The 430,063-nt window shown below is 60.1% G+C and carries 395 protein-coding genes, 1 tRNA gene, 4 pseudogenes and 1 riboswitch (1 of these 401 running past the window's edge); of the genes and pseudogenes, 173 read left to right on the top strand and 227 right to left on the bottom strand.

The features are described 5' to 3' along the window. The 6 genes and pseudogenes from BLX89_RS24605 to BLX89_RS06455 all read left to right on the top strand — a co-directional run. Positions 1 to 325 (top strand): annotated as a pseudogene (locus BLX89_RS24605) (non-homologous end joining protein Ku); the annotation flags it as partial. Between the two features lie 984 nt (positions 326 to 1,309). Next, positions 1,310 to 2,659: pseudogene (locus BLX89_RS06475) on the top strand (methyl-accepting chemotaxis protein); the annotation flags it as partial. A 319-nt stretch (positions 2,660 to 2,978) separates the two neighbouring features. Continuing rightward, a complete protein-coding gene (locus tag BLX89_RS06470; RefSeq protein ID WP_075289804.1) occupies positions 2,979 to 3,518 on the top strand; it encodes a helix-turn-helix domain-containing protein in 540 nt (179 codons plus the stop codon). A 57-nt stretch (positions 3,519 to 3,575) separates the two neighbouring features. Then, entirely contained in the window at positions 3,576 to 4,748 is a 1,173-nt protein-coding gene (locus BLX89_RS06465; protein ID WP_075289803.1) for an MFS transporter, read from the top strand. Between the two features lie 390 nt (positions 4,749 to 5,138). After that, on the top strand, positions 5,139 to 5,576 hold the full coding sequence (locus BLX89_RS06460) for an acetyltransferase (RefSeq protein WP_075289802.1): 438 nt from the start codon (positions 5,139 to 5,141) through the stop codon (positions 5,574 to 5,576). 712 nt (positions 5,577 to 6,288) lie between these two features. Then, positions 6,289 to 9,303 (top strand): DEAD/DEAH box helicase, encoded by a 3,015-nt coding sequence (locus BLX89_RS06455; protein WP_075289801.1) that lies wholly within the window; start codon positions 6,289 to 6,291, stop codon positions 9,301 to 9,303. 600 nt (positions 9,304 to 9,903) lie between these two features. On the opposite strand, the gene BLX89_RS24600 is transcribed toward BLX89_RS06455, so the two are convergent. From BLX89_RS24600 to BLX89_RS06435, 4 genes are all read right to left on the bottom strand, one after another. After that, entirely contained in the window at positions 9,904 to 10,059 is a 156-nt protein-coding gene (locus BLX89_RS24600) for a hypothetical protein (protein WP_158025937.1), read from the bottom strand. Positions 10,060 to 10,200: 141 nt separating this feature from the next. Further along, on the bottom strand, positions 10,201 to 10,662 hold the full coding sequence (locus BLX89_RS06445; protein WP_075289799.1) for a hypothetical protein: 462 nt from the start codon (positions 10,660 to 10,662) through the stop codon (positions 10,201 to 10,203). Then, positions 10,662 to 11,258, bottom strand: coding sequence for a hypothetical protein (locus BLX89_RS24140; protein ID WP_143523512.1), 597 nt, complete (start codon positions 11,256 to 11,258; stop codon positions 10,662 to 10,664). The genes BLX89_RS06445 and BLX89_RS24140 overlap by 1 nt, the downstream gene beginning before the upstream one ends. Further along, a complete protein-coding gene (locus BLX89_RS06435; protein WP_075289797.1) occupies positions 11,255 to 12,271 on the bottom strand; it encodes a S1/P1 nuclease in 1,017 nt (338 codons plus the stop codon). Before BLX89_RS06435 ends, BLX89_RS24140 begins: the two co-directional genes overlap by 4 nt. Positions 12,272 to 12,546: 275 nt before the next feature. On the opposite strand from BLX89_RS06435, the gene BLX89_RS06430 reads away from it, so the two are divergent. Further along, positions 12,547 to 13,341: an AAA family ATPase gene (locus BLX89_RS06430; protein WP_075289796.1), complete on the top strand. Its 795-nt coding sequence runs from the start codon at positions 12,547 to 12,549 to the stop codon at positions 13,339 to 13,341. A 56-nt stretch (positions 13,342 to 13,397) separates the two neighbouring features. Here the strand turns inward: BLX89_RS06430 and BLX89_RS24950 are convergent, their stop codons facing one another. Beyond that, positions 13,398 to 13,754: a hypothetical protein gene (locus tag BLX89_RS24950; protein ID WP_075289795.1), complete on the bottom strand. Its 357-nt coding sequence runs from the start codon at positions 13,752 to 13,754 to the stop codon at positions 13,398 to 13,400. Positions 13,755 to 14,547: 793 nt separating this feature from the next. Between BLX89_RS24950 and BLX89_RS06420 the strand changes: the two genes are divergently transcribed. The 7 genes from BLX89_RS06420 to BLX89_RS06390 all read left to right on the top strand — a co-directional run bounded on the left by BLX89_RS06420 (position 14,548) and on the right by BLX89_RS06390 (position 24,082). Then, positions 14,548 to 15,948, top strand: coding sequence for a hypothetical protein (locus BLX89_RS06420; protein WP_143523511.1), 1,401 nt, complete (start codon positions 14,548 to 14,550; stop codon positions 15,946 to 15,948). A gap of 38 nt (positions 15,949 to 15,986) precedes the next feature. Next, positions 15,987 to 16,628 (top strand): hypothetical protein, encoded by a 642-nt coding sequence (locus BLX89_RS24135; RefSeq protein WP_143523510.1) that lies wholly within the window; start codon positions 15,987 to 15,989, stop codon positions 16,626 to 16,628. A 241-nt stretch (positions 16,629 to 16,869) separates the two neighbouring features. Then, on the top strand, positions 16,870 to 18,732 hold the full coding sequence (recQ, locus tag BLX89_RS06410) for a DNA helicase RecQ (RefSeq protein WP_075289792.1): 1,863 nt from the start codon (positions 16,870 to 16,872) through the stop codon (positions 18,730 to 18,732). A gap of 316 nt (positions 18,733 to 19,048) precedes the next feature. Beyond that, positions 19,049 to 20,299, top strand: coding sequence for a DUF4297 family anti-phage-associated protein (locus BLX89_RS06405; protein WP_075289791.1), 1,251 nt, complete (start codon positions 19,049 to 19,051; stop codon positions 20,297 to 20,299). Between the two features lie 9 nt (positions 20,300 to 20,308). Then, complete coding sequence (locus BLX89_RS06400; RefSeq protein ID WP_075289790.1) at positions 20,309 to 22,048, top strand: ATP-binding protein; 1,740 nt, start codon at positions 20,309 to 20,311, stop codon at positions 22,046 to 22,048. A gap of 90 nt (positions 22,049 to 22,138) precedes the next feature. Then, positions 22,139 to 23,176 carry a toll/interleukin-1 receptor domain-containing protein gene (locus tag BLX89_RS06395; RefSeq protein ID WP_075289789.1) on the top strand — a complete coding sequence of 346 codons (1,038 nt, stop codon included), beginning with the start codon at positions 22,139 to 22,141 and terminating at the stop codon, positions 23,174 to 23,176. Between the two features lie 222 nt (positions 23,177 to 23,398). Beyond that, positions 23,399 to 24,082 carry a hypothetical protein gene (locus BLX89_RS06390; RefSeq protein WP_143523509.1) on the top strand — a complete coding sequence of 228 codons (684 nt, stop codon included), beginning with the start codon at positions 23,399 to 23,401 and terminating at the stop codon, positions 24,080 to 24,082. Positions 24,083 to 24,583: 501 nt separating this feature from the next. Here BLX89_RS06390 and BLX89_RS06385 read toward each other — a convergent pair. Continuing rightward, a complete protein-coding gene (locus tag BLX89_RS06385) occupies positions 24,584 to 25,237 on the bottom strand; it encodes a thermonuclease family protein (protein WP_075289872.1) in 654 nt (217 codons plus the stop codon). 210 nt (positions 25,238 to 25,447) lie between these two features. Here BLX89_RS06385 and BLX89_RS06380 point away from each other — a divergent pair, with 210 nt between their 5' ends. From BLX89_RS06380 to BLX89_RS06370, 3 genes are read left to right on the top strand one after another with little or no spacing between them, the layout of a single operon-like run. Further along, positions 25,448 to 26,125, top strand: a complete 678-nt coding sequence (locus BLX89_RS06380) for a vWA domain-containing protein (RefSeq protein WP_075289787.1) — start codon at positions 25,448 to 25,450, stop codon at positions 26,123 to 26,125. Continuing rightward, entirely contained in the window at positions 26,122 to 26,892 is a 771-nt protein-coding gene (locus tag BLX89_RS06375) for a PP2C family serine/threonine-protein phosphatase (RefSeq protein ID WP_075289786.1), read from the top strand. Before BLX89_RS06380 ends, BLX89_RS06375 begins: the two co-directional genes overlap by 4 nt. Beyond that, complete coding sequence (locus tag BLX89_RS06370) at positions 26,889 to 29,111, top strand: helix-hairpin-helix domain-containing protein (RefSeq protein WP_075289785.1); 2,223 nt, start codon at positions 26,889 to 26,891, stop codon at positions 29,109 to 29,111. The genes BLX89_RS06375 and BLX89_RS06370 overlap by 4 nt, the downstream gene beginning before the upstream one ends. A gap of 279 nt (positions 29,112 to 29,390) precedes the next feature. Here the strand turns inward: BLX89_RS06370 and BLX89_RS24945 are convergent, their stop codons facing one another. Beyond that, on the bottom strand, positions 29,391 to 29,645 hold the full coding sequence (locus BLX89_RS24945) for a hypothetical protein (RefSeq protein WP_083637342.1): 255 nt from the start codon (positions 29,643 to 29,645) through the stop codon (positions 29,391 to 29,393). Between BLX89_RS24945 and BLX89_RS24130 the strand changes: the two genes are divergently transcribed. Further along, complete coding sequence (locus BLX89_RS24130; protein WP_075289784.1) at positions 29,613 to 30,236, top strand: metallophosphoesterase family protein; 624 nt, start codon at positions 29,613 to 29,615, stop codon at positions 30,234 to 30,236. The two genes, BLX89_RS24945 and BLX89_RS24130, sit on opposite strands and share 33 nt — an antisense overlap. Positions 30,237 to 30,238: 2 nt before the next feature. Here the strand turns inward: BLX89_RS24130 and BLX89_RS06360 are convergent, their stop codons facing one another. Both BLX89_RS06360 and BLX89_RS06355 read right to left on the bottom strand, forming a co-directional pair. Then, the gene (locus tag BLX89_RS06360) at positions 30,239 to 30,967 is read right to left on the bottom strand and encodes a hypothetical protein (RefSeq protein WP_075289871.1); all 729 of its coding nucleotides are present in this window, start codon (positions 30,965 to 30,967) and stop codon (positions 30,239 to 30,241) included. 580 nt (positions 30,968 to 31,547) lie between these two features. Then, positions 31,548 to 32,009, bottom strand: a pseudogene (locus tag BLX89_RS06355) (DEAD/DEAH box helicase); the annotation flags it as partial. A gap of 164 nt (positions 32,010 to 32,173) precedes the next feature. Between BLX89_RS06355 and BLX89_RS06350 the strand changes: the two are divergent. Further along, a complete protein-coding gene (locus BLX89_RS06350; protein WP_075289783.1) occupies positions 32,174 to 32,602 on the top strand; it encodes a VOC family protein in 429 nt (142 codons plus the stop codon). 103 nt (positions 32,603 to 32,705) lie between these two features. On the opposite strand, the gene BLX89_RS06345 is transcribed toward BLX89_RS06350, so the two are convergent. Both BLX89_RS06345 and BLX89_RS06340 read right to left on the bottom strand, forming a co-directional pair. Further along, positions 32,706 to 33,386 carry a GNAT family N-acetyltransferase gene (locus BLX89_RS06345; RefSeq protein ID WP_075289782.1) on the bottom strand — a complete coding sequence of 227 codons (681 nt, stop codon included), beginning with the start codon at positions 33,384 to 33,386 and terminating at the stop codon, positions 32,706 to 32,708. Further along, positions 33,383 to 33,877, bottom strand: coding sequence for a MarR family winged helix-turn-helix transcriptional regulator (locus tag BLX89_RS06340; RefSeq protein ID WP_075289781.1), 495 nt, complete (start codon positions 33,875 to 33,877; stop codon positions 33,383 to 33,385). Before BLX89_RS06340 ends, BLX89_RS06345 begins: the two co-directional genes overlap by 4 nt. Positions 33,878 to 34,321: 444 nt before the next feature. On the opposite strand from BLX89_RS06340, the gene BLX89_RS06335 reads away from it, so the two are divergent. The 3 genes from BLX89_RS06335 (at position 34,322) to BLX89_RS06325 (ending at position 38,209) form a co-directional block, all read left to right on the top strand. Beyond that, entirely contained in the window at positions 34,322 to 35,215 is an 894-nt protein-coding gene (locus BLX89_RS06335; protein WP_075289780.1) for a LysR family transcriptional regulator, read from the top strand. Positions 35,216 to 35,356: 141 nt separating this feature from the next. After that, positions 35,357 to 36,601 (top strand): TCR/Tet family MFS transporter, encoded by a 1,245-nt coding sequence (locus BLX89_RS06330; RefSeq protein WP_075289779.1) that lies wholly within the window; start codon positions 35,357 to 35,359, stop codon positions 36,599 to 36,601. Positions 36,602 to 36,802: 201 nt separating this feature from the next. Further along, a complete protein-coding gene (locus BLX89_RS06325; protein WP_075289870.1) occupies positions 36,803 to 38,209 on the top strand; it encodes an MATE family efflux transporter in 1,407 nt (468 codons plus the stop codon). Positions 38,210 to 38,281: 72 nt separating this feature from the next. Here the strand turns inward: BLX89_RS06325 and carA are convergent, their stop codons facing one another. Beyond that, positions 38,282 to 39,487, bottom strand: coding sequence for a glutamine-hydrolyzing carbamoyl-phosphate synthase small subunit (gene carA, locus BLX89_RS06320; RefSeq protein WP_075289778.1), 1,206 nt, complete (start codon positions 39,485 to 39,487; stop codon positions 38,282 to 38,284). Positions 39,488 to 39,818: 331 nt separating this feature from the next. Between carA and BLX89_RS06315 the strand changes: the two genes are divergently transcribed. Further along, positions 39,819 to 40,274 carry a GatB/YqeY domain-containing protein gene (locus tag BLX89_RS06315; protein WP_075289777.1) on the top strand — a complete coding sequence of 152 codons (456 nt, stop codon included), beginning with the start codon at positions 39,819 to 39,821 and terminating at the stop codon, positions 40,272 to 40,274. On the opposite strand, the gene BLX89_RS06310 is transcribed toward BLX89_RS06315, so the two are convergent. Next, on the bottom strand, positions 40,249 to 41,091 hold the full coding sequence (locus tag BLX89_RS06310; protein WP_245292760.1) for a hypothetical protein: 843 nt from the start codon (positions 41,089 to 41,091) through the stop codon (positions 40,249 to 40,251). The genes BLX89_RS06315 and BLX89_RS06310 overlap by 26 nt on opposite strands. 236 nt (positions 41,092 to 41,327) lie before the next feature. Between BLX89_RS06310 and dnaG the strand changes: the two genes are divergently transcribed. Continuing rightward, the gene (dnaG, locus tag BLX89_RS06305) at positions 41,328 to 43,319 is read left to right on the top strand and encodes a DNA primase (protein ID WP_075289775.1); all 1,992 of its coding nucleotides are present in this window, start codon (positions 41,328 to 41,330) and stop codon (positions 43,317 to 43,319) included. A gap of 8 nt (positions 43,320 to 43,327) precedes the next feature. Here dnaG and BLX89_RS06300 read toward each other — a convergent pair whose 3' ends face one another. After that, positions 43,328 to 43,750, bottom strand: a complete 423-nt coding sequence (locus BLX89_RS06300; RefSeq protein ID WP_075289774.1) for a GFA family protein — start codon at positions 43,748 to 43,750, stop codon at positions 43,328 to 43,330. 4 nt (positions 43,751 to 43,754) lie between these two features. Beyond that, positions 43,755 to 44,690, bottom strand: a complete 936-nt coding sequence (gene ypfJ / locus BLX89_RS06295) for a KPN_02809 family neutral zinc metallopeptidase (protein ID WP_075289773.1) — start codon at positions 44,688 to 44,690, stop codon at positions 43,755 to 43,757. 192 nt (positions 44,691 to 44,882) lie between these two features. On the opposite strand from ypfJ, the gene BLX89_RS06290 reads away from it, so the two are divergent. Then, the gene (locus tag BLX89_RS06290) at positions 44,883 to 45,908 is read left to right on the top strand and encodes a zinc-dependent alcohol dehydrogenase family protein (RefSeq protein ID WP_075289772.1); all 1,026 of its coding nucleotides are present in this window, start codon (positions 44,883 to 44,885) and stop codon (positions 45,906 to 45,908) included. 16 nt (positions 45,909 to 45,924) lie between these two features. Here the strand turns inward: BLX89_RS06290 and BLX89_RS06285 are convergent, their stop codons facing one another. Then, the gene (locus tag BLX89_RS06285; protein ID WP_075289771.1) at positions 45,925 to 46,920 is read right to left on the bottom strand and encodes an aldo/keto reductase; all 996 of its coding nucleotides are present in this window, start codon (positions 46,918 to 46,920) and stop codon (positions 45,925 to 45,927) included. A 281-nt stretch (positions 46,921 to 47,201) separates the two neighbouring features. Here BLX89_RS06285 and carB point away from each other — a divergent pair, with 281 nt between their 5' ends. Then, positions 47,202 to 50,684, top strand: coding sequence for a carbamoyl-phosphate synthase large subunit (carB, locus tag BLX89_RS06280; RefSeq protein WP_075289770.1), 3,483 nt, complete (start codon positions 47,202 to 47,204; stop codon positions 50,682 to 50,684). A 60-nt stretch (positions 50,685 to 50,744) separates the two neighbouring features. On the opposite strand, the gene BLX89_RS06275 is transcribed toward carB, so the two are convergent. Together BLX89_RS06275 and BLX89_RS06270 are read right to left on the bottom strand one after the other, a co-directional pair. Continuing rightward, the gene (locus tag BLX89_RS06275) at positions 50,745 to 51,710 is read right to left on the bottom strand and encodes an SDR family oxidoreductase (RefSeq protein WP_143523527.1); all 966 of its coding nucleotides are present in this window, start codon (positions 51,708 to 51,710) and stop codon (positions 50,745 to 50,747) included. A gap of 28 nt (positions 51,711 to 51,738) precedes the next feature. Further along, the gene (locus tag BLX89_RS06270; RefSeq protein ID WP_143523506.1) at positions 51,739 to 52,170 is read right to left on the bottom strand and encodes a hypothetical protein; all 432 of its coding nucleotides are present in this window, start codon (positions 52,168 to 52,170) and stop codon (positions 51,739 to 51,741) included. 97 nt (positions 52,171 to 52,267) lie between these two features. Between BLX89_RS06270 and greA the strand changes: the two genes are divergently transcribed. The 4 genes from greA (at position 52,268) to fcl (ending at position 55,956) form a co-directional block, all read left to right on the top strand. Continuing rightward, positions 52,268 to 52,744, top strand: coding sequence for a transcription elongation factor GreA (gene greA, locus BLX89_RS06265; RefSeq protein ID WP_075289768.1), 477 nt, complete (start codon positions 52,268 to 52,270; stop codon positions 52,742 to 52,744). After that, a complete protein-coding gene (locus tag BLX89_RS06260; protein WP_245292759.1) occupies positions 52,744 to 53,838 on the top strand; it encodes a glycosyltransferase family 10 domain-containing protein in 1,095 nt (364 codons plus the stop codon). Before greA ends, BLX89_RS06260 begins: the two co-directional genes overlap by 1 nt. A 112-nt stretch (positions 53,839 to 53,950) precedes the next feature. Continuing rightward, on the top strand, positions 53,951 to 55,021 hold the full coding sequence (gene gmd / locus BLX89_RS06255) for a GDP-mannose 4,6-dehydratase (RefSeq protein ID WP_075289767.1): 1,071 nt from the start codon (positions 53,951 to 53,953) through the stop codon (positions 55,019 to 55,021). Next, a complete protein-coding gene (gene fcl / locus BLX89_RS06250) occupies positions 55,021 to 55,956 on the top strand; it encodes a GDP-L-fucose synthase (RefSeq protein WP_075289766.1) in 936 nt (311 codons plus the stop codon). The genes gmd and fcl overlap by 1 nt, the downstream gene beginning before the upstream one ends. A 40-nt stretch (positions 55,957 to 55,996) precedes the next feature. On the opposite strand, the gene BLX89_RS06245 is transcribed toward fcl, so the two are convergent. Further along, positions 55,997 to 56,731 carry a hypothetical protein gene (locus BLX89_RS06245; RefSeq protein WP_075289765.1) on the bottom strand — a complete coding sequence of 245 codons (735 nt, stop codon included), beginning with the start codon at positions 56,729 to 56,731 and terminating at the stop codon, positions 55,997 to 55,999. 181 nt (positions 56,732 to 56,912) lie between these two features. On the opposite strand from BLX89_RS06245, the gene BLX89_RS06240 reads away from it, so the two are divergent. The 3 genes from BLX89_RS06240 to BLX89_RS06230 are packed head-to-tail and all read left to right on the top strand — an operon-like array spanning position 56,913 to position 60,114. Beyond that, positions 56,913 to 57,977 carry a glycosyltransferase gene (locus tag BLX89_RS06240; RefSeq protein WP_075289764.1) on the top strand — a complete coding sequence of 355 codons (1,065 nt, stop codon included), beginning with the start codon at positions 56,913 to 56,915 and terminating at the stop codon, positions 57,975 to 57,977. Continuing rightward, positions 57,977 to 59,125: a glycosyltransferase family 4 protein gene (locus BLX89_RS06235; RefSeq protein ID WP_075289867.1), complete on the top strand. Its 1,149-nt coding sequence runs from the start codon at positions 57,977 to 57,979 to the stop codon at positions 59,123 to 59,125. The genes BLX89_RS06240 and BLX89_RS06235 overlap by 1 nt, the downstream gene beginning before the upstream one ends. 2 nt (positions 59,126 to 59,127) lie before the next feature. Further along, complete coding sequence (locus tag BLX89_RS06230; RefSeq protein ID WP_198935123.1) at positions 59,128 to 60,114, top strand: mitochondrial fission ELM1 family protein; 987 nt, start codon at positions 59,128 to 59,130, stop codon at positions 60,112 to 60,114. On the opposite strand, the gene BLX89_RS06225 is transcribed toward BLX89_RS06230, so the two are convergent. Beyond that, entirely contained in the window at positions 60,086 to 60,553 is a 468-nt protein-coding gene (locus BLX89_RS06225) for an Lrp/AsnC family transcriptional regulator (RefSeq protein WP_075289763.1), read from the bottom strand. The genes BLX89_RS06230 and BLX89_RS06225 overlap by 29 nt on opposite strands. Before the next feature lie 229 nt (positions 60,554 to 60,782). Between BLX89_RS06225 and trxB the strand changes: the two genes are divergently transcribed. Both trxB and BLX89_RS06210 read left to right on the top strand, forming a co-directional pair. Further along, entirely contained in the window at positions 60,783 to 61,757 is a 975-nt protein-coding gene (gene trxB, locus BLX89_RS06215) for a thioredoxin-disulfide reductase (RefSeq protein WP_075289761.1), read from the top strand. Between the two features lie 109 nt (positions 61,758 to 61,866). After that, positions 61,867 to 62,763, top strand: coding sequence for a LysR family transcriptional regulator VtlR (locus BLX89_RS06210; protein ID WP_075289760.1), 897 nt, complete (start codon positions 61,867 to 61,869; stop codon positions 62,761 to 62,763). Positions 62,764 to 63,148: 385 nt separating this feature from the next. Here BLX89_RS06210 and BLX89_RS06205 read toward each other — a convergent pair whose 3' ends face one another. Beyond that, positions 63,149 to 63,580 (bottom strand): OsmC family protein, encoded by a 432-nt coding sequence (locus BLX89_RS06205; protein ID WP_075289759.1) that lies wholly within the window; start codon positions 63,578 to 63,580, stop codon positions 63,149 to 63,151. A 420-nt stretch (positions 63,581 to 64,000) separates the two neighbouring features. On the opposite strand from BLX89_RS06205, the gene BLX89_RS06200 reads away from it, so the two are divergent. The 3 genes from BLX89_RS06200 to BLX89_RS06190 all read left to right on the top strand — a co-directional run bounded on the left by BLX89_RS06200 (position 64,001) and on the right by BLX89_RS06190 (position 66,147). After that, positions 64,001 to 64,294 (top strand): ArsR/SmtB family transcription factor, encoded by a 294-nt coding sequence (locus BLX89_RS06200; RefSeq protein ID WP_075289758.1) that lies wholly within the window; start codon positions 64,001 to 64,003, stop codon positions 64,292 to 64,294. Positions 64,295 to 64,353: 59 nt separating this feature from the next. Next, entirely contained in the window at positions 64,354 to 65,475 is a 1,122-nt protein-coding gene (locus BLX89_RS06195; RefSeq protein WP_075289757.1) for an alkene reductase, read from the top strand. Between the two features lie 162 nt (positions 65,476 to 65,637). Then, complete coding sequence (locus tag BLX89_RS06190; RefSeq protein ID WP_075289756.1) at positions 65,638 to 66,147, top strand: GNAT family N-acetyltransferase; 510 nt, start codon at positions 65,638 to 65,640, stop codon at positions 66,145 to 66,147. Positions 66,148 to 66,150: 3 nt separating this feature from the next. On the opposite strand, the gene BLX89_RS06185 is transcribed toward BLX89_RS06190, so the two are convergent. Further along, entirely contained in the window at positions 66,151 to 66,543 is a 393-nt protein-coding gene (locus BLX89_RS06185) for a DUF6220 domain-containing protein (RefSeq protein WP_083637338.1), read from the bottom strand. 4 nt (positions 66,544 to 66,547) lie between these two features. Then, positions 66,548 to 67,567, bottom strand: coding sequence for an NAD-dependent epimerase/dehydratase family protein (locus BLX89_RS06180; RefSeq protein WP_075289755.1), 1,020 nt, complete (start codon positions 67,565 to 67,567; stop codon positions 66,548 to 66,550). Between the two features lie 85 nt (positions 67,568 to 67,652). On the opposite strand from BLX89_RS06180, the gene BLX89_RS06175 reads away from it, so the two are divergent. Further along, a complete protein-coding gene (locus BLX89_RS06175; RefSeq protein WP_075289754.1) occupies positions 67,653 to 68,549 on the top strand; it encodes a LysR family transcriptional regulator in 897 nt (298 codons plus the stop codon). On the opposite strand, the gene BLX89_RS06170 is transcribed toward BLX89_RS06175, so the two are convergent. Together BLX89_RS06170 and BLX89_RS06165 are read right to left on the bottom strand one after the other, a co-directional pair. After that, positions 68,546 to 69,733: an MFS transporter gene (locus tag BLX89_RS06170; protein ID WP_075289753.1), complete on the bottom strand. Its 1,188-nt coding sequence runs from the start codon at positions 69,731 to 69,733 to the stop codon at positions 68,546 to 68,548. The two genes, BLX89_RS06175 and BLX89_RS06170, sit on opposite strands and share 4 nt — an antisense overlap. 197 nt (positions 69,734 to 69,930) lie before the next feature. Beyond that, positions 69,931 to 71,133 carry a pyridoxal phosphate-dependent aminotransferase gene (locus tag BLX89_RS06165; RefSeq protein ID WP_075289752.1) on the bottom strand — a complete coding sequence of 401 codons (1,203 nt, stop codon included), beginning with the start codon at positions 71,131 to 71,133 and terminating at the stop codon, positions 69,931 to 69,933. A gap of 457 nt (positions 71,134 to 71,590) precedes the next feature. Between BLX89_RS06165 and BLX89_RS06160 the strand changes: the two genes are divergently transcribed. The 5 genes from BLX89_RS06160 to BLX89_RS06140 all read left to right on the top strand — a co-directional run bounded on the left by BLX89_RS06160 (position 71,591) and on the right by BLX89_RS06140 (position 76,866). After that, positions 71,591 to 73,924, top strand: a complete 2,334-nt coding sequence (locus tag BLX89_RS06160) for a marine proteobacterial sortase target protein (protein WP_075289751.1) — start codon at positions 71,591 to 71,593, stop codon at positions 73,922 to 73,924. Beyond that, complete coding sequence (locus BLX89_RS06155; RefSeq protein ID WP_075289864.1) at positions 73,914 to 74,621, top strand: class GN sortase; 708 nt, start codon at positions 73,914 to 73,916, stop codon at positions 74,619 to 74,621. Before BLX89_RS06160 ends, BLX89_RS06155 begins: the two co-directional genes overlap by 11 nt. A gap of 49 nt (positions 74,622 to 74,670) precedes the next feature. Further along, positions 74,671 to 75,567 (top strand): DMT family transporter, encoded by an 897-nt coding sequence (locus BLX89_RS06150; protein ID WP_075289750.1) that lies wholly within the window; start codon positions 74,671 to 74,673, stop codon positions 75,565 to 75,567. Between the two features lie 504 nt (positions 75,568 to 76,071). Next, entirely contained in the window at positions 76,072 to 76,287 is a 216-nt protein-coding gene (locus BLX89_RS06145; RefSeq protein WP_037098666.1) for a cold-shock protein, read from the top strand. Positions 76,288 to 76,431: 144 nt separating this feature from the next. Beyond that, complete coding sequence (locus tag BLX89_RS06140; protein ID WP_075289749.1) at positions 76,432 to 76,866, top strand: BA14K family protein; 435 nt, start codon at positions 76,432 to 76,434, stop codon at positions 76,864 to 76,866. 73 nt (positions 76,867 to 76,939) lie between these two features. Here the strand turns inward: BLX89_RS06140 and BLX89_RS06135 are convergent, their stop codons facing one another. From BLX89_RS06135 to BLX89_RS06130, 3 genes are all read right to left on the bottom strand, one after another. Beyond that, positions 76,940 to 77,581 carry an MBL fold metallo-hydrolase gene (locus BLX89_RS06135; protein WP_075289748.1) on the bottom strand — a complete coding sequence of 214 codons (642 nt, stop codon included), beginning with the start codon at positions 77,579 to 77,581 and terminating at the stop codon, positions 76,940 to 76,942. An 87-nt stretch (positions 77,582 to 77,668) separates the two neighbouring features. Then, positions 77,669 to 77,821: a hypothetical protein gene (locus BLX89_RS24770; RefSeq protein ID WP_198935122.1), complete on the bottom strand. Its 153-nt coding sequence runs from the start codon at positions 77,819 to 77,821 to the stop codon at positions 77,669 to 77,671. A gap of 195 nt (positions 77,822 to 78,016) precedes the next feature. After that, on the bottom strand, positions 78,017 to 78,907 hold the full coding sequence (locus tag BLX89_RS06130) for a branched-chain amino acid aminotransferase (RefSeq protein WP_075289747.1): 891 nt from the start codon (positions 78,905 to 78,907) through the stop codon (positions 78,017 to 78,019). A 273-nt stretch (positions 78,908 to 79,180) separates the two neighbouring features. Here BLX89_RS06130 and BLX89_RS06125 point away from each other — a divergent pair, with 273 nt between their 5' ends. From BLX89_RS06125 to BLX89_RS06115, 3 genes are all read left to right on the top strand, one after another. Beyond that, on the top strand, positions 79,181 to 79,657 hold the full coding sequence (locus BLX89_RS06125; RefSeq protein WP_075289746.1) for a MarR family winged helix-turn-helix transcriptional regulator: 477 nt from the start codon (positions 79,181 to 79,183) through the stop codon (positions 79,655 to 79,657). Between the two features lie 67 nt (positions 79,658 to 79,724). Next, a complete protein-coding gene (locus BLX89_RS06120; protein WP_075289745.1) occupies positions 79,725 to 80,426 on the top strand; it encodes a response regulator in 702 nt (233 codons plus the stop codon). A 13-nt stretch (positions 80,427 to 80,439) separates the two neighbouring features. After that, on the top strand, positions 80,440 to 81,837 hold the full coding sequence (locus tag BLX89_RS06115) for an ATP-binding protein (protein ID WP_075289863.1): 1,398 nt from the start codon (positions 80,440 to 80,442) through the stop codon (positions 81,835 to 81,837). Positions 81,838 to 82,011: 174 nt separating this feature from the next. Here the strand turns inward: BLX89_RS06115 and BLX89_RS06110 are convergent, their stop codons facing one another. The 4 genes from BLX89_RS06110 to BLX89_RS06095 form a co-directional block, all read right to left on the bottom strand. Next, positions 82,012 to 82,353, bottom strand: coding sequence for a tRNA-binding protein (locus BLX89_RS06110; protein ID WP_075289744.1), 342 nt, complete (start codon positions 82,351 to 82,353; stop codon positions 82,012 to 82,014). 14 nt (positions 82,354 to 82,367) lie between these two features. Continuing rightward, positions 82,368 to 83,174, bottom strand: a complete 807-nt coding sequence (proC, locus tag BLX89_RS06105; RefSeq protein ID WP_075289743.1) for a pyrroline-5-carboxylate reductase — start codon at positions 83,172 to 83,174, stop codon at positions 82,368 to 82,370. Positions 83,175 to 83,181: 7 nt separating this feature from the next. Then, positions 83,182 to 83,682, bottom strand: a complete 501-nt coding sequence (locus BLX89_RS06100) for a type III secretion system chaperone family protein (protein WP_075289742.1) — start codon at positions 83,680 to 83,682, stop codon at positions 83,182 to 83,184. Positions 83,683 to 84,116: 434 nt separating this feature from the next. Next, positions 84,117 to 84,377 (bottom strand): accessory factor UbiK family protein, encoded by a 261-nt coding sequence (locus BLX89_RS06095; RefSeq protein WP_075289741.1) that lies wholly within the window; start codon positions 84,375 to 84,377, stop codon positions 84,117 to 84,119. A 188-nt stretch (positions 84,378 to 84,565) separates the two neighbouring features. Between BLX89_RS06095 and lgt the strand changes: the two genes are divergently transcribed. The 6 genes from lgt (at position 84,566) to BLX89_RS06065 (ending at position 90,773) form a co-directional block, all read left to right on the top strand. Further along, positions 84,566 to 85,411 (top strand): prolipoprotein diacylglyceryl transferase, encoded by an 846-nt coding sequence (gene lgt, locus BLX89_RS06090; RefSeq protein ID WP_075289740.1) that lies wholly within the window; start codon positions 84,566 to 84,568, stop codon positions 85,409 to 85,411. A gap of 10 nt (positions 85,412 to 85,421) precedes the next feature. Then, positions 85,422 to 86,516: a class I SAM-dependent methyltransferase gene (locus BLX89_RS06085; protein WP_075289739.1), complete on the top strand. Its 1,095-nt coding sequence runs from the start codon at positions 85,422 to 85,424 to the stop codon at positions 86,514 to 86,516. Positions 86,517 to 86,666: 150 nt separating this feature from the next. After that, positions 86,667 to 87,461: a peptidoglycan editing factor PgeF gene (gene pgeF, locus BLX89_RS06080; RefSeq protein ID WP_075289738.1), complete on the top strand. Its 795-nt coding sequence runs from the start codon at positions 86,667 to 86,669 to the stop codon at positions 87,459 to 87,461. A gap of 1 nt (position 87,462) precedes the next feature. Beyond that, positions 87,463 to 88,614 (top strand): M24 family metallopeptidase, encoded by a 1,152-nt coding sequence (locus tag BLX89_RS06075; RefSeq protein WP_075289737.1) that lies wholly within the window; start codon positions 87,463 to 87,465, stop codon positions 88,612 to 88,614. A gap of 80 nt (positions 88,615 to 88,694) precedes the next feature. Beyond that, positions 88,695 to 89,561: a lipoprotein gene (locus BLX89_RS06070; protein WP_075289736.1), complete on the top strand. Its 867-nt coding sequence runs from the start codon at positions 88,695 to 88,697 to the stop codon at positions 89,559 to 89,561. A gap of 279 nt (positions 89,562 to 89,840) precedes the next feature. Next, positions 89,841 to 90,773 (top strand): ribose-phosphate pyrophosphokinase, encoded by a 933-nt coding sequence (locus BLX89_RS06065; protein WP_075289735.1) that lies wholly within the window; start codon positions 89,841 to 89,843, stop codon positions 90,771 to 90,773. A gap of 7 nt (positions 90,774 to 90,780) precedes the next feature. Here the strand turns inward: BLX89_RS06065 and BLX89_RS06060 are convergent, their stop codons facing one another. Further along, a complete protein-coding gene (locus tag BLX89_RS06060) occupies positions 90,781 to 91,665 on the bottom strand; it encodes a LysR family transcriptional regulator (protein WP_075289734.1) in 885 nt (294 codons plus the stop codon). A 106-nt stretch (positions 91,666 to 91,771) separates the two neighbouring features. Between BLX89_RS06060 and blaOXA the strand changes: the two genes are divergently transcribed. Then, positions 91,772 to 92,578 carry a class D beta-lactamase gene (gene blaOXA, locus BLX89_RS06055; protein ID WP_075289733.1) on the top strand — a complete coding sequence of 269 codons (807 nt, stop codon included), beginning with the start codon at positions 91,772 to 91,774 and terminating at the stop codon, positions 92,576 to 92,578. 12 nt (positions 92,579 to 92,590) lie between these two features. Here blaOXA and BLX89_RS06050 read toward each other — a convergent pair whose 3' ends face one another. From BLX89_RS06050 to BLX89_RS06040, 3 genes are all read right to left on the bottom strand, one after another. Continuing rightward, positions 92,591 to 92,974 carry a DUF779 domain-containing protein gene (locus tag BLX89_RS06050; protein WP_075289862.1) on the bottom strand — a complete coding sequence of 128 codons (384 nt, stop codon included), beginning with the start codon at positions 92,972 to 92,974 and terminating at the stop codon, positions 92,591 to 92,593. A gap of 126 nt (positions 92,975 to 93,100) precedes the next feature. Next, positions 93,101 to 94,609, bottom strand: a complete 1,509-nt coding sequence (adh, locus tag BLX89_RS06045; RefSeq protein WP_075289732.1) for an aldehyde dehydrogenase — start codon at positions 94,607 to 94,609, stop codon at positions 93,101 to 93,103. 188 nt (positions 94,610 to 94,797) lie between these two features. Then, complete coding sequence (locus BLX89_RS06040) at positions 94,798 to 95,745, bottom strand: helix-turn-helix domain-containing protein (RefSeq protein ID WP_075289731.1); 948 nt, start codon at positions 95,743 to 95,745, stop codon at positions 94,798 to 94,800. A 222-nt stretch (positions 95,746 to 95,967) separates the two neighbouring features. On the opposite strand from BLX89_RS06040, the gene BLX89_RS06035 reads away from it, so the two are divergent. After that, positions 95,968 to 97,149: a benzoate/H(+) symporter BenE family transporter gene (locus tag BLX89_RS06035; protein WP_075289730.1), complete on the top strand. Its 1,182-nt coding sequence runs from the start codon at positions 95,968 to 95,970 to the stop codon at positions 97,147 to 97,149. Positions 97,150 to 97,151: 2 nt separating this feature from the next. On the opposite strand, the gene BLX89_RS06030 is transcribed toward BLX89_RS06035, so the two are convergent. Beyond that, a complete protein-coding gene (locus tag BLX89_RS06030; protein ID WP_075289729.1) occupies positions 97,152 to 99,218 on the bottom strand; it encodes a putative bifunctional diguanylate cyclase/phosphodiesterase in 2,067 nt (688 codons plus the stop codon). Between the two features lie 337 nt (positions 99,219 to 99,555). On the opposite strand from BLX89_RS06030, the gene BLX89_RS06025 reads away from it, so the two are divergent. The 4 genes from BLX89_RS06025 to pth all read left to right on the top strand — a co-directional run bounded on the left by BLX89_RS06025 (position 99,556) and on the right by pth (position 104,308). Next, positions 99,556 to 100,158: a 50S ribosomal protein L25/general stress protein Ctc gene (locus BLX89_RS06025; RefSeq protein WP_075289728.1), complete on the top strand. Its 603-nt coding sequence runs from the start codon at positions 99,556 to 99,558 to the stop codon at positions 100,156 to 100,158. Positions 100,159 to 100,384: 226 nt separating this feature from the next. Next, entirely contained in the window at positions 100,385 to 102,769 is a 2,385-nt protein-coding gene (locus tag BLX89_RS06020) for a putative bifunctional diguanylate cyclase/phosphodiesterase (protein WP_075289861.1), read from the top strand. Positions 102,770 to 102,789: 20 nt separating this feature from the next. Further along, entirely contained in the window at positions 102,790 to 103,509 is a 720-nt protein-coding gene (locus BLX89_RS06015) for a substrate-binding periplasmic protein (protein ID WP_075289727.1), read from the top strand. Positions 103,510 to 103,591: 82 nt separating this feature from the next. Then, positions 103,592 to 104,308: an aminoacyl-tRNA hydrolase gene (gene pth, locus BLX89_RS06010; protein ID WP_075289726.1), complete on the top strand. Its 717-nt coding sequence runs from the start codon at positions 103,592 to 103,594 to the stop codon at positions 104,306 to 104,308. A 20-nt stretch (positions 104,309 to 104,328) separates the two neighbouring features. Here pth and clpS read toward each other — a convergent pair whose 3' ends face one another. Next, positions 104,329 to 104,640, bottom strand: a complete 312-nt coding sequence (gene clpS / locus BLX89_RS06005) for an ATP-dependent Clp protease adapter ClpS (RefSeq protein WP_075289725.1) — start codon at positions 104,638 to 104,640, stop codon at positions 104,329 to 104,331. Positions 104,641 to 104,823: 183 nt separating this feature from the next. Here clpS and ychF point away from each other — a divergent pair, with 183 nt between their 5' ends. From ychF to BLX89_RS05985, 4 genes are all read left to right on the top strand, one after another. Further along, a complete protein-coding gene (gene ychF, locus BLX89_RS06000; protein ID WP_075289724.1) occupies positions 104,824 to 105,927 on the top strand; it encodes a redox-regulated ATPase YchF in 1,104 nt (367 codons plus the stop codon). A gap of 154 nt (positions 105,928 to 106,081) precedes the next feature. Beyond that, positions 106,082 to 107,530 (top strand): hypothetical protein, encoded by a 1,449-nt coding sequence (locus BLX89_RS05995; protein WP_075289723.1) that lies wholly within the window; start codon positions 106,082 to 106,084, stop codon positions 107,528 to 107,530. Positions 107,531 to 107,599: 69 nt separating this feature from the next. Then, a complete protein-coding gene (locus BLX89_RS05990) occupies positions 107,600 to 108,046 on the top strand; it encodes a MaoC family dehydratase (protein WP_075289722.1) in 447 nt (148 codons plus the stop codon). Further along, positions 108,043 to 108,513, top strand: a complete 471-nt coding sequence (locus BLX89_RS05985) for a MaoC family dehydratase (RefSeq protein WP_143523505.1) — start codon at positions 108,043 to 108,045, stop codon at positions 108,511 to 108,513. Before BLX89_RS05990 ends, BLX89_RS05985 begins: the two co-directional genes overlap by 4 nt. A gap of 50 nt (positions 108,514 to 108,563) precedes the next feature. Here the strand turns inward: BLX89_RS05985 and BLX89_RS05980 are convergent, their stop codons facing one another. Both BLX89_RS05980 and BLX89_RS05975 read right to left on the bottom strand, forming a co-directional pair. Continuing rightward, a complete protein-coding gene (locus BLX89_RS05980) occupies positions 108,564 to 109,106 on the bottom strand; it encodes an adenine phosphoribosyltransferase (RefSeq protein WP_075289721.1) in 543 nt (180 codons plus the stop codon). Positions 109,107 to 109,266: 160 nt separating this feature from the next. Continuing rightward, entirely contained in the window at positions 109,267 to 109,671 is a 405-nt protein-coding gene (locus BLX89_RS05975; protein WP_075289720.1) for a DUF4168 domain-containing protein, read from the bottom strand. A 242-nt stretch (positions 109,672 to 109,913) separates the two neighbouring features. Between BLX89_RS05975 and BLX89_RS05970 the strand changes: the two genes are divergently transcribed. Beyond that, positions 109,914 to 110,099, top strand: coding sequence for a DUF1059 domain-containing protein (locus BLX89_RS05970; protein ID WP_075289719.1), 186 nt, complete (start codon positions 109,914 to 109,916; stop codon positions 110,097 to 110,099). A gap of 21 nt (positions 110,100 to 110,120) precedes the next feature. Here the strand turns inward: BLX89_RS05970 and BLX89_RS05965 are convergent, their stop codons facing one another. Genes BLX89_RS05965 through BLX89_RS05955 form a run of 3 tightly spaced genes read right to left on the bottom strand, consistent with a single transcriptional unit; the run spans position 110,121 to position 112,632 of the window. Beyond that, on the bottom strand, positions 110,121 to 111,371 hold the full coding sequence (locus tag BLX89_RS05965; protein WP_075289718.1) for a CCA tRNA nucleotidyltransferase: 1,251 nt from the start codon (positions 111,369 to 111,371) through the stop codon (positions 110,121 to 110,123). Beyond that, on the bottom strand, positions 111,368 to 111,955 hold the full coding sequence (locus tag BLX89_RS05960; protein ID WP_198935126.1) for a CoA pyrophosphatase: 588 nt from the start codon (positions 111,953 to 111,955) through the stop codon (positions 111,368 to 111,370). The genes BLX89_RS05965 and BLX89_RS05960 overlap by 4 nt, the downstream gene beginning before the upstream one ends. Positions 111,956 to 112,011: 56 nt before the next feature. Beyond that, positions 112,012 to 112,632, bottom strand: coding sequence for a DUF1285 domain-containing protein (locus BLX89_RS05955; protein WP_425348592.1), 621 nt, complete (start codon positions 112,630 to 112,632; stop codon positions 112,012 to 112,014). Positions 112,633 to 112,806: 174 nt separating this feature from the next. Here BLX89_RS05955 and BLX89_RS05950 point away from each other — a divergent pair, with 174 nt between their 5' ends. Genes BLX89_RS05950 through BLX89_RS05935 form a run of 4 tightly spaced genes read left to right on the top strand, consistent with a single transcriptional unit; the run spans position 112,807 to position 119,627 of the window. Continuing rightward, positions 112,807 to 113,820, top strand: coding sequence for an AAA family ATPase (locus tag BLX89_RS05950; RefSeq protein ID WP_075289715.1), 1,014 nt, complete (start codon positions 112,807 to 112,809; stop codon positions 113,818 to 113,820). 3 nt (positions 113,821 to 113,823) lie between these two features. Next, complete coding sequence (locus tag BLX89_RS05945; protein ID WP_075289714.1) at positions 113,824 to 114,744, top strand: DUF58 domain-containing protein; 921 nt, start codon at positions 113,824 to 113,826, stop codon at positions 114,742 to 114,744. Then, a complete protein-coding gene (locus BLX89_RS05940) occupies positions 114,741 to 117,548 on the top strand; it encodes a DUF4159 domain-containing protein (RefSeq protein ID WP_075289713.1) in 2,808 nt (935 codons plus the stop codon). The genes BLX89_RS05945 and BLX89_RS05940 overlap by 4 nt, the downstream gene beginning before the upstream one ends. 9 nt (positions 117,549 to 117,557) lie before the next feature. After that, positions 117,558 to 119,627 (top strand): hypothetical protein, encoded by a 2,070-nt coding sequence (locus BLX89_RS05935; protein WP_075289712.1) that lies wholly within the window; start codon positions 117,558 to 117,560, stop codon positions 119,625 to 119,627. A gap of 182 nt (positions 119,628 to 119,809) precedes the next feature. On the opposite strand, the gene BLX89_RS05930 is transcribed toward BLX89_RS05935, so the two are convergent. The 3 genes from BLX89_RS05930 to BLX89_RS05920 all read right to left on the bottom strand — a co-directional run bounded on the left by BLX89_RS05930 (position 119,810) and on the right by BLX89_RS05920 (position 121,580). Further along, positions 119,810 to 120,349 (bottom strand): hypothetical protein, encoded by a 540-nt coding sequence (locus tag BLX89_RS05930; protein ID WP_075289711.1) that lies wholly within the window; start codon positions 120,347 to 120,349, stop codon positions 119,810 to 119,812. Between the two features lie 74 nt (positions 120,350 to 120,423). Continuing rightward, a complete protein-coding gene (locus BLX89_RS05925; protein ID WP_198935121.1) occupies positions 120,424 to 121,161 on the bottom strand; it encodes a CPBP family intramembrane glutamic endopeptidase in 738 nt (245 codons plus the stop codon). A gap of 20 nt (positions 121,162 to 121,181) precedes the next feature. After that, positions 121,182 to 121,580, bottom strand: coding sequence for a DNA breaking-rejoining protein (locus BLX89_RS05920; RefSeq protein WP_143523504.1), 399 nt, complete (start codon positions 121,578 to 121,580; stop codon positions 121,182 to 121,184). Between the two features lie 191 nt (positions 121,581 to 121,771). Between BLX89_RS05920 and BLX89_RS05915 the strand changes: the two genes are divergently transcribed. Further along, positions 121,772 to 122,461, top strand: coding sequence for a permease (locus tag BLX89_RS05915; protein WP_075289709.1), 690 nt, complete (start codon positions 121,772 to 121,774; stop codon positions 122,459 to 122,461). Between the two features lie 75 nt (positions 122,462 to 122,536). On the opposite strand, the gene BLX89_RS05910 is transcribed toward BLX89_RS05915, so the two are convergent. Further along, positions 122,537 to 123,037 (bottom strand): GNAT family N-acetyltransferase, encoded by a 501-nt coding sequence (locus tag BLX89_RS05910; protein WP_075289858.1) that lies wholly within the window; start codon positions 123,035 to 123,037, stop codon positions 122,537 to 122,539. A gap of 278 nt (positions 123,038 to 123,315) precedes the next feature. On the opposite strand from BLX89_RS05910, the gene BLX89_RS05905 reads away from it, so the two are divergent. After that, the gene (locus BLX89_RS05905) at positions 123,316 to 124,299 is read left to right on the top strand and encodes a glutathione S-transferase family protein (RefSeq protein ID WP_075289708.1); all 984 of its coding nucleotides are present in this window, start codon (positions 123,316 to 123,318) and stop codon (positions 124,297 to 124,299) included. On the opposite strand, the gene BLX89_RS05900 is transcribed toward BLX89_RS05905, so the two are convergent. Next, positions 124,300 to 124,788, bottom strand: coding sequence for an NUDIX domain-containing protein (locus BLX89_RS05900; RefSeq protein WP_075289707.1), 489 nt, complete (start codon positions 124,786 to 124,788; stop codon positions 124,300 to 124,302). A gap of 90 nt (positions 124,789 to 124,878) precedes the next feature. On the opposite strand from BLX89_RS05900, the gene BLX89_RS05895 reads away from it, so the two are divergent. From BLX89_RS05895 to BLX89_RS23845, 6 genes are all read left to right on the top strand, one after another. Beyond that, positions 124,879 to 125,784 carry a metallophosphoesterase family protein gene (locus BLX89_RS05895; protein ID WP_075289706.1) on the top strand — a complete coding sequence of 302 codons (906 nt, stop codon included), beginning with the start codon at positions 124,879 to 124,881 and terminating at the stop codon, positions 125,782 to 125,784. A gap of 131 nt (positions 125,785 to 125,915) precedes the next feature. Further along, positions 125,916 to 126,464 carry a tetratricopeptide repeat protein gene (locus BLX89_RS05890; protein ID WP_075289705.1) on the top strand — a complete coding sequence of 183 codons (549 nt, stop codon included), beginning with the start codon at positions 125,916 to 125,918 and terminating at the stop codon, positions 126,462 to 126,464. Between the two features lie 196 nt (positions 126,465 to 126,660). Continuing rightward, positions 126,661 to 127,179: an RNA polymerase sigma factor gene (locus BLX89_RS05885; protein ID WP_075289704.1), complete on the top strand. Its 519-nt coding sequence runs from the start codon at positions 126,661 to 126,663 to the stop codon at positions 127,177 to 127,179. A gap of 3 nt (positions 127,180 to 127,182) precedes the next feature. Then, entirely contained in the window at positions 127,183 to 128,016 is an 834-nt protein-coding gene (locus BLX89_RS05880; protein ID WP_075289703.1) for an anti-sigma factor family protein, read from the top strand. A gap of 221 nt (positions 128,017 to 128,237) precedes the next feature. Then, the gene (locus BLX89_RS05875) at positions 128,238 to 128,543 is read left to right on the top strand and encodes a hypothetical protein (RefSeq protein ID WP_143523503.1); all 306 of its coding nucleotides are present in this window, start codon (positions 128,238 to 128,240) and stop codon (positions 128,541 to 128,543) included. A gap of 9 nt (positions 128,544 to 128,552) precedes the next feature. Next, complete coding sequence (locus tag BLX89_RS23845) at positions 128,553 to 130,016, top strand: glycosyl hydrolase 108 family protein (RefSeq protein WP_083637337.1); 1,464 nt, start codon at positions 128,553 to 128,555, stop codon at positions 130,014 to 130,016. Between the two features lie 152 nt (positions 130,017 to 130,168). Here BLX89_RS23845 and leuA read toward each other — a convergent pair whose 3' ends face one another. After that, complete coding sequence (leuA, locus tag BLX89_RS05860) at positions 130,169 to 131,875, bottom strand: 2-isopropylmalate synthase (protein ID WP_075289701.1); 1,707 nt, start codon at positions 131,873 to 131,875, stop codon at positions 130,169 to 130,171. Positions 131,876 to 131,940: 65 nt separating this feature from the next. On the opposite strand from leuA, the gene BLX89_RS25405 reads away from it, so the two are divergent. Further along, positions 131,941 to 132,537 carry a type II toxin-antitoxin system Phd/YefM family antitoxin gene (locus tag BLX89_RS25405; RefSeq protein WP_342587587.1) on the top strand — a complete coding sequence of 199 codons (597 nt, stop codon included), beginning with the start codon at positions 131,941 to 131,943 and terminating at the stop codon, positions 132,535 to 132,537. Further along, positions 132,537 to 132,923, top strand: a complete 387-nt coding sequence (locus BLX89_RS05850) for a type II toxin-antitoxin system VapC family toxin (RefSeq protein ID WP_075289699.1) — start codon at positions 132,537 to 132,539, stop codon at positions 132,921 to 132,923. Before BLX89_RS25405 ends, BLX89_RS05850 begins: the two co-directional genes overlap by 1 nt. Positions 132,924 to 132,977: 54 nt before the next feature. Here the strand turns inward: BLX89_RS05850 and BLX89_RS05845 are convergent, their stop codons facing one another. Further along, positions 132,978 to 133,559 carry an ATP-dependent Clp protease proteolytic subunit gene (locus BLX89_RS05845; protein WP_075289698.1) on the bottom strand — a complete coding sequence of 194 codons (582 nt, stop codon included), beginning with the start codon at positions 133,557 to 133,559 and terminating at the stop codon, positions 132,978 to 132,980. A 238-nt stretch (positions 133,560 to 133,797) separates the two neighbouring features. Between BLX89_RS05845 and BLX89_RS05840 the strand changes: the two genes are divergently transcribed. Continuing rightward, entirely contained in the window at positions 133,798 to 134,376 is a 579-nt protein-coding gene (locus BLX89_RS05840) for a HupE/UreJ family protein (protein WP_075289697.1), read from the top strand. Positions 134,377 to 134,434: 58 nt separating this feature from the next. Here BLX89_RS05840 and queF read toward each other — a convergent pair whose 3' ends face one another. The 4 genes from queF to BLX89_RS05820 form a co-directional block, all read right to left on the bottom strand. Then, the gene (gene queF / locus BLX89_RS05835) at positions 134,435 to 134,899 is read right to left on the bottom strand and encodes a preQ(1) synthase (RefSeq protein WP_075289696.1); all 465 of its coding nucleotides are present in this window, start codon (positions 134,897 to 134,899) and stop codon (positions 134,435 to 134,437) included. Next, positions 134,896 to 135,819, bottom strand: a complete 924-nt coding sequence (locus BLX89_RS05830) for a cation diffusion facilitator family transporter (RefSeq protein WP_075289695.1) — start codon at positions 135,817 to 135,819, stop codon at positions 134,896 to 134,898. Before BLX89_RS05830 ends, queF begins: the two co-directional genes overlap by 4 nt. A gap of 78 nt (positions 135,820 to 135,897) precedes the next feature. Next, positions 135,898 to 138,087: an anthranilate synthase gene (locus BLX89_RS05825; protein WP_075289694.1), complete on the bottom strand. Its 2,190-nt coding sequence runs from the start codon at positions 138,085 to 138,087 to the stop codon at positions 135,898 to 135,900. A 277-nt stretch (positions 138,088 to 138,364) separates the two neighbouring features. Continuing rightward, positions 138,365 to 140,560, bottom strand: coding sequence for a TonB-dependent hemoglobin/transferrin/lactoferrin family receptor (locus tag BLX89_RS05820; protein ID WP_075289693.1), 2,196 nt, complete (start codon positions 140,558 to 140,560; stop codon positions 138,365 to 138,367). A 271-nt stretch (positions 140,561 to 140,831) separates the two neighbouring features. On the opposite strand from BLX89_RS05820, the gene BLX89_RS05815 reads away from it, so the two are divergent. Together BLX89_RS05815 and BLX89_RS05810 are read left to right on the top strand one after the other, a co-directional pair. After that, entirely contained in the window at positions 140,832 to 141,692 is an 861-nt protein-coding gene (locus tag BLX89_RS05815) for an extensin-like domain-containing protein (RefSeq protein WP_075289692.1), read from the top strand. 108 nt (positions 141,693 to 141,800) lie between these two features. After that, positions 141,801 to 142,319, top strand: a complete 519-nt coding sequence (locus tag BLX89_RS05810) for a DUF1993 domain-containing protein (protein ID WP_075289691.1) — start codon at positions 141,801 to 141,803, stop codon at positions 142,317 to 142,319. Between the two features lie 139 nt (positions 142,320 to 142,458). On the opposite strand, the gene BLX89_RS05805 is transcribed toward BLX89_RS05810, so the two are convergent. The 10 genes from BLX89_RS05805 to BLX89_RS05760 form a co-directional block, all read right to left on the bottom strand. Beyond that, entirely contained in the window at positions 142,459 to 144,138 is a 1,680-nt protein-coding gene (locus BLX89_RS05805; protein ID WP_075289690.1) for a formate--tetrahydrofolate ligase, read from the bottom strand. A gap of 141 nt (positions 144,139 to 144,279) precedes the next feature. Continuing rightward, complete coding sequence (locus BLX89_RS05800) at positions 144,280 to 145,488, bottom strand: DUF2333 family protein (protein ID WP_075289689.1); 1,209 nt, start codon at positions 145,486 to 145,488, stop codon at positions 144,280 to 144,282. Further along, entirely contained in the window at positions 145,481 to 146,782 is a 1,302-nt protein-coding gene (locus BLX89_RS05795; RefSeq protein WP_075289856.1) for a DUF6638 family protein, read from the bottom strand. The genes BLX89_RS05800 and BLX89_RS05795 overlap by 8 nt, the downstream gene beginning before the upstream one ends. Before the next feature lie 20 nt (positions 146,783 to 146,802). After that, positions 146,803 to 147,213 (bottom strand): helix-turn-helix domain-containing protein, encoded by a 411-nt coding sequence (locus BLX89_RS05790; protein WP_075289688.1) that lies wholly within the window; start codon positions 147,211 to 147,213, stop codon positions 146,803 to 146,805. Between the two features lie 13 nt (positions 147,214 to 147,226). After that, positions 147,227 to 147,475, bottom strand: coding sequence for a type II toxin-antitoxin system RelE family toxin (locus BLX89_RS05785; protein ID WP_075289687.1), 249 nt, complete (start codon positions 147,473 to 147,475; stop codon positions 147,227 to 147,229). 62 nt (positions 147,476 to 147,537) lie between these two features. Continuing rightward, positions 147,538 to 149,448, bottom strand: coding sequence for an AAA family ATPase (locus BLX89_RS05780; RefSeq protein WP_075289686.1), 1,911 nt, complete (start codon positions 149,446 to 149,448; stop codon positions 147,538 to 147,540). Positions 149,449 to 149,452: 4 nt separating this feature from the next. Then, positions 149,453 to 150,601 carry a hypothetical protein gene (locus BLX89_RS05775; protein WP_075289685.1) on the bottom strand — a complete coding sequence of 383 codons (1,149 nt, stop codon included), beginning with the start codon at positions 150,599 to 150,601 and terminating at the stop codon, positions 149,453 to 149,455. A gap of 193 nt (positions 150,602 to 150,794) precedes the next feature. Further along, the gene (locus BLX89_RS05770) at positions 150,795 to 151,883 is read right to left on the bottom strand and encodes a hypothetical protein (protein WP_075289684.1); all 1,089 of its coding nucleotides are present in this window, start codon (positions 151,881 to 151,883) and stop codon (positions 150,795 to 150,797) included. A gap of 118 nt (positions 151,884 to 152,001) precedes the next feature. Next, the gene (locus tag BLX89_RS05765) at positions 152,002 to 152,385 is read right to left on the bottom strand and encodes a c-type cytochrome (RefSeq protein WP_075289855.1); all 384 of its coding nucleotides are present in this window, start codon (positions 152,383 to 152,385) and stop codon (positions 152,002 to 152,004) included. Positions 152,386 to 152,446: 61 nt separating this feature from the next. Then, positions 152,447 to 153,028: a thymidine kinase gene (locus tag BLX89_RS05760; protein WP_075289683.1), complete on the bottom strand. Its 582-nt coding sequence runs from the start codon at positions 153,026 to 153,028 to the stop codon at positions 152,447 to 152,449. A gap of 241 nt (positions 153,029 to 153,269) precedes the next feature. Here BLX89_RS05760 and BLX89_RS05755 point away from each other — a divergent pair, with 241 nt between their 5' ends. The 5 genes from BLX89_RS05755 (at position 153,270) to BLX89_RS05735 (ending at position 157,737) form a co-directional block, all read left to right on the top strand. Then, positions 153,270 to 154,226 (top strand): choline ABC transporter substrate-binding protein, encoded by a 957-nt coding sequence (locus tag BLX89_RS05755; protein ID WP_075289682.1) that lies wholly within the window; start codon positions 153,270 to 153,272, stop codon positions 154,224 to 154,226. Between the two features lie 244 nt (positions 154,227 to 154,470). Then, positions 154,471 to 155,346 carry a choline ABC transporter permease subunit gene (choW, locus tag BLX89_RS05750; protein ID WP_075289681.1) on the top strand — a complete coding sequence of 292 codons (876 nt, stop codon included), beginning with the start codon at positions 154,471 to 154,473 and terminating at the stop codon, positions 155,344 to 155,346. After that, positions 155,343 to 156,389: a choline ABC transporter ATP-binding protein gene (gene choV, locus BLX89_RS05745; RefSeq protein WP_075289680.1), complete on the top strand. Its 1,047-nt coding sequence runs from the start codon at positions 155,343 to 155,345 to the stop codon at positions 156,387 to 156,389. The genes choW and choV overlap by 4 nt, the downstream gene beginning before the upstream one ends. Positions 156,390 to 156,536: 147 nt before the next feature. Further along, the gene (locus tag BLX89_RS05740; protein WP_075289679.1) at positions 156,537 to 157,280 is read left to right on the top strand and encodes a HugZ family pyridoxamine 5'-phosphate oxidase; all 744 of its coding nucleotides are present in this window, start codon (positions 156,537 to 156,539) and stop codon (positions 157,278 to 157,280) included. Positions 157,281 to 157,398: 118 nt separating this feature from the next. Then, positions 157,399 to 157,737, top strand: coding sequence for an ArsR/SmtB family transcription factor (locus BLX89_RS05735; RefSeq protein WP_075289678.1), 339 nt, complete (start codon positions 157,399 to 157,401; stop codon positions 157,735 to 157,737). A gap of 292 nt (positions 157,738 to 158,029) precedes the next feature. Here BLX89_RS05735 and BLX89_RS05730 read toward each other — a convergent pair whose 3' ends face one another. After that, positions 158,030 to 160,327 (bottom strand): glycoside hydrolase family 9 protein, encoded by a 2,298-nt coding sequence (locus BLX89_RS05730; protein ID WP_075289677.1) that lies wholly within the window; start codon positions 160,325 to 160,327, stop codon positions 158,030 to 158,032. A gap of 222 nt (positions 160,328 to 160,549) precedes the next feature. Between BLX89_RS05730 and aptA the strand changes: the two genes are divergently transcribed. Then, positions 160,550 to 161,875, top strand: coding sequence for an omega-aminotransferase AptA (aptA, locus tag BLX89_RS05725; protein WP_075289676.1), 1,326 nt, complete (start codon positions 160,550 to 160,552; stop codon positions 161,873 to 161,875). Between the two features lie 105 nt (positions 161,876 to 161,980). Beyond that, positions 161,981 to 163,678 (top strand): adenine deaminase, encoded by a 1,698-nt coding sequence (gene ade / locus BLX89_RS05720; protein ID WP_075289675.1) that lies wholly within the window; start codon positions 161,981 to 161,983, stop codon positions 163,676 to 163,678. Between the two features lie 3 nt (positions 163,679 to 163,681). Here the strand turns inward: ade and BLX89_RS05715 are convergent, their stop codons facing one another. The 3 genes from BLX89_RS05715 to bglA are packed head-to-tail and all read right to left on the bottom strand — an operon-like array spanning position 163,682 to position 166,061. Continuing rightward, a complete protein-coding gene (locus tag BLX89_RS05715) occupies positions 163,682 to 163,951 on the bottom strand; it encodes a toxin-antitoxin system HicB family antitoxin (RefSeq protein WP_075289674.1) in 270 nt (89 codons plus the stop codon). After that, positions 163,944 to 164,372 carry a putative toxin-antitoxin system toxin component, PIN family gene (locus BLX89_RS05710; RefSeq protein ID WP_075289673.1) on the bottom strand — a complete coding sequence of 143 codons (429 nt, stop codon included), beginning with the start codon at positions 164,370 to 164,372 and terminating at the stop codon, positions 163,944 to 163,946. Before BLX89_RS05710 ends, BLX89_RS05715 begins: the two co-directional genes overlap by 8 nt. Positions 164,373 to 164,411: 39 nt before the next feature. Then, on the bottom strand, positions 164,412 to 166,061 hold the full coding sequence (gene bglA, locus BLX89_RS05705; protein WP_075289854.1) for a beta-galactosidase BglA: 1,650 nt from the start codon (positions 166,059 to 166,061) through the stop codon (positions 164,412 to 164,414). A gap of 202 nt (positions 166,062 to 166,263) precedes the next feature. Between bglA and BLX89_RS05700 the strand changes: the two genes are divergently transcribed. Next, a complete protein-coding gene (locus BLX89_RS05700; RefSeq protein WP_075289672.1) occupies positions 166,264 to 167,181 on the top strand; it encodes a sugar kinase in 918 nt (305 codons plus the stop codon). A gap of 11 nt (positions 167,182 to 167,192) precedes the next feature. Here the strand turns inward: BLX89_RS05700 and der are convergent, their stop codons facing one another. From der to BLX89_RS05685, 3 genes are all read right to left on the bottom strand, one after another. Continuing rightward, a complete protein-coding gene (gene der / locus BLX89_RS05695; protein ID WP_075289671.1) occupies positions 167,193 to 168,614 on the bottom strand; it encodes a ribosome biogenesis GTPase Der in 1,422 nt (473 codons plus the stop codon). Positions 168,615 to 168,642: 28 nt separating this feature from the next. Next, on the bottom strand, positions 168,643 to 169,314 hold the full coding sequence (locus BLX89_RS05690) for a tetratricopeptide repeat protein (RefSeq protein WP_075289670.1): 672 nt from the start codon (positions 169,312 to 169,314) through the stop codon (positions 168,643 to 168,645). A 102-nt stretch (positions 169,315 to 169,416) separates the two neighbouring features. Further along, positions 169,417 to 170,004, bottom strand: coding sequence for an NnrU family protein (locus tag BLX89_RS05685; protein ID WP_075289669.1), 588 nt, complete (start codon positions 170,002 to 170,004; stop codon positions 169,417 to 169,419). 168 nt (positions 170,005 to 170,172) lie between these two features. On the opposite strand from BLX89_RS05685, the gene BLX89_RS05680 reads away from it, so the two are divergent. Then, positions 170,173 to 171,183 carry a polysaccharide deacetylase family protein gene (locus BLX89_RS05680; RefSeq protein WP_075289853.1) on the top strand — a complete coding sequence of 337 codons (1,011 nt, stop codon included), beginning with the start codon at positions 170,173 to 170,175 and terminating at the stop codon, positions 171,181 to 171,183. 11 nt (positions 171,184 to 171,194) lie between these two features. On the opposite strand, the gene bacA is transcribed toward BLX89_RS05680, so the two are convergent. From bacA to glpK, 7 genes are all read right to left on the bottom strand, one after another. Continuing rightward, on the bottom strand, positions 171,195 to 172,472 hold the full coding sequence (gene bacA, locus BLX89_RS05675; protein ID WP_075289852.1) for a bacteroid development protein BacA: 1,278 nt from the start codon (positions 172,470 to 172,472) through the stop codon (positions 171,195 to 171,197). Between the two features lie 120 nt (positions 172,473 to 172,592). Further along, positions 172,593 to 173,795: a YbfB/YjiJ family MFS transporter gene (locus BLX89_RS05670; protein ID WP_143523502.1), complete on the bottom strand. Its 1,203-nt coding sequence runs from the start codon at positions 173,793 to 173,795 to the stop codon at positions 172,593 to 172,595. 80 nt (positions 173,796 to 173,875) lie between these two features. Further along, entirely contained in the window at positions 173,876 to 174,625 is a 750-nt protein-coding gene (gene map / locus BLX89_RS05665) for a type I methionyl aminopeptidase (RefSeq protein ID WP_075289668.1), read from the bottom strand. 134 nt (positions 174,626 to 174,759) lie between these two features. After that, a complete protein-coding gene (locus tag BLX89_RS05660) occupies positions 174,760 to 175,800 on the bottom strand; it encodes an LLM class flavin-dependent oxidoreductase (protein ID WP_075289667.1) in 1,041 nt (346 codons plus the stop codon). Between the two features lie 115 nt (positions 175,801 to 175,915). Then, complete coding sequence (locus BLX89_RS05655; protein ID WP_075289666.1) at positions 175,916 to 176,335, bottom strand: type II toxin-antitoxin system VapC family toxin; 420 nt, start codon at positions 176,333 to 176,335, stop codon at positions 175,916 to 175,918. A gap of 8 nt (positions 176,336 to 176,343) precedes the next feature. Next, positions 176,344 to 176,601 carry a type II toxin-antitoxin system Phd/YefM family antitoxin gene (locus BLX89_RS05650; protein WP_075289665.1) on the bottom strand — a complete coding sequence of 86 codons (258 nt, stop codon included), beginning with the start codon at positions 176,599 to 176,601 and terminating at the stop codon, positions 176,344 to 176,346. A gap of 57 nt (positions 176,602 to 176,658) precedes the next feature. Continuing rightward, entirely contained in the window at positions 176,659 to 178,146 is a 1,488-nt protein-coding gene (glpK, locus tag BLX89_RS05645; RefSeq protein ID WP_075289664.1) for a glycerol kinase GlpK, read from the bottom strand. 215 nt (positions 178,147 to 178,361) lie between these two features. Between glpK and xdhA the strand changes: the two genes are divergently transcribed. The 3 genes from xdhA (at position 178,362) to xdhC (ending at position 183,204) form a co-directional block, all read left to right on the top strand. After that, positions 178,362 to 179,834, top strand: a complete 1,473-nt coding sequence (xdhA, locus tag BLX89_RS05640; protein WP_075289663.1) for a xanthine dehydrogenase small subunit — start codon at positions 178,362 to 178,364, stop codon at positions 179,832 to 179,834. Positions 179,835 to 180,021: 187 nt separating this feature from the next. Beyond that, positions 180,022 to 182,367, top strand: coding sequence for a xanthine dehydrogenase molybdopterin binding subunit (gene xdhB / locus BLX89_RS05630; protein WP_075289661.1), 2,346 nt, complete (start codon positions 180,022 to 180,024; stop codon positions 182,365 to 182,367). Between the two features lie 12 nt (positions 182,368 to 182,379). Next, positions 182,380 to 183,204, top strand: coding sequence for a xanthine dehydrogenase accessory protein XdhC (gene xdhC, locus BLX89_RS05625; RefSeq protein WP_075289660.1), 825 nt, complete (start codon positions 182,380 to 182,382; stop codon positions 183,202 to 183,204). Here the strand turns inward: xdhC and BLX89_RS25315 are convergent. Then, positions 183,180 to 183,305 carry a hypothetical protein gene (locus BLX89_RS25315; RefSeq protein WP_280950561.1) on the bottom strand — a complete coding sequence of 42 codons (126 nt, stop codon included), beginning with the start codon at positions 183,303 to 183,305 and terminating at the stop codon, positions 183,180 to 183,182. The two genes, xdhC and BLX89_RS25315, sit on opposite strands and share 25 nt — an antisense overlap. Before the next feature lie 180 nt (positions 183,306 to 183,485). On the opposite strand from BLX89_RS25315, the gene BLX89_RS05615 reads away from it, so the two are divergent. From BLX89_RS05615 to BLX89_RS05600, 4 genes are all read left to right on the top strand, one after another. Then, a complete protein-coding gene (locus BLX89_RS05615) occupies positions 183,486 to 184,382 on the top strand; it encodes a LysR substrate-binding domain-containing protein (RefSeq protein ID WP_245292758.1) in 897 nt (298 codons plus the stop codon). Between the two features lie 111 nt (positions 184,383 to 184,493). Continuing rightward, positions 184,494 to 185,732 carry a urate hydroxylase PuuD gene (gene puuD / locus BLX89_RS05610; protein ID WP_075289657.1) on the top strand — a complete coding sequence of 413 codons (1,239 nt, stop codon included), beginning with the start codon at positions 184,494 to 184,496 and terminating at the stop codon, positions 185,730 to 185,732. Continuing rightward, complete coding sequence (gene guaD / locus BLX89_RS05605) at positions 185,729 to 187,039, top strand: guanine deaminase (RefSeq protein ID WP_075289656.1); 1,311 nt, start codon at positions 185,729 to 185,731, stop codon at positions 187,037 to 187,039. The genes puuD and guaD overlap by 4 nt, the downstream gene beginning before the upstream one ends. Before the next feature lie 102 nt (positions 187,040 to 187,141). Then, positions 187,142 to 188,278 (top strand): alpha-hydroxy acid oxidase, encoded by a 1,137-nt coding sequence (locus BLX89_RS05600; protein ID WP_075289655.1) that lies wholly within the window; start codon positions 187,142 to 187,144, stop codon positions 188,276 to 188,278. On the opposite strand, the gene BLX89_RS05595 is transcribed toward BLX89_RS05600, so the two are convergent. The 7 genes from BLX89_RS05595 to BLX89_RS05565 form a co-directional block, all read right to left on the bottom strand. After that, positions 188,279 to 188,563, bottom strand: coding sequence for a Txe/YoeB family addiction module toxin (locus BLX89_RS05595; protein WP_075289654.1), 285 nt, complete (start codon positions 188,561 to 188,563; stop codon positions 188,279 to 188,281). 18 nt (positions 188,564 to 188,581) lie between these two features. Beyond that, positions 188,582 to 188,836: a type II toxin-antitoxin system Phd/YefM family antitoxin gene (locus tag BLX89_RS05590; protein ID WP_075289653.1), complete on the bottom strand. Its 255-nt coding sequence runs from the start codon at positions 188,834 to 188,836 to the stop codon at positions 188,582 to 188,584. A gap of 64 nt (positions 188,837 to 188,900) precedes the next feature. After that, the gene (gene uraH / locus BLX89_RS05585; protein WP_075289652.1) at positions 188,901 to 189,263 is read right to left on the bottom strand and encodes a hydroxyisourate hydrolase; all 363 of its coding nucleotides are present in this window, start codon (positions 189,261 to 189,263) and stop codon (positions 188,901 to 188,903) included. 21 nt (positions 189,264 to 189,284) lie between these two features. After that, positions 189,285 to 189,788 (bottom strand): ureidoglycolate lyase, encoded by a 504-nt coding sequence (locus BLX89_RS05580; RefSeq protein WP_075289651.1) that lies wholly within the window; start codon positions 189,786 to 189,788, stop codon positions 189,285 to 189,287. Further along, positions 189,781 to 190,284, bottom strand: a complete 504-nt coding sequence (gene uraD, locus BLX89_RS05575) for a 2-oxo-4-hydroxy-4-carboxy-5-ureidoimidazoline decarboxylase (RefSeq protein ID WP_075289650.1) — start codon at positions 190,282 to 190,284, stop codon at positions 189,781 to 189,783. Before uraD ends, BLX89_RS05580 begins: the two co-directional genes overlap by 8 nt. Beyond that, positions 190,284 to 191,213, bottom strand: coding sequence for an allantoinase PuuE (gene puuE / locus BLX89_RS05570; RefSeq protein WP_075289850.1), 930 nt, complete (start codon positions 191,211 to 191,213; stop codon positions 190,284 to 190,286). Before puuE ends, uraD begins: the two co-directional genes overlap by 1 nt. 102 nt (positions 191,214 to 191,315) lie before the next feature. Then, positions 191,316 to 192,104: a DUF1045 domain-containing protein gene (locus tag BLX89_RS05565; protein ID WP_075289849.1), complete on the bottom strand. Its 789-nt coding sequence runs from the start codon at positions 192,102 to 192,104 to the stop codon at positions 191,316 to 191,318. Between the two features lie 202 nt (positions 192,105 to 192,306). Here BLX89_RS05565 and BLX89_RS05560 point away from each other — a divergent pair, with 202 nt between their 5' ends. Continuing rightward, the gene (locus tag BLX89_RS05560; protein ID WP_075289649.1) at positions 192,307 to 192,708 is read left to right on the top strand and encodes a PRC-barrel domain-containing protein; all 402 of its coding nucleotides are present in this window, start codon (positions 192,307 to 192,309) and stop codon (positions 192,706 to 192,708) included. 51 nt (positions 192,709 to 192,759) lie between these two features. Here BLX89_RS05560 and BLX89_RS05555 read toward each other — a convergent pair whose 3' ends face one another. Beyond that, complete coding sequence (locus BLX89_RS05555; protein WP_075289648.1) at positions 192,760 to 193,896, bottom strand: NAD(P)/FAD-dependent oxidoreductase; 1,137 nt, start codon at positions 193,894 to 193,896, stop codon at positions 192,760 to 192,762. A 39-nt stretch (positions 193,897 to 193,935) separates the two neighbouring features. Here BLX89_RS05555 and mnmC2 point away from each other — a divergent pair, with 39 nt between their 5' ends. Continuing rightward, positions 193,936 to 194,679, top strand: a complete 744-nt coding sequence (mnmC2, locus tag BLX89_RS05550) for a tRNA (5-methylaminomethyl-2-thiouridine)(34)-methyltransferase MnmC2 (protein WP_083637336.1) — start codon at positions 193,936 to 193,938, stop codon at positions 194,677 to 194,679. Between the two features lie 105 nt (positions 194,680 to 194,784). Further along, positions 194,785 to 196,371, top strand: a complete 1,587-nt coding sequence (locus tag BLX89_RS05545) for a trimethylamine methyltransferase family protein (protein ID WP_075289647.1) — start codon at positions 194,785 to 194,787, stop codon at positions 196,369 to 196,371. A gap of 84 nt (positions 196,372 to 196,455) precedes the next feature. Here BLX89_RS05545 and BLX89_RS05540 read toward each other — a convergent pair whose 3' ends face one another. Next, on the bottom strand, positions 196,456 to 196,905 hold the full coding sequence (locus BLX89_RS05540; RefSeq protein WP_075289646.1) for a host attachment protein: 450 nt from the start codon (positions 196,903 to 196,905) through the stop codon (positions 196,456 to 196,458). 217 nt (positions 196,906 to 197,122) lie between these two features. On the opposite strand from BLX89_RS05540, the gene BLX89_RS05535 reads away from it, so the two are divergent. Continuing rightward, positions 197,123 to 198,223, top strand: a complete 1,101-nt coding sequence (locus BLX89_RS05535; RefSeq protein ID WP_075289645.1) for a DNA alkylation repair protein — start codon at positions 197,123 to 197,125, stop codon at positions 198,221 to 198,223. Positions 198,224 to 198,527: 304 nt separating this feature from the next. Next, positions 198,528 to 200,051: a DEAD/DEAH box helicase gene (locus BLX89_RS05530; RefSeq protein WP_075289644.1), complete on the top strand. Its 1,524-nt coding sequence runs from the start codon at positions 198,528 to 198,530 to the stop codon at positions 200,049 to 200,051. A gap of 58 nt (positions 200,052 to 200,109) precedes the next feature. Here the strand turns inward: BLX89_RS05530 and BLX89_RS05525 are convergent, their stop codons facing one another. Beyond that, complete coding sequence (locus tag BLX89_RS05525; RefSeq protein WP_075289643.1) at positions 200,110 to 201,003, bottom strand: DMT family transporter; 894 nt, start codon at positions 201,001 to 201,003, stop codon at positions 200,110 to 200,112. Between the two features lie 408 nt (positions 201,004 to 201,411). On the opposite strand from BLX89_RS05525, the gene BLX89_RS05520 reads away from it, so the two are divergent. From BLX89_RS05520 to BLX89_RS05510, 3 genes are read left to right on the top strand one after another with little or no spacing between them, the layout of a single operon-like run. Further along, the gene (locus BLX89_RS05520) at positions 201,412 to 202,806 is read left to right on the top strand and encodes a circularly permuted type 2 ATP-grasp protein (RefSeq protein ID WP_075289642.1); all 1,395 of its coding nucleotides are present in this window, start codon (positions 201,412 to 201,414) and stop codon (positions 202,804 to 202,806) included. A 5-nt stretch (positions 202,807 to 202,811) separates the two neighbouring features. Next, on the top strand, positions 202,812 to 203,750 hold the full coding sequence (locus BLX89_RS05515; RefSeq protein WP_075289641.1) for an alpha-E domain-containing protein: 939 nt from the start codon (positions 202,812 to 202,814) through the stop codon (positions 203,748 to 203,750). A gap of 20 nt (positions 203,751 to 203,770) precedes the next feature. After that, positions 203,771 to 204,592 (top strand): transglutaminase family protein, encoded by an 822-nt coding sequence (locus tag BLX89_RS05510; protein WP_075289640.1) that lies wholly within the window; start codon positions 203,771 to 203,773, stop codon positions 204,590 to 204,592. A gap of 152 nt (positions 204,593 to 204,744) precedes the next feature. Here BLX89_RS05510 and BLX89_RS05505 read toward each other — a convergent pair whose 3' ends face one another. The 8 genes from BLX89_RS05505 to chvE form a co-directional block, all read right to left on the bottom strand. Continuing rightward, on the bottom strand, positions 204,745 to 205,158 hold the full coding sequence (locus BLX89_RS05505) for a type II toxin-antitoxin system VapC family toxin (protein ID WP_075289639.1): 414 nt from the start codon (positions 205,156 to 205,158) through the stop codon (positions 204,745 to 204,747). After that, entirely contained in the window at positions 205,155 to 205,400 is a 246-nt protein-coding gene (locus tag BLX89_RS05500) for a type II toxin-antitoxin system Phd/YefM family antitoxin (protein ID WP_075289638.1), read from the bottom strand. The genes BLX89_RS05505 and BLX89_RS05500 overlap by 4 nt, the downstream gene beginning before the upstream one ends. Before the next feature lie 142 nt (positions 205,401 to 205,542). After that, positions 205,543 to 207,282 carry an L-arabinonate dehydratase gene (gene araD / locus BLX89_RS05495; RefSeq protein WP_075289637.1) on the bottom strand — a complete coding sequence of 580 codons (1,740 nt, stop codon included), beginning with the start codon at positions 207,280 to 207,282 and terminating at the stop codon, positions 205,543 to 205,545. A gap of 54 nt (positions 207,283 to 207,336) precedes the next feature. Then, positions 207,337 to 208,770: an aldehyde dehydrogenase family protein gene (locus BLX89_RS05490; RefSeq protein ID WP_075289636.1), complete on the bottom strand. Its 1,434-nt coding sequence runs from the start codon at positions 208,768 to 208,770 to the stop codon at positions 207,337 to 207,339. A 72-nt stretch (positions 208,771 to 208,842) separates the two neighbouring features. Then, positions 208,843 to 209,835, bottom strand: a complete 993-nt coding sequence (gene araD1 / locus BLX89_RS05485) for an AraD1 family protein (RefSeq protein ID WP_075289635.1) — start codon at positions 209,833 to 209,835, stop codon at positions 208,843 to 208,845. 205 nt (positions 209,836 to 210,040) lie between these two features. Continuing rightward, on the bottom strand, positions 210,041 to 211,240 hold the full coding sequence (gene mmsB, locus BLX89_RS05480; protein ID WP_075289634.1) for a multiple monosaccharide ABC transporter permease: 1,200 nt from the start codon (positions 211,238 to 211,240) through the stop codon (positions 210,041 to 210,043). A gap of 2 nt (positions 211,241 to 211,242) precedes the next feature. Further along, a complete protein-coding gene (gene mmsA / locus BLX89_RS05475; RefSeq protein ID WP_075289633.1) occupies positions 211,243 to 212,778 on the bottom strand; it encodes a multiple monosaccharide ABC transporter ATP-binding protein in 1,536 nt (511 codons plus the stop codon). 123 nt (positions 212,779 to 212,901) lie between these two features. Then, positions 212,902 to 213,972 (bottom strand): multiple monosaccharide ABC transporter substrate-binding protein, encoded by a 1,071-nt coding sequence (chvE, locus tag BLX89_RS05470; protein ID WP_075289632.1) that lies wholly within the window; start codon positions 213,970 to 213,972, stop codon positions 212,902 to 212,904. Positions 213,973 to 214,258: 286 nt separating this feature from the next. On the opposite strand from chvE, the gene BLX89_RS05465 reads away from it, so the two are divergent. Then, positions 214,259 to 215,236, top strand: coding sequence for a LysR family transcriptional regulator (locus BLX89_RS05465; RefSeq protein ID WP_075289631.1), 978 nt, complete (start codon positions 214,259 to 214,261; stop codon positions 215,234 to 215,236). Between the two features lie 66 nt (positions 215,237 to 215,302). Further along, a complete protein-coding gene (locus tag BLX89_RS05460; protein WP_075289630.1) occupies positions 215,303 to 215,767 on the top strand; it encodes a hypothetical protein in 465 nt (154 codons plus the stop codon). A 10-nt stretch (positions 215,768 to 215,777) separates the two neighbouring features. On the opposite strand, the gene BLX89_RS05455 is transcribed toward BLX89_RS05460, so the two are convergent. Further along, positions 215,778 to 216,017: a hypothetical protein gene (locus BLX89_RS05455; RefSeq protein ID WP_075289629.1), complete on the bottom strand. Its 240-nt coding sequence runs from the start codon at positions 216,015 to 216,017 to the stop codon at positions 215,778 to 215,780. A gap of 321 nt (positions 216,018 to 216,338) precedes the next feature. Between BLX89_RS05455 and iolG the strand changes: the two genes are divergently transcribed. Further along, on the top strand, positions 216,339 to 217,334 hold the full coding sequence (gene iolG, locus BLX89_RS05450) for an inositol 2-dehydrogenase (RefSeq protein WP_075289628.1): 996 nt from the start codon (positions 216,339 to 216,341) through the stop codon (positions 217,332 to 217,334). Between the two features lie 57 nt (positions 217,335 to 217,391). Here the strand turns inward: iolG and BLX89_RS05445 are convergent, their stop codons facing one another. Further along, complete coding sequence (locus BLX89_RS05445) at positions 217,392 to 218,612, bottom strand: ROK family transcriptional regulator (RefSeq protein ID WP_075289627.1); 1,221 nt, start codon at positions 218,610 to 218,612, stop codon at positions 217,392 to 217,394. A 229-nt stretch (positions 218,613 to 218,841) separates the two neighbouring features. Between BLX89_RS05445 and xylF the strand changes: the two genes are divergently transcribed. The 3 genes from xylF to BLX89_RS05430 all read left to right on the top strand — a co-directional run bounded on the left by xylF (position 218,842) and on the right by BLX89_RS05430 (position 222,153). Then, positions 218,842 to 219,879, top strand: coding sequence for a D-xylose ABC transporter substrate-binding protein (gene xylF, locus BLX89_RS05440; RefSeq protein ID WP_075289626.1), 1,038 nt, complete (start codon positions 218,842 to 218,844; stop codon positions 219,877 to 219,879). Between the two features lie 162 nt (positions 219,880 to 220,041). Next, positions 220,042 to 221,355, top strand: a complete 1,314-nt coding sequence (locus BLX89_RS05435; RefSeq protein WP_075289625.1) for a sugar ABC transporter permease — start codon at positions 220,042 to 220,044, stop codon at positions 221,353 to 221,355. 12 nt (positions 221,356 to 221,367) lie between these two features. Beyond that, the gene (locus BLX89_RS05430) at positions 221,368 to 222,153 is read left to right on the top strand and encodes an ATP-binding cassette domain-containing protein (protein WP_075289624.1); all 786 of its coding nucleotides are present in this window, start codon (positions 221,368 to 221,370) and stop codon (positions 222,151 to 222,153) included. 91 nt (positions 222,154 to 222,244) lie between these two features. Here BLX89_RS05430 and BLX89_RS05425 read toward each other — a convergent pair whose 3' ends face one another. The 9 genes from BLX89_RS05425 to BLX89_RS05385 form a co-directional block, all read right to left on the bottom strand. Next, positions 222,245 to 222,652, bottom strand: a complete 408-nt coding sequence (locus BLX89_RS05425) for a DUF983 domain-containing protein (protein ID WP_075289623.1) — start codon at positions 222,650 to 222,652, stop codon at positions 222,245 to 222,247. A 235-nt stretch (positions 222,653 to 222,887) separates the two neighbouring features. Then, positions 222,888 to 223,193 (bottom strand): hypothetical protein, encoded by a 306-nt coding sequence (locus BLX89_RS05420; RefSeq protein WP_143523500.1) that lies wholly within the window; start codon positions 223,191 to 223,193, stop codon positions 222,888 to 222,890. Positions 223,194 to 223,362: 169 nt separating this feature from the next. Further along, positions 223,363 to 223,439 (bottom strand) — tRNA-Arg (locus BLX89_RS05415). Positions 223,440 to 223,705: 266 nt separating this feature from the next. Then, on the bottom strand, positions 223,706 to 224,470 hold the full coding sequence (locus tag BLX89_RS05410; RefSeq protein ID WP_075289621.1) for an ABC transporter ATP-binding protein: 765 nt from the start codon (positions 224,468 to 224,470) through the stop codon (positions 223,706 to 223,708). After that, positions 224,467 to 225,300 carry an ABC transporter ATP-binding protein gene (locus tag BLX89_RS05405; RefSeq protein ID WP_075289620.1) on the bottom strand — a complete coding sequence of 278 codons (834 nt, stop codon included), beginning with the start codon at positions 225,298 to 225,300 and terminating at the stop codon, positions 224,467 to 224,469. The genes BLX89_RS05410 and BLX89_RS05405 overlap by 4 nt, the downstream gene beginning before the upstream one ends. Further along, positions 225,297 to 226,220, bottom strand: coding sequence for an ABC transporter permease (locus tag BLX89_RS05400; protein WP_075289619.1), 924 nt, complete (start codon positions 226,218 to 226,220; stop codon positions 225,297 to 225,299). The genes BLX89_RS05405 and BLX89_RS05400 overlap by 4 nt, the downstream gene beginning before the upstream one ends. Further along, positions 226,217 to 227,260, bottom strand: coding sequence for an ABC transporter permease (locus BLX89_RS05395; protein WP_075289618.1), 1,044 nt, complete (start codon positions 227,258 to 227,260; stop codon positions 226,217 to 226,219). Before BLX89_RS05395 ends, BLX89_RS05400 begins: the two co-directional genes overlap by 4 nt. A gap of 48 nt (positions 227,261 to 227,308) precedes the next feature. After that, positions 227,309 to 228,946: an ABC transporter substrate-binding protein gene (locus BLX89_RS05390; protein ID WP_425348595.1), complete on the bottom strand. Its 1,638-nt coding sequence runs from the start codon at positions 228,944 to 228,946 to the stop codon at positions 227,309 to 227,311. 57 nt (positions 228,947 to 229,003) lie between these two features. Beyond that, entirely contained in the window at positions 229,004 to 230,059 is a 1,056-nt protein-coding gene (locus BLX89_RS05385) for a dipeptidase (protein ID WP_075289616.1), read from the bottom strand. A 304-nt stretch (positions 230,060 to 230,363) separates the two neighbouring features. Between BLX89_RS05385 and BLX89_RS05380 the strand changes: the two genes are divergently transcribed. From BLX89_RS05380 to BLX89_RS05370, 3 genes are all read left to right on the top strand, one after another. Beyond that, positions 230,364 to 231,620 carry an alpha/beta hydrolase gene (locus BLX89_RS05380; RefSeq protein WP_075289847.1) on the top strand — a complete coding sequence of 419 codons (1,257 nt, stop codon included), beginning with the start codon at positions 230,364 to 230,366 and terminating at the stop codon, positions 231,618 to 231,620. Position 231,621: 1 nt separating this feature from the next. Beyond that, positions 231,622 to 232,653 (top strand): Lnb N-terminal periplasmic domain-containing protein, encoded by a 1,032-nt coding sequence (locus tag BLX89_RS05375; protein WP_245292757.1) that lies wholly within the window; start codon positions 231,622 to 231,624, stop codon positions 232,651 to 232,653. 61 nt (positions 232,654 to 232,714) lie between these two features. Continuing rightward, positions 232,715 to 233,734 (top strand): substrate-binding domain-containing protein, encoded by a 1,020-nt coding sequence (locus tag BLX89_RS05370; protein ID WP_075289615.1) that lies wholly within the window; start codon positions 232,715 to 232,717, stop codon positions 233,732 to 233,734. A 44-nt stretch (positions 233,735 to 233,778) separates the two neighbouring features. On the opposite strand, the gene BLX89_RS05365 is transcribed toward BLX89_RS05370, so the two are convergent. The 4 genes from BLX89_RS05365 to BLX89_RS05350 all read right to left on the bottom strand — a co-directional run bounded on the left by BLX89_RS05365 (position 233,779) and on the right by BLX89_RS05350 (position 236,692). Then, positions 233,779 to 234,831 carry a Gfo/Idh/MocA family protein gene (locus BLX89_RS05365; RefSeq protein ID WP_198935120.1) on the bottom strand — a complete coding sequence of 351 codons (1,053 nt, stop codon included), beginning with the start codon at positions 234,829 to 234,831 and terminating at the stop codon, positions 233,779 to 233,781. After that, complete coding sequence (locus BLX89_RS05360; protein WP_075289614.1) at positions 234,828 to 235,613, bottom strand: ThuA domain-containing protein; 786 nt, start codon at positions 235,611 to 235,613, stop codon at positions 234,828 to 234,830. Before BLX89_RS05360 ends, BLX89_RS05365 begins: the two co-directional genes overlap by 4 nt. Before the next feature lie 156 nt (positions 235,614 to 235,769). Continuing rightward, positions 235,770 to 236,111 carry a DMT family transporter gene (locus BLX89_RS05355; protein WP_075289613.1) on the bottom strand — a complete coding sequence of 114 codons (342 nt, stop codon included), beginning with the start codon at positions 236,109 to 236,111 and terminating at the stop codon, positions 235,770 to 235,772. Positions 236,112 to 236,125: 14 nt separating this feature from the next. Continuing rightward, positions 236,126 to 236,692 (bottom strand): TetR/AcrR family transcriptional regulator, encoded by a 567-nt coding sequence (locus tag BLX89_RS05350; protein ID WP_075289612.1) that lies wholly within the window; start codon positions 236,690 to 236,692, stop codon positions 236,126 to 236,128. 185 nt (positions 236,693 to 236,877) lie between these two features. Here BLX89_RS05350 and BLX89_RS05345 point away from each other — a divergent pair, with 185 nt between their 5' ends. Beyond that, a complete protein-coding gene (locus BLX89_RS05345) occupies positions 236,878 to 237,276 on the top strand; it encodes a globin domain-containing protein (RefSeq protein WP_075289611.1) in 399 nt (132 codons plus the stop codon). Next, entirely contained in the window at positions 237,276 to 237,635 is a 360-nt protein-coding gene (locus BLX89_RS05340; RefSeq protein ID WP_075289610.1) for a DUF423 domain-containing protein, read from the top strand. Before BLX89_RS05345 ends, BLX89_RS05340 begins: the two co-directional genes overlap by 1 nt. Before the next feature lie 14 nt (positions 237,636 to 237,649). On the opposite strand, the gene hmuQ is transcribed toward BLX89_RS05340, so the two are convergent. From hmuQ to BLX89_RS05315, 5 genes are all read right to left on the bottom strand, one after another. Continuing rightward, complete coding sequence (gene hmuQ, locus BLX89_RS05335) at positions 237,650 to 237,964, bottom strand: heme-degrading protein HmuQ (RefSeq protein WP_075289609.1); 315 nt, start codon at positions 237,962 to 237,964, stop codon at positions 237,650 to 237,652. A gap of 24 nt (positions 237,965 to 237,988) precedes the next feature. After that, positions 237,989 to 238,273 (bottom strand): hypothetical protein, encoded by a 285-nt coding sequence (locus tag BLX89_RS05330; protein WP_075289844.1) that lies wholly within the window; start codon positions 238,271 to 238,273, stop codon positions 237,989 to 237,991. Between the two features lie 36 nt (positions 238,274 to 238,309). Continuing rightward, positions 238,310 to 238,723: a DUF2325 domain-containing protein gene (locus BLX89_RS05325; RefSeq protein WP_075289608.1), complete on the bottom strand. Its 414-nt coding sequence runs from the start codon at positions 238,721 to 238,723 to the stop codon at positions 238,310 to 238,312. A 193-nt stretch (positions 238,724 to 238,916) separates the two neighbouring features. Continuing rightward, a complete protein-coding gene (tolA, locus tag BLX89_RS05320) occupies positions 238,917 to 239,840 on the bottom strand; it encodes a cell envelope integrity protein TolA (protein WP_075289607.1) in 924 nt (307 codons plus the stop codon). Positions 239,841 to 239,865: 25 nt separating this feature from the next. After that, on the bottom strand, positions 239,866 to 240,300 hold the full coding sequence (locus BLX89_RS05315) for a hypothetical protein (protein WP_083637353.1): 435 nt from the start codon (positions 240,298 to 240,300) through the stop codon (positions 239,866 to 239,868). A 251-nt stretch (positions 240,301 to 240,551) separates the two neighbouring features. Between BLX89_RS05315 and hemP the strand changes: the two genes are divergently transcribed. From hemP to BLX89_RS05280, 7 genes are all read left to right on the top strand, one after another. Further along, entirely contained in the window at positions 240,552 to 240,695 is a 144-nt protein-coding gene (hemP, locus tag BLX89_RS05310) for a hemin uptake protein HemP (protein WP_075289606.1), read from the top strand. A 6-nt stretch (positions 240,696 to 240,701) separates the two neighbouring features. After that, the gene (locus BLX89_RS05305; protein ID WP_075289605.1) at positions 240,702 to 241,757 is read left to right on the top strand and encodes a hemin-degrading factor; all 1,056 of its coding nucleotides are present in this window, start codon (positions 240,702 to 240,704) and stop codon (positions 241,755 to 241,757) included. 11 nt (positions 241,758 to 241,768) lie between these two features. Continuing rightward, positions 241,769 to 242,707 (top strand): heme/hemin ABC transporter substrate-binding protein, encoded by a 939-nt coding sequence (locus BLX89_RS05300; RefSeq protein WP_075289604.1) that lies wholly within the window; start codon positions 241,769 to 241,771, stop codon positions 242,705 to 242,707. Between the two features lies 1 nt (position 242,708). Then, on the top strand, positions 242,709 to 243,818 hold the full coding sequence (locus BLX89_RS05295; RefSeq protein WP_425348594.1) for a FecCD family ABC transporter permease: 1,110 nt from the start codon (positions 242,709 to 242,711) through the stop codon (positions 243,816 to 243,818). Positions 243,819 to 243,826: 8 nt separating this feature from the next. After that, a complete protein-coding gene (locus tag BLX89_RS05290) occupies positions 243,827 to 244,615 on the top strand; it encodes a heme ABC transporter ATP-binding protein (protein ID WP_075289602.1) in 789 nt (262 codons plus the stop codon). A gap of 103 nt (positions 244,616 to 244,718) precedes the next feature. Further along, positions 244,719 to 245,078, top strand: a complete 360-nt coding sequence (locus BLX89_RS05285; RefSeq protein ID WP_075289601.1) for a DUF883 family protein — start codon at positions 244,719 to 244,721, stop codon at positions 245,076 to 245,078. A 179-nt stretch (positions 245,079 to 245,257) separates the two neighbouring features. After that, positions 245,258 to 245,686 carry a phage holin family protein gene (locus tag BLX89_RS05280; RefSeq protein WP_075289600.1) on the top strand — a complete coding sequence of 143 codons (429 nt, stop codon included), beginning with the start codon at positions 245,258 to 245,260 and terminating at the stop codon, positions 245,684 to 245,686. Positions 245,687 to 245,935: 249 nt separating this feature from the next. Here the strand turns inward: BLX89_RS05280 and BLX89_RS05275 are convergent, their stop codons facing one another. From BLX89_RS05275 to BLX89_RS05265, 3 genes are all read right to left on the bottom strand, one after another. Next, positions 245,936 to 247,441 (bottom strand): sensor histidine kinase, encoded by a 1,506-nt coding sequence (locus BLX89_RS05275; protein WP_075289599.1) that lies wholly within the window; start codon positions 247,439 to 247,441, stop codon positions 245,936 to 245,938. Between the two features lie 173 nt (positions 247,442 to 247,614). Beyond that, positions 247,615 to 248,169 (bottom strand): RNA polymerase sigma factor, encoded by a 555-nt coding sequence (locus BLX89_RS05270; RefSeq protein WP_075289842.1) that lies wholly within the window; start codon positions 248,167 to 248,169, stop codon positions 247,615 to 247,617. A gap of 8 nt (positions 248,170 to 248,177) precedes the next feature. Continuing rightward, positions 248,178 to 248,372 carry a NepR family anti-sigma factor gene (locus BLX89_RS05265; protein ID WP_075289598.1) on the bottom strand — a complete coding sequence of 65 codons (195 nt, stop codon included), beginning with the start codon at positions 248,370 to 248,372 and terminating at the stop codon, positions 248,178 to 248,180. Positions 248,373 to 248,517: 145 nt separating this feature from the next. On the opposite strand from BLX89_RS05265, the gene BLX89_RS05260 reads away from it, so the two are divergent. Further along, positions 248,518 to 249,312 (top strand): response regulator, encoded by a 795-nt coding sequence (locus BLX89_RS05260; RefSeq protein ID WP_075289597.1) that lies wholly within the window; start codon positions 248,518 to 248,520, stop codon positions 249,310 to 249,312. 443 nt (positions 249,313 to 249,755) lie between these two features. On the opposite strand, the gene BLX89_RS05255 is transcribed toward BLX89_RS05260, so the two are convergent. From BLX89_RS05255 to BLX89_RS05220, 8 genes are all read right to left on the bottom strand, one after another. Further along, on the bottom strand, positions 249,756 to 251,336 hold the full coding sequence (locus tag BLX89_RS05255) for an FGGY-family carbohydrate kinase (protein ID WP_075289596.1): 1,581 nt from the start codon (positions 251,334 to 251,336) through the stop codon (positions 249,756 to 249,758). Beyond that, entirely contained in the window at positions 251,336 to 252,022 is a 687-nt protein-coding gene (locus tag BLX89_RS05250) for an HAD family hydrolase (RefSeq protein WP_075289595.1), read from the bottom strand. The genes BLX89_RS05255 and BLX89_RS05250 overlap by 1 nt, the downstream gene beginning before the upstream one ends. 75 nt (positions 252,023 to 252,097) lie before the next feature. Next, positions 252,098 to 253,582: a mannitol dehydrogenase family protein gene (locus BLX89_RS05245; RefSeq protein ID WP_075289594.1), complete on the bottom strand. Its 1,485-nt coding sequence runs from the start codon at positions 253,580 to 253,582 to the stop codon at positions 252,098 to 252,100. A 187-nt stretch (positions 253,583 to 253,769) separates the two neighbouring features. After that, on the bottom strand, positions 253,770 to 254,771 hold the full coding sequence (locus BLX89_RS05240) for an ABC transporter ATP-binding protein (RefSeq protein ID WP_075289593.1): 1,002 nt from the start codon (positions 254,769 to 254,771) through the stop codon (positions 253,770 to 253,772). 34 nt (positions 254,772 to 254,805) lie between these two features. Then, positions 254,806 to 255,630, bottom strand: coding sequence for a carbohydrate ABC transporter permease (locus tag BLX89_RS05235; protein ID WP_075289592.1), 825 nt, complete (start codon positions 255,628 to 255,630; stop codon positions 254,806 to 254,808). Positions 255,631 to 255,643: 13 nt separating this feature from the next. Continuing rightward, positions 255,644 to 256,516, bottom strand: a complete 873-nt coding sequence (locus BLX89_RS05230; protein WP_075289591.1) for a carbohydrate ABC transporter permease — start codon at positions 256,514 to 256,516, stop codon at positions 255,644 to 255,646. Positions 256,517 to 256,705: 189 nt separating this feature from the next. Further along, positions 256,706 to 258,019, bottom strand: coding sequence for an ABC transporter substrate-binding protein (locus BLX89_RS05225; protein WP_075289590.1), 1,314 nt, complete (start codon positions 258,017 to 258,019; stop codon positions 256,706 to 256,708). 154 nt (positions 258,020 to 258,173) lie between these two features. Further along, the gene (locus BLX89_RS05220; protein WP_075289841.1) at positions 258,174 to 259,127 is read right to left on the bottom strand and encodes a sugar-binding transcriptional regulator; all 954 of its coding nucleotides are present in this window, start codon (positions 259,125 to 259,127) and stop codon (positions 258,174 to 258,176) included. A gap of 202 nt (positions 259,128 to 259,329) precedes the next feature. Between BLX89_RS05220 and BLX89_RS05215 the strand changes: the two genes are divergently transcribed. The 5 genes from BLX89_RS05215 (at position 259,330) to BLX89_RS05195 (ending at position 264,823) form a co-directional block, all read left to right on the top strand. Next, positions 259,330 to 260,691, top strand: coding sequence for an NAD(P)-dependent oxidoreductase (locus tag BLX89_RS05215; protein WP_075289589.1), 1,362 nt, complete (start codon positions 259,330 to 259,332; stop codon positions 260,689 to 260,691). Between the two features lie 15 nt (positions 260,692 to 260,706). Beyond that, positions 260,707 to 262,020 carry an NAD-dependent dihydropyrimidine dehydrogenase subunit PreA gene (gene preA, locus BLX89_RS05210; RefSeq protein WP_075289588.1) on the top strand — a complete coding sequence of 438 codons (1,314 nt, stop codon included), beginning with the start codon at positions 260,707 to 260,709 and terminating at the stop codon, positions 262,018 to 262,020. Positions 262,021 to 262,169: 149 nt separating this feature from the next. Beyond that, positions 262,170 to 262,475 (top strand): ArsR/SmtB family transcription factor, encoded by a 306-nt coding sequence (locus BLX89_RS05205; RefSeq protein ID WP_245292756.1) that lies wholly within the window; start codon positions 262,170 to 262,172, stop codon positions 262,473 to 262,475. Next, positions 262,472 to 263,011, top strand: a complete 540-nt coding sequence (locus BLX89_RS05200) for a rhodanese-like domain-containing protein (protein WP_075289586.1) — start codon at positions 262,472 to 262,474, stop codon at positions 263,009 to 263,011. Before BLX89_RS05205 ends, BLX89_RS05200 begins: the two co-directional genes overlap by 4 nt. 129 nt (positions 263,012 to 263,140) lie before the next feature. After that, entirely contained in the window at positions 263,141 to 264,823 is a 1,683-nt protein-coding gene (locus BLX89_RS05195) for an adenylate/guanylate cyclase domain-containing protein (protein ID WP_075289585.1), read from the top strand. 7 nt (positions 264,824 to 264,830) lie between these two features. Here BLX89_RS05195 and BLX89_RS05190 read toward each other — a convergent pair whose 3' ends face one another. Further along, positions 264,831 to 265,487 (bottom strand): TetR family transcriptional regulator C-terminal domain-containing protein, encoded by a 657-nt coding sequence (locus BLX89_RS05190; protein WP_075289584.1) that lies wholly within the window; start codon positions 265,485 to 265,487, stop codon positions 264,831 to 264,833. Positions 265,488 to 265,768: 281 nt separating this feature from the next. Between BLX89_RS05190 and BLX89_RS05185 the strand changes: the two genes are divergently transcribed. From BLX89_RS05185 to BLX89_RS05170, 4 genes are read left to right on the top strand one after another with little or no spacing between them, the layout of a single operon-like run. Continuing rightward, positions 265,769 to 267,022: a Zn-dependent hydrolase gene (locus tag BLX89_RS05185; protein WP_075289583.1), complete on the top strand. Its 1,254-nt coding sequence runs from the start codon at positions 265,769 to 265,771 to the stop codon at positions 267,020 to 267,022. After that, a complete protein-coding gene (locus BLX89_RS05180) occupies positions 267,019 to 267,453 on the top strand; it encodes a contact-dependent growth inhibition system immunity protein (protein ID WP_143523499.1) in 435 nt (144 codons plus the stop codon). Before BLX89_RS05185 ends, BLX89_RS05180 begins: the two co-directional genes overlap by 4 nt. Positions 267,454 to 267,466: 13 nt before the next feature. After that, complete coding sequence (gene hydA / locus BLX89_RS05175) at positions 267,467 to 268,921, top strand: dihydropyrimidinase (protein WP_075289581.1); 1,455 nt, start codon at positions 267,467 to 267,469, stop codon at positions 268,919 to 268,921. Further along, the gene (locus BLX89_RS05170; protein ID WP_143523498.1) at positions 268,918 to 269,307 is read left to right on the top strand and encodes a hypothetical protein; all 390 of its coding nucleotides are present in this window, start codon (positions 268,918 to 268,920) and stop codon (positions 269,305 to 269,307) included. Before hydA ends, BLX89_RS05170 begins: the two co-directional genes overlap by 4 nt. 14 nt (positions 269,308 to 269,321) lie before the next feature. Here BLX89_RS05170 and BLX89_RS05165 read toward each other — a convergent pair whose 3' ends face one another. After that, a complete protein-coding gene (locus BLX89_RS05165) occupies positions 269,322 to 269,753 on the bottom strand; it encodes a cupin domain-containing protein (protein ID WP_075289579.1) in 432 nt (143 codons plus the stop codon). Between the two features lie 128 nt (positions 269,754 to 269,881). Between BLX89_RS05165 and BLX89_RS05160 the strand changes: the two genes are divergently transcribed. The 7 genes from BLX89_RS05160 (at position 269,882) to BLX89_RS05130 (ending at position 278,954) form a co-directional block, all read left to right on the top strand. Then, positions 269,882 to 270,673 carry an ABC transporter ATP-binding protein gene (locus BLX89_RS05160; protein ID WP_075289840.1) on the top strand — a complete coding sequence of 264 codons (792 nt, stop codon included), beginning with the start codon at positions 269,882 to 269,884 and terminating at the stop codon, positions 270,671 to 270,673. Between the two features lie 192 nt (positions 270,674 to 270,865). Next, complete coding sequence (locus BLX89_RS05155) at positions 270,866 to 271,207, top strand: hypothetical protein (RefSeq protein WP_075289578.1); 342 nt, start codon at positions 270,866 to 270,868, stop codon at positions 271,205 to 271,207. After that, on the top strand, positions 271,204 to 272,076 hold the full coding sequence (locus BLX89_RS05150) for an ABC transporter permease (protein WP_075289577.1): 873 nt from the start codon (positions 271,204 to 271,206) through the stop codon (positions 272,074 to 272,076). The genes BLX89_RS05155 and BLX89_RS05150 overlap by 4 nt, the downstream gene beginning before the upstream one ends. Further along, positions 272,073 to 272,945 (top strand): ABC transporter permease, encoded by an 873-nt coding sequence (locus BLX89_RS05145; protein WP_075289576.1) that lies wholly within the window; start codon positions 272,073 to 272,075, stop codon positions 272,943 to 272,945. Before BLX89_RS05150 ends, BLX89_RS05145 begins: the two co-directional genes overlap by 4 nt. A gap of 45 nt (positions 272,946 to 272,990) precedes the next feature. Next, the gene (locus BLX89_RS05140; protein ID WP_075289575.1) at positions 272,991 to 273,983 is read left to right on the top strand and encodes an ABC transporter substrate-binding protein; all 993 of its coding nucleotides are present in this window, start codon (positions 272,991 to 272,993) and stop codon (positions 273,981 to 273,983) included. Positions 273,984 to 274,440: 457 nt separating this feature from the next. After that, positions 274,441 to 275,637 (top strand): efflux RND transporter periplasmic adaptor subunit, encoded by a 1,197-nt coding sequence (locus BLX89_RS05135; RefSeq protein ID WP_075289574.1) that lies wholly within the window; start codon positions 274,441 to 274,443, stop codon positions 275,635 to 275,637. 14 nt (positions 275,638 to 275,651) lie between these two features. Further along, entirely contained in the window at positions 275,652 to 278,954 is a 3,303-nt protein-coding gene (locus tag BLX89_RS05130) for an efflux RND transporter permease subunit (protein WP_075289573.1), read from the top strand. Positions 278,955 to 279,025: 71 nt separating this feature from the next. On the opposite strand, the gene ureG is transcribed toward BLX89_RS05130, so the two are convergent. The 16 genes from ureG to urtA all read right to left on the bottom strand — a co-directional run bounded on the left by ureG (position 279,026) and on the right by urtA (position 292,158). After that, complete coding sequence (gene ureG / locus BLX89_RS05125) at positions 279,026 to 279,637, bottom strand: urease accessory protein UreG (protein WP_075289572.1); 612 nt, start codon at positions 279,635 to 279,637, stop codon at positions 279,026 to 279,028. Between the two features lie 40 nt (positions 279,638 to 279,677). After that, positions 279,678 to 280,349 (bottom strand): urease accessory protein UreF, encoded by a 672-nt coding sequence (locus BLX89_RS05120; RefSeq protein ID WP_075289839.1) that lies wholly within the window; start codon positions 280,347 to 280,349, stop codon positions 279,678 to 279,680. Further along, positions 280,342 to 280,812, bottom strand: coding sequence for an urease accessory protein UreE (ureE, locus tag BLX89_RS05115; protein WP_075289571.1), 471 nt, complete (start codon positions 280,810 to 280,812; stop codon positions 280,342 to 280,344). The genes BLX89_RS05120 and ureE overlap by 8 nt, the downstream gene beginning before the upstream one ends. Then, positions 280,812 to 281,108, bottom strand: a complete 297-nt coding sequence (locus BLX89_RS05110) for a putative quinol monooxygenase (RefSeq protein ID WP_075289570.1) — start codon at positions 281,106 to 281,108, stop codon at positions 280,812 to 280,814. The genes ureE and BLX89_RS05110 overlap by 1 nt, the downstream gene beginning before the upstream one ends. Before the next feature lie 229 nt (positions 281,109 to 281,337). Continuing rightward, positions 281,338 to 283,050 (bottom strand): urease subunit alpha, encoded by a 1,713-nt coding sequence (gene ureC, locus BLX89_RS05105; RefSeq protein WP_075289569.1) that lies wholly within the window; start codon positions 283,048 to 283,050, stop codon positions 281,338 to 281,340. Positions 283,051 to 283,124: 74 nt separating this feature from the next. After that, complete coding sequence (locus BLX89_RS05100) at positions 283,125 to 283,763, bottom strand: glycosyltransferase family 29 protein (protein WP_143523523.1); 639 nt, start codon at positions 283,761 to 283,763, stop codon at positions 283,125 to 283,127. A 26-nt stretch (positions 283,764 to 283,789) separates the two neighbouring features. Then, positions 283,790 to 284,215, bottom strand: coding sequence for a lysozyme inhibitor LprI family protein (locus tag BLX89_RS05095; RefSeq protein WP_075289567.1), 426 nt, complete (start codon positions 284,213 to 284,215; stop codon positions 283,790 to 283,792). A gap of 11 nt (positions 284,216 to 284,226) precedes the next feature. Beyond that, entirely contained in the window at positions 284,227 to 284,532 is a 306-nt protein-coding gene (locus BLX89_RS05090) for an urease subunit beta (RefSeq protein ID WP_075289566.1), read from the bottom strand. Between the two features lie 16 nt (positions 284,533 to 284,548). After that, a complete protein-coding gene (locus BLX89_RS05085) occupies positions 284,549 to 284,803 on the bottom strand; it encodes a DUF1272 domain-containing protein (protein WP_075289565.1) in 255 nt (84 codons plus the stop codon). Positions 284,804 to 284,810: 7 nt separating this feature from the next. After that, a complete protein-coding gene (locus BLX89_RS05080; protein ID WP_075289564.1) occupies positions 284,811 to 285,113 on the bottom strand; it encodes an urease subunit gamma in 303 nt (100 codons plus the stop codon). Positions 285,114 to 285,139: 26 nt separating this feature from the next. After that, positions 285,140 to 285,967, bottom strand: coding sequence for an urease accessory protein UreD (locus tag BLX89_RS05075; protein WP_075289563.1), 828 nt, complete (start codon positions 285,965 to 285,967; stop codon positions 285,140 to 285,142). 8 nt (positions 285,968 to 285,975) lie between these two features. After that, a complete protein-coding gene (urtE, locus tag BLX89_RS05070; protein ID WP_075289562.1) occupies positions 285,976 to 286,671 on the bottom strand; it encodes an urea ABC transporter ATP-binding subunit UrtE in 696 nt (231 codons plus the stop codon). A 249-nt stretch (positions 286,672 to 286,920) separates the two neighbouring features. After that, positions 286,921 to 287,691: an urea ABC transporter ATP-binding protein UrtD gene (gene urtD / locus BLX89_RS05065; RefSeq protein ID WP_075289561.1), complete on the bottom strand. Its 771-nt coding sequence runs from the start codon at positions 287,689 to 287,691 to the stop codon at positions 286,921 to 286,923. Between the two features lie 5 nt (positions 287,692 to 287,696). Continuing rightward, positions 287,697 to 288,893: an urea ABC transporter permease subunit UrtC gene (gene urtC, locus BLX89_RS05060; protein ID WP_075289560.1), complete on the bottom strand. Its 1,197-nt coding sequence runs from the start codon at positions 288,891 to 288,893 to the stop codon at positions 287,697 to 287,699. After that, on the bottom strand, positions 288,893 to 290,491 hold the full coding sequence (gene urtB / locus BLX89_RS05055) for an urea ABC transporter permease subunit UrtB (protein WP_075289559.1): 1,599 nt from the start codon (positions 290,489 to 290,491) through the stop codon (positions 288,893 to 288,895). Before urtB ends, urtC begins: the two co-directional genes overlap by 1 nt. Before the next feature lie 377 nt (positions 290,492 to 290,868). Continuing rightward, positions 290,869 to 292,158 carry an urea ABC transporter substrate-binding protein gene (gene urtA / locus BLX89_RS05050; protein ID WP_075289558.1) on the bottom strand — a complete coding sequence of 430 codons (1,290 nt, stop codon included), beginning with the start codon at positions 292,156 to 292,158 and terminating at the stop codon, positions 290,869 to 290,871. Positions 292,159 to 292,374: 216 nt separating this feature from the next. On the opposite strand from urtA, the gene BLX89_RS05045 reads away from it, so the two are divergent. Together BLX89_RS05045 and BLX89_RS05040 are read left to right on the top strand one after the other, a co-directional pair. Then, complete coding sequence (locus tag BLX89_RS05045) at positions 292,375 to 295,767, top strand: hybrid sensor histidine kinase/response regulator (RefSeq protein WP_075289557.1); 3,393 nt, start codon at positions 292,375 to 292,377, stop codon at positions 295,765 to 295,767. Next, a complete protein-coding gene (locus BLX89_RS05040) occupies positions 295,760 to 296,680 on the top strand; it encodes a response regulator transcription factor (RefSeq protein ID WP_075289556.1) in 921 nt (306 codons plus the stop codon). The genes BLX89_RS05045 and BLX89_RS05040 overlap by 8 nt, the downstream gene beginning before the upstream one ends. Positions 296,681 to 296,908: 228 nt before the next feature. Here BLX89_RS05040 and BLX89_RS05035 read toward each other — a convergent pair whose 3' ends face one another. Together BLX89_RS05035 and BLX89_RS05030 are read right to left on the bottom strand one after the other, a co-directional pair. After that, entirely contained in the window at positions 296,909 to 297,877 is a 969-nt protein-coding gene (locus BLX89_RS05035; RefSeq protein ID WP_075289555.1) for a 2-hydroxyacid dehydrogenase, read from the bottom strand. Positions 297,878 to 298,061: 184 nt separating this feature from the next. Next, positions 298,062 to 299,063 carry an alpha/beta fold hydrolase gene (locus BLX89_RS05030; protein WP_075289554.1) on the bottom strand — a complete coding sequence of 334 codons (1,002 nt, stop codon included), beginning with the start codon at positions 299,061 to 299,063 and terminating at the stop codon, positions 298,062 to 298,064. A 215-nt stretch (positions 299,064 to 299,278) separates the two neighbouring features. On the opposite strand from BLX89_RS05030, the gene BLX89_RS05025 reads away from it, so the two are divergent. After that, positions 299,279 to 299,731 (top strand): MarR family winged helix-turn-helix transcriptional regulator, encoded by a 453-nt coding sequence (locus BLX89_RS05025; protein ID WP_143523494.1) that lies wholly within the window; start codon positions 299,279 to 299,281, stop codon positions 299,729 to 299,731. Positions 299,732 to 299,831: 100 nt separating this feature from the next. Here BLX89_RS05025 and BLX89_RS05020 read toward each other — a convergent pair whose 3' ends face one another. The 11 genes from BLX89_RS05020 to BLX89_RS04970 all read right to left on the bottom strand — a co-directional run bounded on the left by BLX89_RS05020 (position 299,832) and on the right by BLX89_RS04970 (position 313,338). Then, positions 299,832 to 300,950: a branched-chain amino acid ABC transporter substrate-binding protein gene (locus BLX89_RS05020; protein ID WP_075289553.1), complete on the bottom strand. Its 1,119-nt coding sequence runs from the start codon at positions 300,948 to 300,950 to the stop codon at positions 299,832 to 299,834. A 119-nt stretch (positions 300,951 to 301,069) separates the two neighbouring features. Then, the gene (locus tag BLX89_RS05015) at positions 301,070 to 301,414 is read right to left on the bottom strand and encodes a DUF6867 family protein (protein ID WP_075289552.1); all 345 of its coding nucleotides are present in this window, start codon (positions 301,412 to 301,414) and stop codon (positions 301,070 to 301,072) included. A 23-nt stretch (positions 301,415 to 301,437) separates the two neighbouring features. After that, entirely contained in the window at positions 301,438 to 302,163 is a 726-nt protein-coding gene (locus tag BLX89_RS05010) for an ABC transporter ATP-binding protein (RefSeq protein WP_075289551.1), read from the bottom strand. Further along, on the bottom strand, positions 302,160 to 303,050 hold the full coding sequence (locus BLX89_RS05005; protein WP_075289550.1) for an ABC transporter ATP-binding protein: 891 nt from the start codon (positions 303,048 to 303,050) through the stop codon (positions 302,160 to 302,162). Before BLX89_RS05005 ends, BLX89_RS05010 begins: the two co-directional genes overlap by 4 nt. Beyond that, positions 303,050 to 304,432 carry a high-affinity branched-chain amino acid ABC transporter permease LivM gene (gene livM, locus BLX89_RS05000; protein ID WP_425348593.1) on the bottom strand — a complete coding sequence of 461 codons (1,383 nt, stop codon included), beginning with the start codon at positions 304,430 to 304,432 and terminating at the stop codon, positions 303,050 to 303,052. Before livM ends, BLX89_RS05005 begins: the two co-directional genes overlap by 1 nt. A gap of 13 nt (positions 304,433 to 304,445) precedes the next feature. Continuing rightward, positions 304,446 to 305,348, bottom strand: a complete 903-nt coding sequence (locus BLX89_RS04995) for a branched-chain amino acid ABC transporter permease (protein ID WP_075289548.1) — start codon at positions 305,346 to 305,348, stop codon at positions 304,446 to 304,448. Between the two features lie 306 nt (positions 305,349 to 305,654). Further along, positions 305,655 to 308,081, bottom strand: a complete 2,427-nt coding sequence (locus BLX89_RS04990) for a GcvT family protein (protein ID WP_075289547.1) — start codon at positions 308,079 to 308,081, stop codon at positions 305,655 to 305,657. 186 nt (positions 308,082 to 308,267) lie between these two features. Beyond that, complete coding sequence (locus BLX89_RS04985; protein WP_075289546.1) at positions 308,268 to 308,834, bottom strand: sarcosine oxidase subunit gamma; 567 nt, start codon at positions 308,832 to 308,834, stop codon at positions 308,268 to 308,270. 4 nt (positions 308,835 to 308,838) lie between these two features. Beyond that, complete coding sequence (locus BLX89_RS04980) at positions 308,839 to 311,805, bottom strand: sarcosine oxidase subunit alpha family protein (RefSeq protein ID WP_075289545.1); 2,967 nt, start codon at positions 311,803 to 311,805, stop codon at positions 308,839 to 308,841. Further along, positions 311,802 to 312,080: a sarcosine oxidase subunit delta gene (locus tag BLX89_RS04975; protein WP_075289544.1), complete on the bottom strand. Its 279-nt coding sequence runs from the start codon at positions 312,078 to 312,080 to the stop codon at positions 311,802 to 311,804. The genes BLX89_RS04980 and BLX89_RS04975 overlap by 4 nt, the downstream gene beginning before the upstream one ends. 7 nt (positions 312,081 to 312,087) lie before the next feature. Then, positions 312,088 to 313,338, bottom strand: coding sequence for a sarcosine oxidase subunit beta family protein (locus BLX89_RS04970; protein ID WP_075289543.1), 1,251 nt, complete (start codon positions 313,336 to 313,338; stop codon positions 312,088 to 312,090). A gap of 286 nt (positions 313,339 to 313,624) precedes the next feature. Here BLX89_RS04970 and cysQ point away from each other — a divergent pair, with 286 nt between their 5' ends. Both cysQ and BLX89_RS04960 read left to right on the top strand, forming a co-directional pair. Next, entirely contained in the window at positions 313,625 to 314,401 is a 777-nt protein-coding gene (cysQ, locus tag BLX89_RS04965; RefSeq protein WP_075289542.1) for a 3'(2'),5'-bisphosphate nucleotidase CysQ, read from the top strand. Positions 314,402 to 314,515: 114 nt separating this feature from the next. Next, positions 314,516 to 315,544, top strand: a complete 1,029-nt coding sequence (locus BLX89_RS04960) for a DUF2793 domain-containing protein (protein WP_075289541.1) — start codon at positions 314,516 to 314,518, stop codon at positions 315,542 to 315,544. Here the strand turns inward: BLX89_RS04960 and BLX89_RS04955 are convergent, their stop codons facing one another. Together BLX89_RS04955 and BLX89_RS04950 are read right to left on the bottom strand one after the other, a co-directional pair. Then, positions 315,545 to 315,886 carry a response regulator gene (locus tag BLX89_RS04955; RefSeq protein WP_245292755.1) on the bottom strand — a complete coding sequence of 114 codons (342 nt, stop codon included), beginning with the start codon at positions 315,884 to 315,886 and terminating at the stop codon, positions 315,545 to 315,547. Positions 315,887 to 316,069: 183 nt separating this feature from the next. Then, entirely contained in the window at positions 316,070 to 316,825 is a 756-nt protein-coding gene (locus tag BLX89_RS04950) for a Crp/Fnr family transcriptional regulator (protein WP_075289539.1), read from the bottom strand. A 184-nt stretch (positions 316,826 to 317,009) separates the two neighbouring features. Between BLX89_RS04950 and BLX89_RS04945 the strand changes: the two genes are divergently transcribed. Together BLX89_RS04945 and BLX89_RS04940 are read left to right on the top strand one after the other, a co-directional pair. Further along, a complete protein-coding gene (locus BLX89_RS04945) occupies positions 317,010 to 317,873 on the top strand; it encodes an SDR family NAD(P)-dependent oxidoreductase (protein ID WP_075289538.1) in 864 nt (287 codons plus the stop codon). Between the two features lie 94 nt (positions 317,874 to 317,967). Continuing rightward, the gene (locus BLX89_RS04940; RefSeq protein WP_075289537.1) at positions 317,968 to 319,515 is read left to right on the top strand and encodes a VOC family protein; all 1,548 of its coding nucleotides are present in this window, start codon (positions 317,968 to 317,970) and stop codon (positions 319,513 to 319,515) included. Here the strand turns inward: BLX89_RS04940 and BLX89_RS04935 are convergent. The 7 genes from BLX89_RS04935 to speB form a co-directional block, all read right to left on the bottom strand. Then, positions 319,499 to 320,071 (bottom strand): NADPH-dependent FMN reductase, encoded by a 573-nt coding sequence (locus BLX89_RS04935; RefSeq protein ID WP_075289536.1) that lies wholly within the window; start codon positions 320,069 to 320,071, stop codon positions 319,499 to 319,501. The two genes, BLX89_RS04940 and BLX89_RS04935, sit on opposite strands and share 17 nt — an antisense overlap. Before the next feature lie 97 nt (positions 320,072 to 320,168). Further along, positions 320,169 to 320,954 (bottom strand): carbon-nitrogen hydrolase family protein, encoded by a 786-nt coding sequence (locus BLX89_RS04930; RefSeq protein WP_075289535.1) that lies wholly within the window; start codon positions 320,952 to 320,954, stop codon positions 320,169 to 320,171. Further along, positions 320,951 to 321,748, bottom strand: a complete 798-nt coding sequence (locus BLX89_RS04925; RefSeq protein WP_075289534.1) for an ABC transporter permease — start codon at positions 321,746 to 321,748, stop codon at positions 320,951 to 320,953. Before BLX89_RS04925 ends, BLX89_RS04930 begins: the two co-directional genes overlap by 4 nt. Continuing rightward, the gene (locus tag BLX89_RS04920) at positions 321,745 to 322,599 is read right to left on the bottom strand and encodes an ABC transporter permease (protein WP_075289533.1); all 855 of its coding nucleotides are present in this window, start codon (positions 322,597 to 322,599) and stop codon (positions 321,745 to 321,747) included. Before BLX89_RS04920 ends, BLX89_RS04925 begins: the two co-directional genes overlap by 4 nt. Next, positions 322,596 to 323,627, bottom strand: coding sequence for an ABC transporter ATP-binding protein (locus tag BLX89_RS04915; protein WP_075289532.1), 1,032 nt, complete (start codon positions 323,625 to 323,627; stop codon positions 322,596 to 322,598). The genes BLX89_RS04920 and BLX89_RS04915 overlap by 4 nt, the downstream gene beginning before the upstream one ends. Before the next feature lie 232 nt (positions 323,628 to 323,859). Next, positions 323,860 to 324,948, bottom strand: a complete 1,089-nt coding sequence (locus BLX89_RS04910) for an ABC transporter substrate-binding protein (RefSeq protein WP_075289531.1) — start codon at positions 324,946 to 324,948, stop codon at positions 323,860 to 323,862. A gap of 105 nt (positions 324,949 to 325,053) precedes the next feature. Then, positions 325,054 to 326,115: an agmatinase gene (speB, locus tag BLX89_RS04905; RefSeq protein WP_075289837.1), complete on the bottom strand. Its 1,062-nt coding sequence runs from the start codon at positions 326,113 to 326,115 to the stop codon at positions 325,054 to 325,056. A gap of 229 nt (positions 326,116 to 326,344) precedes the next feature. Here speB and BLX89_RS04900 point away from each other — a divergent pair, with 229 nt between their 5' ends. Both BLX89_RS04900 and BLX89_RS04895 read left to right on the top strand, forming a co-directional pair. After that, complete coding sequence (locus BLX89_RS04900; protein ID WP_075289530.1) at positions 326,345 to 327,349, top strand: LysR substrate-binding domain-containing protein; 1,005 nt, start codon at positions 326,345 to 326,347, stop codon at positions 327,347 to 327,349. 19 nt (positions 327,350 to 327,368) lie between these two features. Beyond that, positions 327,369 to 328,544 (top strand): aminotransferase, encoded by a 1,176-nt coding sequence (locus BLX89_RS04895; RefSeq protein ID WP_075289529.1) that lies wholly within the window; start codon positions 327,369 to 327,371, stop codon positions 328,542 to 328,544. Here the strand turns inward: BLX89_RS04895 and BLX89_RS04890 are convergent. The 13 genes from BLX89_RS04890 to BLX89_RS04835 form a co-directional block, all read right to left on the bottom strand. Next, positions 328,541 to 329,446: a DMT family transporter gene (locus BLX89_RS04890; RefSeq protein WP_075289528.1), complete on the bottom strand. Its 906-nt coding sequence runs from the start codon at positions 329,444 to 329,446 to the stop codon at positions 328,541 to 328,543. The genes BLX89_RS04895 and BLX89_RS04890 overlap by 4 nt on opposite strands. Before the next feature lie 141 nt (positions 329,447 to 329,587). Further along, a complete protein-coding gene (locus BLX89_RS04885; RefSeq protein WP_075289527.1) occupies positions 329,588 to 331,021 on the bottom strand; it encodes an aldehyde dehydrogenase family protein in 1,434 nt (477 codons plus the stop codon). 188 nt (positions 331,022 to 331,209) lie between these two features. Further along, positions 331,210 to 331,338 carry a hypothetical protein gene (locus tag BLX89_RS25310; protein ID WP_280950560.1) on the bottom strand — a complete coding sequence of 43 codons (129 nt, stop codon included), beginning with the start codon at positions 331,336 to 331,338 and terminating at the stop codon, positions 331,210 to 331,212. A gap of 164 nt (positions 331,339 to 331,502) precedes the next feature. After that, on the bottom strand, positions 331,503 to 332,417 hold the full coding sequence (locus BLX89_RS04880) for a transglutaminase-like domain-containing protein (protein WP_075289526.1): 915 nt from the start codon (positions 332,415 to 332,417) through the stop codon (positions 331,503 to 331,505). A gap of 268 nt (positions 332,418 to 332,685) precedes the next feature. Beyond that, on the bottom strand, positions 332,686 to 333,951 hold the full coding sequence (locus BLX89_RS04875) for a glycerate kinase type-2 family protein (protein ID WP_075289836.1): 1,266 nt from the start codon (positions 333,949 to 333,951) through the stop codon (positions 332,686 to 332,688). A gap of 6 nt (positions 333,952 to 333,957) precedes the next feature. Then, positions 333,958 to 334,275: a Dabb family protein gene (locus BLX89_RS04870; protein WP_075289525.1), complete on the bottom strand. Its 318-nt coding sequence runs from the start codon at positions 334,273 to 334,275 to the stop codon at positions 333,958 to 333,960. A 25-nt stretch (positions 334,276 to 334,300) separates the two neighbouring features. Further along, positions 334,301 to 335,956, bottom strand: a complete 1,656-nt coding sequence (locus tag BLX89_RS04865) for a GMC family oxidoreductase (protein ID WP_075289524.1) — start codon at positions 335,954 to 335,956, stop codon at positions 334,301 to 334,303. 203 nt (positions 335,957 to 336,159) lie between these two features. Beyond that, positions 336,160 to 336,933 (bottom strand): 3-ketoacyl-ACP reductase, encoded by a 774-nt coding sequence (locus BLX89_RS04860; protein ID WP_075289523.1) that lies wholly within the window; start codon positions 336,931 to 336,933, stop codon positions 336,160 to 336,162. Next, complete coding sequence (locus BLX89_RS04855) at positions 336,930 to 338,438, bottom strand: GMC oxidoreductase (RefSeq protein ID WP_075289522.1); 1,509 nt, start codon at positions 338,436 to 338,438, stop codon at positions 336,930 to 336,932. Before BLX89_RS04855 ends, BLX89_RS04860 begins: the two co-directional genes overlap by 4 nt. A gap of 8 nt (positions 338,439 to 338,446) precedes the next feature. Beyond that, a complete protein-coding gene (locus BLX89_RS04850) occupies positions 338,447 to 339,559 on the bottom strand; it encodes an ABC transporter ATP-binding protein (protein ID WP_075289521.1) in 1,113 nt (370 codons plus the stop codon). 4 nt (positions 339,560 to 339,563) lie between these two features. Further along, complete coding sequence (locus BLX89_RS04845; RefSeq protein WP_075289520.1) at positions 339,564 to 340,445, bottom strand: carbohydrate ABC transporter permease; 882 nt, start codon at positions 340,443 to 340,445, stop codon at positions 339,564 to 339,566. After that, on the bottom strand, positions 340,442 to 341,323 hold the full coding sequence (locus BLX89_RS04840) for a carbohydrate ABC transporter permease (RefSeq protein WP_075289519.1): 882 nt from the start codon (positions 341,321 to 341,323) through the stop codon (positions 340,442 to 340,444). The genes BLX89_RS04845 and BLX89_RS04840 overlap by 4 nt, the downstream gene beginning before the upstream one ends. A gap of 243 nt (positions 341,324 to 341,566) precedes the next feature. Beyond that, on the bottom strand, positions 341,567 to 342,826 hold the full coding sequence (locus BLX89_RS04835; RefSeq protein ID WP_075289518.1) for an ABC transporter substrate-binding protein: 1,260 nt from the start codon (positions 342,824 to 342,826) through the stop codon (positions 341,567 to 341,569). A gap of 333 nt (positions 342,827 to 343,159) precedes the next feature. Between BLX89_RS04835 and BLX89_RS04830 the strand changes: the two genes are divergently transcribed. Continuing rightward, a complete protein-coding gene (locus BLX89_RS04830; protein ID WP_075289517.1) occupies positions 343,160 to 344,209 on the top strand; it encodes a LacI family transcriptional regulator in 1,050 nt (349 codons plus the stop codon). A 252-nt stretch (positions 344,210 to 344,461) separates the two neighbouring features. On the opposite strand, the gene BLX89_RS04825 is transcribed toward BLX89_RS04830, so the two are convergent. The 5 genes from BLX89_RS04825 to BLX89_RS04805 are packed head-to-tail and all read right to left on the bottom strand — an operon-like array spanning position 344,462 to position 350,408. Continuing rightward, positions 344,462 to 345,970: an aldehyde dehydrogenase family protein gene (locus tag BLX89_RS04825; protein WP_075289516.1), complete on the bottom strand. Its 1,509-nt coding sequence runs from the start codon at positions 345,968 to 345,970 to the stop codon at positions 344,462 to 344,464. Further along, positions 345,970 to 346,749, bottom strand: coding sequence for an enoyl-CoA hydratase/isomerase family protein (locus BLX89_RS04820; protein WP_075289515.1), 780 nt, complete (start codon positions 346,747 to 346,749; stop codon positions 345,970 to 345,972). The genes BLX89_RS04825 and BLX89_RS04820 overlap by 1 nt, the downstream gene beginning before the upstream one ends. Then, positions 346,742 to 348,355 (bottom strand): acyl CoA:acetate/3-ketoacid CoA transferase, encoded by a 1,614-nt coding sequence (locus BLX89_RS04815; RefSeq protein ID WP_075289514.1) that lies wholly within the window; start codon positions 348,353 to 348,355, stop codon positions 346,742 to 346,744. The genes BLX89_RS04820 and BLX89_RS04815 overlap by 8 nt, the downstream gene beginning before the upstream one ends. 5 nt (positions 348,356 to 348,360) lie before the next feature. Continuing rightward, positions 348,361 to 349,362, bottom strand: coding sequence for a Gfo/Idh/MocA family protein (locus BLX89_RS04810; RefSeq protein ID WP_075289513.1), 1,002 nt, complete (start codon positions 349,360 to 349,362; stop codon positions 348,361 to 348,363). Continuing rightward, the gene (locus tag BLX89_RS04805; protein ID WP_075289512.1) at positions 349,359 to 350,408 is read right to left on the bottom strand and encodes a LacI family DNA-binding transcriptional regulator; all 1,050 of its coding nucleotides are present in this window, start codon (positions 350,406 to 350,408) and stop codon (positions 349,359 to 349,361) included. Before BLX89_RS04805 ends, BLX89_RS04810 begins: the two co-directional genes overlap by 4 nt. Before the next feature lie 362 nt (positions 350,409 to 350,770). Between BLX89_RS04805 and BLX89_RS04800 the strand changes: the two genes are divergently transcribed. Continuing rightward, positions 350,771 to 351,934, top strand: a complete 1,164-nt coding sequence (locus BLX89_RS04800) for a dihydrodipicolinate synthase family protein (RefSeq protein WP_075289511.1) — start codon at positions 350,771 to 350,773, stop codon at positions 351,932 to 351,934. On the opposite strand, the gene BLX89_RS04795 is transcribed toward BLX89_RS04800, so the two are convergent. The 9 genes from BLX89_RS04795 to BLX89_RS04755 all read right to left on the bottom strand — a co-directional run bounded on the left by BLX89_RS04795 (position 351,931) and on the right by BLX89_RS04755 (position 361,419). Further along, positions 351,931 to 353,028 carry a protein-glutamate methylesterase/protein-glutamine glutaminase gene (locus BLX89_RS04795; RefSeq protein ID WP_075289510.1) on the bottom strand — a complete coding sequence of 366 codons (1,098 nt, stop codon included), beginning with the start codon at positions 353,026 to 353,028 and terminating at the stop codon, positions 351,931 to 351,933. The two genes, BLX89_RS04800 and BLX89_RS04795, sit on opposite strands and share 4 nt — an antisense overlap. 64 nt (positions 353,029 to 353,092) lie before the next feature. Next, positions 353,093 to 353,947: a CheR family methyltransferase gene (locus BLX89_RS04790; RefSeq protein ID WP_075289509.1), complete on the bottom strand. Its 855-nt coding sequence runs from the start codon at positions 353,945 to 353,947 to the stop codon at positions 353,093 to 353,095. A gap of 12 nt (positions 353,948 to 353,959) precedes the next feature. Then, entirely contained in the window at positions 353,960 to 354,442 is a 483-nt protein-coding gene (locus BLX89_RS04785; protein WP_075289508.1) for a chemotaxis protein CheW, read from the bottom strand. 3 nt (positions 354,443 to 354,445) lie between these two features. After that, positions 354,446 to 356,251: a methyl-accepting chemotaxis protein gene (locus tag BLX89_RS04780; RefSeq protein WP_075289507.1), complete on the bottom strand. Its 1,806-nt coding sequence runs from the start codon at positions 356,249 to 356,251 to the stop codon at positions 354,446 to 354,448. 191 nt (positions 356,252 to 356,442) lie between these two features. Further along, positions 356,443 to 358,131, bottom strand: coding sequence for a methyl-accepting chemotaxis protein (locus BLX89_RS04775; protein ID WP_075289506.1), 1,689 nt, complete (start codon positions 358,129 to 358,131; stop codon positions 356,443 to 356,445). A 42-nt stretch (positions 358,132 to 358,173) separates the two neighbouring features. Then, positions 358,174 to 358,635, bottom strand: coding sequence for a chemotaxis protein CheW (locus tag BLX89_RS04770; protein WP_143523519.1), 462 nt, complete (start codon positions 358,633 to 358,635; stop codon positions 358,174 to 358,176). A 38-nt stretch (positions 358,636 to 358,673) separates the two neighbouring features. Beyond that, positions 358,674 to 360,728, bottom strand: a complete 2,055-nt coding sequence (locus BLX89_RS04765) for a chemotaxis protein CheA (RefSeq protein WP_075289504.1) — start codon at positions 360,726 to 360,728, stop codon at positions 358,674 to 358,676. Then, entirely contained in the window at positions 360,725 to 361,093 is a 369-nt protein-coding gene (locus tag BLX89_RS04760; protein ID WP_075289503.1) for a response regulator, read from the bottom strand. Before BLX89_RS04760 ends, BLX89_RS04765 begins: the two co-directional genes overlap by 4 nt. After that, complete coding sequence (locus BLX89_RS04755) at positions 361,090 to 361,419, bottom strand: hypothetical protein (protein WP_075289502.1); 330 nt, start codon at positions 361,417 to 361,419, stop codon at positions 361,090 to 361,092. Before BLX89_RS04755 ends, BLX89_RS04760 begins: the two co-directional genes overlap by 4 nt. Positions 361,420 to 361,773: 354 nt before the next feature. On the opposite strand from BLX89_RS04755, the gene BLX89_RS04750 reads away from it, so the two are divergent. Further along, positions 361,774 to 363,513: a chemotaxis protein gene (locus tag BLX89_RS04750; RefSeq protein WP_075289835.1), complete on the top strand. Its 1,740-nt coding sequence runs from the start codon at positions 361,774 to 361,776 to the stop codon at positions 363,511 to 363,513. 64 nt (positions 363,514 to 363,577) lie between these two features. Then, a complete protein-coding gene (locus BLX89_RS04745; RefSeq protein ID WP_075289501.1) occupies positions 363,578 to 364,444 on the top strand; it encodes an FkbM family methyltransferase in 867 nt (288 codons plus the stop codon). On the opposite strand, the gene BLX89_RS04740 is transcribed toward BLX89_RS04745, so the two are convergent. Next, positions 364,445 to 364,924: a class I SAM-dependent methyltransferase gene (locus tag BLX89_RS04740; protein ID WP_075289500.1), complete on the bottom strand. Its 480-nt coding sequence runs from the start codon at positions 364,922 to 364,924 to the stop codon at positions 364,445 to 364,447. 149 nt (positions 364,925 to 365,073) lie between these two features. On the opposite strand from BLX89_RS04740, the gene BLX89_RS04735 reads away from it, so the two are divergent. After that, on the top strand, positions 365,074 to 366,255 hold the full coding sequence (locus tag BLX89_RS04735) for a DUF3095 domain-containing protein (RefSeq protein ID WP_075289499.1): 1,182 nt from the start codon (positions 365,074 to 365,076) through the stop codon (positions 366,253 to 366,255). Here the strand turns inward: BLX89_RS04735 and BLX89_RS04730 are convergent. Then, a complete protein-coding gene (locus tag BLX89_RS04730) occupies positions 366,245 to 367,600 on the bottom strand; it encodes a nucleotide sugar dehydrogenase (protein WP_075289498.1) in 1,356 nt (451 codons plus the stop codon). The genes BLX89_RS04735 and BLX89_RS04730 overlap by 11 nt on opposite strands. A gap of 356 nt (positions 367,601 to 367,956) precedes the next feature. Between BLX89_RS04730 and BLX89_RS04725 the strand changes: the two genes are divergently transcribed. From BLX89_RS04725 to BLX89_RS04680, 10 genes are all read left to right on the top strand, one after another. After that, entirely contained in the window at positions 367,957 to 369,303 is a 1,347-nt protein-coding gene (locus BLX89_RS04725) for an adenylate/guanylate cyclase domain-containing protein (protein WP_075289497.1), read from the top strand. Between the two features lie 200 nt (positions 369,304 to 369,503). Continuing rightward, positions 369,504 to 371,426 (top strand): ABC transporter ATP-binding protein, encoded by a 1,923-nt coding sequence (locus BLX89_RS04720; RefSeq protein ID WP_075289496.1) that lies wholly within the window; start codon positions 369,504 to 369,506, stop codon positions 371,424 to 371,426. Next, a complete protein-coding gene (locus BLX89_RS04715) occupies positions 371,423 to 373,327 on the top strand; it encodes an ABC transporter substrate-binding protein (protein WP_075289495.1) in 1,905 nt (634 codons plus the stop codon). The genes BLX89_RS04720 and BLX89_RS04715 overlap by 4 nt, the downstream gene beginning before the upstream one ends. A 2-nt stretch (positions 373,328 to 373,329) precedes the next feature. Further along, complete coding sequence (locus tag BLX89_RS04710; protein WP_075289494.1) at positions 373,330 to 374,328, top strand: ABC transporter permease; 999 nt, start codon at positions 373,330 to 373,332, stop codon at positions 374,326 to 374,328. Between the two features lie 5 nt (positions 374,329 to 374,333). After that, positions 374,334 to 375,500, top strand: a complete 1,167-nt coding sequence (locus BLX89_RS04705; protein ID WP_075289834.1) for an ABC transporter permease — start codon at positions 374,334 to 374,336, stop codon at positions 375,498 to 375,500. A 67-nt stretch (positions 375,501 to 375,567) separates the two neighbouring features. Further along, on the top strand, positions 375,568 to 376,776 hold the full coding sequence (locus BLX89_RS04700; RefSeq protein ID WP_075289493.1) for a glycosyltransferase family protein: 1,209 nt from the start codon (positions 375,568 to 375,570) through the stop codon (positions 376,774 to 376,776). Positions 376,777 to 376,786: 10 nt separating this feature from the next. After that, entirely contained in the window at positions 376,787 to 378,028 is a 1,242-nt protein-coding gene (locus BLX89_RS04695; protein WP_075289492.1) for a glycosyltransferase family 4 protein, read from the top strand. Continuing rightward, positions 378,028 to 379,206 (top strand): glycosyltransferase family protein, encoded by a 1,179-nt coding sequence (locus tag BLX89_RS04690; RefSeq protein ID WP_075289833.1) that lies wholly within the window; start codon positions 378,028 to 378,030, stop codon positions 379,204 to 379,206. The genes BLX89_RS04695 and BLX89_RS04690 overlap by 1 nt, the downstream gene beginning before the upstream one ends. 233 nt (positions 379,207 to 379,439) lie before the next feature. Beyond that, positions 379,440 to 382,157 (top strand): ABC transporter transmembrane domain-containing protein, encoded by a 2,718-nt coding sequence (locus BLX89_RS04685; RefSeq protein ID WP_075289491.1) that lies wholly within the window; start codon positions 379,440 to 379,442, stop codon positions 382,155 to 382,157. Positions 382,158 to 382,267: 110 nt separating this feature from the next. Beyond that, on the top strand, positions 382,268 to 382,729 hold the full coding sequence (locus BLX89_RS04680; protein ID WP_075289490.1) for a cyclic nucleotide-binding domain-containing protein: 462 nt from the start codon (positions 382,268 to 382,270) through the stop codon (positions 382,727 to 382,729). A 12-nt stretch (positions 382,730 to 382,741) separates the two neighbouring features. Here BLX89_RS04680 and BLX89_RS04675 read toward each other — a convergent pair whose 3' ends face one another. Continuing rightward, on the bottom strand, positions 382,742 to 384,511 hold the full coding sequence (locus BLX89_RS04675; RefSeq protein WP_075289489.1) for a metallophosphoesterase family protein: 1,770 nt from the start codon (positions 384,509 to 384,511) through the stop codon (positions 382,742 to 382,744). A 222-nt stretch (positions 384,512 to 384,733) separates the two neighbouring features. Between BLX89_RS04675 and BLX89_RS04670 the strand changes: the two genes are divergently transcribed. After that, positions 384,734 to 385,564 (top strand): MBL fold metallo-hydrolase, encoded by an 831-nt coding sequence (locus tag BLX89_RS04670; RefSeq protein ID WP_075289488.1) that lies wholly within the window; start codon positions 384,734 to 384,736, stop codon positions 385,562 to 385,564. A 1-nt stretch (position 385,565) separates the two neighbouring features. On the opposite strand, the gene BLX89_RS04665 is transcribed toward BLX89_RS04670, so the two are convergent. Both BLX89_RS04665 and BLX89_RS04660 read right to left on the bottom strand, forming a co-directional pair. Further along, on the bottom strand, positions 385,566 to 386,309 hold the full coding sequence (locus BLX89_RS04665) for a polysaccharide deacetylase family protein (protein ID WP_075289487.1): 744 nt from the start codon (positions 386,307 to 386,309) through the stop codon (positions 385,566 to 385,568). Then, complete coding sequence (locus BLX89_RS04660) at positions 386,309 to 387,394, bottom strand: glycosyltransferase family 4 protein (protein ID WP_075289486.1); 1,086 nt, start codon at positions 387,392 to 387,394, stop codon at positions 386,309 to 386,311. The genes BLX89_RS04665 and BLX89_RS04660 overlap by 1 nt, the downstream gene beginning before the upstream one ends. A 220-nt stretch (positions 387,395 to 387,614) precedes the next feature. Between BLX89_RS04660 and BLX89_RS04655 the strand changes: the two genes are divergently transcribed. The 3 genes from BLX89_RS04655 (at position 387,615) to BLX89_RS04645 (ending at position 392,164) form a co-directional block, all read left to right on the top strand. After that, the gene (locus BLX89_RS04655) at positions 387,615 to 389,633 is read left to right on the top strand and encodes a mechanosensitive ion channel family protein (protein WP_075289485.1); all 2,019 of its coding nucleotides are present in this window, start codon (positions 387,615 to 387,617) and stop codon (positions 389,631 to 389,633) included. A gap of 105 nt (positions 389,634 to 389,738) precedes the next feature. Further along, entirely contained in the window at positions 389,739 to 391,721 is a 1,983-nt protein-coding gene (locus BLX89_RS04650; protein WP_075289484.1) for an adenylate/guanylate cyclase domain-containing protein, read from the top strand. A 77-nt stretch (positions 391,722 to 391,798) separates the two neighbouring features. Next, positions 391,799 to 392,164, top strand: coding sequence for a winged helix-turn-helix domain-containing protein (locus BLX89_RS04645; RefSeq protein WP_075289832.1), 366 nt, complete (start codon positions 391,799 to 391,801; stop codon positions 392,162 to 392,164). Here the strand turns inward: BLX89_RS04645 and modC are convergent, their stop codons facing one another. The 12 genes from modC to BLX89_RS04585 form a co-directional block, all read right to left on the bottom strand. Beyond that, the gene (modC, locus tag BLX89_RS04640; protein ID WP_075289483.1) at positions 392,165 to 393,238 is read right to left on the bottom strand and encodes a molybdenum ABC transporter ATP-binding protein; all 1,074 of its coding nucleotides are present in this window, start codon (positions 393,236 to 393,238) and stop codon (positions 392,165 to 392,167) included. Next, on the bottom strand, positions 393,235 to 393,936 hold the full coding sequence (gene modB / locus BLX89_RS04635) for a molybdate ABC transporter permease subunit (protein WP_075289482.1): 702 nt from the start codon (positions 393,934 to 393,936) through the stop codon (positions 393,235 to 393,237). Before modB ends, modC begins: the two co-directional genes overlap by 4 nt. A 225-nt stretch (positions 393,937 to 394,161) precedes the next feature. Continuing rightward, positions 394,162 to 394,950: a molybdate ABC transporter substrate-binding protein gene (gene modA, locus BLX89_RS04630; protein ID WP_075289481.1), complete on the bottom strand. Its 789-nt coding sequence runs from the start codon at positions 394,948 to 394,950 to the stop codon at positions 394,162 to 394,164. Between the two features lie 147 nt (positions 394,951 to 395,097). Next, positions 395,098 to 395,631: a 2,4'-dihydroxyacetophenone dioxygenase family protein gene (locus BLX89_RS04625; RefSeq protein ID WP_075289480.1), complete on the bottom strand. Its 534-nt coding sequence runs from the start codon at positions 395,629 to 395,631 to the stop codon at positions 395,098 to 395,100. Between the two features lie 14 nt (positions 395,632 to 395,645). Beyond that, a complete protein-coding gene (locus tag BLX89_RS04620) occupies positions 395,646 to 397,352 on the bottom strand; it encodes a thiamine pyrophosphate-requiring protein (protein ID WP_245292754.1) in 1,707 nt (568 codons plus the stop codon). 17 nt (positions 397,353 to 397,369) lie between these two features. Further along, the gene (locus BLX89_RS04615; protein ID WP_075289478.1) at positions 397,370 to 398,128 is read right to left on the bottom strand and encodes an SDR family NAD(P)-dependent oxidoreductase; all 759 of its coding nucleotides are present in this window, start codon (positions 398,126 to 398,128) and stop codon (positions 397,370 to 397,372) included. 390 nt (positions 398,129 to 398,518) lie between these two features. Further along, positions 398,519 to 399,970: an aldehyde dehydrogenase gene (locus BLX89_RS04610; RefSeq protein ID WP_075289477.1), complete on the bottom strand. Its 1,452-nt coding sequence runs from the start codon at positions 399,968 to 399,970 to the stop codon at positions 398,519 to 398,521. A 22-nt stretch (positions 399,971 to 399,992) separates the two neighbouring features. Further along, a complete protein-coding gene (locus BLX89_RS04605; protein WP_075289476.1) occupies positions 399,993 to 400,706 on the bottom strand; it encodes an ABC transporter ATP-binding protein in 714 nt (237 codons plus the stop codon). Beyond that, positions 400,699 to 401,427, bottom strand: coding sequence for an ABC transporter ATP-binding protein (locus BLX89_RS04600; protein WP_075289475.1), 729 nt, complete (start codon positions 401,425 to 401,427; stop codon positions 400,699 to 400,701). The genes BLX89_RS04605 and BLX89_RS04600 overlap by 8 nt, the downstream gene beginning before the upstream one ends. Continuing rightward, on the bottom strand, positions 401,424 to 402,377 hold the full coding sequence (locus BLX89_RS04595) for a branched-chain amino acid ABC transporter permease (protein ID WP_075289474.1): 954 nt from the start codon (positions 402,375 to 402,377) through the stop codon (positions 401,424 to 401,426). The genes BLX89_RS04600 and BLX89_RS04595 overlap by 4 nt, the downstream gene beginning before the upstream one ends. Continuing rightward, complete coding sequence (locus BLX89_RS04590) at positions 402,374 to 403,246, bottom strand: branched-chain amino acid ABC transporter permease (protein ID WP_075289473.1); 873 nt, start codon at positions 403,244 to 403,246, stop codon at positions 402,374 to 402,376. The genes BLX89_RS04595 and BLX89_RS04590 overlap by 4 nt, the downstream gene beginning before the upstream one ends. A 242-nt stretch (positions 403,247 to 403,488) precedes the next feature. Further along, complete coding sequence (locus BLX89_RS04585) at positions 403,489 to 404,715, bottom strand: amino acid ABC transporter substrate-binding protein (RefSeq protein WP_075289472.1); 1,227 nt, start codon at positions 404,713 to 404,715, stop codon at positions 403,489 to 403,491. 238 nt (positions 404,716 to 404,953) lie between these two features. On the opposite strand from BLX89_RS04585, the gene BLX89_RS04580 reads away from it, so the two are divergent. Continuing rightward, a complete protein-coding gene (locus BLX89_RS04580) occupies positions 404,954 to 405,862 on the top strand; it encodes a helix-turn-helix domain-containing protein (protein ID WP_083637331.1) in 909 nt (302 codons plus the stop codon). Positions 405,863 to 405,981: 119 nt separating this feature from the next. On the opposite strand, the gene BLX89_RS04575 is transcribed toward BLX89_RS04580, so the two are convergent. Together BLX89_RS04575 and BLX89_RS04570 are read right to left on the bottom strand one after the other, a co-directional pair. Next, positions 405,982 to 407,250, bottom strand: a complete 1,269-nt coding sequence (locus BLX89_RS04575; RefSeq protein WP_075289471.1) for an adenylate/guanylate cyclase domain-containing protein — start codon at positions 407,248 to 407,250, stop codon at positions 405,982 to 405,984. 291 nt (positions 407,251 to 407,541) lie between these two features. Beyond that, positions 407,542 to 411,549, bottom strand: a complete 4,008-nt coding sequence (locus BLX89_RS04570; RefSeq protein ID WP_075289470.1) for a beta strand repeat-containing protein — start codon at positions 411,547 to 411,549, stop codon at positions 407,542 to 407,544. 574 nt (positions 411,550 to 412,123) lie between these two features. Between BLX89_RS04570 and BLX89_RS04565 the strand changes: the two genes are divergently transcribed. Further along, a complete protein-coding gene (locus BLX89_RS04565) occupies positions 412,124 to 414,163 on the top strand; it encodes an O-linked N-acetylglucosamine transferase, SPINDLY family protein (RefSeq protein WP_075289830.1) in 2,040 nt (679 codons plus the stop codon). A gap of 221 nt (positions 414,164 to 414,384) precedes the next feature. After that, on the top strand, positions 414,385 to 417,468 hold the full coding sequence (locus BLX89_RS04560; protein ID WP_075289829.1) for a calcium-binding protein: 3,084 nt from the start codon (positions 414,385 to 414,387) through the stop codon (positions 417,466 to 417,468). Positions 417,469 to 417,552: 84 nt separating this feature from the next. On the opposite strand, the gene BLX89_RS04555 is transcribed toward BLX89_RS04560, so the two are convergent. The 6 genes and pseudogenes from BLX89_RS04555 to BLX89_RS04530 form a co-directional block, all read right to left on the bottom strand. Further along, a complete protein-coding gene (locus BLX89_RS04555) occupies positions 417,553 to 417,789 on the bottom strand; it encodes a tautomerase family protein (protein WP_075289469.1) in 237 nt (78 codons plus the stop codon). Positions 417,790 to 417,847: 58 nt separating this feature from the next. Continuing rightward, a complete protein-coding gene (locus BLX89_RS04550; RefSeq protein ID WP_075289468.1) occupies positions 417,848 to 418,246 on the bottom strand; it encodes a (R)-mandelonitrile lyase in 399 nt (132 codons plus the stop codon). Between the two features lie 118 nt (positions 418,247 to 418,364). After that, positions 418,365 to 419,146, bottom strand: a pseudogene (fabI, locus tag BLX89_RS04545) (enoyl-ACP reductase FabI). Between the two features lie 25 nt (positions 419,147 to 419,171). Beyond that, positions 419,172 to 420,344: an acetate/propionate family kinase gene (locus BLX89_RS04540; protein ID WP_075289467.1), complete on the bottom strand. Its 1,173-nt coding sequence runs from the start codon at positions 420,342 to 420,344 to the stop codon at positions 419,172 to 419,174. Between the two features lie 3 nt (positions 420,345 to 420,347). Further along, entirely contained in the window at positions 420,348 to 421,313 is a 966-nt protein-coding gene (locus BLX89_RS04535; protein ID WP_075289466.1) for a phosphate acetyltransferase, read from the bottom strand. A 36-nt stretch (positions 421,314 to 421,349) separates the two neighbouring features. Beyond that, positions 421,350 to 423,620, bottom strand: a complete 2,271-nt coding sequence (locus tag BLX89_RS04530; protein ID WP_075289465.1) for a DUF3141 domain-containing protein — start codon at positions 423,618 to 423,620, stop codon at positions 421,350 to 421,352. Between the two features lie 348 nt (positions 423,621 to 423,968). Here BLX89_RS04530 and BLX89_RS04525 point away from each other — a divergent pair, with 348 nt between their 5' ends. Continuing rightward, positions 423,969 to 424,304, top strand: a complete 336-nt coding sequence (locus tag BLX89_RS04525; RefSeq protein WP_075289464.1) for a hypothetical protein — start codon at positions 423,969 to 423,971, stop codon at positions 424,302 to 424,304. 10 nt (positions 424,305 to 424,314) lie between these two features. On the opposite strand, the gene bluB is transcribed toward BLX89_RS04525, so the two are convergent. The 7 genes from bluB to BLX89_RS04490 all read right to left on the bottom strand — a co-directional run bounded on the left by bluB (position 424,315) and on the right by BLX89_RS04490 (position 429,682). Further along, positions 424,315 to 424,995 carry a 5,6-dimethylbenzimidazole synthase gene (bluB, locus tag BLX89_RS04520; RefSeq protein WP_075289463.1) on the bottom strand — a complete coding sequence of 227 codons (681 nt, stop codon included), beginning with the start codon at positions 424,993 to 424,995 and terminating at the stop codon, positions 424,315 to 424,317. Between the two features lie 43 nt (positions 424,996 to 425,038). After that, a riboswitch (cobalamin riboswitch) is annotated at positions 425,039 to 425,220 on the bottom strand. 47 nt (positions 425,221 to 425,267) lie between these two features. Continuing rightward, on the bottom strand, positions 425,268 to 425,984 hold the full coding sequence (locus tag BLX89_RS04515) for an anti-sigma factor (RefSeq protein ID WP_075289462.1): 717 nt from the start codon (positions 425,982 to 425,984) through the stop codon (positions 425,268 to 425,270). Further along, entirely contained in the window at positions 425,981 to 426,523 is a 543-nt protein-coding gene (locus BLX89_RS04510; RefSeq protein ID WP_075289828.1) for a sigma-70 family RNA polymerase sigma factor, read from the bottom strand. Before BLX89_RS04510 ends, BLX89_RS04515 begins: the two co-directional genes overlap by 4 nt. Before the next feature lie 131 nt (positions 426,524 to 426,654). Next, positions 426,655 to 427,086 carry a DUF2177 family protein gene (locus BLX89_RS04505; protein WP_075289461.1) on the bottom strand — a complete coding sequence of 144 codons (432 nt, stop codon included), beginning with the start codon at positions 427,084 to 427,086 and terminating at the stop codon, positions 426,655 to 426,657. 30 nt (positions 427,087 to 427,116) lie between these two features. Continuing rightward, complete coding sequence (locus BLX89_RS04500; RefSeq protein ID WP_075289827.1) at positions 427,117 to 427,479, bottom strand: DUF2147 domain-containing protein; 363 nt, start codon at positions 427,477 to 427,479, stop codon at positions 427,117 to 427,119. 8 nt (positions 427,480 to 427,487) lie between these two features. Then, positions 427,488 to 428,300: a DUF1365 domain-containing protein gene (locus BLX89_RS04495; RefSeq protein ID WP_075289460.1), complete on the bottom strand. Its 813-nt coding sequence runs from the start codon at positions 428,298 to 428,300 to the stop codon at positions 427,488 to 427,490. After that, entirely contained in the window at positions 428,297 to 429,682 is a 1,386-nt protein-coding gene (locus BLX89_RS04490) for an NAD(P)/FAD-dependent oxidoreductase (protein ID WP_075289459.1), read from the bottom strand. Before BLX89_RS04490 ends, BLX89_RS04495 begins: the two co-directional genes overlap by 4 nt. 191 nt (positions 429,683 to 429,873) lie before the next feature. Between BLX89_RS04490 and BLX89_RS04485 the strand changes: the two genes are divergently transcribed. Further along, on the top strand, positions 429,874 to 430,063 hold the 5' portion of the coding sequence (locus tag BLX89_RS04485; protein ID WP_075289458.1) for a DUF1295 domain-containing protein. The gene runs 602 nt beyond the window's last position; the window shows 190 of its 792 coding nt (coding positions 1–190); its start codon is at positions 429,874 to 429,876; the stop codon falls past the right edge of the window.

The raw sequence follows: 430,063 nt of genomic DNA, 5'->3' as shown, positions 1-430,063 counted from the left end.
GTGGACCCTTCGCTTCGGCAACGAGGTCCGTCCCGAAACTGAGTATTTCAAGGAAATTGATAAAAAAGCCGACACGAAGGTCGTCTCCGCAATTGAGAAGGTCATCAAAAAGCAAACGAAAAACTGGACGCCGGAAATGGCCAGCGATCCAGTCCAGGAAAGTCTCCTGAAGCTCATTGCAGAGAAGAAGGATCAGCTGAAGCCGAGGAAGAAGGGCAAAAAGGACAAATCCGTTTCCGCTGCGAACGACAGCAATGTCATCGACATCATGGATGCGCTGAGGAAGTCGCTCGAAAAAGATCGCCAGACGAGGAAAGCAAGCTGAAGCGAGGAAGACATCATGATCAGGTCACCAAATGCGAACCCGCGAGATGACGACATGGAATGCCAGGAAGCCTTGGAACCGGCTTTTATCGCTCTGGTAGACGAAGCAATCCGAGCGGGTTGGTCGCGCGAACAAGCGGTCCGTTCGCTCTCGGACCTCGCCGATCACATTTGGTTCGACGATCAAAATTTTCCTGACGACCCAGAGTACAACGGGACAAGCACACCGCTATAACGCCCTAGTTCTTTACGATGAGAACAATCGCCCTCAGTGTTGGCGCTGGGAACAAACTACCACAGAGTCTGTTTGGGGCCGCCGGTTTTCATCCGGCGCACTCCCATTCTTCCGGGCGCTTCCTTCCCCTTGAAGCGCCCTTTTTTTCCTCAAAATCGCGGTCCGGTTAAGCAAGACTCTCCCGGACCTTGAGTGCAGTTCTAATGTTGAAAACTGTCGCGCCGATCACCATTTTTCATTGCGACCCGAATAGCGATGGAAACGATGGTAAGCAGGATCAGAAAAACTCTGACCGTGCGAGAACGCGCGGCCATGTTTGAACACACCACGAAGGTAGCCACGGAAGCTACCGATGAAGAAGCCAGAGAGCGTGAAGAGAAAACCGCTCGCCTCCGTGCCCTAAGGTTGGCTGCCGAACTACAGTCTAGCAAGTAACCGCCTTACCCAAGTCTCCGGAACTAGTGTTCACCCATTGAGGTTGGAACAGATTGGCTAATGGAGACCAAAACGGGGATCGAAGTCGAAGAGACGGTGCTGCAGGCACAACGGATCAGTCACCACGTTGGGAAGGTCCCGAAGCGACCCGGCCGCGTGGATACCTTCCGGCGAAAGATGATTCAGACGGTAGCACTCGCAAATCTTCTGGAACACGATACCAAGGATAGCGCAGAGGCTTACGATGCTAGCGTAAAAGCCTATGGAACCACGACCTTCTGGACATATTCAGCAACCATTGGATGCTTCGCCATCATTATTGGAGCGATCTGGTTTTCAATTAACAGCATCGCCCAGCCGATCCAGCTGATAACCGGCTCGATGAAGAACCTTGCGTCCGGTGATGCCGATGCCGCCATTCCCTTTGCAGGCCGTGCTGACGAGATTGGCGACATGGCCGCAGCCGTCGAGGTCTTCCGCAAGAACGCGGTCGAGAACAAGCGGCTGGAAGGTGAAGCGGAAAACCAGCGCCACCTGACGGAAGAACAGCGCCGACGTGCAGCCGAGCAGGATCGTGTCCGCACTGAAGAGATGGAGCAGGCGACGCAGGGTCTTGCTGAAGGCCTAAAGCATCTGGCCTCTGGTGATTTATCCTTCCAGCTCGACCTAGCCTTCGCGCAAAACTTCGAGGGGCTGAGGGAAGACTTCAATCGCGCCATCGTGCAGCTTCGTGGGACATTAGCGGCGGTCGCTCAGGCGACGCATGCCATTGACGGCGGTTCGCGCGAGATTAGTTCCAGTGCAGAAGACCTTTCGAAACGCACGGAGCAGCAGGCGGCTTCGCTTGAAGAGACGGCGGCTGCTCTCGACGAGATCACGACGAATGTTGCGAACTCGACCAAACGAGCAGAAGAAGCCCGGACTGTTGCAGTTCAAGCTAACGAGAGCGCCCGTCAGTCTGGCAATGTTGTTGCCAATGCCGTCACCGCGATGGGACGCATCGAGGACTCGTCGGGACAAATCTCTAACATCATAGGCGTCATTGACGACATTGCCTTCCAGACTAACCTCCTGGCGTTAAACGCAGGCGTTGAAGCTGCTCGCGCTGGTGAAGCAGGAAAAGGCTTTGCAGTGGTTGCGCAGGAAGTGCGTGAGCTGGCACAGCGTTCGGCCCAGGCTGCACGCGAGATTAAGGACCTGATCGGCAAATCGACAGTTGAAGTCGAGACTGGCGTGAAGCTCGTCAGCGAGACGGGCGAGGCCCTCAAGAAGATCGAGGCTTATATTGTCACGATCAACCAGCACATGGACTCCATCGCCACGTCGGCCAAGGAGCAGTCCATCGGGCTGTCCGAAGTAAATATGGCCGTCAACCAGATGGACCAGGTAACGCAGCAGAATGCCGCCATGGTCGAAGAAGCCAGTGCTGCCGGTGCGACCTTAGCGAACGAAGCAAGTCGTCTGCGTGAGCTTGTTTCGCAGTTTCAGCTCGGCACGGCAGCCAGCTTCGCGACCGGCACGTCCAGAGCTGCACCCGTCAAACCTGCAACTCATGCATCTACTGCCTCTGCTCCACGCTCCATGGTCGGCAAGATCGCCAAAGCCTTCAGCGGACGTACCGGAGCGGCAGCCGCAGCCGTCGCAGACGACTGGCAAGAGTTCTGAACGGGCCCGAGCCAAGAACTTGTAGTCTCAGAGCCGCCGTCGGGCGGCTCTTCTATTTGGGACCTACTTCCGCTGTGATACTGTACGACGTTGAACGACGTAACGATCCCGTTTACCCGGCTGCCGCGAACGCCTTGACAAAACAGCGGAAAATACGTGTGCGTCAGCCCGTAATCACTGCCAACCACGTGAGGTCGCTTCCTACGAATTTGGCTCCGGTTGTGATGTCGGAAGTGTGATAGTGCTTCCCCATGCAACATTGCCGTTTGGAAAGAAGCAGATTTTGACCGTTTCTCCTGATCCATGAGGACATGTCATAGTGCGTTCCACTCAGTTCACCAATCTTCGTCGACTGCGTCGGCTTCATGGCATCAAGCAGGAGCATATGGCGGAACTGCTTCAGGTAAGTCAGCCCACGCTATCGCGACTGGAACGCGGGTTGATAGAATTGAAGCCCGCACAAGCTGCCTTGATCGAAAGGCACTTCGCAAAGCCTTCTGCACAAGTGGACCGTGCACTGGCACGGCTCGTAGATCATACGACATTATCAACGCATCTTATTGAGGACCGGTCGCACAAGCTGTTGGCCGCCTCGCCAGCCCGTTGGCAGGAGTGGCGGTTGGATCGCAACGATCTACTTGGAGCGTCGCTCAGACCCTTTGCAACGTCAGACATCGAGTTGGTTGAACAGACGCTTAATGACAGAGGGTGGTTCGATGATCTCGTCGGCGAGGTAAGTTTCGTAACCGCAGACAACGGAAATATTGACCTTCCTATCAGGCAGAGCAGCGTTTGCTGGGAGCGCGTCTGTCTCGCAGACGGGACCACCTGCAGGTTGGTGACTACGCTGCCTGAATAAAATATTCTGATGTGCCCCACGCCTTGCGTTGTGAACAATCTCGGATCAGAAGCGGGCATGGCAAACTCCGCTCCACGCTCAATTGTTTTTCTGGTCATCGCGTCAGGCACCGTACTGGGCGTCGCTGGCGTCGATCTAATCCTCCCTTCCGTCCCGTACTTGCCGCAGGCCCTTGGAGGCACCGTCATAGAGGCTCAATATGTACTTGCAGCCTACACACTTGGCACGGCAATCGGTCTGTTAAGCTTTGGCGCACTTGGAGATCGCGTCGAGCGCAACTTTCTGTTCTCCGCGTCTCTGACACTGTTTGCCTGCGTGTCCTTCATCGCCTCGTTTGCGTCAGACTTGTGGATGCTGGTTCTTCTGCGGGCCTTTCAGGGGGCGTTTGGCGCGGCTCCGGCTGTGTTTGCTCCAGGACTTTTACGGACGATCTACGGTGACCGCGAGGCTCCCCGGGTCCTAGGGTGGCTTGGCTCAATCGAGTCCTTGGCTCCTGCACTTGCTCCAATAGCTGGCTTGTTTCTCTTCCAGCTCGGCGGGTGGCGCTTGGCATTCGTGACCATGGCCGCCGCTGCCACTGTCGCCACCATCGCTTCCGTGATCCTCCTGCCAAAACCTGCCACCCATCAGCGGTCAGGTGGCGGGAGCTATTTCGCCCTTCTACGCACGCCGCTTTTCCTTCGATACGCGTTGAGCCAGGCGTTATCGCTTGGAAGCATCATGATCTTTGTCTTTGGTGCTCCGACTGCCTTTACCCAAGGGATGGGCCTGCCGATGACTTCTTTCATCCTCATGCAAGTTGTAGGAGTGTCTTTCTTCATCCTAGGTACCGTCGTCTCACCCAGGTTGACGAAGCGCTACGGCGCTGAGCGGGTGATCTGGGGAGGGACTGCCACCGTTGCAGGTACCTTCCTGGCCATCTTCATCGTCTCCTCACTCGGCGTTGGAGCCCTCACCTTCATCATCCCGCTTTTTGCACTGAACGGAATCGGTTTTGGGATTAGAGGACCGGTGGGGTTCCATCGCGCTATAGTAGCAGCGGATGGCGACGATTCTCGCGCCGCTGCGATGGTCGTGTTGACTTTCCTCGGAGTGGCAGCGGCAGGAACGGCAGTGGCAGCGCCGTCTCTCATGCAAGGCGTGGCACCTCTCGCTGGCTTGGCGGCAGTGGTTTCGGCAGGTGCTCTAGCGGCGCTTCGGATCGGGAGCAGCAACCGTCTCGCGCTGTAGAAGGCGCTTGAATAAATTCCTGTGACAACCAGGACAGACAAAACCAGCCGAACCGTATCGTGGGGTCAACATCCACTCCGCCGGAAAGAGGGGCAACCGGGGCGGTCCCAACTGCGACGGTAATACGGCGGGTAGTGCGCGGACCATAGGGTTCAGGTAGATCGTGCCACGACGCCCGGGATCGCAGTAGCCAGACCGCAGTCAGCACGCGTTCATCATGTGCGCGTGGCACACCTTCAGTTTGTTATCAAGCAGCGGCTCAGTTAACTCCCCACTCGAATTGGCCAAGCACAACGGCTCATGCCGAACCTGATTCAGAACCGACGGCGGAATGGAGGGCTACTGAGCAACTGACTTTACTCGGTAAATTAGGCATTGTAGTCGAAGACCATGATTTTGATCCGACCTTCGCGCCCGGACGAGGGCACCCGCGTAATCGAGATTTGGAGAGGCGCAGTTGACGCTACTCATCATTTTCTAACGCCTGAGGATCGCGTCGCCATTGATGAAATGGTGTGCGATTTCCTTCCGCGTGCTCCACTTTGGTTAGCAGTTGATGAAAATGACTACCCGCTGGCCTTCATGCTGATCGAGGACGGGCACATGGAGGCACTATTCGTTGATCCCGCCCGGCGAGGAGCAGGCATTGGTGCGGCCCTTGTACAGCATGGCCTCACGCTTCATCCAAAAATGACGACCGACGTCAACGAGCAGAATGATCAAGCTGTTCGCTTCTATGAACGAATGGGGTTTAGGCATACAGGGCGTTCGCCAGTCGACGGACAAGGCAGACGATATCCACTCATTCACTTGGAATATCTAGGCTGATTGTTTGAACCCTCAACGCGACCAAGGGCATTGCTTAGCACCGACATCATCTGTGCTGCGAAGGAGTTGACACGAGAGACCTGGGAACGGGTTTTCTCGCGTGTGCGTCTTTCTCTCCCCGTTGTTAAGGGGCCAGATGCCTAGACATTGCACTTGAGAATGTCACGACGTCGCCGAGGCGCTGGAACCAACTCTTCCTATCCTGCTTAATGGCGCGGGTCGGACCCGGGACTTCTCAACGGTCCCTGGTGCCGTTCTCCTTCTGTCTATCCTGATGCTGACATTGCAGACGTGGCTGAGGAAATCCGGGCGGTTCTCCGGCCCATTGGAAGCTAAATTACGGTAGGTTCAAAAGTCAAAATTGCCCTGTTGTCGGGCCTGATGACCGATAACATTCATTATTGGACCCTAGAAAACCGGGTCATTCTCGCCGCACACGCTGTTGTCCGTCACAGTCACAAGCTGAGCGAGAAGGCGTCCGCTGGTGTCGAGCCGAAGAAACTGCTGGTCATCCGCGTGAGAGCCACGTTGACCCGACAAGGCATCTGACCGCTATCGCGCTAAGAGGGTATAAGTAAGCACTTACGGCATCATGGGGCTCAAGGTTCGACGGGATACGCAACCATCGAGAGTGATTGGAAGGGCTGGATCAGAATGATATGTAGGTCCCCTTATTGAGCAGTTAATAAGCTGCAAAACGTCAGGTGTTGCCATGTCCGTTCGTGGTGTCTTCATAGGGATCAATAAGCATGTTGACCCTAAAATTGGTGAACTGGGCGGTGCGTGCGATGACGCTCGTGCGCTCTGGGCCTTGTTCTCCGATAACATCCCCGATCTAGAATCGAGACTTCTGCTTGATGATGTCGCCACTATCGAGAATTCGCGTCGAGCTATCCTTACTGCTTTGTCGGAAGCCCAAACTGATGATGTCGTTATTCTAAGCTTCGCGGGACACGGATCGGCGAACGGTCGCCTCGTCTTTTCAGACACCTCGCTTGCTGACCTCGATAATTCAACGCTTCCAATGTCCGAGTTGGCTGATGCGTTTGCTGGGAGTAAGGCACGCGTGATCCTCTGCGTGCTCGATTGCTGCTTCAGCGGCCAGGCCCCTGCCCGCGTCCTTGAAACCGAGGGAAGACCACGCTCCTTTTCGCCCTACGAAGGCATATTCGGTGAAGGCCGCGTGCTGTTCGCAGCTTGCGGTCCAGATGAATCGGCATGGGAGCAACCAGGCAGTGGCCATGGCGTCCTGACCTACTCGATCATCCAGGCACTTACCAACGCTGAGCTAACGTCGGTCGCATTTCCGGAGATCGCTGGAGCTATTATTGGAGCTGCACGGGTTGCGGCACAACAGATGGGTCGCACACAGACCCCGGAATTCCTCGGCCATATTCAGGGCGGGCTCACTTTCCCCCGATTTGAGCGGGGCGAGAATTACCTTGCTGCGTTTCCGGAACATGGGATCACGAAGGTCAGCGGCGATTTCGCGGAGTTTGAGCACCTCGGCTTCCCGCCTGAAGTCGTCAATATCTGGAAGAAGGATTTTCCGGAGGGGCTCAATCCCCTTCAGCTATCGGCAGTCAATGATTATGGAGTCCTGGCGGGCAACTCACTCCTTGTCGTCGCGCCAACCAGCTCAGGCAAAACGCTTGTCGGAGAACTCGCGAGCGCTCAGAACGTTACGTCTGGCAAAAAAGCTGTGTTCCTTCTGCCGTACCGCGCGCTTGTGAACGAGAAATTCGAGGACTTCTCAGCTCGCTACGGCAGCGCGGGATTGCGTGTTGCACGCTGCAGCGGCGATGCGTCTGATGGCGTCTCGTCGGTGATGACGGGCCGCTACGATATCGCGTTCTTTACCTACGAGATGTTCCTCAATATCGCGCTGGGGTCACCGAAGCTGCTCTCGCAGCTTGGTCTGGTGGTGGTCGATGAAGGTCAGTTTATCACCGATCCCAACCGAGGTATCACGGTCGAACTGATCCTGGCGATGCTTCTGCGAAACCGCGAAATCGGCATCAAACCGCAATTGCTAGTGTTGTCTGCCGTCATCGGCAGCCTCAATGGTTTCGATCAGTGGCTGCAGCTGCCAGTTTTGCGAAGGGACGTTCGCCCTGTACCGCTAATCGAAGGAGTTCTGGATCGATCAGGAACCTTTCAGAGCGTTGGAGCCGACGGCATCGTTCGAAAGGAGCAACTGCTTGAATATGGTGAAATTCGTCAGCGTCGGGACAAGCCCAGTTCGCAAGACGTCATCGTGCCCTTGGCAAAAAAATTGATCCGAAACGGAGAAAAAATCATCGTTTTCCGCAATGTTCGCGGCCCCGCTCAAGGATGTGCTGCATATCTCGCGGATGAACTTGGTCTGCCACCAGCATCTTCGGTCCTAGCTGCTCTTCCAGAACGCGACCTTTCTTCAGCGTCCCGGCATCTGCGGCGCTGCCTTGAGGGCGGAACCGCGTTTCACAACACGAACCTTCTTAGAGCAGAACGGGAAGCAGTTGAGAGAGGGTACCGTGATCGCAATGGCGGCATCCATGCGCTGGCGGCTACAACAACGCTTGCTGCTGGGATCAACACACCCGCATCTACCGTCATCCTGGCGGAAAACAATTTCGTCGGTGAGGACGGCAGGCCGTTTACCGTTGCCGAATATAAGAACATGGCAGGTCGTGCTGGCCGCCTCGGCTGGAACGAGACTGGCAAGGCGATCATCCTTGCAGAGACGCCGATGGAGCGCGCTCAGCTTTTTCACAGATATGTTCTCGGTGCGCCCGAGGATGTGCGGTCGTCCTTTCAGCAGAAAGACCTAGCGACTTGGACACTTCGATTGCTCAGCCAGGTAAGAGCGGTCCGCGCTGGCGATATCCCGCAACTACTGGTGAACACCTTCGGCGGATATACGGCTTCTCGTTCCAATCCAGATTGGGTGACACGTGTCAGCGCCGATGTAGCCGCTCTGGTGGAACGAATGTTGAAACTTGGTCTCGCTGAGATGGAGGATGACATGGTGCATCTCTCGCTCCTCGGGAAAGCTTGCGGTTCATCGTCCCTCGCATTCGAGTCGAGTCTCCGGTTGGTTGGGCTGCTTAGGGAAACCAATATCGCGGTCGATGAGATTTCGATTTTGGCATTAATCCAGGTCCTCGAAGAAATGGATTCAGCGTACGTCTCGATCTTCAAACGAGGTCGGGGCGAAAGTGCGCGCGTGTCTGAGGCATCTGCTCGCTACGGAATTGAAGCCGTCAGGTCACTACAGCGGTTTGCAGCTGACGAATTTGCATATTGGCAGCGATGCAAGCGTGCCGCCATCCTTTATGACTGGCTTGATGGAATCGAAGTGGAAGAGATCGAGAGGCGGTACAGCTATACGCCTTACCAGGGAAACGTTAGCTACGGGGATATTGTGCGCGTCGGCGATGCCACTCGATTTCACCTTCGGTCAGCTCATCAGATATTCGCAGTGATGTATCCCGAGAAACCTGAGCTTCTGGTTGGCCTGTCAGAGCTGCTAGATCGCCTTGAGCTTGGATTGCCCGCCAAGGCCTTGTTACTCACTGAAATCACCGGACTCTCCCGTGGTCAATATCTCGCGCTACTGCAGCACGGATGTCGGACACCGTCTGATGTAGACGCAATCCCCTACGCGACCCTAGTGGAGATTGTTGGGGAAGTCGGCGCAGCGTTGATAAGAGACAAGAATGGGGAGGCTGCTCAGGTCAGCTAGTATGGCTCGTTTCGATCTGTGCTGGGGCGGCGTCAGGTCGGGTTAGCTCAACCTCTGAAGCGGTCCATTCCGGATCAACTGGAAAGACACTGGCGTTGTGGCTCAGAATCTGTCGCGTCAGGTTTTCGAACCGGGTGACCTGCAAACGGGGTCGGCTTGAACCCAGTAGAGCTGCTGTGGCCTGATTGTCCGCGACTGCGTCCAGTGCGCGCAGTGTGGGCGGCTCGTCAGCAGCAACTCGGCTCATTTCAGCTTCCCAGTCTGCACAATCTTGCACCGTCGGCACAATGCGGCTCTGTATGTCCGCTACGAGGCTATAGTAGCGGCGCTGCAAGGTCTCGTGAGCGCGTGCCCTACCCCCAAAATCGAATACGAGCTGAAGAGCACCAATAAGTGCGATGGCACCACCAAGCAAAAGATATGCCTGAGAATTACCTCTCGTGAGGTCGGCGGCGGCGCTGGTACCACCTATGATGACCAGAAGATTGAAGAGGCGATTCCATCCATCCAGCCATCCCCTACGGGCGAGATGGTAGAGAGCGTTTCGCAAGGCCTGATGACGTGCCCGAAACGCCCTGTCTAGGCAATCCTCTTCTTCGTTCACTTCTTGCCGCCGCCATTTCTGTTCGGTGGTGGCTGATTACCGGCGCTACGCGTGGTCTCGGTTTTTGGACCGGAACCACCGCTCGTCTGACGTCCCGGACCCGGCTTGATGTTGCTGCCGCCGGGAGAATGCGAACCTTTTTTACCCGTCATTTGCGTCTCCATGTATGGCAAACATTCAATGCTTCACCGCTTACAGTTGCAACTCGCAAAGAAGCTTAAACACAAGTTTTCTATGGTTGGAACCTGCCAACATGTATGAATTTGGCGATTAAGCTGGACGGACCAATTGAACTACCGCGTTGGGCATTTACAGAAGTAGTTTCCATCGCTTTGTCGGACATCCACCGTCGACGCTGTTATAAACACCCGGTACTTGCTCGCAGACAATTGGGCCACCGCGAAACATGTAGGATAGCGGCCGAGGTAACTCAGCATCAGCTGCCGATGATTTTCTGCCTCGACCTGCGCAAACTCACAAACATAAGCCTTCTTCAATTCAGGGGGCTGAAATTCAAAACTCACATCCTCGCCCGATGAAATGACTATGCTGTTCAGCGGCTCCAAGGGCTGAGCATACCCTTGGGCATTCGCAAACGAGGAGAAGAAGACAGGATCAGGGGTCAAGAGCGCCGTCATCATCGCTGTAAAGACGATACCCGTGACCGCCCCCACAGCCGCAGATCGGATGTCACCTGGCAATCCATAAATGAGCCAGCGCCATCCGCGATAGAGATACGTCCCGAGCCAATTCATCAGAATGCCGGAAACACGAGGGCGTAGCTCAGCTCCGCAGATCGCGCCTGAATGCCGAAGCTCCGTTCACCTATAGCTCCGCACGATAGGAAGCTGTTGACCTCACGAAATTGCTCCTGACGTGGAAGCACGTCTGAGACACACCGCTCAATCCCGCTACGTGCTTCCGCAGTTCCCATGGCCTCAAGAAACCCGCTGCTGTCCTCTTTGCTGAACGCTCCCTCGACAAAGGGCTGCCTGAAGGCTTCCAATATTCGCGGCGCGAAGCTTTCGCGAAGGGCCTGCGATCCTTCGGCGGTGGCAAGTTTGAACTCAATTCGAATTCTATCCAATTCTCCTATCGCCGCGTAAGTCGCCATCATCGCCGGATTGGCATTCGCAGATTGATTTGGTGGAAGCGCAACGCTGAAACGGCATATCCGCTGAGATGGATTTGAGTACAGGCTTACAATTAAGCTGTCGTCAAACTCAATTGACGCCAACTCCGCGACATCATTGCACTCAGTCAACGTCATTCCTGCCCGCGCACCGTCGGTCGCCAGCCAGGCTACGAGAGCTGAAAACAGTAGGCGTGAAAAATTGCTACGACGGGTCACGGTTGCAGTGAATCCTTGACCGGCCCCTGATAGCTCGGATCGAGCGCGATATTTAGAATGTGCGCCAATCGGAAACCAGCGTTTCTGACCCTATCCTCAGCAATCGGTGCGAACGCCATGCGGTAGGCCTGATCCGCAACGACTGTTCGCTCCTCATCATTCTCACCCAACGTGACCTGGCTGTCCGAGTAGTTGCAGGAGGCTCCGACCTTTACGCAGTATTGAACTTCCGGCCGCAGCGTGATTTCGAAGGATTCGTTCGCCCATATTGCCGGGTCGGTCCCAACCATCTGTTGTTCATCGATCAAACTTGTGTTTGCGAGCAGAGTATCAACCGCCCTGTACGTGATCGTGCGGCGTCCCCAGCTTGCTTTGAAGTCGGCGCGATTGCGAACCTTCTGGAAAAGCCCCGCTTCCAAGAGGCAACCGTCCCAGACCGCGTGCAGGTTTCCGGGCCGGTACGATGATGTCCCACAGCCACCCGGCACCTTCGCCTTTATGGCGTTCCCGCCCTTATCGTCAGCGAAGGAAATATGAAGTGGTTGGTGGATGTCGCCAATCCAGTGTCCGACAGCCATTAGCGCGAAGACGCGGTCTTCATCCGATTTTGAGCGATCCTTCAAAATCGCCAAATCGCGGTCTATCCCAGCGAAAATACACGATCCACCAACCGGGCAGCTCGCTGAAGGAATGGAACTTGTCGTCCTGTCCAGGTTGACGAAATGGTCCGCAGGATGTTTGCGAGGCCTTTCGTCTTCTTCGAGACAGCCGACGTTGAATGAGGTGTAGTGCCGAAGCTCTGTTCCGTCCTTTGCCTGAACTGTAATGCCACCCTGCCCTGCGTGGAAGATTTTCTTCAATTCGTCGCGCGATGCGTCCGTCAAATTTCGGTACGCGAGGTCGCACACTGTCAGATGGCCAAACTCACCCCAGGCTCGGGCTGGCTCCCGCAAACTCAGCCAGCCACCTGCAACCGCAGCAAATATGAGAATTCCTGTAGCAATGCGTCCCATGTTGTCCCCTCACGAGCTAACGCAGCGCGATCATATCGCAACTTATAGGAAAGTGAAGAGATTCTTAATTTCCGCGTTGGTTGCTTGGGTGTCGAGCGGCACATGAGACAGACGCCGGTAGTAGCTCACGGAATAGCTGTTCTCCGAAGCCCGCAACGAACCCGCACCTGGCCTAAGGACCGTGCTATACTGCGCGGCTAGTAGCACTGGCACCAATCTTGCCAAAAAACACAAACAACGCAAAACTCAACCCAAAGACGAGAGGGGAATTCGTTTTGTACCTGGCATCGCTAACCATCTCGAATTTTCGACGTTTCACGAAAACCACGTTAAGCTTTCAGCCCGGTCTCAACGTCATTGTCGGCCCGAATAATATCGGAAAATCCGCCGTCGTCGACGGTTTACGTGCTTTGCTGGCGGGAGCCGACGACCCCTATCCCCGCTTTACCTCAGATGACATTCATCTTCCAAAGGCAGGTACGGCCACAGGCGAGATCACGTTCACCTTTGTATTCAAAGACCTCGACCTGGACGACGAGGCCGACTTTTTGCATGCAATCCGAGAGAAACTATCTGGCGACATAGAAGCCGTGATGGGCGTCACCTATGGGGAGCCCGACAAGTCTGGACGTCTGCGCGCCAGACGATGGTGCGGTCAGTTTGAAGAGGTACCTGCATCGTCTCAAATGTTGGATAACTTGCGAAGTGTGTACCTGCAGCCGCTGCGAGACGCCGAGCAGAATCTTCGACCGGGACGCAACAGCCAGCTATCCCGTCTGCTCCACCTCCTGTCAGGAAAAGAGGCCAGGGAAGAGATTGGCGACCTTCTCAAGCACCTTGATAAAGACATTAAGAACGTTCAGCCCCTCAAAGATGCTCAGGATGCCATTTTCGGACGACACCAAACGATGCTCGGCGCGCAACTCGCCCAAGTGCTGAACGTCGAACTGGCAGGCAACGATTTCGGAAAACTTGCAGCCAGATTGTCGCTGCTTGTTGACGCTTTCGACTCGATAGAAACGGCCTTGGTTACCCAACGATTCAAGCTTGGAGTATTCAAACTGCACTGACCAAAAAACGAGGCTTCATTTCCGCCGGGCTGACAGAAGCGTCCCGGCGTGGAACCTTAATGAGAAACCGTCGAACTGTCTCGGACCACCAGGATATACGTCACGACGCCGCCGTCCGAACTGGAATATGGATACTCCAGGCTCACCTGAAATCCGATCCGAGCGCCCACGGACGCGGTACCGGCAAGCACTCCGCCCATCCAATCTTGAATATCGTCGAATGACTGAAAATCAATCTGGCGACGACGAATGGTAGCATATCGGCCATCCAACACGGCATGCCCCATGGCGAGAGCATCCTCCATCGCACTGAAGGTATCTCTCTCGGCAACCATGTCGGAAGTGCCCGCCTTCGCCCCTTCGTCGAAGCCGATTTTGTACCAGGCTCCGGTCGTATCTATTTCCTCTGGCAAGTAAGACCTCGTTCTTAATTTGTCCGGCCTCGTTCTCGCGAACGCCGCCTCGGATGGGCCATCAAGGCGTTGGTAGCACGCCGAAAATGAATGAGTTGTTTCCTCAAACGGCTGGAACAGAGGGCCACGTCGCTCGTGGCCAGACAAAATGCTCACCGGGTAATATTTTTTTTAAAGTAATGTAGAAGTAACGCCGTCACTCTACTTGCATGCCCTGGTTTGCGACCCCAAGGCGTTTTATTGGAGTTCGAAAGGAGTTCTCACGCCCGAAATGCAATACGCAAGGAATTCACTCAATCGCAATCCAGCCCCTTCAACGCGGTTGGCGGATTCGAGGCAAAACGACGTTGCCGGACTAAACTTCACCCGGCGAAAATTCAATTTATATCTCCAAAAATTTGAAATATTATCAAGTTAAATCGGTCCGACGCCGGAATAAATTCCTAAACTCCAATCACCTAATGAGGCCTTTACAGGATTCCGATCAAAGGAATTAAGGTCGCATATCCAAATTATCGATTTTTTTTTGCAGAATTCCTTGCGGCAGAATTACAGTATTATCCGAATATATGAAAGTATCTCGAAGATATCGAAAATTTGCAATGTGATACTTAATCATGTCTTATCCGGCTCATGCCTGATCTTACAGCGAGCCTTTACCGTGCATAACGACATGATAGAGCAAGTCTTGGAGCGCTTACGCGCAAATGCCAACCAGACAGCAGCAAGACCGAGAAGAGCCCTACGTCTCAGAGGATCGTACAGCGATAGATACCGTGAGACCGTCGAAGCCTTGGCCGAGCGGATGCTCGGTATCCTCCGCTTGAATGAGGCTGCCGCCCCCCTCCCGCATCTCGACGCCAGAGCGCCTTTGAGTGAAGAGCCTGCCACTGCAGGCGTCGCCTTGCAGGATGATGACCACGCAGACGTCACTGTCGAGCATCACTCCGTAAACGAGCGATCTGAGCGGCGGCCATTAATCACCTTGAAGGGGAACGTCACGGTATCCGACCGCGCGTCGCTTTACGCCCCGCGCCAGGGTGTCCAAGTGCAAGTGGTCAAACGCAGAGTTCCGTCCGCTCTTCAGGTGAAGCCAGTTAGATTCTCAGACCCCAGCGCACCACAAGCGGAACGGCGAAATTATAAGCAAAAGATCGAGGCGCTCTACTGGCCGTCCATATCCGGGAAAGAGCCACAAGCCAAGAGTGAGGTGAACTCGACTGCCGCTCGGTCAGAGCTACGCCAATCTGCATCACATACGCCTCTTCAGCCGGAGAATAGGCAAAATCTGCAGCCGACGATGCGCCCCGCCGGTAGCGTGCGGGTAGAACCAGTAGCGACTCCGTCTGCTCCTGAGCACCGAGATGGACGAATACATTTCGAGTACGATGACACCGTCAGGAAGTTGGCCGAACCTGTTCGGAAGGCCATTAAGCAAGTCGGCATTAAGCGATACGGGATTCTCACCTGCTTCGAAGTCATTACCGACATGCTGGGATACGACGGCTACAACGACTTCATGGATCGTTTCGAGGACTTCCCGCCCTCTCCAACTGACCTACAGGCGTCACCCGAGGAGCGAATTAGGCGCTACCGGCAATATTGCGCGGCGCTTGAGAAGCATGGCCTGAGCACCGAGCAAGCCAAGGAAGCAATCAAGTTAAGCCGCAAGGGCGAGTGGTTCGGCTTCGAAGACATTCAGGACTTGATACAGGAGCATGCCAGCAAGGCTGGTCGAGAAAGAGCAGCCGTGGGCGGCTTTGCAACGACCACAGATCGGGGGAAAGCGCCTAACCCACTTTCCAAGGGCGAGCAGCTATCTGGACGAATGGTCCCGACGGAAATCATGGGCTTCGACAGCCGCGACGTTGCGTTCGCGGTGGGCAAGAGAATTGGGCACGCGCTTCGGAAGCGAGGGATTGAATGTGGCCTGAATCGCGGGCGCGAATATGCAGCCAGGATGTTCGGATATGAAAACCTAAATACCTTGATTCACACGTGCCACACTCGCCCACGTTCTCTCCCTGACGACCAGCTCTCGGAAAACGAGAAATCGGCTCGTCTCAGCCAATACGCAAACGTACTCATCGCGCAGGGGCTGAGCAGGTCCGAAGCAATCGATGTGCTGCGAGCGTCTAGGATCGGTGGATGGTTGGCATTTTGGGGCCGGGATGACCAATCGACACAGCATTAACCGTCAACGATTTGAAAAACCACCGGGGGGACATTCTTATGTCAACGAATGAAGTGAAGCCACAGAGCGACCGCACAACCGGCTCAGAAGCGGCAGGTGAGCCGAATTGTTTTCAATGTGTTCACTCGATGCCCGACTTTACCGAAGGTTATTTGCGTTTGCAGTCAGCCTACCAGGAAAATCGTCGGTCAGCACTGGACGAGGCTTACGAAAGTTTTGTCCGGGTGTGGGAGAACGAAGCGATTTCTCGGTACGCGAATTCTTTGCGGATCGGCTTTGATGAAACTGGCGACATCAAGCGTGGGGTTGGTGACGAGGAAGCGCCGAGCGAGCCCAACTGGGTTTGCCGAATCTACACGGTCAAGGTCGGCGAAGATGTATGTTATCGGCTTCGCAACTCGGACGGTACCGTTGACGGAGATTGGGGACTCGAAGGTATCGAAAGTCTCATAGAGAAACACGTCGGAGGTGAAGATGACCCCTTCTATACCAACTTCGCGCTGCATTTCTATCGCGAAACCCATGACGTTATGCGGGGCGACTATGTGATGGTGGCCGATATCGATGATGACACAGATGTCATCAACATACGCGTCATTAGGGGCGACGAAGAAGAACTACGGTATCCGAACCGGTTTATCTTTTTCGAGTCGAGTTCCTGGTGGAACGCCCAGAAATAAGGCGCGTCCCGCTCTGAGGGGCAATGGTGGGTGCAAGCGTAGGCGGCCGCGAGGGCCTTGCGAGCCCGCCTACCGGCGACCTACACTCTTCTACTTCGGTTTAATTGTATGGAGGCGATCCAAAAATCAGGCTGTCGCCGAATCGTGGTACAGAAATCGAACCTGAAGCTGACGTTCCGGACCGGAACGTCAGACGGTCGATTCCTATTCGACGATTTCCCATACGAAACATTGTCAATTGATGCACAGCCCCAACCACCGATCCCCCGTCACCGCCCTCTTCGACGAGAGGACACTCGAAAAGCCTCTCGAAGCTCTACGGCGCATCTGGGGGTATCAGGATTTTCGCGGGAAACAGGCGGATGTTATTCAACATATTTTAGCTGGGAACGACGCACTGGTCCTTTTCCCCACGGGAAAAGGAAAATCGCTTTGCTTCCAGCTTCCGGGGGTCTGCCTTCCAGGTGTCACTGTTGTTGTTTCTCCTTTGGTCGCTCTCATGCGAGATCAGGTCGAGGAACTGAAAGCTCTTGGTATCGAGGCCGAATGCCTGTGGTCGCAGCAATCGGAAGAAGAGTCTCGCTCAGTCAGGTCGAAGCTACGTGCAGGTAAGCTAAAACTAATTTACGTCACACCTGAGCGCGTCATGCTCCCCGGCTTCGGCGACCTGTTTGGCAACGTGCCGATTTCCCTGATCGCAATCGATGAATGTCACTGCGTCAGCAGTTGGGGACACAACTTCCGCAAAGACTACCTTGGCCTCGGCAAGCTCAAGGAACTTTACCCCGGCGTGCCCAGGATCGCTCTTACGGCAACAGCCGATCCTCATACCCGAGACGATATCATCCGCCAGCTTCACCTCGACGACGCCGCAGTGTTCGTCGACAGCTTTGACCGCCCAAACATCACCTACCAGATTGCTGAACGGGATAACGCACGCACGCAGCTTCTTCGCTTCCTTCAGCGTCACGATGGTTCCAGCGGCATTGTCTACTGCCTGTCCCGACGAAAAGTCGAGGAAACGGCAGAGTGGCTCAACAAGCAGGGTATCAAGGCGCGAGCCTACCACGCGGGAATGGACCCGAGTGTGAAGGCAGATAACCAGGATGCGTTCCGAATGGAGGAAGACCTTTGTTTGGTCGCCACCGTCGCATTCGGCATGGGTATCAATAAGCCAAACGTCAGGTACGTCGCACACCTCGACCTGCCCTCATCCGTCGAAGGTTACTACCAGGAGACAGGTCGAGCCGGGCGGGATGGCCTGCCGTCCGAAGCTTTCATGATCTACGGCATGCAGGACATCGTTCAACGCCAGCGGATGATCGATGAAGGTGAAGCCACCGATGAGATCAAGCGAATAGAACGGGCGAAGCTCAGTGCCCTGCTTGGCATATGCGAGACTGCAGGATGTCGCCGGAAGGCCATCCTATCGCACTTTGGCGAGGCAGCACCTACCCGCTGCGGAAATTGCGACACTTGCAACAATCCGGTCGAGACCTGGGATGGTACCGAGGCCTCAATCAAAGCATTGGCAGCGGTCTATCGAACCGGCGAACGTTTCGGCGCTGCCCATGTTATTGACGTCCTGCTTGGCAAAGTGACCGAACGCACGAGCAAATTCGGGCATGACCAACTTGCCGTATTCGGCGTCGGCAAGGAGCTGTCAGTTCACGCATGGCAATCCGTCTTCCGTCAGCTTCTCGCCCTTGGCTTCATTCGGGTTGATCATGACGAATACGGTGCGCTGAAACTGGAGCCGTCGGCCCACGCCGTGTTCAAGAAAGAGGTGTCGGTGACACTTCGCCGCGACACGGTGGATGATGTTCGAAAGCGTGAACGCGGTAAGCCTGTTGCTTCAGCGGCCCGATCCGGAATGTCGGTCGACGACGAGAGGCTCTTTCAGGCACTACGCGCGCTTAGACTCTTGATCTCAAAGGACATGGGTGTCGCGCCATACGTCGTCTTTCCAGATACGACCCTGATCGCTTTCGCGACCAACCGGCCTACGACGGAGCGGGACATGTTGTCGATATCGGGAGTCGGAGCCACGAAATTTGCTCGATACGGGGAGCAGTTTATGGAAACTATTCTGGAACACGAGTGAGCATTCGGTCTTACGAGACGGATTTGACCCATAAAGCGGCTTCCATTGAAGGAAACGCCTTGCAGTTCTTACTGTCGATAACGTTTACGTAGTTTTGTGGGTCTATCACCGCATGGCGACTGTAAAGCGCTCCGGTCGACAGTGCCCTCTTCACGGAATGCGATAATGGTATCGCAAATTTCCGATAGGAAGGCCAACGCGAGGGTTGGTACCCTCCCAATTCTCGCCAGAGTTTTCCATCGGCGCAAATACGCTCACTCGCGCTTAACGCTTGCTCTCACCTATAATGTCAATCGGGGATTGATTCGGGGGTGGGATGCTGGAAGTCGATAAAAACCGTGAAGCAACAGCTTCAATCAGGGGCTACTTTTACCAACTCGACGCTGCCTTGCTCGAAATCCTGAATGCGGGCCTGGACGAGAACGTCGTCATTGAGGGCATTGAAGACTTTGACCGCTATACCGATGAAGGCGTCATTTACGGGCAGGTGAAATACTACGCCGAGCAGAACCTGACAGACTCGGTGCTGCGTGATCCTTTACATAAACTCTTTATTCATTTCTATGGCCTCGAAGAGGCACAACGCGCAGGCAGAAAGTACCTGCTGTACGGGCACTTCTCAGAAGTAAAGATCGATATTGGCGAACTTTCCGTCGAGCGCTTCAAATCGGTTATGGAATACCGAAAGGAAGTGAAGGCCGCTGACGGTACAAAGAGCTACGAAAAGAAGTCTTTGCTCGACGGCATGGACGCGCCAGATCGGCTAATTGAGGCGTTCTGCAAGAGCTTCAGCATACAAATCTCGACGAAATTTTCTGAACATCGCAACATCGTCATCGAGGCGATACGGAAAAACCAAGACGTCTCCGCGTTTGAGGCCGAAGGCTTTCACTATCCAATCGCCTTCGACTACATCGCCACGCTCGCGACGAAAAAAGATCACAACGCCCGTAAGGTCACCCGTCGTGACCTGCAGGAACTACTCAAAGGTACTCAAGCGGTCCATAATCGATGGCTCCTCCGGGAGAAGGATGCAAGCGAGTACGCGACGCATATGAAACGCCTGTACTTCTCGCCCACGAACGGCGCAGGAATCGTCCGTGCTTTCATCATTGAATGCAATGCGGCAACCGACGGTTCGGTTGTCTGCGACCAACTCAGAGCAATCGGCAACAACTGGAGTTCGGCTAAGAAGCTCCGCATCCAGAATTCCGAGCGCTACGCGCCATTCGTCCTGTTACGCGGCGCGGATGAAAAGCTCATCATGCAAGTGAAGAACGAGCTTTTCGATACTGGAACAGTTTTCGTAGACGGTTTCCCATATCGCGGATCGCCATTCCGCATCGATCACGTTCATAGCCAGCAGACCCAAGAGCACCAGATCGAAATTCGTCTTGTTGACGACGTCGACCAGTTGCTGGAGGTCCTCGATGGGGTGGGACGGAAGTTGTGCCACATCTACGACTTCTTCCTAGAACGCCCTGCAACCATGGCGCTGCCGGGTCCGAAGAGTCGGATGTATTCGATCCCCGTCAGCAGCATCTCCACAATCACCAAAATTATCTGAGGACGAACAATGACTGAGGAAATCGCCAATGCCGAGGTTGTCGCCGTTTACCCCAACAAAGTCCGAGTGGCCGTCGATGATCTCTTGAACTTCCAGGCGGCGGGAGAGTCTCTTCGCGTTGGGTCCTTTCTCAAGGTCTCGGACAATGACAACGTTTCTCTCATCTGCATCATCGAAAGCTTTTCAATCGAGATGAAAGAGGTGAAAGGCAACGGCAGCAGTGACTACAAGCGCGTCTATATGATTGATGCGTATCCTCTCGGGACCCTTAAAGACGGAAAGTTCAATCGAGGCGGTGACGAACTCGCCATTCCGCCGAAAAAGGTCGTCCCGGCGACGAAAGCGGAAATCGCAGCCATATACGCAGACTGCTATGCGGCTGAAGACCGCTTTTGCTTTTCGTCATTGACCAGGCAGCGCGATATCGTCGTCCCTGTCCATGGCGACCGGTTCTTCAACAAACATATTGCCGTTGTCGGCGCTTCGGGATCGGGCAAATCATCGAGTGTGTCGTCAGTTCTGCAAAAGGCGATATCTGCCAAAACCGGCGAATATCAGGGACTCAACAACTCCCATATCCTGATATTCGATCTTCATTCCGAATATGCCACGGCGTTTACTAAGGCGAATGTCATCACCGTCGATGACCTCGTCCTGCCATATTGGCTTCTCAACGAAGACGAGATGGAGGACATGTTCCTGGAGTCGGGGGACAACAACAATTACAATCAGGAGTCGTTGCTCCGTTCCGTGGTGACCATCGCCAAGAAGATCAGCAATCCTGCCGTCGAGAAGGTCAATTTCGACAGTCCGCTTCGATATGACATTCAGCACGTAGCGAACGCTTTCCGCAACCTGACGCGGGAAACAAAAGATGCTGAGAACTCGCTGCATATCAAGTTTAAGGACGGCACGACCGAAACGTTCGATGACGTGGAGGGGCAGCTTGAGCATTATTGCAAGGCGTTGCGGGAATTCGCGGCCCCGGAACGCAGCAAAATCAACAAAGGCCCTTATGCCGACGGTAGCATCGACAAGTTCGAGCGTCGGATTAGATCAAAGATATCCAACTCCCGGCTTGACTTCATATTCGGTGCGAAGGCCAAAGCCGCGACCCTGGAGCAGGTACTTGAACAGTTTACCGGCTACAAAGCGGGAGGCGAGTCGAATTTCACTATCATCGACCTCAGCGGCATCCCCTTTGAACTGCTCAGCGTTACCGTTTCGGTGATCTCCCGTTTAATGTTCGATTTTTGCTATTATGCTCGGCGCGTTGAAAGCAAGACTGAACAGCCATTCCTGATGGTTTGTGAGGAAGCGCACAAATACGCGCCAAAGAGTGGCCTTGCTCGCTACAAGGCTTCCCTGGCTGCAATCGAACGCATCGCCAAAGAAGGCCGAAAGTACGGCATCAGCCTTCTCATTTCGAGCCAGCGACCGTCTGAAATTTCAGAAACTATTTTTTCGCAATGCTCCAACTTCCTCGCAATGCGTCTCACCAACCCCGATGATCAAAGCTACGTCCGCCGACTTTTGCCAGATACCCTAGGCAATCTGACCGAGGGCATGCCTGCGCTCGAACAAGGCGAAGCGCTTCTCATCGGGGACGCCGTTGTTATGCCGTGCGTAGTGTATGTGGAAAAATGCGATCCCGAACCTTCGTCCAGTGACGTGAAATATTTCACGCTATGGAAAGAGGAATGGAAAAACATCGATTTCAAAAAGCGTGCAGACAACTGGCGGGGTTGAACAGAGCATTCATTTCGGCGGTCTTCGTATAACAAACCTGTCGATAAACAAATGATGGAAAATACTGAATAACTACACGATAGAATAGGGATGAACATTGTGGTGTCAAAGCCGAAGATTTTTCTCAGCCATGCAGCAGCAGACATTGAACTCGTGGAAGCGTTCCAGACGTTGCTAACGCAGTATCTTGGCATCACAAGTGCCGATATATTCTGTTCCAGCTTGTCGGGTCAGGGCGCTCCGAAGGGAATGCCATTTGTCGACAGTATTCGGGCTCACGCGGAAGCCGCCGACGCTGTTGTCGCTCTCATAACCCCCGCTTACCTAGAGAGCGCCTTTTGCTTGGGCGAATTAGGGGCTGCCTGGGTGTTGCAAACACAACGATTTCCGGTCGTCGTGCCGCCAGCTGATTTCAGCGCTATGACTGCAACGCTACTCGGCATCGTTGGAGTAAAGCTCAACGACACAATCGAGCTACAGCAGATGTTGGAAGAGCTGGGCATAGCGATCAAAAAGAAAGCTCCCGCAGCCGGTGTACGCGGACGTGCTATCAGGGATTTCGAGAAAACTTGGGAACGCGATGTACTCCCTATTCTAGCGGGTCCAAAAAAGATCGACGTAGCCGTTCACAAAGCTAAACAGACAGAACTCGAAGAAGCGATCAAAGCAAGGGATGATGCGGAGGATTTGCTGCTGCAAGCCAACAAGCAAATTGAGGCTTTGAAGAAGGCAAAGGACAAAGCTGACGTTGCGAAAATCGAGAACGAATTCGCAGACACATCATGGCAAGAGAAATTCGATGAAATTGTGAGGGAAATTCGAGATCATAGAAGCGAAGTCGGAGGTATGGAGATAATCCGACTATTGATCCTGGACCGGATGGGACGTGGAAAACCAGTTGATCATCTAAACTATCCTGACGAGGCAGATCGCGCTATCGAGCTGGGAATCTACGACGAAGAACGGCGCTCTTGGAACACCGGCACTGAAGAAGTCAAGCAGCTTTATAAATTACTTGATGCGATGGACGATCTGTTTGAGGAGTATCCTGAAGCTGCAAAGGCCCTTAAGGCAAGGGGCGAACGAAGCGATCCTACGACGATCAAGTTCTGGGAAGAACACTTGTAAGCTGGAAGTCGAACGAAGCCGTAGTTAGCCGCAATTGGGGTGTTGTTTGTGAGCAAAACGCATCGACTGGACCTACTAACCAACAGCATCTCATATTTCAAAGAGGCTGTGTCCTACGCACAACAGGACACGACAGAGACCAATCAGTGGAAGTTCGCGATCCTTCACGTCGTCCAAGCAATGGAGTTGGCGTTCAAGGAGCGACTAAGGAGAATTCACCCCGTGTTTATCTACGAGTCGGTAGATAAGCCAGACAAGACGGTGTCATTGCGGTGCGCTATTACACGGCTTCGGAACCCGCTGATCGGCAATGTAAGCATCTCGGATGCTGATAAACTTAAAATTGAAAAAGCCTTTGAGTTACGAAGTGAGCTTACTCATTTCGAATTCAATCATTCTCATGAGCATATCGAACTGAAATTTGCCGAGATTTTTGGGTTCATGATATTTTTCTATCGTAGCCAACTCGCATTACAGACTGCTGACTTCATTGATGAGGCTCAGCACAACAACGTGATTCAATTGGTAAACACCCGCAAAGAACTGCTTGAGCGGGCCAAGGAATATATTGCCGAGCGCGACGATATCATCTGGACATGTCCAGAATGCAGTGAAAACACGTTTCTTGTCTCGGAGCAGCAATGCTGCTTCTGCCATCGCAAGGAACAAATCTTCGATTGCCCGACATGTGGAGCGGAGAATTTCGAGCATGACCTCATCGACATATCAGACGCCTTCGACTGGGCATGGGACGAAGGCCGGACCAGTGTCCAGAGTTTTGGGATGGAAGTAGTATGCTGTCCGGAGTGTGTTTCGGAGGCACGCGAGAAAATCGACGACATTCGACGTTCACAGTATGACGAGGATATGGCAATGGAGGAGTATCATTTCCAAAAAGGGAAATGATGCATTCTTTTATAAACTTGATTACTTAATATGGATTCGCGGATACCCCGGTAGGCTTGCAAATAGCGTTTTTCCGCAGAAAATGATTCCAAGGCCACCATCTATCGCGGTGGGCTGCTTATACATTCACCGTGGTAAGTCATTGTATCGGAACCCTCGCCAGCTACCGAGACGTTGGCTGGCATCCGTAGAGAGAAAACAAAATCCTGTCCTTGGAACGTCGCCGTCATCAAGCTTGATCCGACACTCAATGGGACCGGCTCGTGTTGTCCGATCTGCACAGTGTTGTCATTCCGTCCCATGCCAGTCCGAAAAATCAGCAACATCAATGGCAAGTGCTCAAACTTGCAGGCAACTGGGGTCAAGTTGTCCGATGCAACTACTCCGGTTGCTTCGTACGCTAGAAATGACGGTGCGCAAACCAGCGACATCAACAGTTTATGGATTGCGCAGCGTGGCGATTTCATTTCAACGGCCTCCTCTGACAACTGCCTTTGTGATTTAGTTCTTCAGCCCGAAAACGCCTCGTCCCCAATACGGCGCTCGCCATCCTGCCGTGACGGCTTCCGCTTCGTCACAGAACCACCGTTCGCCCTCCGCAACGCTGACCTTCGTTTTTGCGTACCACGGTGACCAAGGTGCGTGATAGATTTTGCCGTTCTTTGAGATGTTACCCTTGATGGGACATCCATTGGGCGCAGTCTGTTGCGCAACGGCCCATTTCTCTGATCGATATTCCCAGGCGGGAGGCGTCGATGCCTGCCAGATACCCGAGTTCAATTGGCGAGCCTGATCCTCGACATCGACGTAATCCTGAGAATACTTGCGGAATGCCCAAGCTAATCCGGATACCACCATTTCTCGGTTGATATCTTTTCCATCCGAAAAGCAGACCGCTATCGTCCTACCATAGTCATCAGAACCCCTGTCGTCGCAATGCACCTGCCGACGATCAACAAGTTCTTCCAAGGCAGCAATCGCGGCCTGCCCACAGGGCCAGTTTCCACCGCGAGCTTTTTTACATTTTTGACCGGCTTCAGGTGCATCGATGCCGTGCAAACGAAACCGCACTCCTGCAACGTCTATGGTGTCTCCGTCCACCACGTACAGCTCATCCTGAGCCGACGCTGCCGAGCAACTCAAGGAGAGCGCCATCAAGACTGGGAGCCTCCATCGGGCACGGGCTTCTCGTTTCTTCATTCTAGTCCTGCTAGGTAAATGCATAGCGATATTCTGAGTCTTTGGACAACATACGCTCAGAGCACTTAGGCGCAATCTCAACCTAACTGTGTATTTCATCGCATCCAATTGATCGGCAATTCGTTTTGGGGTTGTATGGCGGCAATTGTGGATGGGGAGCCTTGCATGTCCGAGTTCGATCAACAGCCTTTCGCCGATGCCGATTTGAAATCCAACCCTCAACCGCGCTGTCCATGCGTCCTGATCCTGGATGTTTCAGGTTCGATGGGCGGCAGACCAATTGACGAACTGAACGAAGGCCTACGGGCTCTGCAGGAAGAGATTCAGAGCGATAGTCTCGCGGCAAAACGGGTCGAATTCGCAATGGTGACGTTCGGGCCCGTGAACGTGGAAATGGACTTCATCGGTGCAGAGAACTTTTATCCGCCAACACTCACCTCCCAAGGCAACACTCCAATGGGAGAAGCCATCGAAACCGGTCTAGCCATGCTCCGTGAACGCAAGGATCGTTACCGGGAGAACGGGATCAATTTTTATCGACCCTGGGTTTTCCTGATTACCGATGGTGCGCCTACTGATAGCTGGCATCGCGCTGCTGAAGAGGTCAGGAAGGGCGAAGATAGCAAGGCCTTCATGTTTTATGCCATTGGCGTCGAAGGCGCTAACATGGATACCCTGGCCAAAATCTCGGTTCGCCAGCCGCTTAAACTGAAGGGCCTCCAGTTCAAAGAGTTCTTCCAGTGGCTCTCGAACTCTCTTGGATCGGTTTCTCGGTCCAATCCGGGCGAGCAAGTGCCCCTTACCAATCCAACGGCTCCGGATGGATGGGCCTTTGCCGGATGACAAGATGGACATTCGGTGCCGCATCCGTTCGGGGCATCTCCCATGTCAAAAGCGGGACGCGCCTTCAGGATGCGAAGCGATGTTTTGAAATAGTCGATCCGGACGGGGCGTCAATCTTCTGTGCCGTTGTTTCCGATGGCGCAGGTTCCGCGTCCCATGGTGGAGAAGGTGCTTCGGTTGTCTGTCGCACGCTGGCGGAAGCTCTTCGTTCCCATTTCGCTAATGGCTCAACGGACATGCCGTCCGAGGATCATGTTTGGGATTGGGTAGACCAGGTTCGCGACCGGATCATTCATGCAGCGTCCTTGCGATCCCTCACTCCTCGTGATTTCGCCGCAACGATGGTTATGGGCGTCACGGACGGCACCCGGACAGTGACCGCTCACGTCGGTGATGGTGCTATTGTTGCTCGAAGCGCTGTTGACCAAGGCTGGCTGCTTCTGAGTGAATCCGAAAATGGCGAGTACGCATCAACTACGTACTTCGTGACCGATTCCGGCACTCCGAGGCTCAGGGTCGCAGAGCATGATGTTCCGATAGACGCCATATTCCTGTTCTCTGACGGGATCGAGAACCAGGTCTTGGACAGCGTAACGAACGAGCCTTACGAGAACTTTTTCAACCCTATGATACGACCATTCGTATCAAGCACATCTCTCGGCCGCGACCGTTTCCTGACAGGCCGACTTTCGGCTTATCTCGATAGCGAGAAGTTTGCCGAGCACACCGATGACGACAAAACGTTGGTGATAGCGGTCAGAAGATGAGCCTCGACAAACTCTTTGCTGGAACTGACGAACTGCATGTCGGGAAGCGCATTGGCAAAGGCGGCGAAGGCGAGGTCTATGCGCTGACCAACCTGCCGGGCTATGCGGTAAAGGCCTATCTGCCCACGGTCGTTGCATCGCGAGAGGCGAAAATCAGGGCCATGGTGGATGCTAACCTGCATTCATCCATTAATACGGTTGCGTTCCCCACCAAGGTCGTTGCTGACCGCAAGGGAAGCTTTGTCGGCTTCCTGATGCGGCTCGTTGCAGAGCACAAAGAAATCCACGAACTGCAGACGCCTTCCTCACGGTTGAGGCATTTTCCGGCTGCGGACTACAGGTTTCTGGTGCGGACCGCCATCAACGTGGCGCGTGTCTTTGGGCAGGTCCATGCAGCTGGTTGCGTCATCGGAGATATTAATCAGCGCAGTATCTTGGTTTCCCAACAGGCAACCGTCGCGCTCATCGACACCGACTCATTCCAGGTCATTCAAAAGGGTAAACAGTACCTGTGCGTCGTCGGCGTTCCAGAGTACACGCCGCCGGAACTACAAGGCCAATCCTTGAAGAGCGTGGTCCGTACACCCGATCACGATGCCTTCGGCTTGGCGGTCGCCATCTTCCAGATTCTCTGCATGGATCGACATCCATTCTCTGGCCGCTTCAAGGGAGTCGGAGATATGGGGATCGAACAGGCCATCAAGGAGTTTCGGTTCGCATACTCGATGCGGGACACAAAAATGCAACCGCCTCCTTCGACTGTTCAGATGGCGGACCTCTCACCAAAGGTCAGGCAGAGCTTCGAGTTGGCGTTCTCGCCTCAAGGAGTCGGCTCCAGACCAACCCCCAGCCAATGGATTTCCGCACTCGAAGAGCTGGAGCAATCCCTACGGCCGTGTCCGAACAACAAGGCTCACCACTATTCAAGGGTTGCCCCTGAATGTCCCTGGTGCCGAATGGAGCAGGCGTTCGGCGTGCCGATGTTCATCAGCCACGACGCAAACGCTCACGTTCCAAAAGGCTCTATCAGTGAAGGCGTTGGTTTTAGCTTTAACATCGTAGCCATCGAGGCCATCCTAAACTCGCTGACAATTCCACCCCAGATCAAAGTTGCGATCCCGTCGCCCAAAGTCAGCTACTCTGCATCTGCCGAAGCCTTGGCTTCTGCGTCGAAAACTGCGTCGGACGGAAGACTGCGGAAAGTCTTCGCAGTAGTTTGGGGCGCGGCGGCGATCTTGATGTTTGCAGCTGGGTTTCCACCCGTAGTGCCCCTGATTTCAGCAGGCGTGGCGGTGTACCTGGCATTTCGCTCTGATAGCGCGGAAAGCAGCTTTCTTCAGAGGTACAAATCTACTGCGGAGAAAGTACGCGGGCGGGTCCAGCATCTGCAGTCAAACTCGCCTGCTGAAACGGTCCAGTCAACCCGTGCAGCCATTCTTGAGAAGATTGACGAGTACAAGGCGCTCGTATCCGATTTTAAGAATATCGAAACCGACTACAATGCCTCCAGGCGGCAACAGCAGCTGGATGCCCACCTTAGTGCGCACGGCATCCGAGGTGCAAGGATACCAAAACTGACGTCCGGTGACGTCGCGTCTCTGGCTTCCTACGGATTTACGACCGCATACGACGCATCAAGACGTGACGTTCAGGATGCTCATGGCATCGGCCCGGTTAAGTCCGCCAACATCATGGCCTGGGTCAACCAGGTTGAAAGAAAGTTCCTGTTTCGGACCGACTACACGGCTGCCGATAGAGCCGCCTTGCGAACCAAACGGGACAATATCATCTCCCGACAACAAGGATGTGCTGACAAGCTTTCGAAGCTTGTCGATCAATTGAAGCAGCAACACAAGCAGCTGAATGATTGGATCAGTGGCAATGATGCCCAGCTTCAGCAATTCGTTGAGGAACTGGCCCAAGCCGAAGCCGATCTACGTCATTTCAAGATCGCGGTTCCGGTTTTGCAACCGGTACCTCCGTACCAACCTACCCAGCCGTCCACGCGCCGACCGACCTCTTATTCGTCAACTGCCGGTACCGCGCGGACAAGCTTCGGAGGCAGTCACAATTCAAGCCGCACAGGCTCAAGCATACCTAGCTGCCCTGTATGTGGCTCTGGCATGCGTTTGCGAACAGCAAGGCGGGGAAAGCGGGCAGGACGCCAGTTTTGGGGATGCAGTCGATATCCGACCTGCCAGGGCACGAGGAACATCTGATCGTGGCCATAGTCTATTGCGCAAGGTACCAAACCAAGGCTATCGCGCCTACTATCAAGATTACTCCGAAAGTTATTGATCTAGATTTCGACCACGGTTTTGAGGCGTAATCATTTTCCGGACCCGGATGTTTGTCCCAACCACTAACCATTGCGGCACCTCCGATTAGACTGGCACCGTACCAATATTCGTTCTCGCGGCCAATCTATTCATCGTGCGCCTTTCATTGCGGTTCTTCGTGGCCCAAATACTTTGATGACAACGCGACACGTTGTGCCTTTAGAGCAAGGCGTCGGAAACCTTTTGAACGTAGAGGTCAACCCAATCACGGAACGGGCAGCATTCAGAATGAACCTGACTTATGCAATCGGGGATATCCACGGCTGAGACGATCTCCTTCGCCTGCTCCTCGCAGCGATAAATGAAGATGCGGCCGACTATGCTCGACGCTTCATATTCCTCGGCGACATAGTTGATCGTGGTCCAGACAGCAAGGAGTGCATGGAAATCGTCAACCAGACGATGCTGCTGCATCCGGGCTCAAAGTTCGTGCTGGGCAATCATGATGAACGCTTCTGGCACGCGGTCAGCGGTATTCTGAGGCCAGACGAGCAGGCTGCTTGGCTCGAAGATTTTGGTGGCTGGCAAACTGTCGAGGCCTATTGTGGCGGGCAGAGACCATCGATGCAAGAATTCGCCGCACTGATTCAAGAGTTCTACGATCATCACGTCGAGATGCTGCAAGCAGCGGTCGACAAGGTGGAGACCACCAATTTCTGTTTCGTCCACGCCGGTGTTCGGCCTGGCATCAAACTGGCGGATCAGAATCCATACGATCTTCGATGGATCAGGGATGGATTTATCGGGTTCAGCGGGGAGTTAGAGAAGACTGTCGTGCACGGACACACCATCACCGATAGCGAACTTCCTGAGGTGCACGGGAACCGGATAGCTATAGACACCGGGTCTTACCGCACTGGTCGTATTTCTTCAGCTGTGTTCGTTGACGATGAACTCACAGGCTTCATCTGTGCCGAGAAGATAAATGGCAACCCGGTCATTCACCGCTTTGACGCCAGAATGGAAGAGCAAAACCGGAACGTTGCCAAGGTGACTGCCGACTAAGGCTATGTCGCCGCGCTCGCTGCACCGGCCTTCTCGTCATCTGTCCAAAACTTCAAGCTGAAATTGTTCAAGTGGCCATCCCGATCAGGCACGGCTGTGAACGTTCCCGGAATTTGGTGTCCATCGCCACCGCCCTCGAAATAGTCCCTCAGCGTATACAAAGCGCTTTTCATCAGATGCTGCCAGGTCGATGACAGTTCGTTCTGACGAATTTCCTCCTGCTTCGCTTTGCTCGGCTTCCGCTTTGGCTGCGGCTGCAGATACGACGGCCGAGGAATGACCTTGTGGTGAAATGTGATGCGGCCTGTGTTCCAGTCGTCTTCGACCTCTTTCCGCCAGCGGTAAGAAATCGTCACTGACAGGTTGTTTGTGAAATCATGTGGCCAGTACACTTTGTCGTCGACATACCAGTACGGGCGCTGACGTTCCTCAGTTTCCATTCGATGTTTCATCCTGCCGAAGGCAAAGGATAAATCAGAACCCATGCGCCTCGCGTAACCGTAGGTCTCCTCCCGCTTTTTCGCAGACTTCGCGTCCCGATACGCGTTCAAAGCCTTCTCGAAATAATGCAGCTTGCTCCCAACGTATTCACCACAGTCGCGTAGCCTGAGCCGGTACAGGTCGCCAAGCCTTTCTGCTTCCATAGCCTCATCAATCAGCTTGGATAGTTCGCGTTCATCGATGCCTTTGATCGCCTCGATTTCTCGTTGTTCCAGGTTGATTTCACCCATTGGCCTCATCTCCTGCGTATGCTGCTGATGTTCGGCGATGAACGTTAACATGACAATCGCTATTCACACCCCAATGCTTTGTCGCTTCAAGGTTTGACCTTGTTCTAACGTATCTGGCGACGGCGTCCTGTTTGCTGGTAGGAGGCTACTTGCTCAAACGAACGCGGCAACCGCTCCGAAGAAGCGACCGCTTTCGACTCGGCCATGTTCACACCAATGTGGTGAGCACGCGCAGGATCACCGGTTTCGATCTTTCAGCTGCATATGGTTAACGAATGGCTATTGTGCTCTTGCCGTTTGCTTCGCCGCCCTCAAAGCTAAAGTCAGGCATCTCGCTATGCGAGATGAAAAGGACAGGCTGACGCCCGGAGTCTTTTGTATACGAGCCGAACGGACTGCCAGACTCTAGCGGTCGCTGTCCGAACGGCACGTATACTCAAGGCGGTATCCGCCTAGTCGGCGGATGCTCTGGAAATGATACCCGCCCCGATAAAATCGGCCTCGTCCAGCCGATAGGGTTGCAGAGTCAATGAGTTACTGATACCTTCTGTTTTATGGTCAAAACCGTGAATACGGGAAAACAGTGCGCCTCGTCGATCGCAAAAAGCGCGATATCCGCGCCGTTGATCAGATCGCGGAAAGACGGCGTCAGGATGCGCTCCGGCGTCACATAGAGTAGATCGAGCTTGCCGGCCCGCAGCGCATCACGAACGGCAAAGGCTTCCTCCCGGCTCAATGACGAATTGAGCGCGGCAGCATTTACGCCGAGTTGCTTCAGCGCCTCCACCTGGTCGCGCATCAGCGCGATCAGCGGCGAGACAACAATGCCGACGCCGCGGCGGCACAGCGCTGGAACCTGAAAGCACAGCGACTTGCCCGCACCCGTCGGAAACAGCACGACCGCATCCCCACCCGCCGTGACGTGCTCCACCACCTCGGATTGCTTTCCCCGGAATGCGGAATACCCATAGACGGTCTTCAGGACATCGAGCGGATTTCTGGTTCCCGTGCGATCCAGGAGGTGATGAGCTTGGGTGTTCATTCTGGCAGGAATCTCCTTCAGCGCCGGAATATGTCACAGATCGATCCGCGGCAACCAGCTTTTGGCCTGTCACGCAGACAGCCCACCAACCCTTTTTGCTTTTCTTCTGATTGAAAGCCCTCCGCCCCCGCCTAAATCTCTGTCTCGAACAGAAGGAGGCGGAGATGGAAACCAACGAACTGCATCGCGGGCGACTGATTGATCACATCCAGCTGGTCGTACGCGACCTTGCCGCAAGCCGGAATTTCTACGGCGCGATCTTCGAGGTTCTCGGCATTCCGATCGGCGGGGAAGAGGAGAGCTACTTCTGGGCCGACGAGTTGTTCATCTCTGCGCTCGACAGCGAAGCCTCGGCAGGCGCGTTGACCGGCCGCCATCATCTGGCTTTCCAGGCCGCCGATGAGGCAACCGTCCGCGCCTTCTATGAAGCCGGCTTGGCCCATGGAGGACAAGACAATGGAGCGCCCGGGGAACGCCCCTATCATCCGGACTATTACGCCGCCTTCCTGCTCGATCGCGATGGAAACAACATCGAAGCGGTCTTTCACGGGGAGTCAAAACGCAGCGCCCCGTCCGTGAAGATTACCTTCTAGAGTTTGCCAGGGAAAAGTGGAAACCGGTTTTCCCGAAAGGACAAACGAAATGAAAGAAATCTAGGGTCTGTGAGGTTCAATCTGAACCTCACAGACCCTAGCCTCACGCCTCCCGGGTGATGACGGCGACATTCATCGCCTCGCGCACCTTGAAGCCGAGCGTTTCATAAAGCCCGATGGCCGCGGTGTTGGTCACATAGGCGTGCAGATAGGGACGCTCGTTGTTGGCGAATATCTTACCGCCGACATAGAGCGACAGCAGGCGACCGATGCCTCTGCCGCGCACATCCGGATGCGTGCAGACGCCACTGAGCTCGGTGAAACCCGGCTGCTTCAACCTCTCGCCGGCCATTGCCACGAGCCGGCCGTTTTCCCTGATCCCCCAGAAACTGCCAAGGCTCTGGGCATGAAGCGTGAAAGGACCCGGCTTCGTCAGCATCGCGAGATCGAGCATGTCCTGCGCGTCGTCGGCCGTCAGCGGCACGATGCGCTCGTCCTCTATCGGCGGCAGATGCTCTTCCGCCTGCATCTGCACCAGTTTCGCCGTGGCATTGACGACGAAATTTGCGGGGATGCGGATGTCATCGGATTGCACGATCAGCAAGGTTTCGCCGGGCGCCGGCAGCTTCGCCAGCGCCTCCAGACTTTCTTCCTCGTCGTCCTTCATACCGGCAAATGTATGGATGGGCGGGCGAAACCGCCTCGCTCGCCCATCGCCTTCACCAAGAGCTGCGTGGCGCGTTTCAAGGGCGCTCCATATGGGGCGATCAAGCAGATGTTTCATGGTTCTTGTCCTTTAAGCATATCGCTGCGCTGCTTCAGCGAGCGCGCGGCAAGGCCACCCTCTACGGCCGCCAGTTGTTCGAGAAAGGGGCCGGAAAGCCCGCCGCAGAGGTCGCGCACGGCCGCCTCGATGCGCGGCCATATCTCGGCCTTTGCCCGTTCCACCAGCCGGCGGCCCTGCTCCGTCAGGTGAACGATACGCCGTCGCTGATCGTCCTCGGCAGGCTTGACAGCCAGATAACCAAGATCGGCGAGTTGGTTGACGCTGCGGGTAATCGCCGGCTGGGTAATGCCGAGCGCCTCCGCCAGTTCACCGATCGTCAGCGGCCCGAGCATATCGATTGCCGCGAGCAAGGGACATTGGCCAGCGCCCACCGGCAGCTCCATTGCTTCCAGCAGAACTTGCGTGTCGGCCTGGAGCCGCTCCCCGATACGCTTCATGCGCGTTCCCATCGCCAGAAAGCCGAGCGACTTTACAACATCTTCAACCATACGACCGCTCACTGAATTTACATAACACGTTATATAACACAACATCAAATTGCCTGGCAAGACTCTCCGATGTGGGATTTTCCCTGCCGATAATTCCCCCGGCTTCCTGACCGTCGACACAATTGCCTCAAGTTCCTCCGCCCGCAAAGCCGTTCGACGTGAAAGCAGATTTTTCTTTGTTTTAAATCTTTTACACGACTGTCTTGAAATGGTTACATTTGCCCTCCATATTCGCTTCAACAAAGAATTCATCTCCGCCTGACCACGGATGTACTGGCAGTGTCGTTGAGATGGAGTGAGGAAGGTCGGTGCGAATTTCGCCCGGCCTTTTTTCTTGCGGGATCAGACGAGAGCCTTTCGGCAGTCGGATCCCGTGGTTTTCTCCAGCAAAACATCATGCGATATTCCGTCACTGAGCCCTTTCCTTGTGCGGAATTTTGAACGATGACGGATTTGCCCCTTGCCGACCTCGACGCCTTCACGGCCGTTGCCCAGGCCCGCAGCTTTCGGGCCGCGGCCCTGCAACGCGGTGTTTCCGCTTCATCCCTGAGCGAGGCGCTGCGGCGGCTGGAGCAACGGCTCGGCGTTCGTCTGCTCAACCGCACGACACGAAGCGTTACGGTCACGGAAGCCGGAGAACGCCTGCTGGAACGTTTGACCCCCGCACTCGGCGACGTGGCGCTTGCGCTCGATCAGATCAACAGTTTCCGCGAAAGCCCTGCCGGCACGTTGCGCCTCAACGTTCCGACGGTGACCGCCATGACGTTTCTGCCGGCGCTCATCAGCGCGTTCCTGAAGCAATACCCGGACATCACGCTGGAAGTGCGCGGCGAAGACAATTTCATCGATGTGCTTGCCGCCGGGTTCGATGCGGGCATCCGTTACGACGAACGGCTGGAACGCGATATGATTGCCGTTCCCATCGGTCCGCGCATCCAGCGTTATGTGACCGCTGCGGCGCCGGCCTATCTTGCCGCTTACGGCGAACCGAAGCATCCGAACGATATCCTCGATCATACCTGCATCCGCCACAGATTTCTAAGCGGCGCCATGCCACCCTGGGAATTCGATCGCGCAGAGGAAACCATCCGCATCACGCCGCCCTCCAAGCTCATCGCCAACACGGTCCAACTGGAAATCGAGGCCGCCGTCGAAGGAATGGGAATTATCAGGACTTTCGAAGATTTTCTGGCGCCGGCCATCGCGGCGGGAAAGCTTGTGCCGATTCTTGAGGACTGGGTGACCTCATTCCCCGGCCCGTTTCTCTACTATGCTAGCCGTCGGCATATGCCAGCGCCGCTGCGCGCTTTCATCGACTTCATAAAACAGCAGCGATAACCGGGTATCACCGGCAGCAATCCTCCCATCATCAACATTGAAATGTTCACGGATTGTTTCGCGCTATTTTTTGCGCTACGGAAAATTTCCGCAGGTTCGTTCCCGTTTCGTATCGAAATGCCGGCAAGGATGGGGTGAGTGATGATCGATCCGCAATCGGCACGGCGCGGCCTTTTTCTCGTCTTCATCATCCTGTTTCTCGACATCATGGGCATCGCCATCATCATGCCCGTGCTGCCCGCCTATCTAGAGGAACTGACGGGAGCGACGATCAGCGAAGCAGCTGTGGAAGGTGGCTGGCTGTTGCTTGCCTATTCAGGCATGCAGTTCCTGTTTGCTCCGCTGATCGGCAATCTGTCGGATCGTTTTGGCCGCCGGCCTGTGCTGCTTGCCTCGGTCCTGACCTTCGCGCTCGACAATCTGATCTGTGCGCTTGCCACAACCTACTGGATGCTTTTCGTCGGGCGGGTGCTGGCCGGCATCAGCGGCGCCAGCTTTTCGACCGCGTCCGCCTACATTGCCGATGTCAGCGACGACAGCAATCGCGCCAAGAATTTCGGCCTGATCGGCATCGCCTTCGGCACCGGTTTTGCGCTCGGTCCGGTTCTGGGTGGCATTCTGGGCGAGTTCGGTCCGCGTGTGCCTTTTTATGGTGCAGCCGCCCTCTCCTTCGTCAACTTCGTCGTCGCCTACTTCCTGCTGCCGGAAACGCTCGGCGCGGAACACCGCCGAACCTTCGAGTGGAAACGCGCCAACCCGCTCGGCGCCGTGAAGCAGATGCGCAACTATCGCGGCATTGGCTGGATACTGCTGGTCTTCTTTCTCTACTGGCAGGCCCACGCGGTCTATCCCGCCGTCTGGTCTTTCGTCACTTCGGAGCGCTATGGCTGGAGCGAGGGCCAGATCGGCCTGTCGCTGGGCATTTTCGGCATTTGCGGTGCGCTGGTCATGGGGCTGGTGCTGCCGCGGGTCGTGCCATGGCTCGGCGAATGGAAGTCAGGGGCGGTCGGGCTGATCTTCACCGGGCTTGGGCTGTTCGGCTTTGCCTTCGCCTTTCAGGGCTGGATGGTCTACGCCGTGATCCTGCTGACCTGCATCGAGGCACTGGCAGATCCGCCGCTCAGAAGCATCGCCGCAGCCAAGGTCCCGCCCTCCGCGCAAGGGGAGTTGCAAGGCGCGCTCTCCAGCATATCGAGCTTCACCACCATCATCGGCCCGATCATGTTCACCCAGATCTTCAGCAGCTTTACTGCGCCCGATGCAGGCATCCACTTCGCCGGTGCACCCTATGTGCTGTCGGGATTTTTCATTGTGCTCGCCCTCGCGGTCTACATGACGAAGCTCAAGCCCGGCGCGGAAGACGCTCTGCTGAAGAGTGCGGCTTGAGCAGCGGTTTTTCAAAAATTCGCCAAAACCGGCGAAGATCATGCCATTTCTTCCAAATCCCATCATTTTTCGTGATGTTTTGATGAAAAAATAAGCGATTTCTATGGTTTGACTGGCCAATTCGGCGGCATTCAGGTATTTCCGCAACTCCCATCGTGCGGCCATTGTCCGGCTGCGATGAAGCCAAAGGCCAATCTTACCATGTTGACGAGGACGGAAAGCCCGGAAGACGCGGGCACGAGCAATTCGTGGTCGGTGCATTATCGCGCCACCATCGCGCTTGGCATTCCTTTCATCGGTGCGCAGATCGCGCAGTTCGCGATCCACGCGACCGACGTGCTGATGGTGGGCCGGCTCGGGACAACCGAGCTTGCTGCGATGGTTCTGGCCGCCCAGATGTTCTTCACCGTCTTCATCTTCGGCTCCGGCCTTGCCAATGCCGTCGTGCCGATCGTGGCCCAGGCCGAAGGCCGTGGCGACCGCGTCGCTGTTCGTCGTGCCGTGCGCATGGGCATGTGGGCCGTGCTCGGTTATGGCGTTCTGACGGCGCCCCTGCTCTGGTACGCGGAGGCCGTGCTCCGCTTCATGGGCCAGCAGCCGGAGGTCGCAGCACTTGCCGGCCAATACCAGCGTGTCGCCCAGTGGGGGATTTTTCCGGCTCTGTTGTTCATGGTGTTGCGTGGCTTTCTGAGCTCGCTGCAGCGGGCAGGCATCATCCTGTATGTCACGATCGCCATTCTCGCGACCAACGCCGCGATGTGCTACGTCTTCATCTTCGGCCATTTCGGCGCGCCGGCGCTCGGCATTGTCGGTGCGGCGATTGCGGCTCTTGTCGTCAACACGATGAGCTTCGTGCTGCTCTACATCTACATTCAGCGCACGCAGCAGACCCACGATTACGAGATTTTCGTTCGCTTCTGGCGCCCGGACTGGCCGGTGCTGAAAGAAGTCGTGAAGCTCGGTCTGCCGATTGCGGTGACGATCCTTGCTGAAGTCAGCCTCTTCACCGTCGCGTCGCTGCTGATGGGCATGATCGGCACGGTCGAGCTTGCCGCCCATGGCATTGCGCTGCAGTTCGCCTCCGTCGCCTTCATGATCCCGCTGGGATTGGCGCAGGTGGCGACCGTGCGCATCGGCCTTGCCCACGGGCGTCGGGATGCGGAAGGCATCAGGCGCGCGGCACTGGCTGTGCTCGTGCTGGGTTGTGCCTTTGCGGTCGTCGGCAGCCTGGTCTTCGCCCTGTTCTCGCACGAACTGGCGATGCTTTATCTCGACACCCGCAGGCCCGATGCGATGGATGTGATTGCCTATGCCGGGCCGCTGATCGTCATTGCCGGCGCCTTTCAGCTCGTCGATGGCGTGCAGGCGCTCGCCGCCGGCATGCTGCGCGGCCTGAAGGATACGACGGTGCCGATGGTTTTCGCGCTGATCTCCTATTGGGCGATCGGCTTCGTTTCTGCCTATATTCTGGCGTTTCCGCTCGGCTTCGGAGGTCTCGGAATCTGGTACGGTTTCGTCATCGGCCTGACGGCTGCCAGTATCTCGCTCACCTGGCGTTTCTTCCGCTTCCTGTCGCGGGAGAGGAAGGCGCTGGCGCTGCCCGCCTGATCAGGGTCGATCTAATCGCCATAAAGAAAAGGCCCGCATCGCAGGCCTTTTCTTTATGTTCAAACCCGCGCCTTACCGCTCGGCGACCGCCGGCTCGCCCTTCTTTTCTCTGATCATATTGACGAAGCGGCGGAAGAGGTAGTGGCTGTCCTGCGGGCCGGGCGAAGCTTCCGGGTGATGCTGCACCGAGAAGACGTTCTTGCCCTTGAGCCGCAGGCCACAATTGGTGCCATCGAACAGCGAGACGTGGGTTTCTTCCACGCTCTCCGGCAGCGACTTGGCATCGACGGCAAAGCCATGGTTCATCGACACGATCTCGACCTTGCCGGTTGTGTGGTCCTTCACAGGATGGTTGGCGCCGTGGTGGCCCTGGTGCATCTTCTCGGTCTTGCCGCCGAGCGCGAGACCGAGCATCTGGTGGCCGAGGCAGATGCCGAACATCGGAATATCCGTGGTGATCAGTTCCTGGATCACCGGGACGGCATACTCACCGGTTGCCGCCGGGTCCCCCGGGCCATTGGACAGGAAGATGCCGTCCGGCTTCTGGGCCAGAACCTCTTCCGCCGTCGCCGTTGCCGGCATGACGGTGACCTTGCAGTCGAGACCGGCAAAGAGGCGCAGGATATTGCGCTTCACGCCGAAATCCAGCGCAACGATGTGGTGAGCGGCCTTGGCTTCGTCGAGTTCGCCGTAACCTTCGTTCCAGACCCACGGGGTCTGCGTCCAGCGCGAGGACTGGCCGGACGATGCGACCTTGGCGAGGTCGAGACCTTCAAGGCCGCTCCAGGCAGCCGCTTCCGCCTTCAGCGCTTCGATGTCGAAGACGCCGTTCGGATCGTGGGCGATCACAGCGTTTGGCGCGCCGTTTTCACGGATCCAGGCGGTCAGGGCGCGGGTGTCGATGCCGCTGAGGCCGATGATCCCGCGGGCTTTCAGCCATTCGTCGAGATGCTTGGAGGCGCGGTAGTTCGAAGGCTCGGTGATGTCGGCCTTGAAGATCACGCCGACCGCGCCGTGGCGGGCCGCCGGCGTCAGGTCTTCGATGTCTTCGTCATTGGTGCCGATATTGCCGATATGCGGGAAGGTAAAGGTCACGATCTGGCCGAGATAGGAAGGATCGGTCAGGATCTCCTCGTAGCCGGTCAGCGCGGTGTTGAAGCAGACTTCGGCCTGAACGCGGCCGGTTGCGCCGATGCCCTTGCCCTCGATGACCGTGCCGTCGGCAAGAACGAGCAAGGCGGTGGGTTTTTCGGTGGTCCAGGGGGCTGTCGCGGTCATATCTTCTATCCCGTTCGTGTGACGGGAAGCGGGGAGACGCCTCCCGCGGCCGTGTGCCAAATTCTCGTGCTCAGGCATGGGCGCGCGGAAACCCCGCGGTCGCTCAAGATCATGCCAATTTCGGTGCAGGTGCCGGAAAATAGTCCCGCAGGCCCTTGGGGTCAACACCCGCCTGTGAATTGTTCTGAAATAAAAGAAAAGCAAAATCAGATATTTGACTATTCAGTTTGATTGTTTTGCCCATGCTGGTCTAAGACTGCGGCAAATCACAACCCTTGGCGCGGCGCTTTTTGAAGCGGCGCGCCTTCGCCACCGGCGGGAGAAAAACGATATGCGCGAGACGATTAGCGAAGCCCTGAAGACCGCAATGAAGACCAAGGATCAGCGCCGCGTTTCGACGCTGCGCCTCGTTCAGGCGGCGATCAAGGAGCGCGATATCGCCAACCGTGGCGCGGGCAAGGATGCGGCGTCCGACGACGAGGTGCTGCAGCTGCTGGCCAAGATGGTCAAGCAGCGCGAGGAATCGGCCAAAATATACGACGATGCCGGCCGCCCGGAGCTTGCCGCCCATGAGCGCGAGGAAATCGCCATCATTTCGGATTTCCAGCCTGAGCAGTTTTCCGACGACAAGGTGCGCGCGGTAACCGCCGAGGTTATTGCTGAAGTCGGCGCCGCCGGCATCAAGGACATGGGCAAGTGCATGGCGATCCTGAAGGAGCGTTACGCCGGCCAGATGGATTTCGCCAAGGCCTCGTCGATCCTCAAGGAATTGCTGTCAGCTCTCTGACAACGGGCAGCGCTGCTGCCTCAGCTTCGAATGCCGCATCAATGATGGCGAACTTTTCCGCCTGATAGTTGCGGTATTCGTCGATGAAACCCTGCGACAGCCAGAGTCCGGCGCCCGGGCCTGTGCCGTTGAAGCCGAGGCTCCCCATTTCCGAGGCACGCTTCATCAGCCGCTTGAAATGGGTTTTCGAAATCATGAAGGTACGGCAGAGATCCGCCGCCACGATCGGCCCGATATCGATCTTCTCCGCCTCCGGGCTCCATTCCTGGATACGGCCGATGAAATAATCCATGACACCGCCGCCGGCGTTCGCCCAGGTGAAGAGGTTGAAGGCTTCCCCGGGATTGCGCACCCGCTGGTTTTCCAGAATGCCGTAGCCGATCCTCGCCTCGAGAGACGCAAATATAGCCGGGTTCCCGGCGAGGGTGGCAACGCGCGCGCCACCATCGAGATGATCGAGAAGGCTGAGATGCAGGTGCATCCATTTCCGCAGGGGATCCAGCGCCAACTCGGTAACGTCGAGCAGCCGCGTGCGGCGATCCGGCGGGTTTTCCCGATATTTGACGAAGCGATAGGCAAGCATCTCCTGCATGAAGACTGCTGCCGTGTTGCGGCTGGCGACGTCATAATCGACGATCGTTGAAACGAGACGGCCGGAATAGAGGCCGGGCTGCTTGCCAAGTGCGGGGCATCCATAGAAAAGCGCGAAACCGGCCTGTGCCATCAGCCAGCGCTGCTGCGAAGCGAAGATCGAGCTTTCCCGAGGTTGTTGGATAAAGAGCGACGTCATAGCGCGCGCGCCATCACGCATCGCCATGAAAAATGCTCCACTCTCCGCCAATGCTTGTGCAGTGAAAGCCATCGTCAAAATCCGAGAAAATATGGACGACTTCATCGCTGTTGCGACCGAGCAGTGTCAAACCTTTTATTGTTTCACCGTGTATATAAGAAAACCCTTTCAGAGATGCGGGCTGTGAATTGCGGGCATCCCCGATATCGTCGGTAGCGTGGCGCTTCTTTGACGCCTATATGAAGGCCAGATCAGAGGTTTTCATGCGCTTTTCCAACGCCTTTCTCGATGAAATTCGCGACCGCGTTCCAATTTCGGACGTGATTGGCAAGCGCGTGAGCTGGGATCGCAAGAAGACCAACCAGTCGCGTGGCGATTTCTGGGCCTGCTGCCCCTTTCACGGCGAAAAATCCCCGAGTTTCCATTGTGAGGACCGCAAGGGCCGCTACCACTGCTTCGGCTGCGGTGTTTCCGGCGATCATTTCCGCTTCCTCACCGATCTTGACGGCATGAGCTTTCCGGAGGCCGTGCAGCAGATTGCCGATCTCGCCGGCGTGGCGATGCCGCAGCCCGATGTCGAGGCCGAGAAACGTGACCGTCAGCGGGCGAGCCTTCAGGACGTCATGGAAATGGCGACGCAGTTCTTTCAGGATCAGTTGCAGACGGCGGGCGGCGCCAAGGCCCGGGCCTATTTGCGCGACCGCGGCCTGACGGGACGCACGATCGAAACCTTCCGGCTGGGCTATGCGCCTGAAAGCCGCAACGCCTTGAAGGAATATCTGGCGACCAAGGGCGTGGCCAAGGAGCAGATCGAGGCCTGCGGCCTTGTCGTTCATGGGCCTGATATCCCTGTGTCCTACGATCGTTTCCGTGATCGCATCATGTTTCCCATCCTTTCGGCCCGCGAGAAGGTGATCGCCTTCGGCGGTCGTGCGATGTCGCCGGATGCGCCGGCCAAATACCTGAACTCCAACGAAACGGAACTCTTCCACAAGGGCAATGTGCTCTACAATTTCGCCCGGGCGCGCCGGGCGATGGGTGGAGCCGATGGCGCGGGTACGATCATTGCGGTTGAAGGCTATATGGATGTGATCGCGCTGCATCAGGCCGGCATTGAAAATGCCGTTGCCCCGCTGGGCACGGCACTGACGGAAAACCAGCTCGACTTGCTCTGGAAGCTGGCACAACAACCGATCCTGTGTTTCGACGGCGACGGCGCCGGCATTCGCGCCGCCAATCGCGCGGTTGATCTCGCGCTTCCGCATCTGAAGCCCGGCCGCTCCGTGCGGTTCGCGCTCTTGCCCGACGGCAAGGACCCCGACGATCTGGTGCGCAACGATGGTCGCGGCCCCTTCGACAAGGTGCTGGCCTCGGCGCGCTCGCTGTCTGAAATGGTATGGACGCGCGAAGTGCAGTCGGCGAACTTCGACACGCCGGAGAAACGTGCGGAACTGGAAGCCACGCTCAAACAGGTCGTATCCGTGATCGCCGATGAAAATGTGCGTCGCCACTACGGGCAGGATATCCGTGATCGGCTGAACGGCTTCTTTCAGGGCAGCAACCGCCAGCAGAGTGGACAGAGAAACTTTGAGCGCGGGCAATCCGCGGGTCGCGGCGGACGTGGTGGGCAGGCCGGACGCAACAACAGCTTTTCCCAGCGCGAATCCGGCGGCGTTTCCGATCGACTGGCCCGATCGTCACTCGTAACCGGCGGCCAGAGCCTTCCCGTGCTGCGCGAAAGCGTACTTGCCTTGACGATCGTCAACCATCCGCAACTGTTGTTCGAAGAATACGACGAGATTTCCGCGATCGACTTTGACAATCGCGACCTCCAGCGCTTCTGGTCGTCCGTCCTCAACACGGCTGCCGCCAAAGGTCCGCGACTTTCCCGTGACGGGCTGATGGAGCAGCTCGAAGCAGACGGCTTCGGCACGCTGCTAAAGACGCTCGACCAGCAAATCCGGTTTGCGCGGCTCTGGACGGCATCGGCCGAGGCTGCGCCGGAAGATGCGCGAGAAGGCTATCTTCAGGCGCTTTCCCTTCACAAGCGGACGAAGGCCCTGTTGTGGCAGCGCCGGGAACTGGAAATGGAACTGGGCCACGCCACCGAAGAAGGCGACCTCGAAAGCGTCGACCAGATCCTGCGCACGTTGCAGGAAGTCCAGCTGGAAGTGACGCGGCTTGAGAATCAGGAGGCGATCATAGACGGCTTTGGCGTGTTGTCTGGCCGGGTAAAAGGTCCGGCGGGCAAATAGCCCAGCTCTCAATCGGTCGGAAACTCGTCATAGGCGGGCAAACCATCCGTGATCTCGTACCATGAGGCCTTGGATCCCACGAAGATATGGGCGGTCGGGCGGATCGACGGCTGATCCGCCAGCGTGCCCATCGTCACATGGACATATCGCCCTTCCCGCACGACGGAATGGAGAAGCGAGCCGCATGTCGCACAATGAACGTCATGCTCTGCCTGCGGATCGCCATAGATCAAAACCGCATCGCCACCCTCGACGATTATCAAAGCCGAGCTGGAAATCCCGGCAAAAGGCTTGAAGGCAGACCCGGTGGCACGACGGCAATTCGAGCAATGACAATTCATCGCATATTCGAATGCATCCTCCACCTCGTATCGAACCGCGCCGCACAGGCATCCGCCTCGCAGACGGCGCGGTCCCTCCCCTTCGGCCATTGGCTCAGATATCGCTGTTGAACGTGTCGCAGGCGGAAAGCTTGCCACTGTCGAAGCCGCGCTTGAACCAGGTTGCGCGCTGCTCCGACGTACCGTGGTTGAAGCTTTCCGGCACGACATAGCCCTGCGTCCGCTTCTGCAGCGTATCGTCGCCGATCTGGGTCGCGGCATTCAGCGCCTCTTCGAGATCGCCCTGCTCCAGCAAACCCTTCTGCTCGGTATATTTGCCCCAGATGCCGGCGAAGCAGTCCGCCTGCAGCTCGACGCGAACCGACATCTCGTTCGAATCCGCTTCGCTCATGCGCTGGCGCTGTGCATTGACCTTGGGCAGAATGCCGAGAAGGTTCTGCACGTGATGACCCACTTCATGGGCGATGACATAGGCTTCCGCAAAATCGCCGGCCGCATCGAAACGCTGTGCGAGTTCATCGAAGAACGACATGTCGAGATAGACCTTCCGGTCACCGGGGCAATAGAACGGGCCGGTGGCCGAGGACGCGCTGCCGCATGCCGAAGTGATACCGTCACGGAAGAGAACCAGTTTCGGCTCCTCGTAGGTCTCGCCGCTCGCCTGGAAAATGCCGTTCCAGGTGTCTTCGGTCTCGGCAAGCACGGTGGCGACGAAGGCCTTGCGCTCTTCCTCTTCCGCCGAGCCCTGCGTGGTGCCCTCGCTCTGCTCGTAACCGGACGGGCTTGGGCTTGTCTGCCCGCCATCCATCACCTGCAACAGGTCGATGCCCATCATCTTCAAAACGAAATAGATCACCACGAGAAAGATGATCGTGCCGATGCTCAGGCCGCCACCGCGACCGCCACCGCCGGTCGGAATCCTGAAACCGCCGCCACGCCCGAACGGGTTGCCGCCCAAACCGCCGCGCACGGGTCCGGAGCCGCGTGCATCCTCAATGTTGCCTGATTGGCGACGGCCTTTCCATTCCATGGTGCGACTCCCCGTCTGCGTGTCTTTCTGTTGAAGCCGCGAAAACTGGCCTCACGCCAGCATATAACGCGCCAGACGCGAATTTGTGCAAGGCCTAATCGAGAAACTTCAGCGAGGGAAAAATGAGGCTTGTGGCTGGCATGCAGGCCAGGAACATGACAGCATATATGCTCGCTTTGGGAGGAGCGCGACATGAAGGCGATGCGTCTGGAAGCAATCGGTAAACTGTTTGTTCGCGAGGTCGAAAAACCGCAGCCGGGACCGGAGGATCTGCTGGTCAAGGTGGAAGCCTGCGGCATCTGCGGCACCGATCGTCACCTGCTGCACGGCGAGTTTCCCTCCACGCCGCCCGTGACGCTCGGTCACGAATTCTGCGGCATTGTCGAGGCGGTGGGCGATGCCGTCAACGGCTTTCGTCCGGGCATGCGCATCACCGGCGATCCCAATATTTCCTGCGGCCTCTGCCCGCAATGCCAGGCGGGCCGCGTCAATCTCTGCGCCAACCTGAAGGCGATCGGCATCAGCCGCGACGGCGGGTTTGCAGACTACGTTATCGTGCCGCAGAAACAGGCGTTCGACATACCGCTGAGCTTGCCCGCCGAACATGGCGCCTTTTGCGAACCGCTGGCCTGCTGCCTTCACGGTATCGACATGGCCGCGATCAAGGCAGGCTCCTCCGTCATCGTGCTCGGTGGCGGCGTGATCGGTCTGTTGACCGTCCAGCTTGCCAGATTGGCGGGTGCAACGACCGTCATTCTCTCGACACGGCAGAAATCCAAACGCGATCTCGCTGAAGACCTCGGCGCGACCGCCAGCTTCGATCCGTCGGATGACGATCCGGTTGACGGGCTTGTCGGCAAAAGGGGCCTGCTGCCCGGCGGAGCCGATGTTGTCATCGAATGCGCCGGCGTGCGCGAAACGGTGGCTCAGGCACCGAAGCTTGCCAAGTCCGGCGGCACGGTGGTCATTCTCGGCGTGCTGGCCCAGGGAGAGAAGGTCGAGATCGAGCCTTTCGACATTCTGTTTCGGGAGCTGCGCGTGATCGGCTCCTTCATCAATCCCCACACCCATCGCCGCGCGGCCGATCTGGTGGGGTCAGGAAAGGTCAATGTGGAAAAGCTGATCTCACGGCGGATCACGCTCGATGAAGCGCCCGAGGCGATCCGCAATCCCGCCCGCTCCGGCGAGATCAAGGTGCTGGTGATGGCGGGGATTTAAACCCCGCCTTCCAAAATCAACGATCGATCGTTGCCTGATTTGCGGGCGCATAACGCGCGCCGGAGATGCGGTCGGGCGCCAGTGCCGCATCGAGCTCGGCCATCTCATCTGGAGAGAGGACGATATCGGCAGCAGCAATATTCTGCTCCAGATAACGGCGACGCTTGGTGCCGGGGATCGGCACGATGTCACTTCCCTTGCCGAGAATCCACGCAAGCGCGATCTGGCCCGGTGCCGCATCGTGGCGCGCGGCAATGTCCTTGACGATGCTCGCGGCCTTCACGTTCGCATCGTAGTTCTCGCCCTGATAACGCGGATCGTTGCGACGGAAATCACCTTCCGGATAGTCTTCCGCCCGCTTGACCTCGCCCGTGAGAAAACCACGACCGAGCGGTGAGAACGGCACGAGGCCGATGCCGAGGTCGCGCAGCGCCGGAATGACATCCGCCTCCAGATTGCGCTCCCAGGGCGAGTATTCACTTTGCACTGCAGACACAGGATGCACCACATGTGCCTTGCGGATATTGGCAACGCCCGCCTCGGAAAGGCCGAAGAAACGCACCTTGCCCTCCTTGACGAGATCGGAAACCGTGCCCGCAACATCCGCAATCGGCACGTTCGGATCGACGCGGTGCTGATAGAGAAGGTCGATATGATCGGTGCGCAGCCGTCTCAGCGATCCTTCGACGGCATAGCGGATGTTGGCGGGCGAACTGTCGAGACTGGTGCCCTGCTGCTTGCCATCCCGGATGACGAAGCCGAATTTTGTCGCAATCGTCACCTCGCTGCGTCGCCCCGCCAACGCGCGACCGAGCAACTCCTCGTTCTTCAGTGGTCCGTAGACCTCCGCGGTATCGAGAAAGGTACAGCCGAGCTCGATGGCGCGGTGCAGCGTGGCAATCGATTCTGTCTCGTCGGCCGGGCCGTAGGATTGGCTCATGCCCATGCAGCCGAGGCCAAGGGCGGAAACCTCAAGCCCTTGCGAGCCGAGCTTGCGTTTTTGAAGTGTCACGAATTATGTCCTTCCAGAACAGGAAATACATCTCCAGACATAGGTTTAGCCGTCGCCCGTTAAATGGCTGGCTGAAGATTTATTGTCGTTCCTGCAAAGGATTCACTGCCTGCGGCAAAGATTCGGATTTTCTGTCGAATCCTTGATTTTCGGGGTTCCGCTTACGGACACATTTGCCTATAAGCCGCTTCTAGCCTTTTACGACTGACAAGCATGCGCCCCGGCCGGTGATCCTCTCACCCTGCCGGTTTTTCGCGCACGCGCAAGAATGGATAGAGCCCATGCCCAAGCGCCAAGATTTGAAATCGATCCTCATCATCGGCGCGGGTCCGATCGTCATCGGCCAGGCATGCGAATTCGACTATTCCGGCACCCAGGCCTGCAAGGCCCTGAAGGAAGAAGGCTACCGGGTCATTCTGGTCAACTCCAATCCAGCGACGATCATGACCGACCCGGGCCTTGCCGACGCGACCTATGTCGAGCCGATCACGCCGGAAGTCGTCGCAAAGATCATCGCCAAGGAGCGCCCGGACGCGCTGTTGCCGACTATGGGCGGCCAGACCGCGCTCAACACCGCGCTCTCTTTGAAGCGCATGGGCGTGCTCGACCGCTACAACGTCGAAATGATCGGCGCCAAGCCCGCGGCGATCGACATGGCCGAAGACCGCGCCCTATTCCGCGAAGCTATGGCCCGCATCGGCCTTGAAACCCCGCGCTCGCTGCTCGCCAACGCCACCGAAATCAAGGACGCCGACCGCAAGACCCACGAAGCCGAGCGTACCAAGCTGAAGGCTTCACTGACCGGCGCTGATCTCGACAAGGCCCTGGACGAGCTGGAAAACCAGTGGAACCTCGGCGAAACCGACCGCAAGCAGCGCTACATGAGCCACGCGATGGCGATTGCTGCGCAGGCAATCGACGAAGTCGGTCTGCCCGCCATCATCCGCCCCTCCTTCACGCTCGGCGGCACCGGCGGCGGCATTGCCTATAACCGTTCGGAATTCTTTGAGATCGTTTCGGGCGGCCTCGATGCCTCGCCGACCACCGAAGTCCTGATCGAAGAGTCGGTTCTCGGCTGGAAGGAATATGAAATGGAAGTGGTTCGCGACACCGCGGACAACTGCATCATCATCTGCTCGATCGAGAACATCGACCCGATGGGCGTCCACACGGGCGATTCTATCACGGTTGCGCCGGCCCTGACGCTGACCGACAAGGAATACCAGATCATGCGCAACGCCTCGATCGCGGTGCTGCGCGAGATCGGCGTCGAAACCGGCGGCTCGAACGTGCAGTTCGCCGTCAACCCGGCCAATGGCCGTCTCGTCGTCATCGAAATGAACCCGCGCGTGTCGCGCTCGTCTGCGCTGGCCTCCAAGGCAACCGGCTTCCCGATCGCCAAGATCGCTGCAAAGCTCGCTGTCGGCTACACGCTCGACGAACTGGAAAACGACATCACCGGCGGCGCGACGCCGGCCTCGTTCGAACCCTCGATCGATTACGTCGTCACCAAAATCCCGCGTTTCGCCTTCGAAAAGTTCCCCGGCGCCGGCACCACGCTGACGACGGCGATGAAATCGGTCGGCGAAGTCATGGCCATCGGCCGCACCTTTGCCGAATCCTTGCAGAAGGCGCTGCGCGGCATGGAAACCGGCCTCACCGGCCTCGATGAAATCGAAATTCCGGGCCTCGGCGACGGCAACGACAAGAACGCGATGCGCGCGGCAATCGGCACACCGACCCCGGACAGACTGCGCATGGTCGCTCAGGCCCTGCGCATGGGCATGAGCGAGCAGGAAGTGCACGAAGGCTCGAAGATCGATCCGTGGTTCATCGCCCAGTTGAAGGCGATCGTCGATATGGAAGCCCGTATTCGCGAACACGGCCTGCCGGGCGACGCTGAAAACCTGCGCAAGCTGAAAGCCATGGGCTTCTCCGACGCCCGCCTCGCCACCCTCTCCGGCAAGCGCCCGAAGGAAGTGGCCGAGCTGCGCAACGGGCTCAACGTCCGTCCGGTGTTCAAGCGCATCGACACCTGCGCCGCCGAATTCGCCTCGCCGACCGCCTATATGTATTCAACCTACGAAACGCCCTTTAACGGTGCGGCGCGCTCCGAGGCCGGCATCTCCGACCGCAAGAAGGTCGTGATCCTCGGCGGCGGTCCGAACCGGATCGGCCAGGGCATCGAGTTCGACTATTGCTGCTGCCACGCCGCCTTCGCCCTGAAGGACGCCGGCTATGAAGCGATCATGATCAACTGCAACCCGGAAACCGTCTCCACCGACTACGACACGTCGGATCGCCTCTACTTCGAACCGCTGACGGCCGAAGACGTGATCGAAATCCTGAAGGCGGAGCAGGAAAAGGGTGAAGTCGTCGGTGTCATCGTGCAGTTTGGCGGCCAGACCCCGCTGAAGCTCGCCGATGCTCTGGAGCGCAACGGCATCCCGATCCTCGGCACCGCGCCGGATGCGATCGACCTTGCCGAAGACCGCGACCGCTTCCAGAAGCTCTTGATGAAGCTCGATCTCAACCAGCCGAACAACGGCATCGCTTACTCCGTCGAGCAGGCCCGCACGGTGGCCTCGGAAATCGGCTTCCCGCTGGTCGTGCGCCCGTCCTACGTTCTCGGCGGCCGCGCCATGCAGATCATCCATTCGGAATCGATGCTGCAGACCTACCTGCTCGACACCGTGCCGGAACTGGTGCCGGAAGACATCAAGCAGCGCTACCCGAACGATAAGACCGGCCAGATCAACACCCTGCTCGGCAAGAACCCGCTGTTGTTCGACTCGTATCTGACCAACGCCATCGAAGTTGACGTCGATTGCCTCTGCGATGGCACCGACGTCTATGTGGCCGGCATCATGGAGCATATCGAAGAAGCCGGCATCCACTCGGGCGACTCGGCCTGCTCGCTGCCGCCACGCACACTGTCCGACGAGATGATCGACGAACTGGAGCGTCAGGCCAAAGCCATGGCCAAGGCGCTGAACGTCGGCGGCCTGATGAATGTGCAGTTCGCCATCAAGGACGGCACCGTCTATGTGCTCGAAGTCAACCCGCGTGCATCCCGCACCGTGCCCTTCGTCGCCAAGACCATCGGCGCGCCGATCGCCAAGATCGCCGCCCGTGTCATGGCAGGCGAGAAGCTCGATGCGACTTTCGCGGCTTATGGAGAGAAGCCCGATCCGCGCAAGCTGAAGCACATTGCCGTCAAGGAAGCCGTGTTCCCGTTTGCGCGCTTCCCCGGCGTCGATATCCTGCTCGGACCGGAAATGCGCTCGACCGGCGAGGTCATCGGCCTCGACAACGATTTCGCGCTTGCCTTCGCCAAGGCACAGCTCGGCGCCGGCGTCGACCTGCCGCGCGATGGCGCGGTGTTCGTCTCGGTGCGTGACGAAGACAAGGAGCGTGTTCTGCCCGCCATCCGCATCCTCACCGATATCGGCTTCAAGGTCATTGCCACCGGCGGCACTCAGCGCTTCCTCGCCGAAAACGGCATCGAGGCGACCAAGGTGAACAAGGTGCAGGAAGGACGTCCTCATATCGAGGACTCGATCCGCAATCGGCAGGTCCAGCTCGTGATCAACACGACCGATGGCAACAAGGCGATTTCGGACTCGAAATCGCTGCGCCGCGCGACACTTATGCAGAAGGTGCCATACTACACGACCATGGCGGGCGCCGAAGCTGCCGCAAATGCCATCAAGGCACTGAAGGCCGGAAGCCTGGAAGTGCGGCCGCTGCAGAGCTACTTCTAAAGAAATACTGCCTATCTGAATCGAAACGGCCCCAATTCGGGCCGCTTCTTTTTGATGTCCTCAATACCCGCCAATAATCGGCAGAATTTCGCCCGTGATGTAACTCGAGCATTGTGGCGATGCGAGGAAGACATAGGCCGGAGCGATCTCTTCCGGCTGTGCGGGCCGCTTCATCGGCACCTCCTCGCCGAAGTGCGCTACATCGTCAGCCTCCTTGTCGGATGGGTTGAGTGGTGTCCAGACAGGACCTGGCGCGACCGCATTGACCCTAATCCCCTTTGGCGTCAATTGACTGGCCAGCGAACGGGTGAAGGCATGGATGCCGCCCTTGGTCATGGAATAGTCCAGCAACGCCTTACTGCCTTCCAAGCCCGTGACCGATCCGGTGTTGATGATTGCGCTTCCTTCCTTGAGATGCGGCACCGCAGCCTGTGCCATGAAGAAATAACCGTAGAGATTGGTCTTCAGAGTTTCGTCGAAGTGCTCTTCCGTCAGGTCAAGCACATCGGCCGTATGCACCTGAAACGCCGCATTGTTAACGAGCACATCGAGCTTGCCGAAAGCTTCGACCACGGCCGCCACGGCCTTCTGGCAAAAAACGCGGTCCTTCACATCTCCGGGAATGGCCATCGCCCGACGGCCTTCAGCCTCGATTGCCTTGACGGTGTCCTCGGCATCCCTGCCCTCCTGCAGATGCAGGATCGCCACATCAGCGCCCTCCCGCGCAAAGAGCACTGCAACTGCCCGACCAATGCCGCTGTCGCCACCGGTGATCAACGCCACCTTGCCTTCGAGCTTGCCGGAGCCTTTGTAGAATGGTGCATCATACATCGGGGCCGGCTCGAGCTTGTACTCCGCGCCCGGCTTCGGTTGGTGCTGCGCAGGAAAGGGAGGCACGGGATAGGCCCGGGCGCCCGCCTGCATCGGTTTTGGTTTCGAGTTGTCCGACCTGGCGTCAGCCTGCGCGACCTGTGCCTGAATGTCGCGCTGCTTTTCCGCGGTCTGCTCGGCGGCATTTGGGTGCATTCCCATGACTGCTCTCCTGTAAAAATCGTTATTGCTTCGTCGCGGCGGCCGCACGCGCCCAGCCCGCCTGCACGATGGCCCGCATCTCATCATCGGCGATCTGCTGGCCGGCAAAACCGACATCCGGTTCAATCCCGGGATCCTCTTCGTGATCGCGGACAATTTCGGTGTCGTGAAGCAGGCCTTCCAGAAATGAACGCCCTTCGCTGCTTTGTGCGATGTAGCTGGCAAGAGCGACGAGAAGCTTTCTATGAGCGTTCAAACGGCCGTCGATCTGTTCCGGTGTGAGCGTGTGCATGATATCGCCTCCATCCTTTGCCAAATGGAACCAACGGATAATTGTTCCTTGCAATTGCTCCTTGTCGCTCCATCTCCTCAAGGTGAGCCGAGGGCAGCCTGCGAGGCAGGCTTCGAAAAATCTGGCTTTTCGAATGTGGAATCTGCTATAAGCAGCGTTCAAATGTTTCGGACGGCTTTGGGATTAAAACCCCGGAGGCCGTTTTCTTTTGCGTCGGGCCCGCCATGCGGGCCCCGCGCGCATCATGAAGGACAGTGAAATGGTCGAGAAAGTGCCGATGACTCAGAGCGGGTTCGTCAAGCTGCAGGAAGAACTGCGCTGGCGCCAGCAGGAAGAGCGTCCTCGGATCATCGAAGCGATCGCCGAAGCGCGCGCCCATGGCGACCTTTCGGAAAACGCCGAATACCACGCCGCCAAGGAAGCCCAGAGCCACAACGAAGGCCGTATTGGCGAGCTGGAAGATTTCGTTGCGCGCGCTGAAGTGATCGACCTGTCAAAAATGTCCGGCACCACCATCAAGTTTGGCGCGACCGTCAAGCTGGTCGATGAGGACACGGAAGAAAATAAGACCTACCAGATCGTTGGCGACCAGGAAGCCGACGTAAAGCAGGGCCGCATCTCCATCTCCTCCCCGATTGCGCGTGCGCTGATCGGCAAGGAAGTCGGCGACAGCATCGAAGTCGTGGCCCCCGGCGGCTCCAAGGCTTATGAAATCCTTGCGATCCAGTGGGGTTGATGGAAAAGACCGAAGCCATGTCCTCCCCCCCGGAGACCGGCCGCAAGACCATCGTCGTCAAGGTCATCGGGCCTCTCAACAAGGTCCATGGCGTTAGTTCGCTTGCTCGGCAACTGCCGACCGGCTTTGCCGAGCAGCACGGTCTTTCCTTCACATTCGATCTCGATGCGCGGGATTACGACTGGCTGGCGGTGTACGAAAACCTGCCGCCAGCAGGCAGCGAGCGCCGTTCGAAACGCGTGGAAACCCTTTCCTGCGCACCAGAAAATACGATCCTTTTCACAACCGAGCCTTCGGGCGTCAAGATCTACAGCTCGGCCTATACCGACCAGTTCGGCCATGTCGTCACAAGCCAGGAGCCATTTGCCCTGCGCCATCCGGGCCGGATATGGAGCCAGGCAGGCCTACGCTGGTTCTACGGCGCCGGCAGCCAGCATTTGGTGACAGCTGACGAAATCAGCACACACTTCCCTGAAAAGACGAAGAGTATCGGTACTGTATGCTCGACCAAGCGGCAAGGGCACACCCTGCACCGCTTGCGCTACGATTTTACGCAGGCGATGGCGGTGCGCATGCCGGAACTCGACGTCTTTGGCCATGGGCATCGCCAGATCGACGACAAGGCATCCTCGATCGATCCGTACAAATATCATATCGCGATCGAGAACCATCTCGCTCCGCATCACATCACGGAAAAGCTGAGCGACGCCTTTCTCGGCCTATCGCTGCCGTTTTACTTTGGCGCACCAAACGCCGCCGATTATTTTCCGGCCGACAGTTTCATTGCCATCGATATCCGCAAGCCAGACGAAGCCTATCGCACCATGCAGGAAGCAATCGAAAACGGCGAATATGAGAAACGGCTTCCCGCCATATTGGAAGCCCGTCGTCTGGTGATCGAGAAACACAATATTCTCGCGCTCATTGCGGACGTGATCGAAAAGAACGGCACCGCTGCGAGAGATGGAAAACAAGCCGTCCTCAAAAGCCAACGCGCCGCGCGCGAAGGGCGACCGTTCCTTGCAGCAAAGGAGTTCGCATTTCGCGAGGCTTTGCATCTCCGGAACCGTATCGCCGGCCTGCTGTCTCGCTAGTGCGACCGGTCCTTCGCGCGCGTGATCGGCCTCGCGCGAAGCGATAGCGAGCGGTTGATCACGGTCGCATTAGAGAGTAAGCCGCGCAGGACCTTATTCCGGAGAATATACTTTGCAAAAGAAACCAGTGGCGTTGATTACGGGCGTAACGGGCCAGGACGGCGCCTATCTTGCACAGCTCCTGCTCAGCAAGGGCTACATCGTACACGGCATCAAGCGTCGCTCGTCCTCCTTCAACACCGGACGCATTGAGCATATATACGAGGATCCCCATGATCCCGATCCGCAATTGTTTCTGCACTATGGCGACATGACCGATGCGACCAATCTCGTTCGCATCATTCAACAGTGCCAACCGGACGAAATCTACAATCTTGCCGCTCAAAGCCATGTGCAGGTGAGCTTCGAGACCCCGGAGTACACCGCGAACGCAGACGCGATTGGTACGCTTCGTCTTCTCGAAGCAATCCGTATTCTGGGCCTCGGTGAAAAAACTCGTTTTTACCAAGCCTCCACATCCGAACTTTACGGCAAGGTGCAGGAAATACCGCAGAGCGAAACGACGCCATTCTATCCGCGCTCGCCCTACGCAGCCGCAAAGCTCTACGCTTACTGGATCGTCGTAAACTACCGTGAAGCCTATGGTCTGCACGCTTCAAACGGCATTCTCTTCAATCACGAAAGCCCGCTGCGTGGCGAAACTTTTGTTACGCGCAAGATCACGCGCGCTGTCGCCGCCATCAAGCTCGGCCTCCAAGAGCAGCTTTTCCTCGGAAACCTGGACGCCAAGCGTGACTGGGGGCATGCCAGGGAATATGTGCGGGGCATGTGGCTGATGCTGCAGCAGCAAAATGCGGACGATTATGTGCTGGCGACGGGCACAACCACAACGGTACGGCAATTCGCCGAATGGTCTTTCGCCGAGGCCGGCATCGATATTCGCTGGGAAGGCCAAGGCGTAAATGAAAAGGGCTTTGACGCAGCGAGCGGAAAGCAATTGATCAGCATCGATCCCCGATATTTCAGGCCGACTGAAGTGGATCTGCTGCTCGGTGACCCCACCAAAGCCCAGAAAATCCTTGGCTGGCGTCACGAAACCTCGGCTCACGAACTCGCCAAGGAAATGGTGCAGGAAGATCTAAAGCTGATGCAGAAACAGCTTTCCGGAGAAAGTGGCCTGTAATGTACGAGCTTCGTGGAAAGCGGGTTTTCGTTGCGGGGCACCGCGGCATGGTGGGAAGCGCCGTTGCGAAACAACTCGCTTCAGAAGGTTGCGACGTGGTTACCGCAGCACGTGATGTGGTTAATCTCGAACGCCAAGTCGAGGTAGAACGGTTCTTCGAGACCCAACGGCCGGACGCCGTCGTCATGGCGGCTGCCAAGGTTGGTGGCATTCTTGCCAACGACCGGGAGCCTGTCGAATTTTTGCAACGCAATCTCTCGATGGAACTGAACGTTATCAAATCAGCTTACGAGTCAGGTGTAGAAAAGCTGCTTTTCCTGGGCTCCAGCTGCATTTACCCGAAGTTTGCCGAACAGCCGATCGCGGAAGACTCTCTCCTGACCGGCGTTCTGGAGCCGACGAACGAGTGGTACGCAATCGCGAAAATCGCCGGAATCAAGCTTTGCCAAGCTTACATGAAGCAGCACGGTGCCCGCTTCATATCCGCTATGCCGACCAACCTCTATGGACCGAACGATAATTTCGACCTGCAGACCAGTCATGTGTTGCCCGCCTTGATTCGCAAGGCACACGAAGCAAAATGCGGTGGCGCTGATCATGTCGTTATCTGGGGTACCGGGTCGCCTCGCCGCGAGTTCCTTTTCAGTGAAGATTGCGCGGATGCGCTTGTCTTTCTTCTGAAGCATTACGAGGGCTACGAACACATCAATGTCGGTTCCGGCGAAGATATCTCTATTCTTGACCTGATGAAACTTGTTGCCGAGGTGGTCGGCTTTCACGGACGTATAGAGACGGATCCGTCAAAACCGGATGGAACGCCACGCAAGCTCATGTCGAATGCAAGACTGGCCGCCATGGGCTGGGAGCCTAAGACTGAACTTCGGCAAGGCATCTCCCTCGCCTATCAATGGTACTTGAATAGCGCAAAAACCTGACCCCACGAACGACCTCAGGAGAGGCATTCGTCTTTCCGCATTAGCGCCAATGCTCGGTGATCCAAGGGGTGGCGCGCACGTGTTTGTAAAGACGCTTCCACCAGACCCTTGTTGGCCACTTGCCGATTTCCGCCTCGTCCGGATCAGGCTTTCCGGTAAAGGCGACAACACGGGTATCCTTGGGGAGAGACGGCACCTGGAAGAAGTTCAAAGGCCAGCGTGGCAACAGGGTGTGCTTGAAGCTTGCGCTCCAGGATGACGGCCAATAGGTCATGTCGTCGACTTCAGCGGATATGTACTTCTGCGAAATCCGGTACTTGTCGACGTAGGCATCGCCGTCTCGCATGAAATTATCGTAAATGTGCGTGTTTGTTCCGACACGCCAGCGATAGACGGACGTGTTGCCGATCCCCTTGCCAAGCTGCGACCAGTTCTCGGCAATGCAGAAAGTTTTCTCAGGCTCATAGTCGAAGAAGGCGTCGAGTGAGCCGGTAATGACGACATCCAGGTCGAGAAACAACGCGTCGCCCTCGATATCGGCCAAGGGCGCCTGCCATAGCGAGACTTTGCGCCAAGGTTTCCACATGACCGCTTCAGGCAGCACGATGTGAGGCAGTGGGAACACGCCGACAGCCTGATCGATGCCATCGGCATCATCCGTAAAGCAGACAAGCCGCGTGGGACGGGAGGTGTTGCGCTTGATCATGGACCACAGCCGGTTGACGTAATCCCCAGGATATCGCGTTCCCCACTTGATACATACAATGGTCTGCATCTGATCACCCTCCGCCTGAATCTCGCCGCCAATGACGCGTCCTTATTACAATTGCCGGCTACTGAACAGTGCTAGCACTTTACCCACAACTGACTTATGCATCGCGGTCGAACGTCCACTGACCAACCGGTACAGCCCCCGTCTGAGAGCGGCTTGCACAAGAGAATTCTGAGGAAAACATATGGTAAGTTTGCTGCATGTAATGCTAGGTGGCAGACTAGGCGGTCTCGAACGCGTGTTTCTAGACTATCAGGCAGCACTCGCCAGCTATGCGGTTGAGCATAACGGCCAATGCCGCGCAGTTCTCAAAGCAAATGGCGCAACTGCGAAGCTCGCAGGCCGAGAACTTGGTTCGACTGTCATTCCAGTTTGGAGCGATTGGGATCCCTTGACGCGGGCGATAGCCAGAATCAGGCTTGGCAAAGACCGGGTATCCGCCGCACTATGCCATGGCCAGCGGGCCTATCGCATCATGGCTCGGTTATCCGCTCCACCCACCAAGCTGGTCGCCTGCATTCACAAACCAAGCTTCGATGTTGATCTAAAGCGCACGCATTATATCTGCGTTGCAAACCATCTCGCCGACTTGGTTCGAAGCAAGGGGATCCCCCCGCATCGGATCCATGTTCTTCACAACACTGTTTCTGTGCCAACCCACAGCGCTACGCCTTTCGCTCATGAAGGCCCTGCCCACATCGTTGCCGCTGGACGCCTGCATCCAAAAAAAGGGTTCGATCTGCTCTTGCGAGCCCTAGCGAGGCTCGCCGCGCGGAAAATAGCGTTCCGGGCAACAATAGCCGGAGATGGCGAAGAAGGCCCGAGGCTTAAGGAGTTGACCCGCGAACTTGGCTTGCAAGATCGTGTCACCTTTTCGGGTTGGAGCAACGATCTGTCCGGTCTTTTGACGTCGGCTGATGTTTTCGTCTTCCCGTCCAGACAAGAAGGATTCCCCCTTATGCTGCTTGAAGCGATGGGAGCCGGTGTTCCCGTGGTGGCGACCAGCATCAAAGGGACTGACGAAATCATCATCGACGATCGGAACGGCAGACTGGTGCCGCCGGAAGACATCGAACAACTGACGGATAGAATCGCGGGCTATATCGAGAGCCCGCAATCGGCAATTCGGAACGCGTCGGCAGGCCGCGCCCATGTACTCGCGAACCATGCCCGCGGTTCGCTTTCAAAGCGCCTCCACGCGATTATGGACGACATATTGGGTGATGCGGTAAACGTGAGCCCTCGATGATGAACAACGAGCATAGCCAACAGCGCATTCTGCAACTCGTTCCCGCGCTTGGAGATGGCGGTGTGGAACGAAGTGCTGTGGAAATGGCGGAATATCTTTCCGGTAAAGGTATCGAGAACTGGATTGCAAGTGCCGGCGGGCCGCTTGTGTCTCAGGCTGAAAAGGCGGGGGCGCATCATCTTCAGATAACGGTCGGCTCGAAATCTCCTTGGGGCCTTTTGTCCGCGGCGCGCGCTCTTTCCCGTGTTATCGACGCGCACGATATAGACATTGTCCATGCGCGTAGCAGGGCTCCGGCCTGGGCTGGCCTTCTTGCCCTCAAGCTTGCACGCCGGAAGGCACGGTTCGTCACCACGTTCCATGGCGTTTACAGTCATGGCAATGCCCTCAAACGATTCTATAACAGCGGCATGCTGCGAACCCCGGTGGTCATTGCCAATTCGCAGTTCATTCGCAACCACATCATGGATGTCTACGGCTATCCCTCGGATTCCGTCATTGTCGCCCCGCGCGGCATCGATCCTGACGTTTTCAACCCTGACGCCATAACGACCCAACAGCGCACTGACATTCGCTTGCAACTCGGCGGCAGCGCTGATCGCCCCTTGATCGTGATGGTCGGTCGGCTCACGGGGTGGAAAGGGCATATGGTGTTGCTGGAGGCTTTTTCCCTGATGAAGGATATTGGGGCACATCTCGCCTTGGTCGGTGGGGGGGACGATGGCTATCTCGGCGAACTGAAGGACAAGGCTGCCGCGCTTGGTTTGGGTGAACGGGTAACATTTGCGGGCAGTCGCCGCGACATTCCCGCCGTGCTTGCCGCTTCAGACCTTGCGGTGTCCGCGTCCACTCGGCCCGAAGCCTTTGGACGCGCAGCAATTGAGGCGCAAGCCATGTGCATTCCGGTTGTCGCCACGGATCATGGCGGCAGTCGGGAAACCGTGATCGCGGGCCAAACTGGCTGGCTCGTTCCACCAAACGACGCCCCTGCCCTGGCCCGCGCTTTGGATGATGCTTTCACTGATCCCGCACGGCGGACTGCCATAGGTTCAGCAGGACGCCGCAACATCATCGAGAACTTCACCACGCGCATGATGCTCGAAAAGGAGTTTTCGGCCTACACGCGCATTCTCGGCATAGGGGGCTAGAGTTGCAGGAGGCTCTGCGTCCCTCAGTCTGGGTCCTGACCGATGGCAAAGCGGGCGATGAACAACCGCTTGTCGGACTAGCCGAAGCCATGGGTGTTACCCCGATCGTGCGCCGCGTTCATCCCAGAGCCGCGTTCGCCTGGCTGATGCCCTGGGGGCCCATCGATCCAAAGGATGCACCGAACAGGAAAGATTCGCCGCTGGCCCAACCCTGGCCGGATATCTGCCTTGCCACCGGAAGGCGCGCCATCGCCTATCTGCGAAAGCTGAAGACGCTGTCGCCGGAGACTTTCTGCGTCATTTTCAAGGATCCGCGCATTCGCGGGCATGGCGGCGATCTTCTTATCGTGCAACGGCACGATAAGCCGCGCGGTGAAAACGTGATCGCGGTGACGACGGCTCCCAACAGACTTTCGCCACAACGGCTGGCAGAGGCACGCGCCGCGGTCGAAGCATCGAAGGCTTCGCTGCCCCGCCCCCGCATCACCGTTCTTGCCGGTGGAGACAGCAGGCATCACCGTTTTACCGAGGCGGATATCAAGCGGTTCGTAACCGGCCTCGAGCGCAAGATCGAAAGCGGGTCTTCCCTCATGATCACAACATCCCGCCGTACGCCGCTTGCTTTGGCGGAGGCGCTGCAAACGCTGTCCACACATAAACAGGTTCGGCTATGGGACGGGCGAGGCCAAAATCCGCTTCTTGGCTACCTTGCTCTCGCGGATGAGATCATCGTGACAGGCGACTCCACCAACATGGTCGGTGAGGCGGCAGCGCTTGGCGTTCCCGTACAGGTTTTCCACCCATCCGGCGGTCATCGAAAAATCGAAAGCTTCCTTGCAGCGCTTTCGAAGGAAGCGACAATCGGACGATTTCCCGACGCACCGGCGACCGGAAATCACACGCCGGTCAATTCGACGCCGATGCTGGCCTCAGAAATCCTGGCGCGGTGGCAACGGTTTCTCAGAGATCGACCAGGCCGTCCTTCTTGACCTGACGGATGGTCAACATGGTGCGCACGGTATCGACGTGCTCATTGGCCGTCAGCACCTCGATGACGAAATCCTGAAACTGGGTCAGGTTTTCTGCCAGACAATGCAACAGGAAATCGCTTTCGCCCGAAACCATCCAGGCGGACCGTACCAGCGGCCAGGATGACGTTGCCGCGGCGAAGGACTTGAGATTGGCCTCGGACTGATGCCGCAGGCCCACCATGCAGAAGGCAACCAGATCGAAGCCGAGCATCGGGCCGTTCAAATGCGCGTGATAGCCTTCGATCACGCCGCTTTCTTCGAGCTTGCGAACCCGTCTCAGACAGGGGGGAGCCGATATGCCGACGCGGGTCGCGAGTTCCACATTGGTCATGCGCCCGTCGGCCTGCAATTCCCGAAGGATTTTGAGATCGATCGCATCCAGTTCCGCACGAAACACTGTTTGCCCTTTCCTGTCGTGATCTTGCGCATGTGGACTAAAATGTCCCTCCTACGCAAGAAAATTTGGATTCTGCCGACAGAAATTGCCCGTTCCGGAACCTGCATTGTTGGTAACATGCGGGCCGGACTTGAATATAACGCCCCTGCGTTCATAAATGACGGTAAGATCAGGCTGGCGCCGTGCTAATGCACGCAGATCGCCGGCAACACCACACAGGATATCCGCCATGACTGCCCGTCACACCAAAGTTCTCATCATCGGCTCCGGCCCCGCCGGCTACACTGCCGCGATCTATTCGGCGCGCGCCATGCTCAACCCTGTGCTGATCGCCGGCATGGAACAGGGCGGCCAGTTGATGATCACGACGGATGTCGAGAACTATCCGGGTTACGCGGATCCCGTTCAGGGGCCCTGGATGATGGAGCAGATGCTGAAGCAGGCGCAGCATGTTGGCGCCGAGATCGTCAACGACCTCGTCACCAGCGTCGATTTCTCCACGCGCCCCTTCAGGCTGACGACCGATAGCGGCACCGACTGGACCGCCGATGTCGTGGTGATCGCCACCGGTGCCAAGGCCAAGTGGCTTGGTATCGAGACCGAACACACCTTCCAGGGCTTTGGCGTCTCTGCCTGCGCTACATGCGACGGCTTCTTCTACCGCAACAAGGACGTCATCGTCGTCGGTGGCGGCAATTCGGCTGTCGAGGAGGCTCTCTATCTCTCCAACCTTGCCAAAACCGTGACGGTCGTGCACCGCCGCGACAGCTTCCGTTCGGAGAAAATCCTTCAGGAACGCCTGTTCGCCAAGGAGAACGTGAAGGTTCTCTGGGATCACGAAGTCACCGAATATCTGGGCACGCCGCCCAAGCCGCCGATGCCGGCTTCGGTCAATGGCGTGAAGCTGCGCAACACCAAGACGGGCGCTGTGAGCGAAATGCCGATCGATGGCGTGTTCGTCGCCATCGGCCATGCACCGGCCGTGGAACTGTTCAAGGACCAACTGCGCCTGAAACCCAACGGCTACCTCTGGACGGCGCCCGATTCGACCGCAACCGACATCCCCGGCGTGTTTGCCGCGGGCGACGTGACCGACGACATCTACCGTCAGGCGATCACCGCCGCCGGCATGGGCTGCATGGCGGCGCTTGAAGCCGAAAAGTTTTTGGCAGGCCACATGCCTGTCGCAATTGCGGCCGAATAGAAGCCGCGAATTGTCGAAGGGTTTCAAATCCTTCGACGTGGGAACAGACTGATCAGCTTCCGGCGGAACGCAATCGCGTTTCCGCCGCAAGCCCATGTTGGGGGAAAGAATGCCGCTAGACTGGGATAAACTTCGCATTTTTCATGCGGCGGCAGAGGCTGGTTCATTCACCCATGCGGCAGACAAGCTTCACCTCTCCCAGTCGGCGATCAGCCGTCAGGTTTCCTCGCTCGAGCAGGACGTGGGCCTCAAGCTGTTTCACCGCCATGCGCGCGGCCTGATCCTGACCGAGCAGGGTGAAATCCTCTATCGCACCGCCCACGAAGTTCTGATGAAGCTCGAAAGTGTCAAGGTCCAGCTGACCGAGAACACCGACAAGCCCAGCGGCAAGCTGCGCATCACCACGACAGTTGGTCTCGGTCAGGGCTGGCTCACCGACAAGGTGCAGGAGTTCCTGTCGCTCTATCCGGAAATGCAGGTCCAGCTCATTCTCGACAACGAGGAACTGGATGTGAACATGCGCCACGCCGATTGCGCCATCCGCCTGCGCCAGCCGCAGCAATCGGACCTCATCCAGCGCAAGCTCTTTACCGTGCACATGCACGTCTACGCCGCGCCCTCGTACATCAACAAATACGGCGAGCCGCAGTCGGTCGAGGATCTCGACAATCACCGGATCATCACCTTCGGCGAACCGGCACCCAACTATCTGCTCGACGTCAACTGGCTGGAGATCGCCGGCCGTGATTCGGACAATCCCCGACCTTCGCATCTGCAGATCAACAGCCAGACCTCGATCAAGCGCGCCTGCCTGCTCGGTATCGGCATCGCCATGATGCCGGATTATATCGTCGGTCGCGATCCCGGCCTGATTCAGCTGCCGATCGGTGCCGATATTCCGTCTTTCGACACCTATTTCTGCTATCCGGACGAGATGAAGAACGCCGCAAAGCTCAAGGTCTTCCGCGATTTTATCGTCGCCAAGGCAAGGAACTGGAACTTCTGATCCCGGCAGTTTCGCTGCCGAAAAAATCAGCGAAATCGAAAACTCGCGCAACTCTATGATTATTATAGATTTTTAAGATCGACAAAGTTAATCTTTTATCGATCTCAGCGGATTTGCATATTTTATTTGCAGGGCTGCGCCTGGCACATGGCTGGCATGCGCATTCATTGATTGCGAAGCGCCCAAAAAACCAGCATACCGCACCCAGCTGATGCACTTTTGGTGGCTTTTTTCCTCCCAGTGCCACCGCAGCAGCTGTTCCCCTCTGGAGGTTTAATTACCTTCAAAACTATAAAGGCCCCAAGTCTTCTTGTGGGCCTCTTTTTTTGCCCGGATTCCGCAGGGGATCGCGCGGCCAGCACGAAGCGGCCGCGCGACGTGCTCCTCAAACAAGCGATGCATTCAGGCTGATCGGCACCGCAGAAAGTGCCTTCGATACCGGGCATCCCGCCTTGGCCTTGCCGGCAAGCTCCTGGAACGTCGCCTCGTCCGCGCCGGGCACCTTGCCCGTCAGGTTCAGCTCGATGGCTGTGATCGCAAAACCGTCGTCCACTTTCTCCAGCGTGACGACTGCCTTCGTGTCGAGGCTTTCCGCCGTCAAACCGGCTTCGCCGAGAATGAGCGAGAGGGCCATGGTGAAGCAGGCCGCGTGGGCAGCACCGATCAGTTCTTCCGGGTTTGAGCCGACCACGCCCTCAAACCGGGTCTTGAAGCCGTAAGGGTGAGACTTGAGGGCGCCGCTTTCGGTTGAAACCTCACCCTGGCCGTCTTTCAGGCCGCCCGTCCAATGCGCCGAACCGTTCTTCTGAATTTTCATATCGAATCTCCCTTTTCGCTCGCGTTGGGCAATCGCCACCGAGGACGGTTGCCGGATACTATCGACCAAGCAACTATGGCAGCCGGGCACGGAGACAACCATTGTGGCGGCATGAAAATTTCATGAAACGTCGCGATTACGCCGAGAGCAGATTTTTTTGATAGCAGGCATTGAAAATTTACCCTCTCGCTCCATATTAGAAACAGCTGAGGCACATGGTGGTCTTCTCCTCCCGGTATCCACCGCCGCAGCTGTTCCCCTCTGGAGGTTTTAACCTTCACACCTAGCAGGCCCCAACGAAACCGTTGCGGGCCTCTTTTTTTTGCCGGCCTTCCAGAAAATCAGAAAACCATCCCTTTAAAATCGTGAAACGACGATCCATATATCGCTATATCGAAATTTAACGATACAGGCCCCGCAATGGACAGGGAAGACATTTTGAAGGCGCTTTCGCACCCTATGCGTGTCGAGATTTTGACCTGGCTGAAAGAGCCGGAAGCGTATTTCAAGACCCAGGAGCATCCGCTGGATATGGGCGTCTGCGCCAGCCAGTTCGAGCGCTGCGGCCTATCACAATCCACCGTCTCGGCCCATCTCGCCACATTGCAGCGCGCCGGTCTTGTGACCACGCGCCGGGTCGGCCAGTGGATATTCTACAAGAGGAACGAGGAAACCATACAGGCGTTCCTGAAAAATATTGGCGAGACGCTTTAACCCTCGCCCAACCCCCTCCGGAAAACCGGACCTCCCCCGTAAATGAAAAGGACTACCCAATGGCTTCCCTTTTTGACCCCATAAAAATCGGCGACATCGCGCTTGCAAACCGCATCGTCATGGCTCCCCTGACGCGCAACCGCTCTCCGGGCGCCGTTCCGAACACGCTGAACGCGACCTATTACGAACAGCGCGCCTCTGCCGGCCTGCTGATCACCGAAGCGACCGCCATCACCCATCAGGGTCAGGGCTATGCCGACGTTCCCGGCCTCTACACCCAGGAGGCACTCGACGGCTGGAAGAAAGTGACGGACGGAGTCCACAAAGCGGGCGGCAAGATCGTCGTACAGATGTGGCATGTCGGCCGGATCTCCCACACCGATCTGCAGCCGAACAACGGCAAGCCGGTTTCGGCCTCGGCCATCCGTGCGAAGTCGAAGACCTATCTTGTCAACGAGGACGGTACCGGCTCGTTTGCGGAAACCTCCGAGCCCCGCGCGCTCGAACTTTCCGAAATTCCGGGCATCGTCGAGGACTACCGCAAGGCAGCCCGTGCAGCCATCGATGCCGGCTTTGACGGCGTGGAAATCCATGCGGCGAATGGCTATCTCATCGACCAGTTCCTGCGCTCAAGCTCCAATGTCCGCACCGACGAATACGGCGGCTCGATCGAAAACCGTGCCCGCTTCCTGTTTGAGGTGGTGGACGTGGTCACCAAGGAAATCGGCGCCAGCCGCACCGGCATCCGCATCTCTCCTGTCACCCCTGCAAACGATGTCAGCGATTCCGAGCCGCAGCCGCTCTTCACCCATGTCGTGGAAGGCCTTGCGAAGTACGATCTCGCCTATATCCATGTCATCGAGGGTGCGACCGGCGGTCCGCGCGACTTCCAGCAGGGCGACAAGCCGTTCGACTACAAGGCGCTGCGCTCCGCTTACGAGCAGGCCGGCGGCAAGGCGGCCTGGATGGTCAACAACGGTTATGACCGCCAGCAGGCCATTGATGCGGTCGAACAGGGTCGCGCCGATCTCGTTGCCTTCGGCAAGCCGTTCATCGCCAACCCGGATCTGGTCGAGCGCCTGAAGGAAAACGCCGAACTCAACACGCCGGATCAGGCCACGTTCTACGGCGGCGGCGCCAAAGGCTACACCGATTATCCGGTGCTCGAACAGGTCGCCTGACTTTCGGTTTAGCTGACGACAGGAGCCGCCCGTGGAAACGCGGGCGGTTTTTCTATGGGTGCACAGAGCCCAGGCAAAATCTGGCGAACAAGCGCATTTTCGGGGTGCCCCCATGGGGCGTATCGTATAGAGCAACCGGATCATCCAGACCGGAGCCCGCTTATGATCATCCGCGACGCGACACCCGACGACCTGCCGGCCATCCGCGACATCTACAACGACGCCGTCGCCAACACGACCGCGATCTGGAACGAGACGATCGTCGATCTCGATAACCGGGCGAAGTGGTTCGCAGACCGGCAGAAGAGCGGCTATCCGGTGTTGGTCGCGATTGCCGAGGATGGCGCAGTCGCGGGCTACGCCTCGTTTGGCGACTGGCGGGCCTTTGACGGCTACCGCCATACGGTCGAGCATTCTGTCTATGTGGAAAAGAACCAGCGCGGCGGCGGCATCGGCAAGGCGCTGATGATCGCCCTGATCGAACGGGCCACGGCACTGGGCAAGCATGTCATGGTCGCCGGCATCGAAGCGGGCAACACCGGCTCCATCCGCCTGCACGAAAAGCTCGGCTTCGAGATCACCGGGCAGATGAAGGAAGTCGGCACCAAATTCGGACGCTGGCTGGACCTCACCTTCATGCAAATCATCCTGCCCGGCTCGGAGCCGAAGTAATCGTTAGCCCCGCTGGCCCAGCGTCCGCTCCGCCATAAAAAGGCTGGCGATGTTGATCAGCAAGGCGTTGGCCGGGTGAAGCGCCTGAATTGCGCCGCTTCCAAGCGCCTCGCCCAGTTCCAGCCAGACGAATTGCAGGCAATAGAGCGCAAACAGGAGCGTGGTTAACAGACGGTAATGGCGAAGTGCGGGCCGCGTGATCGCCAAAGCGAGCATAGCGAGGATCACAACTCCGATTCCGCTGCCGAGTGCCCTGTGCCACTCCCAAGCGACGCCATCGGAAAAGATGGCAAGACCGGCAAGAAACAGCTGCAAGCCGATGAGCAAAGGCACGGACAGGGCCAAAGCCTGGAAATAGCCGGGTGCCGGCCGGACCGGCGAAAGCATCGCCTTCATGGGATCATCTCCTGTTTGAGTTCGCCAAAGCCAAGGAGGCCGAGGGGTTTGGCTCTTCCCCCCTCAGGCAGCCAAGACCGACAAGCGTAGCGCGCACGGCATCGTCAATGGGCGTCGAAGGCTCGGAACCGATGGTTGCCACAAGCCTGTTGTTCGGCATTCTGAGCGGCTGCTGCCAGAGGTAGCGCATCTCGTAAAGCTCTTTGAGCAAAGGCGCGAAAGGTGCCGCAAGCGGCATCAGCCACCAGGGAAACGACCATACTTTCAGCCGCGGGTTCCGGGTGACACGACGGATCGCCTCGATCATCCGCGTGCCGTCCGCATCCCATAAACCTTGGAAATGATAGGCCGCGAACGCAGGCAGCGTCTCGCCCTGTTCCACAAGCCGCATCATCGTCTCGGCCACATCCGGCAGATAGGCCCACTGATGCCCAAGTCCCTTGCGACCGGGATTGATGACCGATGTCACCGGTTTTCCGGGTTTTATGAGACCTTGCGAAAACCAGTTGTTGGCAGCGCCCGGACCAAAGAAATCGCCAGCGCGGAGCACTATGACCCGAACACCGTCGCGCGACACCGCTTCTAGCCGCCGCTCCATCTCGGCGCGGATCGCACCCTTCTTCGTCACCGGGTTCTGCGGTGATGTCTCGGTCAGCAACGGAAAAGTATCTGGACCGAAATTGTAGATTGTGCCGGGAAGCAGGATCGTCGCGCCATGGGATTTCGCCGCCTTGATCGTGCTGTCGAGCATTGGCAGGACAAGCGTTTCCCAGTTGCGGTAACCGGGCGGATTAACAGCATGGACGATAAGGTCCACACCGGAGGCCGCCTGGACGACATCCCCGGCATTCAAGGCGTCGCCCTGACGCCATTCGACCGCCGGCGCAGTGACCGCCGCCTTGGCGATGTTCCGGCTCAAGGCCCGCACATGCCAGCCCCGCGCCATCAGCACCTTGACCATAGCGCCCCCAATGCCGCCGGTGGCGCCAAGAACAAGGGCGGTACGCTTCATCTTACCGGTCATCATCAATCTCCTTCGTGTTAAGGAGACTGTGCCCGAGATAAAAGCTAAGCAAAATTGCGATATTTTCTTTAGCTGATATACAAAAATGATGAGCGATCCGAGCTGGGACTATTACCGCACGTTTCTGTCCGTGATGACGGAAGGCTCCCTATCGGGTGCCGCCCGTGAACTCGGGCTGACGCAGCCGACAGTCGGCAGGCATATCGATGCGCTGGAGCAGGCAATCGGCCTTCAGCTCTTCATCCGCTCGCCACAAGGGTTGGTGCCGACCGAAGCTGCGGGTGAACTGCGCCCGCATGCGGAGCAGCTCGCGGCGACGGCCGCCGGTTTCCTGCGTGCCGCCAGCGGTCAGGGGCATGCGGTGCGCGGAACGGTGCGGATCAGCGCCAGCGAAATCATCGGCATCGAAGTCTTGCCGCCCATTCTGACCGAACTTCATGAGCGCCACACGGATCTGGTGATCGAGCTCTCCTTATCCGATGCTGTCGAAGACCTGCTGCGGCAAGAGGCGGATATCGCCGTGCGCATGGTGGCACCGGCGCAGGATGCATTGCTGACCCGCCGCATCGGTGGCATTCCGCTCGGGCTTTACGCCCATCGCCGCTATCTCGATCGCTGCGGGCCCCCGGAAAGACTAGAGGATATCGCCCATCACTCGATGATTGGTTTCGATCGGGAGAGTGCCTTCGTCCGTGGCATGCGCAAACGCGTGCCGCTTCTCAACATCATGCAGCCGGCGTTCCGGGCCGACAGCAACCTTGCCCAACTTGCCGCCATCCGCGCCGGCTTCGGCATCGGCGTTTGTCAGGTGGGTCTTGCGCAGCGCGATCCCGATCTGGTGCGCCTCTTCGAAAAGGAGTTCGAACTCCCGCTCGACACATATGTGGTGATGCATGAAAACCTGCGGACAACGCCACGCTGCCGCGCGACGTTCGATGCGCTGGTGGAAGGTCTGCTCGACTATCACGGTAAAAATCCCTAAGGCCGTCCCGCTTCGCCCGGCGCCCAGCCCTCACCCATCTCGGCAAGGCCGCGCTTCGGCGCAAGCGCCTTGACGCAAAACAGCGCGTAGATGATCAGCGGCAGGCAGACGAGATAGGAGATGCGGATGCCCGCATGTTCGGCAACAAAACCGAGCAACGGCGGCGCAAGGAAGAAGACCACGAACGTTACCTGCCCCAGCGCCGCGACATTGAGATGGGGGGCACGATCCGTGCGCTGGGCAGCAGCCGAAACGGCAAGCGGATAGACGGCACTGCAGCCCGCGCCCATCGCCGCGAAGCCGAAAAGCGCGATATACGGGTGTGGCGCCAGCCAAACGGCTGCAACGCCGAAGGCCGACAGCAACAGCAATCCAACAGCAACATTGCGGGCGCCAAACCGATCGACCACCGGATCGGCGAAGAGGCGCATCATTGCCATGAAGAAGGTGAAAAGCGTAAGGCCCAGGCCCCCGATGAACGGCTCGACCGCAAAGACGTCCCGCATATAGATGGCCGACCAGTCGATGCCCGCGCCTTCGACGAGGAAGGCGGCAATGCCGATGATGCAGAGCGGCAGCAGCCCGATCGTCGGCAGGGCAAACATCGGGGCATCCGCATCGCCCTGAAGCTCGCGGGCCGGCGCATTGCGCATGCCGGCAATGACAAAGCCGCCGATGACAAAGACGATCGCGACCGTCACGGCCATATGCAGTTGCATGGAGATTTCCGCCTGGCGGATGCCCGATGCGATCAGCGCGGTCACGAAGAAACCGAGGCTCCAGAAGCCATGGGCACGGTTCATCATGCCATGGCCGGCCTGCGCCTCGATGCGGTCGATCTCGACATTGAGGTTGATTTCCAGCGCGCCGGCCAGAAGACCGGCACAGAAGAAGGCCGAGAAAACCAGCGGTGCGGCCCCAAGCCACGGAATGACCGCGAAGATCGCGCTGATGCCCAGAACGGTAATGAATGCCGTTGCCCGCGCGCCAAGCTTGGCGATCAGGGGCGAAGAGAACGTGAGCGAAATCAGCGCGCCGATCGACATGCCGATCAGCGTCAGCCCGAGCTCCGACTTGTTGACGCCAAGCGCCACCTGCAGATCGGGCATGCGGGCAAGCAAAGCCCCAAGCGCCACGGCAAACAGAAAGAAGCAGGCATAGATACGGTGTTGCGGCGCAAGCATGGGGAAACTCCTCGTAGAACGGTCTATAGAAGGAGTCGCCCAATAAAAAAACTGCCGGGGCAGTGCCACCGGCAGTTTTCGCTACAAAATCAGCCGTATGTCGCGCAAAAGTGCGCAGCGGTTTTGCGATAACGACATACGCATCAGAAATCAGAAGCAAGGCGCGATCTTAAAGATTGCGCCTTGCTTCGGTCTTTTTACTTGCAGGCCGCGCAGAAGCGCTGGATGCGCTTGCAGGCTTCCTCAAGCAGGGCTTCCGAGGTCGCGTAGGAAATGCGGAAGTTCGGGCCGAGGCCGAAGGCCGAGCCATGAACGACGGCAACGCCTTCGGTCTCGAGCAGTTCGGAAACGAAATCCTCGTCGGTCTCGATGACCTTGCCCGACGGCGCGGTCTTGCCGATCAGGCCCTTGCACGACGGATAGACGTAGAAGGCACCTTCAGGCGACGGGCACTCGATGCCCTTGGCCTGGTTCAGCATCGAAACCACCAGATCGCGGCGGCCTTCGAAGATCTTCTTGTTTTCCGGAATGAAGTCCTGCGTTCCGTTCAGCGCCTCGACGGCAGCCCACTGGGCGATCGAGGTCGCACCCGAGGTCTGCTGGCCCTGGATCATGTCCATGGCTTTGATCAGCTGCAGCGGGCCGGCCGCATAGCCGATACGCCAGCCGGTCATCGCATAGGCCTTCGACACGCCGTTCATGGTGAGCGTGCGGTCATAGAGCGCCGGCTCGACTTCGACCGGGGTGACGAACTTGAAGTCGCCATAGGTCAGGTGCTCGTACATGTCGTCGGTCAGAACCCAGACATGCGGATGCTTGACGAGAACGTCGGTCAGGGCCTTCAACTCGTCGTGGCTGTAGGCAGCACCCGACGGGTTGGACGGCGAGTTGAAGATGAACCACTTGGTCTTGGGCGTAATCGCCTTGTCCAGGTCTTCAGCCTTCAGCTTGAACTTGTTTTCCTGGGTGGTCGCCACGAACACCGGGGTACCGCCGCAAAGCGAGACCATCTCGGGATAGGAAACCCAATAAGGTGTTGGGATAACAACTTCATCGCCAGGATTGAGCGTCGCCATGAAGGCGTTGAAAAGAATCTGCTTTCCGCCGGTGCCGACGATCGTCTGCTCCCACGCATAGTCGAGGCCGTTTTCGCGCTTGTACTTTGCAGCGATCGCCTTGCGCAGTTCCGGGATGCCGGAAACCGGCGTGTACTTGGTCTCGCCACGGTTGATCGCATCGATGGCGGCCGCCTTGATGTTGTCCGGCGTATCGAAATCCGGCTCGCCTGCGCCAAGCCCGATCACATCGCGACCCTTGGCTTTCAGCTCACGGGCTTTCTGGGAAACGGCGATGGTGGCGGATGGCTTCACACGGGAAAGAGCGTCGGCAAGAAAGGCCATGATACGGTTGTCCTGATCAAGGTTGAAACGGCATGCGGGCCAGTGGAGCGGCAGATTGCGTGGGGCTCCATAGCGGTTAGGTGTATGTCGAAAGAGAGACTGGGTTTCAAGGGTAAAGGACCGGCAAAACCGGCAAAAATCGTACCCATGACAATGTTTCATCGGTGACATCAGCCGCCAAGATGAGTCAGTCTCTCCGGCTTTCCCGACAGCATGCTGAAATGACTCTGCTTTTCGCCAGCGGCTCAAGCACGGCAGAGACGACTGATCAAACTTGAATCAGACGCTGAAGAGCCCTGATTTATTCAAGGAAAACAGTCGGTTTTACGTCTTTTTACAAAATCACGATTTCGACACGATAAATGCGCTGGCAGGCCGCAATTCAGTCTTCGTCCAGCCGATATCCGGGCCTCTTCTCAAGCGGAACATGAATCTTTTGTAATGAAGGGGTCTTCAAATGTCACTTGATGCACAATTGGCCCGGACACAGCCGAGCCGGGGGAATTTCAACCTCGGCGTCGCTTTTGCCCTGATGGCCTTAAGCCTGAGCTTCCTGATGCTGGCCGGGCTTTTCGTCCGTGCCTTTGCCGAGACCCCGCCCGCGCGGGAAACCATGCCAAGCCTCGTGCGGCCCAATGACATGGGCACCGGCGCCCTGCTCTTCCCGTCGTCCCAGCCCGGCTATTTTGTCGAGGCGCCGCGGCTTGCGACCGACGTCGAGATCGATGTCACTGGCCCGATCATGCGCACCCGCGTCACCCAGCGTTTCCAGAACCCGTCCAAGGGCTGGGTGGAGGGCACATACGTCTTCCCGCTGCCGGAGGATTCCGCCGTCGATGTGCTGAAGATGCAGATCGGCGATCGCTTTATAGAAGGCGAGATCAAGCTACGCGAAGAAGCCCGCCAGATCTATGAGGACGCCAAGGCCGAAGGCAAGAAGACCGCGCTCCTCGAACAACAGCGGCCGAACATCTTCACCAATCAGGTCGCCAATATCGGTCCCGGCGAAACCATCGTCGTGCAGATCGAATACCAGAGCAGCGTGCACCAGTCCGACGGAGCGTTTTCCTTCCGCTTCCCGATGGTCGTCGCGCCCCGCTACAATCCGCAGCCGATCGTCCAGACGGTCGATCTTGACGGCTCGACCGGTTATGCCGTCGGCGATCCCGTTCCGGATCGCGACAAGATCGAAGCACCGGTCCTCGATCCGGCAAAGAACGCCAGGATCAACCCGGTCAAGCTCACCATAAAGCTCGATGCCGGTTTCCCGATCGGCGCGCTCACCTCGCCCTTCCATGAGATCAACGTGAAGGACAATGGCGATACCGGCCGGCTGATCACGCTGAAGGCCGACAGCGTTCCTGCAGACCGCGACTTTGAGCTGAACTGGAAGGTTGCGGCCGGGAAGACGCCACAGGCCGGCCTGTTCCGCGAGACGATCGCCGGCAAGACCTATCTTCTCGGCTTCGTCACCCCGCCAAGCGAAGCCGGCGCCAACGAGGAAAAGCCGCATCGGGAGGTGATCTTCGTCATCGACAATTCCGGCTCCATGTCCGGCACCTCGATCGAACAGGCGAAAGAAAGCCTGGCGCTCGCCATCTCCCGCCTCGGCCCGAATGACAAATTCAACGTCATCCGCTTCGACGACACCATGACCGTCTATTTCCCGAGCCCGGTTCAGGCAACGCCTGACAAACGAGAACAGGCCATCGCCTATGTCCGTGGCCTCACCGCCGATGGCGGCACGGAGATGCTGCCGGCGCTGCAGGCTGCGCTTTCTGCCCAGGGTCCCGTTGCCAAGGATGCGCTGCGGCAGGTGGTGTTCCTCACTGATGGCGCGATCGGCAACGAGGCGCAACTGTTCGAGGAGATTGCCGGAAACCGTGGTGACGCCCGCGTCTTCACCGTCGGCATCGGCTCGGCGCCCAACAGCCACTTCATGACCAAGGCCGCCGAAATCGGTCGCGGCACCTTCACGCTGATCGGCTCGGAAGACCAGATCGCCGCCCGCATGGGTGAACTTTTCGCCAAACTCGAAAACCCGGCCATGACAAACATCGCCGCCAATTTCGACGAAAAGACTGTGCGGGACATCTCGCCGGACCCGATGCCCGATCTTTATCGCGGCGAACCGGTGGTTCTGACCGCCGTGCTCGACAGCACGGCTCCCAAGGGCATGCTGCGTATTTCCGGCGATGCGGGCCGCCAGCCCTGGCAGATCGCCATCGATGTCGCCAAGGCTTCCGAGGGCAAGGGCATTGCAAAACTCTGGGCTCGCCGCCAGATCGACGATATTGAAGCCACAGCCTATTCCGCCGCTGATCCGGCCTCCGTGGACAAGAAGATCGAGGAGGTGGCGCTCGCCCATCACCTCGTCTCGCGCGTCACCAGCCTCGTCGCAGTCGATGTAACACCGTCCCGCCCGAACGACGAACCGCTGGGCTCGGCCAAGGTGCCGCTCAACCTGCCGGCCGGCTGGGACTTCGACAAGGTCTTTGGCGAGGAAGGCACCGGTGGAGCAACCCAACGCGCGCAGCTCGCCCCTGCCCCGGAAGCGGAAATGGTTGCCGACATGATGGCCGCCGCCCCGACCGCACGCGCAGCCGGTATGATCGCGCAGGCCGCAAAGCCCGTTGCCTTGCCGCAGACCGCGACCCTCGCCGATCGCTACATCCTGATCGGCCTGCTCATGATCGCCATAGCCGCCATGGCCTCCGTCGCCTTCGGTATCTGGCGCTGGCAGATGCAGGGACTTGCAACCGCAAATGCCGGAACGCGATATGAGCACTGAACTTTCCAACGAGTGGCGTGCCGGGTTTCTGGCACGCCTCAGCGCCGGCGAAACCGTCGTGCTGGCGGCCATCGCAATGATCGCCCTTGGTGGAACGCTGGTTGCCGCCAAGGGCGTCTACATGAAAGCCAAGGCGGAGCTGTCGCAGGTTCTGTTGCAACGCAGCTTTGCGGCCGAAATGCGCGGCGAGACCGCCACCAAGCCCTGGCCGTGGGCCGACTTCACCACCGAAGCGGAAATTTCAGCGCCCCGCCTCGGGCAAAAGGCCATCGTGCTCTCCGGCGCAAGCGGCGAAGCTCTGGCTTTCGGTCCAGCCCATCTCCTGAGCACGCCGCAGCCCGGCGACGCCGGCACCGCCGTTATCGCAGCCCATCGCGACACCCATTTCCGCTGGCTGAAGGATGTGAAGCCCGGCGACCTCATCGTCGTTACCCGCAAGGACGGGCGGAAATTGACCTTCCGGGCCGACGCTGGGCGGATCGCGCGCTGGGACGAGAGCGGCATCGATGCCAATGCCGACGGTCACAATCTCGCACTCGCCACCTGCTGGCCGTTCGATGCGACGACCCGTGGACCGATGCGCTACATCGTGACGGCGGAACTCGTCGTTGCAGATCCTATCGTGACCGGAGCGGTGCCAGCCAGCAGATCGGACATAGCGGAAAAGTCGTCTGACAACCCTCTTGCTCAAAATTAGAGCAACTGGTACCTGACAGCTTCCGTCCGGCATCTTCAGGATTTCCATCGTGAATCGCATTCAGGCCAATCTGCTTCTGCTTCTTTCCGGCGCCATCTGGGGTGCCGGGTTCGTCGCGCAATCGACCGCGATGGGGGAGGTCGGGCCGCTGTGGTTCACAGGCATGAAGTTCGCTCTGGCCGCTTTGGTGGTGGCCCCCCTCGCCGTCTTCGAAGCGCGCAAGGCGACCGCGCCGCTGCCGAAGAACAGCATCCGCAACTTCATGATCATCGGGCTGGCGCTCTTTTGCGGCGCCGTGACCCAGCAGATCGGCCTGCTCACCACCAGCGTCACCAACTCCGGCTTCCTGACCGGGCTCTACGTGGTCTTCGTACCGTTGCTGACCGTCATTTTCCTGCGCCGGCAGCCGCACTGGATCATCTGGCCGGCGGCGGCCATGGCCCTTCTCGGCATTTTCCTTCTCAGCGGCGGTTCGCTTGCCGGGCTGAACGGGGGCGATCTGATGACCATCGTCTGCGCCGTCTTCTGGGCGATCCAGCTGATGCTCGTCGGGATTTTTGCCGGCAGCACCGGCAGACCGATGTTGCTGTCGTTCGTGCAGTTCGCAACCTGCGCCATCCTCAGCTCAGCCATCGGCGCAGGCATGGAACCGATCACGCTGACCGGCATCAACAACGCCCTGCCGGAAATCCTCTATGCCGGCATCCTCTCCAGCGGCGTCGCATTTACCTGCCAGGTGGTGGCCCAGCGCTACACGACGGCGCCGCAGGCCGCGATCTTCCTGTCGAGCGAAGCGCTTTTCGCCGCCCTTTTCGGCATGCTGCTGCTGGGCGAAACCATCAGCACTCTCGGCTATGTCGGCTGCGGCATCATTTTTGCGGCCATGCTGCTAGTCGAACTCGTGCCCGAACTTACGAAGACCAAAAGCGGTCTTGCGGAAGCCTGAGCATCGCCGGAAGCTGTCCCAAATCGAAACATCACTCCAGGATTTTAACGTTTCGTTGAGGGACTGAGATGGAGGCTGAGGCAGATCGGATATTTTTGACTGCGACATTTCGTGACGCAGACGCCTAAATTTTTCTCACAGATAAACAAAAATAAGTGTTTTCAATAGCTTGCAATACAACCCGAAAAAATTGGATTTTTTCGGCAATTGACTGCATTTTGCGCAAAGTGAAAAGGTGCACTTGTTTCGTCAAAGTTTTGCTTGCCAATTCAAAATAAACGCAGCAATCTTACTGTGTTCGGGCAATTTACGGACACGGGAAGACCTTGAATAAAGCGCGCCGGAGACGCCAAAAGTTCCGGGCAGTCAGGCAAGATGAGTTTTGTGTTGACTGGCTGCAATGACAGGACCCTTTCCTCCTCGTCGAGAACTGCCTGCCCCACGCCCTCTGGGCAAAACGTAATGCTGCCCGCCGCTTCGGGCAGAGGAAAAAGGACCTGACGCATGGCCGAAACTGGCATTGTTAAATTCTTCAACACCGACAAGGGCTTTGGTTTCATCAAGCCTGACAACGGTGGGGCTGATATCTTCGTGCATATCTCCGCCGTACAGGCTTCTGGCCTGAACGGGCTGTCTGAAAACCAGAAAGTCAGCTTCGACACGGAACCGGATCGCCGCGGCAAAGGCCCCAAGGCGGTTAACCTGCAGGTTTCCGGCTGATCGCCGGCAAATCTGTACACGAACCAAGTTGAAGCCCGGCCTTGTTGCCGGGTTTTTTTATTCAGGCTGCGTTCAGCCTCGTGGGCTTAACCTGTGTTCACAATCAAGAGCGGAATTCATTCGCTTACCAACGGGACCAAGACCATGAAGAAGATGATCAAAGCTGTTGTTCTCGGCCTAGCAACCTTTGCGACCGTGCTGCCTGCACTTGCCCCCGCCCATGCCGGCGATTGGGATCGCCGCTATTACCGTCGCGACCACGGTCGCCATCATCACGACAACAGCGATGCCTGGGCGCTTGGTGCGGCCGGCCTCGCAACCGGCCTGATCGTCGGCGGCGCAATCGCCAGCCAGCCGCGTTACCAGGAACGGGTCTATATCGATCCCGAGCCCGAGTACTACCGTCCCGCCCCGGTCTATCGTCGCCCTCGCCCGGTCGTTGTCGACAATGGCTATGGCCTCGAACCGTGGAGCCCGGGCTGGTACGATTACTGCGAGCGTCGCTATCGCTCCTTCAACGCGCGAACGGGCACATTCCGTGGCTACGATGGCCGCGATTACTTCTGCCAAGCCGGCTGATCATTCCGGTTGAACCCGACGAAAAGCCCGCTGCCATCCGTTGGCGCGGGCTTTTTGCTTTTATCGTGGGAATTCAAAGTCCGCGCAGATAAGGATTGCTACGGCGTTCCTCGCCAATCTGCCCACCGGGGCCGTGGCCGCAAATAAAGCCAACGGTGTCTCCGAGCGGCAATATCTTGTCGCGGATACTATCGAGCAGCTGCTGATGGTTGCCGCCCGGCAGGTCGGTACGGCCGATGGAGCCGTGAAAAAGCACATCGCCAACATGGGCGAAACCTTGGCTGCGATTGAAGTAGACGACGTGCCCTGGCGCGTGGCCGGGGCAATGCAGAACCTCGAAAACGTGATCGCCAAAGGAAACGGTATCGCCGTCTGCCAACCAACGATCCGGGACGACGTTTTCGACTTTCATGGCAAGACCGAAGCGTTCCGCCTGCGCTTCCAGATTTTCCAGAAGCGGAAGATCGTCCTTATGCGGGCCGATAATGTCGAGGTCGAGCGCCTCTTTCAACTCCTTGGCGCCCCCCGCATGGTCGATGTGACCATGGGTCAGCCAGATCGCCTTCAAGGTGATGCCATTTTCCTTGATTGTCTGGAGAATGACATCAACGTCACCGCCCGGATCGACGATCACGCCTTCCTTGGTATCGGTGTCGAACAGAACCGTACAGTTCTGCTGGAAATGGGTAACCGGAATAATGCCCGCCTGTAACATGCGTTCCTCGCTGAATCGTCAGCCTGCATATAAAGCGGCGGCGCAGGGAATGAAACCTCCCGCAGGCCCTTCCAGCACCGGTACGGGTCAGCGGAGCTGGGCGATTTCCATGGTCGGCTGGATCGGCCCGAGGTTCACAGTTGTAATCAGCAAGGCTGCAACGGCAAGCTTGGCTGCAACAACAGTAACGACAACCGGCCGAAGCGGGTTGATGGCGGGAGCTTGAGAAGTCGGGTTCATGGCGTGGGTCCTTTTCATTTGGCCTGTTAACACGCTGCAATTACAAAGGTTCCAGACATCGGAACGACCATGATTATTTAAGACTTCGGTAAGATTCTCTGTTCCCTTGGAAACACAAGGACTGGACGAACGGGTCAGATGCGAAAAAGGCGGCTCCATGAGGGCCGCCTTGGCTCCGATCGATAAGGGAAGATTTTACTCGGCAGCGGCAGCGACCGGATAGACTTCCTTCATGTAGTCGTTCATCAGCGTTTCCGAGATCGTCGATGGCGTGAAACGGTAGGGACCGATCTCGGAAACCGGCGTTACCTCCGCAGCCGAACCGGTCAGGAAGCATTCCGAGAAGCTCGAAAGCTCTTCCGGCATGATCGCGCGTTCGACGACCTGATAGCCGCGACGCTGGGCAAGCTCGATGACGGTTTGGCGGGTGATGCCGTTCAGGAAGCAATCCGGCACCGGCGTATGGATGACTCCGTCCTTGACGAAGAAAATGTTCGCACCCGTCGCTTCGGCCACCTGACCACGATAGTCCAGCATCATCGCATCGGCATAGCCTTTGGCTTCGGCCGCATGCTTTGAGATCGTGCAGATCATGTAGAGGCCGGCAGCCTTGGAGGCGCAAGGTGCAGTCTTCGGATCGGGGCGACGATACTCGGCGATATCGAGACGAATGCCCTTCAACTTTTCGGCCGGGTTGAAGTAGCTGCCCCACTGCCAGATGGCGATAGCGACGTTGATGCGGTTCTGCTGGGCCGAAACGCCCATCATTTCCGACCCGCGCCACGCGATCGGGCGCACATAAGCATCGGCAAAACCCTGACGCTTCAAAAGTTCGATCGTCGCCGCATCCAGTTCCTCGACGCTGTAAGGAACGGTGAAGCCGAGGATTTCGGCAGACTTGTGGAGGCGCTGGTTATGCTCTGTCAGCTTGAAGATGCGGCCGCCATAGGCGCGCTCGCCTTCAAACACGGCGCTGGCGTAGTGAAGACCGTGGGTCAGCACATGGATCTTGGCATCCTTCCAATCGACGAACTCGCCGTTGAACCAGATCTGACCGTCCATCTGATCGAATGGAACTCCTGCCATGTGCTTATCCTCCGGCGTATCCACGCCATTTTCTGTGCGATTTCGATATCTCCACGCCGCCGGATCGACGGCAAATTGTGGAGGGGAATGATCATGAGTGATTTTGAATTGGCGATCTCACCGCCACCGCCTACATTCAACGGATGACTCTGGCGTCGATTGCATCGCTCTTCGGTGGGCAGACTTACCAATAGCGAAAAATTATGTCAACAAAGCTGACATAATTTTTCGAAAGTTGCCGCGAAGCCCTTGCGGACGAAAGGAAATAACTGCGTGGCAGGACAGGTTAATCAGAACCCCGCAACCAAGGCTGCGCCCGAAAGCCCTGATTCGGTCGATTACGAGATTATCGAGCTTCTGTTTTTCGCCTATCGCGACTTCACCTCCGATCCGGATGTCATTCTGGAAAAGCGCGGCTTCGGGCGGGCCCATCACCGTGTTCTGCATTTCGTCGATCGCGAGCCCGGCATGACGGTTGCCGATCTGCTCGACACGCTGAAGATCACAAAGCAGAGCCTTGCGCGCGTCCTGAAACAGTTGATCGATTCCGGCTATATCCACCAGATTGCCGGCCCGGAGGACCGTCGCCAGCGCAAGCTTTATACGACGAAGGAAGGCAAGGCGCTGGCCAAGGCCTTGGCAGAGCCACAGTCACGGCGCATAGCCGAGGCCATTGCCGAAAGCGGGCCGGGCGCGCGCGAAATCGTGACGCGCTTTCTTGCCAGCATGAAGAACAAATCGGACGATTGAACCATTCCTGCGTCCGCCGCCCGATCGGTGGATCTCGATATGAAGGGCTGCGCCCGGACATGGAACCATGACGAAGACAGTAACCATTCCCGACGATGCCGCCCATCTCCTGGTGGTGGACGACGACCGCCGTATCCGCGAACTCTTGAACCGCTATCTGATGGAACAGGGTTTTCGCGTGACGACAGCGGCCGACGCGGATGAAGCCCGCCGCCGTTTGCAGGGCATCGACTTCGATCTCCTCATCGTGGACGTCATGATGCCGGGGGAAACCGGCATTTCACTCACACAGGGCCTTCGCAAGATCAAGACCGTGCCGATCATCATGCTGACGGCGCTGGCCGAATCCAATGCCCGCATCGAGGGGCTTGAGGCCGGCGCCGACGATTATCTGCCCAAACCCTTCGATCCACGCGAACTGGTGCTGCGCATCAACAACATCCTGCGACGGAATGCCCCTGCTCAGCAACCGAAGGTCGAGCAGGTTATTTTCGGCCCCTTCACCTTCTCGGTCGTGCGCAAGGAACTGCGTCGCGGTGCCGATCACATTCGCCTGACGGATCGCGAGCAGGAAATCATGATGCTGTTTTCCCAGCGTCCCGGGGAAACCATCCCGCGCCACGAGCTTGTCAGCGACGATGCGGAGGTGGGCGAGCGCACCATCGACGTCCAGATCAACCGCCTGCGCCGCAAGATCGAGGATGATCCTTCCAACCCTGTCTTCCTGCAAACGGTGCGCGGCATCGGCTACAAGCTCAGCGTGGACTGAGGGATGGATGTCGATGGCCAGCATTGACGCGATGTTGCGCAGCCTGAAATCAAGGCGGCGAGGCCCCGTGAATCGCAACAGTGTTTGGGGCCGTTTCACGCTCTGGATGCGCCGTCGCCTTCCGATGGGGCTTTATGCCCGCTCGCTGCTGATCGTCATCATCCCGATGGTGCTGCTGCAGTCGATCGTCGCCTTCGTCTTCATGGAACGTCACTGGCAGCTGGTAACGCAACGCCTCTCTGCTGCCGTGACGGCCGATATCGCTGCCGTAATCGACCTGATCGAAGACGCGCCGCCGGAGGAGATCAACGACATCATCCGCGTTGCTCGCGAACGCCTGAGCCTCAACGTTTCAATCGAAGAGGGTGGCGAGCTTCCGCCGCCACGACCAAAACCGTTTTTCGAAATCCTCGACCAGATCCTGAGCGAGGAAATTTCCGACCAGATCCGGCGTCCCTTCTGGATCGATACAGTCGGCAATTCCTCAATCGTCGAAATCCGCATCAAGATCGACAACGATCGCATCCTGCGCGTCTATGCGCGGCGCAACCAGGCCTATGCTTCCAACACCCATATTTTCCTCGTCTGGATGGTCGGGGCGTCGCTGGTGCTGCTGACCATCGCGATCCTCTTCCTGCGGGGCCAGATCCGCCCCATCCTTTCGCTCGCCCACGCTGCTGAAAGTTTCGGCAAGGGCCAGAAAATAGACGACTTCTCCCCACGCGGCGCTCAGGAAATCCGCCGGGCCGGCCTCGCCTTCATCCAGATGCGCGAACGCATCGAACGGCAGATCGAGCAGCGGACCGCCATGCTGACCGGCGTCAGCCACGATCTGCGCACCATCCTCACCCGTTTCAAGCTTCAGCTGGCATTGGCGCCGGATCATCCCGACTTCGAGAGCCTCAATCAGGATGTCGAGGATATGCAGAGCATGCTCGAAGGCTATCTGGCCTTTGCCCGTGGCGAGGCGGAGGAAGATGTCGGCAACCTGAAGCTCAGCGAGTTGATGATCCGCGCCGAAGCCGAAGCCGAACTGCACGGAAAAGAGCTCTCCGTGACCATCGAGGGTGAAGACGATATTCGGGTTCGTCCCAATGCCTTCACCCGCCTGCTCGCCAATATCGTTTCCAACGCCTATCGCTACGCAAATTCGGTGAATATCGAAGCCAGGCACAGCGCAAAATGGCTGACCATTACCGTCGATGACGATGGTCCGGGCATCCCCGAACGCGCCCGTGACGACGTCTTCAAACCATTCTTCCGGCTAGATGAAGCGCGCAACCTCGACAGTTCCGGCACAGGCCTCGGCCTTGCCATTGCACTCGATATCGCCCGCAGCCACGGCGGCAACATCACCCTTTCGGACAGCCCGATGGGTGGCCTGCGGGTGGTTATCCGTGTTCCCGCGTGATTAGAGCGCTTCCTTGTTAAGTGGAAACAATTCTGTTGGCTCAAACCGGCCTTCCACGCGAAGGTCGGCGCAAGGCGATGCCGACCCATCTCACAAGCCGGCCGACAAAGTGGAGGGCCGGTTTCAGTCAACCCTTCGGGCCGGATGAATGGTTCCTTTTAACAATGAAGCGCTCTAAAGCAGTTTTTTGCCGTTGGGCACCGGCTTGTCGGTCGCGGCAAGCACGATGGCGTTCGCCTCGTCCTCGAAGCCGAGGGTCAGAACTTCGGAACGGAACGGCCCGATCTGGCGCGGCGGGAAGTTGACGACGCCGAGTACCTGACGGCCGATCAGGCTTTCCGGCGTATAATGTACGGTGATCTGGGCCGAGGATTTTTTCAGTCCGATCTCCGGCCCGAAATCAATCACGAGCTTGATCGCAGGCTTGCGCGCTTCAGGAAACGGCGAGGTTTCGACGATGGTGCCGACACGGATATCGACACGCTCGAAATCGGCATAGGTAATCTGATCGGTCATGGGGAAATCCGAGTTCAGCCGGCGAGTTCTTCGGCCCGCTTGCGCGCGGCGGCGATGGCCTTGTCGAACAGCGGCTGCATGCCGTCTTCCGCCATCAGTACAGAGAGCGCGGCCGCCGTGGTGCCACCAGGCGACGTGACGTTCTTGCGCAACTGCGAAGCAGCGTCGGGGGACTGGTAGAGAAGCTCACCAGCCCCCGCGACGGTTTCCCGAGCAAGACGCATGGCAAGGTCCGCCTGAAGACCGGCCTTGCGACCGGCCTCCGCCATGCACTCGACGAGATAAAAAACATAAGCCGGGCCGCTACCGGAAACGGCTGTCACCGCATCGATATCGGCTTCGGTTTCGACCCATTCGACAGGGCCGCTGACTTTCAGGAGGTCATGCACCTGCGCCCGCTTTTCCGACGTGACGGCGCTGTTTGCGAAGGCACCGGTGACCCCGCGGCCGATCATGGCAGGCGTGTTCGGCATGGCACGAACCATGGCTGCTTCTCCCAGATGAGAAGCCATGAAGGCAAGCGTGGTGCCGGCAGCAACCGACACGATCACGGTCTCAGGCCCGACAAGCGACTTGAGCGGCGGCAGAACCGCGCCCATCAGCTGCGGTTTCACGGCAAGGAAAAGAACGCCAGCCTTCAGGCCTTCGGGAGCCGTCGTTGCATGAGCTGCGCCATTGTCGGCGATGAGCTTTGCCATCGCCTCAGACGGGCCGGGATCGATGACAAGGACGTCGCTACCCTTGATTCCGTTTTTCAGCCAGCCGGACAGCATCGCGCCGCCCATGTTGCCAGCCCCGATAAGAACGATGGATGCCGTCATCTACACCTCAAGCCTCGCCAACAGTTTCGAACATCACGGCCTCGACGGCCTTGTGTGCTTCGATACCGGACCAGACGACGAACTGGAAGGCCTGGAAATAGGATTCGCAGGCATCGAGTGCGCTGGACAGCAGCACTTCCACCTGCTGGTTGGTCGGCTCCGCGCCACCGGACAGGAGCAGCGACTGGCGGAAGATGACGACATCTTCCTGGCGCCACAGATCGAAGTGCCCCATCAGCACCTGACCGTTGATATGGGAAAGAAGCCTGATGACTTCGTTGACCCGGCTCTCGGGCACTTTGATGTCGAAAGCGCAGGCGAGGTGCAAAGCCTCGAACTCCTCCATCCAGGAGAAGGAGACGTGGTAATCGGTCCACTTGCCCTCAACGGTCATGGCGATTTCGTCTTCGCCGGAGCGCTCGAAGCACCAGTCGTTGTTGGCAGCGACAAACTCGATCATATCGACCGGGTTTGATTGACGCTCAAGATCCAATTCCATCAGGCTCATATGTCACCTTAAAAGTCCCGACACAGGCATGCGTCGTCGCGCTCACACACGACTGCGGCAAACTCAAACACCGGAAACAAACACTATGATTGCTGAATACACGCCCATCCTGGCTTACTTACCCTGCCCGGAGCTTGCGTGATCCGTTTCGAATCATCATTTAAAATCAGTGTATAACGGCGGAGTCTGCGTGCCAGCCCCTCAAAGCCAAAATACGTCCACGAGGTTGTGGAAAGACGCTTGAAACAGATTCAGCCCGAGTTCTTAAACGACTCTGCCGTAAGCATTTTTTGGCAGTGTCCACAGGCGTAAATTTTTTATGAAAAAAGCCGCCCGAAGCAGGTTCTGGCGGCCGAGGAAATACTGGTCTGTTACAAAAAGAAACAGAGCGTCGCGGCAGCGCGGCAAACACTTTGCTGATCCCGCTTGATCGCTTACTTGCCGGCAGCGTCGAGCTTGGCTTCGAGGGCAGCAACACGCGCGAGCAGCGCGTCGTTTTCTTCCCGCGCCTTCAGCGCCATTTCCCTGACAGCCTCGAACTCTTCACGCTTGACGATATCCATCGAGTTCAGGAGCTTCTCGCCCTGTGCGCGGAAAACCGTTTCCATCTCGCGCCGCACGCCCTGTGCCGCGCCGGCCGCGTCCGTCATCAGCTTGGCGAATTCGTCCAGAATGCGATTGGTGCCCGTGGTCATAGTCTGATCTCCGATCGTGCGCCGCCTTGCGTCTCACAGCGGCCTTTGAGATTGAGGTAGGGTCAGGTGGGCTCCGATGCAAGGAAAAATACAAGTGAATCACCGGTTGCCAACCACCGCCTGCGCCTTGACCCTGCCCCCTTGGAACGCCATGTTCCGGCAAAAGACAGGCAGGAGAGAGCCAAGACTTGGAAACGATAGCGACTTTTCTCGCAATACTGCCCTTTCCTCAAATCGATCCTGTCCTTTTGACGATCGGTCCCCTGCAGATTCACTGGTACGGCCTCGCTTATGTCGCCGGCATCCTGATCGGCTGGCAATATGCACGCCGTCTCGTGCGCAACACGTCGCTCTGGAAGAATGGCGAGCCGGCAATCACCGAAGCGCAGCTCGATGATTTCCTGCTTTGGGCCGCAGCCGGCATCGTCGGTGGCGGACGCATAGGCTACATCCTGTTCTATGACCTGCCGAGCGTGTTGGCCAACCCGCTCCGTGCGCTGGAAATCTGGAACGGCGGCATGTCCTTCCATGGCGGCCTGATCGGCACGATGATCGCCATGATCCTGTTTGCCCGCCGGCACAAGATCGCCATCTGGAGCCTGTTCGACGCCGTCTCCGCCGTCGTGCCGATCGGTCTGTTCTTCGGCCGTGTCGCCAATTTCATCAATGGCGAGCTTTGGGGCAGGCTTTCATCCATGCCCTGGGCTGTCGAGTTCCCGCCCGGCAGCGGCCTCGCCTATCACCCGAGCCAGCTCTACGAAGCGATCCTTGAAGGCATCGTGCTGCTCATCGTGCTGGCGATAATGATCTATGACCGCAAGGCTCTGAAGACTCCCGGCCTGGTTTGCGGCATCTTCGTGCTGGGATATGCGATATCACGCATCATCGTCGAATTCTTCCGCCAGCCGGATGCGCAGATCGGCTATCTCGCGGGCGGATGGCTGACGATGGGCATGGTGTTGTCGACGCCGATGGCGCTTGCCGGGTTATGGGCGATCCTGCGCGCGCGCCGCGCTGCCGCAAACGCTGGCTGAGGGCAATGCGATGAGCACACCGTTGGGGGAAAAGATCAAGGCACTGATCACCGCGAGCGGCCCTATCAGCGTGACCGACTATTTCTCGTTGTGCCTCGCAGACCCGCAATACGGATATTACAAGACGCGCGAGCCTTTCGGCGCAGCCGGCGATTTCACCACCGCTCCGGAGATCAGTCAGCTTTTCGGCGAGATGATCGGCATCTTTCTCGTTCAGGCCTGGCAACGCCACGGGGAGCCCAGTCCCGTGCATATTGCCGAGATCGGTCCCGGGCGCGGCACGATGATGTCCGATATCCTGCGGGTGATTTCCAAGATCTCGCCCGCTCTTTACGAGGCCGCCGAATTTCACCTGATCGAAACGAGCGAACGGCTGCAAAAGGTCCAGAGCCAGACGCTGGTCGCCCACAAGTACAAGATCACCTGGCACGAAAGCTTCGATACGCTTCCGGACGGTTTTCTGCTTCTCGCAACGAACGAGCTTTTCGACGCGATTCCGATCCGCCAGTTCGTCAAGACAGCGCAGGGCTTCCGCGAGCGCATGGTCGGCCTGGATGCCAATGGCGAGTTGAGCTTTGCGGCGGGTGTCGCAACCATCGATCCGGAGCTTCTGCCGCAAACATCCCGGGAGGTTTCTCCCGGCACGATCTTCGAAGTCGCGCCGGCACGCGATGCGGTCATGGCGACGCTTGCTTCGCGCATCCGCGCCAGTGGCGGCACCGCCGTCATCATCGACTACGGCCATCTCGCAACCGGCTATGGCGATACCTTGCAAGCCGTGCGCGATCACCAGTTCGATCCGCCGCTGAAGCATCCGGGCGAGGCCGATATCACCAGCCATGTCGATTTTGAGCAACTCGCCCGCCGCGCCGTGGCCGAGGGTCTGCAGATCAACGGCCTCACCTATCAGGGTGATTTCCTGCTGGGTCTTGGGCTCATCGAGCGCGCCTCATCGCTTGGAAGCGGCAAGGACACGATCACGCAGGAGGGCATCCGCATGGATGTCGAAAGGCTGGCCGGCAGCGGCGAAGGCAAGATGGGCGAGCTTTTCAAGGTGCTGGCCGTGAGCAGCCCCGCGATTGCACTCCCGCCCTTTCAGCGTTGAAAAAGGCCTGATTGTGATGATCGCGTCATCGAACACGGCGATCATTGACAGGACGACGTGGGGAGGCCAACATCGCGCCAAATCACAGCGGCCTTGTTTTCGCGGTCGCAAAATCCGCAAAATTTCAAGCATGAAAGGGCGACAACACCGATGAAGGATGATGCCCAGCCCTCGCCCGTCTTCAGCTCGCTTCTCTCCGACCTCGCGCCCGGCGGCATCGCCCACGCCTATTTCACCCGCAAAGGCGGGGTGTCCGAAGGCATTTATCACGGCCTGAATGTCGGGCTGGGTTCAGACGACGACAAGGCGCATGTCGAGGAAAACCGCAGGCGCGTTGCCGCTTATTTCGACGCCGGCCCGGAAAAGCTGGCGACGGTTCATCAGGTTCATTCGCCAACGGCCGTCATTGTCGATTCACGCTATGACGGCGCGCGGCCGGAAGCGGACGCCGTCGTCACTGCGACGCCGGGCATGGTCGTCGGCGTACTGACGGCCGATTGTGGACCTATTCTCTTCGCCGACCCGCAGGCCCGTGTGATCGGTGCCGCCCATGCCGGCTGGAAAGGCGCGCTTGGCGGCGTGCTGGAAAGCACGATCGCGGCGATGATCTCGCTCGGGGCGACCCGCGAAAACATCGTTGCCAGCCTTGGCCCGTCGATCAGCCATCGCAACTACGAAGTGGGCGCGGAATTCATAGCCCGTTTCGTCGAGACAGATCCAAGCTATGCGGCGTTCTTTTCCCCTTCCGAGCGCGAAGGCCACGCCATGTTCGACCTGCCGGCGCTCACCCTGAAGCGGCTCACCGACGCGGGTGTGAGGGCAGAAAACCTCGACATCTGCACCTATTCGGATGAGGAACGCTTCTTCTCCTATCGGCGCACGACCCATCGCAAAGAGCCGGATTACGGCCGCCAGATTTCGGCAATCTTCATTCGGGAGGAATGACATGGCACTGCATTTCGGCCAGGACGAATTTACCGAGCGGCTTGAGCGGCTGAAGGCCGCGATGAAGGAAGAGAAGCTCGACGCCATGCTGCTCTTCGCGCAGGAAAGCATGTATTGGCTGACGGGCTACGACACCTTCGGCTACTGCTTCTTCCAGACGCTGGTGGTGAAGGCCGATGGCTCGATGGTGTTGCTCACCCGCTCGGCAGATCTGCGGCAGGCACGGCACACCTCCAACATCGAGCGCATCGAAATCTGGGTCGATCGCGTCAACGCCGATCCGACCATGGATTTGAAGAACCTCCTGAGCGATCTCGATCTGCTCGGCATGCGCATCGGCGTCGAATATGACACCCATGGCATGACCGGCCGTGTCGCACGCCTGCTCGACCTGCAACTGACCAGCTTCGGCCAGTTGGTTGATGCTTCCGGTATGGTCGGCAAGCTGCGGCTGATCAAGAGCCCGGCGGAACTCGCCCATGTCGAAAAGGCCGCAAGCCTTGCGGATGACGCGCTCGATGCCGCCATTCCCCTCATCCGTCCGGGCGGCAACGAAGCCGATATTCTGGCCGCCATGCAAGGCGCGGTCTTTGCCGGCGGTGGCGATTATCCGGCCAACGAGTTCATCATCGGCTCCGGCGCCGATGCCTTGCTCTGCCGCTACAAGGCAGGCCGCCGCATGCTCGATGCGCAGGATCAACTGACGCTCGAATGGGCAGGCGTGAGCGCCCATTACCATGCGGCGATGATGCGCACCGTCGTCATCGGCGAGCCGACGAACCGGCACCGCGAACTCTACAGCGCAGCCCGGGAAACCGTGCAAGCTGTCGAGATGGTGATGCGGCCCGGCAATACATTCGGCACGGTCTTCGACGTCCATGCCAAGATCATGGACGAACGCGGCCTGGCGCGGCACCGCCTCAATGCCTGCGGCTACTCGCTGGGCGCCCGCTTCTCCCCTTCCTGGATGGAGCAGCAGATGTTCCATCTCGGCAATCCACAGGAGATCCTCCCGAATATGTCGCTCTTCCTGCACATGATCATCATGGACAGCGACACCGGGACCGCGATGACGCTTGGCCAGACCTACATCACGACGGAAGGTGCGCCGAAACCGCTGTCGCGTTACGGGCTGGACTTCATCACTGCTTAGGAAAATTGCCGTATCGTTGCCTTGAGCGCAGGTGGGGGCCTTGTCGCTGCACTTCCTTTCGAAGGAACGACGGTGGAACGATGAAGAGACTTATCAGCGCCATTTCCGGCCTCGCCCTGCTTGCAGGTTGCAACTCGACCGACGCCCTGATCCCCCAGGTCGATGTCGGCGAAGGAAATTTTCGTTCGCCGCCGGTCAACCAGGCCGACCTCGACACGATGTCGTCGCAGCCCGCCTATGTGCCGCAGGAAACCGCGTCCATCCAGAGCGGACCGCTGGACGCACAGCCGAGCTACACGGAACCCTCATCCGAGACGATGCTCGCCCAGGGTGACATGGGCTACACGGACCCTGCCGGCTCGCTCGAGGCGCAGGCCAGCCGCCTCTCGCAAGGCGAAATCCCGGCGCAGGAGCGCCGACGGGTGATGCGCGAAGCCCCGCAACTTGCAGAAACACCGGCATCCGTGGAAGAAAACGACCCGGCGCAGGTAGAGCAGGCCGCGCCTCAGCAGCTGGCACAACAGCAGCCGGCAGAGCAGGAAAAGCCGGCACAGGCCGCAGCGCTGCCATCGACCGGAGAAGCCGGCACGATCCGCTTCCTGCCGATCATCGGCGCCCCCGTGGCTGCCGTCACGTCGCTTTCCAAACAACTCGGTGCGGACGCGCGCGCCAACGGCCTGACCATCAAGAGTTCGTCGGATGAAAGCAGCAGGCATATCCTGAAGGGTTATTTCTCCGCCCTCAACGACGGTGGCAAGACAACCGTGGTCTACATCTGGGATGTGCTCGACGGCAACGGCAACCGGCTTCACCGCATCCAGGGTCAGGACAGCGTCGATGCGACGGCACAAGATCCGTGGTCGGTCGTGCCACCCGACACGATGCAGTCCATCGCCACGAAATCGATCGGTGCTTATCTTTCCTGGGCGCGCGGCAACGCGGGCTGACACGGCCATTGTCCCAAATCGGTGCAGAATCGCAACGTCGGCGAACCGATCAAGGCCGCGTAACAGCTTGTCTTAAAACTTTTTCGGATAAACGACCGCAGAACGTGGCATCCCTCTTGCATTCAGAGGCAGGGACGTTATGAAGCGCCCAAGCGGCTCTGTTTCAAAGCCCCACGGGCTGACAGCGCACACCGAACTTGGCTTACGGAATTCGCGCGACACACCCGGACTGGATATCTACGGTCTGGAACAATTCGCGCCAGCACAGGCGGACCATCGATGAAGGTTTTCGCAGGCAATTCGAACCGGCTGCTTGCCGAAGCGATCTGCAACTATCTTAACCTGCCCCTCGGCAAAGCAACTGTAAGACGGTTCGCCGACCAGGAAATCTTCGTAGAAATTCAGGAAAATGTGCGCGGGGAAGACGTTTTTGTCGTCCAGTCCACGTCTTTTCCGACCAACGACCACCTGATGGAACTGTTGATCATGATCGATGCCATGCGCCGCTCCTCGGCGCGACGCATTACGGCGGTGATCCCCTATTTCGGCTATGCCCGCCAGGATCGCAAACCCGGTCCGCGCACGCCGATCTCCGCCAAGCTGGTCGCCAACCTGATCACCGAAGCCGGCGCAGACCGCGTTCTGACGCTCGATCTGCACGCCGGCCAGATTCAGGGTTTCTTCGATATCCCGACCGACAATCTCTACGCCGTGCCGATCCTGTCGCGCGACGTGAAGGAAAACTACGACCTCAAGAACGTCATGGTCGTTTCGCCTGACGTCGGCGGCGTGGTGCGTGCCCGCGCGCTTGCCAAGCGCCTCGACTGCCAACTCGCCATCGTCGACAAGCGCCGCGAGCGCGCCGGCGAATCCGAAGTCATGAACGTCATCGGCGACGTGACCGGCAAGGACTGTCTGCTGATCGACGACATCGTCGATTCCGGCGGCACGCTCTGCAACGCGGCAGAAGCGCTCCTCAACAAGGGCGCGACCAGCGTGACCGCCTATATCACCCACGGCGTTCTCTCGGGCGGAGCGGTTGCCCGCGTCACCTCTTCCAAGCTCAAGGAGCTTGTGATCACCGACTCGATCCAGCCGACCACGGCGGTCCAGTCCGCTCACAACATCCGCGTCATCTCGACCTCGACGCTGATCGGCGAAGCCATCAACCGCACCAGCCAGGAAGAATCGGTCTCCAGCCTGTTCGATTGAGCCGGCTTCAGAGACCAGCCTTCTCAGATTGCGTCATGAGCCAGCCCGAAAAGGCGGCCATGGCCGGTGTGATCGCGCGCGATTGCAGCCTTGTCAGCCAGTAGCTTCCTATCGAAACCTCCGTACGGAAGGGCTGCACGATCTCTCCCGACAAGAGCTGGCGCTGGAACATGGCCGGCGGCGCAAGGCCGACACCGGCGCCTTGCAGAAGGGCTTCCATCATCGCAAGCGACGTATCGAAAACGATACTGTCACGCATGGTTGCCGACTCGGCCACGCCAGCCGCTTCGAGCCAGCGCGTCCACTCGTCGGGACGATAGGAACGCAGAAGCGTTTTCGTGAGCACATCGGAAGGCTGTCGCAGCGAACCGGCGACCTCGGGCGTACACAGAACCGAGAGCGGCGCCTCGAAAAGCCGGATCGATTCCGTCGCATGCCACGCGCCGCTGCCAAAGCGAACCGCGAAATCCAGCCCTTCCGCCGCAAGATCCACGCGGTTGTTGTTCGTCGATAGGCGCAGATCGATGAAGGGGTGGCTCTGCCGGAACGAGGAAAGCCGCGGCAGCAGCCAGCCGACGGCAAAGGTACCGACCGCACCAACCGTCAGCACCTCAAGCAGTCTCCCTCCACGAAACCGCTCAACGGCATCCGCCATGCGATCGAAGCTTTCCCGCAGAACAGGCAACAGGCTCTCCCCCTCGGCGGTGATCATCAGACCGCGCGGCAGGCGGCGGAAAAGCGTGACCCCAAGCTGCTCTTCCAGTGCCTTGACCTGATGACTGACCGCCGCCTGCGTCACGTTCAGCTCGATCGCCGCCCGTGTGAAGCTGAGATGGCGGGCGGACGCTTCAAAAGCGCGGAATGCATTGAGCGGAAGATGCGGGCGAACCATGAATGACCTAAATTTTCTAATGCCAGCTTCGATTATTCGTCCTTTGTCGCCTCGTCAAACTCTTGCTACGAAACGGACGAAATTCAACAGATAACGAGGAAATAAGATGATTTTCCGATCTCTGATCGTAGGCGTGGCGCTGGCTGGTTTGTCCGGCATCTCGGCGCAAGCCAAGACAATTTGTACGGTCATTGCCAATGCAGATACTGGCGACATCATCGCTCAGGATGGCAACTGCGAGGAGCGTTTTACGCCGGCATCGACCTTCAAGATCCCGCTCGCGGTGATGGGCTATGACTCCGGGTTCCTGAAGGATGCTCACGATCCTTCCTTGCCCTTCAAGGAAGGCTATGCCGACTGGGGCGGTGACAACTGGAAGCAGCCGACGGATGCGACGCGCTGGCTCAAATATTCGGTCGTCTGGTTCTCGCAGCGCATCACCGAATATCTCGGCGAAGACAGGCTCACGGACTATGCCCGCCAGTTCCAATACGGCAACGCCGACTTTTCCGGAGACCCCGGCAAGAACAACGGCCTCGAGCGGGCATGGATCATTTCGTCGCTAAAGGTCTCCCCGATCGAGCAGATCACCTTCCTGCGGCGGCTGATCAATCACGATCTTCCGGTCAGCAAGGAGGCGGTCAACAAGACGATAGCTGTCGTGGAAGGGCGCACCCTGCCCTCCGGCTGGGCGATACAGGGCAAGACCGGCATGGCCTATCCGCGTAATGCGGACTACAGCTTCGATATGAACCATCCTTGGGGCTGGTATGTCGGCTGGGGCAGGAAGGACGATCAGACCATCGTTTTCGCCCGGCTCGTTCAGGACGAAAAAAGAATGGAGGGCAGCGCAAGCGCCCGTGCCCGCGATAGCCTTCTTGAAGAGCTCCCGTCGCTTATTCCAACGGAGTGACGCTTCCGGACGTCAGGCCCGCTTGACCAGCGGTATGGCGCAGGCCTCTCCGCCATCGAACAATCGCGAGCGCGTCAGAAACCGGCGCTCGCGACCGTTGTCGAGCGAGAACATGCCACCTCGGCCGGGCACGACATCGATGATCAGCTGCGTATGGCGCCAGACTTCGAACTGGCTTGCGCTGATATAGACCGGCGCCCCGCCGATCTCACCCAGCTTCACGTCATTGTCGCCGACGATATAGTCATCTGCCGGGTAGCACATCGGTGAAGAGCCATCGCAACAGCCGCCCGACTGGTGAAACAGGATGTCGGGATAATCCTTTCGGATTTCCTCGATGAAGGCGAGCGCCGCATCCGTTGCGACCACTCGCGGCAGTCCGTTTATCTCGTCCATATCCATGTTCCTCATTTCGCGAAAAAGCCCTCTCCCTGCACGCTGCAGGGAGAGGGCCAAGGTGAGAGGTTGGGAGGAGGTCTGGCGCAACAATCCCCTCACCCTGCTCTGTTACCCTGTACCGGATCAGAAGAAGCCGAGCGCCTTCGGGCTGTAGCTCACCAGCATGTTCTTGGTCTGCTGGTAGTGATCGAGCATCATCTTGTGCGTTTCGCGGCCGATGCCCGACTGCTTGTAGCCGCCGAAGGCAGCGTGCGCCGGATAGGCATGGTAGCAGTTGGTCCAGACGCGACCGGCCTGGATGTTGCGGCCGAACTGGTAGCAGCGGTTCGCATCGCGGCTCCACACGCCGGCACCGAGGCCATAGAGCGTGTCGTTGGCGATTTCGAGTGCTTCGGCATCATCCTTGAAGGTGGTGACGGAAACGACCGGCCCGAAGATTTCCTCCTGGAAGACGCGCATCTTGTTGTGGCCACGGAAAACCGTCGGCTTGACGTAATAACCGCCGGCCAGATCGCCTTCGAGCATGTTGCGCTCGCCGCCGATCAGCACTTCAGCACCTTCCTGGCGGCCGATGTCCATGTAGGACAGGATTTTTTCGAGCTGCTCGGACGACGCCTGCGCGCCGATCATGGTCGATGTGTCGAGCGGGTTGCCCTGCTTGATCGCGGCCACGCGCTTGATCGCCTTTTCCATGAAGCGATCGTAGATCTTCTCATGCACGAGGGCGCGGCTGGGGCATGTGCAGACTTCGCCCTGGTTGAGCGCGAACATCGCAAAACCTTCGAGCGCCTTGTCGAGATAGTCGTCGTCCTCGGCCATGACATCCGAGAAGAAGATGTTCGGAGACTTGCCGCCCAGTTCCAGCGTGACCGGAATGAGGTTCTGGCTGGCATATTGCATGATCAGGCGGCCGGTCGTCGTCTCGCCTGTAAAGGCGATCTTGTTGATGCGCGGGTTGGACGCGAGCGGCTTGCCGGCTTCGAGGCCGAAACCGTTTACGATGTTGAGAACGCCGCCCGGCAGCAGATCGCCGATCAATTCGGCCCAGACGAGGATCGAGGCCGGGGTCTGTTCGGCAGGTTTCAGCACGACGCAGTTGCCGGCGGCAAGTGCCGGTGCGAGCTTCCACGCGGCCATCAGGATCGGGAAGTTCCAGGGAATGATCTGGCCGACGACGCCAAGCGGCTCATGGAAATGATAGGCGATGGTGTCGTGATCGACTTCGCCGATCGTGCCTTCCTGGGCGCGGACGCACGAGGCAAAATAGCGGAAGTGGTCGATGGCAAGCGGAATGTCTGCCGCCATGGTTTCGCGCAACGGCTTGCCGTTATCCCAGGTTTCGGCGCGCGCCAGAAGATCGAGATTGTCTTCCATGCGCTGAGCAATTTTCATGAGAATATTGGAGCGCTCGGTGGCCGAGGTGCGGCCCCACTTGTCCTTGACAGCGTGCGCAGCATCAAGCGCCAGCTCGATATCGGCCGCTTCCGAGCGGGCAATCTGGCAGACAACGCCGCCGGTAACGGGGGTAATATTGTCGAAGTAGCGGCCGCTTACCGGCTCGCGCCATTCACCGCCAATGAAGTTGCCATACTTCTGCTTGAACGGGCTTTCGACGATCTTCTGGTGCAACATCTGTTTTCTCCTCCACGACAGATCTTCCTCATCTGTGAGAGGCAGACTGCGCCTGAAGAAAAAAATGCGAAAGCCAGTGAAAAGAGAGAGGCTCCGGCTTCTGTTTCAGAATTGAGACATGGCGTTTACATCAAACATTCCGCATCGCCGCAAACACCAACGCAGATGCAGCATTCTGACTTTGAAAACTACTCGACGGAAAGCTTCTTCATCTTTCTGTAGAGCGTCGCACGGCTGATACCGAGGATCTCGGCAGCTTGCGAAACATTGCCGCCGGCTCGGGAGAGAACGCGACGCAGGGCAGCGCGCTCGGCATCCAGAAGATCCCGCCCCTGCCCGCTGTGATCCTCGTGTAGAAGGTCGGCCGCCGGAATACCGGTTGCGATCTTGCGGTCGTCCAGCCCCAGCGTCTGTCGCGCGGCACGGGTGGCGCCCAGAACAAGATCGTCGCGATCGATGGCCAGAAGCGCAGGTGCGCTCTTTCCCTCGCCATTGACGAGCAGGATGCGGGCACCATTGAAGGCGCGGCGGAAAAGATTGGCTTCGATGCGGGCGGCCGCATCGCGCACGGCTTGAGAGAGGATCAATACCGTCATGTCGTTGACGTCTTCCCGGCAGGTTGAAATGTCGAGCGCGGCGGTAATCCGGCCCATATGGTCACGGATCGGTGCCGTCGCGCAGCTCAAGCCGGTATTGGCGCTGAGGAAATGCTGGTCGCGGTGGATGAGAACGGCGCGCTCGTCGGCAATTGCCGTGCCGATGCCGTTCGTGCCGACGCTGGCCTCGCTCCACACGGTGCCGGACCATAGGCCAAGCCCGCGAAAATCCTTGTCGTCGCCGACTGCACCGCGCCGCTCCAGCGCAATACCGCGCTCGTCCGTCAGCAACAGGCAGCACCCCGCCTTGCCGACCGTCAGAAAAAGCCGGTCCATCTCGTCATTGGCTTCCTCGATGACATGACCGGAGCGCTCGCGCGCCTGCATGAATTCCGTCTCGGTCAGCCGCCATGGCGTCCGCGCCTCTTCCGGCGAAAGGCCATGGACCGTCATGCAGCGGCGCCAGGATGCGGCGACCGGCGAACTGGCTGCAGCGGACAACTGATGGGCAACGGCATTGACGTGATCGGAATGGTTCATCCGCTCTCCTCCCCGAGGGCTGACGCAGGCAGCCAGTATAGGCGTATTCATAGAGAAACGTCCACCGCATGAAAGTCGATGGTTACGCTCGCCGGGCTAACGGTTCATTCCGGCCGAACCGGGAAGCGTATTCTCACAAGCGATCATGGCAGTATTGTTTCAGGTCGGACGGTTTTGCAGTAGGCAGTACCCGATACTCCACAAGCGGTGATTCTCCCAACCATGCTCCGAGATTTCTCCCTTCAGGCCCTTTTCATGGGATTGCTCACCGCATTCGTGGGCTTTGCCAGCTCCTTCGCCGTCGTCCTACACGGGCTGACCGGCGTCGGAGCAACGGAGGCGCAGGCCGCGTCCGGACTGATGGCCCTGTCGATCTCCATGGGCGTCTGCGCCATCGTGCTGTCTGTCGCGACCCGGCTTCCCGTGTCGATCGCCTGGTCGACACCGGGTGCGGCGTTGCTGTCAAGTTCGGGCGCAGTGGCCGGCGGCTTTAACACCGCTGTCGGAAGTTTCCTGATCTGCGGCGCCCTGATCGTGATCGCGGGTCTCTGGAAGCCGCTTGGCCGCATGGTGGCGGCAATCCCTGCGGCGCTTGCAAACGCAATGCTGGCGGGCGTTCTGATCGGCCTGTGTTTCGCGCCGGTCAAGGCGGTGGCCTTCAACCCGCTGCTCGGCTTGCCGATCGTGCTCGCCTGGGTGGCCGTGGGTGCCGTCAACCGATTGCTTGCTGTCCCAGCCGCGCTGCTTGCTTTCGCTCTCGTCCTCGCGTTTGGCATCGACATGCCGGCCGATGTCTTTACACGGCTCACCGCAACTCTGGTCCCGCAGGCGGAATGGGTCACGCCGGCTTTTTCGTTTGCCGGTCTGGTGAGCATTGCCCTGCCGCTGTTCGTGGTGACCATGGCCTCGCAGAACATTCCGGGCATCGCCGTGCTGAAAGTCAACGGTTATGAGCCGAACCCGGGACCGCTATTCGCGACGACCGGTCTGTTTTCGATCCTCAGCGCGCCGTTCGGTGGCCATGCGGTCAATCTGGCAGCCATCACGGCTGCCATGTGCGCGGGCGAGGACGCCCATCGCGATCCCGCGCGCCGCTACTGGGCGGCGATCGTTGCCGGTCTCGGTTACGTCATCTTCGGACTTCTGGCCGCGACGGTCACGGCCTTCGTCAGCCTGGCACCCAAGATTCTGATCGAAGCGGTTGCGGGACTTGCCCTGGTCGCCGCCTTTTCCGGCTCGGCAATGGCCGCCTTCAAGGAGCCAAACAGCCGCGAAGCGGCGGCGGTCACCTTTCTCGTGACCGCGTCCGGTGTCAGCTTCGCGGGCATATCGGGCGCCTTCTGGGGCCTTGCGGCCGGTGGTCTGATGCTGGCGCTGGCAAGGATGGTCGCCAGAAGGACGTAAACTTAAGCCGCCGCGATGTTCTCTTCGAGTGAAGGCTTGACCTCATCGTCGCCATTCACGAACGCCTGCAGGTCGCTCAGTGGCATTGGCTTGCCGAAAAGATAACCCTGCACCTCAAGGCAGCCTTCCTTGCGCAGGAAGTCCATATGCGCCTCGTTTTCGACGCCTTCCGCCAGAACAGGAATGTCGAGGCTCTGGGCGAGAATGATGGTCGAGCGCACGATCGCGGCGGAATGCCGGTTGCGGGTGACGCCGCCGATAAAGGCACGGTCGATCTTGATCTTGTCGAACGGAAAATTCTGCAGCGTCGAAAGCGAGGAATACCCGGTGCCGTAGTCGTCCATGGCGATGCGAACGCCAAGCGCCTTCAACTGACGGATGATCTGCAAGGCATGCTGCTGGTCGGCGATAATGCCGGATTCCGTGATCTCGAGTTCAAGACGGGCCGCATCGAGGCCCGTTTCCTTGAGGATTTCCTTCACTCGAAGCGGCAGATTGCTGTCGGCAAGCTGCGCCGGGGCGACATTGACAGCGATCTTCACAGGCTTTTTCCAGGAGGCCGCCTGAAGGCAGGCCGTCCGCAGAACCCAGTCGCCGAGCTCGTGAATAAACCCGTTCTTCTCCGCAATCGGGATGAATTCGACAGGCGGAACCATGCCGCGAACGGGATGGCGCCAGCGCAGAAGAACTTCGAGGCCGACGATATCGCGGGTGAGCGAGCTGTTCTGCTGCTGATAATAAAGTTCGAACTCGTCGCGCTCGATGCCCTTGCGCATATCCATGGCAAGCAAGGCCCTGTCGCGCGAAATCACATCCATCGACGGCTCGTAGAAGCAGACGGCCTTGTTGCCGGTGGACTTCGACCGGTACATCGCGAGATCGGCCTGGGCCAGAAGTTCTTCAGCGGTGCGCGCGTCCTCAGGATAGAGTGAGATGCCAACGCTGCTTCCCACCAGAAGCGTATTGCCTTGCCATTCAACGGGTTTGACGATCTCGCTTGTCAGCCGGTCGGCAAAGGCGCGGATATCGCCCTTGAGAAAACAATTGCGCGTGAGCGCGACAAACTCGTCGCCGCCGATACGGGCCAGAAACTCGCCCTCTTCCAGAATGGAGGCCATACGCTCCGATACCGTGCGCAGAACCGCGTCTCCCGCAGCATGACCATGGACATCATTGACGTCCTTGAAGCGATCGAGATCGAAGGACAATACTGCGAACTTGGCATTATCGGCCTTCTGGCGACGGATGCGCTCCGCAAGATAATCGTTGAACGCGGCCCGGTTCGGCAGGCTGGTCAGGGCGTCATGGAGCGACAGATAGCGGAACCGCTCCGCGGCAACCTGCGTCGAATGCATGTCGATCACATAGGTCGAGGCGCCGAGACCGAGCATCACTGCCATCAGCGCGACCACGATGATGATCAGCACGTTGTCGGGGATCATGGCGGCCGGAATGGTCACGAGGCTTTCAGGAACGATGGTGATCGCCGCCATGCCGGTGAAGTGCATTGTAACGATTGCCAGAATAAGGGCGAGAACCGCGCCATGCTTGCAAAAGCGGGTGACGGGGCGGGCAATCCGGTTGGCTGCCAGTGCGCCGAAGCCGACGCCGAGGGCGATGGATGCCGCGTAATAGCTGTAGTCCCACTGCATAACGCCCATGATCTGATAGGCGGCCATGCCCATGTAGTGCATCACGGCGATGCCGGCACCGACGATGGCACCACCGAGTTCGATCGTGGGTCCGGACTTGTTCATGGCCGTGACGGTGAAGCCGATCGTGGTGATACCGATCGCGGCCAGCAACGACATCATCGTCAAGGTGGGTTCGTAGGCATGCGGCAGGGATGGCCGATAGCTGAGCATGGCGATGAAATGGGTCGTCCAGATCGTCGATCCGCCGATGACGGCGCTCATGAACAGCCAGTTGATCTTCTGCAACCCTTCCGTCCGCCTGACGCGGGCATAGAGCCTCATCGCCAGCGCAGAACCCAGCACGCAGACGAGCGCCGCCAGGGCAACCAGCCCGTAATCATGGTCGGTGATGATGCAGGAGAGCACAGTAAGCATGGAGCACCCGATTTGAGATGCCACACCCTCGCATCCGGGCCTTAAAATCCCTTAATTGCGTGAAAATCATCGAGATCGAAGGTTAGCGATCAATGAAATATCGCGCATGACGGGAACTTTCCCGAGACTGCTCACCTGCTGCGAGATAATATATGCCGAAACGCGACAAAAGCGGTTTGAGGGATCGCTTGCTTGCATTTCCAGGCGTTCTCGGTTATGGACGCGCGTCCGCGCAGACACCCTTGGAGGCAAACGCGGATGGGATCTCCGGATCTCAGGTCCATCTGGCACTGTTGATAGCAGATGGGCTCTCCAAAAACACCAGAAAGGTAATGCCATGAGCCACGCATCTTACGAGCTCAAGGCCGAAACGCGCGAACGGGTTGGTAAGGGGTCCTCCCGTGAACTTCGCCGCAACGGCCTTATTCCTGCAGTCATCTACGGCGACAAGCAGGCTCCGATTTCCATCGCCCTCTCCACGAAGGAAGTCACCCAGAAGATCCACGCCGGCGGTTTCATGACCACCGTTGCGACGATCGACGTTGGCGGCGAAAAGATCCGCGTCCTTCCGAAGGACTATCAGCTAGATCCGGTCCGCGACTTCACCATGCACGTCGACTTCCTGCGCGTTTCCGCGAATTCCCAGGTTACCGTCGAAGTTCCGGTTCACTTCATCAACGAAGACAAGTCCGCGATCAAGACCGGCGCTGTTCTAAACATCGTCCGTCACGAAGTCGAACTGCACGTTTCGGCCAACGACATCCCGGAATTCATCACCGTTGACCTGACGGGTCTCAAGGTTGGCGACGGCGTTCATATCTCGAACGTCAAGCTGCCGAAGGGCGCAACCCCGGCCATCACCGACCGCGACTTCACGATCGCCACCATCGTTGCTCCGGCAGGCGGCGTTTCGGAAGAAGAAGAAGCAGCTTCGGAATAATCGTATCCGGGCCTGCTATAGAACCCGCCCTGCCTCAGGCTTGGCGGGTTTTTTATTGCCTGCGGGCCAGTTCTCTCTGCCCGGACATCTACCCAGGAAATTAACCGGTGAATTTTAGCAACATTTAAGATTTTCGTGATGAGTTGTGCTGGGGGATTGAACCGGCCTTAGCGTACGAGAATCCTGAAATGAACCGTGAGAACCGAAGCACGATCGGATGCACGCCATGATGCATTCCGTGGAGAACCGATTTATTGCGATTGTTTGCGGCGCCGTCCTCATCTTCGTGGCGCCCCTTATCGTGCTGTTCCTGACCCTTTCGTCCGAGCGCGTTGCGCGCGAAAGGCTGGACAACACCGAGGTGCTCATGCGCACCGGCGCCGAGGCGCTGGGCAAGCCCCTCTGGGACTACGATACGGACGGCATAAAGCAGATCGCCCGGGCGCTTGCCGCCGGCGAAAACGTGCTGTCCGTTCATGTCCGCGATAGCTCTGGCTCCATTTCCATTCGTTTCCCGGATGCCCCGCCCCGGATCGACAGCAGCGAAGACACCGTGCTTTCGCGCGAAATTCACTACAATTCCAACGATGGTGAACGCGTCGTCGGTTCCGTTGAAATCCAGGTCGAAGAGCCCGGTCTCGTTTCGCGCTTCAGCCGGGATGAAATCAGTGTCTTCCTGATCCTGCTTGTTGCCGTCGCGATCGTCTTTGCCGCTGCGATCATCAGCAATCGCGTGATCGTCATCCGCCCGCTGCTTCGCCTGACCGCGGCCATCGAGGCCACCCGTCGCCTGGGATCGCGCCATCAGGTCGATTGGAACTCGGATGACGAAATGGGCGCGCTTGCCCATAACTTCAACGAGATGCAGACGAAGCTCGAGCAGGAGGAAACCGAGCTCAAGCGCGCCCACGCGCGCGCGTCCAACATCTACAACAAGACTCCGGCCATGCTGTTTTCGCTCGACACGTCGGGCGAAATCACCGCCGTCAGCGATTACTGGCTGGTCGCCACGGGTTATCGCCGCGAGGAGGCGATCGGGCGAGCCTTCACGGATTTCGTCGACGAGCACTGGCACGAAACCTACAAGGCGCGCAGGGCAGACATCAGCCCGGACAATGCAGGCATCTGCGAGGTCACGGTCCCGTTTCGCAGGAAGAACGGCGAGATGATGATCGTTCTCATTCTGGAGATGCGCAACTTCGTCAGCGATGAAATTGGCGGCGTATCGCTGTCGGTCATGACGGACGTGACCGCTCTCAAGCAGGCGGAAAGCCGGAACCACGCCCAGGCGATTACGGATCACCTGACCGGCCTGCTCAACCGTCAGGGTTTTGAAGCGGCGCTGGATGACGGCATCAAGGATGTCGATGCGCAGGCGATGCAACTCGCCTGCATCTTTATCGATCTGGACCGGTTCAAGTGGATCAACGACAATTTCGGCCATGCGGCGGGCGACGAGGTTCTGCGCCAGGTGGTGACGCGCATCAAGACCACGCTGCGCCCGGAAGACGCGATGGCTCGTCTTGGCGGCGACGAATTCGCAATCCTGGTCAGCGCCGAGCATGCGGCAGCCCTCGCCAGTGAAATCGGCGAGAGGATTTACGAGTGCCTCAACGCGCCGATCTTCATCGAGGGCGCCGATCTTTCGGTCACCGCCAGCATCGGCATTGCGCTTTACCCTGACCACGCCGTCAATGCGTCCGACCTGCTGCTCAAGTCCGACATGGCGATGTATACGCGCAAGCGCGAAGGCAAGAACGGCGTGCTGGTGTTCGACAACTCCATGCTCGACACGGCGCGCGAACGCCATGAGATGGAGCAGCACATCGAGGCCGGCCTCAAGGAAGACTGGTTCGAAGCCTATCTCCAGCCGATCGTCAGCCTCGGCGAAGGCCGCATCGCCGGTTTCGAAGCCCTGATGCGCCTCAACCATCCGGAAAAGGGCATCCTGCCCCCCGGCAAGATCATCGGCATTGCCGAGGAAACCGGTTCCATCGGCCGCATCGGCGAGCGGGTTCTTGAAAAGGCCATCCGGCACCTCGCCCGGATCAGCAAGCTGGAAGGCACGCAAAGCACCTACCTTGCCGTCAATTTCTCACCCCTTCAGTTCGAACTCACCTTACCCCACAAGCTGGCGGCGCTGCTGCTGAAGCACCATATCGCCCCGAGCCGCATCGTCATCGAGATCACCGAGGCGGTGCTGATGCTCGACAATCCCGATGTCCATGCCGTCCTGAAGCAACTCAGCGAATTCGGCTGCCGCATCGCGCTTGACGATTTCGGCACCGGCTACTCGTCTTTGAGCTACCTCAATCGGTTCCCGGTCAATATCGTCAAGGTCGATCAATCATTCACCCGCTCGCTGAGCACGGGAACAAACGACGTGCGCCGCAAGAGCCGGATGCTGATCAAGGGCATCCGCACCATCTCCCACCAGATGGGCTGTTCGGTGGTTGCGGAAGGCATCGAAACGACGGAACAATGGGAACTGCTGCGCAAGCTCGGCGTCGATTACGGCCAGGGTTATCTGTTCAGCAAGCCAATGCCGATAGACAGCATGCTCGAAATGCTGGAAATGGACTCCGAAGCCAAGATCAGTACACTGGCTTGAGACGACACGGGAGACAGGGCATGAAACGCATTCTTTTCGCGCTTGTGCTCTGCCTCTCCGGCACCGCCCATGCCCAAGAGCCGATCAATCTTCTCACCGAGGAATATGCGCCCTACAATTTCACCCGTAACGGTGAGATCACCGGCGCTTCGGTCGAGCAGGTGCGCCTGATCATGAAGGCGATCGATGTTCCCTACAATCTGGAGATCCTGCCCTGGGCGCGCGCCTTCTCCCGCGCGGAGACGGAAACCGACACCTGTGTCTTCACCACTGGCCATGACGACGAGCGCGACCGGCGTTTCAAATGGATCGAGCCGCTTCTCATCGACAAGATGGTAATGGTTCGCAAAGCCGGTTCCGGCATCGATCCGCTCACCATCGAGGCTGCGAAGCGTTTCACCATCGGCACCCGGCGGGATGACTTTTCCTACAGTTTCCTGACCGCGAACGGTTTCCCCAAGATCGATCTCGCCGCCGATCTCGAGGCAACGCTGAGGAAGCTTCTGAACAATCGCATCGATCTGATGATGACGTCGGAGAAGACCTTCGAGATAATGCAGGCGGAAGGAAAGGCCGTGGAATCCGCCCTGATCCTAGGCGGCAAGCGCTACGGCATCGCGTGCAATCTCGGCGTCGCCGATGACGTCGTGGCCAAAATGCAGGGCGCCTTGGACAGATTGATCGCCGATGGCACACAGGACAAGATCGCGGCGGACTACGGCCTGCGGCCCAATCGATAGATGATGCCATAAAACGCTGAAACAGGCGTTGACTTGAAAGCCCGACCGCCGCATCTGGAAACAAACATTCTGGAGAGCGCCCGTGCAGATTTTTGCAGGTCTCGGCAATCCCGGCGGCAAATACGCCGGCAACCGCCACAATATCGGTTTCATGGCGATCGACGCCATTCATCGCCGCCACAACTTTTCGCCATGGTCGAAGAAGTTCAAGGCCGAGATTTCTGAAGGTGAACTGGGCGGCGAGCGCATCCTCCTGATGAAACCGCAGACCTTCATGAACCTTTCGGGCGAATCCGTCGGCGAAGCCATGCGCTTCTACAAGCTTGAGCCGAAGGATATCGTCGCGATCTACGACGAACTCGACCTCCCGCCGGGCAAGGCCCGCATCAAGACGGCCGGCGGCCATGGGGGCCATAACGGAATCAAGTCGCTCGACACCCATTGCGGCAAGGATTACCGGCGTCTGCGATTAGGTATCGGTCATCCCGGATCGAAAGAACAGGTGCACAATCATGTCCTGGGTGATTTCGCCAAAGCGGACCAGGCATGGCTGACGCCCTTGCTCGACGCGCTGGCTGACAATGCCGAGATGCTGGCGAAAGGCGAGGATTCACAGCTGATGAACAAGCTGGCGCTTGCAGTCGGCGGAAAGCCGGAAGCCGAAGCCCCTGCCCCGAAACCGCCGGCCGGCAAGTCACATATCCGTCAGGCACGGAACCATCAGCAACCGAAGATTTTGCCGACAACGGGGCCCATGGCCGAAATGCTGAAGAAGATGTTCGGCAACAAGGGCGATTGAGGAGACGACCTCGTTTTCCCTTATTCTTCCGGCTCCGTTGCAAACATCAGCGGGAAACCCGCTTCCTTGCCGAGATCGGTGGCCTCCTTCGCCTTGGTCTCCGCGATATCCTTGGCGCACACGAGGATGACGCAGGAGCCGAGCTTGTGGGCGGTCATCATCATTCGGTAGCCGGTTTCCTCACTCATGTGGAAGACCGCCTTCAAGACGAGCGTGACGAAATCGCGGGGCGTGTAGTCGTCGTTGAACAGAATGACCTTGTAGAGCTTCGGCCTCTCCAGCTTCGGCTTGGTCTTCAGTTTCGGTTTCAGGTTGGTTTCGTTGTCGCTCATCGTGGAACCACCATGGAGAACTCGCGGACTTTGCCCCCATCGTCTCTCGATCGCAAGAGAAGAGCCATCACAAGATGCGTGAAACGTCCATTCGCCCAAACTTTAACTCCGCAACCCTTGACCTTGCCCTGCCCTATCCCCCATAGGCAGGGCACAGATTTCCAGAATAGACGGACTTTGGCCATGGGCTTCAAATGCGGTATCGTCGGACTGCCGAATGTCGGCAAGTCCACCCTCTTCAACGCGCTGACCAAGACGGCAGCCGCGCAGGCGGCAAACTATCCGTTCTGCACCATCGAGCCGAACACCGGCGAAGTCGCGGTGCCGGATCCGCGCATGCGCGCGCTCGCCGACATCGCCAAGTCGAAGGAAATCATCCCGACCCGCATTTCCTTCGTCGATATCGCCGGGCTCGTGCGCGGCGCTTCGAAGGGAGAAGGCCTCGGCAACCAGTTCCTCGCCAACATCCGCGAAGTCGATGCCGTCGTGCATGTTCTGCGCTGCTTTGAAGACGACGACATCACCCATGTCGAAGGCAAGATCAATCCGGTCGCCGATGCCGACACGATCGAGACCGAGCTGATGCTCGCCGACCTCGAAAGCCTGGAGCGCCGCACCGAGCAGACCCGCAAGCGCGCCGTCGGCAAGGACAAGGATTCGATGGCGATGCTTCCGATCATGGAAGCGTCGCTCAAGCTGCTGCACGAAGGCAAGCCGGTGCGTACCCTGCTCTCGACGCTCGACGCCGAAGAGCTGCGCATCCTCCAATCGCTTAACCTGCTGACCTCGCACCCGGTCCTCTACGTCTGCAACGTCGCGGAAGCCGATGCCGTTTCCGGCAATGCGCACACCAAGGCTGTCGAGGAAATGGCGAAGGCACAGGGCGCCGAAACCGTGATCATCTCGGCGGCGATCGAATCCGAAGTCGCCCAGCTTCCGGAAGAGGAAGCCAAGGAATTTCTTGAAGCGCTCGGTCTCCATGAAGCCGGCCTCGACCGCCTGATCCGCGCCGGTTACAAGCTGCTCGACCTCATCACCTATTTCACGGTCGGCCCCAAGGAAACCCGCGCCTGGACCATCAAGCGCGGCACCAAGGCGCCGGGTGCCGCCGGCGTCATCCACTCGGATTTCGAACGCGGTTTCATCCGCGCCAACACCATCGCCTATGAGGACTACATCAAGTACAACGGCGAAACGGGTGCCAAGGATGCCGGCAAGGCGCGTGACGAAGGCAAGGAATATGTCGTTCAGGATGGCGACGTCATCCACTTCCGTTTCAACACCTAAGAATAGCGGCCCGAACCGCGGACCATTTGAAAGGGCCTGCGACGCTCGTCGTCGCGGGCCCTTTCCGTTTTTGGGGTAATACACGTCAGGCACTTGCCGTTACCGGCCATTGGCATATCTTCCGCGACAACTCGTAGTTTGGAGGAATCCTGTGATGCGCTTTATGGCCGCCGCCTTGCTTTCCGTCGCTCTGCCGCTCACGCCGGCTTTGGCTGCAGAGATTTCCTATGAAGGCGCGATGGCGCTCGAAAAGAAGCTGACAACCTATCTGCCCGAAAAATTCGTCAAGCAGGGGCTGGTCAAGGTTCGTCCCGCGACGCAGGATTATGAGGTCATTTTCGACCCCACCGTGTTTTTGAAAGACGTCGATCCGGCAGATTTCACAGTCACGGGGCTGAAGCCGTTTCTGTCGCTGGTGCGGCCGTTGGAAGATGGTCTGTGGCGGTTCACGCAGGATGAAAATCTCGATCTCAAGGGCAGCTTCACTGCCGAGAAGGAGAAGACCGATTTCACCTATCGTATCGACAGGATGCGGGGCGAAGGCATCATCGATCCCGATCTGCTCTACTTCAAGTCGTTCGACATGAAGGCCGACGGCCTCGCCTTTTCGACCAAAAGCCCGAAGGAATCCATCGAAGGCCGTTTTGCCAACCTTGCCACAACGCTGGATACGCAGCGCAAGGGCCCCGATACCGTCGACATGCGCTCCAACTCTGTCTTCGGTGCCTTTACCGAAACCATCGTGGACGAGAAAAACACCCGCATCGGCATCTCCGCCGACAACCTGACCGTCGATGCGGCAGTCAACGGCCTTCACTACAAGCCGCTTCAGGACATCGTATTCTTCGTCATCGACCGCATAAAGCAGGACAAGCTGACGCCGGACGACGAGAAGACGCTGAAGGACCTCGTGCGCGCCAACCTGCCGATGTTCGGGCAACTGCTGGAAACCATCGAACTTGCAAACCTGAAGGTTTCCACGCCGGAAGGCGAGTTTGGGGCGGAAAGCGCGCGTTACAATATCGCAGCCGACGGCCTGCGGGACGGCGCATCCTTCCGCATCGGCTTTGGCCTCGACAAGCCGACGACGCCTCCGAACCTCGTACCCCTCGTCTTTCAGCAAGCCATCCCTGAAACCTTCGATGTCGAGATCGGCGTAAAGGACATCAATGTAGCAAGCGGCCTCACCTATTTCATCGACAACGCCAACTTCAATGCCGACGAGCCGTTGACAGAGGCGCAATCGACTGAAATGGGCAAACGTTTCCTGCCGAATGGCGAGCTCCATGTCACTTATGAGAACGTATCGGCACGCTCCTCTATCTACGACGTCAGCCTGACAGGCGAAACGACGCTTTATCCTGATATCCAGAACAAGCAGAAATCCGACGTCACCATCGTCGCCCGCGACTTCGACAAGACCGTCGCCTACCTTCAGGACAACGCCAAGGCCGTACCGCAATACGGTCAGGCGGCCTTCGTGCTGCTGATGGTCAAGGGCTTTGCCGAAACGACGCCGGACGGCACCCATCGCTGGCGGCTTGAGGTTGACGAGAACAACAAGATGAAGATCAACGGCCGCGAAATGGCTATTCCGCAATAACCGCTTCATGATTGCAACCGGAATGGAATGAGGCTATTCGGTTTGCCCAGCACAAGGGCGGAGAATGTGATGCTTCATTTCGAGGACTTTTTACCCGGGCAACGGTTTGAGTACCTGCCGCGTCGCATGGAAACTGCCGAGATCATCGCATTCGCCAGCGAATTCGATCCGCAGCCGATGCACATGGACGAAGAAGCCGGAAAGAAAAGCATTCTCGGCGGGCTTGCCGCCTCCGGCTGGCATACGAGTTCCATAGCCATGCGTATGATGATCGACGCCTTTCTAGGCTCTTCGACCTCTCAAGGGTCGCCCGGCATCGAGTTCATGGACTGGAAGAAACCCGTGATCGCCGGCGATACGCTGAGCGGCTTCAGTCTGGTTCTCGAAACCCGCGCGTTGCGCTCCAAACCCGGCATCGGCGTCGTCCGCTTTCGCAACGAAATCCTCAACCAGACAGGCGAGACGGTCGCGGTGTCCGAGTGCCCGATCATGTTCAGAATGCGGGAGGCAGGATGATGACCATGGAAGCGCTCTATGGCGGCAAGGGCCGCGCCCTGATCGGAAGCCTGACGTTCTCTGCCGAAGACATCATCCGTTTTGCCAGCGATTTCGATCCGCAGCCATTTCACCTCGATCCCGAAGCCGCCAAATCGTCCCTGCTCGGTGGCCTCTGTGCCTCCGGTTGGCATACGGCCGCAGGCTGGATGAAATGCTTCGTGCCGTACTGGATCGGCGAGATGAAGCGCCTTGCGGGCGAAGGCATCGCGGCGCCAAAGCTTGGCCCCTCGCCGGGCTTTCGCAATCTGCAATGGTTAAAGCCGGTATATGCCGGAGATACGGTCAGCTATTACGTGACGTTCCTTGAAAGCAAGGAACTGGCCTCGCGCCCGGGCTGGCGGATCAACACCATTCTCAATGAGGGAGAAAACCAGACTGGCGAAACCGTCATCCGCTTCGAAAGCAAGGTGATCGAGTTTCCATAATTTCCCTGAATCAGAGGCCGTCGGAAAGCCGACGGCCTAGATGGGGAATATCAATGACCGTCGAACTCGACCAGCGTCAGAACATTGACGCCAAGCGCTTCGAGTTTCTTGCGGCCGCCGAGTTCCGGCAGGTCGATGACGAAGCAGGCGGCTACGATCTCGGCGCCCATCTGCTGAAGAAGCTTCGTGGCCGCTTCGGCTGTTCCGCCGGTCGCGATCAGGTCGTCCACAAGGATCACCTTTTCGCCGGGCTGCAAAGCATCGCGGTGCATTTCCATTTCATCGACGCCATATTCGAGGCTGTAGGCGATGCGCACGGTATCGTGCGGCAGCTTGCCCTTCTTGCGTATCGGAACGAAACCAGAGGACATCTGGTGCGCCATCGCGCCGCCAAGGATGAAACCGCGCGCCTCGATGCCGGCAATCTTGTCGACCTTCTGGCCGGCAAAGGGATGAACCAGCTCGTCGATCGCCCGACGGAAGCTGCGCGCATTGCCGAGCATGGTGGTGATATCGCGGAACATCACGCCCGGCTTCGGATAGTCCGGAATGTTGCGGATGGAAGCGATCAGATCCTGCTTTAGGGAGCTCATGGTATGCCTTTGCGCGACGTCTCATTCAAGGAGCGCCAGCCATAGCACCAAACAGGCATCTTTCTATAGTGCTTTCTCGACCCACCGGGAGATGCCTGCGCGGCAATCTCAGAAATGCGAAGCAGGAACTCGCGCCCCCGCCCCGCAGTCGCGAACCGCCTTATTGCACGGCGTTCGCCTTCAATTTCTCCTGTACCTTTCGCGCCACTTCGGGGTCTGTCTGCGCGGTGCTGACGATGGTCTTGTATTCCTCGACCGTCATGTCCGGAGAGTTCTGCACCGCGTTGATCATCTGCTTGTTTGCCTCGTTCTGCAGCTTCTGGCGGGAGGCGGCATCCTTCTGGGCGCCGATCTTGGCGGCATAGTCTCGGCGCACGCTGTCCACCTTGAGATAGGCGACAGCAAAGGCATTGAGCTTTTGCTCACTGATAGCCGCAGTTGCTGGCGTGCTCGCCTGCGGTGCGGCGGCCTGCGGCTCTGCGGCCCCTTGCGCAAAGGCGGGCGTGCTGACGACGATCAGGCTCCAGGCTGCAGCAGTAAGCGCCGCGATGGGCATGTGGGTCATAGGCTTTCCTTCCGTTTGGTCATTTCAAGGCCCGGCTTAACGTTCGGGGACCCATTGGGCGGCAATGTGACCCCGAGAAGGGCATTGCTAGGCCATTAAGAGGCCGTCATCGGGCAGATACCGCACGGTTTTCGCAGGGTGTTTGCGAAAGGAGGAACCAATCAGACCGATTTCAGGTTATCATCGGCACGCCCTGATGTGACGGAGGATCCTTCAGGGGGATGAAGGCAAGGAGGAAAATCATGAGACTGTTCGAATGCGGTTCCCTGGTTCCCGGCTGTGACTGGCACACAAGAGCCGATAGCGATGCGGAAGTCGTCCGCCGCGCTGTCGAGCACATGCGTCAGTCGCACGGCGAAACGATCATCCGCGAAAACATGGTCGACAACATCAAAATGAGGATTGTCGAGGAAACAAAGGCTGCCTGATGGCACCTTCCCATGATCGCTTCAGACCAAAGACTTCAGCCGGGCGACCAGCGTTGCCCGGTCAGCATTGAAGTTTCCATCGACCCAGCCATCTTCAAGCGTCTGCAAAAGTTCGCGCACGCGCGGCCCGGCTGGCACTCCAGCCTCCAATACATCGGCGCCAGACACGGGCAGCACAGGTTTCTGCCACGCCTCAGCGCGGGCCAAAAGCCGCTTCAGTCGCGCAACCTCTGGCAGCTGCGAAGGATCGTTCTCCGTTTTCTGGCGCGCAACTGCCAAGGCCAGTTTCAGGCGCGTGACGAGACCAGCGGCACCGCTTCGATACAGCATGCGGTCGAAGGCTGTATCGGCAATCGTGACGGGAACGGCCGGGCTGCCCGCCCATGCCGTGAAAAAGCTGGCTTCCGTCTTTGAGAGCCGAAGCCTTTTCGCCATCTCACCAAGCCGCTCGTTGTCCGGCGGAACAATAGATGCAAGACGAAGCAGAGGATCAGGCGCCCATCCGAAAACACGCTCCGCCGCGACAAGTCCCGGAATGGCGTCTATTCCCCATTTTTCGCTCTCCGGCAGAACTTCGGTCAGCACACCGGCCTGCCGCATCCAGAGCAAGGCACGGCCCGGATCCTCCGCTGAAAGCAGCTTCTTCAGCTCTGACCAGACACGCTCGGCCGACAAACTCGATAGTTTGGAGCGCGCCCTTGCACAGGCACGAAGACCGCCGGCATCGGGACGGCCGGAACCGTACCAGGCGAAGAAACGAAAGAACCGAAGCACGCGCAGGTAATCTTCCGCGACCCGCTTTTCCGCCTCGCCGATGAAACGCACCGTGCGGCTTTCGATGTCGGGAAGGCCGTCAACGAGATCTATCACCGCGCCGCGAGCATCGGCATAGAGCGCGTTGATCGTGAGATCGCGCCGCTTGGCGTCCACTTTCCAGTCCGTGCCAAAGGCCACTTCCGCATGTCGGCCGTTGGTCTCCACATCCTGCCGCAATGTCGTGACTTCAAAAGGCTTGCCGCCGATGATGAGGGTGACGGTGCCATGATCGATGCCCGTCGCAACCGCCTTGATGCCCGCCGCCTCCGCACGCTTCATCACCTCCTGCGGCAAAAGCGTTGTCGCCATGTCGATATCGCTGGCGTCGAGCCCCATCAGGCTGTTGCGCACGGCACCGCCAACCACACGCGCCTCTCCGCCATCAGCATTCAGGAGATCGAAGATGCGTTTCAGCGCCGGTTGAGCAAACCAGGCCTCGGCGGCAACGGAGGTCATGCATAAAGCCTTTCATAAAGCATGCGTATAATGCCGGCGGTGATACCCCAAATGTTCCGCTCGCCATAGGGCATGCGATAGAATTGCCGTTCGCTGCCTTGCCACGTCGCGCGACCGCGACCGTGGTTGCGCGGGTTCATCAGGAACGACAGCGGCACCTCGAAGGCGGCGTCCACTTCGGTCGGATTGAGCGTGAGCTCGAAACCGGGCTCCACGACCGCCAGAACGGGCGTAATGCGGAATCCCGACAGTGCCATGTAGGACGGCAGTCGCCCGACGGTCTCGACAAAGCGGCGATCGAGACCGATCTCCTCTTCCGTCTCGCGAAGGGCTGCCCGCTCGGGCGTATCGTCGCCGGGATCGATTGCACCGCCCGGGAAAGCCACTTGCCCGGAATGCTTTCGAAGCGTCGAGGTGCGCTGGGTCAGGATAACGCGAGCGTCGTCCCCGTCGTCGATCACGGGGATCAGAACCGCGGCATCCCGCAGCTTCATCGTTTCGACGAAGGAGACGTAGTCGGGATTGAGCAGGAAATCGCCATGCTCGCGCCAGGCATCCTCAGCCTGACTGCCCCGCTGGTTCATGGCGCGACGGCGAAAATCGGCAGCGGAGAAATCCGGGAGGCTCAGAAGCGGCTCGCTCACGCGGACAGCGCCTTCAGTTCGGCCGCCGGCATGATCGGGAAGAGGACGCCGCCGGAGCGTACGCAAAACATGGTGACGCCATCGACCTCGGCTTCCTCGCCAAGCTCGACCAACTCATACATCACAGCACGCGATACAAGCGCTTCCAAGCGGCCGCGCACATGCAGGTAAGGCTTGAGCTCGCGGTTTTCGCCATGGATGACGAAACGAAGTTCATGCTCTGCTCCCGCTTCCACCACATCCCCGACATTGGTGCGGAAGGTGAGCACCTGACCGCCCTCTTTCTCCGTCGCGGTCATTTCAACGGCAATGAAGGGGGCGTCCGCGATGCGGATGCCGACTTTTTCCACAGGTGTCACGAGATAGGTCCTGCCGTCCTCGTCCTTGCGCAAAACCGTCGAAAAAAGCCGCACGAGCGGCTGCCGGCCAATGGGCGTGCCCATGTAAAACCAGGTGCCATCGGCGCGGATTTCCATGTCGATATCCCCGCAAAACGGCGGATTCCAGCGCTCTACCGGCGGAAGACCCTTCGCCCTATCGCCGGTCTGGCCCGCGGCACGGGCGATCATGGCGGCAAGGCCCGCCGCGTCACCGGCTGTGACGGCTGTTTGATTCATCTCGGTTTCTGCCATCGTTCCGTCCCGATTGGCCCTATTCTTGCTTATTAACATCTCGCTCACGAGATAGTGCGCCCTCAGCGACTTGTCAGCCGCTGACCGGAGCATAAATTGAAATTCGAAGACGGAAAGATCGGATTTTGCGATTCGACCCGGCGGCCAGGGAGACGATCAATGGGTGTAATGAAGACCTCGGACAAGCTGGTCGACGAAAAGATGATCGTCGCCGAAGCCGAAAAGGCGCTCGCGGAAATCGCCAATATCCGCAAGGAAGTCGGCAAGGTCATCTTCGGCCAGGAAAGCGTCATCGAACAGACGCTGCTGGCCGTTCTTTCCGGTGGTCACGCCCTGCTCGTCGGTGTTCCCGGCCTTGCCAAGACCAAGCTGGTGACGACGCTCGCGACGGTTCTGGGGCTGAATTCCAGCCGCATCCAGTTCACGCCCGACCTGATGCCATCGGATATTCTCGGCTCGGAAGTGATGGATCAGGACGAGAACGGACGCCGCTCCTTCCGCTTCGTCGCCGGCCCGATCTTCACCCAACTGCTCATGGCCGACGAAATCAACCGCGCCAGCCCACGTACCCAATCCGCACTTCTGCAGGCCATGCAGGAATATCACGTCACCGTCGCCGGCCAGCGCAACGACCTGCCGCAGCCTTTTCACGTTCTCGCAACGCAGAACCCGCTGGAGCAGGAAGGCACGTACCCGCTGCCCGAAGCTCAGCTCGACCGGTTCCTGATGCAGGTGGATGTCGGCTATCCGGAGCTTGCCGCCGAACGGCAAATCCTGCTTGAAACCACCGGTCTCGATGAAGCAGAGGCCCGCGCCGTGATCGATGCCGCAAAGCTTCAGGATATCCAGCACCTCATTCGCCAGATGCCGGTCAGCGAAAAGGTGGTCGACGCGATCCTGTCGCTGGTGCGCTCCGCCCGCCCGGGCAACGGCAATGCGGCTACCGACAAGAACGTGGCCTGGGGCCCAGGCCCGCGCGCCGGTCAGTCGCTGATGCTGTGCGCCCGCGCCCGTGCCCTCTATGACGGCAGGCTTGCGCCTTCGATCGACGACATCGTGGCGCTCGCCGAGCCGGTGCTGCAGCACCGTATGGCACTCACATTCGCTGCCCGCGCCGAGGGCATGTCGGTTCGCGATGTGATTTCCAGCCTCGTCAAGCAAATCAAGGGCTGATGGATGGTCTCGATCGGGCAGATCGTCGAGCGTACCCCTTCGGGCGACGTGCTGTCGCGGGCGCAGATGCGCGCGCGTCTGATCCCCGATTGCATGGTCGAGGCAAAGCGCATCGCCAACACCGTTATCTCTGGCTGGCACGGCCGCCGCAAGCGGGGCATCGGCGAGAATTTCTGGCAGTTCCGACCCTATAGCGACGGCGAAAGCCTGGCTCGTATCGACTGGCGCCGCTCGGCCCGGGACGACCACACCTATGTACGCGACCGAGAATGGGAAGCGGCCCACACCATTTGGCTGTGGGCCGATCTCTCGCCCTCGATGATGTACAAATCCCGCTTCGGCAGCGTTTCCAAGGAGAGCCGCGCGCTGGTGCTGATGCTGGCGCTGGCGGAAATCCTCGCCCGCTCCGGTGAGCGCATCGGCTGCCCGGGCGTGATGGAGCCGCTTTCGGCACGCAACGCCGCAGAACGTCTGGCGACAGCCCTGATGCACACGCCGCTCTCTGGCGGTTTGCCGGAAACGGGCATGATCCGCGGTTGGAGCGATCTGGTGCTGATCGGGGACTTTCTCGACCCCGCCGACGAGATCATGACACGCCTCGGTCCGCTCGCCCGCCGTGGTTTTCGCGGCCATGTGGTCGAGGTTGCAGACCCGGCAGAAGAAACCTTCCCCTATGCCGGTCGCACCGAGTTCACCGATCCCGAGACCGGCGACAAGCTGACGGCCGGTCGCGCGGAAATCCTCGCTGAAGACTACCGCCGCGCCTATTTCGCTCGCCGCGACGCGCTCGGAACGGATCTTCGTCATTTGGGTTGGACATTTACGCAACACCGCACGGACCACCTCGCCTCCGAGGCGCTGGTTGCCGTGCATATGTATCTTTCCGGCATGCCGGCGCGGGCGACGCACGGGGGGCAACTATGAGCTTCCTGTCGCTCGTCTTCGCCAACCCCATGATGCTGGCTGCACTGGTGGCTCTGCCCGCCATCTGGTGGCTTTTGCGCCTCACGCCGCCGCGCCCGGTCACGGAAGCGTTTCCGCCGCTGCGCATTCTCGCAACCGTTCTGAAGCGCGAAGAAACGCCATCGAAAAGCCCATGGTGGCTGACGCTCCTGCGCATGCTGATGGCGGCTGCTGTCATTCTCGCCATTTCCGATCCGGTGCTGAACCCGCGCGCCAATACGCTCTCCGCAAATGGCCCGCTCGTTCTTTTCGTCGACAACAGCTGGGCGACCGCCCCGGATTGGGAGCGGCGGGTCAACACGATCGATGCCCTGCTCGCCGACGCCGAAAGCCGCGATGTCCCGGTCTCGATCGTCTTCACCGCCGATCGCGAGCACAATGCCGTCCCCACATCGCCGGATGACGCGCGAAATCGCCTTGCCGCCGCTGCCCCGCAGCCGCTGTCACCGGACAGGAAGGCTGCGTTCACGGCGCTCGCAACGGCTTTGCAGGAAACACCACCCGGCACGATCGCCTTCATCTCGGATGGTGTGGCGTCGGGTGAAAATGACGTAATGGCCGACCTTGCCTCGCTTTCGCCGGGCGAATTGCGCCTGATCGGCGGCAATCCGGAAGCCGTTGCCATAACGGCCTCGACAAACGAGGCGGATGCGATGTCCATCTCCGTGAGCCGGTTGGATACGGCCGGAGCCCGCGTCCTTCCGCTGACGGCCTACGACATTCGCGGCCGCGCGATCGCCAGCGGCACCGTGTCCTTCAACGCGGGCGAAGGAACAGCTAGGGGGGCGATTACCGCGCCGTTCGAACTGCGCAACGATTTCTCCCGCATCGGCATAGACGGTCAGGCCACAGCCGGGGCAACCTATCTGCTGGACGACGGCTTTCGCCGCCGGCGCGTAGCCCTGCTGAGCGGTGAGGCACGCGACCAGTCCCAGCCCCTGCTTTCGCCGCTCTATTACATCAACCGGGCGCTGGCGCCCTTTGCCGATCTTGTCCAGCCGAACGAAGCCGACCTTGCTGTGGCCATTCCCGAGCTTCTCTCGCAGAAGCCGTCCATGCTGATCATGGCCGATATCGGCCGTCTGCCGGACGAAACCTATGGCCCGCTTGGGCAGTGGATCGAAAATGGCGGTACGCTGATCCGCTTTGCCGGCCCGCGTCTGGCGGCAGCGCCTGCTGAAGATCCGCTGGTGCCGGTGACGCTGCGTCAGGGCGAGCGCGCGCTGGGCGGCGCCCTTTCCTGGGCCGAGCCACAGCCGCTTGCCGATTACCCTGCCCAGAGCCCGTTTGCCGGCATGCCGAAGCCGGAAGGCATTCTCGTTAAGCGACAGGTTCTGGCCGAACCGACGGCCGATCTTTCCTCCCGCACCTGGGCAAGCCTGGCCGACGGCACGCCGCTGGTCACCACGAAGACGCAGGGCTCCGGTCGTATCATCCTGTTCCATGTCAGCGCCGAGGCGACGTGGTCCAACCTGCCGATCTCGGGCGCATTCGTCGAGATGCTGCGCCGCAGCGTGCAGATGTCGCGCAGCGGCGGTGTTGCCAGCGAGGGTGCGCCGAACGGTCAGACGCTTGCGCCCTATCGCCTGCTCAACGCCGATGGCGTGCTCGTTGGCGAAACCGCCCGCGCCCGCCCGCTGGAGCCGCGAGCCGGAGCAACGCCGGTTGCCGATGCCGAACATCCTCCAGGGCTTTACGGCTCCGAAGAAGGGTTCACCGCCCTCAATCTGCTTGCCGCCAACGCTGAACTGATGCCGGTCAACACCGAAGGCCTTTCCCTCGCCTATACGAGCGAGCCGCTGCTCGGCGCGGAGACGGTTTCACTGAAGCCCGCCCTTTTCGCCATCGCACTCACACTGGCGCTTGTTGATACGCTGGTCGTGCTGTTCATGGCTGGAACGTTCTCGCGCGTGCGCCTCTCGCGTGCCGCTGCGGCAGCGGCGATCTTGGCCGCTTTCAGTGTAGCTACATTGGTACCTGACGTTTCCCATGCCGATGACAGCAAGCCCGGCGATGAAAACATCCTGTCGCGACTGGACAAGACCCACCTTGCCTATGTCGTGACCGGCGAAGCGGATGTAGATCGTATCTCCGAGCGCGGTCTCGCCGGGCTTACGGATTTCCTGACCTACCGAACAACGCTGGAACCGGGCCCGCCGGTCGGGCTGGACATTTCCCGCGACGAGCTTTCCCTTTATTCCATCATCTACTGGCCGATCTCCGCCAACGCGGCGATGCCGAGTCCGCAGGCGATCAGCCGCGTCGATGCCTATATGCGTGCCGGCGGTACCGTGCTGTTCGACACCCGCGACCAGTTCAACTCCCTGAGCGGCAGCGCCGCGACAAGCCAGAATGCCGAACGCCTGCAGGCGATCCTGGCCGATCTCGACATCCCGCCGCTGGAGCCGGTGCCGACGGACAATGTGCTGACGAAGTCTTTTTACCTGCTCTCGAGCTTTCCCGGTCGCTACACCGGAAGCCCGCTCTGGATCGAGGCCCATCCGGACAACGGTGCCGAGGACGCGGGCCGCCCGGCCCGCACCGGCGACGGCGTGTCACCGATCATGATCACCGGCAACGATCTTGCCGGCGCCTGGGCCATCGACGGCAACGGCGCGCCTCTGCTTCCAACCGTGCCCCCGGACGAGATGCAGCGCGAATATGCCTTCCGGGCCGGCGTCAACATCATGATGTATATGCTGACCGGCAACTACAAGGCGGATCAGGTGCACATTCCCGCTCTTCTCGAACGGCTTGGACAGTAGGAGAAACGCATGACGCTTTCCTTCTCTCCGCTTCTGCCCTGGGTCGTGATCGGCATCCTTGCAGCCATCGCTGCCCTGCTGTCGTCCGTCGGCCTCTGGCGCGGTGTGCGGGGCGCCGTGCTGCGCAGCTGCGCGCTTGCCGCCCTCGTGCTTGCGCTTGCCAATCCCGTCTTCTTCCAGGAGGAGCGCGAGCCGCTTTCCACCGTCGTCGCTGTCGTCGTGGACCGTAGCCAAAGCCAAGACTATTCCGGCCGGCGCGAGGCAACGGATGCCGCGCTGGCCGAACTCAAGGAACGGCTGGCAAAATTCCCGCAAATCGAGCCGCGGATCGTCGAAGCCGCCGATGATGCCGAAACGGAAGCCCCCGCGACGAAACTCTTCGGCGCGCTTTCGACGGCCCTTGCGGATGTTCCGCCCGCCCGTGTCGGCGGCGCCATCTTCATCACCGATGGGCAGATCCACGACATTCCGGATGTCAACCAGCCGCTCGGCTTCGACGCGCCGGTTCATGGCCTGATCACCGGCAAGGCTGACGAGTATGACCGCCGTATCGAAGTTCGCAGCGGCCCGCGCTTCGGCATCGTGGGTGAAGAGCAGACCGTCACGTTCCGTGTTGTCGATGATGGCGCCGCCCCCGGCGGCACGGCGCAGGTGTCCGTCAGCCTCAACGGCAATCCGATCGCGACCGAACAGGCGGAGGCGGGTACCGATGTCCCCTTCTCCTTCAAGGTGCCGCGCGGCGGCAACAACATCCTTGAGTTCGCCGTCGCGCCCGTTGAAGGGGAAGTCACGGACGCCAACAATCGCGCCGTCCATGTCCTTGATGGCATTCGCGAAAACCTGCGTGTGCTGCTTGTTTCCGGAGAGCCGCATGCGGGCGAGCGCGCATGGCGAAACCTGCTGAAATCAGATGCTGCCGTCGATCTCGTGCATTTCACGATTTTGCGCCCGCCGGAAAAGCAGGACGGTACGCCGATCAATGAACTGTCGCTGATCGCGTTCCCGACCCGCGAATTGTTCGTCGACAAGATCAACGAATTCGATCTGATCATTTTCGACCGCTACCAGCATCGCGGCGTGCTGCCGATCCTCTATTACGACAACATCGCCCAGTATGTCGAAAACGGTGGTGCGCTGTTGATTGCCGCCGGGCCCGAACATGCGGGCGATGATTCGATCGCCACAACGCCGCTATCAGCCGTGCTGCCTGCCGCCCCCACCGGCTTCATGAGCGAGAAAGCCTTCTATCCCCGACTTTCCGAGGAAGGCCGCAAGCATCCCGTCACGCGCGGGCTTGAGGGCGCCGAAGTCGAGCCGCCTCGCTGGGGCCGCTGGTTCCGCACGGTCGATGTCGATCGCCCGCTTGGCCAAACCGTCATGGAAGCCGCCGACGGCAAGCCGCTTCTGGTGCTGAACCGCGTCGGCGAGGGTCGTGTCGCCATGCTGTTGTCCGATCAGGGCTGGCTCTGGTCGCGCGGCTTCGAAGGCGGCGGGCCGAGCGTGTCGCTTTATCGTCGCACCGCCCATTGGCTGATGCGGGAGCCGGCGCTGGAGGAGGAAGCTTTGACGGCGCGCGCCAACGGTCGTTCGCTCGAAATTTCCCGCCAGACGATCCAGGGCGACCCCGGTGCCGCAAATCTCATCTATCCCTCCGGCCGCACCGAACAGGTGCCGCTGACAGAAAACGGGCCAGGCCTTTACAAGGCCGCCGTCCGGACCTCCGAAACCGGATTGTTCGAGATCAGCAATGGCGATCTCTCGACCCTCGTTCATGTTGGCGCGGTTGATGCGCCGGAGTTCAAGGCGACGATCTCGACCGAGGAAACGCTGAGGCCATGGTCGGAAAAGACCAGGGGGCTCGTCCGCCGCGTTGCAGACGCCTCGGGAGCGCTCGACATGCCGCCGATCCTCCCGGTGCGCGGCACCGTCCGCGTGGCGGACGATGATCGGCTATCGCTGCGCATGACCGACGAAACGGTACTGAAGGGCATCAATTCCCTGCCGCTTTTCGCAGGCTTCCTGGGACTGGGTTTGCTTCTGCTGGCGCTTTCGGCAACCTGGCACCGCGAAGGGCGCTAGAGTTTCCTTAAAAGACAAACGAAATCAAAGAAACCTAGAGGCTTTCAGGTTCAATCTGGACCTGAAAGCCTCTCGGTAACACATTGTCGCCTCGCCCTTCAATTGAGATCGAGAGTTCTTGCGCGTTGGAGCCCGTCACGTTCGGATTGAAGCAACCGATTCCCGCTTTTCACTGAAAAATTCTAATCTCTAATAACGCGTCTGAACGCGCCCGAGGAGTCGAATCGGCACTCGAACGTGGTCACTCTCGATCCCTCAGGCGGAAACTGGCCGTAAACGGTAAAGCCGCCACCAGTGCGTTCGACCGGCAGCGTGAGAATCTCCTGGGGCCTGCGGCCGAAGGTGGCGGACGCCTCGCCCTGGCAGAATTTCCCCATGCTTCCGACCGAAACCCTCTGTCTCGATTTCGTCTCGACGTCGCGTTGCGGTGGCGGCGAGTACGTGTTGCCGCGGAACTGGAAGTCCGGTCGTTCTCCCCGAGAATTAGGGCATTCATAGCTCATCGAATACCAGGTTACCGGCCCCGGTATGCTATCGCCGAGAAGTCCGCCTGCGTGGCTTTCGCTAAAGAGAACGTGGTAATCGCCACCGCAGACACGCTGGGCTTCCTGAATGCAGGCACCGCTGTTGCCCTTGCATTTCGTCTGATGAACGTCATTTGCAAAAGCGGGTAAGGCCGACAAAAAAACCATTCCCATGAGAGATGTCGCGATGAGACGCATGCTAACTCCTTTAATTCTAACGTTGCTGCGAGAAGGCTTTGAGGTTGATGTATTTCGCCGATGGTGATCGGCAGTCATTCCCCCGCGTTTATAGGCATATGGGCAAATTCAAACACCAGGATGAACCCCGTCCAGTCATTGATGATATGGGCGCCCGCCGAGACCCAAAGATTTCTCGTGACGATATAGGAGAGCGTCAGGATCACGCGTGCGAAGCCGATCCCGATCAATGACTGCGCCCAGTGCCAGCCATAGGTCGGCAGATGCGCCGCGCCGAACAGCAGACCGGAGATGACAAGCGCTATAAGGATTCCCGCTCTGCGCGACAGTCTCGGCTGGCGAACACAGAGCCACAGAACGGCGAGGAACGGCAATATTCCGAAAAGCTCTTCCCCTACCAACTGGATGCCGGTCACCACAAGCGTCGCGCCGATCTCAAAGGCGGACATTGCGGCGATCTCGTCCGCCAAGGGGTTGGGGTCAAGCTCGAAAAACCTTTGCAGGACCCAGCCCATGGCCATGGACCCGACCAGCGTTGCTCCTCCGAACAACGCCATCAGCGCCACGGATCGGACGTCAACGGGACGGAACAGACATTTCCAGTGCGGGCCTGCCACCCTGTGAACAGCCAGGATAGGAATACCGACGAAAAGAAGTGCCAAAACGACCGTGTAAGGAAAGGTCCGCAGGGGAATAAGGATGAGCGCCAGGAAGGCGATGACCAGGGATAGCATGATAACGAGCCAGCCTCGTCCAGCGATCTCGACGGGTTTGCCATTATAGAATGGGAGATCGCTATCCGATGAGATCATTTCAGGCTCTCGGCATCTGACTACTCGACGTAAAGCGTGAGATCGTAATTTGCAGACTCATTCCGCCGGGCTGCGTTTCGCATCAGGTAGACGTCTATGAGGTACTTGCCGCTGGAAGGGATCGTGATGGTTGTGCCGTTGCCATCGATCGAGCTGTTGTACATCGCGGCATCTGCGCCCGGCGCGGTCACGTTAAAGTAGAGACTGCTGTTGCGGGAATCGAGCTGGACGCTCATCTTTTGGCCCGCCGTGACAGACACAGCGTACTGGACGGACTGATAGCCCTTCACGAATGCCTTTATGGTAGAACTCGAGGTTCCCGGGGCGAACCTGATGCTCTCTTGCCGCAGCTCGTCGGCGACAGCGGGCATGGCGGCCAATAGGGCAAAACTGAGTATCAAGCTTCTTATCGTCGTCATCGACCTGTCTCCGCGTGTGCGATATCGGGAACAACCGTACTTTCCGAACATAGAAACCAGAAGTGGAAAAGCAAGACCGCGAAGTCTTCCATGTTTACAACTGAAGGCTTGCATTGCCGCAGTGACGTCGGGCACTGGCGCTGGTATGACTGCGGATCAGGACGCGGGCATCGGGCAGGAAGGAATATTACTTGGACTTCATGAAACTGCTGAAGTCGCTCGAAGAGCTGCTCTACGAGTTGGTGTCCTGGCTGGTGTTCTATCCTGTCACGATGTGGCGCTCTCTGGTGACGCCGCTCAGCATGATGCGCTACGCCGACATCGAACTTGCCGACAGGCCGGAGGACCAGTATCAGGATACTCTCAGCCCGCCGCTTTTCCTGCTGATCACCCTGCTGCTTTCGCAAGGATTGTCCGCTTCCCTCCCCTCGGTTTACGATCCTATGGAGGCCGCCCGGGAACTCGGGTCCGGCTCGAACCTTTTGATCGCGCGAGGGGTCATCTTCGGAATCTACCCCCTGTGCATGGCCGTGACGCTTCTGCGATCGAAGACGGTCGCTATCACGCGCAATTCGCTGCGCCCGCCGTTCTTCAGCCAGTGCTACGTCGCGGCTCCTTTCGCCTTCTTGCTGGTGTTGAGCCTCGATTTCTTCAGCATGCCTCAGGGGCAGGGTCTCGTTGCAGGTACCGTCGCATTGGCCGTCGCCACAATCTGGTACGCGCAGGCGCAGGTCCGCTGGTTCATGCATGATCTGGGCATTGGTGCTGCAAGAGCGCTTTCCATCTTTGTCGGAGCACTTCTGTTTGCCACCCTCGCAGCATTCCTCGTCGCGCTATTGATCACTCTCGATGTCAAAAGCATCGCACCCGCCACGGGCTGACCAGCAGACGGGGACAGGTCGCAGCAGCGGATGTGCCCACAGGCCGCCGCGGTGTGACGTATTCAGTTCAGTCCGTCAGCCCCGCCAGCCGATAACACCCTTCAGCCGCGCATGCACGTCGTCTCCCATGGGGACGACGAGCACCCGCGCAGGATCGACCGGGCCGGGAAAATCGAGCGCGCCATAGGCTACCTTCTCGAAACCGAGCGGCATGTAATAGGGCGGATCGCCAACGAGGATCACGCCTTCGGACCCCTTCCGCCGCGCCGCTTCGACCGCAATCCGCACCAGCTCACGGCCGATGCCCTTGTTCTTGTGGGAAGGCCGAACGGCGAGCGGTCCCAGCAGATGCCCCTTGACCGAACCCGCCATCACGGGGGTCATCCGCACGGACGCAATTGTTTCGCCGTCATCCGTGCAGACGAAGGAGAGGGAGAGGTCATGCGGCCCCTGCTCGCGGATACGCGTCGCCGCCCGGGCGAACCGGCCAGGACCGAATGCTTCTTCATTGATGATTTCGATGGCAGCGTCGTGCGACGCATCTTCCGTCAGATAGACGAGGTCGTGCTTTTGCATGAACATGAGGAAACCGTATAAGCGAGACGTATGTAAGGGTGATGGCGCGCCTCTCGGGCGTCAGAGCATCAGCGTCGTCGCGGGTTTCCTGGGAAGTACATCGAAGAGAATTCCGACCTGTTCAAAAAAGACTGCTTGGCCCGATAGCAGAAAAATTCATCCCGTCAAAGCCTAAAACGCACTGTTCAGCATTCGACGCCTATCGAATGGGATTTTGTCCGCTATCTATTGTTCTCAAGACACGGGGGACCAGGTTTCCCCTGCAAGGAGACAAGATCATGGGCATGCTGGTTGACGGCGTCTGGCAGGACGTCTGGTACGATACGAAATCCACCAAGGGCCATTTCAAGCGGGCGCAATCGCAATTTCGCAACTGGATAACGGCGGATGGTTCCGCCGGGCCGAGCGGCGACGGCGGTTTCAAGGCTGAAGCGGATCGTTACCATCTCTATGTCTCGCTTGCCTGCCCCTGGGCGCACCGCACGCTGATCTTCCGCAAGCTGAAAAAGCTCGACGACCTGATTACCGTTTCGATCGTCGATCCGCTGATGCTGTCCAAGGGCTGGGAGTTCAAGAACGAGATTGGCGGCACCGTCGATCACCTGTTCGGTTCCCAGGCGCTGTGGCAGGTCTATGTGAAGGCCGATCCCACCTATTCCGGCCGCGTCACCGTCCCGGTTCTCTGGGACAAGAAGACCAACCGCATGGTTTCCAACGAAAGCTCGGAAATCATCCGCATGTTCAACTCGGCCTTCGATGGATTGAAGGGCTCCACCCTCGACCTCTACCCGCAAGACCTGCGCGATGAGATCGACAGCCTCAACAGCCGAATTTACGATGCCGTGAACAACGGCGTCTACAAGGCGGGCTTTGCCACCACGCAGGAAGCCTATGAAGAAAACGTCACGGTGCTTTTCGAGGTCCTGGACGAGCTGGAGACTAGGCTTTCCGCTCAGCGTTACCTCACAGGCAACCGGACGACCGAAGCCGACTGGCGGCTGTTCACGACCCTGGTTCGGTTCGATCCTGTCTATGTCGGCCATTTCAAATGCAACATCCGGCGGATTGCCGACTATCCGAACCTGCAGAACTACCTGCGCGATCTCTATCAGGTTGAGGGCGTTGCCGAGACGGTCAACTTCCGTCACATCAAGGAGCACTACTACCGCAGCCATACGACGATCAATCCGACGGGCGTCGTGCCGGTCGGACCGCTGCTCGATCTCGACGGCCCGCACGGACGCGAGAAGATCGGCGGCTGATCACCAGATTTCGGAAAAAGCTGTCTTGCCCGACAGCTCGTCCAGCCGGCGAAGCGTCGCGGATGTCGTACCCGTCGGCAGATCGTCGAGCGGAAAAAATCCCGCCTCGGCAATCTCCCGATCACGCGTCCTCGGCGCCGTCTGGATAACGTTCCGGCAGCGGTAGAACAGCACATGATCGCGCCGGCTGGTGCGTGGGTTGTGGAACACATGCATGAGTTCGGGTGGATCGCCGAGCAGGAGATTTCCCTCCTCGCGCAGTTCCTTGATCAGCGCTTCACCGGCGGTCTCGTCCCGCTCGATGCCGCCGCCCGGCATCAGCCAGCCCGGAACGTAGGTGTGGCGCACAAGAAAAATGCGCCCCTGTGCATCGAAGCAGGCGGCACGAACGCCCATCGTCATGCCGCGCGTATAGGCGAAGTATCGATGAACGACCCCAGTGACGAGCCGTGCTTTCCAGTTGCGCATTTCCGGCGGGGTATCACCCATTCAGCCCGATCTCCCTGATGTGAACAGACAAATATCGAATAAATCCGGCCAATGATTCCCCTTTGCCGGAATATGCGCTAACTACCAAATATGTTCAAACTCGCGCATATTTCAGACATTCATCTCGGCCCCCTGCCCGATCTTTCCTTTCGCGAACTCGCTTCCAAGCGGATCACCGGCTTCGTCAACTGGCATCGCAATCGCCGCAATCATCTGGTCGGCGACACGCTGAACCTCCTGATGGACGAGATCGAACGCATCGATCCGGACCATCTCGCGATCACGGGCGATCTCGTCAATCTGGCGTCCTCACGAGAAATTGAGATCATGACCGAATGGCTTCGCGAAGCGGGCGAGCCGGAAAACATCTCCGTCATTCCCGGCAACCACGACGCCTATGTGCCCGGCGCCTACGAAAAGACCACCAAGGCCTGGTATCCGTATATGCGGGCCGACAAGGGACCACGAGACTGGGATGATGATTTTCACTGTTATCCCTACATGCGCGTGCGCGGCAATGTCGCTATCATCGGCTGCTCAACTGCCGTTGCCACGCCGCCTTTCGCGGCCTCCGGCTACTTCGGCCAGCGGCAGGCCCGCGAGACCGTCAACCTCTTGAAAAACGCCGAAGAAGCGGGTCTTTTCCGGGTCGTGATGATCCACCACCCGCCGATCCTCGGCGCGACGCCCATGCACAAACGCATGCTTGGCATTCGCCGCTTTGCCGCCACGATCGCGTCGGGCGGCGCCGAACTGGTGTTGCATGGCCACACCCACCTGAACACCGTCTACTGGCTGAAGGGGACGGCTGGCAGGCAGGTTCCGGTCGTCGGCATCGCCTCGGCTTCTCAGGGACAGGGCGGTAGCAAACCACCCGCATCCTTCAACCTTTTCTTCATTGGCGGTGGCCCGGGCAGTTGGAACCTGACGCGCGAGCGTTTCGAACTGACCAAGGATGGGCGAACGGTTACGCTCGCCGAGACCACCCGTTTCTGAATTACGGCCTCGCCAAATGCGCAAAAGACGCTATCCTGTTCAATAAACTGTGCAGCTGATCCGTTATCCTATTGACCGGACGCTGGCACCTGCTCGCCCGAGCCGGTCGATGTTCGAAAAGGGAGAAAAGCATGCTTATCCGCAAGATCGCATTGACAGGCCTGTTCCTCGCAGCCACCGCTTTGACTACTTCTCTGGCGCATGCGGCTGGAGAGGACACGACCACGCCACCCGCCAAGACCAAGACCTCCAGCGAATGCACCGGCGGCAAGGTCTGGGACGAGGGCAAGAAAGAATGCGTCGATGCCAAGAAGAGCGGCCTTGACGACGATACGCTTTTTAAGGCGGCGCGCGAACTCGCCTATGACGGCCAGTACGACAATTCGCTGAAGGTGCTGGACGCCGTCAGCGACCAGACGAGCGCACGGGTGCTCAACTATCGCGGCTACGCAAACCGTAAGGCAGGCCGCATGGAACTCGGCATGGAATATTATCGCAAGGCGATCCAAATCGATGAAAACTATATCCTCGCGCGCTCCTACATGGGCCAGGCACTCGTCCAGCAGGGCAAGATCGAAGAGGCCAAGGTTCAGCTGATCGAAATCCGCGACCGCGGCGGCGAACAGACATGGGCCTACCAAGCCTTGCTTGAGACGCTGGGTGGCGTGCGCCAATACTGATCGGCGGATTTCCAGTCCTTCTGCGCCATGCCGTAATTTTTGGCGTGGCGCAGAGGCCGGAGCAGGAAAATCGGCAAAATATGTGATCGGCGGCATTGGGCGGCTTGCAGATCATTGGCCAAGTGTTTCATATCAGCAGGCGTCTAAATCGACCGGCGAATAATAGGCCGGTCGCAAACGTTTCATCGGAAGAACAATGCGCCCAGCGGTAGATGTTACCGAATTTCGTCGGGACTTGGTCAGCATGCTGCCCAAGTTGCGCCGTTTTGCGCTGACATTGACGCGCAACGCCGCGGACGCCGATGACCTCGTTCAGGAAGTCTGTGAGCGCGCGATCTCTCGCAACCACCTCTGGAACGGCGAAGGACGGCTGGAAAGCTGGATCTATGCAATGACGCGCAACCTCTGGGTCGATGAAATCAGGAAACGGAAAGTGCGCGCCGGTGCGGGCACCGTCGATGCGCACGACCAGAACGAGCTTTCGATTGAAGCGTCCGGCGAAAAGCTCGTTTACGCAAACCAGTTGCACAAGCTGATCCTGTCTATGCCCGAAGGCCTCGCCAGCGTTTTCGTTCTCGTGAACGTCGAAGGTCACAGCTACAAGGAAGCCGCCGAAATCCTGAAGATTCCGATCGGGACCGTGATGAGCCGACTGTCCACGGCGCGCATGCGGCTGGCCGCGATGATCACCGAAACATCGGAAAGGAGGGCCTGAGCGTTGCAAAACACGAAGGGCCTTGCGCTCGAAGTCCGGTTGTCAGCCTATATCGACGGGGAAGTCAGCGACGTTGAACGGCGCGAACTGGAGCATCTCGTCAACAGTGACGACGAAGCGCGATTGCTGCTGGAAATGCTGAAAGCCGGCAACAATTTCGGCAACAGTGCCTTCGAGGAATTTCTGCACGATCCCGTTCCGCTTTCGTTGGTCCGGCAGATCAAGCAGGGCCCCGGCGCCGTGCAGCGCAACGACAGGATCGCCCCGGCGCAACCGCGGAACAATCGCCTCAAGCTCTGGCCGCGTGCCCTCGCCGCCTCCCTTGTGCTGCTGCTTGTCGGCGGCTCGACCGGTTTTATCATCGGTAAGGCAAGCAACGACCCGCTGCTGCCGGCTGCCGCCGTCGCCGCCCCGACATGGCTCGACGATATCGCCGACTATCACCGCATCTACGCCCGGCAGGACAAGCACCTCGTCGAAGTTCCGGCAACCGAAGAAAATGCCATCAGGTCCTGGCTGGCCGAAAGTGTCGGCGTCGGTTTCCAGGTTCCGGACCTCGAAACCGAGGGCCTGACGTTCCAGGGCGCCCGCCTGCTGGTGGCTGCCGGCAAGCCCGTTGCGCAACTCATGTACAAGTCCGGCGAAGGCGAGATCGTCGCCATCTGTTTCCTGAAGAGCAAACCGGGCAGCTCCGATAGCGCGCCGGTTGAAAGCATTCGCGATGATCTGGCTATGATCTCGTGGCAGAAGGCCGGTGCATCCTATGTCGTCGTCGGGTCGTCCGCGAAGGCCAACCTCCAGAAGCTCGCCGAGCGTGTCGCCGGTCTGATCGGCTGATTTCCGCCAAATGCAGGCAAGGTCCGGAGCGCAGCATTGGATGCGGCGTCGCTACTTTAGTATCGACTCACGCGAAATTTTCTGCTTTAAATTGAAAATCACAATCCAGAGTTAGAATAGCTCTGCATTGCAGCGCTGGGGATGCGCTGCCCACGCTTTTCATAAAACCAATTTCTATGCATTCGCTCACGATCTGATTGTCTCCCGGCGGGGCCTTGCCGATGACTTCTATGATTCTTCTGCCAACCCTGTTCTTCGCCGTCATCCTGCCGGGGACGCATTCCAGGCTGGAGAAGGCCCGTGCGCCGATGCCCGCCCATTTCCGCGATTTTACGCCGCTATGGGCCATGCGAAAGCAATCCCGGAATTTTCAGTTAGGCGATACCGCGAAGATCCCCGGCGTCGCAAATGGCGCCATGATGCGCAGCTTGAAATTCGTCAGCGACACGATGCTGAAGCTGTCCGGAGCGGCTTTGGAAACAGCAACACAACAACCCGACATCGTTCTCATGAGAACAAACCCCTAGGAGGCACGCATGGATCGCTTTGCAGACATCATGACCACTGTGCTCGAATGCGAGGGTGGTTACGTCAACAATCCCCTGGACAATGGCGGGCCGACGAATTTCGGCATCACCCACACGGACCTCGCGGCATGGCGGGGTGCTGCGAGCGTCACGCCGGCCGAAGTGAAGGCAATGACCGTCGCCGAAGCCATCGAAATCTATCGGGCGCGCTATTGGGGCAAGATCAGGGGAGACAAACTTCCAAGACCCGTGGATTTCGTCGTGATGGACGGCGCAGTCAACCATGGTGTAGCCGGCATGACCCGTTTTCTGCAGGCGGCCGTCGGCCTCACGACCACCGGCTCACTGAGCGATCAGGATATCGCTGCCGTCTCTGCCCAGGCGAACTCCGATGAAAAAGCGGTCGCGCTTGCAATGGAACTCGCGGAGGCGCGCAAGAAGCGTTATCTCGGCCATGAGGATGCTCCGCACTTCATCAACGGCTGGCGAAACAGACTCAACAAGGTGATGACAGCCGCCCTCAAGCCTTACTCGGTAAACTGGACGTTCGATGGCGGTTCCAGCGGGGGCGTCGTGGTAAACGGCGGCTCGGCTGACGCCAACGGCGCGGTCGAGGCGACGCCCAAAACCAGTCTGATGCAATCGACCATCAGCGATGAAGACCTGCAGCGCGGACTTGAGGCAGCAGGCCTCTACAAGGCCGGCATCGACGGCATGTTCGGCGAAAAATCAGTTGCCGGCCTGAATGCCTTGTTACAGCAGCGCAGCGCCGATATTTCCACCGGATGGCAGGCCTGGTCGGTCACCCGCCGCAAGATCGCGCTCGGCCAGTTGTTGTGCAAGAATCTGGCCATCGATACCGGCCGCATCGATGGCCTCTATGGCCAGCAGACGCGCGCCGCATTCGAGGCTTTCAACAGGATCAAGGCCGGGCAACCGCAGGAAACCTGGCGCGACGACATCAATGACGAAGCCGCCAACAACCCGCCGATACCGGCGATCAACAATACCTGGCCGCGGCAGCGCGATGTTTCCAGCTTCTTTGGCCCCCATTGCAATGTTCCGATGAAACGCCTGGAGCTGCCCTTCAAGATGAAGATCGCCTGGGATCTCGACAAGGACGTCAGCGGTTTCATGATCCATGAGAAGGTGCACGACAGCGCCGCACGGGTCTTCGACAAGGTCTGGAAGCACTACGGTCAGGCCGGCATCCAGGAGATTGGCGTCGACCTGTTCGGCGGTTGCTACAATTGCCGGAAGATGAAGGGTGGCACCTCCTGGTCCATGCATTCCTGGGCCATCGCCATCGATTTCGACCCGGCGCGCAATCAGCTCAAATGGAGCCATCTGCATGCGAGGCTAGCGAAAAAAGACGCGCAAAAATTCTGGGAGTTCTGGGAGGAAGAGGGCTGGCTGAGCCTCGGCAGGGCGAAGGATTTCGACTGGATGCATGTTCAGGCAGCGCGGCTTTGAAAACAATCCTCCGGCATTCGCCAAAGCCGAGTTTGTCAGAGCGCTTTTGCTCATAGGACCGGCGCCTCCGCTTCCCAGGCGGCGGCCGCATCAAAAAATGGGAGGGCCGTGATGAACTCGCGGCCCTCCCGTTCAAATGCAATTTCTGTCGATCAATTACGGTTTTCGAGAACCCGGTTCGCAGCAGACACGATCGCTTCCAGCGACGCGGCGACGATGTTGGTGTTGATGCCGACGCCAAACAGTTTGCCGCCCGCATGCTCCATTTCGACATAGGCGATAGCAGCGGCATTCGAGCCGTGCTGGAGCGAGTGTTCGGAGTAATCCGCGACCGACAGATCAACACCGAGATAGATCGACAGGGCATTGATGAAGCCGTCGATCGGGCCGGTGCCCTTGCCTTCGATGCGCTTCGTCTCGCCGTTGTCCGTGATCTCCGCCGCGACGACCCGCGTGCCCTTGTGCTCGCCGACCGGATAGGTGTGGTGATCGACGAACTTGATGCGGGCGCCCGGCTGATCCACGTAACGCTCGATGAAGCGGGCATGGATCGCCTTCGACGGCAGCTCCTTGCCGCCCTCGTCGGTAATGCGCTGGATGTCCTCGCGGAACTCGACCTGCAGGTTGCGCGGCAGGTTGATGCCGTAATCTTCCTGCAGGATATAGGCGATGCCGCCCTTGCCGGACTGCGAGTTGATGCGGATGATCGCCTCGTAGCTGCGGCCGACGTCGCGCGGATCGATCGGCAGATAAGGCACTTCCCACTGCGGCTTGTTGGCGACCTTGATCGCCTTCATACCCTTGTTGATCGCGTCCTGATGCGAGCCGGAGAAGGCCGTGTAGACCAGTTCGCCGACGTAAGGATGGCGCTCGGGGATAACCATCTGGTTTGAATATTCGTAGACCTGCTTGATGCGCTCGATATCAGAGCAATCCAGTTCCGGATCGACCCCTTGCGTAAACATATTCAGGGCCAAGGTGACAACGTCAACGTTGCCTGTGCGCTCGCCATTGCCGAACAGGGTGCCTTCGACGCGATCGGCGCCGGCCATCAGGCCGAGTTCGGTCGCAGCGATGCCGGTGCCGCGGTCATTATGCGGGTGCAGCGAGATGATCAGATTTTCACGATTGTCGAGGTTGCGGCACATCCACTCGATCTGATCGGCATAGATGTTCGGCGTCGCCATCTCGACGGTGGACGGCAGGTTGAGGATCAGCTTGTTGTCCGCCGTCGGCTTCACGATCTCGGTGACCGCGTTGCAGATTTCCAGCGCCACTTCCAGCTCCGTGCCGGTAAAGCTTTCCGGCGAATATTCGAAGCGGAAACCGCCGCCGGCCTTGGCGGCCATGTCGGTGATCATCTTGGCGGCATCGGTGGCGATCTGCTTGATGCCGGCGACATCCTTGCCGAACACCACGCGACGCTGCAATTCGCTGGTCGAGTTATAGAAATGCACGATGGGGTTCTTCGCGCCCTGCAGGGCCTCGAAGGTGCGGGTGATCAATTCCGGACGGCACTGTACCAGGACCTGCAGCGACACATCATCCGGCACATTGCCTTCCTCGACGCACCAGCGGGCGAAATCGAAGTCGGTCTGCGACGCAGAGGGGAAACCGATCTCGATTTCCTTGAAGCCCATGTCGAGCAGCAACTGGAACATACGGGCCTTGCGGTCGTGGCCCATGGGATCGACCAGCGACTGGTTGCCATCGCGCAAATCGACCGAACACCAGATGGGAGCCTTGGTGATGGTCTTGCCCGGCCAGGTGCGGTCGGGAATATTGATCTGCGGATAGGGCTGATACTTCATCGAAGCTTCGGGCATGCCCTGCTTGACGGAATGGGATTTCATGATCATTGCGGCTTCTCTTCGTCTGGAGGCGCATTGCCCGCATGCCATAACCGATCATCGGTCGCAATGCGATGGCAAAATCTGCCTTTAGTGGTTCTTTTCTTGAAGGATTTCATGAGGCGAAGGAGCTTGGGCCGGTGGGCTTTGGGCCACCGGGCGCTCCTTCAAAGAACCCGGCAACCGCTGATAAGGCCGAGAAGAAGAAGCGAGGCGCACGCACGGTCACACACGGCAAAATGCACGTGGGAAGCCTGTTCGTTGATCTGTGCGCCATTGGTCTGCATGCAAACTGTATAACCGGGGATGATTTCCGGAGCAAGGGAGGTGTTTTGAAAAAACACGGGCCGCTCAGTGGATTTGCGAAGCAACCGCAAAGCGGCTACATTAGCCCTATGACGATGATCCCGATCCGCGAAGCTCAGGAACGCCTGCTGGAACTCGCCCGCCGTGTCGATGGCGGTGAGACGATCACTGTTACCCTCGACGGCAAGCCGATGATGGACCTCGTTCCCGCGAAAAAGAAGGGCGGGATTGATTGGGAGGGGCTCCGCGCGTTCAAGAAGGAACACGGTATCACACAAATCTTCGGTGAGATTTCGGAGGATTTCGATGATCCTTTGCCGGAGGACTTTCTCATAACGCCCCTGCCGCCTTTTCTCGAAAAATAATGCGGCTGCTCCTCGACACTCATATCTTTATCGCCATGGTCGAGGAACGGATGCAACATCTTCCGGCCAGGATCGCGGTCGAACTCGGATCTCCGCAAAACGATCTTTATCTGAGCGTTGCGACCCTATGGGAAATCGCCATCAAGTGGCGCCTTGGAAAGCTTCCGATCCCGGTTCCCCCGGAGATACTTCCCGAGGTGGCGCGCAACGCCAACATCACGTGTCTACCGATCACAGAGCACCACGCGCTTCGCCATGTAGAACCCGAGCCGCCAACCCGCGATCCTTTCGACCGCCTTCTCCTCGCCCAATGCGCCGTCGAAAGCCTGAAGCTTGTGACGATTGACCGGGCACTGGCAGTCCATCCACTTGCTCTTCGGCAATAGAAAAAACCCCACGGGCGCGAGCCGATGGGGTTTTTGAAATCATGCGTCGTTCGATCAGATATCGGCCGAAGACGTGATGATGCGGGAAACCAGACCATAAGCCTTGGCTTCCTCGGCGGAGAGCCAGTAGTCGCGGTCCGTATCCTTGGCGATCTTTTCGATCGGCTGGCCGGTGGCGTCAGCGAAGATCTTGTTCAGGCGCTCGTTCATCTTGATGATTTCACGCGCCTGGATCTCGATGTCCGAGGCCATGCCGCGGGTACCGCCGGACGGTTGATGAAGCAGGAAGCGGGTGTTCGGCAGGCAAATGCGGCGCTCCTTCGGGGCTGCCACATAGATCAGCGCACCAGCGGAAGCGACCCAGCCGGAACCGATGATCCAGACCTTCGGCTTGATGAACTTGATCATGTCATGGATCGAATCGCCGGATTCGACATGGCCGCCCGGGGAGTTGACGAAGATACGGATGTCTTCGTCGCTGGCAGCGGCAAGCGCCACGAGTTGCGAGCAGACCTTCTGCGCCAGTTCCTGGTTGATCGGGCCGTAGATAAAGATCGAGCGCGACTTGAACAGATTCGCCTCGGTCTCCTTGCCCAAAGGCAGTTCCGTCTTCTTGTCTTCGTCGTCTTCGTTCATCCGCTGTCTCCCGCGAAATTCGTGTTGTTCTGCCGCCATCAGATAAGGCGACTCGACTGCGAAAACAATGCAACAAAAGCGGTTGACGATGAAAGGGTAAAGCTGAAGCTAAGGAAAAGAACCCGGATAAGGCAAATGCCGTATGGACAGCCATCCGCCGGACAATAAGATAAGCGCGTCACGCATTTGCATCCGGCGGGTCCGCCTCCCAAGCATCCGCCCGTCAGTGGGGAACTCAATGAAAAAAAGTCTTGCTCTCGCCGCCGCTATCCTCGCGGTTTCCTCGGCTCCCGCCTTCGCCCATCTCGATCCCGCCGAACATGGCTCCTTGATGGCCGGCTTCACTCACCCGCTCTCCGGGCTTGATCATATCCTCGTCATGGTCGCCGTCGGCCTTTGGGCGGCGCAGATCGGGGGCCGCGCCCTCTGGGCGGTTCCCTCCGCGTTCGTCGGCACAATGGCATTCGGCTTCGCGCTGGCGCTTGGCGGCGTCTCGCTGCCTTTTGTCGAGCCGGCCATCCTCGCGTCGATCGTCGCGCTCGGCCTGCTGGTCGCCATGGCGGTGCGCATGGAAACGGCCGCATGTGCGGCTGTTGTCGGCATCTTCGCTCTCTTCCATGGCTACGCCCATGGCGGTGAACTCGGTGCTGCCGGCGCCCTGCCCTTCGGCGCTGGTTTCGTTATCGCGACCGCGCTTCTGCATGTTGCCGGTATCGGCCTTGGCATCGGCATCGGCAAGCTTTCGGCCGGTGGCGTTCTGTCCCGCATTCTCGGCGGCATCACCGCGCTTGCCGGCCTGGCTCTGATCTTCAACTGATCGAGCAAACCATGAAAACGAAAACGGCGGGCTTTTGGCCCGCCGTTTTCTTTTGATATCACCCACGCCCGCGATAGGGCTGTACGCCCTGATCCGGCAGCCACACGCCTTCCGGCGGCGCACCCGTCTGCCAGAAGACATCAATGGGGATGCCGCCGCGCGGATACCAGTAGGCGCCGATCCTGAGCCACTTCGGCGCAAGCAGATCAACCAGCCGCTTGGCGATGCCGATCGTGCAATCCTCATGGAAGGCGCCGTGGTTGCGGAAGGAATGCAAATAGAGCTTCAGCGACTTGGATTCGACCAGCCAGCCATCCGGCACATAATCGATGACGATATGCGCAAAATCCGGCTGCCCGGTCATCGGGCAGAGCGAGGTGAATTCGGGCGCGGTAAAACGCACCACGAAATCGGTGCCGGCATGGTTGCTCGGCACGCGCTCCAGAACGGCCTCTTCAGGGTTCGTCGGGGAGACAACGGCCTGCCCCAGCTGCGAGAGGCCGGACACATCGGTCTTGCTCATGAGTTCAATCCTTCAACGACTTTGACGCGGATGCCGTGGGCCTTTTCACCCTCCGGCTCCACATGAATGGCAATCCTGGCGCCCGGATGAACGACGCGAATGGCATCTTCAAGGCAATCGCAGATGTCATGCGCTTCCCGCACCGGCATGGCGGAGGGAACGACCATATGGAAATCGACGAAGATCACCGGCCCAGCCTGCCGTGTCTTCAAATCATGCACGCCGAGCGAACCGGCGGCATTGGCGGCAATCGCCTGCTTGATCGCCTCTTCCTCATCGGCCGGCACGGCGCGGTCCATCAGGCCATCCACCGAGCGGGCAATGACCTTCCAGCCCTGATAGAGAATGTTGCAAGCAACGATGATCGCGAGCAGCGGGTCAAGCACCGCGTAGCCCGTGGCGATCGCCAGCACGAGACCGAAGAGAACGCCAACAGAGGTCACGACATCCGAAAGGATATGATGGCCATCGGCTTCAAGCGCCGGCGAACGCAGCCGGCGTCCGGAACTGATCAAGACCCAGGCCCACACCGCATTGATCACGCCAGCGAGCAGGTTGATACCCAGACCAAGCGCAGGCGCATCCGGCAGGCGCGGCGACAACATTGCCGGGATCGCTTCCCAGACAATGAGCAGCGCCGCCACAACGATCAGCACGCCCTCGATAACAGCAGAGAAATACTCAGCCTTGTAATGCCCGAAAGGATGGCCTGCATCGGCAGGTTTTGCCGCATAGCCGATCACCATGAAGGCAACGACGGCGGCCACGACATTGACGATCGATTCCAGGCCGTCGGAGAGCAGCGCAACTGATCCGGTCACCCACCAGGCTCCCATCTTGAGCCCCAGGACCACGATGGCCAGTGGAATGCTCCAGAAGGCAAGCCACTGCGCGCTCTTCTTGCTCTCGGTTTTGTTCATTGGCGAAGTCCCTGCAAAATAAACAACCGCCGCGCCTTTATCGGGCGCGGCGGCTAAAAGAGTCGCGTCCGGAATGTTTTAGGCGGCCTTGACCTTGGCCTTCTTGGCAAGGTGGGCAACCACGTTTTCGATCATGCGCATTCCGGCGTCTCCGCCGAGCGTCATAATCGATTCCGGATGGAATTGAACGGCCGCAATCGGTTCCTTCACATGTTCGATACCCATGATCGTGCCGTCATCGCTTTCGGCCGTGATCATGAAATCGCGCGGAAGCGTCGAGGGATCGGCAAAGATCGAGTGATAACGGCCAACCGTCACTTCCTTGCCGAGACCGGAGAAAACGATGCCCGGCTCCAGAACGCGGATGCGCGACGGCTTGCCGTGCATGGGGATCGCCAGTTGGCGCAGATCGCCGCCATAGGCTTCCGCCAGCGCCTGCAGGCCGAGGCAGACGCCGAAGATCGGCAGGTTGCGCGCCCGCGCCTTCTTGATCGTCGCCTTGCAATCGAAATCCTTCGGCATGCCCGGACCGGGCGACAGCACGACGAGATCGGGCTTCAGCGTATCCAGCAGTTCTTCTGCAACCGGTGTGCGAACCGTGTTCACGGTTGCGCCCGTCTGGCGGAAGTAGTTGGCGAGCGTATGTACAAAGGAGTCTTCATGATCGACCAGCAGGATGTTGACCCCTGCCCCGACGGAGGCAACATCGCGTCCGGCCTTGCCGCTGTTGGCGGATTTTGCATCACGAATGGCTGCGATCATGGCGGATGCCTTCAGTTCGGTTTCGGCCTCTTCCTCTTCCGGGTTGCTGTCGTTGAGCAACGTCGCGCCGGCGCGCACCTCGGCAATGCCATCCTTGATGCGGATGGTGCGCAGCGTAAGCCCCGTGTTCATGTCGCCGTTGAAGCCGACCATGCCGATCGCGCCGCCGTACCAGGCGCGCGGGCTCTTCTCATGGCTTTCGATGAAGCGCATAGCCCAGAGTTTTGGTGCACCAGTGACGGTGACGGCCCATGCATGGGAGAGGAAACCGTCAAAGGCATCCATGTCGTCGCGCAGACGACCTTCGATGTGGTCGACCGTGTGGATGAGGCGCGAATACATCTCGATCTGGCGGCGGCCGATGACCTTGACCGATCCCGGTTCGCAGACGCGGCTCTTGTCGTTGCGGTCGACGTCCGAGCACATGGTCAGCTCCGACTCGTCCTTCTTGGAATTCAGGAGCTTCAGGATCTGCTCCGAGTCGGCGATCGGATCGGCACCGCGTTTGATCGTGCCGGAAATCGGGCAGGTCTCGATGCGGCGACCGGAGACACGCACGAACATCTCCGGCGAAGCGCCGACCAGATATTCCTGGTTTCCGAGGTTGATAAAGAAAGAATAAGGCGACGGATTGATCGCCTTCAGCCGATTGGAGATTTCCGACGGCTTGCTGTCGGAGCGCTCGTAGAACTTCTGACCCGGTACGACCTCGAACAGATCGCCGCGCCGAAAACTTTCCTTCGCCTTGGTTACCAGTTCGGCATATTCGCCGGGACGGTGATCGCCATGCGGCGGGATGCTGTCGACGGTGCGGAAAGGTTCCGGCTCGATATCGCCGGCCTTGCCCTCGGTGGTGATACCGCACTTTGTGAAGTCATAGCGATCGATCCAGGCCTTGGCGGAATAGTGATCGACGACGAGGATTTCATCTGGCAGGAACAGCACCATGTCGCGCTGGTCGTCCGGCCGCTTCAGCTTCAGCTCGATCGCATCGAACTGGAAGGCGAGATCGTAGCCGAACGCGCCGTAAAGACCGAGGCTCGAATCTTCCTGCGAATAGAAGAGTGCGGTTACGGCGCGCAGGACGGTGAAGACCGTCGGGATCTTCGAGCGCTCTTCTTCGGTAAAGACACGGTCCGGCATGTTAATTGTGAGATCGAGGCGACGCTTGGTCGATTCGCCGAGCGTGATGTCGGGTACACCTGCGAGATGGGCAGAGATGATCTCGAGCAGCGCTTCGCCGCGCTCGTTATAGGCTTCGATCCACAGCGAACGGCCGAAGGAAGAGATGGCAAGCGGCGGATCGATGACGGCGGTATCCCAGCGGGTGTAACGGCCGGGATATTCGTAGTTGGAGGAAAACACCGCGCCGCGGCGTTCGTCGAGCCGATCGACGTAACTCGAAATCGCTTCCCCATAGGGTGCCTCGCGCCTGCGTCTTACGATCTCGATGCCGCCCTTGGTCGTGTAGGTCTCAGCACCGTCCGTCAGTATTGTCGTCGCCATGTTCCGCTCCGTTTCGGCCCGTCTTCCCCGCCCGGCCCGAATACAAAAAAGCCGCCTCGAGGTTTTCGGGCGGCTTGTGCTCTCAATCACGCATGACTGGTCAAAGGCCGCCTCAGCGAGCCCACCACCAGATCGAAAGGGTGCGTGCCTGTTTCATGGCGGAAATTGTTAGCGCGGGTTTTGGCAATGCGCAAGCGCCATGAATTCGAAATTTCGATCGTTCTGATGGAAAAAGAGGGCGCCATACAACACCCTCCCTCATTCTCCATGTGTAAGCTCAGAATTTCTGCGTCAGCGAAACCTTGAAGTAGCGGCCGGCCTCCGAATAGAGCTCGGAAGCGTTGGCGATGTCCTTCACCTCGAGCGCATCGAAATAGGTATTGTCGAAGATGTTGTAGACGCCGGCCTGGAGGCGGGTGCCGTTCAACTGCTCCGGTTCCCACCAGCCCGTGAGGTTGACGATGCCATAGCCTGCTGGCTTGGTGGCCGCCGTCGATTCATCCCGCACGCCGGCTGCGGCTACAAGACTTACATCCGTGCCCCAGCTTTCGGTGTCATAGCCCAGGCCGACGATGCCCTTCAGCGGAGCAACAGAGGCGAGCACCTCGTCCGTATCGAGATCGGTGCCGTATGCATAGGCAATCGAACCATGCAGGTTGAAGCCGTTGCCAAACCGCTTGTTGCCGCGCGCCTCGATGCCGGAAATGCGAACGTTCGCCCGGTTGAAGAACTCGTAGCTGCCGAGCATGTAGCCGGGAAGGACGGTGAGCTCGGTATCGATGAAGTTCTTGTAGCGGGTGCTGAATGCCGTCACCCGCCCGCCGAAATCCTCATCTCCAAGGTTTGCGCCTGCCTCGAAGCCCCAGCTGGTTTCCGCTTCGAGATCGGGATTGCCGATCTGGCGGTAGAGCGGTGCATTATCGTAGTTCGAGTAAAGCTGGGAAACATTCGGTGCCTTGAAGCCTGTGGCGAACTGCGCGAACAGCTCGACGTCGTCGGTCACCTGCCAACCGGCCCGAAGCTTGGGCGAGATCGCAAAATCCGACTGCCCGGCCGGCAGACCGTCATAACCGCTGTTGTCTTCATAGGCGGCGGTTTCCTGCGGGCTGTAGTCGTACCAGTCGAGACGGACGCCCGGCGTCAGCGAGAAATCGGTGCCACCGATCTCGATCCGGTCTTCCGCAAAGAGGCCAATCCGGGTGGAATCGGTTTCCGGCATGTCAGCCTGGTTGTTGTGGAAATACGCGCAACTCGGCACCCAGGTCACGCTGCAGCTGTCGACACCGCTCTGATACTGCGTCGTGGTCGCGAAGTTGAAGTCAGCGCCCACGGTGACATTATGGTGAAGCGTGCCGGTCTGGAAATCGCTGTTCAGGTAACCGGTGAAGCCGATCGATTTCTCTTCGTTGGTGCTGATGCGGCTGTAATCGCCGATCGGCGCGGTGTTGCGATAACCGCCCGTGCCGAAGTCCCGCTCGGTGTCCTGATAGTAGAGCGTTGCGAAGGCGGAATCGATCAGGCTGTCTTCGCCGATCGCTTCGTAACGGTAATCGAGCGAAATACGGTCACGGGTCAGGTCGGTGATCTCGTCGTAATTGTCGGTCGCATAGGTCGTGCCCTGGGCGCTGCGCAGATTGGTGGTCGAATCCTGATTGAAGTGTTCGGCGGTAACGCCGATCTCGTGTCCGCCGTCCAGCTCGTGGCGGACTTTGAACAACAGGTTCTTCTTGTCGTAATCTTCGGGGTCCGCTTCCGTCCGGGTCGAGCCGTAACCACCGACATCGCCGCCGGTTTCAGTCTCATGGCCCTTCTTGTAGCTCCCCTGGAACAGCACGGACGTATCGCCGAACCGCTTGGCGACCGCGGCCGAACCGCCGAGGGAGGCATCCGAACTGTCATAGCCGAACTTGACGATGCCGCCGACATCCGAGCCGGGCGCGATGAGGTCTTCCGGCTCCAGCGTGCGCAGGATGACAGCGCCACCAAGGGCGCCTGAACCGGCGCGGCTGGAATCGGCTCCGCGCAGGATATCGACTGATGATAGAGACGAGAAATCGAAGCTGTTGGCGCCGCCATAGGAGCTTCGGATGTCATTGGCGAGATAGGGGATCGGAATGCCGTCGATCGTGGTCAACACGCGGTCGTCTTCCAGGCCGCGAATGTTGACGCTCTGCGTCGCGCCAACGAAGGACACGCCGGGTTCGGTCGTGCGACCGAGATCGTCGAGGCTGTCGATATCCTTTTCGTCGATCTCTTCCTTGGAGGTTCGGGTCGCAAGCGGCGTATCCGCCACTGACCCGGCTTCGGCCCTTTTGCCCTTGACGACAAGTTTCTTGAGCGGGGTCGCCTGCTCGGTGTTTGCGATGGCCGACGTTTCGCCGGATGCATCCTGGGCGAATGAAAAAACAGAAGACGACATGACGGCAAATGCCGCGCACGCCAAAAGAACCGAGCGGGAGCGTCGGATAATCATTGACCAATCCTTTGAGTGTTCAAACCGGGCTGGCTGGCGAGGTAAAGATGCTCGTGGGGCTGGCTGGGTATGCTTTCGATCGGCGGACCCTACATCCGCCTGAACCCGCCATAAAAAACATGAGTAATAATGTCAACTTAAAATACACAATGTTACCAACCGGGTTTATCGGCTGGTTTTATCGCAACACGCAAACCGGACCCGGATGCAACCGACCGCAAATTCAGGCGTTGAACACGTTCAGACCGAAAGGTTCCCATGGAGTGCGTTCATGTCTTTTCGTCCCCTCGCCCTGATCCTCGCCATTCTGACCCTCACCTCCGCCACCCTGCCCGCGACCGGACCAACACCGGAAAAGCGCCCGGAAACCGAGCAGCTTGACTCCAAAACCGGCGATGCGTCCAACAACGGCAATGTTGCAAAGCCGACGCAACGACCTGACGAGAACGAGGACAACCAGGCGAAGCCGAGTGAAGGAGAGATCGGGAACAACGCAAAACCGGAGGCTCAAAAGCCGGACGTGCAAAAGGAGACCGAGAAGCCCGTCCCGCCTGCGCCGATCATGGCGGAAAACGAACAGGATCATGCCGCCTGCCTTGTCGACCTCAAGGCCATCGGTGCGACGTTCGAATCAGTTCCCCGCATTGATGACGGCTCGGGCTGTGGCATCGACAAGCCGCTGAAGGTGACGACGGTTCTGCCCGGCATCACGCTCAAGCCCGAAGGCACGATGCGCTGCGAGACGGCGCTGGAACTTGCGCGCTGGACCAAGGAGGCAGTTCTGCCCGCCGCCAAGGCTGCGCTGGAAAGCGAAGGTGAACTGACCACCATCAATCAGGCTTCCAGTTATATCTGCCGGCTGCGCAACAATGCCAAGGCCGGCAAGATTTCCGAACATGCCCGCGGCAACGCGATTGACATCGCCTCCTTTACCTTCAAGAGCGGAAAGACGATCGCGATCGAACCGCGCGATGAAGACTCCACGCTTTCTGGCGCTTTCCAACGCGCCGTCACCGCCTCGGGTTGCCTATACTTCGAAACCGTTCTCGACCCGGGCAGCGACGAGGCTCACGAAAACCACCTGCATTTCGATGTGTTGCAGCGGAAGGGCGGCTATCGATACTGCCGGTGATGGCCGCCGTGAAATATTCAAAACCCGATCTCGGGGAACTTGTTGAGATGGACACGAAACCCCATCTGCCTGACGCGGCATTCGCCGTGCCTCAGAAGGATTTCATTTATGTCCGTTTCCACCTATTCGCTTTCCATCCCGGTTTTCCTGCGCGGTCTGAACATCCTTTCCGCGTTGCTCGAAAAAGGCAGAGCCCACGCGACGGAAAAGGCGATCCCGCTCGACAGCCTGTTCAACGCCCGCCTCGCTCCCGACATGCTGCCGCTTTCCGGCCAGATACAGCGGGTCAGCGACACGTCCAAGAATGCCGTCGGCCGCACGACCGCGATTGCGGCACCGAGCTTTCCGGACAACGAACAAACCTACGAAGAGCTCGAAGAGCGCGTCCGCAAGACCATCGCCTTCCTCGAAACCGTGAAACCGGAGGACATGGCAGAGAGCGGCGAACGCGACGTGACGATCAAGGTCGGCAAGCTCGAACATACCTTCGCGGGCAACGACTACCTGCTGACCTTCGCGATCCCGAACTTCTTCTTCCACCTCACCACGGCGTACGACATCCTGCGAAACCAGGGTGTTCCCGTCGGCAAGATGGACTATCTGGGGCCATACAAGGCGGGCGCGTAGGAAAGGCCGCCATTCAGCCCAGGTCGTGTCGAAAATGATGTTGTTCTCGACCCGGAGCGCAGCGTACTTGGGTACGTGAGCACCGGAAGCGCGGAAAAACACCATTTGTAGACCTACATGGGCTGAATAGCGCCCGCTCCTAAAACAGCCCCTCGATAAAGCCGTCGTCGTTGAGGAAAATCTTCTCCGACGACGGCACGCTGGGCAGGCCAGGCATGGTCATGATCTCGCCGGTGATGACCACCACAAAACCGGCACCGGCCGAAAGCCGCACCTCGCGCACCGGCACCGTGTGCCCCGTGGGTGCCCCGCGCAGGTTCGGATCGGTCGAGAAGGAATACTGGGTCTTTGCCATGCAGACCGGCAGGTGGCCATAGCCCTGCGCCTCCCAGGCATGCAGCTGGTCGCGTACCTGCTTGTCGGCGATGACATTGCCGGCATGGTAGATTTCGGTCGCGATCGTCTCGATTTTCTGAAACAGCGGCATGTCATCCGGGTAAAGCGGCGAAAACTGCGCATGCCCGCCTTCCGCCAGTTCGACGACCTTGTGCGCCAGTTCCTCGATCCCGGCCGACCCTTCCGCCCAGTGGCGGCAGAGCACGGCTTCCGCGCCAAGCGTCGCCACATAGTCCTTCACCGCCTGGATTTCTGCGGGCGTATCGGTCGCGAAGTGATTGATAGCGACAATCGCCGGCACGCCGAACTTCTTGACGTTCTGGACATGGCGCCCGAGATTGGCGCAGCCCTTGCGCACCGCCTCGACATTCTCCGCCCCGAGGTTTTCCTTCTTCACGCCGCCGTTCATCTTCATGGCGCGCACGGTCGCGACAATCACGGCGGCATCAGGTTTGAGACCTGCCTTGCGGCACTTGATGTCGAAGAATTTTTCCGCGCCGAGATCGGCCCCGAACCCGGCTTCCGTCACCACGTAATCGGCAAGCTTCAGCGCCGTCGTCGTCGCCATCACCGAGTTGCAGCCATGGGCGATGTTGGCGAAGGGGCCGCCATGCACGAAGGCAGGGTTGTTTTCCAGCGTCTGGACAAGGTTCGGCTGAAGGGCATCCTTGAGCAAGACGGCCATCGCACCATCGGCCTTCAAGTCACGCGCAAAGACCGGCGTCTTGTCGCGGCGATAGCCGACGATGATATCGCCAAGCCGGGCTTCAAGGTCCTTCAGGTCTCGCGCCAGGCAAAGAATCGCCATGACTTCCGATGCCACGGTAATATCAAAGCCGGTCTCGCGCGGGAAACCGTTGGCGACGCCGCCCAGCGAGCCGACGATATGGCGCAGCGCCCGGTCGTTCATATCCATCACCCGCCGCCAGGTGATGCGCCGCACATCGATACCCTCGGCATTGCCCCAATAGATATGATTGTCGATGAGCGCGGAAAGCAGATTGTGCGCCGAGGTGATGGCGTGAAAATCACCAGTAAAATGGAGATTGATATCCTCCATCGGCACGACCTGCGAATATCCGCCACCGGCAGCGCCACCCTTGACGCCAAAACAGGGACCGAGCGAAGCTTCGCGAATGCAGACCACGGCCTTTTTGCCGATCCGGTTCAGGCCGTCGCCTAATCCAACGGTGGTCGTCGTCTTGCCTTCGCCGGCCGGCGTCGGGTTGATGGCGGTCACAAGGATCAGCCGGCCGTCTTTTTTACCCTTCTGACGGGCGATGAAATCGGCACTGATCTTGGCCTTGTCATGCCCGTAGGGTACGAGGTCTTCCGGTGGAATGCCGAGCCGTGCGCCGATCTCGTAGATCGGCTTTTTCACGGCGGCGCGTGCGATTTCGATGTCGGACTTGACCTCTCCCATGTGGCATTTCTCCCCTAATGCACATTGTTATGACGCCATAAAATCGTGAAAACGGGGGCAACGCCAGTTTTTGTTTTACCGGCGTATAAAAAGCCCGCCGCCAGCGGTTGCCAGCGGCGGGCGCATGGTGTCCCAGCAGGATCAGCGGGCGAGAACGTCGCGCATTTCGACGATGTTGGACCGGACGCGCAGGATGTAGAACCCGATGGTCGCAAGATGGGTCGGCATGATCCAGCCGTCTTCTCGGCCGTTGGAAATGATCGCCGGCTGGATGCGCAAGGCGGCGCGCAACTGCTTGATGCTTTCCGTCCAGATCGGGCCGAGGCCGCGCTGGTTGATCACGCTATGGAAATCAGCGCCGGCAGCCGACATCACGCCGTAGTAGCCGTAAAGCTGGCCATAGGCGAACCAGAAGCGGTCGTCTGCCCGCGTATCGAACCAGCCGCCATTGTGATTTTCCGAACGCTCGCGCACCATCGCCGAGGTGCTTCCGAGATCGTTCGCGATGCGGTCGAGGAATTCGATCAGGTTGTCGGAGCGACCGTCGAAGATCGCCTCGCATTTCACGAGGCTCTCGTTGAAAGCCATAAGATCGCGGCTGGCGCTGCGGTAGAAGCTCGGCGTCGGTGTCTTCGGGCCGAAGGGGTCAAGGCCGAAATACCAGGCGGTCTCGTCGAACTGCATGTTGGAGCGCGCGCGCTGCAGGTTGTTGTTGATGCCCGAGGTGCCACGAACGCGGCCGAGCGAATCCACCAGCTCGATGGTCGTGCGCCGGATCGCCTGGTTGACGCCGCGCTGGAACGACGCCTTGTTGTCGAGCCACGGCGTATCATCCCAATCCATGCCGAAGAGCCCGGCCTTGTAGAGCAGCATGGAGGAAATCCAGGCATTTTCATCGACGTTGAAATCGATAAGGCCCGAGGTTACGTCGACGATTGCGGAACGTTCGCAGGTGCTGCCTGCGGGTGGCGGGGCAGCCGCCGCCGGTTCGCTTACGGCAACCTCCGCAGTGACATTTGCCGATGCCGTCGCGTCAGGGGTCGCTGCCGGTTGGGTGGCGGCAGCCGTCGTCGGCTGGCCTGCATCGTTCTTGCGGGCAGCGAAGTTGTAGCGATCGACGTAGTCGGGATTGAAATTCGTCCAGACCTGCGTCTGCCAGAGGAAATAGGCGTAAAGGCCGAACAGCAGGATCAGGATGATGCCGATCGGTCCCTTTATGAACCAGGCGCGGGAACGATACCAGGCCGCGAAGAGAACGAACGGCGACAACAGCCATGAAATCGCAAGTCCGATGCCGCGTCCGATGGCGGCAAAGACACGCTGGAAAAACGTGACGATCGGATCAAGCATTGGCGGTTTCCTCCCTGAGCCCGTAAAGGCGTCTACGAAATGCGGCTTTATCCTTCAGATATGCACCTGTCAGCGTCGCCACAACATATTCGCGAAATTTTTCGCTATAGCGTTCATAAGCGGCATAAAACCCCTGCTTGTCGAAGACGAAGCGGGAGACAAAATCTTCCGGCGTCAACTGCGCCACCAGCCGGTTGACCAGCCATTGATCCGGATGATCGGGGGCAGCGCGCACGAGATGAAAACGCTGCTGGGCCGGTACATCCTGCATCTTGATGCCCCCCGTTGCCATGACGGTGCGGATGGCATTCTGCAGGAAGGGATAGAGCCCGTTCTTTGCCACGACCGCAGCATTCCTATGCATCCAGGTCTGCAGCCAGATGGCATCGATTGTACCCTGATCGACGGTGGGCTCTGTTTCGTTGACGAGGGCGCGGATCACCATGTCGGCGCGATGCTGGTAGAGCCCTGAGGCTTCAACCCAGGAGGCTTGCGGCAGCTGCAGCCGGTTGGTTGAAGCGAGAAACTCGAAAATGCGCTGGTGATCGGACAGACTGATATAGCTCACCTGCCATGGCCGCGAGCGGCGGAAGCCGGGAACGGAAGGATCGCAAATGACCGTCGTCGTCTTCTCATCAAGGAAGATATAGACCCCCCCGAAATGATTGGCCCAGAAGGCATCATGGCGGAAGACGAGCTTGTCAGGCACGAGCGCGTTTTCGCGGATATCGCCGGTGAGCTTTGCCAGCTCCACCATGCGATTCAGGAGATCATCATCCGCCCAGGCATTCGGCACGGTCTTCAGCCGGTCGACGAGCGTGCGCAGTTCTGCTGCCTTGCCCAACATGTCTTCGGCCGAAAGCACCCGGAAACGCACCTCGTTAATTGACAGCAGATCATCGATATCGTTGACGATGGAAACGCTGTCCTCGATTTCACCATAGAGTGCATCGCGGATGGTTACGGCATTGATGGCACGGGCATTGGCCGAGAAGAACTCGTGCATCAACGCAGCCGTGTTGGAAAAGCTGGTATGGACGACCGGCAACTCCTCCTGCGCCGGCGTCATGATGACGAAGCGGCGGTTGACACGGTTCGGGTCAAGGTAATCCCGATCACCGAATTCATCAGCGATCTCCGGGGAAAAGCCGGTCATGTCGATCTGGAAGGAGGTGAGCGCCGTCTGCCGCAGGCCGAAGCCGGCCAGCGCCTTGTTGTAGCGCGCAACCAGATGCTGCTCGGAAATATCGAGCAGCCGGCCGTAGATCAATTCCGCTTCGAGGAGGCGTTTCATGGGATGCACGTCACGCAGGATCACGCTTTGCCATCGACGGCTGGACGTTCTTCACCCCAGATGAGGTCATCGAGGTCAACATTCAGCGCAACCGCGATAGCCTTGAGAACGGATAAACTACCCTCCTTTCTGCCAGTCTCGATTTCCGAAAGGTAGGCCGTGCTTATACCAATCCGCGAAGCAAGTTCCTTACCTGACAATCCGCGAAAATCGCGCCAGACGCGCACCGGGCTTTCTCCGTCGATAAGACGATCGACGAATTTCATCGGCATACCGACTTCACCGCCATCGACTATGCGCCGCTTGGCGTTGTCATAAGCAGCAACGTCCGCAAGCATCTCCGCCATTTCAACAAGAGATTCATAGTCAGCACGAGGGAGAACAACCAGCTCCTCTCCGCCCGGGGTGACAAATTCAGAAACCCTGTTCATCCGATTGCTCCACTCAATAAATACTGCCGCGGCTGCCTATATCGAGAATATCCAAAATGTTGCCGCCCTCATCGAAAATCACGCGCCAGTTTCCGACACGCAACCTAAAACCCTCACGCCCCTGCAATTTCTTGACGTTCGCGGCAAGTGAGCCCGGTTCGGCTGCATACTGAAAAATCTTTTCCCTAACCTTCTCCGCTTCGTTTCTCGGCATCCGCGAAAGCATTCTCAATGCAGGCCTGTGGAAGACGACTTGTTTCATGGAACACTACGCCGCGCTAATTTATTGGGCAAGAAAATTCGCTATTAGCTAATTAGATCCCATCACCACCGCCCCTCCCGCTTCATCTCCTCGATCTCGCGGATCGCCTTCTCCCGCTGGCGTTCCCGGCGGATGATGTCGGTGATGGCGGCGTCGTCGGATTTGTCGGTGTAGCGGAATTCGCTGTCGGCGTAGCGGTTGATCTCCTGCAGAACCATGGGCAGCGTGACGGGACCGCGCAATTCCTCGATCATCGCCTTCTTCTCGTCGTAGGGCTTGTGCATGAAGCTTCCGGCATCCTTGAACCAGTCATCCGGAAGCTCAACATCCATCGCCCGCATCTTGATCGCGTCGGTGATGTTCTTGATGGCGCGACCCGTGAAGCGTGGCTCGGCAAGCTTGATCTCGTGCAGGTAGGCGCCGACATCGGCCAGCGTCTTGATCGCACCCTTTTCCTTCTCGAAGCGTTCCCAGACAGCCACAAGCCCTTCCTCTTTCGGCCGCGAATGAGCCTCGTAGGATTGCGAAACAGCCTTCTTGATTTCCTGCCCCGCAAACAGCGCGTGTTCACCAAGCGGAATCCTGTGGTTATTACCGACCAGCAAGGCGAAGATGTCGATATAATCGGCTTCCGTCTGGGGCCCGTCCACCAGCCAGCGGGCACCGGCGCGCTGGCGCAGCGCATCGTCGACATTTTCAGGATAGTTGGAAAACATGCCGAAAGTACAATTGCCGCGCACCACGGTCGAGGCACCGGCAAAACTCTCCATCAGCACCGCAGTTACCTCATGCTGGCCGGCGGATGCGCGGTCGTCCGAGCGCTTGGCCGCGACCTGATCGACATCGTCGATGGTGCCGAAGCCGATGGCGCGTGGGTTGATGACGTTATTGACGAATTCCTTGCAGTTCTGGCCGGATTTGCCCTGATAGGAAGAAATCTGGTCGACGCCGAAATTCTCGTAGTGGAAGGCGTAGCCCGCCACCTCGCAGTAATCGTTGAGCATGCCGGCCAGCATCTGGATCAGGATCGTCTTGCCGGTCCCCGGCATGCCGTCGCCGATGAAGGTGAACAGAAAGCCGCCGAGCTCGACAAACGGGTTCATTTGACGGTCGAAATCATAGGCCATCAGCATCTTGGCGAGCTTCAGCGCCTGATATTTGGCGATGTGGTTGCCGATGATCTCTTCCGGCTTCTTGAAGGTCATCACCAGCGGCTTGCGCTTGGCGCCGGGGGCGACATCGAAACCGTTCAGGGTGAAATCGTCCTGATCGAGCCGGATGTGTGCGTTCTCGAAGGCCGCAAGTCCGGTAAAGCGCGCCTTGCGGCCGATCAGGCCTTCGATTGCCACCCGGGCGAACGCCCGCGCCCGACTGGTGAGCGCCGCGTCATCCGGCGCGCCGGCAATCGTCTTGTCGAGCGCCGAGATCATCGACTTCACCGCATCCTGCGGCGTATCAAACAGGAAATCCGGTTCCGCGCCATCCTCGACAGGCTCACCCTCCCCGGCCAGCGTCGCGGAAAGATAGGCGGAGAAGGTGAAGGCGGCAACGTAAGCCGAAGACGAGAGCAGCGCCTTGAAACGGGTCGCCTCCTCGCCCGCCAACGGCGCGGAAGCGTTGCGCGATTGCAGGCTTTCGAGGTCTGTCTGGCGGGCAAAGACGTCGGCGACAGCAAGCGCCACCTGAGCGCCACGCCGGCCGCGATAGAGCAACGCATGTTGGGCCGGCGACATCAGCGGGTCACCGGAGCGCACGCCCTGGATCGTCTTGATCAGTTCGACATCCCGCGTGCGGCGCTGGCCGCCGGTCGAAACGGTGGAGACGAAGCGGCGGCCGGTGCCGGCAAGCGTGGTCGATGAAGCAGGGTCGTCGGCTTCGAGAATGATCAGCCGCGTCACCAACCCCTGCGCCACCGCCTGATGCTTGGCGATATCGTCTTCATGAAGCGTCGTCAGGCCGGCATTCAGGCTCATGGGATCACACCTCGCTCACCACCTGGTTTCCCGAAATCACATGCACCTTGTAATCCCCGAAGATCGAGGCGACATCGCCCGAGGCATAAAGCGCCTGATAGGCCTCGTGCGGCACCAAAGCGTGCTTCTCGTAGGAACTGACCCCCATGCGTGTCGCTTCGAGATTGTCGGTATCGATATGGAATTCTTCAGACGCCGGCGTCGAAGACCAGAAGCCACGCTGGGCGGGACGCTCGGCCTTGGAAAACACCTCCTGCACGGTCCATGTCAGCAGCCAGGCGTTCTCCACCTTGCGCACCTTGGAAAGGATTTCGTTGATGCGGGCATTGTTCTCGGTAATGCCCGCCGAATAGAACGGGCCGAGCACGATGCGGCGCAGTTGCTTCGGGTGCAGCTCTTCAAAATCCTTGTCGAGATTGGTGGCAATGGTCACCGGCGTCAGTGAATAGGCGCTGTTCTTCAAGGCAAAATCATCGAAACGGCTGGCAAGTTCTGGGTTGAGCAATCCGCCGATCGGCAGCGGAATATCCTGATCGGGGTTCAGCTTGCCATCCGGTGTCACCAGCAGTTTGACGATCTTGTCGGACGAATCCTCGATTGTCGCCATATAGATCATCGGCAGGGTACTGGTGCCGTCGAAGGCGCCCCAGCAGACGACGTAGTAGGGCCGCATGGTTTTCGGGTTGACCGCGACGCGGACGGTCTCGGGCAGCACGAAAGGCGAAAAAATGTCGCCCTTGCCGATCTGCTCCAGATAGAGGCGCTCGGCCATGCGGGCTTGCAGAGCCGATGGAAATGCCTTCTGCCGCAGGATGAAATCGGCCATCTCGGCGCGCAGCGCATCGGCGACGGGAATGCTGGCGAGACGCTTTTCCGCCGTCTGCCGATCGTTCTCCAGTTCCAGAACATTCTGGAAAACCGGAAAGCCGCTTTCGGCGCGGGAGATACGGAACTGCTCGATAAAGCCGACGCGATTTTCCCAGCAGGAAAACGAGGATTTCAGCCGGGCGAGATAGGGAACGACGACTTCGCCTACCACGGAATTGCGGTAGAACGGCGAGTTGCGGTCGGAAAGGAAGATTTCGAGGCCGGCCAGGGCGGCGCGGATGGAACCGAAATATTGGCCGACGGGGCCGTGGAGGGCGGCGTTCATGGACGCAATCTCGCACTTGCCGAAAGTTTACCCCCCTCTGTCACTTCGTGACATCTCCCCCTCAAGGGGGGAGATTGCCTCTGGCATCGTGGTCGGTCAGGGAAAAGAACGATCTCCCCCCTTGAGGGGGAGATGTCGGCGAAGCCGACAGAGGGGGGTAAGACACCCCAAACTCCAGAATCGGCCATCGGAATCACGACTTCACGTAATTCGCGGCGTTGTGCTTATCCATCACCGCCTGGAACCGACGCGCAAAGGCATCGTCGGCCAGTTTCTTGCGCCGCTGGATATCCTGCGTCGAGAGCATGTTCTTCTCGTGCATCTCCAGGAGATCGCCGATATGGCGCTGTGCCGCCGAGCCGATGCCGGCCATGGTCTCTTCCGCTGCCGTGTCCACCTGACTGCCGAGCGTGTTGATCTTGTGGGCGACTTCCTGCTGGGCCGCGGTCTTCAGCGAATCTTCCAGCGCCTTGTAGAGCACGATGCGCTGCTCGGTATCGATCGTCAGCTTGTTGATCAGCGTGTTCTGCGCGGCAATCTGGTTATTGAGCGAATCCACGAAGGTCTGGAACATAGAGGTGTAGCGTTCCAGCGTCTGGCTTTCGGCCAGCAGTTCCTGCTCCTTGGCCTGCTTCTCGTTGTATTCCGTCGCCAGCACCGAACGCTCGCCCTCAAGCTGGGTGCGCGAAATCTGGTCGGTCGAAGCCGCGATGCGGTTTTCGATGTCCATCAGCATCGGGTTCAGTTCCTCGATGCGCTTCTGCACCTCCTGCAGATTGGCCATCGTCCCCTTGCGCCGCTCGATCACCTGCACAAGGCTCGCCTCGGAGGTCTTGTAGCGCTGGTCGAGGACGGATTTCTGTTCCTTGAGGATACCGACGATGGTATCGGATTTGGAAAGCAGCTCCTGCAGATTGCCGGCAAGCGACATGTTGCGAACGCGATCGGTGCGCATGCGCTGCGCGCTCTGCTTGGAAAAGATGCCGATGAATTTCTCGTAGCCGGTGAAGGTCTTCATGCTTTCGAATTCGGCGCCGAAAACATTGGTCGCATCCTCAAGCCCGATGATCAGGTCGGCGATATTGCCTTCCATCATCTTCTGCTGGCGGATGACATCCTCGATGCGGGCGTTTTCGATGTCGAAATTGGCATCACCTAGCTTGGTGTCGGCCTTGGCGAACTGATCGAGCACGACGGCGGACTGATCCATCTTGCCGCGCATTTCCTGCACGATCCCGCGGGTCTTTTCGATTTCGCTTTCAAAATTCTGAAGTGTCGCCATCGGTTTTCCCCCTGTTTGCGCGTGATAACGCATCGCCGCGGCGGATTATTCAGTGCCCGGCCGGATTATATAATGGTCCCCGGACGTTGAAGCACAAGGGTTGTAGCGACGAATATTGCTATTTGGGCGAAACCACTGATTTAAGATAGGCAATCACGTTGGCGATATCCGTCGGTTTCTTCAGCCCCGCAAAGACCATCTTGGTGCCTGGCACCATGGCTTTGGGGCTGAGGAGATACTCCGAAAGCCGCGCCTCATCCCAGACTTTACCGTCAGCGCCAAACTCCGTCATGGCGGAGGAATAGGTGTAGTCCGGCGCTGTTGCCACGGGACGGCCAATTACGCCCAGCAGGCTTGGCCCAACTCGGTTCAGCGGCTCGGTTGCCGTATGGCAGGCCCCGCATTTGCGAAACACGGCGGCACCGGCGTCTACGTCGCCATCCGCACGGGTGGTGACGGCAGAAAGACAGAGACAGAGGAGTGAAAAAAGAAGACGGGGCATGATGACGAACCTAAGGTAGAAAGCGCTACCTTCGCACAAAGCCTGCATCGCAGGAAAGCGGTCACGCCTCGCTCATCAGGTCTTCCCAATGCCTGCGGCAATAGGAGACATATTTGTCATTGCCGCCGACTTCGATCTGAGCGCCTTCGCGTGCGACACGCCCCTCTCCGTCAAGCCGTACCACCATCGTCGCCTTGCGGCCGCAATGGCAGATGGTGCGCACCTCGCGCAGTTCGTCGGCGATGGCGAGCAGCGCCATCGAGCCGGGAAAGAGCTTGCCCTGGAAATCGGTGCGCAACCCGTAAGCCATGACGGGAATACCAACGCGATCGGCAACGCGCGCCAGCTGCCAGACCTGTTCTTCCGAAAGGAACTGCGCCTCGTCCACAAAAACACAGGCAATCTTCTCGTCCGCGTGCTGCTTTTCGATCATTGCATAGAGGTCGTCTTCATGGCCGAACGCCGTTGCCTCGGCACTCAGTCCGATACGTGAGGAAATACGGCCCTTGCCGGCGCGATCATCGAAGGCGGCGATCAGCACCAGAACGCGCATACCGCGTTCCTGATAGTTATAGGACGCCTGCAGCAGCAGGGTGGATTTCCCCGCATTCATGGTGGCATAGCTGAAATAGAGTTTGGCCATGGCGTGCAGTCCCCGTATGCTTTCCCCGTTCATGAACAGACAGAACGAGGAACACCAGTCTCCAATTTCAAAAATCACAGAAAAACGAGAAAGGCGCCAATCCATCAGCATTGCGACATGTAACGTCGCATTGGGCGGGCGCGTCGGCCGATTGTCTCAATACACTCCGGCCAACACCAGGCGCTTGAAAAGGCGAAAAATTGGTGATTGGCTAAAAACACAGTGCCAGGGGAACGACAAAATGAACCAGATATTCTCTTTGAAATTCGTAGCAGCCGCGACCGTTTCGCTTATTGCTCTCGGTGCATCAACCGCCTTTGCGGCCGAGCCGGAAAGCTGCGGCACCGTTCGCTTTTCCGATGTCGGCTGGACCGATATCACCGCGACCACAGCAACCGTCAGCACCATCCTGAAGGGTCTCGGCTACCAGACGGAAACCACCGTTCTGTCCGTGCCGGTCACCTATCAGTCGCTGAAGAACAAGGACATCGACGTCTTCCTTGGCAACTGGATGCCGACCCAGGAAAACGACGTTCGCCCCTTCCTCGATGACAAGTCGGTCGAATCCTTCGGTCCCAACCTCGAAGGCGCGAAATACACGCTCGCCACCAACGCCAAGGGCGCCGAACTCGGCATCAAGGACTTCAAGGATATCGCCACGCACAAGGATGCGCTTGGCGGAAAAATCTACGGCATCGAACCCGGCAATGACGGCAACCGCCTGATCATGGACATGGTCGACAAGAACACGTTCGAGCTCAGCGGCTTCGAAGTGGTCGAATCCTCCGAACAGGGCATGCTTGCCGAAGTCGCCCGCGCTGAAAAGGATGGCGGCCCGATTGTCTTCCTCGGCTGGGAACCCCACCCGATGAACGCCAACTTCAAGCTCACGTACCTCTCGGGTGGCGACGACATCTTCGGGCCGAACTTCGGTGGCGCAACCGTCTTCACCAATGTCCGCGCCGGCTACGTCACGGAATGCCCGAATGTCGGCAAGCTTCTGACGAACCTCAAGTTCTCGCTCCAGATGGAAAACGAGATCATGGGCAAGATCCTGAACGAGAGCAAGGACCCGGAAGCGGCCGCCACCGAATGGCTGAAGGCCAACCCGACCGCCATCGAGCCTTGGCTCGCCGGCGTGACCACAAAGGACGGCGCAGACGCCGCCAGCGCGGTCAAGACCGCACTGGGCCTCTGATATCTTCGCGCAGGATCGCCTGAGGCGGTTCTGCGCGGATGACACGCATGAATGCGGAACCTTGAAGCGTGGGCAGAAAATTGCTCGCCATGCTTCAAGCCTGATCTGACGATTGCTATTGTCTCTTACGGGCGGGCCCTTCCGCCCGTATGAAGACGCGCATCGCACCCCCTGTCTGCAGCCCTGCTATCGAGAATTTTAGCCTGTAGATGCTCCATCAACTTTTGAAATCGGATCTCAATTCGTGGATTGGCTGACAACTACCAAGATTCCTATCGGCCCATGGGCCAAAGCCGTCGTTGACTGGCTGACGACCAATGGCGAAGGCGTGTTCGACTTCCTGAAAGTCGTGCTGCAGGCCGGCATTGATGTCGTGCTGTTCGTGCTGCAGGGCCCCTATCTTACCAGCCCCGGCGGCAAGCTGGGCTATGCGCTGGCGATGATCGTGCTGATCAGCTGTCTTGCCTGGTATTTCCGCCGCTCGCTTGGTATTACCCTGTTCACCTTCCTCGGGCTGCTCCTGATCGTCAATCAGGGTTTCTGGAAGGAAACGACGGAAACCCTGGCGCTGGTTCTCGCCGCAACGGGCGTCAGCATGCTGATCGGCGTGCCGCTCGGCATCGCGGCTGCCCGTCGCCCTTGGTTTTACGCCATCCTGCGACCCGCCCTCGATCTGATGCAGACGATCCCGACCTTCGTCTATCTCATCCCGGCGCTCATCCTGTTCGGCCTCGGCATGGTTCCGGGCCTGATCGCCACCGTGATCTTCGCCATCCCTGCCCCGATCCGCCTCACCCGTCTCGGCATCATCTCGACCCCGCCGTCGCTGGTGGAAGCGGCCGTGTCCTTCGGCGCAACGCCCTCCCAGGTGCTGCGCAAGATCGAGCTGCCTTTCGCCAAGCCTCAGATCATGGCGGGCCTGACCCAGACCATCATGCTCTCCCTGTCGATGGTGGTGATCGCCGCGCTCGTCGGCGCCAAGGGCCTCGGCGTTCCGGTCGTTCGGGCGCTGAACACCGTCAACATCTCGATGGGCTTCGAAGCCGGCCTCTGCATCGTCGTGCTCGCCATCATCCTCGACCGCCTGTTCCGCTCGTCGGATGAAGGAGACGCCGCATGACCGAGGCCGTCGTTTTCAAGAATGTCGACATTGTCTTCGGCAACAAGCCGGAAGCGGCCCTCGCCATGGTCGATCAGGGCAAGACCCGCGACGAGATCGGCGCGGCAACCGGGCTGGTGCTCGGCGTCGCCGATGCCTCGCTCTCCATCCACGAGGGCGAAATCCTCGTGCTGATGGGCCTGTCGGGCTCGGGCAAATCCACGCTTCTGCGCGCCGTTAACGGCCTTGCCCCTGTCGTGCGCGGCAGCGTCGAGGTCAAGACCGGCAACGGCTCGCTCAACCCTTACAAGACGACCACCAAGGCGCTGCGCGATTTCCGCATGCACACGGTGTCGATGGTGTTCCAGCAGTTCGCGCTGCTGCCGTGGCGCACGGTTGCCGACAATGTCGGCTTCGGCCTCGAGCTTGCCGGCGTGCCGGAAGCCGAGATGAAGAAACGTGTCGCAGAGCAACTGGAACTGGTGAACCTCACCAAATGGTCCGGCCGCAAGGTTCAGGAATTGTCGGGTGGCATGCAGCAGCGGGTCGGCCTTGCCCGCGCCTTTGCGACAGGCGCGCCGATCCTCCTGATGGACGAGCCTTTCTCGGCGCTCGACCCACTGATCCGCACCCGCCTGCAGGACGAACTGCTCGAATTCCAGCGCCGCCTGAAGAAGACCATCCTTTTCGTGAGCCACGATCTGGACGAGGCTTTCCGCATCGGCAACCGCATCGCCATCATGGAAGGCGGGCGCATCATCCAGTGCGGCACGCCGCAGGAGATCGTCAAGAACCCGGCCAACCAGTATGTCGCCGATTTTGTCCAGCACATGAACCCGATCACCATGCTGACGGCCATGGACGTGATGAGCCACGGGGCAAGCCGCGATACCGCCGGCGTCAGCGCGACCGCCAAGCCGACAACGCCGCTGGTCGACATCCTCGATGCCATGTCACGCCAACCAGGCAGCATCGGCGTCGTAGAGAACGGCGCGATCATCGGCACGATCAATGCACAGAACGTCGTCGAAAGCCTGACGCGACACAAGAACAGGGGTGCCTAAAACGGCCCTCGTTCCATCCCTCCGCGGCATCGCCGGGAGGGATGGAACGACGTTCATACTTTCATCCAACACTCAACTTTGCAGATTTCCGTTTTAGGATTTATGCGCTAGTGATCGTCCCTGACCGTTTCAGGGAAAATGACGATCATGAGCGAGAAACCTTCCGTGCTGCGCGAGACCAATGACGAGGCGCGCAGGCTTGCGCGCACGCTGTTGCGATCGGCTCGAAGCGCCGCGCTCGCTGTCCTGGAACCCGGCGAAAACGGCTTTCCCTTTGTCAGCCGCACCCTGATCGGCATCGACACGGATGGCACCCCGGTTATCCTCGTATCCAATCTTTCGACCCACACACAGGCACTTGCCGCCGACAATCGCTGCTCTCTTCTGGTGGGAGACATCGGCAAGGGCGATCCGCTGGCCCACCCACGTTTGACCGTTCAATGCGCAGCCGAAAAGGTGGAGCGCGAGCATGACCGGCATGCGGGCCTTCGTGAACGCTTTCTGCGGCGCCATCCCAAGGCCGAGCTTTACATCGACTTTCCCGATTTCGCCTTCTTCCGACTGACGCCGCAACGCGCCAGCCTGAACGGCGGTTTTGGGCGCGCCTATCTGCTTGACGGCGACGATCTGCTGATCGTCTCACCTGCCATTGCCGACCTCGCAGCCATGGAAAGCCGGGCGATCGAGCACATGAACAGCGATCATGCCGACGCGGCGACGCGCTATACGCAGACCTTCTGCAAGGCTACGGGAGACGGCTGGACGATCTGCGGCATAGACGCCGCAGGCCTCGATCTCGCCCTCGGCGACCAGCTCAAGCGGCTCGAATTTAACGAAACTTTGCAAAGTGTATCAGAATTGCGACCGCTGCTTGTGCGGCTTTACGGTTAACTTGACTCAAATACCCCTAATTCTTGCAGTGCCCGGTTGCCCTTTCATGCATCACGGCTAATTATCCCGGCTTGATTTGTATGACTAAGCTTGATGAGAGCCCGCATCGGAGTGCGCAATGCCCGAAATTTCCCCTGAAACCCATCAGAAAGCCGAGATCGCTGCCGAATTCCTGTCCGCCATGGCCAATCCCAAGCGGCTGTTGATCCTGAACTCGCTGATCAAGGAAGAGATGGCGGTCGGCGCTCTTGCCGTACAGGTCGGGCTTAGCCAGTCGGCGCTCTCCCAGCACCTTTCGAAGCTGCGCGCCCAGAATCTGGTCACGACCCGCCGCGACGCGCAGACAATCTACTATTCCTGCTCTTCGGAGTCCGTGATTAAGGTCTTGGATACGCTGAAGGAAATCTATCCGGCCGAAGACGAAAACGTAAAGCCGCTGAAGCAGCTGCGTGCCTGAAACCTGCCTGTCTGCCCGCTTTGCCGGGTAGAAGAATTGCCGGCGATGCCTTTGGGTCGTCTGCACCCGCCTCCTGTTGATGATGAACGGATCAGGTCCCCGGACATCCAACATCAGGCGTTTGACCTGCCGCGCCGGGATAACGAGTCCGGGCGCGGCAGGCAGTGATCATAACCCCGAAATCACGGCGATATTGCCCTTGATCCGCTCATTCGGGAGCGCTCTTCTGATCGCACGACAAGGTTGTGCCGGGCTTGCAGAAAATCGCGCAACAAGTTGAATTTGACGGTGGTCAGCGTGCATCCGCAAGGAAAGACGCCACGTAGACGAGGGGCGCGTTCCAGTTGATTGCGATCTCGTTGCTCCCGAAGGCCTCGATGTCATCGGCGTAGCAGGTCTGCGGCACGCATCCCTGAAGGCGTGCGCGCGCGATCTCGTCGACCGGTGTCGAGTTCGGCCCCCCGGCAAGTGAGCCGACGGGAGGATTGGGAAAGCGCTGGTCGACCTGATGCGCGTACCAGCGGCTGTGCTGGTTTTTCGGATAAGCCGCGCCGTAACCGGTGATGTAGGACATATTCATGGCGTTGCGCCCGAGAATATAGTCCATGCTTTCGCGCACGCCGTCCAGAAGCGCGCGGTCACCGGTCAGATCATAGCCTGCGGCCATGACGATCATGTTTTGCAGAATGGCGTGGTTCGATCCCCAGTCGTAACGCGCCTCGGCTGGGCGGTAGATCTGGCCGAACGGCTCCTTCTGCTGCAGCTTGAGGAAATTGCCCGCAGCGGAAACGACGCTTTTCCGGATCATCGAGAGATCGTTCTTCGGCAGCTTCTCGCCGTAGAGCGCCAGATTGATGCGACCAAGCCCGGCGGGATTGCGCCAGTGAAAGGCACCTGCGGGAGAAAACACAGGACCCGCCCAATAGGGCGAACCGTGGAGCGCGGTCAGATATCTCTTCTCGCCCGTGGTGATGAAAAGTTCGGCCGCCGCCCAGTAGGTCTCGTCGGTGATATCGTCGTCGTTGTAATCGCCGCCGCCCTGCATGCCATCGGATGACGGTGCGTAGAGAACGGGGTTGGCGGCCGCGGCCAGCCATGCCTTTCGGGCGGCGGCAAGCAACTTTCGGGAAAAGTCCTCGTCATAGGGCGCATACAACCGCGCGCCCTGGGCGGCAACAGCCGCGAGATCGAGCGTTGCCGCTGTCGAGGGTCGGTGCAGCATCCGCTCCTCGGCGTCCATATGCGGCAGAAGCGGAATGCCCGTCCAAGCCGTGTCGTGGATCTTGTGGTGCACCATTCCGGCCAGAGGCTGCCCTTCCGGCACAATCATTTTCAGCAGAAATTCCAGCTCCCACCGCGCTTCATCGAGAACGTCGGGAATACCGTTTCCGTTTTCCGCGATATTCGAGAGGCTGTCGCCCAGCATCGCCGAGGCGCCTGCCGTGAACAGCCGGCCACGCTCGAAGGCGCCGAGCAGTTGTGCAGCCGAGATCGCGCCGTTGACGCTGTACTTGCCGTTATCGCCCGCGTCATACCAGCCGCCGGAAACATCGAGCCGGTAGTCACAGCGCCAGTCACCATAGAGTGTCTCGGCAACCGGCCCGCCAAGGCAGGACACATCGGTATCCCCCTTGTTTTCACCCTCGCCGATATGGCCCGCCGGCCGTGCATAGACTTCGCCGGCGATGTCGCCATCGATCGCGATACCGCTGCGCTGCGGGTAAAACCAGGACAGCGCATCAATCCTCAACTGCGAATAGACGTCCCGCCCCACGGCGAACGGCACGCTTTGCGCGCCGTTGACAACGATGCGATATCCATCCCCCGCACGCCGGAAGGCCGAGAAATCGGCGATCTGGGTATCCGCGCCAACGGTCGGATCGAAGCCGCCGGGCCTAGTCACGCCTTCCCCAACCGTCCGGCCCGCCTCATCGGCGAGCGTGAAGGCCAAGGGCTTTTCCGACGAGGAGATGATCGTCGCACGCTTGGGGCCATCCAGAAAATACCCGGCCTGATTGACGAGCGGCGGCAGCGCCTCAAGCGGGCTCGGTCCCGGCGATTGCCGCTCCGTTTCCCCCTCGCTGCCGGTCGGCTGCGTCGCTTCGACAGCAGCCAGCGTCACGTCGTCAATGCACAAACGCCAAGGATCTGGCGCACCGCCCAGATGAAAGACAAGCTGTGCGGGGTCGGCTTCCTTGGCGACGAATGTGGTTGAAAGGGCGAACGCTTCTTCGCCCGCGCGGCCTTCAAAGCTTGCCTGGGCGGTCCAGGGCTCGGCTGCGCGCTGTACGAGGATGGAAAAATCATGAGGGTCGCGGCTTTCGGCCTTCAGCGCAAGCCGATAGGACGTTCCGGGCCTCAGCTTGATGTCGCTGACGCCCATCAGTCGATCCCAGGCCTGACCGCCGGCTGGCACGGAGGCGCACAATTCTCCGCCTTCTCGCGACAAAACGACATCGCCCGCGCCCCAGAAACCATCCTTCGCCTGGTCGAAAGCGCCGTCTACGATCGTTTCTTCGGCCCGCGCCTGCACGAGAAACAGGCCGAGCACAACAAGGGCCACAGCGGCCACGACATTTCGCAAGATCATCGTCCTGAAGCCGTTTCGGATACGAGCGCCTGCACTGTGCAGCAAACTGGTTAAGCTTCCTCAAAGACGCAGGTTTGCGTGGCGGTTTTAGGATGTCTGTTGGGGAAAATGCGCGAGGAAGAGGCAGGGTTGACGCCTCGAATCGCCCTGATAGTTTGACCGAAGAGTAAAGATTCCAAACCACTTACGGGGAAATGGCCTCACGGGGCCATGGAGAACGATATGTCGAACCGAAATGCCACGCCCAACGACCTGCGCGCCTTCTGGATGCCGTTCACGGCAAACCGTCAGTTCAAGAAGGAGCCGCGCATGTTCGTGGCCGCCAAGGACATGCATTACACCACCAGCGATGGCAGACAGGTGCTGGACGGCACCGCAGGTCTGTGGTGCGTCAATGCCGGGCACTGCCGCCCGCTGATTACCGAGGCCATCCGCGAGCAGGCCGGCGAACTTGATTATGCGCCGGCGTTTCAGCTTGGTCATCCCAAGGCCTTCGAACTGGCGAACCGCCTCGTGGACATCGCCCCTGAAGGCATGAACCATGTTCTCTACACCAACTCCGGTTCGGAATCCGTCGATACCGCCCTCAAGGTGGCACTGGCCTACCAGAAGGTGAAAGGCCAGGGATCGCGCACGCGCCTGATCGGTCGCGAGCGCGGCTATCACGGCGTCAACTTCGGCGGCATTTCCGTCGGCGGCATAGTCTCCAACCGCAAGATGTTTGGCACGCTGCTCACCGGCGTCGATCACATGCCACACACACACCTGCCGGAGAAGAACGCCTTTACCAAAGGCCAGCCGGAACATGGGGGCGATCTTGCAAGCGAACTGGAGCGCATCGTGACGCTTCACGATGCCTCGACCATCGCAGCTGTCATCGTCGAGCCTGTTGCAGGCTCCACTGGCGTCCTCATCCCGCCGAAGGGCTATCTGCAGAAGCTGCGCGATATCTGCACCAAGCACGGCATCCTGTTGATCTTCGATGAAGTCATCACTGGCTACGGCCGCCTCGGCACGCCGTTTGCCGCCCAGTATTTCGATGTGAGGCCGGACATCATCGTCACCGCCAAAGGCCTGACCAACGGCGTGATCCCGATGGGGGCGGTGTTCGTTACCTCGGAAATCCACGATGCGTTCATGAGCGGCCCGGAGCACATGATCGAGTTCTTCCATGGCTATACCTATTCAGGCAATCCGATCGCATCCGCCGCTGCCCTCGGCACGCTCGATACCTACCGCGACGAAGGCCTGCTGACCCGCGGCGCCGAGCTTGCTCCCTACTGGGAAAAGGCGCTGCATACGCTGGCCGATTGCCCTCACGTCATCGACATCCGCAACATCGGCCTTATCGGCGCCATCGAGCTCTCGCCGATCGCCGGCGAGCCGACCAAGCGCGCCTTCTCGGCCTTCCTCAAGGCCTATGAAAGCGGCCTCCTGATCCGCACCACCGGCGACATCATCGCGCTCTCGCCACCGCTGATCATCACGACCGAGCAGATCGACGAACTGATAGACGGCATCCGCAAGGTGCTCCACGCGATCGCCTGAACGGTTGCCATTCATGCAAATTCCTCTCCGTGATATCTGCGGAGAGGGCTATTTTGAGAAGGCTGATATTCAACGGCCGAAGTCTTCAGAAACAGGAAACGCGCCATGTCCGAACGTCTCGAACGCCTCATCGACCAAGGCACCGGGCGGATACCGGCGGACATCGTCCTGAAGGGCGGCCAATTCTACGATCTCGCGACTGGCGAGCTTGTCGCGTCCGACATCGCCATCTGCGGCGATCGGATCGTCGGCACCTACGGCACCTATACCGGCACGAAGGAAATCGACATTTCCGGCAAGACCGTCGTTCCCGGTTTCATCGACACCCATCTGCATATCGAATCCTCGCTCGTCACCCCGCATGAATTCGACCGCTGCGTCCTGCCCTACGGCGTGACCACGGTGATCTGCGATCCGCATGAGATCGCCAATGTGCTCGGCATCGAGGGCATCCAGTTCTTCCTCGACAGCGCGCTCGAAACCATCATGGATATCCGCGTGCAGCTTTCGAGCTGCGTGCCGGCAACCCATCTCGAAACCTCCGGCGCCGATCTGCCGATCGAGAAGCTGTTGCCATTCCGCGATCATCCCAAGGTTATCGGCCTTGCGGAGTTCATGAATTTTCCCGGCGTCATTTACAAGGACCCGACCTGCCTCGCCAAGCTCGAAGCATTCCAGGGCGGCCATATCGACGGGCATGCACCGCTGCTGCGCGGGCTGGATCTCAACGGCTATCTCTCCGCCGGCATCCGCACCGATCACGAATGCACCTCGGCGGAAGAAGCCTTGGAAAAGATCCGCAAGGGCATGCACATCCTGGTGCGTGAGGGGTCCGTTTCCAAGGATCTCCATGCGTTGCTGCCGCTGCTCACGGAACGGCTGTCGCCTCATCTTGCCCTTTGCACCGACGACCGCAATCCGCTCGACATCGCCGAAGAAGGCCATCTCGATCACATGATCCGCGAAGCCATTGCTCACGGAGCGGATCGTCTGGCCGTTTATCGCGCTGCCTCCCTTTCCGCGGCGCGCGCCTTCGGGCTCAAAGATCGCGGTCTCATCGCCCCGGGCTGGCGAGCTGATCTCGTTGTGGTGGATAGCCTGGAAAAGTGCCGGGCGGAGATGGTGTTCTGCGGCGGTCGCCGTGTCACGGATGAGCTGTTTGCCTCTCGCCGTTCCGTCGCGCCCGTGGGGCTGGATAGCGTCAAAGCCGGCCATGTGAACGCCGCCGCCTTTGGCGTGCCCTATACCGAAGGCGAAAGCTCGGTCATCGGGGTATTGCCGGGCAAGATCATCACCGAACACCGCCGTTTCAAGCTGCCAGCCGACGGCAACCAGACCGGCATCGATCTCGGCCGCGATATCATCAAGGTAGCGGTTATCGAGCGGCATGGTTTGAACGGCAATCATGCCAACGGTTTCGTGCAGGGATTTGGCCTGAAGAAAGGTGCCATCGCATCGACCGTCGGCCATGACAGCCACAACATCTGCGTCGTCGGCGTGAACGTGGACGATATGGCGATGGCAGCCAACCGTCTCGGTGAGATCAAAGGCGGCTTCGTCGTGGTCGAAGACGGCAAGGTGACCGGCGAAATCGCCCTGCCCGTCGCCGGCCTCATGAGCCTCGAGCCCTATGAGAGCGTGCGCGACACGCTGCACGACCTGCGCCAGGCCGCTTTTGCATTGGGCGCCACGTTGCAGGAGCCGTTCCTGCAACTCGCCTTCCTGCCACTGCCGGTTATTCCTCACCTGAAGATTTCGGATCGCGGGCTGGTGGATGTCGACAAGTTCATGCTGATCGGGTGAACTTCATTCCTGATTTTTTAATATGTCCGGCATCTCGTCGCCTGCATCCGGTGGGACATCAGCGACTTTATGAAGAATGCTTGCGAGGCCCGTCCCACGCGCAGAGCCGGCTCTCGCCGCGAGGAAAGTCTCCGCTGTCTCCATTACACCGACTTTCTGCGCAACCGCCGACGCAATCCATTGATTAAGCGAGACACCGTCTGACTTTGCCAGCCGAGCAGCGGCTTCTTTTACGGAAGCGGGCAGCTTTAAAGGATAGGTTGCCTTACTCATCTTTCCATTCCTGCAAGAATACGCCTGGAAGCACCGCTGGAATTCCAAAACGTGCAGCTGCTTCGGCCAAGTCCTTTAGATTATGGGTGATCAACGCATCTGCACGACCGTTTACCGCAGCTTCCAGAACCATTTCATCAGCCGGATCGGAGCTTTGCGGGCGCCAACTGAAATGAACGTCAACCGGCTTTGCCAGAGCAGCGAGCTCCCGCAGGAATAATTCCATGTCAGCAACAGACAAGTTTGTCATACCTCGCAGTTCCGGGCGTTTGAGAACGGCCTCATACTCCAAGAACAAGGTTGTGGTGACCAACGGTATGATCACCCTGTCTGCAACAAGACTGAGAACGCCGAAAGATGCGCCGTTTCTGCTGCGCAGGCCCGCCACCAGAATATTGGTATCCAGCACAACACGTTTCATGTCGCAATATATGACATCCCATAGGATGTTTCAACAAGGCTAATTCTGAAGCTTCCCGCAAAAAACATCGAGCGCGTCCAGCTCAATATCCCAGCCGTCCAGTCGCGCTTCAAAACCCGGCATCGGCAGAACTTCGGCGATCTTCAGATCCTTCGGCAACTGAACGCTTTGCGGGCCACGGCGGAGATTGAAGACGAAAAGCAGCCGCTCCCCGTCCTTCTCCCGCGTGAAGGCGAGGATATCCTGATTGGTCTCGATAAAGCGCATCGAACCGTCGCGCAGTGCCGGATGCTGTTTTCGGAACGCCAGCGTCTCACGGTAATGCGCAAGGACAGAACCATCAGCTTTCTCCTGCACATCGGCAGCGAGCGCCGTGTGAACATCCGGCACCGGCAGCCAAGGTTTGACCTTCGAGAACCCGGCATTTTCGGCTTTTGCTTCCCAGGGCATCGGCGTGCGGCATCCGTCGCGGCCCTTGAAGGAAGGCCAGAAACGGATGCCGTAGGGATCGCGCAGATCTTCGAAGGCAAGATCGGCTTCCGGCAAGGAGAGTTCCTCGCCTTGATAAAGGCAAATGGAACCGCGCAATGTCGCCAGCACCGAGATCGCCAGTTTGGCCACACGTTCGCGTTCATCGTCCTTTTCGATAAACCGGCTCACATGGCGGGTGACGTCGTGGTTGGAAAAGGCCCAGCAGACCCAGCCATCCGTCACCGCATTCTGGAACGCGGTGACGCATCGGCGGATATGGGTTGCCGTGAAATCCGGCCCCAACAGATCGAAGGTGTAGCACATATGCAGCTTGTCGCCGCCGCTCGTGTATGCGGCGACGGTCTTTAGCGAGCGTGCACCGTCGCCCACTTCCCCGACCGATGCGCGTTCGCCGAACTCGTCCAGGAGAGCGCGAAAACGCTGCAGGAAGCCGATATTTTCCGGTTGGGTCTTGTCGTAGAGATGGTTCTGCATACCGTATGGGTTCACGTCCGGCGCATCGAGACCGATCGCATCCTCGTCATGGACAAGCGGAGGATTGTCCCGCAGTTCCTTGTCGTGGAAGTAGAAGTTGACGGTATCAAGCCGGAAACCATCGACGCCGCGCTCCAGCCAGAAACGCACGGTCTTCAGGAGGGCGTCCTGCACATCCGGATTGTGGAAATTCAGATCCGGCTGCGAGCCGAGGAAGTTGTGCATGTAATATTGCTTGCGCACACCGTCCCACTCCCAGGCCGGTCCGCCAAAAATCGACAGCCAGTTGTTCGGCGCCGTGCCGTCCGGCTTCGGGTCGGCCCAGACATACCAGTCGGCCTTGTCGTTCGTCCGGCTGGAGCGGCTTTCCTTGAACCAGGGATGCTGGTCGGATGTGTGGGAAATGACCTGATCGATGATCACCTTGAGGCCGAGATCATGCGCTTTTTTCATAAGCGCATCGAAATCCCTGAGCGTGCCGAAGATCGGATCGACATCGCAGTAATCCGAGACGTCATAACCCATGTCGGCCATCGGCGAGGTGAAGAAGGGCGACAGCCAGATCGCATCGACACCAAGGCTGGAGATATAAGGCAACCGCTCGGTCACGCCGTTGAGGTCGCCCAGCCCGTCCCCCGTCGTATCCTGGAAAGATCGCGGATAGACCTGATAGATCACCGCACCACGCCACCAATCGGGATTGGACTTCACGGGAGACGCCATCGGAAACTCCATGGCTGGAGGGACATGATTGCAAGATGTATCGCCGTGATGCCGCGGAGTAAACGGCAGCCGGAACGCTTTTATTGCATTGCAAGAATAGAACCGGCGCGACCATCAACCGAACCGAATCCTCCGCGAAACGCCTTGCCTTCCGCCGTGCTTCCCCCTATCCGGAAAAATGGGACTTTGGAGGAGAGGCTTTATGGCAAGGACACTGCTTTCGATCGGCGAATGTATGGTGGAACTCATGCAGGCCGAAGGCGATCTCTTGCGAAAAGGCTACGCCGGCGACAGCTTCAACACCGCCTATTACGCCCGACGCTTCCTGCCCGCTGACTGGTCCGTCGATTACCTGACGGCCGTCGGCACCGATACCGTCTCCGACGATATGCTCGCCTTCATCGAGACAACCGGCGTTGGAACGAGACACATCCGCCGCGTCGAGGGCCGCTCACCGGGCCTCTACATGATCCACCTGAAGGACGGCGAACGCAGCTTTTCCTACTGGCGTTCGGTTTCGGCGGCAAAGACGCTGGCCGACGATGCCGATCATCTGCGCGGCGCAATCGAGACCGCCGATATCATCGTCTTTTCCGGCATCACCCTTGCCATTCTCGCGCCGGATGCCGTCGAGACCCTGCTTTCGGAACTGCGCCGCGCCAAGGCGGCGGGCAAACTCGTCGTCTTCGACCCGAACATCCGCGCTCGCCTGTGGGATGATCGCCAGCGCATGCTGGACACCATCTCCGACGGCGCCCGTGCGGCGAGCCTAGTCATGCCGAGCTTCGACGACGAGGCAACCTATTTCGGCGACGCCGATATCGCAGCGACGATCGCGCGCTATCGGAATCTCGGGGTCGAGCATATCGTCGTCAAGGATGGGGCGAAGGGAGTGACGCTGAGTTTCGCCGGTAAAGCGGAGGTCTTTGTGCCGTCCCAGGCTGTCGACAAAATCGTCGATACGACCAGCGCCGGCGACAGTTTCAACGGCGCGTTTCTCGCCCGTTATGCCGTCAATAGGGATGCAAAGGCAGCCGCCGAATTTGCGACCAAGGCGGCTGCGGCCGTCATCCAGCATCATGGTGCGCTGATTGCCGCCGACAAGCTGCCGACGGCCTGAAAAGAAGCTGATTACCGCTTCTTTTTCTTGTTTTCGAACGGATTGTCCGACGCGCGCAGATGGATGCGGATCGGTACGCCCGGCATGTCGAAATCGTTGCGCAGGCCGTTGGTCAGATAACGGATATAGCTTTCCGGCACGGCGTCAGGCCGCGTGCAATTGATCATGAAGCCCGGCGGACGGGCCTTCACCTGCGTCATGTATTTCAACTTCAGGCGACGGCCGGAAACGGCCGGTGGCGGATGCTGGATCTGCGTGCCATCGAGCCAGCGGTTGAGCCGCGCTGTGGAAATACGGCGGTTCCAGACCTTGTCGGTATCGATGATCGACTGCATCAGCTTGTCGAGGCCGTAGCCCGTCTGGCCGGAAATCGGCACGGCGCGGATGCCGCGCGCCTGCGGCAGAAGCCGCTCGGTCTTTTCGCGCAGATCGGCAAGCAGCGCCTGCGGGTCTTCGACCAAATCCCACTTGTTAAAGGCGAGGATGGCGGCACGGCCTTCGCGGATCACGAGATCGACGAGCTGCAAATCCTGCTTTTCGAAAGGGATGGTCGCATCGAAGACGATGACGACGGATTCGGCGAAGCGGATCGAGCGCAGGCTGTCGGCGACGGAAAGCTTTTCAAGCTTTTCCTGTACCCGCGCCTTCTTGCGCATGCCGGCGGTGTCGAACATCTTGATGGTGCGGCCGCGCCATTCCCATTCGACGGAAATGCTGTCGCGGGTGATGCCGGCTTCCGGGCCGGTCAGCAGGCGATCTTCGCCAAGGAAGCGGTTGATCAGCGTCGACTTGCCGGCATTGGGGCGACCGATGATCGCAACGCGCAGCGGCTTGGTCTCGTCATATTCCGGCTCGAAATCCTCGTCCTCGGCGCCCATCTCGTCGCGAACATCGACATTGGTCTCGGCTTCATCGACTTGCGGCGGGAAGGCGCGGTCTTCCCCGATCGCAGCAACGATGGCGTCACGCAGATCGATCATGCCCTGACCGTGTTCAGCGGAGATGGCGACAGGCTCGCCAAGGCCCAGGGTGAAGGCGTCGTAATAGCCGCCGTCCGACCCCTTGGCTTCGGACTTGTTGGCAACCAGCACGACAGGCTTGCCACGACGGCGTAGCATCTCACCCAGCGTCTCGTCAGCCGGCGTCAGACCGTATTTGGCATCGACGACGAAGAGCGTCAGGTCGGCTTCGTCGATGGCGGCTTCGGTCTGCATCCACATGCGGCCCTGAAGCGTTTCGGGTCCGGACTGCTCGAGACCGGCCGTATCGATGATGGTGAAGCGCAGGTCGATGAGCTTGGCGTCTCCCGGACGCCGGTCGCGGGTAACGCCCGGCGTATCATCGACAAGCGCCAGCTTCTTTCCGACCAGACGGTTGAAAAGCGTGGACTTGCCGACATTGGGGCGACCGACGATGGCGACGGTGAAGTTCATCGAAAATTCCTGTTCGTCACGCGCCCGTTCAGGACGCCTTGCCGCTGGCAGTGATCAGATCGAGCAGCATCTGGGCGCGGTTTGCCAGATTACGCGGGCTTTGGGTGTCGTCGATGATCTGCTGAAACCAGCCCTTGGCCTTGGCCATGTCGCCTGCCTTGTAAGCGGCAAGGCCGAGTGCTTCGCGGGCCGAATGGCGAAGACCGTTCGCGGGAACGGCGAGCTGTTCGACTTCGGCCGAAACCTGCTCGTAGGTGCCGGTATCGACGAGGAGATAGGCTGCGCGCACGCGCGCTGCATCGCGAACAGCCGGATCGACATTGCCATCCTTCGCGATATCCGAAAAGGCTGCAACGGCGGCGGCCTTGTCGCCCTTCTGCGCCTGCAATGTGGCGGCACGCATGCGCGCCAGCACGGGATAGGAGCCGAAGCCGTCCTTCTCCAGAGCGCTGAAGGCGGCTATGGCTTCATCGGTCTTGTTTTCCTTGGCAAGCGTCAGCGCTGCCAGGAATTCGTCGCCGGATTTCGACGCCGAGCTTTCACGCCAGTATTCGTAGCCAACCTTGCCGATGGTTGCGAGCACGATCAGAACGGCGATACCGATGATGATGTTGCCAAAACGCGCCCAGACGCCCCGCATCTGGTCGGAGCGTAGTTCGTCATTGACCTCGCGGATGAAGCTGTCGTCTTGGTTCGCCATTCCTGCTCCGGATAACCGGCCTTCTCGTACTGGATGATCGGAAAGATTTTGCGCCTTCTACCCGATTTTGCGGCGGTTGTAAGGGGGGATCGTCGAATTGGCCTATCCCGTGACGATCGGCGGCACGCCGATCAACAGTTCATGCAGACGCCAAACGAACAAACCGTAGACGATCAGACCACCAGCGACGGCCATCGCATCATAGGCGTAGGAGACGAAAACCGGGTGCGTGATCTCGCCGGCCCGCCAGCGACGCTTCATAGAAATGCGGAGGATGACACCCCAGGCGAGAAAAGTGCCGAACAGCAAAACGGAGTTGGTCTCGCCATTGGAAATAAGATGGGCCAGCGCCCAGATCTTGATGGCCAGAACCGCCGGGTGCTTCGTTGCAGCCTTGATCTTGCCCGCCGGCAGGAAAGCCGCGACCAGACAGATGCAGGCGAAGATCATCAGCGTCAGCGCGATGTGGCTCAAGAATTTCGGCGGATTGTAGAGCATGCCCGTGGTCGCGCGGGAAGCATCGAAACCGTAGGCGATGAGACAGAGGCCGAGGAGCGCGCAGATGCCATGGATCGCGTGCCAGGCGCCTTTGCCGCCCTTTGCAATCACGGTGTCGCGAAGGCCGGGCGCAAAACTGCGCACCAGATGAATGCCGAGAAAAATCACGACGCCGAGAATGAGAATGGCCATGTCCAACCTGTCCTGAAAGGGGTTTCTGCCAAAGGGCATAAAGGCAATGGCGGCGAATTTCCAGCGCGATCAAAGGATTGCCGCATTCCTGCGGCAGTGCATCGCAGCTCGTCTCTTTTCCAGCGCGATCACGCGCCGCTTTCTCCAAGGCCTTTCTCCATGTCCCGCATGCCCCGTCTCGCTCCCCTCGCCCTCTGTCTCGCTTTTGCGCCGGGGCAAGCCTTCGCCGTGGCGCCGCCGGCAGCGAACGCAGGGGCGGCCAAGCGCGAGCAGATGGTGATCGTTTCTTTCGATGGCGCCCATGACAACAGGCTCTGGGAAAAGAGCCTCGACATGGGCAGGCGCACCGGCGCGCACTTCACCTATTTCCTCTCCTGCACATTCCTGATGACCAAGGCCGACGGCGGTCGCAGCTATCAGGCCGCGGGCCACACGGCTGGCCGCTCGAATGTGGGCTTCGCGCAGTCGCAGGACGAGATTGCCCAGCGCGTCCGCTATATCTGGCAGGCGCATCTCGCCGGCCATGATATCGGCAGCCATGCCTGCGGCCATTTTGACGGCAAAAGCTGGAGCAAGGCCGACTGGAGCCGTGAGTTCAAGGCTTTCGACGCAGCGCTTCAGAATGCCTGGACCGCCGCCGGCATCGAAAGCGAAAAGCCGGAAGGCTGGAATAAATTCGCCACCCACGACATCAAGGGTTTTCGCGCGCCCTATCTTTCGACCAGCGACGGCCTGCTGCCGGCACTGAAGGATGCCGGTTTCCGCTACGACGCGAGCCTCGTCACCAAGGGACCGGGCATGCCCGCCACGCAGGAAGGAATGTCGCGCTTCGGCCTGCCGCTGATCCCGGAAGGCCCGCAGAAGCGCCGCGTCATCGGCATGGACTACAATCTGTTCGTGCGTCATTCCATGGGCGTCGAAAACAGGAAGGACAGCGCAACCTTCGAGGCCCGCGCGCTGGAAGCCTATCGCAATGCGTTCAACGCCCAATACAATGGCGGCCGCATTCCGCTGCAGCTCGGCTTCCACTTTGTCGAGATGAACGGCGGCGCCTATTGGCGCGCGCTCGATAGGTTCCTGACCGAAACCTGCTCAAAGCCGGAAGTCGCCTGCGTCAGCTATACGGAAGCACTGGCAAGGCTCGCCAACGAAAAGAAGGCGGATCGCTCCGCCTTCTAACAGTTTGAATGTCAGGGCTTTGCGGCCTGGATCTCGCCGTCCGTGTCTTCCCGCTCCAGATAACGTTGCTCGATATCCGGCAGCGGCTCGTCATAGATCGCCGCTTCAAACGCACGTAGACGTTTGTAGATCGACAACAGTTCCACAATCGTTGTCCATGAGTTGACGAGATACTGAAACGATTCCCGCACCTGCCCGAAGACGTTCTGGATCTGGCTCATAACGCCAAGTGTCAGCTTGCCCGCCACGATCGAAGGCACGAGGACAAAGGTGCCGAAGAGATTGTCGGCCTGTAGATAGAAGATGCGGGCGACGTTGAAATACATGTAGTGGAAATAGAGGCGAAAATAGTTGCGCCGCACGTTTGCGAACAGCTGCGCCACGGTGATCGGGTCTGCCCGGTCCTCGTGGTCTTCGCCGTAGACGAGTTCCTTACGATAGGCCGCTTCAACCCGCTGGTTGCGGAATTCCAGCCCCGGCAGCTTGATACCGACCATTGCCAGGAACACCGTTCCAAACAGCGACCAGCAGATCGCCGCCCAGACAAGCGCGTGCGGCACCGTGCCGATGAGCGGTAGTTCCGTAACTGTACCGGAAAACTTGAACAGGACCGGCAGAAACGCGATCAGCGTCATGATCGAGCTGACCAGATTGACGCCGAGGCTTTCCACGGTCGAGGAGAAGCGCATCGTATCTTCCTGAACACGCTGGGAAGCGCCTTCGATATGACGCAGCTTCGGCCAGTGCGACATATAGAAATCGTTCATCGCCGTGCGCCAGCGAAAGATGTAGTGGCTGACGAAGAACAGGTTCAGCACCCCGACGGTGATGGCGACAAAGGCGATCCCAGCAAACCCTGTCATGCCCCAATAAAGATCGGCGGCTGTGGGTATGGGCTCCTGCCGGGCCAATGCCCTCTGGATCATATCGTAGAACGGACCATACCAGGCGTTGATCGCCACGCTGACCTGAACCGAGAAATAGGTGTTGAAGACGATCAGTGCCGAGCCGAGCACCGACCAGCCCTGCCAGCGATGCGGGCTGTATGTGAACCAGAAAGCGGAAAAGAGCCCGGCCATCAGGATGTAGTAGATATAGAACCAGAGGAACGGTGCGGACCAGAAGACCGAAACGCCAATCACTGGCTCCTGGCCCTCCGGCAAGGGCGGCAAGCCGATCAAGGCGCCGAAGTCACGGCCGCCGCCATACCAGACGAGAACCGCAAGCAGGGTCCATATGACAACGGAAGGGAAGAACAGCTTCGGCTTGGGGAAAAAGGATACGAACAAGGTGCTGGTACTTTCGCTGGCGACGGGCAAAGCACCCGCCTTCTCGACACGGGAAACTAGGGCAAAAGCCTTTCCCTGCCAATCACATCAGCGGAACGTTACGGTTATTTAATCGGGAGCTTATTTGCCGCCCGACGAAGCCGTCATCGCCTCGGAAATCCGCCGCGCCTCCACCGCAACCATCACCACGCACAAAAGCAGCACGGAGGCCGCAATCAATGTCGGCAAGGTATAGCCGCCGCCTTCCGCAAGCCGGCCGGCGACAATCGGCCCGATGATCTGGCCGACGCCAAAGGCGGCGGTCATGAAGGCCAGAGCCTTGCGCGGACTTTTCGGCGCAAGCAGCCGGCCGATCTGCAGTCCGAACGCCGTCACCATCAGAAAGGTCAGCCCCAGCAGCACGCCGCCAACCAGCGGGGCCGCCGGCAGCGGCAGGCTGACGGCAAGCACCAGGCCGATGGCCTCGACCAGCAGGCCGCCGAGATAAACGCCGACAAGGCCGACAAACCGCACCAGCTTGCCCCAGAGATAGATCGAGATCGCCGCCGAAAGACCGGTCAGAAACCACGCAAGAAATTCGACCGTGCTATCCGCCGCCCCTTCCCGCGCCATGGCGACAAGAAAGGTGGCGGTGATCACATAGCCGAAGCCGAAGAGGCCGTAAGTCAATGTCATCACTACAAGCGGCCGGTTCCAGACAATCGGCGGCTCATGAACCGGAGTGGCGCTCGTCGTCTCACCCTCCAGCATAAGCCACACGGCGATGGCACCGATGAAAGCGATCAGCGCGCTGCCAAGCCAATCCAGCCGCCAGCTCGCAAAGCCCGCCACATCTACACCGGCCAGCAGGAAGATCATCAGGGAGGATGCCGCGATACCGAGACCCACACCGCCGAAATGCACGGCCTGCACATGCGGATTGTGTATCCGCGCCGCCCGGCCAAGCACGATCGACGAGAGGAAAATCATGGTGAAGGCGCTTGCGACACCCGCAAGGAAGCGGATGACGATGAAGCTTGCGATGCTTTCGGTTGTGCCCATCGCGAGGAGAAGCAAGGCTGTCGACAGCAACGCCCCAAGACCGATCGATCGCTCCCGGCCCGTTGCCCAGCCAAGCCCGGCAAGGACGGCGCCCACGAGATAACCGACAAAATTCGCCGAGGCGATCAGCCCGGCATCGGAGGGCGAAAGGCCGAGCCCGGCCATCATGCCGGGCAGGATCGGGGTATAGGCGAAGCGGCCGAAACCCATGGCGATCGCCATAGCAATGGCCCCGGCAGCTGCCGTGCGGGCCATGCCCGCGGAGGAATGCGCAACAGTCATGCCGTTTTATCGCACCGCAGCAAAGCCACAACAAACGACAAAATTTGAGCGATCGATCAATGCCGCGAATGATCCGGCGATCAATCCGGCAGCGTCAGCACCAAGGGCCCGTTGCGGGTAACGACGACGGTGTGTTCGTACTGCACGGTCGGGGCGCGTGGCTCGCTATAGAGCGTCCAGTCGTCATCGCCGCTTTCGGCCCAATGGGCGCCGATTGACAGGAAGGGCTCGACGGTAAAGACCATGCCCTCTTCCATGCGGCGCTTTTCGCGTTTGTCCGGCCAGGTGGCGATCTCGCCGGGCTCCTCATGCAGCGAGCGGCCAACGCCGTGGCTCGCAAGATTGGTGATCAGCGTATAGCGGTTCTTCTTGGCAAAACTGCCGATGGCATTGCCGATGGCCGCCAGCGACCGGCCGGAGCGCACCTCGTTCAGCCCCACCCACATGGCTCGCTTGCCATCCCGGCAGAGTTTTTCGATCTGCGTCTTGACCGGCGGCACGGCAAAGGAGGCGCCGGTATCGGAGAAGAAGCCGTTCTTTTCGGCGGAAACGTCGATGTTGACGAGATCCCCGGCAGCAATTACCCGCGGGCCGGGAATGCCGTGGGCAACTTCCTCATTGACCGAAATGCAGGTGGCGCCCGGAAAATTATAGGACAGCTCCGGCGCCGAACGGGCGCCCTCACCTTCAAGGAAACGACGCCCAATCGCATCGAGCTCAGCGGTGGTCATGCCGGGTTCGAGCGATGCGCCCATCAACTGGACAGCACGGGCACAGATGCGGCCGATTTCCTTCAACCGCTCCAGATCTTCATCATTGTTCAGGGTCATGTCGTCTCGCTTTCGCGGCGTATGTAACGCGCCGGGAGCCCTGGATAAAGCCCCTTGATGGAAGACAGTAGACGTTAGGCATTAGGCAATAGCGATTGAAAGCCACGCAAGAATTCGAGTGTGCCGACTACTGCCTATTGCCCACTGCCTATTGCCTCGCGAACAATCGGCGCAACCTTCGTGCCGTAAAGCTCGATACCGCGCATGATCTGGTCATGCGGCATCAAGCCGATCGCCATCTGCAGGAGGAAACGGTCATTCTTGAAGATGCGCTGATGGCGGATGATCTTTTCCGCGACGGTTTCGGGATCACCGAGAAAGAGATTGCCGTTCGGTCCGATCGACTGGTTGAAATGCGCCCGGTTGGTCGGCCCCCAGCCACGTTCGCGGCCGATGCGGTTCATCACCTCCGCCTGTGGGCCGTAAAACTGATCGGCCGCCTGCTCGGTCGTATCCGCGATGAAACCATGCACATTGATGCTGGTTTTCAGCTTTGCAGGATCTTGTCCCGCCCGGCGGGCAGCTTCGCGATAAAGCTCGAAAAGCGGCGCATAACGCGCCGGCTCGCCACCGATGATGGCAAGCGCCACCGGCAATCCCAGCGCGCCCGCGCGCGCGACCGACTGCGGCGTGCCACCGACGGCGATCCAGATGGGCATCTCCTTTTGCAAGGGTCGCGGATAAACGCCGCGTCCATTGATCGGCGGGCGCATGTTTCCGTTCCATGTCACAACCTCCTGATCGCGAATGGCGAGCAGCAAGTCGAGCTTTTCAGAATAAAGATCGTCGTAGTCTTCGAGGTTGTAACCGAAGAGCGGGAAGGATTCGATGAAGGAGCCGCGCCCTGCCATGATCTCGGCCCGGCCGTTCGAAATGAGGTCCAGCGTCGCATATTGCTGGAACACCCGCACCGGATCATCGGAAGAAAGCACCGTCACCGCGCTCGTCAGCCGAATATTTTTTGTCTTCGCGGCCGCAGCAGCCAGGATGACGGCAGGCGCAGACGCCGCATAATCCGGGCGATGATGCTCGCCGAGCCCGAAGACATCGAGCCCCACCTGATCGGCAAGCTCGATTTCCTCAATAAGGTGCCGAATACGCTCTTCACCTTCCACCCCGCGCCCGTTCGGTGCCTCGGGGTGAACATCCGCAAATGTGTAGAGACCAAGTTCCATGGATTTTCCTAGCAACGGGAGGCGGATCAAAACACGCCATTTCAAAGCGATAGTTAGGCAGCCGCCGATCGAAATCCCAGCGAAAAAGCGAGAACGAACTGTTTCTGTTTTTGGATCAATCGTTCCAGGGATTGAGCAGCCGCGCTCCGGTGACGGCAAAATCTCTGATATTGTGGGTAACGATCACGAAATCCCGTTGCAAGGCAGTCGCGGCAATCATGGCATCCCGATCGGATCGCCGGTCCGGCACATGGACTGCGGCGCAGCGGCGGGCGGTTTCGTGATCGAAGGCAAGAATGCGGTCCTTGAAGGCGACAAGCACATGGTCGGCAATCCATGTCCTGATGATCGCTGCCTGCCGGACATCACGGCGGGCAAGCAGCAGGTAGCCGATTTCCAGCTCCATCACGGAAATCGCCGATAGAAACAGCAGATCGGCCTGCACGGACTCTGCCCAGGTCAGAACCGACGGATGACACAGACCGTTGCCGGCCTTGCGCAGCTCGGAAACGACATTCGTATCGAGGATATACATCCGGGGCGCTACGAAAGGTCGGGGATTTTCAGCCCCAGATCGTCGCCCATCCTCGGCACCTCGAAATCGATTGCCGCGGCGTCCGGCATGGCCAGCAGTTCGGCAATTGTAGATTTCTTGGCCGTCAGCCGACGATAATCGTCAATGGAAAGCAGCACATGCGCCGGCTCGCCGCGGTGCGTGATGAACACCGGACCATCTTCCGCCGCCTTCTTGGCGCGGCTGGTATCCTGATTGAATTCGCGACTTGAGATGATCGTGACCATTGCAAGCACCTCCATTGTAGAAACATTACTACAATGGAGCGCTGCCGGCAATGTCGTTCAAGCGCTCAGCGTGCGCCGCACCGCATCGTTCCAGCCCGATATCTTCGCCTTGCGGGTCTTGTCGTCCATATCCGGCTCGAAGCGGCGGTCTCTCGCCCAAGTCGCAGCAAAGCCGGCCTGATCGGGCCAGACCCCGGCGCGGCTCCCGGCGAGCCAGGCGACGCCCAGAGCGGTCGTTTCAAGAATGACGGGACGGTCGACGGGAGCGTCGAGCAGGTCGGAGAGGCGCTGCATCGTCCAATCAGAAGCAACCATGCCGCCATCGACGCGCAGAACGGTCTGGGTGTCATCGTTCGACCAGTCCTTGCGCATGGCTTCCAGAAGATCGCGGGTCTGGTAGCAGACGGCTTCGAGCGCAGCGCGGGCAATCTCGTTCGGGCCTGTGTTGCGGGTGAGCCCGAAGATCGCGCCGCGGGCATCCGGGTCCCAATGGGGAGCGCCGAGGCCGGTGAAGGCGGGAACTAGATAAACATCCTGCTGCGGATCGGCATCCTTGGCCATGGGGCCGGTCTCATAGGCGGCGTTGACGATCTTCAGCCCATCACGCAGCCATTGCACGGCGGCACCGGCGATGAAGATCGAGCCTTCCAGCGCATAGGTGGTCTTGCCGTCGAGGCGATAGGCGATGGTGGTGAGCAGCCGGTTCTTCGAGCGAACCATGTCCTGCCCGGTATTGAGCAGGGCGAAGCAGCCGGTACCGTAGGTGGATTTCAGCATGCCCGGCTCAAAGCAGGCCTGACCGATTGTCGCCGCCTGCTGGTCGCCGGCAACGCCGAGAATGGGGATCGCCGCGCCGACGATCTCCGGGTCGGTCACGCCGAAGTCGGCGGCGCAATCCAGAACTTCCGGCAGCATGCTGCGCGGCACTTCCAGCATTTTCAGAAGATAGTCGTCCCACACATTCTCAGCGATATTGAACATCAGGGTACGAGAAGCATTGGTGGCATCTGTGACGAAAGATTTTCCGCCTGTCAGCAGCCAGATCAGGAAGGTATCGATGGTGCCGAAGCAAAGGTCGCCCTCGTCCGCGCGTGCCTGTGCGCCCTCGACATTTGCGAGCAGCCACGAGACCTTCGTGCCGGAGAAGTAGGGATCGAGCAGCAGGCCGGTCTTCTTCACCACCGTCTTCTCGAAATCCTGCCGTTTCAGTGTTTCGCAAAAGGATGCCGTGCGGCGGTCCTGCCAGACGATGGCATTGTAGATCGGCTTGCCGGTCTTGCGGTCCCAGACGACGACGGTTTCACGCTGGTTGGTGATGCCGATGGCAGAGATGTCGGAGGCGACAAGTCCGGCGTTGCGGATTGCCTCGTGAATGGTCGAAACCACCGTATCCCAGATCTCTTCCGGATCGTGTTCGACCCAGCCGGATTTCGGGAAATACTGGCGGAACTCGCGCTGGCCGGTGCCGACCACCTTCTGCTCGCCATTGAAGACGATCGCGCGGCTCGACGTCGTGCCCTGGTCGATCGCAAGCACATAACCCATGGTGGCCTCCCTCTCTGCGGCGCGCTCGTTTCCTCCCGGCGCGACCTTTTAAAAACTTCAATACAACGGCAAAACGAATGTCAAACGAAAATAAAACGCAAATCCGTCCGCACACTCAGAACCCGCGAAATCTGGCTCCTGCAGTGCAAAACGCAATTGTCACATCGGCGCTTTTGCGCGTAGTCTCAAGTGTCGAAATGATAAGAAGAGACAAGATGACGACAACGGCCGGCAGCATTCGCTTCATTCTCAACGATCGCGACGTTGCGCTTTCTGACCTTTCGCCCACGGCGACGCTTCTGGATTTCCTGCGCCTCGAGCGGCGGCTGACCGGCACGAAGGAAGGCTGCGCGGAAGGTGACTGCGGCGCCTGCACGGTGCTGGTCGGCAGGCTCTCTGGCGATGATCTCGTCTATGAAGGCGTCAACGCCTGTATCCGATTCGTCGGCTCGCTGAACGCGACCCATATCGTCACCGTGGAGCACCTGGCGGCGAAGGATGGCACGCTGCATCCGGTGCAGCAGGCGATGGTGGATTATCATGGCTCGCAATGCGGTTTCTGCACGCCGGGCTTCATCATGTCCCTCTATGGCCTCTGGCTTTCGAAGGATAATCCGGGCCGCGCCGATATCGAAAAGGCGCTGCAAGGCAATCTCTGTCGATGCACGGGCTACGAGCCGATCGTGAAGGCTGCCGAAGCCGTTGCCCGAGCCCGCCCCGATGCAGTCTTCGATCCGATCCTTAAGGTGCGGGACGATATCCGTTCGCGCCTGAAGACCCTGAGAACGGACGCGACCATCGTCGTCGGTCCGGAAGAGGCACAGCTCCTTGTGCCCGGCACGACAGCGGCCCTGGCCGAGATCATGGAACGCTCGCCCAAGGCGACCATCGTCGCCGGCTCGACCGATGTCGGCCTCTGGGTCACCAAGCAGATGCGGCCGATCAATCCGGTGGTCTTTATCAACGGGCTGGAAACGCTGCAAACGATCTCCGAAAACGCGGATGGCATCACCATCGGCGCCGGCGTTAGTTATACGGCTGCATTTGAAACGCTTGCCCGCCACTATCCGGCGCTCGGCGGCCTGATCAACCGCATCGGCGGCGATCAGGTGCGCAACATGGGCACGATCGGCGGCAACATCGCCAACGGCTCGCCGATCGGCGACAGCCCGCCGCCGCTGATTGCCCTTGGCGCTACGGTGACGCTGCGCTCGATAGCCGGGCAGCGAACGGTGCCGCTCGAAGACTATTTCATCGAATATGGCCGGCAGGATCGCAAACCCGGCGAATTCGTCGAAAGCATCTTCGTACCCGCGTTGCCGGCGTCCGATCATTTCGCCGTCTACAAGATCACCAAGCGGCGGGATGAGGATATCTCCGCCCTCTGCGCCGCCTTCCGGATCACGCTCGATGGCGACAACGTTGTGAGAGAAGCCCGCATCGCCTTCGGCGGCATGGCGGGAACGCCGAAGCGGGCTACGGCTGCGGAGGCTGCGCTTGTCGGGCACGTCTGGAGCGAGGAAACCATCAGGGCAGCGCAGCTTGCCCTTGAGCAGGATTACCAGCCGCTCACCGACTGGCGCGCCACGGCCGCCTACCGCATGCTGACGGCGAAGAACCTCTTCACACGATTTTTCCTGGAGACATCGGGAGAAGTTTCCGAACTTAAGCGGTTCGAGGTGGTGTGATGGAAGGTTTGTTTGGAATTTGCGGCATCACCCCCCTCTGTCACTTCGTGACATCTCCCCCTCAAGGAGGGAGATTGGGAGCAAGAGGCATCCCCCAGCCGATCTCCACCCTTGAGGGGGAGATGCCCGACAGGGCAGAGGGGGGTGATGCCGCCCGCCGCGATATTTCCGAATGGAGAACGCTCTAATGGATCAATCTACCTTCGAGGAGCGCAAGGTCATCTCCGGCGGCATGCATGCGAACCTGCGCCATGACAGCGCCCACAAGCATGTTTCCGGCACCGCCGACTATATCGACGACATCCCGGAACCCGCCGGCACTCTCCATGGTGCGCTCGGCATGACGGATCGCGCCCATGCCGAGATCGTTTCCATGGATCTCTCCGAGGTCGAGGCTACGCCCGGCGTCGTCTGCGTGCTCACCGCCCGCGACATGCCGCACAGCAATGATATCAGCCCCAGCCATCTCGATGACGAGCCGGTGCTGGCGGATGGCAAGGTGCAGTTCCACGGCCAGCCGGCCTTCGCCGTGATCGCCGAAACCCGCGATATCGCCCGCCGCGCCGCCCGGAAGGCGAAGATCGTCTATAACGACCTGCCGCACGCAACCGACATTCTCGACGCGCTTGAAAACGGCGGCGAACTGGTGACAAAGCCGCTGACGCTGTCGCGTGGCGAGGCAGAGGCCGAGCTGGAAAATAGCCCCCGTCGCCTCAAGGGCCGGATGCGCATCGGCGGGCAGGAGCATTTCTATCTCGAAAGCCATATCGCCTTTGCCATTCCCGGCGAAGACGACGAAATCACCGTATGGTCCTCCACCCAGCATCCGAGCGAAGTGCAGCATATGGTCGGCCATGTACTGGGCGTTCCCTCCAATGCCGTGACCGTGCAGGTGCGCCGCATGGGCGGCGGCTTCGGCGGCAAGGAAACGCAGGGCAACCAGTTCGCAGCACTCGCCGCCGTCGCCGCCAAGAAGCTGCATCGCCCGGTGAAATTCCGCCCCGACCGCGACGAGGACATGGCCGCGACCGGCAAGCGCCACGACTTCCTTGTCGATTACGACGTCGGTTTCGATGAAGACGGCCGCATCCATGCCGTGAACGCCAATTACGCCGCCCGCTGCGGCTATTCCTCCGACCTTTCCGGCCCGGTGACGGACCGCGCCCTCTTCCATGCCGATAGTTCCTATTTCTATCCGCATGTGAAGCTCACCTCGCAGCCGCTGAAGACCCATACCGTCTCCAACACCGCCTATCGCGGCTTCGGCGGCCCACAAGGCATGGTCGGCGGCGAGCGCATCATCGAGGAAATCGCCTATGCGCTCGGCAAGGATCCGCTCGAAATCCGCAAGCTGAATTTTTACGGCGAGAAGGATTCAGGGCGGGACATCACGCCCTATCACCAGCAGGTGGTGGACAACGTCATCCACCGCGTCGTCTCCGAACTGGAGGCAAGCACCGATTACCAGGCCCGGCGGCAGGCGATCATCGAGTTCAACAAAACCAGCCGTGTCATCCGCAAGGGCATCGCGCTGACGCCGGTGAAATTCGGCATCTCCTTCACCATGACCGCGTTCAACCAGGCGGGCGCCCTTGTCCATGTCTATCAGGATGGCTCGATCCACCTGAACCATGGCGGCACGGAAATGGGCCAGGGGCTCTATACCAAGGTCGCGCAGGTTCTGGCGGACAGTTTCCAGGTCGATATCTCCCATGTGAAGATCACCGCGACCACAACCGGCAAGGTGCCGAACACATCCGCCACCGCCGCCTCCTCCGGCTCCGATCTCAATGGCATGGCGGCCTATGACGCTGCGCGCCAGATCAAGGAACGTCTCGTCGCTTTCGCCGCCGAACGCTGGCAAACGGCACCGGAAAACATCAGCTTCGTGCCAAACCATGTGAAGATCGGCGATGAGCGCGTGCCCTTCCCGGATTTCATCAAGCAGGCCTATTTCGCCCGGGTGCAGCTCTCGGCGGCGGGCTTCTACAAGACGCCGAAAATCCACTGGGACCGCAACACCGGCCGCGGCACGCCGTTTTATTACTTCGCCTATGGCGCATCGGTCTCCGAAGTCTCCATCGATACGCTGACCGGCGAATACATGGTCGACCGCGTCGACGTGCTTCATGATGTCGGCAAGTCGCTGAACCCGGCGATCGATATCGGCCAGATCGAAGGCGCCTTCGTGCAGGGCATGGGCTGGCTGACGACCGAAGAGCTCTGGTGGGATGCCAAGGGCAGGCTGCGCACGCACGCGCCATCGACCTACAAGATCCCTCTGGCCTCCGACAGGCCAAAAATCTTCAACGTCAAGCTTGCCGAATGGTCCGAAAATGCCGAGCTGACCATCGGCCGCTCAAAGGCCGTGGGCGAGCCGCCCTTCATGCTGCCGATCTCGGTGCTGGAGGCGCTTTCCATGGCAGTCGCCAGCGTTGCAGGCTATCGCGAGTGCCCGCGCCTTGATGCTCCGGCGACACCGGAACGGGTGCTGATGGCCGTCGAACGGCTGCGCGCCGGCAACAAGGCCTGACGAGCGAAGGCGATGAACTTCGCAGCCCAGAGCTTGGACGCATTCCTCGACCGCGAGTTCAAGCTCGTCATCGTCGAGATCCTTGAAACGCGCGGATCGACGCCGCGGGAGGTGGGGGCAATCATGCTGGTCTCCCCGACCGACCTGCATGGCACGATCGGTGGCGGCCAGATGGAGCATATGGCGATCGACAATGCCCGCGCCCTACTCGCCGGCATCAGCGACACCCTGACCATGGATATCCCGCTTGGGCCGGAGATCGGCCAATGCTGCGGCGGCCGTGTCATCCTCGGCTTTCGCTTGTGCGACGATGCCGCCCGCGCCGATCTGCTGCGACTGATCGATGAGCGGCGAAACGACTTTCCGGAAGTCTGGATATTCGGTGCCGGCCATGTCGGTCGCGCGCTGGCCGAAGCGCTGCTTCTGCTGCCGTTCAAGACCTATGCCGTGGAAACGCGGGAAACCGAACTCGCCCAGCTTTCTGCAGGCGCGTTCCACCGGCTGGTCGCCATGCCGGAAGCCATGGTGAAGGACGTCGCGCCGGGTGGCGCTGTCACTATCGTCACCCATGACCATGCGCTCGACTTCCTGATTGCCAAGGAGGCACTGGCCCGCGACGACCTCGCCTATGTCGGCATGATCGGCTCGAAGACGAAACGGGCGACATTTTCAAGCTGGGCAAAGAAGGAAGATTTGGGCGAGACGGAGCTTTCTCGGCTCACGCTCCCCGTCGGCGGCACCGCCGTGCCGGACAAACGGCCGGCGGTGATCGCAGCGCTGACAACAGCGGAAATCGTGACCGCAATCAGCGCCTACCGCGTCAAATCCCACTCCTGAAGCGGCTCCCGTCCATCAAGGAAGCCCAGGTCTCTCTTGATGTGATCCGAGGTGACTTCGAGATCGAGCGCGCCGGTTACGGAGCGTTCTCTGTCAAACATTTGCGTTACACCTCGCAAAAGGCGCGCGAACCATGAAGGTTCGATTGACTGATATTTTTCAAATGCTTGGAGTGTCATGACAACACCTCTGAATGGTGGAGAACCTGAGTTGCAGCTTGCCTCCAAACGTGCTCAAGTTCCAATCGAACTTCACAGGCGATACATCAAGAGAACTTATCCATGAAACTGTCGCGACAGATGCCGCTCAATGCGCTGCGTGTCTTCGAGGCAGCCGCGCGGCTGATGAGCTTTACCAAGGCCGGCGACGAGCTTGGCATGACGCAGACGGCCGTGAGCTATCAGATCAAGCTTCTGGAAGACCATGTCGGGGAGCCACTGTTTCTGCGCCGCCCGCGGCAGATTTCATTGACGGAAGCCGGCGAGCGGCTGCAGCCGAAGGTGGCTCAAGGCTTTTCCATTCTGGCGGAGGCCTTGGCTTCGGTCAGCGACGAAACCGGCCAGATGCTGCATATCGATTCGACCGCCACCTTCGCGCAGCAGTGGCTGACGCGTTATCTCGGCTCCTTTCAGCTTCGCCATCCCAACATCGCTGTCAGGCTTTCGACATCGCCGGTCGTCAATGATTTTGCGAGCACCCAGGCCGATGTCGCCATTCGCTACGGCCGAGGGCTCTGGCCCGGTTTGAAGGCCCATCGCATCATGCGCATGGATTTCACGCCGATGCTGAGCCCGAAACTCGCTGAAAAGGTCGGCGGCATCCGCGAGCCGGCCGATCTCCTGAAGCTCTCGATCATCAGCGCCGGCGATGTCTGGTGGGAGCAATGGTTTGAGGCTGCAGGGGTGAAGGATGCCAATCTCAAACGCTATCCGCCCAACGAACTCGGCACACAGTCCTTCGATGCCGGCATGGCGATCGCCGGCCAGGGGGTTGCCATTCTCAACCCGCAGCATTTTCAGGAAGAGGTGGAAAGCGGCAGGCTCTACCAGCCCTTTTCCCTGACCTGCAACGACGGGCGCGACTACTGGCTGGTCTACCTCGAAACCCGCCGGCATGTGCCGAAGATCCGCGCTTTTCGCGACTGGATGCTGAGCGAATTTCCGGTGGATGACGATTGATGAAAAGGCGCATTGAAGCGCCGAACATCCGCACCACGTTGTGGATTTTGCCCTTCCCTCATGGCCAAAATTTTCGCAATGTGCCGGAGCGGGGGATGAAAGGGGAACTGAATGTACGAATACGCCATCGCCTGGGAATGGCTGGCCTTTGCCGTCCGCTGGCTGCATGTGATCACCGCCATCGCCTGGATCGGCTCATCCTTCTATTTCATAGCCCTTGACCTCGGCCTCGTGAAGCGGCCGGGCCTGCCCGTCGGCGCCTATGGCGAAGAATGGCAGGTGCATGGCGGCGGCTTTTACCACATCCAGAAATACCTCGTGGCCCCCGCCTCGATGCCGGAGCACCTGACCTGGTTCAAATGGGAGAGTTACGCCACCTGGCTTTCCGGCTTCGCCCTGCTCTGTCTGGTTTATTACGGCGGCGCGGACCTGTTCCTCATCGACCGGCATGTGCTCGACATCACCTCAACCCAGGCCATCCTCATCTCCATGGCTTCGCTCGCCATCGGCTGGATTTTCTACGATCTTCTCTGCAAGTCGCCGCTTGGCAAGAACACCTGGACGCTGATGATCATCCTCTACGTGGCGCTCGTCGCCATGGCCTGGGGTTATACGCAGGTCTTTACCGGCCGTGCCGCCTTCCTGCATCTTGGCGCCTTTACCGCGACGATCATGTCGGCGAACGTGTTCTTCATCATCATGCCGAACCAGCGCGTCGTCGTCGCAGACCTGATCGGCGGGCGCACGCCAGATCCGAAATACGGCGTCATCGCCAAGCAACGCTCACTGCACAACAACTACCTGACGCTGCCCGTCATCTTCTTCATGCTGTCGAACCATTATCCGCTGGCCTTTGCGACGGCCAACAACTGGATCATCGCAGCCCTCGTCTTCCTGATGGGCGTCACGATCCGCCACTGGTTCAACACCACCCATGCTCGCAAGGGCAAGCCGGCCTGGACCTGGCTGGTGACGCTGATCCTCTTCATCCTGATCATGTGGCTTTCGACGGCGCCGAAGCTGATGCCGGAGGAAGACACTGCCGCCGTTTCGCCGGCCTTCCAGCAGTTCGCCTCGAACGCGCATTTTCCGGCCGTGAAGGACACCATCTCCACCCGCTGCAGCATGTGCCATGCGGCGGAACCAGTCTATGAAGGCATCGTCCGCCCGCCCAAGGGCGTAATGCTGGAAACGGACGGAGAGATTGCCGCCCATGCGCGCGAAATCTACATTCAGGCCGGCCGCAGCCACGCCATGCCGCCCGGCAATATCACCGACATGACCAGCCAAGAGCGCGCCCTGCTGACCGCCTGGTTTGAAAGCGCCGCGACGGAAGGCAAGACCGAATGACGACGCTGATCCGCGCCCGAACGCTGAGCTTTTTGCGCGCACCACTCGCCATGGATGATAGCGGGGCTTACCGCTACGAGAGCGACGGCGCGCTGCTGGTTGCCGATGGCATTATCCTCGCAAGCGGGTCCTACTCCACCGTCCGTGAACATGCCCCGGCCGATGTTATCGAGATTGATCACCGTCCGCATCTGGTCGTGCCCGGCTTCATCGATACCCACGCGCATTTTCCGCAGATGCAGGTGATCGGCTCTTATGCCGCTAACCTCTTGGAATGGCTGAACACCTACACCTTCCCGGAGGAGTGCCGCTTCGTCGAGAGCGCCCATGCGCAGCGCATCGCCGGCTTCTTCTATGACGAGATGATCCGCCACGGCACCACGACGGCCGTCGCCTACTGCTCCGTGCACAAGACCTCCGCCGACGCCTATTTCGGAGAGGCCCTGAAGCGCAACATGCGCATGGTCGGCGGCAAGGTGATGATGGACCGCAACGCCCCGCAGGGCCTGCTCGACACACCTGAGATGGGATACGACGAAACCCGCGCGGTGATCGAAGAATGGCACGGCAAAGGCCGCAACCACGTCGCCATCACCCCGCGCTTCGCGATCACCTCGACGCCGGAACAGATGTCGGCGGCGCAAACGCTCGCCCGAGAATTTCCGGACCTGCACATCCAGACCCATCTTTCGGAAAACCGCGACGAGATCGATTTCACCTGCTCGCTCTTCCCGGAAGCGGACGACTATACCGACATCTACGCCAGCTACAGCCTGCTCGGCCCGAAATCCCTTTTCGGCCACTGCATCCATCTGTCGGAGCGCGAGCGCGACGTGATGAGCGAGACGGGCTCGATCGCCGTCCACTGCCCGACATCCAACCTCTTCCTCGGCTCCGGCCTTTTTCCGCTGAAAGAATTGATGCGACGGGAAAAGCCCGTGCGCGTTTCGGTCGCCACCGATGTCGGCGGCGGCACCAGCTATTCGATGCTGAAAACCATGGACGAGGCCTACAAGATCCAGCAATTGCTGGGCGAGCGACTGAACCCCTTCGACAGCTACTACCACATGACCCTCGGCAACGCCGAAGCGCTGTCGCTCTCCGACAGGATCGGCACGCTGGACGCCGGCACCGATGCCGATTTAATCGTGCTCAACATGGCTGCAACGCCGGCCATGGCCGTGAAGGCGGAAGTGGTCAATTCCCTGGCCGAGGAGCTCTTCCTGCTGCAAACGCTGGGCGATGACCGGGCCATTGTCGAAACCTACGTGGCTGGCATCGCTTCGAAAGGCAGCCTTCAAAGCTGAATACACGAAGAGGTAAAATTATTTTACCTCTTTTACTCTTCACCCTTAACAAGCAGAACCCGGACGTGATATTGCGGAGGCAAGACGTCCAGAGGTTTTGCCATGTCCACACCGCTCGAAATCGCCGATCTCAAAGCCCTCGCCAAGCGTCGGGTCCCGAAAATGTTCTTCGACTATGCGGATAGCGGGGCATGGACCGAGAGCACCTACCGGGCGAACGAGGACGATTTCCAAAAGGTAAAGCTGCGCCAACGCGTGCTGGTCGATATGACCAACCGCTCGCTGGAATCGACGATGATCGGACAGAACGTCTCTATGCCTGTCGCGCTCGCGCCGACCGGCCTGACGGGCATGCAGCATGCCGATGGCGAGATGTTGGCGGCGCAGGCCGCGGAAGAGTTCGGCGTTCCCTTCACGCTCTCGACCATGAGCATCTGCTCCATCGAAGACGTCGCCTCGGTGACGAAAAAGCCCTTCTGGTTTCAGCTCTACGTGATGCGCGACCGGGATTTCGTGAAGAACCTGATCGACCGCGCCAAGGCCGCGAAATGCTCCGCGCTGGTGCTGACACTGGATTTGCAGATTCTTGGCCAGCGCCACAAGGACGTGCGCAACGGCCTCTCGGCGCCCCCGAAATTCACCCCGAAACATATCTGGCAGATGGCAACACGCCCGCTCTGGTGCATGCAGATGCTGGGCACTAAGCGCCGCAGTTTTGGCAACATCGTCGGTCATGCCAAGAATGTGTCCGACCTCTCTTCGCTCTCCGTGTGGACAGCCGAACAGTTCGATCCTCAACTTTCCTGGGATCATGTTGCCTGGATAAAGGACATGTGGGGCGGCCCGCTGATTCTGAAAGGCATTCTCGATGTCGAGGACGCCCAGATGGCGGCGCGCACCGGTGCCGATGCGATCATCGTTTCCAACCACGGCGGGCGCCAGCTTGACGGAGCTCCCTCCTCGATCAGCATGCTGCCGAAAATCGTCGATGCCGTCGGTGACAGGATTGAAATCCACCTCGACGGCGGCATCCGCTCGGGCCAGGACGTGCTAAAGGCGGTCGCGCTCGGCGCCAAGGGAACCTATATCGGCCGCCCCTTCCTCTACGGCCTCGGCGCGGGCGGCAAGGCGGGCGTCACCAAGGCGCTCGACATCATCCGCAAGGAACTGGATATCACCATGGCCCTTTGCGGCAAACGCGATATCCGCGACATCGATGGCAGCGTGATTGCGGAATGATCAGTAGTGGAAACGGCATTGGAGAATGATGAGCGTCCTGTTCTCATCATTTCCTTCGACGCGATAAACCAGCCGATGCTCCTGCGTAATGCGCCGCGACCATTGGCCTTTGAGTTGGTTTCGCAGAGGTTCCGGCTTGCCTATGCCTTCGAAGGGATGTCTTAAGGCATCCCTTATCAACTCGTTGATGCGCTCGACCATTTTTGGATCGGCCTGCTGCCAGTAAAGATACTCTTTCCAGGCCTCCGGCTCCCAGCCCAAACGTGTCGCAGCCGTTCCGACCATTCGATCTCCCTAGAATTATTAAGGGTCGATCAGGTCGTGAAATTCGACTTTGCCGGCATTAACGTCTTCAATGGCCTGCATCAGACGCTTCGCATTCGCCGGTGAAGACATGAGGTGCAGCGTTTCCAGCATGCCCTCGTACTCATCCTTGTCGATCAGGATGGCTGACGGCTTGTTGCGGCGGACGATCTCGACCGCCACACGATCCTGGCTCACTTCGTCAAGAAGGCCTGCAAGCTCTTCGCGAGCCTTGGAAAACATCACGGTACGCATGAGCACCTCCGAAAGAAACTTGTACAATAAATCGTACAAGTCTCGCCCGATGTCAAGAATCTGATCAGCTACCCCGATAAGTCGAGTAGCTGAAAGGCGAAAGCAGCAGCGGCACGTGGTAGTGGCTGCCGGCATCGGCGATGCCGAAGCGCAGCGGGATCAGGTCGAGAAAGGCCGGCTCCGGCAGCGCCGCTCCGGTACCACGCAGATAATCACCGGCGTAGAAGAGCAGTTCGTAGGTGCCTGCGACAAAAGCCTCGCCTTCCAGCATCGGGCCATCGACACGACCGTCGCTGTTGGTCGAGACATTGCGCAGCAGCGCCTTCGCTTCGCCATCGATGCGGTAGAGATCGATCTTCAGCCCCCGCGCGGGTTTGCCGAGGGCTGTGTCGAGGACATGGGTGGTGAGACGGCCGGTCTTGCTCATGAATGGTCTCCGTCGCAGCCCTCAAGGGCTTTCGATAACATAGGGATGTTCGAAGAAAAACTCTTCCAGATTGTTGCCGGGTCCTTCGCGATCGACGACGAGGAAGTCGCTGACCGAACCAACAGAAATCAACGGATGGTGCCAGACATTGCGGCCGTAGTTCACGCCCTGCGATCCGCTGGCGCGGAACACGCGCGGCTTGCCGGGCTTGCCGTTCTCGTCCGGCGCAACGGCGGCAAGCCACGGGCCTCCGCCAATCGGCGAAAAGCTCTGCGAGCCGAGCGGGTGCCGCTCCATCATCTCAATGACATAGGGGAAACTGCGCGGCTGGCCACGAAAGAGGTTGATGATCACGGAAGCGCCTTCGCCCGTAACATCCACGCGGCCAAGCGCATGAAACCGCTCTGTCGTGCCCCCATTGATCAGCCGCATCTTCGATGGATCGGCGTCTATCACGGTACCAAAGGGTGCGAAGGCGGCTGATGTCAAAGGTTCGATCGACAGAACCTGCGAAGGCTCAGGCATTCTGCGCTCCGGGCAACAAACTCTGCAGGCGCAGCCAGGCAATCTTCTCGACCTGCGCAGCTGCCGTTTCAAACTCCTGATGCGGCGTATTGCCGACGCGGCTTTGGAAGGCTTCGAGAATATCGTCCTTTGTCAGCCCCTTCACGGCGATGATGAAGGGGAAACCGAATTTTTCCATATAGGCAGCATTGAGTTCGGTAAAACGCGCGTGCTCGGCAGCGCTCAGGCGATCAAGACCGGCGGATGCCTGCTCGGCCTTCGAATCTTCCGTCAACTCACCCGCAACGGCCAGCTTGCCGGCAAGATCGGGATGGGCGCGTAAAACGTCCAGCCGTTCCGTCTCCGTTGCGTTGCGGAAGGCGACGACCATGCCGGCATGCACGTCCTCTGCCGTGATCGGCATGTCGGGCCGTGCATCATAGGCACGCTCCGCGACCCAGGGGGAATGCTCGAAGATGCCGCCGAAGCGGGATACGAAATCCTGTTTGCCAGACATCAGAGCGCTCCCTCCGGCTTGTGGTGCTCATACCAATGGCGAGCGATATCGATGCGCTTGGGTATCCAGACCTTCTCATGCCCCAGCACGTAATCGACGAAACGGGCGAGAGCCGCCGCGCGGCCCGGACGGCCGACGAGACGGCAGTGCAGGCCGACATTCATCATCTTCGGGCTGCCTTCGGCACCTTCCGCGTAGAGTACATCGAACGTGTCCTTGAGATAGGTGAAGAACTGGTCGCCGGCGTTGAAACCCTGCGGCGTGGCAAAGCGCATGTCATTGGCGTCGAGCGTATAGGGAATGATCAGGTGCGGTTTTTCCGGTGTGAGGCCCGGCACCCAATAGGGTAGTTCGTCGGCATAGCTGTCGCTCGAATAGAGGAAGCCACCCTCCTCCAGCACCAGCTTCAGCGTGTTGTCCGAAGGCTTGCCCTGATACATGCCGAGCGGGTGCGATCCCGTCAGCTCCTTGTGCAGCCGCACGGCCTCGAGAATATGCTTGCGCTCTTCCTCTTCCGGAAAATCCTTGTATTCCAGCCAGCGATAACCGTGGCTGGCGATTTCCCAGCCGGCTTCCTTCATGGCGGCGACGGCTTCGGGGTTGCGGGCCATGGCGAGCGTCACGCCATAGACGGTGACATCGACGTTGCGGCTCGTAAACAGGCGCCACAGCCGCCAGAAGCCGGCACGCGAGCCATATTCGTAGATCGATTCCATGTTGAGGTTGCGCTGCCCCGGCCAGGACTGTGCGCCGACGATCTCCGACAGCAGCGACTCGGAACCCTTTTCGCCATCCAGAATGCAGCTTTCGCCGCCCTCTTCGTAGTTCACCACGAACTGCACGGCGATATTTGCGTCGCCCGGCCAGCGCACCTTGGGAGGATTGCGTCCATAGCCGACGAGATCGCGCGGATAAGCTTTTTCAACCATCATTTCACCCTTCGATTTCACCGGGACGGTAGCACCCGAAACCGGAAAGTCGAGATGAAATTATGGTTTTTCAACCGCCTGTCGGCCGGCGGCCGATAGGCCTCAGCGTGCCTGGAGGCGCACCGTCCGTGCGGCCAGATGTTCGGCGGCGATCTGAGGCGCAGCACCCGGCTGCGCGCTGCGGCGGGCCGCAAGCTGATGCGCTGAAAGCTTACCCAGCGGATGCTGGGAATGCACGCGCAGCGGCGCGCCCGGCTCGGGTTCGATAAAGAGCGCGAGGCTGGATACCTTCACCGGCTCGATCAGGAACGGCTCGAAATAGTCGCGCAGTGCGGCTTCGAATCGCGGCCTCACGCTCGGGTTGAGAGCGCCCGTCAGCATCATGTGAAAACGGAACTCGTCCATCACATAGGGGCAACCCCACCGATAGAGGTTGGCAAACTGCGGTGCGGTCAGTGAGTCGGAATCGCGCTCGATCTCGGCTTCCGAAAGCGGCGCCCGGAAGCGATCGAAAGCCTCCACCACGGAGGCCGCGAGATAGTTCATCTCCGCGCATTCCACCGACGGCATCAGGCCATAAAAGTTACCCAGCCGGGCGACTTCCAGCCGCGGAATTTCAAAAGGCGTCGCAGCGCTTGCAAACTGCATCATGAACTTGAGCAGGCTCGCCTCGGTTTCATCCGGGTTCAGCCTGAACGGCGCCTTGATCGCTCCATGAAAGCCGTAACGACGGGGAATGGCCGTATGGAATGCAATCTCTTGCAGGCTAAAGCCGGGAATCGACGGCGGCTCGATCGCCTCGCCCGAATAGACATTCCGCCCCAGCCAACTCGCAGCAGCCACGGAGAGCGGATCGTGTATCGAAGGCGTGTAATAGATCGCGTACCGCATCTGCAGTTCCTTGATTCGGATTTCTGCTTCAGCCAATAGACGATGTTCGTGACAGGACGACAAAGACGGCAGTATGAGGTCGTATCACGCGCGTAAGTTACGAGTTCTTTGACGAGTTCCGCGAAAAGAGCGGGCAGTTTGGTCGGAACCATTCGCAGATTGGGTCGTTTTTCTTTCGGACTATGAAAAAGGGAGAAACATCATGACCTATCAAAGCTCGGAATTTGGCGATGGCCGCAAGGATGCGACGATCCGCGAGACCCATGACCTGATCGCAAGCGACAAGGTGGAAGGCACTCGGGTCTACGGCGCCGATGGCAAACATATCGGCTCCATCGAACGCGTTATCATCGAGAAGCGATCCGGCCGCGTATCCTATGCCGTTCTCGCCTTCGGCGGCTTCCTCGGCCTTGGTGAAGACCATTACCCGTTGCCGTGGGCAAAGCTGTCCTACGACGAGAACCTCGGCGGGTACCGCACGGACGTGACGCGCGAACAGGTCGAGAACGCACCCAAGTACCAGGGCGACGAGGACTACGACTGGAACAAGGAAAACGGTCGCCGTGTCTACGATTATTACGGCGTTCCTCCGTACTGGATGTAACCGTTTAGGAAGAGGAAATTGGGCCCCGCTTTCGAGCGGGGTTTCTCGTTGTCAGCGCCTCAAGGCGAAATGATGCGCAAGCTCGAACGATGGCGGAAGGGCCGCAGCTTTCCCTGATATGCGATCGATAACAGCCTCCGCCAGCCGATGCGCAATCCCGAAACTGATCTTGAACCCTCCACCCAGAAGATGCAGGCTTTTATGGTCGGGGTGGCGGCCGGCGATGGGATCTCGGCCGATCGCCTTCGGGCGAAGCCCAGCCCAGCGCTGGATGACGGGTGCATCCCGAAGACAGGGCGCAAAGGCGCGGGCACGCTCAATCAAGACATCCAGTTGGGCATCCGTCGAGAGAGGCTCGTCAAATTTATCCTCGCTGGTACTACCGATCGCAACCCGACCGCCTTCATGCGGGATGATGTACAGACCATCCTGGAAGACGACCGGCAGAGCGGGATCGATACCTGCGTCAAGCAGAGCCGCCTGCCCCTTGACCGGAACGCCCAGTGGCGGCGTCGCCAGACCGGACGTCGTCACACAATCCGTCGTCTTAAACAGATCGACGCCGTTTGCGAGAATGCAGTGGTCGAACGTTATCACACGACCATCGGACAGCGTGGCACGACCACAGCCCAGCTCAAGCCGGTCGACGCCAGTTCCTTCCTCCACAATGATATCGTGTTGTCGCTCCAGCCAAGTCTTCAGAAGGTTGAGAAACGACCGGGGAAAAACCCGTGCTGCCAACGTATCGAGCACGACCCCGTGCTCACAGGCCTCAGCGGCAGGCCACCCGATGACATCCGGACTGTCTTGGACGTTCCAGAGGAAGGTGGACCCGCTTTGATGCCAATTGGTCACCGCCTCCTGCTCGTGACGCAAGGCGATGGTGCGAAGATGCGGCTTTCCGAGCGGCATGATCCGGCCGCTGCGGCGATAGCCTGCGGACAATCCGGTTTCTGCCTCAAGCGGCGCAATTTCCGCCTCAAGCGACGCCAGCGCTTCGAATTGAAACTGCTTCTTCGGGTTCCACCTGTCCGGCATATGCGGCATAAGGGCGCCGACAAGCCCACCGCTGGCACCGGCCCCGATCCGTTCGCGCTCGACAAGATGCACGAAGAGCCCGGCACGAACGGCTTTCACCGCCGCCCACAACCCCATGATGCCGCCACCGACGATCAAGACATCCGTCACTGATTGACCTTCCCGCCTGCCGGGATTAACGCTTCGCGAATGACCGACAGCCTACTGGAAAACAACTCCGCGCCGGCGCCTGAAACAGGCACGGCACCCGATCACCAGACCTTGACCTGGGATGAAGGCGATATGCCCTATTCGCAGGAATTTGGCGATCACTTTTATTGCCGCACGGATGGCCGGCTGGAATGCGGCCATGTTTTCCTGGCCGGAAATCGTCTGCCCGATCGTTTTGCTGACAATGCCGAATTCACCATCGGCGAACTCGGTTTCGGCACCGGGCTCAATTTCTGCGAGACCTGGCGACAGTTTCGGGAAACCGGCGTTCACGGCAAGCTGCATTTCGTCTCCTTCGAACGCTTTCCCATGCGACGCGCGGACATCGACCGCGCACTGTCCCACTGGCCGGAAATCGAGCGGGAAAGGCTTGCCCTTTGCACCGCATGGCCGGACGACCCGGCCGGGCATGTCACGCTTGAGCTTGCGCCGAATGGGCGGCTCACGGTCGTTTGCGGCGCGGCTCTGGAACAGATTGGACGTTTCGGAGAAACGTTCGATGCGTGGTATCTCGATGGGTTCGCACCTTCGCGAAACCCGGATATGTGGTCGGCGGAACTGATGCAGCTTGTCCATGATCATACGCGCCCTGGCGGCACGTTCGCGACCTATGCCGCGGCCGGTTTCGTGCGGCGGAACCTGCAAGCCGCCGGATTTACCGTCGAGCGGCGCAAGGGCTTCGCGGGCAAGCGCGAGATGCTCTGCGGGGCAAAAGTGGACTGAGGCGACCCGCCAGTTTTCTGTCTTGGGAGCTTGCTGTCGCAAATGGAAGCGCATTTTCCGGCGTGAATCGGCAGTCTTGCGACGAGCCCAACCGATGGAAAAGCCATGAGCGAAAACGAAGTGACGCCGCCTTCCCTCACCGAAACCGATGCGCCCGTCGAGCGCCGCAGACGAACCGGCGGACGCGGCGGCGAACGCTCCCGCAAAAGTGTTGGGGGTTCCAAATATCTCAATCTGGTCAATACGGTAGCGAAGACCAAGGTTGTCGATGACGAAACCATTGAGGCCATCCATGAGGCTTCGCTGACGGTTCTCGAAGAGATCGGCATGGATGTGATCCTGCCGGAAGCCCGCAGCCTGATGAAGGCCGCCGGCGCAAAGGTCACGCCCGGAACCGACCGCGTGCGCTTCGATCGTGGGTTGATCATGGAAATGATCGCCTCCGCCCCCTCCGGCTTCACGCTGCATGCCCGCAACCCGGTCCGCAATGTTGAGATCGGCGGCAACAACCTCGTCTTCGCTCAAATCGCCAGCGCCCCTTTCGTGGCAGATCGCGACGGCGGTCGTCGTGCCGGCAATCAGGAAGATTATCGCAAGCTCGTGAAGCTCGCGCAGTCCTATGACATCATTCATACGACGGGCGGCTATCCGGTCGAGCCAGTCGATATCCATGCCTCGGTGCGCCACCTCGATTGTCTCTCGGACATGGTGAAGCTCACCGACAAGGTGTTCCACGCCTATTCGCTCGGCAGGCAGCGCAACCTCGATGCGCTGGAGATCGTCCGCATCGGCCGCGACATCTCGGCAGACCGGCTGGAGCAGGAACCGTCGCTGTTCACCATCATCAACACCTCGTCGCCGCTCAGGCTCGACGGGCCGATGCTGCAGGGCATCATGGAGATGTCGGCGCGCAATCAGGTGGTGGTGGTCACGCCGTTTACGCTGGCGGGCGCCATGGCACCGGTCACGATTGCCGGCGCACTGGTGCAGCAGAATGCGGAGGCTCTCTCCGGCATCGCCTTCACGCAGATGGTTCGCCGTGGAGCGCCTGTCATGTATGGGGGCTTTACCTCGAATGTCGACATGAAGACCGGTGCGCCTGCCTTCGGCACGCCGGAATACATGAAGGCGGTAATCGCGGGCGGCCAGCTCGCCCGACGCTACGGCATTCCCTACCGTACCTCGAACACCAATGCCTCGAATACGCTCGATGCGCAGGCAGCCTATGAATCGGCCCTGTCTCTCTGGGCACTGACGCAGGGTGGCGGCAACTTCATCATGCATGCGGCCGGCTGGAGCGAAGGCGGCCTGACGGCGTCGTTCGAGAAGTTCATTCTCGACGTCGATATGTTGCAGATGGCGGCGGAATTCCTGAAGCCGCTGGATGTCAGCCCCGATGCCCTGGGGCTTGATGCGATCCGCGATGTCGGTCCGGGCGGCCATTTCTTCGGCACGCCCCACACGCTTGCCCGTTACGAGACCGCTTTCTATTCACCGATTCTGTCAGACTGGCGCAATTTCGAGACCTGGACCGAAGCCGGCCGCCCCACGACCTACGACCACGCCAACCGGATCTTCAAGGAAAAGCTCAACGAATACGAGCGCCCTCCACTCGATCCGGCCATCGAGGAAGAGCTTGATGCCTTCGTTGCGCGGCGCAAGGCTGAAGGTGGGGTTCCGACGGATTTTTGATCAGCCGTCCGCGGTAGCGCGCAACATGCCCCTCATCCGCCTTCGGGCACCGTCTCCCCGCATGCGGGGAGAAGGACACTGCGGCTACTGCTCGAACATCACCGAGCGGACCGATGAAATCAGCTTCTCAGTTGGCAAATTGCTGAAATCCTTGTTGATCTCGGCTGTCGTCTTGTCTCGCGTGGCGGGGGACAGCATCGAGCGCAAATCGCCCAACGTCTGGGGAGCAGCGCAAACAACGAGTCTATCGAAGGCCCCTTCCTGCGCATAGCCATCGAGCTTGCTGGCAACTTCAGCAGTAAATTTCTGCTGCTCTTCCCGGGCCGGATCGCTGCTGTATTCCATCGCTGAGCGACCATGTCCGACGGAGGAATGGCTGCGCCCCGGCTTGTCGGCCATGATGTCCTGCACCCGCTTGGTCTTGATCTGGAAGATTTCCTGTTCGGGGCTCTGGGGCTCGTCCTTCAGGAAATTCACGCCCTTCAGCAGGCGAGCCTGATTTCCATCGGCGGCAAGTATCCAGGTCGTCGTCATATCTCACTCCTCGAGCAGGTTTTCGTTTGAAGTTCTACGGCCGCGCGACCGATGACGACGCAACAGAACGGTATCGCCAAATGACGCACGTAGAGAATCCAACGCTGCGATCAAAAAGAAGGTTCCTTGGCGTTGTGCAAAATGCTCCGGGAGAGGTGCGGCTCTGTTCTCTCGCCTCAAGAGTGTTTATCGTTTTCCGGAACAGCACAGGACGATCATGGCCGAACCGCTCAAGAACCTGCTTCACCCCGCTCTCGTCGAGACCATGGCCAGCCATATCGGACGCCATGACAGCACATTCGATCGCAAGCGTTTCGTCGCCGACGCCACGAAGACCATGGAGAGCCTCGAACTGATGCAGCGCTCGCTGCAAATCTGCGACGCGCTCGAAGCGACCTTGCCGGAGGATTTTCCGGAAGCCGCTGCACTTCTGTCGGCAAGCCTGCCCCGGGAGAACCGGGCCGGCCTGACAGGCTGGATGCTGCTCCCCGTCAACCAGTATATCTCACGCAAGGGGCTCGGAGACTTCGAAATCTCGCTGGCGTTGCTCAAGGAATTGACGCCGCACTTTACCGCCGAGTTCGGCATCCGGGCCTTCATCCATGCGGATCAGCCGCGGGCATTGTCGGAGATCAGCAGTTGGGTCGGCGACCGAAACCACCATGTCCGACGCCTTTCCAGCGAAGGAACCCGACCCCGCCTGCCCTGGGCCATGCGCTTGCCCCAGCTGATCGCCGATCCGCACCCGATCCTGCCGATCCTCGAAGCTCTCCTTGACGATCCCGAGGACTACGTGCGTCGATCCGTCGCCAACAGCCTGAACGATATCGCCAAGGATCACCCCGATCTGGTCGCGGACTTTGTCGCAGCCCATGTCAGCGACGCCTCCGTGGAACGGACAAGGCTTCTGCGCCACGCTTCCCGCACGCTTCTGAAGAGGGGACACGGAAAGGCGCTTGCCAACTTCGGCTTTGGCGCACTGGATTCCATTCGTGCCGAGCTTGCGATCGCAACGCCGCAGGTGATCTTCGGAGATGCGATCGAGTTTTCCCTTTCTCTCTCCAGTAGCGCCTATTCCGCACATCAGGTGATGATCGACTATGCGGTGCATCACCAAAAGGCCAACGGCACGCTCTCGCCAAAAGTCTTCAAATGGAAGAGCCTTGAACTTCGACCCGGTGAAACCGTCGAACTCTCCAAAAGGCACGCGATCCGCCCGATTACGACCCGCCAGTATTACCCCGGCACGCACCGGATCGAAATCCTGTTCAACGGCAACGCCCTGGCCTTCGCCGATTTCGAACTCGTCATGCGCTGAGAGCAAGGCTGCTCTTCGCACCTGCAAAAAACGATCTCTTGACTTTTCGCCTGAAAACAACGACATGAGGCGCAGCGTCACCTTCTGGCCGCCGCGTGAGCGAGCCCTGCGGGATTTTACCGATCCGTAACGAAGGATAAGCGCACCAAGAGAATGTCCTGCCGAACGTGGCCGGATGCAGCGCAGACAGCTTAATCAACCCACAAGTTCCCAAATCACGCGGGGTTCTTGACGCGAAGCGAAACCGGAACCGCATGGTGCAGTTCCGGCGAAATTCGTTTTGCGCCCCCGAAAAGGTAATACATTGACCACTTTCAAAGACCTTGGCCTCTCCGAGCACGTTCTTTCGACCCTGACCGCCCTGGGGTTCGAAAAGCCGACGCCGATCCAGGCTGAAGCTATTCCGCTCGTGATGGAAGGCCATGACCTGATCGGTCTCGCCCAGACCGGCACCGGCAAGACGGCCGCTTTCGGCCTGCCTATGATCGAGAAGCTGATGGCCGACGGCAAGCGCCCTGACCCGCGCAATATCCGCGCCCTCATCCTTGCCCCGACCCGCGAACTGGTGAACCAGATCGCCGCAAACCTCAAGGAATTCGTCAAGAAAACCCCGATCAAGGTCGGCGTCGTCGTTGGCGGTGCCTCGATCAACAAGCAGTCCGAGCAGCTGGCCCGCGGCGTCGATATCCTCGTCGCCACCCCCGGCCGCCTTCTCGACCTCGTCAACCGCCGCGCCGTAACCCTGACGCAGGGCCGTTATCTGGTGCTCGACGAGGCCGACCAGATGCTGGACCTCGGCTTCATCCACGACCTGCGCAAGATCTCCAAGCTCGTTCCGAAAAACCGCCAGACGCTTCTTTTCTCGGCCACCATGCCGAAGGCGATTGCAGAACTGGCCAGCGAATATCTGAGCAACCCGAAGCGCGTCGAAGTTTCGCCTCCGGGCAAGGCTGCCGACAAGGTCGAGCAGTATGTTCATTTCGTCGCCGGTGCCAGCCAGAAGACCGAAATCCTCAAGAAGACCATGAACGAAAACCCCGATGGCCGCGCCATGGTGTTTTCGCGCACCAAGCACGGCGCCGAAAAGCTGATGAAGCATCTCGAGCATACCGGCTTCTCCGTTGCCTCGATCCATGGCAACAAGAGCCAGGGCCAGCGTGAGCGTGCGCTCAAGGCGTTCCGCGACGGTGACATTCGCGTTCTCGTCGCCACCGACGTTGCCGCCCGCGGCATCGACATTCCAGGCGTCACCCACGTCTACAATTACGATCTGCCGGAAGTGCCGGACGCCTACGTCCACCGCATCGGCCGTACCGCCCGCGCCGGCCGTGACGGTATTGCAATCGCCTTCTGCGCCCCGGATGAAATCCGCCTGCTGCGGGACATCGAGCGTCTGATGAAGATCGACATCGCTGTCGCCAGCGGCGAAGTCCCGGCTGACCGTGCCCGCCCGAAGGGTGCGCGCGGCGGCAATGGCGCCCGCAACGCCCAGCGCGCGACCGGCGACGGTCACAACCAGCGCCGCGCCCGCCCGCAGGGCGGCAGCGACAACGCACCGCGTGCTGAGCGCACGGCTCCGAGCGCCTTTGCCGGCGACGAACTGCTGGTCGATGCCAACGCGCAGCAGAAGAAGCAGCATCGCAAGGGCCAGGGCCCGGCAGCGCAGGCGGCTCACGAGGCTGCTGTCGCTAAGCGCGGCAATCGCGGCGGTCGCCCCGGCCAGAAGCAGGGCCAGTGGCGCAACCGCGGCGGCAACGCCGGCGGCGGCAATGGTGGCCAGCAGGGCCAGCGTCGTCAGGGCGGCAGCCAGCGTCGCGAAGAAGCGTAAGCCTCCTCACAGAGATATGAAAACGGCGGGCCTGGTCCCGCCGTTTTTCGTTTATTCGTCATGCGCTTTGGGCAGCAGGATCAGCTTTGCGGTTGGTCAGATAGACACCAAGCACGGCGATCACGGTACCGACGATCATCGGCAGCGTCAGCGCTTCGCCGAAGATCAGAAAAGCTTCGAGTGCCGCGAGCGGCGGCACGAGATAGATCAGCGAAGCCGCCTTCGACACCTGCCCGCGGCCGATGAGATAAAGCAGCAACAACACCGCGCCCATGGAAACGCCGAGCACGCCCCAGGCCAGAGTGGCAAAGAGTTCGATGCCCCAATCCACGCGCATGTCTTCGAGCAGATAGGCAGCCGGCAGCGTCACGATCAGCGCGCCGATATATTGCAACGTTGCCGTGGAGCGTATGTCACTCTCCTGCAGGTACCGCTTCTGGTAGATCGTGCCGTAGGTGACGGACGCCATGCCGATGACGTTGATCAGCACGGGAAACGCCGGGATCGCACTGGCGCTGTCAAGGGCCAGCACCTTCGGCACGACGGCGACGGCAATGCCGATAAAACCCAGCACAAGGCCGAGCTTCTGTGGGGATGAAAGTCTCTCGCCGATCAGGAAGGGTGCGACCGATGCCGTCATCAACGGCTGTAGCCCGGCAATAATGCCGGAGATTGCAGCGGGAACGCCCTGGCCCACGGCCCACCACACAGCTCCGAGATAGAACCCATGCAGGAACATGCCGGAGACGATGGCATGGCCTGCCAGCCCCCAGCTTTTCGGCCAGCGCACACCGCTGACGAAACAGAAGCCTGCAAAGAGCACACCAGCCAGCACGTAACGGAGCACGAGGAAAGTCAGCGGATCGGCATAGATCGCGGCATATTTCGCCATCACCCATCCTGTCGACCAGAGCAGCACGAAGATGGCCGGAGCCAGACGGTCGAGGGTCATGTCGTCTCCAGAGGGGAAGCTTGATGCGGGTGGGCTTTCGGCGTCTGCGATAAGCGGCATCCGGGCGATCGTCAAAGCAATTTTGCTGATGTTTAGGTTCAGCCGCCTGGATTGAAAGCGCTCACAAATTTCTATCTTCGCTGAAGAAAAATCGCGTTCAAAAATCAGGCAAACGGCACGGTTTGCAGGATGTGGGTGGATGAAAAAGTAGTCATGTGCACTTTTCGAACGGTTGCGATGTCGCAAAAGCTGGAGCGAACATCTCCGAAAGCGCCGGACTCTGCTGAAAAAACCAGCAGAACCGCCGTTGAATTTCTTTTGCCCCGGGATGAGCATGCTTCTTGCATTGCTTATCGCGTTGTACTCAAATGACAAAAAAAGGGGACCAAACCGTTGGCATTTGACGAAATGATGAATGCGGACAATAGCCCGCGCCAGCCTTATACGACTTACAATGAATGGTACGACAATCAGGACAGGGCCCGCCTGATTGCCAAATCGAAAGAGGCCGAAAACATCTTTCGCAAGACCGGCATCACATTCGCCGTCTATGGCCACGCCGACAGTTCCGAAAAGCTCATCCCCTTCGATCTCATCCCCCGCATCATCTCCGGCCGCGAATGGCGCCGTCTCGCGCAGGGCATCGAACAGCGTGTCATCGCCCTCAACGCCTTTCTCGACGACATCTACCACAAGCAGGAGATTATCAAGGCCGGACGTATCCCCCGCGAACTGATCGAGCGCAACGAAGCCTTCCTGCCGCAGATGATCGGTTTTCGCCCGCCCGGCGGCGTCTACACCCACATCGTCGGCACCGATATCGTGCGCACCGGTGAAGACCAGTTCTACGTTCTGGAAGACAATGCCCGCACGCCGTCCGGCGTCAGCTACATGCTGGAAAACCGCGAAACGATGATGCAGATGTTTCCGGAACTCTTCCATCAGAACCGCGTGCGCCCGGTCGAAAACTACCCTTACCTGCTGCGCCACAGCCTTGCCTCGCTCGCGCCTCCCGGATGCACCGGAAAGCCACGTGTCGCCGTTCTCACCCCCGGCATCTACAACTCCGCCTATTACGAGCACGCCTTTCTTGCAGACATGATGGGCGTGGAACTGGTAGAAGGATCGGACCTTCGCGTCATCGACGGCAAGGTGAAGATGCGCACGACGCGTGGATACGAGGCGATCGACGTGCTCTATCGCCGCGTCGACGACGACTACCTCGATCCGCTGACGTTCAAGCCAGAATCGGCGCTTGGCATTCCCGGCATCATGGATGTCTACCGCGCCGGCAACATCACCATCGCCAATGCGCCGGGCACCGGTATCTGCGACGACAAGGCAATCTATTCCTACATGCCGGAGATCGTCGAGTTCTATACCGGCCGCAAGGCCCTGCTTGAGAACGTGCCGACGTGGCGTTGCTCGGAAACCGACAGCTTGCAATACGTGCTCGACAATCTTGCCGACCTCGTCGTCAAGGAAGTCCACGGCTCAGGCGGATACGGCATGCTCGTCGGCCCGACGGCGTCGAAACGGGAGCGTGCGACCTTTGCCGAAAAGCTGAAGGCGCGCCCAAACAACTACATCGCGCAACCCACGCTTTCCCTTTCCACCGTGCCGATCCTCGTGAACAAAGGCATTGCGCCGCGTCACGTCGACCTTCGGCCCTATGTGCTCGTATCCGACAAGGTACAGATCATTCCGGGCGGTTTGACCCGCGTGGCCCTGAAGGCCGGCTCCCTGGTAGTCAATTCCAGCCAGGGCGGCGGCACCAAGGATACCTGGGTTCTGGAGGACTGATACGCATGCTTGGAAGAACCGCAAACGGCCTCTACTGGATGTTCCGGTATATCGAACGGGCTGAAAACAGCGCGCGCCTCGTGGATGCCGGCCTTCGCATGTCACTCACCCGCTCTGAAGCGACGGAAGACGATTGGAATGGCGTGCTCCAAAGCTCCGGCATTCGCGACATCTATGACGAGCGCTACGAAAAGACCTCCAGCGCCGATGCCATCGATTTCCTGCTGCGCGAGAAAGCCAATCCATCAAGCGTGCTTTCCTGTATCGAGACCGGCCGCAGCAATGCGCGCATGGTGCGCACGGCACTGACCCGTGAGACCTGGGAGGCCGTGAACGAGTGTTATCTCGACATGAAGGCGCTGCTTGCCCGCCGGGTGAAGCCCACCGAACTGCCGGAGGTGATCGACACCATCAAGCGGCGCACCGGCCTGATCCGTGGCGCCTTTCACGGCACAATGCTGCGCAACGAGATCTTCAACTTCTCGCGCATCGGCACCTTCATCGAGCGCGCCGACAACACGGCCCGCATCCTTGATGTGAAGTATTACGTTCTGCTGCCGGCCGTCTCCCAGGTCGGCTCTTCCATTGACAATGTCCAGTGGGAGTCGATCCTGCGTTCCGTTTCCGCCCATCGCTCCTATGGCTGGGTCTATGAAGCGGAATACAAATCGTCCAACATTGCCGATTTCCTGATCCTCAACGGCCGCATGCCGCGTTCGCTTGCCTATTGTTACGACAAGATCGTTAGCAATCTCGGCTATCTCGCCCGCGAGTATGGTGAGCGGCACAATGCCCATGAAACGGCGGAAAAGACCCTCGCCTCGCTGCGCAATCATTCGATCAAGGATGTGATGGATCAGGGCCTGCACGAATACATCGAGAATTTCATAAGCGACAACAACCGTCTGGGCCAGGAAATCTCCGACGGTTATCGGTTTTACTGAGTTTCGGAACGGAGATACCCATGCGTCTGAAAATCAGCCACACCACCGAATACAGCTATGACGAACCGGTGCAGTACGCGCTGCAAAGACTGCGCCTGACACCGCACAACCAGCCGGGCCAGACCGTTCTCGGCTGGGATATCACCGTCGAAGGCGCCAATCTCGAAGTCGGTTACGACGACCATTTCGGCAACCACACCAATCTGGTCAGCGTCAATGCCGAGCGAAGTGCGATCCGCATCACCGCGTCCGGCGAAATCGAAACCGAAGACAAGGCCGGTGTCTTCGGCCAGCATCTTGGCTACACGCCGCTGTGGCTCTACCTGCGCGAGACGCCGCTGACGAAGAAGACCAAGCCCATCCGCAACATGGCGAAATCAACCGCCGGCGACAGCGATCTTGCCCGCATGCATGCGCTGATGGGCGAAATTCATGAACGCGTTGAGTACAAAACCGGCGCAACAGAAACCGAAACGACCGCCGATCAAGCGCTGGAAAAGGGCAGCGGCGTATGCCAGGATCACGCCCACATATTCGTCGCAGCCGCCCGAACGCTGGGCCTGCCGGCACGCTATGTCTCCGGTTACCTCATGATGGACGATCACCCGGAACAGACTGCGACCCACGCGTGGGCGGAGGTTCATCTGAACGGCCTCGGCTGGGTCGGCTTCGATGCCGCCAACAAGATGTGTCCGGACGACCGCTACGTCCGCATCGCCTCCGGTCTTGATTACAAGGATGCGGCGCCGATCTCAGGCCTCGTCCATGGCTCGGCCAACGAGAGCCTGAAAGTAGCCGTCACGGTCGAGCAGAAGCAGGGGCAGAGCCAGTCGCAAAGCTGATCGAAGCTTTCAGATGTCGATTGATTTCAATCGGCAAGGCGTTTGTTGGCATTCATCCAAGGATCTGGGCCAGCACCGCAATTGCCCCACCGAGGGTCACCCGGATCGGCGCGGCAACAGCCGTGTGCGAACCGGAGCTGATCAGTCTTTAATTATTGGGACGCTGGAAGGACATCGACATGTCCTTCATCGCCATAGGCAAGTACAGCCTGATCAGCCGTCATCAGTGGCACCTGATGAAAGCGCGCCGTCGCAACGATCATCCGATCGGCTGGGTCCGGATGAAAAATGCCCGGCAATCTCACACTTCCCACCGCAATCTGTGGCTCCAGCGCCGCCAGCTTTATGCCCGGCAAAGCCAGAACACGATCGATCCAGCGTGCCACATCATCGTTCAAGACAAGACTCCCCTTCTCCGAGAGCATGGCAATCTCCCAAGGGGTGATCGCCGAGACCAGAACACGGCTGTTGCGGGTACAATCTTCGATGATCGCCCGCGCCTTTCTGCCCAGCCGGCCATCGTCATGAACAGCCCAGACAAGAACGTGTGTGTCGAGAAGGATCACGTCTCGGCATCCCAGTCACCGGCATCCGTCGCCGGGGAGAAAGGATCATCGTAACCAGAAACGCTCCCCTTCATCGCACCGATGATGCTGGTGGGTACGTCAGCTACGCGTATCGGCGAAAGCCGCGCGACGGGCCTTCCACGCTTTGTGACGATGACGGGTTCGCCGTCATCTGCCATCTTGTCGATAAGATTAAGGCAGTTAGCCTTGAACTCAGCTGCGCCAACCGTTTTCTCATTCATGTACATATCTCCTGTACAGATGAACGGAAATATAGTCCTGATGTGCTCTTTTAAAAAGAGATCTGGCAAGCCGGTCACCAAATGAAAAAAGGCGAGGTCTGTACCCCGCCTTTCTCTCAAACTCAAACCTGTAAAACTCCGATCAGTGGCTATCCTTGCCGACTGCGCTGCCGCGACATCCCTTGAGGAAGTCGAGGTCGGCGCCGGTGTCGGCGCCCTGGACGTGCTGCTGGTGCAGCCAGGCGTAGCCGGAGGTCGGCAACTCGTGCTGCGGCTTCCATTCGGCCAGACGACGGGCCATTTCCTCGTCGGAAATGTCGACATGCAGACGACGGTTCGGAACGTCCAGCTCGATCATGTCACCGTTCTTGATGACAGCGAGCGGGCCACCGACGGCAGCTTCCGGCGAGGTGTGCAGGACGACGGTACCGTAGGCCGTGCCGGACATACGGGCGTCGGAGATGCGCACCATATCGGTGATGCCCTTCTTCAGCACCTTGGGCGGAAGGCCCATGTTGCCGACTTCGGCCATACCCGGATAGCCCTTCGGACCACAGTTCTTCATGACCATGACGCACGTCTCGTCGATGTCGAGATTGTCGTCGTTGATCTTCGCCTTGTAGTCGTCGATGTCTTCGAACACGACGGCGCGGCCGCGATGCGTCAGCAGATGCGGGGAAGCAGCCGACGGCTTCAGAACCGCGCCCTTCGGAGCAAGGTTGCCGCGAACGACGACGATGCCACCGGACTGGGTCAGCGCCTTCTCGGCCGGCAGGATGACGTCTTCGTTCCAGTTGACGACGTCCTTGACTTCATCCCAGACGCTTTCGCCGGAAACGGTGAGCGCATCCTTGTGCAGAAGCCCGGCTTCGCCGAGGCGCTTCAGCACCACCGGCAGGCCGCCGGCGTAGAAGAACTCTTCCATCAGGTATTTGCCCGACGGCATCAGGTTGACGATCGTCGGAACGTCGCGACCACAGCGGTCCCAGTCGTCCAGCGTCAGGTCGATGCCGACGCGGCCGGCCATGGCGAGCAGGTGGATGACGGCATTGGTCGAACCGCCGATGGCCGCATTGGTGCGGATAGCGTTTTCGAAGGCCTGCTTGGTCATGATGTCCGATGGCTTCAGGTCGTCCTTGACCATCTGCACGATGCGGCGACCGGTGAGCTGGGCCATGACCTTGCGACGCGAGTCGACGCCCGGGATCGCGGCATTGCCGGAGAGCGCCATCCCGAGGGCTTCAGCCATCGACGCCATGGTCGAGGCGGTGCCCATGGTGTTGCAGGTGCCGGAAGAACGGCTCATCGAAGCTTCCGCTTCAAGGAACTCTTCCTGCGTCATCTCGCCGGCCTTCACCATTTCGGAGAACTTCCACAGGTGCGTGCCGGAGCCGACGCGCTCGCCGCGGAAATAGCCGTTCAGCATCGGGCCGCCGGTAACGACGATCGACGGCAGATCGACCGAAGCAGCCGCCATCAGCAGCGACGGCGTGGTCTTGTCACAGCCGACCATCAGCACGCAGCCATCCATAGGCTGGCCGCGAATGGTTTCCTCGATCGAGAGCGCCGCAAGGTTGCGGTACATCATGGCCGTCGGACGGAAGGTGTTTTCCGAGGCCGAGAATACCGGCACTTCCATCGGGAAACCACCGGCTTCCCAAATGCCGGCCTTCACCTTTTCGGCGAGTTCGCGCAGGTGGCCGTTGCACGGGGTCATGTCCGACCAGGTGTTGAGGATGCCGATCACCGGGCGGCCATCGAACAAGTCGTGCGGGTAGCCCTGGTTCTTCATCCAGCCGCGGTGGTAGATCACGTCACGGCTGGTGCCGCCGTACCAATGCTGCGACCGCAGCTGCCGCGGCCATTGTGCTTTCTTGAACATTGCCTTGTCCTTTGAGATACCGGGCCGGCACGAGCCGACCCGGCGAAAAATGCGTTACGCCAGCGTGTACGCGGTCTTGACGGTGGTGAAGAACTCGGCGGCATACTTGCCCTGCTCGCGCGAACCGAAGGACGAGGCCTTGCGGCCGCCGAAGGGCACGTGGAAGTCGACACCCGCCGTCGGCAGGTTGACCATGACCATGCCGGCTTCCGAGTTGCGCTTGAAATGCGTTGCATGCTTCAGACTGGTCGTCGCGATACCCGCCGACAGGCCGAACGGCGTGTCGTTGGCAACGGCGAGCGCTTCCTCGTAATCCTTGACGCGGATGACGGAGGCGACCGGTCCGAAGATCTCTTCGCGGCTGATGCGCATCTGATTGGTGGCTTCGGTAAACAGCGTCGGCTGCAGGTAGAAGCCCGGGTTTTCGCGGGTGATAGTGTCACCGCCGAAAGCGAGCTTGGCGCCTTCCTTTTTGCCGATGTCGATGTAATCCGTGTCCGTCGCCAGCTGGCGCTCGTCGACAACGGGGCCGATATGGGTGCCGGCCTTCAGCGCATCGTCGACAACCAGCGTCTTGAGTTTTTCAGTCAGGGCTGCAACGAACTTGTCGTGGATGCCTTCCGTGACGATCAGGCGCGAGGATGCGGTGCAACGCTGACCGGTCGAGAAGAAGCCGGAGTTTGCAGCCGCTTCGACGGCAACGGTAAGGTCGGCGTCGTCGAGAACGATCATCGGGTTCTTGCCGCCCATTTCCAGCTGGAACTTGCGGTTATGTTCGATGGAGGCGGCAGCCACACGCTTGCCCGTGCCGGTCGAGCCGGTGAAGGTGATGGCAGCAAGATCGGCGCTGTCGAGCATCGCCTGACCGACGACCGAGCCCTTGCCCATGACGAGGTTCAGGACGCCCTTCGGCAGGCCGGCGCGGTGCAGAATATCGACAATGGCGTGGGCGCAGCCCGGAACCAGCTCGGCCGGCTTGAAGACGACGGTGTTGCCGTAGCAGAGCGCCGGCGCGATCTTCCAGGCCGGAATAGCGATCGGAAAGTTCCACGGCGTAATGATGCCGACGACGCCGACAGCTTCGCGGGTGATCTCGACGCCGATGTTCGGACGAACCGACGGCAGCACTTCGCCTGCAAGGCGCAGGGCCTCACCGGCAAAGAAGTCGAAGATCTGGCCGGCGCGAATGGTTTCGCCGATGGCTTCCGGAAGTGTCTTGCCCTCCTCGCGGGCAAGCAGGCGGCCGAGCTCTTCCTTGCGGGCCATGATCTCGTCGGAGGTCTTCTTCAGGATCGCGTGGCGCTCCAGGATGCCCGAGCGCGACCAGGCCGGGAAAGCCTGCTTGGCGGCGGCAATCGCGGTCCTGACGTCATCCGCAGATGCGGTGGCGTAGAGACCGATAACTTCGTTGGTGTTCGACGGGTTGATGTTTTCAACGCCGTTGCTGCCGACCCATTCGCCGGCAATCAGGTTCTGATGAAGTGTCATGGGCTTAAGCCCTCCTTGGTTCTGACGCGAGCGCCGCCACCGCGGTCACTCGCCAGGAAACGAACGACCCGCTCAGAGCTGGCCGATCACGATTTCTTCCTCGCCGGCAATGGCCAGCGTATTGCGAAGCGGCAAGCCGAACTCGCCTGCTTCGATTTCAAACACATCGCCGGCCTGCGTCTTGAAGCCGTCACCGAAAGACAGCGTCGCGGTGCCGAACATATGGACATGCACATCGCCCGGCTCGCGGAAGATGCCGTACTTGAAGTGATGGTATTCGAGGTTGGCGAAGGTGTGCGACATGTTGGTTTCGCCGGACAAAAACGGCTTTTCCCAGACAACCTCGCCATCCCGGATGATGCGCGACGCGCCGCGGATATCGGCGGGCGCTTCCCCGACGCGGATTTCCGGGCCGAAGCTCGCCGGACGCAGCTTCGAATGCGCGAGGTAGAGATAGTTCACACGCTCGGTAACGTGGTCGGAGAATTCGTTGGCAACGGCAAAGCCGATGCGGAACGGCGTGCCCTTGTCGGAGATGACGTAGATCCCGGCCATTTCCGGCTCTTCACCGCCATCTTCGGCAAAGGACGGGGAAACGAGGTCAGCACCCGGCGCGATCGACTGCGTGCCATTGCCCTTGTAGAACCACTCGGGCTGAACGCCCTTTTCGCCAGGCTTCGGCTTGCCGCCTTCGAGGCCCATCTTGAACATCTTCATGGTGTCGGTCGCGCCCTCCTCCACCTTGGAAACGGCAGCGTGCATGGCATCGCGCGTCGCGGCGGAACCGAGATGGGTGAGACCGGTACCGGTCAGATGCAGGTGTGCCGGATCGGCATGGGTGATCGGCGGCAGGAACAGGCCCTTGGCATAAGCGTCCTGCAGGTCAACGATATCGCCAAGACCCTTCTCATCGATGACAGCCTTCAGGCTCTTGCCGGAATTGGCGGCTTCCAGCGCGAGCGCATGCACGCTCGCGGCACCCTTGACCGCGCGCGCCTCGCCGCCGTTATCGCGAACTGCGACCGTGATGGAGCCGTCGGCGTTCTTGACCTGGGAAATCAGCACAATTCTGTCCTCTTCTCTAAAGTCGGACGTCCGGGCGGCAACACGGCCGGCAGAAGCGGAGCATCCACGGGAGGGCGTTGCCCTCTCAATTGGGCGATCGGATCGCCACGTTCAAGGCATTCTGATGGACGTACATCCGACATGTGGACGCGCGCCAAATAGCATGGCCCACGCGGTCGAAACCGCGCGGGATAGAGGTTTGGGCTCAGCCCTTGTTCTTGTTGTAGACGTCGAAGAAGACGGCCGCGAGCAGGACCAGACCCTTGACGAGCTGCTGGTAGTCGATGCCGAGACCCATGATCGACATGCCGTTGTTCATGACGCCCATGATGAACGCGCCGATGACGGCACCGGTGATCTTGCCAACGCCGCCGGAGGCCGAAGCGCCGCCGATGAAGCAGGCTGCGATAACGTCGAGTTCGAAGCCGACGCCGGCCTTCGGGGTTGCCGAGTTGAGACGGGCCGCGATGATCATGCCGGCGAGAGCGGCGAGAACACCCATGTTGACGAAGGTATAGAAGGTCAGGCGTTCGGTGTTGATACCCGAGAGCTTGGCAGCCTTCTCGTTACCGCCCATCGCATAGATCCGACGACCAACGGTCGAGCGCGTCGTGATGAAGGTATAGAGCGCAATCAGCAAAGCCATGACGACGAGGACGTTCGGGAAGCCCTTGTAGGTCGACAGCTGGAAGCCGAGGAAAATCGCAACGACGGCGATGATGCCCATCTGCGCGATAAAGAAGCCGAAAGGCTCGTTTTCGGTGCCGTGCTTCTCGTTTTCCTTGCGGTTCTTAAGACCGTAGTAGAACGCCAGCGCGACCAGAACAACGACGACGGCGAGCGCAGCGAAGTTCGTGATGACGCCGGGAGCGGGGTTGAGGAAATACAGGAAGTCCGGAATAAAGCCGGTCGAGAGCGACTGGAAATCCTTCGGGAACGGGCCGATCGGGCGGTTCTGCAGGATGAGGTAGGTCAGGCCGCGGAACACGAGCATGCCGGCGAGCGTCACGATGAAGGCCGGGATCTTCTGGTAGGCGACCCAGTAACCCTGAGCGGCGCCAACGAGACCGCCCAGGACAAGGCAGACCGGCACGACGATCGAATAGTGGATGCCCCATTTGACCAGCATGATCGCCGACAGGCCGCCGGTGAAGGCGACGATCGAGCCGACCGACAGGTCGATGTGACCCGCGACGATGATCAGCAGCATGCCCAGCGCCATGATGACGATGAACGAGTTCTGCAGGATCAGGTTGGTGATGTTGACCGGACGGAAGAGAACGCCGCCGGTGACGACCTGAAAGAAGACCATGATGACGACGAGCGCGACCAGAAGGCCGTATTCACGGATATTGGCTCGCAGGTAGTCGCCGACGGACTGGGTTGTTTTGGTTTCGGTGACCATGATTAGTGTTTCTCCCCGGAACGCATGATGGCGCGCATGATAGACTCCTGGCTGGCTTCAGCCTTGGAAAGCTCGGCCACGATGCGTCCCTCGTTCATGACGTAGATGCGGTCGCAGGTTCCGAGAAGTTCAGGCATCTCGGACGAGATCATGAGGATGCCCTTACCCTCTGCGGCAAGCTGGTTGATGATGGTGTAGATTTCATATTTCGCGCCGACGTCGATACCGCGCGTCGGTTCGTCGAGGATCAGGACCTCGGGATTGGTAAACAGCCACTTGGACAGAACAACCTTCTGCTGATTGCCGCCCGAGAGGTTGACTGTTTCCTGATAGATCGAGTGCGAACGGATGCGCAGCTTCTGGCGATAGTCGGACGCGACCTTGCGTTCCTCATGATCGTTGATCACGCCTGCCGACGACACCGCTTCGAGGTTCGAAAGCGTCGTGTTGTGCAGGATGTTGTCGATCAGCACGAGGCCGAGATGCTTGCGGTCTTCCGTCACATAGGCAAGGCCGGCATCGATCGCCTTCGGGATCGTGCTGACATCGACCTGCTTGCCGCGGATCGAGACGTCGCCGGTGATCTTGTGCCCCCAGGACCGTCCGAAGATGCTCATTGCCGTTTCGGTGCGGCCGGCGCCCATCAGGCCCGCGATACCGACGACTTCGCCGGCGCGGACGTTGAAGTTGATATCGTGCAGGAACTGGCGGTCGCGGTGCTGCTGGTGGAAGACGTTCCAGTTCTTCACCTCGAGCAACGTCTCGCCGATCTTGGGCTCGCGCGGCGGGTAGCGGTCTTCCATGTCGCGGCCGACCATGCCCTTGATGATACGGTCTTCACTGATGTCTTCATGGTGACAGTCGAGTGTCTCGACCGTGCCGCCATCGCGCAGAATGGTGATCTTGTCGGCGACCTTTTTGATCTCGTTCAGCTTGTGCGAGATGATGATCGAGGTCATGCCCTGCTTGCGGAATTCCATCAGCAGCTTCAGGAGCGCGTCACTGTCCGTTTCGTTGAGCGATGCGGTCGGCTCGTCGAGGATCAGGAGGCGAACCTTCTTCGACAACGCCTTGGCGATTTCCACCAGCTGCTGCTTGCCGACGCCGATATCCGTGATCAGGGTCGGCGGCGCTTCGTTGAGGCCAACCTTTTTCAAAAGCTCCTGCGTGCGCGCAAAAGTCTCTTTCCAGTTGATGACGCCGTTCGTCGCGATCTCGTTGCCGAGGAAGATGTTTTCCGCGATCGAGAGCAGCGGAACAAGCGCCAGCTCCTGGTGAATGATGATGATGCCGATATGTTCGCTGTCGGAGATCGTCGAGAACTGGCGAAGCTCGCCGTCGTAATGGATCTCGCCTTCATAGGTGCCGGCGGGATACACGCCGCTCAACACCTTCATCAGCGTCGATTTGCCGGCGCCGTTTTCGCCGACAAGTGCGTGAATTTCACCTTCGCGGACCTTGAAGCTGACATTGTCCAGAGCTTTGACACCAGGAAACGTCTTGGTGATGCTCCGCATTTCGAGAATGATATTGTCCATGTTCAGGCATTCCAGCGGTGGTCTTTTAGGGATGATGAGGCCAGACCGACCGTAAGTGCAAGCTCCCTCATCACGAGAAAGGGCCCGCGATCAAATCGCGGACCCCGATGGGACTGGAACAGATCAGTTGTTGATCTGGTCTTCCGTGTAGTAACCGGCGCCGACGAGGATGTCCTTGGCGTTGGTCTTGTCAACAGCAACAGGCTTCAGCAGGTAGGACGGGATGACCTTGACGCCGTTGTCGTAGGTCTTCGTGTCGTTCACTTCCGGCTCCTTGCCGCCGAGGATGGCGTCGGTCATGGTGACAGCAACCTTGGCCAGTTCGCGGGTGTCCTTGAAGACGGTCGAATACTGTTCGTCAGCGAGGATCGACTTGACGGACGGCAGTTCGGCGTCCTGACCGGTCACGACCGGGATCTTCAGGTCGCCCGAGCCGTAGCCAACGCCCTTGAGGGCCGACAGGATGCCGATGGAAAGACCATCGTAGGGCGACAGAACGCCGTTAACCTGTGCATCGGTGTAGGTCGAGGAGAGAAGGTTTTCCATGCGGGCCTGTGCAACGGCACCGTCCCAACGCAGCGTACCGACCTGGTCCATGCCCTGCTGGCCGGACTTGATCACGATGTCGCCGCTGTCGATCAGCGGCTGCAGAACCGACATTGCGCCGTCATAGAAGAAGAAGGCGTTGTTGTCGTCCGGCGAACCGCCGAAGAGCTCAACATTCCACGGCTTGACGTCGGCGAAGTTCTTCTTCAGGCCTTCAACGAGGCTGGTTGCCTGCAGAACGCCAACCTGGAAGTTGTCGAAGGTGGCGTAGTAGTCGACGTTACCCGAATCGCGGATCAGGCGGTCGTAAGCGATGACCTTGACGCCGGCTTCGTGAGCCTTGGCCAGGATGTCCGAAAGCGTCGTGCCGTCGATGGCGCCGATGATGAGAACCTTGGCACCCTTGGTGACCATGTTTTCGATCTGGGCGAGCTGGTTCGGAATGTCGTCGTCAGCAAACTGCAGGTCCGGGGTGTAGCCGGCGTCCGTGAACAGCTTTTCCATGGTCTCGCCGTCGGAAATCCAGCGCGTCGAGGTCTTGGTCGGCATCGAGATACCAACAACGCCCTTATCCTGGGCGAAAGCCGGCATCGCGAACGACGCGACGCTGATGGCAGCGGCCGCGAGAAGCGAAGTAACAAATTTCATAAGATCTCTCCCTGAGTGTTGATCCAGACCGCCCCCTCGGAGGTCGACCTGATATGTGCAGCGCGGCTTATGCGAAGGTCGGAAAACCTTCGTTGGAGACCTAAAGGATGAAAGAAAGCCCTCCCAGGCCTTACACTCTCCCGCTGCGCTGGCGCACATGGCGGCAAACTGGAATCATTCAACATAACTGTCAAATACAATATTCTGGTGCCTTCATATCATTTTCGATATAGTAAACGACAACAGTGTGATTTTTGACGGCATGAACTAGCTTCCGGGAGGATTCATGGACGAACAAACAAACCCGATGTCTGTGCCTGTGGATTATTCCGAGAAGAGCATCCTGCGCTCGGGCCTGAAAATGAATCACCTGCAGCTGATTCTCGCCATCGAGGATCACAAGCAGATCAGTGCCGCGGCCGACGCTCTGAACATCTCCCAGCCTGCCGCCTCACGCCTGCTGGGAGAAATCGAGGCCATTCTCAAGGTGCCGCTCTGCGCCCGTGTCGCACGCGGCGTCGAACTCACCCAATATGGCGAGACATTGGCGCGACGCGCCCGGACGATCTTTCTGGAATTGCGAGAAACCGCCCGCGAGATCAACGAGCTGAAGACGGGCAGCGGCGGTTCCGTTTCAATCGGGTCCGTCACGGGGCCGGCGCTCAATCTCGCGGTGCCCGCGATCCGGCAGGTCTCGACCGCCTATCCCGGCATCGAAATCGACCTGCAGATCGAAAACAGCACCGTTCTCGTGCGCGAACTTCTGGCCGCGCGCCACGATTTCGTGCTGGGTCGCATTCCCGACGACCAGAACCGGCGGCTCTTCAACTTTGTGGAGATCGGCATGGAAAACGTCTGCCTGATCGTGCGCGAAGGTCATCCGCTGCTGGAGAACACCACCGTCTCGACGTCGGATCTGCCCCTCTACGACTGGGTATTTCAGCCGCCGGGAACGCTGCTGCGCCGCGCCGTCGAAGACAGCTTCCTGTCGGCTGGCATCCCCCTGCCCGCCACCGTCATCAACACCTCGTCGACAATCCTGACCCTGGCCATCGTCTGCAACACCAACGCCATCGCCGCGGTTGCACAGGATGTGGCGACGCTCATTTCGGATAACGGAACGGCGGTAGGCGCAATCCGCATCCTGCCGGCCGATTTCGAAATCACCATTCGCCCCTTCGGTCTCATCACCGCCCGCGGACGTGATCTGCCGCCGAGCGCGCGCCTGCTTTATGACCTGATTCTCAAGCAGAGCGCCGCATGATCAGCCTCGCATAATGCTCTTATGCCTATAGCGGTGGGCTGAGACTTGACCGCTTGCGGAGGCTTTATGTTCGGGATGTCCGTCTTCCAGTCCGTGCTGGAACGATTGAAGGCTGAAGAAGCAGAAAACCTGCCGGGGGAACCATCTGCCGTCATGGCGACCAGCGTTTCCGCGCCCTTTGTCGGCAATTTTGCCGCGGCAGGCCATGTCGATCGCATCATGGTGCACCACGCTTATCTCGAAACGTCAGGCGAGGAGATGCTTAAACCGCCGAAGCCGAAACCCAAGCCGGTCATGCCGGATCATCTGCGCCGTACAGCACCGGATCAGATCGCTGCCGATCTGGGACTTGCCGATATCGAAACCGTGGCGTCGCTCACGGAAAAGCGCCGCCGTTTTGCGGGCGAAAATCACCCGGACAGGTTTGCGGAAGATTTCCGGGCCAATGCCACACTGCGCATGAAGATCGCCAACATGCTGATCGACGAGGCGCTCCGGCGCTTGAAAATCATGGCGCGTAAGGGCGCCTGACCGGAGGGTATCAGGCCGGGTCGTCGCCAGCCGGCTTGTTTTCAGCAGCAGCTTCAATCTTGTCCTTGGGATTGAAGAAGATCAGCAGCGAGCAAGCGGCGTAAGCGCCAACAGCCAGAAAAATAAAGCCCCAGGTCGTCGCACCGTTGTAGAACTCGACTGCCGTCCATGCGACGCAGAACAGCACGATCAGCAGTCGCCTCCACAGCGGCCGATAAAACGGATGATCCACATCGATGAACTTGAACACTTAACCATTCCTCCGGCCTGACGTTTGCGTGCAGGCATGGCGCCTTTCCGCCCCAAAGCCTTATGGGGATATTTGCAGCAACTGCAAGAGTGCGAACACACGGAGCCTTGACGGATCGCCCATAAATGGAATAAATATTCCGAAACATTAGAACATTGTCGTTTCGTTCCGATTTGGAGGATGAGGATCAAAGAATCGATAGGAGGAACGGCCAGGCGTCACGATACGCCCTTCCCTTGCGCAATGACACGTTCATCGCCTTCGCCGCCAGCGAATGCGAACCTGCCCTGCGGCGCTGCCGCCACAATGAGAGAAACCAACATGACTGTGAGATTTGCACTTCTCGGCGCAGGCCGTATCGGAAAGGTTCACGCCAAGGCCGTCAGCGGCAATCCGGATGCCGTTCTCGTCGCCGTTGCCGATGCCATGCCCGCAGCGGCCGAAGCGATTGCCAAGGACTATGGCTGCGACGTCCGCACGATCGATGCGATCGAGAAGGCCGGCGATATCGATGCCGTCGTCATCTGCACGCCGACCGATACCCATGCCGACCTCATCGAACGCTTCGCGCGCGTCGGCAAGGCGATCTTCTGCGAGAAGCCCGTCGATCTCGACGCCAATCGTGTCCGCGAATGCCTCAAGGTCGTCGAAGACACCAAGGGCAAGCTGATGGTCGGCTTCAACCGCCGCTTCGACCCGCATTTCATGGCCGTCAAGCAGGCCATCGATGATGGGGCGATCGGCGCTGTCGAAATGGTGACGATCACCTCGCGCGATCCCGGCGCCCCGCCGGTGGATTACATCAAGCGCTCCGGCGGCATTTTCCGTGACATGACCATCCATGATTTCGACATGGCCCGCTTCCTGCTCGGCGAAGAGCCGGTGGCCGTCACCGCCCATGCGTCCGTGCTGGTCGACCCTGAGATCGGCAAGGCCGGCGACTTCGACAGCGTGTCCGTCATTCTCGAAACGGCAAGCGGCAAACAGGCCGTCATCTCCAACTCGCGCCGCGCGACTTACGGCTACGACCAGCGCATCGAGGTTCACGGCTCGAAAGGCATGGTGGCCGCCGAAAACCAGCGCGCCGTCTCGATCGAGATCGCCAACGGCCAGGGCTATACCCGCCCGCCGCTGCACGATTTCTTCATGACCCGCTATACCGAAGCCTATGCCAACGAGATCGCCAGCTTCATCGCCGCCATCGAAAAGGGCGCGACCATCACGCCTTCCGGCAAGGACGGCCTAGCCGCTCTCGCGTTGGCGGATGCGGCGGTTCGCTCGGTCGCCGAGAAGCGCCAGGTGCGCATCGACGCCTGACCTGCACGTCCTCATAGTATCCTCCCAACTTGGGCCGGCTCACCACCGGCCCATTTTTTATGAGGAAGAAACCTTGGTCGCCACGATATCGTAGTCCGCATCGGTCAAGGCACGATCGAGATGCCCCTCGAAGACAAGCCTCTGCTCCTCAAGGTTCACCGAGATCTGGGGCATGCCCTGCAAACGCACTTCATGCGATTGCACCAGCCCCTCCTCGATCCCGCGTCGGAGGAGATCGAAATAGCGGGTTCCCGGCCCGGTAATGTGCACGGGCATGCGTTCGTAGAAACTCATGAGACGGGAAAGCCCGTTGCCCAGCGCCACGCCCGCCTGACGAAAGGCATATTCCGCCATCCGGTTTCCCTGCCGGGCACTTGCGGCAATCTTGTCCATCTCCGCAAGCGGAACGAATTTTGCCGGGATCGTATCCGGCGGCACCTGAAAGGCTGAGCGCAGGATGCCGTAAAAGCCGGCCGAGGCCTCGATGCAGCCGTATGAACCGCACCGGCAGAGACCGCCCTGGGCGCTGTTGAGCATGTGGCCAAAATTCGGAGCTGTCGCCTCGATCTCGCCCTGACGGTTTTTACGCGCAATACCGAGCCCGATGCTGTGGCCAAGGGAAAGGGCGGCAAGCGCCTGAAACTTGCTCTCCGGCACCTTGTCTGCCTTCAACGCCAGGGCCTGCGCGACCAGCAGCGTCTCGTTGTTCAGCGAAACCTTGGCCCGCCACTCTGGCGCAAGCAATTTGCCGAAATCAAACTGCCGGCCGCCGAAGAGCGGCGACCACAGCAAGGTCGGGTTCATCGCATCGACCGTACCCTTGCTGCTGATCGAGATCGCCAGTACCGCGTCTTTGTCGATGTGGGAGCGAGCCACAAGCCGCGACAGGGCGTCCTTGATCTCGCCTGGAAAGGCATCCGCACCGCCCGCACCGTGGTTGCGTGGCTCCTCGAAGCGGTCCATCAGCCGTCCGCTATAATCGACCAGCGAATACTGCACCGTGTCGGAGGAAATCCTGACTGCGATCAGATAGCCGCAATCGCGCCGCTGCGAAAACAGCACGCGCGGACGACCGCGACCACCAAGCGCCTGCTGTTCGCTCTTTTCCAGCACCCCTGCCCGCTCCAGATCGGCTGTGATCGCCGAGACGGTTGCAGAGGCAAGCCCTGTTCGCGTGGAAAGCTCCGTGTGAGATGCAGCCCCACCGCGGCGGAGGGCGGAAAGCACAAGAACGCTGTTTTGCTGACGCACCAGTTCGGTGCTGGATTTCGTCAGCATTTCAGATCCTTGTCCCTAAATTTCAGAGGAAACACATGCCCTCCCAAGCATCTGTTTGCAAGCCTGCCCGGCAGTTGGAATGACTTGTTGACAGCCTTTGAAAACTCTGACATTTATTTTCTCGACTGTCGAGAAAAACCTTTTTGGAGGCCAGCGACACGTCTTGTGCTGACCGGGGGCCGGGCGGGAGGTTCGCTCGGGCGGTCGGCAAGTCACTTGGGAGGACTTTATGAAATCAGTTTTGAAGCTGATGGCAGGTGTTGCCATCATCACGTCCATGCACACCGCTGCCATGGCAAAGGATCTCGTCGTCGGCGTTTCCTGGTCGAACTTCCAGGAAGAGCGTTGGAAAACCGACGAAGCCGCCATCAAGGCCGCTCTCGAAGCTTCCGGCGACAAGTACATCTCTGCTGACGCCCAGTCGTCTGCCGCAAAGCAGCTCACCGACATCGAGTCTTTGATCTCGCAGGGTGCAAACGCCCTCATCGTCCTGGCTCAGGATTCGGATGCTATCGGCCCGGCCATCGAAAAGGCTGCCGCAGAAGGCATTCCGGTCGTCGGCTATGACCGCCTGATCGAAAACCCGGCTGCCTTCTACATCACCTTCGACAACAAGGAAGTCGGCCGCATGCAGGCCCGCGAAGTGTTCAAGGTAAAGCCGGAAGGCAACTACGTCTTCATCAAGGGCTCGTCTTCCGACCCGAATGCTGACTTCCTCTTCGCAGGTCAGCAGGAAGTGCTGAAGGAAGCCATCGACGCGGGCAAGATCAAGAACGTCGGCGAAGCCTACACCGACGGCTGGAAGCCGGAAAATGCCCAGAAGAACATGGAGCAGTTCCTGACGGCAAACGACAACAAGGTCGATGCAGTCGTTGCTTCGAACGACGGTACGGCCGGTGGCGCCGTTGCAGCTCTTGACGCCCAGGGTCTCGCAGGTTCCGTTCCGGTTTCGGGTCAGGACGCCGACAAGGCTGCTCTGAACCGCGTCGCTCTCGGCACGCAAACGGTCTCCGTCTGGAAGGATAGCCGCGAACTCGGCAAGCGCGCTGCTGAAATCGCAGCAACGCTTGCTGGCGGCAAGACCATGGACGAAATCGAAGGTGTCACCACCTTCAACGGCGGCCCGAAGGGCGTCGAAATGAAGTCCGTCTTCCTCGCTCCGCTGCCGATCACCAAGGACAACCTGAACGTCGTCATCGACGCGGGCTGGATCTCCAAGGAAGAAGCCTGCGCCGGCGTCACGGGCGACGTCGCCGCCTGCAAGTAACAACGGCCATCCGCCATTGACGGTTTGACCCAAATAAAAAACGCCGCAGCGGCCACCGTTGCGGCGTTCTTCACGAGGTTAGGTCGCTTCGACGGACGGTGATATTATCTGAACGACCGCGCCTGCGGCACCAAAAGAACAAGTGGGGGGACTGGCAGGGCCATGGCCGACACGATACAAACCACACAACTCAATCGCGCCCGCAGCGCCACCGAACATCCGGTGAAGCGCTTCTTCCGCGCCACCGAGATCGACACGCGCCTGCTCGGCATGGTCGGCGCGCTGCTGATCATCTGGATCGGCTTCCAGATCATGACCGGCGGCCTGTTTCTCACGCCCCGCAACCTCTGGAACCTCACGGTCCAGACGTCGTCTGTCGCCATCATGGCGACCGGCATGGTGCTCGTCATCGTCACCCGCAACATCGATCTGTCCGTCGGCTCCGTGCTCGGCTTCTGCGGCATGATCATGGGGGTCCTGCAGGCACAGATCCTGCCGCAGTATCTTGGGCTGGATTCGAGCCTGACCTGGATCGTGACGCTTGCCTGCGGCATCCTGATCGGGGCTGCGATCGGCGCGCTTCACGGCTCGATCATCGCGTTTCTCAACGTGCCGTCCTTTATCGTGACGCTCGGCGGCCTGCTCGTCTGGCGCGGCGCGACATGGTTCGTCACCTCGGGCCAGACCGTCGCCCCGATGAACCCGACCTTCCGCCTGATGGGCGGCGGCACGGAAGGCTCAATCGGCGCCACGGCCAGCTGGATCGTCGGCATCATCGCCTGCCTTGCCATCGTTGGTGCGATCATCAATTCCCGCAAGCAGCGCAAGCGCTTCGGCTTCCCGCGCCGCCCGATCTGGGCCGAGTATTTCCTGTCCATCCTCAGCTGCGCGCTGGTCTTGCTGGCTGTTTGGGTGTCCACGATCTATTATTGGCCGGTGAACATCGCCCGCAAGTACGCCGAAGCCAATGCCATCGCATGGCCGGAAGGCGGGCTGCAGATTTCCCACGGCATCGCCATTCCAGTGCTCATGGCGATCGCCGTCGGCATCGTCATGACCTTCATCTCGACCCGCCTGCGCTTCGGCCGCTATGTCTTCGCGCTCGGCGGCAACCCGGAAGCGGCCGAACTCGCCGGCATCAAGACACGCTGGGTGACGATCCGCATCTTCATGCTGATGGGCATCCTCTGTGCCATTGCAGCCGCCATCTCCACCGCCCGCCTCAACGCTGCCACCAATGCGCAAGGCGAGCTCGATGAACTCTATACGATCGCCGCGGCCGTCATCGGCGGCACCTCGCTTGCCGGCGGTGTCGGCACGATTGCGGGTGCGATGATCGGCGCGCTCGTCATGCAGTCGCTGCAATCGGGCATGGTGCTGCTCGGCATCGACAGCCCTTTCCAGCGCATCGTCGTCGGTGTCGTGCTGGTGCTCGCCGTCTGGGCCGACACCGTCTACCGCGCGCGAGCCAAGTAAGGAGTACGACCAATGTCAGAACAACGCACTCCCCTCGTGGAAATGAAGAACATCTCCATTTCCTTCGGCGGCATCCACGCCGTCGATAACGCCTCGGTCGATCTCTATCCGGGCGAAGTCGTGGCGCTTCTGGGCCACAACGGCGCCGGCAAGTCGACGCTGATCAAGATCCTCTCGGGCGCCTACAAGCGCGACGGCGGCGAAATCCTGATCAACGGCGAAGCGGCCGACATCAACAATCCGCGCGACGCCAAGAAATACGGCATCGAGACGATCTACCAGACGCTCGCGGTCGCCGATAACGTCGACGCCGCCGCCAACCTCTATCTCGGCCGCGAACTGCGCACCCCCTGGGGCACGCTCGACGATGTCGCGATGGAAGCCAAGGCCCGCGAAGTCATGGGCCGCCTCAACCCCAACTTCCAGCGCTTCAAGGAGCCGGTGAAGGCGCTTTCGGGCGGCCAGCGGCAATCCGTGGCGATCGCCCGTGCGATCCTGTTCGATGCCCGCATCCTGATCATGGACGAGCCGACGGCAGCGCTCGGCCCCCAGGAAACGGCGCAGGTCGGCGAACTGATCAAGCAGCTGAAGCGCGAAGGAATCGGCATCTTCCTGATCAGCCACGACATCCACGATGTCTTCGACCTCGCGGACCGTGTCTCCGTCATGAAGAACGGCCAGGTGGTTGGCCACGCGCGCACCGAGGACGTGACCAAGGACGAGGTGCTCGGCATGATCATTCTCGGCAAGGTCCCGGAAAAAGCGATCCCCGGCCCGGGTGCGATGCAGACCGCGTAAGACAAGCCCCTGGGACACACCCATGGAATGCCGCATCCGATCAGGTGCGGCATTCTCTTTTTCCAAGGCACCCGCCCTTCAGGCGAAGTTCTTACTTATTGCCCTTCGCGGCATTGCGATGCCATTCCCGGTCGATACTGCCCTCTTCCGCCTTGTGGAAATATTGCGAACAGACGAGCCAGCCCTTCAGCGGTCGCAGAAGCGCGATACAGGCAATCAGCGTCAAAGGCAGCGTAATCAGCAAATGCACCCACAACGCCGGCTCGTAGGCCAACTGCAGCCACAGCGCAAAAAGCAGCGCAGGAACGGCAACGATGGTCATGGCAAAGAAGGCGGGGCCATCGGCCGGATCGGCAAAGGAATAATCCAGTCCGCAGATCTCGCAGCGCGGCGCAAGCGACAGCACGCCGTTGAAGAGATGCCCCGTCTGGCACCGCGGACACAAGCCCTTGATGCCCGTCAACGCCGGATTGGTGGTTTCCCGATGATCATGTTCCATGTCTGCCTCCTGGGCAAAGCTCCGACGCGGAGGATCCGCGCTCGCTGGGCCTCAGATGCGGTTTGGAACCAGAAAAAGCGATTGGCCGCATTGTCGCAACCGGTGCGGCATGAGTTCGCAGGCGAGGCCGATAAACGAAGCACGGCTATCATACAGCCTGTGCGCGATCTTGCGTCATCAATCTTTCCGGACACGCCTTGGCTGCCACGTAGGCCGCCAACCTGATCAGGAGGTTTCAGGCAGGCAGTGTCGGCGCCCCTGTCTCACGCTGAATGCGCTCTTCGAGCGCCCCCGCGACCGCGGTCAGAAACTCCTTGCGGCGCGGATCCAGCGTCACTTCGGCATCGAGCGTCAGGGGTCCACGGATCTTTTCCATGAAGCCCGAATGATCGAAATGATCGGAGGCCACATTCACTTCGACCTCGTCCATGAAATGCGCCAGAAGAGGAGCAAGCGAAAGGCCCGTGTCCTTTTGGTACTGAATAGCCATCTGTTGAGCAAGTTTGCGCATCTGTACGTACGGGCCGAATTCGGTGCTCACTCAACTCTCCTCTGGATTCTAAGCCTGGACGCCGTAAATAGGCCTCTACGCCGCAAGTCACAAGGAGAGAAGCCATCTTCTTCCCGGCGCAGTCCATACAATTCAGACTATATCAAGGTGATCCATCGCACGAGTATGACAACCCAGCGATTCATTGAGTGAGAAGTTTTGGCGCACCCGACAGGATTCGAACCTGTGACCTTTGGAATCGGAATCCAACACTCTATCCAGCTGAGCTACGGGTGCATCCGCGGCGTTTCCGCCGAAGCAGGCTGTGCCCGGTTCATAACCCAGGTTGAACGCCGCATCAATGGTCAATGCGTAAGGGCGACAAGGAAATTCCTATCTTGCTTCCGACACGGCGACCGGCGGCAAATTTCTTCTGGCAGTCACCGTTTGATGCTCAACAATCATCGGGAAAAGCCGGTATCGGCGTCCTACTCGAGACGGTTCCGATTTGAGGGGGAATAGCGCCCGCAGCTTTGAAGCTGGCTCCGCCTGACTATCCAGCCTTATCCTGAGACCGCTTCCTTGCGCACAAAGCCCTTGCTCGCAACCATCAGGTTCTGCGTATAGGCCTCGGAAATGCGGCCCGCCACGAGGTCCGGCGCGGTCAGGCGTTCAACGACACGGCCGTTTTTCATCACCGCCAGACGTTGGCACATATGGGTGACGACGCCGAGGTCGTGGCTGACCATGATGAAGGTGAGCTTGCGGTCGCGGCGGATCTGTTCGAGCAGGTTCAAGACTTCCGCCTGCACCGAGGCATCGAGCGCAGAGGTCGGCTCGTCCAGCAGCAGGACGGACGGCTCGACGATCAGCGCACGGGCAATTGCGATGCGCTGGCGCTGGCCGCCGGAAAGCTGGTGGGCGTAGCGGAAACGGAAACTCGGGCCGAGGCCGACTTCATCCAGCGCCCGGACGATCCGGTTTTCCGCATCCGGGACGCCGTGGATGGCGAGCGGTTCCTGCAGCAGACGGTCGATGGTCTGGCGGGGGTGCAGCGAACCGTAGGGGTCCTGAAAAACCATCTGGACCTGTCGATAGAAGGCCTTGTCGCGCTTGCGGCGCGGCAAGGTTTTTCCGCCGATGACGATCTGGCCGTCGGAAACCGGCGCAAGGCCGGCGATGGCGCGCAACAACGTGGATTTGCCGGAACCGGATTCGCCGACAAGACCGTAGGATTCGCCCGCTTCGACGCTGATCGAAACATCGTTCAGCGCGAGGAAATCGTCATAGGTGACGACGAGGTTTTCGACTGATATCGCTGAGGTCATAGCGCCCACTCCGGTTTGCGATCGAGCACCGGCAGCGGATGCCGGTCGGAGCCGATGGTGGGCATGCAATTGAGCAGGCCTTGCGTATAGGGGTGTTTGGCATTGGCGAGATCGCCCGCCGCCAACTCCTCGACGATCTTGCCGGCATACATGACGATCACCCGGTCGCAGAAAGACGAGACAAGCCGGAGATCATGGGAGATGAAGATAAGCCCCATTCCACGCTCCGCCACCAGCTTGTCGAGAACCGACAGAACCTCCAACTGCACGGTCACATCGAGCGCGGACGTCGGCTCGTCGGCGATCAGCATTTCCGGGCCGGCGACCAGCATCATCGCGATCATCGCCCGTTGGCCCATGCCGCCGGACACCTCGTGCGGATGGAGATCGAAGACGCGGCCCGCGTCGCGAATCTGTACCGCTTCCAGCATGGCGATTGCCCGGTCGCGGGCGTCGCTCTTCGAGATTTTTTCGTGGGTGCGCAGCGTCTCGACAATCTGCCGACCGATGCTCATGACCGGGTTCAGCGAATATTTCGGGTCCTGCAGGATCATGGCGATGCGGTTGCCGCGTAGGCTGCGCTTCTGTTTCGCGGAGGCCGCCATCAGGTCGATGCCGTCGAAATTCAGCGTCTTGGCCGAAATCTGCGCATGGGGCGGCGTCAGCCCCATGATCGCCCTGCCCGTCTGCGACTTGCCGGAGCCGCTTTCGCCGACGATGCCGAGACGTTCGCGGCCGAGCGTGAAAGACACACCACGCACGGCGTCCACCTTGCCGGTGCGGGTCGGGAAGGAGACATGCAGGTCGTCCACCGTCAGAAGCGGGTTCATTGGCCGGCCTCCCGCGGGTCGAGCGCATCGCGCAGACCGTCGCCCAGCAAGTTGAAGCCGAGGCTGACGATGAGGATGGCGATGCCGGGCATGGTCGCAACCCACCACTGGTCGAGGATGAAGCGGCGACCAGAGGCGATCATCGCGCCCCATTCCGGCAACGGCGGCTGCGCGCCGAGGCCGAGGAAGCCGAGGCCGGCGGCCGTCAGGATGATGCCGGCCATATCAAGCGTCACGCGCACGATCAGCGATGACATGCACATCGGCATGACATGGCGCAGCACGATGCGGAAGGGCGAAGCGCCCATCAGCCGGACGGCGGCGATATAGTCTGAATTGCGCACCGTCAGCGTTTCAGCGCGGGCGATGCGGGCGTAAGGCGGCCATGAGGTAATCGCGATCGCAAGGATGGCGTTTTCGATGCCCGGTCCCAACGCGGCGACGAAGGCCAGCGCCAGCACCAGCTTCGGGAAGGCAAGAAAAATGTCGGTGATGCGCATCAACACGGCGTCGACCCAGCCGCCGACATAGCCGGAGACCGCGCCGACCAGCAGGCCGACGGGGGCAGCGATGATGGCGACGAGCACGATGACGAACAGCGTCAGCCGCGAACCGTGCAGCAGGCGAGAGAGGATATCGCGGCCCTGATCGTCGGTGCCGAGCAGGTAGCCGGGCGAGCCCGGCGGCAGCAGGCGGGCACCGGCGAGATTGCCGATGACCGGATCATGCGGCGCCAGCACATCGGCAAAAATCGCGATCAGCACGAGGGCGATGATGATCAGCAGGCCGAGCACGGCAAGACGGTTGGATGAAAACCGCAACCAGGTCATATAGGCCCGACCGAGGCGCGCCTGAATGCGCGATTGCGGCCGGTCGGACAGCAGCCATTCGCGGCGGGATTGGGACGGGGCGGTGCTCATCGGGCGCGCGTCCTTGGATCAAGCGTCCGGTAGAGAAGATCGGACAGGATGTTGATGGCGATGAACACCGAACCGATGACGATCGTGCCGCCAAGCACGGCGTTCATATCGGCATTCTGCAGCGAATTGGTGATATAGAGGCCAAGCCCCGGCCAGGAGAACACGGTTTCCGTCAGCACCGAGCCTTCGAGCAGGCCGGCATAGGAGAGCGCGATCACCGTCACCAGCGGCACGGCGGCATTGCGCAGCGCATGGCCCCAGATGATCCGGGTTTCGGACAGCCCCTTGGCGCGCGCCGCAACGATATATTCCTGCGACAGCTCGTTCAGCATGAAGCTGCGCGTCATGCGGCTGATATAGGCGAGCGAGAAATAACCGAGCAGGCTGGCCGGCAGGATGATGTGGCGGAACACGTCGATGAAGACATCCCACTGCCCCTGCCAGGCGGAATCCAGGAGATAGAAGCCGGTGACTGGGGTGAAACTGTATTCGTAGACGATATCGATGCGGCCCGGAAACGCCACCCATTGCAGCTTGGCGTAAAACAACAGCAGTGAAAGCAGCGCCAGCCAGAAGATCGGCACGGAATAGCCGATGAGGCCCACGACGCGGACGATCTGGTCGGCAATGCTGCCGCGCTTGACCGCGGCGAGAACGCCGAGCGGCACGCCGAAAAGGCTGCCGATCAGGGTGCCGACGGTCGCAAGCTCCATGGTCGCGGGAAAGACGCGGCGGATATCGGTCATGACCGGATTGGTCGTCAGCACCGAGATGCCGAAATTTCCGGTCAGCGCATCGCGCAGATAATAATAGAACTGAATATAGAGCGGCCGGTTGAGGCCCATCTCCTCGCGCACGCGCTCCACCACATGGGCAGGCGCCCGATCGCCGAGAACGGCCAGCACCGGATCGATCGGCACGACGCGACCGATAAAGAAGGTGACGGCCAGAAGGCCGAGATAGGTCGTGACCATCACGACGAGAAAACGTGCGATGGTCGCGGCCCAGCCTTTGGCGCGGGCGCGTTTGCGCCCGGCCACCAGTTGCGAAGTGTCAGAGATGCTCACCGGACTACCCTTGACGGCCGGTTATTTGCTGACCGTGCCAACATAGTTGGTGTCGAAACTCGGCCCCAGCTTGAAGCCCTTGAGCTTGGCGCTGTAACCGGCCACTTCCGTCTGCTGGAAGATGATCACGAACGGACCCTTTTCCAGAACAGCCTTCTGCAGCGACTTGTACATGTCTGCGCGCTTGGCGCTGTCTTTTTCGAGCAAGGCAGCCTTGGACATATCCGAAAGTTCCTTCGGAACGTCCCAGGCGTTGCGCCATGCGAGCGTCTTGTTCTTGCCCTCGTCGGAATTGTCCGGGTTGATCGTGAAGGTTTCCGAGTTGGAGTTCGGATCGAAGTAATCCTGGCCCCACTGGCCGATATACATATCGTGCGTGCGGGCGCGGTATTTGGTCAGCGTCTGCTTGCCGTCGCCAGGGATGATTTCGAGCTTCACGCCGGCCTGGCCGAGCGTCTGCTGGAAGGATTCGGCGATACCCGTCACAGGCTGGGTGTTGCGGGTATCCATGGTGACGGTGAAACCGTCGGCCAAACCGGCCTTGGCCAGCAGTTCCTTGGCCTTGGCAACGTCGAACGTGTACGGTTTCTCGTCAAGTTCGCCCAGAACACCCTTGGGCAGGAAGGTCTGGTGGATCTCGCCGATGCCCTTGATCAGCGTCGAGCCGATCGCATCGTAATCGACCAGATACTTGAAGGCTTCCACGACTTCCGGCTTCGCCAGGTTCGGGTTCTTCTGGTTGAGGCTGATGTAGTAAACGGTGCCCTTCGGCGCGGCGGTCGTTGCCAGTTCCGCGCTCTTGGAGATGGCGTCCAGGTCGCCCGGCTCCAGGTTGCGGGCAACATCGATATCGCCGGCTTCAAGCGCCAACCGCTGGCCGGAGCTTTCCTTCATGTGGCGATAGATGACGCGGGCGAGCGGCGCCTTTTCGCCATGATAATTGTCGTTTCGCTCCAGAACGACGACTTCGTTTGCACGCCATTCGCGCATCTTGAAGGCGCCCGAGCCGGCATAGCCGGTCTTCAGCCAGCCGTTACCAAAGTCGTTGTCATATTTGTATTCGTCGGACGGAGTGACCGGAGCAACATGCTCAAGAACAAGCTTCTTGTCGACGACCGAAGCAACGGTTGCGGTCAGGCAGTTCAAGACAAAGCTCGGCGCGTAAGGCTTATCGACGGTGAAGACGAACGTGCTTTCGTCGGCGGCCTTTGCCTTTTCCGTCACATTGTCGCCCGTCAGGCCGAACTGGGTGAGGATGAAAGCCGGGCTCTTGTCGAGCTTGACGGCACGCTCAAAAGAGAAAGCAACGTCTTCGGCAGTGATCGGATTGCCGGAGGCGAATTTCAGGCCCTGCTTCAGCTTGAACGTATAGGTGAGGCCATCATCGGAAACCGTCCAGCTTTCAGCGAGATCGCCGACGATCTTCGACGTGTCGTTGAGGTCGAGGCGAACCAGAAGATCGTAGGTGTTGCTGGTGACTTCAGCCGTCGAAAGCTCAAAGGCCTCGCCCGGATCCATGGTGATGATGTCGTCGATCGCGAAACCTTCGACCAGCGTGTCAGCCGGGGTAACGGCGAAGGCCGGATGAGCGGCCAGAAGCGCGAGCGCGATGGCGGCACCGGTCGTCAGCTTGCGCATGTGACGGCTGAAAATTTGCATCTGCATGTTCGTTCCCTCGTTGTTAAGTCTTGATGACTCTTGCTTCAGTCTTTTGGATCAGGCGGCTTCGTGCCAAGCCTGACCCAAAACGCGCAGCCAGTTTTCCCGGCAGATTTTGACGAGTTCGGCCTCACCATAACCGGCAGCCGAAAGGGCAGCAATCAGGTTCTGGTTGCCTGCCGCGTCGCCGATGTCTTCCGGGATGGTCGCGCCGTCGAAGTCCGATCCGAGCGCCACGCAGTCGATGCCCATGCGGTCGATGAGATAATCGACGTGACGCACCATGTCGGAGAGCGGCGTCTTCGCATTCTCCTGACCGTCGGGCCGCAGCATCGTCGTCGCATAGTTCAGACCAACCAGCCCTTTGCCTTCCTTGATGGCATCGAGCTGTTTGTCCGTGAGATTGCGGGCAACCGGCGTCAGAGCGTGGGCGTTGGAATGGCTGGCGATCAGCGGCTGATCCGAGGTCTTGGCGACATCCCAGAAACCCTTTTCCGTGATGTGGGCGAGATCGATGAGGATGCCGAGACGGTTACATTCCTTGACCAGCGCAAAGCCGGTATCGGTGAGCCCCGGACCGGTGTCCGGGTCCATCGGATAGGCGAAAGGCACGCCATGGCCGAAGATGTTGTGACGGCTCCAGACCGGACCGAGCGACCGCAGACCCGCCGCATGGAAAACCTCAAGTGCGGCCAGATCGGCGCCGATCGCCTCGCAGCCTTCCATGTGCATGACGGCGGCGAAGATATCGTCTTCCATCGCCTTGCGGATATCCGCTGTCGAGCGGCACAGACGCCAGGCCCCTGCCCTGTCCAGTTGAAGAGCAATGGCTGCAAATTCCAGCGCGATATCCAGAGACGGCAGGCGGTCCAGCGGCTCCGACATCGGCGTGACATAGTGGCCGTTTGCATCGGGCGTTTTCAGCACCAACCCGTCGGACGGGATGTAGATCGCACAGAGACCGCCCGCGAGGCCTCCCTTTTTCGCACGCGGTCCGTCGATATGCCCGCTCTCAATGCCCCGAGCGAATTCCTCGACCGGATCGGCACCCTTGGCGGCATTCGCCCAGAGCCGGAGGAGCACGTCATTGTGACCATCGAAAACCGCATGCATATAAAATTATTCCCTAACATATCAACGACTTAAGAACGGTCAATCCGCTCCGATCACGGGGTTGAAGGACCGATGCTAGACAATGAATTCAGGTATGACAATTGCCGCCATGCCTTTTTATACAGATGATCAACAGCAAGCCTGTCACAGCTTTCACGCACACTCGTCCAAGGGGCAAGACGGCGGTGGCCGTACGGCAACGCAATCAAAAATAGCGTTGGCGATTTTAACCAAGATTAAAATACGGGTTGCGCGGACGCAGAATTTGACAATGCTGCAGCGGGAGTTTCTGGGGATTTGTGTGATGTTTTTACGATCCGTGACGCGCGAAGCCAAGGCCACCCGGCTGGCTATATTGCTCGTGTTCGTCATGACGCTCACGGCCTGCGCCAGCCGCCCCGTTGGCGTGCTCGTGCCCTCGGGAACGGCAACCGATGCGACGCAGGTCGATCTTCTGGTCGCCACCACGCGTGCTCCGTCCACCGAACCCGGCGTGCTTTTTGGCGGTGAGCGCGCGGAGCAGGTTTCGGCCGCGGAGCTGGTGATCTCCATACCGCCCGACAAGAACCGAAAGATCGGCGAGGTGCAATGGCCCAAGAAGCTGCCTCCTAACCCGGAAACCGATTTTTCCACCGTGAGCATCAAGCCGCTGGCTCAGCTTTCGGACGCGAGACCCTGGCTCATCAGAACCATGCCGAAGAGCCGCAGGGTCCTGCTCTTCGTTCACGGCTTCAACAACCGTTACGAAGATGCCGTCTATCGCTTCGCCCAGATCGTTCACGATTCAAAGACCGACGTCGCCCCGGTGATCTTCACCTGGCCTTCGCGCGCCAGCATCTGGGATTACAACTACGATAAGGAAAGCACCAACTACTCGCGCGATGCCCTGGAAGAGCTGCTGCGCCGGGCGTCCGAAAATCCAGCCGTTGGTGAAATCACCGTCATGGCCCATTCCATGGGATCGTGGCTGACGGTCGAGGCCTTGCGCCAGATGGCGATCCGCGATGGCCACGTCAATTCCAAGATCAAGGACGTCATTCTGGCGTCGCCCGACCTCGATGTCGATGTGTTCAGGCAGCAGTGGCTGGCCATGGGATCCAACAAGCCGAAATTCACCATCTTCGTGTCGCAGGATGACCGTGCGTTGGCGCTCTCGCGGCGCATTTCCGGGAATGTCGATCGCGTCGGCCAGATCGATCCTTCCAAGGAGCCCTATCGCACCGCGCTCGAACGCTCCGGCATCACCGTCATCGACCTCACCGCCGTCAAGACGGGCGACAAACTCAACCATGGCAAGTTCGCGGAAAGCCCCGAGGTCGTGCGTCTTCTGGGCGACCGGCTAATCGCCGGGCAGGCCGTGACCGAAAGCAATGTCGGCCTTGGCGACCGGTTGGGGGCCGTGGCGCTCGGCACGGCGCAGACTGTCGGCAGTGCCGCCAGCATCGCCGTCAGCACCCCGATCCTGGTCTTCGACCCGAACACGCGCCAGAACTACAAGGGACAGATCGACCGCTTCAATACGACGGTCGGGAACACGGTAACAACGGCTGTGGGGCAGTAACGTGCCGGACGCCGGTCGGTCCGCGCTGAAAACGGCGACCACCTGGGCGTTTCTCGCCCTTGCAGCGCTATGTGTGATTGCAATGGGTGTCTGGGGCGGTCTGGCGCTCCGCTACCAGTTTCCCGATGGCACGGTGATATCGTCTGCAGTCGGTGCAGCCTGGGTTGCGCTTTCCCTGACGGCTCTCGTTTTTCTGCTGACGCGCAAAAGACGTCTGCGCACCATCGGTATATATGTGCTGCTCTTCGCCGGCCTGCTCGTCTGGTGGAACACAATCCGTCCAAGCAATGATCGTGACTGGGCCGACGATGTCACGGAAATGGTGACGGGAGAGATCCAGGGCGATCAGGTGACACTCCGGAATGTCCGAAACTTTCATTGGCGAGATCTTTCCGACTATACGCCAGCCTGGGAGACGCGCACCTACGATCTTCGAAACCTAAACTCCGTCGATCTTCTCCTCTCCTATTGGTCCGGTCCCGCCATCGCCCACACGCTCGTTTCGTTAGGTTTTTCGGATGGCCAGTTCGTGACCTTCTCGCTAGAGATCCGCAAGGAGCGCCACGAGGCTTTCTCCGAGATCGGTGGATTCTTCAAGCAGTTCGAAACCAGCGTTGTCGCGGCGGACGAGCGCGATATCGTTCTGCTCAGAACCAACATCCGCAAGGAAGACGTCTATCTCTACCGGATCAACATGCCGGCCCCGGTGATCCGTTCGGTGTTTCTTGCCTATGTTCAAAAAGCCAATGAACTGGCGGCCGAACCGCGCTTTTACCACACGATCACAGCCAACTGCACGACCATCGTCTACCAGATGGTTGCCCGCATCGTGGATGGATTGCCGATCGATTACCGGCTGCTGTTTTCCGGATATCTGCCCGATTATATCGAAACTGTCGGAGGCTTTGCCCCCGGCTTCACACTGCCGCAACTGAAGGAAGCAGGCGCGATCAGCAAGCGCGGACAGGATGCGGGAGATACGCCGGATTTCTCGAAAGCGATCCGGGCCGGCGTGCCGGGCATCGGTCAATGATGGTAAATTCATTCCCGTTGCGGTGATTTTGCGCTAAACTTCCTGAAAAGGGAATTTGTGCATGAACCTCAAGGAGTTCGCCAGCAAGCTTGAGCTGTCGCAGACCACGGTGAGCCGGGCCTTGTCCGGCTATCCCGAGGTCAAGCAATCGACGCGCGAGAAGGTTTTGCGGGCTGCGGTGGAATTCGGCTATCGCCCCAATACAAGCGCGCTCGGACTGGCAACGGGCCGGGTCGGCGCCATCGGCATCGTGCTGAAAGGCGGCGGTGAGTTTGGGCCGCACACCAGCGAGTTCATGGGCGGCCTTGGCAACCGGTTGCAGAAGGAAGAGATCGATATCCTAGTTTCGACCGTCGATTCCACCGAGGCGGAACTCGCGACCTATCGGCGACTGGCGGCCAGCAAGCGGGTCGATGCTATCGTGCTGCATTCCCCCTATATCGACGACCCGCGGATCGAACTGCTGACCAGCCTGCGCCTGCCCTTTATCGTACACGGCAGGCCACAGACGGAGGGTGCGTTCGGCTGGCTGGACATCGACAATTTCAGCGCCGTTCATCAGGCGACGCGCCATCTGCTGGACCTTGGCCATCGCAGGATCGGTTTTCTCAACGGATATCGCGGCCGTATCTTCGCCGAGCATCGACAGGAGGGATACCAGACGGCACTTGCCGATCATGACGTTGCGGTCGATCCTGCTCTCATCGGAAACGGCGAGTTCACCGATGAGATGGGCTTTCGACTGACCCAGGGTTTTCTCAAGCTTGAGAACCAGCCAACCGCCATCGTGGCAGGCTCGATGATGTCGGCGCTCGGCGCCATGCGCGCGATCCGTATCGCCGGACTGAAGGTGAGCGAGGATCTCTCGCTCATCGCCCATGACGATGTGTTTCCCTATATCAGCCCCGAGAACCTGATGCCGTCGCTTTCGACGACACGCTCCTCCATCCGAGCGGCGGGCGCGCGCATCGCAGACATGCTGCTGGAACTTCTGCAGGGCAAGCCGGCGCAAGAGCTGCGGGAAGTCTGGCCCGTGGAACTGGTCATTCGCCGGTCAACGGCCGCAGTGCTCCAGCGTTGATTCCCTCTCCGTGTGCGGAAGAGAGGACCGTATGATGCTGTTCTCTAAACCGATAGCTCGCGGCGCTCTTTTTCCGTCAGGATTGCAAGATCGAGCACTTTTTGAAGCTCGGCCGCATGGCGGAAGCCGGGTTCCTCGGTCTTGCCGTCGCGCACAGCATCGATGAAGCGCTGATAGTTGGTGAGAACCGTACCGGCGTCGATATCCTTCCAGACGCCCTTTTCGATATCCTCCCCAAGGCAAGCCCGGAGTGTCGAGCCATCCGGCGTGTGAATGACTTCGATCGCTCCCTTTTCCCCGTGCATGCGCAGGCGCAGCTCGTTCAGGTGACCAACGGCCCAGCGGCTCGCATGGATGACGCCCATGGCGCCATTGGCAAATTCCGCCGTCATGGTGAAGCTGTCATTGGCATCGAGATCGTATTCGCCGATCCTGTTGCCGGGCGCCTTGTCGAAGGTCTTCAGGCGGGCAAAGACATGCTCGACATCGCTGCCGGCGCCATAGCCGGCAAAGTCGAGAATGTGAATGCCGACATCGCCCAGCACGCCGTTCGAGCCGTGTTTTGTGGAAAGGCGCCAGAGCCATTGGGATTCGCTTGCCCAATCTCCCCAGGCCTTGGACACCAGCCAGCTCTGCAGATAGGAGGCTTCGATGTGGCGCACCTTGCCAATATCGCCGGCAAGCACCATCTTGCGCGCCGTCTGGATTTCCGCGACGTTGCGGTAGGTCAGGTTCACCATGGTCACGAGACCAGAGGCTTCCGCCGCGCGGGCCATCTCGTCCGCCTTGGCATAATCTTCGGCCAATGGCTTTTCGCACAGCACATGCTTGCCGGCGGCAATGAGCTTCAACGTCGTCGGATGATGGATCTTGTCCGGCGTGACATTGGTCACCGCGTCGAACTCACCCCAGGCGATCGCTTCGTCAAGCGACGTAAAGCGGTGTTCGATGTTGTGACGCAGCGCAAAGGCTTCGACGCGCGCAATATCCACATCGACGGCGGCCACGAGTTCGACGCCATCGATCAAGGAGAAATTCATGGCATGGGTATTGGCCATGCCACCGGTGCCGAGAATGAGAAGGCGAACGGCGTTCACTTGTAACCCTCCTCGCCATCCTGATGCAGGCGCGGGCCTCGCTCGACGATCGGCTCAAGAGCCTTTTCAACGGGAACGTTCGGCGCATCATGGATTGCCGTGTAGGTCCCCTGCGGATTGTAGGCCCACTTCACCGCGTTGCGCAGAACGGTGTGCACATTGGCATCGTGGTAGGTCGGATAGGTTTCATGACCAGGGCGGAAATAGAAGATGTTGCCCGCGCCGCGACGCCACGTCAGACCGGAACGGAAGACTTCACCGCCCGCAAACCAGGAGATGAAGACGGTTTCCAGCGGCTCGGGGACCGAGAACTGCTCGCCATACATCTCTTCGTTTTCAAGCACGAAATTCTCATCCAGCCCGGCCGCAATCGGGTGGCGCGGATTGATCACCCAGAGGCGCTCGCGCTCGCCAGCCTCACGCCACTTCAGCGCACAGGGCGTGCCCATCAGGCGCTTGAACGGCTTGGAGAAATGGCCGGAATGCAGAACGATCAGCCCCATGCCTTCCCAGACGCGCTTGGCAACGCGCTCGACCACCTCATCGCTGACCGCACCGTGATCTTTGTGTCCCCACCAGAGCAACACGTCGGTTTCAGCCAGCCGCTCGACCGTCAGGCCGTGCTCCGGCTCCTGAAGCGTCGCCGTGGTCGCCTTAAGGGCGGGGTCCGTGTTCAGTGCCGCAGCAATGGTGTTGTGCATGCCATTGGGATAAATGCCGCGCACGATCGCATTCGTCTGCTCGTGGATGTTCTCCCCCCAGACGACCGCCTTGATAGCCATTTACGTTCCTTCCCCGTCACAAAAACAACCGCCCGCATGACCGGCCGGCCGATAAAATTGAAACCGCTTTCAATTTTGAGCGATAGAGCGTGATGAGCCGTTTTGCAAGTCCAAAAACGGAGACTGTTCGGGATGAAGCCCGAAGACGAAGGCGGATCAATGGAAAGAGGATTTGGAGAGCAGATTGAGGACCAGCACACCCGCGATGATGAGGCCGAGGCCGACCACAGCCGCAAGATCCAGCTTCTGGCCGAACACGAAATAGCCCACCAGCGAAATCAGGACGATACCGAGGCCGCTCCAGATCGCATAGGCGATGCCGACCGGAATGCTCTTCAGCGTATAGGACAGGCAGAAGAAGGCGATGGCATAACAGACCACCATCGTCACGGTCGGAACGAGCCGCGTAAAATGCTGCGCCGCCTGCATCGCCGATGTGCCAAGCACCTCGAAGATGATTGCGATCACCAGCACGCTATACAACATCGGCAGGCTCATCGTCGTCTCGCAAATTATTGGAAGGATAGTGTTTTCAGGCTGGCGGCGAGCGCCTTGCGTTCGTCTGCACCGATATCATGGCTTTGCAGGATATCGGCGAGCCACAGCCCATCGGCCGCCAAGCGGACCAGGAGACAGTTGGTCGAGGAGTCCGTGCCGACAAATTCATCGGCCCGATCCGCAACCCATTGCCGCCAGCGGTCACGCAGCGCCGGCTCGGCCAGCAATGCAATCGTCAGGACTTGCCAGGCTTGCGTCTCCTGCGCCGTTTGCGCGCCCAGCGATAAGACGGCGGCGAGATAGGCCCGGCTGAAACGCCCATGCGCGACAGGATCGTTGCGCATTTGCTCATCGAGCTCCTGATCGAACTTCTGGGTGAGATCATCGAACAGACCGTCAAGAAGGGCCATCTTGTTTGGAAAATGATGCAGCAAGCCACCCTTGCTCACGCCTGCAGCCTGGGACACCGCATCCAGCGTGACGCTGGCCACGCCATTTTCCAGCGAGAGGCGTGCTGCGACCTCCAGCAACTGCTGACGAACAAGCTGAGGACGCTTCTGGCGATGATGTGCAATGGACATACATCACATAAACATACCGTCCGGACGGTTTGTCAATACGTAGATTTACGATGCCGGGTTCATCGCGGTGAATTGCCGCAAGCTTTACATCGCCTCGAATTTGCATTGGTTCTCCGCAATCTTGAGAGTAGAGAAAACCGGACAAGACCGCGACCAACGCGCGGCCCATCGCGTGAAAAGAAGAGATGACAGGACCTTCGACGCAAACACTCTACGAAGCCATCGGCGGCGATCCCGCCGTACGCGCGCTCACGCGCCGCTTCTATGAATTGATGGACACCCTGCCCGGTGCCGCCCGGTGCCGGGCGATCCATCCTGCCGATCTCAGCGGCAGCGAGGAAAAATTTTACGAATACATGACCGGCTATCTCGGCGGGCCGCCGCTCTACACCGAAAAGCGCGGCCACCCGATGCTGCGGCGTCGCCATTTCGTTGCCGAGATCGGTCCGGCGGAACGCGACGAGTGGCTGATGTGCTTCACACTGGCGCTCGAAGAAACGGTGCCGCATGCCCAATTGCGCGCCATCATTCTGGAGCCGGTCACGCGGCTCGCCCATCACATGCAGAACAAGGAAACCGATTGATGGAGTTTCGTCGTGTCGTACCGCTTCTTGCGGGTTTGATGGGCGCCTTTGGCGTTGCCGCCGCTGCCGCCGCCTCTCACGGTGCCGATCCTCGCCTGCTTGGCGGTGCGTCTGCCATGTGCCTTGCCCACGCCCCGGCCCTCATCGCATTGACGTCCGCCTGGGAACGGCTGCGCCTTGCCGCTGCATCAGCCGTGCTGCTTTCGCTTGGCACCACCCTTTTTGCCGCCGATCTGACCATGCGCCATCTTGCCGGACACGGCCTCTTTCTCATGTCGGCCCCGGCGGGCGGCGTGCTGATGATGCTCGGATGGCTGACGTTGGCGCTCGGCGCTTTTCTTCCGCCTAAGACAACCTGAGCGGCTGAAGGATCTCAGGCGCCTTCTACGACGGAAAAACCTTCAAACTTCGGCGGACCAAGATACATGGCACGGTTGTCAGCCGCGTTCTTATGCGCCGCACGAAAGTTCTCCGATTTCGTCCAAGCCGTGAAAGCATCGCGGTCTTGCCAGGTCGAGCTGGAAACGAAGAGCGTATAGCCTTCGGCGGTAAAACTATCACCCCGCAGCAGCCGAAACGCGAGAAAGCCTGGGACCTCGCTCAGGCTGGAATCCCGGTTTTTCCAGATGGCTTCGAATGCCTCTTCCTGTCCAAGGGCAATCCTGAAGCGGTTCATGGCAAAATACATCGACTTAACCTCGCGATACGAACGTCAGCCCTGTCTCTTGCGCCGCTCATCGCGCTCCAGGGCGGAACTGGGAAAGCTCAGGATTTTATGCGCACCCAGAGCATGCGCAAGAGTGGAGATCGCATAAGGAGAACGCCGCGGCAGGCGCGTGCGCTCAAGAGGAAACGGGGTGACGTTTCCGCTGTCATTCACGACGCGAGCCCGCTCCCGAAGAAGCGCATAAAGCTCCGGCACCATGCCATCGCCAACCTGCTCGGCAAGCTTGTGCAGACCGATCATGGTCATCTGATCGGGACGATCATCGCTCATTTCCAGAAACTCCAATGGTTCTCTGCAAGGCGCGGCTCAGTTGGCGCGCTTATCGCTCATTTCCTGCAGCGCCCGCTCGAAACTCGACTTGCTGCCGTTGCGCAGCGGCACGAAAGCCTTGCCCCACTTCTTGCAGCCCGACTTCACGCGCAGACACGCATCGTGGCTGATGCAGTCGATCGGGCAGAAGACGCAGTCGACCGAGGGCAGAACGTTGTCGATGCGCGAAACCGCTTCGCGCAGACCACCGTCATGATGGATCAGTTCCGCGCCAAAATTGCTGACGATCTGACGCAGATGCGCGACCTGACAATCCCGCCCGCCGACATAGAGGAAACTGCGCCCCTCAAGCCCCGGTCTGGAGGGATCGGCAGATGCCGCCACGGCAATTTCCCGACCATTGTCGCGCTGCCTGTCCTTGCCACGCTGCTGTCGATGCTTGTCACCCATCTGCAACTCCCGACTGTATCGCGACAAAGATGCCGCTTGTTTCGTTGAGCGCGACCCTAATAAACTTGATAAAAGGAGTAAAGTATAAACATGAGTCTTATCATATTTTTTGAGAAAATTTTGCCTCCTGCAAAAACGCCGCACCTTCATGAAGGCGCGGCGTAAAATAATTTTACAAACAAGAGCTTACGCCTTACCGAGGCGGGCGGGCTTCGATCGGCAAGGTGAACAGCCAACTGTTTTTTCCGGATTCCGCCGGGATTTTGGGATAGGGCGCCGCGCGCTGAACCGCCTTGATCGCAGCTTCATCCAGAATCGGAATCCCCGTGCTTCTTGAGATGCGGGCACCGCGCACGGAGCCATCGGCCGAAACCGTAAATGTAACCTGCGCGACCCCGCCAAGCCCCTTGCGCTCTGCGCTGCGGGGATAACGGTATGCGCGGTTGAGTTTGGCGCGAACCTTGCCCGGATAGTTGGAGACGGCGGCGTTGCCCGCCTGCTGGGTCATTTTACCCTTTTTGCCGCTGGATGTGCTGACCGAGGCGTCCGGCACCCCGTCTGCCTGCCCCTTGGTGGCGCTGGCAACGCTTTGCCCCTTGTCGCCCGCCTTCTGCTTGACCGGCTTCTTGCGCTCGACCTTCTTCTTCTCTTCCGGCGGCTTCTCGACCTTTTCGGGTTCCGGCTGGATCTCCGGCTTTTGCTCGGGAATGACAGTCTCGGCCGGCGCGATGGTCGCCGTCACCTCGGCCTCGGCAACAACCGTTTCCGGCATGTCCTCCGCCGGCAGCACGACATCCGCCTCAACCGGCTGGACATCGGTTGGCGTCTCCGCCGGAATTTCGGTCTCGACCGGACGAATTTCCTCGACCGGCGGGGTTTCCTCGATAGGCTGAACCTCCTCCGGCGGCGTCTCCAGGGGGTCGATCGGCTGGTCCGTGGAAATGCCAGCCTGCAGCGTTTCCTCGAAAGCGTTGCCCAGAAGGGTAACTTCCATTGCCTCGCCCCCGGCGACCTGTGCGGTCATCGCTTCCGGCTCGGGCTGGAACAACGCCGCCGCCCCCGCATGCGCAAGCAGCGAGAGTGCGACGGCCGCGGTCCATTTCATAAATGTCTTCATGCCAGCTACCGATGCGAAGATCGCATCAGCCCTTCAGTTCCACGGAGGCCTTCGAACCTGCCGAAAGCCCCGTCATACAGGCGCTCTTGTCGATGCCCTGCCCGGTGCAGACCGGCGCATCATTGATCAGCATGCTTTTGACAGCCTCGCACTTGGTGCCCGGCAGATCGAACTGGCGCACCTTCATCTTGCCGGCGGGCAGATCGCGAAAATCGAGAACCGCCATACGCTCGACCAGCCCCTTCTCGTCAAAAAGAACGAATTCGAAGGATGCCTTGTCCAGAGACTGTTCAAATCCGTTCGTCGCCAAGAAGGTCAGCTTGCAGCCTTTTTCGGAAGGAGCGAGCTCATTGAGCTCCACGGCAAGCTTACCGGAAGGCAGCGCGTCCTGTGCAAGGGCAACACCGGAAAAGCTCATCACGGCCATCATGGCAAGGGAAAATTCGCGCGTCGTCATCATGGTGCCCATTCCTAAAAAACGTCGTCTGAAGCGGTGTCGCCTATCGGTTCAAAAGCACCTTCAAAGGCGCTTTTGCAAGTGATAACCGAAATAACTTAACTCGCAAAATCATATATTGCGTCCATATTAAAAGGTGAGTATGGAAGTCAAGATACGAACTCCAGGAACCCACGGAAAACTGGCGAAACCGCCGTCCGCAGCGTTCTTTCAGGACCCGAACTTTGAAAGCAATTGAACCAGAAACACCGATTATGCCTGTGCCGATCGACGCGAAGCCGCGCATGATTGACAGCCGCGACCTCTTTCGCGGCGAAACCGAAATCCAGATCACCCATGACGGCGCAATCTATCGAATGAAGATCACCCGCCAGGGCAAACTTATTTTGAACAAGTAGGCGACCATGACCACAAGAACCCGTCCGACTCCCTCTGAAATCCGTGCCTACCGGGCAGAAAACAGCAAGATGCGCGAGCGCGACATCGCCGCCCAGCTCGGTGTATCAGAGGCCGCCCTCGTGGCAGCCGAAGTCGGCCTGACGGCGATCCGCATCGATGGAAGCGCCAATCGCTTCCTCGAGCGCGCACCGGAACTCGGCACCGTTATGGCCCTGACCCGCAACGAAAGCGCCGTCCATGAGAAGATAGGCCCGTTCGAAAAGGCTTCTCCCGGCGAACAGGCTTCGATCGTGCTTGGCAAGGAAATCGACCTGCGTGTGTTCCCCCGCGCCTGGGCCCATGGCTTCGCCGTGACCAAGACGGACGGCGAGAATGTGCGCCACAGCCTGCAGTTCTTCGATCGTCAGGGTATTGCGATCCACAAGGTTCACCTGCGGCCGGAATCCAACCTCGACGCCTACCATGCCATCGTCGCGGACTTCCGCCTCGAAGATCAGTCGCAGGATTTCGTCGAGGAAGCTTCTACCGCACCGGCGGAAGCCGACAACCCGGCGCTGGATGCTGCCGAATTGCGCGACCGCTGGAGCAAGATGACGGACACGCACCAGTTCTTCGGCCTGCTGCGAAACCTGAAAGCCAGCCGCCGTCAGGCGCTGCATGCGGTCGGCGAGGAGTATGCCTGGCTTTTGGCGCCTTCGGCCGTCGAGCAGATGATGCGCGACAGCGCCGCGGCAGGCATCTCCATCATGTGCTTCGTCGGCAATCACGGCATGATCCAGATTCACTCCGGCCCGATCGAGAAGATCGAGCAGATGGGTCCGTGGATCAACATCTTCGATCCGACCTTCCACCTCCACCTGCGCGCCGATCATCTGGCCGAGGTCTGGGCAGTCCGCAAGCCGACGGCAGATGGCCATGTCACCTCGCTTGAAGCACTCGATGCAAAGGGCGAGATGGTCATTCAGTTCTTCGGCAAGCGCAAGGAAGGCTTTGCCGAGCAGCCGGAATGGCGCTCGATCATGGAAGGCCTGCAGAAACTCGATACCTCGGCAGCGGCTTGAGAGGACATATCATGCGCCAGTTCATCGATCTCTTTGGACGCAGCCCCCTGAAGAAAGCAGCGATCCTTCTCGCAGTGGCGGCACCGTTCGCGCTGCCCCCGCTTCCGGTACTCACCGCCACCGCTTTCGCGCAGCAAGCGCAGCCGGTGGACAGCTCGCGCCTCGTGTCGATCGGCGGGGCGGTGACAGAGATCGTCTACGCGCTGGGTGAAGAAAAACGTCTCGTCGGACGCGATTCAACCAGCATGTATCCGGAGGCTGCCATGACGGTTCCGGATGTTGGCTATATGCGCCAACTCTCGCCGGAAGGCGTGATCTCAACCAATCCGACCGCCATCATTTCCATCGAGGGCAGTGGGCCGCCGGAAGCCCTGTCGGTTATCAAGCAATCAAACATCGCCTTCCAGACCATTCCGGACAGGTTCGACAGCCAGGGTATCCTCGACAAGATCACGGCTGTGGGCAACTTTCTCGGCGTTCCGGAAAAGGCGGCAGCCTTGCGCGAAAAGGTCAAGGCCGATCTCGACGCTGCTGTTGCAGACGCCGAGAAGCGCCCGCAAGCCGAGCGCAAGCGCGTCATCTTCATTCTCTCCGCCCAAGGCGGAAAGATCATGGCCGCGGGCACCGGCACGGCAGCGGATGGTATCCTTCGCCTGTCCGGCGTAATCAACGCCGCCGGCACGTATGCCGGTTACAAGCCGCTGACCGATGAAGCGATCATCGAAGCGAAACCGGATGTCATTCTGATGATGCAGCGCGGCGGTGGCCATGCTATGAGCGACGAAGATTTGCTCAAGCATCCGGCACTCAGCATGACGCCTGCCGCGAAGGACAAGGCCATCGTTCGCATGGACGGGCTGCAACTTCTCGGCTTCGGCCCTCGCACGGCCAGCGCCGTTCGGGAGCTGAATGGAGCCATTTACGGAAAAACGACGAATGCATCCCAGTGAAATGGCCGTGGAAAACGGCCAGCGCCGTTCCATCGCGGTGCGCATGAAGGAAAGCTGGCGAGCCGGCGACCGATCCCAGGTCGCGCGGCTCGTGATCTTTGTGCTGGCTTTGCTGGCAGTGGTCACGTTCTTCAGTTCCATCATGACGGGCGCCGCCGATGCCTCGGTCGGCAACCTGTTGCGCTGGCTGACCGGTACGGAGACCGCCGAACAGGCCCTCAGTCTGCGCGATCGCATCATCATCTTCGACATCCGCCTTCCCCGCGCGGTCCTCGGTCTTCTGGTCGGCGCGGCGCTGGCCGTTTCCGGGGCCGTCATGCAGGGTCTTTTCCGCAATCCGCTCGCGGATCCCGGCCTCGTCGGCGTCTCTGCCGGTGCAAGCCTCGGGGCGGTGCTCGTCATTGTGCTGGGCAGCGCCACCTTCGGCCCGCTCTTTGCAGCCTTCGGCTTTTATGCGCTTCCGATTGCAGCCTTCCTTGGCGGGCTTGCAACGACGTTTCTGCTCTATCGCATCGCGACCCGCAGCGGCCATACCTCCGTCGCCACCATGCTGCTGGCCGGCATTGCCATCGCTGCGCTCGCCGGTGCGATAACCGGGGTCATGATCTTTGTCGCCGACGACCAGCAACTACGCGATCTCACATTCTGGGGGCTGGGTTCCCTCGCTGGCGCAAGCTGGCCGAAAATTCTCGCGGCCGCCCCGATCATCCTTCTTTCGCTTGCGGTCGTGCCGTTCCTTGCCCGCGGCCTCAACGCTCTCACGCTTGGCGAAGCGGCCGCTTTTCATATGGGGGTGCCCGTTCAACGGCTGAAGAACGTGGCGATCGTCAGCGTGGCTGCGGCAACCGGTGCCTCGGTGGCCGTCAGTGGCGGTATCGGCTTTGTCGGAATCGTCGTGCCGCACGTTCTGCGGCTGGTGATCGGCCCGGATCATCGCTTCCTTCTGCCGGCTTCGGCGCTTCTCGGTGGCATCCTGCTGATCTTCGCGGACATGATCGCCCGCACCATCGTCCCGCCGGCGGAATTGCCGATCGGGATCATCACGGCCTTTGCGGGAGCGCCCTTCTTCCTTTGGATCCTGCTGCGCGGTCGATCCCATATGGGGCTTTGAGGTAAACCATGATCAGGGCCAGCAATATTTCCGTGCGGCTTTCAGGCAAGCAGGTGCTTCACGGTATCAGTTTCGAGGCGCCGGCAGGCCAGTTAACGGCGATCGTCGGTCCCAATGGCTGCGGCAAGACGACAACAATGCGTGCCATCGCGGGCGAGACCCACTACGAGGGCAATGTCAGCATTAACGGCCACGACATCGCCAGACTGAAGCCCTGGGAACTGGCGTTGAAGCGGGCGGTCCTGCCACAGGCAACCGTCATCTCGTTCCCCTTCACCGTGCGCGAGATCGTGCGCATGGGACTTGCCGTCGGCGGCGCGGACCGCCCCGAGGAGGTCGAGCGGATCGCCCGCGATGCGCTCGAAGCCGTCGATCTGGCCGGTTTTTCCGGGCGTTTTTATCAGGAGCTTTCCGGCGGCGAACAACAGCGGGTTCAGCTTGCCCGCGCCCTCTGCCAGATATGGGATCCGCTGGAAAACGGTGAACCCGCCTTCCTGCTGCTCGACGAGCCGGTTTCCAGCCTCGATATCCGCCACCAGCTGACGATCATGAAGCTCGCTCGGGATTTCTGCAGCCGGGGCGGCGGCGTGGTGGCGATCATGCATGATCTCAATCTCACGGCGATGTTCGCAGACCAGATGGTCATGATGCGCGGTGGCCGCGTCGAGGCCGCCGGCAGTCCAAAGGACGTGATGACCGATGAGGTCATGGAAAGCGTCTTTGGCTGCCCCATGCGGGTAAACACCACGCCGTCCGGCACCGTGCCCTTCGTTCTGCCCCATACGGCCGGAGCCTGAACAGAATCTCCGGAACCAAAAGCCTTTTGCAACGTTTTGAGGAGGACCCCGGCCAAACCCGTCCGGGCAGAGCCGAACCCGCGGCACAAAAGGAGTTTCCCATATGGCAACCGGCCTTTTTTCCAGTTCCTCGAAAAAGCGCAATGGCGCATATTTGCAGGCATCCGTCGAAGACCAGCTGAGCGAGCTTCGCGAAGACATCGCCGCATTGAGCGGCCTGTTGGCGAAACGCGGAACGCAGGCATCCAAGGATGTCCGCGCCAAGGCAAGTGACATGCGCGAACATGCGGAAGCTGGCCTCGGCGACCTCAGAGAGCACGGCGAAGCCCTGCTTGCCGAACTGCGCGACCGCTACTCCGTGGCTGAACGTGAGGTACGCCGCAACGTTCGCGAGCATCCGGTCGCCACGATCGGTGCTGCCGCAGCGCTGGGCGTTCTGGTCGCAATCCTCTTGCGCCGATAGACCAATGAGATACCGGGTTGGAGCGCTTTGAAACAAAGCGATCCGACCCCTTGATTTATTCTCTCGCCCTGTACTTCAATCAACGTGATCCGATATGACGCCTGGCGTTGAAGCAGGGTCGAACATCATCGGTGGCGCGCATTGCATGAAGAAGACGCCGCCCAGTCTGGAGATAAAGAATGGGCTCTTTAGGGGCACTCCTGTCGACACTGATCGCAACGGACGTCGGCGCCACGGTATCGCGCTATAAACGCAATGGCTTTTACTGGCTGATTGCGGGCTTCCTGTTTCTCAATGCCTATGTCTTTGCGCTCGTAGCGGCAGGACTTTACCTTTCGACAATCTATCCACCTGTCATTGCCAGCCTGATCGTTGCCGCAGCCTTCATTGTCCTAGGGCTTATCGTGCTGTGTGTATTGGCCTACATCAGGGCCCGGGATCGCCGGATCGCCGCAGAACGCCGGCGCCAATCGCAGCTGCAAAGCGGCCTTATCGCGGCCACGGCCCTGTCGCTTGTTCGGAAGCAGCCACTTCTCGCAGCCGGCGTCGCCGTTGCAATGGGTGCGTTCCTCGGCCTCACAAGCAAAAGAAAACACTCGGACGACTAACGCGATTTTAGCGTCTGTCGGGACCGGATTGACCCTGCCAGACGCCATTTGTTTTCATTTACTTTTTGGAAAATTCATCCAGCCTTCGTCCGAGGGACGTTAGACGGCTACGCAATCTTCAAGAGCGATTGATTTTGAACGGCTCGACCTAAAACGTGCCGCGATCTTTGAGATTCGCTCATACGATTTAGGTTTTTGTTTTACGCATGTCTTTCCGCAAAACCGCTGTACACTTTCGCGAGACATGGTTTAGAGCGGCAATCGCACCAGTGCGGTCACGCCTGCCGGCAGATACTGCACTTCCACCGAGCTTCCCATGACCTTGTCCAGGCTGCGCTCGATCAGGATGGAACCGAAGCCCTTGCGTTCCGGCTCGCTGACAACCGGGCCACCGACTTCCGTCCAGGTCATCCGCAATACCTCCATGCCGTCTTCGTCCACTTTGCGAGCGGTGACGATGATCTTGCCGTCGGCGTTGGTCAGCGCGCCGTATTTAGCGGCGTTCGTCGCAAGCTCGTGCAGCACGAGGCCGAGGCCGACAGCCTGATCAGGCCCCAGAAGAATTTCATCCTTATGGATTTCCACCTGCTCCTCATAATCGCGCACATGCGGCGCGAGCTGCTTGTTGAGGAGTGCGGACAGCCGGATCGCTCCCCACTCGTGATCCGACAGCAGGCCGTGCGCCTCGGAGATAGCCTGGAGGCGCCCGGCAAACGCGGTCATGAACTGTTTGGGATCGCTCGTCGTGCGCAGTGTCTGCCGGGCAAGCGATTGCAGCATCGCAAGCGTGTTCTTCACACGATGGTTCAGTTCGCGGAGCAAAAGCCGGGTTCGCTGGTTCGACGTCTGCTCTTCCGTGACATCGACATTGATGCCGAGAAAAGCCGTCGGGCGCCCGGCGCTGTCGCGCTCATGCACCCTGCCGCGTCCAAGAACCCAGCGTCCGCTGCCGGCGATCCGGAAAAGACCGTCATATTCCTCGCCCTTGGCCATGGCCGAGCGAAGTCGCGAGAGCGCGGCAAGCCGGTCGTCCGGATGGATCGCGGCAAATATATCCTTTGCCTGAAGCGAAGAAGCCGGTTCCATGCCGAACATGCGCGTCATGGCACCATTGCAGGACACTTCACCCGTCTTGATGTTCCAGAGCCAGCTACCGATGTTGGCGGCGTCGAGCGCCATCTCGTGACGCTGCTCCTCGCGAGAAATCTCCGCCTCCTTCAACGCACTCTGACGGCTGTCGTGCTTCAATCGCAACAACGACGCGGCGACCCTCGAAACGTGCTCCAGCTGCCGGATTGCACCCTGATCGACCTCGTCGCGGGGCTTAACATCGAAAACGCAGACGGTGCCGACCGCGTGTCCGTCGATCACGATCGGCGCACCCGCGTAGAAGCGAAGGTAGGGCTCACCTGTGACGAACGGCTGACTGGAAAAGCGACTGTCCTTGAGGGCATCGGAAACAACGAGCACGCCGTCGTCGGCAGCCTCGATAACATGGGCGCAGAAAGACGTCTGTGCCGGAGCCTGTGACTGGTTGGTTCCAAGGGCTGACTTGAACCACTGATCGCGATCGTCGAGCAAGGTGACCAGAGCGATCGGCGCATTGAAGAGAGACGATGCAAGCGCCGTCAGCGGGTCGAAATCCGTATCGGGCCAGGCCATATCCGGTACGAAATTCCGCAAGGCTTCAAGCCGAAGCGGCGAGGCGAGCACGGATTGAATATCCGTCCTGGTGATCGTCAACTCTTGCGTCATTCAATTACAAGCCTCGCTGATACCCATGTCTGGCGCTTGCCGAATGGATAGCGATTTCTGTTCTGCCCCATTGTGGATGGTGAAGCAACGTCGCCGGACAGCATCTGTACGCCGGCTTACGGAAAACAACACGACGCCGGGGAGCGTCGTGTCCTTGTTAGAGAGTGCAAATGTCAGGACACGAAGGCACGCGATGTCATCGGCGCCGACGTCGCGTCAGGACCATACTCGCCCTCGCCTGCAATCTGTAGAATATCCTGCAGTCGCTGGCGGGCACGGTTTACGCGGCTTTTGATGGTTCCAAGCGCACAGCCGCAGATTTCCGCAGCTTCCTCATAGGAAAACCCCGATGCGCCGACCAGAATGATCGCCTCGCGCTGATCAGGCGGCAGCATGTCGAGAGCACGCTTGAAGTCCTGAAGGTCCAGCGAACCATATTGCGCGGGGTGCTGCGCAAGAGATTCGGTGAAATAGCCGTCACTGTCCTGCACCTCGCGGCCGCGCTTGCGCATCTGGCTATAAAGCTCGTTGCGCAAGATGGTGAAGAGCCACGCCTTCATGTTGGTGCCCATCTCGAAGTGGTCCTGCTTGGCCCAGGCCTTCATGATGGTGTCCTGCACAAGGTCGTCGGCCCTGTCATGCCGGCCGATCAGCGACATCGCAAACGCGCGCAAGCTTGGCAATGCCGCCAGCATTTCCCGCTTGAAGCCCGATTCATCTGCTTTCATGCGCTCGCTCATTCGGCAACATCCGGAAGTTTCTGCCGCTCGACCGCATCGAGCTTTTCAAGCAGATCCAAAAATTTGTCCGGAATGGCCTCTTCCTGTACGGAAAGATAAAGCGCTCGCAGCTTCGCTGCAATCTGCGCGTTCGGATTGTCTGCGCGACTGTCTCTTTCGACGTCGCGCGCTGCCCCAAGTCTGTCGTTCATCTACGCCCATTACCTTTGCATTTTCTTCTGAGCGGGTAATGCGCCGCGAAAAAATATGTTCCACCGTCGGAACCTTTTTTTTTGAAGTGCGTTTGATTGGCACGCTGGCGAATAGAACCCATGCCAGACAGAGGGAGTATTTTGTATGTCACTTTCTACCCGGATCGCTCCGTTTCTGCCTTATTTGCGCCGTTACTCGCGAGCCTTGACGGGATCACAGACTTCGGGCGACGCCTATGTGGCCGCCGTGCTCGAAGCGCTGATCGCAGACGTCTCGATTTTTCCTGAAGCAAGCAGCGACCGCGTCGCGCTGTTTCAGCTCTACACCAAGTTGTTCGGCTCTTCCTCCGTGTTGATCCCCGAACCGGTTTCGCCTTTCGCTTGGGAAAAGCGCGCTTCGATCAATCTTGCATCGGTTTCGCCGCTCGCCCGCCAGGCCTTTCTTCTCGCATCCGTCGAAGGTTTTCGAGCCGACGAGACCGCGGAAGTTCTCGATACGACGGAAGCCAACGTCAACAAGCTTCTCGAGCGCGCCTCCGAAGAAATCTCGCGCCAGGTTGCAACGGATATCATGATCATCGAGGACGAGCCGCTGATCGCGATCGACATCGAGCAGATGGTGGAAAGCCTCGGCCATCGTGTTACCGGCATCGCCCGTACTCGCGATGAGGCAGTCGCTCTTTTCAAGACCACGCGCCCCTCAATGGTGCTGGCCGATATTCAGCTCGCCGATGGAAGCTCGGGCATCGATGCTGTCAACGAGATTCTGCAGAACGCAGCCATCCCGGTCATCTTTATCACTGCATTCCCCGAGCGCCTGCTGACAGGCGAGCGCCCGGAACCGACATTCCTGGTAACCAAGCCGTTCAATCCGGATATGGTGAAGGCCCTGATCAGTCAGGCGCTCTTCTTTAACGAATCCACCAAGGCTGCGGCATAAGGCGCCCGCGGTTCGGTCGGCACCCTGTCGCAAAGCTGAATATGAACAACTGAAGTGCGGGCCGAAGATATACTGCTTCGGCCCGCATTTTGTATGGAAGTGTGATAAAGAGCCGCGGATTGCGGGCGAAGTCCACCTCTTACGGTAGACCTACGTTAAGACTGACAGGGCTGTGCTGACCGGGAGACGTTCAGTACAGCTATTCGGGAAAACGAGTTTTTGGGGCTAAAAAAGATAACAGCCAGTGCCGGGGGAAGGCACTGGCTGATATCGACAACTCACCGAGGGGGCATGTGAGCTGGTAGCCGGATTTCGTTGGGGGCGTTCGCATTGGGGGCGATGCGAACCGTATCCGGACATCCCATTAACGGGCTGACTGGATAAAGGTTCCAGGAACGATCAAAAAAACTGGAGATTTTTTCGGGAGCGACTTCGACCGTTGATCAGAGGGCTTCCAGCTCGGCTCTGTGCCGGTAAAGACTGAGAAACTTACGATAGTCGCGATCGTAGACGTCCCGCATGGAGGGATCGGGCCGACGCTCCTGTCCACCCGGATACATGGCATGCCCGGCGGCGGCGAGGTTCGGGTACAGGCCGCCGGCAACAGCGGCCACAATCGATGTGCCCAGCAGCACGGCGTCGCTTGTGTGGGGAACGACGACCCGGCAACCCGTGACATCGCAATAGAGCTCCATCAGCAGCGGGTTCTTCACATGCCCGCCCGTCACATGCAGGGTGTCGAGATCGTAGCCGGCTTCCCGCATCATCTCAAGAATATGGCGAATGCCGAGCGCGATGGCGACGCAGGTGCGCCAGTAGAGCCTGCAGAGCGCATCGAAGGAACTGTCGAGCGTCAGGCCGCTGATAACGCCAAGTGCGTGAGGATCAGCCAGCGGCGAGCGATTGCCGTGGAAATCGGGAAGCACATGCAGCCGGCTTGCGAAATCGCGGCCATATTGCGAGCGAAGCTCCTGGATTCGCAGGACGATACGCGCGTGCACATCCGCATTGGGCTCCCCGCCGGCGCTGTGGCTGCGAACCACATGATCGAGCAATGCCCCCGTCGCCGACTGGCCGCCTTCGACCAACCATGCTTCAGCAAATCCGGCCTCGAAATAAGGCCCCCAAAGTCCGAAACCGGGCTTCATCTCGCACGAGAAGGCCACAATGCAACTCGACGTACCAGCAATCAGCGCCAACTGCCGTTCGAGCTTGCCGGCGTCATCGGCAAATCCGCCCAACGCACCGATGGCGCCGGCATAGGCATCGATCAGGCCGGTCGCGACACGGCAGTCTTCATCAAGCCCGAGATCCATGGCCGCCGCGGCGGTCAATGTTCCCACGGACTGGCCGACAGCCGTCGTCTCGCTCGGCAGACTGCCCCGTTCAAGCAGGTCTTCAAGGCCTATTTTCTCAAGAAAGTCGTTGCTCCAGCCTCCGGAGGTGTGCGCGAGGTAATTCCATTTGGCCGTCAGCGTGCAGCGTGAACGCGCCGGATTGCCCGTCGCTCGCCAGGACATGAAGTCGGCGAGATCGAAGAAATAACCCGCCTTCGCCCATTGCTCCGGAAGGTTCTGCTTCAGCCACATCAGCTTCGGCATTTCCATCTCCGGCGACATGACGCGGCCGGTATGGGCAAGCACCGGATGGTTCGTCGCGGTGCAGGCATCCGCCTGCTCAAGCGCCCGATGGTCGAGCCAGACGATCGTGTCCCAGCGCGGATCGCCCTTGCGGTTGACAGAAAGCGGTGCGCCGTCCTTATCGCGCACCACGAGCGAACAGGTCGCGTCGAAGCCGATGGCGGCAATGGAAGACGCGGGAACGTCCGCCTTGGCGCGAGCCGTCTTCACGGCGATGCAGACGGCTTGCCAGATGTTTTCGGAATCGTGCTCGGCGTGGTTTTCTTCCGGCCGGTTCATGGCGATCGGATAGTCGGCGCGGGCCAGAAGACGGCCGTGTTTGTCGAAGATACCAGCGCGCGCGCTGCCGGTCCCGACATCGACTGCAACCAGCAGATCTCGCATCAAGCGGTGTTCCCATCCCTTTGTTCTTTTCGAACAAAGTGGATCAAATCCCCCATCTCGTCAAACACCACGTCCGGCGAAAGCTCGCGCAGGGAGTGGAGATGACGTTCGGTTCTGGCGTGGGAGGCTCCGGTAAACGCAAAGACCCGCATGCCCGCCGCCTTTGCCGCCTGGATGCCGGCAGGACTGTCTTCGACCACGATGCACTCTCCCGGAGCAAACCCCATCTTGGAGGCGGCATGCAGGAAAAGATCCGGCGCCGGCTTGCCGTGCTCGACCATGCTGGCGCTGAAAATATGCGGCTCCAGCTTGTCGATGAGACCTGTGATGGTCAGCGAAAGCCGGATGCGTTCCGGCTGGCTGGAAGACGCCACACAGCGCGCCAGGTCAAGCCCGTCCAGCGCCGCGGCGATACCCGGAACCGGCTGCAGTTCGGTCCTGAAGCGACGATACAGATCGAGACGCATTTCTTCGAGGAAACGATCATCGACTGCGAGGCCATATTCGTCATGCAGGATCGATGACATGGTTTTGAGGCTCTTGCCGAGAAACCGCTCCGTGGCCTCTTCGGCGTCCATCTCGACACCGGCATTCCTGAGAACGCCGATCAGGACCTCGATCGACAACGGCTCGCTGTCGACGAGAACGCCATCGCAATCAAAGATGACCAGTCGGGGGGCTACCATCAAAAATCCCCCCCCGTAACCGCGGCCCGGCGAAGGGCAGCCAGAAGATCACGCGGGGGGCAGAACGTCATGTCGTCAATCTCCAAGATGTCCGTCGAGATAGAGCTGCAGGGTCGCCCGCGTGCCCTTGCTCCAGAGTGTGCGCAGCGCATGTGCAAACCGCCTCCGGAACAGATCGGATTTCGCAACTTCGCCGAAGATATCGGAAAGCGCAAGGAAGGCGTCCGGATTATCCTTCGCTTTCAAGGCCGCTTCGTGCAGCCGGTCGGCGCTGGCGTCGTTGAAGGTGATCGGCTTGCCGCTGTCGGTCGTTCCTTCGAAGTAGCGGCACCAGAGCGCCGAAACCAGAGAGAGCCCCACCACGTCCTCGCCGCGCTTCAGCCGATCTGCGGTCGAAGGCAGGATGAATTTCGGCTGGCGGTTGGATCCGTCCTGCGCGAGCCGCGGAATGGTGTCGCCGATCTTCGGGTTGAACAGGCGATTTTCCACGAGCTTGAAATAGTCGTGCAGATTGGTGTTCGGCACCGGCGGCACGATCGGGATGATCTCGTCATGCTCCAGCTTGGCGAGGAAGGCCTGGATGATCGGCTCCTCCATCGCTTCATGGACGAAATGAATGTCGAGAAGTGCTGCCGGATAGGCAATCGCCGCATGGCCGCCGTTGAGAATGCGTATCTTCATGTGCTCGTAGGGCGCGACGTCCGGCACGAACTGGACGCCGACATCTTCAAGCGCCGGTCGGCCAGCGGTGAACTTGTCTTCCAGAACCCACTGCTTGAACTCTTCGCAGAACACCGGCCAGTTGTCGTCGATACCGTAATCGGACGCCGCGATCCCGATCTCGCGCGGGCCGGTGGCCGGCGTGATGCGATCGACCATCGCATTCGGGAAGGCGACGTTCTCATCGATCCACTCGGCAAGGTCTGAATCCGACAGCCGCGCCAGACCCGAGACGGCGGCATGGGTAACCTCGCCATTGCCCGGAATGTTGTCGCAAGACATGACCGTGAAGGGCGGAATACCCTGCTCCTTGCGCACCTTCAGGCCAGCAATGATCAAACCGAAGACCGTCTTCGGCTCGGTCGGATTTGCAGCGTCCGCAGCGATTGCCGGATGGCTGGGATTGAAGAGGCCCGAGGCCGGATCGATGAAGTATCCACCTTCGGTGATCGTCAGCGAGACGATGCGGATTGCCGGATCGGCAAGCCGAGCGATCGTCGCTTGCGGATTGCCGGGGCTCAGATAACCGATCATCGGGCCGGTGACGCGCGCCGCACTCTTGTTGTTGTCCTGCTCGACCACCGTCGTCAGGAAATCCTGCTCGGCAAGTTTTGCGCGCATCGTCTCGTCGGACGGCAGAACGCCGGCGCCAATGATTGCCCAGTCATGTCCCTTGCCGGTGTTGAAGAGATCATCGAGATAGATCGCCTGATGGGCGCGATGGAAATTGCCGACGCCGAAATGCACGATTCCGGCCTTGAGGTCGGACCGTTCATAGGCAGGAACGGCAGCAGTCGCCTTGATGGCACCGAGGTTGGCAAGCGAAAGTTTCGTGGTCATGTCTTCTTCCTTTCGACGAGCCTCAGCTCAGCCCCGTTGCCGCCACCGGCTTTGCAAGTCTGGTTTGTCACGTCAGTTTTCACGGCGTCGGCCGCCACCAGAGCCCGCGCGAGATTGATATCCGCGAAGGCATGACCAAGCCCACGCGCCGATCCGGGAATCAACGCGCTTTTCCTTTCTCGCCTCATCATCGGATCGCCAGTCCCTTTTCGTCGAAACGATGGATGCGGCCTTCTTCCGGCGACAGATAGACGACATCGCCATGGCCGGCGCCGAAATCCCCGGCGACGCGAGCCGTCACCTGACCAATGCCCTCCACGTTGATGTGCAAGAAAGTATCGGCACCCAGATGCTCGGCGACGCTGACCACGCCCTTCCAGGTTCCACCTTCCTTGGAAAGACGTAAGTGTTCCGGCCGGATGCCGATGGTGTGAGCCCCATAGGGCTGCGAGATCGCGCCCGAGGCAAAGTTCATGCGCGGCGAGCCGATGAAGCCCGCAACGAAGAGGTTGTTCGGCTTGTGGTAGAGGTCGAGCGGCGAGCCCACCTGCTCCACATTGCCGGCATTCAGAACGACGATCTTGTCCGCCATGGTCATGGCTTCCACCTGGTCGTGGGTGACGTAGATCATCGTCGTCTTCAGCTGGTTGTGCAGTTCGCTGATTTCCAGCCGCATGGTGCCGCGCAGCGCCGCATCGAGGTTCGATAGCGGCTCGTCGAAAAGAAAAGCGGATGGTTCGCGTACGATCGCACGGCCGATGGCGACACGTTGACGCTGACCACCCGAAAGCTGTCCCGGACGGCGTTCGAGATAATTGGTAAGATTGAGGACCCGGGCGGCATCCGCCACCTTCTTGTCGATGGCGGCCTGATCCATCTTCGCCATCTTCAGCGGGAAGGCGATGTTGTTCTTCACCGTCATGTGCGGATAAAGCGCATAGGACTGGAAGACCATGGCAAGGCCCCGCTTTGCCGGGGCCGCTTCCGTCACGTCCTTGCCGTCGATCTCTATCTTGCCGGAAGAGACGTCCTCAAGGCCGGCAATCATGCGCAGAAGGGTCGACTTGCCGCAGCCCGAGGGGCCGACGAAGACGACGAACTCGCCATCTTCGATGGTCAGGTCGATGCCCGGAATGACCGTCGTTGCGCCGAAGGTCTTGTTGACTTTGCTCAGTTTGATATTGCCCATGTTCCGCTCCCGCTCGTCTTGTTTGTTCTGTCGCTCACTTCACGGCGCCGAAGGTCAGGCCGCGCACGAGCTGCTTTTGTGAAAACCATCCCATAATCAGGATGGGGGCGATGGCGAGCGTCGAGGCCGCCGAGAGCTTGGCCCAGAACAGGCCTTGCGGACTTGAGAAGGACGCGATGAAGGCCGTGAGCGGCGCTGCATTGGTCGTGGTCAGGCGAATGGTCCAGAAGGCTTCGTTCCATGCGAGGATGATGTTGAGGAGAAGCGTGGAAGCGATGCCCGGAACCGCCATCGGCGTCAGCACGTAGACGATCTCGTTCCACAGGGATGCCCCGTCCATCCGCGCAGCTTCGAGGATTTCGCCCGGAATTTCGCGGAAGTAGGTGTAGAGCATCCAGACGACGATCGGCAGGTTGATCATTGTCAGCATGAAGGTGAGGCCCAGCCGATTGTCGAGCAGACCGAAGTCGCGGAACAACAGGTAGATCGGCACGAGAACCGCGACCGCCGGCATCATCTTGGTGGAGAGCATCCACATAAGAATGTCCTTGGTCCTGTTCGTCGGCGAAAACGCCATCGACCATGCGGCCGGAACAGCAATCAGCAAGGCCAGCAAAGTCGAGCCGACCGAGATGATCACCGAGTTCAGGAAGAACTTGAAATAGTTGCTCTGCGCCTGAACCGCCGCGTAGCTTTCAACCGTGGCCGACGGGATCAGGTTGAAGCCCTGGATCGCCTCGGTCTCGGACTTGAACGACGTAATGATCGTATAGAGGATCGGAAAGAAGATCAGCAGAGCGATGATCCAGGCGACGATCGTGAAGAACACTGTTCTTCTGGTCGAAACTGCACGAGCCATGGTTCTGCCTCCCTTACTTGTCGAGGTTCTTGCCAACCGCACGCATCAGGAAGAATGCGACGATGTTGGCGAGGATGACTGCGATGATGCCGCCTGCCGAAGCGCCGCCGACGTCGTAGCCGAGAAGGGCTGTGCGGTAGATCAGGAATGGCAGGTTGGTGGATGCGTAGCCCGGGCCGCCATTGGTGGTGACGAGGATTTCGGCATAGACGCCCAGAAGGAAGATCGTCTGGATCAGGATGACGACCGTGATCGAGCGGGCCAGATGCGGCACCGTCAGATAGATAAAGCGATTGACGAAGCCGGCGCCATCCATTTCGGCGGCTTCCTTCTGCTCTCCGTCAAGCGACTGCAGCGCGGTCAGGAGGATGAGGGTCGCGAACGGCAGCCACTGCCAGGCGACGATGATGATGATGGAAAACAGCGGATATTGCCCGAACCAGTCGACCGGCTGCATCCCGAAGAAGCGGGCGATATCGGCAAACACGCCATATTGCGGGTGCATGATCATGTTCTTCCACACCAGCGCGGCCACCGGCGGCATGACGAAGAACGGCGAGATCACGAGAATGCGGACAAGCCCCTGCCCCCACATCGGCTGGTCCAGAAGCAGCGCAATCGAAATGCCGCCGAGGACCGTGATGAGCAGCACGCCGACCACGATGACCAGCGTGTTCCAGATCGACTGGAAGAAGGCCGGATCGCTGTAGAAGAACTGATAGTTGAAAAGCCCGGCCCAGCTGACATTCGCCGGGTTCAAGAGATTGTAGTTCTGGAAGGAAAACCACAGCGTCATCGCCAGTGGCACCATCATCCAGATCAGGAGAAGCCCGACCGACGGGGCCATCATCCAGCGTGCCAGCGCACGGGTATTATGCGTAGCCATTATGCACCCTCCCACTGATCCCGGTCCAATGTCCGCCGCGACGGGAGGGCAATCGCCGGATTTCTTGTTCTATTTCGAAAAGTCCTGGCGTCAGTCGCCCCACGTGGAGCCCCACAAACGGCTGACGCCAGGTTAAGTTTGACGACCCGGACGATGTGTTCGGGTCATCTGTCCTTGGGAAGGAACCTCTTACTTGATGTAGCCGCCGCGGGTCATTTCGCGGGTGGCAGCCGTCTGTGCCTGTGCAAGCGCATCGTCAACCGTCATCTGACCGGCAAGCGCTGCCGAGAAAAGCTGGCCGACCGTCGTGCCGAGACCCTGGAATTCCGGGATGGCGACGAACTGGACACCGACGTAAGGAACCGGCTTGACGGACGGAGCCTTCGGGTCGGCGGCGTTGATCGAGTCGAGCGTCATCTTGGCAAACGGAGCAGCCTTCTGATACTCGGGGTTGTTGTAGAGCGAGGTGCGCGTGCCCGGAGGAACGTTGGCCCAGCCTTCCTTCTCGGCGACCAGCTCAAGGTATTTCTTGGAGGTTGCCCAGGAAACGAACTTCTCGGCAGCTTCCGCCTTCTGCGTGCCTGCCGGGATGGCAAGGTTCCATGCCCACAGCCAGTTGCCACGCTTGCCGAGACCTGTATCCGGCGCCAGAGCGAAGCCAACCTTGTCGGCAACGGTAGAGTCGTTGGGGTTGGTCACGAAGGAAGCAGCCACCGTGGCATCGATCCACATGCCGCACTTGCCCTGCTGGAAGAGCGCCAGGTTTTCGTTGAAGCCGTTGGAAGACGCGCCCTGCGGGCCGGCGTCGTTCATCAGCTTGACGTACATGTCGAGCGTATTCTTCCACTCCGGCTGATCGAACTGGGGCTTCCAGCTTTCATCGAACCAGCGTGCACCAAAGGCGTTGGACGTGGCGGTCAGGAACGCCATGTTCTCGCCCCAGCCGGCCTTGCCGCGAAGGCAGATGCCGTTGATGTCATTGGCACGGTCCGTCATCTTGCGGGCCGCTTCGTTGATGAACTCCCAGGTCGGAGCGTCGGGCATGGTCAGCCCGGCCTTTTCCATCAGGTCCTTGCGGTACATGACCATCGAGCTTTCGCCGTAGAATGGTGCAGCATAAAGCTTGCCGTCGTCGCCGGTCAGGCCGGAACGGATGGCCGGCAGCAGGTCGTCGACGTCATAGTCGGCACCGAGGTTGTCGAGCGGCAGGAGCCAGCCCTGCTTGGCCCAGATCGGAACTTCATAGGTGCCGATGGTCAGAACGTCATACTGACCGCCCTTGGTGGCGATGTCGGTGGTGACACGTTCGCGAAGAACGTTTTCCTCGAGCGTGACCCACTCAAGCTGAATATCCGGGTTTGCCTTGGTAAAGTCTTCCGTCAGGCCCTGCATACGGACCATGTCACCATTGTTCACCGTTGCGATGGTGAGGGTTTCAGCCTGGGCAAAACCCGCGATGACGAATGCCGAGCATGCGCCCAGCAACAAAGTTTTCAATTTCATATTCTTCCTCCCAGAAGAGTTATGAGCATTTGCCTCGCTCACGGGCAATTACTCATAAATAGACAAAACTTGTCAATTGCCTTTCGTTGCTGCAGCGCCGAAGAAGCGGATCAAACCTTTGATTTAACGAGTACAAATTATTGTGAGCAAAAGCTCAATGCGTGAGCAAATACGAAGCCGTGGCCTCGTCGGTGATGACGCCGTTGAGGATTCGGCCCTTCAGAGCCGCTGCCAAAGCCACCTGCTTGCGCTCGCCTTTGGCCATGCCGATGATGGTCGCCGTCTCGCAGGAAGGCAACGGAACCGAGGCAACGCGCTCGTTGATGCTGCCATCCAGGAGGTTGCCGTCCCGGTCGAACATCCAGCCGCAGATTTCTCCCGCGGCGCCCTCGCCCATCAGCTTCAGCATCTCGTCTTTCGCAAGAAAGCCGTCTTCGCACAGGGGCGCATTCTCGCCGAGTTCGCCGACGCCGACAAAGGCGACATTGGCCTCCGCGCCAAGCTGCAGCGCCGATTTCACCAGTATTTGGTTGTGCAGCAGTTCCCGCTCCTCGGGCGATGAGACGAGAACCGGCAGCGGCATCGGAAAATGCCGCGCCTTCACCGCATCCGCCATCGAGAAGATGACGTTGTAATAGGCGGCCGAGCCGTCAAGCCCAATGTTGCCGGTGAGCGACACGATACGATGCTGCGGACAATCCATGGTCGGCAGCTGGTCGATGGCCGCCTTCAGCGTGCGGCCCGTCCCAATCGCGACGATCAGCGGCTCGGCCGATTTCAGCCAGCGCTCGATTTCCGCGGCACCGGCTTCGGCGATCCCCACTGTGGTCGAGGATGAACCGGGATCGCTGGGCACGACGTCCACATGACGAAGATCGTATTTTTCCCGCAGCTTCTGCCCAAGCTCGAGGCAGGCGGCAATGGGGTGATCGAGCCGAACCTTGATCAACCGCTCGGCCATGGCGAGCGACACCAGACGTTGCGCCGACTGGCGCGAAATGCCCATCGTCGCGGCGATCTCGTCCTGCGTCCGGCCGGCGACATAATAGAGCCAGCCGGCGCGTGCGGCATCGTCCAGCTTGCTGTTTGCTTCCGCTCTGCGCGCCATGTTTTTCTCCTCCATCAGGTGCTGCCATTTTTTGGGCCGCCCTGTCAAACGAACCATACGATCCGCCTCCTTCGCACCCGCCGCAAACCTTTGCAATGCAGCATTTTCAAGCACTTCCGGACTCAATTTTTACCGTTTGATAAAAAAAATTTCCGTGGTACCGTTTCATCATCCTGAGGCGTTGACATTTGGGAGTGATAAAATGGGAACGACTGAAAATGGCATCATTGCCGGGCGGCTCACGCCTGCCGATTACGCGAGGAATTTTGCGGATCTTCATCCGCCGCTCGATGACCACGAGGCGCTGGTTGCCGCCGACCGCTGCTACTTCTGCTACGACGCGCCGTGCATGACGGCCTGTCCCACCTCCATCGATATCCCGCTGTTCATCCGGCAGATATCGACCGGCAATCCGATCGGCTCGGCCAACACCATCTTCGACCAGAACATTCTGGGCGGCATGTGCGCCCGCGTCTGTCCCACCGAAACGCTCTGCGAACAGGCCTGCGTGCGCAACACCGCCGAGCATCGCCCCGTGGAGATCGGCCGGCTGCAGCGCTACGCCACCGACATCGCCATGCGCGACAACCGCCAGTTCTACGAACGGGCTGAGGCGACGGGCAAATCCATCGCTGTCGTCGGCGCCGGCCCGGCCGGCCTCGCCTGCGCCCACCGCCTGGCCGTGAAGGGACATGATGTCGTGCTCTACGATGCCCGCGAAAAAGCTGGCGGCCTCAACGAATATGGTATCGCCACCTACAAATCGACCGACGACTTCGCCCAGAAGGAAGTCGATTATGTGCTCTCGATCGGCGGCATAGACTGTCGCACCGGCCAGATGCTGGGCCGTGACTTCAGCATCTCGGACCTGCTCGAAAAGCACGACGCCGTGTTCCTCGGCCTCGGCCTCTCCGGCGTCAACGCGCTCCGTGCCGAAGGTGAAACGCTTGATGGCGTCGACGATGCCGTCGATTTCATCGCCGCGTTGCGCCAATCCGAAACCAAGGCCGATATCCCCGTAGGCCGTCGCGTCGTCGTCATCGGCGGCGGCATGACCGCGATCGACGCGGCCGTGCAGGCCAAGCTGCTCGGCGCCGAGGACGTGACGATCTGCTATCGCCGCGGCAAGGAGCACATGAACGCTTCCGAGTTCGAGCAGGATCTGGCCGCATCCAAGGGCGTTGTGATCCGCCACTGGCTGCAGCCGAAGCGCATCCTCGCCCGTGACGGCAAGGTCGCCGGTATCGAACTGGATTACACCACGCTTCAGGACGGACGTCTTGTGACCACAGGTGAAACCGGCGCGATCGTCGCCGACCAGATCCTGAAAGCCATCGGCCAGACCTTCGAGGCCGACGGCCTCGGCATCATCGCACTCGAAGGCGGCCGCATCTCGGTCGACGAAGAAGGTCGCACGTCCATGGATGGCGTCTGGGCTGGCGGCGATTGCATCGTCGGTGGCGAAGACCTCACCGTTTCGGCCGTTGCGAATGGCCGCGATGCCGCAGAATCGATCCACCGCACGTTGATGGCTGCCGCACAGCCCATCACGGCCGTCGCCTGAAGGGAGGAATGAGCTATGGCTGATCTGCGCAACAATTTCGTCGGCATCAAATCACCGAACCCCTTCTGGCTCGCCTCGGCCCCGCCGACCGACAAGGCCTACAATGTCGAGCGCGCCTTCAAGGCCGGCTGGGGCGGTGTCGTCTGGAAGACTTTGGGTGAGGAAGGCCCGCCCGTCGTCAACGTCAACGGCCCGCGCTATGGTGCGATCTGGGGCGCCGACCGCCGGCTTCTTGGCTTGAACAACATCGAACTGATCACCGACCGCGACCTCTACACCAACCTGCGCGAAATGAAGCAGGTGAAGATGAACTGGCCGGACCGGGCGCTGATCGCCTCGATCATGGTGCCTTGCGAGGAGGAAAGCTGGAAGGCGATCCTGCCGTTGGTCGAGGAAACCGGCGCTGACGGCATCGAACTCAACTTCGGCTGCCCGCACGGCATGTCGGAACGCGGCATGGGTGCTGCGGTCGGACAGGTGCCGGAATATATCGAGATGGTTGTGCGCTGGTGCAAGCAATACACCCGCATGCCCGTCATCACCAAGCTGACGCCGAACATCACCGATATCCGCAAACCGGCGCGGGCGGCCAAATCGGGTGGCACTGATGCCGTATCGCTGATCAATACGATCAACTCCATCACATCCGTCAATCTCGACACGTTTTCGCCAGAGCCGTCTATTGACGGCAAGGGCAGCCATGGCGGCTACTGCGGCCCCGCGGTGAAACCGATCGCGCTCAACATGGTCGCCGAGATCGCCCGCGATCCGGAAACCTATGGTCTGCCGATCTCCGGCATCGGCGGCATCACCACCTGGCGCGATGCTGCCGAATTCCTCGTTCTGGGTGCGGGCAACGTGCAAGTCTGCACCGCGGCGATGACATACGGCTTCAAGATCGTGCAGGAGATGATCACAGGCCTTTCCAACTGGATGGATACCAAAGGCCATCGCAGCCTGGACGATATCTGCGGCCGCGCCATTCCCAATGTCTCCGACTGGCAGTATCTCAACCTCAACTACATCGCCAAGGCCCGCATCGATCAGGATGCCTGCATCAAATGCGGTCGGTGTCACATCGCCTGCGAGGACACCTCGCATCAGGCGATCACGCAGTATGTCGATGGCGTCAGGCATTTCGAGGTGATGGAAGACGAGTGCGTCGGCTGCAATCTCTGCGTCAACGTCTGCCCGGTCGAAAACTGCATCACCATGGTCGGGCTTGAGCCAGGAACGCTCGACGAGCGCACCGGCAAGATCGTCGATCCCAACTACGCGAATTGGACCACGCACCCGAACAACCCGATGGCGCGGCAGGCTGCGGAGTAAGTTCCCTTTCTCTGACCACCCGAACATTGCGTCACCCCGAAGTCGAAAACCGGCTTCGGGGTGCGCTGCATCATGCGGACAGATTCCACTTTTCAATTTATAAAAATATGATATTATGAAAATATAAATTGAAGATGCGGGAGAGCTTGTTGGTTCTGAGCAGTGAAATGCCGGCAAAGGCCGAGACGGTAGCTGATTTCCTGAAGGGTTTCGCCAACCCCCATCGCCTGCTCGTCCTTTGCTGCCTTATTGAAGGCGAGAAGAGCGTAAGCGAGCTTATCGACGCGACAGGCATTCCTCCGGCCTCGATGTCTCAACATCTGAGCAAACTCAAGGATGAAGGCATCATCACGTTTCGCAGGGAGCACCGGACACTTTTCTATACGATCGACCATCCTGCGACCCGTGACCTCATGGAACTTCTCTACAACCGCTTCTGCAAGGACGAGACATGACGACGACGACAATCACACCTAACGAAGCCGCCAAGCTGATCGCAAACGGGCAAGCCATGCTCGTTGATGTGCGGGAACCCGGGGAATTTAGTAGCGCTCACATCGCCAGCGCCGCCTCGATCCCCCTTTCCCATCTGTCTGAGTTCCTCGTGAGTGAGGGCACACCAGACAAGCCTCTCATCATGCAATGCCAGCGCGGCGCCCGTGGTGAAAACGCCTGCGCGCTGGCAAATTCGGTTGGTCGCGATATTACGGTTTACAATATGGAAGGCGGCATCGAGGCGTGGCAGGCCGCCGGATTGCCGGTTATCGGCGGCGGTGGCGCGCCTAAAATCTCGATTTTCCGACAGGTGCAGATCATTGTCGGCGGGCTGGTTGCTCTGGGTGTTGCGTCCGGCTTCCTCGGATATTCGGCCGGTTTTGCCGCCGCCGGCTTCTTCGGCGCCATGCTGGCAATTGCAGGCGTTTCCGGCTGGTGCGGGCTGGCTCTGCTCTTGAACAGGATGCCCTGGAACCGGCCCGCGCTCAGAACCTGAACCACAGCACACGCATTCATCACGAAAACGAGACAATGCGTCTATAAATCAGCCATTGTCGCGCGGAGCGAACTCGTCAATAAGGAGTTTAATAAGAGACGCACGAAACGTGGCGCCACGGAAACGCACTTGAGATTGAAACTGGATATCCCCCGCAAGAGGCTGCACCTGATCACCGGTGTCTGCCTCGGACTGTTTCTTCTCACCCATTTTCTCAATCATGCACTCGGCCTCATCTCCGTCGATGCGATGGAGAAGGGGCGCGACCTCTTCAACATCCTCTGGCGCAGCTGGATCGGCACCGTCCTCCTCTACGGATCGCTGCTCACCCATTTCGTTCTGGCGCTCGACAGCCTTTATCGCCGCCAGACCCTGCGCATGCCGCCGCGCGAGGCGCTGAAGATCATCTTCGGCCTTGCCTTGCCCTTCATGCTGGTGCCGCATGTAACGGCGACCCGCATCGAATGGATGCTCTCCGGCTATGCCGCCAGCTACTATGATGTGCTTGGCGGCCTATGGTCGCGCCCGCCGGATGCCTTTCGCCAGTGCGTCGCGCTCGTTTTCGCATGGTCGCATGGCTGCCTCGGCTTCTGGTTCTGGATGCGGGGTCGCGACTGGTATCCGCGCTATCAGCTCCTGCTTTATACCGTTGCTCTTCTCGTCCCTGTGCTGGCGCTGCTCGGTTTCTGGGTTGGTGTCCGTTCGCTGGACGGCGTGACCGCCTCTAACACCTGGTTCAAGCCTGATCGGACGGATTTCGACGTGATCCGGGACATCCGCTTCTGGATTTATGCAACGCTCTTCGGCTCGATCGCCGGCACGCTGGTGCTGCGCGCTCTGCCGGTCAACGGCAAGATCCGCGTCGCCTATCCCGACGGCCGCAGCATATCGGTCGCGCGCGGTTTCACCCTGCTCGAAGCCAGCCGCGCCGCCGGCATTCCGCATCTGTCGATCTGCGGCGGGCGCGGACGCTGCTCGACCTGCCGCGTGCGTATCATTGAGGGCATGAACGGCCTGCCGGCACCCGGCGATGCGGAGCGCCATACGCTCAGCCGCATCAAGGCGCCGAGCAATGTGCGCCTTGCCTGCCAGCTTCGCCCCAATCACAACGTCACCATCGCTCCCGTTCTCGGAGCCGAGAATGTCGGCGTCACCACCGTCCCGAACCCCGAGGAAGCAGCCGGACGCGAAAGACGGATCGCCGTGCTCTTCTGCGATCTGCGCGATTTTACGCGCCTGTCGCAGCAGCAGCTTCCCTTCGATACCGTCTTTCTGCTCAACCGCTATTTCGAGATGATCGGCGAAGCCGTGGAGGGAGCCGGCGGCACGGTTGACAAGTTCATCGGCGATGGTGCTCTCGCCATCTTCGGCCTCAACACCGGGATTGAGACAGCCTGTCAGCAGGCGCTCACGGCCACCACCCGCATCGCCCGCAGCGTCGAGCTTCTCAACCGCAACTTCATGAGCGAGCTGGATCAGCCGTTGCGCATCGCCATGGGCATGCATGCCGGCCCCGCGATCATCGGCCAGATCGGTTATGGCCGCGCCTCTTCCCTGACGGCTGTTGGCGATACGATCAATGCTGCCAGCCGACTGGAAGGTTTTGCCAAGGAATATGACGCGCAACTCGCCGTCTCCGCCGATCTTGTGCGCTATGCCGGCCTGCCGCTGGAAGGGCACGAGCGCTACAACATCGCCATCCGCGGTCGCGCGGGCACATTGGAAACCCTGATCGTCTATAAGGCGGAAGAATTCGAGCCGCTGCTTGCCGAAAAAGCCGCCGGCCCGGCATCAGAGCCTGACCAGCAATAGGCGGCTATCAAGCCGACGAGGGATCGCCCTTCACCGCCAAGCCATCGATAAACAGCTGCTCCAGAAAGCGCGCGGCATCCTCGAAACGCCCCTCGCCCGAGCGCTCCTCGCCCAGCACGGAGCGCACCTGCACATCGAAATCCGCGTAATGCTGCGTCGTCGACCAGATGGCGAAGATCAGGTGATAGGGATCGCACTTGGCGATTTTTCCCGCGCGCGTCCAGGAGCGGATGACTTCGGCCTTCTCGTCCACCAGTTCCTTCAACGGGCCTTTCAGCTCGTCCAGAATATGCGGCGCCCCCTGCAGGACCTCGTTCGCAAACAGGCGGCTCTCCCGCGGAAAATCGCGTGCCATCTCCAGCTTGCGGCGGATATAGCTGCGGATTTCCGAGACCGGATTGCCCTCGGCATCGAATTCGCGGAGCGGATCGAGCCAGCTGTCGAGCACCCGGTCGATCAGCGCCCGGTGCATGGCTTCCTTGGTGCGGAAATAATAGAGCAGGTTCGGCTTCGACATGCCTGCGACGTCAGCAATCTGGTCTATGGTGCTGCCACGAAAGCCATGGGTCGCAAAAACCTCAAGCGCCGCCTCAAGGATAAGCTCTTCCTTCTCTTCCTGAATGCGGGTGCGCCTTTGTGTTCTGGCTGCCCTCGGAAGTACCATTTTTCCCCCTGCCTCAGCGCAATATCCAACCGAGTTGGCCGGCCGATTGCCTGAAAATTATGCCCGCTATTTTTTTGGGCAACAATGCCGATTTTTATATTTTCCGTCTTGAGTGCGGCAACGGAAGTTGTAGTGTTTACCAAACGGTCAAATTATCAGTCAGTTCAAAACCAAAGGCAACGACTGATCGAAGGGCGTCCAAAAAAACCGCCCCGATCTGACCGGACGGGAACTGCCGGGAGCGCCACGCGCCACCGTAAAAACTGATGAGGAGTTGAGCCATGGTAGCTGCACCGGGCGAGAACATGCGCGTCAATGCCGACCGCCTGTGGGATAGTCTTATGGACATGGCGAAGATCGGCCCCGGCATTGCCGGCGGCAACAATCGCCAGACCCTGACGGATGAAGACGGCGAAGGCCGCCACCTGTTCCAGACGTGGTGCAAGGATGCCGGCCTCACCATGGGCGTCGACAAGATGGGCACGATGTTCGCGACCCGTCCCGGCACCGATCCCGATGCACTGCCCGTCTATGTCGGCAGCCATCTCGACACCCAGCCGACCGGCGGCAAATATGACGGCGTTCTCGGCGTGCTCGCAGCGCTCGAAGTCGTGCGCACCATGAACGACATGGGCATCAAGACGAAGCACCCGATCGTCGTGACCAACTGGGCGAACGAAGAAGGCGCGCGCTTTGCGCCGGCCATGCTCGCCTCCGGCGTCTTTGCCGGCGTGCATACGCTGGACTACGCCTATGGCCGCAAGGACCCCGAGGGCAAGACCTATGGCGACGAACTGAAGCGCATCGGCTGGTTGGGCGACGAAGAGGTCGGCGCGCGAAAAATGCACGCCTATTTCGAATATCACATCGAGCAGGGCCCGATCCTCGAAGCCGAGGACAAGCAGATAGGCGTGGTAACGCACTGTCAGGGGCTCTGGTGGCTGGAATTCACGCTGACTGGTAGGGAAGCGCATACCGGCTCGACGCCTATGAACCTGCGGGTCAATGCCGGCCTTGCCATGTCGCGCATCATCGAGATGGTGCAGGATGTCGCCATGGGCGAGCAACCGGGCGCCGTCGGCGGTGTCGGCCAGGTGTTCTTCACGCCGAACTCCCGCAACGTGCTGCCGGGCAAGGTGGTCTTCACCGTCGATATCCGCTCGCCGGACAAGGCGAAGCTCGACCGCATGCGCGCGAAGATCGAGGCCGAGGCGCCGAAGATCACAGAAGCGCTCGGCGTCGGCTGCTCGATCGAGGCCATCGGCCATTTCGCGCCGGTGACCTTCGATCCGACACTGGTGACGGCGGTGCGCACCGCCGCCGAAAAGCTCGGCTACAGCCATATGAACATCATCTCCGGCGCCGGCCACGACGCCTGCTGGGCCGCCAAGGTGGCGCCGGCCACGATGGTCATGTGCCCCTGCGTCGGCGGTTTGAGCCACAACGAGGCTGAAGACATCTCCAAGGAATGGGCGGCAGCGGGTTGCGATGTGCTGTTCCATGCGGTCGTGGAGACGGCGGGGATTGTGGAGTGAAAGATAGCGCGATGAACCCGCGCCGAAGCTTAAATTGGCACTTGGCTTGGCCGGATGAAGGTGACAGCTATCCAAGCGGTTTAGTCAAAAAAATTAACGTAGCACTACGTAAACCGATAGCCGACCTTAATCTCGATGAAGTTAGGATTTTGCTCGGTCAAAACTTTGGGCTGGACTACGTTGTTCCAATTGCTCTCGCAACATTGCGTGAAGACCCGCTTTACGATGCCACCTACTATCCTGGAGATTTGCTGGCTGCTTGTATCGAAATTAACCCGTCATTTTGGAAAGAGAATTCCGATCTCCACGAAGAAATGGCGAACATTGCTAAATGCGTTCAGTCTGACGACTCCAAATTAAATACCATCATACAAAGATTTCTCAGCCTTCCCATTCAGTCATCACAACAAAAGACCCACAAAAAAAGATAAAGAGGAAGTAGAAATGACCACAGTCATCAAGGGCGGAACCATCGTCACGGCGGACCTGACCTATAAGGCGGACGTGAAGATCGAGGGTGGCAAGATCATCGAGATCGGTCTGAACCTTTCGGGCGACGAGACGCTGGATGCAACCGGCTGTTATGTCATGCCCGGTGGCATCGATCCGCATGTGCATCTCGAAATGCCCTTCATGGGTACCTATTCCTCCGACGATTTCGAAAGCGGCACCCGCGCAGCCCTCTCCGGCGGCACGACCATGGTGGTCGATTTCTGCCTGCCCGATCCCGGCCAGTCGCTGCTCGATGCGCTGAAGCGCTGGGACAACAAATCCACCCGCGCCAATTGCGATTATTCCTTCCATATGTCGGTGACATGGTGGGGCGAGCAGGTCTTCAACGACATGAAGACCATCGTGCAGGAAAAGGGCATCAACACCTTCAAGCACTTCATGGCCTACAAGGGCGCGCTGATGGTGAACGACGACGAGATGTTCGCCTCGTTCTCCCGCTGCGCCGAGCTCGGCGCGCTGCCGCTCGTCCATGCCGAAAACGGCGATGTCGTCGCCGCCATGCAGCAGAAGCTGATGGACGAAGGTAACAACGGCCCCGAAGGCCACGCCTATTCGCGCCCCGCCTCCGTCGAAGGCGAAGCGACAAACCGCGCCATCATCATCGCCGATATGGCCGGCGTGCCGCTCTATGTCGTCCACACCTCCTGCGAACAGGCGCACGAAGCCATCCGCCGCGCCCGCCAGAACGGCATGCGCGTCTATGGCGAGCCGCTGATCCAGCACCTGACGCTCGATGAAACCGAATATTTCAACAAGGACTGGGATCACTCCGCCCGCCGCGTCATGTCGCCGCCGTTCCGCAACAAGCAGCATCAGGACAGCCTCTGGGCAGGTCTGGCGGCAGGTTCGCTGCAGGTGGTCGCGACCGACCATTGCGCCTTCACGACAGCGCAAAAACGCACGGGCGCCGGCGATTTCCGCAAGATCCCCAACGGCACCGGCGGCCTCGAAGACCGCATGCCGATGCTCTGGACCTACGGCGTGGCGACCGGCCGCATCACCATGAACGAGTTCGTGGCCGTCACCTCCACCAACATCGCCAAGATCCTCAACGTCTATCCCCGCAAGGGCGCGATCCTCGTCGGCGCCGATGCCGATATCGTCGTCTGGGACCCGAAGCGGTCGAAGACCATCACCGCCACGAACCAGCAATCGGCGATCGACTACAACGTCTTCGAGGGCAAGGAAGTAACCGGCCTGCCGCGCTACACCCTGACCCGCGGCGTAGTCGCCATCGAGGAAGGTACGGTCAAGACACAGGAAGGCCACGGCAAGTTTGTGTCCCGCGAGCCCTTCACTGCCGTCAACAAGGCACTGTCGACATGGAAGGAACTGACGGCACCGCGCAAGGTCGAACGCTCCGGCATTCCGGCGAGCGGCGTATGACAATGTTTCAGGGCTTCCGCACCGTCGCATGCGCGGTCGCCCTGGCGGCGAGCGCCTCAAGCATCGCCTCTGCCGAAGGCGGCTTTCCAGCCGCTGCCTTCGGCAATACCGAGGGTTGTCACTATGCCAAGACGGGGGAAAGCTCGGGCGCGGACGTATTCTTCCTTCTGAACACGGAGGCCATCACGACGGCCGCTTCCTACTGTGCCTTCTCCAAGCCGCCGCAGCTCAACGGCACCGCGTATACGGCAACGGTGGACTGCGAGGAAGAAGGCCAGAAGGCAGAGCCGCAAGACATCACCATCACGCCATCTGTCGATGGCACTGCGATGACGGTGACCTTCTCGGACGGCACTAACTGGGGACCGCTTCCGAAATGCGAATGAATTGCCGCCGAGCCTCAGATTTTGACCAGAGCTTCCAGTTCGGGCAGCAGCACCACGCTCTCCTGCTCGTTCGGGTCCGTGCGCGCGATCACGGCGCTGCAGGGCGCGTCCGACAGATTGGCGGGCAGATGCGGCACGCCCGCCGGGATATAAAACATCTCGCCGGCTTTCACGATCACATGGTTCTCCAGCCGGTCGCCGTACCAGGTATGGGCCTCGCCGGAGAGCATGTAGATCGCCGTCTCATGGCTTTCGTGCATATGCGCCTTGGCGCGGCCGCCCGGCGGGATCGTCAGAAGGTGCATGCAGATGCCCTTTGCCCCGACCGCCTCGGCCGAAATGCCCTCGAAATAGCTGAACCCCTGCTTGCCGTCATAGGTGTGTCCCGTGCGGACAACATGGCAGGTCGGCTTTTCCTCGACTGCGACTTTTTCAAGTTTCGACATCCCTCATCCTCCCGATGCACGCGCTTTACCGCACCATACCGTAACTGGAAAATATGACGTACGATATTTCGAAACAGCAAGCCTCCGGGCTTCAAAAGGATTTGACGGGGCGGAGCGCAGGAGCGACCATGACTTCCAACCTTGCATCGGTCGTCTCCGCACGCGACCTCGGCCTCACCTTTCAGACCAGCGACGGCCCGGTCACGGCGCTGACCGGCGTCAACCTCGATGTGAAGAAGGGCGATTTCGTCTCCTTCATCGGGCCTTCCGGCTGCGGCAAGACGACGTTCCTGCGCGTCATCGCCGATCTCGAAAAGCCGACCTCCGGCTCGATCACCGTCAACGGCACGACGCCGGAAGACGCCCGCAAGAACCGCTCCTATGGCTATGTCTTTCAGGCGGCCGCACTTTATCCCTGGCGCACGATCGAGAAGAACATCGCCCTACCGCTGGAGATCATGGGCTATTCCAAGGCCGAGCAGGAACAGCGGATTGCCCGTACGCTCGAGCTCGTGAACCTCGCCGGCTTCGGCAAGAAATTCCCCTGGCAGCTCTCCGGCGGCATGCAGCAGCGCGCCTCGATTGCGCGCGCGCTCGCCTTCGATGCCGATCTTCTGCTGATGGACGAGCCCTTTGGCGCATTGGATGAAATCGTCCGGGACCATCTGAACGAACAGCTGCTGGAACTCTGGGACCGCACGAACAAGACAATCTGCTTCGTCACCCACTCTATCCCCGAGGCCGTTTACCTCTCCACCAAGATCGTCGTCATGAGCCCCCGTCCCGGCCGCGTGACCGACGTGATCGAATCCACGCTGCCGCGGGAACGCCCGCTGGATATCCGCGAAAGCCCCGAATTCCTCGAAATCGCCAGCCGCGTCCGCGATGGCCTGAGAGCGGGGCATAGCTATGATGAGTAGGGATTTGGCTGGGAATACCCCCCTCTGTCACTTCGTGACATCTCCCCCTCAAGGGGGGAGATTGGCTAGGGGCAACCTCTCGCTCCCGATCTCCCCCCTTGAGGGGGAGATGTCAGTAAAGCTGACAGAGGGGGGTATGCCACTCTGCAATCCTTTCAAACATGCAATCAAACATGCCCCGCAGGCCCAATCATGAATCCCGCCTTCATCCTCTGGCTTGCCGCCGCCATGGCCGTTTTCCTCAGTGCCGCGACCGCGTCGCGCTATTACGTCGCCAACAACAATATCCTCGTCCTTCTCTTCTCCCTCGGCCTTTATTGCGTCGGCAACCTGATGATGGTGAAGCTGATGCGCGAAGGCGGGCTTGGCCTTGCGATCTCCGCGTCCGCCATCGCGCAACTGCTGCTCATCAACGTCATCGCCTTCGCCATCTTCGGAGAGCGCCTGACGACAACGCAGATGGCCGGCGTCGCGCTCGGCTTCGTCGCCATGGCCCTGATGCTGTTTCCGACAGGCGGAGGGGCCTCGTCATGACCATGCGTGACAAGGTTTTCCCGGTCCTCACCATCGTCCTCATCCTGATCGCGATCTGGTACGTCGCCGCCATCTATCTCAACGCGCCTTTCGAGCGCGACACGGCAGGGCGTGCCGGAACCACGATCACCTTTTCGGAAATCGTTCCGAAAACCATGTTCCAGGAACGACCGGTTCTGCCCGCACCCCATCAGGTGATTGCGGAAATCTGGGATACGACCTTCAACAAGCCGGTCACGTCCAAGCGCAGCCTCGTCTACCACGCCTGGATCACGCTTTCCGCCACCCTCGTCGGCTTCGGCATCGGCACCGTTCTCGGCATCCTGCTCGCGGTCGGCATCGTGCACAACCGCGCCATGGATCGTTCGCTGATGCCCTGGGTCATCGCCAGCCAGACGATCCCGATCCTCGCCATCGCGCCGATGATCATCGTGGTGCTGAACGCCATCGGCATCGCCGGACTGCTGCCGAAGGCGCTAATCTCGACCTATCTCAGCTTCTTCCCCATCGTCGTCGGCATGGTGAAGGGCCTGCGCAGCCCGGAACAGATCCAGCTCGACCTGATGCACACCTATTACGCCTCCCCGGCCCAGACCTTCTGGAAGCTGCGCTGGCCGGCTTCGATGCCCTATCTCTTCACCTCGCTGAAGGTGGCGATCGCCATCTCGCTGGTTGGCGCAATCGTCGGCGAACTGCCGACCGGCGCCGTCGCCGGCCTTGGCGCCCGCCTGCTGGCCGGCTCCTATTACGGCCAGACGGTGCAGATCTGGTCCGCTCTATTCATGGCGGCGGCGCTTGCCGCCGTGCTGGTTGCAATCGTCGGCACCGCGCACACCGCTGTCCTCAAGCGCATGGGAGTGAAACCATGACGTCGGGTTTCCTCTACGGCGCCATCGCCTTCTGGCTTTTAGCCTGGGCCATCAACGAATGGCTGGTGCGGGTCAAAACCAAGGATCGCGTCCTTCAGCGCATCATCCGCATTGCCGTACCATTGTTGTTCGGCATCAGCATCCTTGTGCTTTGGGAAGGCATCGTGCGCGGCTTCAACATCCCTTCGGTGCTGCTGCCGCCGCCATCGATGATCTGGACGCGGCTCATCAATTCTCTGCCGACGCTCTGGGCCGATTTCCGCCAGACCTTCCTCAAGTCCGTCATCACCGGCTATGTCATGGGCTGCGGTCTCGGTTTTCTCGTCGCCATCGCCATTGATCGCTCGCCGTTCCTCCAGAAAGGCCTGTTGCCGCTCGGGAATTTCGTCTCGGCGCTACCGGTCGTCGGCGTCGCGCCGATCATGGTCATGTGGTTCGGCTTCGACTGGCAGTCGAAGGTCGCGGTAGTCGTCATCATGACCTTTTTCCCGATGCTGGTGAACACCGTTTCCGGCCTTGCTGCCGCCAGCCAGATGGAAAAGGACCTGATGCACACTTATGCCGCCAGCTGGTTCCAGACGCTCATCAAATTGCGTCTTCCCGCGGCGTGGCCATTCATATTCAATGCACTGAAAATCAATTCCACGCTCGCCCTCATCGGTGCCATCGTGGCGGAATTCTTCGGCACGCCGATCGTCGGCATGGGCTTTCGAATTTCGACCGAAGTGGGCCGCATGAACGTCGACATGGTCTGGGCCGAAATCGCGGTTGCCGCGGTGGCTGGCTCCGCCTTCTACGGGATCGTCGCACTCGTTGAGCGCGCCGTCACGTTCTGGCATCCGTCTGTCCGTGGTGGACAGACGTCATAAAAGGGTCTGCCCAAAAAGGGCGGGCATAATAAGAGGGAACTGAAAATGAAGACAAAACTGGCATCCCTGCTGCTCGCAGGTGCATTTTCGCTTTCGGCCTTCCAGGCCATGGCGGCAGAAAAGGTGACGCTGCAGCTGAAGTGGGTCACCCAGGCCCAGTTCGCTGGCTATTACGTCGCCAAGGACAAGGGCTTCTATGAAGAAGAAGGCCTCGATGTCGAAATCAAGCCGGGCGGCCCGGACATCGCCCCTCCGCAGGTCATCGCCGGCGGCGGTGCTGACGTCGTCGTCGACTGGATGCCGTCCGCTCTCGCCACCCGCGAGAAGGGCGTGGCGCTGGTCAACATCGCTCAGCCGTTCAAGTCCTCGGGCATGATGCTGACCTGCCTCAAGGAATCTGGCGTTGCAACGCCTGCGGACTTCAAGGGCAAGACCCTCGGCGTCTGGTTCTTCGGCAACGAATATCCGTTCCTGTCGTGGATGAGCCAGCTTGGCCTCAAGACCGATGGCGGCCCGGATGGCGTGACCGTGCTGAAGCAGGGCTTCAACGTCGACCCGCTGATCCAGAAGCAGGCTGCCTGCATCTCCACCATGACCTACAACGAATACTGGCAGGTCATCGATGCCGGCATCAAGGCGGAAGACCTCGTGACCTTCAAGTATGAAGATCAGGGCGTTGCGACGCTGGAAGACGGCCTCTACGTCCTCGAAGACAAGCTCAAGGACCCGGCCTTCAAGGAAAAGATGGTCAAGTTCGTCCGCGCGTCGATGAAGGGCTGGAAATACGCCGAAGCCAATCCGGATGAAGCGGCCGACATCGTTCTCGAGAACGACGCCACCGGCGCGCAGACGGAAGAGCATCAGAAGCGCATGATGGGCGAAGTCGCCAAGCTGACGGCCGGCTCCAATGGCGCTCTGGATGAAGCGGACTACAAGCGCACGGTCGATTCCCTGCTGAAGGGTGGTTCCGATCCGGTCATCACCAAGGCACCTGAAGGTGCCTGGACGCACGAAATCACCGATGCTGCCCTGAAGTAGGCATCGGAAACTTCAGGCAGAAAAACGCGCGGGCGTCAAAACCCGCGCGTTTCTCATTTGCAACAGATGGAAACACTTTTTTAGCCGTATACATTGCGAAACAAAAATTGCCTCGAAGAGGCCTAAAAAATGGAATATTGAGGCACCATTCTTTTTTATGACTGATCTTGCATCCTCAAAAGTGCCCGCTTAAATAAGCCTTGAGGCAGTTTGAGGAGAGTGTGGGGGAGATTTTTCTCAGGAAGAGCCTGAGCTGGTATCCTTCCCATTCCATGACAGCGCCGCGCTTCGGTAATGACGCGCCAAAGTTGCTGTAACGCTTTAAATCTGCTGCATAATTTTCCTTGGATCGATTGCGGTTGAAGGAATTATGCAGAGGCTGGCAGCGGCGTATCCTCCTAAGGAGGGACTGGCGCTGTTGCCAACAGTTTATCCGGAATTTTTAGGAAGTGAGCCGATGGCCCGTAAGACGACGTTCGCGTTTGGTGTCCTGACAACCCTGCTCCTGGGCCTTCAGGCAAGCACGGCCCTTGCGCAGGAAGCAGCAGCCCCTGCCAAGACGGAACAGGCCTTGCCATCCATTGTCGTTTCAGAGGTCCAGACCCGCCACATTATCGACCGTGTGGTTGCGACCGGCGCCGTCAAGGCCGTCGAGGAAACCTTTGTTTCGCCCCTCGTCGACGGGCTTTCGATCCGCACCCTGAATGCCGATGTCGGCGATCGCGTCGAAGCCGACAGCACGCTTGCGACGCTGAACCCGGACATGCTGGAACTGCAGAAGAGCCAGTATGCCGCAAGCCTTGCCAAGGCCAAGGCTTCGCTTGCCCAGTACGAGGCACAGCTTGCCGAAGCGCAGGCCAATGCCGAAGAAGCGGTGCGCGTGAGCGAGCGCTCGAAGAAGCTGGCTGAAGCAGGCTCGGTGTCAACCGCGCAGCGCGATCAGGAAAAGGCCGCGGCGACAGCGGCACTCGCGCGGGTCAACTCCGCCGAGCAGCTGGTTTCCGTCGCCAATGCCGACATCAAGGTGGTCGAAGCCCAGATTTCCGATATCGACCTGCGGCTGGCCCGCACGGACGTCAAAACGCCGGTCTCCGGCGTGATTTCCGCCCGCACCGCAAAGGTCGGCGCCATTGCCAATGGCGGCGGCGAACCGCTCTTCACGATCATCCGCGACGGTGCCGTCGAAATATCGGCCGAGATCATCGAAACCGACCTGCCGAAACTCGAAATCGGCCAGCGCGCGAAGGTAACCTTGGCGGATGGCAAGACCGAAATCGAGGGCAAGGTGCGCCTGATCTCTCCGGTGGTCGATACCCAGACCCGTCTTGGTAACGTGTATATCAGCCTGCTCGACACCGATAAGGCCCGCGTCGGCATGTATGCCCGCGCCCAGATCATCGTGACGGAGAAGGACGCTCTCGTCCTGCCGCTCTCGGCGGTGACAAAGTCCAAGGACGGCATGGTCACGCGCAAGGTCGATGGCGACGTTGCCAAGGTCGCCAAGATCGAGACCGGCATAGAGGACGGCGGCTTCATCGAAATCCGCAGCGGCCTCGCCAAAGGTGACAAGGTCATCACCAAGGCCGGCGCCTTCGTGCGCGATGGAGATCGCATCAAGCCGGTGCTCGCCGGCGCTGAAACCGTTTCGAACTGATTGAGGTTAAAGAGATGAATTTCTCCGCCTGGGCGATCCGAAATCCAATCGCGCCGATCCTCGGTTTCGCGCTGCTGCTGTTCCTCGGGCTGCAATCCTTCTTTGCGCTGCCCATCACCCGCTTCCCGAACATCGACGTTCCCGTCGTCGCCATCACCGTGACCCAGAACGGCGCTTCGCCGTCCGAGCTGGAAATGCAGGTGACGAAGGAGGTCGAGGACGCGGTAGCCTCCATCGCCGGCGTCGATGAAATCCAGTCGACGGTGACGGACGGCCAGTCTGTGACCTCCGTTGTCTTCCGCATCGAGAAGCCGACTGAAGAGGCTGTGCAGGATACGAAGGATGCCATTGATCGCATCCGCAGTGACCTGCCCGCCGATGTCGAGGAGCCCGTCGTCACCAAGATCGACGTCGAAGGCCAGGCGATCCAGACCTTTTCGGTAACCTCTCCGGATATGACGCTGGAAGAGCTTTCCTGGTTCGTGGATGACACGATCAAGCGTGCGCTTCAGGGCCAGATCGGCGTTGGCCGTATCGACCGTTACGGTGGCTCCGACCGTGAAATTCGCGTGGAGCTCGATCCCAACAAGCTCGATTCCTTCGGCATCACCGCGCCGGATGTGAACAACCAGCTGCGCAGCACCAACGTCGATCTCGGGTCCGGCCGCGGCCAGATCGGTGGCAATGAGCAGACCATACGCACGCTCGGCGACGCCCGCAATGTCGCGCAGCTTGCCAACACCACAATTGCGCTGCCGAACGGCCGGTTCGTAAAGCTGTCCGATCTCGGCACCGTCACCGATACTTATGAAGAGCCGAAGTCCTTCTCGCGTTTCAACGGAGATGCTTCCGTCACTTTCGCCGTCTTCCGCTCGAAGGGCGCCAGCGAAGTGTCGGTTGCCGAAACCGTCGCCAAGAGCCTCGACGGGGTGCGTGCCGCCCATCCCCAGGTGGATATCGCGATGGTGGACGATTCCGTCTACTTCACCTACGGAAACTATGAGGCTGCCCTCCACACGCTGATGGAAGGCTCGATCCTCGCCGTCATCGTGGTTCTGCTCTTCCTGCGCAACTGGCGGGCGACCCTCATTGCCGCCGTCGCCTTGCCCTTGTCCGCAATCCCGACCTTCTGGATCATGGACCTGATGGGCTTCTCGTTGAACCTCGTCAGCTTCCTGGCGTTGACGCTCGCGACCGGTATTCTCGTCGATGACGCGATCGTTGAAATCGAGAACATCGCGCGACACATCAAGATGGGCAAAACGCCCTATAGGGCCTCGCTTGATGCGGCCGATGAAATCGGTCTCGCTGTTATTGCGACAAGCTTCACCATCATCGCCGTCTTCGTGCCGGTGTCGTTCATGCCCGGCATCGCCGGCCAGTATTTCATCCAGTTCGGCCTGACGGTTGCCTTCTCCGTGTTCTTCTCGCTCATGGTGGCGCGTCTCATCACGCCGCTGATGGCCGCCTATCTGATGCGGCCGGAAGACGGCGTGGACGACCATCACGACAATGACGGCCGCATGATGAAGGGCTATACGCGCCTTATCAGTTTCACGACGTCGCGCTGGTACATGCGCTACGCGACCATGTTTGGCGCCATCGCCTTCCTCGTTGGCTCGCTCTACCTGATGGCGCAAGTGCCGGGCAGCTTCATGCCGCCGGATGACTCGTCGCGTGTCGTTCTTTCCGTCGAGCTGCCGCCGAACGCGACGCTCGCAGAAACCGATGAAACGACCACCCGAATCTATGATGCGATCCGCGACGTCGATGGCGTCGAGAGCGTCTTCGTGCTCGGTGGCGCCTCGCCCAAGGGTGATCTCGAGCTGCGCCGCGCCACCGTGCGCGTCATCCTCGGCAAGATCGATCATTCGCTGGTCAAGACGCTCGTCAACAAGGGGCTGGGCGGCCTGCCCCTTATCGGCCAGTACATGCCGAAGATGGAACTGGAGGGTCGCACCCGTCCGCAGTGGGATGTCGAAAAGGATATTTTCGCCAACCTCAAGGACATACCGGACGTTCGCATCACCAAGCTCAATGACCGTGGCGAGCGCGAACTGACCTTCAACTTCCTGTCCTCGAACGAGCAGGACCTGAACGATGCCGTCGGCACGCTGGAAGCAAAGCTGCGTGCATCGCCGATCCTGTCCAACGTCAGCTCGGAAGGCGCCCTGCCCCGTCCGGAACTACAAATCTTCCCCCGCAAGGATGAAATCGCTCGGCTGGGCATCACGCCGCAGCAGATTTCGCAGACGATCCGCGTGGCAACGACTGGCGATGTCGATTCGGCTCTCACCAAGATCTCGCTCGACGATCGTCTTATCCCGATCCGGGTCCAGACCTCGCTCGATGTGCGTCGTGACCTGCAGGCGATCGGCTCTCTCAAGGTGAAGACCGCATCCGGCGCGACCGTGCCGATCGATAGCATTGCGGATCTCAGCTACGCCGAGGGTCCGAGCTCGATCCTGCGCAACGCCCGCAACCGGGTGGCCTCCATCGGTTCCGACGTGCCGCAGGGCACGGCGCTCGACACCTCGACAGCCGAGTTCAAGCGCATCGTCGAGGAGACGAAGCTGCCACCGACGGTTCGGCTTGCGGAAAGCGGCGACGCCAAGATCCAGAGCGAGATGATGCAGAGCTTCGGCAACGCCATGCTGCTCGGCCTCCTGATGGTTCTGGTCGTTCTCATCCTGCTCTTCAAGGATGTGATCCAGCCCTTCACCATCCTGTTTTCGCTGCCGCTTGCCATCGGTGGTGTCGCAGTGGCGCTGATCGTGACCCGCAACGCCTTCTCGATGCCCGTGATGATCGGGGTGCTGATGCTGATGGGCATCGTCACCAAGAACGCGATCCTGCTGGTCGATTTCGCGGTCGAGATGAAACGCCACGGCATGAACCGGGTTCAGGCGATGATCGAGGCGGGCCGCAAGCGCGCCCAGCCGATCATCATGACCTCGATCGCCATGTCGGCGGGCATGATCCCGTCCGCGCTCGGCGTCGGCGAGGGTGGCTCGTTCCGCGCACCGATGGCGATTGCGGTTATCGGCGGCATCATCGTGTCTACCGTGCTGTCGCTGGTCGTCGTGCCCGCGTTCTTCCTGATCATGGACGACGTTTCCCGCCTGCTCGGCTGGCTCTTCGGCCGCATGGTCGGCAGGAAGGACGAGGAACTCGAGGTTCTGGAAAACGAGGCCCTCACCGGCATCGTCACCGAACAGGGCAAGACAATCGACGAGATCCAGGAGCGCCTGGACAGGCTGGAAGGCCCCAAGCGCACCGGCAACGTCATCAGCCACCCGGCGCTCGCGGCCGAATAAGGCGACACCAAACGCAAAAGCCCGGCCGCGTTTTCCACACGGCCGGGCTTTCTTTGTTTGTGATTAAGCCGTCAAAGCCCGCCTTCGACCCGCAGGAACTCGACGATGCGATCGACGCCATCGCCACGCTTCATGTCGGAAAAGACAAACGGCTTCGACTGGCGCATGCGGTCGGCATCGTTTTGCATCACATCGAGATCGGCGCCGACGTAAGGAGCCAAGTCCTTCTTGTTGATGACCAGCAGATCGGAGCGGGTGATGCCCGGCCCGCCCTTTCGGGGAATTTCCTCGCCCTGGCAGACCGAGATCACATAGATGGTGATATCGGCGAGATCGGGCGAGAAGGTCGCGGCCAGATTGTCGCCGCCGGATTCGATGAAGACGACGTCGAGATCGGGAATGCGGCGGTTGAGGTCGGCGATAGCCTGTAGGTTGATCGTCGCATCCTCGCGAATGGCCGTGTGCGGGCAGCCGCCGGTCTCGACGCCGACGATGCGGTCCGACGGCAGCGCCTGCATGCGCACCAGCGCATCGGCATCCTCGCGGGTGTAGATGTCGTTGGTGACGACGGCGACAGAATACTGGTCGCGCATGGCCTTGCAGAGCTTGTCTGTCAGGGCCGTCTTGCCCGAACCGACGGGGCCACCGATGCCGACGCGAAGCGGGCCGTTTGCAGATTTCATCGAAAGCGTCCTTCTAAATCAATTCCAGAAAAGCAACGGCTCAGGAGCGGAAGAGCCGAGAATACATCGTTTCGTGGTGTAGCGCCGCGATATCGGCGACGAAAGTGGCAGTGCCCAGATCATCAAGGCTACTCGTGCCAGCACGCGCCGCAATCTCCGCGATCAGCGGCTCGAGAGCGGCAAGAACGCTGACACCGCCCTGCTGCCCCGTCACGCCGCAGCGAATGGCAACGGAAACCAGATTGGACAGCGCGCCATGCAGATAGGCTGCCAGCGTTGGTTCCAGGCCCGTCGCATGAGCCGCTGCAACCGCACCCACGGCCACAGGATAGGCGGCTCTCGGCCCCACCCGTTCAAGCACGGGATGCGGCCAGTGGGAAGCGGCGGTGAGAAAGGCCTCGCCCTGCAGCATGGTTTCCATATGCCGCTCCTGCGAACCCCCAAGGGCCTCGGCCAGATCACGCACATCGGCAAGCCGCTGTGCATCGCCGAAAGCGCGATAAGCCTCCGCCAACAGAACGGCATCATTCCAGCCGGAACCGTATTCGGCCCATGACGTCAGCCAATGCCGCAAACCATCGGCATCGGCCACCAGTCCATCCGCAACCGCCTGCTCCAGCCCACCCGAATAGGAGAAGGCACCGACCGGAAAAGCCGGCGACATCCAGGTGACGAGCCGGATCAGCGATTGCGTGGCCATGGCATCAGCCATGATGGTGGTGGCCATGCCCATGGGAGTGCCCACCATGATAGGCGCCGCGCATTGGCTGAAACGGCGAGGTCACGTCGGTGACTTTAGCACCCAGCCCTTCCAGCATGTTGCGGATCACGGCATCGCGCAGGATCAGGATACGGTCTTCGCGGATTTCGGCCGGCAGGTGCCGGTTGCCGAGATGCCAGGCAAGTTCGATCAGGTGCAGTCTGTCGCGCGGCAGGATCTCGTAGAGTGGCTCGTCCGTCGCTGCGATACGGACATGCCCGCCGCCTTCCAGCACCAGCAGATCGCCATCAGCCAGCATCACCGGCTCCCTGAGATCAAGCATCACCACATCGTCATCCGGAAGATGCAGCAGCTTGCGGCGCAGATGCCGCTCATCATGCGCAAGCGCGATCGTGGCGACCGGCGTGATGTCTGCAGTGCCGGGAGACAGGATTTCCGTCGAGCGATAGGGCATCAGACCACCTCGACCTTTTCCGGATGCACGACCTCGACCCGGCTTTCAGCCACGAGTTCGGCGATCGCCTTGCTGAAGGCGGCGATATGCGCAGTCTCGAAATGCGCCTGCAGCGCCTCGCGGCTCGACCAGTTCTCAACGAAGACCAACCTCTCGGGCTCGCCGGGCTTCTGGTAGAGTTCGTAAGTGATGCAGCCCTCTTCCGCACGGGTCTCGGCAATCAGCGGCTGGGCGGCAGCGAGAACATCGGCAGCCTTGCCGGGATGAGCTTTCAGGTAAGCGATAACGTAGATCATGGGTACCTCGGAATGTGAACGGCAGGTCTCTGCCGTTTGTAGTGGAGAATGGCGGGGGGTGCGAGGCTCTGCAGCCAATGCCCGTAGCGAATCTGCCCCTCACCCTAGCCCTCCCCCCGCTCGCGGGGAGAGGGGACGATCGAGATTGCCGCTTGTTCCTTCTCCCCGCAGGCGGGGAGAAGGTGCCCGACAGGGCGGATGAGGGGCAGCCCCGATCCGACCGAATGCCTCAGAACAGGAAATACCGCTGCGCCATCGGCAGCACCGTCGCCGGCTCGCAGGTCAGGAGCACGCCATCGGCCCGCACTTCATAGGTTTCCGGATCGACCTCGACATGCGGCGTCAGGCTATTGTGCACCATCGATGCCTTGCCGATACCGCCCCGCGTGTTGCGAACGGCCACCAGCTCCTTGGCAACGCCCAGCCGACCCCTCAGCCCGCCATCCAACGCAGCTTGCGAAACGAAGGTGACGGAGGAGTTCGTCAGGCTCTTGCCGAACGAACCGAACATCGGCCTGTAGTGCACCGGCTGCGGCGTCGGGATCGAGGCATTCGGATCGCCCATGGGGGCCGCTGCAATCGTGCCGCCCAGCAGGACCATGTCCGGCTTGACGCCGAAAAAGGCCGGGTTCCACATCACCAGATCGGCGCGCTTGCCGACTTCGACCGAGCCGATGACATGGCTCAGACCATGCGCCACCGCCGGGTTGATCGTGTACTTGGCGATATAGCGCTTGACGCGGAAATTGTCGTTTTCGCCCCTCTCTTCGGCCAAACGCCCGCGCTGGCGCTTCATCTTGTCGGCCGTCTGCCAGGTGCGGATCGCCACTTCGCCGACGCGGCCCATGGCCTGGCTGTCGGACGAGATGATCGAGAAGGCGCCGATATCGTGCAGGATGTCTTCGGCAGCGATGGTTTCCTTGCGGATACGGCTTTCGGCGAAAGCAATGTCTTCCGGGATCGATGGCGACAGGTGGTGACAGACCATCAGCATGTCGAGGTGCTCGGCCAGCGTGTTCTTCGTGTAGGGCCGCGTCGGGTTGGTGGACGACGGGATGACGTTTGGCTGGCCGCAGATCTTGATGATGTCAGGCGCATGGCCGCCGCCCGCGCCTTCGGTATGGAAGGCATGGATGGTGCGGCCCTTGAGCGCGGCGATGGAATCCTCGACGAAGCCGCTTTCGTTCAGCGTGTCCGTGTGGATCATCACCTGCACGTCGTATTCGTCGGCCACCGACAGGCAGCAATCGATCGCAGCCGGGGTCGTGCCCCAATCCTCGTGCAGCTTCAGCGAGGTCGCGCCACCCATGACCATCTCGACCAGCGCGCCGGGCAGCGAGGCGTTGCCCTTGCCGGCAAAGGCAAGGTTCATCGGGAAAGCATCGGCCGCCTCGATCATGCGGGCAATATGCCACGGGCCCGGCGTGCAGGTGGTCGCGAGCGTGCCATGGGCGGGGCCGGTGCCGCCGCCGAACATGGTGGTGAGGCCGCTCATCAGCGCTTCCTCGATCTGCTGCGGGCAGATGAAGTGGATGTGGCTGTCCATGCCGCCGGCGGTGATGATCTTGCCTTCGGCGGCAATCGCCTCCGTACCGGGGCCGACGATGATATCGACGTTCGGCTGGGTATCCGGATTGCCGGCCTTGCCGATGGCGACGATCAGGCCGTCCTTCAGGCCGATATCCGCCTTGACGATGCCCCAGTGATCGACGATCAGCGCATTGGTGATGACGGTATCGACGGCGCCATTGGCGCGCGTCACCTGGCTCTGGCCCATGCCGTCGCGAATGACCTTGCCGCCGCCAAACTTCACCTCGTCGCCATAGGTGGTGAAGTCCTTCTCGACCTCGATGAACAGTTCCGTATCGGCAAGCCGCACCTTGTCACCGGTGGTCGGCCCGAACATGCTGGCATAGGCCGCGCGAGACATTTTGTAGGACATTGTTCTTCACCCTCTGGAGTGCTGGATTCTGGGAGAAATCCGCATAAATTCAGTTTTTTATCTCGCTCCGCGCCTTACAAAGGCGCAGCCGATTGAATGGATGACGCCGCAACACCTTCAAGCGGCCGAAGGCGCGAGAGGCGCCCCTCGCCGATCCAACGCTCGACCAGCTTGCGCTCGGCCTCGAAGGGATGGCCCTCCCACCCCTCATGGCCAAAGCCGGCAATGGTGAGATCGGCATCGCGAAAACTCTCGAGCACGAAGGCAATCACGATCAGGCCGCTGCTTGGCACCACGTAAGGCTCGGGCGCAAAGACCTGCAACTGCGTATCGACCGCCTCATGCACGGCGCGACTGATGACCGAATGCTTCTTGCCGAGACAGACACAGAGCCGCGCGAAATCCGCGGTGTAGTCGTCGCAGAAATCATCAAGCTCCGGGTGGCTGATGGCCAGAACAGCGCGCAGGGCAGTGAACTTGGCGGGATCGCGTACGCTCCAGATGGCATCGGCCTGCTGCAAGGCCGGATGGCTCGCCCATTCCGCCGAAGCAAGCCGCGCCTTTCCGGGGCGGCCGGTGTTGCAGATGGCGACCACGTCGGTCTTTTCGCCTGCCGCGCCATAGGTGCGGCAATCGTTGAAGCGGATCACCAGATCGGCGGAATCGATGAGGCCCGCCGCCCCCGGCGGCACCTCACCATTTCCGACGATCATGATCTTCTGCTTCATATCACTTTCGCCTACTGTTCAATGCCGTTGGCAAGATCTTTCAATTCTTCCGTGCGCTTGCGCGTCAGGTCGGCGAGGCAACCGGCGACAACGGCCGGATACATGGTGCCACCCCAGACGCTGTAGCCCACCGCATCACACTGGCCGTCACGATACTCGATCCAGGCGCGCTGCGCCTTCATCAAGGAATCAACGGCACCCTTGTTTTGCTCTTCCAGTTCGGCATCCCAATCGACCATGACCTTCCTAGTCTTGGCCCACTGCGCGTTCAGTTCCTTGTCCGCTGCCTCATAATCCCGGCTGGCGCAGATGTTGATTTCCATCTGGGTCATCGCATTGGCGCAATCGACCTTCGGCTCATCTTCGTGCGCGCGGGCGCCGCCGGCGATCAGAACGACGCCACATGCCATCAGCAGCGGAGCGACTCCCCGCTTCATCGTCAAGACACTCACAGCTTGCCCATGACCTTCTGGCGGAAACCATAGACTTCGCGCTTTCCGGCCAGCGGAATGAGCGTCACCGAGCGCGTCTGGCCGGGCTCGAAACGAACCGCGGTGCCCGCCGGAATATCCAGACGGCGGCCATAGGCGGCCTCGCGATCAAAATTCAGGCCGGCATTGGTTTCGGCAAAATGATAATGGCTGCCAACCTGCACCGGGCGGTCGCCGGTGTTGGAAACATCGATGGAAACCGTATCCAGACCGACATTCAGCTCGATCTCGCCTGCGGCGGCAATGATTTCTCCGGGTATCATCGTCATCTTCCTTTATTCAAGCAGCCTTGACCGGCGCGCAGCCTTCGGCTTTCAGCACGCGCTCCGTCGAGGCCGGAAATTTATCGAGCTTGGATGCGGGCCGGACCGGCCGGCGCACCAGTTCGCCGCTGCAATTCGGGCAACGGCCATCGAGCACGGTTTCCAGGCAATCGAGGCAGAAGGTGCATTCGAAGCTGCAGATCATCGCTTCGCGGCTGCCGGGCGGCAGGTCTTTGTCGCAGCATTCGCAATTGGGTCGAAGGGCAAGCATGGCGGCCTCAGCGAATAGGTTCGTGAACGGTCACCAGCTTGGTGCCATCCGGGAAAGTCGCCTCGATCTGGATGTCGTGGATCATCTCCGGAATACCCTCCATCACCTGTTCGCGGGTAATTACATGGGCGCCGGCTTCCATGAGTTCAGCGACGGAACGACCATCGCGCGCGCCTTCCACGACATAATCGGTGATCAGCGCGATCGCTTCCGGATGGTTGAGCTTGACGCCACGCTCCAGCCGCCGGCGCGCGACCATCGCAGCCATGGAAATCAAGAGCTTGTCTTTTTCGCGGGGAGTGAGGTTCATGCGTGACCACCGGTTTTCATTGTAGGCTACAGGGTCCAGACTTTCGGCACTGACGCTCCCTTGCGCAAGTGAGAAATGACCGGAATAAGGATTTTTCTCAAGGCAAAGCCGTCCGCCGCCACGAGACGGGCGACGAGCTTTTCCCGGCCGCGGATTTCCACACGGCTTGCGCCGCCAGCAGCACCAATCAGCGGCCGGATCGCTGCAAGCTGGGCTTCGCAGTCCAGCCCCGTATAGAACAGCGTGGCAAAGGCCACCCGCCCGCCAAGAACGGAAATTCGGCGGGAAAGCGTTCCGACGGCATCGGCCAGCCGCAGGTTCTCCGCATGCAGCAGCACGCCACCCTTGCGGATGCGCCATCGGTCCTTGAACAGGCCGTTTTCCATCGTCTCGCCCATCGCCTTGCGGCCGAGAAGCACGGCCTCCACGGCCAGAAACGCGGCATCATCTGCGATATCGACATCAAGGCTGCGGGACATCGAAGCATTGTCGAACAGGATCGTTTCCTGTGGCAACCAGTGCACCGTGGCGCCCGCGTCAACACTGATGCGCGTATCAACGCTCGCCGTACCGGCGCTTGCCTTGTAGATTTTTTCACAGGCCTGAGTGGTGAGCGTCAGATGCGTCTGCTCGCCGCTTTTGAACTCCCAGCCGATCCAGTCACCACCGGTCAGGCCGCCGGAACTGTTGATCAGCACGGCCTCCATCGTGTGATCGAAGGTATCGGGAAGGCGGATCTTGGCGCAGCCTTCCTGATAGAATTCGGAAATGCGGGTGCGACCGGCAAAGGGCTTTGCCGTCAGCCGTCCCCTGCCCCATGCCCTTTGCGGAGCGATTGCCGCCGCTTCTGCCATTTTCAACCTTAAACCGTCAGGTGACTGCGCGCTTCCGGTGTATCCAGCGTTTCGGCCGGTCCTTGATGCACGATCTCGCCCCTATCCATGATGTAGACATGGTCGGCAAGCTCTCGGCAGAAGTCAAGATATTGTTCCACAAGCAGAATCGCCATCCCCGTGGAATCGCGCAGATACTGGATGGCGCGGCCGATATCCTTGATGATCGAGGGCTGGATGCCCTCCGTCGGCTCGTCGAGCACGAGGATTTTCGGGCGTGTTACCAGCGCGCGGCCGATGGCAAGCTGCTGCTGCTGGCCACCCGAGAGGTCGCCGCCACGGCGGCCGAGCATGGTGCGCAGGATCGGAAACAGGCTGAAGATATCGTCCGGGATATAGCGATCCTTTCGCGGCACCGGGGCATAGCCGGTCTCGAGGTTTTCCTTGACCGTCAGCAGCGGAAAAATCTCGCGGCCCTGCGGCACGAAGCCGATGCCCTGCTTGGCGCGGTTATAGGGCGCCAAGCCGTTAAGCGTCGTATCGTTGAAGGTTATAGTGCCGGCGCTGGTCGCGGCTTGGCCGGTCACGGCCCTGAGCAGGCTGGTCTTGCCGACACCGTTGCGACCGAGAACACAGGTGATCTTGCCCATGGGCGCCATGATCGACACCCCGCGAAGAGCCTGCGCCGCGCCGTAGTGGAGATTGATGTTGTCGACGGTCAGCATCGGGTGGCTCCTTTTGTGTATGCGGCGGGGATACCCCCCTCTGTCTCTGCGGGACATCTCCCCCTCAAGGGTGGAGATTGAACCTCTGTTTTGCCGCTTCTACGCAGCAAGAGGTCAGCGAGTGTAACCGGCGAGAGCCGCAAGCTCCCGATCTCCCCCCTTGAGGGGGAGATGTCGGCAAAGCCGACAGAGGGGGGTAGAGCCGCCTCAAACTCCGTCGCAAACATCGAAACATTGTAACGCATCGCTTTACCGCCCCAAATAATTCTCGATCACCTTGGGATCGGAGCTGACGAAATCGATCGAACCTTCGGCAAGCACCGAGCCTTCCGCAAGGCACGTCACCTTCACCCCGAGATCGCGGATGAAGCCCATGTCGTGCTCGACGACGACGACGGAGCGGGTCTTGGCGATCTCCTTCAACAGCACCGCCGTCTCCGTCGTTTCCGCATCCGTCATGCCGGCCACCGGCTCGTCGACCAGCAACAGCTTCGGCTCTTGCGCCAGCAGCATGCCGATTTCCAGCCACTGCTTCTGGCCATGGGAAAGATTGGCGGCGAGATCGTCCTTGCGGGCGGTCATGCGCACGGTTTCGAGGATTTCCTCGATGCGGGCCTTATCCTCCGGTGTCAGCTTGTAGAACAGGGTGGCGAAGACGCCGCGCTTGCGGTTCAGCGCCAGTTCGATGTTGTCCCACACCGTATGGCTTTCGAACACCGTCGGCTTCTGGAACTTGCGGCCGATGCCGAGCTGGGCGATGTCGGCCTCGTCCTTCTGGGTAAGGTCCACCTCGCCGTTGAAATAGACGATGCCCTCGTCCGGCCGGGTCTTTCCGGTGATGATGTCCATCATCGTCGTCTTGCCGGCGCCATTCGGGCCGATGATAGCGCGAAGCTCGCCGGGCTCGACCACGAAGGAAAGCGAGTTCAGCGCCTTGAAGCCATCGAAGGAAACGGAAACGCCGTCGAGATAGAGGATGCTGTTGGTGGTCTTGAGGGCTGCCGGTTTTACAGTGGTCATCGCATTTACTCCGCAGCCTGGGTGTGGGCCGATGCAAGACCATCCTCGCCGGCGGATTTGGCGGCCTGCTCTTGGTAGGCGTGTTCCTTGGCGGCCGCGACCTTGCGCTCATCCCGTGCCTTGGCGAACTGCTGCAGCGTGCCGACGATACCCTTCGGCAGGAACAGCGTCGTGGCAACGAACAGGGCGCCGAGCGCGAACAGCCAGAATTCCGGGAAAGCGGCAGTGAAGATGCTCTTGCCGAAGTTGACGAGAACAGCGCCGATGATCGGGCCGATCAGTGTGCCGCGCCCACCGACAGCGGTCCAGATGACCACTTCGATCGAGTTGGCAGGTGCAAATTCGCCCGGGTTGATGATGCCGACCTGCGGCACGTAGAGCGCGCCGGCAACGCCGGCCATCATCGCAGAAACGGTGAAGATGAAGAGCTTCATGTTCTCGACGCGGTAACCGAGGAAGCGGGTGCGGCTTTCCGCATCACGCACGCCGACCAGCACCTTGCCGTATTTCGATTTGACGATGGCCGAACTCAGGAGCAGTGCCAGCGCCAGCATGATCGCCGTTGCCGCAAAGAGCGTGGCGCGGGTGCCGCCGGCCTGAATGTTGAAGCCGAGGATATCCTTGAAGTCGGTGAGCCCGTTGTTGCCGCCAAAGCCCATCTCGTTGCGGAAAAAGGCGAGCAGCAGCGCATAGGTCATCGCCTGTGTGATGATCGAAAGATAGACACCGGTGACGCGCGAGCGGAAGGCAAACCAGCCGAAGACGAAGGCAAGCAGACCCGGGACGAACAGCACCATCAGCGCCGCAAACCAGAACTGGTCGAAGCCGTACCAGTACCAGGGAAGCTCCTGCCAGTTGAGGAACACCATGAAGTCCGGAAGGAGCGGATTGGCATAGACGCCACGCGGACCGATCTGTCGCATCAGGTACATGCCCATGGCATAACCGCCGAGCGCGAAGAACGCACCGTGGCCGAGCGAAAGAATGCCGCAATAGCCCCAGACGAGATCGAGCGCCAGCGCCAGCAGCGCATAGCTCAGGTACTTGCCAAGCAGCGGCACCATATGATCCGGCACATGCAGGGGATTGCCGGCGGGAAGCAGCAGGTTGGAGAGCGGCACGAGCACGGCTGCGGCGAGGATCGCCAGCGCGAACCAGAGTACCTTCTTGTCGTGATTGCGGAGCAGCATTTGCGTAATCATTATTCGACCGCCCTTCCCTTGAGCGCGAACAGACCGCGCGGCCGCCGCTGGATGAAGAGGATGATGAGCACCAGGATCAGGATCTTGCCGAGCACGGCGCCGGCATAGGGCTCGAGGAACTTGTTGGCGATGCCGAGCGTCATGGCGCCGACCAGCGTGCCCCAGAGATTGCCCACACCACCGAAGACCACAACCATGAAGCTGTCGATGATGTAGTTCTGGCCGAGGTTCGGCGAGACGTTATCGATCTGGCTGAGCGCCACCCCCGCCATGCCGGCGATGCCGGAGCCAAGGCCGAAGGTGAAGGCATCGACCCAGGGCGTGCGGATACCCATTGAGGAGGCCATGCGGCGGTTCTGGGTGACAGCGCGCATCTGCAGACCGAACTTCGAACGCTTCAAAAGCAGCAGCAGGGCGAAGAACACGGCGATCGAGAAGACGATGATCCACATGCGGTTCCAGGTGATCGACATGCCGCCGAAATCGAAGGCGCCGGACATCCAGCTCGGATTGTCGACCTGCCGGTTGGTCGGGCCGAAAATGGTGCGGATCGTCTGCTGCAGGATGAGAGAGAGGCCCCAGGTCGCCAGCAGCGTTTCCAGCGGGCGGCCATAGAGCCAGCGGATGATGCCGCGCTCGATGCCGATACCGATGAGGCCGGTTACGAGAAAGGCGGCCGGCACCGCGAAGGCGAGCGAGAAATTGGCAAGTTCGGGCGCTGCCGAGTTGATCGTCTGCTGCACGACATAGGTCGTGTAGGCCCCAAGCATGACCATCTCGCCATGGGCCATGTTGATGACACCCATGACGCCGAAGGTGATGGCAAGACCGATGGCTGCGAGCAACAGAACGGACCCGAGCGACAGGCCGTACCAGATGTTCTGGACCACGTCCCAGATGGCCAGCTTCTGGTTGATGCCGTCGATATGCGCCTGAATGGCCGGCTGCAGATCGGCGGGAGCGCTGGAGAAAGCAGCGTTCAGGATGTTGACGGCATCGCGGTTGCCCCGCGCTGCGATGGTAGCGATCGCGGCTTCCTTGTCTTCGAAGCTCGCATCCGTCTTCAAAAGGATAACCGCGCGGGCCGCCTCCATTGTCGCCTTGATCTCGGCATCCTGCTCCTTTGCAAGGGCAGAATTCAGGAGATCCAGGTTCTCGGGATTGGCTTCCTTCAGCAGATCCTGCGCCGCGGCAAACCGCGCGCCCCGATCCGGGCTCAGCAAGGTCAACTGGCTCATCGCCGCGCTGATTGCGCCACGAAGGCCATTGTTCAGGCGAATTTTCTGAAGGTTGCCCGGCACGTCCGTCACCGGGGCACCGGTCAGGACATCGGCATAACCGCTGTCGGTTTCGAGGAACACGGCACCGCCGGTCTTCGGCGCAAAAAGCTTGCCGTCGCTCAAAAGCCCGAGGATTTCGGCGACCTTGGGATCGCCGGACGCAGCAAGCGCGCCCACGGCTTCAATCTTCTGGGGAAAGCCGCCCTGGCCCAAGGCATCGACCAAAGGCCGGATGTCTTCCTGAGCCCGCGCACCGGTCGCGAATGCGCTGATGATCAGGCAGAGAGCGACGAGGAAAATCTGGATCGTGCGATACATGGTTTTTCCGTTCCGTTGGCACCTTCGGCGAAACACGCTTTTGGGCTGCCTAAGATTTCCGCATTCCGCCCGTTTGCCACTCAACTCGACAACGCATTCCGGCCATTCAATCTGAAGGGGAGCGGACCCTGCCGGCCGGACCTATCCATCCGACATCTGCGAAGCAGGAAGCGTGCCAACCGGCCGAAAGCGGCGTTGCCGGCGCATTCGGGTGCCGGCGGATCAAGGGGCTTCCGCGAAAATCCCTCCGTCCCGGTGGGAGAGTGGAACGGAGGGCTGTTCATGAGCAATCAATAGGTCATCTTAAGATTTCCGAAGCGGCCTTCAGAACCGCTTCGGCATTACGCTTGCCTTGATGAAATCAGCTGTTCCGGAACTCAGGAACCCTTGCCGCCGCACTTGCCGGTGGCAACGTTGAAGTTGCCGCAGGACATCGGCTTGCGCCAATCGGAGATCAAATCCTTCGAGTCCGGCAGATAATCGGACCATTCGTCGCCGACCACAGCCGGCGTTTCCTGGACGATTTCAAACTGGCCGTCTTCCTGGATTTCACCGATCAGGACAGGCTTGGTGATGTGGTGGTTCGGCATGACGGTGGCGTAGCCGCCCGAAAGGTTCGGAACGGTGGTGCCGATGATCGTGTCGAGCACGGCATCGGTGTCGGTCGTGCCGGCAGCTTCGACTGCCTTGACCCAGGCGTTGAAGCCGATATAGGCGGCTTCCATCGGGTCGTTGGTCACGCGCTTGTCGTTCTTGGTGAAGGCATGCCACTGCTTGATGAACTCGGCGTTCACGTCGGCATCGACGGACTGGAAGTAGTTCCAGGCAGCGAGGTGACCGACGAGCGGCTTGGTGTCGAGACCGGCGAGTTCTTCTTCACCGACCGAGAAGGCGACGACCGGAATATCGGTTGCCTTGATGCCCTGGTTGCCGAGTTCCTTATAGAAGGGAACGTTGGCGTCGCCGTTGATGGTCGAAACCACGGCGGTCTTCTTGCCGGTGGAGCCGAATTCCTTGATCTTGGCGACTTCCGTCTGCCAGTCGGAGAAGCCGAACGGCGTGTAGTTGACGAGGATGTCTTCCTTCGGAATGCCCTTGGCGATCAGGTAGGCTTCCAGGATCTTGTTGGTGGTGCGCGGATAAACGTAGTCGGTGCCTTCGAGAACGAAGCGCTCGACGCCTTCCGTTTCCATCAGGTAATCGACAGCCGGGATGGCCTGCTGGTTCGGCGCGGCACCGGTGTAGAAGATGTTGCGCGAGGATTCTTCACCCTCGTACTGGACCGGGTAGAAGAGGATCGAGTTCAGCTCTTCGAAGACCGGCAGGACCGACTTGCGCGAGGACGAGGTCCAGCAACCGAATACGGCCGAAACCTTGTTGACGGAGATCAGTTCGCGGGCCTTTTCGGCGAAGAGCGGCCAGTCGGACGCCGGATCGACGACGACAGCTTCGAGCTTCTTGCCGAGAAGACCGCCCTTCTTGTTCTGCTCTTCGATGAGCATCAGCATGGCATCCTTGAGCGTGGTCTCGGAGATGGCCATGGTGCCGGAAAGCGAATGCAGAACGCCGACCTTGATGGTGTCGTCGGCTGCAAAGGCGCCGGAGATTGCAGTCGTGGTGAGCGCAGCGGCGAGAAACGCGCTGCGGATGTGAGACGTGAATTTCATTGTATGAACCCCTCTCGTTCTTGTGGCGACGGCTCTTGGGAGACATTTACCGTTCGCTAACGAACTATCGGGCAGCGGGGTCGCAAACTATATACGTCAATTGACGTAGGTACCGGGGCGAAACGTGCAGCTTTGCGCAACGTCACGCCCTTAAGCCTCGCAAACATCTGTGCTACGACCATTGTGACAAAGGTTTAAAGGGAACAGACGTCACCGATGACAGCACGCCAGCGCATCATTCCGGTCCGGCGCGAATACAATCGCTGGGTCGCCAACCAGACGCTGGAAGACTATGCGCTGCGCTTCACCGCCAAGAGCGCCCGTCAATTTTCCTCGCAGCGCATCTCGCAGACGGCGATCGGCGCCATCTCCTTCCTCGCGCTGGAGGCGATCGGCGGTGCGATCACCCTCTCCTACGGCACCACCAACGCCATCATCGCCATCATCGTTGCCAGCATCGTGATGCTCGTGGTCGGTCTGCCGATCGCCCGTTATGCCATTCGCCACGGCGTCGATATCGATCTGCTCACCCGCGGCGCGAGCTTCGGCTATATCGGCTCGACCATCACCTCGCTGATCTATGCCAGCTTCACCTTCATGCTGTTTGCGATCGAGGCCTCGATCATGTCGGCCGCGCTGGAACTGGCGCTCGGCATACCGCTGTGGATCGGCTACATCATCTCGGCGGTGATGGTGATCCCGCTCGTGACCCACGGCGTCCGGCTGATCAGCAAGTTCCAGCTCATCACACAGCCTTTCTGGATCATCCTCAACATCCTGCCCTTCATCTTCATCGCGCTCGCCGACTGGAGCAAATTCGATCTCTGGCTCGCCTTTACCGGCGCAGGCCATGCCGAAGGCGTGCCCGGCACGCTCGCGCCCTTCTCCCTGGTGGAGTTCGGCGCAGCCTCCGCCGTCATTCTCGCGCTGATGGCACAGATCGGCGAACAGGTGGACTTTTTGCGCTTCCTGCCGCCGGAGGGGCAAAGCCGCCTGCGCCATCGCTTCGCCGTCTTCATGGCCGGCGCGGGCTGGGTGGTGGTCGGTGCACCAAAGCTGCTGGCCGGTTCGTTCCTCGTCGTCCTGACCTTGAGTGCCGGCGTGCCGGTGTCGGATGCCGCCGATCCAGCCCATATGTATCTCACGGCCTTCGGCTACATGATCCCTTCCGATACGGCGGCGATGCTGCTGATGGCCGCCTTCGTCGTCGTCTCGCAGCTGAAGATCAACGTGATGAACGCCTATGCCGGCTCGCTGGCATGGTCGAACTTCTTCTCGCGCCTGACCCACAGCCACCCCGGCCGCGTCGTCTGGCTGATCTTCAACGTGGCGATCGCGCTGCTCCTGATGGAGCTCGGCATCTACACGCTGCTGGAAGAAACGCTCGGCATCTTCTCGATCATCGCCATGGCCTGGCTCTGCACGATCTCGGCCGATCTCTTTATAAACAAGCCGCTTGGCCTCGCGCCCCCGGATATCGAGTTCAAGCGCGCCCACCTCTATGACATCAACCCCGTTGGCGTCGGCGCGATGACCGCGTCAGCCGTGGTCGCCCTTGCAGCGCATTTCGGCCTCTTTGGCGAGGTCGCGGCATCGCTGGCGCCCTACGTCGCGTTGATCGTGGCCTTCATCGTCTCGCCGCTGATCGCCTGGGGCACGAAGGGCAAATATTATCTCGCCCGCCGCCAGCGCCACAGCTGGACGAAGCTCTCAACCGTCACCTGCTCGATCTGCGAACATCCCTTCGAGCATGAGGACATGGCGTGGTGCCCTGCCTATTCGGCGCCGATCTGCTCCCTCTGCTGCTCTCTCGACAGCCGCTGTCACGATATGTGCAAGCCGCATGCGAGCTTCAACGCACAGACGGCCGTGGTCGCAAAAACGCTGTTGCCGCCCCGTATCATCGAGACGCTGTCCAGCCGTCTCGGACGATACGGCATCGCCGTGGTGCTGGCGGTCACCGGCATCGGCATTATCCTGGCCATGATCGCGCACCAGACCGGCAGCGCCTCGCCGGAGACCGCCCTTGTGGTCAACAGGACCATCGGTGTGGTGTTTTTCGTCTTCTCGGTGGTGGCAGGCGTCGTCTGCTGGTTCTACGTTCTCGCCCATGACAGCCGGCTGGTGGCCGAGGAGGAATCTTCCCGCCAGAACACCCTGCTCCTGAAAGAAATCGCCGCCCACAAGAAGACGGATGCGGCCCTGCAATATGCCAAGGAAACGGCGGAAGCCGCAAACCGCGCCAAGAGCCGCTATGTCGTCGGCCTCAGTCATGAGCTGCGAACACCGCTGAATGCCGTTCTAGGCTACGCCCAGATCCTCGAGCGCGACGAGACGATCCCCGCGCCACGCCAGTCCGCCATCAAGGTCATCCGCCGCTCGGCCGATCACCTCTCCGGCCTGATCGACGGCCTGCTCGATATTTCCAAGATCGAGGCAGGGCGGCTGCAGGTTTATTCCAACGAAATCAACATTCAGGATTTCCTCGACCAGATCGCCGATATGTTCCGGCCGCAGGCGCAAGCCAAGGGCCTGAGCTTCGAACACACCCGCGCCCCTGCCCTGCCGCGTTATGTCCGCACCGATGAAAAGCGCCTGCGCCAGATCCTCGTCAACCTGCTGTCCAACGCCATCAAGTTCACCGATCACGGCACGGTGCGGTTCGATGTCAGCTATCGCAGCCAGGTCGCGACCTTCACCATTTCCGATACCGGTCGCGGCATCGCCTCCGCCGACCTGCCGCGCATCTTCGAGCCCTTCCAGCGCGGCGAAGCCGAGCATATCCGCCCCATGCCGGGCCTCGGTCTCGGGCTGACGATCACGCAGTTGCTGGCCAATACGCTCGGCGGCGAAATTGCCGTGACCAGCGAGCGTGACAAAGGCTCCACCTTCCGGGTGCGCCTGATGCTGTCGGCCATCGAGCGTCCGCGGGCGCTTGCTCCCTCCGTCCGCAAGATAGCCGGCTATGCCGGCGCGCGACGCACCATCGTCGTTGTCGATGACAACGAGGATCATCGCGACCTGATGCGCGAGGTGCTGATGCCGCTCGATTTTATCGTGCTGACGGCATCGGGCGGCGCGGAATGCCTGACGCTGATCGAGGGCATCAAACCCGACCTTTTCCTGATCGACATCTCCATGCCCGGCATGAACGGCTGGCAGCTCGTCTCCCGCCTGCGCGAGCATGGCCAGGTCGCGCCGATCATCATGCTGTCGGCCAATATCGGCGACGGTACGGCATCAGCGGGCGATGCCGATTATAACGATACGCTCGCCAAGCCTTTCGACATCCGCCAGCTCCACGACAAGATGGCGCTGCATCTCGGTCTCGAATGGACCTATGACGACGAGGCTCGTCCGCAGCCACCGGCCCGTCCGAGCGCCACGATCCGGACGCCGGGGGCCGCCCATGTGGAGGAACTGCTGCGTCTCGGCGAGATCGGCTATATCAGGGGCATAGAAGCCAAGCTCAACGATCTCGCCCGCATTGAAGAAAACCAGCCCTTTACCGAGGCCGCCCGCGTCTATGTGCAGGCATTCGACCTTGCAGGCTACGCTGCCTTCCTGCAGAAGGTAGGCGGCAATGAGGGGAGACTGGCTGGTGAGTGAGGCAGCGCATCCGCGCGATATCGTATTGATCGTCGATGATTCCCCGGAAACGCTGGGCTTTCTCACCGATGCGCTGGAGCAATCCGGCTTTTCCGTGCTGATCGCAACCTCCGGCAATGCCGCGATCAACGTCGTCGAGCGAATAACGCCCGATATCGTGCTGATGGATGCCGTCATGCCCGGCATGGATGGCTTCGATACCTGCCGGAGACTCAAGGCCAATTCCGCGATCACCCAGGTCCCGGTCATCTTCATGACGGGTCTGACCGAGACCGAGCATATCGTCCATGCGCTGGAATCGGGTGGCGTTGATTACCTTTCCAAGCCAATCAATATAGACGAGCTTCGCGCCCGTATCCGTGTTCATCTCGCCAACGCCCGCTCGGCACAATCCGCGCGCGTGGCGCTGGATGCGGCGGGACGTCACCTGCTTGCCATGCGCGGCGATGGCACTTTGCAGTGGTCGACACCACAGGCAACCCGGCTTATCAATGCCGCGACCGGACGTGACGATGGCATGGAGGCAATCTCCGGCCATATTCGCGGCTGGACCCAGGAGCGCGAAAAGTCCGGCGCCCGCAGCGAACCGCTGATCATCCAGCAGAACGGCCAGCCGGTGCTGCAACTCGCGTATCTCGGCGCGATCGGTTCCGACGAATTCCTCTTCCGCCTCACCGGTATCAGCCAGACCAGCGAGGACGAAATTTTGCGGCAGGCATTTTCGCTGACCGTGCGCGAGGCGCAGGTGCTGCTCTGGATTGGCAAGGGCAAGGCCAACCGCGATATCGGCGAAATCCTGGGGCTGAGCGCCCGCACGGTGAACAAGCATCTGGAGCAGATCTATGTGAAGCTTGGCGTGGAAAACCGAGCGTCTGCGGCTGTGAAGGCGGCGACGGTGCTGTATCAGGAATAACCACTTGCTCCCTTCTCCTCCCTTGCGGGGGAGATGTCGGCAGAGCCAACAGAGGGGGGTGGATGCGGCAGAGTGTGGCGGGGATTGCTGCCCACGGACAATAAAACTTAAACGTCGCTTTTTACGATTCCCCCAAACCACGACTTCGGAGTGTGCGGCACTACCCCCCTCTGTCAGCTCCGCTGACATCTCCCCCGCAAGGGGGGAGATCGGGAGTATGCCGCTATCTCAAGCCACCCGATCCGGCGGCTCAAGACCGTCGAAAAATGCCGTCACATTCTCTACCACCTTCATGCCCATCGCCATGCGGGTCTCCTCCGTCGCGCTGCCGAGATGCGGCAGCAGCACAACGTTCTCCAGCTTTCTCAGGGCTTCGGGCACATTCGGTTCGGCCTCATAGACATCAAGACCCGCGCCGCCGATGGTTCCATTTTCAAGAGCCGCTACCAGCGCCTGCTCATCCACGACATCCCCGCGCGCCGTGTTGATGAGGAATGCGCCAGGCTTCATCAGCGACAGGCGCTTCGCATCGATCAAATGCCGGTTGCCGCCGCCACCCGGGCAATGCAGCGACACAAAATCGGAACCAGCCAGAACCTCCTCGACCGTATCCAACTGCCGCGCGCCATAACGCGCAGCCAGTGCCGGGTCGATCTTCGACCGGTTCTGAAACACGATCTCCATATCGAAACCGAAATGGCAGCGCTTGGCCATGGCCTGACCGATGCGGCCGAAGCCGATGATGCCGAGCGTCTTGCCGGTGACTTTCGTGCCGATCATGTGGGTCGGCCGCCAGCCGGTCCAGTTGCCGTTGCGCACCTCGCGCTCGCCCTCGCCCGCCCGCCGCGCAATCGAGAGCAGCAGCGTCATGGCGATATCGGCGGTGCAATCGGTCAGCACGCCCGGCGTGTTGGTGACGACAATGCCGACGGCCTTGGCCGCGGCGATATCGATGTGGTTGTAGCCGACACCGTAATTGCCAAGGATTTTGACCTTCGCTCCGGCAAAAACGGCAGGAGGCAACTTGTCGGAAACGGTGGGAAGCACGGCATCGAAACGCGCCAGTGCCTCGGCAATCGCCGCTTCGGAAAGCGGTATGTCATCCGCGTTGAACACCACATCAAACCGCTCGGCCAGAACCCGTTCGACGGCTTGCGGCCATTTCCGGGTGACGAGGATACGCGGTCTGTCTGACATCGGAGGCTCCGCCTTGCGAGAATCGTTCGCCGACACTTAATCAGGAGAGCGGGAACGGCACCAGCCTGCGCCAGACCCCATGTGTTTCTTCGGAAAATGAGAAAAGCGGCCGTCTATAGAGCAGCCCCAGAAACGACGAATGCGGCAGAGCACTGCCGCATTCGATTTCTAGAGACGATGACCGTTACGCCTGGATGAAGGCGAGCAGGTCGGCGTTCAGCACATCGGCATTGATGGTCAGCATGCCGTGGCCGAACTTCGGATAGACCTTCAAGGTGCCGTTCTTCAGAAGCTTGATCGACTTGTGAGCGGAATCACCGATCGGTACGATCTGGTCGTCATCACCATGCAGAACGAGCGTTGGAACCGAGATCGCCTTCAGGTCTTCTGTCTGGTCGGTTTCCGAGAAAGCCTTGATGCCGTCGTAATGGGCCTTGGCACCGCCCATCATGCCCTGACGCCACCAATTCTGGATCACGCCTTCCTGCGCCGTGGCGCCTTCGCGGTTGAAACCGTAGAAGGGACCGGCCGGGACATCGCGGAAGAACTGGGCGCGGTTGGCGGCAAGGGCGGCGCGGAAACCGTCGAAGACTTCGATCGGCAGACCTTCCGGATTGGCGTCGGTCTTGACCATCAGCGGCGGAACGGCGGAGACGAGCACTGCCTTCGCGACGCGGCCGGCTGGCTCGCCATGCTTGGCAACGTAACGGGCGACTTCGCCGCCACCGGTGGAGTGACCGATATGGACGGCATTTTTCAGGTCGAGCGCCTCAACGACGGCGAAGGCATCGGCGGCGTAGTGGTCCATATCGTGACCGTCGGCCACCTGGGTTGAGCGGCCATGGCCACGGCGGTCATGGGCGACGACGCGAAAACCCTTGGAGAGGAAGAACAGCATCTGGGCATCCCAATCGTCGGCGCTCAGCGGCCAGCCGTGGTGGAAAACGATCGGCTGTGCGTCCTTCGGACCCCAGTCCTTGTAGAAGATTTCAACGCCGTCCTTGGTGGTAACGTAGCTCATGGTCTTGTCTCCGGATTGTGAGGTGGATGCAGCAGCAGAAGAGGGTGAAGCGATATTGGCGGCAACGGCCCCGGAGGTCGCTGCAATGCCGGCAAGGCCGGCACCGGCGGTCAGAAAACCGCGACGGGAAACGGTGTTTTCAACGCTGGAATTCGCAATAGACATAACATTCTCCTTTGGTTCACATCGTGTTTTAGCTTTAACGATTTAATCGTGCGCGATATAATTACTTAGTTGAATCAGTGGTTTTGTCCCGCTCCAGTCTTTTATATCGCTCACGATTAAATCGTAAGAACTACATATGCTGGTCAAATCCTTCTGTCAATGCCTTGCGATTAGATCGCACACGATTTATTTAAGAGGATAGAAAGGAGCCGATCATGGCTGACAACGATATGACATCCGCAGATGCGGCAGGCGTCGATGAATTTCTCTGCTTTGCCGTCTATTCCGCCAACCACGCCTTCAATCGCGTCTACAAACCTCTGCTCGACGAAATCGGCCTCACCTATCCGCAATATCTGGTGATGGTTTCGCTGTGGCAGCGGGACGACCAGACGGTGGGCGAACTTGGGGAGAAAGTGTTTCTGGAATCGAGCACCCTCACCCCGATGCTGAAGCGCCTGGAGGGCATGGGCTATATCGCCCGCGTCCGCGACAGACAGGACGAACGGCAGGTTCGTGTGAGTCTGACGAGCGAAGGCAAGGCCTTGCGGCAGAAAGCGCTCTGCGTGCCGCAGAACATTCTGGAAGCCACCGGGCTGACGGAAGGTGACCTGAAGAAACTCAAGAACGAGATCGCGCACCTGCGCAATACGCTGCTGAAGGATTGAGCGGCAAATTGGAGGCTTGCGGTTACGCACCCGTCCGCCCTCCTCCGAAACGCAAAAGGCCCGGCAATGCCGGGCCTCCGCGATCTTTCGAACGAAACGATTATTCGTTTTCGAAGTAGCTGTACTTGCCGTCTTCACCCTTCTTCCAGGTGTACATGACGTAGTCCGGACGGGTGATGTCGCCCTTTTCGTCGAAGCCGAGTTCGCCGATCGCGGTCTTGAACGGACCCTTGGCCTTGATGGCTTCGGCAACAGCCTGCGAATCGTTGCCGCCGGCAGCCTTGGCGGCTTCAGCGATAACCTGCAGGGCAGCGTAGGAGTAGAGCGTGTAGGCTTCCGGTTCGAAGCCGGCAGCGCGGAACTTCTCAACGAGTTCCTTGGCAGCCGGGTTCTTGCGCGGATCCGGAGCAAACGTCATCAGCGTGCCGTCAACGGCGTCGCCGGCGATCGAAGCCAGTTCGTTCGAAACGATACCGTCGCCAGACATGAAGGTTGCCTTGAGGCCCTGGTCGGCAGCCTGACGTTCCATCAGACCGAATTCGGTGTGCAGACCGCCGTAGTAGACGACCGTTACGCCGGCTTCCTTCATCTTTGCGATGAGCGCCGAGAAGTCCTTGTCGCCAGTGTTGATGCCTTCGTAGACGGCTTCGGTGACGCCGGCTTCGTTCATCGACTTCTTGGTTTCGTCAGCCAGACCCTGGCCGTACGGGGTCTTGTCATGAATGACAGCGACCTTGGCGTCCTTGAAATTGGTGGCGATGTAGGAGCCGGCTACGGCGCCCTGCTGGTCGTCACGGCCGCAGGTACGGAAGGTGTTCCACAGGCCGCGCTCGGTGAAGGTCGGGTTGGTGGAAGCCGGCGTTACCTGCAGGATGCCGTTTTCGGCGTAAACTTCGGAAGCCGGGATGGAAACGCCCGAGTTGAAGTGACCGACAACGAACTTGACGCCATCAGCAACGAACTTGTTGGCAACCGAAACGCCCTGCTTGGCGTCGGAAACGTCGTCGCCAAGTACGATCTTGATCTGCTCGCCGTTGATGCCGCCAGCAGCGTTGATGTCAGCAGCAGCCTGCTCTGCACCCTTCTGGAGCTGTGCGCCGAAGGCAGCATTCGGGCCGGTCAGCGGGCCAGCAACGCCGACGATGACGTCAGCCCATGCAGCGCCGCTGAAAGCGACCATTGCACCGAAAGCAACAGCCGACAAAAGTGACTTCTTCATTTTGTAACTCCCAAATCTCAAGCGGGTCTGGTTTCGATATCCGGCACAATACCCACCTTCATTGTGCCGGTATTTTTACTTCCGCCCCGCGGGTTGTACCCGTGAGCCGGAATCCCTCTTTATTTTTTCCTCCAGGAGAAAGGCGAAGCCTTCTCGTAGAGCCAGTAGTAGTTATTCGCCATCTGCCGCGTTCGGTAGAAGCGGAAACCCGCGGTAGAAAACAGCAAAAGAACGATCGTGTCTACGACGTAGTATTGAAGGTTGAACATCGAGCCCCCAAAAAGGGCGTGATGGACGAACCGGATCGCGACACCCAGCAGCAGCGTGTAGATGACAACCGTGCTGTAGTTCTGCCAGCCATCCGCAACGCTCTTGCCGGTACGCCAGGCGGTCCAGCCGCCGATAATGCAGCTCACGAACATGAACTGTAGAAACGAGGCTTCTTCGTAGAGAATACCCTGCATGTCAAAAACTCCCGACCGGGGCCTTAATGGCGGCCGCCTTCCAGATAGGCTGAGCGAACTTCCGGATTGGCAAGAAGCTCCTTGCCGCTGCCGCTCATCGTCACCTGTCCGTTGACCATGACATAACCGCGATCCGACAGCTTCAGCGCGCCGAAGGCGTTCTGCTCGACGAGGAACACGGTCAGCCCCTGCTCCTTGTTCAGTTTCTTGATCGCCTCGAAGATACCCTTGACGATCAGCGGCGCAAGACCGAGCGACGGTTCGTCGAGAAGCAGAAGCTTCGGACGCGCCATCAGCGCACGGCCGATGGAAAGCATCTGCTGCTCGCCGCCCGAAAGCGTGCCGCCGCGCTGCATCTGCCGCTCCTTGAGACGCGGAAACAGCGTGAAGATCTTTTCCACATCTTCGTCGAAATACTTCAGATTATCGAGGCTTGCGCCCATCTGCAGGTTTTCGAAGACGGTCATGCGCGGAAAAATACGGCGACCTTCCGGCGACTGCGCGATGCGCAGGCGGGCAATCTCGTGGGTCGGCATCCGGGTGATGTCCTGGCCCTCGAAGATGACCGAGCCAGCTCGCGCCTGGGGGCTGCCGCAGATGGTCATCATCAGCGTCGACTTGCCGGCACCGTTGGCGCCGATCAGGCAGACGATTTCGCCGCTGTTGACCTCGACATCGACGCCGCCCAGAGCGCGGATGTTGCCGTAATAGGTTTCTACGGATTTTACCTGGAGAAGCGGGCCGCTCATTTCAGGCCTCCTTCTTCGCCTTCGACCTCGGCAATCACGTCTTCGACCTCATCGTCTTCCACACCCAGATAGGCCGCAATGACCTTCGGGTCGTTCTTTACAAATTCGGGGTTGCCGTCGGAAATCTTCTGGCCGTATTCGAGAACGACAACGTGGTCGGAGATTTCCATGACCACGGACATATCGTGCTCGATGAGCAGGATCGACGCGCCGGTATCCTTGCGCACGCCTTGAAGAAGATCGTTCAAAGCCAGCGATTCACGCGGGTTGAGACCGGCGGCCGGCTCGTCCAGGCAGAGCAGCTCAGGGCCCGTGCACATGGCGCGTGCGATTTCCAGACGACGCTGGGCGCCGTAAGGCAGATCGCCGGCCGGATCGTCGGCGCGGTCGATCAGCGAAGCGCGTTCGAGCCAGTGCTTGGCAAGCTCGATCGATTCCTTCGATGCCTGCTTGTAGGCCGGAAAGCCGAGCAAACCGAGGATCGTGTAACCGGAAGCGCGCATCAGGTTGTTGTGCTGCGCTACCAGAAGATTTTCCAGCACGGTCAGGCCCGAGAAGAGCCGGATGTTCTGGAACGTGCGCGCGACCTTGGCCTGCTTGGTGATCTCGAAATCCGGCAGTCGTTCAAGAAGATACTCCTTTCCGGACTTCTGGCGCATGGTGATCATGCCCATCGTCGGCTTGTAGAAGCCGGTGATGCAGTTGAACACCGTGGTCTTGCCAGCACCGTTCGGGCCGATCAGGGCGGTGATTTCGCCGCGATAGGCTTCGAAGGAGAAGTCGTTGATGGCCATCAGACCGCCGAAGCGCATCGACAGGTGTTCGACCTTGAGAATTACGTCTTTTGTCATTGTCGTTGCCGCTGTTGTCGTCGTTGCGGATGCCATCAGCCGTGCCCTTCCTTGGTGAAGCTGCCGGAGACGGCCTTGCGTTCATTGAGGAAGGCTGTCGGCTCACGGGAGCCCACGAAGCCGCGCGGTTTCCAGACCATGACGACGACCATCGCCAGACCAAAGATCAGCATGCGGTAGAGTTCCGGCGTGAAATCGGGACCGAAGATCGACTTCAGGAACGTCAGTTCACGCAGGATTTCGGTGCCGCCGATCATGACAACCGCGGCGATCGCAATACCCGTCAGCGAGCCCATGCCGCCAAGAACGACGATGGCGAGGATAACGGCCGATTCCAGGAAGACGAAGCTTTCCGGAGACACGAAGCCCTGGCGCACGGCGAAGAACGAGCCCGCGAAGCCGCCGAACATGGCGCCTGTCGCAAATGCGGTGAGCTTGGTGGTGACCGTGTTGATGCCGAGCGAGCGGCAAGCGATCTCGTCTTCACGCAGGGCTTCCCAGGCACGGCCGATCGGCATGCGGCGCAGGCGGATCGTCACGTATGCCGTCAGCGCAGCCAGAGCGAGGATGAGATAGAAGAGGAAGATCTTGTAATAGGCCGAGGACATCGGCAGGTCGAAGTACTTGGCGAAGTTGTTCGGCGCGCTGATGTCGAAGGACCAGATGCCGAACACGGACGCCTTGGCGATGCCGGAGACGCCGAACGTACCCTTGGTCACTTCCGTCCAGTTGATCAGAACGAGACGGATGATTTCACCGAAAGCCAGCGTCACGATCGCGAGATAGTCGCCACGCAGCCGCAGGACCGGGAAGCCGAGAACCACGCCCCAGCAGGCAGCCAGAAGACCGGCAATCGGCAGCAGCAGCCAGAAGGACAGACCAAAGTGGCTGGAAAGCAGCGCGTAAGAATAGGCGCCGACCGCGTAGAAGGCGACATAACCGAGATCGAGCAGACCGGCGAGACCGACGACGATGTTCAGACCCCAGGCCAGCATCACGTAGATCAGGATCTGGATGCCGAAGTTATCGACCCATTTCAGCGAACCCTGCACGCCGAAGAGCGCAACGGCCAGGATCGGATAGAGGATCAGCAGAACACCCGCAATCACGGTGAAATTGCGCTTGATGTAGCCTTCGCGCGTTTCCGTTGTTGCAGCAGCATCCTTCGATGCCTTCCGGCGCGCATTCAGGGGCTGCAAGTAGGCGACCACGAAAAAACGGCCGACAGCGGCGACGATCACGAAGACCGCCAGCAGACCCCAGCGTTGAACGAGGATCAGCTCGTTCAGGATATTCTGGTCGGACTTCAGGCCCACGAAGAGGAAGAAGAGACCGAGCGAGATCAGGCCCGCGTAAAACGCCTCGCGCAGAGCCCGCGCCGTCAGATCCCCGCCGGCGTTCTCAAGTTTATTCGTCATGTTTGACATGAAATTATACCTTCTCGACTTCCGGCCGGCCGAGAATGCCCGACGGCTTGAAGATCAGAACGATGGCCAGGATGGAGAACGTCGCCACATCCTTGTAATCGATGGAGAAATAGGCCGACCACAGGGACTCGATAAGACCGATCAGAAGCCCGCCGAGCACGGCGCCCGGAAGAGAACCGATACCGCCGAGAACGGCTGCGGTGAACGCCTTGACGCCCGGAATGAAGCCGTCGGTGAAGACAACGACGCCGTAATACATCAGGTACATCGTGCCGGCGACGGCAGCGAGTGCGGCGCCCATTATGAAGGTCACGGAGATCGTACGATCGACATCGATACCGAGCAGCGCCGCCATCTTGCGGTCCTGTTCGGTGGCGCGCTGGGCGCGTCCAAGCGGCGTCTTGTTGACGATATACCAGAAGATTGTCAGCAGAATGGCCGTAACTGCGATGATGATGATCTGCTTCAGCGAGATCGAGATTCCGAACACATCATAAACCGATGACACAAGCGGCGGGATCGGCTTGTTGCGCGGACCCTGCGTGACCTGAATGAAGTTCGAAAGCGCGATCGACATGCCGATTGCCGTGATCAGCGGCGCCAGACGGAACGAACCGCGCAGAGGCCTATACGCCACCTTTTCAATGGTCCAGTTCCAGAGCGCTGCGGTCAGCATTGCGACAATCATCATGACGAGAAGCGCAAGCACGACAGGAACGCCCGCAAAAAGGCTCGTCAAAACGAGGAACACGATCAGCGCAGCAAAGCCGCCCAGCATGAAGATATCGCCATGGGCGAAATTGATCATGCCGATAATGCCGTAAACCATTGTGTAACCAATGGCGATCATGCCGTAGATAGAGCCCAGAGTCAGCCCGTTCACGAGCTGCTGTACAAAGTACTGCATCAATTATCCCCCGGACCGGATCCCTTGAGAGGTCTGGTCTCTTGTTCTTGTGGTGCGGTTTAAAGCCCCGGTGATTGGGAGGATTCCATAACGCTTTCGCTTGAAAAGTGAAGCCTAAAAGTGAGGCATCGACAGATTCTTCGCCAGATTTGATTAATTGGCGAATTTGAATCCACAAAAATCAAAAAACATGCAGAAAAAGCTCGCCCATTGAGCATATCACCGGATGCTTGAAAGTAGGCCGGCATTGGCGCAGCCGGAGCTTTCGGCCCCGGCTGTAAATATAATGAACGTAGAGACTTATACTTACGAGCGCATACGCGCACCGTTGGCATCGAACAGTGCCTGCGGCTGCAGACGGGCCGAAAGATTCTCACCGAGAATCTCGATGGACCAGCCCTCGACCTCATCAGCGACTTCTTTTGGCACATAGCCGATGGCCACGGAAACGCCGGACGCATGCGCGTAGCCGCCCGATGTCACCCAGCCGCAAACCTTGCCGTTCAAGGCAATCGGTTCGTCGCCGATGACATCCGCGTCCTTGGCGTCGACGATGAAGGTGCGAAGGCGCAGTTGGCCGCCGTCCGCCTTTTCCTTCTGCGCCGCAGCCTTGCCGATGAAATCGGCTTCTTTGGACAAGGCAACGAATCGCGAGAGGCCGGCTTCCAGCGGCCCGTACAGCGGGCGAAATTCGCGAGACCAGCTGCCGAAGGACTTGTCGAGGCGCAGCGCGTTCAGCGCCCGAAGGCCGAAGAGGCGGATATTGAACTCCTCGCCAACCTTCATGATCAGATCGAACAGGTAGCGCTGATACTGCGGCTTCATCCAGATTTCATAGCCGAGATCGCCGGTATAGCTGACGCGCCCGACAATCGCCGGCGCCATGCCGAGGTCCATCTTGCGGATCGCCATGAACGGGAAGGCAGCATCGGACATATCGAGATGCGTCAGCTTTTCGATCAGCGCGCGGGAATTCGGGCCCGCGATGGAAAGGCCGACCAGACCAACATTCAGCGATGTCAACGATACGCTGCCATCGTCTGGCAAATGGCTTTCGAACCACCGCATGTGGTAGTCCTCGGCAACGCCTGAGCCGATCAGCAGGAAGTCGTCTTCGCCAAGGCAGGCGAGCGTAAAATCGCCGATCAGCTTGCCGTCGTCCTTCAACATCGGCGCGAGCACCATGCGACCGGGGGCCGGGACGCGGGATGCCAGCAGGCGGTCGAGCCATGCGGCGGCACCCGTTCCAGTGATCTTGTATTTGGCGAAGCCCGAGGTTTCCATCAGGCCGACGCTGTCGCGCACGGCCTTTGCCTCGGCACCGACCGTCTCGAAATCCGTCGAGCGGCGCCAGGAGAAGGCATCTTCAACACCGGCAGGGGCAAACCACAGCGGCTGCTCCAGACCGTAGGACGCGCCGAACACTGCACCTTCCGCCTTGAGCTTGTCGTAGACCGGCGTCGTCAGGAACGGACGCGCACCTGGCAACTCCTCGTTCGGATAGCGGATCGAGAAGCGGCGGGAATAGTTTTCCCGCACCTTGGCATTGGTGTAACCGAGCGTGGCGAAATCGCCGTAGCGGCAGACATCCATGGCAAAGACGTCGAAGCCCGGATCGCCGTGGATCATCCAGTTGGCGAGCGCGAGCCCCACGCCGCCGCCCTGGCTGAAGCCGGCCATGACTGCGCAGGCCGACCAGAAATTGGTCATGCCGCGCACCGGTCCGACCAGCGGATTGCCGTCCGGCGAGAAGGTGAAGGGGCCGTTGATGATCTTCTTGATGCCGGCATTGTTGAAGGCCGGGAAGTGACGGAAGCCGACTTCAAGTTCTCCGGAGATGCGCTCAAGGTCTTCAGCCAGAAGCTCATGGCCGAAATCCCACGGTGTCTGGATGGGCGACCAAGGGCGGCAGGCCTTCTCATACGTGCCCATCAGCATGCCGTTGCGTTCCTGGCGGATGTAGATTTCGCCGTCGAAATCGACGCAGTGCATCAGCTCCTTGCCGGTTGTCTTGTTGAACTCGATCACCTCCGGCATGTCCTCGGTGATAAGATACATATGCTCCATGGCAAGCACCGGCAGCTCGAGGCCCACCATGCGGCCGATCTCGCGCGCCCAAAGGCCGCCGCAGTTGACGACATGCTCGGCGATGATCTCGCCCTTGTTGGTGATCACCCGCCAGCTGCCGTCCTCGCGCTGCACGAGGTCTTCGACTTTTGTGTGCAGGTAGATATCCGCGCCGTTCTTCTTGGCGGATTTGGCATAGGCGTGGGTGGTGCCATAGGGGTCAAGGTGACCTTCATGCGGATCGAAGACAGCACCGACGAACTGGTCCGGATCGAGAAGCGGCATCATCTCATGGGCTTCGCGCGACGAAATCAACGTTGCTTCGCCGCCGGCGTACTTGCCCTTGGCCAGCAGCGACTTCATCCAGTCGAAGCGCTCGTTGGTGGCGGCCAGCATCAGCCCGGAGGTCATGTGCATGCCGATATCCTGGCCGGAATATTCCTCGATCTCCTTGTAGAGTTCGACCGTGTATTTCTGCAGCTTGGCGACGTTCGGGTCGCCATTGATCGTGTGCATGCCGCCCGCCGCATGCCAGGTGGAGCCGGAGGTCAGCTCGGAGCGTTCCAGAAGCACAACATCCGTCAATCCGAACTTGGTGAGGTGATAAAGCACCGAACACCCGACGACACCGCCCCCGATGACGACGACCCTTGCATGGCTTTTCATAGAATTCTCCGGTTTCTCGGGCGCGCGGAAAGTCCGCAAAAGCCACTGGCATGGACGACGATACCAGAGCCTATTTTGAAGCTGGTCTTGGTGAAAGACGCAAGCGCGAAACCACCTTGTCGTTTTCCGCCACAGCAAAGAAGGCGGATACCAAAAATGCGCCACGAAACGGCGCATTCGATGCCATCAGTCTGGATCGGCGAGACCGCCGGAAAAACCGTAGGAGAGATCGAACTCCCGACCCATCAGGAGAAGGTCTTCAAGCAGGGATTCGGCGAAGCTGCGCATCACCACGAGCTCGAATTCGTTCTCGCCGGAGCGGGCGAAATTCACGGCAATATGGCCGCAGCGCAGATTGACGGACTGGCCGATGGCGAATGCGGAAGGATCGAGATCGATCGCCACGCCCTTTGCCAGAATACGCCGGACATTCGGGCCGGAGAGCCGCAACAGTACCCTGCCCTCGCTCTGATCGACAACATCGGCGATATCGGTCAGCAGGCCCGAAAGCCGGCGCTCCAGACTGTCGGAGCGCTCGATATGGGAGAGAACAAGCCATTCTCCCGGCGCAACATTGCGCATCACGAGATCACCAGCGGCGGCAAAGCCGGCAACCACCGCTGCCGTCTCGTCGGGATGTGACAGCACCGTCGCAATCGCGACGGAACGCGGAATTTCCAGGTGATCGACGGCACGGATGGATGAGCCGGAGCCGATCTTGCTTTCAAGCGGATGGCGGGATTGAAACAGCATCGCCTTACACCTTCAGCTTCGTGGACTGGGTATCGACGAAAACCGGTTCGCACACCTCGGCCACCGTCTCCTCGTTTTTCAGCCGGTCCCAGACGACGATGCGTTCGCCGTAACGCTCGCGGCCGGATTTCAGGAAGGCGAGCGCGATGTCGTGATCCAGCACCGGCGAGAACGAAGCCGAGCTTACATAACCCTGATCGTTGATGGTTGAGGGTTTTGCGCCCTCCTTCAAGAGATGCGCGCCGGCGCGGATGGTCTTGTCCTTCTCGACTGGCTTCAGGCCGACCATCTGCATGCGGTCGGCGGCCGTCAGGCCGTAACGGGTAGACAGTCGCTTCCCTATGAAATCCAGCTTCTGGGCGGAAACCATGCGACCGAAACCAGCATCGTCGGGTGTTACGCGGCCGTCGAATTCCGCATGGGTGACATAGCCCTTTTCCAGCCGAAGCACGTTTAGCGCTTCCAGCCCGTAGGCGCAGATGCCATGCGCCCTGCCCGCTTCCATAACGGCATCTGCAACGCTCTCACCAAAGCTGGCCGGAACCGCCAGTTCAAAGGCCAGTTCGCCTGAGAAAGAGATACGGAACAGCCGCGCCTTAAGGCCGCCCTTCAGCGTCACGACGCCAGCCGAAAGATAGGGGAAGGCCTTATTGGAAATATCGTCCTCAACCAAGGCCTGTACGACATCCCGCGCCTTCGGGCCCGCAATCGACATCTGCGCCCACTGGTCGGTAACAGAGGTGAAGCGAACGTCGAGTTCCGGCCAGAGTATCTGGGCGCAATATTCCATGTGGCTCAGCACGCCGGCGGCAAGGCCGGTCGTCGTGGTGACGAAGAAATGGTTTTCACCGAAGCGGCTGACGGTACCGTCGTCATAGACAATGCCGTCTTCGCGCAGCATAAGGCCGTAGCGCGCCTTGCCGATCGGCAGCTTCGCCATCGGGTTGCAATAGAGCCGGTTCAGGAACTCCGCGGCATCGGACCCGAAAACCTCGATCTTGCCGAGCGTCGAGACATCGCAGAGCCCGACATTTTCGCGCACGTTCAGGACTTCGCGGTCCGTCGCCTGTCGCCAGGTCTTTTCGCCCTCGCGCGGGAACCAGGATGAGCGATACCAGAGCCCCGCCTCGACAAAGACAGCGCCATTGCGCTCTGCCCAGCCATGCAGCGGCGAAACCCGCTTGGGTGCCGCGTGCATGTCGCGCGCCGTGCCGGCGAGCGCGCCGAAGGAAACCGGCGTATAGAACGGCCGGAAGGTGGTAATGCCGACCTCGGCGGGGCTGACACCGCGCATGCCGGCAAGGATGCCGGCGGCATTGACGCCGGAAAGCTTGCCCTGATCGGTCGCCATGCCATTGGTCGTATAACGCTTTGCATGCTCGACATGGCCAAAACCTTCGCGCAAGGCGAGGCCGAGATCGCGGGCTTGAACATCGTTCTGGAAATCGACGAAGGCCTTCGATTTCGCGCCCGGCACATACCAGAGCGCGGTGAAGGAGGGATCGACTTCCTCACCCACGGCGGGTGCTTCGTAAGAGGTTGCCGCAAAGCCGAGATCGGCGGCGATGGTCGCTGCCTTTTCCGCACCGTCGGCAAGACAAGCCGAGAGTGAATAACGCCCGGCCGCAGCGCCGACGATCGACAGTCCACCACCAACATCCGGCGCCACAAACGTATCGAGCTCCACGGACCAGACCGGCCGCGCCCCACGCTGGCACGCAAGATGGATCACCGGATTGAAGCCGCCGGACATGCCGATGGCATCGCAGGCGATGACCTCTTCATAACCGGACCGCTCGAACACCAGCTTGTTCAACCGCTGCCCGCCCATCGTATCGATGATGCCGGCGCCCTTGATGATGCGAACATCTTTCAAGGCCTCAGCGGAACGTGACGGCGCGTCAGCGCGCGTGTCGATGATCGCCGTGATCCCGACACCCTGACGAGCAAGGTCCTCGGCCGTGCGATACCCCGCATTGCCATTGGTGAAAATCGCCACGGACTTGCCGGCGGCAACGCCGAAACGGTTGGCATAGGTGCCGATCGCGCTCGCCGTCATCACGCCCGGCCGATCGTTACCACCGAACACCAGCGGCCGTTCCTCGGCACCGGTCGCAAGCAATGCCCGCTTGGCGGCGATGCGCCACAGGCGCTCCACCGGCAGCTTGGCGAGCGGCTGGGCAACATGCTTCTGCACCCGCTCGACCGCGCCGAAGACGTTGTCGTCGTACCAACCGAAAACGGTGGTGCGCGGCATCAGCGTGACATTCGGCAGCGTCCCAAGCTCGGAAAGCACCGTTTCCGCGAAAGCCGGAGCCGTTTGCTCCCCGATCGTCGTGGTTTCCGACAGCAGCGCCCCGCCCAGGCGAAAATCCTGCTCGGCCAGCACGACGCGCAGCCCGGCGCGGCCGGCCGTGAGTGCCGCCGAAAGGCCGGCAGGACCGGAGCCGACGATCAGCAGATCGCAATGCGTCCAGCATTTTTCATAGCTTTCCGGGTCGCTCTCCAGCACGGCGCGGCCGAGGCCGGCGGCGCGGCGGATCAGCGGCTCGTAGAGCTTTTCCCAGAAGGCTGCCGGCCACATGAAGGTCTTGTAGTAAAAGCCGGCGGACAGGAAGGGCGACAACAGATTGTTGAGTGCGCCGACATCATGTTTCAGCGATGGCCAGTTGTTCTGGCTGCGGGCCTCAAGCCCGGCATAAAGCTCGGCGACCGTGGCGCGGGTATTGGCATCCGTGCGCGCGCCGCTGCCGATGGTCATCAGCGCATTCGGCTCGGAAACGCCCGCGGTCACGAGGCCGCGCGGACGGTGATACTTGAAGCTGCGGGCGAGCAGCAGCTGGTCGTTGGCCAGCAGCGCCGAGGCCAGCGTATCGCCGGCATGGCCGGTGAAGCGCTTGCCGTCAAAGCGGAATTCGAGCGTCGCTGCACGATCGACAAGCCCACTATTCGGGAGACGATAACCGGTCACCGGCTGCCTCCCCTTGCAGCGGCGGCGCCGTCGGTCACGCTATAGACTTCATGGGTCACGGTATCGCGCTCCACCACCAGAAACCGCCGGCAGCCGTAAAGATGCTGCCAGTGCTCGCGGGTGCGTCCGCGCGGATTGGCCCGGATATGGACATACTCGTGCCATGCCTCGTCGGAGGCATCCGGTTCCGGGCGCACGAGCGACGCATCGCCCCTCACCGTGAACTCTTCCTTTGGCCGGATGCCGCAATGCGGACAGTGAATAAGGCTTGCCATGGAACTCTCAGTGCAGATTGGGCTGGGGGCCAGCGCCGTGTTCGTCGATCGGGTAGCCGCGCTCGAAGCGGTCGAGGCGCAGGAAGCGCGCCGCCGGATGCGTCTCGCCCTTGGCGATCAGATGGGCAAAACAGAAACCGGAAGCCGGCGTCGCCTTGAAGCCGCCGTAACACCAGCCACAGTTCAAATAGAGATTGTCGATATCCGTGCGGCTGATGATCGGCGAGCCATCCATGCTCATGTCCATCACCCCACCCCAGGAACGCAGCACGCGAACACGGGAAAGGCCGGGGATCATCGTCACCCCCTCCTCCATCACATGCTCGACGGTCGCAAGCCCGCCGCGCTGGGCGTAGGAACTGAAACCATCGATCTCCGCCCCGAACACCAGCCCGCCCTTGTCCGACTGGGAGATGTAGAAATGCCCGGCGCCATAGGTGATGACATGGTCGATACAGGGCTTAAGCCCTTCGGTGACGAAGGCTTGCAGCACATGGCTTTCGATCGGCAGCTTCAACCCCGCCATCTGACCGACCACAGAGGTATTGCCCGCTGCTGCCAGCCCCAGCTTGCCGCAGCCAATAAAGCCCCGCGAAGTCTCGACGCCGACGACCACGCCGTTTTCCCGGCGGATGCCCGTGACTTCGCAATGCTGGATGAGATCGACCCCGTGCCGGTCAGCACCACGGGCAAAGCCCCAGGCGACCGCATCATGCCGCGCCGTACCGGCCCGCTTCTGCAAAAGGCCGCCCATGATCGGGAAGCGGGCGTGATCGAAATTGAGGAAGGGCATCATCTTCTTAAGCGTCTCGCGGTCGAGCATCTCGGCCGGAACGCCTTCCATCCACATGGCGTTGCCGCGCCGGATATGGGCATCGCGGTCGGCGTCATTGTGGAAGAGGTTGATGATGCCGCGCTGGGAGAGCATGACGTTGTAATTCAGGTCCTGCTCCAGCCCTTCCCAGAGTTTTAGCGAAAACTCGTAGAACGGCTCGTTGCCAGGCAGCAGATAATTGGAGCGCACGATCGTTGTGTTGCGGCCGACATTGCCGGAGCCGAGATAGCCCTTTTCCAGAACGGCGATGTTCTTCACGCCGAATTCCTTGGCGAGATAATAGGCCGTCGCCAGTCCATGTCCGCCGCCCCCGACGATGATCACGTCGTAATGGGGTTTCGGCTGCGGCTCCCGCCAGGCCGGCGTCCAGCCCCTGTTTCCCTGAAGCGCCTGTTTTACCAGTGCGAATGCCGAATAGCGCATGCCCAAACCGTTCCTTTTCCCTGCCGCCACATTGGCGATATCAGGTGGCCCGTGCAAGGCCGGATGCTGTCCGTTTCGGCAATTTCGGTGCGATCTTTGGTCTCAATGTTGCTGCGAATCTTCAACGCATGCACGCTGATTTTCGCTCTGTTGCTAAAATTGACCTAAGCGTAAGGAATGACTGGCTTATATCAGGCGTATACTTATTGCGGCGACAAATGCGATCCACTAAGGCTCGGGGCGCAGGAGAAGGCGATCGCGCGTTGCAAGGAGGCGCAAAGAGCAGATGCTCGACATTCTGGAAGAGGCAGCGGTCGCAGCGGGCAAGGCGATCATCGACGTCTACAATGCCGGCCCGGATGTTGCCTATAAGGCGGACTGTTCCCCCGTTACCGATGCCGACGAGACCGCCGAGAGGATCATTCTTGACCGCCTCGTCGCCGCCTTTCCGGATATCCCGATCGTCGCCGAAGAGTCGGTTGCCGCAGGCCGTATTCCCGATATCGAAGGCAAGACTTTCTTTCTCGTCGATCCGCTCGACGGCACGCGCGAATTCGTCAACCGCCATCACGATTTCACCGTCAACATCGCCCTGATCGAAAAGGGTGAGCCGGTCGCCGGCGTCGTCTATGCACCGGCGCTTGGCATCCTCTACGCCGCCGATCGCGGCAAGGCCAAAAAGGCCGTGGTTTCCGGTCTGACAAGCATCGGCCATCCCGTCGTCATCGGCTGTCGAAGCCGTGGCGACCGGATTGTCGCCCTTGCCAGCCGCTCCCACAACAGCGAAGAGACGGTCGCCTACCTCGCGGAACACGGCATTATGGATTACGAATCGGTCGGCTCATCGTTGAAGTTCTGCCTGCTCGCAGAAGGACTTGCCGACGTCTATCCGCGCCTCAGCCGCACGATGGAATGGGATACGGCTGCAGGCGATGCCGTGTTGCGCGCAGCCGGGGGCGAAACGGTAACGATGAACGGCGATCCCCTCATCTACGGCAAGCGCAACCAGGCGCATGACAGCGATTTTGCCAACCCGTTCTTCGTTTCCCGCGGCCGAGGCTGACCCGAGCGGGCAACATCTTCTCGATTTTGCGTTTTTTCTCATCGACAGCGTGACCCGTTCGTCCCCGCATTCGCCATTCCCCTTAGGCTTCAGCATAAGCCCAAGGAGAATGCGATGAGCGAAATCACTGCCAATCTCGAAATGCCCTATATCCTGCCCTCGCAGGCCCAGAAGCATGTCACCCACAACGAGGCGCTGCAGCGCCTCGATGCCGTCACCCAGCTGACGATCAAAGCAACGCTTACCGCGCCGCCGATCACGCCGCAGGAAGGCGAATGTTACCTCGTTGCGGCCGGGGCAGCCGGCCTGTTCGCGGGCAAGGGCGGCAAGCTCGCCTTCCGACAGGATGGCAGCTGGATCTTCATCACGCCAAGGGAAGGCTGGCGTGCATGGTTCGTTGAAGACGGCAGGCTGAAAGTCCACGACGGCAGTGAATTCGCCGATGATGCCTTCGGCACGCCGGCTTCCCTCGGCATCAATACGTCTGCCGATACCACCAACCGCCTTGCCGTCTGCGCAGACGCAAGCCTTCTGACCCATGACGGAAACGGCCATCAGCTCAAAATCAACAAGGCGGCAACGACGGACACCGCAAGCCTGCTCTTCCAGACCGGCTGGTCGGGCCGCGCTGAAATGGGGCTGGCGGGCAATGACGACTTTTCCATCAAGGTGAGCGGCGATGGATCAACCTGGAACGACGCCTTGAAGATCGCGGCCGCCGGCCAGGTGCTGATGCCGAACCGGCCGCTTGCGCGCGCAACCCGCGGCGGTGGCGTGATCACGCCCTCATCCGGCAGCCAGACCGGCTTTTCCGCCTTCAGCATCAATCAGGGCGGCTTCAGCCTCGGCGCATCCGTGGCCGGCGGCGGCAACAGGCTCGTCGTTCCCGTCACGGCAGCCTATCTCGTCTGCCTTGCGGTGGACGCCAATCCTGCCGGGGCGTTCAGCGTTTCGGTGAAGGCCGGCGGCACCACGATCATTTCCGCCGTCAAGGACAACGATCCAGCCACAGCCAGCTATAACGGGACGGCCGTCGGTCTCGCCCTGCTGTCGGCTGGCGACTGGTTGACACTCGAACACAGTGGATCGACGCCAATCGATTTCGGCGCGGGAAAGACGGAACTGACCGTCATCATGTTGTGATCAAGCGCCGCCCTGCGGCGCCATCATCAATAGGTCGCGCAGCATCTCTTCATTGAACGGTTTGGGCAGGCGTGGATAGGCGCGCAGGGGAGCCGGAAAATCGGCATTCTCCTCGTAGCCGCTGACAAAGCCGAACGGAATGCCGAGCGTCACGAGTTTCCTGGCAAAATCGAAGCTCGTCTCGCGCCCGAGATCGACATCCAGAAGAGCGAAATCGAATTGCTGCTCGGCGATCAAGGCGCTCGCCTGGCCGAGATTGATTGCAATCTCCACATGCCCGACGCCGAGGGTCTTGAGCATGTCTTCAGCATCGAGCGCGATGAGGAAATTGTCCTCAAGCACCAGCACTCTTCTGCCTGAGAGGGAAGATTTCGAGTTCAATGACGTATCCAATTCCAGCTTTCGATCGCGTTGCCAACCGACTCGACCTTGTCGCCGAAACTAAGCGACGAGTAACAGCGCTCGCAATTAAATAAGACATATATGCGTGACTGACAAAATACCGCCGTCGTCGGGCTCTGCTGGTTACACGAAAGGCCGTGCTTTCTCCTTCGGGCTCGACCATCCCGCGATCTGCGCCAGTCCCTGATCATCGAGGACGGTGCATCCTCGCTCGGCCCATCGGATAAGTTTGCGATCCGCCAGTTTGCGCAGTGTGCGGTTGGTATGGACGATCGAAAGGCCGAGCGTATCGGCAACGTGCTGCTGGGTGATCGGCAGCGACACCCTCTGGCCCTCGAAAAGGCTGGTCTCCTCTGCCCGCCGGAACAGAAACGCCAAAAGATAAGCCGCACGTTCCAGAGCCGAACGCCTGCCAAGACTCAACAGGTTTTCGTCGAGGATGCGCTCTTCCTGCGCCGCGATCCAGGTCATGTCGTAGCCAAGCCCCGGATGATTGGAAAACAGCTGGCTAAGCTTGGAGCGCTCGAAGACGCAGAGCGTCACCGGTGAAAGCGCTTCCACCGAATGCTGCATCTCCTGCATCAGCGTGCCTTGCAGCCCGATGAGATCGCCGGGCATCATGTAGTTCAGGATCTGCCGCCGGCCATCGTCCAGCATCTTGTAGCGGAAACCCCAACCGGAGAGCACGGTAAAGAGATGAGCGCTGTTGGCGCCTTCCGACAGGATCGTCGCACCGGCATCGACAGCCAGCTCGCCCATCTTGAAATGCGAGACAAACTCCAGTTCCTCGGGCGTAAAATCGCGAAAATGATCGAGAGCTCTCAGCGGACATTGCTGGCAAGGCGTCTGCTTGTTGCTTCTCGTCTTTAAAGTGTTCATTACAGGCCCCGTTGGAAACTTAAGGCCGACCCCACTTTTCGCAGCCTTTCTGCATGTTTAGCACTGGCTTGTATTTCCGCAAGACCTACATTCAAGGGGTAAGAAACAGCACCGCCCACTGTGGACTTCAAACGTTTTGGTCCCTACCTTCCGGGGCAATCGTCGATGTTGCCAGGAAACGAAGATGCCCCACCCCGCCCTTTCCAGTGAAAATACCGCCGTCATCACCGGAGCCGCCTCCGGCATTGGTCTTGCCACCGCAAAACGCCTTGCCGGTCTCGGGATGAACATTGTGCTGGCCGATCTCGGCGGCGATAAGCTTGAGGCAGCGCTAAGCGAAGTCTCGGGCGCTTCGGCTAAGGGAGATAGTGCCGTTCTTGCTGTACCGACCGACGTTTCCAGCCTTCAATCTCTGCAGGCGCTGGAGCAGGCCGCCCGCAATCGCTTTGGCGCAATCCACGTCCTGATGAACAATGCCGGGATCCAGCCCGGCAGCGCGATGTTCGGTCCGCTTGCGAACTGGGAAAGCGTGCTGGCGGTCAACCTCTGGGGCGTGATCAACGGTTCCCGCGTATTCGCGCCGGGCATGATTACCGACGGCAACCCGGCCCTGATTATCAACACAGGCTCGAAACAGGGCATCACCACCCCGCCCGGAGACCCGGCCTACAACGTCTCCAAGGCGGGCGTGAAGGCCTTTACGGAAGCGCTGGAACACGAGCTGCGCAACACCGACAACTGCAAGGTGAGCGCCCATCTGCTGATCCCCGGTTTCGTCTTTACGGGCCTGACCGCCGGCAACCGCACCGAAAAACCGGCCGGCGCCTGGACGGCGGAAGAGACCGTCGACTTCATGCTGGGAAGCCTCGATCGCGGCGATTTCTATATCCTCTGCCCCGACAATGACGTTGACCGGGCGACGGATGAAATCCGCATCCTCTGGGCCGCCGGCGATATCGTCGAGAACCGCCCGCCGCTGTCGCGCTGGCACAAGGATTACGCCGAAGCTTTCAAGGCTCATCTTGCCGAGAAGCTGAAGCGCAGCTGAGCACGGCAATCTTTTTCTACCGCGGACGCCGGCAAGGGCGATAAACGCCCTCGCGAAACGGCATGTTTCAAGACGACATTGGCAGGCAGAACCCATGACAAGCGGCATCCATCACGTCACGCTCATCACCCGCAAGGTGCAGGCCAATGTCGATTTCTATGTCGGCTTTCTCGGGCTCAGGCTGGTAAAGCGTACCGCCGGTTTCGAGGATTCGGCGCAGCTTCACCTCATCTACGGCGATGCCATCGGCTCGCCCGGCTCGCTCGTTACCTTCCTCGTGTGGGAAGATGGCGCACAGGGTCGTGTCGGCCATGGCCAGCCGAGCGAAATCTCCCTTGCCATCCCGTCCGAAAGCATCGGCTTCTGGCTGACCCGCGCCTTGCGCTTCGGCATCGCCACGACAGGCCCGGCGCAGGAGTTCGGCGAACCGGTGATCCGGCTGAAGGACCCGGACGGCGTCATCGTCAAGCTGGTCGGCACCGACATCTTTCCGTTGGAGCATGCCACGGACGACAGCGATATCCCGCATTCGGACGCGATCCGCAGGCTGCGCGGCGCGACCATCCTCACGGAAAAGCCGGCTGAAACTGCCGAAGTCGTCACCCGCCATTTCGGCTACAGCGAAAATGCGACCACCGATTCGATCCGTCGTCTCGTCTCGCAATCCGGCGATATCATCGATGTGCGTGACGCCGGCGGTTTCTGGACGGCCGCTCCCGGCACGGGCACCATCGACCACATTGCCTTCCGCGCGGTCGACAAGGCTGAGGTCATCGCGCTCAACGACTTGCTGCACAGGGAAGGGCAGAACGATACGGCGGTGCACGACCGCAAGTATTTCTTCTCGCTCTACATGCGCGAGCCCGGCGGCACGCTGTTCGAGTTCGCAACCGATGCGCCGGGAATGGGCATAGACGAGGAGATCTTGGGAAGCCGCCTCTTCATCCCCGCCCACTTCACCGGCGACCGCGCGGCGATGACGGTGATGCTGCCCCAATTCGCACTTCCTGGCGAAGAACGCTTCGCCACCCGCGAACTGCCGTTCGTTCACCGGCTGAACCAGGCCGATGAACCCGATGGCAATACGCTGGTCCTGCTGCACGGCAGCGGCGCCAGCGAGACGAGCCTCTTGCCGCTCGGACGCAAGGCCGCACCCCACTCCCTGCTTTTTGCCCTGCGCGGTCGCAGCACCGAAGAAGGCGTGCCGCGCTTCTTCCGCCGGCTCTCCCCCTTCACCTTCGATCAGGCCGATATCGCTTCGGAAGCCGAAGCCTTTGCCGCGACGATGGACGAGGCCGCCCTCGGCTACGGGCTTGATCGCAACCGTATGACGTTTCTCGGCTATTCCAACGGCGCGAACATGATCGCGGCGACCATGTTGCTTCAGCCCAGCCTCATCCGCCGCGCCGTGCTGCTCCGGGCGATGAACCCGCTGACGGAGGTGCCGGATGTCGATCTCTCAGGCACGGAGGTTCTGATCGTGACCGGCGCAACAGACCCCTATGCGCCTTACGCGCAGGAACTGGACACGCTGTTGCTCGCGCGCGGCGCAACGGTCCAGGCGATCACCATTGATGCGGGTCACGAGATCGGCGATGGCGACGCGAAGCTCGTGGCCGAGTGGCTTAAACCAAACGGCTAAACCCCTTCCGCTCCACTACATATTCGGCAAAGGCCTCGACGAAGGCCTTCAGCCGGCCCCGCGCGTCCTCATCCGTCAGCTTGCCTTCCTTATCAAACAGCGACCCCGCCTTGGGCAGCATCAGCCGCTTGCCGGCCCAGAGATCGGCGCCGAGCGTGCGGAACACCGGCAGCCACGCATTCTGGCTGAGAAGCGTGCCGAACGGCCCCGGCGACGTGCCTGCAAGCGCAAAAGCCTTGCCCGCGAAGACATTGGGCGCTCCGGTCATCGAGGAGCTGACCCAGTCGATCGCATTTTTGAAAACGCCGGGCATCGAGTTGTTGTATTCGGGTGTAAACAGAATAACCCCATCTGCATCGGCGATCTGGTCCTTCAGCAGTTGCACCGGCGCCGGCACGCCCTCGCGCTCGACATCGGCATTGTAGAGCGGAATGCCCTCGATGGTGCCGGCCGTAAAGCGGATGTCGCCCAAGGGAATTTCCAGCGCGGCATTGAGCAGCGCCGTGTTGAAGGAACCCTTGCGCAGACTTCCGGAAATGCCGAGCAACTTGATCATCGTCTCACCCTTGCTTGTGTTCGCAAGGGATGATGGTGCGCGCGGCCGAAAAGTCGAGATGGAAAGCCGGATTATCCCGGCTTAACTTCATGCGATCTCAACGAGCGTACCGGTTGAGATCGCTCAGATAGGTGTTCTCTGCCTTTGAGATATTGAACGCGGCGGGATCGATCTTCACCAGCATCAGCGCCTCGTCACGCGGGCCGCCGCTCGCCAGCAGGTTTCCATCCGGTGCTGCGATGCGCGAAAGCCCGGCAAAGGAGAAGCGCTCGTCGGAACCGCAGTGGTTGATGTAAGCGACGAAAACCTGGTTTTCGAAGGCGCGGGTCTGGATCATGTGATCGGCGATGAAGGTGCCCGACCAGCCGGCCGGAAGCGCCGTCGGCACCAGCACGGCATCGGCGCCGGCCTGCGCAAGACGCCGGACATTTTCAGGAAACTCGACATCGTAGCAGATCAGCATGCCGCAGGTAACGCCACGATGCTTGAACAGATGCGTTGCCGGCTCGGCTGCCGCAAACAGATCACGCTCGTAGTCTCCATAGAGATGCGATTTGCGATAAACCACCGGTGCCGCATCGCCATCGACATAGACGGCGCTGTTGTAAACGGCCTCACCATCCCGCTCTGCGAAACCAGCGATGATGGCAACGCCGGTCTCCGATGAGATAGCCTTCAGGCGCTGAACGATCGGGCCATCCGCAGGCTCCGCAAGCCCACTCACCACCTCGCCACCGCCATAACCGGTGATGCCGAGTTCCGGGGTCATCAGCAGGCTCGCCCCCTTGGTGGCCGCTTCCTTCGCCGCCGCCTCGATGCGCGCCAGATTGGCGGCAACGTCGCCGCTTTCGGATTTCATCTGCAGGGCGGCGAGCGTGATCATTTGTCGTCTGCCGCCATTGCACCGAGCAGTTTCGGGAGATCGCCGAAGCGGGCGACCAGCGAGAAGATCACTGCCGCCGTTGCAACAAAAAGGATCGTCACCGAGGCCATGGTCGGCGTGTAGCCATAGCGCAGCGCGTTGAAGATCTTGATCGGCAGCGTTTCCATGGTGAAGCCGACCGTCATGTAGGCAACGATATATTCGTTGAGCGACAGCACGAAGGCGAAGGCATAGCCGGAGACTATGTAAGGCAAGATCAGCGGCAGAACGACCGTGCGGAAGATCGTCTTGTCATCCGCGCCCATGGTTGCCGCCGCTTCGACCAGCGAACGATCGATGGCGGTGAAGCCGAGCGAGAGCGTGACGAGCGGCAGGGTCACGAAGAAGATCGCGTGGCTGACGACGGCCGTCCAGGGCTGGCCGTAAAAGCCGGTCGTCGCCCAGAAGGTGAGAAGCCCCAGCGCCGTGATGACCGGCGGCAGCGTGAACGGCGCGACGCCGAGCAGCTGGAAGATATTCGCCCAGGGGGCAACACGCCGCCACAGGAACCAGGCGAGCGGCAGCGCGATGGCGACGGCGACTGCGGCGGAGCACGCGGCGAGCGTCAGTGAGGCAAGAAGCGCATTGCGCCATTCCGGATTGAGGAAGATTTCGCCGTACCACGACAGCGAAAAGCTCTTCGGCGGGAAGGCGAGCGTCTGTTTCTCGTTGACGGAGACACCGGCAACGACGATCAGCGGCAGCGCCAGAAACAGGCCGATCAGGGTGAAATAGAGGTTGCGCAGGCCGTTCATGCGGCTTCTCCCTTGCGACCGGCAATGACGGTGAGCGCCACAAGGCCGAGCGTGACCAGCACGAGGAACACGGCCATGGCTGCCGCAAACGGCATGTTGGACTGGTAGATCGCTTGATCGGTGATGAGAACCGAAAGCGTCCAGTGCTGCGGCCGGCCGAGAAGCTGCGGCAATAGATAGGAGCCGAGCGCGAAGATGAAGACCATGATCAGCGTGGCGGTAATCGTGTTGCGCAGGGCCGGCACGACGACCGTGAAGAAGGCCTTGAGCGGAGACGCGCCGAGCGTGCGCGCGGCCTCGGTGAGCGTCGGATCAAGCCGCACGATGGCGGGATAGAGCACGAGCACGGTATAGGGGAAGGCCTGATAGACCATGCCGGTCAGGACCGCGCCGAAGCTTGGCAGCAAAGCCTTGGCTTCCGTCATGATGCCGGCTGCGACGAGCAGGTTGGTGATGCCGGCGGTACGCGACAGAAGCGTCGACCATGCGAAACCGATGATGACTTCCGACAGCGACAGCACCGAGAGCAGCGCCACCAACCAGACGATCTGCGCCTTTCGCGACATGCGCGCCAGAAGATAGGTGAAGGGCAGTGCCAGCAGCACGCAGCAGATCGCCACCGCAATCGCCAGCATCAGCGAGAAACCCAGAACATTGGCGAAGAACAGGCTGAGGAAGCGTTCGTAGTTCGCGAACTGGAAGGCGGGCGTGTAGAACCCGGCCTGCTCCCGCTGGAAAAAGCTGACGGCGATCATCGTCGCAAAGGGAATGACGAAGAAGACGATGAGCATCGCCGCCGGAAAGACGATCGGCGCATAGTCGAGGAGTTTTTGCGGTTTTTCCCGTCTCATTTGGAAAGCACCACGCAGACATCGGGAAGTAGCGTGATGCCGACCGGCTGGCCGACGGTGACATCGGGCCGCGCCCGCGGCGTCGAGACGGCAACGATCTGGCGGCCCGCGACATCGACAAAGGTCTCGATCGTGCCGCCGAGATCGCGCACGAAGGTCACGGTGCCGGAAAGCGCGCCATTGCCGGGCGCCGTCAGGTGCACGTCTTCAGGGCGTACGGACAGCGTCGCCTTGGTGGCCGAACCCAGCGAGATACCGGAGACCGGCTGGCCGAGAACGGAGACGGCCCCGCCCGTTGCCTCCGCTTCGAGCAGATTGGTCGAGCCGATGAAGTCGGCAACGAAGGTATCGGCCGGACGGCGATAGATTTCGATCGGCGAGGCAGCCTGGCGGATTTCGCCCTTGTTCATGACGACCACCGTATCGGCCATGGTCATCGCCTCGCGCTGGTCGTGGGTTACGACGATGGTGGTGATGCCGAGCTTCTGCTGCAGCTGGCGAAGCTCCACCTGCATCGCCTCGCGCAGCTTGGCATCAAGCGCCGACAGGGGCTCATCGAGCAGGAAAAGTTTTGGGGAGATCGAGAGGGCACGGGCGATCGCCACGCGCTGGCGCTGGCCGCCGGAAAGCTTCGACACCGGCCGGTCGGCATAGCCCGACAGGTGGATCATGGCGAGCAGTTCATCGACGCGCTTCTTCTGCTCTTCCTTGGCTACGCCGCGAATGCGCAGCGGATAGGCAATGTTTTCGCCAACCGTCAGATGCGGAAACAGCGCCAGCGACTGGAACACCATGCCGAGATTGCGCTTGTGGGTCGGAACACGGGTGATGTCGTCACCATCGAGCCTAATTGCGCCGGAGGTGGGCAAGTCGAGGCCGGCGATCATGCGCAACAGCGTGGTCTTGCCGCAACCGGAAGGACCGAGCAGGCAAACAAACGTCCCGTGCGGCACCGTGATGTCGATGTTGTTGACGGCGGTGAACGAGCCGAATTCCTTGGTGACGTTGCTGAGCGCGAGGCCTGACATGGGTGGTCCTTGTTGGTAGCCGCTGTGACGCGACGCTTATCAATCAATATGCGTATGCCGCTTTAGCCCCCCTCTGCCCTGCCGGGCATCTCCCCCTCAAGGGGGGAGATCGCAGGAGGCATGTCCTCGCTCAAAAACAGTGACAGCGAGGGAAAAGAACAATCTCCCCCCTTGAGGGGGAGATGTCACGAAGTGACAGAGGGGGGTAAAACCCCACCCTCCATAGATACCCTCAGCCGACGATCAGCTCGGTCCACTTCTGGTTCAGCCAATCCGACTTGGTCTGGTAGAGATCGTAACGCGGAATGATCGGCTCGATGTCGGAGGAGACGGCTGCAAATTCAGCGTCCGTCAAGTCCGTCACTTCGCGCTTCACCGTCGGCGCGGTACCGACCTTGCGTGACAGGATCGCTTGGATCGACGGCTGGCTCATGTAATCGATGAACACATGGGCTTCCTCGACCTTCTCGGACGCGCGTGACAGCGCCCAGCAACCCGAATCCTGAATGCCACCTTCCTTCGGGAAGGTCGAACGGACCGGGTTGCCGTCAGCGGCCGCAAGGCCGGTCACGTCGTGATAATACTGGCCCATCGGGATTTCGCCCGACTTCAGCGACTGCTCGAACTGGGCTTCGTCACGATACCACAGACGCACGTTCGGCTTCACTTCCGCAAGCTTGGCAAACGCCTTTTCCAGACCTTCGTCGGTATCCAGCGCATTGGTGCCGCCGAAATAGGTCTTGGCCGTCACTTCGAGCAGGAAGGAGTTGGAGACAAGTGCCAAGAGGCCGAGCTTGTCGGCATTTGCCGGATCCCACAGGGCTTCCCAGGAGGTCGGCGCTTCCTTGTAGACGTCGGTGTTGGTGACGAGCGTGATGTACCACGATACGGCGCCGATACCGGCAATGCGGCCATCCGGATACTTGTTGACGAAGCGATCGAGCAGGTTCGAGGCGTTCTTGATCTTGGCGGTATCGAGCGGCGCCCAGAGTTCGGTCGCCTGGCCCTTGAGCATCGCAACCTGCGACATCATCGAGACGTCAGCCGGAGCCTGACCGGCCTTGGCAGCCTGTTCGAGCTGTACGAGCCACGCTTCACCGGTCGGCTCGGCAACGGATTCGACAGCGATGCCTGTTGCCTTGGTGAATTCCGGGAAGATGTTCTTGTCGAACGAATCCTTGAAGTAACCGCCATAGACGCCAACCTTCAGCGACTTGTCCTGCGCCCGCAGGATCGACGGCATCGCCAGCATCGATACACCGGCAAGGCCTGCACCCAGCACGGCGCGGCGGCTGACGCCGGATTTGAGAATGTCAGTCATTTTTTTCACTCCTTGTTTGCCGGTCGCTCTTTGAGGCGTTCCGGCCGTTCCCACATCAACGGCCCGCCCTGCGTAAGGCGGGCCTTAAAGACCTTTGCGGCGATGTCAATCGCGCTTGCCGTTCACGAACGGACTGTAGACCATCAGGCTCAGGATTTCGAACAGAACCTGCGAACCCGCATGGGCCGTGTTGGTGGTCGAATCGTACTGCGGCGCCACTTCCACGACGTCGCCACCGACGAGGTTCACGCCCTTCAGGCCACGGATCAATTCCAGCACCTCGCGGGTGGTGAGGCCGCCGATTTCCGGCGTGCCGGTGCCCGGCGCGAAGCTCGGATCGAGGCTGTCGATATCGAAGGAGAGATAGGTCGGACCATCGCCGACAATCGCCTTGGCCTTTTCAATGATGGCCGGAATGCCGAGCCCCGTCACCTCTTCCGCATGAATGACCGTCATGCCGGATTCGTAGGAGAACTCCCACAGATATTCCGAGGAACCCCGGATGCCGATCTGGATCGTGCGGGTCGGATCGAGCACCCCGTCCAGCACCGCATTGCGGAACGGACCGCCATGGTGGAACTTGGTGAGATCGTAGGCGCCGCCGGTGTCGCAATGGGCATCGATATGGATCATGCCGACCGGGCGCTTCTTGCCGACAGCTTTCAGGATCGGATGGCTGATCGAATGGTCGCCACCGACCGAAAGCGGCACCACACCAGCATCGACGATCTGGTTGATGCGCTTTTCGATGTCGTCGTGGCTCAGTTCCAGCCGGTAGCGGCTCTGGAACGGTACGTCGCCGATGTCGGCCACGCGTAAGTCATGGATCGGCGCGCAGCCGAGGACGTGGTTGTAAGGGCCGATACGCTCGATGGTGCGCATGGCGCGCGGCCCGAAGCGAGAGCCCGGCCGGTTGGTAACGCCGAGGTCCATGGGAATGCCGACCATGGCAACCTGCAGGTTGCCGAAATCCGGCTCGTTGGCATCGACCGGCATATGCGGCGCCATCAGGAATGTCGGAATGCCGGAGTACGGCGCAAGACGGGTGCCGTTCTTGGTGAAGATCTTGTCGGCAACCTTGCGGAAGGTCGGGTCGAACATCTCGCCGCCATGGGCTTCGCCGTATTTCGCCTTCAAATCCTGAAGCTTTTGATCGTCCAGTGCCATGCCGTCATCCTTCCTGTTCGAAACATCGAGGAACGGTACGACCTCCGCCACAAGCCGGAATTGCACGGCATAGCGCTCTCGCCGTTGCGTGACGGCGGTAGATACGTGTTCCCCAGGCTTTTGCCTTTGTTGATATCATTAGCGATCAATTTGATTGGAAAATCAATTGACAATGTTATAGCGTTTTGTGTGAGAAAATTTCACGCATTGCCGTCGACCGGAACCACCTATGAACAGCCGCCTGCCACCGCTCAACCCCCTGCGCGCCTTCGAGGCGACCGCGCGGCGTGGCTCCGTCTCGGCGGCCGCGCGGGAACTGAACGTCACCCACGGCGCCATCAGCCACCAGATCCGGGCGCTGGAGCAGACGTTCAACGCCTCCCTGTTTGAGCGTGGGGGCAAGCGCATGAAATTGACCCCTCAAGGCGCACTGTTGCTGCCGGCCGTCACGAGCGCCTTCGAAGGCATCGCCGCCGCGACCGCCGCCATGATGCGGCCAACGACCAGCGGAGAGCTGCGCATTACCTGCGTGGCGGCCCTGCTCTCCTTCTGGATGATACCACGTCTACACCTCTTCACCGAACAATATCCGGATATCCAGCTCACGCTGATCGCCTCCAACGACCCGTCAAACCTGTTTTCTCAGGATGTCGATGTCTGCCTGCTCTATGGCGACGGCAACTGGGGTGACAGCTGGTCGCGGCTGTGGAGCCAGCTGGAGCTTTTCCCCGTCGTCAGCCCGACACTCCTCAATTCGCGCCCCCTGCGCTCCGTGAAAGACCTGCAGGATCATGTGCTGCTGCATGGCGATGACGGGCGGGAATGGAACACCTGGCTCGCCGCCGCCGATGGCAGCGACGTGCCGCGCGGCCGCCAGCATTTCATGAGTGACGCCCGGCTTTCGACCGAAGCCGCGCTGCACAATCAGGGCGTGGCGCTGGGCGACACCATCACCGCCGGTAGCCTGATTGCCAAGGGCGAACTGATCGTGCCCTTCGCTCTCGCCGTGCCCGCAAACGACGCCTTCTATGTCGCGTGCCGCAATGAAGTCAGGGCAGCACCGATTGTGAAGGTGTTCATCGACTGGCTGTTCTCCGCCCTCGAAAACAACCCGATGCCGGAACTGCAGAGCTCGGCACGCACCGTTATTCGCGGGCGCCCAGTCAAAGACGACACCGAAGCAACACCGAAATCAGATCCCGACAAAGCCCCGAAACGCCGGGCCAAACCTTGAAAACCACAGGACATCCGTAATGCCGCATTTCAATCCGCTGATCGCCAGATTGTCGCCGCCGCCGATCCCTTCCGTGCTTGCCTGGGCGAAGGCCTATGACGGTACGCGCGGGCCGTTGATCGATCTGAGCCAGGCCGTTCCCGGTTATCCGCCCCACCCCGACATGCTGAAGTGGCTCGGCGAAGCGGCAAGCTCGACTGCCTATACCGGCTACGGTGCCATCGAGGGCGAGGCTGTGCTGCGCAGCGCCTATGCCGAGCATGTGTCGAAAGTTTACGGCGCGAAAATCTCCGTTGAAAACATCCATATCACTTCGGGCTGCAATCAGGCTTTCATCTCCGCGGCCATGGCGCTTGCCGGCAGCGGCGATACGGTGTTGATGACCAACCCCTTCTATTTCAACCAGGAAACGACGCTGTCCATGCTCGGCATCAAGGTCGAGCTGGTGCCCTGCGACCCTTCCTCCGGCTTCCTGCCGGATATCGAGGCGATCGCGCAGACGCTTCGCCCGGGTGTGAGGATGCTGGCGCTGGTCTCGCCGAACAACCCGACCGGCGCCGTCTACCCGCCAGCGCTCCTACAAAAGATCTTCGACCTCTGCCGCAACAACGGCACCTGGCTGGTGCTGGACGAAACCTATCGCGACTTCCTGGCTGCCGGTGATGCGCCGCACGGTCTGCTGTCGGAAGATGGCTGGCAGGATAGCCTCATCTGCCTCTACAGCTTCTCGAAATCCTTCTGCATTCCCGGCCATCGGCTGGGTGCCATCACCGCAAGCCCCGCCGTGGTGGAGCAGATCGCCAAGGTCATGGATAACCTGCAGATTTGTGCGCCCCGTTCTGCGCAGGCGGCCCTTGCCAAGGCGTTGCCCGCACTGGATGACTGGAGAGCCGGCAACCGCGCCGAGATCGGCCGCCGCGCCGATGCGCTGCGTCAGGTCATGGCCAGGACGCCCGGCTGGAAGCTGCAGGCGATCGGCGCTTACTTCGCCTATATTCGCCACCCCTACCCGGATATCGGCTCGGATTTTGTCGCGGAAAAGCTCGCCAAGATCGCCGGCATCGTCTGCCTGCCGGGAGATTATTTCGGCGAGGGCCAGGAAGGCTATCTGCGCTTTGCCTTCGCCAATGCCGATGCCGACACGATCCTGAAGCTTGAGGAACGGCTGAACGGCTTCTCACTGCCGGGGATTTAACCGCGGCGAGCGACCGCAATTCCACAAAGAACGATCAGGCCGCCCGCGGCCTGCATCACCCCGATCGACTCGTTCAGCACCCACCACGCGAGTATGGACGCGCCAACCGGCTGCAGCAGCAGCGTCAGGGACGAAAAGGCCGGTGGCAAGTAGGCAAGCGCATAGGTGATCAGCACCTGCCCGCCGGCATGGCTGATGAAGGCGACGCCGAGCACGATGCTCCAGCCGTAAAGCGACGACGGCAGAAGCGTGCTTTCGAAGATAAGCGCCGCCGGCAGCAGGCAGGCTGCCGCGGATGCCGAACCCCAGACCATGATGCGCAACGTATCGAACCGGCTGCGCAGCCGACCAAGCGAAAGAATATAACCCGCGTAAAACATGGCGGAGGCCGTCGCCACGAGATCACCCTTCAAAGCGCCGCCACCCAGTGCCGAAGGACCGCCCTTCAACACGAGAATACCGATGGCTGCGATGACGAGACCAGCGAGAAAAGCGCGGGTGATGGGCAGACGAAACAGCGCCCAGCCGAAGACCGTCACGAAAACCGGCGCGAGGTTCGCCAAGAGGGTCGAATTGGCCACCGACGTCATGTTGATGGACAGGTGCCAGCCCGCCAGATTGATCGCCAGCATTACGCCCGGCAGCATCAGCATCAGCCGGTCGCGCCAGCTTTCGGGCGCGACCCCTTTGTCCTTGCGGAAGATGAAGAACAGGCCAAGCGGAAGAAGCGCCAGCGCGACGCGCCAGAAGGCGGTGGATATCGGGCCGACTTCTGAAAGCCGCACGAAGATCGGCGAACCGCTGATCGCGACGCCGCCGAGAAGAAGCGATGCCATGGCAAAGCGGTTGTCCGCAGGCCGCATTCGGCCGGCAGGCTGGGAGACTGTCTGCGTCAAGCTCATTCCAATCGATCGCTGCCCGGCGGGGAATCAACCGGTCGGATATCTCGGCCCTATCAGATCAACCCTATTGCTCACAGTGGGGAAAAGCCGGACTAGCAAGATTTCGGGGCCTGCAAGATCGCCTGCAGACCCCGAATATTATCAAGCCGCGTCAGGCCGATGGATCGTCTTCACTTCAAGGAAGTCCTCAAGCCCGAACAAACCGCCCTCCCGGCCATTGCCGGATTGCTTGTAGCCGCCGAACGGGCTGCCATAGCGGTGTGGCCCGCCATTGATATGGACCATGCCGGCGCGCAGCCGGGCGGCCACGCGCTCGGCGCGGTCAGGATTGCCGGTCTGGAGATAGGCGGCGAGACCATAAGCCGTGTCGTTGGCGATCGCGATGGCTTCTTCCTCCGTCTCGAAGGGAATGATCGCCAGCACCGGGCCGAAGACTTCCTCACGGGCAATGCGCATATCATTGTTCACATCGGCGAAAATCGTCGGGCGAACGAAATAGCCGGTCTCGAAACCTTCCGGCTTGCCGGGACCGCCGACCAGAAGACGCGCGCCTTCGGCGACCCCCGCCTCGATCAGGGCCTGCACGCGACCGAACTGGATATGGGAGACGAGCGGCCCGATATGGCTGCCCTCCTCTTCCGGATTGCCGACAGTCGCTTGCTTTCCTGCTTTTTCGGCGATCTCGACAACCTTGTCGTAGACGGAACGCTGCACCAGCATGCGCGTCGGCGCGTCGCAGGACTGGCCGGAATTGTTGAAGCATTCGGCGACGCTTGCGGACACACGTTCTTCCAGATCGGCATCTTCGAAAACGATGTTCGGCGATTTGCCGCCGAGCTCCAGCGTCACGCGCTTCACCGTCTCGGCCGCATCCTTGCTGACGGCGATGCCGGCGCGGGTGGAGCCGGTGAAGGACATCATGTCGATGTCCTTGTGCTTCGAGAGCGCGGAACCGCACTCGATGCCATCCCCGTTGACGAGATTGAAGACACCGGCCGGGAAGCCTGCCTCCTCGACCATCTCGGCATAAAGAAGCGCATTGAGCGGCGTGAATTCGGATGGCTTCAGAACGCAGGTGCAGCCCGTTGCCAACGCCGGCACGACCTTGAGGGCGATCTGGTTGATCGGCCAGTTCCAGGGCGTGATCAGGCCACAGACGCCGATCGGTTCGCGGCGTACGACATCGCCATTCGGCAGCACTTCGCGCGCCTTCAACCGCTTCAGGCCATCGATAAAGCCTTGCAGATGGCCGACGCCGACATCGGCCTGCTGCTCGGTGCTCATGGTGATCGGCGCGCCGAGTTCCAGCGTGATGGTGCGCGCCATCTCGTCGTATCGGCGCTTGTAGATGGCCAGCAGCTTCTCCAACAGCGCGATGCGCTCATCAAGCGACGTCTGGCTGTAGCTCGGAAAAGCGGCCTTCGCGGCGGCAACGGCACGGTCGATATCGGCTGCCGTGCCCATGGAAATGACCGCAATCGGCTTTTCGGTCGCCGGGTTGATCACCTCGAGGTCATTGGGCTTTAGCGGATCGACCCACGCGCCACCGATAAAGAATTTCCGCTTGTCCTGCATGCTGCTCTCCCGTCCTTGTTTTATGGCGCCGCCTCGGCGACGCGGGCGCATGCTGGCCTGCCGAAAATTCCGGGTCAAGCCGTGGCGTCAAGAGAAGATTGTGGATGGCGGCTCAAAGGCAGGGCACGAGCAAAGAAAAGGCCCCGCGTCGATCGTCCGCGAGGCCTTTCATTTTAATATCTGTAGCGTCAGATCGCGCCGCACACCATTGCGGTCACGAAAAGGAAGGCTGCGGCAAGTGCGGCGCCTTGTGCGGCGGTATTCCAGGAAACAGCGGAAATGTTACGGTTCTGCGCAAGCGGCTTCGAACTCTGCATTCTTGCTCTCCCTATGGCTTGGCCGGACGGACTTTTGTCCTCGTCACCGGCATTCTCTCCCTATGTTGTCCGAAATTTTCCAGTAAGTTTATAGATATTATTTTTCGATTTTTGGGCCGGAAAGGGAAAATCAGACCAGTACCTTAAAAAACGCAGGCAGCGTCTCAATGTTCCTGATGCTCCCGCTCGATGACGTGGCGCGCCCAGCGCTCGCTGAACCAGGGATTGAGAAGCGAAACTTCGCCATGGCTCGGGGGCTCCGTCAGTTCCACGTTGGTGTCCTTGTAGGTCCAGACACGGAACGCCGTCAGTTCGTGTTTGCCGAAGGTCTGGATCAAGGGCACATCCGCCGCATCACACCCGCGAGCCGCCGCAATCCGGCCGACCATCGGGGTGTTGTTGCGGGCATCGAAGGTATACCACCGGTTCTCAAGATAGGCCTCGAACCACGAGTTGAAATCCATTGGGGCCGGGTTATCGGCCGTATCGCTTTCGGCGAGATAGCCGTTCACGTAGCGGGCCGGCATGTTCATACAGCGGCAGAGCGTGATCGCAAGGTGGGCATAGTCCCTGCAAACGCCCGAGCGCTCCTCATGCGCCTCCATTGCAGTGCGCATGACTGAGGAGTATCCGTAACTGAAGGTCAGCCGCTCGTGCACATAGTCGCAAATCGCCTGAACCCGCTTCCAGCCCGGCTCGATATCGCCGAATTGGCGCCAGGCGAGCGCGCCGAAACGGTCGGTTTCACAATAGCGGCTGGCGGAGAGATAAGGTAGACAGGATGCCGGAAGCGTCTCCACCGGCACGGCGCCCGCTTCCAGATAAATTGTATCCGGGCGGCCATTGTCGCGAATGATAGCATCATAGGACAACACCGTGTCGCCTTCCGGCAAGACCATGCGCACGCAGACATTGCCGAACGGGTCGGTGATCTCGCCCATCTTGATGGGCGGTTTGGCGATAGGGCCTCGCTCGCTAACGATATCGCGTCGCCGGTCGCGATCCACAGAAAGATAAGTCATCAGAGGTGTCGGCTGTACGCAACGAACCCCAATCTCGTATCCGAACCGGATGAACATATTCGACCTCCACAACCAGCAAAAAACGCCGTTTTCGCTGGTTTGTTCCGACTTGTTGCCTGGACTGGAGACGATTTACCGTAACACGCCTCCTCTCACTCGGGCCCTTGTTCGGGCAAGACTGGCCGCACGGAAACAGAAACTGGAGTGTGAAAGGCCGTCTTGATACAACGCGCCGTACGCGGTGCGCAACGGCGCACGCGGCACGATCAATTTAGCGCAGATCGCGAAAAAGAGGAAACGAATTTCCTTGAACGGCAGACGCCGCTCAGACGATGAGCATCGCCCGAAAATCGTTGACGTTGGTACCCGTCGGCCCCGGCACGAAGAGATCGCCGCTGGCTCGAAAGGCGCTCCAGGCGTCATGGCGGGCGAGATGATCGCGCGGATCGGCTCCTGCGGCCCGGATCGCCGCGACCGTCCCGCCATCGGCAAAGGCTCCGGCATTGTCTTCCGAGCCATCAATGCCATCGGTATCGGCCGCCAGCGCATGGATGCCAGCGACGCCATCGATATCGAGCGCAAGCGACAGCAGAAACTCGCTGTTGCGTCCGCCCTTGCCGTAGGTGTTTGTGATGGTCACAGTCGTCTCGCCGCCGGATAGGATCACCACCGGCTTGGAGAAGGGCCGATTGCGCAACGCCGTCTCCCTGGCGATGGCCGCGTGCATGCGGCCGATATCGCGCGCCTCGCCCTCGATCGCGTCCGACAGGATCACCGGCTCGACGCCAAGCTCTCTCGCCTTGGCAGCCGCAGCCTCCAGCGAAACGCTGGCCGACGCGATCACATGGCGCACATGGTTTTCAAAGGCCGGATGATCCGGTAAAGGCGCTCCGGCCTGCCCGGACTTCAGATGCCGCATTACCGCCGCCGGCAGCTCCATGCCGTAACGGGCGACGATGGCAAGAGCATCCTCCGCCGTCGAGCTATCCGGGATCGTAGGCCCGGATGCGACGAAAGCCGGGTTGTCACCGGGCACATCCGAAACTATCAGGCTGACCACCCGTGCCGGTGCCGCGGCAAAAGCCAGCCTCCCGCCCTTGATGCGGGAGACATGCTTACGCACCACATTCATGGCCGAGATCGGCGCGCCCGAAGCGAGCAGCGCCCTGTTGACAGCGATCTCGTCTTCCAGCGTCAAGCCTTCCGGCGGCGCCGGCAGGAGTGATGAACCACCGCCGGACACCAGCGCGATGACAAGATCGTCCTCGGTCAACCCTTCCACCAGCCGCAACAGTTCCGTTGATGCGGCAAGCCCGGCCTCATCCGGCACCGGATGCGCCGATTGCAGCACACGGATGCGCCTCGTTTCCGCAACAGGCCCGTGGCGCGCAACAACGGCGCCTTCCAGCGGGCCATCCCAGGCACTTTCGAAAGCCGCCGCCATCTGGCTCGCCGCTTTGCCTGCACCGACGACGATGGTGCGCCCCTTCGGCGGCTCCGGCAGATGAGCGCGGATCGCGGCAAGCGGATCGGCAGCAGTGACAGCGGCCTCGAAAAGGCTAACCAGAAAAGGCCGGGGGGCAAGGAGCATCAGCAATCAGTCCGCAACTTCGATATCATAGACAAGCACACCATCGACGCCGCCTTCGCAGGCGTCAACAATACGACCACCAACCTTCTGGTGTTCTGGATGAACGAGATAGGCATCGCGGGCAGCGGCATCCGTGAAATCGATGATGAAGCCGGCGGAATACCCTTTGTCCATGCCCGTTTCCGGGCTGACATTCACACCGATATGGGCGGTGATGAAACCCGGAACGAGCGACTTCAAAGCCTCGATCGCCTGAAAAATCTCTGTCTTCCGGTCATCGGGATAATCGGACTTGAAACGCAGAAAAACGCAGTGGCGGATCATCGGAAACTCCTATCGTACATAGGCCCTATCTTACATTGGCTCTGGCACGCGGACGCTGGTCGTTGCGCTCATGGCTGAAGATCACGGCCGGCAGCGGCTCGAGGCCGCGGATGATATCTGATCCCTTCTCGCCCATCATGATCGTCGGACCATTGGTGTTGCAGGAGGGAACGCGCGGCATGACGGAACTGTCGCAGACGCGCAGACCTTCAAGCCCATGCACCTTCAAATCGAGCCCCACGACCGCATCCGCCCCCGTACCCATCTTGCAGGTGCCGACCGGATGGTGATCCGTCTTGGCATTGGCGCAGCCGTAATCGAATAGCTGTTCGTCGGTGACGACGCCGCGGCCCGGCAGGCGTTCTTCAAGAATGAAGGGTTTAAGCGCCGCCTGCTGGAAGATTTCCCGGGCGATCTTCAGTCCCTCGATCGACATCTTGCGATCGTGCGGATCTTCCCAATAATTCGGATCGATCAGGGGTGCTGCCGCCGGATCGGAAGACTTCAGCCGCACGGTGCCGCGCGAGCGGGGGTGCAGATAGGCGGAATTCAGCGTCACGCCGGCATTCTTGAGTTTTTCGACGCCCGCCTCGATGCCCGAGCCGAGGCCAAGATGGAACTGGATATCCGGCGAGCGCGCATCCGGATCGGCATACCAGAAGCCGCCGGTCTCGAAGAGCGACGAGGCCACCGGGCCCGAACGGAAGAGCACATATTGCAGCCCGGCCCACAGCGTACGGTGCAGCTTCGCCACGCCGTCATAGGTATGGTCGCCGGTGCATTCGGAGATCACGAAGAGATCGAGATGATCCTGCAGGTTGGAGCCGACGCCGTGCAGATCGTGCTTCACCTCGACGCCGACCGAACGAAGGTGATCGGCAGGGCCGATACCGGATTGCTGCAGCAATTTCGGCGAGCCGATGGCGCCAGAGGAAACCAGCACTTCCCGATCCGCCCGGATGGTTTCCAGTCCGCCCGACGTGGCGATCTCGACGCCGACCGCTCGTTTTCCTTCGATCAAAATGCGCGTTACCCGCGCGCCGAGCCGCACCGTCAGGTTCTTGCGGTCGCGGATCGGATTGAGATAGGCAAGCGATGCGGACGAGCGGCGGCGATTGCGCTGGGTCAGCTGGTAAAAGCCGACGCCCGCCTGCTGCTTGCCGTTGAAGTCGTGATTGTAGGGAATGCCGAGTTCCTGGCCGGCGCGGATATAGGCATCGCAAATCGGCAGACCCGAGACCGGCATGGACACGCCGAGCGGGCCACCATAACCATGATAATCGTCGGCGAAACGCTGGTTGTCTTCCGAGCGTTTGAAATAGGGCAGCACATTGCGATAATCCCAGCCGGTGCAGCCGTCCTCACTTGCCCAGAGATCGTAATCGGCCGCATTGCCGCGCGTGTAGAGCTGGGCATTGATCGAGGAACCGCCGCCGATGACCTTGGCCTGGGTGTAGCGCAGCACGCGGTTCTTCATGTGCTTCTGCGGCACGGTCTCCCAGCCCCAACTCGCGACCCCCTTTGTCATCTTGGCAAAACCGGCGGGCATATGGAACAGCGGGTTCCAGTCGCTGCCGCCGGCTTCCAGCAGCAGCACCTTCAAATCGGCATCTTCCGTCAGGCGGTTTGCAAGCACGCATCCCGCGGGGCCGGCGCCGGTGATGATGTAGTCGTAGGTCATGTTCCTGTCCTCAAAGTCTCTGCCGGTCTTTCTTTGGGAAGAGAAAGCCAGTCCAATATTCCAAGCCCTCTTCTCCCCAGCGGGGAGAAGTGCCGAGCGAATGCGAGGCGATGAGGGGGTCTTTGCCGCAAGCTCCGATCCCGCCGCCCCCTCATCCGGCCTTCCGGGCCACCTTCTCCCCGCCGGGGAGAGAGGTCATCCACTCATAACCGCCCGATCGACAGCGCCCCGTCCGCCTGGATGACCGAGCCCGTCGCAAACCCGAACCGCCCGGAAGCCAGAGCCGAGACGATATCGCCGATATCAGATGGCTCGCCCCACCGCTTCATCGGCACCAGCCCGCCATCGATCAGCGCGTCGTATTTCGCAGAAACCCCGGCTGTCATTTCCGACCGGATGATGCCCGGCCGCACCTCGAAAACCCCGATGCCCGTTTCCGCAAGCCTGAGCGCCAGCCCTTGCGAAAAGGCAGAGAGCCCCGCCTTGCTCACACAATAATCCAGCCGTTCCGGCGAACTCAGAGACGCCGAAACCGAGGTGATGTTCATGATGGAACGAGCACCGCGCGCTGCAACGTCCGTCGAAAGCATCGAGCGCAAAACGGCCTGCGTGAAGAACACCGTGCCACGCAGATTGGTCGCGACGATCGTGTCGAAATTCTCGGGGCTCAGCTCGAGGAAATCACCCCGCACCACAGATGCCATGCCGGCGTTGTTGACGAGGCAATCGATGCGACCGAAGCGCTTGACCACAGCCTCGACCGTCGCCTGATGGCCGGACACATCGGAGAGATCGGCGCGATAAAAGGCCGCCTGCGCGCCCAGCGCTTCAAGCTCCTCCAAGACCGGCGAAATACCGGCGCTGTCACCAATGCCCGTGATCGCAATATCGAAATCGGCGGCAGCGAGCGCCTTGGCGATGCCAAGGCCGATACCCCGCCGCCCGCCGGTGACGATCGCCAGACGCCGCCCCGTCATGCCGCCAGATCCTTCTCCCGGATATGCGCGCCGACCCTGAGCGCCTGCGCCGCCACCGACAACGCCGGATTGACCGCCGCAGACGTCGGCAGATAGGAGGCATCGACCACGAAGAGATTGGGATGATCGAACGCCCGGCAATAGACATCAAGCGGCGCGCTGGCCGGATCGGTGCCGATCTTCACGGTGCCGCACTGGTGCGACGGCGTGCGCTTGTCGAAGGGCCGCGAGACGACCAGCGGGAAGCCGGCGCCCTTCAGCGCCTTCTTCAGCTTGTCGACCAGCATCAGATGCGCATCCCAGTTGGTGCGCACCCATTGAAGCACGATGCGCTCGCCATCGACCATGATGCGGCTTTCGGAATGCGGGATATCCTCGCTCATCGCGTAGAAATCGATGGCGTGGGCCGAAACCTGATTGAGCACCCACTCAGGTACCGAAGGCATCTGCGCCTTCAGGATCGGCCCGGAGATGCGGCCGAGAAGCTGAACATTGCCGAGCGGCGGCCCCCCCTCCCCATCAGACAGGTAATAGTCGTTGAAGCCGAAGGTCTTCTGATAGATCGAGTCATTGCGATAGAACGGCGAAACCGCAATCACCGCGCTTGAATTGTGGTTCATGAAGTTGCGGCCGACCTGATCGGAACTGTTGGCCAGCCCCTTCGGATTGGCATCATTGGCCGAGCGCAACAAGAGCACTGAGGATTGCACCGCGCCAGCCGACAGAATGACGAGCTTCGGCGAAATCGACTGCTCTATCCCGTCGTTCATATAGGCAACGGTCTCGATGCGCTTGCCATCGGCTGCCGTGAGCAATCGCGTCACCCGCGAGCCGGTCTGCAGCCGCACATTAGGATGCTGCAACGCCAGTGCGAGGCTGACGGTCTCGGCATCCATCTTGCCGTCAAAACTGTTGGGATGCGCATCCCACGGCGTCTTCGCCTTCGCCAGCCACTTGTCGATATCGATGCCGAGCGGCAGGGAATATGGATGCAGCCCATTGCGTTTCAGCTTCTCTCGCACCGAGGCAATTGCCGGTTCATCCGGCACCGGCGGAAAGGCATAAGCTTGGGAATGAGCCGGCTCCGTCGGATCCTGCCCCAGCGCGCCCCTCACCTGAAACAACTGCTCGGCAGCGCTGTACCAAGGCTCCAGCTCCTCATAGGGAAACGGCCAAGCCGGAGACACACCCTCCAGATGCGCCATCTCCTCGAAATCCTCGCGGCGATAGCGCACCAGCACCGCGCCATAAAATTTCGAGTTGCCGCCGACATTGTAATAGTTGCCGGGGTTGAAGGCCGTGCCGTCCGTTTCGTACCACATCTCCTTCGGGCGGAAATGGCCGCGCTGGAAGATCGCCCGGGCATCGCGGTTTTCCGGCCGGTCCTCAATATGGCCACCGGCTTCGAGGATCAGGATGTCTGCACCGGAGGGCGCGAGCGCGGAGGCAATCGTGGAGCCGCCGATGCCGGAGCCGATGATGACGATGTCGGGCGTTTTGCTCATGGCTGGTCTCAGGCGATGCGCTGCTGGGTCTGCGGATCGAAATACACCGCCTTGTCGAGATTGAAGGCAAGCCGTGCCGTTTGGCCGGCGGCGATGCGGACATCGGCCCTGAGGCGTGCTACCACTTCCTTGCCGCCAAGCTTAGTGACGGCGAAGGTATCGGAACCGGCCGGCTCCACCACCTCGATCAGGCAATCGCCCTCGGCCAGCGAGCGGGCATTGCGGTCCGCTCCATCGGGATCGGTCAATGCTTCAGGGCGAATGCCGAAAACGATCTGCTTTCCGGCATGGGCGGCAAGGCTGCCGACGGATGAGACCGGCAAGCGCAGCGGCTCGGCGTCGGGACGCGCCAGCGACACCGCAAGATCGTTGCCGCCGCCTTCGACAGTCGCGCTGAGCAGGTTCATGGCCGGCGAGCCCATGAAGTCGGCGACGAACATATTGGCCGGGTTGTTGTAGATTTCCGCCGGCGTGCCGAACTGCTGCAACACGCCGTCCTTCAGGACGGCGATCTTGGTCGCCAGCGTCATCGCCTCGATCTGGTCGTGGGTAACATAGACGATGGTGGTCTTCATGCGCTGGTGCAGGCGCTTGATTTCGGTGCGCATGTCGACGCGCAGCTTGGCATCGAGGTTCGACAGCGGTTCATCGAACAGGAAGACCTGCGGATTGCGCACCAGAGCGCGCCCCATGGCAACGCGCTGGCGCTGGCCGCCGGAAAGCTGGCTCGGCTTGCGCTCCAGCAGATGGCCGATCTGCAGCATGTCAGCGACTTGGCGGATGGCCTTCTCACGTTCTTCCTTCGGCACCCCGCGGATTTCCATGCCGAATGCGATGTTTCCGGCAACTGTCATGTTCGGATAGAGCGCGTAGGATTGGAACACCATGGCGATGTCACGCTTCGAAGGGTGAAGCCCCGCGACCGATTTACCGTTGATGGCGATCTCGCCAGACGTGATCGGCTCCAGACCCGCGATCGTGTTGAGCAGCGTGGACTTGCCGCAGCCGGACGGGCCGACAAGCACCAGAAAGCCGCCCTCATCGATCTCAAGGTTGATGTTCTTCAGAATTTCCAGCGAGCCGTAGGACTTGCGCAGATCGGTGATTTTCAGAAACGACATGGCTTTAACCCTTTACCGCGCCGGACATCAGACCGCGCACGAAGTAGCGGCCGGAAACGATGTAGACGATGAGCGTTGGCAGGGCGGCGAGGATCGCGCCCGCGAAGTGAACGTTGTATTCCTTGACCCCTGTGGAGGAGGAGACGAGGTTGTTGAGCGCAACTGTCATCGGGGTCGAGGACGCGCCGGAGAACGAGGCCCCGAAAAGGAAGTCGTTCCAGATGTTGGTGAACTGCCAGATGACCGAGACGACGATGATCGGGCCGGACGACGGAAGCAGGATGCGCCGGAAAATCTGGAAGAAGCTCGCGCCATCAATCTGCGCCGCCCGCACCAGTTCGGTCGGAAACGCCTCGTAGTAGTTGCGGAAATAGAGCGTGGTGAAACCGAGACCGTAGATGACATGCACCATCACCAGACCCGTGGTCGAGCCGGCAAGCCCAAGCAGACCGAGGATGCGCGCCATCGGGATCAGCACGATCTGGAACGGGATGAAGCAGGAAAGCAGCAGCATGCCGAAGAAGATGCCTGAACCCGGAAAGCGCCATTTGGTCAGCACATAGCCATTGAGTGCGCCGATGATGGTGGAGATCGCAACCGCCGGGATCACCATCAGGATCGAATTGATGAAAAACGGGCGAAGGCCGGTCGGCTGCACGCCGATCTGCGCGGTGGACCATGCCGAAAGCCAGGGCTCGACCGTCCAGGTCTGCGGCAGGTTCAGCATGCCACCCTGGCGTATCTCGTCCAGCGGCTTGAAGGAATTGACCAGCATCACATAGAGCGGCAGCAGCGAATAGAGCGCAAAGAGGATCAGCACCGTATAGATGACCGCACGGGTAAAACGGGTGCTGGAGATGGCGTTGTCGGGGCTGGCGATGCTCATGACCGCTTCTCCGTTTTGATTTCAGAATAAAGGTAGGGAATAATGATCGAGAAGATCATTATGAGCATGATGATCGCCGAGGATGCGCCGATGCCCATGGAGTTGCGGGTAAAGGTGTAGGAATACATGAATGTCGCCGGAAGTTCGGTCGCCTGCCCCGGCCCGCCGCCGGTCAGGGCGACAATCAGATCGTAAGCCTTGATGGCGAGGTGGGCGAGCACGACGAAGGCTGAGAGGAAAACGGGCCGCATCAGCGGAATGATGATCCGACGGTAGATCGTCGTGGTCGAGGCGCCGTCGATCTGGGCCGCCTTGATGATCTCGTTGTCGACGCCGCGCAGACCCGCAAGGAACATCGCCATGATGAAGCCGGAGGATTGCCAGACGGCGGCGATGACCACGCAGTAGATGGCGTAGTTGCGGTCCTTGATCCAGTTGAAGGAGAAGCTTTCCCAGCCCCAGAGGTGCATGGTGTTTTCAAGCCCGATGCCGGGATCGAGGAACCACTTCCAGGCGGTGCCGGTCACGATGAAGGACAGCGCCATCGGATAGAGATAGATCGGTCGCAACAGGCCCTCGGCACGGATCTTCTGGTCAAGCAGGATCGCGAGGCCGAGGCCGAGCACCGAGCAAATGAGAATGTAGAGCGTGGCGAAAATCGCCAGATTTGATATCGCCCGCCACCAGTGCGGCAGCGCCCACAGCTTGGAATAGTTGCTCAGCCCCACGAAATTGTAGGAGGGCAGCATCTTGCTGTCCGTCAGCGACAGGTAACCCGTATAGGCGATGAAGCCGTAAACGAAGACGAGAACGATCAGGAAGCTCGGGGCAAGCACCAGCTTTGGCACTAAATCCTGCAACCGGCTGCGGCTATCCATGGCACCACCTTTGGCGCATACCTCCGGCCCCACAGTGGTCCGGATCGATCACGCACACGTTTTGAAACATTGATCCGCGGGCAATTTGAGCCGTTGGAAGAATAACCAAAGCCCCTCATCCGCCCTGTCGGGCACCTTCTCCCCGCCAGCGAGGAGAAGGGACAAGCGGCAATCTCTTTAGTCCCCTCTCCCCGCACGCGGGGAGAGGGCTGGGGTGAGGGGCAAACCCTCATACCCTGATGCTTACTTGGCACCTTCGACAGCGGCTACCAGTTCCTTGACCGCATCTTCAGACGAAAGCTCGCCGTTGAACTGGCGGGTCACGACGTCGTAGATCGCGTTCTTGACGGCAGCCGGGTTGGCATGGCCATGCGCCATCGAACCATAGAGCGAGCCGTTGGTGTTGGCTTCGGCAAGGTCCTTGATGGCCTTCTTGCCGCAGTCGTCGAAGGCTTCATCCGAAACGTCGGTGCGCGCCGGAGCCGAACCCTTGACGACGTTGAACGCCGACTGGAAGGCCGGGCTTTCGATGGCGGATGCCATGGTCAGCTGGGCCGGAACCTTGTCGTCGGCAACCTTGAACATCGCAAACTGGTCGGAGTTGAAGGTGACCGAGCCTTGCGTGCCGGGGAAGCGCATGCAGACGAAGTCCGTGCCCGGCTTCTTGCCGGCCTTGATGAACTCGCCCTTTGCCCAGTCGCCCATGAACTGCACGCCGGCCTTGCCTTCGATGACCATGGCGGAAGCGAGGTTCCAGTCACGGCCCGAGAAGTTGTCGTCCACATAGGAGCGCAGCTTGGTCATGCGGTCGAAGGCTTCCTTCATCTGGTCGCCGCCAAGGGTGGCGGAGTCGAGATCGATGAAGGCCTTCTTGTAGAAGTCGTTGCCGAAGGAAAGCACGACCGCATCGAAGATCGTCGCATCCTGCCACGGCTGGCCACCATGGGCGACCGGGGTGATGCCCTGTTCCTTGAACTTGTCGAGCAGAGCAACGAGCTCGTCCCAGTTGGTCGGCTCCTTGCCGCCGGCCGCGTCGAGTGCTGCCTTGTTCACCCAGACCCAGTTGGTGGAGTGAACGTTGACAGGTGCCGCGATCCAGTGGCCGTCATACTTCGAGAACTGCTGAAGCGCGGTCGGGATGACCTTGTCCCAGCCTTCCTTGGCGGCGATTTCATCGAGATTGCCGAGTGCGCCTTCCTTGGCCCAGTCGAGAATGTCGAAGCCGAGCATCTGCACGGCGGTCGGCGCATTGCCGGCAGTAACGCGGGCGCGCAGAACGGTCATGGCTTCCGTGCCGCCGCCGCCTGCAACCGGCATGTCGGTCCAGGAGATGCTCTTGGATTCAAGGTCTTTCTTCAGAACGTCGAGAGCCGCAGCTTCGCCGCCGGATGTCCACCAGTGCAGAACTTCAACATTTTCGGCTGCCTGAGCAATCGTCGTGCCCGTCAGGCCGGTCAGTGCCATAACGGCTGCAACTGCCGTCGTCGTCATCAACTTGCGCATCGTATTCCTCCCGTTTGCAAGTGTCAGGCGGTGGATTTTCTCCCCGCCACTCCCAACACCGACCGCCAAAAGCGCCCGGCAATTCATCGCGGCTCCCCGCCGCTGGAACAATTTAAAACGTTATAAATACCGGCAAGTCAAGCGCATGTGCGAAACTTCGAACAAATGCTTAATAGCCTTGATTAATAACGATAATTTTAACGCCAAGCATGCTGCAACGCAACATATAAAGTCATACTTTTCATGTTTAAAACGTTTTCACAAACCAAGATTGCACCTTGTTCCGTCGCGCGTTACAAAGACGCACAGTCTCAGCGTTCCGGAAATCCTGTCTTGGCCGAAACTCCGAAATCCACTCCTGTCGATGCGCCGCTCAAAGCGGCCAAGCCGACCCTGCGCACGATTGCCGACCTGACCGGCTTTGCGGTGACCACGGTTTCCCGCGCGCTCAGCAATGCGCCGCAGATTTCGGCGGAGACGCGACGGCGCGTGCATGAGGTGGCAGCCAAGATCGGCTACCTGCCCGACCGCGCCGCCCAGCGCCTGAAGACCGGCCGCACCAATGTCATCAGCGTGCTGCTCGATCCGCACGAGGAAATTCTGGGCTACGGGACGTCGCTGATGCTCGGCATCGCCAACGCCCTGAAGGACACGCCGTACCATCTCATCGTCACACCGAGCTTCGTCGCGGGCAGCAATGTCGATGCCATCCGGCACATCGTTCGAAACGGCATGGCAGACGGCATCATCTTCTCGCGCACCGAGCCCTTCGATCCGCGCGTGCGTTTGCTGCTCGAGCAGGGCTTTGCCTTCGTCACCCACGGCCGCACGGATTTCTCCACGCCGCACCCTTATGTCGATTACGACAACTTCACCTTCGCCTACGAGGCGACGAAACGCCTGATCGCCCGTGGCCGGAGCAAGCCAACCATCATCCTGCCGCCCAGGCGCATGACGTTCTGCCAGCATTTGCAGCACGGCTTCATGACCGCCGTGCGCGAGGCTGGTGTCGCTTACGAGATACCTGACGACATCGACCTGGACTGTCCCGTCGACGAGATCCGCGATTTCGTCAGTCGCCGCGCCGGACTGACCGACGCGCCCGACGGCTTCGTCTGCGGCGGCGAGGTCTCGGCACTGGCAACGATCACCGGCATGAGCGACCGCGGCCTGACGCTGGGCGCCGAATACGACATCGTCGCCAAGCAGACCTCGAAGCTGCTCGTCAACATCCAGCCCAAGGTCGAGACGATCTACGAAGATCTCGTCGATACCGGCTTTCGAATGGGCACGACACTGCTTGCCGCCATCGGCGGCGAGACCGATCCCGAAAAGCTGCAGACCCTGCTGAAGCCGACGATCGTTTTTCCCGCAAGAGGTTGAGCTTGCTTCCTCTTCTCCCCAGCGGGGAGAAGGTGGCGCGCAGCGCCGGATGAGGGGGAAGGCTGGCTCGGAATATGCAGCAAAGCCCCCCTCATCGCCTCGCACGCGCTCGGCACTTCTCCCCGCTGGCGAGAAGAAGGAGATCGTCGCAACCTTCACCGTTTCACAAGCCACGGACAGCAGACGAACAGGCGACATCGCCTTGTCGTTCAGCCGCCCTCCCTTCCGCAAGCGTGCCATGGTCCCGTCTCCTTAGCGCGGCATCCACCAGCCGGTGCGCTGGCCAATGTGCATGTTGAGCGTCTTGGTTTCGGTATAATCCTCCACCGCATGGCGGCCGAGTTCGCGGCCGAGGCCGGACTGGCGGTAACCGCCGAAGGGAAGCTCCGGCGTGCCATCCATGAAGGTGTTCATCCAGACCGTGCCGGCCCGCACCTTGCGGCCGATGGTCATGCAGGTGTCGAAATCCCGGCTCCAGACGCCGGCCGAAAGGCCGTAGTCAATGGAGTTGGCGATGCGGATTGCCTCGTCGATCGTTTCAAAGGAGAGCACCGACAGCACCGGCCCGAACACCTCTTCACGGGCAACGGCCATATCCGGCTTCACAGCCGAAAGGATGGTCGGGGACATGAACTGGCCGATACCGAGATCGAGCGACGAACCGCCATGAGCAACCGTGGCGCCATTGCCGGAAGCAGCCGAGACGTAACCGACGATCTTTTCCAGATGCTGCGGCGTGATGATCGCGCCGACCTTGGTTTCCGGATCGAGCGGATCGCCGACCTTCACCTTGGCAGACAGCGCCGCCACCCGCGAAACCACCTCATCGGCGATATCGCGATGAACGATCAGCCGCGAGCCGGCATTGCAGCATTCGCCGGCATTGAAGTAAGCGCCGAAGACGGCGGCATCGATGAACTCATCGAGATTGGCGTCGGGAAAGACGATCTGCGGGTTCTTGCCGCCAAGCTCCAGCGACACCTTCTTGAGCGTCTGCGCGGCATTGCTCATGGTGAGCTTGCCGACGCCCGTGGAGCCTGTGAAGGACACCATGTCGACCTCGGCGTGGCTGGTCATGATCGCGCCGACATCCGGGCCGGTGCCGGTGATGATGTTGACGGCACCGGCCGGGACGCCTGCGGCTTCCAGGATTTCACCGAGCAGCAATGTCGAGCCGGAGGTGAGCTCGGACGGCTTGACGACCGTGGTGCAGCCGGCAGCGAGAGCGAAGGGCAGCTTCTGGCTGACGATGAGGAACGGGAAATTCCAGGGTGTGATGATGGAGACGACACCGATCGCCTCGCGCAGCACGACGCCGAGGGTGCCGTCGCCCAGCGTATTGTAGCTTTCGCCGTGGAGATCACGGGCAAGGGCTGCTGCATAGCGCCAGATATCGGCGGCGCCGCCAAGCTCGGCCTTGGCCTGGCTGATCGGCTTGCCGGATTCGATGCAATCGAGATAAGCCAATTCATCGGCACGGGCGGCGATGAGATCGGCCGCCTTCAAAAGAACGAGCGAACGCTCGGAAGCCGTCATGCGCGGCCATGGGCCGTCCTCGAAGGCACGGCGGGCAGCGGCGATGGCGCGTTCGGCATCGGCCTTTTTCGCGGCAGGATAGCGGCTGACGACGACGCCATGACCGGGGGCTACACGCTCCAGCGTCTCGCCGGTTTCGGCCGCAACCCATTTGCCATCGATCAGCATGCGGAAGTCGCGCACCGCGACATCACCAAGCGCCTTGGGCTTTACCAGAACCGTCATTACCATTCTCCCTTGAATTCGGCCGGGCGCTTGGCGGCAAAGGCCGCAACGCCTTCCTTCATGTCGCCGGTCTTGGCGGCGAGTATCGAGCCCAGCGCCTCGACGGCAGCCCCGTTGTCCTCGCCATTGGCGACGGCGATCATCAGCTTGCAGATTTCCAATGCCGCCGGCCCATGCGCGGCGATTTTCTGGGCCTGTTCCTTCGCCTTCGCGAGCGCGGAACCGGGCTCGACGACATGATCGACGATGCCGAGCACACGGGCCTCTTCGGCCGTCAACATCTCGCCCGCCAGCACCATGCGGCGCACAGCCTGCGCACCAAAGCGCGACACCAACCGCTGCGTGCCCGACCAGCCCGGCACCATGCCGAGGCTGGTTTCCGGCAGGCCGATCTTGATCTGCGCTTCCGCGATGCGGACATCGGCGACAGCCGCCAGCTCCAGCCCGCCACCCAAAGCATGACCGTTCATGGCCGCGATGACCGGCATGCGCAGCGTCGCCAGCCGTTCGAACACACGATGGCCGAAGCGCACCCAGGCGTGACCGAATTCATTGGGACCCATCGCGCCCCACGCCTTGATGTCGCCGCCGGCTGAAAAGGCCTTGCCCTCCCCTGTCAGGATCACGACACGGATATCGGTATCAGTCTCGATCTTGTCGCAGGCGGCAGACAGCGCCTTCAGCATCTCGATATCGAGCGCATTGAGCTTATCGGGCCGCGATACCGTGAGAACAGCAACATGCCCTTCCCGCTCGATGCGGATACGCTCATCAGCCATGATACACCCCCGGCAGCGTGCGAACCGGCTTTTCGGGCAGGGTGAGACCGATCGGCGCTTCGCCGAACAGGGCCGCATCCATGACCTTCAACTTGTCGGAAACAATCAGCGGGAATTCCGACTGGTCGAGAATATGCGTCTGCAGGTCGATACCCGGCGCAATCTCGGTGAGCATGATGCCTTCCGGCGTCAACTTCAGCACGCAGCGCTCGGTGACATAGGTGATATCCTGCCCCTGCGCGACGCCGCGTGGACCGGAGAAGGTCACATGCTCGACGGCTTCCACCAGCTTCTTCAGCTTGCCTTCCTTCTCGATAACGAGCTTGCCATCGGCAATCGACAGCTTGGCGCCGGCATTGAACATGCCGGAGAAGACGATCTTCTTCGCCCGAGCGGTGATATCGACGAAGCCGCCGGCACCCGCCGTCACATGCGGCCGGAAGGAGAGCTTGGAGACATTTACAGAGCCATCACGGCCGATTTCGAGGAAGGAGAGCAGCGAGGCATCGAAGCCGGCACCCTGGAAATAGGTGAACTGATAGGGCGACGGCATATAGGCATCGGCATTGGAGGCACAGCCGAAGGCGAAATCGAGAAGCGGCACGCCGCCGACAGCCCCCTGCTCGATCACCCAGGTCACGGACCCATGCAGGCCTTCTTCCAGCAGAATGCGCGGCACGTTTGCCGAAATGCCGAAACCTAGATTAACGCAGCTGCCGCCCTCAAGCTCCTGTGCCACACGGCGGGCAATCACCTTCTGGATGTTGAACTCCGGCACGCGGAAGGTATCGAGCGGCCGGAAAATTTCGCCGGATATGGCCGGGTCGTAATCCGTCAGTGTCGTCTGCTTCTGCTCGGGATCGACGACGACATAATCGACGAGCATGCCGGGCACGCGCACATCATGGGGCTTCAGCGAGCCGGATTTGGTGATGCGCTTTACCTGCGCGATGATGATGCCGCCATTGTTGCGGGCGGCGAGCGCCTGATCGAGACCGCCGAGATAAGCGCCCTCATGTTCATAGGTGAGATTACCACGCTCGTCGGCCGTCGTGGCACGAATGATCGCCACCTGGGGCACGATCGACTTGAAAAACAGCCATTCCTCGCCCTCGAACTCGATCTTCTTGACCACGGGCTCGGCGGCGGCCTTGCCATTCATCGCACAGCCTTCGCGGGAAGGATCGACGAAGGTTTCGAGACCAGCCTTGGTCAGGACACCCGGCCGCTTGGCGGCGGCTTCGCGGTGCATGTCGAACAGGATGCCGGAGGGGATATTATAGGCCGGCATATCGTCATTGCCGATCATCTGCCAAATGACAGGCGGTTCGGAGGATGACGGGCCGGAGGGATAGGAGCCACCGATGATACGGGCCAGCAGGCCCTTCTTGGCAATATAATCGACACCCTTGATACCGCTCATGTCGCCGGCTGCGATCGGGTGCAGCGTCGTGATATTCCGGGGGTGGCCGGTCGCATCGAACCGCTCGCCGATTGCCTTCAGCATCAGGTCCGGGCAGCCGAGGCCGCTGGACGAGGAGACGGTGACGACGGCGCCATCCGGGATTAGGGCAGCGGCTTCAGCCGGGGTGATATGCTTACTCATGAGTTTCAAAGTCCGGATTCGATCTTGACGCTTGCGCCGGATACGGCGGCCTTGATGACGGCAAGGCCGGTCGCCAGCGACCAGATGCCATCTTCGCCGGTGCAGAGCGGCTTGCCCTTGCCGGCAATGGCGGCATCAAAGGCGTTGAGCGTATTTTCATAGAGATTGCTGTGGTCCACCGGCAGTTCCTGCTCGCCATCGGCATTGCGCAGGGTCACCGTACCGATCGGGCGCTGCGTCATGACGTTGCGGCCGATCAGCGAGCCTTCGGTGCCATGCACCTCAAAACCGGTCTCGGCGAATTTGGTGGTGAAGCCATCGTGAAACTGGGCAATGACGCCGTTTTCAAAGCGCAGAACGCCCATGACGGCATCTTCCAGCCCTGCCTTGCCCATGCCTCCAGCCTGGGAGAAAGCAACGGCTTCCACCGGATCGCTATCCAGCACGAAACGAAGCGTATCGGTGTCGTGGACCGTGATGTCGAGAATGACGCCGCCACCTGCTTCCGGCTTGTCGAGACGCCATCCCTGCAGATGCGGCGGCAGGTAGACAGCATGAAAAACGCGCGCCGATAGCGGCTTGCCGATCCGGCCCGCCTTGATGGCCTCACGCATCGCGCGGTGCGTCCCAGCAGCCCGCAGGTGATGATTGGTGGCCAGGACGACGCCGGAAGCCCGCGCGGCCTCAATCATCGCTCGCGCATCGTCAAGCGCCATGGCCAGCGGCTTTTCGCACAGCACATGCTTGCCCGCCTGGGCAGCGGCAATCGCCTGATCGCGATGCAACTCGTTGGTCGTCGAGATATAGACGGCATCGACATCGGGATCGCCGACCAGTTCGACCAGCGTCGTCACCGATTTCGGAATGCCATGGTCGCGGGCATAGGCCGCGCCACGCTCGGCGCTCGTGCTCATCACCGAAACGATCTCGCCGCCCACGGCGCGGATTGCATCGATCACCCATTCATGCGCGATCGTGCTCGCGCCGATCAAACCCCAGCGTGTCATATAAGAGCCAGCCTTTCCCTCTTGTCCGCCGCGCTGCCGCAGCTCTGGCGGATCACGAGCCGCACCGATCCGACGATCGCCTCGGCATCCGCCTTGCCCGCATTGATCTGCTTGAGAAGCAACTGCGCAGTGCGGCGGCCCATGCCCTGCGGATCGACGGAGACCGTCGTCAGCGCCGGCACCGCCGTCTTCGCCTCGATCACGTCGTCGAAACCGACGACGGCAAAATCCACACCCGGCTCCATGCGCTTGGCGCGCAGGCCATCGCAGGCGCCAAAGGCCACCGCATCATTGAAGCAGAGCGCCGCCGTGGGCTGCACGGCAAGCGAAAGCGCCCGCTCGACGGCCGCAACGCCACCGGCGCGCGATGGCGCCGAACCGATCACCAGCTCGCCGCTCGCCTCCAGCCCGGCATCGACAAGCGCGGCGCGATACCCCTGAAAGCGCTCGTTGAACACGGCCGTATCGGGAAAGCCGCCAAGGAAAGCGATGCGGCGGTGGCCGAGGCCGGTGAGATGCGTGACCGCCTCATGCGCGCCGGCATGGTTGTCCGAAATCATCGAAGAGACCTTCGCGCCGGGAACCTGACGAACAACATTGACCACCGGAACACCAGCCGCCACCAGCGACTTCAGGTCGGACGCTTCCGTGCCGCGCGCCGGCGACAGGATCAGACCGGAAATGCCATGTTCGCGCATCGAGGCGATAACCTCGCGCTGGCGATCGAGGCTTTCACCGGTATTGGCAAGAAATTGCACATAGCCGGCGGATTGCACGACCATGTCGATACCGACGGCAAGCTCGGCAAAGAAGCTGTTGGTCAGGTCGTTGACGACAACGCCGATGATCTTCGACTTGGCGTTGGACTGCCGCAAATTGGCCGCGCCGCGATTATAGACATAGCCAAGCTCGCGGATAACCGCATTGACCTTGGCGCGCGTCGCCTCGTTGACAAGGGGGCTTGCCTGCAGCACGAGCGAAACGGTCGACTTCGACACGCCGGCGGCGCGCGCAATATCGATAACCGTGACCCGTTCCTTGACCAAGACAATTTCCTCCCCTCGAGGTCTCCCGCCTCGAATGTGAAGGCAAAATAATTGGAACGTTCCAATATTGTCAAGCGGGAAGATGGAAAAATGATTAGCCCTGTGGATTGGTGCCCTGAAACCACGCAACACAGGAGTTCGTCATCCTCGGCCTTGCGCCGAGGATCTACAGGATATCGGCAAATCAAAGCCTTGCAGATGCTCGGGACAAGCCCAAGCATGACGAATGAGGGCTTTTCAGGCTCTCCCAGCAAAAGCCCATATAGTCCCTCCTACGCACCTCCCCACTACCATTGCCAAAAACAAACACTTGAAATTTGGAACGATCTAAATTATCCGACCGTCAACTGAGGAGGAAATCCATGTCTGACGCCCTGTTGCTGCCCCGCGCCGATGGCACGGTGGAGACCTACCATCTGTCCGGAACGCCGATTGCCCGGCCAGCCTCTGTGCCGCGCTTCAGCCGTATCGCCTATGCCGCCGCGCATGTGGTCTCCGATCCGCTGCGCGACCTCCAGCCTTGGGGCAATCCGGCGATCGATTGGGACACGACGCTTGCCTTCCGTCACCACCTCTGGTCGCTCGGCTTCAAGATCGCCGAAGCCATGGACACCTCGCAGCGCGGCATGGGGCTGGATTGGGCCGGCGCGCAGGAACTGATCCGCCGCTCGCTCGCAGAAGCACGCACCGTCGAGGGCGCTGATCTCGCCTGCGGCGCCGGCACCGACCATCTCGCGCCGGAAAATACCCGCTCGCTGGACGACGTGATCAAGGGCTATGAGGAACAGGTCGGTTTCGTCGAAAAGCAGGGCGGCCGCTCGATCATGATGGCAAGCCGAGCGCTCGCCCGCATCGCCCGCTCACCGGACGATTACCGCAAGGTCTATGGCCACATCCTCAGCCAGACGAAGGACAAGGTGGTGCTGCACTGGCTCGGCAATATGTTCGACCCGCAACTCAGGGGCTATTGGGGCTCCGAGAATTTCGAGACGGCGCTCGAAACCGTGCTCTCCATCATCGAGGAGAACAAGGCCAAGGTCGAGGGCATCAAGATCTCGCTGCTCGACAACGCCTGTGAAGTGGCGCTGCGCAACCGTCTGCCCGATGGCGTGCTCTGCTTCACCGGCGACGACTTCAACTATGCGGAACTGATCGAAGGCGATGGCGAGAAGTACAGCCACGCGCTGCTCGGCATCTTCGACGCGGTCGCCCCGTCCGCCTCAAAGGCGCTGGCGGCGCTGGCCGAAGGCGACGTCGAAACCTTCCGCTCGGTTATCGAGCCCACCGTGCCGCTCTCGCGCAAGATTTTCGAGACGCCGACGCAATATTACAAGGCCGGCGTCGTCTTCCTCGCCTGGCTGAACGGTCACCAGAAGCACTTTACCATGCCGGCCGGCATGCAGTCCGCCCGTGGGGTGCTGCACTATGCCGATATCTTCCGGCTTGCCGACAAGGCCAACGTGCTCGATCGGCCGGAATTGGCCGTCGAGCACATGAAGGCTTTTATGACGGTTCAGGGAATTTAGAACTTCGACTGCGCGAGAAGAATCTCGCGGGCGATCTGCTCCAGCGGCACGACCTTGTCGACGCCGCCATGGGCAATCGCTTCCTTCGGCATGCCAAAGACGACCGAGGTCGCCTCGTCCTGGGCGATGTTGAAAGCTCCTGCCCGCTTCATCTCTTCCATGCCGCGCGCGCCATCATCACCCATGCCGGTCATGATCACGCCCATGGCATTGGCACCAGCAGCACGCGCCGCAGACCGGAACAGCACGTCGACCGAAGGACGATGACGCGAGACCAGCGGCCCGGTCTTCACCGAGACATGATAGCGCGCACCCTGCCGCTCCAACAGCATATGTTTGTCGCCGGGCGCGATCAGAACATGTCCGCGCAGCACGGGATCACCGTCTTCCGCTTCCTTGACTTCGACCTCACAAAGACTGTTCAGCCGTTTGGCAAAGGCGGCCGTGAATTTTTCCGGCATGTGCTGAACGATGACCATGCCCGGGGCATTGGCAGGCAGCGCTTCCAGCATCTCGCGCAGGGCTTCCGTCCCGCCAGTCGAGGCGCCGACGCAAACGACCATTTCCGTCGTTTTCGCCATGGCGCGGCCAGTTGGCGGCGGTAGCATGGCATCCGCCGTCAGCTTGGCGGCAGGGCCGGAAGCTGCAGCGCCGCTCGTTCGTGCAGACGGTCGGCGGACGCCGGAAATACGGGCTTGCGCGGCGCTCTTCACCACCTCGCGGATGCGCATGCCGCTTTCCGCCAGATGATCGGCGGCGCCTATCTTCGGCTTCAAAATGATATCGACAGCACCCGCTTCCAGCGCCTGCAACAAGGTTTCCGAGCCGACTTCCGTCAGCGACGAACACATGACGACCGGGATCGGATGCTGCGCCATCAGCTTGCGCAGGAAGGTGATGCCATCCATGCGCGGCATCTCCACATCCAGCGTGATGACATCGGGAATGTCTTCCTGAATGCGCTTTGCCGCCATGAAAGGATCGGAGGCTGCCCCCATCACCTCGATATCGGGGTCCTGGCTGAGGATCGCCGTCATCGTCTGGCGAACGCTGGCACTGTCATCGACAATCAGGACCCGGATCTTCTTACCCATTTCGATCTGCCTTTCAGCGCTTTCGATGCAAACTCCTCCGCTCGCAGAAAACGCATGTTTGAGATTAGACGCGCTGAAACACCGTGTTGGAAACCTGCTTCAGCGGCAGGTCGATGCCGGTGATCGATTCCGAATGTCCGATAAACATATAGCCGCCGGGCACAAGGCAATCCGTCAGACGCGACAGAACGGTGGCCTGCGTCGGTTTATCGAAATAGATCAGCACGTTGCGGCAGAAGATGATGTGCATGGGGTCACCCACCGGATATTTGGCATCCATCAGGTTCATGCGTGCAAAACCTATGCGAGACCGAAGCCGCGGCGAAATGCGGATGTCATTGTTGCCGGGACGGGCCGAGCGCATCACATATTTGCGCATCATGTCCGATGGCACGGGTGCCACGAGATCGGCCGGATAAATGCCCTGATGCGCGGTCTGCAGGACATCCGTGCTAAGGTCGGTCGCAAGGATCGAATAATCGAGTTCGCGACGGTCCTCGATGAAATCCTGCATCACCATGGCGATCGTGTAGGGTTCGGCCCCTGTAGAGCAAGCCGAACTCCAGATGCGCAGCTTGCGGTGCCCATGTTTGACGAGAGCCGGCAAGGCACTTTCGGCCATATAGTCGAAATGTCTGGATTCGCGGAAGAAATCCGTCTTGTTGGTGGTGACGGCATCGATGAGGTAGACGGCCTCATGCTCGATGCCGCCATCGTTGAAGAGATAGTCGCAGTAGTCGTCGAAGCTGATGATGTTGGTTGCCCGAAGGCGGCGACGAAGCCGGCCTTCGAGCATCGTCAGCTTGCTCTGCGGCATCTTGATGCCGCTGTAGTCGTAGATGTAGCGGGCAAGCCGGTCGAAATTGCGTTTGCTGATGCGGTCATTGACCGCCTGCATCGGGCGGGGCGCAGCATTCATCGACTGTTATCCTCAGGCAGCGCCGGGCAGGGCCAGAAGGGCGGTTTCCTCGCGCGAAAGAAGGCTTGCGAGATCGATGATCACGACAAAGCCGCCTTCGCGACGAACGACCCCGGCGATGTAGCCGGAGCGCCAGCGGACCCCGATATCGGGGGCCGCCTCCACCTGATCCTTGCGGAACGGCGTGACTTCAAAAACCCGGTCAGCCACGAGGCCGAGGCAGAGCATGCGGCTTTCCAGCGGGATATCCATGACCAGCACCCGCGTATGGGATGTCGGCACGGTCTTGGAAAGGCCGAGCTTCAACCTCAGATCGATGGTCGGCACGCCCTGCCCGCGCACATCGCGCAGGCCGAGCAGATAATCGGGACCGTTGGGGATCTTGAAGGCTTCCTCATAGTCGAGGATCTCCCGGACCACCTCGACGGGAACGGCGAAGACTTCATCGCCCAGGCTGAACGTCACGTATTGGGATTCGAGAGATACTGTTGCCATGGTTTATGCGCTTTCTCTGAAGTCTGCGTCGTCGGCATCCGGTCCACCCATGGAGAGGTCAAGGGCGAAACCCTTGGCCCGCGCCTGCTGGGCCGACACTGTGTTGGCGGCTGGTGAAGAAGACGGCTTGCGGGCAACGACCTTGGTGGTGGCCTTCACCGGCTTGCGGGCAGCTGCAACCTTCACGCCGGCGCCATCGACCTTGAAGAAGGCGATCGAGGCCTGAAGCTCCTCCGCCTGCGCGGCGAGTTCTTCCGACGTCGCCGACATCTGCTCGGATGCACCGGCGTTCTGCTGGGTCACCTTGTCGAGCTGCTGGATCGCCTCGTTGATCTGGCTGGCACCGATATCCTGTTCGCGGCACGCAGCCGAGATTTCGGCGACGAGTTCGGCGGTCTTGCGGATGTCCGGAACCAGACGGTTCAGCATCTCACCGGCCTCAGCAGCAGCCTTGACCGTGTCGCCGGACATCTGACCGATTTCGGCAGCAGCCGACTGCGAGCGTTCGGCAAGCTTGCGGACTTCGGAAGCCACAACCGCAAAACCCTTGCCATGCTCGCCGGCACGGGCCGCTTCAACGGCGGCGTTCAGTGCGAGCAGGTCGGTCTGGCGAGCGATTTCCTGAACGATGGAAATCTTTTCGGCGATCGTGCGCATGGCGCTGACGGCGCGGGAAACCGCTTCCCCGCTGGCTTCGGCGTCCTTGGACGACTGACGAGCGATCTTTTCGGTCTGGGCGGCGTTGTCCGCGTTCTGCTTGATGTTGGCCGCCATCTCTTCCATCGAAGCCGAGGCTTCTTCGGCGGATGCCGCCTGTTCGGTCGCGCCCTGGGAAATCTGCTCGGAGCTGGCCGAAAGTTCCTGGCTGCCGGCCGATACGTTGTCGGAGGCCGAGAGAGCATCGGCCACGACGCCGCGCAGGCGTTCGACCATGCGCTCCAGCGCAAGACCCAGCGTATCCTTTTCCGAAAGCGGCGTCGGCTGAACCGTCAGGTCGCCATCGGCGATCTTGTCGGCAATGCTGGCCGTGTTGCGCAGGTTTGCGGTCATGCGCTGCATCGAATTGACGAGATCCTTGATCTCGTCATTGCTCTTGTGCTCGATCTCGTAGTTGAGATCGCCGATGCTGACCGCATCCGCCAGATCGCCGGCACGGCGCAGCGCGCGGGAAATGTTGAGCGAGATCCAGAGGGCCGCCGCGATTGAAAAGAGGGTCAGGCCAACGGTTGCCGAAATCAGCAGCAGGCGCGACTGGGCATATTGTTCGTTGGTCGCAGCGTCGGTTTCCTTGACGTTGCCGGTGACGATGACGTTGATTTCGTCGATCACCGCCAGTGCCTTGTTCATGACCTCGCGACCGGCACCCATCGAGATGCTGGCAGCCAGCGTGTTGGACTCGGTCGTGTTCTGGACCGCAAGATCGATCATGCGCTTCTGCAGCGGCAAATACTGATCGAAGAGGCCACGAAACTCGTTCGCCTTTGCGGCAACGGCCGGATCCGCGGAATTTGCAAGGTCGCCGATCATCGTGCCGAGTTTGGCCTGACCATCGGTCAGCGACTTTACAAAGTCCTGAATCTCGGCCGGATTGGTGTTGAGGATCGCATTCTTTTCGGCACGGACCGTGTTGTTAAACTCGGCGGTCATGTCCGCGAGTTCCTTCATGTCAGCGATCGGCTCCTCGACCATTTGCGTGATGGCGGAATTGAGCGAGGCCAGATTGTAGATCGACAGGCCGGCCATGCCGCCCGTCAGGAGAATAATGACGGCGAACACTATTCCCAGCTTGAGTTTGATCGTCATACGCATTGTCACTGTCCTTCAGTGGTTCGGAACGTTGAGAGGCTTGCGGAGCCATGTCTTTTCAATGTCCGAGCCAGCTGGCGGTAGGTGACTGATTCACGTCCGCGAAACCGGTGGTGTCGGATAGGTACTTCGGCCGCGCATACACACGCGAGCCCCGACGGCCCCGGGCGGGCCGCCGGTCATCCGGGAAGGCTTTAGGCGCTCTGCCGGAAGTGATCGTCTTCAGCATCCGGACCGCCCATGGAGAGGTCCAGGGCAAAGCCCTTGGCGCGCGCCTGCTGGGCCGCAACCGAGTTGCCCGCAGGGGCTACCGGGCGCTTGGCCGCCGGCGCCTTGACTGCTGCGGATTTGCTGGCCGCCTTGGCCGCAACCGGCTTCTTCGGTGCAGCGGAACCCTCGACCTTGAAGAAGGCGATCGAGGCCTGAAGCTCCTCCGCCTGGGCGGCAAGCTCTTCCGACGTCGCCGACATCTGCTCGGAGGCGCTGGCGTTCTGCTGGGTCACCTTGTCGAGCTGCTGGATCGCTTCGTTGATCTGGCTCGCACCGATATCCTGTTCTCGGCAGGCGGCGGAGATTTCCGTCACCAGTTCCGCGGTCTTGCGGATATCCGGAACCAGACGATTGAGCATCTCACCGGCTTCGGCAGCAGCCTTGACCGTATCGCCGGACATCTGGCCGATTTCGGCAGCAGCCGACTGGGAGCGTTCGGCAAGCTTGCGGACTTCGGAAGCGACGACCGCGAAACCCTTGCCATGCTCGCCGGCACGGGCTGCTTCCACAGCTGCGTTCAAAGCGAGAAGGTCGGTCTGGCGGGCGATTTCCTGGACGATGGAAATCTTCTCGGCAATGGTCCGCATCGCGCTGACGGCGCGGGTCACGGCTTCGCCGCTCATTTCCGCATCCTTGGCCGACTGACGGGCAATCTTTTCCGTCTGGGCGGCATTGTCGGCGTTCTGCTTGATGTTGGCGGCCATCTCTTCCATCGAAGCCGAGGCTTCTTCGGCGGATGCCGCCTGTTCGGTCGCCCCCTGGGAGACCTGTTCCGAGCTGGCCGAAAGTTCCTGGCTGCCTGCGGAGACGTTGTCGGAGGCCGACAGAGCATCGCCGACGACACCGCGAAGGCGCTCGATCATCACATTGACGTTGCCGAGCAGGACGCCGATTTCGTCATTGTTGGTGATTTCGGCCATCTTGGTGAGGTCACCTTCCGCAACATCGGAAACAGCGGTCGTCGCGCGGCGAAGACCCTTGCTGATGGTCATCGAAATCCAGATGGCTGCGGCGATTGCGATGAGGACAGCAAGACCGGCGGCGCCCGTCATCATCACGCGCGTGGAGTTATAAAGTTCCTCGGCAGCCGTGCCGGCTTCCTGGAGACGACCTTCCTCAAGCTTGACGATTTCTTCGAGAATGGCGTCAATCTCGTTGGCGCTGGCGCGGGCGGTGGTCACGGAGATATTGTCAGCAGCAGCCTTGTTGCCGACGCTCAGGAAGTTGCGGATCTGCGCTTCCGCCTCATCGGACTGAACCGCGAGCGTGCGCAGCTTGGCCCAGCGGGCCCTGCCCTGTTCGGTCGCCTTGGATTCGGCTTCGGCGAGCAGCCCCTCGAAAGCCTTGCGGGCGGCGTCACCCTTTGCACGGGCGGCCTCCGCTTCCTTTTCGGTAGTTGCAGCCAGAAGGTTCTTCTGCTGGCGAATGGATTGCAGTTCTTCGATATTAATCTGCTGGGCAAGCTTCAGGCGGGCGGCGGGGCCCTGCAGAACCTGCTCCAGGTTCTCATTCAGCGTGCCGAGGCTTAGGATGCCATAGCCGGCAGTTGCGAGAAGCAAGGCAATAATGAAGCCGAAGGCTATGCCCAGCTTGAGTTTGATCGTAAATCGCATTTTTGAAATTCCTTCTCGCTGAGCCGCCTGGCGGCCTCGGCCCTAGGCTTCTTTCCGGGACGAAAAGATCGCCTGCAGATTCGGGAGGATGATGAATTGTCCGTCGCGTTTGACGAGGCAGTTGATGTAGTCGGCCCGCCATTTCATGCCGACGCTCGGCGGGGGCTCGCTCATGTCTCGTGAGAGGGTGGTGACTTCATTCACCTTGTCCGTTCTGAGGCCGACCAAGGTCAGTTCGCCCTGCAGCTCGATTTCAATGACGACGATGCGGCTATCGATCGTCGCTTCGCCCGCTTCCATGCCGAAAGCGAGACGGATATCCGCAAGCGGAATGACCTTGCCGCGGAAATTGATGACGCTGCCCACGAAGGGCATGGCGCCGGGAACGATGGTCTCAGGCAACAGGTCAAGGATTTCCTGAACCATGATCGCCTCGAGCGCAAAAGTCTCGCCGTGCAGATCGAAGGTCAGAACCTCGAGTTCGCCGTCATCGTTCCAGTGCATATCGGCGTTCTGCCGGAGATTTGTCTGAAGCCTGTCACTCATCCCGCCGCGCGCAGATGCGCCTCCTGTTGCTGTCCGGCCGCCACCAGATGGGCGACATCGAGGATAAGGGCGACGCTGCCGTCGCCGAGAATGGTCGCGCCCGAGAAAGTCGCGACGTCATGATGAAGCTTGGACATCGACTTGATGACCGTCTGGTGATCGCCGATGATCTGGTCGACGACCATGCCGACCCGCTCCGTGCCGGTGGAGATGACCACCACCTTCTGGTGCGTGTCGGGCTTGGTGCCGGTGCGGAAGAGATCGCGCAGGCGCAGGAACGGCACGAGGCTGTCACGCAGCGAGATGAAGCTGCGGCCGCGCGAACGCAGATCCTCTTCCAGCGAAAGCTCGAGGCATTCCTCGACCGCCGACAGCGGAATGACGTAACGCCCCTCGCCCACCCGCACGAGCAGGCCATCGATGATGGCGAGCGTGAGGGGAATGCGCAGCGCAACCTCGGAGCCCTGCCCCGGCTTGCTGACGATATCGATCGCACCCCGCAGGGCCTCGACCGTCTTCTTAACCACATCCATGCCGACGCCGCGTCCGGAAAGGTTGGTCACCTGGGCTGCCGTCGAGAAACCCGGCTGGAAGATCATCTGCAAGAGGTCCTGATCGGAAATCTGCTGGCCCGGCTGCATGAGGCCGGAGGACTCCGCCTTCGCGCGGACCCGCTCGCGGTTGATGCCGCGACCGTCGTCCTTGATGGTGATGATCACTTCGCCGCCAGCCTGACGGGCAGACAGGATGACCTTACCGGCCTCTTCCTTGCCGGCTGCACGCCGCTCTTCCGGGGTCTCAAGACCATGGTCGATGGAGTTGCGGACGAGATGGACGAGAGGATCGGCCAGACGTTCGATGACGGTCTTATCGACCTCGGTGGTCTCGCCTTCGGTTTCCAGCTCGATGATCTTGCCGGTTTCGCGGGCCAGATCATGCACGAGACGGCGGAAGCGTCCGAAGAGGCTGCCGACCGGCACCATGCGCAAGACCATCATTGTGTCGCGCAGTTCGCCGGAGAGACGTTCGATTTCTTCGGAGACCGAGCGCAACTGGATATCCATGCTGGTGCTGGCAAGCTGACGCAGGCGCGACTGGGCGATAACGAGCTCACCGACGCGGTCCATCAGTTCGTCGAGGCGTTCTGCGGGAACGCGAACGTTTTCGGCAGCCTTGGCCTGTTGTGCCGTTTCAGGCGCAGGTGCCGAACGCTGAGCTGGCGCTGCAGCAGCCACCGGCTCAGGCGCCTTTGGCGCGGGTGCCGGCGGAGCAACAGGCGCTGCAACGGCGACCGGGGCAACGACCTCCGCCACGACCGGTGCGGCAGGAGCCGCGGTCTCGGCAGCAAAGGTTTCGACGTCGAGCTTCATGTCGTCAAGGACGAAGATAAAGACATCATCGATTGCCGAGCGCGGCTGGTCTGTGGTCAGCGTGACATCCCAGGAGACGTAAAGCTCGGTCGGGACAAGAACGTCGAGCGAGGGAATGGCGGAGGTATCGGCCACCACCTTGCATTCGCCGAGGTCACGAAGCTCATCGAGCAGGCCCAGCGGGTTGGTGCCGTTGACCATGGAATTGAGCGGCAGGCTGAAGCGGATGCGGAACGTGTTTGTCCCACTTTTCTCTTCGGCCACTTCGACCGGGGCAGCACTGGCGACGACAGCCGCCGGCGCATCCCCGCCCTCGACAGCATGGCGCAACTGGGCAAGCAGCCGCTCGCCGATATCGCCGTGGTCGTCGGTCGGGTTTTCGATCAGGGCGCGCATATGATCCTGCGCGGCAAGAACGGCGGCAACCAGTTCGCTGGTGGCCGGCTTCTCACCCTTGCGAACCCGGTCGAAGGCCGTTTCGCAATGGTGGGTAAAGGCCGCGAGCGCGTCGAAGCCAAACATGGCTCCCGATCCCTTGAGCGTATGCAGTCCGCGGAACACCGCGTCGATCTGGTCCTTGTCATTGAGACGGTGGGTAAGATCGAGAAGGCCGGTTTCGATCTGCTCCAGCAGTTCGGCCGCCTCGATACGAAAGACTGCTACGGGATCGGGCATACTCATCTGCCGAGGACCTTCTTGACGATCTTGACGAGGTTTTCAGGGTCGAAAGGTTTGGTCAGCCAGCCGGTCGCACCGGCGGCCTTGGCGCGGGCCTTGAGGTCGGCATCCGATTCCGTCGTCAGGAAGATGATCGGAACGCCCATATGAGCCGGAAGCTTGCGCAGCTCCTCGATCATCGTCAGGCCGTCCATGATCGGCATGTTGAGATCGGTGACGATCAGGTCGTATTCGCCGGCCTTGGCCTTTTCCAGACCTTCTGCGCCGTTCACCGCCTCGGTGATTTCATACCCGGCATTGGTCAGGGTTACCTTGGTCGTCAGCCGAATGCTCGCGCTGTCATCGACCGTCAAAATCCGTCCGCTCATTGCTGTGCCTTTCCATGAAACCAGAATTTTTCGTCCTCTTCCGAGAAGCCGGCGACAAAACCGCCGCGCTCGAGGACACTGCGCACCTGCGCGTTTGCCTGTTGGGCAAGGTTCAAAGTGACGCCCGACGATTTCGCGCGGATTCGCGCGGACTCGATCAGTTGAATGAAGCTCAGATCGACGTCGCAATCGTCAGGAACGTGTATAGTCAAAGCCCTTTCGGAAGAAAGTTTTTCCGAAATTATATTCTGTATATCGAATATAGTCTTGATATTTAGCTTTGACGGCAAATTTATCGAATAATTTACGATGTTGTTTTCGACCATGCCAGCCCCGCTAAACAGTGAATACTAGTGAACCTTCTTCTGGAATCTCACGCCAGCCTTAACATGGCGTAAATGCAGGTTGTATTTGAATGCACTTATTGCGAGTCTGTTCACTATGAAATTTTACCCGGTACTTTTCACTGCGCCACGTCAAATAATTCAATTAAATTAATATTATCAATATATTAGACTGCCGTAATCGGAATCCGGCAAAATATGGCATGGCAAACACGTGCCCCGGCCGGCGTCAGTCGAGCTGTATCAGGGTGCAACGTGGACGAGTCTGCGATTTACCAGAAGTTTGCACCCTTCAACTATTGATTGGCGCAACAATATTTGGAAGTCGAGGTTCCCGTGACACAGAATGCAGCCATTGCCCGACATCATGATCACGGCACCTCAAGTCGCATCAGCGACAAGCTGGAGGCGGCGCGCAGCAAGGTCGAGCAACGTTTTCTCGAGGGCGGCAATGTTCTTCTCTCGGTCATGGACGTCCTGAACCGGCTGCTGGCCTCGCTCGACAATATCAGCCGCTCGCTGGAAACCGGTTCGGCCAACGACACCATGGCCGACCTGCTGGCCACAGTGAAGAACCTCTCCGATCTTCCGGATATTCAGGCGAGCCGCCAGACGCATCTGAGCGCGCTGGCCGAAGCCGGCTCCGGCATGCGCAGCCATGTCGAGGACATGCAGGAGACCATGCGCTACCTGCAGACGTTTGCCGTGACCGTGAAGATCACAGGCGCCGGCCTGCCGGAATTTTCCGGTTTTGCCGAAGAGATCCTTGAGCGCATCCGCTCCGGCACGGCCGAAGTCAAGAGCTTTGCCGACCAGCTGGCAGCACTTGAAAAGGAACTCGGTGTCGCCCGCAGTTTTGGCAGCGACATCTCCAAACAATATGCCCAGACGGTTCCAGATGTCGTGCGTGCCCTCGAAAAGGACGCTCGCACCATCACTGAAAATCGCGCCAAGCTCGGCGTCATCGCCCGCGAGGTCTCGGTCCTTGCCCGCGGCATTCAGTCGAAGGTCGCCACCACGCTCTCAGCTCTTCAGATCGGCGACATCACCCGCCAGCGTATCGAGCATGTGCAGGCCTCGCTGTCGATGCTCGACGATAGCCTTGACAGTCAGGAAGGCCGCGCCCTTTCCGGCGCGGAGCGTGAGCGCCTTTCCAATCTGATCCATCATCTTTGCGCCGCGCAGTTGGTCGAAATGGTCGAGGATTTTCAGCGCGATAGCCGCAACGTCGTGCAGACCATCGCCAGCTTCGGCGGCGATACCCAGGAAATCCTCAACCTGCGCAGCCAGATGCAGGGCGGCGGCAGCGAAGACAATTTCATGCGCGCGCTGGAAGACAGCGTCACCAAGGCGCTTGGCATCGTCAAGCAGGTCGAAGCCGCAAGCCTGAAGGCTGATGCCGTCAGCCAGTCCACGGCCTCGACCGCATCCCGCCTGCTCGAAGGCATCGGCAATATCCGCGGCGTCAAGATGGACATCCATTATATGGCGCTGAACACCAACCTGCGCTGCAGCAGGCTTGGCGAGGAAGGCCGCTCGATCAACGTCGTCACCGGCGAATTGCGAATCTTCGCCGCCAAGCTGGATGAATCCGCCGACCATATCGTCGATGGCCTCTCCCGCCTCGACAAGGCAGCTGACGCCATGAATGCGACAGCAAGCTCCGGTTCTCAGGGGCTTGGTGAACGCCTGAACGGCGCCGTCTCCAACATCCGCGACACGGCAAACGCCATGGAAGGCGAGCTTGCCGCCCTTTCCGAACATGGCCGCGAGGTCGCAACCCAGATCAGCCTGATGATCGCCAAGCTCGATTTCCAGCACGATCTCGGCGAAATCCTGTCCACCTGCGCCGACGAGCTTTGCACGATCGCAGGCTCTGAAATCGCCTCGACCGAAGGTCTCGACGCGGTGCTCGGCGGCCTTTCCCAGCGCATCTTCAAGACCTACACGATGGTCCAGGAGCGCAATGTGCACAACGCCGTCATCCCGCAGATGGAAGCCTTCGGAACGCCGGCCGTCGCGCCCGCAAAAGAAGTGCAGAGCGACGAGGATCTGTTCGAAGACGCATTGTTCTGATGGCGTTTCCTGCGGGATCATGCTCAAAGGCTGAACCCGCATCGAGACCTCGAAGAGCTGACGCATGACGAAGACCACCGACCTGTTGCGCAAGAAACTGCGCAAATGGCGCAACCGCACCGCCCGGCGGCTTTTGAACACCCGCGTCGGCCGCGAAATGCTGGTCGCCTCGATCAGCCCCCGCGTCATCACCATGACCGCCGATTGCGGCGATCACGTCATGACCTTTTCGCCGCATGATTACGTCGGCCGCAAGATCTATCGCAAGGGTCATTTCGAGCGCGATCATGTCGAGCGGCTGCTCGGAATCCTCAAGCAGCGCTCATTGCTGGACGCCGACAAGGTACTGCTGGAACTCGGCGGCAATATCGGCACCCAGACGATCTATTTCGCGCTGGCCAAGGCCTTCAGGCACATCGTCAGCGTCGAGCCAGACCCCCGCAATTTCGAGATGCTGGAAACCAATCTTGCACAGAACGATCTTAAGGCGCAGGTCACAGCTGTCCTATGTGCGGCCGGCGAAACCGAAGGCGAGATCGCCTTCTTCCAGCACCAGGCGAATTTCGGCAAGAGCAGCGCCATCCGCCAGAGCGAAAGCGACCGCGAGATCAAGGTTCCGGTGCGCCCCGTCGGCGCAATCCTGCGCAATGCCGGTTTCAGCGAGGAAGATGTCGGCCTGGTCTGGATGGATATCGAGGGATATGAGCCCGTCGCCTGCCGATCGATGCAGGCGCTGATGGCGCGGCGCGTGCCGCTCTATATGGAGTTTTCGCCAACCTTCTACGGCCGCGAAGGCACCATCGCTTTCGCGGCGGAGCTTGCCCGCCATTACGAGCACTGCATCGTCTTCCGCGAAGACGAGCAGGAGGAAATGAAGGTCAAGGATATCCCGCTCGGAGAAGAGCAGTTCGATCTTTTCCTGATGCCGTGATCAGCGCCTCCGGTACAGGAAATAACGCCCCTCATCGACCGTTTCCGGCAACGGCAAGGCTTCGAGATCCGGATGCTCCAGCGGCAGGCCCGACGCGGCAAGACCGCCCCTGGCAATGGCGCCTGCGGCAAGCTGCGGCAGCCACGTCAGCGTCTTGGCATCCTTATCGTCATAGCCGGTGCCGATATCGGCATGAAAAAGCACGGCTTCCGAACCGATAAACGGTTGCGCCGTCTCGCGAATTTCGCCGATGACAAGGTTTTCCAACGGTGGCAGGGACGAGCCATGAGCGCCAACCGCCCGGTCGAAGGCGATAATGCGATGCTCGGGAAAAAGCTCGCGCAGATGATCGAAGGTTCGGCCGTTGCCAAGCCCGATTTCGAGGATCGCGCCATCCTTTTCGCGCACCTCGCCGCTGATATGGTTGAGAACATCCCGCTGGGCGCTGAGGCGGCGGATGAAACTATCGAGACGGCTCATTCGTATCGTGCCCATGTTGCTTGCTGATGAACCCGCTTAACACGCATCGCCGCATTCGGTCGACCGCGAGATCAGGAATTTTCTCAATTGGCTGATTGCAACGCAGGAAAGCGATTTCTGTTTCATCACCAATACGGTAGCCTGACGCCATGACCCAGCCGACGACCGACGACTTCTTCAGCACGCTTCCCGTTTTCACCGATTTCGAAGGTGTGGCCGACAGCACAAATTACCGCCCGCTGCCGCAAGACTGGTCGCTGGCGACAGCCGATATCGTTGATTCCACCGGGGCAATCGAGGCGGGCCGCTACAAGGCCGTGAACATGGCAGGTGCCAGCGTCATCTCCGCCATCCTCAATGCAGTGGGCCAGCACGACCTGCCTTTCGTTTTCGGCGGGGACGGCGCGCTGGTGGCGGTTCCCCCGGCCTCGGTCGGCCTTGCCCATGACGCTCTCGCCGCCGTGCAGAACTGGGTCCGGGAAGAACTCGGACTGACGTTACGCGCCGCTCTCGTGCCTGTGGTCGATATTCACGATGCCGGGCTCGACGTGCGTGTCGCCCGGTTTCAGGTGAGCCCCGGCGCGTCCTACGCCATGTTTTCCGGCGGTGGCGCGAGCTGGGCGGAAGCCCGAATGAAAGAAGGTCTCTACGCCGTGAAGCCCGCGCTTGCAGGTGCCAGGCCCGATCTCAGCGGCCTTTCCTGCCGCTGGAACCCGATCCAGTCGCGTCACGGAGAAATCGTCTCGATCATCGCCCTCCCCGGCCCGGCGGCAACCACCGGGAGCTTTACTGCTCTGGTCAGCGACATCGTGGCGATTGCCGGCGGCGAGGAGCGCGGGGGGCATCCCGTTGGGGAAGACGGACCGGAACTCGGTCTTTCGTCCGCCGGGGTAGATGCGGAAGCGCGTGCCCGTGGACCGAAGAAGGGAAGATGGCGGCAGAAGGTCTTTGTCGTCGCGCAGTATCTGCTGACCGTGACGCTGTTTCGCTTGAACCGCAAGCTTGGAAGCTTCGATGCCGCCCAGTACCGCCGCGACGTTGGCCGCAATTCCGATTTCCGCAAATTCGATGACGGCCTGAAAATGACGATCGATATCGATGCGAACCGGCGATCACGCATCGAGGCGCGGCTTGAGCAGGCCGCCATCGTCGGCATCTGCCGTTATGGCCTGCACCGGCAGGATTCCGCTCTCATGACCTGCATCGTGCCGTCACCGCTTTCAAACGATCACATGCACTTCATCGATGGCGCGGCGGGCGGCTACGCGGTGGCGGCCAGCCGCATGAAGAAACTCGGCCCCGGCCAGACCACCGCCGCCGTCACGCCTTGACGATACTGTCTCCCGCGATGTCCCGGCGGGAAAACACGTTGCGGGTATCGACGATCAGCGGCGACCATTGCGCAAGACCGGTGTAATCGACATCATCGTGATCGGTCGAGATCAGCACCGCATCGAAAGCCCGAACGGTCTCGGCATCGAGCAGCACCGATCGCCGTCCCTTGAGGGCAAGATATTCGCGGGTCTTCGGAATCTCCGGCACGAACGGATCGTGGTAGGATGCGCTCCCTCCGCGTTCCTCGATCAGTTCGATCAGTTTCAGCGACGGGCTTTCGCGGATATCCGGCACGTTTTTCTTGTAGGCAAGGCCGATGACGAGAATTTTCGAGCGGCTGAGCGCCTTGCCGCATTTGATATCCAGCGCTTCGGCAAGACGGCTCACCACATGGCGCGGCATCGACGAGTTGATCTCGCCGGCAAGCTCGATGAACCGGGTCGGCAGCTCGTATTCGCGCGATTTCCAGGTGAGATAGAACGGGTCGATGGGGATGCAGTGCCCGCCGAGCCCCGGCCCGGGATAGAATGGCATGTAGCCGAAGGGCTTGGTCTTGGCCGCATCGATCACTTCCCAGATATCGATGCCCATCGCCTCGTAGACGACCTTCAGCTCATTGACGAGCGCGATGTTGACCGCGCGAAAAATGTTCTCGGTCAGCTTCACAGCCTCGGCGGTCGCGGTCGAGGATACTGGAACCACCTTTTCGACCGCCGCCGCGTAAAAAGCGATGACCAGTTCGGAGGCGTCCGCACCATCGCCCGCAACGACCTTCGGAATGCTCGACGTCTTGAAGTCGCGGTTACCGGGATCCTCCCGCTCCGGCGAAAAGCCGAGGAAGAAATCCCGCCCGGAAACAAGTCCGGTACGTTCGAGAATAGGCCGGACCACCTCGTTCGTGGTCCCCGGATAGGTGGTGGATTCGAGCACGATCAATTGTCCGGCCCTCAGCGTCGCGGCAATGGCCTCGCACGTCTTGACGATGAAGGAGAGGTCGGGGTCGCGATGGCGCGTCAGTGGCGTGGGCACGCAGATGACGATGATATCGCAATCCGCAAGCTTGCCGAAATCCGTGGTTGCCCGGAAGCGGCCAGCCGCCGTTTCCGCGGCCAGAACCTCGTCCGAAACGGCCTCGATATAGGAGCGGCCAGCCTCGATCGCGATCATCTTCGCCGGATCGATATCAAACCCGGTCACCGGAAAACCGCTTCTGGCAACGGTCATGGCCAAGGGAAGACCGACATATCCGAGACCGATAACGCCGATGTGGGAGGTCCGCGTTTCGATGCTCGACAGCAATGCCCGGGACGCTGGGGCGGGCTCGTGGAGAGGAGTGGTCAAGGGCGTGCTCGCGGTCTGGTTTCGGCGGGAGGCCTCGCTTTGGAGGCGTTTTGGATGGTCGTCAGTTGATGATTATTTCTGCGGGTGTCAAGCAGCCATGCCCCGGGCGAGAGCGCGAGAATCGGCAAGATATGCCACGCATACGAAACACCGCTACCTGAAATTCTATATATGAAACATAACCTTAAATGATAATCTCTCGCAGAGGACATGCTTTGATCAAAATGTGATTGATCGGTTCTGGCATTCGCGCAAAGCATGCTTATATCGGGTACGGTACCGCTTGCACCCGGCCGCCCCGTCCAGGCGTCTGCACATGCCATATTCTTTTTAGCGTGAGAAAGACGACTGAAGCGATGACGATCCATCACAGCCGCGTTTCCTCCCATTTGCTCGATCGCGTCTCCGGCTGGCTGAAACAGACCGCGCTCAACGGTGACAGCCTCGAAACCATCGTCACCGGTTTTTGCGAGCGGCTTGCAGCAGCCGGCCTGCCGCTTAGCCGCATCCACCTCAGCTTCTCGATGCTGCACCCGCTCTACGACGCCCTCGGTTTCACCTGGCTGCGCGGCCAGGGCATGACGGTGGAGGGCTACCGGGCCGACGAGGACGACGACGATGCCAACCGCTTCCTGAAAAGCCCCTATTACTACCTGCTCAGCAACAATCTCGACCATCTCCGCCGCCAGATCACCCCGCTGACGCCGAACGAGTTCCCGATCTTCGAAGAATTGAAGGCTATGGGAACGACCGATTATATCGCCTTCGTGCAGTCCTTCGGCGAGGCATCCGGTCAGGGCATGATCGGCTCCTGGGCGACCGATGCGCCCGGCGGTTTTGGAGACGACGTGATCGACGCGCTGCTGCGCGTTCAAAACAGCCTTGCTGTCGCCGCCAAGATGGCGGTTCTCGGCAAGCTCGCCGACAACATGCTGACCACCTATCTCGGTGCCAACTCTGGCAAACGGGTGCTCTCCGGTCAGGTTCGACGCGGCGACGGGGAAACCATCCGGGCGGCGCTGGTCATGGCGGACATGCGCCAATCGACCATGCTTGCGGAAAAGGAAGGCCGGCAGGTCTACATCGACACGCTCAACGAGTTTTTCGATGCGATCGCCACGCCGTTCAACGGCGAAGGTGGCGAAATCCTGAGCTTTCTCGGCGATGGCTTCCTCGCCGTTTACCCTTGCGGCCGCCACAGGGAGCCCTCGCAGGTCGCCGTCCACTCTGCGATGACGGCGGTGCGTCAGGCAACCGCCCGCATGGAGCAGCTCAACACGACCCGACGGAAGAAGGGTCTCAGCGAAATTCGCTATGGCATCGGCCTGCATGTCGGCAACGTGATGTTCGGAAATGTCGGGCTGAAGGACCGACTGACCTTCTCGGCCTTCGGATCTGCCGTCAACGAAGTGCAAAGGCTTCAGACGCTGACGAAAAAATTCAACAGCCCCATTGTCGCCAGCCAGTCCTTCGCGGGATACAGCGGTGGCGAATGGGAAACGCTCGGCGATGAGAAGCTGCGCGGCGTACGCCAGAAGGTCACGCTTCTGAAACCCAGCGATGCACATCTTCAGCTTGACTACGCCGAGACCATGCAGAGCAAGGCGCTCGAAACCCGCTCGGAAGCCGAGCAGGTCATGCTTCTTTATCGCAACAACCGCAAGCCGCAGACACGCGACCTGTGGAACAAGCTGCTGCAATAGCGGCGCAAGATGCACCATCTGCAAGCCAAGTCTGAGTAATTTCACGACTTTACGGCCTTCGGCTTGCGCTGCCCAATTTCATCTCACGGTCATGGACAGGCCCATGACCGTGCGCTAATCTCGTTCCAGACAAGGCTAAAAAAGCCGGAACCGCCAGCGTCGTCTGGTGGTTATAGAGATGGAACGGAGAAATTTCAGGGATGGATACGGGCGCGGATCTGCTGCGGATCGAGGATCTGAGCATCTCGTTTGCCATGATGGGCGGACAGATCGATGCCGTTCGCAAGGCAAGCCTTCGCGTACTTCCTGGAAAAGTGACTGCGCTTGTCGGTGAAAGCGGTTCCGGAAAATCGGTGATCAGCCAGGCGGTCATGGGCATTCTGCCGAAGACCGCCTCGGCCAGCGGGCAAATCCTGTTCTGCGATCCGAAACTGTCGACAGGCCCGGTCGACATCCTGAAAATGGACCCGGACGGCCCTCAGCTTCGCGCCTTGCGCGGCAATCGCATGGGGAAAATTTTCCAGGAGCCGATGACCTCGCTGTCGCCCCTGCACACGATCGGCAACCAGATTCAGGAATCCCTCAAGATCCATATGGACCTGACGGCCAAAGAACGTCGCCAGCGCAGCGAGGAAATGCTGGGCCTCGTCGGCTTCTCCAAGCCGTCACGCGCCTTCGATATGTATCCCTTCGAGCTTTCCGGCGGTATGCGCCAGCGCGCGATGATCGCCATGGCGCTGGTCTGTCAGCCCTCGCTGCTGATCGCCGATGAGCCCACCACCGCCCTCGACGTCACCATTCAGGCACAGATTCTGAAGCTGCTGCGCGATCTTCAATCGCAACTCAACATGGCAATGCTTTTGATCACCCACGATCTCGGCGTCGTCGCCAATATGGCCGACGAGGTGGTTGTGATCTATCACGGCGAGATCATGGAAGCCGGGCCGATCGAGGCCATCTTCCGCAAGCCGTCCCACCCTTATCTGAAGGGCCTGATGGCTGCCGTTCCGCATTTCGACATGAAGCCCGGCGAGCGCCTGAAGGCGCTGCGTGAAGTGCCTGTCGATGCCGGCAGCCTGCTTGGCCGCAAGCCCGCCGCCATAGCCAAAGCGGATGAGGCGAAGGCGCCGATCCACCTTCAGTCGGACGTACTCCTCTCGGTACGCGACATTTCCAAGACCTTCACAACACGAAAATCCAGCTGGTTTTCAAAAGCCGACAATCAGCCGTACAAGGCTGTCGATGGCGTAAGTTTCGACATTCGCCGCGGCGAATGCCTGGGCCTTGTCGGCGAAAGTGGCTGCGGAAAAACCACCGTCAGCAAGATCCTGATGCGTGCGGTCACGCCCGACACGGGCTCCGTGATGCTCGCCAGTTCTGATGGGCCGATCGATGTGCTCGCCGCCCGGGGTGACGGGCTTAAGAACCTGCGCACCAAGATGCAGATGGTGTTCCAGGACCCGGTCTCGTCGCTCTCTCCCCGCATGACCGTGCAAAACATTCTGGCAGAGCCGCTGGAGATCCACGACCGCGGCACCGGCAAGTCGCGGACGGAAACGGTCAAGACACTCCTGAAAGCCATTGGCCTCGACCAGCGCCATATCAACCGGTATCCGCACAGCTTCTCCGGCGGTCAGCGCCAGCGCATCGGCATTGCCCGCGCCCTGGCGCTCGGCCCGGAACTGTTGATCTGCGACGAGCCCGTCTCGGCACTCGATGTTTCCGTACAGGCGCAGATCCTCAATCTGCTGAAGGATCTGCAGTCTGAGTTGGGGCTGACCTACCTGTTCATCTCCCACAATCTCGCCGTCGTGGACTACATGGCTGATCGCATCGCCGTCATGTGCGCCGGTCGGATTGTCGAGATCGCCCCGCGCGAAATCCTAATGCGGGCGCCGGTCCATCCTTATACACGCTCGCTGCTGGCGGCCGTCCCCTTCCCCGATCTCGACAGGCCGCTCGATTTCGAAACGTTGAACACCGGCGGCGCCTCGGACATGCGCAACTGGAACGCCGCTTTCCGTGGCGACGAGGCGGAGGCTTCGCTTTCCGCAGCCGACCTGGGCGAAGGCCACTTCGTTCTGGCCAATCGAAATGCCGATGTCAGGGAGCTCAGACCATGATCACCAGACGCACGGCGCTCGGCCTGCTCGCCTCCGCCCTGCTTCCCGGTACGCTTCGCGCGGGGGTGGTCGAGCCGGAATTCCTCAGGCCCTATCTGCGGGCACAGCGTATGCCGGCGCTGAACGAGCGGGTGCCGGTGCATCCCCGCTTCATCAATCTCTCGGCCATGGGCCGCAAGCCCGGTCGCTACGGCGGCACCGTGCGCATGATCATCGGCAGCCAGAAAGACATCCGGCTGATGACGATGTACGGCTACGCCCGTCTCGTCGGTTACGACCAGAATTTCGAGCTGCAGCCGGACATCCTCGAAAGCTTCGATGTGCAGGAAGGCCGCATCTTCACCTTCAAGCTTCGCGAGGGGCATAAGTGGTCTGATGGCGCCAATTTCACGGCGGAAGATTTCCGGTATTGCTGGGAGGACGTGGTCCTCAACAAGGATTTGCGCAAGGGCGGCCTTCCCACATACTTCCTGGCCGATGGCAAGCCACCGATCTTCGAGGTCCTTGATCCGCTGACCGTGCGTTACACCTGGGAAACGCCCAATCCGGACTTCCTGCCCAATCTGGCCGCCGCCTCGCCGGCAACGCTCTTCCTGCCGTTCCACTATATGTGGAAATTCCACCGCAAGTATCAGGACGATTTCCGGCTTTCCGCTCTCATGAAAGAGCAGCGTGTGAAAAAATGGGCCGATCTCCACATCAAGATGTCGCGCACTTACCGTCCGGAAAACCCGGAATTGCCGACGCTCGACCCGTGGCGCAACACCACAACCCCGCCGGCCGATCAGTTCGTTTTCGAGCGCAATCCCTACTTCCACCGCGTCGATGAAAACGGCTTGCAGCTTCCCTATGTCGATCGCTTCGTGCTGAACGTCAGCTCCTCCAGCATCATCGCCGCCAAGACCGGCGCTGGCGAGACCGACCTGCAGGCCAACGGCGTCGATTTTGTCGATTACAGCTTCCTCAAAGAGGCCGAGAAGCGTTATCCGGTCAAGGTCAATCTCTGGAAGCGCACGCAGGGCTCGCGCGTTGCGCTCCTGCCCAATCTGAATATCGGCGATTCAGTCTGGCGCAAATTCTTCATCGACGTTCGGTTCCGCCGGGCGCTGTCGCTCGCGATAAACCGGCATGAAGTCAACATGGTCGCCTTTTACGGGCTGGGCCGGGAAGCGGCGGATTCGCCGCTGCCGGAAAGCCCGTTGTTCAAGGAGGAATATGCCCACGCCTGGGCCGATTTTGATCCCGACAAGGCCAATGCGCTGCTCGACGAGATCGGCCTCGACAAGCGCGACGACGATGGCATGCGGCTTCTGCCGGATGGCCGCGTCGCCCAGATCGTCATCGAGACCGCGGGGGAAAGCACGCTCGAAACCGACGTGCTCGAACTCGTGACAGACCACTGGCGCGCGATCGGCATTCCGCTGTTCATCAAGACCTCCCAACGCGAGGTCCTGTTCAACCGCGCGCTCGGCGGCGAAATCATGATGTCGATCTGGACCGGGCTGGAAAACGGCATTCCAACCGCCGAGATGAACCCCGGCCAGCTCGCCCCGACGATGGATTCCCAACTGCAATGGCCGGCCTGGGGATTGAACTTCCTCTCCGGCGACACGATGGCCAGCAAGCCGGATATCGAGGAGGTGCGCCAGCTCTCGGCGCTGCTTGCGGAATGGGGCCATGCCTCAACCGATGAGGACAAGACGCGCATCTGGCACGAGATGCTCTCGATCTATACCGAGAACGTCTTTTCCATCGGCATCGTCAACGGCACGCTTCAGCCGCTCCTGCATTCGGCCCGCCTTCAGAACGTGCCGACGGAAGGGCTCTATGGCTTCGAACCCACCTCCTATCTCGGCGTCTACATGCCGGATACCTTCTGGTACAGCGACGAGGTAAGCTGAATATGCTGCGTTACATTCTGTGGCGTATCGCTGCGATGGTCCCGACACTCCTGATCATCTCGGCGCTGGTCTTCACGATCATCGAGCTGCCCCCCGGCGACTACTTCGAAAGCTACATTGCCGAACTGCGCGCCCAGGGCGAAAGCGTCGATACGGCCGAAATCCAGGAATTGCGCGAACAGTACGGCTTCGACAGACCGCCGATCGAGCGTTATTTCTACTGGCTCGGCGGCATGCTGCACGGCGACTTCGGATATTCCTTCGAATACCAGCTGCCGGTGAGCGAGGTTATCGGCGACCGCATGTGGCTGACGATCATGGTATCCTTCGTCACTATTCTGTTCACCTGGATCATCGCCTTCCCGATCGGCATCTACTCGGCGACGCACCAGTACAGCTGGGGCGACTATGGGCTGACCTTCGCAGGCCTTCTCGGGCTTGCCATCCCCAATTTCATGTTCGCGCTGATCCTGATGTATTTCGCCAATATCTGGTTCGGCACCTCGATCGGCCACCTGATGGACCAGAAATATCTCGGCGAGCCGATGAGCTGGGACAAGTTCAAGTCGATCCTGGAGCATCTGTGGATCCCCGTCATCATTATCGGCACGGCCGGCACCGCGGGCATGATCCGCCGGTTGCGCGCCAACCTGCTCGACGAATTGCAGAAGCAGTATGTCGTGACCGCCCGCGCCAAGGGACTTCACCCGTTCAAGACATTGACCAAATATCCGCTGCGCATGTCGCTCAATTTCTTCATCTCGGATATCGGCTCTATCCTGCCGGCCATCATTTCCGGCGCTGAAATCACCGCGATCGTGCTGTCGCTCGAAACCACCGGCCCGATGCTGATCAAGGCATTGCAGAGCCAGGATATGTATCTCGCCGGATCGTTCCTCATGTTTCTCGCCTTCCTGACTGTCATCGGCGTTCTCATTTCCGATATTGCGCTCGCCCTCCTCGATCCGCGTATCCGGCTGCAGGGTGGGAGCACCAAGTGACATCCATGCTTCCGAAATCCGGCGCTCCGCTGGAGCATTACGTCTCGACTGCGCCTTTCGACCCCATGTCCGTGGAGGCGATGAGCGACGCCCAGCAGAAGGTCAACCAGGCTTCACAACTCCGCCTGATGTGGTGGAAGTTCAAGCGCCACAAGATGGCGCTGGTCTCGCTGGTGTTTCTGGCCGCGCTCTATTTCATGATCACGATCGTCGAGTTCCTGGCGCCCTACAACCTGCACACCCGCAACGTCGATTACATCCATGCGCCGCCGCAGCGCGTACACCTTTTCGACAAGGGCGAGTTCGTCGGCCCCTTCGTCTATGGGCGTTCGATGACGCTCGACATGGATACCCTGCGCCGTATCTACACCGAAGACACGGGGAAGGTTGAGAAACTGCGGTTCTTCTGCAGCGGCGACCGGTACAAGTTCTGGGGCCTCGTCGATGGCAGCTTCCATCTGGTCTGCCCGGCCGAAGGCGGCGAGCTTTTCCTGCTCGGCAGCGACCGGCTCGGCCGCGATGTGCTGTCGCGCATCCTCTACGGCGCCCGCATCTCGCTCACCATCGGCCTTCTCGGCGTGACCATGAGCTTTGTGCTCGGCATAGTCATCGGCGGCATCGCCGGCTATCGCGGCGGCACCTTCGACCTGATAACCCAGCGTGTCATAGAGGTGTTGCAATCCATCCCCAGCATACCGCTCTGGATGGCGCTCGCCGCCATCATGCCCGTCACATGGAGCCCGATCCTGATCTATATCGGCATCACGGTCATTCTCGGCATGCTGGACTGGACTGGACTTGCGCGCGCGGTCCGCTCCAAGCTTCTGGCCCTGCGCGAAGAGGATTATGTGCTGGCCGCGCAGCTGATGGGTGCCAAGGGCAGCCGTGTCATCGGACGACACCTGATCCCCGGCTTCATGTCGCACCTGATCGCCACGGCCACCATGTCGATCCCCGGCATGATCCTTGGGGAAACCGCGCTGAGCTTTCTCGGCCTCGGCCTCCGGCCTCCGATGACCAGCTGGGGCATCCTGCTGACGGAAGCCCGCAGCGTCAGCGTCATCGCGTTTTATCCTTGGCTGCTGTTCCCGACGATCCCGGTAATCCTGGTGATCCTTGCGTTCAATTTTCTGGGAGACGGCTTGAGAGACGCCGCCGACCCCTATAAGTGAGTGCTATGCTGATGCAGACACATCCAAAAGGCGAACGCTTGTTTCGGACACGGTGGAGTAGCCATTCATGACGCGCCGGATCGAAGATGCGCGCATTCTCATGTACAGCCACGATACTTTTGGCCTTGGCCATCTGAGGCGGTGCCGGACGATTGCGCACTCGCTGGTCGAGGATTATCGCGGGCTGCAGGTGCTGATCATTTCCGGCGCCACCATTGCCGGCGCCTTTGACTACCGCGCGCGCGTCGATTTCGTGAAGATTCCGAGCGTCATCAAGCTGCGCAACGGCGAATACACGTCCATGGACCGGCATATCGACCTTCAGGAGACCCTGAAGATGCGCAAGTCGATCATCCGCCATACAGCCGAGACCTTCCAGCCCGACGTCTTCATCGTCGATAAGGAGCCGATGGGCCTGCGCGGCGAAGTGGAAGAGACCCTTGCCTACCTCAAGGCCCAGGGAACGAACCTCGTTCTGGGCTTGCGCGAGGTGATGGACGCGCCGCATCTGCTCGAGGAAGAGTGGAAGCGCAATGACGTGATGACCAAGATCGGTCGCTTCTACGACTCGATCTGGGTCTACGGCCCGCCGGATTTCTACGATCCGCTGGTCGGCCTGAACGTCCCTGCGCAGGTGCGCGCCAAGATGGACTTTGTCGGCTTCCTGCAGCGCAGCGTCTCCAAAGACGCCGAATCCGAGCATAAGCAGAAAGAAGACTATATCCTGATCACCACAGGCGGCGGCGGCGATGGTTCCGATCTCATCCACAATGTCATCGATGCCTACCAGGAAGACGAGACGCTGACCCAGCGGGCGCTGATCGTGCTTGGCCCCTACATGCCGGCCAAACAACGTCACCGCCTTTTGGAAAAGGGTTCGAAAATCCCGTATGTCGAGGTCATCGAGTTCGACAACCGCATGGAAGAACTGATCGCCGGCGCTCAGGCCGTCGTCGGCATGGGCGGGTACAACACCTATTGCGAAATCCTGTCTTTCGACAAACCCGCGCTCATCGTGCCGCGTGTCGCCCCGCGCGAGGAACAGCTGATCCGCGCCCGCCGCGCCAGTGAACTCGGCCTGATCGACATGCTGCTTCCCGAAGAAGCGGCCAACCCGATGCGAATGGCCGAAGCCCTCAAGAACCTGCCAAGCCGTCCCGCGCCATCGCAGAGCGCCAAGCACATGACGCTCGACGGCCTCGGCAACATATCGCAGATCGTTGGGGAGTGGCTCGGCCGTCGCGGCCAGGAGCATCTGACGGTCGTGAAGGGATAATTTTCAGATTATGCGTCCCCGCAAGATCATCGTGGTCCTCAAGGGCTATCCGCGCCTGTCAGAAACTTTCATCGCACAGGAATTGCTGGGACTGGAAAAAGCCGGTTTCGACCTGACGCTCGTGTCGATGCGCCGGCCGACGGATGCCAAGCGCCATCCGATCCATGATGAAATCCGCGCTCCGGTGATGTACCTGCCGGAGTACCTGCACGAGGAGCCTATCCGCGTTCTTAAAGGACTTGTCGCTTCATGGCGCAAGCCGGGTTTCAGGCCCGCCTTCTCCGCCTTCCTCAAGGATCTTCGCCGCGACATCAGCCGCAACCGCGTCCGCCGGTTTGGCCAGGCGGTTGTGCTGGCCGCCGAATGGCCGACGGGAGGCGAATGGCTGCATGCCCACTTCATCCATACGCCTGCCTCGGTGACCGCCTATGCCAGCATCATCAACGGCGTGCCGTGGACCTGCTCCGCCCATGCCAAGGATATCTGGACCTCGCCGGCCTGGGAGCTGGAGAGCAAGCTTGCCAGCAACCGATGGACCGTGACCTGCACCCATACGGGATTTGATCATCTGCGCTCGCTTTCGACGGACAAGCAGAATGTGCATCTGAGCTATCACGGTCTCGATCTTGCCCGTTTCGATCACTTCGCGGGGGAACGTCCGACGTTAGACGGCAGCGACCCAAACCGCCCCGTGACCATTCTCAGTGTCGGCCGCGCCGTGAAGAAGAAGGGCTACGATGTGCTCCTGCGCGCCTTCGCGCTGCTGCCGAAGGACCTCAACTGGCGCTTCGAGCATATCGGCGCCGGCGAGCAGCAGAAATCTCTGAAGGCGCTGGCCGAGCAACTCGGAATTTCGCAGAACATAGAGTGGCGCGGTGCCCTTGCCCAGGAGGACGTGCTGGAACGCTACCGCAGGTCCGATATTTTCGCGCTCGCCTGCCGTATCGCGGCCGATGGCGATCGCGATGGCCTGCCGAACGTTCTGGTCGAGGCGTCGAGCCAGCGGCTGGTCTGCGTCTCCACAGACGTTTCGGGCGTTCCCGAGCTTCTGACGGACGGCGAAAACGGTTTCGTCGTGCCGCCCGAAGACCCCACGGCGCTCGCGGCGGCGCTGGAGGAGGCCATCCGCAATCCCGATCTGCGTCGCCGGTTGGGGGATGCCGCGGAGGCAAAGGTTCGCAGCGAGTTCGATCACCATACGAGCATCAGGCAGCTGAAAAGCTTGTTCGAAAACGAATGGAAGGCCGCCTGATGACATCGCGCCGTCCCGGCCCCGGCCGCATCCTCTTTTACGTCCAGCATCTTCTGGGCATAGGCCATATCGCCCGCGCCAGCCGCATCGCGCTGGCCCTCGTCGAGGCGGGCCTCGATGTGACGGTCGTTTCCGGCGGCACGCCGGTCAAGGGTTTTCCCGCACCGGGCATTCGCCACATCGCGCTGCCGGCCGTCGTTTCGGGCATCGGATTTTCGGGGCTGGCGGATATCCACGGCAATCCTGTTGACGATGCCTTCCGGGACGACCGCACGAACAAGCTTCTCGCAGCCTATCGGGATATGGAACCCGATGTTGTGATCATCGAAGCCTTTCCCTTCGGCCGTCGCCAGGTTCGCTTCGAACTCCTGCCGTTGCTCAATGCGATAGAAGCTTCCAATCCAAGGCCGCTTCTGTTTTCATCGCTGCGCGATATCCTTCAGGAGCGCACCAAGCCTGGCCGCGACGAAGAGACCGTGGCGCTGGTCCAAAACCATTTTGACCGAATCCTCGTCCATGGCGATCCGACCTTCGCACGGCTTGAAGACACCTTCCGGCTGGCGGCGGATGTTCTCGACAAGGTGGTCTATACCGGCCTCGTCGCGGCGCCCCCGCCCTCGCCGCCCTCCGAAAAATATGACGTCATCGTGTCCGCCGGCGGTGGTGCTGTCGGCAATGCGCTGATCCGTGCCGCCCTCGGTGCGGCGAAGGCGATCGGCGGCGAAGCGCCTTGGGCGCTGATCACCGGCCCCAACCTACCGCAGCCGGATTTCGAAGCCATCACCGCTGATGCCCCTGCCCATGTCAGCGTGTTCCGTTTCCGTCAGGATTTCGCGAGCCTGCTGGGCGGCGCACGACTTTCCGTCTCGCAGGCCGGCTACAACACCGTCTGCGATATCCTGCGCGCCCGCTGCCGCGCCCTGTTTGTCCCCTTCATCGCAGGCGGCGAAACGGAGCAAACGGTGCGCGCCGAACGCCTGCAGAAACTCGGCTTGGCATCCGTTCTGACGGAAACCGAGCTTTCGGAAGCCACGATGACGGATGCTATCTCCCGGGCGCTTTCGGCGCCGGATGTTCCGCCATTGCGGCTTGATCTCGATGGCGCGCGCAAGACCGCACGTATGATCGCTGATTTTCTGAAAGAGCGCGGCATCGACGGAATGGGCGCTGCGATATGATTGCCACAGCAACCAGGAAGCTCGTCTTCCGAAGAGCCTAAAGCGGGTGGCCTTCGTCATTTCGCTGTTGTAATCTGTGCGCTTAAAGCGTGGGGGGATACAGCAGATGTTCACGAGTGCCGCCTTCGTTTCGCCATCTCATGTCACGCACGATATAAAAGCTCCGGGCCTCGCGCTTCGCCCTGTTTGCAAGGGCTCCGTCTGCGCTCATCATTCGGTTCTGTAAGCCATCCATGGAAAAACGTCTCTCCCGCTACATCTGGAAGCATACCCGGGCCCAGCAGCTCTGGATTCTGTTCGTCGTCGCCATTTCGATGATTCCTTACTTCCTGTCTTTCGATCTGCCCAAGCAGATCGTCAACGGACCGATCCAGGGTGATGGTTTCGATCAGCCCGGCGCGCGCCAGACCTTCATGAACATCAATCTCGATCTGCCCTGGATCGGCAATGTCGAGCTGTTCTCCGGCCTTGAACTGACGCGTATGCAGATGCTGTTCGCGCTCAGCCTCGTCTTCCTGGGGCTGGTTATCATCAACGGCCTCTTCAAGTTCTATATCAACACCTACAAGGGCCGCCTTGGCGAGCGCCTGCTGCGCCGCATTCGTTTCGAACTCGTCGACCGCATCCTGCGTTTCCCGCCCCAGCAGTTCAAACGCATGAAGGGGGCCGAAGTCTCCAGCATGGTGAAGGACGAGGTCGAACCGCTCGGCGGTTTCACCGGCGATGCCTTCGTCTCGCCGGCGCTGCTCGGCGGCCAGGCGCTGACGGCCCTGTTCTTCATCTTCATGCAGAATATGTGGCTGGGCTGGATTGCCGCCTTCATGGTCGGCGTGCAGGCTGTGATCATCCCGCGCATGCGACGTCGCCTCCTCGTGCTCGGCCGCGAGCGCCAGCTGACCGCGCGCGAACTCGCCGGCCGCGTCAGCGAAATCGTCGAAGGCATCGGCACGATACATGCCTATGACACTTCGAACTACGAACGCGCCGATATCGCCTCACGCCTCGGTCGCATCTTCAAGATCCGCTACGACCTCTACCAGTGGAAGTTTCTGGTCAAATTCATCAATAACTTCCTCGCCCAGCTCACGCCCTTCCTGTTCTACTGCATCGGGGGCTATCTGGCGCTTCAGGGCCAGCTCGACATCGGTCAGCTGATCGCCGTCATCAGTGCCTACAAGGATTTGCCCGGCCCGCTGAAGGACCTGATCGACTGGGATCAGACCCGTCAGGACGTTCAGGTGAAATATGTGCAGGTGGTGGAGCAGTTCAGCGCCGAGAAGATCATCGATCCGAAGGTCCAGGCCCTTGCCACGAAGGACACCGGTCCGATGCCGGCACCGCTCGCCGCCGTCAATCTGACGCTGGCCGATGACAGCGGTGCCCGTCTGCTCGAGCGCGTGTCCGTGCAGATCCAGCCAGGCGAGACCGTTGCCATCATCGGAGGCGCGGGTTCGGGCGGCGATGTGCTTGCCGAAGCTTTCGCACGTTTGATATGGCCGGAAACCGGCAAGATCACCGTCGGCGGAGAAGATATTCTCGAACTGCCGGAATCGGTCGTCGGCCGCGGCATCTCCTACGTATCGTCGGATGCCTATTTCTTCTACGGCACGCTCGGCGACAACCTTCTTTACGGCCTCAAGCACGCCCCGCTCGGCGAACGGGACTACAAGGGCGCAGAAGGCACGCAGCGCAAATGGGATGTGAACGAGGCAAGGCTCGCCGGCAATCCCGACTACGATACGAAGGCCGACTGGATCGACTATCGCGCCGCGTCCGCGACTGGCCGTGACGACCTTTTCCCGAGCCTGCTTGAAGTGCTCGACACGGTGCAGCTGTCCAAAGATATCCTCGATCTAGCGCTGCGCACGGTCATACAGCCGGAGGCCTATCCCGTTCTTGCAACCGGCATTGTCGAGATGCGTCATGCGCTTCGCGACGAACTGGAAGATGCCGGCCTCAGCGGCCTCGTGGTCCCTTTCGAGCCCGGCGCCTACAACGTCGAGGCCACGGTGGGCGAGAACCTGCTCTTCGGCACGATCGTCGATCCGAACCTGATGGGTAAGGCCATTGCCCGCAACGAATATTTCCGTTCCGTCGTGGGCGGCAGCGGGCTCGACCGCATCCTCTTCGACATGGGCTACAGCATCGCCGAGAACGCGGTTGAACTCTTCTCCGACCTGCCGCCGGATCACCCGTTCTTTCAGCAGCTCACCTTTATGACGGCCGATGATATCCCGACCTATCAGGCGATCCTGCAGAAGCTGAAAGGTCGCGGCTTCGACGAGGCGAACTCGGACGAACGCTCGGCGATCATCCGGCTCAGCTTCGCCTATGTCGAGCCCCGGCACCGCTTCGGTCTGCTGACCAACGAACTGATGGCCAAGATCGTTGATGTCCGCCGCCAGTTCTATGACGGGCTGCCGAAGGAGATGGAGGGATCGATCGAGCGCTACGATCCGGAACGCTATATGGCGTCGTCCAATCTCCTGGACAACGTTCTCTTCGGCCGCATCAGCCAGAAGCATGCCGACGGCTCCAAGCGCATCCGCTCGATCGTCAGCTCGCTTCTCAACACCATGGGCCTGCTGGACGACGTGATGCATATCGGCGCGGACTTCAATGTCGGCGCCGGCGGCAAGCGTCTGACGGCTGTCCAGCGGCAGAAGCTCAATCTTGCCCGCGCTCTGGTGCGACGCTCGGATTATTACATCTTCAACAAGCCCCTGCCCGGCCTCGATCATCGCCTGCAGGACGAGATCGTGCGCGATGCCATGAAGCTGCTGCGCAGGGATGGCCGTAAGCCGGCCCTGATCTGGGTGCTGTCGAACACGTCTCTGACCAGCCTTTTCGACCGGGTTCTCGTGTTCGATCGCGGTCTTCTGGTGGAAGATGGCGCGCCTGAAGCCCTGAAGGAAAAGAACGGGGTGTTCAAGGAGCTTGTGTCATCATAGTGTAAGAAAAAAAGGCCATGCGTGCGGCCTCACGCAGGCGTAAAATGGCGGTTCACCGAAAAGAAAAATCCGGGAACCGACAGGCGCAAACGGGGAATAGGTAAACTGAAATGCTGTTGAAAGACGAAGTCCAGATGTTGCGGAGAGTTCCGCTTTTCGCCGGTGTCGAGCCCGGAAAGCTGAAGTTGCTCGCCTTTACCTCGGATCGTGTTAGCTACGATCCCGGCGAAGCCATCTTCCAACAGGGCGATACCGGCGATGCCGCCTATGTGGTGCTGGCCGGAAAGGCGGATATCATTGTCGAATCCTCGACGGGTCCGATCAAGATCGCCGAGGTCGAAACCAACTCGATCGTGGGCGAGATCGCCATTCTCTGCGACGTGTCGCGTACCGCGACCGTGAAGACCACGACGGCACTGGAAGCCCTGCGCATCCGCAAGGATCACTTCCTCAAGCTGCTGACGGATTTCCCCGAAATCACCATCGAGATCATGCGCGTGCTGGCCGATCGCCTCAGCCACACGACCAGCGAACTCACGGAAGCCCGCAGCCGCGCCCGCAAGGCCGACTGACCCTACGCATCTTTATTTTCGTCGATCCGAGACCGCGCCGCTGGTGCGGTCGATAGAAAACCTGTCGGATGGCAGGCCCGATCTGTAGCGCTCGAACATTGAAAACAGCCGGGCGATCTTCCACTGGGCGCTGCGTTTCTCCCAGGACGTCGCGCCATACAGCGCACTGATACGCCCGTAGATTTCCATCGTCTCGGGCGCGATCCACGGCAGGGCCAGTTCGCTTGCCATGCGCAGCCGATACCAGTCCCGCAGGAAATCGAGCGCGGTCATGCCGCGATCACGGCAGGCGTCCGCGAGCGCCTGAACGTCGCTGTCCAGGTTTCGCCTGTCTGTACGCTCAACCGCACCCGCTATCTCGCGCAGCCCCACCGTATGCGCGACCTGCGAAAGCAGGGTGATATCCGCAAGGCTCGTCGTACGCAGCATCTCCGCAAGCGGCCTTGGCCATTCCCTCTTCAGATGGCGGCGGCCAACGAGATGTCCAAGATGCGCATGAAGGAAAGTGCCATAGGACCGTGCGTCCCTCAGCGCGGCAACCTGCAGACCTGAGGCTGCGACTTCCCGGTCGTAAAACCGGCCGAGATCGGGATCGAGCGGCATATCGCCGATCTGCCGCGTCTCTATCTCGAAACGGTCCTCGAAAACGCTCAGCGCCTTGTAAGCGCAGGGAAAGGCCACCAATGCCGGAACGGCGATGTTGACGAGATAACGCCCGCCCTCATTTTTCACCCGCGCGGTATCGTTGACATGCAGATGCCCGCTGAAATGCAGGTTTACACCGGCCTTCATCAGCTTTTCGGCCACTGCGGGCGTGGGGATACGTCCGACCATCGGCGTTTCGCCCAAAAGGTGCCGTTCATCCGTAGCTGTTCCATCTAGGGGGTCGAGTACCGGATAGTGCGAAAATGCCAGCAGACATTTGCCCTCCTGCTGGGCTCTTCGGGACACGTCAGCCAGCCACTCGAACACGAAAGCCTTGTGGCGGAGCATGCCGTTCCAGCCTGCGCCGGTGCTGTCGGCAAAGTCCCCCGGCGCGCCGGGCGCAATACCATCGACAGGCGCAAACACATTGGCATCGATCATCGCCAGCCAGATACCGTCCGTCGGCTCCACGAGATAGGAGGCATCCATCAGCCGGCGCGAAATCGTGCCATCGGGGGAATACACGTCGTAGCACCGTGCCTCAACGGCCGCATCGCTGCCAAACGGCGTCTCCCAATAAAGCTCGTCGCCCCGCGGGAAAAAGCCGAAGGCCGCCATTTCGCTCAGGCCGTCGGGATAGCCGGGACAGGACATCGCCTCGCTGACGGCAATCTCGAACGCCGATGGATCTCTTGTGGCGGGATCGCTGGTCGCAAGACTGTAACGGCCGTTTTCGGACAGGAACTTCTTTGTCCGGTGCCGCCCCGTTGCAGCAAAAATATCGTGGTTGCCGACAGTCGCATAAAACCGCAGCCCTAGCCTCGCTTCATAGTCTTCCAGAAGGCGCCGTACGTTGCGTAAGGTCTCCCGCTGCCCGTCGTCGGAGTAATCGCCAAGCAGGACGACGTCACGAATGCCCTCAGCAGCAATATCATCGAGCGCGTGCTTCAGTGCAGCGTAGCTCTCGTTGAAGACGCGCGTGGATTTGACCGTATCCGACAGCAATCGGACACTCATCCGTCGCCCATCACTACCAGGAACACCCTTAATCCCATAGTCGCCGTAAAGATCGTGGAAATGTGCGTCTGCTAAGATGGCAAGACGAGGAGTGGCATGGACTGTCTGGGAAGGCGGCATACGGCGGCTTTTCCGTCATTGATTTTGTGGCGGATTCTTTTCCCGTGGTCTGTGCCATATATGGAAAGAAAAAGCGAATTTCAGTCTCGCTTAACCTTGGGGGTTTGGATAACATGGCGGAAATGAGGCCGGAGCGAAGGGAACCCGCTCGGGGATGACGACGAGACTTCGCAAGAGAAGTTGCAGCCGGGTTGCGCAAGCGACCGTGACTGGGGCGAAAGAGTGAACGAAAACGTATTTCGGGTACGGTTCTGGGGCGTGCGTGGCAGCCTGCCCGTATCGGGGGCCGAGTTCCAGCAATATGGCGGCAACACGATCTGCATTGAAATGCAGGTGGGGCAGCACCGCCTGCTTTTCGACGCAGGCTCGGGCCTGATGCCCGCCGGGCAGACGCTCCGGCAGGAAGGCGTCAACGATTTCAATCTCTTTTTCAGCCATTGCCACTACGACCACATCATCGGCCTGCCTTATTTCTCCGCTCTTTTTGATCCGCATGCGACCGTTACGCTCTGGTCGGGGCACATGGCCGGCCGCATGTCCACGCGCCAGATCATCGGCGAATTCATGCGCCCGCCTTGGTTTCCTGTGGAGCCGGATATCTGTCGGGCCTCGCTCAACGCCCGGGATTTTCGCGCTGGCGACGTTCTTGAGCCCTATGCCGATGTGTCGATCAAGACGGGCAAGCTTTTCCATCCGGGCGGCGCAATCGGCTACCGTGTCGAATGGGGTGGTCGCGCCGTCGCGATGATCACCGATACAGAACATCATCCGGGAACGCTTGACCCGATTGTCCTCGAGCTTATCGAGAATTGCGATCTCTTCATCTATGACTGCACCTACACCGATGACGAGATGGCACGCCATGTCGGGTATGGGCATTCGTCCTGGCAGCAGGCGGTCCGGCTTGCAAAGTCAGCAAACGCCAAGCGCATCGCCTGCATCCATCATTCGCCGCTGCGCACCGACAGCGCCCTGAATGCGATCGATATGGCTGCCAAGGCCCAGTTTCCTGGCACGTTCGTCGCAAGGGACGGTCAGATCATAGACGTTTGAGTTAGCTCGGCATGAGTTCGGTGATGGAAACCCAGCGGCAGCCGGGATGCCCTGCCGTCGCCTCGAACAGCACCTCCATAAAAGACCAGACTGTCTCGTCGTGCACCAGATGATGCGTCAGAAGTCCCATCGCGCCACCGTGCTCCGACATCACGGCCAGCCGTGCAACGATTTCCTCCACCAATGCGTCCGCGTCGCGCCCCCCGCGCGTGCCATGCCAGTCCATCACGTCGATGTGGGTGTTTATCAGCGGTATTGCGGCCTGCTTTTCACGCCCGTAGACGGAAAGCGCCTTGAAGCCGAGACCGGATAACCGCGGCACGAGAGCCGCATCGATCCGGTTCCATGGCGGCACCAGCAACGGCACAAAACGCTGTCCATGCAGATCGCTCAACAACCGGAAACCACGGGACAGCTCCTCCAGAACCACATCCGCCGGACGATGCGCTCCAAGTTCCTGCTTCTTGTCGTCAGGCGTCGCGTGATTGGTGTGCGACCATCCATGAACGGCAACAGAAACGCCGGCTTCGCCCGCCAGCCGGTCGGCAAGCTGGGCGTCCGTGCCAGCCGGAATAACCGCCAGCGTATTGGGTACGGCATGTCGCGTGGTTACATTGAAGAAGCGATCAAGCGCAGCCGTCGGCTTCACCGCATCATCGTCCCGTAGCCAGAAGGACGCGGTTTTCCCCGTTTCCGCCAAGCGATCAAGCGCTTGCAGCAGGGGACGAAAAACGGAACTGACCATCAGCGCCCTCTCCCCACATAGGTCGCGAAAATCTGCGCCAACGTTTGCGAAGCGCGGCCGATGGATCGCTCATTGCTCACGAAATCGCGCGCTGCGGCGGCCATTTCCTGCCTTAACGCGCCGTCCCGAAGCAGCCGGGCAATCGCCGCCGCATAGGCTTCGATGTCGCCGGCAGGTGTCAGCAAGCCGGTCTTTGCCTGCTCGACCACCTCGGGCACACCCGCAGTGGACTGGGCTACGATCGGAAGGCCGGCAGCCTGCGCTTCCAGATAGGCCAGTCCGTAAGCCTCTCCGCAGCCGGGCCACACATACAGAGCGGATCGAGAAAGCAGGAATGCAATCTCCTCAGGCTTGCGCTCTCCCAGCCATTCGACACGGCTCGCAGGAAGCGTCGAAAAAGCCGCCTTGACCTCGAAAGCCGCGTCGCCGTCCCCTATGACGGATAGACGCCACGGCAGATCCTCAAGCCGTGACAGGGCGCCGGCGAGCATCCGGAAACTGTCAAGCTTGTCACCGGGCCGCATCATCGCAACACAGACAAGCCGCCCGGCTTCAGGCTTCGGAGCTTCGGCAAGAAAAGAAGTCGCATCGATAAAGGGAAGCAGCCTTGCAAAGCGAGCCTGCGGCAAAGCAGCTTCGAGACCGATGCGGTCGCGTTCGGTCATGCAGATATTGACCGCGGCTTGCTCCAACCCGGCCAGCAGGTGCGCCTGTGACGACGCCCAACCGCTTTTGTCCCGTCGCGGCGCATAGGAGGCCTCGGCCGTGATATAGGCCAAGCCCGCGACGCGGGCCAGATGGGGGCCGATCAGGTCAGGCGCCTTGTAATAGGGATGGTATGTAAACCAGACATCGGGCTTGCCGTCCCTCGCCCATGCCTTCCTCAAGCGGTCGATCTCGGCCTGCGCCGCAGCATCGTCATCGAGTTTGCGGGGCTCCTTCGAGAAGGTCCGAAGTTCCGACGCTACGTCCACCTCATGGCCTGCCATTTCGAGAGCCGCCATCAACAGCCGTGCCATCAGCCTGTCACCGGAGGGAACAGGATGACGCGGAGACTTAAGCGGCGCATAAAAGGCGATCTTCATGGCACGACGTCTAGCGCATAAACGGTGCATGCGGAATCGATTTCATCGGATACGGGTGCTTCCTCCAGACGCCCGTTGGTTGCATGCATCATCGAGTAAAAGCCCTGAAAAAACGATCGGTTGTACTTTTGCCTCTTGGAGTGAGGCGCCAGTCTGTGCATTGATATCGCGGGGGGCCATCATCGTTTAGCGATGTCTGTTTGTTGCAGGGGGTACAGTCATGCGTCATGTGTTTTCGACTCTTCTACTGGCTTTCTGCATGCTGGCTATGGGCGTATCAACAGCATACTCCCAGGCCGCAGCCGCGCCGCCGCCGGAAAAACTCTCGGAGTTGATGAAACTTCTGGATGACCCCGAAATCCGCAGCTGGGTTGCAGGTCAGCAGCAGGCGCAAGTGCAAACGCCCGCGTCCGTGCAAACCCAGGATATCGAGGATTTCGAAGCCCGCGTCCGAAGCCGCTTTGCGGCGTTGACGGCAGCCGTGCCGCTTATCCCGGGCGAAATTGCCGCGGCGACAACCCGCGTGAGAGCCGATGCCAGCAGCAGCGGCTTTGCGCCTCCCCTATTTCTGCTCGCCGCCATTGTTATCGTCGGGCTCGCAATCGAATGGATTTTCAAGCGGATCAGTCGTCGTGCGCATTTCGAAAGCGCCGTCGTCAACAAACTGTTGCTCGAAGCGGCACCGACCATCGTTTTCATCGTGACGGCTTCCATCATTTTTCTCGCCGTGCATTGGCCGCCGCTCGTGCGCCCCGTTGTGTTGTTTTCGCTTCTCGCAGTTTTCGTCTTTCGGATCGTTCTCGGCATCGGCAGACTGGCGCTGGCAACAGGTGCTTCAGGGGTGCCGGTTTATCGCCGGGTGATGCTGTTTACCGGCGTTCTTCTCTTCGGCATGGTTCTCTCGGCGCTCGGCCCCAAACTAGGGCTTGATCCGGACGTGCGGATCGCCATTTCGATCGTCATTTCCCTCATCCTGCTTGCAATCGCCATCTCGACGGTCTGGCGTCCCCAGAGCGATGAGAATGCTGCGAACCTGCGCCAGAAAATATTCAGGACGGTCGCTCTGGTTGCCCTGTGGCTGCTGTGGGTCTTCGATTTCCAGGGATTGTTCTGGCTGGGTATTTTCGCCGTGGTGCTGCCGCGCGTGCTGCCGGCCATCGATCGCATGACGCATGCTTTTGTCAAAAGCCGGTGGCAGGATGAGCCCGCCAACAGCCCCCGCGTGGTTTTGATCTCGCGCGGCGCCCGCGCCGTTGTGATCGGCTTGGCGGTCGCATGGCTCGCCTTCATCTGGCGCTACGACCCCAACGATCTCGTCGAGCGCAATGCAACGCTGGATACGATCGTCAGCGGGCTGTTCAAAAGCGTTGTCATCCTGCTTCTGGCCGATCTCTGCTGGGAGCTGGCCAAAAGCTTCATCGACCGCAAGCTGCAGAGCGCGGCCGCCGATCAGAACCTGCCTGCCGCCGAAATCGCTCGCAGCAGCCGTCTGCGTACGCTTTTGCCGATCTTTCGCAATGCCCTTGCTGCTTTGGTTCTCGTGACGACCGGACTGATGGTGCTCTCCGAATTGGGCGTTGCGATCGGCCCGCTGATCGCCGGCGCCGGCGTCTTCGGGGTCGCGATCGGTTTCGGCTCGCAAACCCTCGTTAAGGATATCGTCAGCGGTGTCTTCTACCTCATGGATGACGCCTTCCGCGTTGGCGAGTACATCCAGAGCGGCAGCTACAAAGGCACAGTCGAATCCTTCAGCCTGCGTTCGATCCGGTTGCGTCACCATCGCGGCCCGGTCTTCACCGTGCCTTTCGGCGAGCTTGGCGCGGTCCAGAACATGAGCCGCGACTGGGTCATCGACAAATTCCGCTTTAGGGTAAAATTCGACACCGATATGGAAAAGGCGCGCAAGCTCACCAAGAAGCTCGGTGTGGCCCTGATGGAAGATCCGGAATTCGGGCCGATGATCATCGAGCCGCTGAAGATGAAGGGCGTGGAACAGATCGGCGATTTCGGCATAGAAGTCAGCTTTGCCTTTGCCGCCAAACCCGGCACGCAGACCATGGTACGCCGCAAGGCTTACGCCATGATCCGCCAGGCCTTCAAGGAAAACGGCATCGAATTTGCCCAGCCGACCGTTCAGGTCGGTGGCGATGAAAAGGTTGATCCGGCCGTTGCGGCTGCCGCTCTTAGAAACCACCAGATGGCGACGGAAGCCGCGCAGCCACCCGCAGGCGGTGCATGAGGCAATGGAGAGCTGAAAGAAACCGCACCTGAGGGGGAGAGGACAAGGCACGAGAACTCCACATGACGAAAATGCAAGGGGAAGACGAGCGTGAGGGAGAGAGAGGTGACGGAGAGCAAGAGCACGGGCACGTCATTCGTTCGGCCGCTGCGCTTTCACCTCAGCATCATCATCGTTACCCTGCTCGTCGCAATCTCCATCCCCATCATCTGGCTCACCTATCAGCAGGGAAGCACATCTGCGCTGGAAGCCGGCGAGAAGCAGATGAAAGCGCTCGCCCGCCGCACGATCGATCGCTACGAAAGCGTGTTCAACAACGGCTATACCGCCATCAGCGCGACCTCCGTGCTGCAGCCGATGTTGTCTGCGCCGCCCGCGGAACTGAACGCGAAGCGCGAATTCATGCTGAAAGTGCTCCAGAGCTCCCCCACCATTGACGGCCTCTATCTCGGCTACCCGGACGGCAGCTTTATCCAGACAGTCAACATGGATGATAACCCCGCCTGGGCGGAGCGCCTTTCCGCGCCGCAAAACGCAGCGCTTGCCATGCGCACGGTCGTTCGCCAGTCGACCGGAACCCTGGCTTTCTGGGTATTCTACGATGCGAACAGCAACCCGATAGATCAAAGACGGATCGAGGATTCCGCCTATGATCCACGCCGACGCCCCTGGTACCGCGCCGCGCGGAGCGAAGCCGGGCCGGTTTCGGTGGGTCCTTACGCCACCGCGACAACGAACGCGCTCGCGCTTACCCTCGCCATGCCCATGCAGAAAAACCCCGAGGTTATTGTCGGCGTCGATGTGCTTCTGCAGACCGTCAGCAAGCTGCTTGCGAAGGATATGGTCTCCAGCAACGCACGCGGCTACGTTTTCGATGCCGAGAAAAACCTGATCGTGCATTCCGACCCCGGCGAGATGGAAAAACTGCTGACACTTCTCTCCACGCCCTCGAAAATCGCCAAGGATCTGGTGGCGATCCGGGATCCGGTTCTGGATGCGGTCAAACGTCTCGACTGGAGTTCGAGCTCGACGGACGGCAAGATCGTGCGCTATTCGATGAACGGCATCGACTATGTCGCGCAGATATCCGCGGTGTCTTTTTCCGGCATGATGCGCGGCAACACGATCGTCATCACCGCCCCGCTCAGCGATTTCACCGGTGAGAACGAAGCGCTGCTGCGAAAAACCCTGCTCGTTGCGCTTGCCTTTCTGGCCGCGGGAATATTGGCCGCCCTGCTGATTGCCCGGTTGATCAGCGACGCCCTGTTCTCACTTGCCGGCAACGCGCGGCGCATGGGCGATCTCGAATTCAGCGGATTCGAGAAGGTTCATTCGCGCGTGCTGGAAATCAACATGCTCAGCGCCTCGCTTGCTTCGGCCAGCGAAGCGATGAAATCCTTCGCGCTCTATGTGCCGCGCGAACTGGTGCGACGGATCATCGCGTCCGGGCAGGCCGTGGCCAGCAAGGCGACACGACAGGACGTCACCGTCTTGTTTACCGATATCAGGGATTTCACCACGATTTCCGAACAGCATTCCCCGGAGGAAATCGTCGATATGCTGAGCGTTTATTTCGAGCTGATGAACGAGACGGTCGAGGCGCATAATGGCGTGATCATACAGTATCTCGGGGATTCCATCTTCGGCATGTGGAATGCGCCGACGGTCGATCCCGATCATGTGGCCGATGGTTGTCGCTGCGCGTTGGCGCTCAAGACGCGGATCGACGATCTGAACCGGGAAAACCGCGCGGCAGGACGCCCCGAACTTGTCACCCGCTTCGGCCTCCACACCGGTCCCGCGGTGGTCGGCAGTGTCGGCGCCCATTCGCGGCGGCAGTACACGGCGATGGGCGATACGGTGAATGTCGCATCCCGTCTCGAAGGCATCAACAAGCAGTTCGGCACGACGATCATCGCCAGCGGCAACATCAAGGCGAAAGCGGGAGACGCTTTCGGCTTTCGCAGCCTCGGCGACGTGCAGGCAAAAGGCCGCATGGAGCCCATCGAAATCTACGAGCTTTTCGATCTCGACACCGCGCCAACGATATCACTCTCCCTCGATAAAACGGTGCGCGATACCCTGTGATCATCCAGAGATAACGATGGCCCGCGGAAGGCACCGTGTTATATCTCGGCGGCAAAACCATCGAACCGGAAGGTCCCATGTCCGATAGCAGCACGCTGCGTCCTATCCTGCGCATCCAGTTTCCCGGAGAGCACCGGCTTGGTCATGGCAAGATCGAACTGCTGGAACACATCAGGGCCACAGGCTCGATTTCAGCCGCAGGCCGGGCGATGGACATGTCCTACCGTCGGGCATGGCTGCTGATCGAGGAACTGAACGGCATGTTCCGCGAGGCCGTCGTATCCTCCCAGCGCGGCGGAAAGCAGGGCGGTGGCGCGCAGCTCACACCTTTCGGCGAAGAGCTCTTGAGCCGCTTTCGAACGATGGAAAAAAACACGCTCGCGGCAATCCGCCCGGATTTCGATTGGCTGGAAGCACATCGCAGCCCGCCCTCCGAGGACTGATCAGGGCCGCTCGAAGGAGACCGTCTTGATGATGGCATAGACCGGCATGCCGATCGAAAGTTCCAGCCGTTCGGCCGAAAAGCGGGTGATGCGCGACTGGATCATATCACCGCCGCAAGCGACCAGAACATCCACCGCATCGGCGCCACCGCCGGTCATGCCCGCGATTTTTCCCTCAAGAATATTAAGCGCACTGATACCTTCCGGCTTCTTCGTCGCCAGCATGACATCGCGCGCAGGGATATGAACACGCACCGGCTTACCGACCGCATGACGCCCCGGGATCAGCAATGTCGCACTCGTCAGTGCCACCGTCGTCAGCCCGCGAACCTCATCGACAGCCCGTATCGTGCCCTCCAGCAATGCCCCTGTTTCCCGCCGCTCGGCTGCAATCGACACAGAATTGTCGCCTAGAATATCCGCCGTGGTTCCGAAGGCCTTCACCCTGCCGGCCTCCATGACGACCACATGATCGGCAAGCCGCGCAACCTCCGCTACGGAATGGCTCACGTAGACGATCGGCACGCGTGTCTCGTCGCGCAACCGCTCCAGGTAGGGCAATATCTCCGCCTTGCGCTCGTCATCCAGCGCCGCAAGCGGCTCGTCCATCAACAGAAGCCGCGGGCTGGAAAGAAGTGCCCGGCCGATGGCGACCCGCTGTTTCTCGCCGCCGGAGAGATTGGACGGGCAGCGTTCGAGAAGCGTCTCGATACCGAGCAGATCGACAACCCGCGCAAAATCATCAGCCTGCGCTGCTTTCGGTGCGAACCATCGGCCGTATCCGAGGTTTTTACGCACCGTAAGATGCGGAAACAGCCGTGCTTCCTGAAAAACATAACCGAAACGCCGGCGATGGCAGGGCACAAAGCGGCGTTGAACCGTATCGACCAGCACATCGCCATCAAGGGAAACCTTGCCCTCATGCGGTGCCGTCAGCCCCGCTATGATGCGCAAGAGCGAGGTCTTTCCTGACCCCGAACGCCCGAACAGCGCGGTTACCACTCGCTCGGAGGTAAAGGACGCTTCCAGCGAGAACGCGCCCAGACGATGACGTGCGGAAACGATCAGGCTCATTCGACCTCGATCCTTCGCCCGACATGACGCGCCATAAACTCGGAAGCCAGCAGCGCTGCCATGGAAATGACGATGGCGACGATGGTGAGCCGCATCGCCCCGAGATCGCCGCCCGGGACCTGCGTAAAGGTGTAGATCGCCGCCGAAAGCGTTTGTGTTTCGCCGGGAATGTTGGAAACGAAGGTGATGGTCGCGCCGAACTCGCCCATCGCCTTGGCGAAAGACAGGATCATGCCGGCAATCACGCCCGGCAGGATCAGCGGCAGGGTGACGGTCGCAAACACCCAGAGCGGCGATGCGCCCAGCGTGCCGGCCGCCTCCTCCAGCTTGCGATCGACAGCCTCGATCGACAGCCGGATCGACCGCACCATCAGCGGAAAGCCCATGACGGCGCAGGCAAGCGCTGCCCCCGTCCAGCGGAAGGAGAGCACGATGCCGAACCAGTCCGCCAGAAACGAACCGACCGGACCGCGCCGACCGAACACCAGAAGCAGAAGAAAACCGGTGACGACCGGCGGCAGGATCAGCGGCAGATGCACAATGCCGTTCAGGAGCGACTTGCCCCAGAACCGTCCCCGCGCGAGCGCCATGGCAACGAGGATGCCGAAAGGCAGGCTGGCAATCATGGCAACGGTCGAAATCCGCAGGCTCAAATGGATCGCCGTCCATTCCTCATCGCTCAATGCCAGCCAGTCCAATGCGTTACCTCGTAAATGTAAGCCCCAATGCGATTACATCATCAGCGGAAGCGATCAGTCGAAAATTCGCCGCTTGTCCCTTCTCCCCGCCTGCGGGGAGAAGGTGGCCGACAGGCCGGATGAGGGGCCACTCCCATTCCGCTCAACCAAGGCCTGCCCCTCACCCTAGCCCTCTCCCCGCCCGCGGGGAGAGGGGACGACAGAGTATGCCGTCCTTTGTAAAGGCTATTTCAAGATCGTGAAGCCCTGCGCGGTGAAGAAGGCCGAGGCCTTGTCAGACTTCAGAAATTCGAGATAGGCAGCCGCATCGGCATTCTTGGATTCAGACAGAATGGCAACCGGATAGATGATCGTCGGATGGCTCTCTTCCGGGAAAGTACCGACAACGGCAACGCCCGGATCGGCAGCCGCATCCGTCTGGTAGACGATGCCATAGGGTGCTTCACCGCGCGAGACGAGCGCCAGTGCGGCACGAACGCTCTCAGCGCCGGCAACCTTGCCCTCGACCGAGGCCCAGACGCCAAGCTTTTCCAGCGCCGCCTTGCCGTACTTGCCGGCCGGAACGGAATCGACGGCACCCATGGCAAGCTTGCCATCGCCAACGAGACCGGCCAGATCAAAGCCTTCTTTGATCTCGACGGGCTTGGCCGCATCCTTCGGTGCAACGAGCACGATGCGGTTGCCGAGCAGGTTGGAGCGGGTATCGTCCTTGATCAGCTTCTTCTCGGCGACGTAATCCATCCAGGCGAGGTCGGCGGAGATGAAGAGGTCAGCCGGCGCGCCGGATTCGATCTGCTTGGCGAGCGCCGAAGACGCCGCATAGGAAACGGTCGTCTGCTTGGCGCTTTCCTTGGTGTATTCGGCATTGGCCGCATCGAGCGCATTCTTGAGGCTGGCGGCAGCAAAGACGGTGATCGCGTCATCGGCCATGGCCGGGCTGGCAATGGCGGTGAAGCCGGCAACGGCGACCGCGACGGCAACCTTCGTCAGCCTGCCGAACAGATTAGATATCATGGAATAGTCTCTCCGGTTTGATCGAGATATCCGCATGGATATAGCGAAGCGGAGGGGATGACTAGCGTTATGTTCAATGAAATACATTGCCAGGAAAAAGAAAGCCGCGCAACGAAGTGCGCGGCTCGCATCCCGGCTTAAACCCGCCTAACGGAACAGCTTTTCCACATACTCCCGCCCCAGCCCGACCTTGTCGTAATGGTCGCGACAGAGGGCGATATAGTTGTGCACGTCGAAGAAGCCATTCGGCTCGCCCTTGTCGTCGAGCCAGATCAGTGGCCCTTTGACCTGAAAGAACACCTTCATCGGCTGCTCGTGTTCATAGGCAACCAGCGTATGCCCCTCGCCCGGCGTTTCATAAACGAAATCGCCGGCCGTCGCTGTCCAGTCATGCTCCAGATAGCCCCACTTGCCGGAGATCGTGTAGGCAAAGACTTCGTGCGGATGGTAATGGCGGTTCACCAGCCCCGCCTTCTTGGCCATCAGGATATCACACCACTTGTTCTGCGTCGGGGAAATCCAGAGCGGCCGGGAAGAAACGGTCTCGGTGAAGGGCACGTAATAGCGCTCATCCTCCGTCGGCGCATTCTGCAGGTAGACCTCCGGCAGCGCATCGGGCTGGAAGACCTTGGTGATCGGCTGCAGGTCTTTCCAGAATTCGTTCTTGGCAAGTTCGGGCATGCGTTTCCTCCTCGTTATGCTCTGACGCGGACATCAAGCAATGCCAACGTCTTCTTCTCGTGGATATGGCGAAGCGCCTGCTCCAGCGCCGACGCAAGATCCTCGCCGCGGGTGACGGTCGCGGCATAGGCGCGGCTCGCCTCGGCGATTTTAGTAAAATCGGGAACCGGCGTCAGCGAGGTCAGCGGCACGCGGTTCGCCTTGGCCGCGTAACCATCCGGATAAAGCCCGACGACCGACTGGCGCACTGCCCCCCACTCGGCATTGTTGACGATCACGATGAGGATAGGCAGCACCATCGCCTCGGCAATCTGGTGGCAGGCGGCGGGGTTCGAAAAAATGTAGGAGCCATCCCCCATCGTCGCGACGACGAGACGGTTCCGATCCGCAAGCTGCATGCCGAGCGCCGCCGGAAACGACCAGCCGAGACCACCCGAATGCGGCTCCTGATACCAGGCGCGATGATGGGAGAGCGTCATCGGCGCCAGCAGGCAGCCAAGCTCTGACAGCACCGTCGCCTCGCGGCCGGCAATGGCGCGGGAAAGCGTCAGGCTCACCCATTCCTTGCTCATCGGCTCGCCGCAGCCGGCCTCCGCCTTGCGCAGCGTCTCCGCCCGCGCCACCCTGTTCGTCGCTGCAACCTCGCTCCGGCGGAAAGCCGCAGACGTCTTGCCGATCCCGTCCATCGCCGCCTTCAGCGCAATCACACCATCGGCGATATCGCAGGCAATCGTCACATCGGAGGGGAAATAGCGCACCGGAGAACGCGCAAACAACGGATCCTGCCCAAGCTGGATGACCTTGCAACCGTCCCGCAACGCATGAATATCCGGCGACCACGGCGCCAGCGCATCGATGACGAGGATAGCATCCGCCTTTGCCAAGAGCGGCTTCGGATCGGCTGCCGCGGCCATCGGATGATCAGTCGGGATAGCCAATTGCACCGCCCAATACTGGCAGACCGGAATACCCCATTGTTCCGCCAGTGCCGACAGGGCCGCAAAGCCTTCTGCCGATCCCGCCCCATGCTGCGCGAAGATCACCGGGTTTTCCGCACTCGACAGGATACGCGCTGCCTCAGCAATCGCCACCGGGTCCGGCACATGCACGGCCGGCGCCATGGTGGCGGGGCGATCGAGCCCCTCCACCGGGCATGGCTGGCACAGAACCTCGCGCGGCAGGCTCATATACACTGGCCCACGCGGCGTAGACCGGGCGATGGCGCTGGCGCGATCCACCATCGGCCCGACATGCTCGGGAAAGCGCAGTTCGTCATCCCATTTCACCGCTTCGCGCACGAGTGCCGCCTGATCGCGCATCTCCTGCCCCCAGCCGATCGGCACCGTGCGGGAGCCGAAGCGTCCCTTTTCCGTGACCGGCGTGCGGCCGGAAAACAGCAGCACCGGAATATGCTCGGTCGCGGCGTTGATCGCGCCGATGGCGCAATTGGCAAGGCCGACATTGGTGTGCGCCATGACAGCCTGCATCCGCCCCGTCGCCAGATAATAGCCGTGGGCCATGCCCATGGCGGCGCTCTCATGCGGAATGATCACCGTTTCCGGCAACGGCACCTGCTTGGCCTCAGCTTCCGCCAGACCTTCAATGATCGGCGGAAAATCCGTGCCGGAGTTGGCAAAGATATAGTCGATGCCCACAGCCTTCATCCGGGCAAGCAACGCGCCGCCGGCGGTCATCGTCTTCGTTTCGGATCGGCCATCCATGTGTTTTTCCTCCTTCATCAGCAGCTCATGCCGCCATCGACCATCAGCGTTGTGCCGGTGACGAAGCTCGATTGATCGGAGGCGAGATAAAGAACGGAGCGGGCAATCTCCTCCGGCTTGCCATGGCGCCCGAGCGGAATAAGCTGGTTGAAAAACTCCGTGCCATCGGCCCCGATCGCCTCACCCAGCCCCTGTTCCACCGCCAGCTGAAAGCCGTTATCGATCGGGCCGGGATGGACTGTGTTGACGCGGATACGGCGCGGCGCGAGCTCTTTGGCAAGGCAGCGCATCAGCCCCACCTGCGCATGTTTTGCGGTGATATAGGCATAGACCCCGGCATCCCCGCGCGTCGCGGCAACCGACGATGTGATGACGATGCTGCCGCCATCCCGCATGTGCGGCACCGCATATTTCGCGGCCAGAAACGCGCCGCGCACATGCACCGCCTGCACGGCATCGAAGATATCAAGCGGATAGTTCGCAATCGGCGCCACGGCGCCGAAATTGCCTGCATTGGAAAACAGCACGTCGATGGCGCCGAAGCGTTCCACCGCAAGGCGCACATAACGCTCAGTCTCCTCGGCAGACGAGACGTCCGCTGCGACTAGGATCACCTGTTCGCCCGGCAATCCACGGCTCGCCTCTTCCAGCGTCGCAAGCGACAGATCGACCAGCACGACACGCGCACCCTCTTCGATAAACATTCGCGCCGCCGCCAGTCCCAGACTGCCGGCACCACCGGTAATGACACAGACCTTGCCGGCAAGTGCCTGCATGCTTTCTCCTCCAGCTTGAATGATGACCCTCTCTCCACCACGAGGAGAGAGGGTTCCTGCAGGGAGCAGCCCGTGGCCAACGCCACCAGACCGCCCTCCCTCCCTGCAGTTATGGTTTGGTCCTTCTCGCCGCCTGCGCGGAGAAGGTGCCCGAAGGGCGGATGAGGGGCTGTGGCCCGACGTCCCCACAAGCCGAAGCAAAGCCCCTCACCCTAGCCCTCTCCCCGCTTGCGGGGAGAGGGGACGATCGTGCACTCCCTCTTCTCCCCAGCGGGGAGAAGTGCCGAGCCTGCGAGGCGATGAGGGGGTCTTCGCGGCAAGCTCAGAGCCAGCCGCCCCCTCATCCGGCCCTTCGGGCCACCTTCTCCCCGTCGGGGAGAAGGGACTACCTCAGATCGGATAGTGCAGATGACCGTCCTGAATGGTGATCCAGCGCAACTCGGTAAACTCCGCGATACCAGCCTTGCCACCGAAGCGGCCGTAGCCGGAATCCTTCACGCCACCGAAGGGCATCTGCGCCTCGTCATGCACGGTCGGCCCGTTGATGTGGCAAATGCCGGATTCGATACGGCGGGCAACCGCCATGGCACGGTTCACATCCCTGCCGAAAACGGCAGCCGACAGGCCATATTCTGTATCGTTGGCGACGCGAACCGCCTCATCCACCGAGCCGACGCGCACGACGGAAGCCACCGGACCAAAGCTTTCCTCGCCGTAGATCCGCATGGCCGGCGTCACCCGGTCGAGCAGCGTCGCATCGACGATCGTGCCGCTCGCGCCACCGCCGGCCGCCAGCACCGCGCCCTTGGCAACGGCGTCGCGCACCAAGGCATCGATCCGCTGCGCCGCCGTCGCATCGACCACCGAGCCGAGTGGCGTATCGCCCTTGCGCGGATCGCCGGCCTTCAGCGTCTTGACCTTGGTAGCCAGCGCCTCGACAAAGCGATCGGCGATCTTGTCATCCACGACGATACGCTCCGTCGACATGCAGATCTGTCCCTGGTTCATGTAAGCCCCGAAGGCAGCCGCCGCGACGGCCTCGTCGATCTCGGCATCATCCAGCACCACGAACGGCGCCTTACCGCCGAGTTCCAGCAGCGCCGGTTTCAGATAACGCCCCGCCGTCTCGGCGATGATGCGGCCGACACGGGTCGAGCCGGTGAAATTGACACGGCGGATGGCGGGGTGTGCAATCAACGCCTCGACAATCGCACCCGCATCTTCCGGCGCGTTGGAAACGGCATTCAGCACGCCTTCCGGCAGCCCCGCCTCATGCAGCGCATCGACGATCAGGCGATGGGTGCGCGGGCAGATTTCCGAGGTCTTCATGACGACCGTGTTGCCGCAGGCAAGCGGCGTCGCCAGCGACCGGACGCCGAGAATGACCGGCGCATTCCACGGCGCGACCGACAGCACCACACCCGCCGGCTGGCGCACCGCCATGGCAAGGCTGCCGGGACGATTGGACGGGATCACCTCGCCGGCGATCTGCGTCGTCAGCGATGCGGCCTCCCGCAGCATGTCGGCGGCGAGCCCGACATTGAACATCGCCCAGCCGGCCGTCGCGCCGGTTTCCGCCGCCATGGCTTCCACGAATTGCGGCGCCTTTTCCTGCAGCTTGTCGGCAGCGGCGAGCAGCAGCTTGCGGCGCGCGCCGGGACCGGTCGCAGCCCAGCCGGGAAATGCCTTGGCAGCGGCATTGGCTGCCTCGCGGGCATCCTCGACGGAGGCTGCCGCCACCGTGGATGCCACCTCGCCGGAAATCGGGTTCAGCCGTTCGAATGTCCGGCCATCGACCGCTTCGACTTCCGCATTGTTGATCTTCAATCCCAGCATGTTCATGGGTTTCTCCCGTTCATAAAATTCAGGCCGTGGCGCCGAGAAAGGCGCGCTGCACGGCGGCATCGTTCATCAGATCGCGGGCTGCTGCCTCGCCGGTGATCCGCCCGGCTTCGGCAAGATAGCCCCGATCCGCAATGGAAAGGCTCATTTTCACATTCTGCTCCACGACGAGAAGCGCAATGCCCCGCTCGCGAATGCGCCCGAGACTGCGGAACAGTTCGCCGACCACAACGGGTGCCAAGCCCAGGCTCGGCTCGTCCAGCATCAAGAGTTCCGGCTTCGACATCAGCGCCCGACCGATTGCCACCATCTGCTGCTCGCCGCCGGACATGGTGTTGACGAACTGCGCCCGCCGGTCCCTAAGCTTCGGAAAGAGCTCGTAGACGAAGGCCCGGCTGTCGGCCGCATGCGCCCGCGCCCGCTTGGCATAGGCGCCAAGCGCAAGGTTTTCATCGACCGTGAGATCGCCGAAGACACCGCGCCCTTCTGGCACGAGCGCAATGCCCGCCTCCAGAACGTCATGCGCCGCAAGCGCCTCGATCCGGCGACCATCGAAGGAACCGCTGTACCCGGCATCCGGCCGCGCTACCCGCGCGATGGATTTCAGAAGCGAGGATTTCCCCGCGCCATTGGCCCCGAGGATGACGACAGTTTCACCCTTGTTCACCCGAACCGAAACCCGGTTCAGCGCCACATGGCGACCGTAGTGCAGCGAGAGGTTTGCAACATCAAGCATGGCCGCCTCCGAGATAAGCCGTGACGACATCGGGATGCGACAGTGCCTTTTCCGTCGGTCCATCGGCAATCTTGCGACCGGCATTCATCACCACGCAGCGATCGCAAAGTGCCCTGACCGCATCCATCACATGCTCTACCAGCAGCACGGTAATCCCCCGCCCCTTCAAGGACTGGATCAGCTCGATGCCGGTGCGAAGCTCCGTCGGGTTCAAGCCCGCCAGCCACTCATCCAGCAGCAACAGTTCCGGCTCGGCGGCGAGCGCGCGGGCAAGCTCCATGCGCTTCTGGTCGATATAGGTCAGATCCTGCGCGCTCTGGTCGGCGCGATGGGCAAGGCCCACCTCCTCCAGCCGCGCCAAAGCCTCGGTCCGGGCGGCAGCACCCCAGAGTTTGCGGTGCCCGAAGGCGAGCGAGGCAATGACATTCTCCGCCACCGTCAGCGATGGCAATCCGCGCACCAACTGGAAGGTGCGGGCAACGCCCTTCAATGCGATACGGTTGGGCGAAAGCCCGGAAATCATTTCGTCGCTCAGCGCAATCGTTCCGCCGCTCGGCGGCAGATGGCCGGAGATCATGTTGAGCACCGTCGTCTTGCCGGAGCCGTTCGGCCCCAGCAGGGCAACGACCTCGCCACGGTTGACGGAGAAGGAAACGGCATCCACCGCCGTCAGCCCGCCGAAGCGCCGGGTCAGGCCGGAAATCGTCAGCAGGTCCGTCATTCCGCAACTCCCGGCACGGTTTTCACCTCATGCCTGCGCCAGCGCTTCCAGTTCTCCTCCGCAAAGGCGAGCACGCCGCGCGGCAGGATGAAGACGATGGCGATGAACAGCAGGCCAAGAATGATCGAATAATGGTTCGGGAAATTGGCCGACAGCCACTCGAACAGCAGGAACAGCGGCACTGCCCCCAGAAGCGGCCCCGTCAGCCGGTTCGCGCCTCCGAGCAACGCCATGATCAGCGTCAGGAACGAGACCGTCGGGTTGAAGGCAATCACCGGCTCGACATAGGTCCAGCGCGGCGCCTGGATCGCGCCGACAAGCGTGATGATCGTGGAACTCACAGCAAACAGCGCCAGCTTCACCCGGGCAACATTGATACCGCAATGGGCCGCCACGACTTCATCGTCACCGATGACCTTCAGCGCAAGGCCGATACGGCTGCGCCCCACGCCCCAGGAAATCGCAAAGGTGATCGCCGCGAGACCGAGCAACTGCCAGTAAATCCCCTCCGGCGTTACCGGCAGGAAGATATAGCGGCCGAGCGTGCCGGTCATGTTGACTTCATACCATGTCACCAGCTGACGGATCAGTTCGGCAAGCCCAAAGGTGAAGATCACGAAATAGACGCCGGCGAGCCTGAGCGTCGCGAAGCCCACGACACTGGCCACAAGAAGACCGATGGCAGCCGAGACAAGCAGCAGCAGCGGATAGGCCATGCTCTCGCTGAACACGGCCACCGTATAGGCGCCGATACCGAAGAAGGCGACGGTCGCCAGCGACACATAGCGGGTCGGGCCGGAAAACAGCGCCCAGGCGGTCGCAAGCGTGACATAGCCGAGCATGCCGATCATCAGCGTCAGGCCATAAGGGCTGGCAAAGACAGGCAGGAAAGCAAGCGCCGCGACGATGACAACGAACAGCGCGACCTGCAGGGAAAGAACGCTCTTCATCGCGAAGCCCTCCCGAACAGGCCGGCAGGACGCCAGAGCAGGATAGCGAGGAAGATGCCGTAGGTGGCAGCCAGCGTCAGGCCCGGATCGATATAGGTAGCGACGAAGGTCTCGACGAGGCCAAGGATTAACCCTGCGGACAGCGCACCGAGGATGTTGCCGACCCCGCCCATGATCACGACGATCAGCGCCTTCATGGTGAAGACCACGCCGGAGGTTGCGGTAAAGGTCTGGTACATGGAGATAACGACCCCGCCGGCCGCAGCCAGCGCCCCGCCGAGCGCAAAGGCCATGCGCGCAGCCTTGTCGACATTGATGCCGACCAGCGGCGCAGACGCCGGCGCAACGGCAACGGCCCGAAGCGCCGTGCCCCAGAGCGTGCGCGTCAGCAGCATATAGAGCCCACCGCCGAGCACGAGCGCCATCACTAGCGCCAGCAACCGGTTGGCCGCGATATTGGTGCCGAAAACATCGACCGCGACGTTTAGATAATTGTAGCTGGTGAAATTCGCGCCAAAGATGACGAGCAGCACGCCCTGAATAACGAAGAGCAGGCCGAAAGTGGCGAGAATGGAATCGATCTCCAGGCTCGCCTTGTCCTTTGCGCGCGCCACCAGCGGCCGCATCATCACGCCATAAACGACATAGCCGAGCAGAAAGCCGGCAGGCGCTGCAATCAGCAGCCCGACGACCGGATTGATGCCGGCGTCGGCGTAAAGCACATAGGCCAGAAAGGCTGCCGAAATGATCATCTCGCCATAGGCAAGGTTCATGATGCGCGCGATGCCGTATTGGAGCGTCAGCCCCATGGCGACGAGCGCATAGGTTCCGCCGAGCACCAGCCCGGACAAAAGGGCCGTGACGAGCATCGGCCTCCTCCTTATGTCATATGCAAATCAGCAGGACCGCGCCACGTCCGCCTTGCGGCGCGGCCCTGCGGCTTGGAGCAGGAGCATCTTCGAGTCCGGGCCGTCCCCTCTCCCCGCATGCGGGGAGAGGGCTAGGGTGAGGGGCAAAACTCTCATCCTTGAGAATGCCGAGGCTTCCGCCCCTCATCCGCCCTTCGGGCACCTTCTCCCCGCAGGCGGGGAGAATGGAAAGATGCTTCGGCTCACTTCGTCCAGGCCTGACGCGGCAGCACGATCTTGCTCGCACCGTCACGATCCGAGGGAGCGACCCCCACGAACTGGCCATTCTGCCACTGACCCGTCCACCAGAGTTTGCGCAGCTGGTTTTCTTCCAGCTTCGTTTCACCCAGCACGGTCTGGAAAGTGCCGGTCGAAAGCTCGGCCGAAACCGCCTCGCGGTCGAGACCCTTGCGCTTGATCGCCTCCTGCAGCATCTGCAGGCTGGCATAGGTGATCACACTACCCCAATAATCCGGCGCGACACCCGTCACTTCCTCGTGGCGCTTGCGATAGGCGGCATTTTCCTGATTATTCGGATCGATGCCGCCGAGGCTCATGATGCCGGTGGCATTGTCGCCATTGTTCTTGCCGTAAATCGGGAAGCCCGTGCCAACACCGAGATAAAGCACCTTCGGATTGAAATTGGCGACCTGCGACTGCTGGGTCAGCGCAAACGTATCCGGCGGATAGGAGAAGGCAACGAATGTATCGGCGCCGCTGGCGCTCGCCTCATTGATCATCGGCGAAAAGTCCGAAGTACCGACCGGATAGGTCTTGTCGTAGACAAGCTCGATACCGGCTTCCTCGAAAGCCGGACGAGCGGCCGTCACGAGATCGATGCCGAAGCCATCGGCAACGGAAATCATCGCAACCTTGTTGTTGATCGTGCCCGCTTTGCTGGCGTCGGCAAGGATCGCGGCAAGCGCCTTGGCATAATCATGCCCGCCGCCCAGCATCCAGTAACTCTTCTTCCAGCGCTGAACGAAATCAGGCGCCTTATCGGTGACGGCGGAAACGGCGAGCTGCGGATAACCATAGCGATCAAACAGTGGCGCGACGGCGAGATTGAAGCCGGTGCCCCAGGGTGCAAGGATAAAATCGACCTGATCCTGCGTCGCCAGGCGCTCGACCGCGCGCACCACCTCTTCAGACGACGAACGATCATCATACTCGATCACTTCGATCGGCAGCTTCTTGCCATCAGGCATTTCCAGCCCGCCGGCATCGTTCACATCCTTCACCCAGAGCTGGTAGTTGGGAAGCGTGGTGATGCCCGCGCCGCCGGCATTCGGGCCGGTTTTGGAAATGGCATAGCCGAAGCGCACCGAGGTCTTGTCCTGCGCAAGGGCAAATGTGCCAAGGTCGGTGACAGCCAGTGCCAGCACAGCCGCCGTCGTTCGCAGGACGTGCCTGCGTTGAAAAGTCTTCACGGATTATCCTCCCGCAATGGCCCGCTCCCACGGACCGTTTGTCACCCGAAACTACCAGCCATTCTCCTCCAGCAGGTCACATCAGGCTTTGACGACGGGAACGATACGCGCGCTTTAGAAGGGAATGAATAGACTTTTACAGGAGAAATTTGTACTTTTCACGGATTGAACTTTAAACGCTTTGCGTTCGAACCCGCTTACACAACAAAGACGAATCTGCACGAAAATCGGAAAATCCATGGCGAACAGCAACTTCCCGCAACTGCACACGAGCGGATCCCACGCTTCCCAGCAAAACGTCGCACCTTTCGCGGAAGCCCGGCTGTTTCAGGGGGCGCTGTCCCGGTCGGCGTGGACTTTTCGCGGCACGCGCAACCGCGTCTTCATTATCCTTTCCGGCAGCGGCCAGATCCGTCTTGGCACGCGCGAACTGCCGCTTACCGCCCCTTCCCTCGTCTGGGCGCCTGCGGGTGAAACGGGCTCGATCATCTTCGACGCCGGCGCGGAGGGGGCGGCCCTCGCAGTGCCGGATGTTCTGCTCGGATCCTCCATGCCGACAGGCGCCGTCTTCGCCCCCGTGCGCGACGTGATCTCCCAGCCGATCCTCGGCGCCCCGATACCTCTCGCGGAGGCGCGCAAGCTCAGCGGCACCATCGCCACGATCGAGCAGGAGCTGAAGGCTGCCCAGCCCGGCGCGCAGGAGGTCGTGCGCCACCACCTCGCGCTGCTGTTGATCGCCATCTGGCGCATCGCAACACCCGTTACCCTCAAGTCGCAACCCTCGCCGCGAACCATCGTGCGGGGCTTCGTCCATCTAGTGGAACTGCACAACCGCGAGCACTGGACCATCGAGCATTACGCTGAAACCCTCGGCGTCACCGCCGACCGCCTGAACACGGCCGTCCGCCGCACTACCGGCCGCACGCCGATGGAGCTGATCCACGCCCGCCTGATCCAGGAGGCAACGACCTTGCTCGATAGTTCGACCTTACAAATCTCGGAAGCGGCCGAAGCCCTGGGCTTCAAGGATGCCGCCTATTTCAGTCGCTTCTTCAAGCGCATGTCTGGCGTCTCGCCCCGCGCCTACCGGCAGGGCATCGCGCTGAAGCAGGTGCGTTCCGAAACAAGCTACGCCGCCTGGCCTTAAAGCATGTTTCGCAAAAGTGTGCCGCAGTTTTGCGAAAAGACAGACGTAAAAACAAAGACTTAAAGCGAGAAAGCGAATCTGAAAGATCGCGATAAGCTTTCGCAGCGATAGTGCAGACGTCAGACGTAAGATGCAGCCTGATCAAGTCGTTCGGCTTCCAGAACCTGCGCGATATCCAATGGCGTGAAGACATCCACCGGCTCGCCGACACCCTTCAAAGGGAAACTCCCGAGGCTTTCCAGCGCAACCTGATCCTTGACCATTTCCGAGAAAGCCGCAGACAACAAAACCGGCCGGCCGGTCTCTTTGGTCAAACTCTCAAGCCGGGAGGCGACGTTTACTGCAGGGCCGATCACGGTAAAATCAAGCCGCTTGCGCGAGCCGATATTGCCATACATCACATCGCCCACATGCACGCCGACGCCGTAGTTCAGCAAGGGCCTGCCGCGCTTGACGTTCTCGGCGTTCAGCGTCTCCATCGCCGTCTGCGATTCCGCGATCGCCCGCAACAGGTCGATACCGGCATTCGGGTTGCTGAGCGGGAAGATCGCGAGCAGCCCGTCGCCCATGAACTTCAGGATCTCACCACCATGGGCTTCGACAGGATCGGACATCGCGTCGAAATAGGCGTTCAAGAGATCAATCACGTCGTCGCGCGGCCAGAGGTCGGAAATCGCGGTAAAGCCACGCAGATCGCAGATCAGAATGGCGGCTTCGATGGTGACGCCGCTGCCGCGCGTCGTCGCGCCTGCCAGGATCTGCTCGCTGGCATGCGGGCCGACATAGGTGCGCAGGAATGTGCGCGCGAGAATGTTCTTCAGCCGTATTTCCGTCACCAGCGTCAGCGCTGGCGTCAGATCCTTCAGGAAAAGGATATCGTCATCTGAAAACCCGCCCGGCCTGTCGCAGGCAAAGGTCATGACATGCTTCTTTCCGAAGGTATGGTCCATCGGCCAGGCGATGTAATCCGTAAACCCGTCACGGCTCAGTTCGACGTAAAGCGGATAGGCATGACCGCTTTCGGCGATGCCTTCGAGATTCTGGCGGACCTCCGGCGTCCCGCTCAGAATTTCGTTTGCCGGGCTGTTCTGGAATTGTGACGTGGATTCGACGCCATAGCCGAAGAAACTGATCTTCGCCTCTTCCATTCCCGTGCGCCAGAGGATGCGCGCGCCGAGCCATTCCGGGTGATGCGTGCGAAAATGCAGCGTCGCGCGCCCGACAGGCACACCGGCCTCTCGAAGCCGGGTGCACATCTCGACAAGAATATTGTCGATGAAGCGCTCGTCTCGCGTGCCCTGCACCAGCCAGTCGAGAATTGCCCGCCGCCGCGACGGCCAATGACCTTCTGCCCCCCATTGCGAGGTTGAGCCTGTATCCATCGTCATGAAGCCTCTGACTGTGCAGTGCCGGGCGCAGCTGGTGGACGGTAAGCGCCAAGCAGGCCCGGATCCGTGAAACCTTGATCAAAATACGCACCGCGATCTTGCGAAACCGCGTGCAGCAAAACAAGTCCGGATATCGGTAGCCGAGCGTTCTGGCGCAATATGCGAACGATAAAAATAAACGCATGCCGGAACGGAAAAAGGGATTTCTCCGAGGTGGAGAAATCCCTCTTCAGACCGGCTTGGGACCGGTAAGAGAATGGCGGCGCGACCGGAGCCGCGCCGCCTATTGCATTAGATAGCCTGGTAGGCAGCGATGACAGCTGCAACCTGGTCGTCATCGAGAGCAGCGAGCTGCGTGCTGCTGATGGCCTGCAGCTGGTCGCTCGAGAGGATCGCGATGTCGTCGGTGCCGAGACCGGCAATCGACTTGATGCTGATGGCAGCGATGTCGTCGGTCGAGAATGTCGCCAGATCTTCCGTCGCCATGGCGGCGATGGAGGCTGCGCTCAGGGCCGCGACCTGGGTGGAGGTCAGAGCCTCAACCTGGTCGGTGGTCAGAGCCTGAACCTGGTCGGTCGTCAGAGCAGCGACGGCCTTGGAGTTCAGCGAGATGATCTGGTCGGTACCGAGAACCGCGATGCTGTCGGTGCTCAGCGAAGCGACCTGGGTCGAGCTCAGGGCATTGACCTGACCGGTCGTCAGGACAACGAGCTGGTCGGTGGTCAGGGCGCCAAGCTGGGCCGTGGTCAGGGACAGGAGCTGTGCCGTCGAGAGCGCAGCGACCTGATCCGTGCCGAGAACCGCGATGTTGTCGGTGGAGAGACCTGCCAGAGCCTTGGTGCCGATGGCGGCAATGTCGGCCGTGGAGAGTTCGACCACATCGTCGGTGCCGAGGGCTGCGAGCGATGTCGAGCCAAGAGCTGCGACCTGACCGGTGGTCAGTGCTGCAACCTGATCGGTCGTCAGTGCCGTGACCTGCGCCGAGGTCAGACCGGCGACAGCCTTGGTGCCGAGAGCCGCGACCTGATCGGTCGAGAGCAGAGCGACATTGTCGGTGCTGAGGGCAACGATCTGGGTGGAGCTCAGGACCGAGACCTGATCAGTGGTCAGAGCACCGAGCTGGTCGGAGGTCAAGGCGCCGACCTGGCTGGAGCTGAGGGCCACAACCTGGTTGGTGGTCAAAGCCGCCGCCTGATCGGTGGAGAGCACTGCGATGTTGTCGGTCGTCAGCGAAGCCAGACCCTTGATGCTGATGGCAGCGACATCTTCCGTGGCGAGCACGGCGACCTGATCGGTCGTCAGTGCGGCGATTGCCGTGGAGCTGAGGTTGCTGATCTGCGAGGTCGAGAGGGCAACGATGCTGTCCGTCGTCAGTGCCTGGACCTGGCCGGAGGTCAGAGCCGACAGCGACTTGGAGGACATGGCCGAAACCTGGCCGGTTGTCAGGACCGCAATGTTGTCGGTCGAGACGCTGGCCACCTGGGTCGAGCTCAGGGCTGCGATCTGGCCGGTGCTGAGGATCGAGAACTGATCCGTCGTCAGGGCGCCGATCTGGCCGGTGGTGAAGGCTGCCATCTGGGCCGTGGTGAGCGCTGCGACCTGGTCGGTCGACAGAGCTGCAACATTGTCCGTCGAGAGCGAAGGCAGGTACTTCACGCCGATGGCAGCGACATCTGCCGTCGAGAAGGTTGCGAGGTCTTCCGTGCCGAGCGCACCGATCGCGGCAGCGCCGAGGGCGGCAACCTGCGTGCTGGAGAGCGCTTCGACCTGATCCGTCGTCAGGGCGTTGATCTGGCCCAGCGTCAGAGCCGCTACCGACTTGGAGCTGAGGGCCAGAACCTGATCGGTGGAGAGCAGGGCAACGTTGTCGGTCGTCAGGGCAGCAACCTGCGTGCCGGTGAACGAGGCGACCTGCGTCGTGGAAAGTGCGCCGACCTGATCGGAGGTCAGAGCGCCAACCTGGGCCGACGTCAGCGAGGCAACCTGGGCGGTGGACAGGGCAAGAACCTGATCCGTCGACAGGGAAGCGATGCTGTCGGTCGAGAGCGTTGCCAGCATCTTGGTGGTGATGGCAGCGACGTCAGCCGTCGAGAAGGTTGCCAGATCGTCGGTGCTCAGCGCGCCGAGTGCAGCCGAGCCGAGTGCGGCGACCTGGGTCGTCGTCAGGGCTTCGACCTGATCGGTCGAGAGGGCATTGATCTGGTCGGTCGAGAGAGCGGCGATCGACTTCGTGCTGAACGCCGTGATCTGGTCGGTCGTCAGGGCAGCGAGGTTGGTCGTGCTGAGAACGCCGATCTGGACGGTGGTCAGGGCGCCGAGCTGACCGGAGGTCAGGGCAACGGCCTGATCGGTCGTCAGAGCCTGGATCTGCGCGCTCTTGAGAGCGGCAACCTGGGTCGTGGAGAGAGCGGCAACCTGGTCGGTCGAGAGAACGGCGACGTTATCCGTGCTGATCGCGCCAACCTGCGCAGCGCTCATCGCGCCAAGCTGGGTGGTGGTGAGGGCAACGGCCTGATCGGTCGTCAGGACGCCGACCTGGGTCGTCGTCAAGGCGGCGATTGCGCCGGTGGAGAAGGCACCGAGCTGATCCGTCGTCAGGGCAGCAACGCTGTCCGTGGTCAGGCCGGCCAGAGCCTTGGAGTTCAGGGCAGCGATGTCGTCGGTTGACAGAACCGCGACCTGATCCGTGCTCAGAGCAGCGAGGGAAGCCGAGCCAAGGGCGCCGAGCTGGGTGGACGTCAGGACATCGACCTGATCGGTGGTCAGAACGCCGACCTGCGAGGAGGTCAGTGCAGTGATCGCCTTGGTGTTGAGGGCAACGACCTGATCGGTCGAAAGCAGGGCGACGTTGTCGGTCGAGAGAGCGGCAGCCTGTGCAGCGGTCAGGACAGCGGTCTGTGCCGTGGTCAGTGCGCCGATCTGGTCCGTCGTGAGGGCGGCGATCTGCGTGGACTTCAGGCCAACCACCTGAGCGGTCGTCAGAGCGGCAACCTGATCGGTGGAGAGAGCTGCGAACGCGGTGGTCGTCATGGCGCCGAGCGTCTTGACGCTGATGGCGGCAATGTCGTCCGTCGAGAACGTTGCGAGCTGATCGGTGCTGAAGGCAACGATCGCCGTGGCGCTCAGGCTTGCAACCTGGCCAGTGCTGAGGGCCTGGGCCTGATCCGTCGTCAGAGCGCCGATCTGGGCGGTCGTCAGAGCAGCAATCGTCTTGGAGTTCAGGGCAACAACCTGGTCGGTGGTCAGGGCAGCAACGTTATCCGTGCTGATGGCAGCGACCTGGCGAGCGCTGAGGGCGCCGATCTGCGTGGTGGTCAGAACAGCGGCCTGATCCGTGGTCAGGGCGCCGACCTGCGTCGTGGTCAGGGCGGCAACGGCACCGGTGCCGAGTGCAACAACCTGATCGGTCGACAGCAGCGCTACGTTTGCAGTCGTCAGGCCGGTGATGGCCTTGGTGCTGATGGCGGCGATGTCGCCGGTGGCGAGGGCGCCGAGCTGGTCCGAGGTCAGGGCAGCAATGGCAACGGAACCGAGGCCTGCGATCTGGCCGGTGCTGAGGGCATCGATCTGATCGGTGGTGAGAACTGCGACCTGGGAGGAGGTCAGAGCGGCGATAGCTTTGGTGTTGAGAGCTGCAACCTGGTCGGTCGTGAGCAGCGCGACGTTATCGGTCGAGATTGCGGCGGCCTGGGCAGCGGTGATGACGGCGGCCTGGGCGGTCGTCAGCGAGCCGATCTGGTCGGTCGTCAGGGCAGCGATCTGGCTGGTCTTCAGCGAAGCGACCTGCGCTGTCGTCATTGCAGCGATCTGGTCGGTGGAGAGAGCGGCGATGTTGTCGGTGGAGAGGCCCGAAAACGCCTTTGCACCGATGGCAGCAATGTCATCGGTGGAGAATACGGAGATATCTTCGGTGGTGAGCGAAGCGATCACGCTCGAGCTCAGCGAGGAAACCTGTGCGGAGGTCAGGGCAGCGATCTGATCGGACGTCAGGTAGCCAATCTGGGTGCTGCTGAGGGCGGCAACCTGCGAGGTCTGCAGGAGCGCGATGTTGGCGGAGTCGATCACAGCGAGCTGGTCGACGGTCAGGCCGGCAAGCGACTTGGTCGAGATTGCCCGCAGCTGATCGGAGGTGAGGACAGCGAGGTCTTCCGTCTCGATGGCAGAGAGCTGCGTAGAGCTCAGCGAGGCGACCTGCTTGGTGGTGAGTGCAGCCACATCTTCCGTCGTCAGAGATGCGATCGTGGTGGTGGAAAGAGCCCGGATCTGAGTGGTAGTCAGAGAAGCGATAATCGAGGTCATGGACGCGCGCCTATGATGTTGACCGTTTACACATGCCATTCCGATCCACCGGCATACCGGTTCAGACGGAGTTCCCCATTCGATCAATCGCGCGTCGTATGGACGCAACCATTGTCATCGACTGGCTGGCCGTCTGTTGGAAAGAAACAACGTTCCGTGGAACATGGCTCGCAGGAGCCGGCGCGTTGGGAGGGCATCATGCAGCCAGAGCGCAACGCTCTGATTCCCACGCCTTGAAGGTGTCGGCGTCTTGCTGAACGCAAGAATGTTTTGTCGCTGCTTTAGGTCCGCGGCTACCTTGCGTAACCAGGGATTTCGGCAGAAGCCTTGGGAAACATTTAATTCGGCAGCTTCTAATTTTGAGTTAACACGTCCGCTAAATTGTACTGGAATGGGTCGTCCGGAAAAGACGCCATTCCAAGGCGGAACAAAATTGTGCCGAACCGGTACAAGCGAGGAGAAAGGCCTCCGTTCGCGCGACACAAGCCCAAAGCAAGCTACCGCTGATAAAAGCCCGGAACGCTTCTCTGCGTCGTTCAACCCCTGCCGTCAGGCGGCTTCTTCTGGGATGCCCATGCTCAACGATAACGCATTCGCTACAAACTCCGGCACGCAGCTTGTCGATATCCTGGCCCGGGCTAGAAACCAGCTCATGCCGCTGGCCGAACTGTTCCAGGTTGCCGAGAGCTTCAACATTACCGGAGAGCGCGCCAAGGCCGCCGAGATCTACAAGACGTGGGTCGCCTATAATGGCGCCAACCCGCTGCTCCACCTCGCCTACTTCAACTACTCGGTGACGCTGCGCCAGATGGGCGATCTCGCCGGCGCCATCCAGGCCCTGCAGGCCTGCCTGAAGCTCGATCCGAAGTTTGGCCAGGCCCACATCAATCTCGGCCGCGCGCTGGAAGATTCCGGCCAGTTGGCACCGGCGATCCAGCAGTGGAAGAGCTATATCGAAAGCACCTCCGAGATCACGCCCGATCGTGCGAACCATCGCCTGATGGTGCTGCAGCATATCGGCCGCGTGCTGGAAAACGCCGGCCTGCTCGAAGATGCCGAAACGACGCTGCGCCAGGCGATGGAACTGCGCCCGGACAAGCATGAATCCGGCCATCATTGGACCTCGATCCGCCAGCGCCAGTGCAAGTGGCCGACGCTCGTTCCCTCCGAGAACGTCTCGATCAAGAACCTGCTCGATTCCATGTCGCCGCTGACGCTCGCCTGCTTCTCCGACGACCCGCTGTTCCAGCTTGCCAAAGCCTATCGCTACAACAAGTCGCTGATGGGCCGCCCGGACCAGCTCGCCTTCCCGCTGCGCAAGCCACGCCAGAAGACGGCGACCGGCGAGCGCCTGCGCATCGGCTATGTCTCTTCCGACCTTCGCGATCACGCGGTCGGCTTCGCTCTCAGCGAAGTTCTGGAACTGCACGACAAGAAGAACGTCGAGGTCTACGCCTATTACTGCGGCGATAACCGCACCGAAGACGCGACCATGCGCCGCATGAAGGCCGTGGTCGATCACTGGCGCGACATCGCCGCTGTCGGCGATCAGGACGCGGCAACCATGATCGTCAACGACGAAATCGATATCCTCGTCGACGTCAACGGCTACACCAAACATGCCCGCACGAAGATCTTCGCCTATCGTCCGGCACCGGTCATCGTCAATTTCTGCGGTTATCCGGGCACGATGGCGAGCCCGTTCCACCAGTACATCATTGCCGACAACTACATCATCCCGCCGGAAAATGAGGTGTACTACACCGAGAAGGTCCTGCGCATTCCCTGCAACCAGCCGGTCGATCGCAAGCGCGTCATCGCCGCAAAGCCGACCCGCGCCGAAGTCGGCCTGCCGGAAGACGTGCTCGTCTTCGCAAGCTTCAACGGCATGCAGAAGATCACCGAGGAATGCTTCGGCCGCTGGATGCAGATCCTGGCCGCCACGCCGAACAGCGTCCTTTGGCTGCTCGCCGGCCCGGAAGATGTCAATGAACGCCTGCGTCAGGTCGCGACCCAGAAGGGCATCGCCGCCGAGCGGCTGATTTTTGCCCAGAAGGCCGGCAATCCGCAGCATCTGGCGCGCATCGGCCTTGCCGATCTGTTCCTCGACACCTTCCCGTATGGCGCCCACTCGACCGCGGCCGATGCACTGACCATGGGCCTGCCGATCGTCACCGTTCCGGGCAATGGCTTTGCCTCGCGCTTCTGCGCCAGCATCGTCACCTCGGCCGGCATTCCGGAAATGATCGCGACCGACCCGGCCGACTACGTGGCCAAGGCGATCGCGCTCGGCAATGATCGCAAGAAGCTTGCCTCCATCCGCGAATCGCTGCTCGCCAAGAAGGAAAAGAGCGTGCTGCGCGACATGCCCGCCGCCGTTCGCCGTCTGGAAGAGCTTTACCTCCAGATGCAAGGCGAGTGCGAACGCGGTGAAACGCCGGTGCCCGATCTGCGCAATCTCGACACCTACTACGAGATCGGTATCGAACTGGTTGCCGAGAAGACCGGCTGGGAAGACGAGCAGGCCTACCGCGCCCGTTATCTCGAAAAACTGGCAAAGTGGAACACCTACGCCCCGCTGCTTGAAGACAGCCGCCTCTGGTCCAAAAAATAATCGGACCACGGAACCGAAAAAATCTCAGACCCCTTGGTGCCCGCCACCAAGGGGTTTTTGCTGTCCGTCAGAATGCTTCGATCCGCGCCGGAAACGCTTTGATCCCCACAACCAGACCGGCTGTTCCCCCCGATACACAATCGAATGCCGCGTTGTGAGCAGATGCGGCCACGGCGGGAGCTTTCCTGTCGAAATCTGAAACGATGATATGGGTGAACAAAGTGGCTACGAAATACGGAACGGACGCCTCGGAAACACTGACGGGCGAAAACGGCTACGACTACATTTACGGCTATGGCGGCAACGACAAGATCTACGGCCTTTTCGGCAGGGACACCCTCGCCGGTGGCGCCGGAAATGACACGATCAGCGGTGGCTTCCAGGGCGACGACATCTCAGGCGATCTGGGAAGCGACACGATCTCCGGCGGTCAAGGCGATGACACCATTCGCGGGGGTGGTAGCGCCGACACCATGTCTGGCGGCCTCGGCGATGACAAGTTCAGCGACTACGCCATCGGAGACTGGGCCGGCGACAAGGTCGATGGCGGGCTGGGTCAGGATACCGTCGACATCAACCTGCAGAACAGGACGTCGGGCCTTACCTTCACGGTGCAGGACGCGACGAAAACCGTCAGCATGTACGGCTTCACCGTCACCAATATCGAGCAATACACCATCTCGGCCACAAACTATGCAGACACGCTGAATGGCGGCCACTGGAACGACCGCTTCAGCGGCCAGAACGGTGCCGACAAGCTCTATGGCAATGCCGGCAACGACTATCTCGACGGTGGCGCCAGCAATGACACCCTGTCCGGCGGCCAGGGCGACGACGACATCTATGGCGGCGATGGTGATGATACCATCAGCGGCAGCTATGGCGACGACGATATGCAGGGTGGGCTCGGCAACGACAAGATCACCGGCGGCAACGGCCGGGATGCACTCTATGGCGAAGATGGAAACGACACGCTCGATGGCGGAAACGGCAACGACTATCTCTGGGCGGGTGACGGCAATGACACGCTGATCGGCGGCGCTGGCGACGATTACATCATCACCGGCCCGGGCATCGACAAGATCAATGCCGGCGCGGACGACGACCAGATCCTGATGACGCTCAACAACGGAAAGGATGCGATCGACGGCGGTAGCGGCGACGATCTCGTCGAAATCCGCAATCTCGAAGGCAACTTCACCGCCAAGGCCTCGAACGTCGTCAACACGCTCTCCGACGGTTCGACCATCGTCAATGTCGAGAACTACGATCTCTACGGCACCAACGGCAAAAACAGCTTCGTCACCCTTGGCGGCAAGGACCATCTCGTCACCTACGACGGCGACGATATGGTGAAGGCAGGTGCCGGCGACGACTATATCGACGGCGGCTCAGGCAACGACAAGCTTTATGGCGAAGCCGGCAACGACACGATCTTCGGCGGTGCCGGAAGGGATTCGATCTATGGCGGCTCCGGCGCCGACACGGTCTATCTCGATGTGTCCGGCTACCACACCACGAGCTACACCTTCGAGGTCGTCAACGGTAAGGGTACTCTTTCCAACGGCTCCTTCGCCCAGGATACGGAAATCTTCAACGTCTTCACGGCTTACGGCAACGATATCCTGAAGGCCGGCAACGCCCAAAGGGTCTGGTTTGACTCCGACGACGGTCATGACCAGCTGACCGGCAGCATCGGAGACGACATGCTCGACAGCGGTCTTGGCAATGACAAGGTCACCGCCGGCAAGGGCAACGATATCCTCCGTGACATGGGCGGAAACAACACAATTTCTGCAGGAGACGGCAACGACAAGATGCACCTGACCATCTTCAACGCCCACACTGGCGGCGATACGACGACACTCGACATGGGCGCCGGCAATGACGAAGTGGAGTTTAATTCCGGCCTCGGCTACATCCACGGCAAGCTCAATGCCGATGGCGGCACCGGCACGGACTTTGCCGATATCGATCGCCACGAAACGACCAAGGCGCTGACGTTTACGCTCAGCGCCAACGCCACCCTCGTCAATGGCGATGTTACCCTGAAGAACTTCGAGCAGGTCAGCATCGCCGGCGGCAGCGGTGCGGACAAGTTCACGGGTGGCAACCTCTCCGACACCTTCAAAGGCAATGCCGGCAACGACACGCTCTCGGGCCTTGGCGGCAACGACTACATCTACGGCGGCAACGGCCGGGACACCCTCAAGGGCGGCGACGGCAATGACAGCCTGTGGTCGGCCGACTATGCCGGCGACATGGATGCCGACACTCTCGATGGCGGCGCCGGAAACGACGACCTGCACATCGGCGCCGGTGATACGGCCATCGGTGGCAGCGGCACCGACCGCGTTGCCGTCGACGTCTCGGCTCTCACCACGGGCGTCAAGTTCACGTTCGGCACCGGCACCGTGAAGGTCAACGCCAACACGACCTTTTCCGGCATGGAAGCGCTCGATTTCATCGGAACCAAGGGCAACGATACGGTCATCGGCAGTTCCGGTGACGATAACCTGCAGGGTAACGCCGGCAACGACAGGCTCGAAGGCGGCAACGGCCGGGACTCGTTCCGCGACGATGCCGGCAATGACACGATGGTCGGCGGCGCAGGCAATGACGTCTTCCATGACGGAGCCGGCAACGACACCCATTCCGGCGGCGCGGGCGATGACTGGTTCACCCGTAACGACACGACCGGCAAGGATGTCATCGATGGCGGCGACGGCATCGATACGATCGACTTCACCTACTATGGCTACGACTCGTCGGTGAAGCTCGATCTGCTCGACAACAGCAAAAATGATGGCCTTGCCATCAACCTGACGGTCAAGAATGTCGAGCGCATCTGGGGCTCGAGCCAGGATGATGACATCCGCGGCTCGAATGCCAGCGAGTGGATATCCGGCGGTTCGATGGACGACACCCTGCAGGGCCGTGGCGGCAATGATACGCTGATCGGCGGCATGGGCGGAGACCTGCTCACCGGCGGCACCGGTAAGGATAGCTTCCAGTTCAGCTATCTCACCGATGGCGGCGACCAGATTACCGACTTCAAGCGTGGCGAAGACAAACTTGCCATCGACAGCGATAATTTCGGGCTGGGCAATGCCACCTCGGTCAAGCTGGTCCTCTCCAACGAGGCCGACTTCAGCGCCACCACCGGCCCGACCTTCCTTTTCGAGAAGGACACGCACCGGCTCTGGTTCGATGCTGACGGCAAGGGCGGCGACAAGGAATCTGTCCTAATTGCTACCCTCGACAACATCACCACCCTCAGCACCGGCGACTTCATGCTGGTCTGAGCCTGACAAACCGTGCCGCGTTGATCCTCTGAGACAACGCGGCACGGTCCTTTTAACGGCCGGTTGTGCGACGAAAAACCAGGGTCATTCCTTGAAGGGATCGTAGCCCGGCTTTTTGTATATCCGATCCGCCTTGCCCTGGATGTCAGGCACATAAACGACGTCAGTCCAGTCCTCTTTCGGAAAGTCCTCGATTGCCACCGAAATGGCACTGTCTGAGCAGCCGAGCGTCGTCTTCAGCGCCTCTGCGACAGCAGCGGTCATCGCCTGTTTCTGTTCTTCAGTCTTTCCCTCGATCATTTTCACGATAACGTGCGGCACGCAGCGCCTCCCCTGCTCTGTTCACTTGATGGATTGAATTGCGTCGTCATTCGAACCGTCAACCGGAATATTGCTCGTCGGTGACGTGTTCCAGCCAGTCGACGACCTTGCCGTCGAGGTGCTCCTGAATGGCGAGGTGGGTCAATGCGGTCGAAGGCGTGGCGCCATGCCAGTGTTTTTCGCCGGGTGCAAACCAGACCACATCACCGGGATGGATTTCCTCGATCGGCCCGCCCTCACGCTGAACAAGGCCCTTGCCCGCCGTCACGATCAGCGTCTGGCCGCGCGGATGCGTGTGCCAGGCCGTGCGTGCACCCGGTTCGAACGTCACGCTGCCGGCCGCGGCCCGGCGCGCATCATTGGCGGCAAACAGGGGGTCGATGCGAACGGTACCTGTAAACCAGTCTGCCGGCCCTCTTGCCGATGGCGTCGAGCCATTGCGCGTAATGTCCACCACGATTCCGCTCCTCGTCATTGAGCCACGATGCTATATCAGTGAGCCGATCGAAACCAGAGCTGCCGGCTGTTATGGCCCCGGCGGCTCCGAGAGCGGGAGCTATGACGGACCGGACCGTTCAATCCATGATGTGATAGCCGCCGTCGATATAAAGCGTTTCCCCGGTGATGAGACGGGCGGCATCATGGGCAAGAAACGCAGTGGTCATGCCGACGTCATCGATGCTGACGAGGCTGCGGGTGGGCGCCGTTTCCTGCGCCTTGTGCAGAAGCTCGTCAAACTCGGGAATGCCGGACGCCGCGCGGGTCGCCAGCGGATCGGGCGAAATGGCATGAACACGGATGCCCTTGGGCCAAGTTCGGCGGCGATATAGCGCACCGCGCTTTCAAGCGCGGCCTTGGCGACGCCCATGATGTTGTAGTTCTTCACCACCATCTGGCTACCGTAGTAACTCATGGTGAACAGCGTGCCGCCGTTCTTCATCAGAGGCTCGGCCAGATGTGCCATGCGGATGAAGGACCAGCAGGAGATGTCCATGGTCTTCAGGAAACCGTCCTGCGGCGCGTCCACCACCCTGCCCTGCAATGTGTCCTTCGGCGAGAATGCGATGGAATGGACGAGAAAATCGATCTCGCCCCATTCCGCCGCGATCCGCTCGAACACGGCTTCGAGCTGCCCCGGCACGGAGACATCGAGCGGCATGACGATCGGCGCTTCAAGCACTTCTGCAAGCGGCGCGACATAGGGTTTGGCCTTGTCGTTCAGGTAGGTCACGGCAAGCTCGGCGCCGAGCGCACGAAAGGCGCGTGCGCAGCCCCAGGCGATCGACTGATCATTGGCGATGCCGACGATCAGACCCTTTTTTCCTTCCAGAAGCTTTGCCTTTACCGTCGGAAGCATGCCCATCCCCTCTGATGTTCCGTGGTCAATGTCCGCTGATCGCAAGCGTGTGGCGCGCGATCATGAGCTCTTCGTCTGTCGGCACGACATACAGCCGGACGACGCTTTCCGGCGTTGAGATCAGAAGATCGCCGCGGGCATTGGCCTGCGCGTCGAGTGCTGCGCCGAACCATCTCAACCCGTCGGAAATCCGGGCGCGCATATCCGGCGAGTTCTCGCCGATGCCCGCGGTAAAAACGAAGGCATCGAGACCGCCAAGGGCCGCCGCAAGCATGCCGGCGTTGAGGCCGATGCGGTACACGAAATGATCCAGTGCGAAGGCCGCGGAAGGCTCGGTGCTTTCAAGCAGGGCCCTGACATCGTTGCTGACGCCAGAAAGCCCCTTGAGACCCGAATCCTTGTAGAGCAGGTCCTGCACCTCATGGGCGGTCATGCCCTTCTGGTCCAGAAGGTAGAGGATGACGCCCGGATCGATCTGGCCGCAGCGCGTGCCCATCGGCAATCCGTCGAGCGCGGTAAAACCCAGCGTGCTTTCCACGCTACGACCCGCTGATAGCGCGCAGAGCGAGGCGCCGCTTCCCAGATGGGCAACGATGACCCTGCCGCCGGCGACTTCGGGCGCAATCTCCGGCAACCGTCCTGCCACATACTCATAGGACAGACCATGAAAACCGTAGCGCCTGACGCCTTCAGCAAAGAAATGCTCAGGGATGGCGTAGTGATCGGCGACGGCACTGTGGCCGCGATGGAAGGATGTGTCGAAACACGCGACCTGCGGCAAATCCGGCCGGCGCTCCAGGATCGCCCGGATCGGGGCAAGATTGTTGGGCTGATGCAGCGGAGCAAGCGGCACATAACGCTCGAGATCGGCGATCACCTTCTCATCGATGAGCACCGGGGCGGTATAGTCCGGCCCGCCATGCACGACACGGTGGCCGACGGCAACAAGCCGCCCCTCGTGCCGCTCGACAAGCCACGCGCCGACGTGGCGCATGGCCGCCGGCAGGTCGGCCACATCGCCCGGTTCGAACACATGATCGGCGATCACGGCACCGGCACCATCTTTGACGCGAAGGTGAGGTGCCGTGCCGACACCTTCCATCTGACCCTTCAGGCGTTTGTGCAAGCCGCCTTCGATGGAGAAGACCTCAAACTTGAGGCTGGAAGAGCCGGCATTGACGACGAGAATGGTATCCATGCCTCAGGAGCCCGTCACCGCCGCCATATGCCTTCGCGCATCGGCGAGCAGCACGGCGATGGCGCAGGATGCGAGACGAGTGCGCACGGAATCGGCGCGCGAGGTCAGAATGATCGGCACCCGCGCACCCAGCACGATGCCGGCCGCATCGGCGCGCGCCATGAAGGTCAGGTTCTTGGCGAGCATGTTGCCGGCCTCCAGATTGGGCACCACGAGAATTTGCGCGCGCCCGGCAACCGGCGAATGGATGCCCTTGATGCGGGCGGCTTCTGGATCGATGGCATTGTCGAAGGCGAGCGGACCATCCAGCACGCCGCCGGTGATCTGCCCGCGATCCGCCATCTTGCAGAGCGCCGCCGCATCGATCGTCGAGGGTATCTTGGAGGTCACGGTTTCGACCGCCGACAGGATCGCCACACGCGGCTTGCCAAGGCCGACATGGTTGAAGAGATCGATGGCGTTCTGAATGATATCCCGCTTGGCATCGAGATCGGGCTCGATGTTGATCGCGGCATCGGTAATGAAAAGTGGCTCGGAATAGGTCGGGACGTCCATGACGAAGACATGGCTGATGCGGCGGGCGGTACGAAGCCCGGTCGCGGATGCCGTTACCGCCCGCATAAGCTCGTCCGTGTGCAGGCTGCCCTTCATCAGAAGCTCGCCCTTCGCCTGATGGATCAACTCCACGCCCAGGCTGGCTGCGGCATCGCTGTGGGCGACATCGACAAGCTCATAGGGCGAAATATCGATCTGGTGTGCGGTCGCGACTATTTCGATACGGTGGCGGGGGCCGACGAGGATCGGGGCGATCAGTCTTTCCTCCGCTGCCTCGACCGCGCCGCGAAGAGAAGTTTCATCGCAAGGATGCACGACCACGGTCTTTGTCGGCGGTGTCTGTTGCGCACGGGCGATAAGCCGCTCGTACTTCTGGTGCGCCACCGGGGTTGTACTGCTGACCGTATCCGTCATGAAAACTCCCCTGCGCTGGAATACCGGCGTGCCGGCTCAGCCCTTGACCCGTTTTGCCCGTCCGATCTTTACCACCTTATCCTGTTCGGATGCAGCCGCCTGCGGCTCCTCGACGTCCTCGATACCCTCATCGATACCGAAGAGTTGCACCACCCGCTGCCAGCGGGCTTCCAGCTCGCCGGAAAGCCCGCCGCGCACGGTAAGCACGTCCTTCAGCGCGGAAAGCGCCTTGCGACGGACGTCCATATCCTCGGGGAGAAGCGCAGGCACAGCCTCCAGCGCGGCCTCCTGATCGATCAGCAGAATGAGAAACTGCTCGCGGATCAGCGCCTTGAAATCGCCGAGCGTCATGGGCGGCAACCCCTCTTCAATCGAACGCATGTTGCGGATCGCCGCGAAACCGCGCTCGTCCACGCTTCCGCGCGCGCTCGCCACATAGATGAGACCGCGTGCCAGGGCTTCGCGCAGGCCACCTTCGGGGATGCGTTTTTTGAGTTCCCCGATACGCTCCCGCAGCAGGCTTTCATGCAGGCCTGTCTTACCGGCGCGACGCAGCGGCGCATCGTCCGTCGGATCGATGCCGACCGAGGCCTGCAACAGGGGCGAACCATAGACCATCAGGAAGGTAGCCTCGCTCATCTGCTCCGCCATCGTCCGCCAGGCTTCGAGCGCGGAAACGATCTGGCCGGAGACCGTGCGTTCAATCGCAAGGAAAGGGTTGTCACCCTCGACGGGGCGCCGCTTCGCCGCGGCCTCCTCCGCCCATTCCGGCACAGCCGCCATCCAAGGATTGGCATCGCAGAAGATCTCGTATTGCAGACGCAGGGGATGAAGCTGTCGGAGCGCCTCTCCGAAGCCTTCCGGCAGCGCCTGCCGCAGGAAAGGCTGCAGTAAGGTACGGTAAAGCGAGAGATTGATCTCGGACACCTTTGCCGCCGTTGCAAAGCGGCGATCATCGGCGGCATCGTTGCCGCCGAGCGCCCGGATATCGTCCAGCGTGCGTGCCTCGCAGCGCATGATCCAGTCGCCATTGACCAGATCCGCACTCTCGGTCTCGGCCGTCTTCGCCTCGAAGGTCGCCTCGTAAAGCCCCGGCGGCAAGGCGTCGATCAGATCGATGTTGGACGAAAACTCGCCATGTTCCTTGCGGGCTATGCCGGCCGACACGAAAATCCCGAGATGACCGATCGTTTCATGCACGCTGTAGATGATGGTTTGGCCGTGGGAACGGATGTCATCGACATCGTCATAGAGATCGAGCACCCAGTCGAGCGCCTGCTGCGGCGGGGTGATGTTGTCGCCCTTCGAGCACAGGACGACGATCGGCGAGCGGATGTTGCGCAGATCGATCACCGCGCCATTCGAAGACGTGATGCGGCCGGCCGCAAGATTGTTGCCGATGAAAAGCTCATCGACGATGAACTGGATTTCCTCGGCGTTGAGGTTGACGTGACCGCCCCACCATTCCTCGAAGCCCAGGTAACGCGGCGCTTCGGTGTCGATCTTGGAGTAAAGATTATACTGCTTTGTCCAGAGCGTGTTGGCGGGGTTCTGGTTCTCGAAATTCTGCACCAGCCAGGCGCCATCGAACTTGCCCTGCCCCAGATCGCCGGTCAGTGCGGTCAGCCAGCTACCGCCGAGGAGCCCGCCGCTGTAGCGCATGGGATACTTGCCATGGACCCCGGCCCAGTAGGAGAGTGGTGCGCCGGCAATGATGATCGAGCCGAAGAGTTCCGGACGCAGGGCCGCAAGCATCATCACAGCCCAGCCCGCCTGGCAATTGCCGATGACGCAGGGCTTGGCGTCCGCCTGAGGATGAAGCGCGATCACCTTTTCGAGGAAGATGGCCTCGGCCCGCGCGACATCCTCTATAGTCTGGCCCGGTATGGGTTCCGGCAGGAAACCGACGAAATAGCAGGGATGACCGGCCTTCAGCGCAACCCCGATTTCGCTTTCGGCCTTGAAGCCGCCAATGCCGGGGCCATGGCCGGCGCGGGGATCGATCACCACGAACGGGCGTCGGGTCTGGTCGATCACCAAGCCTTCTGGGGGCACGATGCGGGTGAGCGCATAATTGACCGGCTTTTCCAGCGTCCGGCCATCGACGACGATTTCCGGCGTGTAGCTCAGGACATGCGGGGCCGTCTTGGCGGCATGGGCCTGATACTGGTTTCCGCGCTGGCGCATGACATCCCAGAACAGCGTCGTACGCTGCGCCGCATCGACCGCATAATCGAACATCAGGCCCAGCGGGCCGAACTGACCGGAAAAACTCGTATCCAGCTTGCTTAAGGAAGGGCTACGCATGCGAAACTCCTTCTTCCATCCGTCAGGAACGCTGCACTGCAGCAATTACAATACCGAAACCGTACGCTCCGCAACCATTCAAAGGCTGGGGTTTTCTCGGCAGCAAAGCTTTTCAGCCGTCACGGCGCGATGACGCACCAAAGAACGAAGCAAAACAAAATCATACACTTATGGACAAAGTCGCCCGTGACGCCGCGCCATTGATGTTTTAACTCCGCATTGTGAACGTTTGCCGGTCGTGCTGGGACTTTACGTGTATGTTACGGCATATTTGGCCGGGGCTGCGCCGATTGTCATTTTGAAATCGATGTGTTCTCATGCGCGTCGTCTAAAACAGGACGACAGCCTATGGCCGAAGCAGCTCCTTCTCCGAAGGCCGCCACTGCGCTTGCGGTGATCGCCGGCTATCTGATCCTACGCTGCCTGTGGAAGGTGCTTGTCCCGGCAACGGAGTATTCCCTGCCGCCCTGGCCGATCCTGACACTGATCTTCGATATCCTGATGCTGATACCGCTTTTCATTCTGAAACCACAGATCCCGGCGGCTGGCCCAGACGCGCCTGCCACCGTGCGCTACGCGAAGCCTCTCTTCGTCGGAGGCATCGTTGCAACCGTGATCATGGTTCTCATCAGGTTTTCCAGCGAAAGCGGCTGGTGGACGGGGCATCTGACCTACGGCTTTTAGACAACCGTGATCAGCGCGCCCAGCCATTCCGGAAGACGAGGTCTTCAAGCGGCAGCCGCTGGCGCCATCCCTTCACCGCAAGCTCCGGCTCCCGGTAAAGCTGATCGACATACCCGACACAGAGCCAGGCGATAATCTGCACATGATCGGGAATGGCGAGGATGGCTTTCACCTCGGCCTCGTGAAAAATGCTGACCCAGCCGACACCGATCCCCTCCGCCCGGGCCGCCAGCCAGAAGTTCTGCACCGCGCACACCGTTGAATAGGCATCCATGCGTGGATTGTGGGTTCGCCCCAAAACGACATCGCCGCAGCGCGTGGGGTCACAGGTCACGCAGACGCTCAAGGGCGCCTTCAGAATGCCTTCGAGCTTCAGCGCCTGATAGGTTTTCCGACGCTCGCCTTCGAACATTTCGGCAGCCTCGGCATTGGCGCGTTCGAAGGCGGCATGTACCCGTGCCCGCACCTCTTCGGCTTCCACCACGATGAAATTCCATGGCTGCATGAAACCGACGGACGGCGCGCTGTGGGCGGCCGTAAGCAGCCGCATCAGCACATCGTGCGGCACAGCATCGGGCTTGAACTGGTCGCGCACATCGCGTCGCGTCGTGATCGCGCGGTAGACGGCAGCGCGCTCGTCAGCGGAAAAGGCCGACGCGCCCTGCAGCGCGTCACAATCAAAGGGTCGCATCGTCAAATCCCCAACAACGCAACCGTCCCGCCGTCCGCGCGGGAACAGTCCATGATGTCGGGCCGGTCTTCTGACTTGGCGTCATCCGCACGCCGCAGCCTTCCCGGCAAAGCCAGTGGCACTTTTGCGGCAAGCGTCAGCCTTACAGCGTTGGGCACGTTCCGGTTCTGCCCCGGATTCCCGATTCTCCCGCGCGATGCGGGCACCCGACACGCCTGTTTAGAGCGCTTCTTTGCTGAATGAAAGCAATTCTGTTGGGTGAAGCAGGATGCTCAAGGCGCGCGGGCAACGCCGATTGCGATCACAGGGCCGGTTGCCTGCCCGGTCGGCGAGCCGCCGAACGGTTCGAGGCTGACGGCGAACGTCGTGCCTTCCGAGATACGAGACCTGAAATCGGCGGGAATGACCAGTTCTCCGGTGGTTCCCGGCGGGAAGACGCCGAGCGAGATGGTCTTGCCGCCGTCCGGCACCAGCCAGAGTTCCAGCGATTTTTCATCCGGCTTTCCCGCTGCGACCGGAACGATCCGCATGCGACCGCTGTCCGGGTCGTAAGATGCGAGCATGTTGATCGCGTTCGTCGGTGCCGCGAGTTCGGCAACCAGCGGGGCAGAGCCCTGCTGCAGCGTGGAGGCCGTAAAGGTATAAACCAGTGCAACAGACGCGATCAGGACGCTCGCCGCCGTCATGCAACGCCAGAAGAAGACGGAATTCCACAAGCCGCCGGTAAACAGTCCGTTCTCGCGGGAGCCGAACAGACGCTCCTCGATCCTCACGAACACGCCGGAGGGTGGAGACACTTCCTGATAATCCTCGTTGAAGGACTGAAAGTCGGACTGCCACCGTGCCACAAGCCGCGCGAAATCCGGGTCCGCGGCCATGCGCTGCTCGGCAATGCGGCGCGCCTCGAGCGAGGTGACGCCCAGGACGTATTCGCCGGCCATCACCTGGTCTTCGGGGCTTGTCGGCTGGTGCTGTGTTCCGTTGGTCATCTCTGCAGGCACTCCCGCAGTTTCAGAAGGCTGCGGCGCAACCATGTGCGCACGGTGTTCAGCGGCACCTTCAGCTCTTCCGCGAGCTCAAGATAGCTGACGCCGTCCACATAGGCGCTGCGCACTGCCTTTGCATGCACGGCGTCGAGATTGCCCATGCAATGGTCTATCCGCCGCCCCTCGTCCGTGAGGACGGCCTGCTGCTCGGGTGTGGGCGTGCTGTCATCGGAAAGATCGAAAGCCTCCTCGACAGGCTCGGCAACCGGTTTGCGCGCGCGGATGGTGTCGATCGCGTGGTTGCGGGCAATGGTGGCGAGCCAGGTCGAAGGGGTGCCGCTGGCGCTGGCAAAGGTGCTCGCGCGCTGCCAGACCTTGATGTAGATTTCCTGCAGGGCTTCCTCAGCCTCCGCGCGATTTTTCAGGATGCGGACGCAGATACCGAAGAGCTTGGGACTGGTTGCCTTGTAAAGCGCTGAAAACGCCGCGCGGTCGCCCATCGCGACGCGACTTATGAGATTTGCAACATCATTACTCTGCATTCGATTAAACCCCGCCGCCCAGCCTTTATAGAGAGCGTCGAACCCAAAAGACAAGAAGCCTCGCTGGGGAAAACCGCCCTGAAAGCAAAAGCGCGTCGGCAGCGTTGCCTCGAAAGAAAGAGGAATTGCCATCAGACCTGTCCGGCTGCCCGTTCCACCGGCCCGGCAATGCGTTCCGTGATCCCATACCCTGCTGCTGCGGCAAGGCCGGAGAGGAATGTGCCCCAGATCAGGTCGGCGACCGTGAGGGTCGTTGACCAGTTCTTCAGTGTGGACTGGTTGGTAAGATCGTAGGTGGCGTAGGCGGTAAATCCCAGCACCGCGCCGTAAAGTGCCGCCGTTGCGAAAGAGCCGGACATCAGGCCGGGACGCACCGCCAGGAAGGTCAGACCGGCCGCATAAAACAGGTAGAAGGCGATTGCCGGACCCAAGCGGAAACTGGGCGCGAGCATCTCTCCGATCACGGGGCGATACAACCGGTCCGCCATGACGCTCAGCCAGACGAAATCGACCGCAACGAAAACCACGAGGGTGGCAAAATAGGCGATGGCGTAGGTTTTCATGCTCAAATCTCCTTCATATTCCCTGAACCGTTACTGCATCCGGGTCCAGTCGATGCCCTTGCACAACAGGCCTGCGACAACACAACCCTTGGTCGTCATCTTGTCACCATTTACCGTCACTGTGATATTGTAGCTGAGGTCGCGTTGCGGATCGAACGCGGACCCCGAGTAGATGCCATCGGCTTCCGGCTTGATCGTCATGACCAGCCGGTCACCGGCCTTCTCCTTCGGGGTGCCCGGCTTGATCCATGTGTTCACCGCACAGATGTTTTGACCGCAAGGCTCGATCTTCACACGGGCGTTTCCGTCGCCTCGCGCCCACTGCCCGTCAAGGTCGGCACTCATAGCTGCTGCCGGCAGCGACAAAGAGAGCGCGGCAAATAGGATAAACATGGTCTTCTTCACGTCCGGCTACCTCCATGAATTTTCGCCACGGCGGCAGGAACAAGCGATACGGCCTGCCGAGGCGGTTGTGGCCGGGGACGCAGACGCACGCCCTTCAGCCAGATTTTAAGAGCTTCCCAATGGATACCGCCGACAACCCGAAGGGTCAGGAAGGGGATGGCGACGAAAGCTTTCAGAAGCGCTGCGTCCGTCAGTTCCCGGCGGCGCGCGACATGCCGCGCGGTCAGCACGAGATCCTGCTCTGCGAAGGTATCGATACGGATCGACAGCGTCTCTTCGGGCGGTGAAACACGAAAACGATAGCTCAATTCCATATCCATGAAAGGCGAAACGTAAAAAGCCTTGTCGCAGATCTGGACGATCTCTCCATCGGCTCCGGTCTCGACAGGTATCATGTAGCCATGACGCTCGCCGAAGGTATTGTCCACCTCCCAAAGGATCGCCTTCAGTTCGCCATCGCGACCGTAGCAGAAAAAGACGCTGAGCGGATTGAAAGCCCAGCCGAGAAGACGCGGCATGGTCAGCAGGCGGATGGGACCGCCATCGGGCTCGACGCCCACCGCCCGCATCGAGCCTTCCACCTGACGCCGCAGGTCCGACCCGGATCGGTCGCCACGGTCCTTGCGGCGGAAGGAGAAAAGGTTGAAGCGATCGACCGAAAACAGTCTCAGGCTCCGGCCGAGTTCGTCGAGCTCATCCAGGTCGAGCAGCAGCGAGTAGATGCGATAGTCTAGCCTATGCTCCTTTGGCCGCAAACGGGCATGGGTGACATGGCCTGCAAACAGGGCCGAGTGAAAGGCTTTGCTCATGCCGGAACCTCCAGCCTGCCCTCCAGCCATCTCGCCGCTACACCGGCCGGCCGCGAAAGCGGTGCGCGAACGATGCGGGCGCTTTCGCCGGCGACCTGCCACGGCCGCCGCACGCCGCCCAGATCCTCGGCAACCGCAAGCCCCGCCTGAATACCATCCTCATGGAAGCCCGCCCCGAAGTGAGCGCCGCAGAACCACGTATTGTGAGCACCCTGCAGCGACCAGATTTCCTGCTGAGCCCGGTCTGTGGCGAGATCGAAGACCGGATGTTCATACACGTCGCGCCGTATCACGGTCTCCTCGCGCGGCTGCCGGCGGGGATTGAGCGTGACGAAGGTTGGCGGGGCTGAACCAAGCGGCTGCAAACGGTTCATCCAATAGGTTATCGAAGGCTGCGTGGGGCCGTCGTTTGTGTCGGCGACGTAGTTCCAGCTCGACCACGCCGCGCGCCTCTTCGGCATCAGAGCCGTGTCTCCATGCAAGACCGCTTCGTTGCGGGAATAACGGAAGGCGCCGAGAATGCGCCGCTCATCGTCGCTCGCATCCGTCAGCATACGCAGCGCCTGATCGGCATGGGTCGCGATGACAACGTCGTCAAAAACCTGGCGCCCGCCATTGGCATCGTTGATTTCGACGACGCCGGGCGAGCGGCGGATAGCCGTTACCGGGGTAGAAAGTCGGATATGCTCGGCGAACCTTGCCGTCAGGCGCGCGACATACTCGCGCGAGCCGCCCTTGACCGTGCGCCAGATCGGGCGGCCCCAGAGGTCCAGCAGCCCGTGGTTGGAGCAGAAACGGACGAAGTTCGCAGCCGGATATTCCCCCACCTGCATCGAAGGCGTCGACCAGATTGCCGCCGCCATCGGATAGAGATGCTCGTCGCGAAACGCTGCGCCATATCGATTGCGCGAAAGATAGTCACCAAGCGACATATCCCCCATTTTTGGCAGATCGCGCGGGGCATTTCGATAAAAACGCAGCAGATCTCGCATCATCGACCAGAAACGGGGGCTGACGATGTTGGATTTCTGGGCAAAAAGACCCGAGCCGCTGCCGGAATATTCGTAAGCGCCGCTGTTCAAGGAGACGGCAAAGGACATATCGGATGCGACCGTCGGAACCTCGAGCGCGCGAAAGAGGGCCGTCAGGTTCGGATAGGTCACTTCATTGTAGACGATGAACCCGGTATCGACGGCAACGGGGCCGGCGGGGCTCTCGAACTCGACCGTGTTGCTATGCCCGCCGATACGATCGGAAGCCTCGAAGATCGTGACGTTATGTCGCCGCGACAGCAGCCATGCGGCAGAAAGACCCGAAATGCCGCTGCCCACAATCGCGATATTCAGGCTACGCCCGCCCCCGCTACGCTCATAATACCCCATTCAAACCTCTCATGCTCCGGGTGGATCGTTTCGATTACCATGGATTACGGCCGGCCACGGCGAGGAGTTTCAGGCAAAGCTCGCTTTTTCATCGGGCTGACGAATTTTTTCAATGTATTGCGAAACTTGCAGGAGCTTACCCGCGTAATGTCCGGTCAGAAGCAGAAGCAAAACCAAACCTGAGGGAATGAATGCAAGCAGGGCTCCTCGTCATCATCGCAGTCCTATTGTCGCTTGCCATGGCCGGAGCCTGGGCATTGCAGCGCGCGACCGGGCGCAGCGGCTGGATCGATACGATCTGGTCGCTTGCCGTCGGCGTGGGCGGATTGGTTGCCGCCCTTTGGGCGGAGGGAGACGCCGGACGCCAAATGACCGCAATGA

It is taken from the genome of Pararhizobium arenae, from assembly GCF_001931685.1.
GTDB lineage: Bacteria > Pseudomonadota > Alphaproteobacteria > Rhizobiales > Rhizobiaceae > Pararhizobium > Pararhizobium arenae.
Note: the sequence above shows the minus strand (reverse complement) of the source record. Positions and strands in the feature narration are given on the sequence as shown.

Bases quoted from the DNA above. Each gene is read 5' to 3' on its own strand.
- BLX89_RS04900 (WP_075289530.1), top strand. From the start codon at position 326,345: ATGAACAGCCGCCTGCCACCGCTCAACCCCCTGCGCGCCTTCGAGGCG.
- BLX89_RS05710 (WP_075289673.1), bottom strand. From the start codon at position 164,372: ATGAAACGTGTTGTGCTGGATACCAATATTCTGGTGGCGGGCCTGCGC.
- BLX89_RS05430 (WP_075289624.1), top strand. From the start codon at position 221,368: ATGTCAGAACAACGCACTCCCCTCGTGGAAATGAAGAACATCTCCATT.
- BLX89_RS06205 (WP_075289759.1), bottom strand. From the start codon at position 63,580: ATGAAAATTCAGAAGAACGGTTCGGCGCATTGGACGGGCGGCCTGAAA.
- BLX89_RS05650 (WP_075289665.1), bottom strand. From the start codon at position 176,601: ATGGTCACGATCATCTCAAGTCGCGAATTCAATCAGGATACCAGCCGC.
- BLX89_RS06160 (WP_075289751.1), top strand. From the start codon at position 71,591: ATGTCACTTGATGCACAATTGGCCCGGACACAGCCGAGCCGGGGGAAT.
- BLX89_RS05160 (WP_075289840.1), top strand. From the start codon at position 269,882: ATGACTTCCAACCTTGCATCGGTCGTCTCCGCACGCGACCTCGGCCTC.
- queF (WP_075289696.1), bottom strand. From the start codon at position 134,899: ATGAGCAAGACCGATGTGTCCGGCCTCTCGCAGCTGGGGCAGGCCGTT.
- BLX89_RS05970 (WP_075289719.1), top strand. From the start codon at position 109,914: ATGAGACTGTTCGAATGCGGTTCCCTGGTTCCCGGCTGTGACTGGCAC.
- tolA (WP_075289607.1), bottom strand. From the start codon at position 239,840: ATGAAGACATTTATGAAATGGACCGCGGCCGTCGCACTCTCGCTGCTT.
- BLX89_RS05885 (WP_075289704.1), top strand. From the start codon at position 126,661: ATGCGCCCAGCGGTAGATGTTACCGAATTTCGTCGGGACTTGGTCAGC.
- BLX89_RS05850 (WP_075289699.1), top strand. From the start codon at position 132,537: ATGCGGCTGCTCCTCGACACTCATATCTTTATCGCCATGGTCGAGGAA.
- BLX89_RS05890 (WP_075289705.1), top strand. From the start codon at position 125,916: ATGCTTATCCGCAAGATCGCATTGACAGGCCTGTTCCTCGCAGCCACC.
- BLX89_RS24770 (WP_198935122.1), bottom strand. From the start codon at position 77,821: ATGAACCCGACTTCTCAAGCTCCCGCCATCAACCCGCTTCGGCCGGTT.
- BLX89_RS04790 (WP_075289509.1), bottom strand. From the start codon at position 353,947: ATGAATGCTGCGCCCCGCCCGATGCAGGCGGTCAATGACCGCATCAGC.
- BLX89_RS05100 (WP_143523523.1), bottom strand. From the start codon at position 283,763: ATGATCGTCGGAAATGGTGAGGTGCCGCCGGGGGCGGCGGGCCTCATC.
- BLX89_RS04850 (WP_075289521.1), bottom strand. From the start codon at position 339,559: ATGTCGTTTCTGAAAATCACCGATCTGCGCAAGTCCTACGGCTCGCTG.
- BLX89_RS04700 (WP_075289493.1), top strand. From the start codon at position 375,568: ATGACGCGCCGGATCGAAGATGCGCGCATTCTCATGTACAGCCACGAT.
- BLX89_RS04920 (WP_075289533.1), bottom strand. From the start codon at position 322,599: ATGAGACGGGAAAAACCGCAAAAACTCCTCGACTATGCGCCGATCGTC.
- BLX89_RS05780 (WP_075289686.1), bottom strand. From the start codon at position 149,448: ATGAGCCTGAATGCCGGCCTGACGACGCTTCATGAAGACGATATCGCC.
- BLX89_RS05080 (WP_075289564.1), bottom strand. From the start codon at position 285,113: ATGAACCTCACTCCCCGCGAAAAAGACAAGCTCTTGATTTCCATGGCT.
- BLX89_RS05465 (WP_075289631.1), top strand. From the start codon at position 214,259: ATGGACGAACAAACAAACCCGATGTCTGTGCCTGTGGATTATTCCGAG.
- BLX89_RS05035 (WP_075289555.1), bottom strand. From the start codon at position 297,877: ATGTCAGACAGACCGCGTATCCTCGTCACCCGGAAATGGCCGCAAGCC.
- BLX89_RS05810 (WP_075289691.1), top strand. From the start codon at position 141,801: ATGTCCGTTTCCACCTATTCGCTTTCCATCCCGGTTTTCCTGCGCGGT.
- BLX89_RS05875 (WP_143523503.1), top strand. From the start codon at position 128,238: ATGACTTCTATGATTCTTCTGCCAACCCTGTTCTTCGCCGTCATCCTG.
- BLX89_RS05255 (WP_075289596.1), bottom strand. From the start codon at position 251,336: ATGCGAGATCTGCTGGTTGCAGTCGATGTCGGGACCGGCAGCGCGCGC.
- BLX89_RS05900 (WP_075289707.1), bottom strand. From the start codon at position 124,788: ATGGGTGATACCCCGCCGGAAATGCGCAACTGGAAAGCACGGCTCGTC.
- BLX89_RS05460 (WP_075289630.1), top strand. From the start codon at position 215,303: ATGTTCGGGATGTCCGTCTTCCAGTCCGTGCTGGAACGATTGAAGGCT.
- BLX89_RS04665 (WP_075289487.1), bottom strand. From the start codon at position 386,309: ATGGTCAGTTCCGTTTTTCGTCCCCTGCTGCAAGCGCTTGATCGCTTG.
- BLX89_RS06445 (WP_075289799.1), bottom strand. From the start codon at position 10,662: ATGAATTGGCTCGGGACGTATCTCTATCGCGGATGGCGCTGGCTCATT.
- ade (WP_075289675.1), top strand. From the start codon at position 161,981: ATGTCCGAACGTCTCGAACGCCTCATCGACCAAGGCACCGGGCGGATA.
- BLX89_RS06140 (WP_075289749.1), top strand. From the start codon at position 76,432: ATGAAGAAGATGATCAAAGCTGTTGTTCTCGGCCTAGCAACCTTTGCG.
- BLX89_RS05325 (WP_075289608.1), bottom strand. From the start codon at position 238,723: ATGGGTGACAAGCATCGACAGCAGCGTGGCAAGGACAGGCAGCGCGAC.
- greA (WP_075289768.1), top strand. From the start codon at position 52,268: ATGGTCGAGAAAGTGCCGATGACTCAGAGCGGGTTCGTCAAGCTGCAG.
- BLX89_RS05390 (WP_425348595.1), bottom strand. From the start codon at position 228,946: ATGCAAATTTTCAGCCGTCACATGCGCAAGCTGACGACCGGTGCCGCC.
- BLX89_RS04995 (WP_075289548.1), bottom strand. From the start codon at position 305,348: ATGCAGTACTTTGTACAGCAGCTCGTGAACGGGCTGACTCTGGGCTCT.
- BLX89_RS04895 (WP_075289529.1), top strand. From the start codon at position 327,369: ATGCCGCATTTCAATCCGCTGATCGCCAGATTGTCGCCGCCGCCGATC.
- BLX89_RS06260 (WP_245292759.1), top strand. From the start codon at position 52,744: ATGGAAAAGACCGAAGCCATGTCCTCCCCCCCGGAGACCGGCCGCAAG.
- BLX89_RS06375 (WP_075289786.1), top strand. From the start codon at position 26,122: ATGACAAGATGGACATTCGGTGCCGCATCCGTTCGGGGCATCTCCCAT.
- bglA (WP_075289854.1), bottom strand. From the start codon at position 166,061: ATGGCGTCTCCCGTGAAGTCCAATCCCGATTGGTGGCGTGGTGCGGTG.
- BLX89_RS06130 (WP_075289747.1), bottom strand. From the start codon at position 78,907: ATGGCAGGAGTTCCATTCGATCAGATGGACGGTCAGATCTGGTTCAAC.
- BLX89_RS05735 (WP_075289678.1), top strand. From the start codon at position 157,399: ATGCCCGAAATTTCCCCTGAAACCCATCAGAAAGCCGAGATCGCTGCC.
- BLX89_RS05945 (WP_075289714.1), top strand. From the start codon at position 113,824: ATGGTCTCGATCGGGCAGATCGTCGAGCGTACCCCTTCGGGCGACGTG.
- BLX89_RS05905 (WP_075289708.1), top strand. From the start codon at position 123,316: ATGGGCATGCTGGTTGACGGCGTCTGGCAGGACGTCTGGTACGATACG.
- BLX89_RS05045 (WP_075289557.1), top strand. From the start codon at position 292,375: ATGACAGCACGCCAGCGCATCATTCCGGTCCGGCGCGAATACAATCGC.
- BLX89_RS05995 (WP_075289723.1), top strand. From the start codon at position 106,082: ATGCGCTTTATGGCCGCCGCCTTGCTTTCCGTCGCTCTGCCGCTCACG.
- BLX89_RS04925 (WP_075289534.1), bottom strand. From the start codon at position 321,748: ATGAACGGCCTGCGCAACCTCTATTTCACCCTGATCGGCCTGTTTCTG.
- BLX89_RS04610 (WP_075289477.1), bottom strand. From the start codon at position 399,970: ATGAACATGCTGGGATTGAAGATCAACAATGCGGAAGTCGAAGCGGTC.
- BLX89_RS06050 (WP_075289862.1), bottom strand. From the start codon at position 92,974: ATGGACGAGATAAACGGACTGCCGCGAGTGGTCGCAACGGATGCGGCG.
- BLX89_RS05130 (WP_075289573.1), top strand. From the start codon at position 275,652: ATGAATTTCTCCGCCTGGGCGATCCGAAATCCAATCGCGCCGATCCTC.
- BLX89_RS05920 (WP_143523504.1), bottom strand. From the start codon at position 121,580: ATGACGACGATAAGAAGCTTGATACTCAGTTTTGCCCTATTGGCCGCC.
- BLX89_RS04645 (WP_075289832.1), top strand. From the start codon at position 391,799: ATGTCCGATAGCAGCACGCTGCGTCCTATCCTGCGCATCCAGTTTCCC.
- BLX89_RS24945 (WP_083637342.1), bottom strand. From the start codon at position 29,645: ATGCAGCAGCATCGTCTGGTTGACGATTTCCATGCACTCCTTGCTGTC.
- BLX89_RS06340 (WP_075289781.1), bottom strand. From the start codon at position 33,877: ATGGTTGAAGATGTTGTAAAGTCGCTCGGCTTTCTGGCGATGGGAACG.
- xylF (WP_075289626.1), top strand. From the start codon at position 218,842: ATGAAATCAGTTTTGAAGCTGATGGCAGGTGTTGCCATCATCACGTCC.
- BLX89_RS04840 (WP_075289519.1), bottom strand. From the start codon at position 341,323: ATGGATAGCCGCAGCCGGTTGCAGGATTTAGTGCCAAAGCTGGTGCTT.
- BLX89_RS05145 (WP_075289576.1), top strand. From the start codon at position 272,073: ATGACGTCGGGTTTCCTCTACGGCGCCATCGCCTTCTGGCTTTTAGCC.
- BLX89_RS05515 (WP_075289641.1), top strand. From the start codon at position 202,812: ATGCTTGGAAGAACCGCAAACGGCCTCTACTGGATGTTCCGGTATATC.
- ureG (WP_075289572.1), bottom strand. From the start codon at position 279,637: ATGAAATCTGCAAACGGCCCGCTTCGCGTCGGCATCGGTGGCCCCGTC.
- BLX89_RS04690 (WP_075289833.1), top strand. From the start codon at position 378,028: ATGACATCGCGCCGTCCCGGCCCCGGCCGCATCCTCTTTTACGTCCAG.
- BLX89_RS05760 (WP_075289683.1), bottom strand. From the start codon at position 153,028: ATGGCCAAACTCTATTTCAGCTATGCCACCATGAATGCGGGGAAATCC.
- uraD (WP_075289650.1), bottom strand. From the start codon at position 190,284: ATGTCTGGCAAACAGGATTTCGTATCCCGCTTCGGCGGCATCTTCGAG.
- BLX89_RS05330 (WP_075289844.1), bottom strand. From the start codon at position 238,273: ATGAGCGATGATCGTCCCGATCAGATGACCATGATCGGTCTGCACAAG.
- BLX89_RS05230 (WP_075289591.1), bottom strand. From the start codon at position 256,516: ATGGCTACGCATAATACCCGTGCGCTGGCACGCTGGATGATGGCCCCG.
- BLX89_RS05085 (WP_075289565.1), bottom strand. From the start codon at position 284,803: ATGCTTGCCCTTCGACCCAATTGCGAATGCTGCGACAAAGACCTGCCG.
- BLX89_RS04945 (WP_075289538.1), top strand. From the start codon at position 317,010: ATGCCCCACCCCGCCCTTTCCAGTGAAAATACCGCCGTCATCACCGGA.
- BLX89_RS05925 (WP_198935121.1), bottom strand. From the start codon at position 121,161: ATGATCTCATCGGATAGCGATCTCCCATTCTATAATGGCAAACCCGTC.
- BLX89_RS04870 (WP_075289525.1), bottom strand. From the start codon at position 334,275: ATGATCCGCCACTGCGTTTTTCTGCGTTTCAAGTCCGATTATCCCGAT.
- BLX89_RS25310 (WP_280950560.1), bottom strand. From the start codon at position 331,338: ATGCAGAGTTCGAAGCCGCTTGCGCAGAACCGTAACATTTCCGCTGTT.
- BLX89_RS06330 (WP_075289779.1), top strand. From the start codon at position 35,357: ATGATCGATCCGCAATCGGCACGGCGCGGCCTTTTTCTCGTCTTCATC.
- BLX89_RS05830 (WP_075289695.1), bottom strand. From the start codon at position 135,819: ATGAACAAAACCGAGAGCAAGAAGAGCGCGCAGTGGCTTGCCTTCTGG.
- BLX89_RS05300 (WP_075289604.1), top strand. From the start codon at position 241,769: ATGCGCCAGTTCATCGATCTCTTTGGACGCAGCCCCCTGAAGAAAGCA.
- BLX89_RS06335 (WP_075289780.1), top strand. From the start codon at position 34,322: ATGACGGATTTGCCCCTTGCCGACCTCGACGCCTTCACGGCCGTTGCC.
- BLX89_RS05360 (WP_075289614.1), bottom strand. From the start codon at position 235,613: ATGGCTATCAAGGCGGTCGTCTGGGGGGAGAACATCCACGAGCAGACG.
- ypfJ (WP_075289773.1), bottom strand. From the start codon at position 44,690: ATGGAATGGAAAGGCCGTCGCCAATCAGGCAACATTGAGGATGCACGC.
- urtE (WP_075289562.1), bottom strand. From the start codon at position 286,671: ATGCTGACCGTCGACAACATCAATCTCCACTACGGCGCGGCGCAGGCT.
- BLX89_RS05730 (WP_075289677.1), bottom strand. From the start codon at position 160,327: ATGATCTTGCGAAATGTCGTGGCCGCTGTGGCCCTTGTTGTGCTCGGC.
- BLX89_RS05800 (WP_075289689.1), bottom strand. From the start codon at position 145,488: ATGCTTGATCCGATCGTCACGTTTTTCCAGCGTGTCTTTGCCGCCATC.
- BLX89_RS06290 (WP_075289772.1), top strand. From the start codon at position 44,883: ATGAAGGCGATGCGTCTGGAAGCAATCGGTAAACTGTTTGTTCGCGAG.
- BLX89_RS04890 (WP_075289528.1), bottom strand. From the start codon at position 329,446: ATGAGCTTGACGCAGACAGTCTCCCAGCCTGCCGGCCGAATGCGGCCT.
- blaOXA (WP_075289733.1), top strand. From the start codon at position 91,772: ATGATTTTCCGATCTCTGATCGTAGGCGTGGCGCTGGCTGGTTTGTCC.
- BLX89_RS06065 (WP_075289735.1), top strand. From the start codon at position 89,841: ATGAAGGTTTTCGCAGGCAATTCGAACCGGCTGCTTGCCGAAGCGATC.
- BLX89_RS04625 (WP_075289480.1), bottom strand. From the start codon at position 395,631: ATGCCCGAACTTGCCAAGAACGAATTCTGGAAAGACCTGCAGCCGATC.
- BLX89_RS06195 (WP_075289757.1), top strand. From the start codon at position 64,354: ATGGCTTCCCTTTTTGACCCCATAAAAATCGGCGACATCGCGCTTGCA.
- BLX89_RS05770 (WP_075289684.1), bottom strand. From the start codon at position 151,883: ATGGCGACACTTCAGAATTTTGAAAGCGAAATCGAAAAGACCCGCGGG.
- BLX89_RS04935 (WP_075289536.1), bottom strand. From the start codon at position 320,071: ATGATCAAGTTGCTCGGCATTTCCGGAAGTCTGCGCAAGGGTTCCTTC.
- BLX89_RS06095 (WP_075289741.1), bottom strand. From the start codon at position 84,377: ATGACCACGGGCACCAATCGCATTCTGGACGAATTCGCCAAGCTGATG.
- BLX89_RS05755 (WP_075289682.1), top strand. From the start codon at position 153,270: ATGAACCAGATATTCTCTTTGAAATTCGTAGCAGCCGCGACCGTTTCG.
- BLX89_RS04590 (WP_075289473.1), bottom strand. From the start codon at position 403,246: ATGCTCGTCACGGCCCTTTTGTCCGGGCTGGTGCTCGGCGGAACCTAT.
- BLX89_RS05315 (WP_083637353.1), bottom strand. From the start codon at position 240,300: ATGATGACGACGCGCGAATTTTCCCTTGCCATGATGGCCGTGATGAGC.
- BLX89_RS04725 (WP_075289497.1), top strand. From the start codon at position 367,957: ATGACGATCCATCACAGCCGCGTTTCCTCCCATTTGCTCGATCGCGTC.
- der (WP_075289671.1), bottom strand. From the start codon at position 168,614: ATGAACTTCACCGTCGCCATCGTCGGTCGCCCCAATGTCGGCAAGTCC.
- BLX89_RS05820 (WP_075289693.1), bottom strand. From the start codon at position 140,560: ATGATTATCCGACGCTCCCGCTCGGTTCTTTTGGCGTGCGCGGCATTT.
- BLX89_RS05095 (WP_075289567.1), bottom strand. From the start codon at position 284,215: ATGAAGCGGGGAGTCGCTCCGCTGCTGATGGCATGTGGCGTCGTTCTG.
- BLX89_RS06070 (WP_075289736.1), top strand. From the start codon at position 88,695: ATGAAGAGACTTATCAGCGCCATTTCCGGCCTCGCCCTGCTTGCAGGT.
- modC (WP_075289483.1), bottom strand. From the start codon at position 393,238: ATGAGCCTGATCGTTTCCGCACGTCATCGTCTGGGCGCGTTCTCGCTG.
- BLX89_RS05240 (WP_075289593.1), bottom strand. From the start codon at position 254,771: ATGGGCAATATCAAACTGAGCAAAGTCAACAAGACCTTCGGCGCAACG.
- BLX89_RS05955 (WP_425348592.1), bottom strand. From the start codon at position 112,632: ATGAATCAAACAGCCGTCACAGCCGGTGACGCGGCGGGCCTTGCCGCC.
- BLX89_RS05715 (WP_075289674.1), bottom strand. From the start codon at position 163,951: ATGAGTAAGGCAACCTATCCTTTAAAGCTGCCCGCTTCCGTAAAAGAA.
- BLX89_RS04910 (WP_075289531.1), bottom strand. From the start codon at position 324,948: ATGACTGACATTCTCAAATCCGGCGTCAGCCGCCGCGCCGTGCTGGGT.
- araD (WP_075289637.1), bottom strand. From the start codon at position 207,282: ATGTTCAAGAAAGCACAATGGCCGCGGCAGCTGCGGTCGCAGCATTGG.
- BLX89_RS04655 (WP_075289485.1), top strand. From the start codon at position 387,615: ATGCGTCATGTGTTTTCGACTCTTCTACTGGCTTTCTGCATGCTGGCT.
- urtD (WP_075289561.1), bottom strand. From the start codon at position 287,691: ATGACCACTGTAAAACCGGCAGCCCTCAAGACCACCAACAGCATCCTC.
- BLX89_RS04575 (WP_075289471.1), bottom strand. From the start codon at position 407,250: ATGACGATGGATACAGGCTCAACCTCGCAATGGGGGGCAGAAGGTCAT.
- BLX89_RS04975 (WP_075289544.1), bottom strand. From the start codon at position 312,080: ATGGCAAGCCTTATTCACTGTCCGCATTGCGGCATCCGGCCAAAGGAA.
- bluB (WP_075289463.1), bottom strand. From the start codon at position 424,995: ATGCGACCCTTTGATTGTGACGCGCTGCAGGGCGCGTCGGCCTTTTCC.
- BLX89_RS04865 (WP_075289524.1), bottom strand. From the start codon at position 335,956: ATGACCTACGACTACATCATCACCGGCGCCGGCCCCGCGGGATGCGTG.
- BLX89_RS05005 (WP_075289550.1), bottom strand. From the start codon at position 303,050: ATGGCATCCGCAACGACGACAACAGCGGCAACGACAATGACAAAAGAC.
- BLX89_RS04970 (WP_075289543.1), bottom strand. From the start codon at position 313,338: ATGCGCTATTCGGCATTCGCACTGGTAAAACAGGCGCTTCAGGGAAAC.
- mnmC2 (WP_083637336.1), top strand. From the start codon at position 193,936: ATGACCGACAGCCTACTGGAAAACAACTCCGCGCCGGCGCCTGAAACA.
- BLX89_RS05960 (WP_198935126.1), bottom strand. From the start codon at position 111,955: ATGAACCAGCGGGGCAGTCAGGCTGAGGATGCCTGGCGCGAGCATGGC.
- BLX89_RS06245 (WP_075289765.1), bottom strand. From the start codon at position 56,731: ATGCAGACCATTGTATGTATCAAGTGGGGAACGCGATATCCTGGGGAT.
- BLX89_RS05340 (WP_075289610.1), top strand. From the start codon at position 237,276: ATGGAGTTTCGTCGTGTCGTACCGCTTCTTGCGGGTTTGATGGGCGCC.
- glpK (WP_075289664.1), bottom strand. From the start codon at position 178,146: ATGGGTTATGTGCTTGCGATCGACCAGGGCACGACGTCGAGCCGCGCG.
- BLX89_RS04580 (WP_083637331.1), top strand. From the start codon at position 404,954: ATGGCGAACAGCAACTTCCCGCAACTGCACACGAGCGGATCCCACGCT.
- BLX89_RS05560 (WP_075289649.1), top strand. From the start codon at position 192,307: ATGACCTATCAAAGCTCGGAATTTGGCGATGGCCGCAAGGATGCGACG.
- BLX89_RS06075 (WP_075289737.1), top strand. From the start codon at position 87,463: ATGGCACTGCATTTCGGCCAGGACGAATTTACCGAGCGGCTTGAGCGG.
- BLX89_RS05370 (WP_075289615.1), top strand. From the start codon at position 232,715: ATGAACCTCAAGGAGTTCGCCAGCAAGCTTGAGCTGTCGCAGACCACG.
- hmuQ (WP_075289609.1), bottom strand. From the start codon at position 237,964: ATGTATTTTGCCATGAACCGCTTCAGGATTGCCCTTGGACAGGAAGAG.
- BLX89_RS05825 (WP_075289694.1), bottom strand. From the start codon at position 138,087: ATGGCGACGACAATACTGACGGACGGTGCTGAGACCTACACGACCAAG.
- BLX89_RS04530 (WP_075289465.1), bottom strand. From the start codon at position 423,620: ATGCGTAGCCCTTCCTTAAGCAAGCTGGATACGAGTTTTTCCGGTCAG.
- BLX89_RS04810 (WP_075289513.1), bottom strand. From the start codon at position 349,362: ATGACACGCTGGGGTTTGATCGGCGCGAGCACGATCGCGCATGAATGG.
- preA (WP_075289588.1), top strand. From the start codon at position 260,707: ATGGCTGATCTGCGCAACAATTTCGTCGGCATCAAATCACCGAACCCC.
- BLX89_RS04710 (WP_075289494.1), top strand. From the start codon at position 373,330: ATGCTGCGTTACATTCTGTGGCGTATCGCTGCGATGGTCCCGACACTC.
- BLX89_RS05295 (WP_425348594.1), top strand. From the start codon at position 242,709: ATGGCCGTGGAAAACGGCCAGCGCCGTTCCATCGCGGTGCGCATGAAG.
- BLX89_RS05795 (WP_075289856.1), bottom strand. From the start codon at position 146,782: ATGAAACGCCTCCTCGAAGCGGAATTGATCTACGGCCGGCTGCTCGAT.
- BLX89_RS06465 (WP_075289803.1), top strand. From the start codon at position 3,576: ATGGCAAACTCCGCTCCACGCTCAATTGTTTTTCTGGTCATCGCGTCA.
- clpS (WP_075289725.1), bottom strand. From the start codon at position 104,640: ATGAGCGACAACGAAACCAACCTGAAACCGAAACTGAAGACCAAGCCG.
- BLX89_RS06135 (WP_075289748.1), bottom strand. From the start codon at position 77,581: ATGTTACAGGCGGGCATTATTCCGGTTACCCATTTCCAGCAGAACTGT.
- BLX89_RS06110 (WP_075289744.1), bottom strand. From the start codon at position 82,353: ATGACCGATCAGATTACCTATGCCGATTTCGAGCGTGTCGATATCCGT.
- xdhA (WP_075289663.1), top strand. From the start codon at position 178,362: ATGACGACAACGGCCGGCAGCATTCGCTTCATTCTCAACGATCGCGAC.
- xdhB (WP_075289661.1), top strand. From the start codon at position 180,022: ATGGATCAATCTACCTTCGAGGAGCGCAAGGTCATCTCCGGCGGCATG.
- BLX89_RS04740 (WP_075289500.1), bottom strand. From the start codon at position 364,924: ATGAGCCGTCTCGATAGTTTCATCCGCCGCCTCAGCGCCCAGCGGGAT.
- BLX89_RS05785 (WP_075289687.1), bottom strand. From the start codon at position 147,475: ATGAAACAAGTCGTCTTCCACAGGCCTGCATTGAGAATGCTTTCGCGG.
- BLX89_RS06015 (WP_075289727.1), top strand. From the start codon at position 102,790: ATGAAACGCATTCTTTTCGCGCTTGTGCTCTGCCTCTCCGGCACCGCC.
- speB (WP_075289837.1), bottom strand. From the start codon at position 326,115: ATGGCACTGGACGATCAAAAGCTTCAGGATTTGAAGGCGAAATACGGC.
- hemP (WP_075289606.1), top strand. From the start codon at position 240,552: ATGCCTGTGCCGATCGACGCGAAGCCGCGCATGATTGACAGCCGCGAC.
- BLX89_RS24130 (WP_075289784.1), top strand. From the start codon at position 29,613: ATGGAAATCGTCAACCAGACGATGCTGCTGCATCCGGGCTCAAAGTTC.
- BLX89_RS04615 (WP_075289478.1), bottom strand. From the start codon at position 398,128: ATGCAGGCACTTGCCGGCAAGGTCTGTGTCATTACCGGTGGTGCCGGC.
- BLX89_RS05600 (WP_075289655.1), top strand. From the start codon at position 187,142: ATGTCCACACCGCTCGAAATCGCCGATCTCAAAGCCCTCGCCAAGCGT.
- BLX89_RS06345 (WP_075289782.1), bottom strand. From the start codon at position 33,386: ATGAAACATCTGCTTGATCGCCCCATATGGAGCGCCCTTGAAACGCGC.
- BLX89_RS06165 (WP_075289752.1), bottom strand. From the start codon at position 71,133: ATGGCCTTTCTTGCCGACGCTCTTTCCCGTGTGAAGCCATCCGCCACC.
- BLX89_RS04660 (WP_075289486.1), bottom strand. From the start codon at position 387,394: ATGAAGATCGCCTTTTATGCGCCGCTTAAGTCTCCGCGTCATCCTGTT.
- BLX89_RS05950 (WP_075289715.1), top strand. From the start codon at position 112,807: ATGGGTGTAATGAAGACCTCGGACAAGCTGGTCGACGAAAAGATGATC.
- BLX89_RS06190 (WP_075289756.1), top strand. From the start codon at position 65,638: ATGATCATCCGCGACGCGACACCCGACGACCTGCCGGCCATCCGCGAC.
- BLX89_RS04780 (WP_075289507.1), bottom strand. From the start codon at position 356,251: ATGCGTATGACGATCAAACTCAAGCTGGGAATAGTGTTCGCCGTCATT.
- BLX89_RS04715 (WP_075289495.1), top strand. From the start codon at position 371,423: ATGATCACCAGACGCACGGCGCTCGGCCTGCTCGCCTCCGCCCTGCTT.
- BLX89_RS06170 (WP_075289753.1), bottom strand. From the start codon at position 69,733: ATGCTTGCGCCGCAACACCGTATCTATGCCTGCTTCTTTCTGTTTGCC.
- BLX89_RS23845 (WP_083637337.1), top strand. From the start codon at position 128,553: ATGGATCGCTTTGCAGACATCATGACCACTGTGCTCGAATGCGAGGGT.
- BLX89_RS04720 (WP_075289496.1), top strand. From the start codon at position 369,504: ATGGATACGGGCGCGGATCTGCTGCGGATCGAGGATCTGAGCATCTCG.
- guaD (WP_075289656.1), top strand. From the start codon at position 185,729: ATGACGACGCTGATCCGCGCCCGAACGCTGAGCTTTTTGCGCGCACCA.
- BLX89_RS05540 (WP_075289646.1), bottom strand. From the start codon at position 196,905: ATGACGACGACCTGGATACTTGCCGCCGATGGAAATCAGGCTCGCCTG.
- BLX89_RS06175 (WP_075289754.1), top strand. From the start codon at position 67,653: ATGATGAGCGATCCGAGCTGGGACTATTACCGCACGTTTCTGTCCGTG.
- BLX89_RS04845 (WP_075289520.1), bottom strand. From the start codon at position 340,445: ATGAGCATCGCCAGCCCCGACAACGCCATCTCCAGCACCCGTTTTACC.
- BLX89_RS04745 (WP_075289501.1), top strand. From the start codon at position 363,578: ATGACGAAGACCACCGACCTGTTGCGCAAGAAACTGCGCAAATGGCGC.
- BLX89_RS05150 (WP_075289577.1), top strand. From the start codon at position 271,204: ATGACCATGCGTGACAAGGTTTTCCCGGTCCTCACCATCGTCCTCATC.
- xdhC (WP_075289660.1), top strand. From the start codon at position 182,380: ATGAACTTCGCAGCCCAGAGCTTGGACGCATTCCTCGACCGCGAGTTC.
- BLX89_RS05655 (WP_075289666.1), bottom strand. From the start codon at position 176,335: ATGTATATCCTCGATACGAATGTCGTTTCCGAGCTGCGCAAGGCCGGC.
- BLX89_RS05165 (WP_075289579.1), bottom strand. From the start codon at position 269,753: ATGTCGAAACTTGAAAAAGTCGCAGTCGAGGAAAAGCCGACCTGCCAT.
- BLX89_RS05260 (WP_075289597.1), top strand. From the start codon at position 248,518: ATGTCACTTTCTACCCGGATCGCTCCGTTTCTGCCTTATTTGCGCCGT.
- BLX89_RS05075 (WP_075289563.1), bottom strand. From the start codon at position 285,967: ATGGCAGAAGCGGCGGCAATCGCTCCGCAAAGGGCATGGGGCAGGGGA.
- BLX89_RS06455 (WP_075289801.1), top strand. From the start codon at position 6,289: ATGTCCGTTCGTGGTGTCTTCATAGGGATCAATAAGCATGTTGACCCT.
- BLX89_RS05270 (WP_075289842.1), bottom strand. From the start codon at position 248,169: ATGAAAGCAGATGAATCGGGCTTCAAGCGGGAAATGCTGGCGGCATTG.
- BLX89_RS04940 (WP_075289537.1), top strand. From the start codon at position 317,968: ATGACAAGCGGCATCCATCACGTCACGCTCATCACCCGCAAGGTGCAG.
- ureE (WP_075289571.1), bottom strand. From the start codon at position 280,812: ATGCCCTATCGCTCGACGGAAATCCTGTCTCCCGGCACTGCAGACATC.
- BLX89_RS05525 (WP_075289643.1), bottom strand. From the start codon at position 201,003: ATGACCCTCGACCGTCTGGCTCCGGCCATCTTCGTGCTGCTCTGGTCG.
- BLX89_RS06275 (WP_143523527.1), bottom strand. From the start codon at position 51,710: ATGCACCCAAATGCCGCCGAGCAGACCGCGGAAAAGCAGCGCGACATT.
- BLX89_RS06350 (WP_075289783.1), top strand. From the start codon at position 32,174: ATGGAAACCAACGAACTGCATCGCGGGCGACTGATTGATCACATCCAG.
- BLX89_RS05305 (WP_075289605.1), top strand. From the start codon at position 240,702: ATGACCACAAGAACCCGTCCGACTCCCTCTGAAATCCGTGCCTACCGG.
- uraH (WP_075289652.1), bottom strand. From the start codon at position 189,263: ATGAGCAAGACCGGCCGTCTCACCACCCATGTCCTCGACACAGCCCTC.
- BLX89_RS05385 (WP_075289616.1), bottom strand. From the start codon at position 230,059: ATGCATGCGGTTTTCGATGGTCACAATGACGTGCTCCTCCGGCTCTGG.
- BLX89_RS05910 (WP_075289858.1), bottom strand. From the start codon at position 123,037: ATGCAAAAGCACGACCTCGTCTATCTGACGGAAGATGCGTCGCACGAC.
- BLX89_RS05930 (WP_075289711.1), bottom strand. From the start codon at position 120,349: ATGCGTCTCATCGCGACATCTCTCATGGGAATGGTTTTTTTGTCGGCC.
- iolG (WP_075289628.1), top strand. From the start codon at position 216,339: ATGACTGTGAGATTTGCACTTCTCGGCGCAGGCCGTATCGGAAAGGTT.
- BLX89_RS06020 (WP_075289861.1), top strand. From the start codon at position 100,385: ATGATGCATTCCGTGGAGAACCGATTTATTGCGATTGTTTGCGGCGCC.
- BLX89_RS05090 (WP_075289566.1), bottom strand. From the start codon at position 284,532: ATGATACCCGGAGAAATCATTGCCGCCGCAGGCGAGATCGAGCTGAAT.
- BLX89_RS05435 (WP_075289625.1), top strand. From the start codon at position 220,042: ATGGCCGACACGATACAAACCACACAACTCAATCGCGCCCGCAGCGCC.
- BLX89_RS04675 (WP_075289489.1), bottom strand. From the start codon at position 384,511: ATGCCGCCTTCCCAGACAGTCCATGCCACTCCTCGTCTTGCCATCTTA.
- BLX89_RS05535 (WP_075289645.1), top strand. From the start codon at position 197,123: ATGGCCGAACCGCTCAAGAACCTGCTTCACCCCGCTCTCGTCGAGACC.
- BLX89_RS05235 (WP_075289592.1), bottom strand. From the start codon at position 255,630: ATGGCTCGTGCAGTTTCGACCAGAAGAACAGTGTTCTTCACGATCGTC.
- BLX89_RS05940 (WP_075289713.1), top strand. From the start codon at position 114,741: ATGAGCTTCCTGTCGCTCGTCTTCGCCAACCCCATGATGCTGGCTGCA.
- BLX89_RS04825 (WP_075289516.1), bottom strand. From the start codon at position 345,970: ATGACGGTTCTGGTAAAGCCCAAGGCGCTTGGTGATGTCGCGGTGCGC.
- BLX89_RS24600 (WP_158025937.1), bottom strand. From the start codon at position 10,059: ATGACGGGTAAAAAAGGTTCGCATTCTCCCGGCGGCAGCAACATCAAG.
- BLX89_RS04985 (WP_075289546.1), bottom strand. From the start codon at position 308,834: ATGCTGTTTCAATCCCGCCATCCGCTTGAAAGCAAGATCGGCTCCGGC.
- BLX89_RS05500 (WP_075289638.1), bottom strand. From the start codon at position 205,400: ATGAATGAGAAAACGGTTGGCGCAGCTGAGTTCAAGGCTAACTGCCTT.
- BLX89_RS04505 (WP_075289461.1), bottom strand. From the start codon at position 427,086: ATGAAAACCTACGCCATCGCCTATTTTGCCACCCTCGTGGTTTTCGTT.
- BLX89_RS05190 (WP_075289584.1), bottom strand. From the start codon at position 265,487: ATGGTACTTCCGAGGGCAGCCAGAACACAAAGGCGCACCCGCATTCAG.
- urtB (WP_075289559.1), bottom strand. From the start codon at position 290,491: ATGTATCGCACGATCCAGATTTTCCTCGTCGCTCTCTGCCTGATCATC.
- BLX89_RS04775 (WP_075289506.1), bottom strand. From the start codon at position 358,131: ATGCGATTTACGATCAAACTCAAGCTGGGCATAGCCTTCGGCTTCATT.
- ychF (WP_075289724.1), top strand. From the start codon at position 104,824: ATGGGCTTCAAATGCGGTATCGTCGGACTGCCGAATGTCGGCAAGTCC.
- BLX89_RS05280 (WP_075289600.1), top strand. From the start codon at position 245,258: ATGGGCTCTTTAGGGGCACTCCTGTCGACACTGATCGCAACGGACGTC.
- trxB (WP_075289761.1), top strand. From the start codon at position 60,783: ATGACTGCCCGTCACACCAAAGTTCTCATCATCGGCTCCGGCCCCGCC.
- BLX89_RS05965 (WP_075289718.1), bottom strand. From the start codon at position 111,371: ATGACCTCCGTTGCCGCCGAGGCCTGGTTTGCTCAACCGGCGCTGAAA.
- BLX89_RS06405 (WP_075289791.1), top strand. From the start codon at position 19,049: ATGCTGGAAGTCGATAAAAACCGTGAAGCAACAGCTTCAATCAGGGGC.
- dnaG (WP_075289775.1), top strand. From the start codon at position 41,328: ATGCGCTTTTCCAACGCCTTTCTCGATGAAATTCGCGACCGCGTTCCA.
- BLX89_RS06040 (WP_075289731.1), bottom strand. From the start codon at position 95,745: ATGAACCATTCCGATCACGTCAATGCCGTTGCCCATCAGTTGTCCGCT.
- BLX89_RS04490 (WP_075289459.1), bottom strand. From the start codon at position 429,682: ATGGGGTATTATGAGCGTAGCGGGGGCGGGCGTAGCCTGAATATCGCG.
- BLX89_RS05565 (WP_075289849.1), bottom strand. From the start codon at position 192,104: ATGCGGTACGCGATCTATTACACGCCTTCGATACACGATCCGCTCTCC.
- BLX89_RS04875 (WP_075289836.1), bottom strand. From the start codon at position 333,951: ATGCTCCTTGCCCCCCGGCCTTTTCTGGTTAGCCTTTTCGAGGCCGCT.
- BLX89_RS04835 (WP_075289518.1), bottom strand. From the start codon at position 342,826: ATGCGCAAGTTGATGACGACGACGGCAGTTGCAGCCGTTATGGCACTG.
- BLX89_RS05740 (WP_075289679.1), top strand. From the start codon at position 156,537: ATGAGCGAGAAACCTTCCGTGCTGCGCGAGACCAATGACGAGGCGCGC.
- BLX89_RS06240 (WP_075289764.1), top strand. From the start codon at position 56,913: ATGGTAAGTTTGCTGCATGTAATGCTAGGTGGCAGACTAGGCGGTCTC.
- BLX89_RS05990 (WP_075289722.1), top strand. From the start codon at position 107,600: ATGCTTCATTTCGAGGACTTTTTACCCGGGCAACGGTTTGAGTACCTG.
- BLX89_RS04820 (WP_075289515.1), bottom strand. From the start codon at position 346,749: ATGGCTGATGAGCGTATCCGCATCGAGCGGGAAGGGCATGTTGCTGTT.
- BLX89_RS04855 (WP_075289522.1), bottom strand. From the start codon at position 338,438: ATGAGCAAAACGCCCGACATCGTCATCATCGGCTCCGGCATCGGCGGC.
- BLX89_RS05200 (WP_075289586.1), top strand. From the start codon at position 262,472: ATGACGACGACGACAATCACACCTAACGAAGCCGCCAAGCTGATCGCA.
- BLX89_RS04570 (WP_075289470.1), bottom strand. From the start codon at position 411,549: ATGACCTCGATTATCGCTTCTCTGACTACCACTCAGATCCGGGCTCTT.
- choV (WP_075289680.1), top strand. From the start codon at position 155,343: ATGACCGAGGCCGTCGTTTTCAAGAATGTCGACATTGTCTTCGGCAAC.
- mmsA (WP_075289633.1), bottom strand. From the start codon at position 212,778: ATGGACAATATCATTCTCGAAATGCGGAGCATCACCAAGACGTTTCCT.
- BLX89_RS05935 (WP_075289712.1), top strand. From the start codon at position 117,558: ATGACGCTTTCCTTCTCTCCGCTTCTGCCCTGGGTCGTGATCGGCATC.
- BLX89_RS05135 (WP_075289574.1), top strand. From the start codon at position 274,441: ATGGCCCGTAAGACGACGTTCGCGTTTGGTGTCCTGACAACCCTGCTC.
- BLX89_RS04860 (WP_075289523.1), bottom strand. From the start codon at position 336,933: ATGACGGGGCGGCGTCTGGCGATCGTCACCGGCGGGCGGCGGGGTATC.
- BLX89_RS06145 (WP_037098666.1), top strand. From the start codon at position 76,072: ATGGCCGAAACTGGCATTGTTAAATTCTTCAACACCGACAAGGGCTTT.
- BLX89_RS06370 (WP_075289785.1), top strand. From the start codon at position 26,889: ATGAGCCTCGACAAACTCTTTGCTGGAACTGACGAACTGCATGTCGGG.
- BLX89_RS06360 (WP_075289871.1), bottom strand. From the start codon at position 30,967: ATGGGTGAAATCAACCTGGAACAACGAGAAATCGAGGCGATCAAAGGC.
- BLX89_RS05215 (WP_075289589.1), top strand. From the start codon at position 259,330: ATGGGAACGACTGAAAATGGCATCATTGCCGGGCGGCTCACGCCTGCC.
- BLX89_RS06180 (WP_075289755.1), bottom strand. From the start codon at position 67,567: ATGACCGGTAAGATGAAGCGTACCGCCCTTGTTCTTGGCGCCACCGGC.
- BLX89_RS04680 (WP_075289490.1), top strand. From the start codon at position 382,268: ATGCTGTTGAAAGACGAAGTCCAGATGTTGCGGAGAGTTCCGCTTTTC.
- BLX89_RS04495 (WP_075289460.1), bottom strand. From the start codon at position 428,300: ATGAGCAAAGCCTTTCACTCGGCCCTGTTTGCAGGCCATGTCACCCAT.
- BLX89_RS05020 (WP_075289553.1), bottom strand. From the start codon at position 300,950: ATGAAGAAGTCACTTTTGTCGGCTGTTGCTTTCGGTGCAATGGTCGCT.
- BLX89_RS04705 (WP_075289834.1), top strand. From the start codon at position 374,334: ATGCTTCCGAAATCCGGCGCTCCGCTGGAGCATTACGTCTCGACTGCG.
- adh (WP_075289732.1), bottom strand. From the start codon at position 94,609: ATGTTGCACCAGAAGATCGTCGAAAGCCCGTTCAAGCAGAAGTATGGC.
- BLX89_RS05110 (WP_075289570.1), bottom strand. From the start codon at position 281,108: ATGATCTACGTTATCGCTTACCTGAAAGCTCATCCCGGCAAGGCTGCC.
- leuA (WP_075289701.1), bottom strand. From the start codon at position 131,875: ATGATCATGAAATCCCATTCCGTCAAGCAGGGCATGCCCGAAGCTTCG.
- BLX89_RS04960 (WP_075289541.1), top strand. From the start codon at position 314,516: ATGAGCGAAATCACTGCCAATCTCGAAATGCCCTATATCCTGCCCTCG.
- BLX89_RS05170 (WP_143523498.1), top strand. From the start codon at position 268,918: ATGACAATGTTTCAGGGCTTCCGCACCGTCGCATGCGCGGTCGCCCTG.
- BLX89_RS05510 (WP_075289640.1), top strand. From the start codon at position 203,771: ATGCGTCTGAAAATCAGCCACACCACCGAATACAGCTATGACGAACCG.
- pgeF (WP_075289738.1), top strand. From the start codon at position 86,667: ATGAAGGATGATGCCCAGCCCTCGCCCGTCTTCAGCTCGCTTCTCTCC.
- BLX89_RS24135 (WP_143523510.1), top strand. From the start codon at position 15,987: ATGTCAACGAATGAAGTGAAGCCACAGAGCGACCGCACAACCGGCTCA.
- BLX89_RS05010 (WP_075289551.1), bottom strand. From the start codon at position 302,163: ATGAGCGGCCCGCTTCTCCAGGTAAAATCCGTAGAAACCTATTACGGC.
- BLX89_RS05265 (WP_075289598.1), bottom strand. From the start codon at position 248,372: ATGAACGACAGACTTGGGGCAGCGCGCGACGTCGAAAGAGACAGTCGC.
- BLX89_RS04535 (WP_075289466.1), bottom strand. From the start codon at position 421,313: ATGACGGATACGGTCAGCAGTACAACCCCGGTGGCGCACCAGAAGTAC.
- BLX89_RS06035 (WP_075289730.1), top strand. From the start codon at position 95,968: ATGCTCCGAGATTTCTCCCTTCAGGCCCTTTTCATGGGATTGCTCACC.
- BLX89_RS05405 (WP_075289620.1), bottom strand. From the start codon at position 225,300: ATGAACCCGCTTCTGACGGTGGACGACCTGCATGTCTCCTTCCCGACC.
- BLX89_RS05120 (WP_075289839.1), bottom strand. From the start codon at position 280,349: ATGGCTGATGCCATGGCCACGCAATCGCTGATCCGGCTCGTCACCTGG.
- BLX89_RS04760 (WP_075289503.1), bottom strand. From the start codon at position 361,093: ATGAGCGGACGGATTTTGACGGTCGATGACAGCGCGAGCATTCGGCTG.
- BLX89_RS04795 (WP_075289510.1), bottom strand. From the start codon at position 353,028: ATGGGTAAGAAGATCCGGGTCCTGATTGTCGATGACAGTGCCAGCGTT.
- puuE (WP_075289850.1), bottom strand. From the start codon at position 191,213: ATGGTTGAAAAAGCTTATCCGCGCGATCTCGTCGGCTATGGACGCAAT.
- BLX89_RS04885 (WP_075289527.1), bottom strand. From the start codon at position 331,021: ATGCAGGACAAGCGGAAATTCTTTATCGGTGGCGCGTGGGTCGATCCG.
- BLX89_RS04785 (WP_075289508.1), bottom strand. From the start codon at position 354,442: ATGGCAACAGTATCTCTCGAATCCCAATACGTGACGTTCAGCCTGGGC.
- BLX89_RS04930 (WP_075289535.1), bottom strand. From the start codon at position 320,954: ATGATCACGCTCGCCGCCCTGCAGATGAAATCCGAAAGCGGCGACGTT.
- BLX89_RS04765 (WP_075289504.1), bottom strand. From the start codon at position 360,728: ATGAGTATGCCCGATCCCGTAGCAGTCTTTCGTATCGAGGCGGCCGAA.
- urtA (WP_075289558.1), bottom strand. From the start codon at position 292,158: ATGAAATTCACGTCTCACATCCGCAGCGCGTTTCTCGCCGCTGCGCTC.
- BLX89_RS04755 (WP_075289502.1), bottom strand. From the start codon at position 361,419: ATGGTCGAAAACAACATCGTAAATTATTCGATAAATTTGCCGTCAAAG.
- BLX89_RS05245 (WP_075289594.1), bottom strand. From the start codon at position 253,582: ATGACCACGAAACTTTCGCTTGCCAACCTCGGTGCCATCAAGGCGACT.
- BLX89_RS06315 (WP_075289777.1), top strand. From the start codon at position 39,819: ATGCGCGAGACGATTAGCGAAGCCCTGAAGACCGCAATGAAGACCAAG.
- fcl (WP_075289766.1), top strand. From the start codon at position 55,021: ATGTACGAGCTTCGTGGAAAGCGGGTTTTCGTTGCGGGGCACCGCGGC.
- proC (WP_075289743.1), bottom strand. From the start codon at position 83,174: ATGACGGCATCCATCGTTCTTATCGGGGCTGGCAACATGGGCGGCGCG.
- BLX89_RS06185 (WP_083637338.1), bottom strand. From the start codon at position 66,543: ATGAAGGCGATGCTTTCGCCGGTCCGGCCGGCACCCGGCTATTTCCAG.
- BLX89_RS05590 (WP_075289653.1), bottom strand. From the start codon at position 188,836: ATGCGTACCGTGATGTTTTCCAAGGCTCGCGAAGAGCTTGCAGGCCTT.
- BLX89_RS05700 (WP_075289672.1), top strand. From the start codon at position 166,264: ATGGCAAGGACACTGCTTTCGATCGGCGAATGTATGGTGGAACTCATG.
- BLX89_RS05155 (WP_075289578.1), top strand. From the start codon at position 270,866: ATGAATCCCGCCTTCATCCTCTGGCTTGCCGCCGCCATGGCCGTTTTC.
- BLX89_RS04800 (WP_075289511.1), top strand. From the start codon at position 350,771: ATGTCTGACGCCCTGTTGCTGCCCCGCGCCGATGGCACGGTGGAGACC.
- BLX89_RS05250 (WP_075289595.1), bottom strand. From the start codon at position 252,022: ATGGTAGCCCCCCGACTGGTCATCTTTGATTGCGATGGCGTTCTCGTC.
- BLX89_RS05685 (WP_075289669.1), bottom strand. From the start codon at position 170,004: ATGGCCATTCTCATTCTCGGCGTCGTGATTTTTCTCGGCATTCATCTG.
- BLX89_RS05775 (WP_075289685.1), bottom strand. From the start codon at position 150,601: ATGAACGCCGCCCTCCACGGCCCCGTCGGCCAATATTTCGGTTCCATC.
- BLX89_RS05985 (WP_143523505.1), top strand. From the start codon at position 108,043: ATGATGACCATGGAAGCGCTCTATGGCGGCAAGGGCCGCGCCCTGATC.
- BLX89_RS04620 (WP_245292754.1), bottom strand. From the start codon at position 397,352: ATGGATGGCCGATCCGAAACGAAGACGATGACCGCCGGCGGCGCGTTG.
- BLX89_RS05285 (WP_075289601.1), top strand. From the start codon at position 244,719: ATGGCAACCGGCCTTTTTTCCAGTTCCTCGAAAAAGCGCAATGGCGCA.
- BLX89_RS04880 (WP_075289526.1), bottom strand. From the start codon at position 332,417: ATGTTCATCCGGTTCGGATACGAGATTGGGGTTCGTTGCGTACAGCCG.
- BLX89_RS05355 (WP_075289613.1), bottom strand. From the start codon at position 236,111: ATGAGCCTGCCGATGTTGTATAGCGTGCTGGTGATCGCAATCATCTTC.
- urtC (WP_075289560.1), bottom strand. From the start codon at position 288,893: ATGATTACGCAAATGCTGCTCCGCAATCACGACAAGAAGGTACTCTGG.
- puuD (WP_075289657.1), top strand. From the start codon at position 184,494: ATGTACGAATACGCCATCGCCTGGGAATGGCTGGCCTTTGCCGTCCGC.
- BLX89_RS05410 (WP_075289621.1), bottom strand. From the start codon at position 224,470: ATGACCTCAGCGATATCAGTCGAAAACCTCGTCGTCACCTATGACGAT.
- BLX89_RS05580 (WP_075289651.1), bottom strand. From the start codon at position 189,788: ATGCCTGAGCCTTCGCAGGTTCTGTCGATCGAACCTTTGACATCAGCC.
- BLX89_RS05030 (WP_075289554.1), bottom strand. From the start codon at position 299,063: ATGTCTATTGCGAATTCCAGCGTTGAAAACACCGTTTCCCGTCGCGGT.
- carB (WP_075289770.1), top strand. From the start codon at position 47,202: ATGCCCAAGCGCCAAGATTTGAAATCGATCCTCATCATCGGCGCGGGT.
- BLX89_RS04540 (WP_075289467.1), bottom strand. From the start codon at position 420,344: ATGGATACCATTCTCGTCGTCAATGCCGGCTCTTCCAGCCTCAAGTTT.
- hydA (WP_075289581.1), top strand. From the start codon at position 267,467: ATGACCACAGTCATCAAGGGCGGAACCATCGTCACGGCGGACCTGACC.
- carA (WP_075289778.1), bottom strand. From the start codon at position 39,487: ATGACCGCGACAGCCCCCTGGACCACCGAAAAACCCACCGCCTTGCTC.
- BLX89_RS05425 (WP_075289623.1), bottom strand. From the start codon at position 222,652: ATGGAACATGATCATCGGGAAACCACCAATCCGGCGTTGACGGGCATC.
- BLX89_RS05275 (WP_075289599.1), bottom strand. From the start codon at position 247,441: ATGACGCAAGAGTTGACGATCACCAGGACGGATATTCAATCCGTGCTC.
- BLX89_RS05840 (WP_075289697.1), top strand. From the start codon at position 133,798: ATGAAAAAAAGTCTTGCTCTCGCCGCCGCTATCCTCGCGGTTTCCTCG.
- BLX89_RS05980 (WP_075289721.1), bottom strand. From the start codon at position 109,106: ATGAGCTCCCTAAAGCAGGATCTGATCGCTTCCATCCGCAACATTCCG.
- BLX89_RS04510 (WP_075289828.1), bottom strand. From the start codon at position 426,523: ATGCAGAGTAATGATGTTGCAAATCTCATAAGTCGCGTCGCGATGGGC.
- BLX89_RS05615 (WP_245292758.1), top strand. From the start codon at position 183,486: ATGAAACTGTCGCGACAGATGCCGCTCAATGCGCTGCGTGTCTTCGAG.
- BLX89_RS04695 (WP_075289492.1), top strand. From the start codon at position 376,787: ATGCGTCCCCGCAAGATCATCGTGGTCCTCAAGGGCTATCCGCGCCTG.
- BLX89_RS05225 (WP_075289590.1), bottom strand. From the start codon at position 258,019: ATGAAATTGAAAACTTTGTTGCTGGGCGCATGCTCGGCATTCGTCATC.
- BLX89_RS06200 (WP_075289758.1), top strand. From the start codon at position 64,001: ATGGACAGGGAAGACATTTTGAAGGCGCTTTCGCACCCTATGCGTGTC.
- ureC (WP_075289569.1), bottom strand. From the start codon at position 283,050: ATGTCCTACAAAATGTCTCGCGCGGCCTATGCCAGCATGTTCGGGCCG.
- BLX89_RS05680 (WP_075289853.1), top strand. From the start codon at position 170,173: ATGCCCCGTCTCGCTCCCCTCGCCCTCTGTCTCGCTTTTGCGCCGGGG.
- BLX89_RS04735 (WP_075289499.1), top strand. From the start codon at position 365,074: ATGACCCAGCCGACGACCGACGACTTCTTCAGCACGCTTCCCGTTTTC.
- BLX89_RS05805 (WP_075289690.1), bottom strand. From the start codon at position 144,138: ATGGGAGAGGTCAAGTCCGACATCGAAATCGCACGCGCCGCCGTGAAA.
- BLX89_RS06460 (WP_075289802.1), top strand. From the start codon at position 5,139: ATGATTTTGATCCGACCTTCGCGCCCGGACGAGGGCACCCGCGTAATC.
- BLX89_RS04595 (WP_075289474.1), bottom strand. From the start codon at position 402,377: ATGAAGAGCGTTCTTTCCCTGCAGGTCGCGCTGTTCGTTGTCATCGTC.
- BLX89_RS05660 (WP_075289667.1), bottom strand. From the start codon at position 175,800: ATGGAACTTGGTCTCTACACATTTGCGGATGTTCACCCCGAGGCACCG.
- BLX89_RS05445 (WP_075289627.1), bottom strand. From the start codon at position 218,612: ATGCTGACGAAATCCAGCACCGAACTGGTGCGTCAGCAAAACAGCGTT.
- BLX89_RS06235 (WP_075289867.1), top strand. From the start codon at position 57,977: ATGAACAACGAGCATAGCCAACAGCGCATTCTGCAACTCGTTCCCGCG.
- BLX89_RS05220 (WP_075289841.1), bottom strand. From the start codon at position 259,127: ATGGCGCGCAGAGCGGAAGCAAACAGCAAGCTGGACGATGCCGCACGC.
- cysQ (WP_075289542.1), top strand. From the start codon at position 313,625: ATGCTCGACATTCTGGAAGAGGCAGCGGTCGCAGCGGGCAAGGCGATC.
- BLX89_RS25405 (WP_342587587.1), top strand. From the start codon at position 131,941: ATGGCAAAATCTGCCTTTAGTGGTTCTTTTCTTGAAGGATTTCATGAG.
- BLX89_RS05765 (WP_075289855.1), bottom strand. From the start codon at position 152,385: ATGCCCCGTCTTCTTTTTTCACTCCTCTGTCTCTGTCTTTCTGCCGTC.
- BLX89_RS04500 (WP_075289827.1), bottom strand. From the start codon at position 427,479: ATGTTTATCCTATTTGCCGCGCTCTCTTTGTCGCTGCCGGCAGCAGCT.
- BLX89_RS04915 (WP_075289532.1), bottom strand. From the start codon at position 323,627: ATGTCAGGCCTCGCGCTCAGCAACGTCACCAAGGAATTCGGCTCGTTC.
- BLX89_RS05815 (WP_075289692.1), top strand. From the start codon at position 140,832: ATGTCTTTTCGTCCCCTCGCCCTGATCCTCGCCATTCTGACCCTCACC.
- livM (WP_425348593.1), bottom strand. From the start codon at position 304,432: ATGACGAATAAACTTGAGAACGCCGGCGGGGATCTGACGGCGCGGGCT.
- BLX89_RS04950 (WP_075289539.1), bottom strand. From the start codon at position 316,825: ATGAACACTTTAAAGACGAGAAGCAACAAGCAGACGCCTTGCCAGCAA.
- BLX89_RS06385 (WP_075289872.1), bottom strand. From the start codon at position 25,237: ATGGCGCTCTCCTTGAGTTGCTCGGCAGCGTCGGCTCAGGATGAGCTG.
- BLX89_RS04525 (WP_075289464.1), top strand. From the start codon at position 423,969: ATGGCCGAAGCAGCTCCTTCTCCGAAGGCCGCCACTGCGCTTGCGGTG.
- BLX89_RS06300 (WP_075289774.1), bottom strand. From the start codon at position 43,750: ATGGCCGAAGGGGAGGGACCGCGCCGTCTGCGAGGCGGATGCCTGTGC.
- BLX89_RS05975 (WP_075289720.1), bottom strand. From the start codon at position 109,671: ATGACCCACATGCCCATCGCGGCGCTTACTGCTGCAGCCTGGAGCCTG.
- map (WP_075289668.1), bottom strand. From the start codon at position 174,625: ATGACCCTGAACAATGATGAAGATCTGGAGCGGTTGAAGGAAATCGGC.
- recQ (WP_075289792.1), top strand. From the start codon at position 16,870: ATGCACAGCCCCAACCACCGATCCCCCGTCACCGCCCTCTTCGACGAG.
- BLX89_RS05845 (WP_075289698.1), bottom strand. From the start codon at position 133,559: ATGAACGAAGACGACGAAGACAAGAAGACGGAACTGCCTTTGGGCAAG.
- BLX89_RS04565 (WP_075289830.1), top strand. From the start codon at position 412,124: ATGCTCAACGATAACGCATTCGCTACAAACTCCGGCACGCAGCTTGTC.
- BLX89_RS05895 (WP_075289706.1), top strand. From the start codon at position 124,879: ATGTTCAAACTCGCGCATATTTCAGACATTCATCTCGGCCCCCTGCCC.
- BLX89_RS05380 (WP_075289847.1), top strand. From the start codon at position 230,364: ATGTTTTTACGATCCGTGACGCGCGAAGCCAAGGCCACCCGGCTGGCT.
- BLX89_RS04685 (WP_075289491.1), top strand. From the start codon at position 379,440: ATGGAAAAACGTCTCTCCCGCTACATCTGGAAGCATACCCGGGCCCAG.
- BLX89_RS04815 (WP_075289514.1), bottom strand. From the start codon at position 348,355: ATGAGTAAGCATATCACCCCGGCTGAAGCCGCTGCCCTAATCCCGGAT.
- BLX89_RS05690 (WP_075289670.1), bottom strand. From the start codon at position 169,314: ATGGCGAACCAAGACGACAGCTTCATCCGCGAGGTCAATGACGAACTA.
- BLX89_RS05790 (WP_075289688.1), bottom strand. From the start codon at position 147,213: ATGAACAGGGTTTCTGAATTTGTCACCCCGGGCGGAGAGGAGCTGGTT.
- BLX89_RS06325 (WP_075289870.1), top strand. From the start codon at position 36,803: ATGTTGACGAGGACGGAAAGCCCGGAAGACGCGGGCACGAGCAATTCG.
- BLX89_RS06380 (WP_075289787.1), top strand. From the start codon at position 25,448: ATGTCCGAGTTCGATCAACAGCCTTTCGCCGATGCCGATTTGAAATCC.
- BLX89_RS06395 (WP_075289789.1), top strand. From the start codon at position 22,139: ATGAACATTGTGGTGTCAAAGCCGAAGATTTTTCTCAGCCATGCAGCA.
- BLX89_RS06100 (WP_075289742.1), bottom strand. From the start codon at position 83,682: ATGAGCCTGATGGAATTGGATCTTGAGCGTCAATCAAACCCGGTCGAT.
- BLX89_RS06310 (WP_245292760.1), bottom strand. From the start codon at position 41,091: ATGGCGATGCGTGATGGCGCGCGCGCTATGACGTCGCTCTTTATCCAA.
- BLX89_RS04990 (WP_075289547.1), bottom strand. From the start codon at position 308,081: ATGAAAAGCCATGCAAGGGTCGTCGTCATCGGGGGCGGTGTCGTCGGG.
- BLX89_RS06085 (WP_075289739.1), top strand. From the start codon at position 85,422: ATGAGCACACCGTTGGGGGAAAAGATCAAGGCACTGATCACCGCGAGC.
- BLX89_RS06155 (WP_075289864.1), top strand. From the start codon at position 73,914: ATGAGCACTGAACTTTCCAACGAGTGGCGTGCCGGGTTTCTGGCACGC.
- BLX89_RS06060 (WP_075289734.1), bottom strand. From the start codon at position 91,665: ATGGTTCGCCCGCATCTTCCGCTCAATGCATTCCGCGCTTTTGAAGCG.
- BLX89_RS05670 (WP_143523502.1), bottom strand. From the start codon at position 173,795: ATGACTGTTGCGCATTCCTCCGCGGGCATGGCCCGCACGGCAGCTGCC.
- chvE (WP_075289632.1), bottom strand. From the start codon at position 213,972: ATGAAATTTGTTACTTCGCTTCTCGCGGCCGCTGCCATCAGCGTCGCG.
- BLX89_RS04515 (WP_075289462.1), bottom strand. From the start codon at position 425,984: ATGACCAACGGAACACAGCACCAGCCGACAAGCCCCGAAGACCAGGTG.
- BLX89_RS06435 (WP_075289797.1), bottom strand. From the start codon at position 12,271: ATGGGACGCATTGCTACAGGAATTCTCATATTTGCTGCGGTTGCAGGT.
- BLX89_RS05520 (WP_075289642.1), top strand. From the start codon at position 201,412: ATGATGAATGCGGACAATAGCCCGCGCCAGCCTTATACGACTTACAAT.
- BLX89_RS04605 (WP_075289476.1), bottom strand. From the start codon at position 400,706: ATGCTTGATGTTGCAAACCTCTCGCTGCACTACGGTCGCCATGTGGCG.
- aptA (WP_075289676.1), top strand. From the start codon at position 160,550: ATGTCGAACCGAAATGCCACGCCCAACGACCTGCGCGCCTTCTGGATG.
- BLX89_RS05025 (WP_143523494.1), top strand. From the start codon at position 299,279: ATGGCTGACAACGATATGACATCCGCAGATGCGGCAGGCGTCGATGAA.
- BLX89_RS05350 (WP_075289612.1), bottom strand. From the start codon at position 236,692: ATGTCCATTGCACATCATCGCCAGAAGCGTCCTCAGCTTGTTCGTCAG.
- BLX89_RS25315 (WP_280950561.1), bottom strand. From the start codon at position 183,305: ATGTTTGACAGAGAACGCTCCGTAACCGGCGCGCTCGATCTCGAAGTC.
- BLX89_RS06120 (WP_075289745.1), top strand. From the start codon at position 79,725: ATGACGAAGACAGTAACCATTCCCGACGATGCCGCCCATCTCCTGGTG.
- BLX89_RS06210 (WP_075289760.1), top strand. From the start codon at position 61,867: ATGCCGCTAGACTGGGATAAACTTCGCATTTTTCATGCGGCGGCAGAG.
- BLX89_RS05345 (WP_075289611.1), top strand. From the start codon at position 236,878: ATGACAGGACCTTCGACGCAAACACTCTACGAAGCCATCGGCGGCGAT.
- BLX89_RS06025 (WP_075289728.1), top strand. From the start codon at position 99,556: ATGAGCCACGCATCTTACGAGCTCAAGGCCGAAACGCGCGAACGGGTT.
- BLX89_RS06030 (WP_075289729.1), bottom strand. From the start codon at position 99,218: ATGCTTACTGTGCTCTCCTGCATCATCACCGACCATGATTACGGGCTG.
- modA (WP_075289481.1), bottom strand. From the start codon at position 394,950: ATGATATCTAATCTGTTCGGCAGGCTGACGAAGGTTGCCGTCGCGGTC.
- BLX89_RS05185 (WP_075289583.1), top strand. From the start codon at position 265,769: ATGGTAGCTGCACCGGGCGAGAACATGCGCGTCAATGCCGACCGCCTG.
- BLX89_RS05595 (WP_075289654.1), bottom strand. From the start codon at position 188,563: ATGGTCGGAACGGCTGCGACACGTTTGGGCTGGGAGCCGGAGGCCTGG.
- BLX89_RS04770 (WP_143523519.1), bottom strand. From the start codon at position 358,635: ATGCACTGGAACGATGACGGCGAACTCGAGGTTCTGACCTTCGATCTG.
- BLX89_RS05400 (WP_075289619.1), bottom strand. From the start codon at position 226,220: ATGAGCACCGCCCCGTCCCAATCCCGCCGCGAATGGCTGCTGTCCGAC.
- BLX89_RS05545 (WP_075289647.1), top strand. From the start codon at position 194,785: ATGAGCGAAAACGAAGTGACGCCGCCTTCCCTCACCGAAACCGATGCG.
- BLX89_RS05015 (WP_075289552.1), bottom strand. From the start codon at position 301,414: ATGCAGGGTATTCTCTACGAAGAAGCCTCGTTTCTACAGTTCATGTTC.
- BLX89_RS05490 (WP_075289636.1), bottom strand. From the start codon at position 208,770: ATGACACTTCATCAGAACCTGATTGCCGGCGAATGGGTCGGCAGCAAC.
- BLX89_RS04600 (WP_075289475.1), bottom strand. From the start codon at position 401,427: ATGACGGACCTGCTGACGATTTCCGGCCTGACCCGGCGCTTCGGCGGG.
- BLX89_RS05140 (WP_075289575.1), top strand. From the start codon at position 272,991: ATGAAGACAAAACTGGCATCCCTGCTGCTCGCAGGTGCATTTTCGCTT.
- BLX89_RS06400 (WP_075289790.1), top strand. From the start codon at position 20,309: ATGACTGAGGAAATCGCCAATGCCGAGGTTGTCGCCGTTTACCCCAAC.
- BLX89_RS06115 (WP_075289863.1), top strand. From the start codon at position 80,440: ATGGCCAGCATTGACGCGATGTTGCGCAGCCTGAAATCAAGGCGGCGA.
- mmsB (WP_075289634.1), bottom strand. From the start codon at position 211,240: ATGGTCACCGAAACCAAAACAACCCAGTCCGTCGGCGACTACCTGCGA.
- BLX89_RS05290 (WP_075289602.1), top strand. From the start codon at position 243,827: ATGATCAGGGCCAGCAATATTTCCGTGCGGCTTTCAGGCAAGCAGGTG.